This is a genomic window from Klebsiella sp. RC2 (assembly GCF_014192815.1).
In the GTDB taxonomy this organism is placed as follows: Bacteria; Pseudomonadota; Gammaproteobacteria; order Enterobacterales; family Enterobacteriaceae; genus Klebsiella; species Klebsiella variicola.
On sequence record NZ_JACHYL010000001.1, the window covers coordinates 399,380 to 860,752 of the forward strand.

The 461,373-nt window shown below is 57.1% G+C and carries 408 protein-coding genes, 10 tRNA genes, 10 pseudogenes, 1 riboswitch and 1 other annotated feature (2 of these 430 only partly in view); of the genes and pseudogenes, 166 read left to right on the forward strand and 262 right to left on the reverse strand.

What is annotated here, in order from left to right; translation table 11 throughout:
• Together nudB and aspS are read right to left on the reverse strand one after the other, a co-directional pair.
• Positions 1-196, reverse strand: the start of a protein-coding gene (nudB, locus tag FHW76_RS01910; protein WP_002911477.1) for a dihydroneopterin triphosphate diphosphatase. The gene continues 248 nt to the left of window position 1, outside the view; only the first 196 of its 444 coding nucleotides appear in the window; it begins with the start codon at positions 194-196; the stop codon falls past the left edge of the window.
• Between the two features lies 1 nt (position 197).
• Positions 198-1,985 (reverse strand): aspartate--tRNA ligase, encoded by a 1,788-nt coding sequence (gene aspS, locus FHW76_RS01915; protein ID WP_008804246.1) that lies wholly within the window; start codon positions 1,983-1,985, stop codon positions 198-200.
• Positions 1,986-2,252: 267 nt separating this feature from the next.
• Here aspS and FHW76_RS01920 point away from each other — a divergent pair, with 267 nt between their 5' ends.
• From FHW76_RS01920 to cmoB, 5 genes are read left to right on the forward strand one after another with little or no spacing between them, the layout of a single operon-like run.
• Positions 2,253-2,819 carry a hydrolase gene (locus FHW76_RS01920; RefSeq protein WP_012541248.1) on the forward strand — a complete coding sequence of 189 codons (567 nt, stop codon included), beginning with the start codon at positions 2,253-2,255 and terminating at the stop codon, positions 2,817-2,819.
• Positions 2,816-3,634 (forward strand): DUF72 domain-containing protein, encoded by an 819-nt coding sequence (locus FHW76_RS01925; protein ID WP_012967677.1) that lies wholly within the window; start codon positions 2,816-2,818, stop codon positions 3,632-3,634. The genes FHW76_RS01920 and FHW76_RS01925 overlap by 4 nt, the downstream gene beginning before the upstream one ends.
• A 52-nt stretch (positions 3,635-3,686) precedes the next feature.
• A complete protein-coding gene (locus FHW76_RS01930) occupies positions 3,687-4,082 on the forward strand; it encodes an MAPEG family protein (protein ID WP_008804243.1) in 396 nt (131 codons plus the stop codon).
• A 39-nt stretch (positions 4,083-4,121) separates the two neighbouring features.
• On the forward strand, positions 4,122-4,865 hold the full coding sequence (gene cmoA / locus FHW76_RS01935) for a carboxy-S-adenosyl-L-methionine synthase CmoA (protein WP_008804242.1): 744 nt from the start codon (positions 4,122-4,124) through the stop codon (positions 4,863-4,865).
• Positions 4,862-5,866, forward strand: coding sequence for a tRNA 5-methoxyuridine(34)/uridine 5-oxyacetic acid(34) synthase CmoB (gene cmoB / locus FHW76_RS01940; protein ID WP_008804241.1), 1,005 nt, complete (start codon positions 4,862-4,864; stop codon positions 5,864-5,866). Before cmoA ends, cmoB begins: the two co-directional genes overlap by 4 nt.
• 81 nt (positions 5,867-5,947) lie before the next feature.
• On the opposite strand, the gene cutC is transcribed toward cmoB, so the two are convergent.
• Positions 5,948-6,691 (reverse strand): copper homeostasis protein CutC, encoded by a 744-nt coding sequence (cutC, locus tag FHW76_RS01945; protein ID WP_008804240.1) that lies wholly within the window; start codon positions 6,689-6,691, stop codon positions 5,948-5,950.
• Positions 6,692-6,767: 76 nt separating this feature from the next.
• Positions 6,768-7,337 carry a VOC family protein gene (locus FHW76_RS01950; RefSeq protein WP_008804239.1) on the reverse strand — a complete coding sequence of 190 codons (570 nt, stop codon included), beginning with the start codon at positions 7,335-7,337 and terminating at the stop codon, positions 6,768-6,770.
• Positions 7,338-7,572: 235 nt separating this feature from the next.
• Here FHW76_RS01950 and argS point away from each other — a divergent pair, with 235 nt between their 5' ends.
• Positions 7,573-9,306 carry an arginine--tRNA ligase gene (gene argS / locus FHW76_RS01955; RefSeq protein ID WP_012541245.1) on the forward strand — a complete coding sequence of 578 codons (1,734 nt, stop codon included), beginning with the start codon at positions 7,573-7,575 and terminating at the stop codon, positions 9,304-9,306.
• A gap of 60 nt (positions 9,307-9,366) precedes the next feature.
• On the opposite strand, the gene FHW76_RS01960 is transcribed toward argS, so the two are convergent.
• Both FHW76_RS01960 and FHW76_RS01965 read right to left on the reverse strand, forming a co-directional pair.
• Positions 9,367-10,506, reverse strand: coding sequence for a glycoside hydrolase family 105 protein (locus FHW76_RS01960; protein WP_154045535.1), 1,140 nt, complete (start codon positions 10,504-10,506; stop codon positions 9,367-9,369).
• 4 nt (positions 10,507-10,510) lie between these two features.
• Positions 10,511-12,094, reverse strand: coding sequence for an MFS transporter (locus FHW76_RS01965; protein ID WP_012541243.1), 1,584 nt, complete (start codon positions 12,092-12,094; stop codon positions 10,511-10,513).
• Between the two features lie 347 nt (positions 12,095-12,441).
• Between FHW76_RS01965 and uspC the strand changes: the two genes are divergently transcribed.
• Entirely contained in the window at positions 12,442-12,870 is a 429-nt protein-coding gene (gene uspC, locus FHW76_RS01970) for a universal stress protein UspC (RefSeq protein ID WP_008804235.1), read from the forward strand.
• A 23-nt stretch (positions 12,871-12,893) separates the two neighbouring features.
• On the opposite strand, the gene otsA is transcribed toward uspC, so the two are convergent.
• The 5 genes from otsA to FHW76_RS01995 form a co-directional block, all read right to left on the reverse strand.
• Positions 12,894-14,318, reverse strand: a complete 1,425-nt coding sequence (gene otsA, locus FHW76_RS01975) for an alpha,alpha-trehalose-phosphate synthase (protein ID WP_012967674.1) — start codon at positions 14,316-14,318, stop codon at positions 12,894-12,896.
• Positions 14,293-15,081, reverse strand: coding sequence for a trehalose-phosphatase (gene otsB / locus FHW76_RS01980; RefSeq protein ID WP_008804233.1), 789 nt, complete (start codon positions 15,079-15,081; stop codon positions 14,293-14,295). Before otsB ends, otsA begins: the two co-directional genes overlap by 26 nt.
• A gap of 161 nt (positions 15,082-15,242) precedes the next feature.
• Positions 15,243-16,223 carry an L-arabinose ABC transporter permease AraH gene (gene araH, locus FHW76_RS01985; RefSeq protein WP_004203438.1) on the reverse strand — a complete coding sequence of 327 codons (981 nt, stop codon included), beginning with the start codon at positions 16,221-16,223 and terminating at the stop codon, positions 15,243-15,245.
• 14 nt (positions 16,224-16,237) lie between these two features.
• On the reverse strand, positions 16,238-17,752 hold the full coding sequence (araG, locus tag FHW76_RS01990) for an L-arabinose ABC transporter ATP-binding protein AraG (RefSeq protein WP_016161396.1): 1,515 nt from the start codon (positions 17,750-17,752) through the stop codon (positions 16,238-16,240).
• Positions 17,753-17,812: 60 nt separating this feature from the next.
• Complete coding sequence (locus tag FHW76_RS01995) at positions 17,813-18,793, reverse strand: arabinose ABC transporter substrate-binding protein (RefSeq protein WP_002911518.1); 981 nt, start codon at positions 18,791-18,793, stop codon at positions 17,813-17,815.
• 889 nt (positions 18,794-19,682) lie between these two features.
• Between FHW76_RS01995 and FHW76_RS02000 the strand changes: the two genes are divergently transcribed.
• The gene (locus tag FHW76_RS02000; protein ID WP_012541238.1) at positions 19,683-20,192 is read left to right on the forward strand and encodes a non-heme ferritin-like protein; all 510 of its coding nucleotides are present in this window, start codon (positions 19,683-19,685) and stop codon (positions 20,190-20,192) included.
• 64 nt (positions 20,193-20,256) lie between these two features.
• Here the strand turns inward: FHW76_RS02000 and FHW76_RS26610 are convergent.
• Positions 20,257-20,421 (reverse strand): annotated as a pseudogene (locus FHW76_RS26610) (succinate dehydrogenase).
• A 65-nt stretch (positions 20,422-20,486) separates the two neighbouring features.
• Here FHW76_RS26610 and FHW76_RS02005 point away from each other — a divergent pair.
• Positions 20,487-21,998, forward strand: coding sequence for an MFS transporter (locus FHW76_RS02005; RefSeq protein ID WP_012541237.1), 1,512 nt, complete (start codon positions 20,487-20,489; stop codon positions 21,996-21,998).
• A 37-nt stretch (positions 21,999-22,035) separates the two neighbouring features.
• Here the strand turns inward: FHW76_RS02005 and FHW76_RS02010 are convergent, their stop codons facing one another.
• Positions 22,036-22,287: a DUF2766 family protein gene (locus FHW76_RS02010; RefSeq protein ID WP_002911524.1), complete on the reverse strand. Its 252-nt coding sequence runs from the start codon at positions 22,285-22,287 to the stop codon at positions 22,036-22,038.
• 150 nt (positions 22,288-22,437) lie between these two features.
• On the opposite strand from FHW76_RS02010, the gene FHW76_RS02015 reads away from it, so the two are divergent.
• Entirely contained in the window at positions 22,438-23,859 is a 1,422-nt protein-coding gene (locus FHW76_RS02015) for an MFS transporter (RefSeq protein WP_012541236.1), read from the forward strand.
• Positions 23,860-23,895: 36 nt separating this feature from the next.
• Here the strand turns inward: FHW76_RS02015 and FHW76_RS02020 are convergent, their stop codons facing one another.
• A complete protein-coding gene (locus tag FHW76_RS02020) occupies positions 23,896-24,534 on the reverse strand; it encodes an RpiB/LacA/LacB family sugar-phosphate isomerase (RefSeq protein ID WP_012967669.1) in 639 nt (212 codons plus the stop codon).
• A gap of 243 nt (positions 24,535-24,777) precedes the next feature.
• Here FHW76_RS02020 and FHW76_RS26345 point away from each other — a divergent pair.
• Positions 24,778-24,888 (forward strand): annotated as a pseudogene (locus FHW76_RS26345) (hypothetical protein); the annotation flags it as partial.
• Positions 24,889-24,945: 57 nt separating this feature from the next.
• Positions 24,946-25,443, forward strand: coding sequence for a non-heme ferritin (gene ftnA, locus FHW76_RS02030; protein ID WP_008804225.1), 498 nt, complete (start codon positions 24,946-24,948; stop codon positions 25,441-25,443).
• 36 nt (positions 25,444-25,479) lie between these two features.
• Here ftnA and FHW76_RS02035 read toward each other — a convergent pair whose 3' ends face one another.
• Positions 25,480-25,719, reverse strand: coding sequence for a YecH family metal-binding protein (locus tag FHW76_RS02035; RefSeq protein ID WP_016161398.1), 240 nt, complete (start codon positions 25,717-25,719; stop codon positions 25,480-25,482).
• Positions 25,720-25,909: 190 nt separating this feature from the next.
• On the opposite strand from FHW76_RS02035, the gene tyrP reads away from it, so the two are divergent.
• A complete protein-coding gene (gene tyrP, locus FHW76_RS02040) occupies positions 25,910-27,121 on the forward strand; it encodes a tyrosine transporter TyrP (RefSeq protein WP_012541234.1) in 1,212 nt (403 codons plus the stop codon).
• A gap of 26 nt (positions 27,122-27,147) precedes the next feature.
• Here tyrP and FHW76_RS02045 read toward each other — a convergent pair whose 3' ends face one another.
• On the reverse strand, positions 27,148-27,816 hold the full coding sequence (locus FHW76_RS02045; protein ID WP_016161400.1) for a YecA family protein: 669 nt from the start codon (positions 27,814-27,816) through the stop codon (positions 27,148-27,150).
• A gap of 84 nt (positions 27,817-27,900) precedes the next feature.
• Positions 27,901-28,782 (reverse strand): dihydrodipicolinate synthase family protein, encoded by an 882-nt coding sequence (locus FHW76_RS02050; protein ID WP_023297887.1) that lies wholly within the window; start codon positions 28,780-28,782, stop codon positions 27,901-27,903.
• Between the two features lie 329 nt (positions 28,783-29,111).
• On the opposite strand from FHW76_RS02050, the gene FHW76_RS02055 reads away from it, so the two are divergent.
• Positions 29,112-30,002 carry a DUF1796 family putative cysteine peptidase gene (locus FHW76_RS02055; RefSeq protein WP_012967666.1) on the forward strand — a complete coding sequence of 297 codons (891 nt, stop codon included), beginning with the start codon at positions 29,112-29,114 and terminating at the stop codon, positions 30,000-30,002.
• A 264-nt stretch (positions 30,003-30,266) separates the two neighbouring features.
• Here the strand turns inward: FHW76_RS02055 and FHW76_RS02060 are convergent.
• The 6 genes from FHW76_RS02060 to uvrY form a co-directional block, all read right to left on the reverse strand.
• Positions 30,267-30,353: transfer RNA gene (locus FHW76_RS02060), tRNA-Leu, on the reverse strand.
• 13 nt (positions 30,354-30,366) lie between these two features.
• A tRNA-Cys gene (locus FHW76_RS02065) sits at positions 30,367-30,440 on the reverse strand.
• 40 nt (positions 30,441-30,480) lie between these two features.
• Positions 30,481-30,556 (reverse strand) — tRNA-Gly (locus FHW76_RS02070).
• A 150-nt stretch (positions 30,557-30,706) separates the two neighbouring features.
• Positions 30,707-31,255, reverse strand: coding sequence for a CDP-diacylglycerol--glycerol-3-phosphate 3-phosphatidyltransferase (pgsA, locus tag FHW76_RS02075; RefSeq protein ID WP_008804219.1), 549 nt, complete (start codon positions 31,253-31,255; stop codon positions 30,707-30,709).
• A 57-nt stretch (positions 31,256-31,312) separates the two neighbouring features.
• A complete protein-coding gene (uvrC, locus tag FHW76_RS02080; protein WP_008804218.1) occupies positions 31,313-33,145 on the reverse strand; it encodes an excinuclease ABC subunit UvrC in 1,833 nt (610 codons plus the stop codon).
• Complete coding sequence (gene uvrY, locus FHW76_RS02085) at positions 33,142-33,798, reverse strand: UvrY/SirA/GacA family response regulator transcription factor (protein WP_002911539.1); 657 nt, start codon at positions 33,796-33,798, stop codon at positions 33,142-33,144. Before uvrY ends, uvrC begins: the two co-directional genes overlap by 4 nt.
• 461 nt (positions 33,799-34,259) lie before the next feature.
• Here uvrY and FHW76_RS02090 point away from each other — a divergent pair, with 461 nt between their 5' ends.
• A complete protein-coding gene (locus tag FHW76_RS02090; RefSeq protein WP_004122104.1) occupies positions 34,260-34,484 on the forward strand; it encodes a DUF2594 family protein in 225 nt (74 codons plus the stop codon).
• A 67-nt stretch (positions 34,485-34,551) separates the two neighbouring features.
• Here the strand turns inward: FHW76_RS02090 and sdiA are convergent, their stop codons facing one another.
• From sdiA to tcyJ, 5 genes are all read right to left on the reverse strand, one after another.
• Positions 34,552-35,274, reverse strand: a complete 723-nt coding sequence (gene sdiA / locus FHW76_RS02095; protein ID WP_008804217.1) for a transcriptional regulator SdiA — start codon at positions 35,272-35,274, stop codon at positions 34,552-34,554.
• Positions 35,275-35,592: 318 nt separating this feature from the next.
• Positions 35,593-36,345, reverse strand: a complete 753-nt coding sequence (tcyN, locus tag FHW76_RS02100) for an L-cystine ABC transporter ATP-binding protein TcyN (protein WP_008804216.1) — start codon at positions 36,343-36,345, stop codon at positions 35,593-35,595.
• Complete coding sequence (gene tcyL, locus FHW76_RS02105) at positions 36,342-37,010, reverse strand: cystine ABC transporter permease (protein ID WP_008804215.1); 669 nt, start codon at positions 37,008-37,010, stop codon at positions 36,342-36,344. Before tcyL ends, tcyN begins: the two co-directional genes overlap by 4 nt.
• 15 nt (positions 37,011-37,025) lie before the next feature.
• The gene (gene dcyD / locus FHW76_RS02110) at positions 37,026-38,012 is read right to left on the reverse strand and encodes a D-cysteine desulfhydrase (RefSeq protein WP_012541230.1); all 987 of its coding nucleotides are present in this window, start codon (positions 38,010-38,012) and stop codon (positions 37,026-37,028) included.
• Positions 38,013-38,107: 95 nt separating this feature from the next.
• Positions 38,108-38,908 (reverse strand): cystine ABC transporter substrate-binding protein, encoded by an 801-nt coding sequence (gene tcyJ, locus FHW76_RS02115; protein ID WP_039104004.1) that lies wholly within the window; start codon positions 38,906-38,908, stop codon positions 38,108-38,110.
• A 200-nt stretch (positions 38,909-39,108) separates the two neighbouring features.
• Between tcyJ and amyA the strand changes: the two genes are divergently transcribed.
• Positions 39,109-40,596 (forward strand): alpha-amylase, encoded by a 1,488-nt coding sequence (gene amyA / locus FHW76_RS02120; RefSeq protein ID WP_183476168.1) that lies wholly within the window; start codon positions 39,109-39,111, stop codon positions 40,594-40,596.
• A gap of 46 nt (positions 40,597-40,642) precedes the next feature.
• Here amyA and yedD read toward each other — a convergent pair whose 3' ends face one another.
• Positions 40,643-41,077 carry a lipoprotein YedD gene (gene yedD, locus FHW76_RS02125; RefSeq protein WP_074423851.1) on the reverse strand — a complete coding sequence of 145 codons (435 nt, stop codon included), beginning with the start codon at positions 41,075-41,077 and terminating at the stop codon, positions 40,643-40,645.
• Positions 41,078-41,448: 371 nt separating this feature from the next.
• On the opposite strand from yedD, the gene rcsA reads away from it, so the two are divergent.
• Positions 41,449-42,072, forward strand: coding sequence for a transcriptional regulator RcsA (gene rcsA, locus FHW76_RS02130; protein ID WP_008804210.1), 624 nt, complete (start codon positions 41,449-41,451; stop codon positions 42,070-42,072).
• 32 nt (positions 42,073-42,104) lie between these two features.
• On the opposite strand, the gene dsrB is transcribed toward rcsA, so the two are convergent.
• The gene (gene dsrB / locus FHW76_RS02135; RefSeq protein WP_012541227.1) at positions 42,105-42,296 is read right to left on the reverse strand and encodes a protein DsrB; all 192 of its coding nucleotides are present in this window, start codon (positions 42,294-42,296) and stop codon (positions 42,105-42,107) included.
• 133 nt (positions 42,297-42,429) lie between these two features.
• Between dsrB and FHW76_RS02140 the strand changes: the two genes are divergently transcribed.
• Positions 42,430-42,651 (forward strand): YodD family protein, encoded by a 222-nt coding sequence (locus FHW76_RS02140; RefSeq protein ID WP_032691215.1) that lies wholly within the window; start codon positions 42,430-42,432, stop codon positions 42,649-42,651.
• Positions 42,652-42,950: 299 nt separating this feature from the next.
• Here FHW76_RS02140 and dgcQ read toward each other — a convergent pair whose 3' ends face one another.
• The gene (dgcQ, locus tag FHW76_RS02145) at positions 42,951-44,630 is read right to left on the reverse strand and encodes a cellulose biosynthesis regulator diguanylate cyclase DgcQ (protein WP_048964991.1); all 1,680 of its coding nucleotides are present in this window, start codon (positions 44,628-44,630) and stop codon (positions 42,951-42,953) included.
• 115 nt (positions 44,631-44,745) lie between these two features.
• Entirely contained in the window at positions 44,746-45,657 is a 912-nt protein-coding gene (locus FHW76_RS02150) for a DUF808 domain-containing protein (protein WP_008804206.1), read from the reverse strand.
• 182 nt (positions 45,658-45,839) lie between these two features.
• On the opposite strand from FHW76_RS02150, the gene yedA reads away from it, so the two are divergent.
• Positions 45,840-46,751: a drug/metabolite exporter YedA gene (yedA, locus tag FHW76_RS02155; RefSeq protein WP_048964990.1), complete on the forward strand. Its 912-nt coding sequence runs from the start codon at positions 45,840-45,842 to the stop codon at positions 46,749-46,751.
• Here the strand turns inward: yedA and FHW76_RS02160 are convergent.
• From FHW76_RS02160 to drpB, 4 genes are all read right to left on the reverse strand, one after another.
• Positions 46,726-47,220, reverse strand: a complete 495-nt coding sequence (locus FHW76_RS02160; protein WP_023340419.1) for a very short patch repair endonuclease — start codon at positions 47,218-47,220, stop codon at positions 46,726-46,728. The two genes, yedA and FHW76_RS02160, sit on opposite strands and share 26 nt — an antisense overlap.
• Entirely contained in the window at positions 47,201-48,601 is a 1,401-nt protein-coding gene (locus FHW76_RS02165) for a DNA cytosine methyltransferase (RefSeq protein ID WP_012967658.1), read from the reverse strand. Before FHW76_RS02165 ends, FHW76_RS02160 begins: the two co-directional genes overlap by 20 nt.
• Before the next feature lie 76 nt (positions 48,602-48,677).
• Positions 48,678-49,385, reverse strand: a complete 708-nt coding sequence (locus FHW76_RS02170) for a phosphohydrolase (protein WP_032730737.1) — start codon at positions 49,383-49,385, stop codon at positions 48,678-48,680.
• A 42-nt stretch (positions 49,386-49,427) separates the two neighbouring features.
• The gene (drpB, locus tag FHW76_RS02175; protein WP_008804201.1) at positions 49,428-49,709 is read right to left on the reverse strand and encodes a cell division protein DrpB; all 282 of its coding nucleotides are present in this window, start codon (positions 49,707-49,709) and stop codon (positions 49,428-49,430) included.
• A 538-nt stretch (positions 49,710-50,247) separates the two neighbouring features.
• Between drpB and ompC the strand changes: the two genes are divergently transcribed.
• Positions 50,248-51,393 carry a porin OmpC gene (gene ompC, locus FHW76_RS02180; RefSeq protein ID WP_032733299.1) on the forward strand — a complete coding sequence of 382 codons (1,146 nt, stop codon included), beginning with the start codon at positions 50,248-50,250 and terminating at the stop codon, positions 51,391-51,393.
• A 274-nt stretch (positions 51,394-51,667) separates the two neighbouring features.
• Here ompC and FHW76_RS02185 read toward each other — a convergent pair.
• Positions 51,668-51,757: transfer RNA gene (locus tag FHW76_RS02185), tRNA-Ser, on the reverse strand.
• 90 nt (positions 51,758-51,847) lie between these two features.
• Here FHW76_RS02185 and mtfA point away from each other — a divergent pair.
• The gene (gene mtfA / locus FHW76_RS02190) at positions 51,848-52,648 is read left to right on the forward strand and encodes a DgsA anti-repressor MtfA (protein WP_008804199.1); all 801 of its coding nucleotides are present in this window, start codon (positions 51,848-51,850) and stop codon (positions 52,646-52,648) included.
• A gap of 100 nt (positions 52,649-52,748) precedes the next feature.
• Positions 52,749-52,824: transfer RNA gene (locus FHW76_RS02195), tRNA-Asn, on the forward strand.
• Between the two features lie 97 nt (positions 52,825-52,921).
• Here the strand turns inward: FHW76_RS02195 and FHW76_RS02200 are convergent.
• From FHW76_RS02200 to FHW76_RS02235, 8 genes are read right to left on the reverse strand one after another with little or no spacing between them, the layout of a single operon-like run.
• Positions 52,922-54,112, reverse strand: coding sequence for a PotD/PotF family extracellular solute-binding protein (locus tag FHW76_RS02200; protein WP_023297892.1), 1,191 nt, complete (start codon positions 54,110-54,112; stop codon positions 52,922-52,924).
• A 4-nt stretch (positions 54,113-54,116) separates the two neighbouring features.
• Positions 54,117-55,139 carry a GTP-binding protein gene (locus FHW76_RS02205; RefSeq protein ID WP_183476170.1) on the reverse strand — a complete coding sequence of 341 codons (1,023 nt, stop codon included), beginning with the start codon at positions 55,137-55,139 and terminating at the stop codon, positions 54,117-54,119.
• The gene (locus FHW76_RS02210) at positions 55,129-55,440 is read right to left on the reverse strand and encodes a hypothetical protein (protein ID WP_016161414.1); all 312 of its coding nucleotides are present in this window, start codon (positions 55,438-55,440) and stop codon (positions 55,129-55,131) included. Before FHW76_RS02210 ends, FHW76_RS02205 begins: the two co-directional genes overlap by 11 nt.
• A 10-nt stretch (positions 55,441-55,450) precedes the next feature.
• Positions 55,451-56,197 (reverse strand): SDR family NAD(P)-dependent oxidoreductase, encoded by a 747-nt coding sequence (locus FHW76_RS02215; protein ID WP_016161415.1) that lies wholly within the window; start codon positions 56,195-56,197, stop codon positions 55,451-55,453.
• Positions 56,198-56,206: 9 nt separating this feature from the next.
• Positions 56,207-56,983 carry an SDR family NAD(P)-dependent oxidoreductase gene (locus tag FHW76_RS02220; protein WP_077267215.1) on the reverse strand — a complete coding sequence of 259 codons (777 nt, stop codon included), beginning with the start codon at positions 56,981-56,983 and terminating at the stop codon, positions 56,207-56,209.
• A 9-nt stretch (positions 56,984-56,992) separates the two neighbouring features.
• Positions 56,993-58,366, reverse strand: coding sequence for an MFS transporter (locus FHW76_RS02225; protein WP_016161417.1), 1,374 nt, complete (start codon positions 58,364-58,366; stop codon positions 56,993-56,995).
• A 32-nt stretch (positions 58,367-58,398) separates the two neighbouring features.
• Positions 58,399-59,280 carry a polysaccharide deacetylase gene (locus FHW76_RS02230; RefSeq protein ID WP_016161418.1) on the reverse strand — a complete coding sequence of 294 codons (882 nt, stop codon included), beginning with the start codon at positions 59,278-59,280 and terminating at the stop codon, positions 58,399-58,401.
• A 2-nt stretch (positions 59,281-59,282) separates the two neighbouring features.
• Complete coding sequence (locus FHW76_RS02235) at positions 59,283-60,689, reverse strand: amidase family protein (RefSeq protein WP_032730740.1); 1,407 nt, start codon at positions 60,687-60,689, stop codon at positions 59,283-59,285.
• A 319-nt stretch (positions 60,690-61,008) separates the two neighbouring features.
• Here FHW76_RS02235 and FHW76_RS02240 point away from each other — a divergent pair, with 319 nt between their 5' ends.
• Positions 61,009-62,019, forward strand: a complete 1,011-nt coding sequence (locus FHW76_RS02240; RefSeq protein ID WP_016161421.1) for a GntR family transcriptional regulator — start codon at positions 61,009-61,011, stop codon at positions 62,017-62,019.
• A gap of 44 nt (positions 62,020-62,063) precedes the next feature.
• Here FHW76_RS02240 and ldtA read toward each other — a convergent pair whose 3' ends face one another.
• The 3 genes from ldtA to nac all read right to left on the reverse strand — a co-directional run bounded on the left by ldtA (position 62,064) and on the right by nac (position 65,057).
• Positions 62,064-63,005: a L,D-transpeptidase gene (gene ldtA / locus FHW76_RS02245; protein ID WP_012967646.1), complete on the reverse strand. Its 942-nt coding sequence runs from the start codon at positions 63,003-63,005 to the stop codon at positions 62,064-62,066.
• A gap of 77 nt (positions 63,006-63,082) precedes the next feature.
• Positions 63,083-64,033 carry an HTH-type transcriptional regulator Cbl gene (cbl, locus tag FHW76_RS02250; protein ID WP_004180456.1) on the reverse strand — a complete coding sequence of 317 codons (951 nt, stop codon included), beginning with the start codon at positions 64,031-64,033 and terminating at the stop codon, positions 63,083-63,085.
• Positions 64,034-64,139: 106 nt separating this feature from the next.
• Complete coding sequence (gene nac, locus FHW76_RS02255; protein ID WP_002911729.1) at positions 64,140-65,057, reverse strand: nitrogen assimilation transcriptional regulator NAC; 918 nt, start codon at positions 65,055-65,057, stop codon at positions 64,140-64,142.
• 330 nt (positions 65,058-65,387) lie between these two features.
• On the opposite strand from nac, the gene FHW76_RS02260 reads away from it, so the two are divergent.
• A tRNA-Asn gene (locus tag FHW76_RS02260) sits at positions 65,388-65,463 on the forward strand.
• Positions 65,464-65,535: 72 nt separating this feature from the next.
• Here the strand turns inward: FHW76_RS02260 and FHW76_RS02265 are convergent.
• From FHW76_RS02265 to FHW76_RS02300, 8 genes are all read right to left on the reverse strand, one after another.
• Positions 65,536-67,026, reverse strand: coding sequence for a cysteine desulfurase (locus tag FHW76_RS02265; RefSeq protein WP_183476172.1), 1,491 nt, complete (start codon positions 67,024-67,026; stop codon positions 65,536-65,538).
• Positions 67,013-67,957 carry a family 2A encapsulin nanocompartment shell protein gene (locus FHW76_RS02270; RefSeq protein ID WP_008804182.1) on the reverse strand — a complete coding sequence of 315 codons (945 nt, stop codon included), beginning with the start codon at positions 67,955-67,957 and terminating at the stop codon, positions 67,013-67,015. Before FHW76_RS02270 ends, FHW76_RS02265 begins: the two co-directional genes overlap by 14 nt.
• A gap of 37 nt (positions 67,958-67,994) precedes the next feature.
• Complete coding sequence (gene moeB / locus FHW76_RS02275; protein ID WP_050887342.1) at positions 67,995-69,170, reverse strand: molybdopterin-synthase adenylyltransferase MoeB; 1,176 nt, start codon at positions 69,168-69,170, stop codon at positions 67,995-67,997.
• Positions 69,167-69,457, reverse strand: a complete 291-nt coding sequence (locus FHW76_RS02280) for a MoaD/ThiS family protein (RefSeq protein ID WP_008804180.1) — start codon at positions 69,455-69,457, stop codon at positions 69,167-69,169. The genes moeB and FHW76_RS02280 overlap by 4 nt, the downstream gene beginning before the upstream one ends.
• Positions 69,458-69,516: 59 nt before the next feature.
• Positions 69,517-69,945, reverse strand: a complete 429-nt coding sequence (locus FHW76_RS02285) for a Mov34/MPN/PAD-1 family protein (RefSeq protein ID WP_012541140.1) — start codon at positions 69,943-69,945, stop codon at positions 69,517-69,519.
• Positions 69,938-70,843 (reverse strand): PLP-dependent cysteine synthase family protein, encoded by a 906-nt coding sequence (locus FHW76_RS02290; RefSeq protein ID WP_055323419.1) that lies wholly within the window; start codon positions 70,841-70,843, stop codon positions 69,938-69,940. The genes FHW76_RS02285 and FHW76_RS02290 overlap by 8 nt, the downstream gene beginning before the upstream one ends.
• Before the next feature lie 63 nt (positions 70,844-70,906).
• Entirely contained in the window at positions 70,907-71,836 is a 930-nt protein-coding gene (gene epsC / locus FHW76_RS02295; protein WP_008804177.1) for a serine O-acetyltransferase EpsC, read from the reverse strand.
• A 455-nt stretch (positions 71,837-72,291) separates the two neighbouring features.
• Complete coding sequence (locus FHW76_RS02300; protein ID WP_012541138.1) at positions 72,292-73,926, reverse strand: Na+/H+ antiporter; 1,635 nt, start codon at positions 73,924-73,926, stop codon at positions 72,292-72,294.
• Positions 73,927-74,485: 559 nt separating this feature from the next.
• Here FHW76_RS02300 and FHW76_RS02305 point away from each other — a divergent pair.
• The 3 genes and pseudogenes from FHW76_RS02305 to FHW76_RS02315 all read left to right on the forward strand — a co-directional run bounded on the left by FHW76_RS02305 (position 74,486) and on the right by FHW76_RS02315 (position 77,215).
• Positions 74,486-75,311: pseudogene (locus tag FHW76_RS02305) on the forward strand (TetR family transcriptional regulator C-terminal domain-containing protein).
• Complete coding sequence (locus tag FHW76_RS02310; RefSeq protein ID WP_231669024.1) at positions 75,244-76,164, forward strand: MDR family oxidoreductase; 921 nt, start codon at positions 75,244-75,246, stop codon at positions 76,162-76,164. The pseudogene FHW76_RS02305 and the gene FHW76_RS02310 overlap by 68 nt, the downstream one beginning before the upstream one ends.
• 118 nt (positions 76,165-76,282) lie before the next feature.
• Positions 76,283-77,215, forward strand: coding sequence for a nucleoside recognition domain-containing protein (locus FHW76_RS02315; protein WP_110209747.1), 933 nt, complete (start codon positions 76,283-76,285; stop codon positions 77,213-77,215).
• Here the strand turns inward: FHW76_RS02315 and FHW76_RS02320 are convergent.
• Complete coding sequence (locus FHW76_RS02320; protein WP_072045389.1) at positions 77,126-78,748, reverse strand: carboxylesterase; 1,623 nt, start codon at positions 78,746-78,748, stop codon at positions 77,126-77,128. The genes FHW76_RS02315 and FHW76_RS02320 overlap by 90 nt on opposite strands.
• A 270-nt stretch (positions 78,749-79,018) precedes the next feature.
• Between FHW76_RS02320 and pmrD the strand changes: the two genes are divergently transcribed.
• A complete protein-coding gene (pmrD, locus tag FHW76_RS02325; RefSeq protein ID WP_008804171.1) occupies positions 79,019-79,264 on the forward strand; it encodes a signal transduction protein PmrD in 246 nt (81 codons plus the stop codon).
• 130 nt (positions 79,265-79,394) lie between these two features.
• Positions 79,395-80,849: an AMP nucleosidase gene (locus FHW76_RS02330; protein ID WP_064141536.1), complete on the forward strand. Its 1,455-nt coding sequence runs from the start codon at positions 79,395-79,397 to the stop codon at positions 80,847-80,849.
• Between the two features lie 168 nt (positions 80,850-81,017).
• On the opposite strand, the gene FHW76_RS02335 is transcribed toward FHW76_RS02330, so the two are convergent.
• The 3 genes from FHW76_RS02335 to FHW76_RS26615 all read right to left on the reverse strand — a co-directional run bounded on the left by FHW76_RS02335 (position 81,018) and on the right by FHW76_RS26615 (position 82,846).
• Positions 81,018-81,093: transfer RNA gene (locus FHW76_RS02335), tRNA-Asn, on the reverse strand.
• A 128-nt stretch (positions 81,094-81,221) separates the two neighbouring features.
• On the reverse strand, positions 81,222-82,658 hold the full coding sequence (locus FHW76_RS02340) for an EmmdR/YeeO family multidrug/toxin efflux MATE transporter (protein ID WP_016161429.1): 1,437 nt from the start codon (positions 82,656-82,658) through the stop codon (positions 81,222-81,224).
• Positions 82,659-82,666: 8 nt separating this feature from the next.
• Entirely contained in the window at positions 82,667-82,846 is a 180-nt protein-coding gene (locus tag FHW76_RS26615) for a DUF5951 family protein (protein ID WP_219163281.1), read from the reverse strand.
• A gap of 5 nt (positions 82,847-82,851) precedes the next feature.
• Here FHW76_RS26615 and FHW76_RS02345 point away from each other — a divergent pair.
• Positions 82,852-82,927, forward strand: a tRNA-Asn gene (locus FHW76_RS02345).
• Positions 82,928-82,980: 53 nt separating this feature from the next.
• Here FHW76_RS02345 and FHW76_RS02350 read toward each other — a convergent pair.
• Positions 82,981-83,298: a type II toxin-antitoxin system PemK/MazF family toxin gene (locus FHW76_RS02350; protein WP_183476313.1), complete on the reverse strand. Its 318-nt coding sequence runs from the start codon at positions 83,296-83,298 to the stop codon at positions 82,981-82,983.
• Positions 83,299-83,313: 15 nt separating this feature from the next.
• Positions 83,314-83,571, reverse strand: a complete 258-nt coding sequence (locus FHW76_RS02355) for an AbrB/MazE/SpoVT family DNA-binding domain-containing protein (protein ID WP_012541132.1) — start codon at positions 83,569-83,571, stop codon at positions 83,314-83,316.
• A 527-nt stretch (positions 83,572-84,098) separates the two neighbouring features.
• Between FHW76_RS02355 and FHW76_RS02360 the strand changes: the two genes are divergently transcribed.
• The gene (locus FHW76_RS02360) at positions 84,099-85,199 is read left to right on the forward strand and encodes an AarF/UbiB family protein (RefSeq protein WP_183476174.1); all 1,101 of its coding nucleotides are present in this window, start codon (positions 84,099-84,101) and stop codon (positions 85,197-85,199) included.
• Here FHW76_RS02360 and FHW76_RS02365 read toward each other — a convergent pair.
• The 3 genes from FHW76_RS02365 to FHW76_RS02375 form a co-directional block, all read right to left on the reverse strand.
• Positions 85,196-86,167: a sensor domain-containing diguanylate cyclase gene (locus tag FHW76_RS02365; protein WP_016161433.1), complete on the reverse strand. Its 972-nt coding sequence runs from the start codon at positions 86,165-86,167 to the stop codon at positions 85,196-85,198. The genes FHW76_RS02360 and FHW76_RS02365 overlap by 4 nt on opposite strands.
• Positions 86,168-86,373: 206 nt before the next feature.
• Complete coding sequence (locus FHW76_RS02370) at positions 86,374-87,210, reverse strand: alpha/beta fold hydrolase (RefSeq protein WP_008804155.1); 837 nt, start codon at positions 87,208-87,210, stop codon at positions 86,374-86,376.
• 178 nt (positions 87,211-87,388) lie between these two features.
• Complete coding sequence (locus tag FHW76_RS02375; RefSeq protein WP_012541129.1) at positions 87,389-87,964, reverse strand: hypothetical protein; 576 nt, start codon at positions 87,962-87,964, stop codon at positions 87,389-87,391.
• A 131-nt stretch (positions 87,965-88,095) separates the two neighbouring features.
• On the opposite strand from FHW76_RS02375, the gene FHW76_RS02380 reads away from it, so the two are divergent.
• Positions 88,096-89,010 carry a LysR substrate-binding domain-containing protein gene (locus FHW76_RS02380; protein ID WP_008804154.1) on the forward strand — a complete coding sequence of 305 codons (915 nt, stop codon included), beginning with the start codon at positions 88,096-88,098 and terminating at the stop codon, positions 89,008-89,010.
• Between the two features lie 5 nt (positions 89,011-89,015).
• On the opposite strand, the gene FHW76_RS02385 is transcribed toward FHW76_RS02380, so the two are convergent.
• A complete protein-coding gene (locus FHW76_RS02385) occupies positions 89,016-89,351 on the reverse strand; it encodes a DUF1869 domain-containing protein (protein WP_032733309.1) in 336 nt (111 codons plus the stop codon).
• A gap of 6 nt (positions 89,352-89,357) precedes the next feature.
• The gene (locus tag FHW76_RS02390) at positions 89,358-89,690 is read right to left on the reverse strand and encodes a DUF1971 domain-containing protein (RefSeq protein ID WP_008804152.1); all 333 of its coding nucleotides are present in this window, start codon (positions 89,688-89,690) and stop codon (positions 89,358-89,360) included.
• Between the two features lie 97 nt (positions 89,691-89,787).
• Here FHW76_RS02390 and FHW76_RS26300 point away from each other — a divergent pair.
• Positions 89,788-89,916, forward strand: a pseudogene (locus FHW76_RS26300) (hypothetical protein).
• Here FHW76_RS26300 and FHW76_RS02395 read toward each other — a convergent pair.
• Together FHW76_RS02395 and FHW76_RS02400 are read right to left on the reverse strand one after the other, a co-directional pair.
• On the reverse strand, positions 89,913-91,823 hold the full coding sequence (locus tag FHW76_RS02395) for a bifunctional diguanylate cyclase/phosphodiesterase (RefSeq protein WP_012967625.1): 1,911 nt from the start codon (positions 91,821-91,823) through the stop codon (positions 89,913-89,915). The pseudogene FHW76_RS26300 and the gene FHW76_RS02395 overlap by 4 nt on opposite strands.
• Positions 91,824-91,833: 10 nt before the next feature.
• A complete protein-coding gene (locus tag FHW76_RS02400) occupies positions 91,834-92,331 on the reverse strand; it encodes a molybdopterin-dependent oxidoreductase (RefSeq protein WP_012541125.1) in 498 nt (165 codons plus the stop codon).
• 306 nt (positions 92,332-92,637) lie between these two features.
• On the opposite strand from FHW76_RS02400, the gene shiA reads away from it, so the two are divergent.
• A complete protein-coding gene (gene shiA / locus FHW76_RS02405) occupies positions 92,638-93,957 on the forward strand; it encodes a shikimate transporter (protein WP_183476176.1) in 1,320 nt (439 codons plus the stop codon).
• A 46-nt stretch (positions 93,958-94,003) separates the two neighbouring features.
• Positions 94,004-94,744, forward strand: a complete 741-nt coding sequence (locus FHW76_RS02410; protein WP_183476178.1) for a lipoyl protein ligase domain-containing protein — start codon at positions 94,004-94,006, stop codon at positions 94,742-94,744.
• Here FHW76_RS02410 and FHW76_RS02415 read toward each other — a convergent pair.
• Positions 94,704-95,660: a LysR family transcriptional regulator gene (locus tag FHW76_RS02415; protein ID WP_032735985.1), complete on the reverse strand. Its 957-nt coding sequence runs from the start codon at positions 95,658-95,660 to the stop codon at positions 94,704-94,706. The two genes, FHW76_RS02410 and FHW76_RS02415, sit on opposite strands and share 41 nt — an antisense overlap.
• A 115-nt stretch (positions 95,661-95,775) precedes the next feature.
• On the opposite strand from FHW76_RS02415, the gene FHW76_RS02420 reads away from it, so the two are divergent.
• Positions 95,776-96,165 carry a tautomerase family protein gene (locus tag FHW76_RS02420; RefSeq protein ID WP_032730768.1) on the forward strand — a complete coding sequence of 130 codons (390 nt, stop codon included), beginning with the start codon at positions 95,776-95,778 and terminating at the stop codon, positions 96,163-96,165.
• A gap of 21 nt (positions 96,166-96,186) precedes the next feature.
• Here the strand turns inward: FHW76_RS02420 and FHW76_RS02425 are convergent, their stop codons facing one another.
• The gene (locus FHW76_RS02425; RefSeq protein WP_023297929.1) at positions 96,187-96,918 is read right to left on the reverse strand and encodes an HPP family protein; all 732 of its coding nucleotides are present in this window, start codon (positions 96,916-96,918) and stop codon (positions 96,187-96,189) included.
• Between the two features lie 200 nt (positions 96,919-97,118).
• Between FHW76_RS02425 and FHW76_RS02430 the strand changes: the two genes are divergently transcribed.
• Positions 97,119-98,228: an adenosylhomocysteinase gene (locus tag FHW76_RS02430; protein WP_023340482.1), complete on the forward strand. Its 1,110-nt coding sequence runs from the start codon at positions 97,119-97,121 to the stop codon at positions 98,226-98,228.
• A 45-nt stretch (positions 98,229-98,273) separates the two neighbouring features.
• Here the strand turns inward: FHW76_RS02430 and cobT are convergent, their stop codons facing one another.
• The 6 genes from cobT to dacD all read right to left on the reverse strand — a co-directional run bounded on the left by cobT (position 98,274) and on the right by dacD (position 103,883).
• The gene (gene cobT, locus FHW76_RS02435) at positions 98,274-99,341 is read right to left on the reverse strand and encodes a nicotinate-nucleotide--dimethylbenzimidazole phosphoribosyltransferase (RefSeq protein ID WP_071583038.1); all 1,068 of its coding nucleotides are present in this window, start codon (positions 99,339-99,341) and stop codon (positions 98,274-98,276) included.
• Positions 99,342-99,368: 27 nt separating this feature from the next.
• Complete coding sequence (cobS, locus tag FHW76_RS02440) at positions 99,369-100,109, reverse strand: adenosylcobinamide-GDP ribazoletransferase (protein WP_008804142.1); 741 nt, start codon at positions 100,107-100,109, stop codon at positions 99,369-99,371.
• A gap of 312 nt (positions 100,110-100,421) precedes the next feature.
• Positions 100,422-100,745 carry a DUF496 family protein gene (locus tag FHW76_RS02445; protein WP_002911883.1) on the reverse strand — a complete coding sequence of 108 codons (324 nt, stop codon included), beginning with the start codon at positions 100,743-100,745 and terminating at the stop codon, positions 100,422-100,424.
• 167 nt (positions 100,746-100,912) lie between these two features.
• Positions 100,913-101,971 carry an FUSC family protein gene (locus tag FHW76_RS02450; RefSeq protein WP_004203544.1) on the reverse strand — a complete coding sequence of 353 codons (1,059 nt, stop codon included), beginning with the start codon at positions 101,969-101,971 and terminating at the stop codon, positions 100,913-100,915.
• Positions 101,972-102,069: 98 nt separating this feature from the next.
• Positions 102,070-102,543, reverse strand: coding sequence for a DNA gyrase inhibitor SbmC (sbmC, locus tag FHW76_RS02455; protein WP_012967620.1), 474 nt, complete (start codon positions 102,541-102,543; stop codon positions 102,070-102,072).
• Positions 102,544-102,719: 176 nt separating this feature from the next.
• Positions 102,720-103,883, reverse strand: coding sequence for a serine-type D-Ala-D-Ala carboxypeptidase DacD (dacD, locus tag FHW76_RS02460; RefSeq protein WP_016161444.1), 1,164 nt, complete (start codon positions 103,881-103,883; stop codon positions 102,720-102,722).
• A gap of 180 nt (positions 103,884-104,063) precedes the next feature.
• Between dacD and sbcB the strand changes: the two genes are divergently transcribed.
• Positions 104,064-105,488 carry an exodeoxyribonuclease I gene (gene sbcB / locus FHW76_RS02465; protein WP_023340484.1) on the forward strand — a complete coding sequence of 475 codons (1,425 nt, stop codon included), beginning with the start codon at positions 104,064-104,066 and terminating at the stop codon, positions 105,486-105,488.
• A 105-nt stretch (positions 105,489-105,593) separates the two neighbouring features.
• Here the strand turns inward: sbcB and fusA are convergent, their stop codons facing one another.
• Positions 105,594-107,696, reverse strand: coding sequence for an elongation factor G (gene fusA, locus FHW76_RS02470; RefSeq protein ID WP_008804137.1), 2,103 nt, complete (start codon positions 107,694-107,696; stop codon positions 105,594-105,596).
• 240 nt (positions 107,697-107,936) lie between these two features.
• Here fusA and FHW76_RS02475 point away from each other — a divergent pair, with 240 nt between their 5' ends.
• Positions 107,937-108,245, forward strand: coding sequence for a helix-turn-helix transcriptional regulator (locus tag FHW76_RS02475; RefSeq protein WP_008804136.1), 309 nt, complete (start codon positions 107,937-107,939; stop codon positions 108,243-108,245).
• Between the two features lie 16 nt (positions 108,246-108,261).
• On the opposite strand, the gene nifJ is transcribed toward FHW76_RS02475, so the two are convergent.
• Positions 108,262-111,777: a pyruvate:ferredoxin (flavodoxin) oxidoreductase gene (nifJ, locus tag FHW76_RS02480; RefSeq protein WP_086070865.1), complete on the reverse strand. Its 3,516-nt coding sequence runs from the start codon at positions 111,775-111,777 to the stop codon at positions 108,262-108,264.
• A 403-nt stretch (positions 111,778-112,180) separates the two neighbouring features.
• On the opposite strand from nifJ, the gene nifH reads away from it, so the two are divergent.
• The 14 genes from nifH (at position 112,181) to nifM (ending at position 125,794) form a co-directional block, all read left to right on the forward strand.
• Entirely contained in the window at positions 112,181-113,062 is an 882-nt protein-coding gene (gene nifH / locus FHW76_RS02485; RefSeq protein WP_004203553.1) for a nitrogenase iron protein, read from the forward strand.
• Between the two features lie 16 nt (positions 113,063-113,078).
• Positions 113,079-114,527: a nitrogenase molybdenum-iron protein alpha chain gene (nifD, locus tag FHW76_RS02490; RefSeq protein ID WP_012541112.1), complete on the forward strand. Its 1,449-nt coding sequence runs from the start codon at positions 113,079-113,081 to the stop codon at positions 114,525-114,527.
• Between the two features lie 55 nt (positions 114,528-114,582).
• The gene (gene nifK, locus FHW76_RS02495) at positions 114,583-116,145 is read left to right on the forward strand and encodes a nitrogenase molybdenum-iron protein subunit beta (protein ID WP_117117014.1); all 1,563 of its coding nucleotides are present in this window, start codon (positions 114,583-114,585) and stop codon (positions 116,143-116,145) included.
• Between the two features lie 39 nt (positions 116,146-116,184).
• Positions 116,185-116,403: a putative nitrogen fixation protein NifT gene (gene nifT / locus FHW76_RS02500; protein ID WP_004203557.1), complete on the forward strand. Its 219-nt coding sequence runs from the start codon at positions 116,185-116,187 to the stop codon at positions 116,401-116,403.
• A gap of 10 nt (positions 116,404-116,413) precedes the next feature.
• The gene (locus FHW76_RS02505) at positions 116,414-117,076 is read left to right on the forward strand and encodes a NifB/NifX family molybdenum-iron cluster-binding protein (RefSeq protein WP_039104102.1); all 663 of its coding nucleotides are present in this window, start codon (positions 116,414-116,416) and stop codon (positions 117,074-117,076) included.
• Positions 117,077-117,658: 582 nt separating this feature from the next.
• Positions 117,659-119,032 (forward strand): nitrogenase iron-molybdenum cofactor biosynthesis protein NifE, encoded by a 1,374-nt coding sequence (nifE, locus tag FHW76_RS02510; protein WP_012541110.1) that lies wholly within the window; start codon positions 117,659-117,661, stop codon positions 119,030-119,032.
• 9 nt (positions 119,033-119,041) lie between these two features.
• Positions 119,042-120,427, forward strand: a complete 1,386-nt coding sequence (nifN, locus tag FHW76_RS02515) for a nitrogenase iron-molybdenum cofactor biosynthesis protein NifN (protein ID WP_110220874.1) — start codon at positions 119,042-119,044, stop codon at positions 120,425-120,427.
• The gene (locus FHW76_RS02520) at positions 120,414-120,884 is read left to right on the forward strand and encodes a NifB/NifX family molybdenum-iron cluster-binding protein (RefSeq protein WP_008804129.1); all 471 of its coding nucleotides are present in this window, start codon (positions 120,414-120,416) and stop codon (positions 120,882-120,884) included. Before nifN ends, FHW76_RS02520 begins: the two co-directional genes overlap by 14 nt.
• A gap of 194 nt (positions 120,885-121,078) precedes the next feature.
• Positions 121,079-121,918: a Fe-S cluster assembly protein NifU gene (nifU, locus tag FHW76_RS02525; protein WP_016161450.1), complete on the forward strand. Its 840-nt coding sequence runs from the start codon at positions 121,079-121,081 to the stop codon at positions 121,916-121,918.
• 15 nt (positions 121,919-121,933) lie between these two features.
• Positions 121,934-123,136: a cysteine desulfurase NifS gene (nifS, locus tag FHW76_RS02530; protein ID WP_012967611.1), complete on the forward strand. Its 1,203-nt coding sequence runs from the start codon at positions 121,934-121,936 to the stop codon at positions 123,134-123,136.
• A gap of 15 nt (positions 123,137-123,151) precedes the next feature.
• The gene (gene nifV, locus FHW76_RS02535) at positions 123,152-124,294 is read left to right on the forward strand and encodes a homocitrate synthase (protein WP_060876536.1); all 1,143 of its coding nucleotides are present in this window, start codon (positions 123,152-123,154) and stop codon (positions 124,292-124,294) included.
• Between the two features lie 2 nt (positions 124,295-124,296).
• The gene (locus FHW76_RS02540) at positions 124,297-124,554 is read left to right on the forward strand and encodes a nitrogenase-stabilizing/protective protein NifW (protein WP_008804125.1); all 258 of its coding nucleotides are present in this window, start codon (positions 124,297-124,299) and stop codon (positions 124,552-124,554) included.
• Entirely contained in the window at positions 124,551-124,994 is a 444-nt protein-coding gene (locus tag FHW76_RS02545; RefSeq protein ID WP_012541106.1) for a nitrogen fixation protein NifZ, read from the forward strand. Before FHW76_RS02540 ends, FHW76_RS02545 begins: the two co-directional genes overlap by 4 nt.
• A complete protein-coding gene (gene nifM, locus FHW76_RS02550) occupies positions 124,994-125,794 on the forward strand; it encodes a nitrogen fixation protein NifM (RefSeq protein WP_060876523.1) in 801 nt (266 codons plus the stop codon). Before FHW76_RS02545 ends, nifM begins: the two co-directional genes overlap by 1 nt.
• A gap of 22 nt (positions 125,795-125,816) precedes the next feature.
• On the opposite strand, the gene FHW76_RS02555 is transcribed toward nifM, so the two are convergent.
• Positions 125,817-126,347, reverse strand: coding sequence for a flavodoxin (locus tag FHW76_RS02555; RefSeq protein WP_012967608.1), 531 nt, complete (start codon positions 126,345-126,347; stop codon positions 125,817-125,819).
• A 319-nt stretch (positions 126,348-126,666) separates the two neighbouring features.
• Between FHW76_RS02555 and nifL the strand changes: the two genes are divergently transcribed.
• From nifL to FHW76_RS02575, 4 genes are all read left to right on the forward strand, one after another.
• Positions 126,667-128,151: a nitrogen fixation negative regulator NifL gene (gene nifL / locus FHW76_RS02560; RefSeq protein WP_055323404.1), complete on the forward strand. Its 1,485-nt coding sequence runs from the start codon at positions 126,667-126,669 to the stop codon at positions 128,149-128,151.
• Entirely contained in the window at positions 128,148-129,722 is a 1,575-nt protein-coding gene (nifA, locus tag FHW76_RS02565; protein WP_008804120.1) for a nif-specific transcriptional activator NifA, read from the forward strand. The genes nifL and nifA overlap by 4 nt, the downstream gene beginning before the upstream one ends.
• A gap of 164 nt (positions 129,723-129,886) precedes the next feature.
• Positions 129,887-131,293 carry a nitrogenase cofactor biosynthesis protein NifB gene (gene nifB / locus FHW76_RS02570; protein WP_042948757.1) on the forward strand — a complete coding sequence of 469 codons (1,407 nt, stop codon included), beginning with the start codon at positions 129,887-129,889 and terminating at the stop codon, positions 131,291-131,293.
• The gene (locus FHW76_RS02575) at positions 131,293-131,808 is read left to right on the forward strand and encodes a nitrogen fixation protein NifQ (RefSeq protein ID WP_122533461.1); all 516 of its coding nucleotides are present in this window, start codon (positions 131,293-131,295) and stop codon (positions 131,806-131,808) included. Before nifB ends, FHW76_RS02575 begins: the two co-directional genes overlap by 1 nt.
• Positions 131,809-133,947: 2,139 nt before the next feature.
• On the opposite strand, the gene plaP is transcribed toward FHW76_RS02575, so the two are convergent.
• The 4 genes from plaP to FHW76_RS02595 form a co-directional block, all read right to left on the reverse strand.
• Positions 133,948-135,306, reverse strand: a complete 1,359-nt coding sequence (gene plaP, locus FHW76_RS02580; protein ID WP_004148994.1) for a putrescine/proton symporter PlaP — start codon at positions 135,304-135,306, stop codon at positions 133,948-133,950.
• Complete coding sequence (yoeI, locus tag FHW76_RS26620) at positions 135,296-135,358, reverse strand: membrane protein YoeI (RefSeq protein ID WP_096335043.1); 63 nt, start codon at positions 135,356-135,358, stop codon at positions 135,296-135,298. Before yoeI ends, plaP begins: the two co-directional genes overlap by 11 nt.
• Before the next feature lie 237 nt (positions 135,359-135,595).
• Entirely contained in the window at positions 135,596-136,486 is an 891-nt protein-coding gene (locus FHW76_RS02590) for a LysR family transcriptional regulator (protein ID WP_110218873.1), read from the reverse strand.
• Between the two features lie 38 nt (positions 136,487-136,524).
• On the reverse strand, positions 136,525-137,349 hold the full coding sequence (locus tag FHW76_RS02595) for an SDR family oxidoreductase (protein ID WP_008804116.1): 825 nt from the start codon (positions 137,347-137,349) through the stop codon (positions 136,525-136,527).
• Positions 137,350-137,525: 176 nt separating this feature from the next.
• Here FHW76_RS02595 and hisL point away from each other — a divergent pair, with 176 nt between their 5' ends.
• The 9 genes from hisL (at position 137,526) to hisIE (ending at position 144,762) form a co-directional block, all read left to right on the forward strand.
• Positions 137,526-137,576 (forward strand): his operon leader peptide, encoded by a 51-nt coding sequence (gene hisL, locus FHW76_RS02600; protein ID WP_004899375.1) that lies wholly within the window; start codon positions 137,526-137,528, stop codon positions 137,574-137,576.
• Positions 137,552-137,674: a sequence feature (His leader region), on the forward strand. Its footprint overlaps the gene before it by 25 nt.
• Positions 137,675-137,721: 47 nt before the next feature.
• Positions 137,722-138,621, forward strand: a complete 900-nt coding sequence (gene hisG / locus FHW76_RS02605; RefSeq protein ID WP_002912152.1) for an ATP phosphoribosyltransferase — start codon at positions 137,722-137,724, stop codon at positions 138,619-138,621.
• A gap of 39 nt (positions 138,622-138,660) precedes the next feature.
• The gene (gene hisD / locus FHW76_RS02610; RefSeq protein WP_008804115.1) at positions 138,661-139,965 is read left to right on the forward strand and encodes a histidinol dehydrogenase; all 1,305 of its coding nucleotides are present in this window, start codon (positions 138,661-138,663) and stop codon (positions 139,963-139,965) included.
• Positions 139,962-141,023, forward strand: a complete 1,062-nt coding sequence (hisC, locus tag FHW76_RS02615; protein WP_049009659.1) for a histidinol-phosphate transaminase — start codon at positions 139,962-139,964, stop codon at positions 141,021-141,023. The genes hisD and hisC overlap by 4 nt, the downstream gene beginning before the upstream one ends.
• Entirely contained in the window at positions 141,020-142,087 is a 1,068-nt protein-coding gene (gene hisB / locus FHW76_RS02620) for a bifunctional histidinol-phosphatase/imidazoleglycerol-phosphate dehydratase HisB (protein ID WP_008804114.1), read from the forward strand. The genes hisC and hisB overlap by 4 nt, the downstream gene beginning before the upstream one ends.
• Positions 142,087-142,677, forward strand: coding sequence for an imidazole glycerol phosphate synthase subunit HisH (hisH, locus tag FHW76_RS02625; RefSeq protein WP_008804113.1), 591 nt, complete (start codon positions 142,087-142,089; stop codon positions 142,675-142,677). The genes hisB and hisH overlap by 1 nt, the downstream gene beginning before the upstream one ends.
• Positions 142,677-143,414: a 1-(5-phosphoribosyl)-5-[(5-phosphoribosylamino)methylideneamino]imidazole-4-carboxamide isomerase gene (gene hisA, locus FHW76_RS02630; protein ID WP_004152515.1), complete on the forward strand. Its 738-nt coding sequence runs from the start codon at positions 142,677-142,679 to the stop codon at positions 143,412-143,414. The genes hisH and hisA overlap by 1 nt, the downstream gene beginning before the upstream one ends.
• Positions 143,396-144,172, forward strand: a complete 777-nt coding sequence (gene hisF / locus FHW76_RS02635) for an imidazole glycerol phosphate synthase subunit HisF (RefSeq protein ID WP_008804112.1) — start codon at positions 143,396-143,398, stop codon at positions 144,170-144,172. The genes hisA and hisF overlap by 19 nt, the downstream gene beginning before the upstream one ends.
• The gene (hisIE, locus tag FHW76_RS02640) at positions 144,166-144,762 is read left to right on the forward strand and encodes a bifunctional phosphoribosyl-AMP cyclohydrolase/phosphoribosyl-ATP diphosphatase HisIE (protein WP_049009661.1); all 597 of its coding nucleotides are present in this window, start codon (positions 144,166-144,168) and stop codon (positions 144,760-144,762) included. Before hisF ends, hisIE begins: the two co-directional genes overlap by 7 nt.
• 38 nt (positions 144,763-144,800) lie before the next feature.
• Here the strand turns inward: hisIE and wbdC are convergent, their stop codons facing one another.
• The 8 genes from wbdC to FHW76_RS02680 are packed head-to-tail and all read right to left on the reverse strand — an operon-like array spanning position 144,801 to position 156,706.
• Positions 144,801-145,916, reverse strand: a complete 1,116-nt coding sequence (gene wbdC / locus FHW76_RS02645; protein ID WP_004184789.1) for an N-acetyl-alpha-D-glucosaminyl-diphospho-ditrans,octacis-undecaprenol 3-alpha-mannosyltransferase WbdC — start codon at positions 145,914-145,916, stop codon at positions 144,801-144,803.
• Positions 145,917-145,925: 9 nt separating this feature from the next.
• Positions 145,926-147,071: a glycosyltransferase family 1 protein gene (locus FHW76_RS02650; protein ID WP_022065008.1), complete on the reverse strand. Its 1,146-nt coding sequence runs from the start codon at positions 147,069-147,071 to the stop codon at positions 145,926-145,928.
• Between the two features lie 46 nt (positions 147,072-147,117).
• Positions 147,118-149,640 (reverse strand): polymannosyl GlcNAc-diphospho-ditrans,octacis-undecaprenol 2,3-alpha-mannosylpolymerase WbdA, encoded by a 2,523-nt coding sequence (gene wbdA, locus FHW76_RS02655; RefSeq protein WP_023297945.1) that lies wholly within the window; start codon positions 149,638-149,640, stop codon positions 147,118-147,120.
• A gap of 10 nt (positions 149,641-149,650) precedes the next feature.
• A complete protein-coding gene (locus FHW76_RS02660; protein ID WP_064170405.1) occupies positions 149,651-151,777 on the reverse strand; it encodes a bifunctional 2-polyprenyl-6-hydroxyphenol methylase/3-demethylubiquinol 3-O-methyltransferase UbiG in 2,127 nt (708 codons plus the stop codon).
• A 19-nt stretch (positions 151,778-151,796) separates the two neighbouring features.
• Positions 151,797-153,092, reverse strand: coding sequence for an O9 family O-antigen export ABC transporter ATP-binding subunit (wzt, locus tag FHW76_RS02665; RefSeq protein WP_012541096.1), 1,296 nt, complete (start codon positions 153,090-153,092; stop codon positions 151,797-151,799).
• 2 nt (positions 153,093-153,094) lie between these two features.
• A complete protein-coding gene (gene wzm, locus FHW76_RS02670) occupies positions 153,095-153,880 on the reverse strand; it encodes an O9 family O-antigen export ABC transporter permease subunit (RefSeq protein ID WP_012541095.1) in 786 nt (261 codons plus the stop codon).
• Between the two features lie 5 nt (positions 153,881-153,885).
• On the reverse strand, positions 153,886-155,268 hold the full coding sequence (rfbK, locus tag FHW76_RS02675; RefSeq protein WP_183476181.1) for an O9 family phosphomannomutase RfbK: 1,383 nt from the start codon (positions 155,266-155,268) through the stop codon (positions 153,886-153,888).
• Between the two features lie 22 nt (positions 155,269-155,290).
• A complete protein-coding gene (locus FHW76_RS02680) occupies positions 155,291-156,706 on the reverse strand; it encodes a mannose-1-phosphate guanylyltransferase/mannose-6-phosphate isomerase (RefSeq protein ID WP_012967599.1) in 1,416 nt (471 codons plus the stop codon).
• Between the two features lie 1,077 nt (positions 156,707-157,783).
• Between FHW76_RS02680 and FHW76_RS02685 the strand changes: the two genes are divergently transcribed.
• Together FHW76_RS02685 and FHW76_RS02690 are read left to right on the forward strand one after the other, a co-directional pair.
• On the forward strand, positions 157,784-158,788 hold the full coding sequence (locus FHW76_RS02685) for an NAD-dependent epimerase (RefSeq protein WP_183476184.1): 1,005 nt from the start codon (positions 157,784-157,786) through the stop codon (positions 158,786-158,788).
• 397 nt (positions 158,789-159,185) lie between these two features.
• The gene (locus tag FHW76_RS02690) at positions 159,186-159,308 is read left to right on the forward strand and encodes a small membrane protein (protein WP_143115571.1); all 123 of its coding nucleotides are present in this window, start codon (positions 159,186-159,188) and stop codon (positions 159,306-159,308) included.
• Between the two features lie 422 nt (positions 159,309-159,730).
• Here the strand turns inward: FHW76_RS02690 and ugd are convergent, their stop codons facing one another.
• From ugd to FHW76_RS02790, 20 genes are all read right to left on the reverse strand, one after another.
• Complete coding sequence (gene ugd, locus FHW76_RS02695) at positions 159,731-160,897, reverse strand: UDP-glucose 6-dehydrogenase (RefSeq protein ID WP_000704907.1); 1,167 nt, start codon at positions 160,895-160,897, stop codon at positions 159,731-159,733.
• 244 nt (positions 160,898-161,141) lie between these two features.
• Positions 161,142-162,548, reverse strand: a complete 1,407-nt coding sequence (gndA, locus tag FHW76_RS02700) for an NADP-dependent phosphogluconate dehydrogenase (RefSeq protein ID WP_117123134.1) — start codon at positions 162,546-162,548, stop codon at positions 161,142-161,144.
• A 170-nt stretch (positions 162,549-162,718) separates the two neighbouring features.
• Positions 162,719-164,116, reverse strand: coding sequence for an undecaprenyl-phosphate glucose phosphotransferase (wcaJ, locus tag FHW76_RS02705; RefSeq protein ID WP_117123135.1), 1,398 nt, complete (start codon positions 164,114-164,116; stop codon positions 162,719-162,721).
• A 191-nt stretch (positions 164,117-164,307) separates the two neighbouring features.
• Positions 164,308-165,684: a phosphomannomutase CpsG gene (gene cpsG, locus FHW76_RS02710; RefSeq protein WP_117123136.1), complete on the reverse strand. Its 1,377-nt coding sequence runs from the start codon at positions 165,682-165,684 to the stop codon at positions 164,308-164,310.
• 16 nt (positions 165,685-165,700) lie between these two features.
• Positions 165,701-167,113 (reverse strand): mannose-1-phosphate guanylyltransferase/mannose-6-phosphate isomerase, encoded by a 1,413-nt coding sequence (locus FHW76_RS02715; RefSeq protein ID WP_117123137.1) that lies wholly within the window; start codon positions 167,111-167,113, stop codon positions 165,701-165,703.
• Positions 167,114-167,158: 45 nt separating this feature from the next.
• Positions 167,159-169,591 (reverse strand): hypothetical protein, encoded by a 2,433-nt coding sequence (locus FHW76_RS02720; protein ID WP_183476187.1) that lies wholly within the window; start codon positions 169,589-169,591, stop codon positions 167,159-167,161.
• A 5-nt stretch (positions 169,592-169,596) separates the two neighbouring features.
• Entirely contained in the window at positions 169,597-170,385 is a 789-nt protein-coding gene (locus FHW76_RS02725; protein WP_117123139.1) for a polysaccharide pyruvyl transferase family protein, read from the reverse strand.
• Between the two features lie 24 nt (positions 170,386-170,409).
• Positions 170,410-171,696: a flippase gene (locus tag FHW76_RS02730; protein ID WP_183476190.1), complete on the reverse strand. Its 1,287-nt coding sequence runs from the start codon at positions 171,694-171,696 to the stop codon at positions 170,410-170,412.
• 60 nt (positions 171,697-171,756) lie between these two features.
• Entirely contained in the window at positions 171,757-172,983 is a 1,227-nt protein-coding gene (locus FHW76_RS02735) for a WcaI family glycosyltransferase (RefSeq protein ID WP_129765738.1), read from the reverse strand.
• A gap of 18 nt (positions 172,984-173,001) precedes the next feature.
• A complete protein-coding gene (locus FHW76_RS02740) occupies positions 173,002-173,469 on the reverse strand; it encodes a GDP-mannose mannosyl hydrolase (protein ID WP_308142974.1) in 468 nt (155 codons plus the stop codon).
• Positions 173,462-174,427: a GDP-L-fucose synthase gene (locus FHW76_RS02745; RefSeq protein ID WP_117123142.1), complete on the reverse strand. Its 966-nt coding sequence runs from the start codon at positions 174,425-174,427 to the stop codon at positions 173,462-173,464. Before FHW76_RS02745 ends, FHW76_RS02740 begins: the two co-directional genes overlap by 8 nt.
• Positions 174,428-174,432: 5 nt before the next feature.
• Positions 174,433-175,551: a GDP-mannose 4,6-dehydratase gene (gene gmd / locus FHW76_RS02750; protein WP_065803509.1), complete on the reverse strand. Its 1,119-nt coding sequence runs from the start codon at positions 175,549-175,551 to the stop codon at positions 174,433-174,435.
• A gap of 167 nt (positions 175,552-175,718) precedes the next feature.
• Positions 175,719-176,258 (reverse strand): putative colanic acid biosynthesis acetyltransferase, encoded by a 540-nt coding sequence (locus FHW76_RS02755; RefSeq protein WP_074424726.1) that lies wholly within the window; start codon positions 176,256-176,258, stop codon positions 175,719-175,721.
• Positions 176,251-177,417 carry a glycosyltransferase gene (locus FHW76_RS02760; protein WP_147715990.1) on the reverse strand — a complete coding sequence of 389 codons (1,167 nt, stop codon included), beginning with the start codon at positions 177,415-177,417 and terminating at the stop codon, positions 176,251-176,253. The genes FHW76_RS02755 and FHW76_RS02760 overlap by 8 nt, the downstream gene beginning before the upstream one ends.
• Positions 177,418-177,506: 89 nt before the next feature.
• A complete protein-coding gene (locus FHW76_RS02765; RefSeq protein WP_129765736.1) occupies positions 177,507-178,466 on the reverse strand; it encodes a glycosyltransferase in 960 nt (319 codons plus the stop codon).
• Positions 178,467-179,687: an O-antigen ligase gene (locus FHW76_RS02770; protein WP_183476193.1), complete on the reverse strand. Its 1,221-nt coding sequence runs from the start codon at positions 179,685-179,687 to the stop codon at positions 178,467-178,469. It abuts the gene before it with no gap.
• Positions 179,688-179,897: 210 nt separating this feature from the next.
• The gene (locus FHW76_RS02775) at positions 179,898-182,072 is read right to left on the reverse strand and encodes a polysaccharide biosynthesis tyrosine autokinase (RefSeq protein ID WP_117123146.1); all 2,175 of its coding nucleotides are present in this window, start codon (positions 182,070-182,072) and stop codon (positions 179,898-179,900) included.
• An 11-nt stretch (positions 182,073-182,083) separates the two neighbouring features.
• Positions 182,084-182,518: a protein tyrosine phosphatase gene (locus tag FHW76_RS02780; RefSeq protein WP_117123147.1), complete on the reverse strand. Its 435-nt coding sequence runs from the start codon at positions 182,516-182,518 to the stop codon at positions 182,084-182,086.
• Between the two features lie 2 nt (positions 182,519-182,520).
• Entirely contained in the window at positions 182,521-183,657 is a 1,137-nt protein-coding gene (locus tag FHW76_RS02785) for a polysaccharide export protein (protein ID WP_065803504.1), read from the reverse strand.
• A 144-nt stretch (positions 183,658-183,801) separates the two neighbouring features.
• Complete coding sequence (locus tag FHW76_RS02790; RefSeq protein ID WP_117123148.1) at positions 183,802-185,235, reverse strand: capsule assembly Wzi family protein; 1,434 nt, start codon at positions 185,233-185,235, stop codon at positions 183,802-183,804.
• Between the two features lie 328 nt (positions 185,236-185,563).
• Here FHW76_RS02790 and FHW76_RS26350 point away from each other — a divergent pair.
• Positions 185,564-185,638: pseudogene (locus tag FHW76_RS26350) on the forward strand (hypothetical protein); the annotation flags it as partial.
• A gap of 543 nt (positions 185,639-186,181) precedes the next feature.
• Here the strand turns inward: FHW76_RS26350 and FHW76_RS02795 are convergent.
• On the reverse strand, positions 186,182-186,811 hold the full coding sequence (locus tag FHW76_RS02795) for a phosphatase PAP2 family protein (protein ID WP_129765735.1): 630 nt from the start codon (positions 186,809-186,811) through the stop codon (positions 186,182-186,184).
• A gap of 315 nt (positions 186,812-187,126) precedes the next feature.
• Positions 187,127-188,101, reverse strand: a pseudogene (gene galF / locus FHW76_RS02800) (GalU regulator GalF).
• Between the two features lie 770 nt (positions 188,102-188,871).
• Here galF and FHW76_RS02805 point away from each other — a divergent pair.
• Positions 188,872-190,455: a TerC family protein gene (locus tag FHW76_RS02805; protein ID WP_012541074.1), complete on the forward strand. Its 1,584-nt coding sequence runs from the start codon at positions 188,872-188,874 to the stop codon at positions 190,453-190,455.
• A 568-nt stretch (positions 190,456-191,023) separates the two neighbouring features.
• Here the strand turns inward: FHW76_RS02805 and asmA are convergent.
• The 4 genes from asmA to alkA form a co-directional block, all read right to left on the reverse strand.
• The gene (asmA, locus tag FHW76_RS02810) at positions 191,024-192,871 is read right to left on the reverse strand and encodes an outer membrane assembly protein AsmA (RefSeq protein ID WP_023322981.1); all 1,848 of its coding nucleotides are present in this window, start codon (positions 192,869-192,871) and stop codon (positions 191,024-191,026) included.
• A 30-nt stretch (positions 192,872-192,901) separates the two neighbouring features.
• Positions 192,902-193,483, reverse strand: coding sequence for a dCTP deaminase (dcd, locus tag FHW76_RS02815; protein ID WP_004151145.1), 582 nt, complete (start codon positions 193,481-193,483; stop codon positions 192,902-192,904).
• Positions 193,484-193,573: 90 nt separating this feature from the next.
• Complete coding sequence (gene udk, locus FHW76_RS02820) at positions 193,574-194,215, reverse strand: uridine kinase (RefSeq protein WP_002912442.1); 642 nt, start codon at positions 194,213-194,215, stop codon at positions 193,574-193,576.
• A gap of 114 nt (positions 194,216-194,329) precedes the next feature.
• On the reverse strand, positions 194,330-195,178 hold the full coding sequence (gene alkA, locus FHW76_RS02825; RefSeq protein WP_183476196.1) for a DNA-3-methyladenine glycosylase 2: 849 nt from the start codon (positions 195,176-195,178) through the stop codon (positions 194,330-194,332).
• 137 nt (positions 195,179-195,315) lie between these two features.
• Here alkA and yegD point away from each other — a divergent pair, with 137 nt between their 5' ends.
• From yegD to FHW76_RS02850, 5 genes are all read left to right on the forward strand, one after another.
• Positions 195,316-196,668, forward strand: coding sequence for a molecular chaperone (gene yegD / locus FHW76_RS02830; RefSeq protein ID WP_023322982.1), 1,353 nt, complete (start codon positions 195,316-195,318; stop codon positions 196,666-196,668).
• Between the two features lie 289 nt (positions 196,669-196,957).
• On the forward strand, positions 196,958-198,814 hold the full coding sequence (locus tag FHW76_RS02835) for a sensor histidine kinase (RefSeq protein WP_183476316.1): 1,857 nt from the start codon (positions 196,958-196,960) through the stop codon (positions 198,812-198,814).
• A gap of 14 nt (positions 198,815-198,828) precedes the next feature.
• Entirely contained in the window at positions 198,829-199,530 is a 702-nt protein-coding gene (locus tag FHW76_RS02840) for a response regulator transcription factor (protein ID WP_012541069.1), read from the forward strand.
• A gap of 237 nt (positions 199,531-199,767) precedes the next feature.
• A complete protein-coding gene (locus FHW76_RS02845) occupies positions 199,768-199,908 on the forward strand; it encodes a small membrane protein (protein WP_046621842.1) in 141 nt (46 codons plus the stop codon).
• 115 nt (positions 199,909-200,023) lie between these two features.
• Positions 200,024-200,635 carry a response regulator transcription factor gene (locus FHW76_RS02850; RefSeq protein ID WP_008804083.1) on the forward strand — a complete coding sequence of 204 codons (612 nt, stop codon included), beginning with the start codon at positions 200,024-200,026 and terminating at the stop codon, positions 200,633-200,635.
• A gap of 269 nt (positions 200,636-200,904) precedes the next feature.
• Here the strand turns inward: FHW76_RS02850 and FHW76_RS02855 are convergent, their stop codons facing one another.
• Positions 200,905-202,179, reverse strand: coding sequence for a dicarboxylate/amino acid:cation symporter (locus FHW76_RS02855; protein ID WP_008804082.1), 1,275 nt, complete (start codon positions 202,177-202,179; stop codon positions 200,905-200,907).
• A gap of 300 nt (positions 202,180-202,479) precedes the next feature.
• Between FHW76_RS02855 and FHW76_RS02860 the strand changes: the two genes are divergently transcribed.
• From FHW76_RS02860 to yegS, 8 genes are all read left to right on the forward strand, one after another.
• The gene (locus tag FHW76_RS02860) at positions 202,480-203,718 is read left to right on the forward strand and encodes an MdtA/MuxA family multidrug efflux RND transporter periplasmic adaptor subunit (RefSeq protein WP_012541067.1); all 1,239 of its coding nucleotides are present in this window, start codon (positions 202,480-202,482) and stop codon (positions 203,716-203,718) included.
• Positions 203,718-206,840 (forward strand): MdtB/MuxB family multidrug efflux RND transporter permease subunit, encoded by a 3,123-nt coding sequence (locus FHW76_RS02865; RefSeq protein WP_022065378.1) that lies wholly within the window; start codon positions 203,718-203,720, stop codon positions 206,838-206,840. Before FHW76_RS02860 ends, FHW76_RS02865 begins: the two co-directional genes overlap by 1 nt.
• Positions 206,841-209,918 carry a multidrug efflux RND transporter permease subunit MdtC gene (gene mdtC / locus FHW76_RS02870; protein ID WP_032730809.1) on the forward strand — a complete coding sequence of 1,026 codons (3,078 nt, stop codon included), beginning with the start codon at positions 206,841-206,843 and terminating at the stop codon, positions 209,916-209,918.
• A 1-nt stretch (position 209,919) separates the two neighbouring features.
• Positions 209,920-211,335, forward strand: coding sequence for an MFS transporter (locus FHW76_RS02875; RefSeq protein ID WP_032740107.1), 1,416 nt, complete (start codon positions 209,920-209,922; stop codon positions 211,333-211,335).
• Positions 211,332-212,834: a two-component system sensor histidine kinase BaeS gene (gene baeS, locus FHW76_RS02880; protein WP_008804077.1), complete on the forward strand. Its 1,503-nt coding sequence runs from the start codon at positions 211,332-211,334 to the stop codon at positions 212,832-212,834. Before FHW76_RS02875 ends, baeS begins: the two co-directional genes overlap by 4 nt.
• Positions 212,831-213,553 (forward strand): two-component system response regulator BaeR, encoded by a 723-nt coding sequence (baeR, locus tag FHW76_RS02885; protein ID WP_004201558.1) that lies wholly within the window; start codon positions 212,831-212,833, stop codon positions 213,551-213,553. The genes baeS and baeR overlap by 4 nt, the downstream gene beginning before the upstream one ends.
• 318 nt (positions 213,554-213,871) lie before the next feature.
• Entirely contained in the window at positions 213,872-215,233 is a 1,362-nt protein-coding gene (yegQ, locus tag FHW76_RS02890; protein ID WP_008804076.1) for a tRNA 5-hydroxyuridine modification protein YegQ, read from the forward strand.
• 242 nt (positions 215,234-215,475) lie between these two features.
• Positions 215,476-216,372 carry a lipid kinase YegS gene (gene yegS, locus FHW76_RS02895; protein ID WP_008804075.1) on the forward strand — a complete coding sequence of 299 codons (897 nt, stop codon included), beginning with the start codon at positions 215,476-215,478 and terminating at the stop codon, positions 216,370-216,372.
• Positions 216,373-216,610: 238 nt separating this feature from the next.
• Here the strand turns inward: yegS and FHW76_RS02900 are convergent, their stop codons facing one another.
• The 10 genes from FHW76_RS02900 to dalD all read right to left on the reverse strand — a co-directional run bounded on the left by FHW76_RS02900 (position 216,611) and on the right by dalD (position 228,259).
• Positions 216,611-217,384, reverse strand: coding sequence for an ABC transporter ATP-binding protein (locus FHW76_RS02900; RefSeq protein ID WP_023297977.1), 774 nt, complete (start codon positions 217,382-217,384; stop codon positions 216,611-216,613).
• Between the two features lie 10 nt (positions 217,385-217,394).
• Positions 217,395-218,258 (reverse strand): ABC transporter ATP-binding protein, encoded by an 864-nt coding sequence (locus tag FHW76_RS02905; protein ID WP_032736203.1) that lies wholly within the window; start codon positions 218,256-218,258, stop codon positions 217,395-217,397.
• Entirely contained in the window at positions 218,230-219,135 is a 906-nt protein-coding gene (locus FHW76_RS02910; RefSeq protein WP_002912641.1) for an ABC transporter permease, read from the reverse strand. Before FHW76_RS02910 ends, FHW76_RS02905 begins: the two co-directional genes overlap by 29 nt.
• A complete protein-coding gene (locus tag FHW76_RS02915; RefSeq protein WP_023297978.1) occupies positions 219,132-220,169 on the reverse strand; it encodes an ABC transporter permease in 1,038 nt (345 codons plus the stop codon). The genes FHW76_RS02910 and FHW76_RS02915 overlap by 4 nt, the downstream gene beginning before the upstream one ends.
• Positions 220,166-221,788: an ABC transporter substrate-binding protein gene (locus FHW76_RS02920; RefSeq protein ID WP_110185122.1), complete on the reverse strand. Its 1,623-nt coding sequence runs from the start codon at positions 221,786-221,788 to the stop codon at positions 220,166-220,168. The genes FHW76_RS02915 and FHW76_RS02920 overlap by 4 nt, the downstream gene beginning before the upstream one ends.
• A gap of 119 nt (positions 221,789-221,907) precedes the next feature.
• On the reverse strand, positions 221,908-223,062 hold the full coding sequence (locus FHW76_RS02925; RefSeq protein WP_008804070.1) for a mandelate racemase family protein: 1,155 nt from the start codon (positions 223,060-223,062) through the stop codon (positions 221,908-221,910).
• 297 nt (positions 223,063-223,359) lie between these two features.
• Positions 223,360-224,022: an HAD family phosphatase gene (locus FHW76_RS02930; RefSeq protein WP_148665761.1), complete on the reverse strand. Its 663-nt coding sequence runs from the start codon at positions 224,020-224,022 to the stop codon at positions 223,360-223,362.
• Between the two features lie 48 nt (positions 224,023-224,070).
• Positions 224,071-225,348 (reverse strand): D-arabinitol transporter, encoded by a 1,278-nt coding sequence (gene dalT / locus FHW76_RS02935; RefSeq protein ID WP_008804068.1) that lies wholly within the window; start codon positions 225,346-225,348, stop codon positions 224,071-224,073.
• A gap of 70 nt (positions 225,349-225,418) precedes the next feature.
• Entirely contained in the window at positions 225,419-226,882 is a 1,464-nt protein-coding gene (gene xylB / locus FHW76_RS02940; RefSeq protein WP_183476199.1) for a xylulokinase, read from the reverse strand.
• 9 nt (positions 226,883-226,891) lie between these two features.
• Positions 226,892-228,259, reverse strand: a complete 1,368-nt coding sequence (gene dalD / locus FHW76_RS02945; RefSeq protein ID WP_064176415.1) for a D-arabinitol 4-dehydrogenase — start codon at positions 228,257-228,259, stop codon at positions 226,892-226,894.
• 206 nt (positions 228,260-228,465) lie between these two features.
• Between dalD and FHW76_RS02950 the strand changes: the two genes are divergently transcribed.
• Positions 228,466-229,407 carry a sugar-binding transcriptional regulator gene (locus FHW76_RS02950; RefSeq protein WP_008804065.1) on the forward strand — a complete coding sequence of 314 codons (942 nt, stop codon included), beginning with the start codon at positions 228,466-228,468 and terminating at the stop codon, positions 229,405-229,407.
• An 81-nt stretch (positions 229,408-229,488) separates the two neighbouring features.
• Here the strand turns inward: FHW76_RS02950 and fbaB are convergent, their stop codons facing one another.
• From fbaB to thiM, 3 genes are all read right to left on the reverse strand, one after another.
• On the reverse strand, positions 229,489-230,541 hold the full coding sequence (gene fbaB / locus FHW76_RS02955; protein WP_004201578.1) for a class I fructose-bisphosphate aldolase: 1,053 nt from the start codon (positions 230,539-230,541) through the stop codon (positions 229,489-229,491).
• 147 nt (positions 230,542-230,688) lie between these two features.
• Positions 230,689-231,489: a bifunctional hydroxymethylpyrimidine kinase/phosphomethylpyrimidine kinase gene (thiD, locus tag FHW76_RS02960; protein WP_008804064.1), complete on the reverse strand. Its 801-nt coding sequence runs from the start codon at positions 231,487-231,489 to the stop codon at positions 230,689-230,691.
• A complete protein-coding gene (gene thiM, locus FHW76_RS02965; protein ID WP_012967567.1) occupies positions 231,486-232,259 on the reverse strand; it encodes a hydroxyethylthiazole kinase in 774 nt (257 codons plus the stop codon). The genes thiD and thiM overlap by 4 nt, the downstream gene beginning before the upstream one ends.
• 34 nt (positions 232,260-232,293) lie before the next feature.
• Positions 232,294-232,391: riboswitch (TPP riboswitch) on the reverse strand.
• 230 nt (positions 232,392-232,621) lie between these two features.
• On the opposite strand from thiM, the gene FHW76_RS02970 reads away from it, so the two are divergent.
• A complete protein-coding gene (locus FHW76_RS02970) occupies positions 232,622-234,598 on the forward strand; it encodes an alkyl/aryl-sulfatase (protein ID WP_049157332.1) in 1,977 nt (658 codons plus the stop codon).
• 67 nt (positions 234,599-234,665) lie between these two features.
• On the opposite strand, the gene FHW76_RS02975 is transcribed toward FHW76_RS02970, so the two are convergent.
• Positions 234,666-235,301, reverse strand: a complete 636-nt coding sequence (locus tag FHW76_RS02975) for a helix-turn-helix domain-containing protein (RefSeq protein ID WP_008804061.1) — start codon at positions 235,299-235,301, stop codon at positions 234,666-234,668.
• A 203-nt stretch (positions 235,302-235,504) separates the two neighbouring features.
• Between FHW76_RS02975 and FHW76_RS02980 the strand changes: the two genes are divergently transcribed.
• A complete protein-coding gene (locus FHW76_RS02980) occupies positions 235,505-237,481 on the forward strand; it encodes an alkyl/aryl-sulfatase (protein ID WP_064165944.1) in 1,977 nt (658 codons plus the stop codon).
• Positions 237,482-237,563: 82 nt separating this feature from the next.
• Here the strand turns inward: FHW76_RS02980 and FHW76_RS02985 are convergent, their stop codons facing one another.
• On the reverse strand, positions 237,564-238,490 hold the full coding sequence (locus FHW76_RS02985; RefSeq protein WP_117407221.1) for a LysR family transcriptional regulator: 927 nt from the start codon (positions 238,488-238,490) through the stop codon (positions 237,564-237,566).
• 120 nt (positions 238,491-238,610) lie between these two features.
• On the opposite strand from FHW76_RS02985, the gene FHW76_RS02990 reads away from it, so the two are divergent.
• Positions 238,611-240,422: an adenine deaminase gene (locus tag FHW76_RS02990; RefSeq protein WP_048271925.1), complete on the forward strand. Its 1,812-nt coding sequence runs from the start codon at positions 238,611-238,613 to the stop codon at positions 240,420-240,422.
• 2 nt (positions 240,423-240,424) lie between these two features.
• Positions 240,425-241,768, forward strand: coding sequence for an NCS2 family permease (locus FHW76_RS02995; protein ID WP_183476202.1), 1,344 nt, complete (start codon positions 240,425-240,427; stop codon positions 241,766-241,768).
• On the opposite strand, the gene FHW76_RS03000 is transcribed toward FHW76_RS02995, so the two are convergent.
• Positions 241,758-242,657 (reverse strand): LysR family transcriptional regulator, encoded by a 900-nt coding sequence (locus FHW76_RS03000; protein ID WP_023323022.1) that lies wholly within the window; start codon positions 242,655-242,657, stop codon positions 241,758-241,760. The two genes, FHW76_RS02995 and FHW76_RS03000, sit on opposite strands and share 11 nt — an antisense overlap.
• A 183-nt stretch (positions 242,658-242,840) precedes the next feature.
• On the opposite strand from FHW76_RS03000, the gene FHW76_RS03005 reads away from it, so the two are divergent.
• Positions 242,841-243,158, forward strand: coding sequence for an RcnB family protein (locus tag FHW76_RS03005; protein ID WP_002912749.1), 318 nt, complete (start codon positions 242,841-242,843; stop codon positions 243,156-243,158).
• The gene (locus FHW76_RS03010; RefSeq protein WP_022064805.1) at positions 243,133-243,594 is read left to right on the forward strand and encodes a GNAT family N-acetyltransferase; all 462 of its coding nucleotides are present in this window, start codon (positions 243,133-243,135) and stop codon (positions 243,592-243,594) included. The genes FHW76_RS03005 and FHW76_RS03010 overlap by 26 nt, the downstream gene beginning before the upstream one ends.
• Here FHW76_RS03010 and apbC read toward each other — a convergent pair.
• The gene (gene apbC / locus FHW76_RS03015; RefSeq protein ID WP_008804054.1) at positions 243,591-244,700 is read right to left on the reverse strand and encodes an iron-sulfur cluster carrier protein ApbC; all 1,110 of its coding nucleotides are present in this window, start codon (positions 244,698-244,700) and stop codon (positions 243,591-243,593) included. The two genes, FHW76_RS03010 and apbC, sit on opposite strands and share 4 nt — an antisense overlap.
• Positions 244,701-244,853: 153 nt before the next feature.
• On the opposite strand from apbC, the gene metG reads away from it, so the two are divergent.
• Positions 244,854-246,887, forward strand: coding sequence for a methionine--tRNA ligase (gene metG, locus FHW76_RS03020; RefSeq protein WP_012541047.1), 2,034 nt, complete (start codon positions 244,854-244,856; stop codon positions 246,885-246,887).
• Positions 246,888-246,997: 110 nt separating this feature from the next.
• Here metG and FHW76_RS03025 read toward each other — a convergent pair whose 3' ends face one another.
• From FHW76_RS03025 to FHW76_RS03035, 3 genes are read right to left on the reverse strand one after another with little or no spacing between them, the layout of a single operon-like run.
• Entirely contained in the window at positions 246,998-247,468 is a 471-nt protein-coding gene (locus tag FHW76_RS03025) for a DUF1456 family protein (protein ID WP_008804053.1), read from the reverse strand.
• 47 nt (positions 247,469-247,515) lie between these two features.
• Positions 247,516-248,235: a two-component system response regulator BtsR gene (gene btsR / locus FHW76_RS03030; RefSeq protein ID WP_008804052.1), complete on the reverse strand. Its 720-nt coding sequence runs from the start codon at positions 248,233-248,235 to the stop codon at positions 247,516-247,518.
• A complete protein-coding gene (locus tag FHW76_RS03035) occupies positions 248,229-249,917 on the reverse strand; it encodes a sensor histidine kinase (RefSeq protein ID WP_002912760.1) in 1,689 nt (562 codons plus the stop codon). The genes btsR and FHW76_RS03035 overlap by 7 nt, the downstream gene beginning before the upstream one ends.
• 229 nt (positions 249,918-250,146) lie before the next feature.
• Here FHW76_RS03035 and FHW76_RS03040 point away from each other — a divergent pair, with 229 nt between their 5' ends.
• A complete protein-coding gene (locus FHW76_RS03040; RefSeq protein ID WP_002912762.1) occupies positions 250,147-250,260 on the forward strand; it encodes a protein YohO in 114 nt (37 codons plus the stop codon).
• Here the strand turns inward: FHW76_RS03040 and FHW76_RS03045 are convergent.
• The 5 genes from FHW76_RS03045 to bglX all read right to left on the reverse strand — a co-directional run bounded on the left by FHW76_RS03045 (position 250,235) and on the right by bglX (position 256,412).
• Positions 250,235-250,972, reverse strand: a complete 738-nt coding sequence (locus tag FHW76_RS03045; protein WP_038421536.1) for an ABC transporter permease — start codon at positions 250,970-250,972, stop codon at positions 250,235-250,237. The two genes, FHW76_RS03040 and FHW76_RS03045, sit on opposite strands and share 26 nt — an antisense overlap.
• On the reverse strand, positions 250,956-251,903 hold the full coding sequence (locus tag FHW76_RS03050) for an ABC transporter ATP-binding protein (protein WP_008804050.1): 948 nt from the start codon (positions 251,901-251,903) through the stop codon (positions 250,956-250,958). Before FHW76_RS03050 ends, FHW76_RS03045 begins: the two co-directional genes overlap by 17 nt.
• Positions 251,896-253,053 carry an ABC transporter permease gene (locus tag FHW76_RS03055; RefSeq protein ID WP_023340538.1) on the reverse strand — a complete coding sequence of 386 codons (1,158 nt, stop codon included), beginning with the start codon at positions 253,051-253,053 and terminating at the stop codon, positions 251,896-251,898. The genes FHW76_RS03050 and FHW76_RS03055 overlap by 8 nt, the downstream gene beginning before the upstream one ends.
• A 7-nt stretch (positions 253,054-253,060) precedes the next feature.
• On the reverse strand, positions 253,061-253,978 hold the full coding sequence (locus FHW76_RS03060) for an ABC transporter substrate-binding protein (protein ID WP_023340539.1): 918 nt from the start codon (positions 253,976-253,978) through the stop codon (positions 253,061-253,063).
• Between the two features lie 136 nt (positions 253,979-254,114).
• Positions 254,115-256,412 carry a beta-glucosidase BglX gene (bglX, locus tag FHW76_RS03065; protein WP_072122949.1) on the reverse strand — a complete coding sequence of 766 codons (2,298 nt, stop codon included), beginning with the start codon at positions 256,410-256,412 and terminating at the stop codon, positions 254,115-254,117.
• Between the two features lie 194 nt (positions 256,413-256,606).
• Here bglX and dld point away from each other — a divergent pair, with 194 nt between their 5' ends.
• Both dld and FHW76_RS03075 read left to right on the forward strand, forming a co-directional pair.
• Positions 256,607-258,352, forward strand: a complete 1,746-nt coding sequence (dld, locus tag FHW76_RS03070; protein ID WP_008804046.1) for a D-lactate dehydrogenase — start codon at positions 256,607-256,609, stop codon at positions 258,350-258,352.
• Positions 258,353-258,437: 85 nt separating this feature from the next.
• Positions 258,438-258,992, forward strand: coding sequence for a GNAT family N-acetyltransferase (locus FHW76_RS03075; protein WP_008804045.1), 555 nt, complete (start codon positions 258,438-258,440; stop codon positions 258,990-258,992).
• Positions 258,993-259,333: 341 nt separating this feature from the next.
• Here FHW76_RS03075 and pbpG read toward each other — a convergent pair whose 3' ends face one another.
• Both pbpG and FHW76_RS03085 read right to left on the reverse strand, forming a co-directional pair.
• Positions 259,334-260,284, reverse strand: a complete 951-nt coding sequence (gene pbpG / locus FHW76_RS03080) for a D-alanyl-D-alanine endopeptidase (protein WP_008804044.1) — start codon at positions 260,282-260,284, stop codon at positions 259,334-259,336.
• A 188-nt stretch (positions 260,285-260,472) separates the two neighbouring features.
• Positions 260,473-261,060: a Yip1 family protein gene (locus FHW76_RS03085; RefSeq protein WP_008804043.1), complete on the reverse strand. Its 588-nt coding sequence runs from the start codon at positions 261,058-261,060 to the stop codon at positions 260,473-260,475.
• Positions 261,061-261,212: 152 nt separating this feature from the next.
• Here FHW76_RS03085 and FHW76_RS03090 point away from each other — a divergent pair, with 152 nt between their 5' ends.
• Complete coding sequence (locus FHW76_RS03090; protein ID WP_008804042.1) at positions 261,213-261,782, forward strand: DedA family protein; 570 nt, start codon at positions 261,213-261,215, stop codon at positions 261,780-261,782.
• A gap of 32 nt (positions 261,783-261,814) precedes the next feature.
• Here the strand turns inward: FHW76_RS03090 and mdtQ are convergent, their stop codons facing one another.
• Positions 261,815-263,254, reverse strand: a complete 1,440-nt coding sequence (gene mdtQ, locus FHW76_RS03095; RefSeq protein ID WP_008804041.1) for a multidrug resistance outer membrane protein MdtQ — start codon at positions 263,252-263,254, stop codon at positions 261,815-261,817.
• A 128-nt stretch (positions 263,255-263,382) separates the two neighbouring features.
• Between mdtQ and FHW76_RS03100 the strand changes: the two genes are divergently transcribed.
• The gene (locus tag FHW76_RS03100; RefSeq protein ID WP_008804040.1) at positions 263,383-264,117 is read left to right on the forward strand and encodes a bifunctional 2-polyprenyl-6-hydroxyphenol methylase/3-demethylubiquinol 3-O-methyltransferase UbiG; all 735 of its coding nucleotides are present in this window, start codon (positions 263,383-263,385) and stop codon (positions 264,115-264,117) included.
• 33 nt (positions 264,118-264,150) lie between these two features.
• Here the strand turns inward: FHW76_RS03100 and FHW76_RS03105 are convergent, their stop codons facing one another.
• The 5 genes and pseudogenes from FHW76_RS03105 to dusC form a co-directional block, all read right to left on the reverse strand.
• Positions 264,151-265,545, reverse strand: coding sequence for a glycoside hydrolase family 1 protein (locus FHW76_RS03105; protein WP_008804039.1), 1,395 nt, complete (start codon positions 265,543-265,545; stop codon positions 264,151-264,153).
• Positions 265,546-265,560: 15 nt separating this feature from the next.
• Positions 265,561-267,535: pseudogene (bglF, locus tag FHW76_RS03110) on the reverse strand (PTS beta-glucoside transporter subunit IIABC).
• A 30-nt stretch (positions 267,536-267,565) separates the two neighbouring features.
• A complete protein-coding gene (gene bglG, locus FHW76_RS03115) occupies positions 267,566-268,399 on the reverse strand; it encodes a transcriptional antiterminator BglG (RefSeq protein WP_043876274.1) in 834 nt (277 codons plus the stop codon).
• Between the two features lie 155 nt (positions 268,400-268,554).
• The gene (locus FHW76_RS03120; protein WP_032740122.1) at positions 268,555-269,919 is read right to left on the reverse strand and encodes a carbohydrate porin; all 1,365 of its coding nucleotides are present in this window, start codon (positions 269,917-269,919) and stop codon (positions 268,555-268,557) included.
• 356 nt (positions 269,920-270,275) lie between these two features.
• Positions 270,276-271,208 (reverse strand): tRNA dihydrouridine(16) synthase DusC, encoded by a 933-nt coding sequence (dusC, locus tag FHW76_RS03125; protein WP_012541036.1) that lies wholly within the window; start codon positions 271,206-271,208, stop codon positions 270,276-270,278.
• A gap of 358 nt (positions 271,209-271,566) precedes the next feature.
• Between dusC and FHW76_RS03130 the strand changes: the two genes are divergently transcribed.
• The 8 genes from FHW76_RS03130 (at position 271,567) to FHW76_RS03160 (ending at position 276,339) form a co-directional block, all read left to right on the forward strand.
• A complete protein-coding gene (locus FHW76_RS03130) occupies positions 271,567-271,971 on the forward strand; it encodes a CidA/LrgA family protein (protein WP_004201620.1) in 405 nt (134 codons plus the stop codon).
• On the forward strand, positions 271,961-272,656 hold the full coding sequence (locus FHW76_RS03135) for a CidB/LrgB family autolysis modulator (RefSeq protein ID WP_008804035.1): 696 nt from the start codon (positions 271,961-271,963) through the stop codon (positions 272,654-272,656). Before FHW76_RS03130 ends, FHW76_RS03135 begins: the two co-directional genes overlap by 11 nt.
• A gap of 128 nt (positions 272,657-272,784) precedes the next feature.
• On the forward strand, positions 272,785-273,669 hold the full coding sequence (gene cdd / locus FHW76_RS03140; RefSeq protein ID WP_183476205.1) for a cytidine deaminase: 885 nt from the start codon (positions 272,785-272,787) through the stop codon (positions 273,667-273,669).
• 21 nt (positions 273,670-273,690) lie between these two features.
• Positions 273,691-273,909, forward strand: coding sequence for a hypothetical protein (locus FHW76_RS03145; RefSeq protein ID WP_071583089.1), 219 nt, complete (start codon positions 273,691-273,693; stop codon positions 273,907-273,909).
• A gap of 36 nt (positions 273,910-273,945) precedes the next feature.
• Positions 273,946-274,677, forward strand: coding sequence for an outer membrane permeability protein SanA (gene sanA, locus FHW76_RS03150; RefSeq protein WP_008804033.1), 732 nt, complete (start codon positions 273,946-273,948; stop codon positions 274,675-274,677).
• Positions 274,678-274,791: 114 nt separating this feature from the next.
• Positions 274,792-275,313, forward strand: a complete 522-nt coding sequence (locus FHW76_RS26355) for a hypothetical protein (RefSeq protein ID WP_022064813.1) — start codon at positions 274,792-274,794, stop codon at positions 275,311-275,313.
• 28 nt (positions 275,314-275,341) lie between these two features.
• Positions 275,342-275,896 carry a HipA domain-containing protein gene (locus FHW76_RS26360; protein ID WP_229531768.1) on the forward strand — a complete coding sequence of 185 codons (555 nt, stop codon included), beginning with the start codon at positions 275,342-275,344 and terminating at the stop codon, positions 275,894-275,896.
• Positions 275,893-276,339 (forward strand): helix-turn-helix transcriptional regulator, encoded by a 447-nt coding sequence (locus FHW76_RS03160; RefSeq protein WP_183476208.1) that lies wholly within the window; start codon positions 275,893-275,895, stop codon positions 276,337-276,339. Before FHW76_RS26360 ends, FHW76_RS03160 begins: the two co-directional genes overlap by 4 nt.
• A 41-nt stretch (positions 276,340-276,380) precedes the next feature.
• Here FHW76_RS03160 and mglC read toward each other — a convergent pair whose 3' ends face one another.
• From mglC to folE, 6 genes are all read right to left on the reverse strand, one after another.
• Positions 276,381-277,391, reverse strand: coding sequence for a galactose/methyl galactoside ABC transporter permease MglC (gene mglC, locus FHW76_RS03165; protein WP_002912871.1), 1,011 nt, complete (start codon positions 277,389-277,391; stop codon positions 276,381-276,383).
• Between the two features lie 15 nt (positions 277,392-277,406).
• On the reverse strand, positions 277,407-278,927 hold the full coding sequence (gene mglA, locus FHW76_RS03170) for a galactose/methyl galactoside ABC transporter ATP-binding protein MglA (RefSeq protein ID WP_008804029.1): 1,521 nt from the start codon (positions 278,925-278,927) through the stop codon (positions 277,407-277,409).
• Between the two features lie 118 nt (positions 278,928-279,045).
• Complete coding sequence (mglB, locus tag FHW76_RS03175; protein WP_183476211.1) at positions 279,046-280,044, reverse strand: galactose/glucose ABC transporter substrate-binding protein MglB; 999 nt, start codon at positions 280,042-280,044, stop codon at positions 279,046-279,048.
• A 296-nt stretch (positions 280,045-280,340) separates the two neighbouring features.
• A complete protein-coding gene (gene galS, locus FHW76_RS03180) occupies positions 280,341-281,363 on the reverse strand; it encodes an HTH-type transcriptional regulator GalS (RefSeq protein WP_012967553.1) in 1,023 nt (340 codons plus the stop codon).
• A gap of 155 nt (positions 281,364-281,518) precedes the next feature.
• Positions 281,519-282,676 (reverse strand): DUF418 domain-containing protein YeiB, encoded by a 1,158-nt coding sequence (gene yeiB / locus FHW76_RS03185; protein ID WP_183476213.1) that lies wholly within the window; start codon positions 282,674-282,676, stop codon positions 281,519-281,521.
• Between the two features lie 15 nt (positions 282,677-282,691).
• Complete coding sequence (folE, locus tag FHW76_RS03190) at positions 282,692-283,360, reverse strand: GTP cyclohydrolase I FolE (RefSeq protein WP_008804025.1); 669 nt, start codon at positions 283,358-283,360, stop codon at positions 282,692-282,694.
• Between the two features lie 361 nt (positions 283,361-283,721).
• On the opposite strand from folE, the gene fghA reads away from it, so the two are divergent.
• Entirely contained in the window at positions 283,722-284,555 is an 834-nt protein-coding gene (fghA, locus tag FHW76_RS03195) for an S-formylglutathione hydrolase (protein ID WP_008804024.1), read from the forward strand.
• Between the two features lie 70 nt (positions 284,556-284,625).
• Here fghA and cirA read toward each other — a convergent pair whose 3' ends face one another.
• The 3 genes from cirA to yieE form a co-directional block, all read right to left on the reverse strand.
• The gene (gene cirA, locus FHW76_RS03200) at positions 284,626-286,599 is read right to left on the reverse strand and encodes a catecholate siderophore receptor CirA (protein WP_016161549.1); all 1,974 of its coding nucleotides are present in this window, start codon (positions 286,597-286,599) and stop codon (positions 284,626-284,628) included.
• 299 nt (positions 286,600-286,898) lie between these two features.
• Positions 286,899-288,368: an amino acid permease gene (locus tag FHW76_RS03205; protein ID WP_012541030.1), complete on the reverse strand. Its 1,470-nt coding sequence runs from the start codon at positions 288,366-288,368 to the stop codon at positions 286,899-286,901.
• A 177-nt stretch (positions 288,369-288,545) separates the two neighbouring features.
• On the reverse strand, positions 288,546-289,412 hold the full coding sequence (gene yieE / locus FHW76_RS03210) for a DNA-binding transcriptional regulator YeiE (RefSeq protein ID WP_008804021.1): 867 nt from the start codon (positions 289,410-289,412) through the stop codon (positions 288,546-288,548).
• A 265-nt stretch (positions 289,413-289,677) separates the two neighbouring features.
• On the opposite strand from yieE, the gene FHW76_RS03215 reads away from it, so the two are divergent.
• Together FHW76_RS03215 and nfo are read left to right on the forward strand one after the other, a co-directional pair.
• A complete protein-coding gene (locus tag FHW76_RS03215; RefSeq protein WP_012967550.1) occupies positions 289,678-290,727 on the forward strand; it encodes a YeiH family protein in 1,050 nt (349 codons plus the stop codon).
• 71 nt (positions 290,728-290,798) lie between these two features.
• Positions 290,799-291,653, forward strand: coding sequence for a deoxyribonuclease IV (gene nfo / locus FHW76_RS03220; protein ID WP_012967549.1), 855 nt, complete (start codon positions 290,799-290,801; stop codon positions 291,651-291,653).
• Positions 291,654-291,705: 52 nt separating this feature from the next.
• On the opposite strand, the gene fruA is transcribed toward nfo, so the two are convergent.
• From fruA to fruB, 3 genes are read right to left on the reverse strand one after another with little or no spacing between them, the layout of a single operon-like run.
• The gene (gene fruA / locus FHW76_RS03225; protein ID WP_183476216.1) at positions 291,706-293,400 is read right to left on the reverse strand and encodes a PTS fructose transporter subunit IIBC; all 1,695 of its coding nucleotides are present in this window, start codon (positions 293,398-293,400) and stop codon (positions 291,706-291,708) included.
• A 16-nt stretch (positions 293,401-293,416) separates the two neighbouring features.
• On the reverse strand, positions 293,417-294,355 hold the full coding sequence (gene fruK / locus FHW76_RS03230; protein ID WP_004103928.1) for a 1-phosphofructokinase: 939 nt from the start codon (positions 294,353-294,355) through the stop codon (positions 293,417-293,419).
• Positions 294,356-295,486, reverse strand: coding sequence for a fused PTS fructose transporter subunit IIA/HPr protein (fruB, locus tag FHW76_RS03235; protein WP_183476219.1), 1,131 nt, complete (start codon positions 295,484-295,486; stop codon positions 294,356-294,358).
• A gap of 334 nt (positions 295,487-295,820) precedes the next feature.
• Between fruB and setB the strand changes: the two genes are divergently transcribed.
• Positions 295,821-297,002, forward strand: a complete 1,182-nt coding sequence (setB, locus tag FHW76_RS03240) for a sugar efflux transporter SetB (RefSeq protein ID WP_008804017.1) — start codon at positions 295,821-295,823, stop codon at positions 297,000-297,002.
• A gap of 34 nt (positions 297,003-297,036) precedes the next feature.
• Here the strand turns inward: setB and FHW76_RS03245 are convergent, their stop codons facing one another.
• Positions 297,037-298,173, reverse strand: coding sequence for an HlyD family secretion protein (locus tag FHW76_RS03245; RefSeq protein ID WP_032733367.1), 1,137 nt, complete (start codon positions 298,171-298,173; stop codon positions 297,037-297,039).
• 1 nt (position 298,174) lies between these two features.
• Complete coding sequence (locus FHW76_RS03250; RefSeq protein ID WP_008804015.1) at positions 298,175-298,519, reverse strand: DUF3302 domain-containing protein; 345 nt, start codon at positions 298,517-298,519, stop codon at positions 298,175-298,177.
• 213 nt (positions 298,520-298,732) lie between these two features.
• Here FHW76_RS03250 and FHW76_RS03255 point away from each other — a divergent pair, with 213 nt between their 5' ends.
• On the forward strand, positions 298,733-299,665 hold the full coding sequence (locus FHW76_RS03255; protein WP_023340547.1) for a LysR family transcriptional regulator: 933 nt from the start codon (positions 298,733-298,735) through the stop codon (positions 299,663-299,665).
• Between the two features lie 2 nt (positions 299,666-299,667).
• On the opposite strand, the gene FHW76_RS03260 is transcribed toward FHW76_RS03255, so the two are convergent.
• Positions 299,668-299,922, reverse strand: a complete 255-nt coding sequence (locus FHW76_RS03260) for a YkgJ family cysteine cluster protein (protein ID WP_008804013.1) — start codon at positions 299,920-299,922, stop codon at positions 299,668-299,670.
• 147 nt (positions 299,923-300,069) lie between these two features.
• Between FHW76_RS03260 and yeiP the strand changes: the two genes are divergently transcribed.
• Positions 300,070-300,642, forward strand: a complete 573-nt coding sequence (gene yeiP / locus FHW76_RS03265) for an elongation factor P-like protein YeiP (RefSeq protein WP_002912951.1) — start codon at positions 300,070-300,072, stop codon at positions 300,640-300,642.
• 1,205 nt (positions 300,643-301,847) lie between these two features.
• On the opposite strand, the gene uxuA is transcribed toward yeiP, so the two are convergent.
• Positions 301,848-303,038, reverse strand: a complete 1,191-nt coding sequence (uxuA, locus tag FHW76_RS03270; protein WP_008804012.1) for a mannonate dehydratase — start codon at positions 303,036-303,038, stop codon at positions 301,848-301,850.
• A gap of 207 nt (positions 303,039-303,245) precedes the next feature.
• Between uxuA and FHW76_RS03275 the strand changes: the two genes are divergently transcribed.
• The 9 genes from FHW76_RS03275 to yejF all read left to right on the forward strand — a co-directional run bounded on the left by FHW76_RS03275 (position 303,246) and on the right by yejF (position 314,902).
• Positions 303,246-304,712 carry a mannitol dehydrogenase family protein gene (locus FHW76_RS03275; protein ID WP_049162199.1) on the forward strand — a complete coding sequence of 489 codons (1,467 nt, stop codon included), beginning with the start codon at positions 303,246-303,248 and terminating at the stop codon, positions 304,710-304,712.
• A 120-nt stretch (positions 304,713-304,832) separates the two neighbouring features.
• Positions 304,833-305,810, forward strand: coding sequence for a GTP-binding protein (locus tag FHW76_RS03280; protein WP_012967545.1), 978 nt, complete (start codon positions 304,833-304,835; stop codon positions 305,808-305,810).
• Between the two features lie 37 nt (positions 305,811-305,847).
• Positions 305,848-306,561, forward strand: a complete 714-nt coding sequence (locus FHW76_RS03285; RefSeq protein ID WP_162494464.1) for a phosphatase PAP2 family protein — start codon at positions 305,848-305,850, stop codon at positions 306,559-306,561.
• A 426-nt stretch (positions 306,562-306,987) separates the two neighbouring features.
• Positions 306,988-307,557: a bifunctional murein DD-endopeptidase/murein LD-carboxypeptidase gene (gene mepS / locus FHW76_RS03290; protein ID WP_004201653.1), complete on the forward strand. Its 570-nt coding sequence runs from the start codon at positions 306,988-306,990 to the stop codon at positions 307,555-307,557.
• 188 nt (positions 307,558-307,745) lie between these two features.
• Positions 307,746-309,308, forward strand: a complete 1,563-nt coding sequence (locus FHW76_RS03295; RefSeq protein WP_023340549.1) for a cyclic di-GMP phosphodiesterase — start codon at positions 307,746-307,748, stop codon at positions 309,306-309,308.
• 68 nt (positions 309,309-309,376) lie between these two features.
• Positions 309,377-311,182: an extracellular solute-binding protein gene (locus tag FHW76_RS03300; RefSeq protein WP_023298003.1), complete on the forward strand. Its 1,806-nt coding sequence runs from the start codon at positions 309,377-309,379 to the stop codon at positions 311,180-311,182.
• A 9-nt stretch (positions 311,183-311,191) separates the two neighbouring features.
• Positions 311,192-312,286 (forward strand): microcin C ABC transporter permease YejB, encoded by a 1,095-nt coding sequence (locus FHW76_RS03305; protein WP_008804006.1) that lies wholly within the window; start codon positions 311,192-311,194, stop codon positions 312,284-312,286.
• A complete protein-coding gene (locus tag FHW76_RS03310; RefSeq protein WP_012541016.1) occupies positions 312,286-313,311 on the forward strand; it encodes a microcin C ABC transporter permease in 1,026 nt (341 codons plus the stop codon). Before FHW76_RS03305 ends, FHW76_RS03310 begins: the two co-directional genes overlap by 1 nt.
• Position 313,312: 1 nt before the next feature.
• On the forward strand, positions 313,313-314,902 hold the full coding sequence (gene yejF, locus FHW76_RS03315; protein ID WP_050887405.1) for a microcin C ABC transporter ATP-binding protein YejF: 1,590 nt from the start codon (positions 313,313-313,315) through the stop codon (positions 314,900-314,902).
• A 3-nt stretch (positions 314,903-314,905) separates the two neighbouring features.
• Here the strand turns inward: yejF and FHW76_RS03320 are convergent, their stop codons facing one another.
• The 3 genes from FHW76_RS03320 to rsuA form a co-directional block, all read right to left on the reverse strand.
• Positions 314,906-315,250 (reverse strand): YejG family protein, encoded by a 345-nt coding sequence (locus FHW76_RS03320; RefSeq protein ID WP_002912974.1) that lies wholly within the window; start codon positions 315,248-315,250, stop codon positions 314,906-314,908.
• Positions 315,251-315,580: 330 nt separating this feature from the next.
• Positions 315,581-316,777: a Bcr/CflA family multidrug efflux MFS transporter gene (locus FHW76_RS03325; RefSeq protein WP_008804003.1), complete on the reverse strand. Its 1,197-nt coding sequence runs from the start codon at positions 316,775-316,777 to the stop codon at positions 315,581-315,583.
• Positions 316,774-317,493, reverse strand: a complete 720-nt coding sequence (rsuA, locus tag FHW76_RS03330; protein WP_008804002.1) for a 16S rRNA pseudouridine(516) synthase RsuA — start codon at positions 317,491-317,493, stop codon at positions 316,774-316,776. Before rsuA ends, FHW76_RS03325 begins: the two co-directional genes overlap by 4 nt.
• Positions 317,494-317,639: 146 nt before the next feature.
• On the opposite strand from rsuA, the gene FHW76_RS03335 reads away from it, so the two are divergent.
• Both FHW76_RS03335 and rplY read left to right on the forward strand, forming a co-directional pair.
• Entirely contained in the window at positions 317,640-319,397 is a 1,758-nt protein-coding gene (locus tag FHW76_RS03335; RefSeq protein ID WP_183476222.1) for a DEAD/DEAH box helicase, read from the forward strand.
• A 136-nt stretch (positions 319,398-319,533) separates the two neighbouring features.
• On the forward strand, positions 319,534-319,818 hold the full coding sequence (gene rplY / locus FHW76_RS03340) for a 50S ribosomal protein L25 (protein ID WP_008804000.1): 285 nt from the start codon (positions 319,534-319,536) through the stop codon (positions 319,816-319,818).
• Between the two features lie 58 nt (positions 319,819-319,876).
• Here rplY and FHW76_RS03345 read toward each other — a convergent pair whose 3' ends face one another.
• The gene (locus FHW76_RS03345; RefSeq protein ID WP_183476225.1) at positions 319,877-320,764 is read right to left on the reverse strand and encodes a LysR family transcriptional regulator; all 888 of its coding nucleotides are present in this window, start codon (positions 320,762-320,764) and stop codon (positions 319,877-319,879) included.
• Positions 320,765-320,867: 103 nt separating this feature from the next.
• Here FHW76_RS03345 and FHW76_RS03350 point away from each other — a divergent pair, with 103 nt between their 5' ends.
• Positions 320,868-322,154, forward strand: coding sequence for a serine hydrolase (locus FHW76_RS03350; RefSeq protein ID WP_023323039.1), 1,287 nt, complete (start codon positions 320,868-320,870; stop codon positions 322,152-322,154).
• Positions 322,155-322,174: 20 nt separating this feature from the next.
• On the opposite strand, the gene FHW76_RS03355 is transcribed toward FHW76_RS03350, so the two are convergent.
• Positions 322,175-322,771, reverse strand: coding sequence for an NUDIX domain-containing protein (locus FHW76_RS03355; protein WP_008803997.1), 597 nt, complete (start codon positions 322,769-322,771; stop codon positions 322,175-322,177).
• An 81-nt stretch (positions 322,772-322,852) separates the two neighbouring features.
• Here FHW76_RS03355 and FHW76_RS03360 point away from each other — a divergent pair, with 81 nt between their 5' ends.
• Complete coding sequence (locus FHW76_RS03360; protein WP_023323040.1) at positions 322,853-323,614, forward strand: DeoR/GlpR family DNA-binding transcription regulator; 762 nt, start codon at positions 322,853-322,855, stop codon at positions 323,612-323,614.
• Between the two features lie 19 nt (positions 323,615-323,633).
• On the opposite strand, the gene yejK is transcribed toward FHW76_RS03360, so the two are convergent.
• Positions 323,634-324,641 carry a nucleoid-associated protein YejK gene (yejK, locus tag FHW76_RS03365; RefSeq protein WP_008803995.1) on the reverse strand — a complete coding sequence of 336 codons (1,008 nt, stop codon included), beginning with the start codon at positions 324,639-324,641 and terminating at the stop codon, positions 323,634-323,636.
• 186 nt (positions 324,642-324,827) lie between these two features.
• Between yejK and FHW76_RS03370 the strand changes: the two genes are divergently transcribed.
• The 4 genes and pseudogenes from FHW76_RS03370 to FHW76_RS26625 all read left to right on the forward strand — a co-directional run.
• Positions 324,828-325,055, forward strand: coding sequence for a YejL family protein (locus tag FHW76_RS03370; protein ID WP_004195346.1), 228 nt, complete (start codon positions 324,828-324,830; stop codon positions 325,053-325,055).
• An 18-nt stretch (positions 325,056-325,073) separates the two neighbouring features.
• On the forward strand, positions 325,074-326,834 hold the full coding sequence (gene yejM / locus FHW76_RS03375) for an LPS biosynthesis-modulating metalloenzyme YejM (protein ID WP_008803994.1): 1,761 nt from the start codon (positions 325,074-325,076) through the stop codon (positions 326,832-326,834).
• A gap of 76 nt (positions 326,835-326,910) precedes the next feature.
• Positions 326,911-326,987, forward strand: a tRNA-Pro gene (locus FHW76_RS03380).
• A gap of 187 nt (positions 326,988-327,174) precedes the next feature.
• Positions 327,175-327,270, forward strand: a pseudogene (locus FHW76_RS26625) (AraC family transcriptional regulator); the annotation flags it as partial.
• Positions 327,271-327,282: 12 nt separating this feature from the next.
• Here FHW76_RS26625 and FHW76_RS03385 read toward each other — a convergent pair.
• From FHW76_RS03385 to FHW76_RS03410, 6 genes are all read right to left on the reverse strand, one after another.
• A complete protein-coding gene (locus FHW76_RS03385; protein ID WP_008803993.1) occupies positions 327,283-328,071 on the reverse strand; it encodes a pyrroline-5-carboxylate reductase in 789 nt (262 codons plus the stop codon).
• A 207-nt stretch (positions 328,072-328,278) separates the two neighbouring features.
• A complete protein-coding gene (locus FHW76_RS03390) occupies positions 328,279-328,818 on the reverse strand; it encodes an L-2-amino-thiazoline-4-carboxylic acid hydrolase (RefSeq protein ID WP_070612811.1) in 540 nt (179 codons plus the stop codon).
• A 4-nt stretch (positions 328,819-328,822) separates the two neighbouring features.
• Positions 328,823-329,665 (reverse strand): transporter substrate-binding domain-containing protein, encoded by an 843-nt coding sequence (locus tag FHW76_RS03395; protein ID WP_183476228.1) that lies wholly within the window; start codon positions 329,663-329,665, stop codon positions 328,823-328,825.
• Positions 329,655-330,407, reverse strand: a complete 753-nt coding sequence (locus tag FHW76_RS03400; RefSeq protein WP_016161566.1) for an amino acid ABC transporter permease — start codon at positions 330,405-330,407, stop codon at positions 329,655-329,657. The genes FHW76_RS03395 and FHW76_RS03400 overlap by 11 nt, the downstream gene beginning before the upstream one ends.
• A 9-nt stretch (positions 330,408-330,416) precedes the next feature.
• Positions 330,417-331,115, reverse strand: coding sequence for an amino acid ABC transporter permease (locus FHW76_RS03405; RefSeq protein ID WP_110233591.1), 699 nt, complete (start codon positions 331,113-331,115; stop codon positions 330,417-330,419).
• Between the two features lie 8 nt (positions 331,116-331,123).
• Positions 331,124-331,864 carry an amino acid ABC transporter ATP-binding protein gene (locus FHW76_RS03410; RefSeq protein WP_008803988.1) on the reverse strand — a complete coding sequence of 247 codons (741 nt, stop codon included), beginning with the start codon at positions 331,862-331,864 and terminating at the stop codon, positions 331,124-331,126.
• A gap of 333 nt (positions 331,865-332,197) precedes the next feature.
• On the opposite strand from FHW76_RS03410, the gene FHW76_RS03415 reads away from it, so the two are divergent.
• The 4 genes from FHW76_RS03415 (at position 332,198) to eco (ending at position 334,768) form a co-directional block, all read left to right on the forward strand.
• Positions 332,198-332,407, forward strand: a complete 210-nt coding sequence (locus FHW76_RS03415; protein WP_004102265.1) for a YdgH/BhsA/McbA-like domain containing protein — start codon at positions 332,198-332,200, stop codon at positions 332,405-332,407.
• A gap of 70 nt (positions 332,408-332,477) precedes the next feature.
• Positions 332,478-332,666: a hypothetical protein gene (locus FHW76_RS03420; RefSeq protein WP_008803987.1), complete on the forward strand. Its 189-nt coding sequence runs from the start codon at positions 332,478-332,480 to the stop codon at positions 332,664-332,666.
• 348 nt (positions 332,667-333,014) lie between these two features.
• Positions 333,015-334,124: an AI-2E family transporter gene (locus tag FHW76_RS03425; RefSeq protein ID WP_012967534.1), complete on the forward strand. Its 1,110-nt coding sequence runs from the start codon at positions 333,015-333,017 to the stop codon at positions 334,122-334,124.
• 152 nt (positions 334,125-334,276) lie between these two features.
• Positions 334,277-334,768: a serine protease inhibitor ecotin gene (eco, locus tag FHW76_RS03430; RefSeq protein ID WP_012967533.1), complete on the forward strand. Its 492-nt coding sequence runs from the start codon at positions 334,277-334,279 to the stop codon at positions 334,766-334,768.
• 65 nt (positions 334,769-334,833) lie between these two features.
• Here eco and mqo read toward each other — a convergent pair whose 3' ends face one another.
• Positions 334,834-336,468: a malate dehydrogenase (quinone) gene (gene mqo / locus FHW76_RS03435; protein WP_012541003.1), complete on the reverse strand. Its 1,635-nt coding sequence runs from the start codon at positions 336,466-336,468 to the stop codon at positions 334,834-334,836.
• Between the two features lie 358 nt (positions 336,469-336,826).
• On the opposite strand from mqo, the gene FHW76_RS03440 reads away from it, so the two are divergent.
• The gene (locus tag FHW76_RS03440; RefSeq protein ID WP_072125767.1) at positions 336,827-337,987 is read left to right on the forward strand and encodes a SulP family inorganic anion transporter; all 1,161 of its coding nucleotides are present in this window, start codon (positions 336,827-336,829) and stop codon (positions 337,985-337,987) included.
• On the opposite strand, the gene mgtE is transcribed toward FHW76_RS03440, so the two are convergent.
• The 6 genes from mgtE to FHW76_RS03470 form a co-directional block, all read right to left on the reverse strand.
• Positions 337,950-339,386, reverse strand: a complete 1,437-nt coding sequence (gene mgtE, locus FHW76_RS03445) for a magnesium transporter (protein WP_012541001.1) — start codon at positions 339,384-339,386, stop codon at positions 337,950-337,952. The genes FHW76_RS03440 and mgtE overlap by 38 nt on opposite strands.
• A 155-nt stretch (positions 339,387-339,541) precedes the next feature.
• Positions 339,542-341,185 carry a multidrug ABC transporter permease/ATP-binding protein gene (locus FHW76_RS03450; RefSeq protein WP_022064828.1) on the reverse strand — a complete coding sequence of 548 codons (1,644 nt, stop codon included), beginning with the start codon at positions 341,183-341,185 and terminating at the stop codon, positions 339,542-339,544.
• 74 nt (positions 341,186-341,259) lie between these two features.
• On the reverse strand, positions 341,260-341,913 hold the full coding sequence (gene alkB, locus FHW76_RS03455) for a DNA oxidative demethylase AlkB (RefSeq protein ID WP_008803980.1): 654 nt from the start codon (positions 341,911-341,913) through the stop codon (positions 341,260-341,262).
• Entirely contained in the window at positions 341,913-342,977 is a 1,065-nt protein-coding gene (gene ada / locus FHW76_RS03460; protein ID WP_023340559.1) for a bifunctional DNA-binding transcriptional regulator/O6-methylguanine-DNA methyltransferase Ada, read from the reverse strand. Before ada ends, alkB begins: the two co-directional genes overlap by 1 nt.
• A 73-nt stretch (positions 342,978-343,050) precedes the next feature.
• Positions 343,051-344,103 carry an FAD:protein FMN transferase ApbE gene (apbE, locus tag FHW76_RS03465; RefSeq protein WP_050887411.1) on the reverse strand — a complete coding sequence of 351 codons (1,053 nt, stop codon included), beginning with the start codon at positions 344,101-344,103 and terminating at the stop codon, positions 343,051-343,053.
• Positions 344,104-344,206: 103 nt separating this feature from the next.
• A complete protein-coding gene (locus FHW76_RS03470) occupies positions 344,207-345,298 on the reverse strand; it encodes a porin OmpC (RefSeq protein WP_008803977.1) in 1,092 nt (363 codons plus the stop codon).
• 771 nt (positions 345,299-346,069) lie between these two features.
• On the opposite strand from FHW76_RS03470, the gene rcsD reads away from it, so the two are divergent.
• Positions 346,070-348,727 (forward strand): phosphotransferase RcsD, encoded by a 2,658-nt coding sequence (rcsD, locus tag FHW76_RS03475; protein ID WP_183476231.1) that lies wholly within the window; start codon positions 346,070-346,072, stop codon positions 348,725-348,727.
• A 15-nt stretch (positions 348,728-348,742) separates the two neighbouring features.
• On the forward strand, positions 348,743-349,393 hold the full coding sequence (gene rcsB, locus FHW76_RS03480; RefSeq protein WP_004201684.1) for a response regulator transcription factor RcsB: 651 nt from the start codon (positions 348,743-348,745) through the stop codon (positions 349,391-349,393).
• Positions 349,394-349,438: 45 nt separating this feature from the next.
• On the opposite strand, the gene rcsC is transcribed toward rcsB, so the two are convergent.
• Complete coding sequence (rcsC, locus tag FHW76_RS03485; RefSeq protein ID WP_016161575.1) at positions 349,439-352,279, reverse strand: two-component system sensor histidine kinase RcsC; 2,841 nt, start codon at positions 352,277-352,279, stop codon at positions 349,439-349,441.
• A gap of 131 nt (positions 352,280-352,410) precedes the next feature.
• The gene (gyrA, locus tag FHW76_RS03490; protein ID WP_008803974.1) at positions 352,411-355,044 is read right to left on the reverse strand and encodes a DNA topoisomerase (ATP-hydrolyzing) subunit A; all 2,634 of its coding nucleotides are present in this window, start codon (positions 355,042-355,044) and stop codon (positions 352,411-352,413) included.
• Between the two features lie 146 nt (positions 355,045-355,190).
• On the opposite strand from gyrA, the gene ubiG reads away from it, so the two are divergent.
• The 4 genes from ubiG to yfaE all read left to right on the forward strand — a co-directional run bounded on the left by ubiG (position 355,191) and on the right by yfaE (position 360,035).
• Complete coding sequence (ubiG, locus tag FHW76_RS03495) at positions 355,191-355,919, forward strand: bifunctional 2-polyprenyl-6-hydroxyphenol methylase/3-demethylubiquinol 3-O-methyltransferase UbiG (RefSeq protein WP_008803973.1); 729 nt, start codon at positions 355,191-355,193, stop codon at positions 355,917-355,919.
• A 344-nt stretch (positions 355,920-356,263) separates the two neighbouring features.
• Positions 356,264-358,549 carry a class 1a ribonucleoside-diphosphate reductase subunit alpha gene (gene nrdA / locus FHW76_RS03500; RefSeq protein WP_008803972.1) on the forward strand — a complete coding sequence of 762 codons (2,286 nt, stop codon included), beginning with the start codon at positions 356,264-356,266 and terminating at the stop codon, positions 358,547-358,549.
• 101 nt (positions 358,550-358,650) lie between these two features.
• A complete protein-coding gene (gene nrdB, locus FHW76_RS03505; protein WP_004140835.1) occupies positions 358,651-359,781 on the forward strand; it encodes a class Ia ribonucleoside-diphosphate reductase subunit beta in 1,131 nt (376 codons plus the stop codon).
• Positions 359,781-360,035: a class I ribonucleotide reductase maintenance protein YfaE gene (gene yfaE, locus FHW76_RS03510; RefSeq protein ID WP_002913017.1), complete on the forward strand. Its 255-nt coding sequence runs from the start codon at positions 359,781-359,783 to the stop codon at positions 360,033-360,035. The genes nrdB and yfaE overlap by 1 nt, the downstream gene beginning before the upstream one ends.
• A gap of 93 nt (positions 360,036-360,128) precedes the next feature.
• Here the strand turns inward: yfaE and glpQ are convergent, their stop codons facing one another.
• Together glpQ and glpT are read right to left on the reverse strand one after the other, a co-directional pair.
• Positions 360,129-361,196 carry a glycerophosphodiester phosphodiesterase gene (glpQ, locus tag FHW76_RS03515; protein ID WP_064170372.1) on the reverse strand — a complete coding sequence of 356 codons (1,068 nt, stop codon included), beginning with the start codon at positions 361,194-361,196 and terminating at the stop codon, positions 360,129-360,131.
• Positions 361,197-361,205: 9 nt separating this feature from the next.
• Positions 361,206-362,552: a glycerol-3-phosphate transporter gene (gene glpT, locus FHW76_RS03520; RefSeq protein ID WP_183476234.1), complete on the reverse strand. Its 1,347-nt coding sequence runs from the start codon at positions 362,550-362,552 to the stop codon at positions 361,206-361,208.
• A 271-nt stretch (positions 362,553-362,823) separates the two neighbouring features.
• On the opposite strand from glpT, the gene glpA reads away from it, so the two are divergent.
• From glpA to glpC, 3 genes are read left to right on the forward strand one after another with little or no spacing between them, the layout of a single operon-like run.
• On the forward strand, positions 362,824-364,446 hold the full coding sequence (gene glpA, locus FHW76_RS03525; RefSeq protein ID WP_042947348.1) for an anaerobic glycerol-3-phosphate dehydrogenase subunit A: 1,623 nt from the start codon (positions 362,824-362,826) through the stop codon (positions 364,444-364,446).
• The gene (glpB, locus tag FHW76_RS03530) at positions 364,436-365,695 is read left to right on the forward strand and encodes a glycerol-3-phosphate dehydrogenase subunit GlpB (protein ID WP_183476238.1); all 1,260 of its coding nucleotides are present in this window, start codon (positions 364,436-364,438) and stop codon (positions 365,693-365,695) included. The genes glpA and glpB overlap by 11 nt, the downstream gene beginning before the upstream one ends.
• The gene (gene glpC / locus FHW76_RS03535; RefSeq protein WP_008803967.1) at positions 365,692-366,870 is read left to right on the forward strand and encodes an anaerobic glycerol-3-phosphate dehydrogenase subunit GlpC; all 1,179 of its coding nucleotides are present in this window, start codon (positions 365,692-365,694) and stop codon (positions 366,868-366,870) included. The genes glpB and glpC overlap by 4 nt, the downstream gene beginning before the upstream one ends.
• Before the next feature lie 28 nt (positions 366,871-366,898).
• Here the strand turns inward: glpC and yfaU are convergent, their stop codons facing one another.
• The 7 genes from yfaU to FHW76_RS03570 all read right to left on the reverse strand — a co-directional run bounded on the left by yfaU (position 366,899) and on the right by FHW76_RS03570 (position 374,313).
• Positions 366,899-367,702, reverse strand: coding sequence for a 2-keto-3-deoxy-L-rhamnonate aldolase (gene yfaU / locus FHW76_RS03540; protein WP_183476241.1), 804 nt, complete (start codon positions 367,700-367,702; stop codon positions 366,899-366,901).
• 14 nt (positions 367,703-367,716) lie between these two features.
• Positions 367,717-369,006, reverse strand: a complete 1,290-nt coding sequence (locus FHW76_RS03545; RefSeq protein ID WP_032755037.1) for an MFS transporter — start codon at positions 369,004-369,006, stop codon at positions 367,717-367,719.
• Between the two features lie 42 nt (positions 369,007-369,048).
• Positions 369,049-370,254, reverse strand: coding sequence for an L-rhamnonate dehydratase (rhmD, locus tag FHW76_RS03550; RefSeq protein WP_183476244.1), 1,206 nt, complete (start codon positions 370,252-370,254; stop codon positions 369,049-369,051).
• Between the two features lie 10 nt (positions 370,255-370,264).
• Entirely contained in the window at positions 370,265-371,050 is a 786-nt protein-coding gene (locus tag FHW76_RS03555) for an IclR family transcriptional regulator (protein WP_008803963.1), read from the reverse strand.
• A 205-nt stretch (positions 371,051-371,255) separates the two neighbouring features.
• Positions 371,256-372,452 carry a nicotinamide mononucleotide deamidase-related protein YfaY gene (locus tag FHW76_RS03560; protein ID WP_039102396.1) on the reverse strand — a complete coding sequence of 399 codons (1,197 nt, stop codon included), beginning with the start codon at positions 372,450-372,452 and terminating at the stop codon, positions 371,256-371,258.
• Between the two features lie 102 nt (positions 372,453-372,554).
• Positions 372,555-373,097 (reverse strand): YfaZ family outer membrane protein, encoded by a 543-nt coding sequence (locus tag FHW76_RS03565; protein ID WP_004201712.1) that lies wholly within the window; start codon positions 373,095-373,097, stop codon positions 372,555-372,557.
• A gap of 274 nt (positions 373,098-373,371) precedes the next feature.
• Positions 373,372-374,313: an Rpn family recombination-promoting nuclease/putative transposase gene (locus FHW76_RS03570; protein WP_147716006.1), complete on the reverse strand. Its 942-nt coding sequence runs from the start codon at positions 374,311-374,313 to the stop codon at positions 373,372-373,374.
• Positions 374,314-374,446: 133 nt separating this feature from the next.
• On the opposite strand from FHW76_RS03570, the gene nudI reads away from it, so the two are divergent.
• Entirely contained in the window at positions 374,447-374,872 is a 426-nt protein-coding gene (gene nudI, locus FHW76_RS03575; RefSeq protein WP_032733384.1) for a nucleoside triphosphatase NudI, read from the forward strand.
• Between the two features lie 55 nt (positions 374,873-374,927).
• Here nudI and menE read toward each other — a convergent pair whose 3' ends face one another.
• The 7 genes from menE to FHW76_RS03610 form a co-directional block, all read right to left on the reverse strand.
• Positions 374,928-376,304 carry an o-succinylbenzoate--CoA ligase gene (menE, locus tag FHW76_RS03580; RefSeq protein WP_064180566.1) on the reverse strand — a complete coding sequence of 459 codons (1,377 nt, stop codon included), beginning with the start codon at positions 376,302-376,304 and terminating at the stop codon, positions 374,928-374,930.
• The gene (gene menC, locus FHW76_RS03585) at positions 376,301-377,266 is read right to left on the reverse strand and encodes an o-succinylbenzoate synthase (RefSeq protein WP_064142811.1); all 966 of its coding nucleotides are present in this window, start codon (positions 377,264-377,266) and stop codon (positions 376,301-376,303) included. The genes menE and menC overlap by 4 nt, the downstream gene beginning before the upstream one ends.
• The gene (gene menB, locus FHW76_RS03590) at positions 377,266-378,123 is read right to left on the reverse strand and encodes a 1,4-dihydroxy-2-naphthoyl-CoA synthase (RefSeq protein ID WP_032736056.1); all 858 of its coding nucleotides are present in this window, start codon (positions 378,121-378,123) and stop codon (positions 377,266-377,268) included. The genes menC and menB overlap by 1 nt, the downstream gene beginning before the upstream one ends.
• A gap of 14 nt (positions 378,124-378,137) precedes the next feature.
• On the reverse strand, positions 378,138-378,896 hold the full coding sequence (gene menH, locus FHW76_RS03595) for a 2-succinyl-6-hydroxy-2,4-cyclohexadiene-1-carboxylate synthase (RefSeq protein ID WP_071000979.1): 759 nt from the start codon (positions 378,894-378,896) through the stop codon (positions 378,138-378,140).
• A complete protein-coding gene (menD, locus tag FHW76_RS03600) occupies positions 378,893-380,563 on the reverse strand; it encodes a 2-succinyl-5-enolpyruvyl-6-hydroxy-3-cyclohexene-1-carboxylic-acid synthase (RefSeq protein ID WP_038421560.1) in 1,671 nt (556 codons plus the stop codon). Before menD ends, menH begins: the two co-directional genes overlap by 4 nt.
• A gap of 82 nt (positions 380,564-380,645) precedes the next feature.
• Positions 380,646-381,935, reverse strand: coding sequence for an isochorismate synthase MenF (menF, locus tag FHW76_RS03605; RefSeq protein WP_064142814.1), 1,290 nt, complete (start codon positions 381,933-381,935; stop codon positions 380,646-380,648).
• Positions 381,936-382,070: 135 nt separating this feature from the next.
• The gene (locus FHW76_RS03610; protein WP_032730853.1) at positions 382,071-382,532 is read right to left on the reverse strand and encodes a GNAT family N-acetyltransferase; all 462 of its coding nucleotides are present in this window, start codon (positions 382,530-382,532) and stop codon (positions 382,071-382,073) included.
• Between the two features lie 57 nt (positions 382,533-382,589).
• Between FHW76_RS03610 and rnz the strand changes: the two genes are divergently transcribed.
• A complete protein-coding gene (gene rnz, locus FHW76_RS03615; RefSeq protein WP_012967513.1) occupies positions 382,590-383,510 on the forward strand; it encodes a ribonuclease Z in 921 nt (306 codons plus the stop codon).
• Positions 383,511-383,564: 54 nt separating this feature from the next.
• Here the strand turns inward: rnz and nuoN are convergent, their stop codons facing one another.
• The 14 genes from nuoN to FHW76_RS03685 form a co-directional block, all read right to left on the reverse strand.
• Positions 383,565-385,022, reverse strand: a complete 1,458-nt coding sequence (gene nuoN, locus FHW76_RS03620; protein ID WP_008803951.1) for an NADH-quinone oxidoreductase subunit NuoN — start codon at positions 385,020-385,022, stop codon at positions 383,565-383,567.
• Between the two features lie 6 nt (positions 385,023-385,028).
• Positions 385,029-386,558 carry an NADH-quinone oxidoreductase subunit M gene (nuoM, locus tag FHW76_RS03625; RefSeq protein ID WP_008803950.1) on the reverse strand — a complete coding sequence of 510 codons (1,530 nt, stop codon included), beginning with the start codon at positions 386,556-386,558 and terminating at the stop codon, positions 385,029-385,031.
• Positions 386,559-386,859: 301 nt separating this feature from the next.
• Positions 386,860-388,701, reverse strand: coding sequence for an NADH-quinone oxidoreductase subunit L (gene nuoL, locus FHW76_RS03630; RefSeq protein WP_023340571.1), 1,842 nt, complete (start codon positions 388,699-388,701; stop codon positions 386,860-386,862).
• Positions 388,698-389,000, reverse strand: a complete 303-nt coding sequence (gene nuoK, locus FHW76_RS03635) for an NADH-quinone oxidoreductase subunit NuoK (RefSeq protein ID WP_002913148.1) — start codon at positions 388,998-389,000, stop codon at positions 388,698-388,700. The genes nuoL and nuoK overlap by 4 nt, the downstream gene beginning before the upstream one ends.
• The gene (gene nuoJ / locus FHW76_RS03640) at positions 388,997-389,551 is read right to left on the reverse strand and encodes an NADH-quinone oxidoreductase subunit J (RefSeq protein WP_004201743.1); all 555 of its coding nucleotides are present in this window, start codon (positions 389,549-389,551) and stop codon (positions 388,997-388,999) included. Before nuoJ ends, nuoK begins: the two co-directional genes overlap by 4 nt.
• A gap of 10 nt (positions 389,552-389,561) precedes the next feature.
• Positions 389,562-390,104 carry an NADH-quinone oxidoreductase subunit NuoI gene (gene nuoI, locus FHW76_RS03645; protein WP_008803948.1) on the reverse strand — a complete coding sequence of 181 codons (543 nt, stop codon included), beginning with the start codon at positions 390,102-390,104 and terminating at the stop codon, positions 389,562-389,564.
• Positions 390,105-390,118: 14 nt separating this feature from the next.
• Positions 390,119-391,096: an NADH-quinone oxidoreductase subunit NuoH gene (gene nuoH, locus FHW76_RS03650; protein WP_002913156.1), complete on the reverse strand. Its 978-nt coding sequence runs from the start codon at positions 391,094-391,096 to the stop codon at positions 390,119-390,121.
• Positions 391,093-393,819 (reverse strand): NADH-quinone oxidoreductase subunit NuoG, encoded by a 2,727-nt coding sequence (gene nuoG, locus FHW76_RS03655; protein WP_008803947.1) that lies wholly within the window; start codon positions 393,817-393,819, stop codon positions 391,093-391,095. Before nuoG ends, nuoH begins: the two co-directional genes overlap by 4 nt.
• A gap of 31 nt (positions 393,820-393,850) precedes the next feature.
• The gene (gene nuoF, locus FHW76_RS03660; protein ID WP_002913158.1) at positions 393,851-395,188 is read right to left on the reverse strand and encodes an NADH-quinone oxidoreductase subunit NuoF; all 1,338 of its coding nucleotides are present in this window, start codon (positions 395,186-395,188) and stop codon (positions 393,851-393,853) included.
• Entirely contained in the window at positions 395,185-395,685 is a 501-nt protein-coding gene (nuoE, locus tag FHW76_RS03665; protein ID WP_002913160.1) for an NADH-quinone oxidoreductase subunit NuoE, read from the reverse strand. The genes nuoF and nuoE overlap by 4 nt, the downstream gene beginning before the upstream one ends.
• A 2-nt stretch (positions 395,686-395,687) precedes the next feature.
• Entirely contained in the window at positions 395,688-397,496 is a 1,809-nt protein-coding gene (nuoC, locus tag FHW76_RS03670) for an NADH-quinone oxidoreductase subunit C/D (protein ID WP_008803946.1), read from the reverse strand.
• A gap of 87 nt (positions 397,497-397,583) precedes the next feature.
• Positions 397,584-398,258, reverse strand: a complete 675-nt coding sequence (gene nuoB, locus FHW76_RS03675) for an NADH-quinone oxidoreductase subunit NuoB (protein WP_002913178.1) — start codon at positions 398,256-398,258, stop codon at positions 397,584-397,586.
• Between the two features lie 15 nt (positions 398,259-398,273).
• Positions 398,274-398,720: an NADH-quinone oxidoreductase subunit NuoA gene (nuoA, locus tag FHW76_RS03680; RefSeq protein WP_002913181.1), complete on the reverse strand. Its 447-nt coding sequence runs from the start codon at positions 398,718-398,720 to the stop codon at positions 398,274-398,276.
• A 649-nt stretch (positions 398,721-399,369) separates the two neighbouring features.
• Complete coding sequence (locus FHW76_RS03685; RefSeq protein WP_043876252.1) at positions 399,370-400,296, reverse strand: LysR family transcriptional regulator; 927 nt, start codon at positions 400,294-400,296, stop codon at positions 399,370-399,372.
• Between the two features lie 876 nt (positions 400,297-401,172).
• Here FHW76_RS03685 and alaA point away from each other — a divergent pair.
• Positions 401,173-402,390 carry an alanine transaminase AlaA gene (gene alaA, locus FHW76_RS03690; RefSeq protein ID WP_008803944.1) on the forward strand — a complete coding sequence of 406 codons (1,218 nt, stop codon included), beginning with the start codon at positions 401,173-401,175 and terminating at the stop codon, positions 402,388-402,390.
• A gap of 81 nt (positions 402,391-402,471) precedes the next feature.
• Positions 402,472-403,071 (forward strand): 5'-deoxynucleotidase, encoded by a 600-nt coding sequence (gene yfbR / locus FHW76_RS03695; protein WP_002913188.1) that lies wholly within the window; start codon positions 402,472-402,474, stop codon positions 403,069-403,071.
• Positions 403,072-403,116: 45 nt separating this feature from the next.
• Here yfbR and FHW76_RS03700 read toward each other — a convergent pair whose 3' ends face one another.
• From FHW76_RS03700 to yfbV, 4 genes are all read right to left on the reverse strand, one after another.
• Positions 403,117-404,949, reverse strand: a complete 1,833-nt coding sequence (locus FHW76_RS03700) for an SLC13 family permease (RefSeq protein WP_008803943.1) — start codon at positions 404,947-404,949, stop codon at positions 403,117-403,119.
• Between the two features lie 76 nt (positions 404,950-405,025).
• Positions 405,026-405,685 (reverse strand): sugar phosphatase, encoded by a 660-nt coding sequence (locus FHW76_RS03705; protein ID WP_008803942.1) that lies wholly within the window; start codon positions 405,683-405,685, stop codon positions 405,026-405,028.
• Positions 405,686-405,696: 11 nt separating this feature from the next.
• Positions 405,697-406,191 (reverse strand): YfbU family protein, encoded by a 495-nt coding sequence (locus FHW76_RS03710; protein ID WP_012540982.1) that lies wholly within the window; start codon positions 406,189-406,191, stop codon positions 405,697-405,699.
• An 87-nt stretch (positions 406,192-406,278) separates the two neighbouring features.
• Positions 406,279-406,734, reverse strand: a complete 456-nt coding sequence (yfbV, locus tag FHW76_RS03715) for a terminus macrodomain insulation protein YfbV (RefSeq protein WP_002913194.1) — start codon at positions 406,732-406,734, stop codon at positions 406,279-406,281.
• A 338-nt stretch (positions 406,735-407,072) separates the two neighbouring features.
• Here yfbV and ackA point away from each other — a divergent pair, with 338 nt between their 5' ends.
• Both ackA and pta read left to right on the forward strand, forming a co-directional pair.
• The gene (gene ackA, locus FHW76_RS03720) at positions 407,073-408,275 is read left to right on the forward strand and encodes an acetate kinase (protein WP_183476247.1); all 1,203 of its coding nucleotides are present in this window, start codon (positions 407,073-407,075) and stop codon (positions 408,273-408,275) included.
• 200 nt (positions 408,276-408,475) lie between these two features.
• Positions 408,476-410,623 carry a phosphate acetyltransferase gene (gene pta, locus FHW76_RS03725; protein WP_012967509.1) on the forward strand — a complete coding sequence of 716 codons (2,148 nt, stop codon included), beginning with the start codon at positions 408,476-408,478 and terminating at the stop codon, positions 410,621-410,623.
• Between the two features lie 90 nt (positions 410,624-410,713).
• Here pta and yfcD read toward each other — a convergent pair whose 3' ends face one another.
• Genes yfcD through yfcF form a run of 3 tightly spaced genes read right to left on the reverse strand, consistent with a single transcriptional unit; the run spans position 410,714 to position 412,569 of the window.
• Positions 410,714-411,259, reverse strand: coding sequence for an NUDIX hydrolase YfcD (gene yfcD / locus FHW76_RS03730; RefSeq protein WP_012540981.1), 546 nt, complete (start codon positions 411,257-411,259; stop codon positions 410,714-410,716).
• A gap of 57 nt (positions 411,260-411,316) precedes the next feature.
• Positions 411,317-411,868 carry a phosphodiesterase gene (gene yfcE, locus FHW76_RS03735; protein WP_012967508.1) on the reverse strand — a complete coding sequence of 184 codons (552 nt, stop codon included), beginning with the start codon at positions 411,866-411,868 and terminating at the stop codon, positions 411,317-411,319.
• A 56-nt stretch (positions 411,869-411,924) separates the two neighbouring features.
• Positions 411,925-412,569, reverse strand: coding sequence for a glutathione transferase (yfcF, locus tag FHW76_RS03740; RefSeq protein ID WP_064144524.1), 645 nt, complete (start codon positions 412,567-412,569; stop codon positions 411,925-411,927).
• A gap of 190 nt (positions 412,570-412,759) precedes the next feature.
• Here yfcF and yfcG point away from each other — a divergent pair, with 190 nt between their 5' ends.
• The 3 genes from yfcG (at position 412,760) to FHW76_RS03755 (ending at position 414,729) form a co-directional block, all read left to right on the forward strand.
• Positions 412,760-413,389, forward strand: coding sequence for a GSH-dependent disulfide bond oxidoreductase (yfcG, locus tag FHW76_RS03745; protein WP_008803935.1), 630 nt, complete (start codon positions 412,760-412,762; stop codon positions 413,387-413,389).
• Positions 413,390-413,454: 65 nt separating this feature from the next.
• Positions 413,455-413,817: a dihydroneopterin triphosphate 2'-epimerase gene (gene folX, locus FHW76_RS03750; RefSeq protein WP_002913200.1), complete on the forward strand. Its 363-nt coding sequence runs from the start codon at positions 413,455-413,457 to the stop codon at positions 413,815-413,817.
• An 18-nt stretch (positions 413,818-413,835) separates the two neighbouring features.
• On the forward strand, positions 413,836-414,729 hold the full coding sequence (locus tag FHW76_RS03755) for a TIGR01777 family oxidoreductase (protein ID WP_008803933.1): 894 nt from the start codon (positions 413,836-413,838) through the stop codon (positions 414,727-414,729).
• Here the strand turns inward: FHW76_RS03755 and FHW76_RS03760 are convergent.
• Positions 414,709-414,828, reverse strand: a complete 120-nt coding sequence (locus tag FHW76_RS03760; protein WP_046621444.1) for a hypothetical protein — start codon at positions 414,826-414,828, stop codon at positions 414,709-414,711. The genes FHW76_RS03755 and FHW76_RS03760 overlap by 21 nt on opposite strands.
• Positions 414,829-414,947: 119 nt before the next feature.
• On the opposite strand from FHW76_RS03760, the gene FHW76_RS03765 reads away from it, so the two are divergent.
• A complete protein-coding gene (locus tag FHW76_RS03765; protein WP_022066030.1) occupies positions 414,948-415,475 on the forward strand; it encodes a GNAT family N-acetyltransferase in 528 nt (175 codons plus the stop codon).
• Between the two features lie 5 nt (positions 415,476-415,480).
• Here the strand turns inward: FHW76_RS03765 and hisP are convergent, their stop codons facing one another.
• The 5 genes from hisP to argT all read right to left on the reverse strand — a co-directional run bounded on the left by hisP (position 415,481) and on the right by argT (position 419,558).
• On the reverse strand, positions 415,481-416,254 hold the full coding sequence (gene hisP, locus FHW76_RS03770; RefSeq protein ID WP_008803931.1) for a histidine ABC transporter ATP-binding protein HisP: 774 nt from the start codon (positions 416,252-416,254) through the stop codon (positions 415,481-415,483).
• Positions 416,255-416,261: 7 nt separating this feature from the next.
• Entirely contained in the window at positions 416,262-416,978 is a 717-nt protein-coding gene (gene hisM / locus FHW76_RS03775) for a histidine ABC transporter permease HisM (protein WP_002913207.1), read from the reverse strand.
• Positions 416,975-417,661, reverse strand: coding sequence for a histidine ABC transporter permease HisQ (locus FHW76_RS03780; RefSeq protein WP_004201769.1), 687 nt, complete (start codon positions 417,659-417,661; stop codon positions 416,975-416,977). The genes hisM and FHW76_RS03780 overlap by 4 nt, the downstream gene beginning before the upstream one ends.
• Positions 417,662-417,725: 64 nt before the next feature.
• Positions 417,726-418,508, reverse strand: coding sequence for a histidine ABC transporter substrate-binding protein HisJ (gene hisJ, locus FHW76_RS03785; RefSeq protein ID WP_183476250.1), 783 nt, complete (start codon positions 418,506-418,508; stop codon positions 417,726-417,728).
• A gap of 267 nt (positions 418,509-418,775) precedes the next feature.
• Complete coding sequence (gene argT, locus FHW76_RS03790) at positions 418,776-419,558, reverse strand: lysine/arginine/ornithine ABC transporter substrate-binding protein ArgT (RefSeq protein ID WP_008803930.1); 783 nt, start codon at positions 419,556-419,558, stop codon at positions 418,776-418,778.
• A 40-nt stretch (positions 419,559-419,598) separates the two neighbouring features.
• Between argT and FHW76_RS03795 the strand changes: the two genes are divergently transcribed.
• The gene (locus tag FHW76_RS03795) at positions 419,599-419,760 is read left to right on the forward strand and encodes a hypothetical protein (RefSeq protein ID WP_012540975.1); all 162 of its coding nucleotides are present in this window, start codon (positions 419,599-419,601) and stop codon (positions 419,758-419,760) included.
• A 65-nt stretch (positions 419,761-419,825) separates the two neighbouring features.
• Here FHW76_RS03795 and FHW76_RS03800 read toward each other — a convergent pair whose 3' ends face one another.
• The 10 genes from FHW76_RS03800 to pdxB all read right to left on the reverse strand — a co-directional run bounded on the left by FHW76_RS03800 (position 419,826) and on the right by pdxB (position 429,648).
• A complete protein-coding gene (locus tag FHW76_RS03800) occupies positions 419,826-420,410 on the reverse strand; it encodes a UbiX family flavin prenyltransferase (RefSeq protein ID WP_008803929.1) in 585 nt (194 codons plus the stop codon).
• Positions 420,411-420,544: 134 nt separating this feature from the next.
• Positions 420,545-422,062 carry an amidophosphoribosyltransferase gene (gene purF, locus FHW76_RS03805; protein WP_002913213.1) on the reverse strand — a complete coding sequence of 506 codons (1,518 nt, stop codon included), beginning with the start codon at positions 422,060-422,062 and terminating at the stop codon, positions 420,545-420,547.
• 33 nt (positions 422,063-422,095) lie between these two features.
• On the reverse strand, positions 422,096-422,584 hold the full coding sequence (cvpA, locus tag FHW76_RS03810; protein WP_002913214.1) for a colicin V production protein: 489 nt from the start codon (positions 422,582-422,584) through the stop codon (positions 422,096-422,098).
• A 216-nt stretch (positions 422,585-422,800) separates the two neighbouring features.
• Entirely contained in the window at positions 422,801-423,496 is a 696-nt protein-coding gene (gene dedD, locus FHW76_RS03815) for a cell division protein DedD (protein WP_008803928.1), read from the reverse strand.
• Positions 423,486-424,754, reverse strand: a complete 1,269-nt coding sequence (folC, locus tag FHW76_RS03820; protein ID WP_180264653.1) for a bifunctional tetrahydrofolate synthase/dihydrofolate synthase — start codon at positions 424,752-424,754, stop codon at positions 423,486-423,488. The genes dedD and folC overlap by 11 nt, the downstream gene beginning before the upstream one ends.
• Positions 424,755-424,829: 75 nt before the next feature.
• The gene (gene accD / locus FHW76_RS03825; protein ID WP_002913220.1) at positions 424,830-425,750 is read right to left on the reverse strand and encodes an acetyl-CoA carboxylase, carboxyltransferase subunit beta; all 921 of its coding nucleotides are present in this window, start codon (positions 425,748-425,750) and stop codon (positions 424,830-424,832) included.
• Positions 425,751-425,936: 186 nt separating this feature from the next.
• Complete coding sequence (locus FHW76_RS03830; RefSeq protein WP_008803926.1) at positions 425,937-426,596, reverse strand: DedA family protein; 660 nt, start codon at positions 426,594-426,596, stop codon at positions 425,937-425,939.
• A gap of 26 nt (positions 426,597-426,622) precedes the next feature.
• The gene (gene truA, locus FHW76_RS03835; RefSeq protein WP_008803925.1) at positions 426,623-427,435 is read right to left on the reverse strand and encodes a tRNA pseudouridine(38-40) synthase TruA; all 813 of its coding nucleotides are present in this window, start codon (positions 427,433-427,435) and stop codon (positions 426,623-426,625) included.
• On the reverse strand, positions 427,435-428,448 hold the full coding sequence (locus tag FHW76_RS03840; protein WP_008803924.1) for an aspartate-semialdehyde dehydrogenase: 1,014 nt from the start codon (positions 428,446-428,448) through the stop codon (positions 427,435-427,437). The genes truA and FHW76_RS03840 overlap by 1 nt, the downstream gene beginning before the upstream one ends.
• A 63-nt stretch (positions 428,449-428,511) precedes the next feature.
• A complete protein-coding gene (gene pdxB, locus FHW76_RS03845) occupies positions 428,512-429,648 on the reverse strand; it encodes a 4-phosphoerythronate dehydrogenase PdxB (RefSeq protein WP_022066026.1) in 1,137 nt (378 codons plus the stop codon).
• A gap of 110 nt (positions 429,649-429,758) precedes the next feature.
• On the opposite strand from pdxB, the gene flk reads away from it, so the two are divergent.
• Positions 429,759-430,739 carry a flagella biosynthesis regulator Flk gene (flk, locus tag FHW76_RS03850; RefSeq protein WP_016161596.1) on the forward strand — a complete coding sequence of 327 codons (981 nt, stop codon included), beginning with the start codon at positions 429,759-429,761 and terminating at the stop codon, positions 430,737-430,739.
• A gap of 58 nt (positions 430,740-430,797) precedes the next feature.
• Here flk and FHW76_RS03855 read toward each other — a convergent pair whose 3' ends face one another.
• The 4 genes from FHW76_RS03855 to FHW76_RS03870 form a co-directional block, all read right to left on the reverse strand.
• On the reverse strand, positions 430,798-432,471 hold the full coding sequence (locus FHW76_RS03855) for a carbohydrate porin (RefSeq protein ID WP_023340576.1): 1,674 nt from the start codon (positions 432,469-432,471) through the stop codon (positions 430,798-430,800).
• A gap of 60 nt (positions 432,472-432,531) precedes the next feature.
• Positions 432,532-432,843, reverse strand: coding sequence for a PTS lactose/cellobiose transporter subunit IIA (locus tag FHW76_RS03860; RefSeq protein WP_183476252.1), 312 nt, complete (start codon positions 432,841-432,843; stop codon positions 432,532-432,534).
• The gene (locus FHW76_RS03865; RefSeq protein ID WP_032730862.1) at positions 432,830-434,176 is read right to left on the reverse strand and encodes a PTS sugar transporter subunit IIC; all 1,347 of its coding nucleotides are present in this window, start codon (positions 434,174-434,176) and stop codon (positions 432,830-432,832) included. The genes FHW76_RS03860 and FHW76_RS03865 overlap by 14 nt, the downstream gene beginning before the upstream one ends.
• A 108-nt stretch (positions 434,177-434,284) precedes the next feature.
• Complete coding sequence (locus FHW76_RS03870) at positions 434,285-434,599, reverse strand: PTS sugar transporter subunit IIB (RefSeq protein ID WP_008803918.1); 315 nt, start codon at positions 434,597-434,599, stop codon at positions 434,285-434,287.
• Positions 434,600-434,794: 195 nt separating this feature from the next.
• Between FHW76_RS03870 and FHW76_RS03875 the strand changes: the two genes are divergently transcribed.
• On the forward strand, positions 434,795-435,532 hold the full coding sequence (locus FHW76_RS03875) for a GntR family transcriptional regulator (RefSeq protein ID WP_012540966.1): 738 nt from the start codon (positions 434,795-434,797) through the stop codon (positions 435,530-435,532).
• Between the two features lies 1 nt (position 435,533).
• Here the strand turns inward: FHW76_RS03875 and FHW76_RS03880 are convergent, their stop codons facing one another.
• Both FHW76_RS03880 and fabB read right to left on the reverse strand, forming a co-directional pair.
• Positions 435,534-436,715 carry an MFS transporter gene (locus FHW76_RS03880; protein ID WP_016161600.1) on the reverse strand — a complete coding sequence of 394 codons (1,182 nt, stop codon included), beginning with the start codon at positions 436,713-436,715 and terminating at the stop codon, positions 435,534-435,536.
• A gap of 209 nt (positions 436,716-436,924) precedes the next feature.
• Entirely contained in the window at positions 436,925-438,145 is a 1,221-nt protein-coding gene (fabB, locus tag FHW76_RS03885) for a beta-ketoacyl-ACP synthase I (RefSeq protein ID WP_008803915.1), read from the reverse strand.
• A gap of 158 nt (positions 438,146-438,303) precedes the next feature.
• On the opposite strand from fabB, the gene mnmC reads away from it, so the two are divergent.
• The gene (gene mnmC, locus FHW76_RS03890) at positions 438,304-440,292 is read left to right on the forward strand and encodes a bifunctional tRNA (5-methylaminomethyl-2-thiouridine)(34)-methyltransferase MnmD/FAD-dependent 5-carboxymethylaminomethyl-2-thiouridine(34) oxidoreductase MnmC (protein ID WP_038422740.1); all 1,989 of its coding nucleotides are present in this window, start codon (positions 438,304-438,306) and stop codon (positions 440,290-440,292) included.
• Between the two features lie 61 nt (positions 440,293-440,353).
• Here mnmC and FHW76_RS03895 read toward each other — a convergent pair whose 3' ends face one another.
• From FHW76_RS03895 to prmB, 6 genes are read right to left on the reverse strand one after another with little or no spacing between them, the layout of a single operon-like run.
• Positions 440,354-440,635, reverse strand: coding sequence for a YfcL family protein (locus FHW76_RS03895; RefSeq protein ID WP_008803913.1), 282 nt, complete (start codon positions 440,633-440,635; stop codon positions 440,354-440,356).
• A 31-nt stretch (positions 440,636-440,666) separates the two neighbouring features.
• Entirely contained in the window at positions 440,667-441,215 is a 549-nt protein-coding gene (locus FHW76_RS03900) for an elongation factor P hydroxylase (RefSeq protein ID WP_012540963.1), read from the reverse strand.
• On the reverse strand, positions 441,215-442,024 hold the full coding sequence (locus FHW76_RS03905) for a sulfite exporter TauE/SafE family protein (RefSeq protein ID WP_008803911.1): 810 nt from the start codon (positions 442,022-442,024) through the stop codon (positions 441,215-441,217). The genes FHW76_RS03900 and FHW76_RS03905 overlap by 1 nt, the downstream gene beginning before the upstream one ends.
• Positions 442,024-442,848 (reverse strand): penicillin-insensitive murein endopeptidase, encoded by an 825-nt coding sequence (gene mepA, locus FHW76_RS03910; RefSeq protein WP_008803910.1) that lies wholly within the window; start codon positions 442,846-442,848, stop codon positions 442,024-442,026. The genes FHW76_RS03905 and mepA overlap by 1 nt, the downstream gene beginning before the upstream one ends.
• Positions 442,849-442,850: 2 nt before the next feature.
• Positions 442,851-443,936: a chorismate synthase gene (gene aroC, locus FHW76_RS03915; protein ID WP_008803909.1), complete on the reverse strand. Its 1,086-nt coding sequence runs from the start codon at positions 443,934-443,936 to the stop codon at positions 442,851-442,853.
• A gap of 41 nt (positions 443,937-443,977) precedes the next feature.
• A complete protein-coding gene (gene prmB, locus FHW76_RS03920; RefSeq protein ID WP_002913346.1) occupies positions 443,978-444,910 on the reverse strand; it encodes a 50S ribosomal protein L3 N(5)-glutamine methyltransferase in 933 nt (310 codons plus the stop codon).
• Positions 444,911-445,077: 167 nt separating this feature from the next.
• On the opposite strand from prmB, the gene smrB reads away from it, so the two are divergent.
• Entirely contained in the window at positions 445,078-445,629 is a 552-nt protein-coding gene (gene smrB, locus FHW76_RS03925) for an endonuclease SmrB (RefSeq protein ID WP_183476255.1), read from the forward strand.
• An 18-nt stretch (positions 445,630-445,647) separates the two neighbouring features.
• Here the strand turns inward: smrB and sixA are convergent, their stop codons facing one another.
• From sixA to FHW76_RS03945, 4 genes are all read right to left on the reverse strand, one after another.
• The gene (gene sixA, locus FHW76_RS03930) at positions 445,648-446,133 is read right to left on the reverse strand and encodes a phosphohistidine phosphatase SixA (RefSeq protein ID WP_008803906.1); all 486 of its coding nucleotides are present in this window, start codon (positions 446,131-446,133) and stop codon (positions 445,648-445,650) included.
• A 209-nt stretch (positions 446,134-446,342) separates the two neighbouring features.
• Positions 446,343-448,487, reverse strand: coding sequence for a fatty acid oxidation complex subunit alpha FadJ (gene fadJ / locus FHW76_RS03935; RefSeq protein ID WP_183476258.1), 2,145 nt, complete (start codon positions 448,485-448,487; stop codon positions 446,343-446,345).
• Positions 448,487-449,797 carry an acetyl-CoA C-acyltransferase FadI gene (gene fadI / locus FHW76_RS03940; RefSeq protein ID WP_008803904.1) on the reverse strand — a complete coding sequence of 437 codons (1,311 nt, stop codon included), beginning with the start codon at positions 449,795-449,797 and terminating at the stop codon, positions 448,487-448,489. Before fadI ends, fadJ begins: the two co-directional genes overlap by 1 nt.
• A gap of 157 nt (positions 449,798-449,954) precedes the next feature.
• Positions 449,955-450,239 (reverse strand): YfcZ/YiiS family protein, encoded by a 285-nt coding sequence (locus tag FHW76_RS03945; RefSeq protein WP_012540960.1) that lies wholly within the window; start codon positions 450,237-450,239, stop codon positions 449,955-449,957.
• A 373-nt stretch (positions 450,240-450,612) separates the two neighbouring features.
• Here FHW76_RS03945 and fadL point away from each other — a divergent pair, with 373 nt between their 5' ends.
• On the forward strand, positions 450,613-451,935 hold the full coding sequence (fadL, locus tag FHW76_RS03950; protein ID WP_012967490.1) for a long-chain fatty acid transporter FadL: 1,323 nt from the start codon (positions 450,613-450,615) through the stop codon (positions 451,933-451,935).
• 61 nt (positions 451,936-451,996) lie between these two features.
• Here fadL and mlaA read toward each other — a convergent pair whose 3' ends face one another.
• Positions 451,997-452,758: a phospholipid-binding lipoprotein MlaA gene (mlaA, locus tag FHW76_RS03955; RefSeq protein ID WP_012967489.1), complete on the reverse strand. Its 762-nt coding sequence runs from the start codon at positions 452,756-452,758 to the stop codon at positions 451,997-451,999.
• Between the two features lie 289 nt (positions 452,759-453,047).
• Here mlaA and FHW76_RS03960 point away from each other — a divergent pair, with 289 nt between their 5' ends.
• The 4 genes from FHW76_RS03960 (at position 453,048) to FHW76_RS03975 (ending at position 456,110) form a co-directional block, all read left to right on the forward strand.
• Positions 453,048-453,977: a formate/nitrite transporter family protein gene (locus tag FHW76_RS03960; RefSeq protein WP_008803900.1), complete on the forward strand. Its 930-nt coding sequence runs from the start codon at positions 453,048-453,050 to the stop codon at positions 453,975-453,977.
• Positions 453,978-454,066: 89 nt separating this feature from the next.
• Positions 454,067-454,141, forward strand: a tRNA-Arg gene (locus FHW76_RS03965).
• A 249-nt stretch (positions 454,142-454,390) separates the two neighbouring features.
• Positions 454,391-454,873, forward strand: a complete 483-nt coding sequence (locus FHW76_RS03970; RefSeq protein WP_008803899.1) for a WbuC family cupin fold metalloprotein — start codon at positions 454,391-454,393, stop codon at positions 454,871-454,873.
• A gap of 376 nt (positions 454,874-455,249) precedes the next feature.
• Positions 455,250-456,110: a hypothetical protein gene (locus FHW76_RS03975; protein ID WP_060876325.1), complete on the forward strand. Its 861-nt coding sequence runs from the start codon at positions 455,250-455,252 to the stop codon at positions 456,108-456,110.
• On the opposite strand, the gene cynR is transcribed toward FHW76_RS03975, so the two are convergent.
• Positions 456,107-457,048: a transcriptional regulator CynR gene (gene cynR / locus FHW76_RS03980; protein WP_183476261.1), complete on the reverse strand. Its 942-nt coding sequence runs from the start codon at positions 457,046-457,048 to the stop codon at positions 456,107-456,109. The genes FHW76_RS03975 and cynR overlap by 4 nt on opposite strands.
• 132 nt (positions 457,049-457,180) lie before the next feature.
• Here cynR and FHW76_RS03985 point away from each other — a divergent pair, with 132 nt between their 5' ends.
• The 3 genes from FHW76_RS03985 to ypdK all read left to right on the forward strand — a co-directional run bounded on the left by FHW76_RS03985 (position 457,181) and on the right by ypdK (position 459,242).
• On the forward strand, positions 457,181-457,639 hold the full coding sequence (locus FHW76_RS03985; RefSeq protein WP_016161607.1) for a nucleoside deaminase: 459 nt from the start codon (positions 457,181-457,183) through the stop codon (positions 457,637-457,639).
• A complete protein-coding gene (locus tag FHW76_RS03990) occupies positions 457,636-458,832 on the forward strand; it encodes a cyanate transporter (protein WP_183476264.1) in 1,197 nt (398 codons plus the stop codon). The genes FHW76_RS03985 and FHW76_RS03990 overlap by 4 nt, the downstream gene beginning before the upstream one ends.
• A gap of 338 nt (positions 458,833-459,170) precedes the next feature.
• Positions 459,171-459,242: a membrane protein YpdK gene (ypdK, locus tag FHW76_RS03995; RefSeq protein ID WP_099119320.1), complete on the forward strand. Its 72-nt coding sequence runs from the start codon at positions 459,171-459,173 to the stop codon at positions 459,240-459,242.
• Between the two features lie 70 nt (positions 459,243-459,312).
• On the opposite strand, the gene alaC is transcribed toward ypdK, so the two are convergent.
• Entirely contained in the window at positions 459,313-460,527 is a 1,215-nt protein-coding gene (alaC, locus tag FHW76_RS04000) for an alanine transaminase (protein WP_008803894.1), read from the reverse strand.
• Positions 460,528-460,615: 88 nt separating this feature from the next.
• On the opposite strand from alaC, the pseudogene FHW76_RS04005 reads away from it, so the two are divergent.
• Positions 460,616-460,790 (forward strand): annotated as a pseudogene (locus FHW76_RS04005) (phytanoyl-CoA dioxygenase); the annotation flags it as partial.
• An 11-nt stretch (positions 460,791-460,801) separates the two neighbouring features.
• Here FHW76_RS04005 and FHW76_RS26560 read toward each other — a convergent pair.
• Positions 460,802-460,912, reverse strand: a pseudogene (locus tag FHW76_RS26560) (hypothetical protein); the annotation flags it as partial.
• Between FHW76_RS26560 and FHW76_RS04010 the strand changes: the two are divergent.
• A protein-coding gene (locus FHW76_RS04010) for a sensor histidine kinase (RefSeq protein ID WP_012540955.1) crosses the window boundary here: on the forward strand, positions 460,911-461,373 show its start. The gene runs 1,235 nt beyond the window's last position; 463 of the gene's 1,698 nt are visible here — the first part of the coding sequence; it begins with the start codon at positions 460,911-460,913; the stop codon falls past the right edge of the window. The pseudogene FHW76_RS26560 and the gene FHW76_RS04010 sit on opposite strands and share 2 nt — an antisense overlap.

The following is a 461,373-nucleotide window of genomic DNA, read 5'->3' on the forward strand; positions in this document are numbered from 1 at the left end:
GCTCGCAGGCAACATCAATGGCGACCTCTTCCTTTACTTCACGCGCGGCGGCCTGCAGCGCGGTCTCTCCTGCTTCCAGGCTGCCGGTCACCGACTGCCAGAACGCGGGATCGTCGCGCCGCTGTAACATCAGCACCCGTTTCGTATCTTCGGCGTAAATCACCACCAGCACCGAAACGGGCAGCTTAAATGACATATTACTTGTTCTCCAGAGACGCTTTCGCCTCTTTCTCCACAACCTGAATACCCAGTTCACCGAGCGCAGCCGGATTGGCGAAGCTTGGCGCTTCGGTCATCAGACAGGCCGCGGCGGTGGTTTTCGGGAAGGCGATAACGTCGCGGATGTTATCGGTACCGGTCAGCAGCATGGTCAGACGGTCAAGACCGAACGCCAGACCCGCGTGCGGCGGCGTACCGTATTTCAGCGCATCCAGCAGGAAGCCGAATTTTTCACGCTGCTCTTGTTCATTAATGCCCAGAATACCAAATACGGTCTGCTGCATGTCGCCACGGTGAATACGAACAGAACCGCCGCCGACTTCATAACCGTTAATGACCATATCATAGGCGTTCGCTACGGCCTCTTCCGGCGCAGCTTTCAGCTCGTTCGCGGTCATATCTTTTGGCGAAGTGAACGGATGGTGCATCGCCGTCAGGCCGCCTTCGCCGTCGTCTTCGAACATCGGGAAGTCGATCACCCACAGCGGCGCCCATTTGCTCTCGTCAGTCAGGCTCAGGTCTTTACCGAGCTTCAGACGCAGCGCGCCCAGCGCGTCCGCCACCACTTTCTTGTTGTCGGCGCCGAAGAAGATCATATCGCCGTCCTGCGCGCCGGTGCGTTCGAGGATCGCTTCCACGATCTCAGCGGTGAGGAATTTCGCCACCGGGCTGTTGATCCCGTCCATGCCTTTCGCACGCTCGGTCACTTTAATATAGGCCAGTCCCTTCGCGCCGTAGATCTTCACAAAGTTGCCGTATTCGTCAATCAGCTTGCGGGTCAGAGAGGCACCGCCCGGGACGCGCAGCGCCGCCACGCGCCCTTTCGGATCGTTGGCCGGGCCGGCAAAGACCGCGAATTCGACGGACTTCAGCAGGTCGGCGACGTCCACCAGCTCCATCGGGTTACGCAGATCCGGTTTATCGGAGCCATAGCGACGTTCGGCTTCGGCGAAGGTCATGATCGGGAAATCACCCAGGTCGACGCCTTTAATTTCCAGCCACAGCTGACGCACCATTGCTTCCATGATCTCACGCACCTGCGGCGCGGTCATAAAGGAGGTTTCCACATCGATCTGGGTAAATTCAGGCTGACGGTCGGCACGCAGGTCTTCATCGCGGAAACATTTAACGATCTGATAATAGCGATCGAACCCGGACATCATCAGCAGCTGTTTGAACAGCTGCGGAGACTGCGGCAGCGCGTAAAATTTGCCTTTATGCACGCGGGAAGGCACGAGGTAATCGCGAGCGCCTTCCGGGGTGGCTTTGGTCAGCATCGGAGTTTCGATGTCGAGGAAGCCATGGTCGTCCATAAAGCGGCGCACAAAGCTGGTGATTTTCGCGCGGGTTTTCAGACGCTGCGCCATTTCCGGACGACGCAGGTCGAGGTAGCGGTATTTCAGACGCGCTTCTTCGGTGTTGACGTGATTGGAGTCCAGCGGCAGCGATTCTGAACGGTTAATAATCGTCAGATCGGAGGCCAGCACTTCGATGGCGCCGGTGGCCATGTCCGCGTTGATGTTTTTCTCTTCACGCGCGCGGACGGTGCCAGTGACCTGAATGCAGAACTCATTACGCAGTTCAGAGGCTAATTTCAACGCATCCGCACGATCCGGGTCGAAAAACACCTGAACGATGCCTTCGCGGTCGCGCATATCGATAAAAATGAGGCTACCGAGATCGCGACGGCGGTTGACCCAACCACACAGAGTCACCTGCTGCCCAACGTGGGACTGTCGAAGCTGTCCGCAATATTCTGTACGCATGAGATATCCCTTAACTTAGCCGTCGGCGGATTGTCGTCTGCCCTGCAGGCGACGAGGTCGCAGCTTTAGCTGATGTCACAACTGAATGAAAAAAGGCGGCTATTATACTGGAAATTCTGTCGTTCGATAAGTCCGACGCACGATGTACGCTGCTTTGCTGCGCGCTTAACGTCTACACTCACATAAATTAACAATATTTGTTACCCTTTTGCTGAAGCCGCGCAGGTATTGTAGCCGCCTGACAACAGAAGAAGATACGGGGATACCATGTTAGAACTCAATGCAAAAAAAACGGCGCTGGTGGTGATCGATCTGCAGGAAGGCATTCTGCCTTTTGCCGGCGGACCACATCGGGCTGACGAGGTGGTGGCGCGTGCCGCTCGCCTGGCAGACAAGTGTCGACAACAGGGTTCACCGGTCATCATGGTCCGCGTCGGCTGGTCGTCCGATTTCGCCGAAGCGCTGAAACAGCCTGTCGACGCTCAGGCCGGGGCGCATACGCTGCCTGAAAACTGGTGGACCTACCCGGCCACGCTGGGTAAGCAGGAGAGCGATATCGAAGTGACCAAACGCCAGTGGGGCGCGTTCTATGGCACCGACCTTGAGCTTCAGCTGCGCCGCCGCGGTATCGACACCATTATTCTCTGCGGTATCTCCACCAACATCGGCGTCGAATCCACCGCCCGCAACGCCTGGGAGCTGGGTTTTAACCTGGTCATCGCCGAAGATGCCTGCAGCGCCGCCTCCGCCGAGCAGCATCAGGGCAGCATGACGCATATTTTCCCGCGCATCGGTCGGGTGCGCAGCACCGAGGAGATCCTCGCCGCGCTATGATTTATATTGGGCTTCCCCAGTGGTCGCACCCGAAATGGGTGCGCCTTGGCATCACCAGCCTTGAAGAGTACGCCCGCCACTTCAATTGCGTGGAGGGTAACACCACCCTGTATGCGCTACCGAAGCCGGAGATTGTCACCCGCTGGTATGAACAAACCCATGATGACTTCCGCTTCTGCTTTAAATTCCCGGCCACCATCTCGCACCAGGCCGCCCTGCGTCATTGCGACGATTTAAGCAGTGAATTTTTTGCCCGCCTGGCGCCGCTGGCCTCGCGCATCGGCCAGTACTGGCTGCAGCTGCCGGCGACCTTCGGTCCTCGCGATCTCCCCGCGCTATGGCATTTTCTCGACGGGCTGCCGAAGGATTTCACCTACGGCGTCGAGGTTCGTCACCCCGAATTCTTCGCCAAAGGCGAAGCGGAACAGCAGCTCAACCGCGGGCTGCACGAGCGCAACGTTAACCGCGTGATCCTCGATAGCCGCCCGGTCCACAGCGCTGCGGCCACCAGTCCGGCGATGATCGACGCGCAGAAAAAGAAACCCAAAGTGCCGGTACATGCGGTGATGACCGCCCGGCAGCCGATGGTACGCTTTATCGGCGGTGACGACATGGCCCACAACCGGGAACTGTTTCGCGTCTGGCTGCAGACCCTGCCGAAGTGGCATCAGTCTGGCACCCCGTGGCTGTTCCTGCATACCCCAGACATTGCTTACGCGCCGACGCTGGTCGATACGCTGTGGAGCGATCTGCGCACCGCCCTGCCGGCGGCAGGAAATGCGCCGTCGATTCCGCAGCAATCCTCCCTTTTCTGATATCCTGCTATCATAATCGGAGCCATCTGCCAGAGTTAAAGGGAGTTTTCGTATGGTCAGCGCGCTGTATGCCGTTTTAGGTGCGTTATTGTTAGTGAAGTTCTCGTTCGACGTGGTGCGGTTACGCACCCAATACCATGTAGGCTACGGTGACGGCGGCTTTAGCGAGCTACAGGTCGCCATCCGCGTTCACGGTAATGCCGTCGAATATGTGCCGATTGGCCTCATTTTGCTGTTATTTATGGAGATGAACGGCGCCCAGACCTGGATGGTGCACGTTTGCGGCATTTTATTGATTGTCGGGCGACTGATGCACTCCTGGGGTTTTCATCACCGCGTCTACCACTGGCGCCGCTCCGGCATGAGCGCCACCTGGTGCGCGTTGTTGCTGATGGTGCTGGCCAACCTCTGGTATATGCCCTGGGAGTTGGTTTTCTCCCTCCGTTAGCGCACAATACGCCGTTTTCGTTTTTTCGGGTTTAACGTTATGTCTCACCGCGATACGCTTTTTTCCGCGCCGATTGCCAGCCTCGGCGACTGGACCTTTGATGAACGGGTTGCTGAAGTCTTCCCGGATATGATCCAGCGCTCTGTGCCCGGCTATTCCAATATCATCTCGATGATCGGCATGCTGGCCGAGCGCTTCGTTCAGCCCAACACCCAGGTTTACGATCTTGGCTGTTCGCTGGGCGCCGCCACCCTCTCTGTGCGCCGCAATATTAGTCATCCGGGCTGTCGCATTATCGCCATCGACAACTCTCCCGCGATGGTAGAGCGCTGCCGTCGCCATATTGACGCCTATAAAGCGCCGACGCCGGTCGAGGTCATTGAAGGGGATATCCGCGATGTGGCCATTGAAAACGCCTCGCTGGTGATCCTGAACTTTACCATTCAGTTCCTTGAGCCGGGCGATCGCCAGGCGATCCTCAATAAAGTCTATCAGGGGCTTAATCCGGGCGGCGCGCTGGTGCTCTCGGAGAAATTCAGCTTCGAAGACGCCCACGTCGGCGAGCTGCTGTTCAATATGCATCATGACTTTAAACGCGCGAACGGCTACAGCGAGCTGGAGATCAGCCAGAAACGCAGCATGCTGGAAAACGTGATGCTGACGGACTCCGTGGAAACCCATAAAGCTCGCCTGCGTCAGGCTGGGTTTGAACATGCCGAACTGTGGTTCCAGTGCTTTAACTTTGGCTCGCTGGTGGCAGTAAAATCCGGGGAGCAGGCATGATCGACTTCAGTAACTTCTATCAGCTGATCGCCAAAAGCCCGCTGTCTCACTGGCTGGAAACCTTGCCAGCTCAGGTAGCCGCCTGGCAGCGCGAGGCCCTGCACGGCAAGTTTCGCGAATGGGAGCGCGCCGTTGAGTTTCTTCCGGAATTAACGCCGTGGCGTCTGGATCTCCTGCACAGCGTCACCGCCGAGAGCGAAACGCCGCTCAGCGAAGGTCATCAGCTGCGGGTAGAAAACCTGCTTAAAAACCTGATGCCGTGGCGCAAAGGGCCTTATTCGCTGTACGGCATCAACATCGATACCGAATGGCGATCCGACTGGAAATGGGAGCGCGTCCTGCCGCACCTGTCCGATCTTACCGGGCGGACTATCCTCGACGTGGGCTGCGGCAGCGGCTATCACATGTGGCGAATGATCGGCGCCGGCGCGCATCTGGCGGTCGGCATCGATCCCACCCAGCTGTTCCTGTGCCAGTTTGAAGCGGTGCGTAAGCTGCTCGGCAACGACCAGCGGGCGCATCTCCTGCCGCTGGGCATCGAGCAGCTGCCGGCGCTGGAGGCCTTCGACACCGTGTTCTCGATGGGCGTGCTCTACCATCGCCGCTCGCCGCTGGACCATCTGTGGCAGCTGAAAGATCAGCTGGCGCCGGGAGGCGAGCTGGTGCTGGAGACGCTGGTGGTCGAAGGGGATGAAAATACGGTGCTGGTTCCGGGCGACCGCTATGCGCAGATGCGCAACGTCTATTTTATTCCCTCGGCGGCGGCCCTGAAAATGTGGCTGGAGAAGTGCGGGTTTATCGATGTGCGCATCGTCGATGCCTGCGTCACCTCGACCGATGAGCAGCGGCGCACCGAATGGATGACCAGTGAATCGCTGGCCGATTTCCTCGACCCGCAGGATCAGCGCAAAACCGTGGAGGGGTATCCGGCTCCGCTGCGCGCGGTGATTATCGCCACCAAACCGGAAACGCAGCAGTCGCTGGCAAAAAAAGCGAGATAAAAAAAGGCCCCTGTTTAATGGGCAGGGGCCTGGTACGGGCAATCATCATATTGGGCGACATGATGTGCAGCAAAAAACCGTTTAACTTCTCCAGGCGGAGATAATCCCTTTCATCTCCGCCACCGCTTCGCCATTGACGGCGTAGCGCCTGTATTCGTCCGCATCGGGATCGGCTGACATCGAAACGCCTGGATGACGAAAGCGCATCTCCGATGGCAACCACTGGCCTGCAGAGCTATGAACCTCTTTCACCCCCGCCTGCAGCAACAGCGGCAAGTTCGCGGCGCGCACTCCCGCACCGGCCATAATGATTGGAGTATCCCCTGCGGCAATAAGTTCCGTAATTAATGAAATACCTTTCTCCGCCGAGGATTGCTGACCGGAAGTCAGGATACGTTTAACCCCCAGCTCACCCAGCGTCTTCCAGGCCTGACGCGGGTCGGCACACAGATCGAACGCGCGATGAAAGGTCACCGCCAGCGGCCCGGCCGCGGCCATTATTTTTTTCATCCGCGGGATATCGACCTGGCCATCGGCATTCAGTACGCCGGTCACCACCCCGGGAAAGCCGAGCTCCCGCACCATGCAGATATCGCTAAGCATCGCGGCGAACTCCTCTTCGGTGTAGCAGAAATCGCCGCCGCGCGGGCGAACGATCGGATGCACCGGGAGGGTAATCGCCTCGCGGACCGAGACCAGCACCCCATAAGAGGGTGTTAATCCCCCTTCCTGCGGCGCGGCGCAGAGTTCAATACGATCGGCGCCGCAGCGCTCAGCCTCCCGAGCGCACGCCATGCTGTAGCAACACACTTCCAGTACCGCCATTCCTCTCTCCCTGATCCAGACAACCTTTGCAGCATGTCATGATTTCACGCGGCAGACGCCGCGCGGCTTCACACTGTTACGTATCAGCTTGCTCGCTGGCGACGATTTGTTCAATCGACCACGGATGAAATTTCACCGTCACGCTGCCGTCGGTCACCGCCAGGGTGGGATTCGGCAGACGCTCATGCTGCCCTTTCGGCGAGCTGGTTTTGACGACGATCCCCGGCTGGCTGAGTCCATCATCGGCCAGCAGCGCCAGCGCGCGGGCATTTAAGGTTGCCGGATCGCCAGGCAGGACAATTTCAATATGCTCCCATCCTTCATGGGGATAACGCTTTTCACCCGGCCACGGCAGCTCAATGATATGGAAGCGCCAGTGCGCCACGCAGACCGGCTCCGCCAGCTTGAACAGGCAGATAGGCCGGCCGTTGATCATATTCTCCGACAGCAGGGTTCCGCACTGTTCCAGACCGCGGCGCCAGCGTTCCGCAGTGGTATTCTGATGACAGCGCAGGGAGATATGGTCGGCGTCGAGCCCGGCGATCTCCAGTCCCAGTCGCGCAGTGAAGCGCTGAAGCGCATCGGAAAATCGCGGGAGATCCGCCGTAATATCGGCCAGTTGTTCAATTTGCTGCCAGTTTGCCATGGGTTTGCTCGTCAATGATGCTCGTCAGTAATGAAAAGGTAATTTACCGTGTTTCGGTCTGCGGACCAACCGCCACCCTGCTGATGGGCAACTGAACGGCGATGGATTGCGCACGCCGCCGCGCCGCGCGCAATGCTGACGGACGGGGACAAATGCAGTATACTCCCGCCCTAATTTGTCCACATTATGGCGCTGCCTCCCTCGGGGGCAGGCGCATTACACGTAAGGTATTCCGGTGAATATTCAGGCTCTTCTCTCAGAAAAAGTCAGCCAGGCCCTGATCGCGGCAGGCGCGCCTGCCGATTGCGAACCTCAGGTCCGCCAGTCAGCAAAAGTTCAGTTCGGTGACTATCAGGCCAACGGCGTGATGGCTGTCGCCAAAAAACTGGGCATGGCGCCGCGACAACTTGCAGAGCAGGTACTGTCTCATCTTGACCTCAACGGCATTGCCAACAAGGTTGAAATCGCCGGGCCGGGCTTTATCAATATTTTCCTCGATCCTGCTTTTCTGGCGGACAACGTCAACCGCGCGCTGCAGTCTGAGCGCCTGGGCGTCACGAAACCGCAGGCGCAGACTATCGTCGTCGACTACTCGGCACCCAACGTAGCGAAAGAGATGCACGTTGGCCATCTGCGTTCGACCATCATTGGCGATGCTTCAGTCCGTACCCTGGAGTTCCTGGGTCATAAGGTGATCCGCGCCAACCACGTCGGCGACTGGGGCACCCAGTTCGGTATGCTGATCGCGTATCTGGAAAAACAGCAGCAGGAAAACGCCGGTGAGATGGCCCTGGCCGACCTCGAAGGTTTCTATCGCGAAGCGAAAAAGCACTACGATGAAGACGAAGCCTTTGCCGAGCGCGCACGTAGCTACGTGGTTAAACTGCAGGGCGGCGATCAGTACTTCCTGCAGATGTGGCGTAAGCTGGTCGACATCACCATGTCGCAAAACCAGATCACCTATGATCGCCTGAATGTGACGCTGACCCGCGATGACGTAATGGGTGAGAGCCTGTACAACCCGATGCTGCCGGGGATCGTCGCCGATCTGAAAGCCAAAGGGCTGGCCGTCGAGAGCGAAGGCGCCACCGTGGTGTTCCTTGATGAGTACAAAAACAAGGAAGGCGAACCGATGGGCGTCATCATCCAGAAAAAAGATGGCGGCTACCTTTACACCACCACCGATATCGCCTGCGCGAAGTATCGCTATGAAACGCTGCACGCCGACCGCGTGCTCTATTACATCGACTCTCGTCAGCACCAGCACCTGATGCAGGCGTGGACCATCGTGCGTAAAGCAGGCTACGTGCCGGACTCTGTGCCGCTGGAGCACCATATGTTCGGTATGATGCTGGGGAAAGACGGCAAGCCGTTTAAAACCCGCGCCGGCGGTACCGTGAAGCTGGCCGATCTGCTGGACGAAGCGCTGGAGCGCGCCCGTCGCCTGGTAGCGGAGAAGAACCCGGACATGTCGGCTGACGAGCTGGAAAATCTGGCGAAAGTGGTCGGTATCGGCGCGGTGAAATATGCCGATCTGTCGAAAAACCGCACCACCGATTACGTTTTTGACTGGGATAATATGCTGGCGTTCGAAGGCAACACCGCGCCGTATATGCAGTATGCCTATACCCGCGTGCTCTCCGTGTTCCGCAAAGCCGGCATCGACGAAAACGCGATGAACGATGCACCGGTGGTCATCGCCGAAGATCGCGAAGCCCAGCTGGCCGCGCGCCTGCTGCAGTTTGAAGAGACCCTCTCCGTGGTCGCTCGCGAAGGGACGCCGCACGTGATGTGCGCTTACCTGTACGATCTGGCGGGGCTATTCTCCGGCTTCTACGAGCATTGCCCGATCCTCAGCGCGGAAAGCGAAGAGACCCGCAACAGCCGCCTGAAGCTGGCGCTGTTGACGGCGAAAACCCTCAAGCTGGGTCTCGATACCCTGGGTATCGAAACCGTAGAGCGTATGTAACAAACAACCCGGCGAAAGCCGGGTTAGTTTTATTCGGCGCCCCGTCAGCGGGGCCCCTGCTCAGAAATACTTGCGCAGATACTCCGTCAGACAAAGGATCGCCATCGCCTGGCCATAGGGCATAGAGGTAAGCGGGATCTGGCGATAAAAATCAAGGTCTGCCCCCATTCCGGTGCCAAACGAGGTCTGCAGCAGCTCCCCCTGCGGCGAAATATTCTGCACAATCCCGCGAATCGCTTTTTCAGCCACCCCGGCATAGTGCTGCCCGGCGTAACGCTTGCGCACCGCTTTGAGAATGCCGTAGGCAAAGCCGGCGGTCGCGGAGGCCTCAAGATAAGAGTGCGGATCGTCCAGCAGGGTATGCCACAGGCCGCTGTCGTCCTGGCATTTTGCTAAGGCGGCAATCTGTGCGTCGAGTACCGTCATCAGATAACGCCGTACCGCGTTCCCCTCGGGGAGATCCACCAGCTCCAGAAAATCCGGGATCACCATGGTGAGCCAGCTGTTGCCCCGCGCCCAGCGCGCCCGGGCAAAGTTGTGCCGTCCCTCATAGTTCCAGCCGTGAAACCACAGCCCGGTCTCCCGGTCCATCAGGTTCTGCACATGGAGCAGGAACTGGTAGGTCGCCTCCTCCACATACTGTGGGCGGTGAAGCAGCTTGCCAATTTTGGCTAACGGCAACACGGTCATCATCAGCGTGTCATCCCACATTTGCTGATGGTTCTCCTCCGCCAGAGTCATGTGCTGCATGCCGCCCTGCTCGGTGCGCGGCATCTCATGCATCGCCCACTCCGCCCAGCTCTCCAGCCACGGCAGATACGCCATCCGGCCGGTCTCTTCAAAGCGGTATGCCAGGGTCAGGAACGGGGCCATCGTATTGACGTTTTTGGTCGTTGCCCCCTCGGCGAAGCGGTCGGCAAACCAGCGGTCGATGATATCGCGCATCTCGATATCGCCGGTTTGCTGATAATACTGATAGATGCCGTACAGCCCAACGCCGTGGGTCCACTCCCAGCCGGCCCAGCCTTTGGTATCGATCACGCGCCCGTCATCGAGGCGCAGTAAAAATTGCCCGCTCTCATCCTTAATGTTCACCAGGTTTTGCGTCACGTTGCGGATCAGTGCCTGCAGTTCGCTGCGGGCGATAAAACGCTCAGGCTGACACAGTAATGGGCTATGTTTGACTGGCCAAACTTTCATGTTGTTAACCTCGGGTGTATGTCGAATTCAAAGCGCCGCCCTGGGTGAGCCCCGGGGCAGCAGGTTTATGACGATTCAGATAGCCAATATTGTTATTGCCCCACAGGCAGTCGTAAGGCATCCCCGCCAGCATCTCGACCACCGCGCGGTGTTCCGCAATGGTCTGTTCCGGCTGGGCACAGCCGAGATCGCGCATTCTGAGGGTTTCACTGCGCAGGATGCTGTGGGTGTGCAGGTTGAGCTTGAAGCGTAGCGAGACGAGGAAGCCGCAGGCTAACACCACCAGGGTGCCGACGCTGAGGATCAGTAAAATGGTATGGCTCACGCCTGGCGGTTGTATTTTTTGCCCGGAGACAAACCCTGACAGCTGCATGATGATACCCACCAGCATGACCGCCCCCGCCTGCGAGGCTTTGCGGGTCAGCGTCATGATGCCGGCAAAAATTCCTTCGCGGCGCTGGCCGGTGATCGCCTCGTCGACGTCGGCAATATAGGTGTAGGTATTCCACGGTACGTAGTTAATCCCGCCGCGTCCCAGTCCGGCGACAGCAGAGATGAGCAGCAGTAAGGAATAGACGTCGCTCAGTCCGGCGTAATAGAGCAGCGCATACGAGAGCGAGCTCAGGCCAAACAGGACCACCACCATGCGGTAGGACGGCGCGGGGCCAAAGCGAATGCACAACGGGATCATGGCGATCACCGCAATAAACTGGAAGATGGCCATCGTCCCGAGCAGATTCGAGGCGACAGAGGCTTCCTGCATCAGGACAAAGACCACGTAGTAGGTAAACACGGCATTGAAGACGTCCTGGGCGATATAGCCCCCCAGATACATGCCGAGGTGCTGGCGGAAAATTTTTATCCGCAGCGTGGAGCTTAGCTCAATCACCAGGCGATTGAGGCTCTGAGCGAGGGTTAAGTTTTGTTTTTCCGCTTCCGCCCGCAGCGCCGCCTCTGACCACGCCTCACGCGGCCGTTCCCACGTGAAGCACCAGACGAAGGTCAGCATCACCGCGCACAGGACCGAGAACACCAGACTGGCATAAAAGAATGAGCTGGCATTGTCTTTCCCGAGCCAGGTGAGGAGGATCCCCGGCAGAAAGGAGGCTAAAATCGCCGACATTTGCGCCATCGAGATGCGCGCGCCGGAAAATTTGGTTTTCTGTTTAAAGTCATCGGTCATCTCTGGCACCAGCGTTTCGTAGGGCACCAGAATCATGGTGTAAACCATATCAAACAGCAGATAGGTGACGAGGTAGTACCAGAAGCCCATCTCGCCGACCCACATCGCTGAATAGCTGAATACGCACGGAATGCCGAGCAGAATAAAGAATTTTCTGCGGCCGAAGCGCTTTCCGAGCCAGGTGGTGCCGAAGTTATCGGTGAGAAAGCCCATCAGCGGGCTCACCACCGCATCCAGCACGCGGGCAGCAGCAAAAATAAGCGTGGCCTCAATTGGGGTCAGTCCGCAGAAGGTCGTGTAAAAGTAGAGTAGCCATGCGGCAGTTAGTGCTGTCGTGCCGGCGCCGAGAAAATCGCCCGCGCCGTAGGCCAGGTAGTTAGCCAGTCCAATTTTTCGTGTTTTCATCGCCGTGATCCTGTGTCTTTTATTAAAAGAACGCCGACAATCGTTCCGGATTTGCCACCGGAAGGGAGTGGGTACCTGGCTACACTAAAAGCAGTGAAACGACGTTACCTTTGTGTTTTTGCCACGGAACAACTGCCGGTGGCAAAATGACAAAGAGACGATGCCTCTACTTCACTCATTTATAAAACAGCATTTCTTTTAAATAAAAAGGTAGGTTCATTTATGTGATCTTGTGAGGAAAACACGGACTGGCGAAGAGCGTCGCAAATCACGGGAGCAACCCTTGCGCCGCTGGGGAAACAGGAGTAAAGAAAGAAGGGTTATTCCGCGTATCTCAAGGAGGCCAGATGCCTTATTCACATCTGCTGGTTGCCGTCGCGCCAACGCCGGAGAGTCAGATATTAATTAAAAAAGCGGTGTCGATTGCCCGCCCCGTTAACGCGAAAGTGAGCTTTATTACCTTCGCCACGGATCCGGAAATGTATAACCAGTTCGCCGCACCGATGATGGAAAATCTGCGTGAGCTGATGCAGGAAGAAACGCGGGAGTTTCTCAATGAGCTGGCACGTCAGGCGGACTATCCGATAGAAAAAATGACCATCGCCTGCGGCGAACTGGGTCACCATGTCAAAGACTTTTGCCAGTCGCACAAGGTTGATCTGGTGATCTGCGGCAATCACAACCACTCGCTTTTCTCGCGCGCCACCTGCTCGGCGAAAAATATCGTCGGCAGTAGCGGCGTCGATGTTCTGCTGGTTTCCCTTGAAAAGGGCTAACGCCGGTTAGCCCTTTTCCTGAACTAGGCCAGTTTAGGGAAGGTGGCTATCTTCCCCCGCAGGCGGCTCTCCTCGCTGCGCGGCGAAATATGCTGCAGATCGTCGACAAAACGCGCCTGCCAGTTATGAATATCATTCTCTCTGATCACGTCCAGCATCGCGGAATGACGGGCGATACGTTCCGGCAGCGGCATGCTGAGAGCACGATCCAGCGCGGTGGCAACCTCATCGCGATCGTAAGGGTTGACGATCAGCGCGCTGGTCAGCTCCTGCGCCGCCCCGGCAAACTGCGACAGGACCAGCACCCCGGGGTTATCCGGATCCTGCGCTGCGACGTATTCTTTCGCCACCAGGTTCATGCCATCACGCAGCGGCGTCACCAGCCCGACGTCAGAGTAGCGGAAGACCTTCATCAGCAGCTTACGGTCAAAATGCTGGTTCAGGTAGTAGAGCGGGGTCCAGCCAAGCTGGCCAAACTGGCCATTGATGCGTCCGGCTGCCGTTTCCAGCTGGTGACGAATATCCTGATAGGCCTGTACATCGCCACGGGAAGTGGGCGCGATCTGGGTATAACGGATCTTGCCATGATGTTGAGGGTACTTCTCAAGCAGCGTCTCATAGGCGAGGAATCGCTCCGGCAACCCTTTCGAGTAGTCAAGCCGCTCCACGGAGAAGATATTCTTCACATTTTTCAGCTCATTCTTCAGCTGGGCCAGCTTCGGCGGCAGCGGGCCTTTGGCGTTGCGCGTAATTTCGTCCGGATCGATCCCAATCGGATAAACCTCGGTACTGAACGCCTTACCCCATGCCTGATAGCGTTTGTCCCCGAGATCGGAGAGCCGGGTCTGCATGGCAATGCTGTCAAGAAAGGCGGTTCTGTCGCTTTCGGTCTGGAAGCCCAGCAGATCGTAATCGCACAGTTGCTCCAGCAGCTCGGCATGCGGCGGTAGCGCGTTAAAAATCTCCGGCGTCGGGAATGGAATATGCAAAAAAAAGCCGATCCGGTTGTTCACTCCGCGCTTACGCAGTTCACTGGCGAACGGCAGCAGATGGTAATCATGGATCCACAGCGTATCGTCTGGCTCGATCAGCGGCAGAAGCTTGTCGGCCAGCATCGCGTTGACCCGCAGATATCCCTCCCAGGCTTCGCGCTGGAAGCTGACCAGGTCAAGACGATAGTGGAAGGCCGGCCACAGCACGGCGTTGGAAAACTGGTTGTAATATTCATCATGGTCCCGTTCATTCAGGTTGAACGACGCCCAGGAGATATTTCCGCGGGAGACCTGCTTCAGCGGCTGCTGGTCATCGCCAATTTCGCCGCTCCAGCCAAACCACAGACCCCCCGCCGCTTTCAGTGCCCCCAGGATGCCGACGGCCAGACCGCCAGCGCTCGATTTTTTATCGTCCGGTAAGGCGATACGGTTAGAGACTACGACTAAACGACTCATGGTCATCCCTCCTTTCGGTTTGCGCGTCATACGCCAAATGTTGCAACCACGTCCTTACAGCGGCGGCATCCGCCAACCGCCAGTGCGCCTGAGTTTCCCCGGCGCCGACTTTTACCGACATTCCCTGCAGTTGATTAACCACGCTAAATCCCGCCTCATCGGTCAAATCATCGCCGACAAAAACCGGTTCGCGGCCGGCAAACGGCGCCTCCTGCATGAAGGCGCTGATCGCCTCCCCTTTGTTCACTCCGCGGGGTTTAATCTCCACCACACATTTACCCAGCTGCAGTGCCAGCAGCGGGTAGCGCTGAACGATGCGCTGAGCCAGCTCCAGTACTGCGCTCTGCTGCTGCGGAGCCTGGCGGTAGTGCAGCGCGAAGGCCATCTCCTTACTCTCCAGCTCGCAGCCGGGGAGCCCCTGCAGCGCCGAGGTCAGCTCAGTCGCGATTTCATCGCGCAGCGCCGACGGCAGAGAAACGATATAGGTTTTACCATTGATATCACGGCGTTCTGCCCCGTGAACGCCGGCCAGCGGTAGCCGCCAGGGATGGGTTAGCGCGTCAAGTTCAGCCATTGAGCGCCCTGAAATCAATGCCACCGCCCCACCCTGCTGCTGGGCCAGCGCGTTGAGCGCCTGCAGCGTGTTGTCGGGTATCACCACCTGATCGGGGTGCGGTTGGATATCGGCAAGAGTACCGTCGAGGTCAAAGAAAAAAGCGTAGTTTCCGGTTAGCGCAGGCGGTACAGATATCTGGTTATCCACCCTGTTTCCTCCTTATCATGGCCAGCCGAAGCTGGTTGTTAATTATATGTTAGCCATGTAAGTATAGACAGTGTGACCAACCTCGCCATTTTTGATAGTTACCGCCAGCGAAACGGGCGCTGGCGGTAATTACTCTGTAGACTTAAAAGTTATGCCTGAAATCAGGCCGCGCGTTTGGCTTTTTGTTTGTAGCGGTCAAAAATCACCGCCGCCAGCAGGATCACACCGCGCACGACGTATTGTGAGAAAGGCGAGATGTTCAGCAGGTTCATCGCGTTCTCCACGGTCCCGAGGATCAGGATCCCGGCGACCACGTAGGAGATCTTGCCGATCCCGCCCTTCAGCGATACCCCGCCCAGCACGCAGGCTGAAATAACAATCAGCTCATAGCCAATGGAGGTCATCGGCTGGCCGCTGGTCATCCGCGACGCCAGAATGATCCCCGCGGCGGCCGATACCAGACCGGAGAGCACAAAGATAATAATCTTGGTGCGCACCACCGGGACCCCGGCCAGACGCGCCGCCTCTTCATTGCCGCCAATAGCCAGCGTATTACGGCCAAAGGTGGTTTTGTTTAGTAATAATCCGAAAACCACCAGGCAGGCGACCGTCAGCCAGATTGGCGCCGGCAGACCAAACCAGTTGGCGTAGCCGAGAGTGAAGAAGCGCTCATCTTCGATCCCCACCGCTTTCCCGTCGGAGATAATGTAGGCCAGGCCCCGGACGATTTGCATCGTCGCGAGGGTGGTGATCAGGGCGTTAATCTTCAGGCGCGCAATGACAAAGCCGTTGACCAGACCACTGACCGCGCCCAGCAGCAGGCCGGCGGCAATCCCCAGCCACAGGCTTTCGCTCAGGTTAATCACCACTGCGGTAGTGACCCCGGCACAGGCGATAACCGACGCCACCGACAGGTCAAAATCGCCGGAGGCCAGGCAGAAGAGCATGCCGCAGGCCACCATTCCGGACATCGAGATCGCCAGCCCCAGCCCCTTCATATTGACGAATGAGGCAAAGTTGGGCACAAAAATTACGCAGCCGATAAACAGCACAGCAAACACCACCAGCATGCCAAACTGATCCCAAATGCGGGCAAAGCTAAAGGCAGAGCGGGTAGCGCCAGACGTAGTCACAGATGACATCATTTACTCCTTACTCAGGCGACAGCCTGACTCACTTTTGGCATCGCAAGGCTTAACGCCTGCTGTTCATTGGCTTCGTCATGCAGCAGTTCGCCGGCGATTTGCCCCTCGCGCATCACCACGATGCGGTCAGCGACGCCCAGCACTTCCGGCAGGTCGCTGGAGGCAAACACCACGGCAACACCTGAGGCGGCGAGGCCATATATCACGTTGTAAATTTCATGTTTGGCGCCGACGTCGATGCCGCGGGTGGGCTCATCGAGCAGGATCACCTTCATCTCTTCCGACAGCCAGCGGCCAAGGATCGCTTTCTGCTGGTTGCCGCCCGACAGGTTCATGATCAGCTGTTCCGGGCCAGGCGTTTTAATGTTCAGCGACTGGATATGCTGATCGGCATTGTCTGCCTCCCAGGCGTTGTTGATCAGGCAGCCAGCGTGAATATGCTTGCGCCGGGCGCTGATATTGATATTGTCGCGTACGGAGTGAACCGGAATAATCCCCTCTGCTTTGCGATCTTCCGGGCACAGCATCATCCCGGCCTGGATGGCCTGGGCCGGTTTACGAATGTCGACGGGCTGGCCATCGATATACACCTGACCGCCGGTGATCCGGGTGCCGCCAAATAAGCCTTTCATCAGTTCGCTGCGCCCGGCGCCCACCAGCCCGAACAGGCCGACGATTTCGCCACTGCGTACCGAGAGGCTGACCGGCGTACGCACGCCCGGTGCTTTGACCTCCTCCAGACGCAGCCGCTCTTCGCCATAGGGGCGAGGTTTCCAGCCGTATATATCGCCCAGATTGCGCCCCACCATCGCCTGAACCAGGGCGTCATGACTGACGCTCGGCATATCGTCAAAAGTGCAGACATAGCGGCCATCCTTAAAGACGGTGATGGCATCGCTGAGGGCAAAAATTTCTTCCATCCGGTGCGAAACATAGATGATGACTCGCCCCTCCTCCCGCAGTTCGCGGATAACGCGAAACAGATTGTCTATCTCGCGGGCGGAGAGCGAACTGGTCGGTTCATCGAAAGCGATGATCTTGGCATTGCGCGCCAGCGCTTTGGCAATCTCCACCATCTGCCACTGGCCTATAGAGAGATACTTCAGCGGCGTCTCCGGATCGATATCCAGCCCCAGATGTTCCAGCTGCAGGCGGGCCTCATAGTTGAGCAACGATCGGTTGACGATACCGCCTCTGTGCGGTAGCTGGCCAAGATAGATATTTTCGGCGACGGTCATCTCCGGGATCAGATGCAGCTCCTGGTAGATAATCGCCACGCCGGCGTTCAGCGCCTCCATGGTATTGCTGAACGCCATCTGCTGGCCGCCGATCTGCAGGTGGCCAGCGGTCGGAATATAGTTGCCGCTGAGAATTTTCAGCAGCGTCGATTTGCCTGCGCCATTTTCACCCATCAGCGCGTGGATCTGTCCGGGGTAGCAGTCAAAACTGATATCGGACAAAGCCTTTACGCCAGGGAACGTCATGGTGATGCCGCGAAATGAGAGATAAGGGGTAGACTGTTGCATAACGACTCCGCTCTTCAGCACTCAGCCCCCGCCGCGGCGGGGGCCAGTTCAACCGGGCTGTTACAGCCCTTTTTTCGCCAGCTCTTCTTTGAAGTTATCGCGGGTAATCAGCACCACATCGGTCACCGCCGTGAACTTCGGCGGCTCAACGCCCTTAGTGACCCAGTTGTAGAGCATTTCGCTGGTTTTATAGCCATGAATATCCGGGCTTGGCAGCAGGGAACCATAGAAGCCGGTCGGTTGCGCCTTCGACAGTTCGTTGACCGCATCCACACCGTTGATGCCGATGCCAATCACATCCGGTGCTTTAAAGCCCTGGCCTTCAGTGGCACGCACGCCGCCGAGCACGGTGTTGTCGTTCATCCCCACGATCAGCCAGTGTTTCACCTGCGGGTGCTGGACCAGCATGGAGTTACCGGCGTCAAACGCCCCCGGGATATCGTTAGATTTTGTCGGCACGCGGTAGATTTGCGCGTCCGGGAAGCCGGCTGCCTTCAGGGCATCGATGGAGCCGGTGGTGCGACGACGGGCGGTGTCCAGCTCATCGGCGGTGATAGCCATCACCGCGGTGTCTTTAACATCCCAGCCGCGTTTTTGCATCTCTTTATAGAGTTCCTGCCCCTGGCGGGCGCCGATTTCGCTGGCCGCCATCATCACCAGCGGTACGCTCTCCATCGGTTTGCCTTTCGCATTGACGAACTGGTCATCGACGGTAATGACCTTCATGTCATAGCCGCGCGCTTTGGCGACAATCGCCGACCCGAGCTTGGGATCGGGGGTACAGATGACAAAGCCCTTCGCGCCGCTGGCTGCCAGGCTGTCGATTGCGTTGAGGGTTTTCTCACCATCCGGAACCGCAATTTTAATGACGTCAAACCCTAAATCTTTTCCTGCTTTATCAGCAAATTTCCACTCAGTCTGGAACCATGGCTCTTCCGGCTGCTTCACCAGAAAACCCAGTTTCAAATTTTCCGCCATAGCTGATTGTGACATAACCGCAGCGAGACCAATGGCCGCCAGCGCTTTAGTAAATTTGTGCATGGTAAACTCCAGCTTTAATTCGCTTTCATGTAGGGAAAAATCGGAATTAACAATTTTATCGGCATCAAAACAAGGCATTAGAAAAATCGCATTCCCCACTGCCGTTGTTAGAGTAGTAATACCCGGAAATTATTTCTCCATACGAGAGCATTATCACATCGCGGAATTACAGTAATTGCGTGCATACATTTAGCAAAAAATGACATAAAAAATGACACAATTGTCATACAATTTTACCGGGCTATAGCAGGATCATCTATACCACCAGCAGACTTATCCTTGTGATGTCAGAGGATGTTTAACAGAGGGTTACAGCGCTGTTATCCCCGGCGATTGCCGGCCTCGTAAAGGGCGTTCGCCTCTGTGCCTCTTAAGTGACAACAGCCCCGTATCGCCGGGCGACCGGGACCGCTTAATATCGCGAAAAAACGGATCTTTTCCGTAATTAATACCGAATTGAAAAAATATTCCGCTTCAAATAAAAGCCTGCAACAAAAAATAAAAATAATGATCATTAGCCAGAAACATTACGCTTGAAATAACTTATTCCGCTCTGTTCTACGACAAATTTCGTAGTCAAATACCTATAACTTATCACTAACGCGATGCCAGCAAGCCCCGGCCAACGGCACATGATTTCAGTCCAGATACCCTCTAAAAATAATGGTGTAACAAAACGTAAATTACCGCGATTGAGAGTTTTCTTAATTCCGTTGAGCGAGTATTCTTAAATCGTCGGCAAATGGAAAAAATACCCGACTCATACGGAATGTGTAGAGTTTTATTATTCTGCAACAGTGCCGCGTGTCACTATTTTATCTTGTGGTTATCCGCAGGATCTGTCGACACGCATCAGTAACCCCTTCCCGGTTAATAAGGATATTTTTTTATGGCAGTTCCAGGAATGGCACAAAAGCTAAACACCCAGATGAATCTTGAGTTTCACGCCTCTAACGTTTACCTGAACTTAAGCGAGTGGTGTGCCCGGCATCGCTTCGACGGCGCCGCGACATTTTTGCGCACCCGCGCGCAAAGCAGCATTACCCTCACCATGCGCGTATTTGACTATCTGAAAAAAGCCGGCAGCTGGCCGATAGTGAATCCCGACCGCGCCTGTAATCCCGAATGCACCTCGCTGGAAGATCTGTTTACCCAAACCCTGAACGATTACCAACAGCGAAGCAGTATGCTGAGCGGTCTTGCCGAAGAAGCCAGGGCACAAAGCGACGACAACACCTGGCGATTTCTGACGCTGCTGGCGGAAGAGCAGCAACAGGATGGTCTGCTGTTGCAAAGCGTGCTTGAGGAAATCCGCAATGCCGATAAAGCTGGTCTCGGAATGGAGCAGACCGATCGGCGTCTGATGGCATTGGTCGGAGAACCACGGAAGCCGCATTAGTCAGCCATTTTCGCTCTGTCAGGGGGAGCGTGCCCACGCTGCCCCGTCTCTCGCTTTAAATCAGTTATGTCAATTTTTCCACCTCATTTATTCCCCAATAGAATAAAAAAGTTTTAACGCGATCGCATTCCCTCGTCACCGTTACCCCTTCTCAGGGATTAGTGAGCGCGGTCACTTTTTATCAAGCCACAAAGAAATATAAAAACAGTGTTTCAAAAATATAAAACACGAGGTTTATTTTTTATGGCTAGATACACGGCTTCAGCCCCTGAAGGGCTGCAGGGAAGACCGATCTTGTTACGCCATCAGTTAGCTTACGGCGGTGGTAATCTGTTGGGGAGTGGCGCGCTGGCGATAAGCGGCGCCTGGCTGCTCTATTTTTATACGACTTTTTGCGGCCTGACGCTGATCGAGGCCTCATTTATCTTCTCCGTCGCCAGCATCATCGATGCTATCAGCAACCCGCTGATGGGCTATCTCACCGATAACTTTGGCAAAACGCGCTTAGGCAAGCGCTTTGGCCGCCGGCGTTTCTTTCTGCTGATCGGGATCCCCTTGATGATGTTCTACCCGCTGCTGTGGGTGGAAGGCCTGAGTTTCTGGTACTACCTCTGCACCTATGTGGTGTTTGAGATCATCTACACCTCTATCATGGTACCTTATGAAACGCTGGCGACAGAGATGACCGATGATTTCTCGCTGCGCTCAAAACTGACCGGCTATAAAGCCATTTTCGGCAAGCTAGCCAACTTCCTTGCGGCGTTTATTCCCGGACAGTTCATTCTGCTGTATGGCAAAGATTCTGCCACCCCTTTCTTCCTCACCGGTCTGACCTACGGCGTTATCCTCATCGTCGCGATTTCCTGCCTGTGGCTTTGCAGCTGGGAACGAAAGCGCGAGGAAGAGATAGAAACCAGCGCCAGGAAAGGGCTGCTGAGCACCCTGCTGTCGCTGGCAAAAGACATGCGTTCCACCTTTTATCTGCGCGTATTCCGCAAACATCTTGGTATGTACCTGTGCGGGTTTGGCGCTGAATGGCTGTTTGCCTCCATCTTTACCTATTTCGTGATATTCGTTCTTCAGCACGACCCGGCGATGGTCGCCGGACTGAATAGCCTGAACTCGATTCTGCAACTGATCTCTACAGCGCTGTTTATCGGCCTGTGCGTAAAAAAAGGCTTCAGTAAACCCTATATTCTGGCGCTGGGGATCGTGATTTTCGCGGTCCTGCTGTATACCTCGCTGTGGTTCTTCCATCTGCCATCAGGCCTGGCGACGGTGCTGATGTTCGGCATTACCGTGCTGTTCGGCCTGGGTACCGGCGGGGTTTACTACATTCCCTGGACCGTTTACACCTTCCTGGCCGATGTCGATGAGATCTACACCGGACGCCGTCGGGAAGGGATCTATGCCGGCGCCATGACCTTCTCAGGGAAAATTCTGCGCTCGATTGTGGTGTTCTCGATGGGGGCGATCCTGAGCTTCTACGGTTTCCAGTCAAAAGCGCACAGCCAACCGGAAAGCGCGGTGACCGCTATCGCGGTGGTATTCTGCGTCGGGGTGATCGCGTTAGCGTTGGCCGCCATCGTCTTCAGCAAGCAGATGAAGCTGGATCGTAAAGCTCATCTGGTGGTGCTGCAGGAAGTCGCGCGGATCAAAGCGGGCGGAAAAATCAGCGATATCGCGCCGGATGTACGAGTTATCGTGGAGGATCTGGTCGGTCATCGCTACGAAGAGTGTTGGGGCAACAGCAAGTTGTTCAAAGATGCTGCCCCTGCGCCTGCGCAGACCGTCGTTTCCCATTAAAGAAGAAGGCCCCGCCGGTAAACGGCGAGGCCTGTTATTAATGCGTCTCTTCCTGCGGGGTAAACTTCAGCTCAATCAATGCGATCGCTTTTTGCACCGCGCGAAGGGTCACCGGATCGGCAGAGGCCGGATGGCTGGCGAAGTCGATAGCTTTCAACTGAGTAGTCATTTTTTCACGCACTTCCACGGGCGCAATGACGTCAATGACATCGAGGATCTGTTTGATAACCAGCTGGCAAGCAACCACATCGGAAACCAGCTCATCGTGTTCGGTAAGATGTTGAGACATTAATTACTCCTTTTTTCAGGAGCGTAATAGTACCCTAAATTTTCACAGATAAAAAAACCTGCCGTCGCAGGTTTTTTTATCTACCCTACTGGCTGGCGGAACTTCTCCTGCCGCTTTGCTCAGGCTCACATTCTTGATGGCAGTGACAACATGAATACCGCGATCTCTTCCAGAGACGAACGTGCTTTTTCAGCGCCTGCGCTGCTGGTGGCCGGTGCTTTTTTTATGGAGTTTCTCGACGGGACGGTGATCGCCACCGCGCTGCCCGATATGGCGAAAGATTTTGGAGTCACCGCGGTCGAGCTGAATATCGGCATCAGCGCCTATCTGATCACCCTAGCGGTACTGATCCCGGCCAGCGGTTGGATCGCCGATCGCTTCGGCGCCCGCGCTATTTTTACCCTCGCCCTGGCGATCTTTACCCTTGCCTCGGTCTTCTGCGGCCTCTCCACCGAGGTGCATACTTTTGTCGCCATGCGTATCCTGCAGGGGATCGGAGGCGCGCTGATGGTCCCTGTCGGTCGCCTGGCGGTACTGCGAACCACGCCGAAACATCTGCTGATCAAAGCCATCGCTACCCTCACCTGGCCGGCGCTGGTGGCCCCCATTATCGGCCCGCCTTTGGGCGGCTTTATCACCCGCTACGCCAGCTGGCACTGGATCTTCTTTATCAATGTCCCGCTGGGCCTCGCAGCCATCATCCTTGCGCTGCGCATTATCCCTGATATTCGCGAAACGGAACGGCGCTCCTTCGATCTCACCGGCTTTATCACCACCGCAGTCGCGATGGTCAGTCTGGTCACCGCGATGGAACGGCTCGGCGATCGCCAGCCGCAGATCTGGCCGACGCTGGCTCTCGCCGTGCTTGGCTTCGGCTGTCTGACATATGCTATACGCCACTTCCGCCGGGCGACGGCGCCCATGGTTCGTCTCGACGCCCTGCAGGTGCCAACGTTCCGGGTGACGATGTATGGCGGCTCGCTGTTCCGCTCCTCCATCAGCGCGGTCCCCTTTCTGCTGCCGCTGCTGTTTCAGGTAGGGTTCGGCATGGATCCCTTCCACTCCGGCCTGCTGGTGCTGGCGGTGTTTGTCGGCAATTTGACCATCAAACCCGCCACCACGCCGCTGATCCGCTGGCTGGGCTTTCGCCGACTGCTGTTGATCAACGGTGCACTGAACGTCTGTTCACTGCTGGCCTGTGCGCTGCTCACGCCGCAGACGCCGGTCTGGGCCATCATGTTAATCCTTTATCTCGGCGGGGTATTTCGCTCGATCCAGTTTACGGGCGTAAGCACGCTGGCCTTTGCCGATGTCCCCGCCGCGCAGATGAGTGATGCCAATACGCTGTTCAGTACCGCGTCGCAGCTGGCGGTGGGGCTGGGGATCACGCTCGGGGCGATTGGCATTCGCCTGGGCGAGCAGGTCGGCGACTGGCTGCACCTTTCCACGCTACCGGGGATCAGCTTTCGTCTGTCGTTTGTCTTTATCGCGGTGATCTGTCTGGTAGGGATGATCGACAGCCTGCATCTGGCCAAAACGGCCGGCAGCAGCGTGTCGGAGAAGAAGAAATAATGATGGAAGGGCCAGCGGCGCTGGCCCTGATGACGGTTAACCGACGATCTGGCGAACGAAGGCTTCGATGGCTTTATCCTGACAGTTTTCGAAGAAGCACTGCTGGAAGCGTGGGCCGGATACCGCGGTTTTCACCAGCTCCGGATCGATGGCGCGCAGGGTGTCGAGATAGTTTTCTTTTACCACTGCCGCTTTAACCTGGTTGAGGATCCCGGCATTTCGTACCTGCGGCTCTTTGCGCTCCGGCGGATAGCCTTCGCCGTTGCGGCCGGTAAACGCTTTTTCAAAGATAAAGCGTACATTCAGCTCCGCGCCCCAGCCGAAACCTTTGGCAAACGGCAGCGACAGCGCATTACCATTGTTGATCTGAGCAAACAGGAACGCGTCCGCCGGATCGATACAGTAGCCGCAGACCACGCCCGGGTGAATATTCAGCGACATCAGCGCCCCCTGACCGGTACCGCAGCCGGTGACCACGAAGTCGACCGCTTTCGAATTCAGCAGGATGCTGGCCATGATCCCGAGGTGAATGTAGGTCAGATGATGATCGTGCTCATCGCTCATGCCGACGTTGAACACCGGGAATCCTTTTTCGTCAGCAACGGCGCTAAGCTCCTTAAGGATGATGGCGTTTTTGTTCGCCTGGCTGTTCTCCATCATCAGTGCAATCTTCATGGTTTACTCTCCTGAATGCTGTGCGGGCCTGCCCGCAGAATGTCATTGGCGTTGACTGCACTCTACTACCTGGAAAACAAACTTTCAAATTTTATGAAAAGTTGTTTTAAAAATTACGCAGCGCTTCACACTTTCGCCCTCTCCGCCAGTCCAGTCGCCAGGTCCCCGCCCCCAGGCATGCCCCCCTCACCTCGCGCGCTCTACCTCGCAGCCCGTTGGCCGGTCATACCATTTTCCACCACAATTAATAATAAATTAAAACCATTCTCATTTATTATTAAATTGCCAATGCGTGTTATTCCCATTAGCATTTTAAATAAAACATTTTTAAATTTACTTTTTGCAAATAATTAAATAACAAATTATAGTGGCAGCCGATAACATCTATTTTTTAATTCCAGGAGCGCGACAATGCTGAAAACGGAAATGATCGACAAACTGAATGAACAGATGAATCTTGAACTTTATTCTTCTCTTCTTTATCAGCAGATGAGCGCCTGGTGCAGTTACCACAGTTTTGAAGGGGCTGCGGCCTTCCTGCGTCGCCATGCCCAGGAAGAGATGACCCATATGCAGCGCCTGTTCGACTACCTGACCGACACCGGTAGCCTGCCGCGCATCAACGCGATCGCCTCCCCGTTTGCCGAATATGCCTCACTGGACGAGCTGTTCCGCCAGACCTATGAGCACGAGCAGCTGATCACGCAAAAAATTAATGAACTGGCGCACGCCGCCATGACCAGTCAGGATTACCCGACCTTTAATTTCCTGCAGTGGTATGTCGCTGAACAGCACGAAGAAGAGAAATTATTTAAATCGGTGATTGATAAACTGACCCTCGTTGGAAAAAGTGGCGAAGGTCTGTACTTTATCGATAAAGAACTGGCGACCCTCGACACACAGAATTAATCTTCCGCGCCGCGACACCCCCGTGTCGCGGCCATTTTAATGCCGGCAAATCTTATTTTCTGCGGTAGTAAAACCTTCCTCTCTGGCAATAAATTTGCCTTTTTTCTCTAAAAACGCCACCAGCTCTGCGGCGCTTAGATGCTCTGCTGAACAGGTGTGAAACCGCGCCTCTTCGCCAAAGCGGCGGCGAATGGCGGCCTCCAGCGAGGCGACCGTCCAGGACTCACCCGAGGCGAGCATCATCTGTAAAACTTCATGACCATGAATAGAAGACATAACCCCTCCTGAAAACCACCAGCTTAGGCCAGCCATGCCATCGGCGCCTTGCGCCAGCGCAGGCTTTCGCACCCTTAAATGCGTAAAGATAAAATTGCAGTACTTGTAACCCTCATTTGACGAATGCTGTAATATCCCCTACTCTGCGCGGCATAATTTATTGTTATTAGCTGTAGGGATAGCGAAAAGCGTGAAAAACCGCACTCTGGGCAGTATTTTAATCGTAGCTGGCACCACTATCGGTGCAGGAATGTTGGCGATGCCCTTGGCCGCCGCCGGCGTCGGGTTTGCCGTCACGCTGGGTTTACTTTTCACCTTGTGGGCGTTGATGTGCTATACCGCCCTGTTGCTGCTGGAAGTCTACCAGCACGTGCCTGCCGACATGGGGCTCGGTTCCCTGGCCGCACGCTATCTGGGCCGTTACGGGCAGTGGGTTACCGGGTTCTGCATGCTGTTTCTGCTGTATGCCCTCACGGCGGCCTATATCAGTGGCGCCGGTGAATTGCTCGCCTCCAGCCTCAACCAGTGGCTGGACTGGCAGCTGCCGCCGGCGGCCGGCGTACTTTTGTTTACGGCGCTGGGCGGGGCGGTGGTGTGCATCGGTACCTCGCTGGTCGACTTATTCAATCGCTTCCTGTTCAGCGCCAAAATCATCTTTCTGGTGATTATGCTGGCGCTACTGATGCCGCATATTCATCAGGTCAATCTGTTGACGCTGCCGGTTGAGCAAGGCCTGGCCCTGTCCGCCATTCCGGTGATCTTTACCTCCTTTGGTTTTCACGGCAGTGTGCCGAGCATCGTCAGCTATCTTGGCGGCGATATCCGTAAACTGCGCCGGGTATTTATTATCGGCAGCTTTATTCCGCTGGTGGCTTATATTTTCTGGCAGCTGGCGACGCTGGGGAGTATCAACCCTCCCGCTTTTACCGCGCTGCTGGCCAAAAACGCCGGTCTGAACGGTCTGCTGGAGGCGATCCGCGAAGTGGTGGCGTCGCCGCACGTGGAGCTGGCCGTACACCTGTTTGCCGACCTCGCGCTGGCGACCTCATTCCTCGGCGTCTCGCTCGGCTTGTTTGATTACCTGGCCGATGTGTTTCAACGCAAAAACAGCGTCAGCGGACGTCTGCAGAGCGGCGCGATCACCTTCCTGCCGCCGGTGGCGTTCGCCCTGTTCTATCCCCGCGGTTTTGTTATGGCCCTGGGCTACGCCGGGGTGGCACTCGCCGTGCTGGCCCTGATGTTGCCTGCCCTGCTGGCAATGAAGAGCCGCCGACAACATCCGCAGGCTGCCTGGCGGGTGGTCGGCGGCGCGCCGGCGCTGTGGCTGGTTCTGCTGTGCGGGATCGGTATTGTGGCGATTCAGTTCAGTATCGTCGCCGGACTGCTGCCTGCGGTGGGATAAAAAAGGGGCCGGCTGGCCCCCAGGTTTTATTTTGCTAAGCAGCACTGCTTATACTTTTTTCCGCTCCCGCACGGGCAGGGATCGTTGCGTCCGACCTTCGCCTCATTTCTGACCGGCTGCGGAACCACCACCGGCTGGGGATTCGCCATCCAGTACTGGTAAAGCGCCAGCGCCGCCGGCGTGATACGCTCGATGCTGTCGATAAACTCATCCGCCGTCAGATTATCCAGCGCGGTAAACTGCGCTTCGCTGCCGTGGAGCGCGATAGCGTCCAGCGCCGGCTGAAGTTCAGCGGGCAGCATCGACCAGTCGCTCAGCGCTACGCCGCGCAGGTAGCCAAAGCACCACTCTTCGACGATCGTCAGCTCCTGACCTTCCGCTTCGCGGGTGCCAAACAGCGGTTCGAACTGATCGGGATAGGACTCCAGGCGTTCAGCGATGTCGCTCATATGCTGCAGCGTCAGATCGACAAAGCGATCGCGCTCGCGGTCGTTGGCCCAGCGCGGCACATTATCCGCCCCGCCCCAGATCGCCACCAGCCACTGAGCTGGTTCGATATCGGTCGGCGCAGAGAGAATAGCCGTCAGCAGGCCATCCAGTTCAGACACATCCAGAATAGCGCCTTCGGTGGCGTATTTCGCCAGCGTCTCGTCCAGCCATTCCAGTTCGTTTTCGTTTAAAGGTCCGGTATTCATTCACAGGCTCGCATGGTAAAAATCGGGCCTACAGTAGCCGAATTGCCGACAGAAAGCCACCAGGCGCTGCACGGCCCATGCCCATCAGGCCAGGCCGTGCAGCGCCGCCGCCACGTCGCGAATGGCCTCCTCCCCTAACGGCAGCAAGGGGCGGGGAAGGCAGTCAGGGTCGCACAGCCCCAGAATGGCCGCCGCGCTGGCGATTACCCGCAGGCTGCCGCCATAGCGGTCAAAGCATCGCCAGAGAGGGGCCAGCTGCGCATTCAGCGCCGCAACCCGTGCCGCGTCACCAGAACGAATCGCCCTTACCAGCGCCCCTGAAAGCTGGGGAAAGAGCCCGCCGCAAACCGAGTACCAGACTTGGCAACCGGCCTGCAATCCCGCCGTCGCCAGGGCATCGCCGCTGGCGCCAAGCGTAACGCGGGCAGGAAGATGACGGCGTAGCGTTGCCACCCGCTCACTCGCCTGCGGCTCAGGCAAGCCGGGAATTTTAATCGAGGCGATGGCCGGCAAGGCAGCGATGCGCCCCTGCAGCTCATCCGCCAGCGTGACGTGAGTGGTGCGGGGATTGTCATACAGGCAAACCGGAACCGAGACGTGCCGACAGACCTCTTCGTAGAAGGCAAAGATCTCCTCCGCAGAAAGCGGCTGATAGGACATCATCGGCAGTAATAACGCATCCGCCCCGGCCTGCTGGGCATCCTCCACCAGGCGCAGCACCTCGCTGGTAGCGATGGCGCCGACGCCAACCATCATCGGGATCGACCCAACATGCGCTTTCGCCACCTGCACCACCCGCTTGCGCTGCTCACGATTCAGATACGCGTAGCTGCCGGTCGAGCCTAAGATGCCCAGAGAGTCGACTCCGGTATCGGTAAGACGAGAGAGAATACGGATAAACGCCTTTTCATCAAGATGCTGCTGATGCAGCGGCGTCAACGGAAATGCGCAAAGCCCTGTGAACATGATGCCTCCGGCAGGCTGGGATAAAAGTCCGGTTGATAGTAGCAAGGAGAGATCGTTTTGTCCTGGGACAAATGAATGATCGCCGCTGAGCGTGATGTATTCATTCGCCTGCGTGCGATGCTCTCCTCCGGGATATTTTCCCTGTCAGTTCAGGCATCAGGATCCGTAGATTCTGGCGAGCGTCTTCAATAACCGCGTCCTCTGTAGCCGCCCGTATTTCCTCGATTGCCAATATCCTGTCTATTTGACATAATCCCATACAATTTGTATGCCTACCTGTTTTAGCAGCAATAAAATAAAGAAAGACTACAGCTTCAATTGGATAAAAAATGAGATATGACATTAAAGAAAAATACCTAAAAATACATCTAATAAAAACAACCTATAAAATGCTACTCGGTCGACCGGCAGATAGCGATGGTCTGAAAAACTACCTCAACGCCATTGCTAATAAGTCACTTGCAGAATCAGCAGAACTTCTTAACTCATCGCTGATGCATAGCGACGAGTTTATTGCTTTCACGAAATCCAGAATGTCATCTGATAAATTCAGTTACACACCACAAGCGTTAACAGAGAGTGCTCCTGATGATTCAATGCACGTCAAACATATTGTCTCCCTGGGCAGCCATTGTTTAACTTCATGGACATTGAAAAAATTCAACCTGAAAAAGATATCACTGCCTTTTGACTGGCTATTTTCCTGTCCGGCGATGATTATCGACTGCCTGAGGGATGATTTTACCTCATTTTTAGATAAAAATGAGTACAGCTCATTACGTCGCCAGTCGCGAGAACCCGGAGCACACCACAATAAATACAAAGAAAAATATCGTCTGAATGATATATTCACGCATCGCGACCCAAATACTCCTGCTGATTATGAGTATTACGTCCGCGCGGTTAAAAGATTCAGAAACATATTAAAAAGCAAAGAAGGGAAGCTTTTTGTGATTTGCTGTAGAGAGGAAATAGATATAGCAAAGCAACTCCCTGAATTAGTCACTGAACTTTCTCACCACACGACTAATTTCTATCTGTTGGCTTTTGCCTTGCAGAAACCCGCCTATCTTCAACTGGAGCGTATATCTTCGGGTGAAAATTATTCACTATATAGTTTGACACCTGAGTCTGAAGAAAGATTTACCGGAAAATTCTCCTCGCTTACGGATGAGATGGTAATTATATCTAAAGTCCTTTCGTTCAACCTCGAACTCTAGAGACGGTTTCACCTCCGGCCTCTGGCACGCAGAGTATCGATTTGCCTCCCCCTGCCGGTTTGGGGGAGCGAAATCATCCCAACGACATTATTCCACGAGGCGCGACGGTTTAGCCGGGTGCGGTTATCCTGGGGGAAGAGCAAGGTGGACAAGAAAACTAGTATGAAGTGATATTATGAAATGGGTGGTTTTGAAACAAAAAAACCACCCGTAGGTGGTTTCACGACACTGCTTATTGCTTTGATTATTCTGCTTTTATCCCAATGGTACCCGGAGTGGGACTTGAACCCACACAGCGCGAACGCCGAGGGATTTTAAATCCCTTGTGTCTACCGATTCCACCATCCGGGCTCGGGATAGAAAGTGGAGGCGCGTTCCGGAGTCGAACCGGACTAGACGGATTTGCAATCCGCTACATAACCGCTTTGCTAACGCGCCTTTAATACTGAAGCACCCGCTACTGCCGATGCTGTTAATCTGGAGCGGGAAACGAGACTCGAACTCGCGACCCCGACCTTGGCAAGGTCGTGCTCTACCAACTGAGCTATTCCCGCATTATCAAGTTATTTGCTAATCACTTGATTTTGTTATCGTCTGGAAGACTGTGCCGCCGTTCGATGCGTTGCATTCTACTTATCTCTCGCGGTGAGTCAACGGTATTTTTCGCAACTTTGCATCGTTTGCTGAAAATAACGGCGAAACGATCACTGATCAAGCAAATCGCCGCGCGCCGCGTTCAGATACTGCAGCATCGACCACAGCGTCAGCACCGCCGCCACGAGGAAAAGCGCGATCCCGGCCCACTCTACCCACGGATAAGGACGCCACAGCATCCATACCAGGGCGGCCATCTGTGCGGTCGTTTTAACTTTGCCAATCCACGAGACCGCCACGCTGCTGCGTTTCCCGAGCTCAGCCATCCATTCGCGCAGTGCCGAAATAATTATTTCACGCGCGATCATGGTCGCCGCCGGCAGCGTGACCCACCAGGTGTGATAGTGCTCGGCAACCAGCACCATGGCGATAGCCACCATGACTTTATCCGCCACCGGGTCCAGGAAGGCGCCAAACCGGGTGCTCTGATTCCAGCGACGAGCCAGAAAACCATCAAACCAGTCGGTCACGGCGGCGACAAAGAAAATTAACGCGCAGGCAAACGGCGCCCAGCTAAAGGGGAGATAAAACGCCAGCACAAAGAACGGGATGAGGATGACGCGAAACAGAGTAAGCAACGTAGGGATATTAAATTGCATAGTGACGGGTAACTATCTGTTGTAAGTAAAAATTAGCCCTATGTTGCTACAGAGCCCCTAATGTTTCAACGAGTAGAAGATCTTTTCTGCCAGACCGTGAGAGATGCCCGGTACTTTAGCAATTTCCTCGACGCTGGCCTGCTGCAGCCCCTGCAGCCCACCCATATACTTCAGCAGCATCTGGCGACGCTTCGGCCCTACTCCCTCGATAGTCTCAAGCGAGCTGGTGCTCTTCACTTTCGCCCGTTTTTTACGATGTCCGGAAATCGCATGATCGTGCGATTCATCGCGGATGTGCTGGATTACGTGCAGAGCGGGCGAATCCGGCGGCAGGCTAAACCCCTCGCCTTCCGGTTCAAAGAATAACGTTTCCAGGCCGGCTTTACGATCGCTGCCTTTCGCCACGCCCAGCAGCAGCGGATGATGTTTATCCCAGGGAACATCCAGTTCGGCAAACACCGCTTTCGCCTGCGCCAGCTGCCCCTTTCCGCCATCTATCAGGATCACATCCGGAATTTTATTTTCATCAATCGCTTTACCATAGCGACGGCGCAGGACCTGATTCATCGCCGCGTAGTCATCGCCAGGGGTGATGCCGGTGATATTATAGCGCCGGTACTCCGCACGCAGCGGACCATTGCTGTCAAACACCACGCAGGACGCCACGGTCTGCTCGCCCATGGTGTGGCTGATGTCAAAGCACTCCATCCGCTTCACGGCCGGCAGTTCCAGCACGGTGGCCAGCGCCTGCAGGCGCTGATGAATGGTCGACTGCTGAGCCAATTTCGTGGTTAACGCCGTCGCAGCGTTGGTGCGCGCCAGCTTAAGGTAACGCGCTCTGTCGCCGCGCGGTTTAGTCTGCACATTGATTCGGCGTCCCGCCAGCTCCGACAGCGACTCGGCCAGCAGCGTCTTATCACCAAGGCTGAAGTCGAGCAAAATCTCCCCCGGCAGGGTACGCATCTGGCTACCCTGCAGGTAGAACTGACCGACAAAGGTCTCCACGACCTCTCCCAGCTCAGTGCCGCCCGGCACTTTCGGGAAGTAGCTCCGGCTGCCCAGCACTTTGCCCTGGCGGATAAACAGCACATGGACGCAGGCCATTCCGGCCTCAAAGGCGACGCCGATAACGTCAAGATCGTCGCCGGTATTAGAAACAAACTGTTTCTCCGTCACCCGGCGGACCGCCTGAATCTGGTCGCGAATGCGCGCGGCCTCTTCAAACTCCAGACTTTGGCTCGCTTTCTCCATTCTGGCGATGAGCTGGGTCAGGACCTGATCGTCCTTGCCGGCAAGGAACAGCCGTACATACTCAACCTGCTGAGCATACTCTTCTTCGCTGACCAGCCCCGCCACGCACGGCCCCAGACAGCGGCCAATCTGATACTGCAGGCAGGGACGCGAGCGGTTGCGATAGACGCTATTTTCGCACTGGCGAACAGGAAAAATTTTCTGCAGCAGCGCCAGGGTCTCCCGCACGGCATAGCCGTTGGGGAAAGGACCAAAGTACTCACCTTTCGCATGTTTGGCGCCGCGATGCATCGCCAGACGTGGATGAGTATCACCGCTGAGGAAAATAAAAGGATAAGACTTATCATCGCGCAACAGCACGTTGTAACGCGGCTGGTACAGCTTGATATAGTTGTGCTCCAGCAGCAGCGCTTCCGTCTCGGTGTGAGTGACGGTCACGTCAATCTGCGCAATCAGCGCCACCAGCGCTTCGGTTTTACGCGACGCGAGATTGCTGCGGAAATAGCTGCTGAGCCGCTTTTTCAGATCTTTGGCTTTGCCAACATAGATGACGGTCCCGCCAGCATCATACATCCGATACACACCGGGCTGGCTGGTCACCGTTTTCAGGAAAGCTTTTGCGTCAAAAACATCACTCACTGGCTTGCTAACGACTCCGCATTACACAGGCCATGGCGAATTGCCAGGTGGGTCAGCTCCACATCGCCATGAATGTTTAATTTGCTGAACATTCGGTAGCGATAGCTGTTAACCGTTTTGGGACTCAGATTGAGCTGCTCTGAGATCTCATTCACCTTCTGACCTTTGGTGATCATCAGCATAATCTGCAATTCGCGTTCAGACAAACTGGCAAACGGCGATTCCGTTTTTTCCGGTTCAATCTGACTTAGCGCCATTTGCTGAGCAATATCGGAGGCAATGTAACGTTGTCCGGACGCCACGCAGCGGATCGCATTCACCACTTCCTGCGGTGCAGCACCCTTGCTAAGATAGCCCGCCGCCCCCGCCTGCATGACCTTGGCAGGTAGAGGATTCTCGGTATGCACGGTGAGCATGATCACTTTCGTGCCCGCCACGGAGCGCGCGATTTTGCGCGTGGCTTCAAGACCACCGATCCCGGGCATGTTCATGTCCATCAGGACGACATCTGCGGAATTAGCCCGGCACCACTTCACGGCGTCCTCGCCGCAACAGGCTTCGCCAGCGACTTTAATCCCTTTTATATCTTCCAGAATGCGTCGTATCCCTGCGCGCACCAGTTCGTGGTCATCAACAAGAAGAACGTTGATCAAAGGAATAATCTCCAGAATGAGGGATAACGCTACTGATACTTTATCTCCCACATATTACCGGGTTTTATTGCTAATTTAAAAGGCAAAAAAATGCCCTCACCTCGATTTGCCGCTCATTTATGGCAATGTCTGTGCACACATAGTGGAAAGTCATTGAGAACAGTCAGTTGCCGTCGTCTTATTTTTTAACAATCCTCATACAGAAAGCACAAAAAACACAACAGATTACGTAGCGCATAAATACGCAGCAAAATATGTAACAAATATTAACGTGCTAAATAGATGGAATAAATTAATGGCGGCCTGGCGGCTATTACGTATTATCCGAAGCACTGAATCATTCACAGCTCAGATGAGAGAACAGAAATTAAGCACTCCTTTTTTTCCCGTCGCTTGTGGTATACTGCGCGGCCTTCACATTGGGTAAGGCGCATTAGCGCAGCGAGTAAACGAGGATATCGATGAGCACACCAGATTTTTCCACTGCAGAAAATAATCAAGAACTGGCGCAGGAAGTCTCCTGCCTGAAAGCGATGATAACGCTGATGCTGCAGGCGATGGGCCAGGCGGATGCGGGTCGCGTGATTATTAAAATGGAAAAGCAGATCGCGCAGATGGAAGATGAGGCTCAGGCTGCCGTATTCTCCAGCACCGTTAAGCAAATTAAACAAGCTTACCGTCAGTAATCCTGTACCGGCTGAAAGTATCCCTGACAGCCGGTGTCACGTCTGGCACGCAGAACGACAGGCGCTCTCAGATTAACCCTGTCGCCACCGCGTAACAGGCTATCTGCGTTTTGTTCGGCGCATTGAATTTCCGTTGCATATTCTTCTGGTGGAAATTCACCGTATTTTCCGAAATAGAAAGAATCATCGCCACCTCCGCCGAGGTCTTCCCTTCCGCGGTCCATTTCAGAATTTCCAGTTCACGGCGGCTGAACTTCATCTCCGGCGGCATGACCATCTCATCTTCCAGACGCAGGAGCGCCAACAAGCTTAGCTCCGTCAGCATGCGCAGGCGCATCTCCAGTTCATCATCAGGATAAGAGCCCGGTAAACGGTTATTCGCGGAGACGGAGAGAAAACCCTGCGCATGGTTGGGCAACGTCAGGCACTGGGTCACCCCTTTTTTCAGACCATGATCGCGGGCGCCGTCCCATAATGCCGCCGCATCGCGAAACAGCCCATCCTCCCATGGCAGATGGCCACGCATAAAATTCTCCGGGCGTAATACCGGATCTATCGCGAAATAATTCTCGGCCTGGTAGTGCGACATCCATGCGCGGGGATAAGTCGACTGGAAGGTGACGCGGGGGCGAGTGAAAGGCACCGGGTGGCGTACACAAAGCGTGTAGTAATCATATTCCAGCGCTTCGGTTTCTCGTTGCAGGAGATTATAAACCTCCTCACCAGCGGCCACGGACTGAAATTGATGCAGCATATCCCGCCGCCAGCTGAAAAAATCATTGTCCCTCATAGCTGTGCAAATAACTCCTGATTGATAATCATTATTATAAATACAGAAAACTAACACATAAATCTTATTTATATGTATAAAATATTGTCGGTGTCGCATTTATTAGTCTGAAGGCTTGCCTTTTTCCCGTTCTCAGCGCAGAACCTCGTGCTCACTTTCCCGTCATTTTCTACACCCTACAAGGGGGGATGGGAAGCGGTGTATACGGCCACAGGGAGAAATAGCACAAAGAGGTGACGAGGAGCGTGGCGCGCCGCAGGGAAGACAGGCTGTACGCGGCGGCCCTCCCCCGGGAAAGCCGCCACGTCAGCGCATGGTTTACTGCATCAGAAATTTTTCGAGGAACTGGCGAGTACGCGGCTGCTGCGGGGAGGCGAACAATGCTTTCGCTTCTCCCTGCTCGACAATGCGTCCTTGATCCATAAAGATGGCCCGATCGGCAACGTCGCGGGCGAAACTCATTTCATGGGTCACGATAACCATCGTGCGTTTTTCCTGCGCCAGCTGGCGGATGGTGTTGAGCACCTCCCCCACCAGCTCAGGATCGAGGGCCGAGGTTGGCTCATCAAACAGGATCACGTCCGGACGCATGGCCAGCGCGCGAGCAATAGCCACCCGCTGCTGCTGACCGCCGGAGAGGCGACGCGGATAGCTATTCTCTTTACCGCTGAGACCCACTTTCGCCAGCAGATCGCGCGCCCGCACAATCGACTCCTGCTTATCTTCACCTTTTACGATGACCGGCCCCTCAATAATGTTCTCCAGCACCGTACGGTGGGGAAACAGATTAAAGTTCTGGAAGACAAAGCCGACATGCTGGCGCAGCTGGCGAATGAGTCCTTTCTGCGGCCCCAGGCTGCGACCGGCGTCGATGGTCACATCGCCAACGCGGATGGTGCCGCTCTCCGGTTGCTCCAGCAAGTTGATGCTGCGCAGCAGAGTGGTTTTACCCGAGCCGCTGGGGCCGATGATCGCCACGACTTCCCCTTTCTGTACCTCCAGGTCGATACCGTGGAGCACCGTCTGGCCATGGAATTTCTTCACCAGGCTTTTCACTTCTATCGCACTCATTTCGGATCACGCTCCTGGCGGTTCAGCTGGTTTTCAAAATAGTTCTGCAGCGAGGAGAGGACGGTCGCCATCACCCAGTAGATCAACGAGGCCGCGAGATACATGGTGAAGACCTCAAGGGTTCGCGAGGTGATAAGCTGCGCCTGACGGAACAGCTCTGGCACCTGGATCGTCGCCGCCAGCGAGGTATCTTTGACCAGGCTGATAAAACTGTTGGACAGCGGCGGCAAAGCGACCCGTGCCGCCTGGGGTAAGATGGCCCGGCGCATCGTCTGCCACGGCGTCATGCCGATACTGGCCGCCGCTTCCCATTGCCCTTTGTCGATCGAGGCGATGGCCGCGCGCAGGGTTTCCGCCGCGTAGGCCGCCGTATTGAGCGACAGGCCGATCATCGCCGCCGGAATCGGGTCAAGCTCGATGCCAAACTGCGGCAAGCCGTAGTAGATCATAAACAGCTGGGCGATAAGCGGCGTGCCGCGAAAAATGGAGATATACATGCGCGCCAGCCATTTTACCGGCCAGAGGGGCGACATGCGCATCAGCGCCAGGATAAAGCCCAGCACCAGGCCGAAAAACATCCCGCCAATGCTCAGCTGCAGCGTAAAGACGGCCCCTTTGAGCAGAAAAGGAGCGGAATCGATGACCAGTTGGATACTTTCTTGCATGCTGTCGTTTCTGTATTAAAGGTGAGGATGATAGGCAAACAGCGCCGGCGCCCCGCCGGTATGGACGAACAAAATCGGTCCTTCATCCTTAAAACGCTTCTGCGTAATGCCGTCGATAAGCCCGGCCATCGCTTTGCCGGTATAGACCGGATCGAGCAAAATACCTTCCAGTTGCGCCAGTAGCTTCACGGCGGCCATGCCTTCCTCGTTCGGCGTACCGTAGCCCGGGGCAAAGTAATCATCCCAGAGGGTGATGTCGGCTTTCGCCTGCAGCTCGAGGCTGTTGGCCACGGCCTGCTGCAGCGCCACCACTTTTGGCAGCTGGTCAGCGACGGAGCGCGATACCGTCACGCCAATCAGTTCCGCCTGCGGCATCAGCTGTTCGAGTCCCACAGCCAGCCCGGCATGCGTACCGGCGCTACCGGAAGCCACCACCACCGATGAGATCTCCACCGCGCCTTCACACTGCTGGGCGATTTCCAGCGCGCTTTCCACATAGCCTAACGCCCCGAGCGCATTGGATCCGCCGACCGGGATGACGTAGGGGCGATAGCCCTGCGCCTCGATGCGGGTCGCCAGCTCGTCGAGCTGTTCGGCAGGATTGGTCAGGGCATCGCACATCTCAACCTGGGTATTAAACAGATCCAGCAGCAGGCGGTTGCCATTGCTCAGATAGTTCTCCGCCCCGGTGCCAATGGGGTTTTCCAGTAGCGCCACGCAGTGCAGCCCCAGCTTCGCGGCGACCGCCGCCGTCTGACGCACATGGTTGGACTGGATCGCGCCGGCGGTGATTAAGGTATCTGCCCCTTCCCGCAGCGCATCGGCGGCGAGAAACTCCAGCTTGCGCAGTTTATTGCCTCCCATCGCCAGCGGCGTTGTATCATCGCGTTTGATAAAAATCTCGCGCCCAAGGTGATCCGACAAACGCGGCAGATACTCCAGCGGCGTCGGCGCGCCAATCAATTCCAGACGCGGAAAGCGGGTTAAATTTTGCAGTGACATGGCCCCTCCTGACTCAGTTATGCTTCATTATGCACACAGTTACGCGCTAAATAAAAAAAGGCGCTTCCAGGAGCGCCTTTTTTCACCACTGACCGTTATTTCGTCACGTCAGCGCCAAACCATTTCTCTGACAGCGACTTCAGGGTGCCATCTTTCTGCATATCCGCGATCGCGGCGTCAATCGCTTTCAGCAGATCGTCGTTGCCTTTGCGCAGCGCCACGCCGGCCTCCTGACGGGAGAACGCTTCACCGGTTACTGCCAGCGTATTGTTAGTTTTCTTCACCAGATCCAGCGCGGCCAGACGGTCAACCAGAATGGCGTCAATACGGCCTACACGCAGATCCTGGTATTTAGTCGGGTCATCATCATAGGTGCGAACATCAACGCCCTGGACGTTCTGACGCAGCCACTCTTCATAGTTAGTGCCCAGCCCGACGCCGACTTTTTTGCCTTTCAGATCCGCCGCGGTTTTAATCGCGCCTTCGTTACCTTTCTTCACCAGCGCCTGCACACCGGAGATAGTGTACGGGGTTGAGAAATCGTATTTCTTCTTACGCTCATCGGAGATAGTGACCTGGTTAATCACCACGTCAATGCGTTTGGAGTCCAGCGAGGCCAGCATACCGTCCCATTTGGTCGGTTTGAGATCGGCTTTCACGCCAAGATGTTTCGCCAGCTCGTTGGCAAACTCCACTTCAAATCCGGTCAGCTTGCCGTCATCGCCCTGGAAGCTGAAAGGAGGATAGGTGCCTTCGAGGCCCACGCGCAGGGTACCGCGCTCTTTAACCTGATTGAGCAGGTTTTCCGCTGCAAAAGTTTTCACGCTAACGCCAGCCATCAAAACAACGGCCATCGCGCCCATCAGCGCCTGACGACCCAGAAGTGCTAATTTCATAGATACCCCGAAGGTTAGGATTTTCCTGTAGTGTAAGGCGCTTAACGGCCCGGCACCAACATCGTTACGCTACATCTTATGCCAATTTATTATATATGATCCCGTTTAGGGTATAGCGAAAATCAGGGCTTTCCTCTCCCGTTTTGCGGGATATCTCCCATACTGCAAAGGTCAGCCTGTTGACGTCTGGAGCATGGAAGATGAAAAACCCCACTTTGTTGCAATGTTTTCACTGGTACTACCCCGCCGGCGGCGAGCTATGGCGTGAAGTCGAAGCGCTAGCCCCCAGCCTGAATGAAATCGGCATCAATATGGTCTGGTTGCCGCCCGCCTATAAAGGCGCCTCGGGCGGTTATTCCGTCGGCTATGACACCTATGATCTCTTCGACCTTGGTGAGTTTGATCAAAAGGGCTCAGTCGCCACCAAATATGGCGATAAAGCGCAGCTGCTGGCGGCGATAAAGGCTCTGAAAGAGCATGATATCGCCGTGCTGCTGGATGTGGTGGTGAACCACAAAATGGGCGCCGATGAAAAAGAAACTCTGCAGGTGCAGCGCGTCGATGAGCACGATCGCACCCAGATTGCCGAGGAGATCATTGAGTGTGAGGCATGGACTCGCTATACCTTTCCGGTGCGGGCCGGGCAGTATTCGCAATTTGTTTGGGACTACAAATGCTTTAGCGGCATCGACCACATTGAGAATCCGACGGAAGACGGTGTGTTTAAAATCGTCAACGATTACACCGGTGAAGGCTGGAACGAGCAGGTCGACGATGAGCTTGGTAACTTCGACTACCTGATGGGCGCCAACATTGATTTTCGTAATCACGCCGTCACCGAGGAGATCAAATACTGGGCGCGCTGGGTCATGGAGCAGACCGGCTGCGATGGTTTTCGTCTTGACGCCGTGAAGCATATCCCCGCCTGGTTTTACAAAGCGTGGATCGAGCACGTCCAGGAGGTGGCGCCGCAGCCGCTGTTTATTGTCGCGGAATACTGGTCCCATGAAGTGGAAAAGCTCCAGCAGTATATCGACCTGGTCGAGGGCAAGACGATGCTGTTCGATGCCCCGCTGCAGATGAAATTTCATGAAGCCTCACGCCAGGGGCGCGATTATGACATGAGCCAGATATTCAGCGGCACGCTGGTGGAAGCCGACCCTTTTCACGCCGTGACGCTGGTGACAAACCACGATACGCAGCCGCTGCAGGCCCTCGAGGCGCCGGTTGAACCCTGGTTCAAGCCGCTGGCCTATGCGCTGATCCTGCTGCGTGAAAATGGTGTGCCGTCGGTCTTTTATGCCGATCTTTTCGGCGCATCCTATGAAGATACCGGCGGCGATGGACAAACCTACGCCATTGAGATGCCCGTTATCGAACAACTGCATGAACTGATCGACGCCCGTCAGCGCTTTGCCCATGGCGTGCAAACGCTGTGGTTCGATCACCCCAACTGTATTGCCTTCAGCCGTAGCGGCACCGACGAGGATCCCGGCTGCGTGGTGGTGATGTCCAACGGCGATGAGGGAGAAAAAACCCTGACGCTGGGCGAGAACTATGGCAATAAACGCTGGCGGGATTTTCTCGGCAACCGGGAAGAGATTGTCGAAACCGACGCTGAGGGTAGCGCGATCTTTACCTGCAACGGGGGTAGCGTGAGCGTGTGGGTGATGGAAGCCGTGCTGTAGTCAGCTGGCGATGTACCTGGCGGGCCGGAACGGGCCCGCCGGAACCTCAGCGCACGGAAGCCGGCGCGCTGACGGCCCCTGTCGTACGCGCTTTGGCCCACGCCTTTTCGCACTCAGGGGTGAGGCGTTCAACGCGAGTCAACGTCATACGATCGTAGGAGAGGGTATTGCCCTCACGCTCGATTGGATAGATATCCAGGGAAGCGGTAACGTTGTAGATCTGGTTATCGCGGTTCATCAGTTTACCCGGCTGCGCGATCACGCGCTGCCACTGGCGGCAGTCGAAGGTATCCCCTTCTTTAGTGACGATCAGGCTGGCGATCGCGTCAGGGCTCATCATTTCACTCTGCGGCCCTTTCGATTGCCAGTAGCCCTCAAGGCCAGCCGGCGCCGGTGCTTTAACGACGTCATCGTAATGATCAACCTGCACACATCCGGCCAGCGCCACCACCATGCCCGCAAAAACTAACTGTTTCATCATTCATCCCACAAGCCGATAAAAAAGTATTGTGGCATTAAAGCGTTAAGCCTTCCACCCCCGCTCCCGGCGGAAAAACCGGGCAAAACAGGAACGGGCAGCACCGCCTTCATTTGAAATAAGGAAATTCCGAAAATAAAATAATGTTTGGGGCGTAACCATAGCATCTATGGGCACTTTTTGTTTTTAATCCGCTCACACTACCGGTTCTCGACTTTACTTTAAGAGTTTTCCTGGCAAATTATATGCATAGATGCGGAATAGTTTAACGGAACTAATAGGTTCTTTCGTAAACCTACTATTACTGCTCGCAAGGACTGCTTCGCACAATGCGTGTGAAGAGAATATCGTTACGTGTTGATTGAGGATGGGTCATGTCAACGATGATTATGGATTTGTGCAGTTATACCCGGTTAGGCTTAACGGGTTATCTGACCAGTCGGGGAATAAAAAAACAGGAAATCGTTGAGGTCCATTGCGCGACAGATTTGCAAAAACATTGCGCGTCGTGTTGTCCGGCAGTGGTGTTTCTTAATGAAGACTGCTTCGTGCATGATGATGAAAGTAATGGCATTATTCGCCAGATCATTACGCAAAACCCGGCGACGCTGTTTGTTATCTTTATGTCGCTGGCAAACATTCATTTTGACCGCTATTTGCGGGTACGGAAAAACCTGCTGATCAGTTCGAAATCGATAACGCCAAAAGACCTTGATGTTATTCTGGTTAATTATCTAAAATACAAAAATAGCAGTCTGGGGCAATTAAATTTACCGACGTTGTCGCTGAGTAAAACAGAATCAAATATGCTGCAAATGTGGATGGCCGGGCACGGCACGTCACAAATTTCAACGCAAATGAACATCAAAGCGAAGACGGTATCATCGCATAAAGGCAATATTAAAAAGAAAATACAAACGCACAATAAGCAGGTGATTTACCATATCGTTCGGCTGACCGAAAACGTAACGTCAGGTATTCAGGTGAATCTGCGTTAAAACAGACTGGCGGTGGTACCGCCAGTCCCGTTTTATGAGGCTTCTTTTTCGACGAAGATCCCATCCGGATGCCCTATTTCGTTGAAAAACCAGATCCCTAAAGGATAGTCTTCCAGCGAAACCAGATACATCGTCCCTTCACTAAACGACTCAATTGCCAGCACTACCCCCGATCGACGTGGGCCACCGTCGGTCTTCACCGTGACACGATCGTTCACCTGCATATTCACTCTCCTCTATTTTTCAGCCAGTGTAGAACAAAACCACGCAACTCGCAGCGTCGCGGCCCATGACTGGTGTTTTTTTAGACCGACTATACTTAAAGAGGCTTGAGCGACGCTCAGCGAGGGGGTAATGATGAAGAATCGATTGACTGGCCAAGCCGGAAATGACGTTGATGTCAACGTGGATGCGCTACTGGCAGCGATTAATGAGATTAGCGAAAGTGAAATCCATCGCACTCTGGACGACCCACAGCGCGCCAGCATTGATGGCCGCGGGTCACATACCTGGCGCGAACTGGCGGAGGCATTTGAGCTCGACATTCACGATTTCAGCGCCAGTGAAGTTAACCGCTAACGGCAGGCGAAAAAAATCCCGACTCGCAGGAGTCGGGATCAAACTTGCTAATGCAAGAAGCACTTGAAAATTCGTTACACCGGGAAATCCGATGCGTTAAAACATTATCCTCAATTATTTTGCATGACAAGCGATATTCATGACGCAAATTATTGAGAATGTTAGCGCTTTGCTTTGAGCAGGGCTGCAGGGCTGATGCGAGAAGGCTTCGCCGCAAACCGGTTTCATTCGATAGCGCGATCCCCGTCGAACACTTTAAGAAAAATCTCATTTTGCCTGATTCGGGCGAAACGTTTTGCTCACGCTTCGCTGCGAAAACAGACCTGATTGCGGCCGTTCTGCTTTGCCAGATAGAGACGACGATCGGCAACCGACTGTAAGGCTTCAAACTGATACTCCCCCTGCTCTTCGCTGGTACTGACCCCCAGTGAGGCACTGACCCGCAGCGTCACATTGTTATGTAAAAAGACCTCCCGGCCCTGAATTCGCAGGCGTAGCCGCTCTGCCACCGCCACCGCGTCCTGTAGCGTGGTATTCGGCAGCACGACACAAAACTCCTCCCCGCCCACGCGGCCCAGCAAGTCACCCTCACGAACGGTGCTGGCAAGGGTACTGGCCACCGTCGACAGCACTCTGTCACCCGCCTGATGGCCATAGCGATCGTTGATGCGCTTGAAGTGATCCAGATCGAGCTGGATCACCGCCAGCGGCCGTCCACTGCGCTGGCAGGCGCTGGCTACCGCCATCGCCTGTTCAAACAGCGCCCCGCGATTGAGCAGACGGGTTAAGGCATCATGCCATGCCTGCCATTCAAGGGAGGTTTGCAGGACGCTCATATTGCGGACCATGCGGCGGATCACCAGCCAGGAGAGCAACAGCATCAAGGTGAAGAGGACCCACATCAGGGTCAGGGCGATGGTGATGGTGCCAAAATTGCCCCGCACGCCTTCCCGCAGGGTGTGGATCCGCAGCAACACGCCATCAAAATTGCGCAGTTTGGCCCAGCTGATATAGCGTGTCAGCAAGCGCAGTCCCCCCTGGTTATCATGGACAAACGCGCGGCTGAGCAGTTCCTGTTCCCTGGGGGACAATAGCGTCAGGACATTCCCCGGCGCGGAAGAGGCCAGCAGGTTCAAATGGCTATCATAAAGCTGGTACTCCCCCTCCTGACCGCCCTGCATGGCGCTGACCAAAAACGCTTTTATTTCACTGACTGAGAAATCCATCGCCAGCACCCCGCGCCAGTAACCGGCGAAATCCAGCGGTATCGAAGCGGTGACCACCTGCTCTTCCAGCTGCGGGTCATCGTCAGGAAAGGTTTGCCAGATAACGCCCCGCCCCGGATTATTCCGCTGGCTCTGTCGGGTAAACCAGAGGGCGCTGATGGCTTGCGAATAGTGGGTCATCACCTGCGACTCGTCCCGCAGCGGCAGGGTCGAGGTGAAAAAGCCGCTGCGAGAGATATACTGCATCCGCTCGGCGAAATCGCGGTCATGTTGCGTCAGATTCAACAGATACCCCAGCTCCAGCGTCGCCATCAACTCATCAGCCGCGAGCGGATCGTCCTTCAGCAGCATAGGGTTGTTACCGACGACGCTCCCCGAGACGCCAAACACCGGCAGCGTACGACGATTCGGCAGCGCCACTCGCCAGGCCTCCTGGTGACGCTGGCTCAGATAGCGCTGACTGGCACTACGCAATACGTCGATATCGAGCGGCTGCTCAAGAGCAGACTGCATGCCGTGGCGAAAAAACATCATCCGGTCAATATTGAACTGCAGCACCCCATCCATTTCATGGGCGACATTAGCCAGATTATTGCGCTGGTTGGCCACATAAGCCTCTTCCAGAACGTTGATTTCACGCCAGATCAGTAACGTGGAGAAAAAAAGCACCACAATAAAACAAACGTTAACCACATGCGCCGGGCGAGTCAGGTGGCGGAGCTTGTTTATCTTCAACCGAAGTGGCTTATCCATCATTATCTCGCAGTACGTTGCGCAAACCTGACGACATCAGCGCCCCGGCTGGTGTCGACGCCGGGCGCGCTTTTAGCGTAGACGACGCAGCGCCGTCACGCTGCGTGCAGCCACTCTACTTCACCGACCGGCGCAGACTGCTCACCACTTTCACGCCCGCCAGCACCACTGCGCCAATGATAAAACCCAGCACCAGGTTGGCAATGACCGGCAGCAGGGAAGCCAATATCCCGCCCAGCCCCGCGCTCCAGTGCTCAATGGCATGATGCAGTGGCGCAATGCCGTGAACCACAATCCCGCCGCCGACAAGGAACATCGCCAGCGTCCCAACGATGGAGAGCACTTTCATCAGCCAGGGGGCTACCACTAACAATCCTTTGCCCAGCCATTGCGCCAGCGCAGCGCGTTTCTCTGCCAGCCAGTAGCCCATGTCGTCCAGCTTAACGATCACCCCCACCAGGCCATAGACCCCGATGGTGACCAGAATCGCGATCCCCGAGAGGATCAGGATCTGATTGAGCAGCGGCGCTTCCGCCACAATGCCGAGGGTGATGGCGACAATTTCCGCGGACAAAATAAAATCGGTGCGAATCGCCCCTTTCACTTTGTCACGCTCAAAGGCCAGCGGGTCACGTTCCGCCAGCGCCTGAAGACGCTGCTGCCGTTGCGCAGGGTCTTCCTTGTGCTTACGCGCCTCCAGGCTGTGAAGGACCTTCTCCACCCCTTCAAAACAGAGGAATGCGCCTCCCAGCATCAGCAACGGCGTAATCGCCCAGGGGATAAAAGCACTGATCAATAGCGCCAGCGGCACGAGGATCACTTTATTAATGAACGAACCTTTCGCCACGCCCCAGACGACCGGCAGTTCACGATTCGCTCGCACGCCGGTCACCTGCTGAGCATTGAGCGACAGATCGTCGCCCAATACCCCGGCTGTTTTTTTCGCCGCCAGCTTGCCCATCACGGAAATATCGTCCAGCAGCGTGGCGATATCATCGAGTAATGTTAAAAGACTACTTCCTGCCAAAATAATTTCCTTCTCTTTTCATCAATGTCTCCCTCGAGTATGCGTTAAAAAACGGCCGGTGCCCAAGGTACAATTAGTCAATATAAATTTAACAAACTCGGGCAAATTAAGCGCTCGCCAGCGCGATAGTTTTCACGTTTACTATATGTCCCCTTTCTATCTCTGCACCGTCGTGAGGAAGTATGTCTACCCGTCAGCTGTTACCGCTTATCGGGGCGCTGTTTGCGCTGTATATCATTTGGGGCTCTACCTATTTTGCCATCGCCGTCGGCGTCGCCAGCTGGCCGCCGCTGATGATGGCCGGTATTCGCTTTCTCTCAGCCGGCGTGCTACTGCTGGGCTGGCTGCTGGTCACCGGCCATAAGCTGCCAGCCCGCCGGCCGCTGCTTAACGCCGCGCTGATTGGGGTCTTGCTGCTTGCCGTCGGCAACGGCTTCGTCACTCTCGCCGAACATCAGCACGTTCCGTCAGGGATCGCGGCGGTGATGGTCGCCACCGTGCCGCTGTTCACGCTATGTTTCAGCCGCTTTTTCGGCATCGCCACCCGTAAACTGGAGTGGCTGGGCATTGCCATTGGCCTGGCAGGTATCGTCATGCTCAACAGCGGTGGCAACCTGAACGGCAACCCCTGGGGCGCGCTGCTGATCCTGATTGGTTCGCTAAGCTGGGCGTTCGGCTCGGTTTACGGGTCGCGGATTGAGCTGCCGACCGGCATGATGGCGGGGGCTATCGAGATGCTCGCCGCCGGGATCGTCCTGCTGGTCTCGTCATGGCTGACCGGTGAGACGTTAACCCATGTCCCCTCGTGGTCCGGGATCGCCGCCCTGGCCTACCTGGCTATCTTTGGCTCGCTAATCGCCATCAACGCCTACATGTTTTTGATCCGCAACGTCACCCCGGCGGTAGCCACCAGCTATGCCTATGTTAACCCGGTGGTGGCCGTCTTGCTCGGCACCGGGTTTGGCGGTGAAAGCCTGTCGCTCATTGAATGGCTGGCGCTGGCAGTGATTATTTTCGCCGTAGTGCTGGTGACGCTGGGAAAATATCTCTTCCCCGCCCGCAGCGAGGCTACTCCTTGTAAGGCGGCGAAGTAAACGCCAGCTCGCGGATCCCCTGCGTATCGATCTGCGCGTCGTGCCCGGCGCCGCAGATCCACTCTTCCAGACGCTCGGTGAGCGCCTCATCATTTAGTTTCAACCGGCCGCGCAGGGCGCATTCCCAGATGATAAGCACCCGCCAGCCCTGCTCAGCCAGCTGTTGCCGGTCGCGGGCGTCACGCGCCACGTTGCCAGCGATTTTATCCAGCCAGAAAGCCGTCCGGGTGGCCGGCACCTTAAACAGATAACAGTCATGGTGATGCCAGAAACAGCCGTGAGTAAAGATAACGCAGCGGTAGTCGGGTAAGGCGAAATCGGGGCGTCCTGGCAGCGCGCGATCCTGGGCGACAAAGGTGAATCCCGCCCCGGTCAGCAGCGCCGCTATCCGCTTTTCAATCGCCGTATCGCGCGTGGCGATAGCCCGCATATTTTTACTGCGCGTGGCTTTATCGTGAACATCCGCCATCGTTATCATCCGCTTCGCGACGCGCCACCGCCTGGGCGATACGTGGCGCCAGGAGCTTCGCCACCGCGGCGAAGACCGGAACCACCACCGAGTTGCCGAACTGACGATAGGCTTGGGTATCCGACACTGGAATGCGGAACCGTGAACCCTGGGGCGATTCAAAGCCCATCAGCCGGGCGCATTCGCGCGGCGTCAACCGGCGAGGCCGCCGCTGTTGGTTCTGTGGATCGTCAAAATGCTGCTCGCCCAACGGCCGGTCCCAGCCGCGGTCGACGAGAATTTCGGCACCGTCTTTATAGTAGCGGGCAGAGAGTGTTCGAGCCACGCTGTGGGGATTACCGGGGTCTACCAGGCCATAACCAAAGCCATTACCCCGCGCCTGATGCTTGCGGGCATAACGATAGAGATATTTCCACAACACCGGCGTAAGGATAAATTTGGCATCCACCGTCGGCTCCAGCAGCTCGCCAAACGTCGGCCGCACCGCCGGATAGAGCGCAGCGATATCGCGCAGCGTAAATCCTTCATGCAGCTGCAGGTCGCGGCGGAAACCCACCAGCACGATGCGCTCCCGGTGCTGTGGTAAGAAATGGCGCCCGTCGATGACCTTAGGGTCATCCGGCCCGGTATGCCCGGCATCGGCCACCTCATACCCTAGCTCATCCAGCGTCTGCATGATGATGCGGAAGGTGCGTCCCTGATCGTGGCTTTTGAGGTTTTTGACATTCTCCAGCACAAAAATCGCCGGCTGACGCGCGGCGATAATTCTCACGACATCAAAAAATAGCGTCCCCTGGGTTTCGCAGGCAAAGCCGTGCGCGCGCCCCATGGCATTTTTTTTGGAGACGCCAGCGAGTGAGAAAGGCTGGCAGGGAAAGCCGGCCAGTAAGACATCATGCTGAGGAATCGTCTCGCGGATATGCTGCGCCGCTTCTTCATCGCTGACATCGGGGCGGTGGCTGAGCGTGACATCGCGGATATCTTCATTAAAACGATGCTGTTGCGGATCACAGTACCAGTTGGCCTTGTAGGTACGCACCGCGTGCTTGTTCCACTCGCTGGTAAAGACGCACTGCCCGCCGATGGCTTCAAAACCGTTGCGGATCCCGCCGATACCGGCAAACAAATCGACAAAGCGGAACGCATAATGCGGGTGATGAGCTGGCGGCGCCGGCAGCAGCGTCGCCAGATGGGCGATCTCCTGCGGACGCAAACGCCCCGCCGCGCGGGAGAGCGCCGCCACGCGCTTGAGGATCGCCGCGCTCCAGTGCTGTTCGCCGACGCTTACCAGTTCGGCGACCAGCGTTTTCACATCATAGATCGTCATCAGCTGACGCAGCAGCGCCTGAGCCTCTTCCCCGGCCTGCTCAGCCAGCGGCAACGACCTGTTTTCCTTAATTAACTTTTGCGGCATATCCTCAACCAGCGCGGACGATTTTTGCAGAGAGTACCATAAATCACCGGTCGGTTGACGCCTGCGGTGCAAAGCGGCGTAAAACCGCTTCATCCAGCGCCAGCGGCTCCCCCTGCAGCTCCGCGCTAAGCTTGGCCATAAATTCGACGAGGAAGCGGGCATTGTGCTGCGCCATCTCTTTTCCTCTGGTCGTCTGCATGGTCTCCGGCAGGCGCAGGAGTTTGCACTGGAAATGGTCAAGGGCATATCTGCGGTCATCCAGCGCCCGCCGGTCAGCAAATGGATCTTCAGCATCAAACAAGATGGTATTCAGGGCGCCGGCGACGGCGAAGACGCGCGCCAGACCAATCGCCCCCAGCGACTCAAGACGGTCGGCATCCTGGACGATTTTCGCCTCCAGCGTGCGTGGCGGGATCGCCGCGCTGAAGCTGTGCGCCTCGATGGCATGGCTGACCGCCGCGTAACGCTCCACGGGAAAATCGGCAAAAGAGGACTGTAGGATCGCGAGGGTTTTCTCGGCGGCCATCATCGAGGAACGGCTTCGCTCCGGATGATTCTTCGGCAAGCTGACGATGTCATGAAAATAGCAGGCCGTGAGGAGTACCAGTCGGTCGACCTCCTCCCCGGCGGCCAACAGGGTAGCCGTGGCCCAGACGCGACGAAAATGGGACAGATCGTGTGCGGCATCATCCTGCGCGTGGTGCGTCAGTATCCAGTGCTCATATCGTTGCTGCCAGTCAACCAGGTTCATAGGCTTTCCTTTATGTGAAGGTCAGCCTCGAGCATAGCAACTTTACCGCTGATGATCCCGCTCGCCGCGAGACGGCCGGGTATACCAGACAACCGCCCCGAGGATCGCGCCAATGCCCGCAAGGACTAACATCCCCAACAGCGCACCAAGCCATTTTCCCGCTGTGGTTCCCAAATCGCCCTCCACGCTGGCGCCGGGAACGCTGTGAATTTTTCCGACCACCCACCAGTAACGCACGATGACCCAGACACAATATCCGCAAAAAGCATACAACGCCCATAACGCGAGCTTCCCTCCGGGGCTACGTTTTGCCTGCTCTTCCATCTCATTCCTCTCCGTGACACAACACACTACCGCCACTCAAAACGTGACAAGCATCACATTATACCGCCAACCTGTGCAGCAGGCAGCAGTTTCATCCCCATCTTCTGCGTCAACCTGCGACTTATGCTGCCGGTGAGCGGGCGCTGAAGTGTTTTATTTATTCTTCGCCCCATGCAAAAAGTTTATTCCGGCGCGGGAGGTCGCGTGTTGCATTGATAATCTATTGATTATTTTTGCCGGCCAAAAAGCAATTTTCGTGATGAATGATGCCTTGGTGTTAATTCATACAACCCATTTCATTAAGTTAACAAAATCCATCAAAGAAAGTCATATCCTATTGCTATATAAGAAAATAATATCTCACTCAAAATCATTCATAAAAAATATAAAGAATCAAATAGAAATAAATTGAAATATTTTACATTATTTATTTACATATTTTATTTTAAATAAAAATGAACTTAGTCGTTAGTATCTGATAGTCATTCCGGAGGGATTGTCATAATTCATAGAAATTATTATTAAAAGGGAATATATAATGAAAAGAAAAGTACTGGCACTCATGGTACCGGCATTATTAATGGCCAATGCCGTTAATGCCGCGGAAATCTATAACAACAACGGCAACAAACTGGACCTTTACGGAAAAGTTGACGGCCTGCACTACTTCTCTGACGACACTTCAGAGGATGGCGATCAGACCTATGCTCGCTTTGGTATAAAAGGCGAAACGCAGATCGCTTCCGAGTTAACCGGCTACGGTCAGTGGGAATACAACATTCAGGCAAATACCACTGAAAAAGAAGGCGCAAACTCCTGGACCCGTCTGGCCTTCGCTGGTCTGAAGTTTGCCGACTACGGCTCACTGGATTACGGTCGTAACTACGGCGTGGTGTACGACATTGAATCCTGGACCGATATGCTGCCGGAATTCGGCGGCGATACCTACACCCAGACCGACGTCTACATGACCGGCCGTACCAACGGCGTGGCAACCTACCGTAACAGCGACTTCTTCGGCCTCGTCGACGGTCTGCATTTCGCTCTGCAGTATCAGGGTAATAATGAAAACGCCGGTTCTGGCGAAGGCACTAATAACGGCGGCAAACGTAAGCTGGCGCGGGAAAATGGCGACGGTTTCGGTATCTCCAGCTACTACGATCTTGATATGGGGATCAGCGTAGGGGCAGCGTATTCGTCTTCTGACCGTACCCATAACCAGCAGGCAGAGGCTCGTAGCAGCCAGCGCTACGCCAATGGCGATAAAGCCGACGCCTGGACCGTCGGCGCGAAATATGACGCCAACAACATCTATCTGGCCGCCATGTATGCTGAAACCCGCAACATGACCTTCTACGGCAACGATAGTTTTGGTGGGATTGCCAACAAAACGCAGAACTTCGAAGTGGTCGCGCAGTATCAGTTTGACGACTTTAATTTACCGCTGCGTCCGTCTGTCGCCTATCTGCAGTCGAAAGGTAAAGATCTCTACACCTATTCTCGCTACGGCGACAAGGATCTGGTCAAGTATGTCGACGTGGGCATGACCTACTACTTCAACAAAAATATGTCCACCTATGTGGATTACAAAATCAACCTGCTGGATGAAGACGACCGCTTCTACAAAAACAGCGGTATCGCGACCGATGACATCGTCGCCCTCGGCCTGGTCTATCAGTTCTGATCCCCGTCAAAGCCCGCGTTCAGCGGGCTTTTTTATGTTCCCGCTCCGTTGAGATCACTCTTTTCGACATTGCCGCTTTCCAGGCGTACCTTCCCTCTTTATGATGCGTTTAAGCTCGTTCGGGCAAAAAGCGGCGATAAGGTCCTAAAAGGATAAAGCGCGCTACCGCGTCTCTACGCTGAAACCAGGACGATGATGATGGCGATACCCCAGCGCAGGCGTTATACCTGAAGCTAACGGTGTGATTGAAGGGGAATGGTCATTAAGAGAAAAGTGGCGGAGAGAGGGGGATTTGAACCCCCGGTAGAGTTGCCCCTACTCCGGTTTTCGAGACCGGTCCGTTCAGCCGCTCCGGCATCTCTCCGCTGTTGTGGTTGCTATAATGCCAGGATCTTTGGCATTTTAATAGCTCCCGTTTCGGTAATCGTGTTCAAGTGACGACTTTGCGAGCAATATGATGTTTAAATGGCCCTGGAAAGCAGATGATGAGTCCGGCAACGCAGAGATGCCCTGGGAGCAAGCGCTTGCCATTCCGGTTTTAGCCCATCTTTCTCCCACTGAGCAGCGCAAGCTTACTCAGTTGGCTGCCCGTTTCTTACAGCAAAAACGTCTGGTGGCACTGCAGGGGCTGGAGCTCACCCCGCTGCATCAGGCACGCATTGCCCTGCTCTTTTGTCTGCCAGTGCTTGAGCTGGGAATAGAGTGGCTGGACGGTTTCCATGAAGTGCTGATCTACCCAGCCCCGTTCGTCGTGGATGATGAATGGGAAGATGATATTGGTCTGGTCCATAACCAGCGAGTGGTGCAATCGGGACAAAGCTGGCAGCAGGGGCCTGTAGTGCTGAACTGGCTGGATATTCAGGACTCCTTTGATGCGTCAGGCTTTAACCTCGTGGTGCACGAGGTGGCGCATAAGCTGGATGCGAGGAATGGCGATCGGGCCAGCGGCGTGCCGCTTATCCCATTACGCGAGGTTGCCGGCTGGGAGCACGATCTCCACGCGGCAATGAACAATATTCAGGATGAGATAGACCTGGTGGGGGAAAGCGCCGCCAGCATTGACGCCTATGCCGCCACCGACCCCGCGGAGTGCTTTGCCGTCCTCTCGGAATATTTTTTCAGCGCGCCCGAGTTGTTCGCGCCCCGCTTCCCCGCCCTGTGGCAGCGTTTTTGCCACTTCTACCAGCAGGATCCGCTGCAGCGGATACGTGAGAATGGCCTGCAGGATGAAGACAATCGGCGCATTGTTCACTAAAACAACGCCTTGAGCTAAATTTAGCCAGTTGAATCAGCAGGTTAATTTTAGTGTTGACACAAAAATGCGAGGCCAGTAGTATGCGCCTCGTTCACACGATTCCTCTGTAGTTCAGTCGGTAGAACGGCGGACTGTTAATCCGTATGTCACTGGTTCGAGTCCAGTCAGAGGAGCCAAATTTAAAAAAGCCTGCTTTCGAGCAGGCTTTTTGCTTTTTGCTTTTTAGCTTCCGTCAGGTCTGCCTCAGTTCTGTCCGGCCCAGCCGCATAAGAGCTAGCGGCGCATCAGCGCCTCCTGCCAGCGTCGCGTCAGATAGTTATGTTCATCCATCACCGAATTCCATACCGCAATATGTCCCATCCGCTGCTCGTAGCTTCCACCATCCCGACGCTCACCCGCAGGAATAAGCGGCGCGCCAGAGGCATCGAGGAGTAATTCAGCTGCCGGTTTTCCTGCATACCAATAGTCCCATTCGGCCTGAGACAGACAAGCGCGGCTTCGCTGAGGGTTGGAAATATAATACCCCTGCCGGGCCATTACTGCGCCGGGCCAACCAGACTGCCACCAGTTAAGGTAATCATAGGCCGCTTCTTTTACCTTCCCAGTCACGCAGCGAGACAGCGACATGCCGCCATACCACGCCCGATAGCCTTCACGCGGGCGCGCCATTTTATAGCCTCGCTGATGGAAATGGTGCCGGAAATAGATGGGAGCCCATAAGCTCTGGACCTCAACGCATCGATTATCGATTAAATCGCATGCCTGCTCCTGGGACGACCAGAATGCGGCAAAGTGTCCCTGGCGATTAAGATGGGCTAATCCTTGTGTCAAAACATCGATCTCTTCCAACGTCAAATTGCCAATATCGGCAAACTGCGCCATCCCCGCGCCCTGCATGGCCAGAGCGGCATCGATCCCTCCCATAGCTGCATCCTCTTGCAGGGCGACCGCGCCAGTAAGCGCGCTATGCAGCAACCATCCCCAACTCTCTTCTTCCTGCTGAAGCGCCTCGGGAAGACGGTCGACATGATAAGCAAAGCTATCGGCATTATGCGTCAATGGCAGCATGCTGATGAGATCGCTCGGCTGGCTGCTTAAATGGCGATCCCGTTGAACGTACAAGCGCTGGGACGGTACGCTGCCATCGGCCACAACGCCGTTCAGGGTGCCCTGCTTCGCCAGTTCGTTCACCTCGTCCCAATATTTCAGCCGCTTCACCTCCAGCGGCTGAATAGCACGGGCCGGCCAGACAAAATCGATATTATGAAACCACTGGTCATAGAGATCGTAACTGTCAGGTTGCATAACCGCGATGCGCTGGGCATCTTCCACGCTATGCAGCAGGTATTCGATCTTAATCCCCAGCTCCTGCTCAGCGCGAACACGCAATATCTCCAGTAATGTCACCGACGTGCCCAACACCCGAAGCGTTAATGGAGGAGAAATAATCGCCGCAGAACTCATCCCTTCAGGACTCCTGTGATACTTGCATAAAGCGGCTAAAGGCTTGCTGCAAGCGATGCGCCTCCAGTCCACGTAAGATAAATACCAACGTTGAATGGCTTAAGGCTCCAGGCCAGTCATCCAAATGCACCGGAGGATGCAACGTGTGCTGTACACCATGAATAACCACCGGAGTCTCACTGTCGCTTACACGCAAAATGCCTTTCATTCTCAGCACCGCGTTACCATGGCAATGTAATAGCATGGATAACCAGATAGCAAAAGCGGGCCAGTTTAACGACTGCTCAAGCGAAATCACGCATGTTTCTGTCGTGGGATGCGCCCCGCCATCGCGCTTTGGCACCAACGAAAACGTGTTGTCAACACATGAGCCTAACCAGCGGAAACGCTGTTCATAAGAGCCGCGAAATACTTCACTTCGGAACAGCCAGTCCGGGGTATCCTGCGCCAGCCGCGTAGTGCTCACTTCCGCCAGCGGATTAAGCTGACGCAGCCACTGCTCGAGCGTCACCGTCTCCTCGGGGGCAACGCGATCGCTTTTACTCACCAGCAGTTTGTCCGCCGCCGTCACCTGCGCAAGCCACTCGGGCTGAAGATCGGCTTGACGGTGGGCATGTTCCGCATCGACGAGTGTGACCAGCGTCCCTGGCGTGAAATGGCTCTGCAACTGACGATCGTGGAGAAGTGTCGATAAGATGGGAGCCGGATCGGCCAGCCCGCTGGTTTCCAGAACGACGTAGCGAAACGCCGGGATCAGGCCGCGCGCCCGCCGTTCATAAAGCGCCAGCAGAGCGGCCTGCAATTCCCCACGAATCTGACAGCATACGCAACCGCTCGGCAATAACACAGTATCCGGCGCGACTGCGTGAAGCAGGTGATGGTCGATCCCCACCTCGCCAAACTCATTCACCAGCAGAGCAATATCGTTCACGTTCTGCCGGGCGAGCCAGTTTTTCAGCAGCGTTGTTTTACCGCTACCCAGGAACCCGCTCAGCACATGGAGGGGTAATTTCTCTTCAGCAGGCATCGTTTTCCCCTTTGGCCTCAAGCGAGGCTAACCAGGCATCATCGAGCGGATCAATCGCCTGATGCAGCATGTTCTCGGCTTCTTTCCACAACCGATCCAGGGAGTGGACCAGCACCTGTTGTCCCGTCGGGCTGGCCAGTAGCCATTGACCATGAAACTCCGTCAGCGAGAGGCGCCAAGGCTTCAGCGTACGGTTTAGTAATGCCAGCTGCCGCAGACGCAGCTGGCGTAGGGGAATATCCTGCCGCAGCGGATCGCTCCACTGCGGCCCGTTATCAAGCAGGCCGCACACTCCGCACATCATCCACTCCTCAAGGCATCACATCACCCGAATTTGGCCCCAGCGTCTGGCCAACGAACAGGTTACCCCCAGGCTCGCTGGCCAGCAGCAGCGCCACCGGCGCCACTTCTTCTGCTCGCCCAAAGCGCCCCAGCGGCAGCTCCGCCGTTTTGGCCGTTTTCCACGCCTGGTGAATCCCCTCAATAAGCGGGGTTTCAATCGGTCCTGGGGCGATAGCGTTAACCAGCACATTTCGGCTGGAGACTTCCAGCGCCAGAGATTTCGTCAGGCCGATCACGCCAGCCTTAGCGGCCGCATAGTGACACAGCTCTGCCCCACCTTTGATGCCCAGTTGGGAAGCGATATTGATAATGCGTCCCCAGCGTTGGCTTAACATCACTGGCAGAGCTCGCTGGCAGGCCAGAAACACGCTGCGCAGATCGACGGCCATCATGGTTTCCCACATATCCAGAGTGATATCGGTGCAGGGAGCCTGGGTAAGCATGCCTGCGTTGTTGACCAGCACATCAATCCCTTCATAGTGCCCCAGGCTGGCATCCACGCCAGCCGTTGCCCCGTCGACCTCGCCGACATCAGCCACCACGCCATAGCAATGCGCCCCAATTAACCGACAACGCTGTACCACCTCTTCCAGTTTATTACGGTCCCGGTCGGTGAGTATCAGTCGTGCCCCTTCGCCGGCAAAAAGCAGTGCGATAGCCTCGCCGATACCACTTGCCGCGCCCGTCACAACACAACGTCTGTTTTGCAACTGCATAGTGGCTCCTTAATCCGGCCAGCGGACGGTCAAACCACCGTCGACAATAAGGCTTTGCCCGGTCAGATAGCGGCTTTCGTCGCTGGTGAGAAAAGCCACTACGCGAGCGATATCATCCGGACAGCCAACCCGTCCCAGTGGAATCGATCTGGCTGCTTTTGCCAGCCCCTCCGGCCCCAGAGAGTTCTGCTTATCCAGCGACTGTGGGGTTTCAATCAATCCGGGGATCACGGCGTTACAGCGAATACCTCGCGGTGCAAGCTCAACGGCCAGTGAGCGACAAATCCCTGGGACTGCGGCTTTCGCCGCCGCGTAGTGGGCGTGCTCCTGCCAGCCATAGACGCCCCCGGCAATCGATGAGATTGCGACCAAACTCCCACCGCTGACCAGTCGTGGCGTAGCCGCCCGGAAACACCGCATCACGCCGGTGAGGTCCACATTAAGCATTTCGTTCCAGCGGTCGTCGTTCATCTCTTCAATAGACGCGCAGCGTAAGATCCCCGCATTGGCGATGACATAATCAAGACGGCCATAATGAGCGACGCCTTGCGTTATAAACGTATCAACCGACGCCGTATCGGCGACATTCAGCGGCAGCCAGAGTGCATCGCCACCAGCCTCCTCAACCTGTGCAGCAGCGACAGTAGGGTCATGCGGATCGTCCGGGTAGTAACCGGCGATCACCCGTATTCCGCGGCGGGCATACAGGGTGGCCAGCGCCAGACCAATGCCGCTTGCCGCACCACTGATTGCCGCTACTCGCTGACTGATGTTTGTGGTTTCCATCATCGCTCCTTACGCCTGAGGTTGTGTGTTAACGGTCTTGTTCATCCCTGACGCGCGCTGGACATCGCCACGCGCCAGCCACATCACCACACCTGAGATAAAGCAGGGTATGGCGCCAAACCACAGCGCAGCATCCTGCCAGTGCCCTCCATGGCTTAACACTGCGGTGGTACCAACGCTGGCGATGATCGCCCCGACCGGTCCCATCGCGCCAATCAACGCCCCTGCCGTAGCACGGATGGCGGTAGGAAAGCTTTCACTAATGAAAAACAGCGCTGCAGCGTAGGGACCAATCAGGAAGAACAAACCAATACTGTAGAGCGTGACGATAGTGGCAAAGTTGTCCGGGCAGTAGAGCATGCCAGCAAACGCCACCCCCCCCAGCATCCAGCCGACCGCGATAGTATTACGACGCCCAATCCGGTCGCCCAGCCAGCCATGGGCCAGGTAACCGCAATAGCCCACCAGATTGGACAGGATTAAGATAAGCAACGAGTTGTTAAAAGAAACATCATGGGTTTTGGTGATGACCGTCGTACCGAGCACGCTAAAAATCTGAATGGCAAACCAGTTGATCAGTACCGCCGCCCCCAGTACCAGGGTGGCGCGCAGCGATGTGCCTCGAAACGCTGCGGCAATCCCACCGCGGTGATGTTCCTCCCATGAAATCTGATAATCCTGGGCTACCTGACGGGCTTCGGCGATCTGCCCTTGTTCACGCAAATGTTGGATTTTCTTTTGTACCTGGAATTGAGGTGTTTCTTTAAGTTTTAGCGCCAGCACAGCGATAACCAGTGAGGGTAATGCTGCAAAAATGAAGCTGCCCTGCCAGCCGATGATGGGCATTAAAATGGCGGTCAGCGCTGAAGCGACTAGTGCACCGACCGGCCAACCACCTTGCACAAGACTGTAGACAAACCCTTTACGTTTATTGAGTTTTGGATCGTCGAGCGCGGTATACAGTTCTGATAAATAGGTAGCGTTCACCGTTTGTTCCGCGTAGCCCAACCCCGCGACAGAGCGAATGGCCGTCAGCGCCCCTTTCCCCCATGCACCGCCCACAGCGGTCAATAATGAGCACAACGCGGCACCGCCAACGGTAATGACAATCCCCATCCGGCGTCCCAGACGATCGACCAGCGGACCAATCGCCAGCGCAATCACTGCGCCGCCAACCGCCACCCAGGTGGCGATTTCCGCTTGCTCTACCTCATCCCAGCCAAAATGGAGACCGATTTCCGGCAATAATGTGCCAAAAAGGATGAAATCGTAGACAGCGAAAACCCAGGCAAAAAAGGCAATCCAGGTGGCAAATTTCACATCCTTGATGGTTAACTGCTGCGGCTGCCAGCCGTTTACGGAAGTTTTGTTAAAAATGCTCATAGCGTAATCCCTCTGTCAGGGGGTAAATGACATTATGCCGAGCGCGGTTTGCGCGCTTTAAAATCATCTGCAATTTCGTCAAAGGTCACGAAGCGAACGCCATCGTGGCTACGGATGTACTGAATCAGGCGTTCAAGCATTAACAACACCTGAGGACGGCCGGAAACATCGGGATGGATAGTCATGGTGAAGACGGCGTACTCATTTTCGCGATAGACCCAGTCGAACTGGTCGCGCCACATCTCCTCCAGATGACGAGGGTTAACGAAGCCATGGCTATTAGGGGATTTTTTGATAAACATCATCGGTGGTAGATCGTCGAGGTACCAGTTGGCTGGAATTTCAACCAGATCCGTCTCCTGTCCGCGCTGCAATGGTTTCATCCACGCATCGGGATGCTTGCTGTAGTCGATTTTTGTCCAGCTGTCGCCAACCCTGACATAGTACGGATGGAAGTCGTTGTGCATCAGACTGTGGTCGTATTTAATGCCCTTTTTTAACAGCAGCTCGTTAGTCACATTGCTAAACTCCCACCACGGCGCCACATACCCGGTTGGGCGTTTACCGGCTAACTGCGTCACCAGTTCGATGCTACGATCCAGCACCGCTTCCTCCTGGGCAGGTGTCATGGCAATCGGGTTCTCATGGCTATAACCATGGATCCCCACCTCATGTCCTGCCTCCACAACCGCTTTCATCTGCTCCGGAAAGGTTTCTATCGAATGCCCGGGAATAAACCACGTCGTACGTAATTGCTGCTCCGCGAACAGTTTCAGCAGCCGCGGCGCGCCCACTTCCCCGGCAAACAAGCCGCGTGAAATATCATCCGGAGAATCTTCGCCACCGTATGACCCCAGCCAGCCGGCAACGGCATCAACGTCCACACCAAATGCGCAAAGGATTTCTTTGGCCATGTTTATTTTCCTTTTGAGTTGAGGGATAACGAATTAGCGCCATCACCTTTGGAAGGCGCCAGCAGATGCGCTACCGCACAGGCAGCGCTTAAAAGCGAGCGATCTTCACCGTTCGGTGAAGAGAAAAGCAGACTGGTATACAGGCCGTTCGCGGTCGTACCGCTTGGCACAGCGAGACCGGGCATATCCAGTAAACTGCCTGGCATGGTTAAGCGCAGCGTGGCGCTATTGGCGAAGGCAAATGCCTCGGCATCCGCCTGCAAGGGCGCCAGCCGCGGCGCGGTATGCGCGACCGTTGGTGTCACCAAAATCGCGCCATTGAGTTCTTCAGCCAGTGCCTGCTGCCAGATCGGACGTAGACGCAAAAAGGTGGTGAGCACCGCCGGATCAATCGTGCCGGAGGCCAGCAGTCGGCGGCGAATGAGGGGATCCATCGCTGTTGCTGCCGGTGACGCCAGCAGAGAGGCATGTAACTGAAAGGCTTCAATCGCCCCTGGCCAGCCATGGTGAGCAATCCAGTTAAGTGCTTCATATAAGGCTGGCAGGCGCCGATATTCAACAACGACGCCTGACGCCGCTAATCGGGACAGCAACGAAGCACTGTTGTCACGGACGCTAATATCAGCGGCATTGAGAATTTCCGGATCGACAATTAACCGTGACACCGTCGACGACGACGTCTCCTCGCCACAGAGAATGACATCAAGGGCGTAAGCATCACGGACGCTGCGACAAAGAGGCCCGAGCGTATCGAGAGACGCCGCCAGGGGAAACACTCCGCTCGCGTCATAGCGATGACGGCTGGCGCGAAAACCGATCACTCCGCTAAACGCAGCAGGGATGCGCACGGAACCCGCGGTGTCCGTTCCTATTGCAATGCAGGCCACCCCTTGAGCAACCGCTCGCGCCGCGCCGCTGGAAGAGCCGCCAGGAACATGTTCCTCGCCATCGGTTGCCAGTAATGCCGGCGTGGTAAACGTTGGGTTAATACCCAGACCGGAAAAGGCAAACTCACTCAGATTGGTTTTGCCGATAGTCACCATTCCCGCCTGCGTCAGGCGCGCCACCATTCCGGCATCGTGTGTCGCGAGAGGCGCATCCAGGCGGGTTGCGGATCCTGCAGTGGTTCGGGTCCCGGCGATATCGAATAAATCTTTCCAGCAGACCGGAATACCATCCAATGGGCTCAGCGGCGCGCCCTCGCGCCAGCGCTGCGTCGAGGCGGCAGCCTCCTGACGGGCGCGTTCGGGAGTCAGCGTAATAAAAATCCCCTGGGTCTCTTTGGCCGCCGTCAGGCAGGCTTCCGTAAACGCAAGTGGCGAAAGCTGACCTCTGGCAAACAACGCCGCAATGGCACAGGCATCAATCTGGCCCCGCTGAAATTGCAGGCGAATCGTATTCGCGTTCATATCACCCTTAAATGTATATTTAAATAAAAATCCATTTAAACATAGCAAAACAAGTGCCAGAAGAATGACAACAAAGTGTCTAAAATGTGATCACATCGTATTAATTTTGTTTTATTGCAGTAATTTCAAGAAGATATAAGCGGGTAGGGTAATGAGATAACAAGTGTAGAAGAGCATCATGAACAGGAGTTATAAATGTATATTTTATGTAATGATCCATTAATGGGCAGCCTGCACTACCGCGGTGCTAATGATGGGGGTTGGTATGACACCGCTCAGGATGTGATAAGGTAAGTTTGATGAGGTAAGGATCGAAAATATGGTCATGCAGACAAACCCTTCGCATGCGGCAACGGAAGATACCGCCGCTGCGCGCTATGAAGTTATTCGTCAGTTTTTACGTCATATTCTGGTTGCCCAGCGAGTGCCAAAGGGGCTGGTACTTCTGGAGGGTCCGTTAGCACAACTATTCGGTACCAGCCGGGTGCCGGTGCGTCGGGCGCTCAGTCTGTTACATGAAGAAGGGTTAATTACCCGCTTCGAGGGGCGTGGTTTTATCGTGGCACAGCCTGACGAAGAGGTCGAGCCATTGCGCCTCGCCTTGACCAGGGAGCTCTTCGGCCTTGATGAACAGCAGCCATTGGTGGATACCCGCACCAGTGGTGAAAAGGTGCTGGAGAACCTGCAGGTTGTACTCTCAACAGCCATGGTATTTGGCTGTTATTCGGTAAATGAGCAAAAAGCGGCACAATATTATAATGTTAGCCGCTCGGTAATCCGTGAAAGTCTGATGCGTTTGCGCGACAAGGGACTGGTAGAAAAAGAGCCTTACTCACAGTGGTTGACCGGCCCGCTTACCGCGCGCGAAATCGCCGATCACTTCGAGATCCGCGCCAGCCTCGAACCCGCAGCGTTGTGCAAGGCTGGACCTCACCTTTCGTCGGCGTGGCTGGCGTCCATGCTGCAAAAGACGCAAGGTTATAAAGGTCGACAATTGACTGCCGCGGAACTGGAGTTACTGGAAGAAGATCTTCACATCCGCTGCCTCGAGCCCGCAGGTAATAAGCTGATGATGCAGATCCTGCGCCAGCATCAGTCTCCTTTCATCATCACGCGTATCTTCTATGATTTACTGGCCATTCCGGTAGAAACCGCCACCCTGGAAGAACACGCTCTGGTGTATGACATGTTGCTGAAAGGAAACTGGGCGCTGGCGGCCGCCTGCCTGAAAGATCACCTTGAACGCGCGCAATCCCGGACCCTTCAGCGCTTAAAAGTGCTTTCCGTGCTGCCTGTCCCCGACTTACCCAACTTTATGGAAGCGAACTAAGCAGAGGGCGGTCAGCCCGCCAGGGACAGCCAGTCGTTCGACACTTACAAACTCCCCTGCACCGCTGCAGCGCTGATATTCACCGGCATGCCGGAGCGGCGCTGCAGGGTTTGCTCGGCCTGCGAAGGACTCACTCCCGGCCCCTGAGTAAACTCGCGCAGCGCCGAGGTCATCGGTAGCGGGACCTTTCGGTCGGATTCAAATTCCGCCCGGTTGCGCGACAGCGGCTCGTGCACCTCCAGCCAATGGCTGCCGTCCGGCTCCACGGTGTACTTCACCGGCTGATCGATTAGCTGGACGCGCGTCCCCACCGGTACGTTATCAAACAGGAATTTAATATCGTCATTGCGCAGGCGAATGCATCCCTGGCTGACGCGCAGCCCAATGCCAAAGTTAGCGTTGGTGCCGTGGATGGCGTACAGCCTGCCGATGTAGATCGCATACAGCCCCATCGGATTATCAGGCCCGGGCGGCACCAGCGCCGGCAGGGTTTTGCCCTCTTTCGCATACTCGCGCCGGGTATTGGCGGTCGGAACCCAGGTCGGTCCCTCCTGCTTGCGCTCTACCGCCGTCACCCAGTTACGCGGGGTTTCGCGTCCGGCCTGGCCAATGCCGATTGGCAGCACTTCCACACTATTGCCCAGCGGCGGGTAATAATAGAGACGCATTTCGGCGACGTTGATGACGATCCCTTCGCGCACGGTGTCAGGCAGGATCAACTGTTGCGGAATAATCAGCGTCGAACCGGAGTGCGGCAAATAGACATCGACGCCGGGGTTGGCCTCCAGCATATTGCTCAACCCCTGGCCGTACTGGGCAGCAAAACTTTCCAGCGGTTGGGTGTTGTTCTCCGGCACGGCGATGGTAAATGCGCTGCCCACCAGACGACTTCCCTCCGGCGGCAGCGGATAACTGACGGCCAGCGCGCCGTGGCTGGCGAGCAGCATCAGCGCAGAACAAAGTAATTTCACACGCCGCATCGTCATTTTCCCTTCCTCAGTCGCGACTCTCGTGTGTGAATTATAGCGTTATTTCCTCGCCTCGATCCGCTGACCACGATGGCTTAAATCTGATAGTCGATAGCGGCCTCTTCCGGCTCCATCGCCTGACGCTTAATTTCATCCAGCGACAGTCCGGCATTGCACAGTTCGATAAAGCGCCAGACGTAGTTACGCTGGAGCTGGCCCCGCTTCAACCCCAGCCACACGGTATTGGCATCGAACAGATGGCGAGTATCGAGACGCGTAAAGGTGTCCGCTTCCCTGGCATCTCCGGACTGCTCGGCAACCAGCCCGACGCCCAGCCCCAGCTCGACATAGGTCTTGATGACATCGGAATCCTGCGCGCTCAGCACGATATCCGGCATCAACCCCTTGCGGTTGAAGGCCTCATCGATTCGCGAACGGCCAGTGATCCCCTGGCGGTAGGTGATTAACGGCCAGCGGGCTATTGCCTCAAGCGTCAGAGGAGAAACCTGCGTCAAAGGATGATCCTTCGGCACCAGCAGGCTGTGATGCCAGCGGAACCAGGGGAAAGCCGCCAGCGTCGGGTCGTTGCTCAGGCGCTCGCTGGCGATACCGATATCCGCCCCGCCGTTATGCAGCAGCGCTTCGATTTCCTGCGGGGTGCCCTGCACCAGCTCGACGCGAACATCTGAGAACAGCTCGCGGAAGGCTTTAATCACCGGCGGCAGGCTGTAGCGCGCCTGGGTGTGGGTGGTGGCGATGGTTAAGACGCCGGAGGCATCATTGGTAAAGAGATCCGCCAGCCGCCGGACGTTGCTGGCTTCATTGAGGATGCGCTCGGCAATGGATAACAGCGCTTTACCCGGCTCGGTCATGCCTAACAGGCGCTTACCGCGACGGATAAAGATCTCAATCCCCAGCTCCTCTTCCAGTTCCCGGATATGGCGGCTGACGCCTGACTGCGAGGTATAGAGCATATTCGCGACTTCCGTCAGGTTGTAATCCTGACGGGCCGCCTCACGGATAATTTTCAGTTGCTGGAAGTTCACCCTTTCCTCCGGGCCAATGGACTTAACGTATCTGCTATTGTTAAAGTCTGTTGTCCCAGGTAACAAATAATAAAAACCAGCAACTTATTCCTTAAGAGAATATAGCCTAACTAACCAGCTGCAGTTCACGGTTCTCCAGCGACGGGCGGCTCACCAGAGACAGCAGGATCTCTTTCACCGCCTGCGCCTGCGGCGACAGACTGCCGCGTGCCGACATATTCAGCGACAGCGACAGGCTCATCGACGGCGTGCTAATCCGCGCCATCCAGCCGTTTGCCGCGCCGCACAGGGAGCGGGCAGCGGATTCCGGCAGGACCGTCGCCCCCATGCCGCTGGCGATAGCCGCAGTCAGGGTGGTAATGGATTCGATCTCGCCGATAATTTTCGCCGACAGACGACGCAGGGTGAACGCCTCGGTGACCCGCGCCCGTACCGCGCTGTAATCCCGCGGCAGGAACAGGTTCATCTCCGCCACCGCCGTGAGATCCACGCTCTGTCCCGGGCAGTCGCGGGTACCCACCAGGTAGAGATCCTCTTTCAGCAGCGGCTGGCTGACGATACCGGCCACTGGCGAACGCTCATACAGCACCGCCATATCCAGCTGACCCGCCAGCAGCTTGTCATTCAGCGCAGTGCCGCTGCTCTCCTGCAGATAGACCATCACCTCGGGCAACTCATTACGCACCGTCTGCAGCAACGGCATGGTAATGGCAGAAGCTGCCGTGCCCGGCGCCAGGCCAATCGAGACCTGACCACGCAGCGTCTGGCCGACGTTATTGACCGCCAGCTGCGCCTGCTCACACTGGCGCAGGATGGTTCGCGCATGGGTGTAGAGTATTTTACCGGCTTCCGTTGGCGTGACCCCTCGCTTGGTGCGTATCAGCAACTGCTGGTCCATTTCACCTTCCAGGGTCGCGACCTGCTGGCTCAGGGCCGGTTGTGCGATGTGCAAGACTTCAGCGGCCTGGGTCAGACTGCCGATATCGACGATTTTCACAAAATATTTCAGTCGTCTTAAGTTCATTTTGCCTCCTGTAAGGAACGCCAGCGTCAACGCTGGAAGTATGATGTAACTGGTTTTGCAATTTGCTTGCCAGCTTTTCAATTGCGCTGCCGCTGCCCGCCAGAAGCCGTGTTATAAGGGATAGTGATAACAATCCAGCTTTTATTTGCCCGGTAAGCAGATTGTGGTATGCCCCATTAGGGGTATTTTTGCACCGCAACGGTGCGTAATGGTGAAAAAAGCGGCGCCCAGCCAGGGGTTGTTGAAATTGTCAGCAGTTGAACGCAATTCTTTGAATCAGGCTTTGACAAGGCCGGATGGCATCGTTAATATGCGCCCCGTTCACACGATTCCTCTGTAGTTCAGTCGGTAGAACGGCGGACTGTTAATCCGTATGTCACTGGTTCGAGTCCAGTCAGAGGAGCCAAATTTAAAAAGCCTGCTTTCGAGCAGGCTTTTTGCTTTTCGGTTTTCATGCGGCCTTACGCGGTTTACGGCGTCATTGCCGCGCGGCAAATCGGGCAACCTGTTCGGCGAGAAAATCGATTTCCTGCGGCGTGTTATAAAAAGCCAGCGAAGGCCGGACGGTACTCTCATAGCCCAAACGACGCAGGATCGGTTGCGCACAGTGATGCCCGGACCGCACAGCGATGCCAACCTGACTGAGATAGCGCCCCACGGCTTCATTTTCATACCCCGCCAGCACAAAAGACAAGACGCTGGTTTTGTTCGCCGCGGTGCCGACCAACGTCAGGCCCGGAATAGCCGACAGCTTCGCAATCCCATACTCCAGTAAGGCATGCTCATACTGCGCAATATTTTCGATCCCCAGTGAGGTCACATAGTCGATGGCCGCCCCCAGCCCGACGGCATCGGCAATATTGCCCGTTCCCGCCTCAAACTTATTCGGCGAAGGCTGATAGCGCGTCAGCTCAAAGGTCACGTCGGCAATCATGTTCCCGCCGCCCTGATACGGGCGCGCCGCTTCCAGTACCTCCTGCTTGCCATAGACGACGCCGATCCCGGTAGGTCCAAAAATTTTATGCCCGGAGAAGACAAAGAAATCGGCATCCAGCGCCGTGACGTTGGTCGGAATATGTGAGATAGACTGCGCGCCGTCGATGGCGATACGTACGCCAAAACGATGGGCGATCTGCACCAGTTCCTGAACCGGCGTCACGGTCCCCAGGGCGTTGGAAACGTGAGTGGCGGACACAAAACGGGTTTTATCGTTGAATAACCGAATATACTCCTCGACGATCAGCTGTCCGTGCTCATCAACCGGCGCAACGCGGATCGTCGCGCCCGTCTCCTGCGCAATAAGTTGCCACGGCACAATGTTGGCGTGATGCTCAAGCTGTGTGAGGATAATTTCATCCCCAGGGCGTAGCAGCGGCTTCACGTAACTGTGCGCGATAAGATTGAGTCCCTCCGTGGTGCCGCGCACGAAGATAATATTCTCCGGGCCGCGGGCGCCAATAAAACGCGATACTTTCTCCCGCGCGGCTTCATAAGCATCGGTGGAACGAGCGGCAAGCGTATGCGCCGCCCGATGAACGTTCGAGTTTTCGTGCAAATAATAATGGCTGATGCGATCGATAACCTGCTTCGGGCGCTGGGTCGTCGCGGCATTATCCAGCCACACCAGCGGATGCCCCTCCACCTGTTCGGCAAGGATCGGAAAATCTGCACGGATCCGCTCAACGGGGATCTGCCCAACCCGCGCCGCTGGCGCAGGCCGGGAGCCGAAAGCAGGCAATGTTGCAATCCCGCGAGGGGCGATATCCGCCCTGCTCTCCTGGCCCAGTGGCACCACCCGCGGCGCGTAGGCCGTCTCCACTCCGCGCGGACGGGCGGGCGTATCGCTCAGCAACCCTTGCAGATCCCGCGCGTCGGGCAGACCATAATCGCGTGCAGAGGGGGCGTCATCCGCCTCGCCGGGCCATCCGCCCGGCGCAAAGGGAAGCGTGAATAAATTACTCGTAGTCATAATATTCACCCACTTCAACATCTTCCAGCACAGCAATGGCATCATCGGCCAGGATCGCGGCGGAGCAATAAAGTGAGAGTAAATAAGAGGCCACGCCGTTATCATCGATCCCGCGGAAGCGCACCGACAGCCCGCGAGACTGCTCGTTTGGCAGCCCTTCCTGATAAAGCCCCAGCACGCCGCGTTTACTTTCCCCGGAGCGAATCAGCAGAATATTGGTTTTCCCGCCCTGGCTTTTTGGGTTCTTCAGTCCGTCGACAAACAGTTTATCGGAAGGGATCAGCGGAATACCGCGCCACAGAATAAAAGTCCCGCCATGCAGGTTCACGGTGACCGGCGGCACACCGCGTCGCGTGGCTTCACGCTGAAAGGCGGCAATGGCCCGCGGATGGGCGAGGAAGAAGGAAGGCTCTTTCCACACTTTTGACAACAACTCATCCAGATCATCCGGCGTCGGCCGGCCGTTGCGGGTCTGAATGCGCTGTGAGTCATCGATATTTTTCAGCAGTCCATATTCATCGTTATTAATAAGCTGGCTTTCCTGGCGTTCACGCAGGCTTTCGATCGCCAGCGCAATTTGCTCTGACGCCTGGTCATAGGGCGAACTGTAGAGATCGGCAATTTTGGTATCAACGTTAATAATGGTCGAGATCGAATCCAGCTGATATTCACGCGGTGTGGTCTGATACTCAATATAGCCCTGTGGTATCTCTACGCGTGAAGGGTCCTGGCTGCATAATACGTCCAGCGGCGTCTCCCCCTCCACGACCTTGTTGACGCGATAAATGCCCGACTCCAGCCCTTTATAATCGAGAAAACGACTGACCCAGCGCGGAGTAATTGCCGCAAATTGCGGCGCCGTTTTGGTCACATTCGCTAACTGATACGCGGCTTCACGCCCCAGTGCATTAATGCTTTTTTGTTCTGCCATGATAAGTCCTTAGTGTTTGAAAGAGTGGAGCTGAAAGTTAGTACTGCGGTAAACGGGTATCGACATCCCGCGCCCAGGCGTTTAGGCCATCTTTTAAATTCATCACGCGCCCCTGATAACCTGCGCGCTGGAGTGCCCGAATGGCGAAAATACTGCGCTGCCCTATCTTGCACAGAAACACCGCATCGACCGTCGGATCGAATTCATCGATACGTCTGACTATCTGGCCCAGCGGCATCACTTTGGCCTGCGGAAATTTTGCGATCGCTCTTTCGTGGGGCTCACGAATGTCGATCAGTTGCAGGGGTTTTCCCTCCTCTATCCACGCATGAAGCTCAAGCGCCGTGACGCTTTCAATGGGTGCTTCTGACTCATCGGGTTTCAGTCCGCAAAACTCCTCATAGTCGATGAGCGCATGGATCGACGGATGCTCACCGCAGACCGGGCAGCCCGGGTCCCTCTCCAGCCGCAGTTCACGTTGCTTCATCTGCCACACATCAAAGAGCAGCAGACGGCCGATCAGGCTCTCGCTGCCGCCGACGATAAGCTTGATGGCTTCCGCGGCCTGAATAGTGCCAATAATGCCCGGCAACACACCGACCACGCCGCCTTCCGCGCAGGAGGGCACCAGCCCCGGTGGCGGTGGCTCGGGATAAAGGCAGCGGTAGCAGGGCCCTTGCCCGGCATGAAAAACGCTGGCCTGCCCTTCAAACTGGAAGATGGAGCCGTAGACCAGCGGCTTACCCAGTAACACGCAGGCATCGTTGATCAGATACCGGGTGGGATAATTGTCCGTGCCATCGACCACCAGGTCGTATTCGCGGATGATCTCGAGCGCGTTTTTACTACTCAGGGTGGTGTTATAGGTTTCCACCTGAATCTCGGGGTTAATTGCTTTAATCTTGTCTTTCGCCGAAGCGACTTTGGGGCGGTTAATATCTTTGGTGCTGTGAATAATCTGCCTTTGCAGGTTGGAGATATCGACAAAATCAAAGTCGACAATCCCCAGCTTACCAACCCCCGCCGCGGCCAGATAAAGCGCCACTGGCGCCCCCAACCCGCCGGTGCCAATAAGTAACACGCGGGCGGCCTTCAGACGCTTTTGCCCCTCAAGCCCGACTTCCGGCAGCAGCAAGTGGCGGCTGTAGCGGGCAATCTCAGCATGCGTCAGCGCCGACAGACGGTCGTCCGGGATAATGCTCGGTCTGCTCATATCGCCTTCCCGACGCCACCGGCAATGGCGGGAACCAGCAACACTTCCGCCCCATCGCTAACCGGCGTCTCCAGCCCACCGGTAGTTTTAATATTGTGCTCACCCACATACAGATTGATAAAGCTGCGCAACGCGCCTGCGTCGTCATACAGATGCGGCTGAATGTCCGGATATCGCGCCGCCAGCGCCGCGACCAGTTGCCCAACGGTGTGACCTTCGAGGGTCACCTTCCCCTGACCGTCGGTGAACGCGCGTAGCGCAGTGGGGATCAGTAATGTCGATGCCATAGTGATAATCTCTCCGTGTTTTGCTCTGGTTTCCGGCAACGTTGTGCCTGTTATTCACGTCATGAAACGATGTGCACTTCCTCCTGCAAAAAGCGCAGGCGGTCCTGCGTGAGCCGCCAGCTGGTCAGCGCCCCCGCCTGCCGCTGCGCGACCGCCACGATGATGTAGGCGTAAAACGGCAGGGCATGTTCACGGTCAAATTCCGATGGAATGGCCGGATGATCGGGGTGCGAATGGTAATAGCCGATGACATCCACACCTTCCGCCAGCGCAGCACGCTCCGCCCGCAAGGCGTCGTCGGCGGTGATAACAAAGCGGTGGTACTGCTCTTCCGATTCCCGCGCGTTGACGATGGGGAAAATCGCCGTCACGCGGCCATCGCCCTGCGCAGATAAATGACCAAAAAGCGCACCACAGCATTCATTGGGATAGGTCTTTTCCCCTTCAGCGCCAATCTGTCTGGCGATTTCACGAGTCAATTCAATCATGGGTTTCATTCCAGAAAGGGTCGGTCAAATAGCGGGAGCCCACATCGCACAGCAGCGTGACCACCACCGAACCAGCCGGCAGCGTGCGGGCCAGCCGTGCGGCGGCGGCAACATTGGCGCCAGATGAAATACCGACAAAAATGCCGTCCCGCCGGGCGAGGCGTCGCGCACTCGCATAGGCCTCCTCGGTGGTGACGGAAATCACATCATCAAACAGGGTTTCGTCGAGAATGCCGGGTTTAATACTGCTGCCCATATGCTTAGTCCCTTCAATGCCATGGAATGGCGAAGCGGGCTGAACGGCGAGGGTTTTCACCCGCGGATCCTCAAACTTCAGCCGCCGGGCGGTGCCAACAAAACTGCCTGACGTGCCCATCCCGGCGACAAAATGGGTGACTTGCTTTCCGCTTTGCTCCCAGATCTCTTTCCCGGTGGTCGCGAAATGCGTTTGCGGATTAACGGGGTTGTTATACTGGTCGGGATAAAAATAGCGCTCCGGGTGTGCGGCGACCTGGGCCTGGACTTCAAGATAAGCGCCATCGGAACCTTCAAGCGGATCAGTCTCCACAATCGTGGCGCCATACTGACGAATTATTTTTTTACGCTCCGGGCTGGTATTCTGCGGGAGATACAGCCGAACGTGATACCCCAGCGCGGCGCCGATCATCGCGTAAGCAATTCCGGTATTACCGCTGGTCGCATCAATAATAGTTTTATCCGGCGTCAATAACCCCCGCGCAATTCCGTCCAGTACCATCGCTTTTGCCGCGCGGTCTTTCACCGAGCCGCTGGGATTCATAAATTCAGCTTTCGCCAGCAGCGTGACACCCGATAATTCTGCAGAAAAAGAGGGCAAGGCTATTAAAGGCGTCTCGCCAATCGTTTCAAGTAACTTCATAATAATGATCACGCTGCTATTTTAATGGTACGGGAACGATAGGTTTATTTATTCTTGTAATGATTAAATGCCGTCGCCGTCGCTGAAATGTCTCTGCTGTATTCGCGCCTGTTGAACATTACTGTCCGGTGGCACATCACGAGTTAGCCAGATATTTCCTCCGATGCTGGAGCGCGCCCCAATGGTAATTCTCCCGAGGATTGTCGCGCCGGCATAAATCACAACGTCATCTTCAATAATAGGGTGGCGAGGATAATTTTTTTGCAATTGTCCATCCTCACCGACGAGAAAACGTTTGGCTCCCAGGGTGACGGCTTGATAAATACGCACTCGTTTACCGACGATGGCGGTTTCACCAATGACCACACCGGTTCCGTGATCGATAAAGAATCCATCATCAATCTGCGCACCGGGATGAATATCGATACCGGTCTGGCTATGCGCCTTTTCCGTGATGATGCGCGCCAGCAGCGGAAGGTCGAGCTGATGCAGCTCATGGGCCAGCCGATAGTGCATCACCGCATGAATTCCCGGGTAGCAGAGCAGCACATCATCCATGCTGCGCGCGGAAGGATCGCCCTGATAAGCGGCGAGGATATCACCGTCAAGACGCTGACGAATCACCGGTAAACGGTTGGCAAACTGCTGAACGCGTCTGACCGCCTCCTGCAACAGGACCTCATTTTCCGCCTGCTCATCCGACTGATAATAGAGTTCCAGAAGTGCTTCTTCGGTGAGCCTGTCCAGCGCGGTGCCCAGCAAATGGCCGACGTAATAATCTTCCCCCTCTTTGCGTAAGTCCACGTCGCCTAAGCGCATCGGATAAAGCACTTTTATCAATGTATCCGCGACGGAATTAACGCTTTCCCGGGAAGGTAAACTCCGTTTATTACGATAATTATTCTTCGCGTGCTCATCGCGCCACGCCTGGCGAACGCGACGCAATTCATTGACGACATTATTTAAATGCCAGTTATTTTCTCTTTTCGGCAAGAGATACAATTCACCCGCTTCCGGCATAATAATATCCTTCATAAAAGCACATCGATAAAATTCTTTTTGGCGTTACCTCACTTTTATGCATTACCCACATTAAAAACAAATAACCTTATTGACTTTAAATAGCTGAAAAGAATAAATAGTTAAAAATCAAGGTATTCTTCCCCCCTCACCTCGCTCAGTCGTGACATCGCGTCCCGCCTGGTCAAGCATTGTAGGCGTCAAACCCCAGTGAGATGGGGAAAAGCAGGTTCCTTGCAATAAGTAGAGCCAGAGGTTTGCTTTCAGAGCAACTCGCCCCATCTGCCACTGTTCGCCAGTCCAGGCCGCCAACATAAAAAAAGCCTGCTTTTCCAGCAGGCTTTGTTTTATACCGCGGCAGAACACCTCTTCCGGAAGGCGAACCAGCCCCTTTCAGCGCTTACGCCCCGGCCTTCCGGCCATGTTTGTTAGCGCAAGCTTTCTTCCTTGAGGTCTATCTCCCGCAGCACTTCATAAAAGGTCGTATCACTGATGTTATGGGCGCGCCGCAGCCGGAACAGCTCCTGGCGCTGAGCGATAATGACCTCCCTTTGCATATACTTCTCCAGCCTGGCGCGCTTCGCCAGCTCCAGCCCGACGTCCTGCTCCTCGTCACTGTCGTTATAGTGCAGCCGCCGCTGGTACGTTTCCAGCAGCATATTGCCCGCATCGACCCGCAAAGCCTGCTCATTCGGATCGTCCACCGACTCGTCCAGCAGCGCATTCAGGCGGTTAATCGCCACTTCGGTCATCACCGCACCGATATTGTCCTTTCCGGTGTCATGGGGTAAATCATCGGCCAGATACTGGGTCATGTACGGCAGGCCGACGGCCGCCACGATGAGCGACATCAGGATCACCGCCATTGAGAGAAAGATCAGCAGTTCCCGCCCCGGAAACGGCGAGCCATCCGCCAGCAATACCGGTAGTGTCAGGATACCGGCAAGGGTGACGGAACCTTTTACCCCCGCCAGCGCCATGACGGCCATAATGCTGAATCGCGGACGAATAGTGATAGCCTTGCCCCGGCGCTTACGGCGGAAAATCGTCAGGGTCATCGACAGCCATACCCAGGCAAAGCGCATCAGGCCAAGCGCCAAGGTGATGGCCACCGCGTACAGCAGCAGATACCAGGGAGACGAGACGCCGGCCTGACTGGCCACCGCAGGAAGCGTTTTCAGCATGCGCGGCAGCTGCTCGCCCAGCATGAGAAAAATCATGCCGTTGAGGGTGGTCTGCAGCATGGTCCACACCGCGCTGCTTTTCATACGCGTCGCCGGCAGTCGGGGCCCCGACAGCTGCTCATAGTGCATCGCAATGCCGGCGGCCACCGCAGCAAGAATGCCTGAGACATGGAACGCCTCGGCCAGCAAATAGGCAGCGAAGGGGATAAGCAGGCTTATCAGGATCTGAATTGCCGGCTCCTCGCGGGTGCGCCGCACGAGAAAGTTGTTGCATTTGCCGGTGACCCACACCACCACGAGGCCACTGAGGATCCCCCCAAACGCCATCAGGAAAAACTTCACCACTGCGTCTCCCGGCGAGAAGCTGCCGGTCAGCACCGCGGCGATGGCGAAGTTAAAGGCGACAAGGCCTGAAGCATCGTTTAACAGCGACTCCCCTTCGAGAATATGCGCCATCCTTGAGGGAAGCGGTGAGCTGGCGGTCATTGCCGATACCGCCACCGGATCGGTGGGTGACAGAATAGCCGCGAGGGCGAACCCCGCGGCCACGGTGATAGCCGGGATCAGCCAGTGTATAAACAGACCAATGCCGAGGATCGTCACCATCACCAGGCCTATCGCCAGCGACAGAATCGGCTTCATATCCCTGAAAAAGGCGTCTTTGGGGATCCGCCAGCCATCGAGGAAAAGCAGCGGCGGAATAAACAGCAGCAAAAAGATATGCGGATCGAAATCGACCTGAAATCCGCCGGCGGCCAGCGCAGCGCCTGCGGCGATCTGGATCAGCGGCAGCGGCACCTTAACGGGCAGAAGATGAGACACGAACACGGTCACGACGATGGCCATCATAAAGACCAACACAATAGTAATTAGCGACATTCGCCCCCTCCTCTGACGGCAATACTCATTCTGTACATCACGCTTTTATTCCTTTCCTTGCAGGTGTTGTTTCATCGCCGGTTTATTGCTTCAGACGCCGATAATAGAGGTCAGCAATCTCTGTATGATGGCGATGTTATTTAAACTACGGTGCGCCTCATGCCGAACCAGGGGTGACAATGTGTTTTATCGTACCGCCTTTGTCAATCCGCCATCGTCTGCAAATAATTGACAATCCGCGTCTGCGACAGCGCAATGCAGGTATCTCTGGCGCTCGTCTATCCCACCTGATGGTAATCACGGATCAATATATTTTTATATTATTAGTTCTTCTTATCGTATTTCGAATACGGATATTACCAGGCAACATAATAGAATTCGCAGAGTAATATTTCACTGCCGAAAACAACGGTTATCGGCGTACAGTGCCAGAACATGCTCATGCCAGGCCGCCTTCCTGACCCTGGTTTTCGACATCCCTCTCCTCCGCCACGCTGCGCTTGCCCCATCCCGGGTTTGGGCGTACCCTGACCGACAATTAAACCACACGGTCTAAATGATGAATCCCGATACCTCCGCCGTCCTGAAGCCCCGCCGCGGCCGTCCACCCAAGGTCGATCGCCAGTTTGACGATACGCGCCAGGCGCTGATTCGCTCAGGCCTTGAAGTGCTGACCGAAACGGGCTATCTCGCGGCAGGTATCGAGGCCGTTATCAGGAATATCGATGTGCCCAAGGGATCGTTTTATCACTGCTTTAAAAGCAAAGAGGCTTTTGGCCTGGCCGTGCTTAGCGCCTATGGCGACTTTTTTGCGCATAAATTAGATAAATTCCTGCTGGACTACGCCGTGCCGCCGCTGGAACGGATGGCGGCTTTTGTGCGTCATGCCGGCCAGGGTATGGAGAAATACCAGTTTCGCCGCGGCTGCCTGGTGGGTAACCTGCTGCAGGAAGCCCCGCTGTTACCCGACACCTTTCCCGGGCGATTAAAAGCGATCCTGACGGCATGGGAGTCGCGCGTGGCCCGCTGCCTGCACGAGGCGCAGGCTGCCGGAGCGATCGCCCGCGACGCCTCACCGGACGCGCTGGCCCAGGTCTTCTGGATCGGCTGGGAAGGCGCGGTGATGCGCGCCAGGCTGTGCCAGTCCGCCGCACCGCTTCACCAGTACTGGGAATTTTTTGCGCACAGTATGACAACAAAAACACCTGCACAGGACGGCGTTAGCGCCGATAACCCCCTTCCGACGAGGAATACTCTGTCATGAAAGCATTAGTTCTGGACCAGATCGACAACCGCACCGTCGCCGCCATCAAAGCGATCGACCTGCCCGCCCTTGCCGAAGGCGATGTTCGGGTCGCTATCGACTGGTCGAGTCTCAACTATAAAGATGCCCTGGCGATCACCGGCAAAGGCAAAATCATCCGTCAGTTCCCGATGGTGCCTGGCATCGATTTTGCGGGACGGGTGAGTGAAAGCCGCGATCCGCGCTTTGTTCCCGGTCAGGACGTGATCCTGACCGGTTGGGGCGTAGGCGAAAACCACTGGGGTGGCCTGGCCACCGAAGCCTGCGTCAAAGGCGACTGGCTGGTTGCCCAGCCGGCGGCGCTCAGCGCGCGCCAGGCGATGATCATCGGCACCGCCGGCTTTACCGCAATGCTGTGCGTTGATGCCCTCGTCAATGCGGGCGTCACTCCGGAAAGCGGGGATATCCTGGTTACCGGCGCCAGCGGCGGGGTCGGCAGCACCGCCGTGGTGTTGCTGAAAGCGCTGGGCTACCGGGTGACGGCGGTATCGGGCCGGGAATCGACGCACGATTACCTGCGTCAGCTGGGCGCCGATGCGATCCTGCCGCGCAGCGACTTCGCGGAGACCCGTCCGCTGGAGAAACAGCTGTGGGCGGGCGCGGTGGATACCGTTGGCGGCACGATGCTGGCCAAAGTGCTGGCGCAGACGCAATACCGCGGCTGCGTCGCCGCCTGCGGTCTGGCCGGGGGCTTCGATCTACCGACCACCGTGATGCCGTTTATTCTGCGCAACGTGCGCCTGCAGGGGGTGGACTCGGTGATGGTGCCGACCGCTGAACGCGACGCCGTCTGGCAGCGTCTGGCCCAGCTCCTGCCGGAAAGCTACTACCAGCAGGCGGCCACCGAAATCACGCTGGAGCAGGCGCCAGCGTATGCCGCAGATTTTCTCAGCAACACGATTCACGGCCGGACGCTGGTCAATATCGGCCAGTAATCCTCTTCTCCCGGCGCCCGTGGGGCGCCGGACTTCGAGAGGATCAAGGCATATCATTTCCTTCCCCACGGGATTATGATGACGCGAACCGATGCCTTTGCGAGTGGTAAAAAAGTAAATGGATGTCATAAGCATCATTATGGCGGCGGGTAAATCATCCGTTGACGTTGCACTGTATACGCTGTTGCCGATTATGGTGATCATGCTGATCATCATGAAATATCTGGAGGTCCGCGGCATCCTCGATGTGATTGTTCGCTGGGTTGCCCCGCTGCTGAAGCCCTTCGGCTTAACCGGGATGAGCGCCTTCGCCCTGATCCAGATTAACTTTGTTAGCTTTGCCGCCCCGCTTGCGACGTTGTCGATTATGGACAAACGCGGCGTCTCGGACCGGCAAATGACCGCCACGCTGGCCATGGTGTTCGCCATGGGGCAAGGCAACGTCTTTTATCCCCTCACCCCTTTTGGTCTGCACTGGCTGGCCTCGATCGTTATCTCGGTGATCGGCGGGCTGTGCGCGGCCGCCGTCGCCTGGCACGTCACCGGACGGCGCTTATCGGTCGCCGAAAATCCCCGCGCGGAAGCGTTACCTAACGCCGAGCAAAACAGCCAGGGCATACTGGCGGTGATCAACAGCGCCGGCTCCGACGCCATCCGCCTGGCGCTCGGCGCAGTCCCGATGCTGATCCTGTCGTTAACCATCGTCGGACTGCTGCAGGGCGCCGGGGCCATTGACCTGCTACAGCAGGCGCTGAAGCCGGTACTTGGCTGGCTGCATATCCCGCAGAACTTTGTGCTGCCGGCGCTGGTGAAGTGCGTCGCCGGGGGCACCGCCTACTTTGGCGTCATTTCTGAGCTGATCCAGCAGGGCAAAGTCACCGTCAGCCAGGTCAACGCCTCGGCCGGCCTGCTGATCCAGACCTTTGACCTCCCCGGTATCGGTATTTTTCTCGGCGTCAGCTCACGGTTTGTGCGCCTGTTTCGCTTTGTCGTTCCCGCGGCGATCGTCGGCATCCTGCTGCGTACCGTTCTGCACCTGATCCTGTTTTAACGCCTCTGCTCTGGCCTGCGCTTTCAGGCAGGCCGCCACCGCCGCCTGCTCGCCGCAGGTGATATGCTCATCGACGCGCGCCAGCATCCACGGAAAGAAAGGATTGGAGGTGACGCGCATTAACGTCTCCAGCCCCACGCTCAGCGTTCCGGTTTCCCCTCGCAGTGAAATGGTGCCCAGGCTGATGCCGTAGCGGTTCTTCTCGTCCGGCTCGCGACCGTACAGCGAGTCGCTCAGGGGAAACGGCACCGCCACATGCGACAGAGAGTACATATCCGCCGGCCAGGCGAGATGCAACGGATAACGATGCTCATCCCGCTCCTGCGCCAGCGTGGTACGGGCGATGGTCTGCAGCGTGTGCGCCGTCGCGTTGGTCACCACCGTAGTGGTATAGGCCCGCGGCGCCGGGGGCAGCAGCGTATTGACTGCCGCATAGAGCGCGGGACGGAACAGGACCCGGAGATCCGCCGCCTGGTTAATGTCGAACACCACCAGCTCGCTGCCGTTATCCGGCAGGTAACGATACAGGGACTCCACCACCGCGCGGGTGCTGACCGTGGAATCCATCACCGACTGAAAGGTCAGGACCGGCGGCAGCGCTTTCAGCTCGCCCTGACGGGACGCGCGGATAATCTGCTGCTGCAGCGCCTGGCTCAATAACCAGGACTGTCTTGCCGCCTTGACCGGAAAGGAGTTGTACTTGAAGGGATTAAACTCAGGCGCCACGTTCAGCCAGGCCGCGCGGGCGAACGCCGGGAAGATGGACGGCAGCCCGGCGAGGCCAGCGAAACGGGCAAACGCGGTCACACCGATCATCGGCGACAGCAGGATAATCTGCTGCGGCTGGCGCAAGTGATTGTCTTCCAGGCTATCAAGAGCATACTTGAGCGCCAGTGCGCCGCCGTTAGAGTAACCGACCAGATGCAGCGGCACGTCCGCCCCGGCCAGGCGCGTCGCTTCGCGCACTGCCAGACGCGTCGCCGCCAGCCAGGTCTCCCAGTCCACCGCCGTTAACGCCCCCGGCGCGGTGCCGTGTCCCGGCAAACGCGGCACCACCGCCACATAACCCCGCTGCTGCCAGAGTTGCGCCAGATAGCGCACGCTGTAGGGCGAATCAGTCAGGCCATGGAGCAGCACCACGCTGCCGCGCGGCTTGCCCTGCGGCAACAGCACAAAAGAACGATTCCAGTCCTGCTTAAACTGCCCCGGCCAGACCCGGCTGTGACGATAAAAGCGGTTGACCGGGGTTTTATCTTCCTCCGGCAAAGCCTCTGTCACCTCGCGCTGGAGATCGGCGAAAATCGTCTTCTCCCGCGCCAGATACTGGGCAAAGGTCGCCTGGTCGATCTCTTCGGCCGACATCTCGTTGGCGCTCCAGGTATGCCAGCGATGCAGGGCCGGGCCACGCTGGGACTCATAGATCCGCCCGGCGAGAAAGACCACCAGCAGCACCAGTACCGCAATGATCCCTTTTTTTAGCAGTGAGCCAATCACGGCGCCCGACGTTCGCCAGTGGCGTAAAACATGCTTCATGACGCTCCCTCTTATATTTTTCGCGTAGCCGAACTCATCTGCCCTATTCCTGACAGGCTATTTTCACTGTCTGCTTCTCAGCATAGTCATCGGTTCCGGCAAATTAAACCCGGCAGATCATTCATGTTCGGTGAAAAAAAGCCTACCGATGAGATCAACGTTCGGTCGCGTATTTTTAAACACTGTATAAACCAAGGGGATAATCTTATTGTCAGACCTTGAGGAAACATGAATTATCGGCAGGGACGCAAACAGGACAGGAAGATATAGATGGAGTGGTGGGTAAAAAAAGTACGAAAAAATTCAATGACCAGCTCCTGCTGCGTCGTGCTGCAGAGCGGTGCGCTGGAGATGATTGCGGAAATTGAAGCTTGTCGCCTCCACCTGCAGGAAGGCGATAAACTCACTCCGCTGGCCAATGCTCGTTATTGTCTGAATAATAACCCGGCGCAGACGTTGAAGATCCTCAAAGCCACTCATTATAGCAGTGAGCGCTGGGCCAAACTCGGCGGATAAAGAGCACGTCCGGCCCTTAGCCAGTTATAGTCTCAGTATCTTCGCATCCAATATATAAATTCCCCTTCGTCCTTTTCACGCTGTGACATACTATCGGGAATGTCAGCAGACCTGAAACAAGGAGCGAATAATGAATCACAAGGCCGCCAGTCTGACCCCGGAACAAGCGCTTGCCGAGCTGGAAGCGCGCTATGAAGCCTCGGTCACGGCGTTACGCAAGGCCATCGGCGACTATATCGACCATAATACGCTCCCTGATACCGAAGCCCGTGCGGAAGGCCTTTTTGTCTACCCGCAGCTGTCGGTCTCCTGGGACGGCGCCGATCATAAAGCCCTCAAAACGCGCGCCTGGGGACGTTTCACCCATGCCGGTTGCTATACCACCACCATTACGAATCCGAAACTGTTCCGCAACTATTTGCTGGAACAGCTGACCCTGCTGTATCAGGACTATGGCGCGCATATCAGCGTCGAGCTGTCGCAGCATGAGATCCCCTATCCTTATGTGATAGATGGCTCCACCCTGACCCTCGACCGCTCGATGAGCGCTGGTCTGACGCGCTATTTTCCCACCACCGAGCTGTCACAGATTGGCGATGAGACCGCGGATGGCCTGTTCCACCCTACCGAGTTCTATCCGCTGTCGCACTTTGACGCCCGCCGCGTCGATTTTTCGCTGGCGCGTCTGCGTCACTACACCGGCACGCCGGCGGAACACTTCCAGCCCTACGTGCTGTTCACCAACTATACCCGCTATGTGGATGAGTTCGTCAGCTGGGGCTGCAGCCAGATCCTCGATCCCGACAGCCCCTATATCGCCCTCTCCTGCGCCGGCGGGATCTGGATCACCGCGGAAACGGAAGCGCCGGAACAGGCCATTTCCGATCTGGCGTGGAAGAAGCACCAGATGCCAGCCTGGCATCTGATCACCCACGACGGCAAAGGGATCACCCTGATTAACATTGGCGTCGGCCCGGCTAACGCCAAAACCATTTGTGACCATCTGGCGGTACTGCGCCCCGATGTCTGGCTGATGATAGGCCACTGCGGCGGCCTGCGTGAAAGCCAGGCTATCGGCGACTATGTGCTGGCCCACGCCTATCTGCGCGACGACCATGTGCTGGATGCGGTACTGCCGCCAGATATTCCGATCCCCAGCATTGCCGAAGTGCAGCGTGCGCTGTACGACGCCACCAAGCAGGTGAGCGGGATGCCCGGCGAGGAGGTGAAGCAGCGGCTGCGTACCGGAACGGTGGTCACCACCGACGACCGTAACTGGGAGCTGCGCTATTCTGCTTCGGCGCTGCGCTTTAATCTCAGCCGCGCGGTGGCTATCGATATGGAGAGCGCGACCATCGCCGCCCAGGGCTATCGCTTCCGCGTGCCTTACGGCACGCTACTCTGCGTCTCGGACAAGCCGCTGCACGGTGAAATCAAGCTACCGGGCCAGGCCAACCGCTTCTACGAGGGGGCTATCTCCGAGCATCTGCAGATAGGCATCCGGGCGATCGACCTGCTGCGCGCCGAGGGAGATCACATGCACTCGCGTAAGCTGCGTACCTTCAACGAACCGCCGTTCCGCTAACCGGTGACGCAGAGATAAAAAGGAAACACGCTGGCGTTCCCCGCAGGGGATCGTCAGTGCCGGGATGAGCGAAACGAACGGCCCGGCGAGAACTTTGGATGTGCGTCCACAGGGAAGCGTGGCGCGCAGAAAAGCAAAAAGCCTGCTCGAAAGCAGGCTTCTTAAATTTGGCTCCTCTGACTGGACTCGAACCAGTGACATACGGATTAACAGTCCGCCGTTCTACCGACTGAACTACAGAGGAATCGTGTGAACGGGGCGCATATTATCGATGACGCCCGGCGCTGTCAAAGCCTGTTTTCAATAAAATGAATCGTTTGCCGAATTATTCTTCACTTTGCGCAAAAAATGGCGTTCATCCCCGCAAACGGCTCAGGTTTCCTCCGACGTGGCCTTCACGCGCGGGTACTTCCACAGCCAGCGACCGCTCACCATGCGGAAGTAAAACAGCACGCCGCGCACCGCCCAGTCGAGCACCATCCCCAACCACACGCCTATCACGCCCATCCCCAGCACGATACCCAGCGTATAGCCCGCCACCACCCGGCAGCCCCACATGCCCAGCATCGACACCCACATGGTATAGCGAACGTCGCGGGCCCCCTTAAACGCGCAGGGTAAGGTCCACGACAGCGACCAGATTGGCATAAACAGGGCGTTGAGCCACAGGAGCTGCTTCACCACCTCTTTCACGTCGTCTTCATGGGTATAGAACGAGGCAATGAAGCCGGCGAACGGGGCGCTGCCCCAGGCGATCAGCGTCAGAATGATCGTCGACAGCCAAAATACGTGCCAGGCCTGGAATTCAGCCTGACCAATCTGCCCTTTTCCCAGCCGCTTACCGGTGATGATCGTCGAGGCGGAGCCGAGGGCGTTGCCCGGCAGGTTAATCAGCGAGGCCACTGAAAAAGCGATAAAGTTGCCGGCGATAACGTTGGTACCCATCCCGGCGACAAACATTTGGGTCAGCAGCTTGCCGCCATTGAACAGGACCGATTCGATACTGGCCGGGATGCCGATCCCCATCACCTCCCAGATAATGGCGAAGTTAAAGGGTTTGAAGTAGCCCTTCAGCGACAGCCTCAGCGCCGGATTGAGACCCACCATCAGCACCCAGATCGTGGCTATCGCGCCAATATAGCGGGCAATGGTCAGCCCAAGACCGGCGCCGACAAACCCCAGCCCCGGCCAGGAGAAGATGCCGTAGATGAGCACGCTGCTGATTAAGATGTTGAGGATATTCATCCCGCCATTGATCAGCAGCGGGATTTTGGTGGTTCCGGCGCCGCGCAGTGCACCGCTACCGATCAGCGCAATCGCCGCCGCCGGATAGCTCAGCGCCGTCAGCTCCAGATAGGTCAGGGCCAGGGCCTTGACCTGCGCAGTGGCGTCACCGGCGACAAAATCAATAATCTCCTGCCCAAAGGCATGGATCACTCCCGCCAGCAAAATGGAAAACAGCGTCATAATGGCCAGCGACTGACGCGCGGCCGCTCTCGCCCGCCGCCGATCGCGCTTGCCAAGGCTAAAAGCCACCACCACCGTGGTGCCAAGATCGATGGCGGCAAAGAACGACATGATCACCATGTTAAAGCTATCGGCCAGCCCCACCCCGGCCATGGCCTCTTTTCCCAGCCAGCTGACAAGGAAGGTGCTCAATACCCCCATCAACAGCACACAGGCATTTTCCAGCAGAATGGGGACAGCGAGAGGGCTGATTTCGCGCCAGTACAGCACACGATAACGCTGACGTTTTTTAAACCAGGATGTCCGTTCGACGGCCTGGCGTACGGCGGAGGTGACGTTCAAGAGAGACCTTAGTGAGAGATGTTGAAACAACATTTCAAATGATGATTGAGAAATGGATATCCTGCAAAGTATTTTTCCTGAATAATTGTCGGAAATGACAACAAATTGTTGATGGAAGCGGCAGTTGCACCTGAACAGGCGAATTGATGTTTGACAAAAGATTTTTCGCCGCTAAGATACGACTCCACACGATTCCTCTGTAGTTCAGTCGGTAGAACGGCGGACTGTTAATCCGTATGTCACTGGTTCGAGTCCAGTCAGAGGAGCCAAATTTAAAAAGCCTGCTTTCGAGCAGGCTTTTTGCTTTTTTGCGTCGCTGACGTTAACTGAGAATCGCATCCAGCCTGGCAAGCACTTCATTGACAACGGCGTCAGGTATGCGTTCCAGACGCTTGCCGTTCCGGGCCGCCATATCGATAGTTCTGGGCTGGTCGCAGCGAATAACGCCTGTTGTTTTGGTCCCCGCCTCTTCCAGTGAAACCGTGAAGCCTGCTGTACGTGCAAAGTTTCCGCCGCTGGTGACGGGAACCACGACCGGTAGCCGGGTCAGCTTGTTAAACGATGCCTTCGATACAATGAGGACCGGACGTTTTCCACTTTGCTCGTGGCCAGCAATCGGATCCAGTGAAACAAGCCAGATTTCCCCTCTGTCCTTTTACAGAATCTCCTTGCCCACCGCAGGCGCATCAATCCATTCCCGATCCTCTTCGCTCATTTCGGCGTGCGGATCGCACTGCGCCAACAGTTCCTCAAGCGAATAATGGGGCCGTTTCTGCGGTTCAATAATCAGGCAGCCATTATCTATAGTCATACCCACTTCGCTGTCTGTCGACAGCTCCAGCGCTTTCAGCACGGCGGGAGGAACCGCCAGCATGATGGATCCGCCAACCTTTTTCAGGCGAGTTTTGTACATAGAGGACCTCCGAATATTATATTTTAATATAACATCCAGGGTGGATTGTGCACAATTACTCATCAGACTCATGTGATTTCCTTAGCGTAATAAACCGTCATCCATCGAACGACAGATCCGGCTGTTTTCAGCGGTGTGATGACCTGTAAAACGGCGACCATCCTGATACATCGGGCACTTCTTGCAGGTCAGGAAGCATTGTGTGCAGGCGAGAACTGAGTTCCTTGTAAGAAGGCGATAATAGAAAACTGATTCTGGGGTTCAAAGGATTATGGCGAATCAGATAAACAAAATGCGGCGCAGCTTCCATATCCGGGTTGCGCTGGAGGAACATCAGCGATAGCGCGAAGGACAGATTTGCTCAGGTGCTTGCCTTTCCCTGCCGCCTCCCTACGCCCCGTGTATCCTCCGTGAACGCCCCCCAGCTCAGCCTGAAAAAGCCCCCGCCAGTAGGATGAATTCACTACCGCTTGCGGGTGAGATAGCGTGGATTATCCACGCTATCTAACGTTATACCCGGAGGCACCATGAACCTCAGACAACAGCAACAGCAGGCGTTCGATCGCAGCGGAGAACCCCTTATCGTCGGCGACATCAGCCACTGCCCGCTGCCACCAGAAACCCTCGCCGTACTGGGCCCCGATTCCCCTTATGTGGTGCAGGTATACGGCTCAGGCCTGACCGGCGAGGTTTACCGGCTGCGCATCGCTGGCAAGGAGTACAATTTAAAAAAACGACGCGCCGTCGCCGGCGTCGCCAACCTCAACGGCCAGCTGTCGTTTTTAAATGAAGTGCAGCGCCGGCAAGCGTTGCAGCGGCTGAAGGATAACCCGGTCACCGCCCCGCGCTTCACCCACATCGTCCCAACGCTGTATGCCGATTATCGCCTCGGCATCCTGCTCTCGCCGTGGATCGATGGCGAGCTGATTCACCAGCTGACCCCGCCGCTGATCGCCCAGCTATTTACGACCCTGGAAGCCTGCGAAGAACAGGGGCTGATGGAGTGGGATCTCTGTCGTGGAAATCTGCTGGTGGACCATCAGGAGCAGCTGTGGCTGTTCGATTTTGGCTACATGTATCCCTTCGATCCGCTCAGGGAATTCAACAGCAACGGTCTGGCCGATCCGCTGTTCCACTTTGTCGAGCGCTTTGAGACCCGCTTCTTTTTTAGCTGGCTGATGACCCAGGTTCCCGGCGCGGAGCAGCAGCTGGCGCACTATCGCGATCTGAAGCGGCTGGCGCTCGAAAGCTACCGGCGCAAGCTCGCCTGGCTCCGCGCCCGACAGGCCGCCCCGCAGGTGCAGGCCCATTTTCAGCAGATAACGGCGCGCTGGGCGTCGGCGCTGGCGGACCCAGCCGCGCTGCGCCGGTTATTTGCCGTGGAGGCTTTCCGCTCCCACGTGCTGGATATCGAAGACGATCTGCATGGCCAGTCGTGTACCTTACTCACTCTGCAACGTATCGACTGGGTGATAGGCCAGCTGGAACAGCATTATCGCTTTATCGCCGACGAAGGCGGTCTGTTTTACGATAACGAAGGCAAATCACAGCAGGCGCTGCTCAGCAGCTATGCGCAGAAGCGGCAGCTGGCGCAGCGGTACCTGCAGAACGCCTCCACGCCAGGTTAGCGACGCTCGCGACCCTGCTTCTGCTTCGCCTGGTACATCAGCCGGTCAGCGGTGGCCACCAGCGCGTTGAGACTGGGATGGCTGGCGGGATCGTACTCGACGCAGCCCCAGGAGAACGCCAGCTGCCAGGGGTGAGCCGCCTGCTGGTTGAAACGGGCCACGTTGTGACTGAGCGTCTCCATCGCTGTCGCGGCATCGTGGCGGCTGGTATTGGCGAACAGAATGATAAATTCGTCCCCACCCTGCCTGGCGAGGATATCGGACTCACGGAAGGCCGCTTTCATCAAATCGGCGATGGCGATCAGCGCGCGGTCACCCTCTTCATGCCCCCAGGTATCATTGATGTGCTTGAAGCGGTCGAGGTCGACAAAGGCGAGGCTTACCGGCTCCTGGCGGCGCTGGGCCGTCAGCAGGGCATACTCCGCCAGGGTGAGGAACCCCCGGCGATTAAACAGTCCCGTCAGCTCATCCGAGGTTGCCGCATCCAGCACCTTGAACTCATCCTCCACGATCGCCGCCAGATCGCTTAAGATCTGCATTTCATGGGCGGAAAATGAACGCGGCTGGTGGTCCATCAGACAAAAAGACCCGACGGTCGCGCCATCCGGCAGTTGCACCGGATACCCGGCGTAAAAACGGATAAACGGCGCCGCAATGACCAGCGGGTTATCGTGAAAGCGCTCGTCCTGCTGCATGTCGTTGACGATAAGCGGGTCGGTTTGCAGGATGGTATGGGCGCAAAATGAAATATCTCTCGGCACCGTGTCCACATCGAGGCCGGCACAGGACTTGATATGCAGGAGATCTTCCCCCACCAGACTGATGGACGCCACCGGCAGGTTATACAGCGAACGGGCAAGCCTGGTCAGGCGATCGAAGCGTTCTTCTTTTCCGCTATTCAACAGCCCGGAAGAGCGTAGCGATTGCAGGCGACGCTGCTCGTCGGGATGAAGTCCGGCTAATTTCATTGTCTCTCTCTTGTCTCTTGCGCAGAATTCTGCCGGGTTTCCACAGAGAAACCCGGCGTTTTATCCTGCCAGGGGGAAAATAGTCGTCAGGTATCCCATGAGTTAAGCAGATTTCCCCTGCTCGTCAACCAGCGCGCCCCGGCGACTGGCGACCAGGGCGCTGGCGGAATGCCATTAACGGCACTCTGCCCGGCAAAGGGGGAAGATCAGGCGCGGATAAACGCCAGCAGATCGGCGTTGATGGTATCGGCGTGGGAGGTGTGCATCCCGTGCGGGAAGCCAGGATAAATGATTAGCTGGCTGTTCGGCAGCAGTTTGTCCTGCAGAATGGCCGCATTTTTATAGGGAACCACCTGGTCGTCATCCCCCTGCATCACCAGCACCGGCAAGGTGATCGACTTAAGGTCTTCCGTCTGGTCAGTCTCTGAAAACGCCTTGATACCTTCATAATGGGCCTTGGCGCTGCCGATCATTCCCTGTCGCCACCAGTTCTGGATCGTCCCCTGCGACACTTCTGCCCCGTCACGATTGAAGCCATAGAACGGGCCAGAGGCGACGTCGAGATAGAACTGGGCGCGGTTCGCCGCCAGCGCTTTGCGGAAACCATCAAACACCTCGATCGGCGTACCGCCCGGATTCTGCTCGGTTTTCACCATCAGCGGCGGGACGGCGCTAATTAACACCGCTTTCGCCACCCGCCCCTGCGGCTGGCCGTAGCGGGCGACGTAGCGGGCAACCTGGCCGCCGCCAGTGGAGTGCCCGACGTGGACCGCATTGTGCAGATCCAGATGTTCCACCACCGCCGAAACGTCCGCCGCGTAATGGTCCATATCGTGCCCCTCGCTAACCTGATCGGAGCGGCCATGACCCCGACGGTCGATAGCGATGACCCGAAAACCTTCGGCAAGGAAAAACAACATCTGGTTATCCCAGTCGTCGGCGCTCAGGGGCCAGCCGTGATGAAAGACAATCGGCTGAGCTTCCTTTGGACCCCAGTCTTTGAAGTAAATGTTGACGCCGTCTTGGGTGGTGACAAATGCCATGTTACAGACTCCTCTTTCAGGATAACCAGCCTGCAGGCCCGTGCCTGGGCTGAACGCCGACGGCGGCCGGCAGGAGTGCCGACCGCACAGGAATGTGATGCCTGTAACAGTGTAGAAGAAATTTGTCACCACGCCGGGTGACTTACCCCGTCTCGTTTCATTTGCCTCCCGGACTCACTTACGCCGCACTCTCCAGCTGCCTGATGCGCACGATCAGCGCGCCGAGCAGCGACAGGTCCAGCAGCACGGCGAAGGCGAAGCACACGCCGCTGCGCCCGGCCCCGGCAGTGTGTTGGGCCAACAGCGTCGCCGCGATGACAACGACCACGCTCAGCAGCGTTGCGCCACCGAGTCTGGGCCCACACTGCATCGACCGTCCCGCCGCAATCCGCCAGGCGACAGCCGCCCCCGCCCCGCCACACGCCACGCCCGGCAGCATGGCGGGCCAGTCCTGCCCGCCATACCAGGCCACCAGTGCCAGCAGCCAGCCGGCCGCCGACAGCAGAAAGGCCCAGCGCGTCGCCGCCAGGGGCGAGCGATAAAGCCAGGAATGCCCGCGTGTGGATCCCCACCCGGCGCCGCAGGCGGCGCTCAGTGCCGTCAGCAGACTCAGCGTGCCGGTCACTCCGATAACGGGAACCATGTTTAACAGCAAGGCTCCGGCGGCAAAAGCCACGCTCAGGGCGATGGCGCGGCCACGCGGCTCGATAATCCCCGCCGCGTCCGCGGCGGTGTAGCGGCTTACAACGTGCATAATTGACTCCTGACAGGCGAAGCAGCATGAATTTAATTCATGCCACTGTCTTTACATGCCCGTAGCCTAGCGCCACTATATTGCCTTACACAAACGCATAGTTTTCAGCCATAGATGAGAAAAACTCAGCCATGAGAACACCCCGTCTACCGCCGCTGGGGGCGCTGCGCGCCTTTCATGCCGTCGCCCGCCACCGCAGTTTTAAACAGGCCGCCGGGGCGCTCGGCGTCAGCGCGACGGCGGTCAGCCATCAGATTAAACTGCTGGAGTCGGTGCTGGAGTGCCGGGTGTGCGAACGCAGCGCACAGGGCGTTAGTCTGACTGCCGATGGCGAGATCCTCTACGCCGCCACGCAGCGCGCTTTTAGCGCCCTGGAACAGGCCGTCGTCCAGATCGCTCATGCCCGTCAGCCACCATCCTTAACCGTCACCACCACCTCCAATTTTCTCACCCACTGGCTGGTGCCACGGCTGGCGGACTTTACCGCTCGCTTTCCGGCTATCGACCTGCGTCTGCACACCAGCGTCGAACGGGTGGATCTACAGTTGGGTACCGTGGACGCCGCGATTCGCTATCGTGAAACGCCGGAACCAGACCTGTGCTGTACGCTGCTGTATGAGGATCGTTTTATCGTGGTCGCCAGCCCGTCCCTGGGCCTCGCCCGGCCTGAAGATCTGCAGCGGGTGACGTTGTTTCACGTCGCCAACCGCCGCGTGCCGGCCGACTCGCCAAACTGGGAGAACTGGCGCCGCCGCTATGGGCCGTCGACGCTGAATATTGATGCGGGGTTAACCTTTAGCGATGAGACCCATGCCCTGCAGGCGGCGGTGGCCGGCCAGGGGGTGGTGATCGCCAGCGAACTGCTGGCGCGGGATCTGCTGCAGCGCGGGGTGTTGTCCGCGCCGTTTAGCTGTGCATTACCGGGCGCCTGCTACTACCTGGTCACCACCGAGGCTGCGGCGCAGCGCGCGGATATTATCGCTCTGCGGGAGTGGCTGGTCGGCCAGATGGTATTAGGTGACGGTCGCCATCCGGCGGAAGAGTAGCGGGCTTACCAGCCGCAAACGTTGGTCTCTTCATCGGACTCGTAGCCGCGAACGATATTGATCAGATCCTTCACCGTATCAGCGGCGGTGAGCGGGTCGCGCAGCGCCGCCAGCGAGGAAAAGGTTTTATCAACCGAGACGCCGTTATTATTATTGGTGACGGTTAACACCCACTCCTCTTCTTCATTAGCAGCTGGCAGGTCATCCAGCAGACTATTTACCGCCTCCACCGCGTGCTGCGGAATATAAAGCGCCATCGGTTTGAGATATATTTTTTCGCGTTTTTCCTGACGCTGGCCATTCTCAACTGCCAAGGCATAGCCTTTATTTTCGCTGTTCATCTCTTGTTATCCCTCGATGAGAATTTTCGGATCGACGTAAAAGTCGACATTAAAAACCGTGTCCTCGCTGAGCGCCTCAATACAGTGCCATTTCTCCGGCGGAAACACGCCAAACTGCCCGGCTTCAATGGTCAGCGTTTCAACAGGCTCGGGGCTGGTTTCATCGGCATAGCCGAGATAGCGGATCGCCCCCTGCATCACCGAGAGACGAGGATAGACGCCCTGCCGGGTGCCGGCATCCAGATGGCGACGCCAGATAGAGGCCGGGGCGGTCTCCCTGGTCCACAGCGGCGTGCTGCGGGTGTGAACGTAATGGGTGGGAATAATGATTCGCTGCATGATGGTGCCTCACTTTACCGTCTCAAATGCGACGTTCAGAAATAGCCTATATGATGCATATCATATACCCCTTTTAAACGCTAAGGATATTATTTTGTTGCTGCTTTTACCGTCTACTCCTTTTTATACCTCTCAGGGATTAGCGACGCGGTAAAATAAAAAAGGCGATTTCAGGATCCTGAAATCGCCCGGGAGAATAAAAGTAAACGCGTTAAAAATTTGTTAGCGCAGCGGACTCGGCTTGCCGATTAAATACCCCTGGACCAGGTCGCACCCCAGCGCCTGCAGCGAGGTCAACTGCTCTTCGGTTTCCACGCCTTCCGCCACAATACGCATATGCAGACTCTTTCCCATACTGATAATCAGGCGAACGATATCCAAATCGTCTTTTTGCTCCGGAATATTGATAACAAACGAGCGGTCAATTTTGATTTTATCGAACGGGAAGTAGCTTAAACGGGACAGGGAAGAATAGCCGGTACCAAAGTCATCAATGGAAATCTGAATGCCCTGCTCGCGCAGCTGGCTGAGAATTTCCAGCGAACGGGTATTCTCATTGAACACGTCCGACTCGGTGATCTCCAGATCCAGGCGTCGCGGATCGAGGCCGGTCTGCTGCAGCACGCCGATAATGGTATCGGTCAACGACGTGTTCATCAGTTGAATCGGCGAAACGTTGACCGAGACTTTTAGCGGCGTCGCCCAACTGGCCGCTTCGGCGCAGGCGGTTTTCAGCACCCACTCGCCGAGGGTATTGATCAGGCCGATTTTCTCCGCGACGGGAATAAACACCGTTGGCGGCACAGCGCCGCGCACGGGATGGAACCAGCGAACCAGCGCTTCATAACCGTAGATTTCGCGCGTGACGGTATCGGCGATCGGCTGGTAGTAGACTTTAAATTCGTCATGAGCCAGCGCCTGCAGCAGGTCATCTTCAAATGATTTATTCTCCTGCAGGCGCTGCAGCATGCCCGGCCGGAAAATTTGCACATGACCGCTGCCCTCTTTTTTCGCCTCGTACAGCGCAAGGTCGGCACACTTGTACAGATAATCGGTCCGGCTTTCGCCGTCAGAGATAACGATCCCGATGCAGGCGTCAATATTAATCTGCGCATCGTAGATCTGATAGGGCTGGCTGATCTTCTCCCGGATAACATTGGCGCGCTCGAGAGCCATCTCTTCAGTCAGATCGTAAGAGAGCATCGCGAACTCATCGCCGCCGAGGCGATACAGCGTCTCGGAGGTTTTGCGGAAAAAAGAGAGACGACTGGCCAGATCCTGCAGCAGCTTATCGCCAGCATCATGGCCGAGGGTATCGTTCACATCCTTAAAGCTGTCAAGGTCGAACAGCATCACCACCGCGCACCCCTGATAGGGGCGCACCTGGTTGACAATCTCCTGCAACCGCTGCCAGAAAGAGAGACGATTCGGCATACCGGTCAGCGAGTCATGGTAGGCATCGTACTGCAGTCGGCGGTTCTGTACCTGCAACTTCTCTTTCGAGGCCTGCAGATCGTTGGCCAGCGTCTTCATGCGCACATGGGCGCGACGCAGGTTATTATTCTGCCGGAGCATCAACAGGCCGAGGGTAATACACATGGCGATCAGCAGAATGGAGATCACCGAGTAGATATAATAAAGATGCTGGATTTTATCATGCGTGATATTAACGATATTAATATCTTGCGTCAGGGTGGCGGCGGCCATTGAGGTCAGGGGGCCATCCAGTTCACTCAACACCGGCAGGATCTGTTTGACCTGCTCAGGCGTCATGGTATCAACTTGTTTATCAAGCAGATGAAGATTACGAATCAGCGTCGCGACCACCGTCTTCCGCTGTTCGCTTTTATTAATAAATTTACCCAGATCGCCCTGCTGCAGGAGTTCGATCTGGCTCATCATGATCTCCAGGCGCAGGCGCACCTCATCGTGGTCCGCCCCTTCGGCCCCGATCGCCATTCCCGCCAGACGAGACTCCAGTCGCATATATTCCGACACCATCTGCGACATTGACCACGAGTCTGTATAGCGGGTAAATTTTTGCAACTCACTTTGTCGCTCATGCACCAGATAGGTAATATATCCGGTAACAATAAATAACGACAAAATAATAGCCGTGAGTATTCGATTCAAGATCCAACCCTTACTCTATAATAATCTTAGAAACTTGCCAGGCCGATCGGGAATAATAGATCTGGTTTTGTAATTCAGTGCTGCTGTCGTAAGGGTAGACGATAAATAATGGACCTTTATCACGAACGCGCATATATTCGCCGTTCATTTTTAAGGCCATAATGACCGGGAATTTATAAAAATCATCAATCGGGATAATGGTGGTGTAGTCGTTAAGCGCCAGCACGCGCGCGGATTTGCCCTTAGCGCCGACTAAATCCATGAGTTTATTAAGGGGAATGCCATCGAAACGAACCTTACCGGTGTACCAGGGGGTGGTGGTTTCCACCGTTTTCATCCCCAGTTTTTCCAGCGCCGCGAGGTCAAAAACGGCTTTGTCACCGACGTTCGTATTCCCGATTTTTCCGGAAATGGTCAGTACAGGTTTTCCTGTCGGCGCAGGCAGTTTTTCAGCGTAAGCGGAAGGCAACATGACAGAACAAAATAACACTGCAAGAAGTAGACGCATTTAACTCACCATTCCAGAGAAGGAGACATGTTAAGTGTAAACCATTTACGTCAATTCTTAAAAGGTGTCCCTCTTTGTTATCCGTTGATTTAATTAAAAGTATAAGCTGGCTGGCAAATTGCCAGATTGTTTAGTACAGGGTGTGATTTAGCCCGCCTTTCCCGTCGCTTCTTTTTTGCGCCATCTCCCCGCTTAGCAGGCAAACTACTTTCCTCCACGGCCGCTGCGCGGTAGTCTCAACGCTGACGCAACAGTAAAAGCGTCTCATTCCAATAACGACAAATTATGTGACAGACAGGACAGGGTATGGATTCAACAATAAGCGTGCAGCCCGCCGAGGCGCCAGATTCACTGCTTCGCGCCCGGCGGGCGGCATGGGGCAGTTTTGCCGGCGCGGTGGTCGACTGGTACGATTTTCTTCTCTATGGCATTACCGCCGCGCTGGTGTTTAACCGCGAGTTTTTCCCGCAGATCGGCCCGGCGATGGGGACGCTTGCCGCCTTTGCCACCTTCGGCGTCGGGTTTCTCTTTCGCCCGCTCGGCGGGATTATCTTTGGCCACTTCGGCGACCGCCTCGGGCGTAAACGGATGCTGATGATGACCGTCTGGATGATGGGTATCGCCACCGCCTGCATCGGCCTGCTCCCCTCGTTCAGCAAGATCGGCTGGTGGGCGCCGGCGCTGCTGGTGTTCCTGCGGGCCGTTCAGGGGTTTGCCGTCGGCGGGGAATGGGGCGGCGCGGCGCTGCTCTCGGTGGAGAACGCCCCGCAGGGGAAAAAAGCCTTTTACAGCAGCGGGGTGCAGGTAGGCTACGGCGTCGGCCTGCTGCTCTCCACCGGGCTGGTATCGCTGATCAGCAGCCTGACCACCGACGAGCAGTTCCTCAGCTGGGGCTGGCGCTTACCGTTCCTGTTCAGCGTGGTGCTGGTCCTTATTGCGCTGTGGATCCGTAACGGCATGGCGGAATCGCAGGAATTTGAAGCGCAGCAGAGCCAGGCCAACCTTCAGCCGGAGAAAAAGCGACTACCGGTGGTGGAAGCCCTGCTTCGCCATCCGGGAGCGTTTTTACTGATTATCGCCCTGCGGCTGTGCGAACTGCTGACGATGTATATCGTCACCGCCTTCGCCCTCAACTATTCCACGCAAAACCTCGGCCTGCCGCGCGAGCTGTTTCTCAACATCGGCCTGCTGGTGGGCGGACTCAGTTGCCTGACTATCCCCTGCTTCGCCTGGCTGGCAGACCGCTTTGGTCGCCGACGGATCTATATCACCGGCGCGCTGATCGGCACGCTGAGCGGTTTTCCGTTCTTTATGGCGCTGGAGAGTCAGTCTGTTTTCTGGATCCTGTTCTTCGCCCTGATGCTGGCCAATATCGCCCATGATATGGTGGTCTGCGTCCAGCAGCCGATGTTTACCGAGCTGTTCGGCGCCAGCTATCGCTACAGCGGCGCCGGCGTCGGCTACCAGGTGGCGAGCGTGGTCGGCGGCGGTTTTACGCCGTTTATCGCCGCGGCGCTGGTCACCTTCTCCGGCGGTTCATGGCACAGCGTGGCCCTCTATCTGACCGCGGGATGCCTGCTGTCGGCGCTCACCGCCCTGCTGATGAAAAAACAGACCGTCCACTGACCCACCAGCGGAGGGCGTGACCCGCGCCCTCCGGTAAGGAGAATGCATGTCTCTGTTATCGCTGGCCGACTGCTGGCCTCGCCGTTTTACCCCCTCCTCGCTGGCGCTGCAGTTTTGCGAGGACCCCACCCAGGCGGAACAGCCGCTGTTTGCCAAAGCCAGCGCCGGGGAGGCCGTCGCCCAACTCTGGCAGGCGCCGCAGGGATTTGTGGTGCCCGGGAGCTATCGTCAGTTTGCGGATCTGCCGGCAGTCAGTGCGCATTTTGCCGCGCGCGGCTGGCCGGTATGGCTTCGCCGCTCCGGGGGCGGTCTGGTGCCTCAGGGGCCGGGCATTATCAACCTTAGCCTCGCCTGGCCGGTGCAGCAGTCGCTCGGCGAGGCCGCCGAACCCATCTATCACTCGCTGTGCGCGGTGCTGCAGCGTACCCTCGCGCGCTTCGGCGTTGCCAGCCACGCCCGGGCGGTAAACGGTTCCTTTTGCGATGGCCGGTATAACCTCGCCTGCGGGGAGGGCGAGGCGGCGCGCAAGATTGTCGGTACCGCCCAGTACTGGCGGCCGCTGACGGCAGGCCGCGGCCATGTGGTGCTGGCCCATGCGGTGATCCTTATTGACGCCGATCTGAGCGCGGCGCATCAGGCGGCGAACGCCTTTGAAGCGCAGCTCGGCAGCGAGCGGATCTATTGCGCCGACAAAACCGTCACCCTCGCGCAGCGGCTTCCCGGCGAGCGCCATCTGCTTCCCCGCTTTAGCGAGGCGCTGGCGCGGGAGCTGGACGCGGCTCGCTAAAGGTCGCTTTCAGGTAGCGGCTGAAGGTTTCCACCGCGCGCGACACGCGCGGGGTATAGGGCCGGATGACGTACAGCTTATCGGCAAACACCTCCACCGGCTGCCACGCCGGGAGCAGCTCCTGCACCAGCCCGCGACCGATGGCCTCCCGGGCGCTGAAATCCGGCAGCAGCGCCACCCCAAGCCCCGCCAGCACGGCATCGCGTAGCGACTCGCTGTTATTCGTGGCGAAGGGCCCCTGCACATTGATGGTCACCCGTTCATCGGGCGCCTGGCGGGAGGCGAACGTCCACTGCGGGCGCTGTGGCCCACGGGGATAGGTCAGGCACTGGTGGTGGCGCAGATCGTCGGGGGTCTCCGGGCGGCCATAGCGGCGAATATAGTCGGCGGACGCGACGATCAGCGTCGCGGTGTGACACAGCGGCCAGGCGACGTGGGTGTCCGGGAGCGCCTCGCGCCGACAGTGGCGAATGGCAAGATCGAACCCTTCGCTGGCCAGAGAGACCAGCCGGTCGGTCACCTCAAGCTGCAAATGCAGCTGGGGATGCTGATGCAAAAACGGCGCGATCGCCGGGACCAGCTGCTGGCGGGAAAAGGCCACCGGCGCGGTCAGGCGCAGCGTTCCCCGCAGCGGCCCGCCCTCATCGCAGGCACCGGTGAAAATATCCCGCAACTGACCAAACGGCTCGTTGAGCTCCGCCACCAGCCGCAGTCCGTCTTCGCTGAGGCTCACGCTGCGGGTAGTGCGATGGACCAGGGTTTTGCCAGTCACCCGCTCCAGCTCGCTGATTTTCTGGCTGATAGCCGACTTGCTGATCCCCAGCTTTTCCGCGGCCCGGGTATAGCTTTTTTGCTCTTCCAGCACCGTCAGCCAGTACAGATGGGCCCAGTAACTCTCCGGACGACTCTCGCTCATGTGATTGTTCACCAGTAAAAACAATGTATTCAACTATAGCGGTTTTTGCCCGCGACGGCATCGGCTAGCATCCTGTTCAGCCCGTCATTATTCCCTAACGATAAGGAACACCTGCATGCCATTACTGACATTTGACCTGATTGAAGGCCGTACGGAACAGGAGATCAGAACCCTGCTGGATGCCGCCCATCGCGCCGTGCTGCGTGCCTTCGAGGTACCGGAACGCGACCGCTACCAGATTGTTCACGAAAACAAAGCCCACCATATGGTGATTGACGATACCGGCCTCGGACTGACCCGCTCGCGGGATCTGGTGGTGGTGCGGGTCTATACCAGCCCGCGCAGCGAGGCGCAGAAGCAACGCTTCTTCGCCCTGTTGCAGGAGGAGCTGGCGGAGCACTGCGGCCTGAGCGGCGATGATGTGATGGTGTCGATTATCAGTAATCAGAAAGGTGACTGGAGCTTTGGCCGCGGGGTCGCGCAGTATCTTACCGGCGATCTGTAACCCGCAGCCCGAAGCGCGCCCTTAGCGGCGGGCAGCCATCGCGATGCGCTGGCGCGCCTGCTGCTCGATATTCTCCAGCAGTTCCTGGACATCGTCTTCATCAATGTCGAGGAACTGGCCTTCCAGCAGCGCGGCGTGAATATCCTCCCGGGTGACCGAGATGCCCAGTGGCACCGCCCGGGGCTTGACCTCCTCCGCCGCCAGCGAATGCGGATAGCGGCGGCCAACCAGGTTATTAAACACGATGGCCAGCAGCGCCAGCATCAGCGAGTTGAGCAGCACCGGCGTCAGCACAAAGTGATAGCCTTCGCTGTGCACCCCGGCGCCGCCGAGGATCGCCGTCAGGGCCACCGCGCCGCCGGGGGGATGCAGACAGCGCAGAAAATACATCCCGGCGATCGCCAGCGCGGCCGCCAGCCCGCAGGCCAGCGCCGGGTCGGGAACCAGCATGCCCACCGTGACGCCGATCAGCGCCGACAGCACATTACCGCCGACAATCGACCACGGCTGCGCCAGCGGGCTGCTCGGCACGCCAAATAACAGCACCGCCGACGCGCCCATGGGGGCAATAAACCACAAATTGACTTCGCCGAGCAGCCAGTGGCTGAACATGCTGGTTACCGCCAGCCCGGTGCCGGCGCCAATGGATCCCAGCACGATATGCCGGCGGGCCACCGGCAGCGCGTGCGGCTTCAGGCGCCCAAGGAAAATCCGCAGCCGTGAAAACAGCCCCGCTGAAATGACACTCAACATCGCTTTATCGCTTAGGTCATAGGAATTACTTATATTTTATTTTCTTTTTTTAACCTTACATTAACAACCATGTATTTCACAGGGGGATAGCGTAGGCAATATCGTCCATAGGGCACAGGGCTGTGAATTCTCGCGTGGGCTGATAGAATCCCTTTTCTGTCAGGGGGATACCCCTTTTGCGAACTGAAGGTCATAACCCAGTGAATAATAAAATCTCTTTAGCGAAAGAAGTGGCATGGGCCAGCCAGAATATGCCGCGTACCCTGCGTCAGGTCGCCGCCCTGCCCGACCTCAGCGGCGTGCGCCTGGCCTGCTGTATGCACCTCGACATGAAAATGATCCCGCTGGTGCAGGGGATCCTCGACAAGGGCGCTCAGGTTTTTTTAACCACCTGTAACCCCACCACCGTGCAGGACGACGTGGTGGCCTGGCTGGTGGAGCGCGGCGCCGAGGCCTGCGCGTGGCGCAATATGAGCGACGCCGACTGGCAACAGTCATGGGAAAAAGCGATTGCCTGGCAGCCCACTCACCTGTGCGAGATGGGCGCCGATATCACCACCCTGCTCCACCAGCGCGGCGAGTTCGGTAACATCGTGGCGGGTCTGGAAGCCACTGGCTCGGGCGTCAATCGGCTGGGCGATATTCAGCCAGGCTATCCGATCTTTAACTGGGACGATCTGCCGGTCAAAGAGGGGCTGCACAACCGCCATATGGTCGGTCTCACCGCCTGGCACACCTTCTTCCAGACCACTCATCTCACCCTGCATGAGAAAAAAGTGCTGGTGATCGGCTACGGCCTGGTCGGCCAGGGCGTCGCGGCGGCGGCAAAAGCCTTTGGCGGTCAGGTGATGGTGGCGGAGATCGATCCTGCCCGTCGTCTGCAGGCAGCCTACGACGGCTGGCACGTGGTGGATCTGCAGGAGGCTATCGCCTCGGCGGACGTGGTGGCCACGGCGACAGGCGGGAAAAACGTGGTTAATCGCCAGGCGCTGGAGCGCGCGAAAGCGGGAGTCTTTATCCTTAACGTCGGCCACGTGGCGGAAGAGATCGACGGCGAGTACCTGCGCCAGTACCCTCAGGAAGAGGTGATGCCGTATATCAACGCCTACCGCATGGCCGACAAAACCATCTATCTGCTGGCCAATGGTTCGATGCTCAACCTGACCGCGGGCTTCGGCGACAGCCTGAACGCTTTTGACGTCACCCTGGCGGTGATGGCCAGCGGCATCCGCCATATTGTCACCGACGGCATGCGCGCCCCGGCGCAGGTTTACCTCCTGCCCCAGGCGATCTGGCAGCAGGCGCTGTAAACGCAGCGCATCGTCCCCCCATCGTGGAGACGATGCGCTCTACCATCAGGACGACGGCGCGGTATCGGGCAGCACAATGTTGCTCTGCGCCAGCGTTCCCATCTGGTTGTACATCACGCTGGCGGCCTCCAGCAGGTGCATGGCCAGCGCGGCGCCGCTGCCCTCTCCCAGGCGCATGTCCATATCGAGATAGGGCCGCAGACCCAGCGCGTCCAGGGCGATCTGCGCCCCTTTCTCCGCCGACAAGTGCGAAGGGACAAGATAAGGATGCGCCGTCGGGGCCATGCGACACGCCGCCAGGGCAGAGGCATAGGAGAGGAAGCCATCCAGCACCACCGGCAGGCCACAGGAGGCCGCCCCGAGGATCACCCCGGTCATGCCCACCAGATCGTAACCGCCCACCTTCGCCAGGACATCCAGCCCCTCTTCCGGGTTCGGCTGGTTAAGGGCTATCGCCTGGCGCACCACCGCCACCTTATGGCCCCGCTGCGCCAGCGGCAGATTGGCCCCACAGCCCACCACGGCGTCAGGATCGCTGCCCGTCAGGACACTGATCACGGCTGCGGCCGGGGTGGTATTGGCCATTCCCAGTTCGCCGACGCCAAAAACTTTCACCCCGTCGGCGGCGAGCTGGCGGGTGAGATGCATGCTGGCCAGCAGCACCGTCTCCGCCTGCTGGCGACTCATCGCCGCCGTCCGGGCGATATTCCCGCTACCGCGGGCCACCTTGAGGTTAATCAGGCCCGGCAGCGGGTCGGCATCGATGCCGACATCCACCACCTGCACCCTGGCCCCGGCCTGCGCCGCCAGCACGCAGACGCCGGTGTTGCCCCGCACCATATTGCCGGCATGAATGGCCGTCACCACCTGCGGCGAAGGCGTCACGCCTTCATGCCAGACGCCATGGTCGGCGCACATGACCACTATCGCCTTCTCCGCCAGCGCCAGCTGCCCCTGCAGCCCCGGCAGACCAGCCAGTTGCACGGCCAGGGTCTCCAGACGGCCAAGGCTACCGGGCGGCTTTAACAGGCCATCAATATGCTGCTGAGCGCGCGCCATGCCCGCCACATCGGGCTGCGGAATGGCAGCCAGTAACGCAGAAAGTGTTTCCATTCTGTTCCTCATCGTTGGCGCCAGGCCTTACAGCAGCGCCAGTAAAAAGAGTAATTCACCCAGCTCAATCGCCGCCCCGAGAGTATCCCCGGTCTGCCCGCCGAGGGTTCGCTTCAGCGCCCATCCCAGACCCCAGATCAGCACCAGGGTGATCAGCGCGGCGCGCAGGCCCTGCAGCCCCAGCAGGACGGTGGCCAGCGCTACCCCCATCGCCATCGTCACCAGCGTCTGCTGCAGGCTAACTTTGCCAATAAACAGATTGCCCAGCCCCTTTTCCCGCGCGTAGCGATGACGATACATCAGCAGCACCGCCATTCCGCGACCGACGGCGCAGGCCGCCGCCAGCGCGGCGATGGGGTGGGTATCGCGCAGCAGCAGCTCGCCGACCACCAGCACTTTCGCCACCAGCACGAAGATCAGCGCCAGCCCGCCGTGGGTGCCCAGCCGGCTGTCGCGCATGATCTCCAGCATCCGATCGCGGGTGCGGGCGGAGAAGATGCCGTCGCAGGTATCAGCCAGCCCGTCAAGGTGAAATCCGCCGGTGAGCAGCGCCAGCGCCAGCACGCCGAACAGCGCCGCCAGCGGGACGCCGCACCACGGCTGCAGGAGGAGCGCCACTGCGCCGGCGATGGCGCCGAGCAGTAAACCGACCAGCGGAAAGGTGACGATACTGCGCTGGTACTGTTCGATCTCCAGGCCCTGAGATAACCGCGCCGGGACCGGCAGGCGGCTGATAAACGAGAGTGCAGCAAAGAATGACTTAATCACGTGAGGTTGACTCCTGTCGGCGAAAGCAGCGGAAGAGTTCGGTCGCGCCCGGTCAGCACCTGAGTTTGTCTTCTGGCGAATCGATCGTCGGAGAGGTGAGAGGTGTTGAGATATCGCTCTGACGCCGCTGCGTCAGATGCCCGGCCAGGATGAGAGAAACCTTTCCGATATCAATACGTTTTCGCGGGGCAGTATAGCAAAGAGTCGGTGAGGAGAGTCAGTTGCCGGGACAAAGTTTTGCAGAAAAAGAGACGAATGGGGAGGTAGAGCAGAACAGCCCGGCGACGTCGATCGCCGCCGGACCGGCAGGGATTAGCCTTCGACTTTGGCTTCGCCCATCACTTTCAGTTTTTTGGAGATGTCGCGGCGCTCTTTGGACAGCTCGGCATTTTTGATGATGTAATCATCAACGCGATCTTCGTAATCGCTCTTCATGCTGGCGATGATGCCCTGGATAGCTTCCACGCTCATGCCCGGTTTGATGTAGTCGCTGAGGTTGTCCAGCAGCAGAACACGCTTCTGGTTATCACGGATCTTTTTCTCAACGTCCTGAATTTCACGCTGCAGTTTGTTCTTACGACGGTACAGACGAACAAACTCCAGTACGTCCTGGAAAGAAGGCTTAGTTGTTTCCATTTTTACACCCCTAATAATTGAGATTCGGATTCGTAAAGCGACTGCGTTATAGGGCTAACATAACTGCTAGCAGTCGCTGATGACAATGTTTTTTCCTTTGCGTTTATCATAACCCTAAACGCTGCTGAATCGAAACAACCCATGCAGTTACCCGGTGCATCTGGTGCTTATTTGCGCAACGCGCGGCAGATCAGATGCGACAGCAGCTCCAGCTGGCGCGCCAGTTCAATCGAGAGCCAAACATAGCCATGAATTGGGGTTTCCGCCAGGCTGTCGTCCCCCTGCTCTTTCATCAGCTGGCGCAGTTCGAGGACAATTTCATTCAGCTTTTCATTGTTGGCGCGAACGGGCTGAGGGTTCCCTTCATACAAGGCGTGGGCGATGGCCAACAGCGTCTGCTGGGTCATCTGCTGCGTCTCCCGCAGGGTGTGCGCATTGAGCATCACAAAATGACCCGGACGGGTGGCCCACCAGGCGTTGATCTGCAGCTCCAGCATGCAGACGAGGTTGCGGCTGACGGTCTGGATAGCCTCGAAGATCGCCTTCTGGATGTGCGTCTCTTTGCTGGCGGGGGTGATCAGCCCGCGCATTTTGACGACGTCGTTCAGCGCCTGCTGGAGATGCTTTTCCAGCCGCGGCCGATCCACCAGATTTGGCGAGAAGCCGGCCTGGTAGAGGCGGTTAAAGTTGGTGACATAGCTGGCCATCTGGATGCGCCAGTGGATGAACGCCCGCTGCGGCCAGATACCGGTAAACAGCATCGCCAGCAGCGAGCCGAAGATCACGTCGCCGCTTCGCCACAGCGCGGTATGCATATCGCCGGGCGGCGCCCCGACCACCACCGACAGGGTAATGCCGATCAGCAGTGCCTGATAGGGTTTCTTGCCCAGCGCCAGCCAGCCGCAGAGGAACATCGCCGCCGCGCACCAGAGGACCATCAGCGGCAGGGAGATGAGCTCAAGCTTCAGCGCCACCAGCCCCAGCGCCGAGCCGAGGATCGTGCCGCCGATGCGCTGAAACGCCCGCGGCACGACGTTGCCCCAGAAGGAGATCGGACCCATCACCACCACCAGGGTGATGAGAGGCCAGGTCCCCTCAGGCACGTTCAGCAGCCGCACCAGCAAAAAAGTGAGCACAAAGGCCAGCGCAATCCGCACGCCATGCACCACCCGATAATGGCGATACAAGCGGATCTCAAATGGCTTGAGTGATTTATCAGCGCGCACAACCCTCTCCGGCAAAACGAAAAGGCCAATTGTAACTGCTTTTTCGCCCGGAGCGTGCCGGGAATGTAAAAATCCTTGTCCGGAACAGGGGTAAACCGCTACGACGCGACGCGCTCAACGGGGACATACATGTCGATATCCCAGTAGCCGTCGTGGTTGCCGTCGTTGAGATAGATCTCAAAACAGGGCCTGGGGGCCACGCGATACGTTGTGCTCTGCAGCAGGCTGTCGAAAAACTGCATCCACGGGGTGGCAAAATCGTAATCCACCACCCGCGCGCGGGCGCAGGCGTAATCCCCGCCGGCAACCGCCGCCAGTATCACCCCTTCGCTGTTGGCGGGAATGACGTAATCCTCGTCAACGGCGACCACGGTGGCGCAGCGCAGTTTTTCCGCCGGCACTTCCTCCGGGTTATCGTAGTAGACGGCAAGCCATTCACGGGCGGGCACCTGATGGTTCTCAACCCACATCATCAGTTGCTCAAACCCCTGCTTGACCGTTTGATCCCAGGGCCCGACCAGATGGAAACCGGCAATGGTTTTCTTGCCGAGGGTGGTGATACTGTAGTTCATCTTGCCTCCTTTGGGGATAAATGACTGTATTAATATACAGTTAATTTAACAGGAGATCCCCCCTCAGTATGTGCGCGAATTAACAGAGTCGCCATCACACTGCTGAAAAAACAGGCGCCCCGCCAGCAGGAGCGACAGACGAAAAAAAACCGCCTGCAAAGAGGCGGTTATCATGGTTACAGCTCGTGGTGCAGGTAATCGCTCATTCGCGAGAACACCCCGCCTTTATTGATGCTTTCGAGGGTGACCAGCGGATAGTGCCCCACCACCTTGTCGCCGTCATACAGCGAAATCTCGCCGACCCGCTGGTTGGCGGCGATCGGCGCCTCCAGATCCTTCTTATCCAGCACATATTTCGCTTTAATCCGCGACACTTCCGCCTTCGGCAGCGCTAACCAGAAATCCTGATCGGTGCCGAGCTTAATCTGCTCTTTATCGCCGTACCAGATGCGTTCGGTGCCGACCTTCTGGCCTTTCTGCAGCACCTGCACGGTGTCAAAGTTCTGCTGCCCCCAGTGCAGCAGTTTAGCGGCCTGCTGCTCGCGGCCTTTCGGACTGTCCGCCCCCATCACCACGGCGATCAGCCGGCGCTGGCCATCCACCGCCGAGGCGATCAGGTTGAACCCGGCGCCCGAGGTGTGGCCCGTTTTCAGGCCATCGACGTTCATGGTTTTATCCCACAGCAGACCGTTACGGTTTTGCTGGGTGATCCCGTTCCACGTCAGGCTTTTCTGGCTGTACATGTGGTAGACGTCAGGTTCGCCATGAATAATCGCCCGCGACAGCACCGCGAGGTCATAGGCAGAACTGTGCTGGCCCGGGGCGTCGAGGCCGTGGACGGTTTCGAAATGGGTATCCCGCAGGTGCAATTTTTCGACATACTGATTCATCAGGGCGACAAACTGCGGCTGGCCGCCGGCGACATAGTCGGCCAGCGCGACGCAGGCGTCGTTACCGGAGTCGACAATCAGCCCACGGCTGAGGTCGCGGACGCTGACCCGATCCCCTGGTTTTAAGAACATCAGGGATGACCCGTCGAACACCGGGTTGCCCTTCGCCCAGGCGTCTTTACCCACGGTGACGATGTCGTCAAAGGTGATACGATGGCTGTCGATGGCGCGGTCGACCACGTAGCCGGTCATCAGTTTGGTCAGACTGGCAGGATTGCGCTGCTGATGTTCGTTACCCGCGGTCAGGACCTGACCGGTGGTGTAATCCATCAGCACCCAGGAGCCAGCCTGAATAGCCGGTGGCGCGACCGTAGCAGGGAAGTCGACGGCAAATGCGCAGGAAACGCTCGAAGCGAGCAAAGATACAGCAATAAACAAACGGCCTTTCAACGGCATATCCTCTAGATTTACAGATCCGCCGTCCTTTTTACGGAACTTCGCGTTTCATATCAGGGTTTAATTGCAAGAAAATATGACACAGCAGAGGAAGTTGCTTGCCGTTACCCTTCTGATGACCGGGCAAATCGTTTACCATACCGGTCGCACGCCACCACGGATAATGAACAGACTATGCAAGATAGCGTCAACCAGCCCGGATTTTTATTCCACGATTATGAAACCTTCGGCACCAGTCCTTCCCTCGACCGGCCGGCGCAGTTCGCCGCCATCCGCACCGACGCGGAGCTGAACGTGCTCGGCGAGCCCGAGGTGTTTTACTGCAAGCCCGCTGACGATTATCTGCCGCAGCCGCAGGCGGTGATGATCACCGGGATCACCCCGCAGGAAGCGCTGGCCAAAGGGGATAATGAGGCCGCGTTTGCCCGCCGCATCCACGATCTGTTCACGGTGCCGCAAACCTGTATCGTCGGCTATAACAACGTGCGCTTTGATGACGAAGTGACGCGGAATATCTTTTATCGCAACTTCTATGACCCTTATGCCTGGAGCTGGCAGCACGATAACTCGCGCTGGGATCTGCTCGACGTGATGCGCGCCTGCTATGCCCTGCGTCCGGAAGGGATCACCTGGCCGGAGAATGACGAGGGTTTGCCCAGCTTCCGGCTTGAACATCTGACCGTCGCCAACGGTATTGAACACCAGAACGCCCATGATGCGATGGCCGATGTGTACGCCACCATCGCCATGGCGAAGCTGGTGAAAACCCAGCAGCCGCGGCTGTTTGATTATCTCTACAGCCACCGCAATAAGCGCAAGCTGGCGACGCTCATTGACGTGCCGCAGATGAAACCGCTGGTGCATGTCTCCGGCATGTTTGGCGCCGCGCGCGGCAACACCAGCCTGGTGGCGCCCCTGGCCTGGCATCCGGAAAACCGCAATGCGGTGATTATGGTCGATCTGGCGGGCGATATGGCGCCGCTGCTGGAGCTCGATGCCGATGCCTTGCGCGAGCGGCTTTACACCCCGCGCGCCGAGCTTGGCGATCTGCCGGCGGCGCCGATCAAGCTGGTGCATCTCAATAAATGTCCGGTTCTGGCTCAGGCCAATACCCTGCGCCCGCAGGATGCCGACCGGCTGGGGATCTCCATTCAGCGCTGTCTGGAGAATGCCCAGCTGCTGCGGGCGAATCCGCAGGTGCGCGAGAAAGTAGTGGCGGTCTATGCCGAAGCCGAGCCGTTCGTGCCGTCCGAAAACGTCGACGCCCAGCTTTACAATGGGTTCTTTAGCGATGCCGACCGCGCGGCGATGAAAATCGTGCTGGAAACCGAACCGCGCAATCTGCCGGCGCTGGATATTACCTTCGCCGATAAGCGTATCGAACGCCTGCTGTTTAACTATCGGGCGCGCAACTTCCCCGGCACGCTCGATGAACATGAGCAGCAGCGCTGGTTAGAGCACCGTCGTCAGGTGTTTACGCCAGAGTTTTTGCAGGCCTATGCCGATGAGCTGCAGATGCTGTATCAGCAGTATGCGGATGATAAAGAGAAGCTGGCGCAGCTGAAGGCGCTGTGGCAGTACGCACAGGATATTGTCTGATTGGCTGACATTCCCGGGTTGCGGCTAACGCCTTACCCGGGCTACAAACGATGGCTGGACTCGTAGCCCGGGTAAGACGCCTCGCGTCGCCCCCGGGAACGTTGCTTAGCTTTTCGCGCGGCTGGCGATGATTTCATCCGCCACATTACGCGGCGCTTCCGCGTAATGGTGGAACTCCATGCTGTAGGTTGCCCGTCCCTGAGACATCGAGCGCAGCGTGGTGGAATAACCAAACATCTCCGCCAGCGGCACGTCGGCGCGGATGATCTGGCTGCCGAAGCGCTCTTCCATCCCCTGCACCATCCCGCGACGGGAAGAGAGATCGCCCATAATATTCCCGGCGTACTCTTCCGGCGTCTCCACCTCGACGTGCATCACCGGCTCAAGGATCACCGGATCCGCTTTGCGCGCGCCTTCCCGGAAGCCAAAGATCGCCGCCATGCGGAACGCCATCTCCGAGGAGTCCACGTCGTGGTACGACCCGAAGGTCAGGGTCGCTTTCACGTCAACCACCGGATAGCCCGCCAGCACGCCGGTGCCCATCGCTTCGCGCAGTCCTTTCTCCACGGAAGGGATGTACTCGCGCGGCACCACGCCGCCTTTGGTGGCGTCCTCGAAGACGAAACCGCTGCCCGGCTCCAGCGGCTCCAGGGTCAGCACGACGTGCCCGTACTGCCCTTTGCCGCCGGACTGGCGCACAAATTTGCCTTCCACGTCCGTCACTTTCTTGCGCAGGGTTTCGCGGTAGGTGACCTGCGGACGACCAATGTTGGCCTCGACGCCAAACTCGCGCTTCATCCGGTCGACAATGATCTCCAGATGCAGCTCGCCCATGCCGGAGATAATCGTCTGGCCAGACTCTTCATCGGTATGTAGACGGAACGACGGATCTTCCGCCGCCAGCCGCTGCAGCGCGATGCCCATTTTCTCCTGATCCGCTTTGGTCTTCGGCTCGATGGCCAGCGAAATCACCGGCTCCGGAAACTCCATCCGTTCGAGGGTAATGATCGCATCCGGATCACACAGCGTATCACCGGTGGTCACATCCTTCAGACCGACGCAGGCCGCGATATCCCCGGCGTGCAGTTCGTCAACTTCGTGGCGGTCGTTGGCCTGCATCAGCACGATACGCCCGATGCGCTCTTTCTTGCCCTTCACCGGGTTCCACACCGCATCGCCTTTTTTCAGCGTCCCGGAGTAGACGCGGATAAAGGTCAGCTGGCCGACGTAGGGGTCGGTCATCAGTTTGAACGCCAGCGCCGACAGCGGCTCATCGTCGCTCGGATGGCGTTCCGCCGGCTGGCCTTTCTCATCAACGCCTTGTATCGCCGGAATATCCAGCGGCGACGGCATCAGCTCCACCACCGCATCGAGCATGCGCTGCACGCCTTTGTTTTTAAAGGCGCTCCCGCAGAGCACCGCCTGGATTTCCCCCTTCACCGTGCGCTGGCGCAGACCGGCAACGATCTCCGCCTCGTCCAGCTCACCGGTTTCCAGGTATTTATCCATCAGCTCATCGCTGGCTTCCGCCGCCGCCGAGACCATTTTCTCCCGCCACTGCTGTGCCGTCGCCAGCAGATCGTCAGGAACGGGGCCATAGCTGAAGGTCATGCCCTGGGTGGCGTCATCCCACAGGATGGCGCGCATTTTCACCAGATCGACAACGCCGGTGAAATGCTCTTCGGCGCCAATGGGGATCACAATCGGCACCGGGTTAGCCTTCAGACGGTCGATCATCATCTGCACCACGCGGAAGAAGTCCGCGCCGGGGCGGTCCATCTTGTTGACGAAGGCCAGCCGCGGAACGTGGTATTTATTCGCCTGGCGCCAGACGGTCTCCGACTGGGGCTGCACCCCGCCGACGGAGTCATACACCATCACCGCGCCGTCGAGCACGCGCATGGAACGTTCCACCTCAATGGTGAAATCCACGTGCCCCGGGGTGTCGATGATATTGATCCGGTGCGGCTCGAAGCTGCGGTCCATACCCGGCCAGAAGCAGCTTACCGCCGCCGAGGTAATGGTGATCCCGCGCTCTTGCTCCTGGGCCATCCAGTCGGTGGTTGCCGCGCCATCGTGTACTTCACCCAGCTTATGGCTCATCCCGGTGTAAAACAGGATGCGCTCGGTGGTGGTGGTTTTACCGGCATCGATATGCGCGGAGATACCGATGTTGCGATAACGTTCGAGGGGGATGGGTCGGGGCATGATGCGTCCTTAGTCGTTTTGACTGTCAGTCTGCGGTCGGAATGATCCGCAGTTCATTTAACTGCCGCCTATCATAGTACAACTGTACGAGTATATTCGAACTATTTTTGCTATTATTACGATTGGTCAGGTTGCGGCGGCGCGCGTGGCATCAGAACCGGAGTTTGGGTATAGTAGCCGCCAGCCGCCGATATGGGCTGCGGCTGCCATGCGCCGCGCCACCGCCGACACAGGATTATTATGATCGCCAATCACCCCGAACGAGAACAAATTCGCCTGGAAAATGTCCTTTCCGCGCTCGGTAACCCACTGCGACTGGAGATCATCCGCACGCTGGCCGACGGCAGCGAGCTGAGCTGCAACGCTCTGCGCCAGGAAGAGGTGGCCAAGTCCACCATGACCCACCACTGGCGCGTCCTGCGCGACAGCGGTGTGATCTGGCAACGGCCTCAGGGACGGGAGAACATGATTTCGCTGCGCCGGGAAGATCTGGACGCCCGTTTTCCCGGCCTGCTGGATACGCTGCTGAACGTCATGCAGCAGCCGTGAATCGCTAACCGACAGCCTACTCCTCTCCCGCCAGCCGCTGATACTGCCTGAAACGGGCCCGGGCATCGTCCTCCGTTTGCCGGAACAGCGCGTCCGCCAGATCCGGCGTGGTTTTATGCAGCGCGGCATAGCGCACCTCGCCGAGCAAAAAGTCGCGGAAACTCTCTTCCGGCTCTTCGGAGTCCAGTATAAACGGCGTTTTGCCCTCGGCTTCCCGCTGCGGATGATAGCGCCACAGGTGCCAGTATCCCGCCTCCACCGCCCGCTTCGCCTCGCGCTGACTGCAGCGCATCCCGGCTTTCAGGCCGTGGTTGATACAGGCGGCATAGGCGATCACCAGCGACGGTCCCGGCCAGGCCTCGGCCTCGGCGATGGCCCGCAGGGTCTGATCTTTATCGGCGCCCATGGCGATCTGGGCGACGTAAACATTGCCATAGCTCATCGCCATCATGCCGAGATCTTTTTTACGCGTACGTTTCCCCTGAGCGGCAAATTTGGCGATCGCCGCCACCGGGGTCGACTTGGACGACTGGCCGCCGGTGTTGGAGTAGACCTCGGTATCAAACACCAGAATATTGACGTCTTCCCCACTGGCCAGCACATGATCGAGGCCGCCGAAGCCGATATCGTAGGCCCAGCCGTCGCCGCCGAAGATCCACTGCGAACGCCGGACGAAATAGTCGCGGTTCTGCCAGAGCTGCTCCAGCAGCGGGACGCCCTCTTTTTCCGCCGCCAGCAACGCACTGAGGCGGTCCGCGCGCTCGCGGGTCCCCTCCCCCTCATCCTGCTGCGCCAGCCACTGCCGCATCGCGGCGTGAAGCGCGTCGCTGACCGGCAGCGCCAGCGCGGCGGTCAGCTCCTCGGCGATCTGTTGGCGGATCGCCTGGCCGCCAAGCATCATGCCGAGACCGAACTCGGCGTTATCCTCAAACAGCGAGTTTGCCCACGCCGGTCCGTGGCCGCGATGGTTGGTGGTATAGGGCATCGAAGGCGCGCTGGCGCCCCAGATCGAAGAGCAGCCGGTGGCGTTGGCGATCAGCATCCGGTCGCCAAACAGCTGGGTGATAAGCCGGGCATAGGGCGTTTCTCCGCAACCCGCGCAGGCGCCGGAAAACTCCAGCAGCGGCGTTTCGAACTGACTGCCTTTGACCGTCGTTTTGCGAAACGGGTTATCTTTTGGCGCCAGTCCCAGGGCGTAATCCCAGACCGGAGCCATCGCACGCTGGCTGTCGAGGGAGACCATCTGCAGCGCCTTGCCGCGCGACGGGCAGCTCTCCACGCAGTTGCCGCAGCCGGAGCAGTCCAGCGGCGAGATAGCCAGATGATAGTGATAGTCTTTGGCCCCCTGGGCGGGTTTACTCAGCAGCCCGGCGGGAGCCGTGTCCTGCTCTTCAGCGCTCAGTAACGCCGGGCGGATCGCCGCATGCGGGCAGACAAAGGCGCACTGGTTACACTGGGTACAGCCGTCAGGCTGCCAGACCGGCACCTCCAGCGCGATGCCGCGCTTCTCCCAGGCGGCGGTGCCGGAGGGAAAGGTGCCGTCTTCCATCCCGGCGAAGGCGCTCACCGGCAACAGGTCGCCACGCTGGCGGTTCATGGGCTGCAGGATATCGCGGATGAAGTCCGGCATCAGGGCGCTCGCCTGCGGTGCCGGCGCCTCGAGGGTCGCCCAGTGGGCGGGTACCGTCACCCGGTGCAGCGCCGCCATCCCCAGCTCGATAGCCCGCTGGTTCATCTCAATGACGCTCGCCCCTTTGCTGCCATAGCTTTTCTCCACCGCCTGCTTGAGATAGTCTGCCGCCGTTTGCGGATCGATAATCGCCGTCAGCTTAAAGAACGCCGCCTGCATCAGCATGTTAAAGCGCCCACCGAGGCCCAGCTCGCGGGCAATGTCCACCGCATTAAGGGTATAAAAGTCGATCTTTTCCTGCGCCAGATAGCGCCGGACGCTGACCGGCAGGTGCTGCTCCAGCTCTGCCTCCGACCAGCTGCAGTTGAGCAGAAAGGTGCCTCCCGGCTTCAGCCCCTCCAGCAGGTCGTAGCGGTCGACATAGGATTGCTGAGAGCAGGCGATAAAATCGGCTCGGTGGATCAGGTAGGGCGAGGTGATCGGCCGATCGCCAAAGCGCAGGTGCGAAACGGTGATCCCTCCGGACTTTTTCGAGTCGTAGGAAAAGTAGGCCTGGGCGTAGAGTGGCGTGTTATCGCCGATGATCTTGATGGCGCTTTTGTTCGCCCCGACGGTGCCGTCCGAGCCCATCCCCCAGAATTTACAGGCGGTGATCCCGGCATGGGAGACCGCCAGCGGTTCCTGCCGGGCGGGCAGCGAGGTAAAAGTGACATCATCGACAATACCCAGGGTAAAGCCGTCCTTCGGCTGCGGCTGCCTGAGGTTGTCAAACACCGCGGCGATATCGTTGGGCAGCACGTCCTTACCGCCGAGCGCGTAGCGGCCGCCGACGATCAGCGGCGCATCGTCGCGTTGATAGAAGGCGTTCTTGACGTCGAGGCACAGCGGTTCCGCCTGCGCCCCCGGCTCTTTGGTGCGGTCAAGGACGGCAATACGCTGCACGCTGCCGGGCAGTTGCGCGAAAAAGTGCGCCAGCGAGAACGGCCGATAGAGATGGACGCTGAGCAGCCCCACCTTCTCCCCCGCCGCATTCAGCGTCTCCACCACCTCCTGGACGGTGTCGCACACTGAGCCCATGGCGATAATCACCCGCTCGGCATCCGGCGCGCCGTGGTAATTAAACAGGTGATATTCCCGCCCGGTCAGCGCGGTGATCTTCGCCATATAGCTTTCCACCAGATCGGGCAGTGCGAGGTAGAAGCGGTTACCCGCCTCCCGCTCCTGGAAGTAGATATCCGGATTTTGCGCGGTGCCGCGGATCACCGGATGATCCGGGTGCAGCGCCTGCCGACGAAAGCGCTCCAGCGCCGGCCGGTCCAGCAGCGTCGCCAGTTGCTCATACGCCAGCACCTCAATCTTCTGTATTTCGTGCGAGGTGCGAAAGCCGTCGAAAAAGTTGATAAACGGGATCCGCCCGGCGATCGCCGCCAGGTGCGCCACCGCCGACAGGTCCATCACCTGCTGAACGTTATTCTCCACCAGCATGGCGCAGCCGGTCTGGCGTACCGCCATCACGTCCTGATGGTCGCCAAAAATATTCAGCGAATTGGTCGCCAGCGCCCGCGCGCTGACGTGAAAAACACCCGGCAGCAGTTCACCGGCAATTTTGTACAAATTGGGGATCATCAGCAGCAGCCCCTGCGACGCGGTGTAGGTGGTGGTGAGCGCTCCCGCCTGCAGCGCGCCGTGCACCGCCCCGGCGGCACCGGCTTCGGATTGCATTTCCATCAGGCGCACCGGCTGGCCAAACAGATTCTTTTTCCCCTTAGCGGCCCATTCATCGACATTTTCCGCCATCGGCGTGGAGGGGGTGATGGGGTAGATGGCCGCCACGTCGGTAAAGGCGTAGGAGATCCAGGCCGCCGCCGTGTTGCCATCCATTGTTTTCATGTTTCCGGACATCGTTCAATCCTCAAAGGTGAGCGTTCTCTTTACCGCGGCAGCCCGCGGCAAACCCTGTCACCTCTCCAAGCACAGCCTGTGCCAGCTCGCGAATTGCCGCCTGTCACTCATCAATTCAACAGGTTAAGGGAAGAAATGCGCAGGCCCGTCCGGCGGGATTGCGGGGAATAAGACACTGTGCGCGACAAGCTGTTGAACAGGTGACAAAGCGCCGCGCCGGGCCCGTGGCGGGAAATTGTTCTGTTTCGCACATTTGGTAGCGTTATTGTGCCGTTTGCTCAGCCTCCCGGCGCGGCTGCTTTAAAAAAAACCATTATTTATCAAATAACTGAGCAAAAATTCGCAGCTGGTACGTTCCCTGCACTTCTCTGCTGGCAAACACTCAACAACAGGAGAAGTCACCATGACCATGCGTCAATGCGCTATCTACGGTAAAGGCGGTATCGGTAAATCCACCACCACCCAGAATCTCGTCGCGGCCCTCGCCGAGATGGGTAAGAAAGTGATGATCGTCGGCTGCGATCCGAAAGCGGACTCCACCCGTCTGATCCTTCACGCTAAAGCCCAGAACACCATCATGGAGATGGCGGCGGAAGTGGGCTCGGTCGAGGATCTGGAGCTCGAAGACGTGCTGCAAATCGGCTATGGCGATGTCCGTTGCGCCGAATCCGGCGGCCCGGAGCCAGGCGTCGGCTGCGCCGGACGCGGGGTGATCACCGCCATCAACTTCCTCGAGGAAGAAGGCGCCTATGAAGAAGATTTGGATTTCGTCTTCTATGACGTCCTCGGCGACGTGGTCTGCGGCGGCTTCGCTATGCCGATCCGCGAAAACAAAGCCCAGGAGATCTACATCGTCTGCTCCGGCGAGATGATGGCGATGTATGCCGCCAACAATATCTCCAAAGGGATCGTGAAGTACGCCAAATCCGGCAAGGTGCGCCTCGGCGGCCTGATCTGTAACTCGCGCAAAACCGACCGGGAAGACGAACTGATCATCGCCCTGGCGGAGAAGCTTGGCACGCAGATGATCCACTTCGTTCCCCGCGACAACATTGTGCAGCGCGCGGAGATCCGCCGGATGACGGTGATCGAGTACGACCCGACCTGTCAGCAGGCCAACGAATATCGTCAACTGGCGCAGAAGATCGTCAATAACACCAAAAAAGTGGTGCCGACGCCGTGCACCATGGACGAGCTGGAATCGCTGCTGATGGAGTTCGGCATCATGGAAGAAGAAGACACCAGCATCATTGGTAAAACCGCCGCTGAAGAAAACGCGGCCTGAGCACAGGATCCTCACCATGACCAACGCAACAGGCGAACGTAACCTTGCGCTCATCCAGGAAGTCCTGGAGGTGTTTCCCGAAACCGCGCGCAAAGAGCGCAGAAAGCACATGATGATCAGCGATCCGCAGATGGAGAGCGTCGGCAAGTGCATTATCTCGAACCGTAAATCGCAACCCGGGGTGATGACCGTGCGCGGCTGCGCCTATGCGGGCTCGAAAGGGGTGGTGTTTGGGCCAATCAAAGACATGGCCCATATCTCGCACGGCCCCATCGGCTGCGGCCAGTATTCGCGCGCCGGACGGCGCAACTACTATACCGGCGTCAGCGGTGTCGACAGCTTCGGCACCCTGAACTTCACCTCTGATTTTCAGGAGCGCGATATTGTTTTCGGCGGCGATAAAAAGCTGACCAAACTGATCGAAGAGATGGAGCTGCTGTTCCCGCTGACCAAAGGGATCACCATCCAGTCGGAGTGCCCGGTGGGCCTGATCGGCGATGACATCAGCGCCGTGGCCAACGCCAGCAGCAAGGCGCTGGATAAACCGGTGATCCCGGTGCGCTGCGAAGGCTTTCGCGGCGTATCGCAATCGCTGGGCCACCATATCGCCAACGACGTGGTGCGCGACTGGGTGCTGAACAATCGCGAAGGGCAGCCGTTTGCCAGCACCCCGTATGATGTTGCCATCATTGGCGATTACAACATCGGCGGCGACGCCTGGGCCTCGCGCATTCTGCTGGAAGAGATGGGGCTGCGCGTAGTGGCGCAGTGGTCCGGCGACGGCACCCTGGTGGAGATGGAGAACACCCCATTCGTTAAGCTTAACCTCGTCCACTGCTACCGTTCGATGAACTATATCGCCCGCCATATGGAGGAGAAACATCAGATCCCGTGGATGGAATATAACTTCTTCGGCCCGACCAAAATCGCCGAATCGCTGCGCAAGATCGCCGATCAATTTGATGACACCATTCGCGCCAATGCGGAAGCGGTGATCGCCAAATATGAGGGGCAGATGGCGGCCATCATCGCCAAATATCGCCCGCGGCTGGAGGGGCGCAAAGTGCTGCTGTACATGGGGGGGCTGCGACCGCGCCACGTCATCGGCGCCTATGAGGATCTCGGGATGGAGATCATCGCCGCCGGCTACGAGTTTGCCCATAACGATGATTACGACCGCACCCTGCCGGACCTGAAAGAGGGCACCCTGCTGTTTGACGATGCCAGCAGCTATGAGCTGGAGGCCTTCGTCAAAGCGCTGAAACCTGACCTCATCGGCTCCGGGATCAAAGAGAAATATATCTTCCAGAAAATGGGGGTGCCGTTCCGCCAGATGCACTCCTGGGACTATTCCGGCCCCTATCACGGCTATGACGGCTTCGCCATCTTTGCCCGCGATATGGATATGACCCTGAACAATCCGGCGTGGAACGAACTGACTGCCCCGTGGCTGAAGTCTGCGTGATTGCCCCTTCACTGTCCCGTCAGTCCACCGATTTGTGGCGCGGGAGGAGAACACCATGAGCCAAACGATCGATAAAATTCACAGCTGTTATCCGCTGTTTGAACAGGATGAATACCAGACCCTGTTCCAGAATAAAAAGACCCTTGAAGAGGCGCACGACGCGCAGCGTGTGCAGGAGGTTTTTGCCTGGACCACCACCGCCGAGTATGAAGCGCTGAACTTCCAGCGCGAGGCGCTGACCGTCGACCCGGCCAAAGCCTGCCAGCCGCTCGGCGCCGTACTCTGCGCGCTGGGGTTCGCCGGCACCCTGCCCTACGTGCACGGCTCCCAGGGCTGCGTCGCCTATTTTCGCACCTACTTTAACCGCCATTTTAAAGAGCCGGTCGCCTGCGTCTCCGACTCCATGACCGAGGACGCGGCGGTGTTCGGCGGCAACAACAACATGAATCTGGGCCTGCAGAATGCCAGCGCGCTGTATAAACCCGAGATTATCGCCGTCTCCACCACCTGTATGGCCGAGGTGATCGGCGACGATCTGCAGGCGTTTATCGCCAACGCCAAAAAAGAGGGATTTGTTGACGACAGCATCGCCATTCCTTACGCCCATACCCCCAGCTTTATCGGCAGCCATGTCACCGGCTGGGACAATATGTTCGAAGGGTTCGCGAAGACCTTTACCGCTGACTACGCCGGGCAGCCGGGCAAACAGCAAAAGCTCAATCTGGTGACCGGATTTGAGACCTATCTCGGCAACTTCCGCGTGCTGAAGCGGATGATGGCGCAGATGGATGTCCCGTGCAGCCTGCTCTCCGACCCATCAGAGGTGCTCGACACCCCCGCCGACGGCCATTACCGGATGTACGCCGGCGGCACCAGCCAGCAGGAGATCAAAACCGCGCCGGACGCCATTGACACCCTGCTGCTGCAGCCGTGGCAGCTGGTGAAAAGCAAAAAGGTGGTTCAGGAGATGTGGAACCAGCCCGCCACCGAGGTGGCCGTTCCGCTGGGCCTGGCCGCCACCGACGCCCTGCTAATGACCGTCAGTCAGCTGACCGGCAAACCGATCGCCGACGCTCTGACCCTGGAGCGCGGCCGGCTGGTCGACATGATGCTGGATTCCCACACCTGGCTGCATGGCAAAAAATTCGGCCTCTACGGCGATCCGGATTTCGTGATGGGGCTGACGCGCTTCCTGCTGGAGCTGGGCTGCGAGCCGACGGTGATCCTCAGTCATAACGCCAATAAACGCTGGCAAAAAGCGATGAAGAAAATGCTCGATGCCTCGCCGTACGGTCAGGAAAGCGAAGTGTTCATCAACTGCGACCTGTGGCACTTCCGGTCGCTGATGTTCACCCGTCAGCCGGACTTTATGATCGGTAACTCCTACGGCAAGTTTATCCAGCGCGATACCCTGGCAAAGGGCAAAGCCTTCGAAGTGCCGCTGATCCGTCTGGGCTTTCCGCTGTTCGACCGCCATCATCTGCACCGCCAGACCACCTGGGGCTATGAAGGCGCAATGAACATCGTCACGACGCTGGTGAACGCCGTGCTGGAAAAACTGGACCACAACACCAGCCAGTTGGGCAAAACCGATTACAGCTTCGACCTCGTTCGTTAACCATCAGGCGCCCCGCCGCAGGCGGGGCCAGGAGGGAGTATGCCCATCGTGATTTTCCGTGAGCGCGGCGAGGCGCTGTATGCCTATATCGCCAAACAGGATCTGGAGGCCCGGGTGCTCCAGGTCGAACATGACGAGACGGACCGCTGGGGCGGCGCGATTGCCCTCGAAGGGGGACGTCGCTACTACGTCAATCCGCAGCCGGGGCGACCCGTCTTCCCGATAAGCCTGCGCGCCACTCGCAGCACGCTGCTATAAGGAGCTGGAAATGTCCGACAACGATACCCTTTTCTGGCGTCTGCTGGCGCTGTTCCAGACGCTGCCGGAGCTGCAGCCGGTGCAAGTCGTTGACTGGCTGGCGCAGGAGTGCGGCGAAACGTTGACCCCGGCACGGTTAACCACCCTGACGCAGCCTCAGCTGGCCGCCAGCTTTCCTTCGGCGACGGCGGTGATGTCCCCGGCCCGCTGGGCGCGGGTCATCGCCTGCCTGCAGGGGGTGCTGCCCGGCCATTTGCGCATCGCCCGCCCCCCTCAGCGAACGCCGCAGCTGCGGGTCGCTTTTTGCTCGCAGGATGGCCTGGCCATCAATGGTCATTTTGGCCAGAGCCGGCTGTTTTTTATCTATGCCTTCGATGACCAGGGCAGCTGGCTGGCGGATCTGCGCCGCTATGCGTCTTCTTCTGCGGCGTCGGACGCCAGCGAGATGCGCGCCAGGCTGCTGGAGGATTGCCATCTGCTGTTTTGTCAGGAGATTGGCGGGCCTGCCGCCGCGAGGTTGATCCGCCATCAGATCCATCCGATGAAAGCGCCGCCGGGCACGACGATTCAGGCTCAGTGCGACGCGGTAAGCACGATGCTGGCCGGTCGGCTGCCGCCGTGGCTGGCGAAGCGCCTCAACCGGGATAACCCTCTGGAGGAACGTGTTTTTTAATCGTTGCGTTTTGCTTGTTGCCCGCCGACCCCGCGGGCCTTTTTTTGCCCCCGCAGGGAACATTCTTTCAGCAAGGCAAGCGCCGCAGGACAGGGACAAAAGTAACAGCCGGGGGTTGGGCGCATCAGGAAAATTGGCGAGAACGCAGGCGCGCATCCAGGACTGGCCGCCAGGACGGCGGCCAGAGGGCGGTCGAGACAAGGATGTCGAGTCCGCCCGTTCCGCCAGATGAAGCCGGAGTGGAGCGGACCGCGCAGCGGCAATTTTCAGCGCCATGCTGGGGGTCATGGGGGGCGGGCGAAACGCCCCCCATGCCGTTCACCCGCAGAGGGCGCAATGAAATAGTGAGGAAGGTCAGTGAACGGAATATTCCACCTTATCGACCCTTCCCGTCATTCGCCAATATGCGGCAATACTGTCGCGGTAAATCCAGTTATCAGCGCGATAAATCATGCCTTCCCCCTGTTTGATTGTTGCCTTTGTCGCAAAACCCACAACCCTTTTCCCTTAAAAATCAATCTCCCTCTCCCTGGAGCGCGAATTGCATCACCTCTCCGGTCTCCCACCGTCAACGAGGTCACTATGAAGGGAAAGGAAATTCTGGCGCTGCTGGACGAACCCGCCTGCGAGCACAACCAGAAGCAAAAATCCGGCTGCAGCGCCCCTAAGCCCGGCGCTACCGCCGGCGGCTGCGCCTTCGACGGCGCGCAGATAACGCTCCTGCCCATCGCCGACGTCGCGCACCTGGTGCACGGCCCCATCGGCTGCGCGGGCAGCTCGTGGGATAACCGCGGCAGCGTCAGCGCCGGCCCGGCCCTAAACCGGCTCGGCTTTACCACCGATCTTAACGAACAGGATGTGATTATGGGCCGCGGCGAACGCCGCCTGTTCCACGCCGTCCGTCACATCGTCGACCGCTATCATCCGGCGGCGGTCTTTATCTACAACACCTGCGTACCGGCGATGGAGGGGGATGACCTGGAGGCCGTCTGCCAGGCCGCACAGACCGCCACCGGCGTCCCGGTCATCGCCATTGACGCCGCCGGTTTCTACGGCAGTAAAAATCTTGGCAACCGAATGGCGGGCGACGTGATGCTCAGGCAGGTGATTGGCCAGCGCGAACCGGCCCCGTGGCCGGACAACACGCCCTTTGCCCCGGCCCAGCGCCACGATATCGGCCTGATTGGCGAATTCAATATCGCCGGCGAGTTCTGGCAGGTCCAGCCGCTGCTGGATGAGCTGGGGATCCGCGTCCTCGGCAGCCTCTCCGGCGACGGCCGCTTTGCCGAGATCCAGACCCTGCACCGGGCGCAGGCCAATATGCTGGTGTGCTCGCGCGCGCTGATCAACGTCGCCCGGGGGCTGGAGCTGCGCTACGGCACGCCGTGGTTTGAAGGCAGCTTCTACGGGATCCGCGCCACCTCCGACGCCTTGCGCCAGCTGGCGACGCTGCTGGGGGATGACGACCTGCGCCGCCGCACCGACGCGCTAATCGCCCGCGAAGAGCAGGCGGCGGAGCAGGCCCTGGCGCCTTGGCGCGAGCAGCTCCGCGGGCGCAAAGTGCTGCTCTATACCGGCGGCGTGAAATCCTGGTCGGTGGTCTCGGCCCTGCAGGATCTCGGCATGACCGTGGTGGCCACCGGCACGCGGAAATCCACCGAGGAGGACAAACAGCGGATCCGTGAGCTGATGGGCGACGAGGCGGTGATGCTTGAGGAGGGCAATGCCCGCACCCTGCTCGACGTGGTGTACCGCTATCAGGCCGACCTGATGATCGCCGGCGGACGCAATATGTACACCGCCTGGAAAGCCCGGCTGCCGTTTCTCGATATCAATCAGGAGCGCGAGCACGCCTACGCCGGCTATCAGGGCATCATCACCCTCGCCCGCCAGCTCTGTCTGACCCTCGCCAGTCCCGTCTGGCCGCAAACGCATACCCGCGCCCCGTGGCGCTAGGAGAACACCATGGCAGACATTATCCGCAGTGAAAAACCGCTGGCGGTGAGCCCGATTAAAACCGGGCAACCGCTCGGGGCGATCCTCGCCAGCCTCGGGCTGGCCCAGGCCATCCCGCTGGTCCACGGCGCCCAGGGCTGCAGCGCCTTCGCCAAAGTTTTCTTTATTCAGCATTTCCATGACCCGGTGCCGCTGCAGTCGACGGCCATGGATCCGACCGCCACGATCATGGGGGCCGACGGCAATATCTTCACCGCGCTCGACACCCTCTGCCAGCGCCACAGCCCGCAGGCCATCGTGCTGCTCAGCACCGGTCTGGCGGAAGCGCAGGGCAGCGATATCGCCCGGGTGGTGCGCCAGTTTCGCGAGGCGCATCCGCGCCATAACGGCGTGGCGATCCTCACCGTCAATACCCCGGATTTTTTTGGCTCTATGGAAAACGGCTACAGCGCGGTGATCGAGAGCGTGATCGAGCAGTGGGTCGCGCCGACGCCGCGTCCGGGGCAGCGGCCCCGGCGGGTCAACCTGCTGGTCAGCCACCTCTGTTCGCCAGGGGATATCGAATGGCTGGGCCGCTGCGTGGAGGCCTTTGGCCTGCAGCCGGTGATCCTGCCGGACCTCTCGCAGTCAATGGATGGCCACCTCGGTGAAGGGGATTTTACGCCCCTGACCCAGGGCGGCGCCTCGCTGCGCCAGATTGCCCAGATGGGCCAGAGTCTGGGCAGCTTCGCCATTGGCGTGTCGCTCCAGCGGGCGGCATCGCTCCTGACCCAACGCAGCCGCGGCGACGTGATCGCCCTGCCGCATCTGATGACCCTCGACCATTGCGATACCTTTATCCATCAGTTGGCGAAGATGTCTGGACGCCGCGTACCGGCCTGGATTGAGCGCCAGCGCGGCCAGCTGCAGGATGCGATGATCGACTGCCATATGTGGCTTCAGGGCCAGCGCATGGCGATGGCGGCGGAGGGCGACCTGCTGGCGGCGTGGTGTGATTTCGCCCGCAGCCAGGGGATGCTGCCCGGCCCGCTGGTCGCCCCCACCAGCCACCCCAGCCTGCGCCAGCTGCCGGTCGAGCAAGTCGTGCCGGGGGATCTTGAGGATCTGCAGCAGCTGCTGAGCCACCAACCCGCCGATCTGCTGGTGGCTAACTCTCACGCCCGCGATCTGGCGGAGCAGTTTGCCCTGCCGCTGATCCGCGTCGGTTTTCCCCTCTTCGACCGGCTCGGTGAGTTTCGTCGCGTCCGCCAGGGGTACGCCGGTATGCGAGATACGCTGTTTGAGCTGGCCAATCTGCTGCGCGACCGCCATCACCACACCGCCCTCTACCGCTCGCCGCTTCGCCAGGGCGCCGACCCCCAGCCGGCTTCAGGAGACGCTTATGCCGCCCATTAACCGTCAGTTTGATATGGTCCACGCCGACGAGTGGTCGATGAAAGTCGCCTTCGCCAGCTCCGATTACCGCCACGTCGATCAGCATTTCGGCGCCACGCCGCGGCTGGTGGTCTACGGCGTCAAAGCCGACCGGGTCACCCTGCTGCGGGTGGTGGAGTTCCCGGTCGCCAGCGGTCACCAGACCGAGAAGATAGCCGAGCGCATCCATGCCCTTGAGGATTGCGTCACCCTGTTCTGCGTGGCGATTGGCGAGGCGGTTTTTCGCCAGCTGCTGCAGGTGGGCGTCCGCGCCGAACGCGTCCCAGACCAGACCACCATCCTCGGCTTGCTGCAGGAGATCCAACTCTCCTGGTATGAAAAAGCGCAGCGCCGCAGCGCGCGGCAACGCGATCCGCAGCGCTTTAACCGCCTGCTGGAGGAGCCGGCGTGGCGGGAGGAGCCCGACCCGCTCCCCTGATCCTGTCGTTTATGTGACAAAGCCCACAAAACGCCACAACAGTGTCGGCCCTGTCGGGGGCGCTTAACCCGCCAGGTCATTAACAAATAAGGTTTTTATGCGTTGGTATCGCAATTGCTTGGGGGTCAGTACCACCGCCAGTCTGCGGTGTACCGCGCCCCGGCGTTTTCGTCATCATCCCTGGAGCTGACAGCATGTGGAACTACTCCGAGAAAGTGAAAGACCATTTTTTTCATCCCCGCAACGCGCGCGTGGTCGACAACGCCAACGCGGTGGGCGATGTGGGTTCATTAAGCTGCGGCGATGCGCTGCGCCTGATGCTGCGGGTTGATCCGCAGACCGAGATCATCGAGGAGGCGGGCTTCCAGACCTTCGGCTGCGGCAGTGCCATCGCCTCCTCTTCCGCGCTGACGGAGCTGATTATCGGCCACACCCTGACCGAAGCCGGGCAGATCACCAACCAGCAGATCGCCGACTACCTCGACGGTCTGCCGCCGGAAAAAATGCACTGCTCGGTGATGGGCCAGGAAGCGCTGCGTGCGGCCATCGCCCATTTTCGCGGCGAAAGCCTTGAGGAGGAGCATGAGGAGGGCAAGCTGATCTGTAAATGCTTCGGCGTCGACGAAGGGCATATTCGCCGGGCCGTGGTGAACAACGGCCTGACCACCCTAGAGGAAGTGATCAACTACACCAAAGCCGGCGGCGGCTGCACCGCCTGCCATGAAAAAATTGAGCTGGCGCTGGCGGCGATCCTCGCCCAACAGCCGCCAGCCCCCCTGCCAGCGGAGACGACCCACGATGCGCACTGGCAAAGCGTGGTCGATACCATCAACGAACTGCGTCCTCACATTCAGGCCGACGGCGGCGACATGACGTTGCTCAACGTCACCCCGCGTCAGGTGACCGTCAGCCTCTCCGGCAGCTGCAGCGGCTGCATGATGACCGACATGACCCTCGCCTGGCTGCAGCAAAAGCTGATGGAGCGTACCGGAACTTACATGGACGTGGTGGCGGCCCCGGCCGCGGTTAACTAACCCAAGGGGGATACGATGAAACCTGTTTATCTCGATAACAACGCCACCACCCGTCTCGACCCGATGGTTCTCGACGCGATGATGCCCTTTTTAACCGACTTTTACGGCAACCCTTCGTCGATACACGATTTTGGTCTGCCGGCGCAGGCGGCCCTTGAACGGGCGCACCAGCAGGTGGCCGCCCTGCTCGGGGCCGACTACCCCAGCGAGATCATCTTTACCTCCTGCGCCACCGAGGCCACCACCACCGCTATCGCCTCGGCGGTGGCCCTGATGCCGGAGCGGCGCGAGATCATCACCAGCGCGGTCGAACATCCCGCCACTCTGGCGGTGTGCGAGCAGCTGGAGCGCCAGGGATACCTGATCCACCGTATCGCCGTGGATCAGCAGGGCGCCCTGGATATGGCGCAATTTCGGGCGGCGCTTAGCCCGCGCGTGGCGCTGGTCAGCATCATGTGGGCCAATAACGAAACAGGCGTCATGTTCCCGGTGCCCGAACTGGCGGAGCTGGCTCATGAGCAGGGCGCGCTGTTTCACTGCGACGCGGTGCAGGTGGTGGGCAAAATCCCAATGACGCTCAGCCAGACGCGGATCGATATGCTCTCCTGCTCGGCGCATAAATTCCACGGCCCCAAAGGGGTGGGCTGCCTCTGGCTGCGGCGGGGAACGCGTTTTCGCCCGCTGCTGCGCGGCGGCCACCAGGCGCATGGCCGGCGGGCCGGTACGGAAAATATCAGCGGCATTGTCGGAATGGGCGCCGCCAGCGAGCTGGCGCAGGTTCATCTGCCGGGCATGGCGCAGATTAGCCAACTGCGCGATCGTCTTGAACAACATCTCCAGGCCACTATCCCGGCGGTGACGGTGATGGGCGGCAGCCAGCCGCGGGTGCCCGGCACTCTCAATCTGGCCTTCGAGTGTATCGAGGGCGAGGCAATCCTGCTGCTGATGAATCAGGCCGGGATCGCCGCCTCCAGCGGCAGCGCCTGCACCTCCGGCTCGCTGGAGCCGTCGCACGTCATGCGGGCAATGAATATCCCCTACACTGCGGCCCACGGCACCATCCGCTTCTCCCTCTCACGCTATACCCGGGAAAAAGAGATCGACTACGTCATCGCCACCCTGCCGTCGGTTATCGACCGGCTGCGCGCCCTGTCGCCCTACTGGCGACAGGGTCAGCCGCACCTGCAGGATGGCGCCTTCACGCCGGTCTACGGCTAAGGCGGGGAGACAATGATGGGACGCGTACTGATTAACGACACCACCCTGCGCGATGGTGAACAGAGTCCCGGCGTGGCCTTTCAGGCCAGCGAAAAGATCGCCATCGCCGAGGCGCTGTACGCGGCGGGGATCGAAGCCATGGAGGTCGGCACCCCGGCGATGGGCGAGGAGGAGTGCGCCCGCATCCGGCAGGTGCGCCGTCAGCTCCCGGGCGCCACGCTGATGACCTGGTGCCGGATGCAGGCGGGAGAAATTCGCCAGAGCGCCGACCTGGGCATGGACTGGGTGGATATCTCCATCCCCGCCTCCGACAAGCTGCGGCAGTACAAACTGCGCGAAGGCTTACCGCTGCTGCTGGAGCGGCTGGCGGCCCTGATCCACCTCGCCCACACCCTTGGCCTGAAGGTCTGCATTGGCTGTGAGGACGCCTCGCGAGCCAGCGACGCGACGCTGCAGGACATTGCCTGCCTGGCCCGGGAGGCGGGAGCCACCCGTCTGCGCTATGCCGATACCGTCGGTATCCTCGACCCGTTCACCACCGCGGCGCAGATCGCCGCCCTGCGCCGCGTCTGGCCCGGCGAACTCGAGATGCACGCCCATAACGATCTGGGCCTGGCTACCGCCAACACCCTGGCGGCGGTGCGCGCCGGGGCCACCAGCGTGAACACCACCGTGCTGGGCCTGGGCGAACGCGCGGGCAACGCGGCGCTGGAGACCGTGGCGCTCGGACTGGAGCGCTGCCTGGAGGTCAAGACCGGCGTGCGTTTCACCGCCCTGCCGGCGCTGTGCGAACAGGTGGCCCTCGCCACCCGCCGCCCGGTGGATCCCCAGCAGCCGCTGGTGGGTGAGCTGGTCTTTACCCACGAATCCGGCGTGCACGTTGCGGCGCTGCTGCGCGACAGCGAGAGCTATCAGGCGATCGACCCCGCCCTGCTGGGCCGCGGCTATCGGCTGGTGCTGGGCAAACACTCCGGTCGCCAGGCGGTTAACGGCGTCTTCGATCGGATGGGTTATCACCTGACATCAGCGCAAATTGACCAGCTGCTGCCAGCGCTCCGTCGCTTTGCCGAAAACGGCAAACGCAGCCCGCGGGATGATGAGCTGGCGGCAATCTACCACGCGCTCTGCAGCGCCGAAACGCTGCAGGCCAGGGGGTGAGTATGGAGTGGTTTTATCAGATCCCCGGCGTGGGCGACCTGCGCTCCGCCGATGCGTTCTTTCAGTTTTTCGCCGTTCCCTACCAGCCCGAGCGCCTGGCGCACTGCAGCCTGCCGGTGCTGGCCACCTTTCACCGCAAGCTGAAGGCGGAAGTGCCTCTGCTCAACCAGCTGGAGGATAACCCGCGCGCGCACTGGCTGCTGGCGCGCCGACTGCTGGCGGAGAGTTATCAGCAACAGTTCGAGGAGAACACGCCATGAGACCCCGATTTACCTTTAGCGAAGCGGTCCGCGTCGTGCGCGCCATCCGTAACGATGGCACCTATGCGGGCCTGCCGTCCGGCGCCCTGCTGGTGCGCCGGGGCAGCATCGGCTATGTCCGCGACTGGGGAGTATTCTTGCAGGACCAGATCATCTACCAGATCCACTTCCCGGACTGCGACCGGGTGGTCGGCTGTCGCGAACAGGAGCTGATTGCCGGCGATCGGCCCTGGCTGGCCGGCAATCTGCAGTATGGCGATAGCGTAATCTGTCAGACGGCGCTGGCGATGCAGGGCGAGATGGTGGTCAGCGTCGGTCAGTTGGGCCGCATCGAAGCCACCGACCGGGGCGAGCATGGCGACGGCTATATCGTCGACTTCGGCGGCCGCTGGTTCCAGGTCCCGGTAAGCGCGCTGGCGCTGGCAGAGGAGGAAGAATAATGGAGCCCTGGCAACGATTTGGCCGGCAGCGGCTGGCGCAGAGCCGCTGGAACTGCGAGCCGGCGGCCATCGCCGCGGTCGACCGGCAGGCCTTCGAGGCGGCCTGGCAGCGCCAGGCCCAGCTGGAGCAGGTTATTGTCGCCCAGATTGCGCCGGAGGCGATCCCCGCCGCGCTGCGGGAGGGCCTCGCCACTTCGCTGGGCGCCTGGCTGGATGAAGGAGGATTTACGCCAGCGGAGCGGGCGGCGATCGTCCTGCACCACGCCCGGCTGGAAACCGCCTTCGCCGGGATTGCCAGCCAGGCGCCGCGGCCGGATCCCGCCACGGTGCAGGCCTGGTATCTGCGGCATCAGGCGCAGTTTATGCGCCCGGAACAGCGTCTGACCCGCCATCTGCTGCTCACCGTCGATGGCGACGACCAGGCGGTTTACTCGCGTATACGGGAGCTTCATGGGCAAATCGAAGCCTCCCGCGAGGCGTTTGCGCCGCTGGCCCAGCGACACTCCCACTGCCCGAGCGCGCTGGACGGCGGACTGCTGGGGTGGATCGGCCGGGGGCTGCTCTATCCGCAGCTGGAGGAGGCGCTGTTTGCGCTGGCGGAAAATGCGCTGAGCGCGCCGGTGGCCAGTGAGCTCGGCTGGCATCTGGTCTGGTGTGAGGCCATTCGCCCTGCCGCGCCGATGACGCCTGAGCAGGCGCTGGAAAGCGCCCGCGATTACCTCAGTCAACAGAGCCAGCGCCGCCACCAGCGCCAGTGGCTGGCCGAGATGTTAGCGCGCCAGCCGGGGCTGTGCGGGTAGCCGACAGGCTACCCGCCATCGCCTACAGCAGATGCGGTTTAATCTCCTCAAGCCAGGTCGCCAGCCGCGCGTCGGTCTCGTCGAACTGGTTATCCTGGTCCAGCACCAGTCCGACAAAGCGATCCCCCTCCAGCGCCGATGAGGCGCTGAACTCATATCCCTCGTTCGGCCAGCTGCCGATCATCGTCGCCCCGCGGGCACGCAGGGCGTCGTACAGCGGCCGCAGCCCGCTGGCGAAGTTATCCGGATAGCCACGCTGATCGCCGAGGCCAAACAGCGCCACCGTTTTCCCCTGCAGGCTAACGTCGCCGAGGTTGCGGATAAACTCGGCCCACGACTCGCTCTCGCCCCCGGCCTCGAGGCCCGGCAGCTGGCCGTCGCCCAGCGTCGGCGTCCCCAACAGCAGGGCCGGGTAGGCCAGCAGGTCCGCCAGCGTGGCGCGGTTAATATTGACCGGGGCGGCGGCGGCCTCCCCCAGCTGCTTGTGGATCAGTTTCGCGATCTTGCGGGTTTTACCGGTATCGGTACCAAAGAAAATGCCAATGTTCGCCATAGTACGCTCCTGTCGGAATGGTGTTGAAAAAAGGAATGACGACAGAGGTATTGCGAAGGCTGTGCCAGGTTGCCCTGCACCGCGACGGCCCATCCCTGCCCCATCAGGATCGCTTCGCCTCACAATGCCGCGCGCCAAAGGCGCATCCGGCGGGGCGAAAGGTAAAAATCCGTGAATTTTCCCCCTGTCGGATCAATGTTTCGCGTGGTCGTTCCGATAAGGGCGCACACTTTGCATGGTTATCCGGGTTCGGCTTACCCCGCCGCGTTTTGCGCACGGTGTCGGACAATTTGTCATAACTGCGACACAGGAGTTTGCGATGACCCTGAATATGATGCTCGATAACGCCGCGCCGGAGGCCATCGCCGGCGCGCTGACTCAACAACATCCGGGGCTGTTTTTTACCATGGTGGAACAGGCCTCGGTGGCCATCTCCCTCACCGATGCCAGCGCCAGGATCATTTACGCCAACCCGGCGTTTTGCCGCCAGACCGGCTATTCGCTGGCGCAATTGTTAAACCAGAACCCACGCCTGCTGGCCAGCAGCCAGACGCCGCGCGAGATCTATCAGGAGATGTGGCATACCCTGCTCCAGCGTCAGCCCTGGCGCGGCCAGCTGATTAATCAGCGTCGGGACGGCGGCCTGTACCTGGTGGAGATTGACATCACCCCGGTGCTTAGCCCGCAAGGGGAACTGGAGCATTATCTGGCGATGCAGCGGGATATCAGCGTCAGCTACACCCTCGAGCAGCGGCTGCGCAACCATATGACCCTGATGGAGGCGGTGCTGAATAATATCCCCGCCGCCGTGGTAGTGGTGGACGAGCAGGATCGGGTGGTGATGGACAACCTCGCCTACAAAACCTTCTGCGCTGACTGCGGCGGCCGGGAGCTGCTCACCGAGCTGCAGGTCTCCCCTGGCCGGATGACGCCCGGCGTGGAGGCGATCCTGCCGGTGGCGCTCCGCGGGGCCGCGCGCTGGCTGTCAGTGACCTGCTGGCCGTTGCCCGGCGTCAGCGAAGAGGCCAGCCGCTACTTTATCGACAGCGCGCTGGCGCGGACCCTGGTGGTGATCGCCGACTGTACCCAGCAGCGTCAGCAGCAGGAGCAAGGACGCCTTGACCGGCTGAAGCAGCAAATGACCGCCGGCAAGCTGCTGGCGGCGATCCGCGAGTCGCTGGACGCCGCGCTGATCCAGCTGAACTGCCCGATTAACATGCTGGCGGCAGCCCGTCGGCTGAACGGCGAGGGAAGCGGGAACGTGGCGCTGGAGGCCGCCTGGCGTGAAGGGGAAGAGGCGATGGCGCGGCTCCAGCGCTGCCGCCCGTCGCTGGATCTCGAAAACCCCGCCGTCTGGCCGCTGCAGCCCTTTTTCGACGACCTGTGCGCCCTCTACCGTACCCGCTTCGATCCCGACGGGCTGCAGGTCGACATGGCCTCACCGCATCTGATCGGCTTTGGCCAGCGCACCCCGCTGCTGGCGTGCTTAAGCCTGTGGCTCGACCGCACCCTGGCCCTCGCCGCCGAACTCCCCTCCGTGCCGCTGGCGATGCAGCTCTATGCCGAGGAGAACGACGGCTGGCTGTCGCTGTACCTGACTGACAACGTGCCGCTGCTGCAGGTGCGCTACGCCCACTCCCCCGACGCGCTGAACTCGCCGGGCAAAGGCATGGAGCTGCGGCTGATCCAGACCCTGGTGGCGCACCATCGCGGGGCCATTGAGCTGGCTTCCCGACCGCAGGGCGGCACCTGCCTGACCCTGCGTTTCCCGCTGTTTAACACCCTGACCGGAGGTGAAGCATGATCCCTGAATCCGACCCGGACACCACCGTCAGACGCTTCGACCTCTCTCAGCAGTTCACCGCCATGCAGCGGATAAGCGTAGTGCTGAGCCGGGCCACCGAGGCCAGCAAAACGTTGCAGGAGGTACTCAGCGTATTACACAACGATGCTTTTATGCAGCACGGGATGATCTGCCTGTACGACAGCGAGCAGGAGATCCTCAGTATCGAAGCGCTGCAGCAAACCGGCCAGCAGCCCCTCCCCGGCAGCACGCAGATCCGCTATCGCCCCGGCGAGGGACTGGTGGGGACCGTGCTGGCCCAGGGGCAGTCGCTGGTGCTGCCCCGGGTCGCCGACGATCAGCGTTTTCTCGACCGCCTGAGCCTCTACGATTACGATCTGCCGTTTATCGCCGTACCGTTGATGGGGCCCAACGCCCGGCCAATAGGGGTGCTGGCGGCCCAGCCGATGGCGCGCCAGGAAGAGCGGCTGCCGGCCTGCACCCGTTTTCTCGAAACCGTCGCCAACCTCGTCGCCCAGACCATCCGGCTGATGATCCTTCCGGCCTCACCCGCCCTGTCGAGCCGCCAGCCGCCGAAGGTGGAACGGCCGCCGGCCTGCTCGTCGTCCCGCGGCGTGGGCCTTGACAATATGGTCGGCAAGAGCCCGGCGATGCGCCAGATCGTGGAGGTGATCCGTCAGGTTTCGCGCTGGGACACCACCGTGCTGGTGCGCGGTGAAAGCGGCACCGGGAAAGAGCTGATCGCCAACGCCATCCATCACCATTCGCCACGGGCTGGCGCCGCCTTCGTCAAATTTAACTGCGCGGCGCTGCCGGACACCCTGCTGGAAAGCGAACTGTTCGGCCATGAGAAAGGCGCCTTTACCGGGGCGGTGCGTCAGCGTAAAGGACGTTTTGAGCTGGCGGATGGCGGCACCCTGTTCCTCGATGAGATTGGTGAAAGCAGCGCCTCGTTCCAGGCCAAGCTGCTGCGTATCCTCCAGGAGGGGGAGATGGAGCGGGTCGGCGGCGATGAGACCCTGCGGGTGAATGTCCGCATCATCGCCGCCACCAACCGTCACCTGGAGGAGGAGGTCCGGCTGGGCCATTTCCGCGAGGATCTCTATTATCGTCTGAACGTGATGCCCATCGCCCTGCCCCCGCTGCGCGAGCGTCAGGAGGACATCGCCGAGCTGGCGCACTTCCTGGTGCGCAAAATCGGCCAGCATCAGGGGCGCACGCTGCGGATCAGCGAGGGCGCGATCCGCCTGCTGATGGAGTACAGCTGGCCGGGTAACGTTCGCGAACTGGAGAACTGCCTCGAACGATCGGCGGTGATGTCGGAGAGTGGCCTGATCGATCGCGACGTGATCCTCTTCACTCACCAGGATCGTCCCGCCAAAGCCCTGCCTGCCAGCGGGCCAGCGGAAGACAGCTGGCTGGACAACAGCCTGGACGAACGTCAGCGACTGATCGCCGCGCTGGAAAAAGCCGGCTGGGTGCAGGCCAAGGCGGCACGGCTACTGGGGATGACGCCGCGCCAGGTCGCTTACCGGATCCAGATCATGGATATCACCCTGCCGCGTCTGTAGGCCGCGGTGTCAGGTTCAGGACATTGTCGTCAGTGCGGCAGGAACGCGACAATGTTGTGCCGCAGGGATGCGGGATAATGCTTTATTTTTCAGCCAGATAAAAAATTCGTCTCTGGTACGTCGTTTGCAGCAGGAAGGTATCGCCCAACCATGAAGGTACGACCATGACTTCCTGCTCTTCTTTTTCCGGCGGTAACGCCTGTCAGTCGGCGGACGCCAGCGCGTTAGCGCCGCGGGTGGCCGACAAGGTCGCCGCGCACCCCTGCTACTCCCGCAGCGGGCACCACCGTTTCGCCCGGATGCATCTTCCGGTCGCCCCGGCCTGCAATCTGCAGTGCAACTACTGCAACCGTAAATTCGACTGCAGCAATGAGTCCCGTCCCGGGGTGTCATCGACGCTGCTGACCCCCGAGCAGGCGGTGTTGAAAGTGCGCCAGGTGGCCCAGGCCATCCCGCAGCTGTCGGTGGTTGGCATAGCCGGGCCCGGCGATCCGCTGGCCAATATGACCCGCACCTTCCGCACCCTGGAGCTGGTCCGCGACCAGCTTCCGGATCTCAAATTATGCCTGTCAACCAACGGGCTGATGCTGCCCGACGCGGTCGATCGCCTGCTGGAGGTCGGCGTGGATCACGTCACGGTGACCATCAATACCCTGGATGCCGATATCGCCGGGCAAATCTATGCCTGGCTGTGGCTCGACGGCGAACGCTACTGCGGCCGGGAAGCCGGGGAGATCCTGATTGCCCGCCAGCTTGAAGGAGTCCGTAGGCTGACCGCCGCGGGAGTGCTGGTCAAGATAAACTCGGTGCTGATCCCGGGGATCAACGACGGCGGCATGGCTGAGGTCGGCCGTCGTTTGCGGGAAAGTGGCGCGTTTATTCACAATATTATGCCGCTGATTGCCAGACCGGAGCACGGCACGGTCTTTGGTCTCAACGGCCAGCCGGAGCCGGACGCCGGGATGCTCGCCGCGATCCGCAGCCAGTGCGGGGAGGTGATGCCGCAGATGACCCACTGCCACCAGTGCCGTGCCGACGCCATCGGCATGCTGGGCGAAGATCGCAGCCAGCAGTTCACCCGGCTGCCGGACCCGGACAGCCTCCCCGACTGGCTGCCCATCCTCCACCAGCGCGCCGAACTTCATGCCAGCCTCGCCACGCAGGGGGAGTCGGACGCGGATGACGCCTGTCTGGTGGCCGTGGCCTCCCGCCACGGCGAGGTCATTGACTGTCATTTTGGCCATGCCGACCGCTTCTCGATCTACAGCCTGTCGGCCGCCGGTATGGTGCTGGTGGGCGAGCGCTTTACACCGAAATATTGCCGCGGCGAAGAGGAGTGTGAGCCACAGGAGAACGAGGCCAGACTGGCGGCGCTGCTGGCGCTGCTCGCCGACGTAAAAGCGGTGTTCTGCGTGCGTATCGGCCATACGCCATGGCAGCAGCTGGAATTGCAGGGCATTGAGCCGCAGGTGGACGGCGCGTGGCGTTCGGTCGCCGAGGTGCTGCCTGCCTGGTGGCAGCGGCGGCGCCAGAGCCTGGCGGCATCGCGTCTGCGTCAGGGGGTCGCCTGATGGCGCCGGTCGACTGGTTGACCCGCCTGTGGCGATTGTATCACGCCGGAAAAGGCTGCTTTCCGCTGCGGATGGGGCTGACTCCCGCGGCATGGCGGTCGCTGCAGCAGCGGCTGGGCGAGGTGGCGACGCCGCTGGACAGCGCGACGCTGAGCCGCCGTCGGCTGATGACCGAGCTGAATGCTACCCGCGACGAAGAGCGTCGGCAGCTGGGGCAGTGGCTGACGGAGTGGATGGCGCCGGGGGCCGAACCGATGGCGCAGATCGTTGCCGAGGTGGCGCTGGCGTTTAACCATCTGTGGGAGGATCTGGGACTCGATTCGCGGGCGGAACTGGGCCGGCTGATGCGCGACTGCTTTCCGCAGCTGGTGGCGCAGAACCTCCACCATATGCGCTGGAAAAAGTTCTTTTACCGCCAGCGCTGCCTGCAGTCGCAGGGGGAGATTGTCTGCCGATCGCCGAGCTGCGACGAATGCCTGGAGCGCAGCCTCTGCTTCGAACCGCCGCCGCAATAAACAAGCCGCAGCCCCCTGCGGCTGACCCAACCACACTCGCGTTTAACCCCTTTACGCGAGTTTCTGCCGGGTGGCGCTTCGCTTACCCGGCCTACAACCCCAAATCACCACTGGATCAGGGGCCACTGAAACTGCCGGTGCTGGCGGCCTCAAAATCGCTGAGACGTTCCCGGAAGGCCGGGGCAGCCCGCATGGATGCGGGCTGAGGGCCGTGTTTTGCAGGGACGCTGCCTCGGCCCGACCCGAAGCCTGCAGTGATAAGTCGAAGGTACCACGAAGTGGCGATTTTGCTGGCCGGAGCCCGGGGGTACAGGGGGCGGCGGCGACTGGCCGCCCCCTGTGCGCTCCCTGCGCCGTAAGAGACATAACGCAGAAAACTAACCGGGAGCGCAATGTGCGCTGAAGCCACACGTGATAACGCTTTTCCCGGGCTGAGAACGTGGTAAACCGATAACAGTCTCCACCGCCGCCGGGCAATACATCAGGCTCCGTGCCCAACATGTTGCCGGGTGGCGCTTCGCTTACCCGGCCTACAAAGACATTTACATATAAGAAGGTTACTCAACACAGTAGGCCCGGCAAGCGCCGCGCCGCCGGGCAAGGACAGCGGGCGCGGAGCCGCTTTTGTGCCGGGTGGCGCTTCGCCTGACCCCGCCTACAGCCCCAAATCACCACTGGATCAGGAGCCACTGAAACTGCCGGTGCTGGCGGCCTCAAAATCGCTGAGACGTTCCCGTAAGGCCGGGGCAGCCCGCATGGATGCGGGCTGAGGGCCGTGTTTTGCACGGACGCTGCCTCGGCCCGACCCGAAGCCTGCAGGGATAAGTCGAAGGTACCACGAAGTGGCGATTTTGCTGGCCGGAGCCCGGGGGTACAGGGGGCGGCGGCGACTGGCCGCCCCCTGTGCGCTCCCTGCGCCATGAGAGACATAACGCAGAAAACTAACCGGGAGCGCAAACTACGCTGAAGCCACAGATAACATAAACAACCACACTGCAGTGCTTCCCCTCACCCTAACCCTCTCCCGGAGGGAGAGGGAACCGTCCGGTCGTCGTTTCCGTGCCCAACATATTGCCGGGTGGCGGCTGCGCCTGACCCGGCCTACAACCCCAAATCACCACTGGATCAGGGGCCACTGAAACTGCCGGTGCTGGCGGCCTCAAAATCGCTGAGACGTTCCCGGCAGGCCGGGGCAGCCCGCATGGATGCGGGCTGAGGGCCGTGTTTTGCACGGACGCTGCCTCGGCCCGACCCGAAGCCTGCAGGGATAAGTCGAAGGTACCACGCAGTGGCGATTTTGCTGGCCGGAGCCCGGGGGTACAGGGGGCGGCGGCGACTGGCCGCCCACTGTGCGCTCCCTGCGCCATGAGAGACATAACGCAGAAGACTAACCGGGAGCGCAAACTACGCTGAAGCCACAGATAACATAAACAACCACACTGCAGTGCTTCCCCTCACCCTAACCCTCTCCCGGAGGGAGAGGGAACCGTCCGGTCGTCGTTTCCGTGCCCAACATATTGCCGGGTGGCGGCTGCGCCTGACCCGGCCTACAACCCCAAATCACCACTGGATCAGGGGCCGCTGAAACTGCCGGTGCTGGCGGCCTCAAAATCGCTGAGACGTTCCCGGCAGGCCGGGGCAGCCCGCATGGATGCGGGCTGAGGGCCGTGTTTTGCAGGGACGCTGCCTCGGCCCGACCCGAAGCCTGCAGGGAAAAGTCGAAGGTACCACGAAGTGGCGATTTTGCTGGCCGGAGCCCGGGGGTACAGGGGGCGGCGGCGACTGGCCGCCCCCTGTGCGCTCCCAGCACCATAAGAGACATAACGCAGAAAACTAACCGGGAGCGCAAACTACGCTGAAGCCACAGATAACATAAACAACCACACTGCAGTGCTTCCCCTCACCCTAACCCTCTCCCGGAGGGAGAGGGAACCGTCCGGTCGTCGTTTCCGTGCCCAACATATTGCCGGGTGGCGCTTCGCTTACCCGGCCTACATAACCATTAAATTTCAGAAGGTTAACCATCACCGTAGGCCCGCGCAAGCGCAGCGCCGCCGGGCAAAAGGTATCGCACCGGGCCAAACGAAAAAAAAGCCGGAGGTTTCCCTCCGGCTTTTCTCATTTACATCACGCTATGCCTTAGGCCACATCTTCATACTGCGGCACCGGGTTGCGGAAGCTTTTGGTCACGCAGGCCAGATAGACCAGACCGATACCGGCCCAGATCAGGCCCAGAATCATCGAGCTCTCTTCCAGGTTGACCCACAGCGCGCCAACGGTCAGGGCGCCGCACATCGGCAGGAACAGATACTGGAAGTGGTCTTTCAGCGTCTTGTTGCGTTTCTCACGGATCCAGAACTGCGAAATCACCGACAGGTTAACGAAGGTAAACGCTACCAGCGCACCAAAGTTAATCAGCGCCGTCGCCATCACCAGGTCGAAGTTAATCGCCAGCAGCGCAATAGCACCGACCAGGATGATGTTCATCGCCGGGGTGCGCCAGGTCGGGTGAACGTAGCCGAAGAAGCTTTTCGGGAACACGCCGTCGCGGCCCATCACGTACATCAGACGCGCCACGCCAGCGTGCGCCGCCATACCGGACGCCAGCACGGTGATGGTGGAGAAGATCAGCGCGCCAACCTGGAAGGCTTTACCTGCTACGTAGAGCATAATTTCCGGCTGTGACGCATCCGGATCTTTAAAGCGCGAGATGTCCGGGAAGTACAGCTGCAGGAAGTAGGTGGCAAAGATGAAGATCAGGCCGCCAATCAGCGCGGTCAGGAAGATCGCCCGCGGGATGACGCGCTCTGCATCTTTGGTCTCTTCAGACAGGTTGCTGATGCCGTCGAAGCCGGTAAACGAGAAGCACAGGATCGTCGCCCCGGTAATCATCGGGATCACGTGCGCGTCACCGGACCAGAACGGACGGCTGCTGGCCAGCGTACCGGCGCCTTCGCCTTCAAACACGCCATAAATCACCATGCCGAGAATAACGGCAATCAGCACCACCTGCAGCACCACGATCACGGTGTTGAAGTTGGCCACGGATTTAATACTGCGCAGGTTAAAGGCGGTCATAAAGGCGACCAGTGCGATAACAAACACCCACGACGGAATCGAAGGCACCAGCGCTTCAAAATAGATTTTCGCCAGCAGAATGTTGATCATCGGCGCGAACAGGTAGTCGAGCAGCGAGGACCAACCCACCATAAAGCCAACGGTCGGGCTGATGGATTTCTGCGCATAGGTATACGCCGAGCCGGCAGAAGGGTAACGACGTACCAGCTTGCCATAGCTCAGGGCAGTAAACAGAATGGCGATTAACGCAAAGGCGTAGGCCGTCGGCACGTGACCGTCGGTCATACCAGAGACGATACCAAACGTATCGAACAGCGTCATCGGCTGCATATAGGCCAGGCCCATCATTACAACCGGAACTAACGTAAGCGTTTTACGTAATTCCACGCGAGAGGTATTTGGAGTAGCGTTATGCGACATAGTTATCCCCTTTTACGGTGAACGCCAGCGCGTAAGCAAAAAATTGCCCCATTTCTTTCTATTCCTCAGCGACAACGACTGTCGGTTTTTAGTAAATATCTATCCGGTACGAAGCCCGGCCTCTTGGTATTGAATGATGTGTCTTTCGACCAAAAAAATAACCGACACTTTTAAAAAAAGCGTCGGCTAGTCTCTGGTTTTCAGGCCGCATATTTTGCAACAAATTCAACGGCGTTGACAAGATGTTATGAAGTTCATTGCGTAAGCATATTTTTTAACGTGCTAATATCTATACGATTTCCGTATGATAAATTGTAAAAATAGCACTATTTGCTAATAGCGTTTCCCGCCACCACTTGCTGGCCAAACCGCAGGTGGCGTCATTCCAGGCGATCCAGGCATGCTGGCGGGGCGACAGCCCGCGAACCGCCATGCTGATGAGCTCGCCGCTCTCCAGCAGCCCCTGCACCTGGTAACGCGGCAGACAGCCCCAGCCCAGCCCCATGCGCAGCAGCGCCAGCTGCCCCGCGGCGTCACACACCGTCAGGGTCTCCTGATCGCTGAGCAGCGCCCCGCCCTCGCCGGTGGCCACCGCCCGGTAACGGCGCAGGGTCCGCCAGCTCAGCGGAGCGCGGTGTCGCGCCAGCGGATGCTGCGGGGAAACCACCAGCAGCAGCTCCAGCTCACCGAGGGAGAGATAGTCATAGCCGCTCAGCGGCGGCGGCTCGCCGAGGGCGCCCAGCAACAGATCGGCCTGCCCGTCGGTCAGCGGCCGCCAGTCCAGCAGCGAGGGGTTCAGCGTGAAGTGCAGCCGGGTCAGCGGCTGTTGTTGATAAAATGCGGCGATCAGCGGCGAAAGCTGCGCCACGGGAAAAGTGCAGTCCACCGTCAGGCGGAGGGTGTGCTCCCACCCCTGCTGCAGCTTGACCGCCCGGATCTCCAGTTCGCGAGCGATATGCAGCACCTCCCGCCCTTTCTCCAGCAGCATTTGTCCGGTGGGGGTAAAGCGCGCGCGGTGGCCGCTGCGGTCAAGCAGCTGAATATTGAGATCGCTTTCCAGCCGGTGAATGGTGTAGCTCAGCGCCGAGGGCGTTTTAAAGAGCTTTGCCGACGCGGCGGCAAAGCTCCCCTCTTTTTCCAGCGCGTCGAGGATCACAAGGACATCCAGCAGTGGTTTCATCGCTACCCCCTTACGGTATGCGAATCACCGCTGGTAGATCACTCCATCGGCATCACCAGCGGATCGGGGTACTGGTACTCAAACCCCAGCTCATTGCAGATACGATTGCCATCCACAATCTTGCCCTGACCGCCGTCCGGGCTGTCGCTGAACACCGGCGGCGGCAGCCCCAGTTCACGGGCCATTTGCGGATAAAAGAGGCCACGCGCCGGATGGCGGGGCGCACATAGATTATAGATGTGCCCGCCCTTCGGGGCCTGCAACAGCAGTTCGATAGCGGCCACCACATCCTGCAAATGCACCAGATTGACCACGTGCTGGCCATCCGGCGCCGACTTGCCGGCAAAAAAACGTCCCGGATGACGGGAAGGTCCCACCAGCCCGGCCAGACGCAGAATATCCACCGAGGTTCCCGGCAGGTTGTGCAGCCAGTCCTCCAGCTCCTTGAGCACCTGCCCGCTGGCGGTTTGCGGCAGACGCGGGGAGTTCTCTTTCACCGTGCCGTTGACGTTGCCATACACCGAGGTGGAACTGGTGAAGACGATCCGCGGAATATGGTGCGCCAGCGCGGTATCGACAATCTCCTGCACCGCCTGCAGATAAAACCCTTCTCCCGCCCCGGTACGCCGGGCCGGCAGCGTGATCACCAGCGCATCGACGTTCATCAGCGCGTCGAGGTCCTCGGTATCACAGACCAGCTGCGGCTCCAGGCGCAGCGGATAGCTGTCAATCCCGCACATCCGCGCCGCCTCCACGCCATCCTGCGTGGTTTTACTGCCGGTGACCTGCCAGCCTCGCGCCATCAATGACAGCGCCAGCGGCATCCCCAGCCATCCCAAACCGACTATCGCGACCTTTTTCATCCCAGGCTCCTGACTCTTTCGCTGTGCTGATTACAGGCTACGCCAGCCTGCGGCAACTGACAATTTCTTCGCTCAATGTGAAATGAATTAATGATAGAAAAAAGCCCTTGCTTTCTGCGGCGGAAGTGGTTTAGGTTAAAGGACATCAAATGCATAGTCATTCACAGAGAATTTTTATGAACCGCGTTCAATTTAAACACCACCATCATCACCATCATCCTGACTAGTCTTTCAGGCGATGTGTGCTGGAAGACATTTGGATCTTCCAGTGGTGCATGAACGCGCAGAGAGCCCCCGGAAGATTCACTTCCGGGGGCTTTTTTTTGGACCAAATTCGGACAGATTCAGACAGGTATTCAGAGGAAAAGAACAATGTTAGACAACACCCGTTTACGCATAGCTATTCAGAAATCAGGCCGTTTAAGCGAAGATTCACGCGAATTACTCAGCCGCTGCGGCATTAAAGTCAATTTGCACACCCAGCGTCTGATTGCGCTTGCGGAAAATATGCCAATCGACATTCTGCGCGTGCGTGATGACGATATCCCGGGCCTGGTGATGGACGGTGTTGTCGACCTCGGCATTATCGGCGAAAACGTGCTGGAAGAAGAGCTGCTCAGCCGCCGCGCTCAGGGCGAAGACCCGCGCTACTTCACCCTGCGTCGTCTCGACTTCGGCGGCTGCCGCCTGTCGCTGGCGACCCCGGTGGATGAAGCCTGGAACGGCCCGGCGGCGCTGGACGGCAAACGCATCGCCACCTCTTACCCGCACCTGCTGAAGCGCTACCTCGATCAAAAAGGTATCTCTTTTAAATCCTGTCTGCTGAACGGCTCCGTGGAAGTGGCGCCGCGCGCCGGCCTCGCCGACGCCATCTGCGACCTCGTCTCCACCGGCGCCACCCTGGAAGCCAACGGTCTGCGCGAAGTGGAAGTGATCTACCGCTCCAAAGCCTGCCTGATCCAGCGCGACGGCGAGATGGCCGACGCCAAACAGCAGCTGATTGACCGCCTGCTGACCCGTATTCAGGGCGTGATCCAGGCCCGCGAGTCGAAATACATCATGATGCACGCTCCGACCGAACGCCTGGAAGAAGTGGTTGCCCTGCTGCCGGGCGCCGAGCGTCCGACTATTCTGCCGCTGGCAGGCGACAAGCAGCGCGTGGCGATGCACATGGTCAGCAGCGAAACCCTGTTCTGGGAGACCATGGAAAAACTGAAAGCGCTGGGCGCCAGCTCCATTCTGGTGCTGCCGATTGAGAAGATGATGGAGTAATCGGCCAGCCGGTCACGGGACACACAGGGGAAAACAATCATGAGCTTCAACACAATCATCGACTGGAACGGCTGTAGCGCAGACCAACAGCAACAACTCTTAACGCGCCCGGCGATTTCCGCCTCCGACAGCATCAGTAAAACGGTGGCGGAGATCCTCGATAACGTCAAAGCCAACGGCGACGCGGCGCTGCGCGAATACAGCGCAAAGTTTGATAAAACCACCGTCGCCGCGCTGCAGGTGAGCGAGGCGGAGATCGCCGCCGCCGGCGAACGCCTCAGCGACGAGCTGAAGCAGGCGATGGCGGTGGCGGTGAAAAACATCGAGACCTTCCACAACGCGCAACAGCTGCAGGCGGTGGATGTCGAAACGCTGCCGGGGGTGCGCTGCCAGCAGGTCACCCGCCCTATCGCCTCCGTCGGGCTGTATATTCCGGGCGGCTCGGCGCCGCTGTTCTCCACGGTGCTGATGCTGGCGACGCCGGCGCGCATCGCCGGCTGTCAGCAGGTGGTGCTCTGCTCGCCGCCGCCGATCGCCGATGAGATCCTCTATGCCGCGCAGCTGTGCGGCGTGAAAACCATCTTTAACGTCGGCGGCGCCCAGGCCATCGCCGCCCTCGCCCTCGGGACCGAGTCGGTGCCGAAGGTGGATAAAATCTTTGGCCCGGGTAACGCTTACGTCACGGAAGCCAAACGTCAGGTCAGCCAGCGTCTGGACGGCGCAGCCATCGACATGCCGGCCGGCCCGTCGGAAGTGCTGGTGATCGCCGACAGCGGCGCCACCCCGGACTTTGTCGCCTCCGACCTGCTGTCGCAGGCGGAACACGGCCCGGACTCGCAGGTGATCCTCCTGACCCCGGACGCCGACCTCGGCAGCCGCGTCGCTGAGGCCGTCGAACGCCAGCTGGCCGCCCTGCCGCGCGCGGAAACCGCCCGCGTGGCCCTCTCCGCCAGCCGGATCATCGTGGCCCGCGACCTGGCGCAGTGCGTGGCTATCTCCAACCAGTATGGTCCGGAGCACCTGATCATTCAGACCCGTCAGGCCCGCGAGCTGGTGGACAGCATCACCAGCGCCGGTTCGGTTTTCCTCGGCGACTGGTCACCGGAATCCGCGGGCGATTACGCCTCGGGCACCAACCACGTCCTGCCGACCTATGGGTATACCGCCACCTGTTCGAGCCTCGGCCTGGCCGACTTCCAGAAGCGGATGACCGTGCAGGAACTGTCGCGCGACGGCTTTGCCGCCCTCGCCTCAACGATTGAGATCCTGGCCGCCGCCGAGCGCCTTGACGCCCACAAAAACGCCGTAACGCTGCGCGTTGCCGCCCTGAAGGAGCAAGCATGAGCATTGAAGATTTAGCCCGCGCCAACGTCCGTGCGCTGACCCCGTATCAATCCGCTCGCCGTCTGGGCGGCAAAGGCGACGTCTGGCTGAACGCCAACGAATTCCCGACCGCCGTGGCTTTCCAGCTTACCGCGCAAACGATGAACCGCTATCCGGAGCCGCAGCCGAAGGCAGTCATCGAGAGCTACGCCCGCTACGCCGGCGTCAAACCAGAGCAGGTGCTGGTCAGCCGCGGCGCCGACGAAGGGATTGAGCTGCTGATCCGCGCTTTCTGTGAGCCCGGCAAAGACACGCTACTCTACTGCCCGCCCACCTACGGCATGTACAGCGTCAGCGCCGAGACCATCGGCGTCGAATGCCGCACCGTGCCGACCCTCGCCGACTGGCAGCTCGACCTGCCGGGTATCGAGGCGCAGCTGGACGGCGTGAAGGTGGTCTTTGTCTGCAGCCCGAACAACCCGACCGGTCAGATCATCGATCCGCAGTCGATACGCGACCTGCTGGAGATGACCCGCGATAAAGCCATCGTGGTCGCCGACGAAGCCTATATTGAGTTCTGCCCGCAGGCGACGCTCGCCGGCTGGCTCAGCGACTATCCGCACCTGGTGGTGCTGCGCACGCTGTCCAAAGCCTTCGCCCTCGCCGGCCTGCGCTGCGGTTTCACCCTCGCCAACGCCGAGGTGATTAACGTGCTGCTGAAAGTGATCGCTCCGTATCCGCTCTCCACGCCAGTGGCCGATATCGCCGCCCAGGCGCTGAGCGCGGAAGGCATCGCGGCGATGCGCCAGCGCGTGGCGCAGATCCTCGACGAGCGCCGCTACCTGGTGGAACAGCTGCGCGGCATCGCCTGCGTGGAGCAGGTCTTCGATTCCGAGGCGAACTACGTTCTGGCGCGGATAACCGCCTCCAGCGCAGTGTTTAAATCTTTGTGGGATCAGGGCATTATCTTACGTGACCAGAATAAACAACCTTCATTGAGCGGCTGTTTGCGTATCACTATCGGTACCCGTGCTGAGAGCCAGCGCGTGATTGACGCCTTGACTGCGGAGAATGTATGACCCAGAAGTATCTCTTTATTGACCGTGACGGCACCCTGATTTCCGAACCGCCGGTGGATTTCCAGGTGGACCGTTTCGACAAGCTGGCGTTTGAGCCGCAGGTGATCCCGGCGCTGCTGAAGCTGCAGCAGGAAGGCTATAAGCTGGTGATGATCACCAACCAGGATGGCCTGGGAACCGACAGTCTGCCGCAGGAAGCATTTGATGGCCCGCACAACCTGATGATGCAGATCTTCGCCTCGCAGGGCGTCAATTTCGAAGAGGTGCTGATTTGTCCGCACTTCCCGGGCGACAACTGCGCCTGCCGCAAACCGAAAACGCAGCTGGTGTTGCCGTGGCTGGAAGACGGCGTACTGGATAAAAGCCACAGCTATGTGATTGGCGACCGGGCCACCGACCTTGAGCTGGCGGATAACATGGGGATTACCGGCCTGCGCTATGACCGTGAGACCCTGGACTGGCCGACCATCAGCGAGCAGCTGACCCGCCGCGACCGCTATGCCCACGTCGAGCGCATCACCAAAGAGACCCAGGTGGACGTGAAGGTGTGGCTGGACCGCGAAGGCGGCAGCAAGATCCACACCGGCGTCGGCTTTTTTGACCATATGCTCGACCAAATCGCCACCCATGGCGGCTTCCGCATGGAGATTAACGTCGGCGGCGATCTGTACATCGACGATCATCACACCGTGGAAGATACCGGCCTGGCCCTCGGCGAAGCCCTGAAGCTGGCGCTTGGCGACAAGCGCGGCATCAACCGCTTCGGCTTCGTGCTGCCGATGGACGAGTGTCTCGCCCGCTGCGCGCTGGATATCTCCGGCCGTCCGCACCTGGAGTATAAGGCGGACTTCACCTATCAGCGCGTCGGCGATCTGAGCACCGAGATGGTGGAACACTTCTTCCGCTCGCTCTCTTACACCATGGCGGTGACCCTGCACCTGAAAACCAAGGGCAAGAACGATCACCACCGCGTGGAGAGCCTGTTCAAAGCCTTTGGCCGTACGCTGCGCCAGGCGATCCGCGTCCAGGGCGATGCCCTGCCGTCTTCCAAAGGGGTGCTGTGATGAATGTGGTGATCCTTGATACCGGGTGCGCCAACCTCAATTCGGTGAAATCGGCGATTGGCCGCCACGGCTATGAGCCGGTGGTCAGCCGCGATCCGGAGGTGGTATTGCGTGCCGATAAACTGTTTCTTCCCGGCGTCGGCACCGCCCAGGCGGCGATGGACCAGCTGCGCGACCGCGATCTGATCGACCTGATCAAAGCCTGTACCCAGCCGGTGCTGGGGATTTGCCTGGGCATGCAGCTGCTCGGCAAGCGCAGCGAGGAGAACAACGGCGTCGATCTGCTGGGCATTATCGAAGAAGAGGTGCCGAAGATGACCGACCACGGTCTGCCATTGCCGCACATGGGCTGGAACCGGGTGTATGCCAAAGCAGGCGATCGTCTGTTCCGCGGCATTGAAGAAGGCGCGTATTTCTACTTCGTGCACAGCTACGCCATGCCGGTCAACCCGTACACCATCGCCCAGTGCAATTACGGTGAGGCGTTCACCGCCGCGGTGCAGAAAGATAACTTCTTTGGCGTGCAGTTCCACCCGGAGCGCTCCGGGAGCGCCGGGGCGCAGCTGCTGAAAAACTTCCTGGAGATGTGATGATTATTCCTGCTTTAGATTTAATCGACGGCACCGTCGTTCGTCTCCACCAGGGCGATTACGGCCAGCAGCGCGACTATGGCAGCGATCCGCTGCCGCGCCTGCAGTCCTATGCCGCTCAGGGGGCGGAAGTCCTGCACCTGGTCGACCTGACCGGGGCGAAGGATCCGGCGAAACGCCAGATCCCCTTGCTGAAATCGCTGGTCGCCGGCGTTGACGTCCCGGTACAGGTTGGCGGTGGCGTGCGGACCGAAGCGGATGTCGCGGCCCTGCTTGAGGCCGGCGTCGCCCGCGTGGTGGTCGGCTCCACCGCGGTGAAGTCCCCGGAGGAAGTGAAAGGCTGGTTTAAACGCTTTGGCCCTGAACGGCTGGTGCTTGCGCTCGACGTGCGCATTGACGCCGACGGCAACAAGCAGGTGGCGGTCAGCGGCTGGCAGGAAAACTCCGGCGTGACGCTGGAGGAACTGGTGGAAAGTTATCTGCCGGTCGGCCTGCAGCATGTGCTGTGCACCGATATCTCCCGCGACGGAACGCTGGCAGGCTCTAACGTCTCGCTGTACGAGGAAGTCTGCGCCCGCTACCCGCAGGTGGCGTTTCAGTCATCCGGCGGCATCGGCGATCTCAAAGATATTGCCGCGCTGCGCGGCACCGGGGTGCGCGGCGTGATTGTCGGTCGCGCGCTGCTGGAAGGTAAATTCAACGTAACGGAGGCCATTCAATGCTGGCAAAACGGATAATCCCCTGCCTCGACGTCCGCGACGGCCAGGTAGTGAAAGGCGTGCAGTTCCGTAATCACGAGATCATTGGCGACATCGTCCCGCTGGCCAAGCGCTATGCCGACGAAGGGGCCGACGAACTGGTGTTCTATGATATCACCGCCTCCAGCGACGGCCGGGTGGTCGACAAGAGCTGGGTGTCGCGCGTGGCGGAAGTGATCGACATTCCTTTCTGCGTGGCGGGTGGGATCAAGTCGCTGGAAGACGCGGCGCAGATCCTCTCCTTCGGCGCCGATAAGATTTCGATTAACTCCCCTGCTCTCGCCGACCCGACGCTGATCACCCGCCTTGCCGACCGCTTTGGCGTGCAGTGCATTGTGGTGGGGATTGATACCTGGTTTGATGCAGAGACCGGCAAATATCACGTCAACCAGTATACCGGCGACGAGACCCGCACCCGAGTGACACAGTGGGAAACCCTCGACTGGGTGGAGGAAGTGCAGAAGCGCGGCGCGGGCGAGATCGTCCTCAATATGATGAACCAGGACGGGGTGCGCAACGGTTACGACCTGCAGCAGCTGGCGAAGGTTCGCGCGGTGTGCCATGTCCCGCTGATCGCCTCCGGCGGCGCGGGCACCATGGAACACTTCCTCGAAGCCTTCCGCGACGCCAACGTTGACGGCGCGCTGGCGGCCTCGGTATTCCACAAACAGATTATTAATATTGGCGAACTGAAAGCGTACCTGGCGGCACAGGGCGTGGAGATAAGGGTATGTTGACTGAACAGCTGGACTGGGAAAAAACGGACGGCATGATGCCGGCCATCGTGCAGCACGCCGTATCCGGCGAAGTGCTGATGCTGGGCTACATGAACAAGGAGGCGCTGGAGAAAACCGAAGCCACCGGCAAGGTCACCTTTTACTCACGCACCAAACAGCGACTGTGGACCAAGGGTGAAACCTCGGGCAATGTCCTCAACGTAGTGAGCATCACGCCGGACTGTGACAACGATACGCTGCTGGTGCTGGTGAACCCGATCGGGCCGACCTGCCATAAAGGCACCACCAGCTGCTTCGGCGAAACCGGCCACCAGTGGCTGTTCCTCTATCAGCTGGAGCAGCTGCTGGCCGAGCGTAAGCACGCCGACCCGGAGAGCTCCTACACGGCGAAGCTGTACGCCAGCGGCACCAAGCGTATTGCGCAGAAAGTGGGGGAAGAAGGCGTGGAGACCGCGCTGGCCGCCACGGTGAACGACCGCTTCGAGCTGAAGAATGAGGCGTCGGATTTGATGTATCACCTGCTGGTGCTGCTGCAGGACCAGGGGCTGGATTTCGGGGAAGTGATTGATAATCTGAAGAGTCGTCACTAACGCGTTAACCCCCGCCGCAACGGCGGGGGTAGCAGGCCTCAGGATTTGCTTTCCAGCAGCGTAGTGTAGAGATTGACGTAAGCGTCAATCATATGGTCGGCAGTAAACATCTCTTCAAAACGACGACGCGAGTTTTCGCCATAGCGGCTGGCGGTTTCATCGTTATGCCAGAGCTCATTCATCGCCTCCACCAGCGCCTGACTGTCATTCGGCGGGATCACACAGCCATTCACTTTGTCCTGGTTAATGAACGAGGTCCCGGTGCCGATCTCGCAGGAGATCAGCGGCCTGGCGAAGCGCGCGCCTTCCAGTAACGTAATGCCAAACGCCTCGGAGCGCAGATGCGAGGGGAAGACCACGCCCCGGCAGAGCTGGAAGAGAATGTATTTATCTTCGTCGTTGAGCATGCCGGTAAACACCACATTGCTCAGCCCGCGTTGCTGCGCCTCACGCCGCACTTCCGCCTCCAGCGGCCCGCCCCCGACGATCACCACCGGCAGCCGGCTACGCTCGGCGGCATCCAGCAGAATGTGCAGCCCTTTGTAGTAGCGGAAAGCGCCAACGAAGAGGAAGAAGTTATCGCCGACGGTTTCCCGCCAGTGCGCCACCCGCTGCGGATCGTGCTGCACGTCATGCTGCTCCAGACCAAACGGGATCACCACGGTTTTATCCTGATATTTTTTCAGGGTCTGGCTGGAGGCCACGTAGTTGGGCGACGAGGCGACGATGCAGTCTACGCTGGCGAGGAATCGCTCCTGCAGCGGCTGGTACAACTTCATTAACCGTTTTTGTTTCACAATATCCGAGTGATAGGTCACCACCGTTCTGGCGTCAGGCCGCGCCGAGAGATGCAACATATCCATGAATGGAAACGGAAAATGGTAGTTGATGATGTCGTAATCATCTTTAATCTGCTTAAAACGCTTTAACGCTTTCAACGAAAACGGCGTGGAGGCAATTTCAAAAAGCTGCTTATTATAAATGACCCGATGGTCTTCGTAGGCGACAGGACCTGTCTCTTTGTCCGGGCTAAAAGTAAAAACATCGGCTGCGATTCCCCGGCGGGCGCAGCCCTGACTTAGCTGATAAATGACCTGCTCAATACCGCCGTAGGTATCGGGATAGTAGGTCTTATAGACGTGTAGAACTCTCAACTGACACCCTTAGAGTAATTTATAGGCGTTAATGGTCTGGGTCGTACAGTTCTCCCACGAAAACTGTTTCGCCTGGGCAAGACCGCGCGCGGTGGCGACTTCCCGCCAGCTATCATCCTGCAGGCTCTGCAAAATATGCGCGCTAATCGCGTCTACATCATTAGGATCGGCAACGAGGCCGGCATCGCCAACCACCTCAGGCAAAGAAGTGACATTGGAACATACTACCGGCACACCGCAAGACATCGCTTCAAGAATAGGTAAACCGAATCCCTCATAGAAAGAGGGATAAACAAAGGTTCTGGCCGCCGCGTACAGATAAGGCAGGTCTTCATCCGGGACATAGCCCAGGTAACGGATCCACCCTTCACGCGTACCGCGCTCGACTAACTGCCACAACACATCGTCTTCCCATCCGCGATAACCGCTGAGGATCAGCGGGTAGCGCATGCGGGTCTCCATCGGCAGCAGCTGATAGGCCTGCAGCAGACCGCGGATATTTTTACGCGGCTCCATGGTGCCGATATATAACGCATACCCCTGCCACGCCAGCTGATATTTCTGCAGGACCGGCAGGCACTCCGCCGGGCTGCGCGGAATATAGTCGCTGCTGCAGGCCAGCTTGGTGGTGACGATCCGATCCGCCGGATAGTTGAACAGGCGGATGATTTCACTGCGCGAGAAGTCGGAGACGGTCAGGATCAGCTTCGCCGAATCCAGGCTCTCGTGCAGGGACTTCTCCATATAGCGAACCCGATCTTTTGGATGATATTCCGGGCAGGTAAAAATGGAGATGTCATGAAACGTGGTCACGGCGCGTTCCAGGCGATGCGGCAGATAGAAATTGGGACCATGGTAAATGTAGTCTTTGTAATCGCGCAATGCCCACGCCTGGCGCCGCGGATGCAGCAGGCGATACGCCTCAATCAGCAGCGGCTGGCGACGCAGAAACGCCGACAGACGACCATGATTGCTGGCTTTGGTATCGCTTTTATTCTCCACCTGGGGGATCTGATCGATAAACGACGCGCCGTGAAACAGCTTCAGCTCTTCGATTTCACGGGCAACCGCCAGCCGCTTAACCAGCTCCAGGGAATACCGACCGATGCCCGTTAATGGGTATTTAATTGGCTCAGTAGCAAAAATAATTTTCATAACGAACTCATCACAAGGGCCACCGGAGTAGCCCTGTTGATAGCGATTATTGCTTCGCGGCTGGCGCGATAATCGGCAGGTTTTTCAGGAGAAATTCCGCGCTCTGTTTCCAGGTTAACCAGTTGATATTTTCGGAACGAGGATGCGCGTTTTGCTCGTACAGGGCTAACCACTCTTCTACCGCCTTCGCGATGTCGGACGGCGCTTCACCGGAGAAATACCAGGCATGTTCCTGAGCAATCTCTTTAAACACCGGAATGTCGCGAATAATCACTGGCAGCTTTTTCTGCGCCGCTTCAATCAACGGCAGGCCAAAGCCTTCTCCCTGCGAGGCAAAGATCAGCGCGCGTGAACGAGCGTATAGCTCGGCCAAAAACTCGTCGCTGATATTCTGCAGCCAGAAGAGCTTTTTGTTCAGCTGCGGATGATGGCGTAATTTTTCGCACAAGCTGTCAACGTTCCAGCCCTGTTTGCCGACGATAAACAAGTTGTAGTCTTTGCCCTCGCGCCACAGTTCCTCGAAGGCGGCCAGCGTCTGGGCATGGCCTTTGCGCGGCTCCATGGTACCCACCATGATAAATGACGGGGCTGCAGCCATCGTTGCTAACAGCGCCTGTGCATTATCCGGCATGCCAGTGGACGGTACGCTGGCATCGAGGTCGGCTCCCAGATGGAAGTTGCTGACGGTCAGCAGCGGGTTCGGTTTCACCCAATGGCGATTTTCCGCAATCCACGCTTTCACATCCTCGGCAACGCTGGCAGAGACGCAGATCAGCCGATCGGCGTGCTCTGCGAGGCAGGACAGCCAGATCGGGAATTCACGCTGAATGCCTTCGATACTCCACTCCGGGCGGCGTAATGGCAGAATATCATGCACCACGAAGCAGGCGAACGCCCCGGCGGCGCGCATGCTGTCAATTTGCGTCACCACCTCCGGGAAGAGATGCGCGGTCAGATCGGTGGCGATAAGCACATCGTCTTTGCTGAACAGCACCGGTTCATCAGCGCCAAATTCGCCCGGGAAATGACTGGACAGATATTGGTTGGCGTAGCGATAACACTCGCCAGGGGTGTAGTAGACAGCGGAAACCTCGTAACCCGGCACGCCAGATTTCAGTAATTCGCTGAGGATACTGCGCGAGACGCGCTGGATCCCGGTCTTCGCGTCATGTTTCGCCAGAACCGAAATGTCCACCAGCAGCTTGCGGGAATGGCGCTTAAAGCTATTGCGCGCAACCGCCCATGCCAGACCAAGACGGTCGACTTCGCTCAGCGCATCGATTTTCTGCATCGTCTGGATACGGGAGGCGGTCACGCTTTCCGCCTGCCCGGCATTCGCCTCTTGGGACGACTGCAGCAGACGAGTGAAACCCTCGATCGCCAGATGGGCGGTATTGGCCCACGAGAATTTGGCCGACTGCGCGAGAGCATGCGCTTTCAGCTCACGATAAAACGCCTCATCGGTCAGCGCCTTTTCCATGACCCGGCGAATGTCCTGCACATCATGCGGATTGAACATGGCATCTTCCCAGCCAATGACTTCCGGCAGGCTGGTAATGTTTGAACCCAGGGTCGCGGCCCCACAGCGCATCGCTTCCAGCGGCGGCAGGCCGAATCCCTCATGCAGCGACGGGAACACAAACAGTTTGCACAGGTTGTACAAGGCAATCAGATCGTCGTCGGTCAGGAACCCAGTAAAGATAAGCTGGCTGCGTGACAGGCCATAGCTTTCCGCCAGACGCAGAATACGCTCCAGATCTTCAGGATGCACCTTATACGCGAGCACCATCGGATAGCGCTGCTGCAGTTCGGCAGGCAACATGCTGTAAGCATGAATAAGCGCTTCAATGTTTTTCCGCGGCTCGATCATCGCCAGCGTTAGGATAAACTCATCCGGCAGGCTGTATTTGTCTTTTAAAGACTGAATACGCTCAGCAGAATAATCGATCACCGCAAACTCTTCGCCCACCGCCGAGGAGATGTTCAGTACCCGATCGCTGGCGATGTCGGTATATTCGATCACTTCCTGAGCTGCCGACTGCGAAATAGCGAAGATCGCATCTGCCCGCTCAAATTCCGCCAGCTTGTTCATATAAAACTCACGGAAATTCGGATCGCCGAGGTAACGCTCTTTATTTAACAGCGGGATCAGATCGTGGCATACGCACACCGTCTTCCAGGGCACATTATCCGCCGGAATAGACACGGTATAACTATCCCCATGGCCTTCGAAGAAGCTAATAACATAGACGATATCAGGCGCGATATTGGCGATAGCGATATCGCGGGCCGCCTGGGCTGCCTTGCTACGACCGTGGTTTTCGATGTTGCAATAGGCCGTTGGCGCAACGGCTGAGAAGATGAACATATCTTCATCCGTCAGCAGGTCCCGATAGGCCATTTTAACATCATTAATATTATCAATGGGATACATACCATTGATCAAAATACTGACGCGATGCTCACCGGCATTTTCAATAATGGCGCGGCTCATGGCCAGGGTACTGCGACCGATACCGCGGAATTTACTTTCCGACTGGTAACCCTGGACATCAATCAAAATATGCAAGTTAATCTCCTTATTTATTTTTCGTTAGTTTGAGATAAATTTCGTAAACCTCCGGAGGTAAAAGCTCCGGATGCATCACTTGCAGTTCAGTCTGCGATAAAATCTGCGCATCAGCCTGATACTGACTGTGCGGCAGTGGATTCATACGACGATACAAACGATAGGCTGGCTGATAAAGGCCCAGCTTATGTAAACCATTTACCGCGGTATGTTTTACCTGCGGATGTTTTCTCATAAACGAGAAAACAAACCGCAAGACGCGCTTAATAAAATGTTTACACCGCTGCACGAAACCATACTGCCTCAGCAAATGGATCTGCAGGCCCAGATAACGATAACCTTTGGTCATTCTCCAGGAACGGCTGCGATGGATTTTTTCGATTTCCTGGCGAAGCTGCTGGTTTTCGTTGCTTAAATGGTGGATCTCCCGGTTAGCGGCTTCCAGTCGCTGCAGTAGCTCAGCGGTTTCAGGGGGCAACTCGGGCTGAACGTCAGCCTGGGCGTGCGCTTGCGCCGACTGCAACAGCGCCGCCAGCTGCTCCATATTCTCACCAAGCCAGGTGAGTTCATGGCTGACTTCCACTGGCTGTTGAGCTTTCTCGACGAACGCATCCTGAGCGGCCTGCAGCTGAGCCATCTGCTGCTCCAGAGTATGGATTTGGCCGCGCAACGCTTCTGAGCCGGCGCTTTCATGACGCACCCGGGACTGGAGCTCCAGCAGCACCGTCTCCTGAGCGATGATCCACTGTTCCGTCGCCCCGCGCTGCTGTTCAGCTGAAGGCAGCTTCGCTTTCTTCTCGAACAGCGCCAACAGCAGGGCAAAGTTCCAGCGTTCAACCGGCTCCTGCCAGACCGCATACAGCCAGTTAGACCACGGCTGGGGCAGATTAAACGGATGAACAGGCGCCGAGCGCCAGAAACCAGTCCAGCTTTTGTTTTCGGCAAACAGCTCATTCACAAACACGAAGAACGACTGGACAAGGTTCGTCGGCCAGCTGCAGTCCTGCGGCGTGGTAACGATAGAGCCGAAGTCGATTAAGCGGGCATGCTGTCGGGCATCGACCATCACGTTCCACGGGCGTACATCGTCATGCCAGAACCCTTGTTTCTCCAGCGCCGCTAAGGAACGAAGCAAGCTACCGAGGATTTTTTCACGATCGATCTCCTCCCCGGCTGCCAGCATATCGCTCAGCAAACGACCCGGGAGTTTTTCCATCACCAGCCAGCCAGACTGAGCATTTTCGCCGTGGGCCAGTAATGCGGGCGCGTCAAAGCCCGCTGGCGGTTGCGCCAGGAACTTTATTTCATTATGCAGTTCATGTTTATTACGCTGGCTCTCTTCCGCCGTCAGGATGCCGTGGGGCATGTCGTAATAGAAAAACTTGCATACATAATCTTCGCCAAAGAAGTAGCGACGGCTGCGCTTATGCGCCAGGCCGGCCCCGGCATAGGGCTGATTCTGCCAGTGCTGGAACGGCTGATTAAAATCGTTGATCAGCACCCGGTGGTTGCTGACCAGGTACATCGGGCGCGGTACGGGGGATAAATGGGTGTCAAACTCACCGATCAGGCGATAAAACGCGCACTGCTCAATCAGTTCGCGCGGGTCGTCCGGCTGAGAAACGCCCCAGTAAAGCGGTTCTTCTTTCACCGCCAGCTCAAGGATCACCGCCTGGGTGACATCGGCCAGGCGCGAGAGCAGACGTTTAACTTCATCGATACCATGAAGGTGAACAATATGGTGAAACACGCTTAAGCCAATGGCCAGATCAAACTCGCCCTCTTCCAGCGCGGCGATCACCTCTTCAATTCTGCCTACCCGGAACTCGGCGGCAAAATCGGGGTTCTCTTCGGCCAGCGCGCGGCACACGTTAATATTTTCCTGCTGGAAATCGATACCAACGATAGTCGCGCCTTTGCTTGCCAGACTCAGGCTAAAAAAGCCCTGCGCGCAGCCCAGATCGAGAACGTTAAGCGGGCGCCCCAGCGCACGGGATAAGTTATCGTACTGTTCGGTAATCAAATCGAGGCGTTGATTACAATCACGAGCGGCGTCGCCATCCCATTCGGGATGGCCAAAAATAGTTTGATAAATCTCAGGTAATTCGCTAACCAGCGTGTTTAAGTCTTTAGTCATGGAATCGTTTTTCTCAACGTCATTGGTAGCTAGTAAAGGACGACTTAAGATCGATGACACCCCAGAAATCCATGCTCTTGGTCACATGTAAAATAATGGAGTCGTAACGTCTGTCCAGCGGCGTCATATCCGTCTGTGGGTTGCCGGCAGAGATACCAAATGACAGCAGGTAATCGCCACTGTTTAAATCAACCGGAAGGCTAAATTTAAAGACCCGAACATCGCCGCGGGAAACCGAAATATTTTCCCGCCCTTCAGAGGCGAGGAAAGAGTTGGTTCCGTAGAGGAATAAGCCATCGAGGGTCTTAATCAGGATGCCTGGCACCACGCAATCAAAATCGTATTCAAACACGACCTTCATCAGAAAATCGGTCTGCTGATTGCCCGTCAGTGAGGGAGGAAAATCAACCCCGGCGCTCTGGATATGATAATCGATGATTTTCGCGCCACCCTGCCCCCAGCGATATTCTTCCGGACGGTAGCCTGGGCGCGTGTGGTACACATCTTCAATCTCATCGAGAGACATCTGGCTTTCGCCACTGGCTGACGAGATAGCCGTTGCGCTTTTTGTCGCGCTGTCTTTATCCGGTTTGCCAAACAGCTCATCCAGGTAACGGTTGGTCACGTCGCGGGCGGTGCCGTCCATGCAGATGTCACCATTTTTGAGGAAAATGGCGCGGTCGCAGTGCTTGACGATATCCCCGGCGCTGTGGGAAACCAGTAGCAGCGTGGTCCCCTGCTTTTTGAAGTCCGCGATGCGAGCATAGCATTTCGCCTGAAAACGGGAGTCACCCACGGAGAGCGCTTCATCGACGATCAGAATATCCGGCCGGGAGGCCGTGGCGACAGCGAACGCCAGGCGCATTTGCATACCGCTGGAATAGATGCGCACGGGCTCTTCAATGTAGTCGCCAATATCGGCGAAGGCTTCGATCTCCGGCATTAAGCGCTCGATCTCTTCCCGGCCCAGGCCCATCATCAGCCCGGACATATACACGTTCTGCCGGCCGGTAAAGTCAGGATGGAAGCCCATGCCCAGCTCCAGCAGCGCGGCGACGCGACCCTGGATTTCAATGCTGCCTTTGGTGGGCTGAGTGGTGCCGGTCAGCAGCTTCAGCAACGTACTTTTACCTGCGCCGTTCACCCCAACAATGCCGACCGCTTCACCGGGTTCAATGCTGAAATTGATATCTTTCAATACCCATTTCTTGCTGTGCCGCGGCTTATCGCCCGGCAGTAGTTTCTCAATGACCCGGTTCCATTTAGATGGATAATATTTATACGCCTTGCCGACGTGCTGAACTTTGATACTCATGATTAAATCTCGTCCACAATATCAGCGGCATGTTTTTTAAATAAACGCCAGGCAAATAAAAACAGAATGACCGACACCACTGTGACCGGAAGCAGCGCCATCCAGTTAGGGCTCTGGTGATAGAGCATCACGTTCTGGTAGGAACCGATAATGGTCGCCATCGGGTTATACGCCAGCAGACCTGATACCCATTCCGGCAGCGTTTTGGATACGTAAACAATCGGCGTAAACCAGAACCAAAACTGCAGCAGGATATTGACGAACTGCCCGACGTCGCGGACAAAAACGTTCAGCACCCCGAGGATAATCCCCAGGCCAAGAGTAAACAGCATCTGGACGATCAGCACCGGAATGATTTCAAAGAAAATCATGCCCGGGAAATTGCCCGTGACGATCAGAAACAGTACAAACAGACCAAAAATGATCAGGAAGTTAATGAACGCCGAGGCGGTGACAATGATCGGTAAACAGATCCGCGGAAAGCTCAGTTTCTTGAGGATATTGGCATTGGTCAGAAAAACGTTGACCAGATTGCCGAGCGTTTCCGTAAACAACCCCCAGGTTAATACCCCGGAACAGAGGTAGATACTGTAGGCAAAAGGACCATCCATGCCCGCCAGGCGGGCACGCATTAACTCTGAAAAAATTAATGTATAGACGGAAATCATGGCGATCGGCTGTAAGATCAGCCATGCCGCGCCTAAAAAACTGGTCTGGTAACGGGACTGAAAGTCCCGTTTAACGCTGTCAATAATAAAGCCACGGTAGCGATAGATCGCTGAAAACATAGGACTCAAAGCGATTCCTCTTTTAACAGGTTGAGCAGCTCGGCGGTTTTCTCATTCATTAACGCCGTATCCGCTCTGGACTCCACGTTCAGACGCACCACCGGCTCGGTATTGGACGTGCGCAGGTTAAAGCGCCACTCAGGGTATTCAATACTGATACCGTCCGTTGTGTCGATGTGTGCGGCCGCCGGCTCATACTGCGCCCGGATGCGCGCTATCGCCTCCGCCGCATTTCCCAGCTTGCGGTTGATCTCCCCCGACGCCGGGAACGCCGCCTGGCGGTCCGCCACCAGCGATTTCAGCGAACTGTTCTTCAGGCACAGCAGCTCCGCCACCAGCAGCCACGGGATCATCCCGCTGTCGCAGTAGGCGAAGTCGCGGAAGTAATGGTGCGCACTCATCTCCCCGCCGTAGATAGCGTCTTCCTGGCGCATCCGCTCCTTGATGAACGCATGCCCGGTCTTCGACATCACCGGCTGGCCGCCGCTCCGGGTCACGATGTCCACCGTGTTCCACGTCAGACGCGGGTCGTGAATGATTTTCGCCCCCGGCTGCTTCTGCAGGAACGCTTCCGCCAGCAGGCCGACAATGTAGTACCCCTCGATAAACGACGCCTCGTCATCGAACAGGAAGCAGCGGTCGAAGTCGCCGTCAAAGGCGATACCCATGTCCGCCTGATGTGCACGCACCGCGTCGGCGGTGTCCTGGCGGCACTCCGGAAGCAGCGGGTTCGGGATACCGTTCGGGAAATGGCCGTCCGGCTGGTGATGCACCTTGATAAAGGTCACCGGCGCCCCGGCCGCCGCGAAGCGTTTCTCCACCTCATCAATCACGTGCCCCGCCGCCCCGTTGCCGGAGTTCACCACCAGCTTCAGCGGACGGGTGAAGTTCGCCAGGTCCACGTAGCCCATCAGGTGGTCGACGTACTCCTTCAGCACCGATATCTGGCGCAGGGTCCCGCGACGCGCCGGGTCCACCGGCGGGAACTGGTTCTCCTCCGCCAGGCGCTGGATATCCCGCAGGCCGGTGTCGCCGCTGATGGGCTTCGCGTTCTCGCGCACCAGCTTCATGCCGTTGTAGTTCATCGGGTTATGGCTCGCCGTCACCTCGATACCGCCGTCCACCCCGAGGTGGAAAGTGGCGAAGTAAATCTCTTCCGTGCCGCTCAGGCCGATATCCAGCACGTCGGTGCCGGCGTCCATCAGCCCGCGGGCCAGCGCCAGCTTCAGCGACTCGCTGGTGAGGCGCACATCGCCCCCCACCACTATCTTCCCGGGTTTCAGAAATCCGCCATAGGCGCGGCCGATACGGTAGGCGATGTCCTCGTTCAGCTCCTCGCCCAGTTCACCACGGATGTCATAAGCCTTAAAGCATGTTAACTGTGTCATTCTGCGTTTTGTCCCGAAAAAATTAGCAACGACCATACTGGTCTTTAATACGAATAATGTCGTCCTCGCCGAGGTACGACCCCGACTGGATCTCCAGCACTTCCAGCGGAATACGGCCCGGGTTTTCCAGGCTGTGCTCGGCGCCAATCGGAATAAAGGTGGACTGGTTCTCGGTCAGCAGGAACTGCTTGCCGTTCACCGTCACCTGGCCGGTGCCGGCGAGAATGACCCAGTGCTCGGCGCGGTGGTGGTGCATCTGCATCGAGAAGGCGCCCCCCGGTTTCACGGTGATGCGGTTGACATTGAAGCGCGGGGTCTGGACCACCACGTCGCAGCGGCCCCAGGGACGGTAAATCTCGCGGTGGCGCTTGTACTCACTGCGCTGGTTCTGCTTGAGGAACTCGACCGCCTTCTTCACGTCCTGGGAACGCTCGCGGTTCATCACCAGCACGGCGTCCTTGGTGCTGACAATCACCAGGTTCTCCACGCCGATGGCCGCCACCAGCTTCTCGTCGCTGTTGATGTAGCAGTTTTCGCTGTTGTGCACCCAGGCGTCACCGCTGAGGACGTTACCCTGCTCGTCTTTCGGGCTGACCTCCCACAGGGCGGACCAGGAGCCGACGTCGCTCCAGTCGGCATCGAGACCGACCACCACCGCGTCGGCGGTTTTCTCCATCACCGCGTAGTCCACGGACTCGTCCGGGCACTCGCAGAAAATGTCATGCGGAATGCTGATGAAGTCGCTGCCGTTGTCGGCGGCATTGACCGCGGCCTGGCAGGCTTCGAGGATATCCGGGCGGAATTTGGCCAGCTCGGAGAGGTATTTTTTGGCGCGGAACATAAACATGCCGCTGTTCCAGTAGTACTCCCCGGAGGCGAGGTAGGCCTCGGCGCGCTCGCGGTCCGGCTTCTCCACGAAGCGGGCAACCTGGTACGGGGTGTGGGCGCTGTCGGTGAGGGCCACGCCGCGCTGGATGTAACCGTAGCCGGTTTCCGGGGCGTTCGGCACGATACCGAAGGTGACCAGATGGCCTTCATCGGCATACTGCTCGGCGACGCGGATGGCGTCGTGGAAGACCGGCTGGTTATTGATGATATGGTCGGCGGCGAGGACCAGCATCAGCGGGTCGTCGCCGTGACGGGTGGCCTGGAGGGCCGCCAGGGCGATGGCCGGGGCGGTGTTGCGCCCGACCGGCTCAAGAATAATGTTGTTGGACAGCTTGTTGAGCTGGCGCAGCTGTTCAGCCACCAGGAAGCGGTGCTCTTCGTTACAGATGACCATCGGTTCATGGATTTCAAGGCCCGAGAGTCGGGTGATGGTTTCCTGCAGCATGGAGTTCTGCCCGTACAGCCGGAGGAACTGTTTCGGGTAAAGCTCGCGAGACATCGGCCAGAGACGACTGCCGGTACCACCAGCCATAATTACAGGAAGTAACATAATGAAATCCTTAAATAAATAATTGCTTTATTTTACTATCAATCAATCGACCGTCAGGTGGCGTGGCCTTTTTGAGGCACGCTACCGCCATTGGCTGTCGCAACCAAAATGCGTACTGCTCCCGTGCTCCAGGCTAAGCGCCACCCTCTTTCGCTTCAGGCTGTCGGCAGATCGTTCAGTCAGCGGCTACAATGACAGCCTGGCGGAACGCGTGTCCTGAAAACCTAAAAGCAGAGATATACCTTCAGGCATATCTCTGCTTTTAACATGCATCTTCCCTCACCTGGCCGCCAAACGCACCACACTTTCCGCATTTGCCGCCGGGTTAACCATCAGGACTTTCTCATTTACGCAGGGCAAAACACATGCCCTTACCGCCACCGAAAAAAGCGCAACGGGCGCCCAGCCGATGCTGGCAACCGTCAGAAAGGAGCGTTTACGACGTGGGGAAAGATAAGAAGAGACATCGCCTTCGCCGCCAGGGAGACCACGCGCATTCAGGCTTGATGGCCCTGTGCACACAACAACGGCGCTATGTTCCGATAGGTGGGATAAACGACTCATGCCTCTACACTGCACATTCCACAAAGAAAATCGTGCGCAGATTATAGCGCTGGTCGGCGGGAATAAAAATAAAAAAGCCTACTGATTAATGGATTACTCAAATGACACACATCATAAACATTCATTAAACAAGCAAAAAAAGAGCAATTTGTTGATATCCATGAAGAAAAGAAAGCCACCATTGCGCGCTTTTAGCCCGTTTGATAAATAAACCGGGCACAAAAAATATAACTTTAAACAAACTTATGCCGGGCTCAATGGGTATTTGTTGCCTTTGTGTTTAGCCACAAATCGCTAAACCGCTGACAAGTCACAAGGTTATTATTCGGATGCTAACAGTCAAATGAGAAACGTTGTTATTTATCACCTTTTGCCACGGTTATTTTGCCAGAAAAAACGTCCTTCACCTCACGTCTGGCGGAGATGACGCGGCAAAGCAAGTGATCCCAACCGCAAGCCAGTGTAAAATCGGCACTTATGTAGAACGGGATATCCACACCCCGGAGGAAAAATATGAAGTTTTTGGTCACTGGTGCCGCAGGTTTTATCGGCTTTCATATCGCGCAGCGCCTGCTGAATGAAGGGCATGATGTTGTCGGGATCGACAACATGAACGACTATTATGACGTCAGCCTGAAGCAGGCCCGTCTGGATCGCCTGGCATCGCCGGCATTCCATTTCCAGCAGCTGGATCTGGCCGACCGGGAAGGTATGGCAAAGCTGTTCGCCGCAGAGCAATTTGATCGCGTGATCCACCTGGCCGCCCAGGCCGGTGTGCGTTACTCGCTGGAAAATCCGTATGCCTATGCGGACGCTAACCTGATGGGTTATCTGAACATTCTGGAAGGCTGCCGCCATACCAAAGTGAAACACCTGGTGTACGCCTCCTCCAGCTCGGTTTACGGCCTCAACCGTAAAATGCCGTTCTCCACCGAAGATTCCGTCGATCATCCGGTCTCCCTGTATGCCGCCACCAAGAAAGCCAATGAGTTGATGGCGCATACCTATTCCCATCTGTACAGCATCCCGACCACCGGGCTGCGCTTCTTTACGGTCTATGGCCCCTGGGGCCGCCCGGATATGGCGCTGTTCAAGTTCACGAAAGCGATGCTGGAAGGCAAAAGTATTGACGTCTACAACTACGGCAAAATGAAGCGCGACTTTACCTATATCGACGACATCGTCGAGGCGGTGGTGCGTGTTCAGGATGTGATCCCGCAGGCTAATGCCGACTGGACCGTTGAGACCGGTTCCCCGGCCACCAGTTCCGCGCCATATCGGGTCTATAACATTGGCAACAGCTCGCCGGTGGAACTGATGGACTACATCACCGCCCTGGAAGAGGCGCTGGGGATGGAAGCGAAGAAGAATATGATGCCGATCCAGCCGGGTGATGTGCTGGACACCAGCGCAGACACCCAACCGCTATATGACCTGGTGGGTTTCAAGCCGCAGACGTCAGTGAAGGAAGGCGTGAAGAACTTCGTCGAGTGGTATAAGGATTACTATCAGATCTAATCCCCTGCCCTGCCGCAATCATCAGGTTGCGGCAACCTCTTCTATGGAACCTCCGTTATCCTGACTATATGTCGACGGAATGCACATTCATTGTTTTATATATAATATTTTGTGCTATAGACGGTATTTTTGCCTTTTTACGTGCCCGCCTGAAACCAGTTTCATCCAGCCTTTTTCAGAAAAGCAAATATCCGCGCGCCACGCGCTCAGACTTTTCTGGCATCCATCCCAATTTGGTGAGTGGAAACAGCATTATATGCTGATTGAGCAAAAACATTACTCTCTGTAGGAATTTTCCTAAATCCAGGATATGTTAGAGCAAGCCATGCAACAGAACAAAACTTGTGCATTGCTTATCAAACTAATAATTCAACTAACAAATGCTGTGGTAGATATTATGCAAAACTTATTTTTCTTAGTGGTGGCTGTCATTCTACTCGCTGTGTCTGTTTTCTCTTTAATTACATACCTGAAAGAAAGAAAGAAAACGAGACAGACATTTAATAAACGCAAGTGGTAAGGCTGGCGTCGTATTGCAATTAGATTAAGATAACATTAAGAGATAATAAAATGATATGACAGAATGATTGCTCATTCTGCGTTTTGCTGTGGTTTTAAGCCAAGGAAAATAGTGCCTCCCGCGCCCTGTTCATCATTTTATTCTAAGCGCGTAAACAACAAAAGCCTGCGTTGCAGGCTTTGTTTTACCTCCCGGCGCTTATCTCCGGCATCTACATCACAGTGACGGTAGCTCTTCACAAGGTAAGTTTAACTTATCGGACCTGTTTTCAACCCGCAACGGCTTTTAAGCAGGATCGGAATGTCCATCACAATTTATTGAGGTTAATCTGAATGCGCGAGAAACACGCGTAGTGAGGGATATAGCGGGGAGATAAAGAAGCATACTGGCGGCAGGGAACCGCCAGTGTCAGACAGGCAGAATTAATCGTTACCAAACAGATCGCGGGTGTATACCTTGTCCGCCACATCCGCCAGCTCTTCCGCCATACGGTTAGAAATGATCACATCCGCTTCTTGTTTGAAGGCATCCAGATCGCGCACGACGCGGGAGTTGAAGAACTCATCTTCCTGCATCACCGGTTCATAGATAATAACCGGAATACCTTTCGCCTTGATGCGCTTCATAATGCCCTGAATAGAAGAGGCACGGAAGTTGTCCGAACCACTCTTCATGATCAGGCGATACACACCCACCACTTTCGGCTTACGGGCGAGAATAGAATCCGCGATAAAGTCTTTACGGGTACGGTTAGCATCCACGATAGCCGCGATGATATTGTTCGGGACCGATTCGTAGTTCGCCAGCAGCTGCTTAGTATCTTTCGGCAGGCAGTAGCCGCCATAGCCAAAAGACGGGTTGTTATAGTGGTTGCCGATACGCGGATCCAGGCATACCCCTTCGATAATCTGCTTGCTGTTCAGCCCCTGGCTTTCAGCATAGCTGTCGAGCTCGTTGAAATAGGCAACGCGCAGCGCCAGATAGGTGTTCGCGAACAGTTTGATCGCTTCCGCTTCAGTGGAGTCGGTAAACAGGGTCGGGATATCCTGCTTAATCGCGCCTTCTTTCAACAGGTCTGCGAAACGTTCGGCACGTGCAGAGCGCTCACCAATGACAATGCGCGATGGGTGCAGGTTGTCGTACAGCGCACGGCCTTCACGCAGGAACTCAGGAGAGAAAATAACATTATCAATCCCTAAACGTTCTTTGATATCACGGGTGAACCCCACCGGGATGGTCGATTTAATGATCATCACCGCGTTCGGGTTGATCTCTGTGACATCGCGAATAACCGCTTCCACCGTAGAGGTGTTGAAGTAGTTGGTTTTGGGATCATAATCGGTCGGCGTCGCAATGATCACGTAGTCGGCATTACGATAGGCGTCGTGCTTGTCCGTGGTGGCACGGAAATTTAAAGGTTTTTCTGCCAGATATTCCTGAATCTCTTTATCCACAATCGGAGAGATCTTCTGGTTAAGCATATCCACTTTGGCCTGTACGATATCCAGGGCAACCACTTCGTGGTTTTGCGCAATCAGGACACCGTTCGATAAACCAACATAACCTGTACCGGAAATAGTAATTTTCATTCGATCACACTTTAATCAGTTAACTGGACGGCGGCTTAGTAACCACCCTGTAATCAACACTTGTGGCGGTTTTACTCTCTGTCCTAGTACATGTCAAGAAACAGACATAGGATGGTAGAGAACAAGCATCAGAACACTAATAGGAGGACAAACATTCTTAACAGAAAGTATTTAAATAGAGAGAGATTTATAGAAAAATCCCGGTTATCTAATAACCGGGATTTGATTGTCTTTGCAGAAAAAATTATTCCATCCACTCGGTATGGAATACGCCTTCTTTATCAGTGCGCTTATAGGTGTGCGCACCGAAATAGTCGCGTTGAGCCTGAATCAGGTTAGCTGGCAGAACTGCGGAACGGTAGCTGTCATAGTAGGCAATTGCCGCAGAGAACGTCGGTACCGGAATACCATTCTGCACAGCATAAGCCACGACATCACGCAGCGCTTGCTGATAGTCGTCAGCGATCTGTTTGAAGTATGGCGCTAGCAGGAGGTTAGCAATGCCAGCGTTTTGCGCATATGCATCGGTGATCTTTTGCAGGAACTGCGCACGAATGATGCAGCCAGCGCGGAAAATCTTAGCGATCTCACCGTAGTTCAGATCCCAGTTGTATTCATCAGAAGCAGCGCGCAGCTGGGAGAAGCCCTGAGCATAGGAAACGATTTTACCGAGGTACAACGCGCGACGAACTTTTTCGATAAATTCCGCTTTATCACCGGCCGGCTGAGCCTGCGGACCACTCAGCACTTTCGACGCGGCTACACGCTGGTCTTTGAGCGAAGAAATATAGCGAGCAAACACGGACTCGGTAATCAGAGACAGAGGTTCGCCGAGATCCAGTGAGCTTTGGCTAGTCCACTTACCGGTACCTTTGTTTGCAGCTTCATCAAGAATGACATCAACGAGATATTTACCTTCTTCATCCTTCTTGGTGAAGATATCTTTGGTAATGTCAATCAGGTAGCTGCTTAGCTCGCCTTCGTTCCATTCGGTGAAGGTTTTCGCCAGCTCTTCGTTGGAAAGTGCCAGACCGCCTTTCAACAGCGCATAGGCCTCAGCAATCAGCTGCATGTCACCATACTCGATGCCGTTATGAACCATCTTCACATAATGGCCAGCACCATCAGCACCGATATAGGTCACACATGGCTCACCGTCTTCAGCAACTGCAGCAATCTGCTTCAGAATCGGAGCAACCAGCTCATAGGCTTCTTTCTGCCCACCAGGCATGATGGAAGGCCCTTTCAGAGCCCCCTCTTCTCCACCGGAAACACCGGTACCGATAAAGTTAAAACCTTCGGCAGACAACTCACGGTTACGACGGATGGTGTCCTGGAAGAAGGTGTTGCCGCCATCAATGATGATGTCGCCTTTGTCGAGGTAAGGCTTCAGGGAATCGATGGCGCTGTCGGTGCCAGCCCCGGCCTTCACCATCAACAGGATACGGCGTGGTGTTTCGAGGGATTCAACGAACTCTTGTACTGTATAATAAGGGACCAGCTTCTTGCCTGGATTTTCGGCAATCACTTCTTCGGTCTTTTCACGGGAGCGGTTGAAAACGGAGACGGTATAACCACGGCTTTCGATGTTCAGCGCAAGGTTACGCCCCATCACAGCCATACCGACAACCCCGATCTGTTGCTTGGACATTACATACTCCTGTCTGGTGTGGTCACTGCGACACGTTCGCAGCTTAAATGTGATGATAATATTAGCCCAAACTACAAAGAGCTCATAGTGAAAATTTGTTAACTAGCACAAGACATAAAAATTGGACTATAGACTATGAATGCGCCATGACAACCTTAACCAGCATATAATTAATAGGCTGATTTATTTATAAAGCCTTTAAAGACAGTGAGGAAGATAATCTTAAGATCTAACCAGATGCTCCACCCCCTTATATACAACAAATCATATTCGATTCGTTTTTCCATCTTTTCCAAGGTATCTGTTTCACCACGCCAACCGTTAATTTGTGCCAGGCCTGTAATTCCTGGTTTAACTTTATGCCTTAACATATAGCCTTGAATTAAAGAACGATATTGCTCATTATGAGAAACTGCATGTGGACGTGGTCCAACAACAGACATTTGTCCAAATAAAACATTTATAAATTGAGGCAACTCATCAAGAGAAGTACTACGTAAAAAACGGCCAACCTTAGTTACCCTGACATCATTTTTAGTTGCCTGAATTATTTTGTCGTCATTCTCCATAACGGTCATTGAACGAAACTTCCAAACTTTTATTGGCTTGCCATCCATACCATATCGAACCTGCCTAAAAATAATCGGCCCGGGTGAAGAAAATTTAACAGCACACGCAATAAAAAATAAAACCGGTGAAATAAGAACAAGAATAATACTAGAAACAATAATATCCTCAAGGCGCTTAAAAAGCATGTTGATGCCATTCAGCGGTGTATCAAAGAGAGGAACAACAGGAACACCATTAATCTCTTCAGTCCTCGACTGGAGAATATTGAAAGTAAAGATATCAGGAATTAGCAACACCGAGCAAGTAGTGTCAGTTAGCTTAGCAACCAGACTCTTAATAAGGACCTCATCCTTCATACTTAGCGCAATATAAATACGGTCTATGTTACCGTCACGAGCTTCCTGGATTAAAGTAGATAACGAACCGCCAAACGGAACGTCTCCATAGTCAGGTAAAGGATTATCATCGTATATACCTTTAACTACAAAGCCAAGCCAAGGTTCATCCAAAAAGCCACGAAGAAGGCTAATACCTGCAGGTGTAGAACCAACAACAGCAACTCGGCGTGTATTATATCCAAATTTACGAAGTACACCAGCGCCTAAACGTATTGTCGAACGACAAATAATAAAACCCAACACTACAAATATATACCAGAAGATAAAAACATTAACACTAAAATCAAAGTCAGATAACAGCGAGACTATTCCTATTGCCAAGAGAATGCTAAGAGTCCAATTTTTTATTATAAGAATAAGTTCAACAGAAATTTTAACACCACGCCATGACCGATAAAAATCCGTCATACCACCAATCATTTGAAAGATGACCAAAACCATAAGGGCAATTAATATATATTTATAGTCAAAATCCTTGTTGTTAAGCCATGCAACAACATACAAACCCAAGAAAATTATTGAAATATCTGAAAACCTCTGAACCATTGAGATCAATGAGGCATTTGCATTTGAACGTGTACGATGATGAAGAATTGTCATTCTATTTTTCACTCATGTTAGCTGTAGGTCAACAACCTAAAGTGAGAGTACGAAAAAAAATATAGATTAAAAGATAAAAGAATAGCATTCAAAAAAAATTACCAATTAACCATTGCAATATTTTAATAGTAAGCTGCAACCTAACAATAAAATGAGCGATCGGCATAGCAGGCCGACCACTCAATAAATAATTACGAGCGAAGGATATCTAAAATTTCTTTTGTTTTCTCACTCATTAAAGCTTTATTCGCTCTCGACTCAACATTCAGACGAACAACCGGTTCAGTATTAGAACTCCGTAAGTTGAATCGCCAGTCAGCAAACTCAAGGCTAATACCGTCAGTATAATCGACATTGAGTGCGCTTTCTTCATATTGGTTAAGAACACGGGCAATTGCTTTAGCAGGGTCAGCCAAAGAACTATTAATTTCACCAGAAGCGGGATATGCAGCCATACGATCACCAACTAGTTGGCTTAATGTTTTGTTTTTTACACACAATAATTCTGCAACAAGCAACCATGGAATCATGCCACTGTCGCAGTAAGCAAAATCACGGAAATAATGATGGGCACTCATCTCCCCACCATAGACCGCATCTTCCTGTCGCATACGCTCTTTGATGAAAGCATGACCCGTTTTGGACATCACCGGAATACCACCCGCTTGTTCAACAATATCAACTGTATTCCAGCTAAGGCGTGGGTCATGAATGATTCTAGCTCCTGGATTTTTCTCCAGGAAGGCGGCAGCCAGCAAGCCGACAATATAGTAGCCTTCGATGAAATTCCCTTCATTATCGAAAAGGAAACAGCGATCGAAGTCACCATCAAAGGCAATCCCCATATCTGCCTGATGCGCAATAACCGCATCTGTTGTATCCTGGCGGCATTCAGGCAGCAGAGGATTAGGTATACCGTTAGGGAAGTTACCATCGGCAACATGATGTACTTTAATGAACTCAACGTTGACGCCCGCAACCTTGAAACGCGACTCTATGGCATCAATGACATGGCCTGCTGCACCATTTCCGGAGTTCATTACTAATTTTAGAGGGCGATTAAAGTTCTTCAAATCGACATAACTTAATAGTTTTTCGATATAGGCATCAAGAACAGATACTTGTTTATATGAGCCACGCTGCACTTCATTTACAGCAGCAAAAACGTTGGCTTCTGCTAACTTTTGTATATCTCGGAGACCAGTATCACCACTAATTGGTTTAGATTGCTCACGGACTAATTTCATACCATTATAGTCTAATGGATTATGACTGGCGGTAACTTCGATCCCCCCATCAACATTCAAATGCGATGTAGCAAAATAGATCTCTTCAGTACCTGCAAGCCCAATATCTAAAACATCAGTTCCTGCATCCTGCAAACCTTTTGCGAGTGCGAGTTTAAGCCCTTCACTCGTAAGACGGACGTCGCCGCCTAACACCATTTGTTTAGGTTTTAAATATTCACCATAAGCACGTCCAATACGATATGCAATTTCTTCATTTAATTCTTCGCCTAATTTTCCACGAATATCGTAAGCTTTAAAGCACTTTAATGTCTCAGACATAAACTTTTCCCTGATGTTAACAATGACCGTAGTGATCTTTTAATCGAATAATATCGTCTTCGCCTAAATATGATCCTGATGAAATTTCCAGAAGTTCCAAGGGGATTTTACCAGGGTTTACGAGCATATGAACAGAACCGATCGGGATAAATGTTGACTGATTTTCAGTTAACAGATAAGTCTTATCTTCCAAGGTAACTTCAGCTGTACCTGCCAGGACGACCCAATGTTCAGCACGGTGCAAATGTTTTTGCAGCGAGAATTTTCCCCCGGGCTTCACCGTGACTCTGTTTATCTGGTAGCGCTGGGTATCAACGACTTTGTCTTGACGTCCCCAAGGGCGATATGATTCGCGGTGAAGACGATATTCGCGGCGGTTATTAGTTTTAAGGAACTCCACCACTTTCTTCACATCCTGAACCTGAGATTTATCAATCACCAGGACTGCATCTTTGGTATTAACAATCACCAAATTCTCAACACCGATAGCAGCAACCAGAGTATCATCTGTATTTATGTAGCAGTTTGCCGTCTTGTGGACAAAGATGTCTCCGGTCAGGGCATTACCATTACTATCTTGTTCGTTAACTTCCCATAAAGCTGACCATGAACCTACATCATTCCATCCGGCATCTAATGGAATGACGACTGCATCAGAGGTATTTTCCATTACGGCATAATCAACAGACTCATCCGGGCAGTTAGAAAATGCCTCCAGATCAACCCGAATAAAGTCCTGCACGGAATCAACTTTAACGCCAGACATTGCCTTCTGACAAGCCTCCAGTATGTCAGGTCTGAAGGTAGCAAGTTCTTGCAGATAACGCTCAGCACTAAACAGGAACATGCCACTATTCCAGTAATACTCCCCGCTGGCGAGGTACTCTTCCGCCGTTGCCAAATCAGGTTTTTCAACAAAACGTCTTACATCAAAAGCTGATTTGCCAAACGAATCGCCTCGTTGAATATAGCCATAACCCGTTTCAGGGCCTGTGGCAACAATGCCAAATGTAACCAGTTTTCCCTGCTTAGCAAGCGGCGTCGCTGCATGGATCGCCTGGTGAAATGCCTCGGTATTTTCAATAACATGATCGGCAGCAAGAATCAACATCAGCGGATTTTGACCGCTAGCAATAATACTCAGGGCAGCTAGAGCTATAGCTGGAGCGGTATTACGTCCTACAGGTTCAAGAATGATATTATTTGATAAACGATCGATTTGACGCAGTTGTTCGGCTGCCAGAAAACGATGTTGTTCATTACAAATCAACACCGGGGCCGAGACATTTAAACCATCCAGACGGGATACGGTATCCTGAAGCATGGACTGGTCACCATTGAGTCGCAGAAATTGTTTTGGATACAACTCGCGAGACATTGGCCATAAACGACTACCGGTACCGCCAGCCATTATTACTGGAACGATCATTATATTCCCTCTAAGCAATTAAATTAAATATCTTGAGATATGATTTCATCTTGACCAACTAGTGAGCGAACGTCTTTCAGTTTTTTCACCCACTAAAGTAGAAAGCCTATTACCTTTAAAAGGACTATTGTTTATTATCCCTGGAGGAGAAAAGACCGGCAATCCCCTGTTAGTAATAAAATCGTTGTTAGAAACATAAAACTCTTCTAATATTTGAACCTGGCCTGCTTTAAATTGGATTGGCGAAGTAGAATCAGAACCCAGCTTGTTGCCATTAATTGCAGCATTGATTTTTGCTTTCTTTTGAGCAACTTCATTGAGATCAAACTCAACGGTTGCTATCTCCGAGTTCGATAGCTCAAACTTTTTAACGCCTCGGTTATCACTATCGGAAAACGGTACAGACAAAGTACTATTGGAAATCAGGTCATTAATAGCAAATGAATTAACATAGCTAGAATGCAATGAAACAGCTCCTATTCCCTGGTAAGATTTCATTTTAGTTTTGACAATATCCAGACCGTTGTTAATCGAAACATTAACAATACTTACAGCATGTTTTTTCACAAAGAAGTTAGAGTCTCTTATTGTGAAGTTACCAATAGTGAAACTGTCTTGACTGTCAGATGCCAGATTTATCATTATGTTGTTACTGTTTTTTGAGTTAGCCGATTGGATGAAAAGATTATCGACAAGCTTAATGTTTTTGATATTTGATTTTTTATTTTTAGAATTAAAATTTAGCAAAAACTTCATTTTATTGAAACGATTACCGGAAATATTAATGCTAGTGATATCGCAGCCCATAATATCCGCATCGAAAATACCAGCAACATTACCAGAGTTATTTACTATAGATATATTTTCAATTTTGGACATTTCACCAAAATGGAATAGTCGAATATTTTCACCACAATAGATTCTGTTTCTCTCAAAAGAGATATTACTGACATCCTTATACTCAAAAACATTAATTAGTGCAGGAGTGTTCTTATTATATCTGGATGATGAAATAACACAATCGGTAATGGTAGCTTGTCCGTTTCTGATATTGAAGGCAGGGCCTTTGGTAGTAATTTTTAAATGATGGAACTCAATATTACCTATAACATTTGAGTGAAGATCAAAACTGGCATTTACGTCGTTATGTATATCTTTATCTGAGGTAATTGCAGTGCAATCTGTGACAGTGATATTCGACATAACATAGTCGCGGGAAGCACAAGTCACGTGATGTTTGTTACTCTCAAAATGGCTTTTTTCAACCCGGGTATCACTGCAATCAACATAGATGCCATAACCAACCCGTCCCGGCAACGGCAGCCCCTGAACATTACAAAAACCAGAAACGAAAGTATTCACAACTCTTGATTTACACCCAAGTACAAGCAGACCTGCACCACAAAATTCATTACCCCGTACTTTTACATTATTGATATTGATATTAGTACCGGTAAGCTTAACGCCCGATAAAGGTGGCATGACCTTGCGTGATGCCTTTAGATCTATATTTGCATTTAACAGACTGGTCGAGTTTGAACCTTTGTGTACGATTAATTCTGATATTTTGAATGATGAATAGGCTGGTCTATCAAAAACTATATAAGAATCACTCACCTCTGTAATCACCGCTCGCATACCGTGATGATATGGACGAATATTCTTATACTGCTCACCATTTCTCACATCGGTTGATTTCAAACTAATAAGATCGCCCGGTTTCAAATCACCCTTTTTAACTGATTCAGGGAGTGATAATTTAGTACTACCCTGTTCGAGGTAAAGATCTTCACTTTTAATAGAGTAAAGTTGCTTTCCGATGCTCAGAACATAACTGCCAGCCGGCATATCTGCATCAGCTTTTAAAGTTGAGTTCTGGAAGTCAATATTTAGACATGAATAACAATCCACAGGTTTATTAATCATGTATTTTTTATTATTTCCCAGCACAACCTGTTGGCCATCACCACAGGCTTTAAATGCAGCTGCTAATGCCAGATTATTAAAATAGTCTCCATCAGAATACTCTTTTCCAGTGACAGTTTTTATTATCCTCAAAATCTCTTTATCACTTTCACTAACCAAATCTTTTATCTTAATATTTGTTTCCGTTGCGCCAAACCAGTTTACCTCCAGCGGAGAACTAGATTTTCTTATAAATTTTACTCCCGAAACACCAGTAAAACAAGTTCCTGCATTTTCCTTAACTAATTTATTATTGTTTATAACCGTGAATATGGCGGGTGTATCATATGGTAATCCAGATGAGTGATTTCTAACCATAATGTTCTGCCCGTCAGAGACATTGTCTAACTTAATCATGTCACTGATATAGTCAACAACGAGATCTGACTTCTGGGTTTTATTTTTATCTACATTGCTATTTTCATCAGTTATGCCTACTGACGCAAACACATTAAAAGATGTATTAGAATAAATTGCTGCCAGGATTAACTTAATCAAATCTCGTCGCTTCATTCATATCACCACAAGTCGAATGGAAATGCTTTTAACAGACCTGCCTGAATATTTTTCAGGTCTGTAATTCCGTCTGTACGCAAGTCGAACGCTTCTTCAACAGTCTTTGCGCGTGCGTAAGTGTTACGACCGGTGCCAAAATAATAGTCATCATATTTGAACTGTGACTCACCGCTGTTTGCACTTAAAAACACTGCAGGAATACCATAGGCTTCAGCTAAAATAACGCCATGTAGAGAACTTGAAATAACAAAATTACTGTTCACAATTTCTTTAGTGAACCCAATTGCGCCTTGGTTGGGCGAGCAAATATTACTTTTATATTTAGCGTACAAATTAAAGTCTTCATTCATATGGGGTATGACAATAAAATCTCTCTTTAACTGGCTATCGGCTAATAATTCCTTGCTATAAAACAGTGGTAGTAATAATCCCGGATCCCCGAAAACTTCCGGAGCTATAATACCCTTCTCTTTCTTTAGAAAATCTCTGGTATTAGGGCCCCGAACTGCGCGAACATCTAAGCTGTTAAATTTAAGTTTTGACTTATCAATTTTGCCATTGATGCCTGTCCCCCAAATACAGTCTCCATTTTTGGCAAAATGCATAACCGAGCCGATACTGAAGAGTGTATTACGTGAAGATTTTTTTCCAAGAATTTCAAAATCGCGCGTGCTTAATATAGACTGAACAATAACTTTCCCTAAATGATCTCCTGCATTATGGCTACCATCCTTAGGTTCCCACCAGAAGACGTTCTTTTTTTGTTTGTTTTTGATAATACGGTTAAGCATACTTCCCTCTATAAGTATTAATAGCTATCGGGGTTTAACTAAAGAGCGTAACTCTGAATAGAAATACGGCGTGAAGATAAATTTTACTGCTTTTAGTTTCATTACTGCATTCTTACGGGTTTGCTTAAGTGCATATTCGTAAACGAATGATATTAAGAAGTAGCTAATCATAACAGAAAAAGCTGCACCGTTAGTACCAAACTCTTTTATAAAAATATAGTTAAGGAGCAAACTTGAACCAAGGCCACAGGCATTACGGAAGACTGCGAACTTCTCCAACATATTAAGGCTATAGTACAAACCACTGATATTCGCTAAAGCGAGGAATGGGAATGAAAGACACAGTATCTGAAACACCGAAACGGACGCTTCAAAGCCATTACCTAATAAAAGAGGAATTATATACGGAGCACACAATACCGCTGGTACAGAGATGATTAACGTCGTAAAAATAATAAATGCATACAGTTTCGTTAAATAGTCATCTTTATTTATCTCTTTATTCTTACTTATATAAGGAAGGAAAACTGAAGATAAAATACTCGGCACTGCCATTAATTGTTCAATTAACTTATATGCCCCTGCATAGATCCCAACCTGTGCTACAGTTGCAATGCTGGATAACATTAGCTGGTCAGTTCGCATGTTAACCTGCACGATAACCATTGAAACCCAGAAGAAAAACGATCTCTCGAATATATGCTTAGTAATTATTTTTTTTGCAGAATTGCTTTTAATTTTTACTAAGAAATTATCCCTTCTGGTAACCATGAAGCAGCATATAATATTTATGATTAAGTTGTTTAATGCGAAAGAAATAGCAATGAGATACAGATCGGCTTTTAACAAACACAACGCTATTCTAAGAATTGCTAACGCTATCGCAACGGTAACTCGTATTTTAACCAATAAATCATTTTTAAGATTGGCTTCAAAATGGTAAACATAAAGTTCCAAAGGAGATGCGAGCACCGCAAGTAATAGCCAATAATAATATGTTTCATCCCCACGAAGGCCAATAAACGAGACTACCACCAAACTAAAAATAAATGAGATGAGTATTTTTATTTTTAGAGTTTGCAGAAAAACGAGCTTTTCCCTTTTTACACTCTGTAAGGACGAGTATACTCTTCTCAGACCAAATTCAGTAATCGATACTATTAATGCATAATAAACTTGAAACAGCGCGAGATTGCCAAAATTCTCAACCCCTAAATATCTAATGACGACGACATTAGACAGTAAACCAATAAGTAAAACGATAACTTTTTCCGACATCAGAAAAGCTATATTAGAAGTAAGTTTTTTCATTATAACTCCAGCTAAAGCAATCCCTGCTTGCTTGTCCCTAATGAATGCTAAAATCTACAGTTATATTTTTGACAATCTCTGAAGCTCAGCTAGGAAACTCGCCATTACATTTTCCTTTGCTAGATTATTCTCAGCATAAAGTTGAGCAACAGGATTAAACTTAGGCAACTGCAAGCATTTCCTGATACCTTCCTCAAGAGCCAGTTCATTTTCAGGTTCCACAAGGACAGCAAGTCCCTCGTTATCCCTGCAAACCATACCTAATTCTGTGTCAGCTTCAGCTGTAATTACAGACTGTCCACCGGCAGCAAGTATATTAGTTAGTTTTGAGGGTAGAACCGCATCAGCAACACCTTTCTTCTGTATTACCAGATGACAATGAGCAATAGCTAACAGCATTGGTAACTGTTCATACGGTAACAAAGGTTTAAAAAGGATATTTTTCGAACCTGCATTAACCGATGCATCGTACAAATCTTTTTTACCTACACCGTCACCTACAATTAGAAAGACGATATCCTCGTCTTCAAACTTTTTGGCTATAGGAATCAAATTTTCTAAGCCTTGTTTTTTACCGATATTGCCTGAGTATAAAACAATTTTACTTGTTCGACTTATGCCGAGTTCCGAGTAAAAATCCACAGGCACAACAACATTTCTAAACCTATCGGTTTCTGACCAGTTAGGAAACAGAACAAGGTTTTTATCTTCTACACCCTTTGCTCTTGCTTTGTTCAGCATATTTTTGGAGATAGTAGATACTCTGTCAAACTTTTTAAGAATCTTACGTTCCAAATAATAAAGAAATGACGATAACTTGCTTCCTTTTCCGTTACCGCTTCCCAGACCAAACATTGCATCAAGCTCATAATCTTGTATATGAATAACAGATTTAGCGCCTGTGATCTTGGTGTAAATCAATACTGGTAACGCACAGAAAAGCGTTGGTACAACATATATTACTACATCAGGCTTGAGCTTCACCAGCCTCAATAAATTAACGCTGGAGGTTAAAGCGAATGAGGACAGATGAAGAACTCGTTTTACAAACCCTGGCCTTGCCGGTATATAAAGTGGCGAGCGGAATACAGATATATTATTGACAACATCTTTACTATATCTGTTCTTATAGGGTTTAGTCAGTTTCCATTCGGGATAATACGGTGGCGCCGTAACAACGGTAACTTCATTATTGTTATCAGCAAACCACCGACTCATTTCTCCGCTATATTTACCTATCCCAGTAAGTTCCGGCTCGTAATTAATACCATAGACTAATATTTTCATATGGACTCAGATAAAATGTTATGAAGTCGTTCGAAAATAATCCTTAGTATAATCATGTACTTTAGGATGATTAAGAATATCAGCTTTAGATATCCAACTATATGACGAGTGTTGTTCCTCAGGAAGTTTAAGCTCATCATTATTCAGAAAGAGCTTATAACCCAAAACAATATAATGGGTTGAAAAATCATCCCCGGAGAAATTATCATCATAAAAGTGCTGATAAACACTAAGGAATTTAGCTGAGCTCAATGACTGGGCAATCCCCAATTCCATCTGAGTTAGCCGAATGAAAGCTTCATTTATTGTCTCATCCTTTCTTATCCGTCCACCGGGAACGAATAAGTACCCTCTCGCGGGTCTGTTGACCCTTTCACCTAGTAAAATTTCACTATTAGAATTTTCTATAATGAGATCAATTGAAATCAGAGGAGTATTTTTAACAATAGTTTTGAAAACACTATCATCCAAAGCAAGTTTAGTCACGGAATTTACCTTGGTTAGCTAAAAACCACTGATATGTTCTTGTGAGCCCTTCTTCCAGATCAATACTATACTTCCAACCCAAATTCTGAAGACGACTCACATCCAGCAATTTGCGGGGGGCGCCATCAGGTTTTTCAGCATCAAAAGTAATTTTACCTTCAAAGCCCACAACTCGTGCGATTGTTTCTGCAAGTTCCCGGATTGTACAGTCAATACCTGTGCCAACATTGATATGAGACAGCATAGGCTGAACATTCTGGTTAAGAGTCTCAGAATCTAACTCCATCACATAGATGGAAGCCGCAGCCATGTCATCAACATGGAGAAACTCCCTCATCGGATTACCGCTGCCCCATACGACAACCTCAGAAGCGTTTTCTTGTTTGGCTTCATGGAATCTACGCATCAAGGCTGGGATTACATGCGAGTTACTCGGATGGAAGTTATCGTTCTCACCATACAAATTGGTGGGCATCACGGATCTGTAATCACGATTATACTGGCGATTATAAGACTCGCATAATTTGATACCCGCAATCTTAGCTATGGCATAAGGCTCATTGGTTGGCTCGAGAGTCCCTTGTAACAACTGCCCCTCTGTAATAGGCTGAGTTGCTAGTTTAGGATAAATACAGGATGAGCCTAAGAACATTAACTTTTGGACACCGTTATTATGCGCAGCATTGATAACATTATTTTGAATCATTAAATTCTGATAAATGAAATCAGCAGGATAAGTATTATTAGCAATAATACCCCCAACTTTTGCTGCTGCAAGATAAACCTGGTCTATTTTGTTTTTACGGAAAAAATCGTTAACTCCATTGGTATCAAGTAAATCAAGTTCATTTCTGTCAGCAGTGATAATTTCAACATCATCCCTGACAGATAAGTTCCTGACGATGGCCGAACCGACCATCCCTTTATGACCAGCAACATAGACCTTGCTTTTAATCATCTACTTTACTCCTGAGACAGCGCTACATTGAAACCATGAGACTTTAAGAGCGAATGTTTCTTTGCGGCTTCCAGGTCGTGCCGCACCATTTCGACGACCATCTCCTGAAGGGTTGTTTCTGGCTTCCAGCCGAGTTTTTTGTGCGCATTTGATGGATCGCCCAGAAGAGTTTCTACTTCTGCTGGGCGGAAATAACGTGGGTCAACCGCCACGATCACATCGCCAACTTTAACACCAGGGGCGTTGTCGCCAGTTACGCTTTCTACAATACCTTTCTCATCAACGCCTTCACCTTCAAAACGTAAAGTAATGCCCAGTTCGGCAGCAGCAAACTCAACAAACTGTCTTACCGAGTACTGTACGCCGGTAGCAATAACGAAGTCTTCAGGGACTTCCTGTTGCAGCATCAGCCATTGCATTTTCACGTAGTCTTGTGCATGGCCCCAGTCACGCAGAGAATCCATGTTTCCTAAGTACAGGCAAGACTCCAGACCTTGAGAGATGTTTGCTAATGCACGGGTAATTTTACGTGTTACAAACGTTTCACCGCGACGTGGAGATTCGTGGTTAAACAAAATACCGTTACAAGCATACATGCCGTAGGATTCACGATAGTTCACAGTAATCCAATATGAGTAGAGTTTTGCTACTGCATACGGTGAGCGTGGGTAGAATGGTGTAGTTTCTTTTTGTGGGATTTCTTGCACCAGTCCGTACAGTTCAGAGGTTGAAGCTTGATAGAATTTCGTTTTTTTCTCTAACCCTAAGAAGCGAATAGCTTCCAGCAGTCGCAATGTACCGATGGCATCAACATCAGCTGTGTATTCTGGGGATTCAAATGAAACAGCGACATGGCTCATCGCCCCCAAGTTATAAACTTCGTCTGGTCTAACTTGCTCTAAAATACGAGTTAAATTCGATGTATCAGTCAGGTCGCCGTAATGTAGATGAAGTTTAGGATTTGGGGAGTGAGGATCCTGATAAATGTGGTCTACGCGCGTAGTGTTGAAAGAGGATGCACGTCTTTTGATCCCATGAACTTCATAGCCTTTTTCAAGTAAAAACTCAGCCAGATATGAACCGTCTTGGCCAGTAATACCGGTAATCAAAGCAACTTTAGACATAACTTTCCCTTATTTATTTTCGAGCTATATTGAAAGAAATTTCAAACACAACTAAGCACTCAGTTGCGTTTTTATCAACAAACATTTAATTTGCTAGTTTCATTTACCAATACTTGATTTAACCTTTATAAAACAAATATAAATAAATGCTATGCCAGCGTCTGAATTTAGCTGTCATTCATTATTCTGTCTTTAACCTTTACGCAGGGATTACCGTCATAAACAGTCCAGGGTTCAAGGTCTTTTTTCGCGACAGCGCGGGCACCAAGTACAGCGCCCTCACCGACATTAACATTTGGCCCTACAAACGCTTCAGCGCAGATCCACGCCTTTTCGTTAATGGTTATAGGACACAGGATTAACTCATGCTTTCTACTTTGATATCGATGCGAGCTGGCACAAAGTGAAGCATTCTGGCTGACTGTGCTTAATTTACACAGTTTGATCGTTCCCTGATTATAAATATTTGCATGGGGGCCGATGGTAGTCTGCTCCTCCATAACAAGATTTTTTGGGCTCCAAATTTTACTTGATCCGTAAACTCGACAGCTAAAACAGATTTTAGCTCCGAACAGTTTAAGTATAAGGACTCTCCATTTAAAAAAAGGTCTGGGGGAAAACCTAAAAAAAAGGAGATTAAATACTGCCCAAACCACTCGATAAATTTTGTTCTGCAGAGAGAAGCTAGACTTGGTTATTTCATCCATTTATGACTCTCTCGTTTATGATTTTTTCAAATGATTTTGCAACTTTGGAAATCTCGAATTTATCATCGAAGCACTTCTTCGCATTAATTCCCATTATTTCCTGTTGTTCATCACTGAGTTCGATAAACTCTAACAATTTTTTACTGAATGATTCAACGTTATCATCAGCAATTAACCCGGAATTTTCAGCTTCTATCTCGCGCCATATATTTACTTTATTCGATATCAATACCGGTAATGAAGCAGAGAGAGCTTCAGCGACTACGATGCCAAAATTTTCCTGATGAGATGGTAATGCAAATACTTTACTCACAAAGTATGCCCCCCATTTTTTCTCACCCTGTAGCATCCCTCCCCAAGTAACAACATCTTGTAATCCGAGCTGCTTTGTTTCTTCCTTCAAGGATTTTGCATATTCGCTATCATCGGGGCCGGCAAAGAATACATGATAACCTTGCGCACGCTCTTTAATTTTAGCAAATGCCTTCAATAGAATATCACAGCCTTTTTTCTCGTGAATTCTACCTACAAAGAGTATTAATTTTTTATCTCTTAGCTCAGGATGGCTAGCATAAAAGGTCTCAACCGAGGAACTTCTTTCAAAAGTGCTTCCTGCTGTACCATAGGCAGTTACACTCTCATTTGGGGTGTAAAAAGGGAAAGATTCCCTGGCTAAAAGTTTCTCTTCTTCACATGTGAAGACCACCGAGCGTGCCTTATTGACCACTCTTTTTTCAAAAAGCATCCAATAGATCATCTTCTTGACATGCTTGAGTGGGTAGGCTTTTTTGAACCATGGATCTAACATGCCATGTGAATATAAAAGATAAGGTACTTTTTCTTTTAGGCAAACCGAACTGGTTACGAAACTGTGATATTGCCATATGCCGTGAATTATAACCAAGTCATATTTTTTTACATTTTCTATCAGCCATTTTTTGAGGTTTTTTGAGTAAGAATAGCCGCCCTTTCCCTCACCAACATTGAAAACTTTTAAATTAGCATTTGCAGGGCTTATATTATTCTCGTCATCCATGCAGACGATATCGCATTCTATATTCAATTGCTGTTTTTGAATTTCATTTTGAATTTGTCTGATTCCTTCAGATGGCCCACCTTTTTTAGGATCCATTGATGGAATTACACGAAGAATTTTCATATGTATCCTTTTTTAAATAAATTAAATTTAACAACAGCAATTATATGATTATTTAATGATAGTTAGTTTTTAATACTGACAGGGTAATATTATTTAATTATTACCTTGAGAGAGTTGATGATAGCGTCATCACTAAATTGGTTAGTAAACTCTGTACTCATTATTTTTTGTTTATTTGGCAAGTTTTGTAACGCAGCGCCGATGTCACCTATACCATTAACCAAGTTCAGCTCGCCATTATAGACACTAAGTGATTTATAAAAATCACTTTTCACCGCGATGACCGGTGTTCCGGCTGAAATAGAGAAGAAGAAGCTGCCACTGACAATCATGCTTTTGCTGTCAGAGGGCAAAATTGAATATTCGGCTCTACTCACCAGATTATACGCATCTTCATCACTGATAAATTTATCAATGATCTCAATTTTTTTCCCTGTTGCTAACTTCTTCAAATGAAGACAATAATCTTTATCATCAGAACTACCGGCTATGATCAGCTTATGGTCTAATGGCCAGTTTTTAATTAATTCATCCAGTTTCTTATATTTTTCAATACGCCCGAAGCATACAAAATACTTTTCATCTTCAATAACACTTACTGGCGAAAAAGACTTCAGTTCATAAAGTGGATGAGGAATATACACCCGACCGCCTGTACAAGCAGATTTAGAATGAACAACAGTATAAGAACTTTTCCTCTCAAAATAGTTCATTATTTTTACACTGAGTTTCTTATTTTTATCTAAAATATTATGCGGATAAATATTATGGCGCACATAAATTATTTTCCTGGCGGAGTGTTTCATTATCGAAAACCATAACATCGAGATAATGAAAGAGGAAAATTTAAACTTTCCATTTTTGCCAAAACATCTATTTTCCAGCCAATTAAAGACGATTACGTCATATTTCTTTATTCCAAAAAAAGCGTTTTTCCATTTCTTCGGTGATATCGGAGTGACATCACCAAATTGCCCGAGCAAATCACTCATACGAATCGTATAGGAATTTTTTTCACTAGGTGGCGGGAAATATCCTATTTTCTTCATTTAATCTTCACTCTCTAATTGTTTTTTATTGTTTTTCGCACGTGTATATGAAGCAGAAATCATTGCCAATACTAACCAATAAAGTCCCTGTATTGAATCCAACCGCCATGACCAACCTAGCATACCAAAGAAGGCTATTGACAGGATAGAAACGCCAGAGGCGTATAATATCTTTGAGTCATATGGATCTTTTAATCTGACCCCTTTAATAACCAGCCTCGCAAAATAAAAATTCATAAACATAAACAGACCAAATCCCAATATTCCTGTTTCTGACATTATCAATAAATAGATATTGTGAACAGGATGAGGCCACCAGCTAGATATATTGGTGACATCATATTCTGTCATAACAGTGGTAAATGTATTAAGTCCGATGCCGAAGAATGGATGACTGGTGATCATTTTCAGTGCGATCTCAGCCAGCACGATACGAATTTCACCGCTTTCATCCGGTGCATTTATGAATCTATCATAAATAACATCAAAATAAGTATCAATAAAAACAAATGCTGCAACTAGTAAAACAGTACAAATCGTAATTTTACTGAAAAACTTACCTTTACTGAATAATGAATGAAAAATCATCAATAGCGTAGCAACAGCTATCATTGCAATCCCTGTTCGGGCAAATGAAAGCACAACAATTACCACCGAAATGAAGTATCCAGCCATGAATACCATTTTCCTTATACCGCTCTTGTTCATTGCCTCCATCCATAAGAATGGGCAAATTGTTACAATGAACTGGGAAAGGGTACCGGGATGCCCTAATGTACCAGCCGAACGATATAATTCGCCATCAACGTTATTAAGTCCAACTTCATCCCCACCTTTTCCTGAAATTGTCACCCCAAATACTTGCTGTATTAAGGAAGTGATTAACTGAATAACAATAACCAGAAGAATTGCATTAAATAAGGTGTCGTGGTTTTTTTCGTTATTGAGCAGTGCAAACTTGATAATTAAAAAGACGATAAAGAATTTCACATATCTAAGAAGTTCAAGCGATGACCAAAAATATGAATCCCCAAAAATTAAGAATATAGCGTTGCAAAATAAATATAACAAAATAACTTTGACATCTGTTGAGAACTTAATCGTTGTGTTTTTATTAAATACAACAATCAATAATAACTTAACTATCAGATATGAAAATAAGGGAATATCAAATGGGGAAATAGCAACTTCGGCACCACCGTAGTGATCAAGTTCTGGCATCAGTCTCCATCGTCCAGGGATAGCCAAAGAAAGCACATATGTATATATAAATATTCTTTCTAACATAACGTTCCTGATTATTGCGAAAGTTGTAGATATTGAATGGAAACTTTAATCACACACTATAGATATCATTCAATATATACAAATATGCTCTTTAGGTTCATGTAATCAAGGACAACCTGGATTGTCCTTGATTCACAGACTTACTTACTTATCACTCTCGTACTTATATCCATACTCTGCATATGAACCGTAAGAGTAATAATTTGCGGCACGTTTCATTACACCGTTGATAATCACACCTTTCACTTCTACACCAACGCGTTCAAAACGTTGATAACAGATTTCCACTTCTTTCACCGTATTAGTTTCAAACTTAGCAACTAATAGGGTGGTACCTGCAAGGGCGCCAATGATTACGGCATCTGTTACCGCCAACACTGGAGGGGTATCGACTATGACTAAGTCAAATTCTGCACCAGCTTTTTCTAACAATTTCGTCATACGATTCCCCATCAGCAGTTCTGATGGGTTAGGTGGGTTGCTACCCCTGACAATCATTGTAAGGTTATCGATTCCGGTGGGTGATTTAACCTTGTCGTAATCAAGAATGCCAGCGAGATATGCAGATAACCCCGTTCCTTTATTAGTCAGACCAAATGCATCATGCAAATGACCCTTTCTCATATCGGCATCAATGACTAGTACTTTTTTTCCCTGTTGCGCAATGACCGCTGCTAAGTTGAGGCTTGTAAACGACTTACCGATTCCTGGTGTAGCACCTGTGATCATGATTACGTTGTTTTTAGCTTCAAGCATTGCGAAGTGCAAACTGGTTCTTAAACCACGAATTGATTCAATTGCCAAGTCCGCCGGATTGTTAATTGCAAGCAAACCTTCTGGACGATTGTCATTTTTTGCACGTTTCTGGACATTTCGTGACTGCCAGTCAGAGAAAGGAACTGACGCATAAACATTGACACCAATCTCATCAAGCTGTTCAGCGCTTTCAATTCCCTTATGCAGTAGAAGTTTCACAATCACTGCACAAACCGAGAAAATTATCCCAATAAACAGTGAAATAGCCAAGATTAGTATTTTTTTGGGCGCTACTGGATAATCCTGAATTAATGGATTATCAACAATCCTTACATTACCAACAGTACTAGCTTTATTGATTCTCAGTTCCTGTTGCTTATTAAGCATCTGCATATAAACAGCTTGACCTGACTCTACGTCACGTGTCAGCCTGAGAATTTCTTGCTGCACTTTCGGTAATTGTTCTACGCGCTTACTTAAGTTAGCTTTCTCTTTCTCTAAAATAACTCTCTTCTCGAGCAGTGCTTTGTACGCTGGATGTTGCACAGTGTACAGTTTCGAAATTTCAGCCTCTCTGAATGTTAATTGATTGAGCTGTGACTCAACAGAAACCATCGTATCCAATACCGATTTAGCTTCCAGTGACAAGTCAACTGAGTCATTCTCCTGACGAAACTTATTAAGTTTGTCTTCATTTTCATCAAGAGATGCTCTCTCAGCAGGTAGTTGCTTTTCTAAAAACTGTAAACTTTTATCTGCTTCTTCTGATTTTCTTTCAATATTCTGCAACAAATAATTTTGCGTAATACTAGATAAAACTAAATTAGCTTCCTTTTCACTTTCTGCATCATAGCTAACTTGTAAGATTCCGCTGTCTTTTCCTTTATCGCTAACTGAAAGATTCGATAATATATTAGCAACAGTTTTTTGAATTGTCTGTTTAGTCATATTAAATGCTTGACCAGGCTCAGCATCAATATCATTAACCAACAACTCTATGCCATCAGCTGATAAAACTTTTCCTTTAGTTCCGTCATACTTACCGACATCAGGAACATCGAGGGTATAGTGATTATTATCAACAACCTTCACTTTCATCGAAACATTTAACAGTTCCGTTGGAACCGTAAATCTGGCGATAGATAGACTTTCTTTTGCTGTTTTATTTGAATCCCCAAAAATCCTTGATATACCTTTTCCGATGACAGGGAAGTGATCGTATTCTAGCCGTGTAGTTAGATCCAGGTCATCTATAGTTTTACCGATAACCAATCTGGATTGAAGAAGCTGGGTTTCAGCTGATGATTCAGGTTGGCCCGTTGGCAATACATCAGAAAGGCTACTCAAGATATTGCTACCAGCTGACTGCTCTACTTGTATTAGCGCATCGCTTCGATAGATGGGAGTTGCCAACAAAGCATAAACAATCCCAAAGAAAACGCATAAAGATGTAATACCGAAAATCAACCATTTGTTATCGATGAAGACGCCTACCAACCTACTGAATTCAATCTCATCATTTTCTTTGGATGATTGTCTAGTCTGCTTGATTCTTTCAGTCATAATATTCCTAACTATCTCTGTAGCATTTCAGCCCATTTTAAAGCTGATGCGTTTAAATGATTATAGGCAAATTCATATGCTTCTAATGATTTACCGTAAGGGTCAGGTGTATCTTTACGGTCAAGCCAATGACCAAAGAACATTACTTTCCCTCGAATCTCTGGAGATAATTTACACACATACTCTAAATGTTGTTTCTCCATGACCAGGATTAAATCATTTTCCTGACAATCAGCCTTAGTGATCTGTCTTGCAACATGACTTTCCAATGATAAACCATGACTTTTTGCCACCTCCACAGACATCGAATAAGCAGGCTTTCCGACTAGAGCTCCTGTTCCTGCGGACGTAACTTTTATATTAGCAAGTTCTCGTCTCAATAGACGCTCACCAGTAGGGGAACGACATATATTGCCCGTACATACAACTAAAATAGAATTAATCATGGTCAGTCCCAGTTTCTAACGAAACGTGCAGCCTCGGTCATCTCATGTACCCCATTAATAGTTGGTACCAGCTGAGAAATCACACGGTTCCAACGAACAATAGGCGCCGAAGTTACATAGACAATGTCATATGGTTGCAGTTGGAATTCTGTTCCCAGAACCATTGCCGATGCATCTTGCGCATTTAATTGATATATGTTAGCAATCTTACCTTGCTTATCGGCTTTCATTTGCCGGATTACAAACACACCTGTAGCATCACTCAACGATTGAGATATTCCTTCGGCATTACCCAAGGCTTCAGCTAAAGTCATACCACTACGATCCATCTTCATAGTGCTCTGTTTGCCAACCTCTCCCATCACAAACACTTTCAGATCGTCGTTCCGTGGTACAAACAGAATATCCCCTGGATATAACATATGGTTTTGTGTCAAATCGCCTTTTTGCATCAATGCATAAAGTGATATTTTTGTATCTTTGCCATTATGAGTCAGAACAACATTTCGCCAGTCTGCGTCAGGAGCAAGCCCACCTGCAGCATTGATTGCATCCATTACTGTTAAAGGAATATTAGTGATAGGCTGCTGGCCTGATTTTGTCACTTCCCCTGTCACGTAAACCTTCTGAGAACGAAACGAAGCAACACTAACATCCACCTGGGGACTTTCGATATAAGTCGTCAGACGACTGGCTATATCCTGGCGTACCTGGCTAAGCGTTTTCCCCGCCACCTGCACCTTACCGATATATGGATAGAAAATGGTGCCGTCGGAGTTAACCCAGTTACCGGTGTCGCTGGCACTACGGTATTGCCCTGCTGGGGTAGTTAATTCCGGATGGTCCCATACTGTCACCATCAGTACGTCGCCAACCCCAATGCGATATTCATAGCTTCGGAGCAAATTATCTAACTGTGGGTTAGGCCTCGCCAGAACAGTCTCCGGACGGAGCTTATCGATAAGCCCCGGTGTCATTGGATATACATTAACCAGCTTATCCAAATCGTAATCACTATCCGGAAGCTCTACCACGTTCTTACGCAGGCTATTTAATCCTTGTCCCGGAATAATAGTACAACCCGATAAAAACCCAATTGCCAGTGCTAATGCCGAAAATCTAACAATTTTTTTCTTCATAATGTCACATCATCAGTAAATCAAAATTTGCCAATTCCTGAGCAGCTGTCATAACCGTTGCCTCCCTGCCGGCTTGTGGAGAGATAAAAGCTGACTACATCCTGCAGCGCTACCACCACTCTCCCCTGTTTTCAGCATTCAGCCTTATAAACTAAACGGTATTTCAATTCCTGCACTGGCCCCAACGTCGTCGCTGTCGCTATTGTTAGCGTTGGTGTACCAGAGTGAAGTATTCAACCGGACCGATCGATAAACATCCCCGCTCCAACCAAGTTGCACACCTTTGAGGGTATCTGCATGAGGGAACGCTTTATTAATCGACTGGTTTTCAGGGTTAACTTTGGCGTAAACCAGACGCGTACTCCAGCGCTGGTTATCCTCAGTAATTAGCTCAACTTTCCCTGCCAATAACTGGCCATCGCCCCCCATCGCATCACCCAATGGATATCCTTGCTGGTAATAACCATCGGTATAAGTATGATGCCAATAGCTATATCCGGTTCGATTCATATTTGTCCGCGTATCATGCGCTTCCAGATACCAGTTTACCGCATCCTTACCCCAACCGTGATGCCCTTCCACGCCGCCGAGGAACATATTGGCTGATGGTAAGTAACCAGACTCATCCTCGCCGATCATCTGCCCATAGAAACTTACCGGCCAACCGAGGGTCGGCTCAAGTTTGAACTTAAAGTCAAATCCGGCCAGTTGGTTACCCGGCTCGTTATCTGTCCCGGTATTGTCTTTTCCGGTAAAACCATCCCAGAAACTGCTAAAGGATTGCGGTCGCCCTTCCCCACCCCACTGCATAATGCGGGACGCGCCTAATTCTAATGACTGGAACGGTGTGAAGGTAAAGCGTCCGCCAATAATTTTGGCATGAGGCACAGCGGTATATTGATTCATCTGGCTGGCAGAGATCTGATACTGCCATGGACCTACCCAGCGCAGCCACCAGGTCTCTGGAGCCGCCTGCTCTGCACGCTGCATCAGGAAGCCGGTCATCGGCCGCATCGCGTCCCCGCGGATCAGGCTACCTTCATAGCCCGGCCCCCACCACTGCGGTACCTGGCCAAAGGAGAGCCACTGGTTCCAGAACTTCACCGCGCCGTAGGCGCCGTTGGCGTTGAAGCGCGAGCCGTTGCTGATCCTCTCCCCCCCTTCGACGTTGCCCTGGAGATGGACATCCCACCACTCTCCACTGTTGTTAAACGCCAGGCCTAACGAGTTATCTGCCGGCTGCGTCTGACCGAACCCCTGCGGAGTACCCGGCTGGTCGGTTGAGGTGTAGCCGGTGACCCGGAAATCGGCTTTTAAAGCAGACAGTCGCTGGTTGATACGAGCCAGCACCACTTGCTCAGAAGAATAGGACGGTTTGGCCTTTTTTAGCGCCCGGGAGATCTCTTCCTGGCTTAGTGGCCAGGTCGACAGGCTCAGATGGATGACCCCGCGATCGGAAAGCCAGGCAAGGTCGTTTCGCAGATCGTTATCATTTACCACTAACCCGGCCGCGTATGACTGGGCCCCTAGTGAGGAAAGCAAGCCCAGCGTCACGGCAATACGCGCAATTTTTATCATTGTACAAGATCCATTTTCAGCCCCGCTGTCGTATCTCAATGAGAATGAGGGGAATACCAAGATAGAAAGCGCTCGCGGCACCAGCTGACTTCACTGTGCAACACCGGCGAGGCAAGTACAGTTACCCTAAGCTGCTTGTTACCCTTATAAAATCCGCTCAGCTCACAATGTAGGCGAATTTTATCGTACAGGCTATCGATTAGTCAGGAATGTTAGTGTACAAGGGGATATCAGCAGCCGCTCCTGACCCCTTTATGAAGATATCTGGGATATCCCGTGGCGTTAATCACCCCGAGCGCATCGATTTTAAAGCCGTTTAGAGATGGTATTTTGTGATGCAGCAGTTGATTTTACCTACGCTACCGCCCCTGGCTTAACAGCTACCAGCGCACTGACTACCTGAACGACGTATTTAATCGACCACCCCATGATGAATTGGTCAGGCCTTTATTTTTGCGGCGTTAAGTTTACGGGATTTCGGTCACAATTGGGAGCCTTGTTACCAAATATCTGCCAATTAATGCCCCTCGCAGTTTATTGACATAAAATAAGCGGGTCATCAATTAAGATTATTCACTAACTTCAAGGGTTAGAAATCTTCCAGCTGCTACCACATCACTACACATGACGATAACCCACTGTAAAACAACGCCTTTTATTGGATTACGGTGTCATTCAAAAATCAGATGATAGCGTTTTAGTCAACTACAATTTCTAATAGTTTACTGATATCCAGATATTCATCAACCGTGTTCCAGGTGCTTTCTCGGCGCATATAGGAAACATCTGACTACTGCAATATCATGGCATACATGCAATAGCAATGTACTATCATTACATTATTTCATAAATATGAATTATCAATTGACTAGCATATTGTAGATTATTTTCTTATTTGTCTAAATAACCAGCGAAAACTTAATTTCCCCTGTAAAAAAAATGGTAATTACCAGACCTGCTTATGCAAATCACTTCGAGTAAAGGGTTTATCCAACGGGCCCACGGCAATAGCAATTTGCCCCAACAGGGACTGAGTCGGCGCTTTATTGCCGCTATGCAACAGGATAAGCGGGACCATCGCCAGGCACACAACGCCGCCCCAGGAAATACGCACGCTTTCCGAATGGGTGGTACGTTTTTGCAGCAACAGGAACAAAGCGCTGCCAGCAGCACCGAGCAACAGGCCAGCGATCACTTCCGAGACGGAATGCGCATGGATGACCAGCCGCGAATACCCCACCACGGCGGCCAGAATATAGCCGGCGGCGACGGCTGCTTTTTGTAAACCCGCAGAGAAACGGGCACTGAGCAGCCATAAGAAGATAGGCCAGAAGGCTGCGGAGAGCGCTGAGTGGCCGCTGAAGCCGGTGTAATCCAGCTCGCGAATACCCAGACCCCAGCCCATAAAGGCCAGTTTGGAGGCGCAGACGATGGCGCCGGTGATGCCGAACAGCAAACTCCACTGCCACGCCAGCAACCGCGACGTTTTACGCAGCATCAAGACAATAAACAGCGCCGCTGCGCTGGGCAGCAAAACGGTGCTATCGCCAAAAAATGAGATGAGTTGCCAGTTCATATACCTGTGATCCTTCGATGATGTCCACTGCCGTGCTCAGGGATTATCCGTAATGTCTGTACCAGCTCGCATGCCAATTCATTTCACATTTTTATGCATGCAAGTGAGATGTTTAAAGCGGAAACATGATCGCAGTCAAGTTTTATTTTTGGCTGACGTTGACCGCTTTCCCTGCGCTTTAGGAATTGTCGCACTAAGTGACTATTCACAAAGCATTATTGCCGCTACTCCGACCATTGCACCACAGAGGCCAGAGACAAACTACCAGAAGTCTCCGAAGCCATACGTTTCTTTACAATCGTTATAACATTCACGTTATGAATAATTTCTGCATAACGTTATGAGCGGCGTGGCAAAATACCTCTGCCCTGCCGCTCACCCTTACGCCGGCGCTCAGGCCAGCAGTTTTTTAATGCTTTCGCGGAATTTGGCGCCTTCTTTCAGGTTACGCATTCCGTAGGTGACGAAGGCCTGCATGTAGCCCATTTTCTTACCGCAGTCATAGCTTTCGCCGGTCATCAGCATCGCGTCAACGGACTGCTTCTTCGCCAGTTCGGCAATGGCGTCCGTTAGCTGGATACGGCCCCAGGCGCCTGGCTCGGTACGCTCCAGTTCAGCCCAGATATCTGCCGACAACACGTAGCGGCCCACTGCCATCAGGTCGGAGTCCAGGGTCTGCGGTTCGTTCGGTTTTTCAATAAACTCGACGATACGCGCCACCTGCCCTTCGGCCACCATTGGCTCTTTGGTCTGGATAACGGAGTATTCGGAGAGATCCCCCGGCATACGTTTCGCCAGCACCTGGCTGCGGCCGGTCTCGTTAAAGCGGGCGACCATGGCAGCGAGGTTATAGCGCAGCGGGTCCGCGGTGCCGCCGTCGAGAATGATATCCGGCAGCACCACCACAAACGGGTTGTCCCCGACTACCGGGCGGGCGCAGAGGATGGAGTGGCCCAGACCCAGCGGCTGTGCCTGGCGCACGTTCATGATGGTTACGCCCGGCGGGCAAATGGCCTGGACTTCCGCCAGCAGCTGGCGCTTCACGCGCTGTTCAAGCAGGGCTTCCAGCTCGTAGGAGGTATCAAAGTGGTTTTCCACTGCATTCTTAGAGGAGTGCGTCACCAGGACAATCTCTTTGATCCCGGCGGCGACGATTTCGTCAACAATGTACTGAATCATAGGCTTATCAACGATCGGCAGCATCTCCTTTGGAATTGCCTTTGTGGCCGGCAGCATATGCATGCCTAGTCCTGCGACCGGAATAACCGCTTTCAAATTCGCCATATTCATCTTCACCTGTTTGGTTGCAAAACACGCAGTTTTGCAAAATTGTACATGTCACAAATCCATTGGAACTGATAATACACGGATACTGCCCGGGCATCTGCCCGCCAAATTCTTAAATTCACTGTCACCTAAAAGAATACACACAACTTCCTTTTACCAACAGTTTGAAGTGAGAATAATCTTATTCTCCATCAGGATATTCAGCGGCCCGCTTCCCTGCACAGCGCGATGTCGCCGCAAGGCCCATACATCGCGGCCTTTGGTACGCAGCCCCTGCCAGCTGCAGGCTGCGGCGCCCATGTGTGCGGAAAGAATAGATATAGATAATTAATTTCACCAGGCAATATATTTCAGCACAAACAGCCAGATATGGCAGGATAATAACCGTAAAACACGGCAGAGAACTGCGCTCTGCGCTATTTTGCGCTCACTTCATGATGTGAATTATGCCGATTTTGTGAGCGGGCTTCGCACTTCACCCGGGGATGAGGAAGGGTGCCTACCGTGGAGAACGACGGGACTGCCCGCGCTTTTGCGCCGGGCAGAACGCAGCGGGTTATGGTTCTGATATCAGCAAGCTTATTCCAGCGCGTTCCGCCATATTGTTATTTTTCCGCTGATCTTTTCTGGAACATAATTCTTTTCTGTTCTCTTAATTTGCTGGAAATATATCCACCCCTGGCGGAGTGATATCCGCGTCGTTATTGCATTTTAGACTCATCTTATCCATGATCGTGGTAACACATACCGCAGTCGTACAGGTTTTAATACATATGGAATGGATTGCCGATCCGTCAATCTGGGCAGGTCTCGTCACGCTGGTGGTTATCGAACTGGTGTTGGGTATCGATAACCTGGTTTTCATCGCTATCCTCGCCGAAAAGCTGCCGCCCGCTCAGCGCGACCGCGCTCGTATCACCGGTCTGCTGCTGGCGATGGTCATGCGTCTGCTGCTGCTGGCCTCTATCTCCTGGCTGGTGACCCTGACCAAACCGCTGATTGTTTTTCACGACTTCAGCTTCAGCGCCCGCGATTTAATTATGCTGTTCGGCGGCTTATTCCTGCTGTTTAAAGCCACTGTCGAACTCAACGAACGGCTGGAGGGGAAGGACAGTGATAATCCCACCCAGCGCAGAGGGGCGAAATTCTGGGCCGTGGTGGCGCAGATCGTGGTGCTCGACGCCATCTTTTCGCTCGACTCGGTGATCACTGCCGTCGGCATGGTCGACCACCTGGCGGTGATGATGGCCGCGGTGATCATCGCCATCAGCCTGATGCTGATGGCCAGCAAGGCCCTGACGCGCTTCGTTAACAGCCACCCGACCATTGTCATCCTCTGTCTGAGCTTCCTGCTGATGATCGGCTTCAGCCTGATTGCTGAAGGCTTCAGCTTTATTATTCCGAAAGGTTATCTGTACGCGGCAATTGGCTTCTCGGTCATGATTGAAGCCCTTAACCAGCTGGCGCTGTTTAACCGCCGTCGCTTCCTGTCGGCCAATATGACGCTGCGTCAGCGCACCACCGAGGCGGTGATGAACCTGCTGAGCGGCCAGAAGGAAAAAGCTGAACTGGATGCTGACACGGCGTCGCTGGTGGCCGATCAGGACCATCATCCTTTGTTTAATCCGCAGGAAAGGTTGATGATTGAGCGGGTGCTGAACCTTAATCAGCGCAGCGTCAGCAGTATTATGACGTCACGCCATGATATCGAGCGCATCAACCTCAGCGCGCCGGAGGAAGAGATCCGCAGCCTGGTGGAGAAAAATCAGCACACCCGGCTGGTGGTGACCGGCGGGAAAGATAATGAAGACCTGCTGGGAGTGGTTCATGTTATTGACCTGCTCCAGCAGTCCCTGCGCCAGGAGCCGCTGGATCTGCAGGTGCTGGTGCGGCAGCCGTTGGTCTTTCCGGAGGGGTTACCGCTCCTCTCCGCGCTTGAGCAGTTCCGTCAGGCCCGCACCCACTTCGCCTTTGTGGTCGATGAGTTTGGTTCCGTCGAGGGGATTGTGACCCTGAGCGACGTGATGGAGACTATCGCCGGTAATCTGCCCAACGAGGTGGAGGAGATCGACGCCCGGCACGATATTCAGCATCATCAGGACGGTTCGTGGACGGTTAACGGCCATATGCCGCTGGAGGACCTGGTGCAGTACGTTCCGCTGCCGCTGGATGATAAACGGGAGTACCACACCGTCGCCGGTCTGCTGATGGAGTATCTGCAGCATGTGCCGCAGGTGGGAGAAACCATTGAGATTGATGGCTATACCCTGCGCACGCTGCAGGTCGACAGCCATCGGGTGCAGAAGGTGCAGATCGTCCCGCCGGCAAAGCAGGATGAGCTGGATTATGAGGTGTAATCGTCAGGCATAAAACGGCCCGGGGTATCCCGGGCGGTGGGATGGATAATCAAACCCATGCCTGATGGCGCTTCGCTTATCAGGCCTACGGGATAGCGACGCAAACCGGGGGATTACCCCCAGCGCACAACCCAGGCAGGATCAGGCGTAGCCGCCACCCGGCATCAACGGGGCTCCACACTTTGACGACATTCTCACATCGCGGGGAATTGATGCTCTACAGCAACCACACTGCCTGATGGCGCTTCGCTTATCAGGCCTACATGGATAGCGAATCAAGCTGATGATATTGCGCATATCGTAGGCCGGGTCAGGCGCAGCCGCCACCCGGCATCATCGTGACATCACACGTTGACGACATTCTCACATCGCGGGGAATTGAAGCTCTACAGCAGCCACATTGCCTGATGGCGCTTCGCTTATCAGGCCTACATTAAGTGGCGACGCAAAAGAATGATATTGCGCACATCCCAGGTCGGGTCAGACGCAGCCGCCACCCGGCATCATCGTGACACACCCTCTGACGACAATCTCGCAGCCCGGAAGGCCCGGGCCGCGGGGGTGGAGATTACAGCTTATCAAGCAGCTTTTTGGCGTCTTTGCTCTCTTTGCTGCCTTTATTACGCTCAACCCAGTCGTTGAGACGCTGCTTCGCTTCATCCTGTAGCTGTTTGCGCAGGATCTGATCAACCTGCAGACTGTAGCTCAGCGACTGCCAGTCGCCGTAGATGCGCAGCGGGATGGCGGTCTGTTTCAGGCGGTCGATAAGTTTGCCCTCCCCTTTCCAGCCGCCGAGCACGCGCACGTTAAAGCGCATATCGCAGTTCTCTTTCTGCAGATCAAGCTGACCTTCGCCGGTCATCGCCATCACGTCGGACTGCCCCTGCAGGCGGTTCAGCGTCACCACCCCGTTATCCAGCGTCAGCTGGCTGCTCACGGAATCCAGGCGGGTGGCATTGTCGTAATTCTCCTGCGCCCGCACGTTGGTGCTGCGCTCCACGGCCTGCTGCACCAGCTGCTGGAAATTCAGCCCCTCGGTACGGGTATCGGCCATCTGCAGCTGGGCCTGCCCCTGCCAGTGACGGCGGAAATCATCCGCGTCAATGCGCGTTCCGGAAAACTCGCCGGTCAGCGACAGCTTGCCGGTCAGGTTTAATGAATAGTTAAAGGCTTTGATCAGCGAACCGATCTCCACATTCTGCAGCGCCGGCTGGAACGCCGCCTGCGGCGTGTCGCCACGGGCATCCAGAGTGCCGGGGAGAGAGAGCTGCCCGCCGTCGAGGTTGCCCTGCATTTTGCTGACCGTCAGCAGCCCCTGCTGGTTGCTGATTTCGCTCTGCACCTGGGTGAAGTTCAGGCCGCGCCACTGCAACTGGTCGGCGCTCAGGGCCATCCGGCCGTTAAAGCCGCGCAGGCTCTGGTAATCTTCGCGCTCATCGCTGTCGGCGATCACCGGACGCAGCGGTCGCGTCTGGCTCTGGCCCTGCTGGCTGGCGCTGCTGTCGGTCGCTGGCGAGGAGGGCGCCAGCAGGCTGTCGAGATTCAGGGTGGTCGCGTGGAGATCCAGCGACCAGTCCGGGCGATCCCCCAGCACCACGCTGCCGTTGCCGGTAAGGGTGCTGCCGCTGGCCATCAGATTCAGGTTGTCAAAGCGCAGGGTTTTGCCATCTTCCTGCCAGCTGGCCTGCAGGCTGCCCTGGCCATTAATGCCATCAGGGGGCAGCTCGGCGCCGCGAAGCTGCCAGCTTAGCTGGCTAAAGTCGGCTTTTAAGGAGTGGGGATAGTCACCGCCCTGCACGGTAGCGGAGAAGCTCAACGCCAGGTCGCGCTGGTCGCGGTTGATCCGGCCGGAGAAGTCGACGGTGGCCCGGTGATTCTCATCCTGCTCCATTTGCAGGCGGATATCACGCACAGTGACCTGCTCGCCGTTCTCATGCTGGAAGAAGAGCACGCTGTCGGCCACCTGCAGCTGGCGCACGTCGTAGGACCACCCGCGGTCCTCCGGAGCCTGCGGCAGGGTGTTGTCATGCGGCACCACCGGCGCAGCGCTATCGCGAACCGCTTCGGTTTTCGGGGTCAGCTGGATCACCGCCCCCTTGAGCATCACCTGCTTCACCTGCAGCTGGTGCGACAGCAACGGCAGCAGCGCCACGTCGAGGCGCATGTTGTCGGCGCGGATCACCGGCTCTTCGGCGCCCCGGGCGGTCAGCGTCATGCGTCCGCTGAGAATGCTGAGCTGCGGCCAGACGTGCCAGCGCAGCGGGCCATCGAGTTCAAGCTGATAACCGCTGCGCTCTGCCACCTCATGCACCATATAGGCGCGAAAATCGTTGGGATTGACCAGCAATACCAACGAGGTAAGCCCGGCGACAATGACCGCCAGCAGGATCATCAGCGTTGTCAGTATTCGTCTCATGGCACCCTCAGCAACACCCCGTTGACGTTATCAATCCTTGTCGATTCGGCTCGCCACCGCGCCCTGCTGGTCGCGATATTTGGCGTCTTCACGGCGGTTATACGGCCGGGCCGCCGGGCCCGATAATGGCTCAAAGCTTAGCGCGCCGATAGGCATTCCCGGGCGCAGCGCCAGCGGCAGTTTGCCGGAGTTGTAGAACTCAAGCACGATGCAGCCGGACCAGCCCGGGTCGATGCGGTGCGCGGTAACGTGCACCATCAGCCCCAGCCGCGCCAGTGAGGAGCGTCCGTCCAGCCAGCCCACCAGATCGGCAGGCAGGGTGACTGACTCATAGGTCACCGCCAGCGCCAGTTCGCCCGGATGCAGGAAAAAGGCCTCCCCTTCCGGCAGGACAATCTCTTCGCTCATCACGCGGTCCAGCGCGGCGCTGACCTCGGCCTTCGGACCGCTTAAATCGATAAACGGCGCCGTGTGGCCGCGGAAGGTGCGGAATTTATTACCCAGCCGTACATCAACCGTCGCGCCATTAATACGCTCAACGGGTGGGCGCGGATTGATGGCGAGTCGCCCTTCATCCAACCAGGCTTCGATATCTCGGTCACACAGACGCATGGGCTTTCTCCTTATAAGGCTGCTTCCCGCACGCTTCGCGGCGGAGAGGGCAACAGGGCTACTCTTTGCACGTTACACAATTCGGCCAGGTTATTCAAAGAACTGACTGATTTTGGCCTTCAGAATATCAATCGCGATGCGGTTTTTGCCGCCGCGCGGCACGATGATGTCGGCATACTGCTTCGACGGTTCAATAAACTGCAGGAACATCGGGCGCACAGTCTTCTGGTACTGGGCCATCACCGAGTCCATAGAGCGGCCGCGCTCGTTAACGTCGCGCTTAATACGGCGCATCAGGCAAATATCGAGCGGGGTGTCGACGAAAATAGAGAAGTTAAGCTCGTTACGCAAGCGCGCGTCGGTCAGCAGCAGGATCCCTTCAAGAATGATCACCTTCTTCGGCTCGACGTGAATGGTGTTCGGCGTGCGGGTATGCTCGACGTAGCTATAGACCGGCAGTTCAATCGGCTGGCCGCTTTTCAGCATCTGCAGGTGCTGGAACAACAGACTGTGATCCATTGAGCTCGGGTGGTCATAGTTGGTTTTGACGCGCTCTTCCATCGACAGATGACTTTGATCTTTGTAATAGCTGTCTTCCGGAATGACGCCAATATGTTCGTCGCCAACTTGTTCACGCAATTCGCGATAGAGAGTACTGGCAATAAGACTTTTGCCAGAAGCCGATGCGCCGGCGATACCTACAATGACGCACTGATGGGACATATCAGTCATAAATTTTTGCGACCTGATTAACCTGGATAGAGATGGAGGGTGGCGGCGGACCGCCAAACGCGGCAATTATAGGGATTTCAGCGTCCCGATACCAGTGGTATGCGCCCCGGACGGCTATTCCGCCGCCGGGATCCAGTCATCGGTATACCAGATATGCAACAGCGCATACGATCGCATCGGCTGCCAGCGACGGGCATAGCGAGCGATGGCGGCCGGGGTCATTCCCGGAAAGCGCTGTTTAATCAGGTAATCATCCGGCAAAAAGATATCTTTCGCCTGCCAGCCGCGCAGAGCAAAGTAGTTTGCCGTCCAGCGGCCAATCCCGGGCAGGCTCTGCAGTTGACGCAGCCCGGCGTCGATGTCCGCTGGCGCCGTCAGGGGCAGCTCGCCGCTGAGCGCCGCCCGGGCGAGGTGGATCAGCGCCTCCGCACGCCGAAGCGGCATTCCCAGCGCCTTCAGCGCCTGCGGGTCGGCCCGGGACAGCGCCTCTGGCGTCGGGAATAACACATAGCCGGGCACCTCCGCCAGCGGTTCGCCCCAGCCAGCCGCCACTTTGGCAGTGAGCCGGGCGGCCATCGCCACGCTCACCAGCTGGCCCAGCACCGCCCGCACCGCCTGTTCGAAGGCATCCAGCGCCCCCGGCAGGCGCAGCCCCGGCCGCGCCTCGGCCAGAGAGCCCAACGCCCCGGCGACCTGCCGCGGGTCGCAGGCTAAATCAAACAGCTGGCCAATTCGCGCATAGCAGATCTCCGCCACCGGTTGCAGCCCCGGGGAGAGGGTCACCCGCAGGCCCTGCGCCTCCTCGTCCGGTGCCAGATGAATCAGCCCGCGATGCCCTTCAACGCCAAAGCTGCGACTATAGCCTCCTTCATCAAAGCGCTCGACGCCGGCGACGGCACGCGCCCGCAGAAAACCAACCATCCACGCCCAGTCGTAAGGCGGGGTCCAGGGTAACAGCACCATAAGCTCTCCTTTATATAGCGTTTCAATGATAGTCGCCCTTGACCGTCAGCGCCTTGCTTTTAAATTCCAGTTGTCGGCTTGGCGACGATCCGCTAAAGTCGCCCCCCTTCTTCACCGGCATGGGGATTTTGCAGACGATGTTTATTGGTTTTGACTACGGCACCGCCAACTGTTCGGTGGCCGTGATGCGGGAAAACACCCCTCAGCTGTTGACACTGGAAAACGGCAGCGCGCTGCTGCCCTCGATGCTCTGCGCGCCAACGCGCGAAGCGGTCAGCGAGTGGCTCTATCGCCATCATGACGTCCCCACCCACAGCGATGAAAACCAGGCGCTGCTGCGCCGGGCCATTGCCGCCAACCGCGACGAAGACATCGAGGTGCTTCGCAACAGCGTGCAGTTCGGTCTCGCCTCGCTGCATCAGTATGTTGAAGATCCGGAAGAGGTCTACTTCGTTAAATCGCCAAAATCCTTCCTCGGCGCCAGCGGGCTGAAGCCGCAGCAGGTGGCCCTGTTTGAAGACCTGGTCTGCGCCATGATGCTGCACATCAAACTGCAGGCCGAAAGCCAGCTGCCCGAGCAGATCGACCAGGCGGTGATTGGCCGACCGATTAACTTCCAGGGCCTCGGCGGCGACGACGCGAACGCCCAGGCGCAGGGGATCCTTGAGCGGGCGGCTCTCCGCGCCGGTTTCCGCGATGTGGTCTTCCAGTTTGAACCGGTTGCCGCCGGGCTCGATTTCGAAGCCACCCTCAATGAAGAAAAGCGGGTGCTGGTCGTCGATATCGGCGGTGGGACCACCGACTGTTCCTTGCTATTGATGGGCCCGCAGTGGCGGGAGCGCGCCGACCGCCAGCAGAGCCTGCTCGGCCACAGCGGCTGCCGCATCGGCGGCAACGACCTCGACATTGCCCTGGCCTTCAAATGCCTGATGCCCCTTCTCGGTATGGGCGGCGAAACGGAGAAAGGCACCGCGCTGCCGATCCTCCCGTGGTGGAACGCGGTGGCCATCAACGACGTGCCGGCGCAGAGTGATTTCTACAGCACCGCCAACGGCCGTCTGCTTAACGATCTGCTGCGCAGCGCCCGGGATGCCGACAAGGTGGCTCTGCTGCTCAAGGTCTGGCGCCAGCGTCTCAGCTATCGTCTGGTGCGCAGCGCCGAAGAGAGCAAAATCGCCCTCTCCAGCGCCGCCAGCGTCGAAACCGCGCTGCCGTTTATTCAGGACGAGCTGGCCACCGCCATCGCCCAGCAGGGTCTGGAAGCGGCGCTGGATCAACCGTTGACCCGCATTATGGAACAGGTGCAGCTCGCGCTCGACAGCAGCCAGACCACCCCGGACGTGATCTATCTTACCGGCGGCAGCGCCCGCTCGCCGCTGATCAAAAAGGCGCTGGCCGCCCAGCTGCCGGGTATTCCGCTGGCCGGTGGCGATGATTTTGGCTCGGTAACCGCCGGGCTGGCCCGCTGGGCGCAGGTGGTTTTCCGCTAACCCCAGCCCACCGCCGCCGCGCAGCAGGTCTGTCCTGATCGTGGCGCTGCAGATTACGCTGGAATATTCCTGGTCTCCCACGCAAAATGGCCTGTTCGTCCGGACAGGCCTGTCCACTCTTCCCCACTTCCGGGGGCGTATTATCCATACCGTAGCCAGATGTCTGCGGTCTGTATCGTTGGCATGCCGCAAGGGGGCGTGATTGAAAAGGGTGTCTGCGATCTTCGCAGCGGTCCGGCGTTGCCGGCCGCAGTTCCTGGCAGGCTGGCTGCTCAGCTGTGGATTACTCTTGCTGCTGGTCGCCCCACAGGCGCAGGCGGCGACGCGCCAGGTGGGCATTGATATTCCGGTCCAGTGGTACGCGGACGCCAGCGGCCAGATGACCATCGATCGCTTCGCCGCCCTGCCCACAGACCAGCTCGCCACCACCCGGCAGATCCCCTCCTTTGGTTATTCGCGAAAAACCTGGTGGCTGCGCAGCGAGCTGCCGGGAACGTGGTTTGCCGGGGAGCCGCGCTGGCTGCAGCTGGGCCCCTCTTTTGTCGACCATCTGACCATTTACTACCGGCCTCTGGGCAGCGATGCTCCCTGGGCACAGCGCATCTTTGGCGATCGTGACGGCGCCCGCGGAAGCGATCTGCATTATCGGGAAAGGGTGCTGATCCTCCCCCCGCCTCCAACCGCCGCCGGCTATGAGGTGGTCTTTCGCCTGCAGAGCACCAGCACTCTGATCCTGCTGGCCTCGCTCTCTTCGCCGCAGGAATTTGTACAACGGGCGACCGCCGACACCGCTTTCTGGAGCTTCTATTTCGGCCTGGCCGCCGTCGCCAGCGGCGTGGCGCTGTGGCTGGCGCTGGCCCTGCGCCGGCGTCTGCTGTGGGGCATCTGTCTTTTCTCGCTCAATTATCCGCTGGTGGCCGCCCTGCACGGCTTCCCGGAGTGGTTTTTCGGCCACGCGGCGCTGCCGTTCCAGGACTTCATGATCAGCAGCCTCTCCCTGTTCAGCTATGCTACCGCCCTCTGGCTGCACAGCGAGATTTTTGATTTGAAGAAGAATATGCCGCGGCTTCATCAGCTACTGATCGCTGCGGTGGTGCTCAACCTGGTGCTGCAGGTCAGTATTCCGCTCGGGTTTTACGGCTTCGCGATGCAGATTGAAGGGGTGATCTTCATCATTATCACCCCGGTGCTGCTGTTCACCTCCTGGTGGCTGTGGCGCAAAAAAGCCATCGACCGTAACACTCTGCTGCTGGGTCTGCTGCCGCCGTTCTACGTCGCCGCCGCGGTGCTGGTGCAGTTGTCTATCCACGGGATAATCCCGTTCCATATGGCGATCTATTCCCTCTGGCAGTATGCGCTGATCGTCCACATCATTACGGTGCTGATCATTGCCATCCTGCGGGTGCGCGCTGAAAACCGCCAGCTGGAGCAGAAGCAGCGCCTGGCGCGTGAGTTGCAGATTGAGCGTGAAGCCAGCTTCCATCAGCGACAGTTTATGGGAATGGTAGCGCACGAATTCCGCACGCCGCTGGCGGTGATCCAGGCAGCGCTGGAAAATCTCCGCCTCTCGGCCGCCTCGGCCAGCCAGGAGGCGCGCTTCGATCGCATCGGGCGCGCCGCCACCCGTCTGGTGCAGCTCACCGATAACTGCCTTGCCGACGCCCGGCTCGCCTCACACGACCTGCACGTCGATCGCCAGCAGACCGCCCTGCTGTCGGTGATCAACATGGCCGCCTCGGTGGTGGCCATCTCCCACGACCATTACCTGAACATCCGCCATCACGGCGCGGTGGAAAGCCCGCAACTGCAGGCCGATGCCGGCCTGCTGTGCATCGCCATCGCCAATCTGCTGGATAACGCGGTGAAGTATTCGCCCCCCGGTGAAATCGCCATCGATATCCGCTCCGAAGCCGGGCATACCGAGCTGCGCATTCGCGACCACGGCCCGGGCCTGCCCGACGGGCAAGCGGAACTGATCTTTGAGCGCTACCGCCGCGGCGAGCACACGTCGCCGGTGCCGGGCGGCACCGGTCTCGGACTGTATGTTGCGCGTCAGATCGTGCAGGCTCATGATGGCAAACTGTGGCTGGCCGAGCATGGCCCGGACGGCTGCACCTTTATTCTCACCCTCCCGACAGTTGCTTAAGAGGAGAACGACGTATGGCTTTACGGCTGGCGATAATTGAAGATAACGCCGATCTGCTGGATGAACTGCTGGCCTGGCTGGGCTATCGCGGCTTCGAGGTGTGGGGCTCGCGCAGCGCCGAAGCCTTCTGGCGACAACTGCATAGCCATCCGGTGGACATCGTGCTGATTGATATCGGCCTGCCCGGGGAAGATGGCTTCAGCGTGCTGAGCTACCTGCATGAGCTGGGGCATTACGGTCTGGTGGTGGTCAGCGCCCGCGGCCAGCAGCAGGATAAACTGCAGGCGCTCAGCCTTGGGGCCGATGCTTACCTGATTAAGCCGGTTAACTTCGCCCACCTTGCGGAGACCCTCACCGCCCTTGGCGCCCGCCTGCAGCAGGATCGACCCGCCGCCCTTCCATCGGAGGCGCCCGGCACCGCGTCATCCGCCGCCACCGGACTGTGGCGTCTGCATGAGGATAAACTGATTTCTCCCGATGCCCGGACGCTGGAGTTAACCCAGCAGGAGTACCGTCTGGTGGAGCTGTTAATGCGCAATCGCAACGAGGTGTGCAGCAAGCTGGACCTCCATGCCTGCCTGTTTTCCCACGACAGCGAGCCTGACCTGCACCGCATCGACGTGGTGATTAGCCGCCTGCGCCATAAGGCGCGCCAGCAAGGGATCCACCTGCCCGTACGAGCGATCTTTGGCAAAGGACTGGCGTTTATTTCCTGATCGAAAGCGCGATCTGGCCGCTGCGCGGTGGGTGAATAACTCGCAAGTGTTAATTTTTCTCATTTTCTGAGAGAAATGAGAGGAATGAGACTGACGACGCGCTTAAGAACTTTCTTATAGTGCTAGCACATCAGGATGATGTCGTATGATTTTCAGTGGACAGGAAAACATATAACAAAACGTAATAGCCGTTCGCGGTAAATTCTGACACCATGCAGCACAAATAAGGTAAAAACGATGGCCATGCAAACGTGGTTAATATTATTGCTATGCATATTTTTCTTCAGCATCTCTGTATACAGTTTTATTTCCTATCTAAAAGACAGGAGACGGCAGAAGTTTACGTTTAACGATAAGCGTTCGACGCGTCGTAAATAATTCACTTTATAATAATTAAAAACGATTACAGGTACGTTTATAAAATCAACACACCGCATACGCCCGGAGGATTTGTCACAGCATGGCGTTATGTTTTGCATAAGGAAATAACGCCATGAGAAACATTAATGTCACCATCAATACCCGCAACACCTTTGTACGTGAATCGCTGGTCGCCATGGTTAATGATCTCTCCCGGGACGATATGCGGGCCCGTTTCTCCTGGCGCAATAACGACCTGTCAGACGAAGATATTATTATATGCGAAGTGATCCCTGGTGAAATCTATCTGTGCAATACCCTGATTAAAAACAGAAAAAAAGGCAGCTCCCTGATTATCCTCCACAGCTACGACCAGCTGCCGGAAGACGATTTCATGATTAATTGCCTGAAAGGAGTCATTTTTGTCTCGCTGAAAACGGCCAGTATTCCACAACTGCTGGCGATCATTAAAAGCGAACTACAGCATTGTATGGACCCGTCGGCCACTGACGCCACGAGCCGGGAACTGAGCTGCGCCAGCTGCCCGCATCGTGTCCTGTCGCGGTCGCAGACCGCTGTGGTGCACGGTATTCTTGAAGGGCTGGACATGAGTAAAATCGCTGCCCTGCAGCGCGTCAGTCCCCGCACCGCCGCTTACCATAAGAATAAGATTATGGAAAAATACAGCCTGAATAATAATCACGACTTTTTCCAGTTTATGAATCTGTTACGTGAGCGCTGGTAGGCAAATAGCGAACAGAATAAGATATTCCCGTAGTGATATTGTCTGGAATCCGAAAATAGCCGCAGGATGCTAAAAAAGCGCCAGCGCTGCCGAACATAACGTTAAACTCTGACGCTTCCTCGGTATAAAGACGTTACCGCGCGTTTTTATATAAGAAAAAAGACTAGTTACGAGGAAAACTGATACTTCGTCACATTACCCCTGACGTGCCTGTCAGGGGTCTTTTTTTCCGTGCGGAATGGCGCCCTCTGTGAAAGGGCGCGGCAGGATCAGGCTTCCGCTTTCTCGGCTTCCCAGTCCGGCTGTGCTTCCTCGTCGGTCAGCAGACCTTCGTTTTTCGACAGCATGGCGGTGGCTATGCCGTTACCCAACACGTTGATGGCGGAGCGCCCCATGTCGAGGAAATGGTCGATACCCATCAGCAGCAGGATCCCGGCAACCGGAATATTGAAGCTGGGGATCGTGGCCGCCAGCACCACCAGCGCCGAGCGCGGCACCCCGGCGATGCCTTTCGAGGCCAGCATCAGGGTCAGCATCATGACCGTAATCTCGCTAAAGCTCAGTGGTACGTTATAGGCCTGAGCGATAAACATCGCGGCGAAGGAGCAGTAGACCATCGAGCCCACGAGGTTGAACGAGTAGCCAATGGGCAGGACGAACGAGACGATATTGCGCGAGCAGCCAAACTTCACCAGCCGCTCAAGAGTCTTCGGATAGGCCGCTTCGGAGCTGCTGGTAGTAAACGCCACCAACACCGGGTCCTTCAGCATGTTCAGCAGACGGAAGACCTCTTTTTTCAGCACCATATAGCCAACGGCAATCAGCACCGCGCTGGTCAACAGTACCGCCAGGTAGTAACCGCCGATGAACGAAGCGTAGTTGAGCAGGATCCCCAGCCCCTGGGAGGCAATCACCGACGAAATGGCGGCAAAGATAGCCAGAGGCGCAACGTACATCACGTAGCCCGTCACCTTCAGCATAATGTGCGACACCACATTGAGCGCCGCCACCAGCGGGGCATTAAACTTCTCGCCCAGCGACGCGCCGGCGATGCCAAAGAACATCGAGAACACCACAATCTGCAGGATCTCGTTGTTGGCCATCGCCTCGGTGATGCTGGTGGGGATAGTGTGCGACAGGAATCCTTTCAGGCTCATGCCGCTGACCGCCAGGCCGGTATCCACCGCCTCTTTCGGCACCGCCAGGTTTAACCCGGCGCCCGGGTGCTGGAAGGTGACGATCACCAGCCCGACGAGAATGGATAATACCGAGGAGGTGATGAACCACACCATCGCCTTCCCGCCTACCCGGCCAATGGTCGCCGTCTCGCCGAGACGCATAATGCCGACCGTCAGGGTGCTGAACACCAACGGCGCGATGACCATTTTGATCAACCGCAGAAACAGATCGGTCAGCAGCGTAATGTTGTCCGCCCAGGCGGAGATGGTGGTCGGCGTCGCGTAGGCATGGATAGCCGCGCCGGAGAGGATCCCCATCAGCATAAAAATGACGATGAAGAGCGTGAGTTTGTTTGCGTTTGCCACAGCAATGACCCCTGATTATTTAACACGTTGATTTTTAAGTGCATATGTTATTATTATGAAAATGCACTGATTTATTCACCGCATAAATCTAATTAAAGCCCTCCCGGATACAACTATTTTTTACTTTTTTAAACTAAAAGTTGATATCACCCCGGAAATCTCCAACGAGACCGCCCGGCGTCGCGGCGGTTATCCAGACATTTCTCAACCTTCTTTTCATAATTCCTCCATTTTTACGGCCCCTTCCCTCACTAAACTAGTATCATTCAGCGAAACGCTTCAGGATGAGACCGTAAACTAATGAAAGGCAGTAACATACGTCGTTGGGGCGCCGCGCTGGCGGTAGTGATTATCGCCGGAGCCGCCTACTGGTTCTGGCACGATCGTGGCACGAGCGGCAGCAGCGCTCCCGCAGCAGGACAAGGCCCGCAGGGGCCGGGCGGCGCGCGTCATGGCCGTTTCGGCGGCGCGCTGGCGCCGGTGCAGGCGGCGACGGCGACCGAACAAGCGGTGCCACGCTATCTCACCGGGCTGGGTACCGTGACGGCGGCCAATACCGTGACCGTGCGCAGCCGGGTCGACGGCCAGCTACTGAGCCTTCACTTCCAGGAGGGACAGCAGGTCAAAGCCGGCGACCTGCTGGCGCAGATCGACCCCAGCCAGTTTAAAGTCGCCCTCGCCCAGGCGCAGGGTCAGCTGGCGAAAGATAACGCCACCCTGGCGAACGCCCGCCGCGATCTCGCCCGTTACCAGCAGCTGGTGAAAACCAACCTCGTCTCCCGCCAGGAGCTCGACACCCAGCAGTCGCTGGTGGTGGAATCCGCTGGCACCGTAAAGGCCGATGAAGCCGCCGTCGCCAGCGCCCAGCTGCAGCTCGACTGGACCCGCATCACCGCGCCGATTGACGGCCGCGTCGGCTTAAAGCAGGTGGATATTGGCAACCAGATCTCCAGCGGGGATACCACCGGGATTGTGGTTCTCACCCAGACGCACCCGATCGACGTGGTCTTCACCCTGCCGGAAAACAGCATCGCCACGGTGGTGCAGGCGCAGAAAGCGGGCAAAGCGCTCAGCGTCGAAGCCTGGGATCGCACCAATAAACAGAAAATCAGCGTCGGCGAGCTGCTGAGTCTCGACAACCAGATCGATGCCACCACCGGGACCATCAAGCTGAAGGCGCGCTTCAGCAATCTGGACGACGCGCTGTTCCCCAACCAGTTCGTTAACGCCCGCCTGCTGGTGGATACCGAAGAGAACGCGGTGGTGATCCCCGCCGCCGCCCTGCAGATGGGCAACGAAGGGCATTTTGTGTGGGTGCTGAACGACGAGAACAAGGTCAGCAAACACAGCGTGACGCCCGGCATCCAGGACAGCCAGAAAGTGGTCATCAGCGCCGGGCTTTCTGCCGGGGATCGCGTGGTCACTGACGGGATTGACCGCTTGACCGAGGGGGCGAAGGTGGAAGTTGTCACCGCCAGCGGCAGCGAGCAGGCGCAGCCCGCTCCGCGCCAGAGCGGTAAACACGGAGCGCGTTCCTGATGCAGGTGTTACCCCCAGGCCGCACCGGCGGCCCGTCCCGGCTGTTTATTATGCGTCCGGTCGCCACCACTTTGCTGATGGTGGCGATCCTGTTAGCCGGGATCATCGGCTACCGCTTCCTGCCGGTCTCCGCCCTGCCGGAGGTCGATTACCCGACCATCCAGGTGGTTACCCTCTATCCGGGCGCCAGCCCGGACGTGGTGACCTCCGCTATCACCGCCCCGCTGGAGCGCCAGTTCGGCCAGATGTCCGGCCTTAAGCAGATGTCGTCGCAAAGCTCTGGCGGCGCCTCGGTAGTCACGCTGCAGTTCCAGCTGACCCTGCCGCTGGACGTCGCCGAGCAGGAAGTGCAGGCGGCCATTAACGCCGCCACCAACCTGCTGCCGAGCGATCTGCCCAACCCGCCGGTGTACAGCAAGGTGAACCCGGCGGATCCGCCGATCATGACCCTCGCCGTCACCTCCTCCGCGATCCCGATGACCCAGGTAGAGGACATGGTGGAGACCCGGGTGGCGCAGAAGATCTCCCAGGTTTCCGGCGTCGGTCTGGTGACCCTCGCCGGCGGCCAGCGCCCGGCGGTGCGGGTGAAGCTTAACGCCCAGGCCATCGCCGCCCTCGGCCTGACCAGCGAAACCGTGCGTACCGCTATCACCAGCGCCAACGTTAACTCGGCGAAAGGCAGCCTCGACGGCCCGGCCCGCGCGGTGACGCTTTCCGCTAACGATCAGATGCAGTCCGCTGAGGATTATCGCCGGCTGATTATCGCTTATCAGAACGGGGCGCCGATCCGTCTCGGCGATGTCGCCAGCGTCGAACAAGGGGCCGAAAACAGCTGGCTCGGGGCGTGGGCCAACCAGCAGCGGGCCATCGTGATGAACGTTCAGCGTCAGCCGGGGGCCAACATCATCGACACCGCCGACAGCATTCGCCAGATGCTGCCGCAGCTCACCGAGAGCCTGCCGAAATCGGTGAAGGTGCAGGTCCTCTCCGACCGGACCACCAACATTCGCGCCTCGGTGCGCGACACCCAGTTTGAGCTGATGCTGGCCATCGCCCTGGTGGTGATGATCATCTATCTGTTCCTGCGCAACGTCCCGGCGACCATTATTCCCGGCGTCGCGGTGCCGCTGTCGCTGGTGGGCACTTTCGCGGTGATGGTGTTCCTCGACTTCTCGATCAATAACCTGACGCTGATGGCCCTGACCATCGCCACCGGCTTTGTGGTGGATGACGCCATCGTGGTGATCGAGAACATCTCGCGCTATATCGAAAAAGGCGAGAAGCCGCTGGCCGCCGCGCTGAAAGGCGCCGGGGAAATCGGCTTCACCATTATCTCCCTCACCTTCTCGCTGATCGCGGTGCTGATCCCGCTGCTCTTTATGGGCGATATCGTCGGCCGTCTGTTCCGCGAATTCGCCGTCACCCTTGCCGTCGCTATTCTTATCTCGGCGGTGGTCTCCCTGACCCTGACGCCGATGATGTGCGCCCGTATGTTAAGCCACGAATCGCTGCGCAAGCAGAACCGTTTCTCCCGGGCCAGCGAGCGCTTCTTCGACCGAGTGATCGCCGTCTATGGCCGCTGGCTGAGCCGGGTGCTGAACCATCCGTGGCTGACGCTCGGCGTCGCGCTGAGCACCCTGGCGCTGTCGATAATCCTGTGGGTCTTTATCCCGAAAGGCTTCTTCCCGATCCAGGATAACGGTATTATTCAGGGCACCCTCCAGGCGCCGCAGTCGGTCTCTTTCGCCAGCATGGCCGAGCGCCAGCGGCAGGTGGCCAGCATTATCCTTAAGGATCCGGCCGTGGAGAGCCTGACCTCGTTCGTCGGCGTCGACGGCACCAACCCGGCGCTGAACAGCGCCCGTCTGCAGATCAACCTCAAGCCGCTGGATGAACGCGATGACCGCGTCCAGACGGTGATTAGCCGCCTGCAGCAGGCGGTGGACGGCGTCCCGGGCGTGGCGCTCTACCTGCAGCCGACCCAGGATCTGACCATCGACACCACGGTGAGCCGCACCCAGTACCAGTTCACCCTGCAGGCAAACTCCCTCGAGGCGCTGAGCACCTGGGTGCCGCCGCTGCTCAGCCGCCTGCAGGCCCAGCCGCAGCTGGCCGACGTCAGCAGCGACTGGCAGGACAAAGGCCTGGCCGCCTATATCAAGGTGGATCGCGACAGCGCCAGCCGCCTCGGCATCTCAATGGCCGATGTCGATAACGCGCTGTACAACGCTTTCGGCCAGCGGCTGATCTCCACCATTTACACTCAGGCGAATCAGTATCGCGTGGTGCTCGAGCAGGATACCGAGGCGACGCCGGGCCTGGCGGCGCTGGATAATATCCGCCTGACCAGCAGCGACGGCGGCATCGTGCCGCTGACCGCCATCGCCACGGTGGAGCAGCGCTTTACCCCGCTGTCGGTGAACCACCTCGATCAGTTCCCGGTGACTACCATCTCGTTTAACGTCCCGGACAACTATTCGCTGGGCGAAGCGGTGGACGCGATCCTCGCCGCCGAACAGTCGCTGGATTTCCCGACCGATATCCGCACCCAGTTCCAGGGTAGCTCGCTGGCCTTCCAGTCGGCGCTCGGCAGCACCGTCTGGCTGGTGGTCGCCGCGGTGGTGGCGATGTATATCGTGCTGGGGGTGCTGTATGAAAGCTTTATCCATCCGATCACGATCCTCTCCACCCTGCCCACCGCCGGGGTCGGGGCGCTGCTGGCGCTGTGGCTGGCGGGCAGCGAGCTGGACGTGATCGCCATCATCGGCATCATTCTGCTGATCGGCATCGTGAAGAAGAACGCCATCATGATGATCGACTTCGCGCTGGCCGCCGAACGCGAACAGGGCATGCCGCCGCGGGAAGCGATCTACCAGGCCTGTCTGCTGCGTTTTCGGCCGATCCTGATGACCACCCTCGCCGCCCTGCTCGGCGCCCTGCCGCTGATGCTGAGCACCGGCGTCGGCGCTGAGCTGCGGCGTCCGCTGGGGATCGGCATGGTCGGCGGTCTGATGCTCAGCCAGGTGCTGACCCTGTTCACCACCCCGGTGATCTATCTGCTGTTCGACCGCCTGTCGCTGCACCTGAAGCGCCGCTTCCCGCGTCAGGAAGAGGAGGCGTAAGTGAAGTTTTTCGCCCTCTTCATTTACCGCCCGGTGGCGACGATCCTCATCTCGCTGGCCATCACCCTGTGCGGCATTCTCGGCTTCCGGCTGCTGCCGGTAGCCCCGCTGCCGCAGGTGGACTTCCCGGTGATCATGGTTAGCGCCTCGCTGCCGGGAGCCTCCCCGGAGACCATGGCCTCGTCGGTGGCCACCCCGCTGGAACGCTCCCTGGGACGGATAGCCGGGGTCAATGAGATGACCTCCTCCAGTTCGCTGGGCAGTACGCGCATCATTCTTGAGTTTAACTTCGACCGCGATATCAACGGCGCGGCGCGCGACGTTCAGGCGGCGATCAACGCCGCGCAAAGCCTGCTGCCGAGCGGGATGCCCAGCCGGCCGACCTACCGCAAAGCCAACCCGTCGGATGCGCCGATCATGATCCTGACGCTGACCTCGGACACCTACTCCCAGGGGGAGCTGTATGATTTCGCCTCCACCCAGCTGGCGCAGACCATCGCGCAGATCGACGGCGTGGGTGATGTCGACGTCGGCGGCAGCTCCCTGCCGGCGGTGCGCGTCGACCTCAACCCGCAGGCGCTGTTCAACCAGGGCGTGTCGCTGGACGCGGTGCGCACCGCCATCAGCGACGCTAACGTGCGCAAACCGCAGGGGGCGCTGGAGGACAGCGCGCACCGCTGGCAGGTGCAGACCAACGATGAGCTGAAGACCGCCGCCGACTATCAGCCGCTGATCGTCCACTACCAGAATGGCGCCGCGGTGCGGCTGGGGGATGTCGCCAGCGTCTCGGATTCGGTGCAGGACGTACGCAACGCCGGGATGACCAACGCCAAACCGGCGATCCTGCTGATGATCCGCAAACTGCCGGAAGCCAATATTATCCAGACAGTGGACAGCATCCGTGCCCGCCTGCCGGAGCTGCAGCAGACCATTCCGGCGGCTATCGACCTGCAGATCGCCCAGGACCGCTCGCCGACCATCCGCGCCTCGCTGGAGGAGGTGGAGCAGACGCTGGTGATTTCGGTGGCGCTGGTGATCCTCGTGGTGTTCCTGTTCCTGCGCTCGGGGCGCGCCACGCTGATCCCGGCCGTCGCCGTCCCGGTTTCCTTAATCGGCACCTTCGCCGCGATGTATTTGTGCGGCTTCAGCCTCAATAACCTGTCGCTGATGGCTCTGACCATCGCCACCGGCTTCGTGGTGGATGACGCTATCGTGGTGCTGGAGAATATCTCCCGTCATCTGGAAGCGGGGATGAAACCCCTGCAGGCGGCGCTGCAGGGGAGCCGCGAGGTCGGCTTTACCGTGCTGTCGATGAGCCTGTCGCTGGTGGCGGTGTTTCTGCCGCTGCTGCTGATGGGCGGCCTGCCCGGCCGCCTGCTGCGCGAGTTCGCCGTCACCCTGTCGGTGGCGATCGGCATCTCGCTGGCGGTGTCCCTCACCCTGACGCCGATGATGTGCGGCTGGCTGCTGAAAAGCGGTAAGCCCCACCAGCCGACGCGCAACCGCGGCTTTGGCCGCCTGCTGGTGGCCGTGCAGGGCGGCTATGGGAAATCGTTAAAATGGGTGCTCAGGCACAGCCGGCTGACCGGCCTGGTGGTGCTCGGCACCATCGCCCTCAGCGTCTGGCTCTACATTTCGATCCCGAAAACCTTCTTCCCGGAGCAGGACACCGGGGTGCTGATGGGCGGCATTCAGGCCGACCAGAGCATCTCCTTCCAGGCGATGCGCGGCAAGCTGCAGGACTTTATGAAGATCATTCGTGAAGATCCGGCGGTGGATAACGTCACCGGCTTTACCGGCGGCTCGCGGGTCAACAGCGGGATGATGTTTATCACCCTCAAGTCGCGCGACCAGCGCCACGAGACGGCGCAGCAGGTGATCGACCGGCTGCGCAAAAAGCTGGCCAACGAGCCCGGGGCCAACCTGTTCCTGATGGCGGTGCAGGATATTCGCGTCGGCGGCCGGCAGTCGAACGCCAGCTATCAGTACACTCTGCTGTCCGACGACCTGTCGGCGCTGCGCGAGTGGGAGCCGAAGATCCGCAAAGCGCTGGCGGCGCTGCCTGAGCTGGCGGACGTCAACTCGGATCAGCAGGACAATGGCGCCGAAATGGACCTGGTCTATGACCGGGACACGATGTCGCGCCTCGGCATCAGCGTCCAGGACGCCAACAACCTGCTGAACAACGCCTTCGGCCAGCGGCAAATCTCCACCATCTACCAGCCGCTCAACCAGTACAAGGTGGTGATGGAGGTGGATCCGGCCTACACCCAGGACGTCAGCGCCCTCGACAAGATGTTTGTTATCAATAGCGAGGGCAAGCCGATCCCGCTGGCCTATTTCGCCAAATGGCAGCCGGCCAACGCCCCGCTGTCGGTGAACCACCAGGGGCTGTCGGCGGCGTCCACTATCTCCTTTAACCTGCCCACCGGCCGCTCGCTGTCGGAAGCCAGCGACGCCATTAACCGCACGATGACCCAGCTCGGGGTGCCGTCGAGCGTGCGCGGCTCCTTTGCCGGTACCGCTCAGGTCTTTCAGCAGACCATGAACGCGCAGGTGATCCTGATCCTCGCGGCCATCGCCACGGTCTATATCGTGCTGGGGATGCTGTATGAGAGCTATGTGCATCCGTTGACCATCCTCTCGACGCTGCCCTCCGCCGGAGTGGGCGCCCTGCTGGCGCTGGAGATATTCGATGCCCCGTTCAGCCTAATCGCCCTTATCGGGATCATGTTATTAATTGGCATCGTGAAGAAAAACGCCATCATGATGGTCGATTTTGCCCTTGAGGCGCAGCGCACCGGCAATCTGGCGCCGGAAGAGGCGATTTTCCAGGCCTGCCTGCTGCGTTTCCGGCCGATTATGATGACCACCCTGGCGGCGCTGTTCGGCGCCCTGCCGCTGGTGCTCTCCGGGGGCGATGGCTCTGAGCTGCGCCAGCCGCTGGGGATCACCATCGTCGGCGGTCTGGTGATGAGCCAGCTGTTAACGCTCTACACCACGCCGGTGGTCTATCTTTTCTTTGACCGTCTGCGGTTGCGTTTTTCGCGTCACTCCTCTCAACCGGTAAGCGAATAACATGACAGACCTCCCGGCCAGCGTGCGCTGGCAGCTATGGATAGTGGCGTTCGGCTTCTTTATGCAGTCGCTGGACACCACCATCGTTAACACCGCCCTCCCCTCGATGGCCAAAAGCCTCGGGGAGAGCCCGCTGCATATGCATATGATCATCGTCTCCTATGTCCTGACGGTGGCGGTCATGCTGCCGGCCAGCGGCTGGCTGGCCGACAGGGTCGGGGTGCGCAATATCTTCTTCACCGCCATCGTGCTGTTTACCGCCGGGTCGCTGTTTTGCGCCCAGGCCAGCACCCTTGACCAGCTGGTGATGGCGCGGGTGCTGCAGGGGGTCGGCGGCGCGATGATGGTGCCGGTGGGTCGCCTGACGGTAATGAAGATCGTCCCACGCGATCAGTACATGGCGGCGATGACTTTCGTCACCCTGCCGGGCCAGGTTGGCCCGCTGCTCGGCCCGGCGCTGGGCGGGGTACTGGTGGAGTATGCCTCCTGGCACTGGATCTTCCTCATCAATATCCCGGTGGGGATCGTCGGCGCCATCGCCACCCTCTGCCTGATGCCCAACTACACTCTGCAGACCCGGCGCTTCGATCTCTCCGGCTTTCTGCTGCTGGCCGCCGGGATGGCGACCCTGACCCTGGCGCTGGACGGCCAGAAAGGGCTCGGTATATCGTCACGCTGGCTGGCGGGGCTGGTGGCCGTCGGCCTCGCCGCCCTGCTGCTGTACCTGTGGCACGCCCGCGGTAACGCCCGAGCGCTGTTCAGCCTCAACCTGTTTCGTAACCGCACCTTCTCCCTCGGCCTCGGCGGCAGCTTCGCCGGACGCATCGGCAGCGGCATGCTGCCGTTTATGACTCCGGTGTTTCTGCAGATTGGCCTCGGCTTCTCCCCCTTTCACGCCGGGCTGATGATGATCCCGATGGTGCTCGGCAGCATGGGCATGAAGCGGATCGTGGTCCAGGTGGTCAACCGCTTTGGCTACCGCCGCGTACTGGTCGCCAGCACCCTGGGCCTGGCGGCGGTCAGTCTGCTGTTTATGTTTAGCGCCCTGGCCGGCTGGTATTACGCGTTGCCGCTGGTCCTGTTTCTGCAGGGGATGATCAACTCCAGCCGCTTCTCCTCAATGAATACCCTGACGCTGAAAGATCTCCCGGACGATCTGGCCAGCAGCGGCAACAGCCTGCTGTCGATGGTGATGCAGCTGTCGATGAGTATCGGCGTGACCATCGCCGGGCTGCTGCTGGGGCTGTATGGCCAGCAGCATATGAGCCTCGACGCCGCCAGCACCCATCAGGTCTTTCTCTATACCTATCTGAGCATGGCGGCGATCATCGCCCTCCCGGCGCTCATCTTTTCCCGGGTACCGGATGACGTCGGCAGCAATACCGTCATCCGTCGACGCAACAGGAGTGGATCGTGAAATTTTGGCGCCCGGGCATTACCGGTAAGCTGTTCCTCGCTATTTTCGCCACCTGCATCGTGCTGCTGATCAGCATGCACTGGGCGGTGCGTATCAGTTTCGAACGTGGGTTTATCGACTACATCAAGCGCGGTAATGAGCAGCGGTTAACCATGCTCAGCGACGCGCTGAGTGAGCAGTATGCCCAGCACGGCAGCTGGGCGTTTCTGCGCAACAACGACCGCTTTATCTTCCAGCTGCTGCGCACCTTCGAACGGGATAACGACGACCGTTCGCCGCCGGGACACGGCATGAAGCCGGGTCCGATGGAGGGTCAGGGGCCGGATGGGCCGCCGCCGGATGGGCCGCCAGACGGCTCCAGCGACACCCCGCCGCCGAGGCCGGAAATGCCGCCCCACGGCTGGCGCACCATGTTCTGGGTGGTCGATCAGTCGGGCCGCGTGCTGGTGGGACCCCGTGAGCGCGTACCGGAGGACGGCACCCAGCGCAGCATTGTGGTCAACGGCGTGGAGGTAGGCAAGGTGATCGCCTCGCCGGTAGAGCGGCTGACCCGCAATACCGATATTAACTTCGACCGGCAGCAAAAGCGCACCAGCTGGCTGATTGTCGCCCTTGCCACCCTGCTTGCCGCGCTGGCCACTTTCCCGCTGGCCCGCGGCCTGCTGGCGCCGGTGAAGCGGCTGGTGGAAGGCACCCATAAGCTGGCGGCGGGCGACTTTTCCACCCGCGTGACGGTGACCGGCGGCGACGAGCTCGGCCGCCTGGCGCAGGATTTCAACCAGCTCGCCAGCACCCTGGAGCGCAACCAGCAGATGCGTCGCGATCTGATGGCCGATATCTCCCATGAGCTGCGCACTCCGCTGGCAGTGCTGCGCGGCGAGCTGGAGGCGATTCAGGACGGGGTCCGGCGTTTCACTCCCGAGTCCATCCCCTCCCTGCAGGCCGAGGTGGCTACCCTCACCAAGCTGGTAGACGACCTCCATCAGCTGTCGATGTCCGATGAGGGGGCGCTGGCCTACCAGAAAACGTCGCTGGATATCATCACCCTGCTGGAGGTTGCCGCGGGCGCTTTTCGCGAGCGCTTCGCCAGCCGGCAGCTGAGCATTCAGGTGTCGCTCCCCGAGCAGGCGATGATCTTCGGCGACCGCGACCGCCTGATGCAGCTCTTCAACAATCTGCTGGAGAACAGCCTGCGCTATACCGACAGCGGCGGCAGCCTGCACATCACCGCCCGCCGCAGCGGCCGGATGCTGGTGATTGACTTCGCCGACAGCGCCCCCGGCGTCAGCGATGAGCAGCTGGCCCGCCTGTGCGAACGCTTTTACCGGGCGGAAGGATCGCGCAATCGCGCCAGCGGCGGCTCCGGCCTCGGACTGGCGATTTGCCTCAACATTGTCGCGGCCCACGGCGGCACCCTGCGTGCCGACCATTCGCCTTTTGGCGGGGTTAGCATTAAAGTTGAGTTACCTCTGGAACATGATTTACCGAGAGACGTATGACTGAATTGCCTGTAGATGAAAACACCCCACGCATTCTTATCGTGGAAGATGAACCGAAGCTCGGCCAGCTGCTGATTGATTATCTGCAAGCCGCCGGCTATGCGCCTACGCTGATTAACCACGGTGACAAGGTCCTGCCCTACGTTCGGCAGACGCCGCCGCACCTGATCCTGCTGGACCTGATGCTGCCCGGCACCGACGGTTTAACGCTGTGCCGGGAAATTCGCCGCTTCTCCGACGTTCCGGTGGTGATGGTGACGGCGAAAATCGAAGAGATCGACCGTCTGCTGGGGCTGGAAATTGGCGCCGACGACTATATCTGCAAGCCCTACAGCCCGCGGGAAGTGGTCGCCCGGGTGAAAACCATTCTTCGCCGCTGCAAGCCGCAGCGCGATCTGCAGGCGCTGGACGCCCAGAGCCCGCTGATTGTCGACGAAGGTCGTTTTCAGGCCTCCTGGCGCGACAAGCTGCTGGACCTCACTCCCGCCGAGTTCCGGCTGCTGAAAACCCTCTCCCAGGAGCCGGGCAAGGTCTTCTCCCGCGAACAGTTGCTCAACCATCTGTATGACGATTATCGGGTAGTCACCGACCGCACCATCGACAGCCACATCAAAAACCTGCGGCGCAAGCTGGAGGCGCTGGACGCCGAGCAGTCGTTTATTCGCGCGGTGTATGGCGTTGGCTACCGCTGGGAAGCGGACGCCTGTCGACTGGCGTAGTTAGCCTTTTCCCGGCTCGCGCTGCGCTTAGCCGGGCTACACGTTCACCGCCCTCTGCACACCGTAGCCCGGGTAAGGCGTTTACGCCGCAACCCGGGGAACGCCATAGAGCCTATCCCACCAGGCGTTATGAGTGCTGTCAGTGTGAGCACTGCCCAGGTTCAAAATGGCAAACAAATTAGCCATACTGAAAGATACCCATCTGATATTTACTCCCCTTCGCCGCAGCGCTACAATGCCCGCCCTTAATGTGGGGACACTCCCCAACTCGCCGCACCAGGTGCGGCGAATCTGACCTGTCATCAGAACGAGAACACCATGTTTAAACCAGAACTCCTCTCCCCGGCGGGAACGCTGAAGAATATGCGTTACGCTTTCGCCTATGGCGCCGATGCCGTTTATGCCGGCCAGCCGCGCTACTCGCTGCGCGTGCGTAACAACGAATTCAATCACGAAAATCTGCAGCTCGGCATCAATGAAGCCCACGCGCTGGGTAAAAAATTCTATGTGGTGGTCAACATCGCCCCGCATAACGCCAAGCTGAAAACGTTTATTCGCGATCTGAAGCCGGTGGTGGAGATGGGGCCGGACGCGCTGATCATGTCCGATCCGGGTTTAATCATGCTGGTGCGGGAACACTTCCCGGAGATGCCGATCCATCTTTCAGTGCAGGCCAACGCTGTCAACTGGGCGACGGTCAAATTCTGGCAGCAGATGGGGCTCACCCGCGTGATCCTGTCGCGTGAACTGTCGCTGGATGAAATCGAAGAGATTCGCCGCCAGGTGCCGGAGATGGAGATTGAGATTTTCGTCCACGGCGCGCTGTGCATGGCCTACTCCGGCCGCTGCCTGCTCTCCGGGTATATCAACAAGCGCGACCCGAACCAGGGGACCTGCACCAACGCCTGCCGCTGGGAATACAACGTGGCGGAAGGCAAAGAGGACGACGTCGGTAACATCGTCCACAAATATGAGCCGATCCCGGTGCAGACCGTGGAGCCCACCCTCGGCATCGGCGCGCCGACCGATAAAGTCTTTATGATTGAGGAAGCCAAACGTCCGGGCGAGTACATGACCGCCTTTGAGGACGAGCACGGCACCTACATCATGAACTCGAAAGATCTGCGGGCTATCGCCCACGTTGAGCGTCTGACCCAGATGGGCGTTCACTCGCTGAAGATCGAAGGCCGTACCAAATCCTTCTACTACTGCGCGCGTACCGCCCAGGTTTACCGCAAGGCCATCGACGATGCCGCCGCCGGCAAACCGTTTGATACCAGCCTGCTGGAGACCCTGGAAGGACTGGCCCACCGCGGGTACACCGAAGGCTTCCTGCGCCGCCATACCCATGACGATTACCAGAACTATGAGTACGGCTACTCCCTCTCCGAGCGCCAGCAGTTTGTCGGCGAATTCACCGGGGAGCGTAACGGCCCGCTGGCGGCCGTGGCGGTCAAAAATAAGTTCAGCGTCGGGGACAGCCTCGAGCTGATGACCCCGCAAGGTAACGTCAACTTCACCCTCGAGCATATGGAAAATGGCAAAGGCGAAGCCATGCCGGTGGCCCCGGGCGACGGCTATACCGTATGGTTGCCTGTGCCGGACGACCTGCCCCTGCAGTATGCGCTACTGATGCGCAACTTCACTGGTCAGACAACCAGAAATCCGCACGGTAACTAGTTAATTTGCGTTATTTTTTCATGATGTAAGGATATTAGAATCGGATCACATACCGTTTCGATCGAAACAGGTATCATCCATTTCGCTGAAAAACATAACCCATAAATGCTAGTTGTACCAGGAACCACCTCCTTAGCCTGCGTAATCTCCCTTACGCGGGCTTATTTTTTTGCCTCTCCTCCGGTCTTCGCTTGCGTCATGCGGTACACTTTATGCAACATTAAGCAATAAAGGTTCCCTTGATGATGTCTACGTTTCCTGCCAGCTTACTGATCCTTAACGGCAAAGGTGCCAATGAACCGCAGTTACGCGAGGCGGTTAACCTGTTACGCGACGAAGGGATCGATATTCACGTCCGCGTCACCTGGGAAAAGGGCGATGCCGTGCGGTTTATCGATGAAGCCCTGCAGCTGAACGTTGAAACGGTGATCGCCGGCGGCGGCGACGGCACCATTAATGAAGTGGCGACCGCGCTGGTGGAGCGCGGTAGCAAGATGGCGCTGGGGATTTTACCGCTGGGCACGGCCAACGACTTTGCCACCAGCGTCGGCATTCCGCAGGATCTGGCCAGCGCCCTCAAGCTGGCGATCGTCGGCCGCGATGTGCCGATAGATATCGCCCGGGTGAATGATAAAACCGGCTTTATTAATATGGCGACCGGCGGGTTCGGCACCCGAATCACCACCGAAACGCCGGAAAAACTCAAAGCCGCGCTCGGCGGTGTCTCTTATTTAATCCATGGCCTGATGCGTATGGATACCCTGAAGCCGGACCGCTGCGAGATCCGCGGAGAGAACTTTCACTGGCAGGGCGATGCGCTGGTCATTGGCATCGGCAACGGCCGCCAGGCCGGCGGCGGCCAGCAGTTGTGCCCGGAGGCGTTGATTAACGATGGCCTGCTGCATCTGCGCATTTTCACCGGCGAAGAGCTGATCCCTGCCCTGTTCAGCACCCTGGCGAATCCGGAAAACTCGCCGAATATTGTTGACGGTGTCTCCTCATGGTTTGAGATCACCGCCCCCCATGAGATGACCTTTAACCTCGACGGCGAGCCGCTCAGCGGCAAAACCTTCCGCATGGAGCTGTTACCGGCGGCCCTGCGCTGCCGGCTGCCGCCCGACTGCCCGCTGCTACGTTGATCAGGCTTCGCAAAGCAAAGACGGCGCCCGGCTGGTATACAGCAGCCGGGTTCGTTGATTGAGCCTCTGAATGTTAAGGTAAAACGGCACCTGCGGCTGCAGGAAAAACCTGGGCAGGATATCGATCCAAACACCGCACTTACATTAATAGACGATACTTATAACTACAAACTCTACAATATCAAATAATTACCCATTAAAATGGGCGCATCTGCCGTGAGACAATGCGCCATCAAGCTTAGTACTCCGCCACCTCGCGCGCCATTTCGCGCGTATATTGCCGACTGGCGTTAACCAGCATCTGCGTATAGGCCGTCCGCGCCTCGCCGCTGACCAACGCATCGACCGTCAGGGTTTCGAGGATCTTCCCGTACTGCATCACCGCCACTTTCTGGCATAAGTGGGCAATAACCCCGAGATCGTGGGTGACCATCAGGTAAGTGAGCTTCGCCTCCCGCTGCAATTCCGCCAGCAGGTTAAGGATCTCAGCCTGCACCGACACATCCAGCGCCGACGTCGGCTCATCCAGCAGCAGCACCTGTGGCTCAAGAATCAGCGCTCTGGCTATCGCCACGCGCTGCCGCTGCCCGCCGGAGAGCTGATGCGGATAGCGCTCACGAAAAGCGCGGTTGAGGCCAACTTTATCCAGCAGCGCATTGATCCGCCGGTCGCGGTCGTTGATACGATGGATCTGCAGCGGCTCTTCGAGGATATCGCCAATGGTGTGACGGGGATGCAGCGATCCGTAGGGGTCCTGAAATACCATCTGCACCTGACGGCAGCGCTCGCGGCTAATTTCATGCCCTAAGGGCTGAGCATCGATGGTCAGTTCCCCCTGCCAGTGGGTAAACAGCCCCGCCAGGCACTTGAGCACCGTCGTTTTACCGGATCCGGACTCTCCTACCAGACCGTAGATCTCGCCGGGCTTAACGTGGAAACTGACGTCATACAGCACCTGGTTACGCTTCTCCCCCTCGCCAAACGTGAGGTTGAGATGTTGAACTTCAATCATTATCCGCTCCTTAATCCGTTAACCAGCTGGCCTGACGCTGCAGCACCGGCAGTATCGGGCGACGATGCTGCATATCCGGCAGCGAGTTAATCAATCCCTGAGTGTAGGGGTGACGGGCGTTATCGAGATCTTTAGCGGCGATGGACTCCACTACCCGTCCGGCGTACATCACCAGTACGCGGTCGCAGAAGCTGCGCACCAGGTTGATATCGTGGCTGATAAAAATCAGCCCCAGCCCGCGCGACTGAACCAGGTCATCCAGCAGGCCCAGCACCTGCAGGCGCACCGACACGTCCAGCGCGGAGGTGGGCTCATCGGCAATGATCAGTTCCGGGTCGGTAATCAGCATCATGGCGATCATGATGCGCTGCCCCTGTCCGCCGGATATTTCATGCGGATAAAGCTGATAAACGCGCTCCGGCTGGCGAATACGCACCACCTCCAGCATCTCCAGTGCCCTGGCTTTCGCCTCATCTTTGCGCCCGGGATGATGAGTAAGCCAGGCCTCGGCGATTTGCTTACCCACGCAGACCACCGGATTAAGCGAATATTTCGGGTCCTGCATAATCATAGAGATACGTTTGCCGCGTACGCCGCGCATCTGCGCTTCGCTAAGATGCTGCAGATCGAGGTCGGCAAACTGCATCCGGCTGGCGCTGACGCGGGCCTTTTTCGGATGCAGCTGCAGCAGCGCGCGCCCAACGGTGGACTTACCCGAACCGGACTCGCCGACAATGGCCAGCTTCTCATGCCCCAGCTGGAAGGAGACGCCGCGCACGGCGTGGGTCACCGCGCTACCGTTAACAAAGTCGACGCACAAATCGCGCACGTCGAGCAGCGGAGCATTATTCACTGCGGGGATCGAGGATGTCACGTAGGCCATCTCCTAAGAAGTTGAACGCTAAGCTATTGATCAGAATCGCCAGCCCCGGAATGGTTACGACCCACCAGCACTCCATCATATAAGTGCGCCCGCTGGAGATCATCGCTCCCCACTCCGGCTCTGGCGGCTGCGCGCCGAGGCCGAGAAAGCCGAGGCCGGCCGCGGTCAGAATGATCCCGGCCATATTCATGGTGATACGGATAATGACCGAGGGCAGACACAGCGGCACGATATGGCGCCAGAGGACGCGGGCCGATGAAGCGCCCTGCAGACGCACGGCGGAGATAAAATCTGCCTGGCGCAGAGAGAGCGTTTCGGCGCGCGCCAGACGGGCTATCGGCGGCCAGGCGGTCAGCGTGATGGCGATAACCACGTGCTCCAGCCCCGGTCCTAAAGCGGCGACAAACGCCAGCGCCAGGACCAGACTCGGGAAGGAGATGAAAATATCGGTGACGCGCATCAGCACCATATCGACTTTACCGCCGAAATAGCCGGCGCTGACGCCCAGCAGCAGCCCGAGCGGACCGACGGTCACCGAGACCAGCAGCACGATATAGAGCGTGATGCGGGAGCCGTACACCAGGCGACTAAAGATATCCCGGCCAAACTCATCGGTGCCGAACCAGTGCTGTGCATTCGGCGCGACCAGCGCACTATTCAGGTCCTGTACCAGCGGGTTATAAGGCGCAATCAGCGGCGCGAAAATCGCCACCACCAGCAGCAGAAAGATAATGCCTCCGCCGATGGCCGTGAGCGGATTGCGCGCCATTTTGCCGATAAACCCGACGGCCCGCGCCGCCGCGCGTTGCAGCCGCTGACGGCCTTCGCCCGCACCGCCCGAAAGCGGCGAATCCAGAGAAACGGTCATGATTTTGTCCTCGGGTCAAAGAATTGATACAGCAGGTCGGAGAGCAGGTTGAGCATCACGAAGATCACGCCCACCAGCAGCACGCAGCCCATCACCGCATTCATATCGCCCAGCAGCAGGCTACCGGTAAGGTAGGAGCCGAAACCCGGCCATGAGAAGACGGTTTCAATCAGCACCGCGCCTTCCAGCAGCGCGCCGTAGGCCAGCGCCACCACCGTCAGCAGCTGCACGAGGATGTTACGAAACGCATGGTTCCAGATAACCTGACGCTCGGTCAGCCCTTTCACCCGCGCGGTAATAATGAACTCCTGCGACAGCTGGGCCAGCATAAAGCTGCGGGTCATACGGCTGATATAAGCCAGCGAGTGAAAACCCAGCAGCGAGGCGGGAAGAATCAGATGATTAATGGCGTTCCAGAACACCTGGCCGTTGCCAGCCAGCAGCGCATCAACGGTCATCAGGCCGGTGCGGCGCGGCACCACACCATCCAGCCCGAGATCTACCCTCCCGGCGCCGCCTACCCAGCCAAGCCAGGCATAGAACACCAGCAGTCCCATCATTCCGACCCAGAAGATCGGCGTCGAGTAGCCCGCCAGGCTGATAATGCGTACCACATAATCGGAGACGCTATTGCGCCGCGCCGCCGCCAACACGCCCAGCGGAATACCAAGACCCGCGCCGACAATAATCGCCATCGTTGCCAGCTCCATGGTGGCCGGGAAGACGCGGATAATATCGTCCACCACCGGTTTCCCGGTCAGCAGCGCGTTGCCCAGATCGCCGTGCAACAGGTTGACGAAATAGATGCCAAACTGGGTGGTCAGCGATTTATCAAACCCCAGCTGCTGGTAAACCTGCTGATAGGTGCTCTGGTCAGCATCCGGGCCGACAATCGCCAGCACCGGGTCGATGGGCATGACGCGGCCAATGGTAAAGGTCAGCAGCAGCAGGCCGAACAGTGTAATCACCACCTGCAGCAGCCGTTTTGATAAGCGCCGGCCGCGTGAGCCGGGCGTAAGGATTGCGGTACTCATCCTTTCTCTCCTTCGCGGACTTTATAGACGTCACGCAGAAAAGTGGTGGCGGAGGGGTGCGGCTGATACTCCCGTACCTCGTTGCGCACGACGACCGAATCAACCATCTGCGAAAGCGGAATTAAAGCCGGAACCAGCTGGTCGTAGCGTGCCTGGATGGCCTGGTAGTCAGCCACCTGTTTTTGCGGATCGCGTTCCAGCAGGGCCTGGTCAATCATCGTATTAAGCTGCGGGTCGTAAAAACCGGTACGCCAGCCCTGGAAGTTGGTCAGGCGCGCCTTATCGCTGTTATCCGGGTTATAGACCAGCGCGCGCAGGCTGGAGTGCGGATGCGGCTCCATCCCGCTGCCGCCGCGTCCCACCAGCAGATCAAATTTACGCTCGCGCATCGCGCCGTAGATCTGGTTACCAGTGCCGGTGATGATTTTGGCGTTAATCCCCGCCTGCATCAGCGTCGACTGCACGGCGATAGCGATGTTAAGAAATGGCTGATCGGAGAGTACCCGCAGCGTGGTATCAAAGCCGTTGGGATATCCCGCTTCCGCCAGCAGCTTTTTCGCCCGCGGCACGTCCAGCTTATAGCCAGGGTCGGGCAGCGTGGATGGCATGCCCGCCTTAATCGGCCGCTGGTGCAGCACGCCGTAGCCCGGCATCAGCGCTTTATTGATACCTTGATAATCAATCAGATAGCGCACCGCCTCGCGCACTTTCGGATTGGCGAAGTGCGCCTCTTTCATGCTCATCGCCACGTAGTACATGGTGCCGCGCTGCACCGCATCGACGGTCAGCTGCGGGTCGCTGCGCAGGGCGTTGATATCGGAAACCGCCATGTTGTTGGCAATATCGAGGTCGCCTTTTTCGATCATCAGGCGCAGAGTTTGCGACTCCTGGAAATGGCGCAGCACCACGCGGCTCATTTTCGCCTCGCCGCGCCAGTAGTCAGGATTACGCTTCATGCGCAGCACCTCTTTTGCCTGCCAGGTTTCCAGCGTAAACGGCCCGGAACCGGCTTCATGGGTGGTTAGCCAGCGGTTTCCCCAATCGTTATCCTGCTGGTGGCTTTGCACCGTTTTACTGTCCAGCACCCCGAGGTTGCCCAGCGCCGCCAGCGAGTAAATCACCAGCTGCGGATCGTTATCTTTGGGTAATACGATTTGCACCGTGAAGCGGTCCGGCGCGCTGACCTGGCTGTCGATATTTTTCTTACTGAAGCCATAGGATTTCCATACCGAGGCCTGGGCCAGGTTGAGGTGCAGGATGCGCCGCATTGACCACACGACGTCGGCAGCGGTCAGCGGGTTGCCGGAGTGAAACTTAACGTCATCGCGCAGATGAAAGGTCAGGGTTTTGCCGTCGGGGCTGATATCCCAGGATTTCGCCAGCGCGGGCTTAACGGTGGTGAGCTGCTCAGGGTCAAGCTCCACCAGCGAGTCGTAGAGGTTGACCACGATCCCCACCACTTCGTTACCGGTCATCGCCGCCGGGTCAAGGGTGAGCAAGTTATTCATATTCATGCCGATAATGAGCTGATCGGGCGGGGTTTTCGCCACCGCCGCCCCGCTCCCCATCGACATGGCGAGCGCGAGAATACATGCTGCCAGTAAGGAGGTTTTTTTCATATCTCTGTTTGCCTGTACTGTAGGGTACATGTTGCCGGATGGCGGCATTTTCGCCTTATCCGGTCTACCGGGCCGCAGGCTCGATAAGCGCAGCGCCATCGGGCATTTATTTTTTTAAATCAGTCGTGGCTAACGGTATTGGCTTCGATATACGCAAAATTAATGTCTTCGCCGAGGCCCGGACGTTGTGACAAATGCACAAATCCCTGATCATCCATCGGGTCGACAATGCTGTTGAGATAGGCCGCCGGTTCATCGTAGTCGAGGAACGGATGCAGCAGGCCGCGCTCATACCAACGGCAGTTACGGATCGCGCCGACCACCGCCAGGCTTGCCGCGCCGTTGCCGTGGACTTCGCAATCCATGCCGAAAGATTCCGCCAGCGCCGCCACCTTCATGGTCGGGGTAATGCCCCCCACGCCGTTAGCGCCGGCGCGCAGAATGTCGCAGGCTCCGGCTTTCACCCATTCGGCGCGCATGTGGTGCTTGCCGCCGAAGCTCTCCGGCCCGACGATGGGAATCGACAAGTTTTCCGCCAGCCACGCGTAGGAGGACATCGAATCCTCCTCCATCGGCTCTTCAAACCAGGCGAAATTGAGTTTTTCCAGCGCTTTGCCGATCCACAGCGCCTCGGCGCGGCTGTACCAGTGATAGCCATCAATCATCAGGTCAATATCCGGCCCTACCGCTTCGCGCACCGCCGCGCAGGCTTTAATATCCATTTTGGGATTGGGCGCAAAAGAGATTGGCGGCATCCAGGTGTGCAGTTTGATGGCCTTGTAGCCGCGGGCGACCAGCTTTTCGGCAAAGGCGGCATACTCTTCCGGGGTCGACAGGCCGCCCGGTAGATCGTCGCCGCACATGGTGCTACCGTAAGCCGGGACGGTGTCGCGATAGCCGCCAAGCAGCTTGTAGACCGGCATCCTGAGGCTGCGGCCAATCAGGTCCCACAGCGCCTGTTCAACAAACGACAGCGCGCGCTCCGTTAGCTGATGTGCGCTGCCGCGCTGCCAGTGGTTAAGATCCTGCCAGATACGCTCGCGGTTAAAAGGGTCCTGCCCCACCAGCACTTTGCGAAAAAAAGTATTCACCACGAACGGGCGCACGACTTCCGGAGGCGCAAACGAAAAACCCTGCGCCCCATCATCAGCGGTGATGGTCAGCATCGCCATTTTGGCCATGCTTTCAGCCCCCGGATGGGAGTGCCCGGCGCTGTCGGAAACCCGACGAGTGGGATACTGGAAAACGGTGACATTCACAGATTCAATTTTCATGCTCAATCCTTATCACGGCCAAATCCGATCGACAGAGGTAAATCGGCAAAGCGGTTTCACATTATTGAAAATACGTTTCAATATATAATCTAAGCACAATTACGTAGCAGTGCCTCGGACAAACACCGCTAAGCAAGGCCATAAATTTGGGCATTGGCACAACAAGACGTGACTGTTTTCACAAAAGATGAGCGAAATGTGAGGCGGATCGGCATGGAGAAAAAAGGGCGTGAGCGCAGAAAAGAGAGTGACCGACCGTGTACATCCTGGGATTTTCTGCGCTCACGAAAGCGTAAGTTATGCGACCGTCGCTGGCTCGGCGTTAAGCGCTTCCAGTAGTTCAGGTAAGGTTTGATAGCGGCCGACAGCGGCCTGATAGCGCCCCTGTCGGCTATCTTCGGCAACCACCGCCGTTGGAATACCGGCGGCCTGAGCCGCGCAAAAGCCGGTAAAGCTATCCTCAATCACCAGGCACTGGCTGGCGTTGAGATTGAGCTTGCGCAGCGTCGTCAGGTACACCGCCGGGTGCGGTTTGCCGCGTGGTTCATCATCCGCGCTGCAAACCACGTCGAAAAAGTGCCAGAGCGAGAGCTTGTTCAGCACAGCGGCAATAACCTGGCGGGATGATGACGTGGCGAGCGCAATTTGATAGCCCGCCTCGCGAAAATAGCGTAACGCCTCATGCACGCCGTGCATCGGCTCGCCTTCGTTGGCGATCAGGCCGGTAATACGCTGCAATATCGCGGCTTCAAGCCGTTGCGGGTCAAGATCAAGCTGAAAATAGCGGCACCAGGTGTCGGCGATTTCGTCGAGGCGTTTGCCTTTGGTCAGGGTTTCACACTCATCCACGCTCGCCGTTGCCCCCCACTGCGCGAGGGCGTCAATCTGCGCCTGTCGCCACAGCGCCTCGGAATCAATAATCACGCCATCCATGTCAAGAATAACCGCCTGCATACTCATTCGTTCACCTCATTAAGGCTGGCATGAAGCCCATGCCAGCCGCATCACCTAAGAGAATTCAACCTGCTCGCGGGCGGTTGCTTCCTTGTGGGAGAACCCCGGCTGCTCCACGCGGATAAAGGCGCAGAGGAAAAAGGCCACCACGTACAATGCGGTGTAGGCGATCACCACCCCGATGGTGCTGAAGAACGGCAGCAACACCACGGCAATCGCCGGCGCGAGAAAGTTCGACATCCCCGCCGACAGGTTATAGACCGAAATCGCCGCGCCTTTGTGCTTCGGCTCCAGCGCCGGGAACACGGCGGCCAGCGGCACGAAGGCGGCGACAAAGATCCCGAGGGCGATGGCGGGGATCAGCGCCATCGCAAAGCTATGGCCAAAGTGCTGAGGGATGTAGTAAAACGCCAGGCTGGAGAGCGCCATCCCGATGCAGCCGAACCAGCGCACCACCTTCATCCAGCCCAGTTTTTCCCCCAGGATCCCCCACAGCACGTTAGAGAAAATGGTGGTGAAGAAGAAGACTGCCCATACCTGGAGCCATTCTGAAGTGGTGAAGCCCAGCTCATCGACAAACATCATCGGCATAATGACCGCAAAACCGAACAGCGAGAGGGTATTGATAATCCTGACCATGCTCGACAGCAGAATATTGCGGTTGGTATAGAGCAGCGTCGCGGCGCGTCCCAGCTCGGAAAATTTCTGGCGAGTGGTGAGATTCTGCATATGCTGCGGCGTTTGAATATGGCGCAGGGAAGCCAGGGCAATCACGCCCCCGGTGACGCAGAAGGCCAGCGCCAGCCATAAAGTCCCCAGTTCGCCAATGTGCGGAATGGTGAAGCTCGGAATATAGCTGCCGAACACGCCGATGCCGATGGAATAGACCGCCCAGAACCAACCGATGGCCGAGCTGGCATTGTCGCTTTTGACGTTATGGACAATCGCCACGATAAACGAGTAGAGGAACAGCGGATAGGCGAAGCCGCGGATGCCGTAGAAAATCAGGATCAGCGCATAGTTGGCGTGACCGAGGCCGAAAACGAGGAACAGCACGTGGAACACGCACCACAGTACGAAGCCAATCATCATCGTTTTCAGCGGGGTGATAATTTCCGCCACCACGCCGGAAATCCACGCCGACAGCGCGGCGGCCAGGCCGTAGAGGGTAAAGGCAAAGGAGGCCTCCGCCGGAGAGAAGCCGAGCGCTTTGATATAGTGCGACAGAAAGGCTAATTCAAAACCGTCGCCGGTCATAAATACGGCAATGGCGATGTATCCCCAGAGCAGGTTCAGGGGTAAACCGAGCCACTGTTTATTATTGATAGACATAATGACCTCGTTTTCAGGGTACAGGGTGGCCGCTCCGCGATGTGCAACGAAGCGGCTGTTATGATGAAAATCAGTGCTGCCGGTAATTCAGATCGTTTAAATACAGGTCTTTAAACTGTGCGTAGCGTTGCATCAGGGTGTGGTGGCGAACGGGATCCGCACGCCAGGTCTGCCAGACTTCCGGTTTTTCACACACCGCGGCAATCGGTTTGCCCACCGCCAGGCAGGCCAGCCGCGCCGCGCCCAGCGCGCCGCCGGTCTCTCCCCCTTTATGGGTCACCACCGGCATAGCGAGAATGTCGGCCAGCAGTTGGGCCCAGAAAGGACTGCGGGCGCCGCCGCCCACCAGCGAGCACTGCGTGATGGGCGTACCGCTCTCTTTCAACGCCTGCAGGCCGTCGTTGATACCGAAGCTCACCCCTTCCAGCACCGCGTAGCCAAGCTGGGCGCGCAGGCTGGCGTGGGTCATGCCCCAGAACATGCCGCGCGCGTCAGGATCGTTATGCGGGGTACGTTCGCCGGAGAGATAGGGCAAGAAGAACGGGGCGTGGGCTTTCTCCTCCTCGCTGAGTTCGGCAATTTCCGCCAGCAGCGCCACCTCCGTGGTGCCGGTCAGGCGGCAGAACCACTGCAAACAGCTGGCGGCGCTCAGCATGACGCTCATCTGGTGCCACAGGTTCGGCAGCACGTGACAAAACGCATGTACCGCCGACTGCGGCGCCGGACGATAGGCGTCGGTCACCACAAACAGCACCCCGGAGGTGCCGAGCGAAATAAACGCATCCCCCGGCGAGACCGCGCCGACGCCAATGGCGCTAACCGCGTTATCCCCCCCACCCCCGGCCACCACCACCGAGGCGTTCAGCCCCCAGCGCGCCGCCACCTGCGGATCAAGGGTGGCGGAAACCTCGCAGCCTTCGACCAGCGTCGGCATTTGGCTGCGCGACAGGCCGCACTTGTCCAGCAGAGCGTCGGACCAGTCGCGCTTCGCCACGTCCAGCCACAGCGTCCCGGCGGCGTCCGACATGTCGGAGACTTTCTTCCCGGTCATCCGATAGCGCAGATAATCCTTCGGCAGCAGCACCGTGGCGGTGCGCTGAAAGTATTGCGGCTCATGACGGCGCACCCACAGCAGCTTCGGCGCGGTAAAGCCCGGCATCGCCAGGTTGCCCGCCACCTGATGCAGCTCCGGCGCCATCGCCTCCAGCTCGGCGCACTCTGCGGCGCAGCGAGTGTCGTTCCACAGAATGGCCGGACGGATCGTCTCCCCCTTTTCATCCAGCAACACCGCGCCGTGCATCTGTCCGGAGAGGCCAATCGCCTTGATGGCCGGCCAGTGCTGCGCGCATTTTTCCCGCAGCGTGTTCATCAGGTACTCCGTCGCCTCCCACCATAACTCCGGCGATTGTTCTGACCAGTGCGGATGGGGCCGCTGAATACTCAGCGGCGCGCTATGGCTGGCGATAACCTCATAGTTCTCATCAATGACCAGCGCTTTGACTTCCGATGTGCCGAGATCGATACCCAGATACATAGCCACCTCTTATTTAATCAGTGTGTAAACGGCGGCGACTTTCTCGCGCATCAGCGCCAGGAAATCCGCGTTGTTGGCGAGGTCACCAAACAGGGCTTTATCGCGGGCGTAGACAGCCACCGGATCCTGAGCCTCATACATCTCATGCACCGCCTGCGCATCCAGGATGCCGTCCTGGTACTGATACGGCAGCGTTCCCTTATGCCACTGCTCCATAAAGACGAAGAACAGCGCCGGCAGCATGGCGGTCGCCTCAGGGCGGACGCCGCGCTGATAGCACTCCTGCAGCGTGGGGGCGATCATCGCCGGAATTTTCGAGAAGCCGTCGGCGGCGACGCGCTGGTTGGTGTCCTGGATATAGGGATTGGTAAAGCGCTTAAGCACCACATCCCGGTAGGTGGGCAGATCAATGCCGTTATCGCCGAGGCAGGGAATGACATCCTCCGTGACGTAGCGGTCGGCAATGGCGTAGATAGCATCGGTGAGCGTGCTTTCATGAATATACTGCTGGCCAATTAAGGTTCCCGCCCAGGCAATGCAGCTGTGCGACGCGTTCAGAATGCGGATTTTCGCCTCTTCATACGGGATGACCGACTCGACCATCTCCACGCCGACCGCTTCCAGGTTCGGGCGGGCATCACGGAAGTGGTTCTCCACCACCCACTGGATAAAGGTCTCCCCCATCACCGGCGCTTTGTCATCAATCCCGGTTTGCGCTTTGATACGGGCCGGCAGATCGGCCGCTGGACGCGGGGTGATGCGGTCCACCATGGTGTTCGGACAGGTGGTATTGGCCGCCATCCAGTCAATCACCGCCTGTTTGCCGGTGAGCTGCAGGAACTCGACCATGCCGTCGTGGAAACGCTCGCCGTTGTGGCGCACGTTGTCGCAGTTGAGCAGGGTCAGCGGCCCGGCGTCGTCGGCCATGCGCTTCTCCAGGATCCGCGCGAGGGTGCCATAAATGGTTTTGCACTCGCCTTGCAGGTCGGCCTGCAGATCGGGGTTACTGGTTTCCAGCTGATGGCGGGTGTTCAGGTAGTACCCCCCTTCCGTCACAGTAAAGGCGATAACTTTGGTCTGCGGGTTCGCCCCTTCGTCAATCAGCGGCTGCAGCCCGGCCTGCCACGGCAGCAATTTCTGGATAGAAGTGATTTCTTCATATTCGCGCTCCCCTTCCGGGCTGACGGTCTCCAGGACGTAACGTCCTCCCTGCGCCGCCAGCGCCTGCACCACCTGCTCGGCGTCGTTACGAATATTTCCTGCCGCGATGTGCCAGCGCTTATCCCCGGACGCTATCAGACGATGCAGATACCACGCCTGATGCGCGCGATGAAAAGAACCCAAACCGATATGAAGCCATGTGAATTGATTGTTCATGTTCTGTTCTCCTTCAGTTGATGGCGCCACTGTAATTGATCATTTGACCAAAATAAGAGCCACGGATCACAAAAGAACAATTACCCAATTAAATTACAAATGACCAATAAAGAGCAAAAGCTTGCCAGTTATGCCAACCACGGCGAGAATGCGGGTATTCGCCGGGCCAATTGCGAGCCCTGGTCAGCAACTTAGGGCGGGAAACCATGAGTAAAGAAGACGATATCCGGTTGGATCAGAAGGTGCGTGCCGCATGGATGTACTACATCGCCGGTCAGAATCAGAGCGAGATTGCCAGCCAGCTGGGCACCTCCAGACCGGTGGTGCAACGGCTGATCGCCGCCGCGAAAGAAGAAGGGATAGTGTCGATTAATTTGCACCATCCGGTAGCAAACTGCCTCGATTATGCGCAGTTGCTGCAGGAAAAGTATCGATTGATCGAGTGCAATGTGGTCCCCGCCTTTAGCGAAGAAAGCACCCTCGACAGCGTGTCGTTTGGCTGCTATCAGCTGATGGCTCGCTATCTGCAGGATGATAAGGAGAAAATCATCGGCCTGGGCTCGGGCCTGACCCTGAAAAAAGCGCTGCAGCGCATCGATTTTGACAGCCTGAATACCCGCTGCGTGGCGCTGATCAGCGCCATGAACGCCGACGGGCAGTGCAATTATTACGATGACGTGCCCCTGCTGCTGACCCGCAAAATTAAGGCCAAGTACTATCAGTGGCCGGCGCCGCGCTACGCCCAGAGCGCGGAGGAGCATGAGATGTGGTGCACCAACCGCTTATTCCGCAGCGTCTCCGGCGTCGCACAAGAGGCGGACGTGATTTTTGTCGGCATTGGTCCCCTGGGCACGCAAAGTCCGATCTTTAAAGACGGGTTTATCAATCAGGCGCAAATGGATGAGCTGACCGCGCGCGGCGGCATCGGAGAGATCCTCGGACGGTTTATCGATGCGGAAGGCCACGTGGTAGACAGCGAGATCAACCGCATGATCACCAGCTATGATATCCGTCAGAACCACTGCCCGCGTATTGCCGCGGCCTGTGGAGAATACAAACGACCGGCGATCCTGGCGGCCCTTAAAGGCGGCTGGATCAATGGTCTGGTGACCGATGAACATACCGCCCGCTGGCTGCTGACGCGGTAACGGCGCGGCCTGAAGGCGCATACACAACGGTAACCCCGGTGCGCGTCGCGCCACCGGGGATCCCAACGATACTCGTGCTTATCAGGCGATAGTCACTTTCCCGTCAAGGTAGACGTCCTGCACGGCATTGATCAGCTTCACGCCGTCAGCCATCGATTTCTTAAACGCTTTGCGACCAAGGATCAGCCCCATACCGCCGGCGCGTTTATTGATCACCGCTGTGCGCACCGCGTCGGCAAGGTCGGTCTCCCCGCCCGCCGCGCCGCCGGAGTTAATCAGCCCGGCGCGGCCCATATAGCAGTTGGCCAGCTGGTAGCGCACCAGATCGATGGGGTTATCGCTGGTCAGTTTGCTGTACACCCGGTCGTCGGTATAGCCGAAGTTAACCGCTTTGTAGCCGCCGTTATTCTCCGCCATTTTTTGCTTAACGATATCGGCGCCGATGGTGGCCGCCAGGTGGTTGGCCTGACCGGTCAGGTCCGCGGAGACATGATAGTCGACACCGTCTTTCTTGAACGCCGAATTGCGCAGATAGGCCCACAGCACGGTGACCAGGCCCAGCTCATGGGCCCGCTCAAAGGCGGCGGAAATCTCTTCTATCTGACGACGCGATTGTTCCGAGCCGAAATAGATCGTCGCTCCCACGGCCACCGCCCCCATATTGAACGCCTGCTCAACGCTGGCGTAGAGGGTCTGGTCGTATTCGGTGGGGTAGCTCAGCGTTTCATTATGGTTGAGCTTCACCAGGAAAGGGATGCGATGCGCGTAGCGGCGCGACACCGAGGCCAGCACGCCGTAGGTCGACGCCACGCAGTTACAGCCGGCTTCGATCGCCAGCTCGACGATATTTTTCGGATCAAAGTACAGCGGGTTGGCGGCGAAGGAGGCGCCCGCCGAGTGCTCCACGCCCTGGTCAACCGGCAGAATGGAAAGGTAGCCGGTTCCCCCCAGGCGTCCGGTATTGTACAGGGTCTGCATATTGCGTAGCACCGCTGGTGGTCGGTTATTATCCACCATCACCCGATCAACATAATCTGCCCCAGGCAGATACAGCTGGTCGGCCGGAATGGTTATACAACGGTGCTGCAACAGGCTCTCGGCATCTTTGCCCAGCAACTGCGTAATATCAGTCATAGCAATCTCCCGTAAGGCCGGCCGAAGCCGGCATGCATTATCCCAACCCAATTTTTTTGGGCAGGTTAAGCCTGGTACCGACTTAGCCTATTTTCCAGCCGGGGGGCCATTTTTTCAGGAGATTCTGCTGTCCCGTTGCGCTGCCATTTACCACCAGGCGTGGAAATGGTGCACCGGCCCGATGCCGTGGCCCACTTCCAGAGAGTCGGCCTGCGCCAGGGCCGCCGACAGCCAGGCCTTCGCCTCGGCGACGGTGGCCGCCCAGTCCGCATGACGGGGGCGCAGCGCCGCCAGCGCGGCGGAGAGCGTGCAGCCGGTGCCGTGGGTATTTTTGGTCTGCACGCGAGGCGTGGTAAACCGCTGTTCCCCTTCGCGGGTGAAGAGCCAGTCCGGGCTTTCGGCGTCGTCGAGATGGCCGCCCTTCATTAATACCGCGCCGCAGCCCAGCGCCAGCAACGCCCGCCCCTGCTCCAGCATCTCGCGCTCGGTGCGCGCATGGGGGGCATCGAGTAGCGCGGCCGCTTCCGGCAGGTTCGGGGTGATCAATGACACCTGCGGCAACAATCGTTGACGCAGGGTCTCCACCGCCGAGGCCGACAGCAGCGGATCGCCGCTTTTCGCCAGCATGACGGTATCCAGCACCACGTTGGCCACCCGGTAGCGCGCCAGCCGCTCGGCCACGGCTTCCACAATATCGGTCTCCGCCAGCATGCCGATTTTGGTGGTATCGATACGCACATCGCTGAACACCGAGTCGAGCTGCGCGGCCACAAAATCCGGTTCGATGCGATAGACCGACTGCACGCCGCGGGTATTCTGCGCCACCAGGGCGGTGATCACCGAGCAGCCATAGGCCCCCAGCGCGGAGAAGGTTTTCAGATCGGCCTGGATACCGGCCCCACCGCTGGGATCGGTGCCGGCGATGGTCAGGGCGTTGATGCGTTTCATCCCTGCACCTCCTGATACAGCGCGTCGAGAAACGCCGGAATAAAGCTGCCAGGGCCTCCCTGACGGGCGGCGATCTCCCCGGCCTGCTTCATCAGCCCGCAGGCGGCGGCCACGTTTTCCAGCCGGTCTCCCGGCAGCGCCGCGCTCGCCGCCACCACCGCCGACAGCGCGCAGCCGGTGCCCACCACCCGGGTCATCAGCGGATTACCCCCCGCCACGCTGAGCACCCGCTCGCCGTCGGTGACGTAGTCCACCTCGCCAGTGACCGCCACCACGGTAGCCAGCCGGCGAGCCAGCGCCTGGGCCGCCGGCAGCGCCGCGGCGGCCGTATCGGTGGTATCCACCCCGCGCCCGCCGGCGCTCATCCCGGCCAGCGCCAGAATTTCAGAGGCATTGCCGCGAATGGCCGCCGGCTGGAGGGCCAGCAGCTCATGACAAAAGGCCGTGCGCACGGTCAGGGCGCCGACCGCCACCGGATCCAGCGTCCAGGGCCTGCCGGCCTGACGGGCGTGCTCCACCGCGGCGCGCATCGCCACGGCGCGATCTTCGGTCAGGGTACCGACGTTAATTAACAGCGCATCGGCGATAGCGGCAAACTGCGCCGCTTCGCGGGGATCGATCACCATCGCCGGCGAGGCGCCGACGGCCAGCAGAACATTGGCGGTAAAGGTCTGCACCACATCATTGGTCATGCAGTGCACAAGGGGGGAATGGGCGCGCAGCAGATGGCGCAGGTGCGCGACAGGCGCGGGATTCAGCAGCTCAGGCATGGTTTGCTCCCGCCAGACGAGGTAGAAGCAATGACCCTGCGGTCTCTGACTTCCCTACGCTGGCATTATCCAGATCAGGTGGTACGGGTATTTCTCAGCCTTCAACGAAGAAGGGCACCCCGAGTCATAAAAGCGGTACAACATTTTCAGTCAGCAGGGTACGAAATGTGGCGGTGTAACACAAGCCGACCTGATTTCTTTTCCCGTTTATGTAAGTACTACAAAAGGAGTAAAACACGCATTTTTTGTAAGCAAAACTGGATGAATGTTAATGCATGGTTATATTTAAAAAACCTGTAACAAACAACCACCTGCGTTAAATCGGTAAAACCGAATAAACCATGCCATTAATGAGGATTCCAATGAAATTGACCCCGATAGTAAAAGGGTTAGCGTTAGCGGGTTTGTTAAATAGTCTCGCTTTCGCCGCCTCGGCGGACACGTCAGCCAAAGAGGCGACCGAAGCGACCAAAAAAGCGAACGATGCCCTCTACAATCAACTCCCCTTCTCCGATAACACCGATTTCACCAATGCGCATAAAGGCTTTATTGCCGCCCTGCCGCCGGAAGTCATTAAAGGCGAACAAGGCAATGTCATCTGGGATCCGGGCCAGTATGCCTTCATTAAAGAAGGGGAAAAAGCGCCGGAGACGGTGAACCCGAGTTTGTGGCGCCAGTCGCAGCTGATTAACATCAGCGGCCTGTTTGAAGTGACCGACGGGGTCTACCAGATCCGCAACCTCGATCTCTCCAATATGACAATTATTGAGGGTAAAGAGGGGATCACCGTCGTTGACCCGCTGGTCTCGGCAGAAACCGCCAAAGTGGGCATGGACCTGTATTACAAAAACCGCGGTAAAAAACCGGTCGTCGCGGTGATCTACACCCACAGCCACGTTGACCACTACGGCGGCGTGCGCGGTGTGGTTGATGAAGCGGATGTGAAGTCCGGCAAAGTGAAAATCTACGCGCCGGCCGGCTTTATGGAAGCTGCCGTGGCGGAAAACATCATGGCCGGGAACGTCATGAGTCGCCGCGCCAGTTATATGTACGGCAACCTGCTGAAGCCAGATGCCAAAGGCCAGGTGGGCGCCGGGCTGGGCACCACCACCTCTGCGGGTACCGTCACCCTGATTGCGCCAACCAATATTATTGACAAGGACGGCCAGAAAGAGGTGATCGACGGCCTGACCTACGACTTTATGCTGGCGCCGGGCTCCGAAGCGCCGTCAGAAATGCTGTGGTATATCGAAGAGAAGAAACTGATCGAATCCGCAGAAGACGTCACCCATACCCTGCATAACACCTACTCGCTGCGCGGGGCGAAGATCCGTGAACCGCTGCCGTGGTCGAAATATATCAACCAGGCGATCGTTCGCTGGGGCGATAAGGCTGAGATCATTATGGCTCAGCACCACTGGCCGACCTGGGGCAACGAAAACGTGGTTAACCTGCTGAAGAGCCAGCGTGATCTGTATCGTTACATCAACGACCAGACCCTGCGGATGGCTAACGAAGGCCTGACCCGCGATGAAATCGCCGCTAACTTTAAGCTACCGGACAGTCTGGCCAACACCTGGGCTAACCGCGGCTACTACGGCTCGGTCAGCCACGATGTGAAAGCCACCTACGTGCTGTATCTCGGCTGGTTCGATGGCAACCCGGCGACCCTCGACGAACTGCCGCCGGAAGAAGCGGCGAAGAAATTCGTCGATTATATGGGCGGCGCGGATGCGATCCTGAAGAAAGCGAAAGAAGATTACGACCAGGGTAACTACCGCTGGGTCGCCCAGGTGGTCAGCAAAATTGTCTTCGCCGACCCCAACAACCAGCAGGCGCGTAATCTGGAAGCCGATGCCCTGGAGCAGTTAGGCTATCAGGCGGAATCCGGCCCGTGGCGTAACTTCTACCTCACCGGCGCCCAGGAGCTGCGTAACGGTGTGGTGAAAGGCCCGACCCCGAACACCGCCAGCCCGGACACCGTCCGCGCCATGACCCCGGAAATGTTCTTTGATTATCTGGCGGTCCATATCAATGGCGAAAAAGCGGGTAACGCGAAGTCGGTGTTCAATATCGATCTGGGCAATGACGGCGGTAAATATAAACTGGAACTGGAAAACGGCGTGCTGAACCACACCGCGAATGCGGAAGCGAAAGAGGCGGATGCCACCCTGACGCTGGATCGCGCCACCCTGAATAAAATCATTCTTAAAGAAGAGACCCTGAAGCAGGCGGAAGAGAAAGGGGAAGTTAAAATCAGCGGTAACGGGGCTAAACTCGATGAAATGCTGGGCTATATGGACAAGTTTGACTTCTGGTTTAACATCGTGACGCCGTAATGATCTGCTGACGGCTATCCTGAGTAACAAGGCGGCGATCCCGCCTTGTTACCCTTCTCAGCGTCGTTCAATAGTCCGCGGGCAGCGGGCGATCGATAGAGATAAGCTTGCCCCGTTTCATGGTGATGTATCCCCCCGCCTTTAAGTCCGCAAGCACGCGAAACACATGGGTGCGCGAAAGATTGGTACGCCTGATGATAAATAACGCCAGTCCCTCATTTTCGCCCTCATGGGTGTGCTGTCGATAAAGATAGCGATATAACATCGGGCGAATCGTCTGATAGCTGGTCACCTGACGGCGTTCATTGTGCAGGTCGATGGTAAAGATACTCATGAACACCAGCACTTTCGCCAGCGCCTCAACGCGCTGCGGATGATTTTCAATAAACAGACGATCGAAGGCCGCGTAAGTGATTTTTCGCAGCGTCACCGGGCCACTGCCTGTATATTCAAATTTCGCCAGCGGGCAATACCGCTCCATCAGGCCAATCGGCATATACTCAATGGAATTACCGATACTCAAGCCATCATCCGGCATTAATATTGATAACGAACCCTCGGTACAAAAATAAATATAACCCGACTCCGGGCGCCATTTTTTATTAGCGGCGAGAATAATCTCTTCACCTTCCGTAACGATATCGGCAAAAAAGTCGGCTATGGCTAACGTCTTATAATAACTATGTATTTCCTGGAAATTCATCCTCTGCCCTCGCCTGCGCCGTTAGCAACAGTATAGCAGCCCTCGTCCGGCGAAGACGAGCGGATCCTTAAGCAATACCCTGTCAGTCCCATATGGGACTATTCAGCACAATATTTGTCTTTAGAATAAACCGCAAGCCATCCATTTTTAAAAACGGAAAATATTTCTTTATTTCCGCGGAATAAATTACCTGAGAGGTAGTCATGAAATTAAATCAGATAGCCAAAAATCTGGCGCTGGCCGGAATGTTATCGTCTTTGTCGATAACCGCCTTCGCCGCCGCGCCACAACAGGATGCCACACCGGCCACGCGTGAGGCGAATCAGGCGCTATACAACAAACTGCCGTTTGCGGATAAAACCGACTTTAACAACGCCCATCAGGGTTTTATCGCCCCCCTGCCGCCAGCGATGCTCAAAGGCGCACAGGGAAATATTATCTGGGATCCCGCCAAATATGATTTCGTCAAAGAAGGCGAAAAGGCGCCGGACACTGTTAATCCCAGCCTGTGGCGACAGTCACAATTACTCAATATCGGCGGCTTGTTCAAAGTTACCGACGGCGTTTACCAGATCCGTAATCTCGATCTTTCCAATATGACCATTATCGAAGGCAAAACCGGGATTACGGTCATCGACCCCTTGCTGAGCGCCGAACCGGCCAAAGAGGCTCTGGCGCTCTATTTTGCCCACCGGCCGAAAAAACCGGTGGTGGCGGTGCTGTTTACCCACAGCCATGTGGACCACTACGGCGGTATCCGTGGCGTAGTCGATGAAGCTGACGTGAAAGCCGGTAAAGTGAAGATTTACGCCCCTGCCGGCTTTATGGAGGAAGCGGTTTCCGAGAACATCATGGCCGGTACTGCGATGAGCCGCCGCGCCAGCTACATGTACGGCAACCTGCTGAAGCCGGACGCTAAGGGACAGGTCGGCGCCGGTCTCGGCACCACCACCTCGGCGGGTACCGTTACGCTGATCCCGCCGACCCACTACATTACCCATACCGGTCAGCAGGAAGTGATCGACGGTCTGACCTATGACTTTATGATGGCGCCGGGCTCGGAAGCGCCGTCGGAAATGCTGTGGTATGTCAAAGAGAAGAAAATGATCGAGGCGGCAGAGGATGTGACCCATACCCTGCACAACACTTACTCTCTGCGCGGCGCCAAAATCCGCGATCCGCTGGCGTGGTCGAAATACATCAACGCCGCCATCGACCGCTGGGGCAACGAGGCGGAAGTGATTATCGCTCAGCACCACTGGCCGACCTGGGGGAACGACAATATCGTGAAGCTGATGAAAGGTCAGCGCGATATGTATCGCTATATCAACGACCAGACCCTGCGTATGGCGAACTTAGGCATGACCCGCGATGAGATCGCCGCCAACTTCAAGCTGCCGGATTCGCTGGAGAAACAGTGGTCCAGCCGCGGCTACTACGGTTCCGTTAGCCACGATGTGAAAGCGACCTACGTCTTCTATCTCGGCTGGTTTGATGGCAACCCGGCCACCCTCGACGAGCTGCCGCCAGAACAGGCGGCGAAGAAGTTCGTGGAATATATGGGCGGCGCCGATGCCATCATGCAGAAAGCCAAAGCCGACTACCAGCAGGGGAACTACCGCTGGGTGGCCCAGGTGACCAGCAAAATCGTCTTCGCCGATCCTGACAATCAGCAGGCGCGTGATCTGGAAGCCGACGCCCTGGAGCAGCTCGGATATCAGGCGGAAGCCGGGACCTGGCGCAACTTCTACCTCACCGGCGCTCAGGAGCTGCGTAACGGCGTGCAGAAACTGCCGACGCCGAACACCGCCAGCCCGGATACCGTGCGGGCGATGACGCCAGAAATGTTCTTCGATTACCTCGGGGTGCATATCAACGGCGAAAAAGCCGGGGCAGCTAAAGCGGTCTTTAATATCGACCTGGGTAAAGACGGCGGCAAGTACAAACTGGAGCTGGAAAACGGCGTGCTTAACCATACCGCCAATGCGGTGGCGGACAATGCCGACGCCAGCATCTCGCTCAGCCGCGACACCCTGAATAAGATTATCCTCAAGCAGGAAACGCTGAAGCAGGCTGAAGCTCAGGGCAAGGTCAAGATTAGCGGTAATGGCGCTAAGCTCGACGAGATGCTGAGCTACATGGACACATTCGCCTTCTGGTTCAATATCGTCACACCGTAAGCGTTTAACGCGGACATCCCCCGTCGCCGGTCAGGCCGCGGGGGATTTTTTGATCCCCCCGCCACGATAATCAATGTGCGGATCAGGCATCAGCGCGACGCAATTCTCCCTGCAGCAGGGAAAAACAGGCTTCGATAAGCGGCGGCAGCGCCTGCGGGCCGCGCATCAGGGCCACCGTACGGGTCAGCGCCGGCTGCTGCAACTGGGCGACCTGGAGCGCCGGGTCCTGTAGATGGGTGGTGTACAGCGCCGGCAGAATGGCCACCGCTAAGCGCGAGCGCACCAGGCCATACAGGGTTTCGATATAGTCCACCTGGTAGCGGGTGGTCAGCGTCAGGCGATGGCTCTCCACTAATGCCGCCACCAGCCGTTGAATATTACCCTTCGAGAAGACGGCAATATCCCGCCCCACCAGCTGTTTCCACGGCAAGTGCGCCTGCGCGGCCAGCGGATCGTCACGGTGCAGCACCGCCACAAAGGGATCTTCGCGCAGCGGATAGACCAGCAGTTCAGCAGGCACTGAGCTGTCGATCGCCCCGATGCCGAAATCAATCTCGCCGCGCAGCAGCGCCTGGATAAGCGCATCGTTGGTCTGATCGTGAAATTCAATGCGCAGACGCGGAAAGGCCTGAGCCAGGGTCTGCGGCAGCAGCGGAAACAGCAGCGAACTGACCGACGGCACCAGACCGATGCGCACTGTCCCGTCGCCGCCCGCCTCGACGATCTGCTGCATATCGAAAAAGGCCGCCTGCGCTACGCTGAGGATCCGCTGGGCGTGGGGTAAAATCGCCGCCCCCAGTTCAGTCAGGGTGACCGCCGAAGCGGTACGGTTGACCAGCTTGCCGCCGAGCACCGTTTCAATTTGCCGCAGCGCGCTGCTCAGCGCCGGCTGGCTAATCGCCAGCCGACTGGCGGTATCGGTAAAATGGCGCAGCTGGGCCAGGGTGACGAAATACTGAAGCTGTTTAAGAGAGAGCGCGGGCAGACGCTGCCAGGGTTCGTTCATTATCGGGTTCGCTACGGTGGTCCTGCACAATAACCCGAGCTTATCGGGTGATAAATTTATTCATCTGGGCAAACGTTTGCTGTGCCCATAGAGTATCCGCATTATCCTTGTGCCGGAGTGGTTATGTCCAGCAATGCTCAAGTCCGTCGTCGCGCCGTGCAGGCCGCGCGCGGCGAATCCCCGTTTGATCTGCTGCTGGTCGAGGCGCAGATCGTCGATATGGCCACGGGCGAAATTCGCCCCGCTGACGTCGGTATCGTCGGCGAAATGATCGCCAGCGTCCACCCGCGCGGCAGCCGCGCCGACGCCCATGAAGTACGTTCCCTGGCCGGTGGCTACCTGTCCCCCGGCCTGATGGACACCCACGTACACCTCGAAAGCTCGCACCTGCCGCCGGAGCGCTACGCGGAAATCGTCCTCACCCAGGGCACCACCGCGGTGTTCTGGGATCCGCATGAGCTGGCCAACGTCCTCGGCGTCGAGGGCGTGCGCTACGCGGTTGACGCCAGCCGCCATCTGCCGCTGCAGGTGATGGTCGCCGCGCCGTCCAGCGTCCCCTCCACGCCAGGTCTCGAAATGTCCGGCGCCGATTTCGCCGGCGCGGAGATGGAGACCATGCTCGGCTGGCCGGAAGTACGCGGTGTGGCGGAAGTGATGGATATGCACGGCGTGCTGCACGGTAGCGAGCGGATGCAGGAGATTGTCCAGGCCGGTCTCAACAGCGGCAAACTGATTGAAGGCCACGCCCGCGGCCTGAGCGGCGCTGACCTGCAGGCCTACCTCGCCGCCGGCGTCACCTCCGATCATGAACTGACCTCGGCGGACGACGCGCTGGAAAAACTGCGCGCCGGTCTGACGATCGAGATCCGCGGCTCGCACCCCTATCTGCTGCCGGATATCGTCGCGGCGTTAAAAACGCTGCCGCACCTCTCCTCGCAAATCACCGTCTGCACCGATGACGTGCCGCCGGATATGCTGCTGGAGAAAGGCGGGATCATCGCCCTGCTTAACCTGCTGATCGAGCACGGTTTACCGGCGGTCGATGCGCTGCGATTCGCCACCCTCAACGCCGCTCTTCGCCTGCAGCGCCACGATCTCGGGCTGATTGCCGCCGGGCGGCGCGCGGATTTGGTGGTGTTTGATTCCCTGGAGAAACTGGTGGCCCGTGAAGTCTACGTTGGGGGGGAACGGCTGGCCCATGCCGGCCGCCTGCTGAAGCCGATCGCCCCCGCGCCGGGCGTGACGCCGCCGCGCGATACTTTGCCGATCGCCCCCCTCCGCGCCGATGACTTTGTTCTGCGCGTCCAGGGCATTCGTCACGGCGTCGCCCGCCTGCGTCATATCCGCGGCGCGCGCTTCACCCAGTGGGGCGAAGTGGAAGTGCAGGTTCGTGACGGGAAAGTCCAGCTGCCCGCCGGCTTCAGTCTGATCTGGGTTAAACACCGCCACGGCCGCCACGAGGCGACACCGCAAATCGCCCTGCTCGAAGGCTGGGGTGAGCTGCGCGGCGCCATCGCCACCAGCTACTCCCACGACTCGCACAATCTGGTGGTGCTCGGGCGCGACGCTGATGATATGGCGCTGGCGGCCAACCAGCTTATCGCCTCCGGCGGCGGGATGGCGCTGGCGCAACAGGGCGAGATCCTTGCCCATGTGGCAATGCCGATTGCCGGCATGCTGTCGGATCTCCCGGCCGCCGAACTGGCTCGTCAGTTCCGCGAGCTGCGCGATCTGAGCAGCCAAGTCGCCGACTGGGAGCCACCGTACCGGGTCTTCAAGGCCATTGAAGGAACCTGCCTTGCCTGTAACGCCGGGCCGCATTTAACCGATTTGGGTCTGACCGACGGCGGCAGCCGTCAGATAGTCGACCCGTTGATAGCCTGCCGGGAGACCCCGGAGCCAACCGATCACAACAATAATCCTCAGGGAGCCTGAGCATGGCCGATAACACACTTCACTCATCCGCCCGCGCTAACTGGCTGGAGCGCCGCTTTGCGCTGCGCTCGCGCGGCGGTACGCTACGCACTGAATGCCTGGCCGGGATCACCGGCTTTCTCGCCGCCGCCTATTTACTGGTGGTCATCCCGGGGCTGCTGGCGATCGGCGGGATGGACAAAGGCGCCGCCACCACCGGCACCATTCTGGTCTTCTTCGTCGGCTCTCTGCTGATGGCGTTTTATGCCAACCTGCCGTTTATCGTTGGCCCGGGGATTGGCGGCTCGGTGCTGGTGGGAGTGACGCTGGCCGGTAGCGAAGGGATTGGCTGGCAGACTGGCCTCGGGATTGCCTGCTGGTCGGGGATCCTCTTCTTCCTGCTGACCCGCTTTGGCCTGCGCGAAGTGGTCACCCGCTCGGTACCGCAGTCGATCAAGCTGGGGCTCACCGCCTCCATCGGCCTGTTTGTCGCCGTCCTCGGCTTTCGCAATGCCGGGCTGGTGCTGGCCAATGCGAAAACCAACGCGCTGATGCTCGGCGACTTTCTCGCCCCCGGCGCGCTGGTGGCGCTGTGCGGCCTGTTCCTGGCGATAGCCCTGCAGGCGCGTAAGGTTCCGGGCGCGATTTTGTGGGCCATTCTGTGCGCCACGCTGGTGGGCATCCCCTTCGGCGTCACCCATCTGCCGACAAGTTTTATCGACGTTCCCCATTCGCTAACCCCGGTGCTGGGGCAGGTTGATCTGCTGGGGGCGTTAAACATCGCCTTCCTGCCGTTCCTGTTCGTCTTTTTCGCCTCTGAGTTTTTCTCCACCATGGGGACGACGCTGGCGGTGGGCGGCGAGGCGGGGCTGCTGGATGAAGAAGGCAACATGCCGCAGATTAATCGCCCGTTTATGGTCGATTCGATTGCCGCCGCACTCGGCCCATGGGTGGGCATCCCGGCGGCGACGGCGCTGATTGAGTCTTCGGCGGCAGCGGAAGCCGGCGGCAAAACCGGCCTCACCGCCCTGTCGGCGGCGGTAATGTTCCTGCTGATGCTGCTGTTCACGCCGGTGGCGTTGATGATCCCGAAAGAAGCCACCGCCCCGGCGCTGATCCTGATTGGCCTCAACATGTTCAGCGGCCTGCGCAAAGTGGATCTTGGCAACTTCACCGACGGGCTGCCGGTGCTGATGATGGTGATGATTACGCTTATCGCCAACAGCTTCGGCACCGGGATTGCCGGCGGGCTGCTGTTTTACATTGTGATCAAGGCTATCGCCGGTAAGTGGCGGGAAATCCCGATTGGCCTGTGGGTGCTGGCTGTCCCGCTGGTGTATTACTTCGCGACCTTAGTCAGGCATTAAGCCCTTCACAATGTGATTTCACCTCTTCATATAACAAACGCACCGCGGCAGAGAGCTGTTTGCGGTGCGGGCAAATCAGATTCAACGGCACCACATCCCCCTGATAACGCGGCAGCAGGCGCCGCAGGCGCCCCGCCCGCAGATCGTCGCTGACGTCGAGCATCGATTTATAGGCAATGCCCTCCCCGGCCACCGCCAGCCGACGGATCACCTCGGCGTCGTCGCTCATCACCGTGCCGGAGACCTTCTGCTGCTGAACCACACCGTCGAGGCTCAGCGACCAGCGGTCGAACGGACGGCCGCGCAAAATGTAGATCAACGCATTGTGCTGGCTGAGCTCCTCGAGGGTCTGCGGTTCGCCGTGGCGGGCGATCCACTCAGGCGAGGCCACCAGCACCCGACGATTTTCCGGCGCCACCGGCAGCGAGATAAACGAGGCATCGTCGTTATTGCCATAGCGAAACGCGACGTCCACCGGATCTTTAAACACGTCGGTCAGCTGGTCGGAAAAGAGCAACCGCAAACGCAGCGCCGGGTGGCGTTGGCGGAAATCACGGAACAGGGTCAGGAGCAGGTTACGCCCGAGGTCCGACGGCACGGCAATCTGCAACATGCCGCGAACTTCATCGTCCGGGGTCTGGATCTTCTGCAGACCGGCCTCGAGGGTATCGAGCATCTGGGTGGCGTAGGGCAGCCAGGTCTCCCCCTCCGGCGTCAGACGCAGGCTGCGGGTCGAACGGGCAAACAGACGAATATTGAGGATCGTCTCCAGACGCTTAATCGCCGCGCTCACCTGCGCCGGCTGCTGTCCGGATTCACGCGCCGCATCGCTAAAACTGCCCAGTGCCGCGGCGCGGACAAATAAGGTCAGATCTTCCAGCCTGAACATGCCGATTCTCCCCTGCTTCAGATTGCTCCCAAAATACGCATCACCGTCGCTGCAACGCAAGCGGCGCAAGACTTGTGCCGTGTTTTGCTTACACTTTTTAAAAATCCAGTGCTTGCCATTTCAGCAACGCATCAGGAATGATACGAGGCTGCTAATTTGAGTCCAGGTAATATTGAGGAAATTATGCGTAAAACAAAAATGATGCTTCTGGGCGTACTTCTTGCCACCGCTGGCGCCAGCTGGACGGCTACTGCCGCGGGGATCGATCAGTATGCGCTGAAAGAGTTCACTGCCGATTTCACCCAGTTTCACATCGGCGACACCGTTCCGGCGATGTACCTCACCCCGGAATACAACATCAAACAGTGGCAGCAGCGTAACCTGCCTGCACCGGACGCCGGCAGCCACTGGACCTACATGGGCGGTAACTACGTGCTGATTACCGATACCGAAGGCAAAATCCTCAAAGTGTACGATGGCGAGATCTTCTATCATCGCTGATCCGCGCAACCTCCACGTCCGCCCCGGCGAGCCAGCGGACTCTCCGGCGCTGCGCCAGATCTTCCTGCGGGCGCGCAGTTTATCGTGGACCTGGCTTCCCGCCGCGGCGTGGCGGCTGGAGGATTTCGATGCCGCCACCGCGGATGAACAACTGTGGGTCGCGGAATGCGACGGCCAGCCGGTGGGCTTTGCCGCCGTATGGACCGCCGATAATTTCCTTCACCATCTGTTTGTCGACCCCGACTGGCAGGGCAAACATATCGGCAGCGCGCTGCTGGCGCAGGTCGAACAGAGCTTTACCGCCAGCGGAACGCTGAAATGCCTGATGGAAAATAAAAACGCCCTGCGCTTCTACCAGCGTCATGGCTGGACCATCGAAGCACAGGGCGCGTCGCCCGAGGGCAGATACTGGCTGATGCGCTCGCCGCGGCCTTAAACGGCGCGGAAGGCAATCTCACCCGGGATCACTTCTCCCTGCCAGTACATCTGGGCCGCCACCCGGCCCGCCAGCTGGCGGTAGATGTCGGTAAATTCGCTGTCCGGACGCGCCACCACCGTCGGCGTGCCGTTATCCAGATCTTCCCGCAGCGTAATATGCAGCGGCAGCTGACCCAGCAGCTGGGTGTGGTATTTCTCGGCCAGTTTTTGCGCGCCGCCGGTGCCGAAGATAGGCTCGTGGTGCCCGCAGTTGCTGCAGATATGCATGCTCATGTTTTCCACGATCCCCAGCACCGGCACTTCCACTTTCTCGAACATCACGATGCCTTTTTTGGCGTCGATCAGCGCGATGTCCTGCGGCGTGGTGACCACCACCGCACCGGTCACCGGAATGTTCTGCGCCAGGGTCAGCTGGATGTCGCCGGTGCCCGGCGGCATATCCAGCACCAGGTAATCAAGATCCGGCCACAGGGTCTCCTGCAGCATCTGCATCAGCGCCTTGCTGGCCATCGGACCACGCCAGACCATGGCGTTGTCGTCAGTCACCAGGTAGCCGATAGAGTTGGTGGCCAGGCCATACTTGATGATCGGCGCCATATGGGTGCCGTCCGGTGAGGTCGGGCGACTGTCTTCGGCGCCCAGCATGGTCGGAATCGACGGACCGTAGATATCGGCATCAAGAATGCCCACCTTCGCCCCTTCCGCCGCCAGGGCCAGCGCCAGGTTTACGGCAGTAGAAGATTTACCGACGCCGCCTTTGCCGGAGCTGATGGCGATAATGTTCTTCACGCCGTTGACCCCGGGCTGGTTTTTCACGCGCTTGAGGGTCGCGATGCTGTGGGTCAGCTTCCAGTCGATGGCCTTCGCGCCGGTGATGCGCAGCAGCTCGGCGCTGCACTGCTCTTTCAGCACTTCGAAGGCGCTGCTCCAGACGAACGGCATCTGCAGCTCAATATGAACGGTATCGTCCAGCCAGGCGACATGGTGCAGCGCCTTGAGGGCGGTGAGATTATGCTTCAGGGTTGGGTGCTGGAAATTGGCCAGCGTCCCGGCGACCATCGCACGTAGGCGCTCAGGGGATTTGGCCTGGGATTGCGAATTCATCCCGACTCCTTTGTTGTTTTGAGATGCTTTCAGTAATCACAGAGTTTATCACAGCTAACGATTATCCATATATGGGCAGCCATTTATGGCGCACCCACAGCCCTTTTGGTAATATCGAAAGCCCTTTTTACAACAGAAGATGTAATGCTCACTATGACTCAAGTCGCGAAGAAAATTCTGGTAACGTGCGCCCTGCCGTACGCCAACGGCTCCATCCACCTCGGCCACATGCTGGAGCACATCCAGGCTGATGTCTGGGTCCGTTACCAGCGAATGCGCGGCCACGAGGTCAACTTCATCTGCGCCGACGACGCTCACGGCACGCCGATCATGCTCAAAGCGCAGCAGCTCGGTATCACTCCGGAGCAGATGATTGGCGAAATGAGTCAGGAGCATCAGACCGATTTTGCCGGCTTCGACATCAGCTATGATAACTATCACTCGACGCACAGCGACGAGAACCGCGAGCTGTCGGAGCTTATCTACACCCGTCTGAAAGAGAACGGTTTTATTAAAAACCGCACCATCTCTCAGCTCTACGATCCGGAAAAAGGCATGTTCCTGCCGGACCGTTTTGTGAAAGGCACCTGTCCGAAGTGCAAATCTCCGGACCAGTATGGCGATAACTGCGAAGTGTGCGGCGCGACCTACAGCCCCACCGAACTTATCGACCCGAAATCGGTGGTTTCCGGCGCTACGCCGGTAATGCGTGACTCCGAGCACTTCTTCTTCGACCTGCCGTCGTTCAGCGAAATGCTGCAGGCGTGGACCCGCAGCGGCGCGCTGCAGGAGCAGGTAGCGAACAAAATGCAGGAGTGGTTCGAATCCGGCCTGCAGCAGTGGGACATCTCCCGCGATGCGCCGTACTTCGGCTTCGAAATTCCCAACGCGCCGGGCAAATATTTCTACGTCTGGCTGGACGCGCCGATCGGCTACATGGGCTCCTTCAAGAACCTGTGCGACAAGCGCGGCGACACCACCAGCTTCGACGAATACTGGAAGAAAGACTCCTCGGCCGAGCTGTATCACTTTATCGGCAAGGACATTGTCTACTTCCACAGCCTGTTCTGGCCGGCGATGCTGGAAGGCAGCAACTTCCGTAAGCCGACCAACCTGTTCGTGCACGGCTACGTAACGGTTAACGGCGCGAAGATGTCCAAGTCGCGCGGGACCTTTATCAAGGCCAGCACCTGGTTAAATCATTTCGACGCTGACAGCCTGCGCTACTACTACACCGCCAAGCTCTCCTCGCGCATCGATGACATCGACCTGAACCTGGAAGATTTCGTGCAGCGCGTGAACGCGGATATCGTCAACAAGGTGGTTAACCTCGCCTCACGCAACGCCGGCTTTATCAGCAAGCGTTTCGACGGCGTGCTGGCCGCTGAGCTGGCCGACCCGGCGCTGTATAAAACCTTCACCGACGCGGCAGAAAGCATCGGCGAAGCATGGGACAGCCGCGAGTTCGGTAAAGCAATCCGCGAAATCATGGCCCTCGCCGACGTGGCTAACCGCTATGTCGACGAGCAGGCGCCGTGGGTGGTGGCGAAACAGGAAGGCCGCGACGCCGACCTGCAGGCCATCTGCACCATGGGCCTGAACATGTTCCGCGTGCTGATGACCTGGCTGAAGCCGGTGCTGCCGCAGCTGGCGGCGCGTGCGGAAGCGTTCCTCAACAGCGAACTGAGCTGGGATGCCATTCAGCAGCCGCTGCTGGCGCATAAGGTCAATCCGTTTAAAGCGCTGTATAACCGCATCGAGATGAAACAGGTGGAAGCGCTGGTGGAAGCCTCTAAAGAAGAGGTGAAAGCCACCGCGGCGCCGGTCACCGGCCCGCTGGCGGACGATCCGATTCAGGAGACCATCACTTTTGACGATTTCGCCAAAGTTGACCTGCGCGTGGCGCTGATTGAAAACGCGGAATTCGTCGAGGGCTCCGACAAGCTGCTGCGCCTGACGCTGGATCTCGGCGGCGAAAAACGTAACGTCTTCTCCGGCATCCGTTCCGCTTACCCGGATCCGCAGCCGCTGATTGGCCGCCTGACGGTGATGGTCGCCAACCTGGCGCCGCGCAAAATGCGCTTCGGCATCTCCGAGGGCATGGTGATGGCCGCCGGCCCTGGCGGGAAGGATATCTTCCTGTTAAGCCCTGACGACGGCGCGAAGCCGGGTCAGCAGGTGAAATAACAAAAAAGCCGGAGAGTATCTCCGGCTTTTTTTTGCCCGGCGGCGCTACGTTTACACGGGCCTACGGGTTTTGTCGGCCGGGTAAGGCGAAGCCGCCACCCGGCTAAACATCACGCCTTCGGGTGATGCACCCGGTGGGTCAACCCGCGCAGGAAGTTGCGCATAAACTGATCCCCGCACTCGCGGTAGTTTTTATGCTCCGGGGCGCGCATCATGGCGGTGATTTCCGGCACCGACACCCGGTATTTCTGCTCGCTCATGATCGCCTGGATATCGTCCGTTTTCAGCGAGAAGGCGATCCGCAGCTTTTTCAGCACCGTGTTGTTATTCACCCGACGCTCCAGCGCCAGCTCCGGCGCCGAATCATCTTTGCCGCGCTTATCGTAGATAAGGCCGTTGAGGAAACCCGACAGGATAATATCCGGGCAGCGGACAAAACCCTCTTCATCCTCTTTCGTCATCCAGGTATCGAAGCTGGCGGCGGTGGATTCCATATCGGCAAGCGCAAGAATGCGCACCATATCGTTATTATTGGCTTTCAGGGTGTAGCGCAGGCTACGAAGAATATCATTACTGAGCATGAGTGCCTTTTACTGTCGATGTTGCAATGGGGCGCAGTGTAGCAGTTTTACAGGCCAATCGCTTCTTTCAGGCTTTTTAAATAGCGCCGGCTCACCGGCACCGTTTGCCCGGCGCGCATCAGCAGCTCCGCCTGGCCATTCTCTTCCAGGCGAATCTCCTTCAGGTGCGCCATATTCACCAGATACTGGCGATGGCAGCGCAGCAACGGCGTGCGGCTCTCGAGGGTGCGCAGGGTCAGCTCGGTAAAGCCCTCTTTTCCCTCGCGATCGGTCACGTAGATGCCGCTCATCCGGCTGCTGACGAAGGCCACATCCTCCATCTGCAGCAGCCAGATACGGCTGTGGCCGGTACAGGGAATGTATTTCAGCGTCTGCCGGGCGTCATCCAGCAGCGACACGTCCTGCAGGCTGCGCTCCTGACGCAGGCGGGCCAGGGTTTTCTCCAGCCGCACGGCCTCAATCGGCTTCAGCAGATAGTCAAAAGCGTGCTCCTCAAAGGCTTTCACCGCGTACTCATCAAAAGCGGTGAGAAACACGATATAGGGGCGATGCTCCGGGTCGAGCATCCCGACCATCTCCAGACCGCTGATGCGCGGCATCTGGATGTCGAGAAACAGCACGTCAGGGCGCAGCTTATGTACTGCGCCAATCGCCTCCACCGCGTTGCCGCACTCGCCGACGATCTCGATATCGCGCTGAGTCTCCAGCAAAATACGCAGGTTTTCCCGCGCCAGCGGCTCATCATCGACGATCAATACTCTCAGCATGCATTCTCCTCCAGGGGCAGACGTAGGGTGACACGGGTAAAGCGCTCCGGCTCGCAGGTGACGCTGATGCCGCAGTCGGCGCCAAAACGCGCCCGCAGACGCCTGTCCACCAGATTCATCCCCAGCCCGCTGGCCTGGGGGTTGGCCCGGTACAGCCCGGCGTTATCTTCGATATCCAGCTGCAGCCAGCGATCGTCCTGGCTGGCGCGGATGGTAATTTCGCCGACGCCAAGATGTTGCGATGTACCATGCTTAATGGCGTTCTCCACGATCGGCTGCAGGGTGAAAGCGGGCAGCTGGTGATGCGCCAGCCCCTCGGGCACCGCCATCTGGATCTGCAGGTTAGCCTGGAAGCGAGCCTTCTCAATCTGCAGATAGGCGTTAACATGCTCGATCTCATCGGCAAGCGTGACAATTTCCGTCGGCCGTTTCAGGTTCTTACGAAAGAAGGTCGACAGATACTGCACCAGCTGGCCGGCCTGATCGCTGTCGCGGCGGATCACCGCCTTCAGCGTGTTAAGCGCGTTAAACAGGAAGTGCGGGTTGACCTGGGCGTGCAGGAGCTTGATTTCAGATTGCGTCAGCAGCGCCTTCTGCCGCTCGTACTGTCCGGCGAGGATCTGCGCCGACAGCAGCTGGGCAATCCCCTCCCCGAGGGTGCGGTTGATCGAACTGAACAGGCGATTTTTCGCCTCATACAGTTTAATGGTACCTATCACCCGCTGGTTCTCACCGCGCAGGGGGATCACCAGCGTCGACCCCAGCTTACAGTGCGGATGAATCGAGCAGCGGTAAGGCACCTCGTTGCCATCGGCGTAGACCACCTCCCCGGTCTCAATCGCCCGTTGCGTATACGAGGAGGAGATAGGCTTGCCCGGCAGATGGTGATCGTCGCCGATGCCGGTAAACGCCAGCAGCTTGTCGCGATCGGTGATCGCCACCGCGCCGATATCCAGCTCCTGGATCAGCACCTGGGCCACCTTCATGCTGTTCTCTTCGTTGAATCCCTGACGGAGGATCCCCTCGGTCGACGCCGCCACCTTCAGCGCCGTGGCGGAAAAGGCGGAGGTGTATTTCTCGAACATCGCCCGTTTATCCAGCAGAATCCGCATAAACAGCGCCGCACCGACGGTATTGGTGACCATCATCGGCGCAGCAATGCTCTGCACCAGATGCAGGGCGTCCTGGAACGGGCGGGCAATCAGCAGAATGATCATCATCTGCACCAGCTCGGCCACGAAGGTGATCGCCCCGGCGGTCAGCGGGCTAAAGACCTTGTCCGGCCGGCCGCGTTTGACCAGCACGCTGTGCACCAGCCCGCCCAGCAGCCCCTCAACGATGGTGGAGACCATGCAGCTTAAGGCGGTCATTCCCCCCAGCGAGTAGCGGTGCAGGCCGCCGGTCAGCCCCACCAGCCCGCCGACCACCGGGCCGCCGAGCAGGCCGCCCATCACGGCGCCGATGGCGCGGGTGTTGGCGATGGAGTCTTCGATATGCAGACCGAAATAGGTCCCCATAATGCAGAAAATGGAGAAGGTGACGTAGCACAGCAGCTTATGCGGCAGGCGAACGGTGACTTGCATCAGGGGGATAAACAGCCGGGTTTTGCTCATCAACCACGCGATGACCAAAAATACGCACATCTGCTGAAGCAGCAGCAACACCAGATCAAACTCGTACATACCCGCAAACCACACATGCCTGAAAGCGCGTACCATACCCTGCCTGGCGAAAACTTTCTTTGAAGCCCTGCATAAAAATGAAAAATGACGGACAGGATCACACTTTTTTCCGGCGCGTTGCGCAGCAAACGCGGCAAAAACCCCGGCGCGGCACGCTAAACCGCAATTAATGTTTCATTAACACCTGCGCTTCACCGTATAATCCCCCTGTTAACATCAGGAGCCTATTATGAAGCCAGCGAAAATCGCGGTCGTCACCCTCTTCTTACTTATGGCCATCGGCGGGATCAGCGGCGTAATGCTGGCCGGCTATTCCTTTATTGTGCGTGGCGGTGTCGGCTGATCCAGCGGGTCAGACGCTCAAACGCGCGGTCGACGATAATCGCCGCCAGCGCCACCAGCAGCGCCCCCTGAACAATATAGGCGGTATTAAAGCCGCTCAGGCCGATGATGATCGGCGTCCCGAGCGTACTGGCCCCCACCGTCGAAGCAATGGTCGCGGTACCAATATTGACGATGACCGAGGTGCGGATCCCCGCCAGTATTACCGGGGCCGCCAGCGGTAGCTCCACCTTATACAGACGCTGCCAGCCGGTCATTCCCATCCCTTCGGCCACCCCTGTCACCCCCGACGGTATCGACCCCAGCCCGGCCAGCGTCCCCTGCAACACCGGCAGTATGCCATACAGCGCGAGGGCGATGAGCGCGGGCAGCCAGCCAAATCCCAGCACCGGCACCGCCATCGCCAGCACCGCCACCGGCGGAAAGGTCTGCCCGATAGCGGCGATGGTCTCCACCAGCGGGCGAAACGCGCTGCCGGCGGGCCGGGTGACCGCCACCCCTGCCCCCAGTCCCACAACCGTTGCCGCGAGACTGGACGCCACCACCAGCCAGCCGTGATCGAGGGTTAGCGCCCAGAAGCTCTCCTGCTGATAGACCGGCCGCGGCAGCTCCGGGAACAGCCGACTGAACAGCGGCGCGCTGTAGGGCAGCCCTACCAGCAGGCCGATAAACAGCGCGATAAGCCACCACAGCGGCTCACGAAGCGCCTTCATGGCTCGCCTCCTGGCGCAGCAGATCGGCAAAATGCAGCGTGCCGCAGGGCCTGCCTTCGGCATCGACCACCGGCAGCGCCTCGCAGCGCCGGGCGACAAACTGCGACAGCGCTTCCCGCAGGGTCATGGTGACGGTCAGCCCCTCGCCCGCCAGCCGTTCGCCGGGACGCAAATAGTCCCCCACCTCGCGCAGCGACAGCAGGCGCACGCCCAGCTCGCTGCGGCCAAAAAAGGTCTGCACAAAGCTATTTTTCGGCCGCAGGAGCATCTCCAGCGGCGCCCCCTGCTGGACCACCTCGCCCCCGTCCATCAGCACCAGGTGGTCCGCCAGACGCAGCGCTTCGTCAATATCATGGGTCACCAGCACAATCGTCCGCCCCAGCAGCCGGTGGATGCGCAGCATCTCCTGCTGCAGCGCCTCGCGGGTCACCGGGTCGAGGGCGCCGAAGGGCTCATCCATCAACAGCACCTCCGGATCCGCCGCCAGCGCCCGCGCCACCCCCACCCGCTGCTGCTGGCCGCCGGAGAGCTGATGCGGGTAACGGTCGCGCAGCGTCGCCTCCAGCCCTAACAACGCCATCAGCTCGTCGACCCGGTCGGCGATCCTCGCCCGCGGCCATTTTTGCAACTGCGGTACAGTGGCGATATTCTGCGCCACCGTCCAGTGCGGAAACAGGCCGATGGACTGGATGGCATAGCCCATCCGCCGTCGCAGGGTCAGGACCGGCTGCTGACGGATGTCCTCGCCGGCAAAACGAATAGTGCCCCGGTCCGGCTCCAGCAGGCGGTTGATCATCTTCAGCGTCGTCGACTTGCCCGAGCCGGAGGTCCCCACCAGCACCGAGAAGGCGCCTTCGCGCAGCTCCAGGGTCAGGTCCTTCACCGCCGGGTGGCCGGCAAACACTTTGCTGACCCCTTCAAACTCAATCATTGGCCTCTCCTTTTAGCCAGGCGCCCCACAGGGCGAACAGGGCATCCACCACCACCGCCAGGGCAATGGTCGGCACCACGCCCAGCAGCACCAGATCCAGCGCACTGCTCAGCAGCCCCTGAAACACCAGCGCGCCAAAGCCGCCGGCGCCGATCAGCGCGGCCACTACCGCCATGCCGACGGTTTGCACGCTGACCACCCGCAGGCTGCGCAGCAGCACCGGCATCGCCAGCGGAAGCTGCACCTGACGAAAGCGCTGCCCGGCGCTCATGCCCATCGCCGTCGCGCTCTCCAGGGCGTCCTGCGGCACCTGCTGCAGGCCGGTCACCACCCCGCGCACCAGCGGCAGCAGCGCATACAAAGTCAGGGCGATCAGGGCCGGCGCCACGCCGGTCCCGGAGACGCCCAGCTCGCCCAGCGCCGGGAAATAGCGCGCCAGACCGGCAAGTGGTGCAATCAGCAGGCCGAACAGCGCCACCGACGGGATAGTCTGGATCACATTGAGCACGGTGAAGGCCGGCGCCTGCCAGCGCGGACGTCGCCACAGCCATACCCCCAGCGGCAGGCCAATGAGCAGGCCCGGCAGCAGGGTGCCGAACAGCAAAAGCAGATGCTGGCGCAGGGCGTCGTCAAATACCTCCTGACGGTTGGCATACTCCTTCAGCAGAGAGAGCTGATCGAGCGCCCCGGTAGCAAGCAGGATGATGGGCAACAGCCAGACTTGCGCATTAAGCAGCCAGCGCCACAGCGGCCGGACGGTAAGATGACGGATGGCCTCGCTGGCCAGCAGCAGACAAAGCGCCAGCGACAGCCACAGGCCGCTGCCGGGCGAGGTGCGCGCCAGCGGCGAGCCGTGCCGGGAGAGCTCAAGCGCCGCCTGTCCGCTGCCCCAGATAAGCAGCGGGAAGAGCAGTTCGGCCAGCAGCAGGTGAAGAAGCGGCGCGGCCCTGCCTGGCAGCCAGCAAAGCAGCATCCCGGCAAGGACTGCCGCCATCTGAACGCCGGCGAGCCAGGGCATCACCTGCCACAGCCCGCGCCCTTCGCCGGAGAGTAAGCGATTCGGCGCGTAAGTAATAAACGGCAGCGCCAGCGTAACCAGCAGCAGACCTGTCAGCAGCAGGCCGACGCGGTGAGTACAGCGAATGGTCACCGGTGGCTTACTTCAACAGGCCTTTCTGCTGCAGATAATCTGCCGCCACGCGCTTCGCATCCTGGCCTTCCACCGCAATACGGGCGTTCAGCTGCTGCAAGGTTTTTTCATCGAGGCTGGCAAAGACCGGCTTCAGCCAGTCGGCGATCTGCGGATAGGCTTTGAGCACTGCCTCACGCACCACCGGCGTCGGGGCATAAATCGGCTGCACGCCCTGCGGATCGCTCAGCGTCTGTAACCCCAGCGCCGCGACCGGGCCGTCAGTGCCGTAGGCCATCGCCGCATTTACGCCCGAGGTCTGCTGCGCCGCCGCTTTGATGGTCACCGCCGTATCGCCCCCGGCCAGCGACAGCAGTTGGTTCTGGTTGAGGTTGAAACCATACGCTTTTTCAAACGCCGGCAGCGCGTCCGGGCGCTCAATAAACTCCGCCGAGGCCGCCAGCTTAAATTCGCCGCCCTGCTGCAGATAGCGGCTGAGGTCGGCCAGCGAGGTCAGGTGATTTTTCTCCGCCAGGTCCTGGCGCACGGCGATAGTCCAGGTGTTGTTGGCCGGCGCCGGGGTGAGCCACACCAGCTGATGTTTCTCCTGATCGAGGCGCTTCACCTTCTCATAGCCCTGTTGGGCATGCTTCCACGCCGGGTCGTTTTCATCTTTAAAGAAGAAGGCGCCATTGCCGGTATATTCCGGATAGATATCCAGCTCGCCGGCGACAATCGCCCCGCGCACCACCGGCGTGGTGCCGAGCTGGATTTTATTAATCGTTTTTACGCCGTGGCTTTCCAGCACCTGCTGGATCATATTGCCCAGCAGCGCGCCTTCGGTATCAATTTTCGAGCCGACCTTCACCGGCTCCGCCGCCTGCAGCGGTAAACTTATCAGGGCGGCCAGCGCCAGCGCACCGGACCATTTCATTGCCATCTTCATCCCGCTTCCCTCAGTTCTTTTGCGCTTCGCTTACAGAAGCTTAAGAGAAAAGCGTAGTCCATTTGCTGGCGATACGAAAAAGAAAAGGCCGATTAATCGGCCTTTAACGTGTCACGTTGAGCTTAAGGGCTATTCCTTACAACAGTTCAAACTCGCTCTGCTTCACGCGGGCGGAGTCCACGCCGATAAAGACATTGAATTTGCCCGGCTCAGCAACGTATTTCATCTGCTGGTTCCAGAACTTCAGCGCATCGACGTCAATCGGGAAGCTGACGGTTTGCGTTTCGCCCGGCTTGAGGTTGACCTTTTTAAAGCCGCGCAGCATTTTCACCGGCCGGCTCATGGAGGCAGTGACGTCCTGCAGATACAGCTGAATGACCGTTGCCCCTTCGCGTTTGCCGGTGTTGGTCACCTGCACGCTGGCGGTCACGCTGCCGTCGCGCGGCAGGGTGGCTGACGACATGGTGACATCGGAGACGCTAAAGGTGGTGTAGCTGAGGCCGTAACCAAACGGATACAGCGGGCCGTTGGCTTCATCGAAGTAACGCGAGGTGTACTTGTTCGGTTTCTCCGGATTATACGGCCGGCCGGTATTCAGGTGGCTGTAGTAGGTTGGGATCTGCCCCACCGAGCGCGGGAAAGACATCGGCAGTTTGCCCGACGGGTTATAGTCGCCAAACAGCACGTCGGCGATGGCGTGACCGCCTTCAGTGCCGGCAAACCAGGTCTCCAGCAGCGCATCGGCTTGCTGATCCTCTTTCACCAGCGCCAGCGGACGGCCGTTCATCAGCACCAGCACCAGCGGTTTGCCGGTGGCTTTGAGGGCGGCAATCAGATTGCGCTGGCTCTGCGGCAGGGTGATGTCGGTCCGGCTGGAGGCCTCATGCGCCATGCCCTGCGCTTCGCCCACCACGGCAACCACCACGTCGGATTGCTTCGCCGCCGCGACGGCTTCGTCGATCATTTCCTGCGGCGAGCGCGGGTCAACCTGCACCGCTTTCTCATACAGGTTAAGGAAATCGACAATGCCTTTATCGTCGGTAACGTTCGCCCCTTTGGCGTAAATCACTTTGCCGTTATCGCCCAGCGCTTCTTTGATGCCGGTCAGCACGGTCACCGACTGGTCGGCCACCCCGGCCGCGGACCAACTGCCCATCATGTCGCGTTTGCTGTCCGCCAGCGCTCCCACCACCGCGATAGTGCCGGATTTTTTCAGCGGCAGCGTATCGAGACGGTTTTTCAGCAGTACCAGACTTTCGCGGGCCACTTCCCGCGCCTCTTTGCGATGCAGGCGGCTTTCCGCGTTGGTGTCCTGCGGGTCAGAATCTTTCGGCCCCAGGTGGCTGTAAGGATCGTTGAACAGCCCCATGTCATATTTCACGTTGAGCACATGACGGGTGGCGTCATCCAGCTCGGCCATGGTCACCTTGCCGGACTTCACCAGCCCCGGCAGGTACTTGCTGTAATACTCGTCACTCATGCTCATGTTGATGCCGGACTTAAGCGCCACGCGCACCGCGTCTTCCGGGTCGGAGGCCACGCCGTGCTTAATCAACTCTTTGATGGCGCCGTGGTCGGAGACCGTGATGCCTTTAAAGCCCCACTGGTCGCGCAGGACGTCTTTCAGCAGCCAGGAATCAGCAGTCGCCGGGGTGCCGTTCAGCGAGTTCAGGGCCACCATCACCGCGCCGCTGCCGGCATCAAGCCCGGCTTTGTACGGCGGCATATAGTCGTTGAACAGGCGCTGCGGGCTCATGTCGACCGTGTTGTACTCTTTCCCGCCCTCCACCGCGCCGTAGGCGGCGAAGTGCTTGACGCTGGTCATCACCGAATAGCGGTCCGCCGGGCTCTTGCCCTGCATCGACTCCACCATCGCCTGGCCCATCATCGTGGTCAGATACGTGTCTTCCCCGAACCCTTCGGAAGCGCGTCCCCAGCGCGGGTCGCGGGAGACGTCGACCATCGGCGCCCAGGTCATGTTCAGGCCGTCATCGGCGGCTTCATAAGCTGACACGCGGCCCACGGTCTTCACGGCGTCAAGGTTAAACGATGAGGCCAGGCCGAGGCTTATCGGGAACACGGTGCGCTGACCGTGCAGCACATCGTAGGCAAAGAACAATGGGATCTTCAGGCGGCTAAGCTGCATCACCTGATCCTGCATCACGCGGATATCCGGCCGGGTGACGGTGTTAAAAATCGCCCCCACCTGACCGTTTTTGATCATTTCGCGGATCGCCTCTTTCGGGTTATCCGGGCCAACGCTTATCAGACGCAGCTGGCCGATTTTCTCGTCTACCGTCATTTTTTTCAGCAGATCGGTGACAAAGGCATCCCGCGCCTGCGGGGTCAGAGGGTGGTTACCAAACAGTTCATCCGCCAGCGCGGGTTGCAGCGCCAGACTCACGGCGACGCCTACAGTGCAGAGCCATTTCATTGTTATCTCGCTTTTTCTCAGACGGGGACTCGGTAAAACATAATAAAAACCGCAGTTTGCCATATATATAAACAACGCGCCCGCAGAATGCTAAGGTTCTTCTCTGATTTTTGCGAAACATTCATGCATCAAATTGTCATACAAAGCGCTATGCTTATCCTCGATATTTCGCGCACCACCACAAGGAGTGGAACATGTCATCTGCACCCACTAATACCCATAAAACGTTTCTGGCGGATCTGGCGCGCCTGGTTGGCCCTTCGCATCTGCTGACCGACCCGGCAAAAACCCAACGCTACCGCAAAGGCTTCCGCTCCGGTCAGGGCGAGGCGCTGGCGGTTGTCTTTCCCGGCACCCTGCTGGAACTCTGGCGCGTGCTTAACGCCTGCGTAGACGCCGATAAAATTATTCTGATGCAGGCGGCCAACACCGGCCTGACCGAAGGTTCGACCCCCAACGGCAATGATTACGATCGCGAGATCGTGATTATCAGCACTCTGCGCCTGGATAAACTGCATCTGCTGGACAAAGGCGAGCAGGTGCTGGCCTGGCCCGGCACTACCCTCTATTCGCTGGAAAAAGCGCTCAAACCGCTGGGTCGCGAGCCGCACTCAGTGATCGGCTCGTCATGCATCGGCGCATCGGTGATCGGCGGGATCTGCAACAACTCCGGCGGTTCGCTGGTGCAGCGCGGGCCCGCCTATACCGAAATGTCGCTGTTCGCGCAGATTGACGCCGACGGCAAGCTGAAGCTGGTCAACCATCTGGGCATTGATCTCGGCAGCACGCCGGAGCAGATCCTCAGCCGCCTCGACGACGAGCGCATCAGCGATAGCGATGTGCTGCACGACGGCCGCCACGCCCACGATCACGACTATGTGACCCGCGTGCGCGATGTCGATGCCGACACCCCGGCGCGCTACAACGCCGACCCGGACCGCCTGTTCGAATCCTCCGGCTGCGCCGGCAAGCTGGCGGTTTTCGCCGCGCGTCTGGATACCTTCCCGGCGGAAAAACGCCAGCAGGTGTTTTACATTGGCACCAACCAGCCGCAGGTATTGACCGAGATCCGCCGCCATATCCTCGCCGAGTTCCAGCATCTGCCGGTGGCCGGGGAATATATGCACCGCGATATTTACGATATCGCCGAGAAGTATGGCAAAGACACCTTCCTGATGATCGACAAGCTCGGCACCGACAAAATGCCGTTCTTCTTCACCATGAAGGGGCGCACCGACGCGATGCTGGAGAAAGTCTCGCTGTTTAAGCCGCACTTTACCGACCGCTTTATGCAGAAGCTCGGCCACGTCTTCCCGGCGCACTTACCGGAGCGGATGAAAACCTGGCGTGATAAATATGAACATCATCTGCTGCTGAAGATGGCCGGGGATGGCATCGAAGAAGCGCAGCGCTGGCTGACGGAATACTTCCAGCAGGCCGAGGGGGATTTCTTCGCCTGTACGCCGGAGGAAGGCAGCAAGGCGTTTCTGCACCGCTTTGCCGCCGCCGGCGCGGCCATCCGCTATCAGGCGGTGCATGCTGACGAAGTGGAAGATATTCTGGCGCTGGATATCGCCCTGCGCCGCAACGATACCGAGTGGTTCGAACATCTGCCGCCGGAGATCGACAGCCAGCTGGTGCATAAGCTCTACTATGGCCACTTTATGTGCCATGTGTTCCATCAGGATTACATCGTCAAGAAAGGGGTCGACGCCCACGCTCTGAAAGAGCAGATGCTGGCGTTGCTGAAAGCGCGCGGCGCCCAGTACCCGGCGGAGCATAACGTGGGTCATCTGTATGAGGCCCCGGAGAGCCTGCAGCAGTTCTATCGCCAGAACGATCCGACCAACAGCATGAACCCGGGGATTGGTAAAACCAGTAAGCAGAAATACTGGGGTGAAGCGGCACCAACGCCGGTCTCCCCGGCAGATCCGCAATAATCAGCGGCAGGACTATTCAGCCTGGCGCTTCTGTATTACGCTGCACGCCGGAGAATGTCTCTCCGGCAGATTCAGGAGCGCCGCCATGCCCGCAGAGGCCCCGTTACTCGACAGTGATTTAGAAATTCGTGAAGCGCTGCCCGACGATGCGCACGCCATCGCCGCGCTGTATGTCTGGCACGTGCTCAATGGCCGCGCTTCCTTTGAAGAGATCCCCCCTACCGTTGACGAAATGCGTAAACGGATCAAAACCGTCCGCGATAACGGGCTGCCCTGGCTGGTGGCGCTGTGGCGCGGCGCCATCGTCGGCTACTGCTACGCCACCTTCTATCGGCCTCGTCCGGCCTATCGTTACACGCTTGAGGAATCGATCTACGTGGAATCCGGGATGGGCGGGCGCGGCATCGGCAGCGCGCTGCTGTCGCGGCTGATCGCCGAATGCGAGAAAGGCCCGTGGCGGCAGATGCTGGCGATCATCGGTGATGGCCATAACAATGCCGGTTCGCTGGCGATCCATAAAAAGTTTGGTTTTACCGTGGCGGGTCAACTGCGCAGCGTGGGCTACAAAATGGGCGACTGGCGAGATACGTTGATTATGCAGCGCGCGCTGGGTGACGGCGACTGGACGCTGCCGGAGTGATATCCGGCGTCAAATCCCCGGCTCGCGGCGTAAACGCCTTAGCCGGGCTACCGTTCAGCGCGGTTCCGTAGAGGCGTCAGCCGCCATCCGGCACAAACACCGGCACTCGGCCTGATTGCCCGGCGGCGCTGCGCTTGCCGGGCCTGCGAAGGGGGCGAACCCGGCGCCAAATCACGTAGGCCGGATAAGGCGCGAGCCGCCATCCGGCACAAACGCGGCACGGTGTCGGGTATATTGCTCGGCGGCGCTGCGCTTGCCGGGCCTACGAAAGCGGCGAACCCGGTGCCAAATCACGTAGCCCGGATAAGGCGCAATGCGCCGCCATCCGGGGGACATGTAGATTAATCGTTCTGCGCGGTCTGCGCGCCGCCTTTCAGCATCGCCTCCGCCATCTGCGCTTCGCGCTGCTTTTTATAGCTCAGCGCCGAGGCGGGTACCGGCATCACTTTCCCGGTCTCGATCCAGGTCCGCAAGCGGCTGGCGTCGGCGAAGTGGGTGTATTTACCGAAGGCATCCATCACCACCAGCGCCACCGGGCGTTGGTTAATCACCGTACGCATAATCAGGCAGTGGCCGGCAGCGTTGGTGAAGCCGGTTTTAGTCAGCTGGATATTCCAGTTATCGCGATACACCAGATGGTTGGTGTTGCGGAACGGCAGGCTGTAGGCCGGATGGGCGAAAGTGGCGGTCTCTTCTTTGGTGGTGCTCAGCTGGCCAATCAGCGGATACTGCTCGCTGGCGATCAGCAGTTTGGTCAGATCGCGGGCGGTGGAGACGTTATGCACCGACAGGCCCGTCGGCTCCACGTAGCGGGTATGAGTCATGCCCAGCGCCTGGGCTTTGGCGTTCATCGCGCGAATGAAGGCATCGTAGCCGCCTGGATAGTGATGCGCCAGGCTGGCGGCCGCGCGGTTCTCGGAAGACATCAGCGCCAGCAGCAGCATCGTGCGGCGGCTGATTTGGCTGTTGAGGCGCACGCGGGAGTAGATCCCCTTCATTTCCGGCGTATGGCTGATATCCACCGTCAGCATCTCATCCATCGGCAGATGGGCATCGAGCACCACCATGGCGGTCATCACTTTGGTGATTGACGCCATCGGGCGCACCAGATCCGGCTGGCTGGCATAGATGATTTTTTTGGTGGCCAGATCGACGATCATGGCGCTGCCGGAGGCGATATCCGGCTGCGAGGCGGCAACCGCCGCGGAGGTTTTTGCTAACGCCTGGGGCGCAAAAGGCACAGCCAGCAGCAAGGTCAGGCTGAGCAAAGAGACTCGAAATTTCGGCATCATGGGCATTCTGAAAAGTATTTTTGCACGTTATGGAACGTACGCCGCGAGGTTAAGTGGGCAACATCGCTGGCAAACGCCATCATACCGCGCCGTAAGGCCCTGTGCCTAATAAGAATCGTGAAGAAATGCTGCATTGCCGACACAAAATACATATTTGCCGGCAATGCATATTATCCAGTGACGTGCGATCAGAAGAGTCGGTAACCATACCCCCACAGTACCACGGTGATCGCCAGCAGCACTTCCAGTACCAGCACTCCGATGGCCAGCGTCGAACTGGCGAAGCTTAACCCCTCTTCCCGGTTAATGCTCAGGAAGGTCGGGATGCCCAGATAGAGCAGATAGCCGGTGTAAAACAGCGCGATGGTACCGATCAGCGCGCACAGCCAGACCAGCGGATAGAGCGCCACAATCCCGCTCAGAAACAGCGGCGTGGCCACATAGCCGGCAAACACCATGCAGCGTTTCAGCGAAGGCTGCTGCGGATACTGCCTGGCCATCCACCAGATAACCCGTCCCATGATCGCCACCCCGGCCAGCATCACGGCGTAAAACAGTACCGCCAGCGCCAGACCGGTCAACATCGACAGTTTAATAACGGTGCCGTCGCCGAAGTTCCAGCCCAGCTGCGTAGTGCCGATAAAGGCGCACACCACCGGAACCGCCGCCATCAGCAGCACATGGTGCGTATAGTGATGAGAAATGGTTTCGTTCTCGCTCTTTATCACGCTCATTTCCCGGTTGGGATGAGCGAAGAGCCCCCAGACATGGTTCATAGCGTCCCCCTTGTCACGGCTTCGTACTGCACTGATCCAAGTATAATTCACCCTGTAGATTATTTTGTGTACAGCACAAAAAATCTGCGTCACCGCGTTTTGGTCAGCAGGGTGTATGATTAAAGGTGATGAGATAAGGAGATAAGCTGTTTATGGATATCAATCACCTGATTTCCCAGTATGGCTACGCGGCGCTGATCGTCGGCAGCATGGCGGAAGGTGAGACCATTACCCTGCTGGGCGGCGTCGCAGCGCATCAGGGGTTACTGAAGTTTCCCCTGGTGGTGATCGCCGTCGCCCTCGGCGGGATGATTGGCGATCAGCTGCTCTATCTGGTCGGCCGCCGCTTCGGGGGACGCATTCTGCGCCGTTTCGCCAGCCAGAAGGCGCGAATACGTAAAGCGCAGCGCATGATCCAGCACCGGCCGTGGCTGTTTGTCATCGGCACCCGCTTTATGTATGGCTTCCGGGTAATCGGCCCCCTGCTGATCGGCGCCAGCCGCCTGCCGCCGCGCATTTTCCTGCCGTTGAATATTGTCGGAGCGCTGGTGTGGGCCCTGCTGTTTACCACCATTGGCTATCTCGGCGGCGAGGTGGTTGGCCCGTGGCTGCACCATCTGGACGCCCATCTGAAGCACTGGATCTGGCTGATCCTCGCGGTAGGACTGGTGGTTGCCGCCCACTGGTGGCTCAGGCGGCGAGAAAGGAAGAAGAAAGACTAAACGGCGCCCCCGCAGGCGCGCCGTTGCGCCGGTTATTTCACGCTCTGGTGATAGCCGCCGCCGAGAGCAGAAGTCAGCTGAATGCTGGCGTCAATCCACTGGCCGTGCAGGCGCAATGCGGTAATGCGCTCCTGCAGCGCCGGGAGCTTCGCCATACTGACTCTGGAGCCGGGTAAGATCCCCGCCGCCATTCGGGCCTGCGCCAGGTTCACCACCCGCTGGGCGTCTTTTTCAACCTGCTGCTGCTGCTGGCTTTTGGCCATCAGCGTCTCGACCTGGCTGGCGGTTTTCGCCACCTGGTTGACGGCATCCACCACCGCTTTGTTGTACTGCGCTATCGACAGGCTGTTCTGCGCGCTGGCGATATCCAGATTGGCATTGAGGCGGCCGCTGTCAAAGATCGGCAGCGTCAGTCCGGCGGTGACGCCCATCTGCTGCGCCGAGTGACGGAAAAGATCGCTTAAGTGCAGGGCATCCTGCTGCAGGAACGCCATCAGATTGATGTCGGGATAAAACGCCGCTTTCGCCGCGTCCACTTCGCTCAGCGATGCCTCAATGTACCAGTGAGCAACCTGCAGATCCGGGCGGCGCGCCAGCAGCTCATAGCCGAGGGTATCAGGCAGCTGCGCGCTGACCGTCGGCAGGCTGACCGGTTTGAGGTTCAGCGACTGGCTCTGGCTGTTGGTCAGGGCCATCAGGCGCGCTTCAATCTCTTTCATCGTGCCCGCCACGTCCGCCAGCTGCTGGTCGGTTTTGCTGACGTTAATATCGTTCTCCGCCCCTTCGGCGGAGTTGGTGATCCCGCGCTGCAACAGGGCCTTGTCGACCGTCACGATATTATTTTGCTCACCCTTCACCTGCTGCAGCACTGCTTTAATCGCCGCTTCCGTCTGCCACTGCCAGTACAGGCGCGCCACGCTGCCAGAAAGCAATTCGCGGGTCTGGGCCTGCTCCGCCACCTGGGCTTTCAGCTCGCCGATGCGCGCTTTCACCAGCGCGCGGTTTTTACCCCACAGGTCCAGATCCCAGCCAGCGGTCAGGCCGAAGGTGCCGTTGGTGTACCACGGGCCGGTATTGCCGTCGGTGTCGGTGGCGAACGGCCCCATCAGGCCTTCGGCCGACATGCGCTGGCGTTCAACATCGGCGGAGAAATCCATCTCCGGGCCAAGATTCGCCTGCGACATTCGCGCCTGCGCTTCGGCAAGCCTGATGCGCTGTTCGGCAATTTGCATATCCGGCGCATTGGCGAGTGCGCGCTGAATCAGATTATCCAGTTGGGCATCGTGGTAGTCTTTCCACCAGTCGGTCTGCGGCCAGCCATTTTTCACGGCGGCAGGGAGATCCATGGAAACATGGGAGGCTGGAATTTGCTGCTGCGGCGGATTAGCAACCTCATGAGATGGCGCGCAGCCAGCCAGCGCGATGGCCAGGGGCAATGCCGCCAGCACGCTTTTATTTAATATCAATTTCATTAGACAGGTCAGATAACTTAATCAGGTTGGTTATCATAAGTTAATTGAATTAAACGCGTTTAGTAAAGCGTGTGACTAAATTATTAGTTAGCTAAAAATAAACAACCTTATCAATTCAAGGGATGAATATGAGTCAGAATATTTATGACGACCCGCAGTTTTTTGCCGGCTATGCGACCCTCGATCGCTCGGTGAAGGGGCTGGATGGCGCACCGGAGTGGCCTTCCCTGCAGGCAATGTTGCCGCCGATAACCGGTTTGCGGGTGGTGGATCTCGGCTGCGGCTACGGCTGGTTTTGCCGCTGGGCACAGCAGCAGGGAGCCAGCCAGATAACCGGTTTTGATATCTCCCAGCGCATGCTGGCGCAGGCGCGGGAGATGACCCGCGGGGATGAGATTGTCTACCGCTGCGCCGATCTGCAAACCCTGACGCTGCCCGCCAACAGCTGCGATCTGGTCTACAGCTCGCTGGCGCTGCATTATTTACCGGACATTGCGCCGCTCTTCGCCACCCTGCAGCAGGCGCTGGTTCCCGGCGGCACCCTGGTCTTTTCCGCCGAACATCCCATCTATACCGCCCCCTTGCAGCAGGGCTGGCGGGTGGATGACCAGGGACAGAAAAGCTGGCCGGTCAGTCACTATCAGCAGGAGGGTGAGCGCGTCAGCAACTGGTTTGCCGAGGGCGTCATCAAGCAACATCGCAAGCTCTCAAGCTGGATAAACGCGCTTATCGCCGCGGGTTTTGTGCTGGAGCAGCTGGATGAGTGGGGTCCGAGCGCCGAACAGATTGTCCAACAGCCCGCCCTGGATGAAGAGAAAGAACGTCCGATGATCTTTTTACTGCGCGCGCGTAAACCGGGCTAATCCCCCGCCCGGCGATGACCGGGCGGGCATCCTTTACGCTTTCAGGCTGGCGCCGCGGCTGGCAATCACCTCTTTATACCAGTCAAAACTCTTCTTCTTACTGCGCGCCAGGGTGCCGGTGCCGTCATCATGACGGTCGACATAGATAAAGCCATAGCGCTTCGACAGCTCCGCCTTCGAGGCGCTCACCAGGTCAATCGGCCCCCAGCTGGTAAAGCCCATCAGCTCAACGCCATCGTCAATGGCTTCCCGCGCCTGCACCAGATGGTCGTTCAGGTAACTGATGCGGTAGTCATCGTTAATGCTGCCATCGGCTTCCACCTTATCCTTGGCGCCCAGACCATTTTCCACGATAAACAGCGGCTTCTGATAGCGATCCCACAGCACGTTCAGCAGCGTACGCAGGCCCAGCGGGTCTATCTGCCAGCCCCACTCCGAGCTCGCCAGGTGCGGGTTCGGCACCATGCTGAGAATATTGCCGCGCGCCTGCTGGTTCAGCGCCTCGTCGGCGGTGACGCAGCCGGTCATGTAGTAGCTAAAGGAGATAAAGTCGACGGTGGTTTTCAGCGCTTCACGATCGGCATCGGTAATGGTGAGTGTGATACCGTTGTCGCGGAAAAAGCGCAGCATATAGCCCGGGTACGCGCCGCGCGCCTGCACGTCGCCAAAGAACTGCCAGCTGCGGTTCTCCTGCAGCGTCTCAAACACATCTTCCGGTTTGCAGCTCAGGGGATACATCAGCCCGCCGAGCAGCATATTGCCGATTTTGCCCTCGGGCACCAGCTCGTGACAGGCTTTAACCGCCAGAGCGCTGGCCACCAGCTGGTGGTGAATCGCCTGATACACCTCGCCTTTGCTGCTGCCGGCCGGCAGGCCGACGCCGGTCATCGGAGCATGCAGCGACATATTGATTTCGTTAAAGGTCAGCCACAATTTGACCTTATTTTTATAGCGGCTGAACACCGTGCGGGCGTAGCGCTCAAAGAAACCAATCACCTCCCGGCTGCCCCAGCCGCCGTAGTTTTTTACCAGCGCCCACGGCATTTCATAATGCGACAGCGTCACCAGCGGGGTGATGTTGTGCTTCGCCATCTCGTCGAACAGCTTGTCGTAGAACGCGAGACCGGCTTCGTTGGGCTCGGCGTCATCGCCGTTGGGATAGATGCGGGTCCAGGCGATGGACACCCGCAGGCAGTTAAAGCCCATCTCGGCGAACAGAGCGATATCTTCCGGGTAGCGATGGTAAAAATCGATCGCCACATCCTTAATACCGCTGTCGCCGGGTACGCGCTCGACCACCTCGCCGAACACGCCGTGCGGCTGCACATCGGAGGTGGATAAGCCTTTGCCCTCTTCCAGATAAGCCCCTTCCACCTGATTCGCCGCGGTCGCGCCGCCCCATAAAAAATCCGCCGGGAATGTTTTCATCTCTCTCTCCTGTGATTAATGGCTGACTGACAACAGCGGCTGGCCGGCTTCGACGGCGCTGGACGCCACCGTATCAATTTCCCGGTAGTCGTCGCTGTTGCTGATAATGATCGGGGTCGCCAGGTCGTAACCGGCATCCAGAATCGCCTGACGATCGAACTCGATCAGCAGATCGCCGGCCTGCACCCTGTCGCCCTCTTTGACATGTGCGGTAAACGGCACGCCGTCGAGTTTGACCGTGTCGATGCCGACGTGGATCAACAGCTCAATGCCGCTGTCGCTCTGCAGGCCGATGGCATGTTTAGTCTGAAACAGGGAAGCCACTTCGCCCGGGAACGGGGCAATCACTTGGCCCACCGCCGGGATAATGGCGACCCCTTTACCGAGCAGGCCGCTGGCGAAGGTGCTATCCGGCACCTGCTCGAGGGCGATAACGCTGCCGCTCATCGGCGCCAGAATATCGTTTGCCGAGGCCGGGGCTACCGTCACGGCGCCCGGTGCAGCGCTGGCGCGCGGCATGCCGGCGAAGAAGGTCAGCACGCAGGCGAGCACGAAAGCCACGCCGGTGCCGATAAGCCCGCCCCAGACGCTGGCGTCAATGCCGCCGGGCGGGATCATCTGCGCCGGGAAAAAGATATTCGGCACACCGAACGAGTAAGCATGGCTATTACTGAAGGCAGTGATCGCCCCGCCGATGGCGCCGGCGATACAGCCGAAGATAAACGGACGACGCAGCGGCAGGGTCAGACCGTAGATAGCCGGCTCGGTGATGCCAAACAGCCCGGCAGAGAAGGCGGAACCGGCCAGCATCCGCTGACGCGCATCGCGGGTGGCCAGCAAAATCCCCAGAACCGCCCCCACCTGGGCAATCACCGCCGGAAGAATAATCGGCAGCATGGAGTCGTGACCAAGTACTGTCATGTTGTTGATCATCAACGGCACCAGCCCCCAGTGCAGGCCAAAAATAACGCACACCTGCCACATGGCGCCCAGTACCGCGCCCGCCAGCCATGGGGCAAACGCATAAATGAACTGGTAGCCGTTGGCCAGCAGATGGCTCAGCCAGGTGGCGACCGGGCCAATCACCAGGAAGGTGAGCGGGACCACCACCGCCAGGCAGATCGCCGGGGTGAAGAAGTTTTTCATCGATGACGGCAACAGCGCGTTGCTCTTGCGCTCCAGCCAGCAGCAGACCCACGAGGCGAGAATAATCGGGATCACTGACGAGCTGTAGTTGATAAAGGTCACCGGGATGCCGAGAAAGTGCTCCACCGCCGCGCCCGGCGCCTGGCTGGCCTCAAAGGCCTGAATCATCAGCGGGTGGGTTAACGCCCCGCCAATCACCATCGAGATAAACGGGTTGCCGCCAAACTTCTTCCCGGCGGTATAGCCAAGAAACAGCGGGAAGAAAAAGAACAGCGCGTCGCTGGCGGCAAACCAGATTTTATAAGTCCCCTGCTCCGGCGTAAGCCAGCCGCAGGTCACCGCCAGCGCCAGCAGGCCTTTCAGCAGACCGGTCGCCGCCATCACGCCGATAAACGGTGTAAAAATGCCGGAAATGATGTCGATAAGCTGGCTTAACACCGATCCTTTAGCCGCTTTTTCCCCGGCAACCGGTTCGCTGTCATCGCTTAACCCCGCCTCCTGGCGCACCGCCAGCCAGACGTCGTGAACGTGGTTGCCAATCACCACCTGAAACTGGCCACCGCTCTCCACCACCATAATGACGCCCGGATTGGCCTTCAGCCCTTCGGCATCGGCTTTGCCGTTATCTTTCAGTTTAAAACGCAGACGTGTCGCACAGTGAACCAGACTCACAATGTTCTCTTTGCCGCCGACGCGGTTGAGAATATCCTGCGCGAGTGCTTTATATTCCATGCTCTTTTCCTTACTGCCGCTGCCCGCAGACAACCGGCGACTGAGTAGTAAAAAATAAAAAAACCCGAGAACCACGCCGGTGGGCGTCGCGCTCAGGTTTTGCCTGCATCATGCAGTAACAATCCAGTTTTGTTGGGGGGAATTAACGCCCCTCTTTTCTTACCCGTTCGATATGAATGGCAAGAAACATAATCTCTTCGGTGGTCAGCGACCGCTGATACTGCTTTTGCAGATGCGTCGCCACCGTTTCCGCACACTTCCACGCTTTAGCGTAGTTATCTTTCACCGCGCTGTGCAGCGAGACGTCGTCATCTTCCACCACCGTGCGCGTCAGCATCCGCTGGGCGAAAAATTTCAAGTGGGTAACGAAACGCTGATAGCTCAGCGACTCTTCATCGTAATTCAGCTGCAGCTGATACTTCACCAGCTGCAGGATCTCCTGCATCACCCGGGTCACGTGCATGACCTCCGGCATTTCGCTGTTGAGCTGCGCCGTCACCAGATGCAGGGCGATAAATCCGGCTTCATCCTCCGCTAGCTCCACGCCAAGCCTTTTGGCAATAATGGCCCTTGCCTCCTGACCCAGCGCGAACTCCTTCGGATACAGCCGCTTAATCTCCCACAGCAGCACGTTACGCAGTGCGATGCCCTTTTTCTGCCGCTCGATAGCAAAATGACAGTGATCCGTTAATGTGATGTACAAACTTTCCTGTAGCTTGCCCAGCCGCCCGCGTGCCAGGTCGATAATGCGATCGCAGGTGGTCATCTCTTCTAACGGTATCTGACTGAGTAACTCACCTAAGCGGCCTACCAGTTCATCGCTCTGTAAGGCGAAGACTTTTTCAATTTTACTGTCGTCCAGCACGTCGCCCGGGCGTTTCTGAAAGGCCAGCCCTCGCCCCATCACCACCTGTTCGCGCCGGTGCTCGTCAAGAACCACCACCACATTGTTATTGAGTACTTTGGCGATTTGCATATAGACCCCAGAAACAAAAAAACCTGACCCCCGACGAAACGCCAGGTGATCAGGTTTTGCCTGCCGCAGCAGTTGCAATCCAACACCCGCACTGTAACAACTTCTGCTGCGCGCTCAACCTGACAAGTGAAAAAACGTGATTAAGATCGCGACTATCAGAAAGTCACCACCGTTTTCCACTCCACCACCCATGCGTCCTGGGTCTGCGCGACGCCGCCCGGACGGTGCCAGTACTGCAGGCCCGGCTGCAGCTCCAGCCAGGAGACCGGGCGGAAGCGATAATAGAGCTCGCCGTTCAGCGAATGACCGGCCACCGGCTGGTAAGCCGGATCGTTATAGTCGGTGGCCCCGCTGATCTGGTTCATATAGCGCTGGTTACGTGCGTAGTGGCTGCTCATGTCGATCCACGTCAGACCAAAGCCAATCCAGTCCTCCGGGCGGGCGTCAAACAGCCCGCGGTAGCGCATGGAGGCGGCGACGGCGGAGTGGATATAGTTGCTGCGCTGGTCGCTGAGGCTGCCGCTCAGCGAGACGCTCATCCCCCGCAGCGGGTCGTCGGCGTGGCGGGTGATCTGCTGGTTCAGGCCGGCGTACATAAACCAGGTGCTGTCGTGCTCGGCGTAGCCTTGCGGATCGGTCGCCCCGGCGCCGCCGGATTTGCCGCTGTAGAGGTCGGTTTGCGGCGCGTTAGTCCAGACCACACCCAGGTTATAGGCTCCCGGCAGGCCATTCATCAGCGGACGGGTTTCGATCTCCATCGGCAGTAAAATGCCTTTGCTGCCCTTCGTCGACCCGCTCCAGGCGTGACTGCGCGCGGTAGCCTGCGGGTTTTGCTCCATCACCCCGCCTTTCAGGGTGACCGTCGGCGTCAGCTTGTACTCCAGGGTGGTGCCCCAGGTGTGGATGTTCCAGTTATTCCAGGTCAGCGAGTTGGCCGATTTCCCACCGCACTGGGTCAGTAGCTGAAAATCGCAGGGAATGATCTGGTCGAAAGTTTGCACCTTGTTCATCATGCCGATGCGCCAGGTCAGGCGACGGTCGTCAAAGCTGCGGGCAAAGGTCAGCCAGCCGAGGCGGGTGATCGACCCGCCGCCCCAACTCTCCTGCGACAGATCGTTGAAACTCACCCGCGGATCCTGCAGCCGTTTCGTGGTGAGGTTATCATCGTGGTTACGGTTGACGATGTTGCCTTCGAGACGCGCATCCGGTATGCCGGTCCAGCGCTCCAGATCCTGGGTAAAGGTCAGCGCCACCTGGTCAATATAGGCCAGGTGTTTATCATGGTCGTAACCGCCGCCGGCGTTGTAGGCCATCTCGTTAAGATACCCGAGATTATAATGAAAGCCGTTCTCTTCGAGGATCGGACGAATGCCCAGCATATCGCCCAGCAGCCCCTGCTGCCCGGCTTCGAACCCCAGCACGCTGCCGTTCCACGCCGGAGTTTCCGCGGCGCTCACGGCAGGCACCATTGCCGCCAGCGCCGCGCCGATCAAAAGCTGATTTATTTTTTTGTTATGCATTGTGATATCCACCGTGACTGAATAAAAACAAAGGGGATCCCCAGGTTATTTATTTACCTGTTTTCTTTTTTAAAAAATGAATGGCAAAGGGCGTCCGCCGGTAATAAAACCGCGACGATGCCAGAGAAAACGTTAATTACAACCTATTGTTTTACATAAGCATTTTTTCACCATTGAATTTTAGCCAAAAAAAAACCTAAGCACTTTCCGCCACGAATGACGAAAATGCTTAGGTTTTGCCTGGGTTCAGTAGCAATCCTGAATTGATTGACCGCACATTATCACTTTATTCAACTCATGCCTACCAGCAATAGGCAGGCAAGTAATAATATGTGAAGCAAATAACAGTATGGTGTTTAATAGCGGGCGATGGCCGCCGCTATTTCAGCAGACGTTTGCAGGGCGCGAATTTCATTAAACAGAGTCAGCGCCTCACTATATTCCTTGCGTAAATAGCCTAACCATTGCTTAATTCTCGCCACATGATACAGACCGGTGTCGCCCTGCTTTTCCAGGCGGGTATATTTTTGCAACAGCTGAACCACCTGCGGCCACGGCATGCGCGGTTCGTTATATTTGATCACCCGGCTGAGGTTCGGCACGTTGAGCGCCCCGCGGCCAATCATCACCGAATCGCAGCCGGTGACGGCCATACAATCCTGGGCGCTTTGCCAGTCCCAGATCTCGCCGTTGGCCACCACCGGAATGGTCAGACGCTGGCGGATCTCACCGATCGCCTGCCAGTTAATGCGTTCGGCTTTGTAGCCATCTTCTTTGGTGCGGCCGTGAACCACCAGCTCGCTGGCCCCGGCCTGCTGCACCGCATCGGCGATTTCGAAGCGCCGTTCGCCGCTGTCCCAGCCGAGTCGCACCTTGACGGTCACCGGCAGATGATCGGGAACCGCTTCGCGCATGGCTTTCGCACCGCGATAGATCAGCTCCGGATCTTTCAGCAGCGTCGCCCCGCCGCCGCTGCCGTTCACCAGCTTAGACGGACAGCCGCAGTTTAAATCCACCCCCCACGACCCCAGCTCCACCGCGCGGGCGGCGTTTTCCGCCAGCCACTCGGGATATTGTCCCAGCAGCTGGACGCGCACGCGGGTGCCGGACGGCGTGCGGCTCTGATGATGCAGTTCCGGGCACAGCCTGTAGAACGATTTTACCGGCAGCAGTTGATCCACCACGCGCAGAAATTCGGTGATGCACAGATCGTAATCGTTAACCTCGGTCAGCAGCTCGCGCACCAGCGAATCGAGCACGCCTTCCATCGGCGCCAGTAGAACACGCATATCGTTATCCGGAAAAAAAAGAGGCGCTATGGTAGCGCCTCCAGGCATTGGTGGAAAGCGCTCAATGCGTCCGGCCTGCCGTACGCCATTCCCCGTTCGGCGAATGCGGCAAAGCGAGGAGATAATCTCTATGCTTTACAGGAGTATGCGGCGTCTCATGCCGCCTTTATTTGCCGCGCCTCGTTCAAAAAGGTAGCGTGGGATCCGATATACCCTAAGCTGCGAGCTGTCGGGTCCTGCCGGGAGAGGCTATTGTTCCCGTACGCTATCAGCGCTATGCGTAGAATTCATGATGTGATCGGTAGCACATTTTAGGGATTAATTGTATGATGAATGCACTTCATCAAGGGTTATTACCATGAGTAAATCGCTGACTATTATCTGGCAGTACCTGCGGGCCTTCGTCCTGATTTACGCCTGCTTATACGCCGGAATTTTTATCGCCGGACTGCTGCCCATCACTATCCCCGGCAGCATCATCGGCATGCTGATCCTCTTCGTGCTGCTGGCGCTGCAAATTATGCCGCCGCAGTGGGTCAATCCTGGCTGCAATATCCTGATCCGCTATATGGCGCTATTGTTCGTGCCCATCGGCGTCGGCGTGATGCAATACTGGGATCTGCTGCGCGCCCAGCTGGGGCCAGTCGTCATCTCCTGCGCCATCAGCACGCTGGTGGTGTTTGTGGTGGTGAGCTGGAGCTCTCACCTGGTGCATGGCGAACGTAAAGTGATTGGGCAAAAGGAAAAGAAAAATGATGCATGAAATCTGGTGGTCGCTGCCGCTAACCCTGATCGTCTTTTTTCTCGCCCGCAGGCTGGCCGCCCGCTTTAAGTTCCCGCTGCTCAACCCGCTGCTGGTGGCGATGGTAGTTATAATTCCGTTTCTGCTGCTGACCGGGATCTCCTATGAGCGTTATTTTGCCGGCAGCAAAGTCCTGAACGATCTGCTGCAGCCGGCGGTGGTCGCGCTGGCCTTTCCACTGTATGAGCAACTGCACCAGATCCGCGCGCGCTGGAAATCAATCATCACCATCTGCTTTATCGGCAGCTGCGTGGCGATGATCACCGGTACTACCGTCGCCCTGCTGATGGGCGCCACGCCGCAAATCGCCGCCTCTATTCTGCCTAAGTCGGTCACTACGCCAATTGCCATGGCGGTCAGCGGCAGCATCGGCGGTATTCCGGCCATCAGCGCCGTGTGCGTGATTTTTGTCGGCATCCTCGGCGCGGTATTCGGCCATACGCTGCTTAACCTGATGCGCATTCGCACCAAAGCGTCACGCGGCCTGTCAATGGGCACCGCCTCGCACGCCCTCGGCACTGCCCGCTGTGCGGAACTGGACTACCAGGAAGGGGCGTTTAGCTCGCTGGCGCTGGTGCTGTGCGGGATCATCACCTCGTTGATGGCACCGTTCTTATTTCCGCTGATCCTCGCGGTGGTGGGATAAACTGTGATTCAAATCACATTTTTTAATGCAACAAATCAAAGTTGCATAAACAATGAGATATTCATCACATATGAGACTGCTGGACGCCCGTACACTGGCTTCCCATTACATTGTTATGAGGCAACGCTATGCACTCACGTTTTCAAGCTGCTTTGACGACTCTGGCAGCAGACCTGCAGGCGGCCATCGCCCCGATGCTCGCCGACCCGCACTTCCCGGCGCTGCTCGAAGCCGATCAGGTGGCGACGCTGCAGCAGGCGACAGGTCTGGACGAAGACGCGCTGGCCTTTGCGCTACTGCCGCTTGCTGCCGCCTGCGCGCGCGCCGACCTTTCTCATTTTAACGTCGGGGCGATCGCCCACGGCGTCAGCGGCCGCTGGTACTTTGGCGGCAATATGGAATTTCTCGGGGCGACCATGCAGCAGACCGTTCACGCCGAGCAGAGCGCCATCAGCCACGCCTGGCTGCGCGGCGAGACCTCCCTGCGCGCTATTACGGTGAACTACACGCCGTGCGGCCATTGCCGTCAGTTTATGAACGAACTGAACAGCGGACTGGCGCTGCGCATTCATCTGCCGGGCCGCGAAGCGCATGCCCTGGAGCACTATCTGCCGGACGCCTTTGGTCCGAAAGATCTGGAGATCAAAACCCTGTTGATGGATGCACAGGACCATGGCTACCCGGTGAGCGGCGATGCCCTGACCCAGGCAGCCATTCAGGCCGCCAACCGCTGCCATGCGCCCTACAGCCACTCGCCCTCCGGCGTGGCGCTGGAGCTGAAAGACGGCACCATTTTCAGCGGCAGCTATGCGGAAAACGCGGCGTTCAATCCGACGCTGCCGCCGCTGCAGGGGGCGCTGAATCTCCTGAGCCTCAACGGCTATGATTATCCCGCTATCCAGCGGGCAATCCTCGCGGAGAAAGCCGACGCGGCGCTGATCCAGTGGGATGCCACCGTCGCCACCCTAAAGGCGCTGGGCTGCCAGAATATCGAGCGCGTCCTGTTAGGTTGATCAGCCTGAGCAGATTGCCGGATGACGGTTTCGCCTTATCCGGCCGACCTGTTATACCGTGATGTTGTCGGGTGGCACTACGCTTACCCGACCTACGGTTCGCGCCATGGCGAGCTGAAGATCTCTATGCCGGGTGTCGGCTCACGCCTTACCCGACCTGCGTTCGGCGATCTGTCTATATTGCTGAAAATCCCCGCAATCAAACGCGGGTTTCTTGCGCTTACCCGGCGGGTAAAGTAGCCTGAAGACTCCGTTGTCTATTATTGAGCCAAGTTCATGTTAAAGCGTGTGTTCTACAGCCTGTTAGTCCTGCTCGGCCTGCTGCTGTTGACCGTGCTGGGCCTTGACCGCTGGATGAGCTGGAAAACCGCGCCCTATATCTATGATGAGCTGCAGGACCTGCCCTACCGTCAGGTCGGCGTGGTGCTGGGCACCGCCAAATATTACCGCACCGGCGTCATCAATCAGTATTACCGCTACCGCATCCAGGGCGCGCTGAACGCCTACAACAGCGGCAAGGTCAACTATCTGCTGCTGAGCGGCGATAATGCTCTGCAAAGCTACAATGAACCGATGACCATGCGTCGGGACCTGATTAAAGGCGGCGTCGATCCTGCCGATATCGTGCTGGACTATGCCGGCTTCCGTACGCTCGACTCGATTGTCCGCACCCGCAAAGTGTTCGATACCAACGACTTCATTATCATCACCCAGCGCTTCCACTGCGAACGGGCGCTGTTTATCGCCCTGCATATGGGGATCCAGGCCCAGTGCTACGCGGTGCCGTCGCCGAAGGATATGTGGAGCGTGCGGCTGCGCGAGTTCGGCGCCCGCTTTGGCGCGCTGGCGGACCTCTATATCTTCAAACGGGAACCGCGCTTTCTCGGCCCTCTCATCCCGATTCCGGCTCAACAGCATGACGTACCGGATGACGCCCAGTCCTACCCGGCAGTCACTCCGGAGCAGCTGCTGGAACTGCAGAAAAACACAAAACCCGCCAATGAGTGATATAAGATGCATTAATCATGCGATGCCAAAACAATGCGTATTATAAGTAACGTTAATTGCATGAATGCTCTTTAATGAGTAATATTTCACTCATCATCCTTTTTGGAGGGCGAGATGGAAACATTAACGGTACAAGCCTTTCTCAATGCGGAGTGGCAAGACATTGCGTTGATAAAATTCCCCGGTAGTGAGCAAGGGGACTGGTTTACAACACAAATCGACTATCTTACCGATTACGCCATCGACTTTCTGGAACGCGATGACTATCACGCCGTGTCGCTCAACCATCCCGTTTCGCTTTATTTTGAGGATCACGGAAATCCTGGATGGTTAAGATTTATAGACGATATCATTCCAGGCGGCGCCAGCCGACGTTACTGGGTTAACTTTTTAGATATCAGTGAACTTCCTCAGGGCCAGCAGAATTTCATCTTGCTCAAATTCGGCACGATGTCGCCAGTGGGAAATTTACGCATTAAAGACTCGGTGCCGGACTGGGATAGTCTGGCAAGCAGTAAAACGTTCTCTGTCACTGATGTCATGAATCGTGCCAGTGATTTTCTCGACTATGACCAGGAACGAGGAGCCGCAGCAGGAGGGGCTACATTATCCCTCTCTCTGGTTGCCGCGATTTGATATCAGAAGAGACGGTGATGGCCGGATAATGAGATTGGGAATGGAGTCAGTCTATTCTCTGTTACAAAAAGCGCCAGCGACGATACTTGATCATGAAACCACGCTGCGGATCCTAATCGAAAAGATCACATCCAGTAATATGGTAAGAGTACAGAATTATCGCTTTGATGTTCAAGGATTTATCATCGATTGGGTACGTCGAGACTTATTAAACATTATTTTTGGCAATAGTGATAACCATGGACGTAATACTGCATTTATGAAAGCAGATAATGAAATTATCCTTGCGCCAATCTACGATTTTGCACCAATGAAAGCCGACCCGGAAGGTATACCGCGCACGATGAAGTGGTCATTAGCCTGCGAATCAGGAGGCGAATATAACTTTGGCGCCATCGCACAAGCTTTGGCTGAATGGATCACCCCTGACACATTGCTTAATGCTTTAAGTGAAACCGCATCTCAACTCGTTGATTTACCATCCCGTCTTAAAGTACGCGGCGTTCCTGTTCAGATTCTGGAAATGCCATCAATTGGTTTTAAATTTATACCTGACAAACTCGCTCGCTGGGGGCTGTTATGAAGACCCTGAATAAAAAAGAAACAGAAATCCAAAATACCTTAGCCAGGCTGCGGGCGGATAACCCACCATCCCTACCCGCCACCGGGGTAACGGCTACGGAAAAAAAAGCTCGTTCAGAGATAAGCAGACAACGCGTCTCGGCTGGTTTAAAAAAAGTCAAAACGGTCGATCGTCAGGCGGTCATTCACGCCATTATCCATGACATCATGCTAGGCGCCATCAGCCAGGGAGAGGCCCTGAAAAAACTGAGAGTAGAAGTTCTAGGTTTACGCCAGGATGAATATGCCCGGCTAGTGAATGTCTCTCGTAAGACCTTATCTGATGTGGAAAATGATAAAGGCAATTATTCTGCCGAGATCATTAATAAAATCTATAAGCCGTTTGGCCTTGAAACAGGACTCGTCCCTATTTCTAAAACACTTATTTCTCCTCTATTTAAATAGTAAAAACCCGCGCCAGGCGCGGGTTTTTGATGCGTTCAATCTTATTTCTTACGGGCGTATTTCAGGGAGTCCAGCGCCACGGCGAAGATAATAATCGCCCCCTTAATAATGTACTGCCAGTAAGGGTTGACGCCGATATAGGTCAGGCCGTAGTTGATGACGGTGAAGATAATCACCCCGGTCACCACGCCGAATACGGTCCCTACCCCGCCGCTGAACGAAACGCCGCCCACCACGCAGGCGGCGATGGCGTCCAGTTCGTACATAAAGCCGAGGTTATTGGTCGCCGAGCCGATACGCCCGGCTTCCAGCAGGCCGCCGAAGGCGTAAAACACGCCGGAGAGGGCATAGATCATCAGCAGGTTCAACGCCACGTTAACCCCGGAGACTTTCGCCGCTTCCGGGTTACCGCCGATAGCGAAGATGTTTTTACCAAAGCGCGTCTTGTTCCACAGGATCCAGACAAAGAAGACGGCAATCAGCGCGTAGAAGGTAATGTAGGACAGGCGGAACGAGCCCAGCGCCACAAACCCCTGGGCAAAATGGGAGAAGTGGCTGTCAAAACCGGAGATCGGCGACGCGCCCACGAAGTCGTAGTACAGCGAGTTAATGCCGTACACGATGATCATAGTGCCGAGGGTGGTAATAAACGGCGTCACGTTCAGGTAGGCGATGACGATCCCGTTAATCAGGCCGATGACCGCCCCGATGGCGCACACCAGCAGGATCACCAACGGGATCGGCATGGTCGCCATATCCGGGAACACCTTGTTGGCATTATCCACCGCCTGCAGCATGGTGGCGGCAATCACCGCCGCCAGTCCCACCTGACGGCCGGCGGAGAGGTCGGTCCCCTGCGTGACGATAAGTCCGGCCACGCCCAGGGCAATAATAATACGCACCGAAGACTGAGTCAGGATATTACTCAGGTTGAGCAGACTTAAAAATGTCGGATCCTGGAAAATAATAATGGCCAACAGGACCAGAAGGACGACATATATCCCACCCTCTTTCAGGTAAGTGAGAAAACTCTTTTTATTTAACGCACTCATGTGAAGCCCCTGATCTTAAAGGTGCAATGACGCAAGACGCAGTATTTCGTTTTGCGTGGTGGTTTTAGTCTCTACAATGCCCGCGACAAGGCCATTGCTCATCACCAGAATGCGGTCGGTAATCCCCAGCAGTTCCGGCATTTCGGAAGAAATAATAATGATCCCTTTGTCTTTTTTAGCCAGCTCGGCAATCAGCTGGTAGATCTCGAATTTGGCGCCGACGTCGATACCGCGCGTTGGCTCATCCAGCATCAGGATCTCCGGCTGGGTCAGCAGCCAGCGGCCTATAATGACCTTTTGCTGGTTACCACCGGAAAGCGAACCGATCTGCGTATGCTGGCCGGGGGTTTTAACGCGCATCGAGTCAATAACCCACTGGGTGTCGCTCTTCATTCGCGAGTTATCCAGCAAGCCGATGCTGTTTTTATATTTCTTAATATTGGAGATCAGCGAGTTAAAACCGATATCCAGATAGGCATAAATCCCGGTGGAGCGCCGCTCCTCGGTCACCAGTGCAAAACCGTGGTTAATCGCCTCGTTGGCGCTGTGGTTGTTGATCTTCTTACCGTGCAGGGTGATGGTGCCGCTGGCCTTCTCACGGATCCCGAACAGGGTCTCCACGATGTCGGTGCGTTTAGCGCCTACCAGGCCGGCGATACCGAGAATTTCGCCCTTATGCAGATCAAAGGAGACATCGCGAATGGAGGGTTGACGCAGCGAGGTGAGATTGCGCACCTGGAGGATCACTTCTCCCGGGGTATTTTCGCGATCCGGAAAACGCTGGTTGAGCGAGCGCCCGACCATCATGGCGATAATCTTGTCCATATCCAGCCCTTCCAGCGGCTGGGTGGCGATCCACTGGCCGTCGCGCAGGATGGTTATTTCATCGCACAGCTGGAAAATTTCTTCCATTTTATGCGAGATATAGACGATACCGCAGCCGCGATCTTTCAGCTTGCGGATGATCTTAAACAGATGGTTGACCTCTTTTTCCGTCAGCGATGACGTCGGCTCGTCCATGATGACGATTTTGGCGTCATAGGAAAACGCCTTAGCGATCTCAATCATCTGCATCTGGGATACCGATAAGGTACCGACGCGGGCACGCGGGTCGATATCAATATCCAGCTCATCAAAAATGGCCTTGGTATCCCGGTACATTTTGTCCTGATCGACAAACATGCCTTTGGTGGGATAGCGTCCGAGCCACATGTTATCCATGACTGAACGCTGTAAAACCAGGTTTAATTCCTGATGCACCATCGATATACCGTTTTCCAGGGCTTCTTTCGCCGAATGGAAATCGATCTCTTTTCCCTGAAAAAGAATGCTACCGGAATCTTTTTGATAGATCCCAAAAAGGCATTTTAATAATGTCGATTTGCCGGCGCCGTTCTCACCCATTAACGCATGAATGGAGTGCGGACGAACCTTCAGGTTGACATTATCAAGAGCCTTGACGCCAGGAAACGATTTGTTGATGTTGGTCATTTCCAACAAATATTCGCCTGACCGTTCGCTATTATTGCTGACCATAGTTATACCTGGCTGCGTTCATGCACGCCCCGTCCGGCGCAATAACGCCAGCAGGAGTCTGGTTCTGTATCAGGAATAATCGGGCGTGGTTAAACCACGCCCGCAACTCACATCACGATTACTTGTCGGTAAACTGGCTCAGGTTGTCTTTATCGACGCCCACGTACGGTACGCGAACAATCTTGTTGTCAATTTTCCAGTTGGTGCCCGCCGCGGCTTCTTTACCTTCCGCGAGGTTTTTCGCCAGATCGAAGGTCGCTTTCGCCTGGTTGTTGGCATCGTTCAGCACGGTACCGGCCATCGCGCCGGATTTCACCAGCGCCAGCGCTTCTGGCAGGGCATCGACGCCAAACACCGGAATGCTGCTCTTGTTGTGCGCTTTCAGCGCTTCAACCGCACCCATCGCCATGGCATCGTTGTTCGCGATCACTACTTCAATCTTGTTCGCATTCGGGCCGGAGAGCCAGGCGTCCATTTTGTCTTTCGCCTGCGCGGTATCCCACATGGCGGTATCCAGCTGCAGCTGCTGGGTCTTCAGACCTTTATCATTCAGCTCTTTGATAACGTAGGTGGTACGCGCTTCCGCATCCGGATGGCCCGGCTCGCCTTTCAGCAGGACGAACTGGATCTGGCCGTCTTTATTCAGATCCCAGTTCGGGTTGGCTTTCCAGTGCTTGGCGATCAGATCGCCCTGAATAATCCCCGACTCTTTCGAATCGGTACCGACGTAATAAGCCTTGTCATAACTATCCAGCGCTTTGCGGGAAGGCTCTTTGTTGAAGAACACCACCGGAATATTCTGCCCGCGCGCTTTTTCAATCACTGTTCCCGCTGCCGCCGGGTCAACCAGGTTAATCGCCAGCGCCTTCACGCCTTTCGCCAACAGCACGTCAATCTGATCGTTTTGCTTCGACTGGTCGTTCTGCGAGTCATTCATCAGCAGCTGGACGTCAGGCGCGGATTTGCCATCTTTTTCAATCGCCTTACGCACCACCGACATAAAGTTGTCGTCATATTTATAAATCGTCACGCCGATACGGGTATCTGCTGCGTGTGCGGCGGCGCCAAATAACAGACCAGCCATTACAGCAGACAGGGTAAACACCTTCTTATTCATGGAATCTCCGGTTTTATTATGCAGGGTCATTATTGTGAAAAAGTGCGGGCGGGGTTTGTTGCATTAGTGTTACCGCACAACGCATTTCACGACGAAAATTCGGTCTTCCGTGTCGGGTAACGCTCCAGAAAAATACGACTCTAAAACTCGTTTAACGCCTTGTTCCTACTTAAAAAAGTGAGGATAACCCATCACCTCGTGGTTCAGACTGGTAAACGCTGCCATCATAATCAGGCGAATGTTAATATACTGTGAATTTACTCACAAATTGAAAGCGGTTACATCCCATCACCGCTTCAGTTAGTGATCGGCCCCACAGTTTGCCGCTGGGCAACGGAATGACGGCGCACCAGCGTCGGCATAAAGCAGTGCGTTGCCTCGCGATCCAGCTTGCCGGCCGCCCCCAGCAGCGCCAGCTCGGTGGCCAGCTTTGCCATCGACATTACCGGATAGCGCACGGTAGTGAGTTGAGGATCGGTGTAACGGGAAATAGGAATATCATCAAAGCCAATCAGCGACAGATGCTGCGGCACGACAATGCCGTTGTCCTTCAGGGTCGTCAGCGCGCCGGCCGCCATGCTGTCGTTATAGGCGAATACCGCGGTGAGACCGAGATTACGCCCCAGCAGTTCGACCATCGCCGCCTCGCCGCCCTGCATATCCGGGGAGCCAGAACCGACCCAGCTGTCCGGGGCGATGATGCCCTGCTCCTGCAGCGCTTTGCTCCACCCTTCCCGGCGCATATCGTCATCTTCAATGCCGTGGTTTGAGGAGAGATAGCCGATGCGCTGGTGACCGTGATTGAGCAGCATGCGGGTGGCCATCAGCGCGCCGCTGACGTTGTCGAGCCCGACGCAGCGATGGGCAAAGCCTGGCACAATGCGGTTGATCAGCACCATTCCCGGGATATGTTGCATAAAGTCGCTCAGTTCATCATCGCTGAGCGCTTTCGAATGGACAATCAGCGCCGAGCAGCGCTGGCGGATCAGCACCTCGATGGCGTGGCGCTCTTTTTCCGCCTCGTGATAGCTGTTGCCGATCAGCACATACTTCTGATGCTGCTGGGCGACGGTATCCACCGCTTTCACCAGCGCGCCGAAGAAGGCGTCGGAGACGTCCATCACCACCACGCCGATGGTATCGCTCACCTGGGTGGCCAGCGCCTGGGCGTTGGCGTTGGGTCGGTAGCCCAGTTGGGTCACCGCTTTCATCACGGCGTCGCGCGTATCCGGACTCACCAGCGCGCTGTTGTTCAGCACCCGCGACACGGTGGCCACGGATACACCCGCCTGGCGGGCGACATCACGAATGGTGATCATACTCAGCGACCTTAAGAGAATTACAGCACGTCACATTCACCTCCTGTGCTCAGCAAGGAGGCTATTCTGGCAGCGACCCGCGGTCCGCTACGTGAGTGAGGTCACACGGCTGGAAACGTTTACATCCGTTTTGTTAATGATTGTGATCGAGATCGTTATCTGGATGTGTCTTTCAATGATGTGCCTGACGCACGCAGGGTTAACTGACGCCACAGCCATTCCACCGGCCCCTGGCGGAAGCGGCGCAGCCACAGCGATGAGACAAGGAGGTTAACGGCCCAGATGGGGGGAACAAAGGCCAGCAGCTGCAGACGATCGAAGCGCATAAACAGCCCGAGATGATAAAACAGGGTGGTGCAGATCAGGGTCTGCAACAGGTAGTTGGTCAGCGCCATGCGTCCGACGCAGGCGATAGCGCCCACCAGGCGGAAACGGCACAGCTGCGGCCAGTAGCCCCAGGCCAGCGAGGCATAGCCGATCGCCTGTAAGGGGGCGCTCAGTTCGCGCGGCGCCTGCAGCAAAAACGCGCACCAGCGATAGTCCCAGGCCAGATACCACTGGGCGAATATTGCCGGCAGATTTACCGCCATGCCGGCAACCACCAGCAGGGCACCCGTGCGCCGGTAGTGACGCAGACTGAACTGCCCTTTGAGCCAGCCGCTGCGCATTAGCGCCGCGCCCATCAGCATCATCCCCGCCAGCTGCCAGCCATACTGGGCGCCCAGCGCCAGCAGATTGTCCGATAGCATATCCGCCCGGTTGCTGACCGCCTCCATGCCGCCGTGCAGCTTCCAGTACTGCTCATACTGCAGGTTCGCCGCATCCGGCACCCAGGAGCGATTCGCCGCCGTCCCGGAGATGACTCCCAGCAGGACCAGCACCGCAATGCCGATGAGGTAGAGCACCACCCCGGTATTGAACAGCGATTTGACATGGTGCGCCTCACGCACCATGCGCCAGCTCACCAGCCCCACCAGGGCGTAGGCCAGCAGAATGTCGCCATCCCAGAAAAAAAGACCGTGAATGAAACCGAGCAGCGCCAGCAGCGTCAGCCGCGACTGGATCCAGCGCTTCCCTCGCGGGAGCAATAGCTGCAGACCGGCGCCAAACAGCAACGCGAACAGGGTGAGAAACTTCACCTGCGCCAGCAGGTCGAGGAGTGCCCACGTCCAGGCATCGCTGAGGGTCGCGCTTACTGACCAGGCGGGATTGAGGTAAGCGGCCTTCGGCAAGCCGAAGGCGCTGATATTGAGAAGCAGGATACCGAGGATGGCGACGCCGCGGACAAAGTCCAGCGTGACATTTCTCTCCATGTACCCTGCTCCGTTTTAGTTGTGGTGACGTACTGCGCGCAGGAATTCCTGGCGGGTATTCTGGCTGGATTTAAACAGGCCGCCGAGAGAGGTGGTGGTGGTGGCGCTGGTCGCATCGCGAATGCCGCGCGCCTTCACGCAGTAATGCACCGCGTCAATGGATACCGCCACGTTGCTGGTGCCGAGCAGCGTCTGCAGCGCGATCAGGATCTGCTGGGTCAGACGCTCCTGGACCTGCGGACGCTGAGCGAAAAACTGCACGATGCGGTTGATTTTCGACAGGCCGATCACCGCATCTTTCGGGATATAGGCTACTGTCGCTTTACCATCGATGGTGACGAAATGGTGTTCGCAGGTGCTGGTCAGGGTGATATCGCGCACGGTCACCATTTCATCAACCTTCATTTTGTTTTCAATGACGGTGATTTTTGGGAAGCGGGAGTAATCCAGCCCGGAGAAGATCTCATCGACATACATTTTGGCGATGCGATGCGGGGTCTCCATCAGACTGTCATCACTCAGATCCAGATTCAGCAGTTGCATAATCTCGGTCATATGACCGGTAATCAAACGCTTGCGTGTTTCGTTATCAATTTCTTGTACTGGCGCACGCATCGGCGTCTCCAGCCCACGAGCGACCAGCGCTTCATGAACGAGGACGGCTTCTTTACTCAGTGATGACATTTGGGTTTCTCCTGCAGGTGTGGCGCTCTTTGCTTTTTCTGGGGGCAAAGTTTGTATTCATTGTGCGTGAGGTGGCGCACAGAATCCAGTAGCCGTAACGATAATTATTGAAATTGGCGCTGCCTTTTATTAGGGCCTGAAGCCGCGCCTCAGGCGCGGCGCCAAATCCTTATCGCCGAATCCGGAATGATCTAACCGCTGTACGCATCCATAAGCGCCATCGCTACACCGGCATGTTGGCTATAAGTTGCATTAATGATGCAGTAAGTTCTCAAAAGGAGAAAGTGAAAGTTACTCACCGGCTAATGAAATATCTGTATTATGAACGTTTACGCGCCCCCCCCCTTTCGAGGAGCCTTGCATGGAACTGCTTGAAGAGCATCGCTGTTTTGACGGTCGGCAACAACGCTGGCGTCATCACTCCCCTGTCCTGAACTGCGCCATGACGTTCAGCATTTTTTTACCGCCTGAGCGCGAAACGCCGCCGCCGGTACTGTACTGGCTGTCCGGGCTAACCTGTAACGACGAAAACTTTACCACCAAGGCGGGCGCCCAGCGCATTGCCGCTGAGCTGGGCATCGCGCTGGTGATGCCGGATACCAGCCCGCGCGGTGATGAGGTCGCCAACGATGATGGATACGATCTGGGGCAAGGCGCCGGCTTCTACCTGAATGCCACCGAGGCGCCGTGGGCGGCGCACTATCGGATGTATGATTATCTGCGCGATGAACTGCCCGCGCTGATCCGTAGCGAGTTTAGCGTCGGCGAACGCTGCGCCATCAGCGGCCATTCGATGGGCGGTCACGGCGCGCTGGTAATGGCGCTCAAAAATCCGGGCCGCTACGCCAGCGTCTCCGCCTTCGCGCCGATCGTCAATCCCGGCCAGGTGCCGTGGGGCAAGAAAGCGTTTACCGCCTATCTGGGCGCGGATGAATCGACATGGCAGTCGTGGGACAGCTGCGCGCTGATGCAGGCCAGCCAGCCGGCTGACGCCGTGCCGACGCTGATCGACCAGGGCGATAACGATCCGTTCCTCGCCGGGCAATTACAGCCGGCCGTACTGGCGGAAACCGCCCGCCAGAAGGCCTGGCCGTTAACGCTGCGTATCCAGCCTGGCTACGACCACAGCTATTACTTCATTGCCTCGTTTATTGAAGACCATCTGCGCTTCCATGCGCAGCATCTCTTTGCCTAAACGCCACTGCGCCGCGAAGCAGCTTCGCGGCGCATGCTCAGGCCCGCAGGCCACGTTTTAGTGCCGACGATCAGAAGCGATAATCCACCGCCATAAAGTAGCGACGGCCCTCTTCGGTATAGCTGTAGTCGTCCCGGCTCAGATCTTTATCACCCACGTTCTGCACCCCGGAGCGCAGTTTCACGTTTTTGGTCACCTGCCATGCCGCGCCAACGTCAAACAGGGTGTAGCCGCCCGGCGTTTTGCCGGTGGCGCTTACCGCGCGTTGCTGGCCGGTATAGTTGGCCGTCACGTAGAAGGACCAGTCGTCCAGCGGTTTCCAGTCAAGCGTGCCGTTGGCGGTATGGAACGGCAGCGTCTGCAGCGGTTTGTCGCCGCCATTGCTCAGATCGCGGCCATCGTTATAGGTGTAGTTCATCGTCAGCTTCCACTCATCGCCAAACGGGATCTTCACCTCCGTCTCCACCCCTTTGATGCGGGCTTTGTTGACGTTGAAATAGCGGAAGATCGGCACGCGCTTGCCGTTGACGGTTTTCCAGCCGACAAAGTTCGGGTAGCCCGGCGCTTCGCTGGCGCTGGAGGTGCGCAGAACATCGATCATATCGTCGACATTATTCTGGAAGGTGGTGATGCTGCCTTCAACATCCTGCAGCCAGCCCTCTTCCCCACGGTAGTAGAGACCGAGCTCGAAACTTTCACTGGTTTCCGGTTTCAGGTCCGGGTTACCGATGATGCTGCACGACCCGCGGCAGGAGTTGGTGGTCCAGTCGGGGTTAAGCTGCAGCAGCGACGGGGCTTTAAACGCCGTCGCCCAGCCGCCTTTGACGGTGACGGTATCGGTGGCGTTATACACCAGATAGGCGCGTGGGCTCCAGTGATCGCCATAGGTCTGATGGTCGTCCATACGAATGCCGGTGGTCAGCGCCAGCGGCTCGATGATGCGCCATTCGTCTTCGATAAACAGGGCGTACTGACTGGCGGAGGTCGACTGGCCGCCACTGCTCAGGTTGACCGGATCTTTGAGTTTATCGTGGCGCCATTCGCCGCCGAAGGTCACCAGCTGGTTAATCATGTCCAGCGGCAGGACATACTTGCCGTCGATGGCATTGCTTTCCGAGGTGATGGTCCCGTTCTGCCCCGGATTTTTGTTATCCACCTTTTCGCCGTAGAACTTGAGCTCGCTGTTACCCATATCCCAGCGGCCATTATGGCTCAGGGAGTAGTTCTCACGCTCAAGGCGGTTGCGGTCAAGGGAATCGGAATCACGATCCTGACGGTCAAAGCCATAGCCCGCCGTAAAATCATGGTTTTCGCCCGGCGTCCAGGCGAATTCAACATTGCCATCGCGGCTGGTGAAGCCCTCGATGCGCGGCGTCTCGCCGGTGGCGCTGCTGGAAGACTGCGGATCGTCCTTGGCGCGTTTTGCCAGGCTGCCGTAGGCCTTCATCCCGAGCACGCCGTCGATCAGCGGACCGCTGGTGAAGAACTGACCGTTCCAGGTATCGCCGCGATCGCGGTGTTCCTGAATGGTGGTATCGGCGCTCAACGTCCCGGTCCATTTCTGGCCGATTTTTTTGGTAATAATGTTGACCACGCCGCCGAGCGCATCGGAACCGTAAAGGGAGGACATCGGGCCGCGCACCACCTCGATACGTTCGATGGCATCCACCGGGATCCAGTTCAGGTCGAAGTCATTGTGGCGGAAGACGGCGTTGCGGGAGTTGACGCGTTTCCCGTCGACGAGGATCAGGGTATAGCTGCTGCTCAGACCGCGAATGCTGACGCCCTTGCGGTTATCCCCTTCGTTAGTGAGCTGGACCCCAGGGACATCGCGCAGTACGTCTTTCAGGTTCTGGACGGGCTTACGTTGTAAATCCTGCTGGGTGATGACGCTGATGCTCGCCGGCGCGTCTTTGACGCTCTGTTCAGTGGCCGAGGCGGTCACCACCAGCGTTTCTTCATTTACATCGGCGAGAGCCGGAAACGCCAATGATACGACGGACGCAGACAATCCCGCCCGGATAAAAGGGTTTAACCTGAACATTCCAAATCTCCATGAGGTGTACAACCAAACAAACAAAAAGGTGCTGCTCACACGCGCTGGCGGCCTGTCGCTCTGTCGGCGACATGCTCGCGCTGTTTTCTCGTCGATGTGGCTGGTCGCCCGATGTCAGTCTGACCCAATGGCAGAGACGGGGAGTGGCTTCATCCGTAATGGGCGAAAATGATAAAGATAATGATTACGATTATCAATATAATTATGAAGAATTGTGTCAAGCTGTAACCGTGCGGACATAAAAAAAGCCCTCTTTTCAGAGGGCTTTTATCGCACAATTGCGAAGATTAACGCTTAAAGCGCTCCGGGAAGGTCATTTCGCTGTAGCGAACAAAGCGGGTGCCTTTCGCCAGCTTGTAACCAAACCAGATGACGAGGAACAGCGGAATACCGATGTAGGTCGCCGCCACGCCGCCCCAGTCAATGGTGTCCTTGAGGAACGCTTCGTAGTTCTGTCCGAGGGTGATGATCAGGCACAGCACGAAGGCGAAGATCGGCCCCAGCGGGAAGAACCCGGAACGATACGGCAGATTATTAATATCGTTACCCTGCATGACGTAGCCGCGACGGAAACGATAGTGGCTGATCGCAATCCCCAGCCAGGCGATAAAGCCGGTCATCCCGGAGGTGTTCAGCAGCCACAGGTACACCGTCTGGTTGCCGAACATGGACGTCAGGAAGCACAGCGCCGCGATAACAGTGGTCGCGTACAGCGCGTTGCGCGGCACGCCGCCACGCGACAGCTTCGAGAAAATACGCGGCGCTTTGCCGTCGCAGGCCAGGGTGTACAGCATACGCGTGGAAGCGTACATCCCGGAGTTACCGGCCGACAGAACGGCAGTCAGAATAACCGCGTTCATGATCGCCGCCGCCGACAGCAGACCAGCATGCTGGAAGACCAGCGTGAACGGGCTGACGGAGATATCCTTCACGTCGTTGCGCAGCAGGCTCGGGTCGGTGTACGGAATGATCAGGCTGATAATCAGAATGGCGAAAACGTAGAACAGCAGGATACGCCAGAAGACCTGGCGCACCGCGCGCGGGATGTTCTTCTCCGGATCCTCAGACTCACCGGCCGCGATGCCGATAAGCTCAGTGCCCTGGAAGGAGAAGCCGACAATCATCGCCACGCCGATCATCGCCGAGAAACCACCGGCGAATGGCGCATCAGCGATCCCCCAGTTGCTCCAGCCAGTGGGCTGCGACCCTTTGAAGATGCCGACAATCATCATCACGCCGACAATAATAAAGATAATGACGGTGGCGACTTTGATCAGCGAGAACCAGTATTCCGCCTCGCCAAAGCCGCGCACCGAGATCCAGTTCAGCAGGAACATAATGCCAAGGAACAAGGCGCTCCAGATCCAGCCCGGGGTATCAGGGAACCAGTAGCTCATCACCAGTTGCGAAGCCACGAGGTCAACGGCGATCGTCACCGCCCAGTTGTACCAGTAGTTCCAGCCCAGCGCGAAGCCGAAGCCTTCTTCAACATAATTCTGGCCGTAGGTGGCGAAGGAACCGGACACCGGCATAAACGCCGCCAGCTCGCCCAGGCTGGTCATCAGGAAATAGACCATCAAACCGATCAGAATATAAGACAGCAGCGCCCCGCCGGGACCTGCTTGCGAAATGGTTGCGCCAGAGGCAACAAAAAGACCCGTACCGATGGAACCGCCAATGGCGATCATGGTCAAGTGGCGCGCCTTCAGTTCACGACGTAGCGTGGGCGCTTCTGTGGTTTTAGTTTCCGAAACCATGTGATAATGCTATCCATCCAAAAAATGAGGCGCGATTGTAGCAGACGATCGGGGTTCCATCCGGTACAAATGCAAAGTTATAAGAGAGCTTCATGATCGCCCGCAAATTATTAGTAAAGCACTAACCTGCGGAATTGCCAGCGAATTCCCCCCGTTATGAGGCGTAAAAACCGGGTGCTACACCTGGCAATATTGCAGAAAACGTTGTAATGCTTTGGAAATATGCTTCTGCCGATGATGGATCCGCCACAGCGTGCGCGTCAGCCGGGGCAATGGCACTTTCAGCTCCGCCAGCGTGCCCGAGGCCAGCTGTTCGGCAATCACCCGGCGCGATAAACAGCTGATGCCCAGGCCATGCCGGACGGCGTGCTTGATCGCCTCCGAATTGCCCAGCTCCATGCCCATATGAAACGCCGGCAGATGCGACAGCAGTACATAATCGACAATCTCCCGGGTACCGGACCCATGCTCGCGCAGGATCCACGGCGCCTCAGCCAGCTGCTGCAGGGTCACCTCCCCCGCCAGCAGCGGCGAATCAGGCGCAGCAAACACCACCAGCTCATCTTCCAGCCACGGCTCGGCAATGATGTCGGCGGCATGGCACGGCCCCTCAATCAGACCGAAATCCACCCGCAGGTCGGCGACGGCGTTGATCACATCCAGGCTGTTGCCGACGCTCAATTCCACCGGCAGTTCCGGGAAGTCATGGCGATAACGGGCGATGATCTCCGGCATAATATAGTTGCCGATGGTGCTGCTGGCGTAGACCCGGATCGCCCCGTTATCGCCGCGAAACAGCTGTTCGATCTCCAGCGCCCGCTCCAGTAGCGCCAGCGCACGCGGGTACAGCAGCCGTCCGTGCTCATTCACCACCAGTCGTTTACCGACGCGGTCAAACAGCTGCACGCCGAGCTGCCCTTCCAGATCGGTCAGCGCGGCGCTGACCGCAGATTGCGAAAGCGCCAGCATCTGTGACGCCTGAGTGGTTGACCCACTCTTATGGACTTCGGCGAACACTTCCAACTGCCGCAGCGTAATATGCATAACCCACCCGTTTAGTAATCCAACCTGAATAACCTTCCTTACTATGGTGACACAAATCGAGGCGGCTGAAGGAAGGAAAATCCGCTTATGTCACAAAATCATCGTCTTGCTGGAAAACCGCCCCGCTTTCGCCGCATCGCTCCCCTGCCCCCTTGTCAGCGACGATGCGGTCCTTAACCACTTATTACGATTGATTATAAACATATAATCAATTTTATATTTAACCGCGCGCGGCGTAACCTTTAGGCAGACAAAGGAGAAGGTTATGACAGCACTCACTTTACCCACCAAACATCGTTCCCTGTGGCATTTTGTCCCAGGCCTGGCGCTGACCGCCGCGCTGACCGGCGCCGCCCTGTGGGCCGGGAGTTTCCCGGCCATCGCCGGCGCAGGCTTTAGCGCCCTGACCCTCGCTATCCTGTTCGGGATGGTCGTCGGCAACACGGTCTACCCGAAAATCTGGCAGCCCTGCGACGGCGGGGTGATCTTCGCCAAGCAGCACCTGCTGCGCCTGGGGATCATCCTCTACGGCTTCCGCCTGACGTTCGCCCAGATTGCCGACGTCGGCGTGAGCGGTATTTTGATTGACGTTCTGACGCTCTCCAGTACCTTTTTCATCGCCTGCTTCCTTGGCCAGAAAGTGTTTGGTCTCGACAAACACACCAGTTGGCTGATCGGCGCCGGCAGCAGCATCTGCGGCGCGGCGGCTGTGCTCGCCACCGAACCGGTGGTCAAAGCCGAAGCCAGTAAAGTGACGGTCGCCGTCGCCACGGTGGTTATCTTCGGTACCATCGCCATCTTCCTCTACCCGGCGATGTACCCGCTGCTGGCGCACTGGTTTACTCCGGAGACCTACGGGATCTATATGGGTTCCACCATGCATGAAGTGGCGCAGGTGGTTGCCGCCGGCCATGCGGTCAGCCCGGACGCCGAGAACGCGGCGGTTATCGCCAAAATGCTGCGCGTCATGATGCTGGCTCCGTTCCTGCTGTTCCTGGCGGCGCGTGTTAAACAGCTGACCCCGGCAGGCAACGGCGAGAAAAGCAAAATCACCATTCCATGGTTCGCGATTATGTTCATCCTGGTGGCGGTGTTTAACTCCTTCCATCTGCTGCCGAAAGCCGTGGTGGATATGCTGGTGACGCTGGATACCGTTCTGCTGGCGATGGCAATGGCCGCCCTCGGGGTTACCACTCACGTCAGCGCGCTGAAAAAAGCCGGGGCGAAACCGCTGCTGATGGCGCTGATGCTGTTCGTCTGGTTGATTGTCGGCGGCGGGGCTATTAACGTCGCTATCCACAGCCTGATGGCATAAAGCACTACATCTTTCTCCAGTTAAGCCGCTATCATTACCCACCCCCCAGCGGCTTTAACTGGAGTTTTTTTATGAAATACGTAGGAGCGCACGTGAGCGCCTCAGGTGGACTGGCCAATGCCGCCATTCGCGCCGCCGAAATCGAAGCAACCGCCTTCGCCCTCTTCACCAAAAACCAGCGCCAGTGGCGCGCCGCGCCGCTCAGCGACGAAACCATCGCCGAATTCAAAGCCGCCTGCGAAAAGTATCACTTTGGCCCCGGGCAGATCCTGCCGCACGACAGCTACCTGATTAACCTCGGCCACCCGGTGGAAGAGGCGCTGGAAAAATCCCGTGATGCCTTCATTGATGAGATGACCCGCTGCCAGCAGCTGGGGCTGACGCTGCTCAACTTCCACCCCGGCAGTCATCTGCAGCAGATCCCGGAGGAGGCGTGCCTGGCGCGCATCGCCGAATCGATCAATATCGCGCTGGCGAAGACCGAAGGCGTCACCGCGGTGATCGAAAACACCGCCGGCCAGGGCAGCAACCTTGGCTTTAAGTTCGAGCACCTCGCGGCGATTATCGACGGCGTGGAAGATAAATCCCGCGTCGGCGTCTGCATCGATACCTGCCACGCGTTCGCTGCCGGCTATGACCTGCGCAGCGCCGAAGCCTGCGAGAAGACCTTTGCCGACTTCGAGCGTATCGTCGGCTTCCAGTATCTGCGCGGCATGCACCTGAATGATGCCAAGAGTACGTTTGGCAGCCGCGTTGACCGTCACCATAGCCTTGGCGAAGGCAACATTGGCCACGACTGCTTCCGCTGGATCATGCAGGACAGCCGCTTCGACGGCATTCCACTGATTCTGGAAACCATCAACCCGGATATCTGGGCGGAAGAGATTGCCTGGCTGCGGGCGCAGCAGATCGCCGAAGTGGCGTAAAACAGAGACAAAAAAAGGGCCGAACAATCGGCCCTTTTTTATTACGGTAAGATTATGCCGCTTTTTCGACGTCCACTACCTGCGCTTCCGGGCGTTTCAGCACCGCGTAGGAGAGGCCCGCCACCAGCGTCCCGGCAACAATCGCCAGCAGGTAGCCCAGCACCGGCGTAATCGCTCCCGGGATCAGCAGGACAAACAGACCGCCGTGCGGCGCCATCAGTTTTGCGCCAATCGCCATCGAGATAGCGCCGGTTACCGCGCCGCCGACGATGCAGCAAGGCAGCACGCGCATCGGGTCACGGGCGGCAAAAGGAATCGCCCCTTCAGAGATAAAGCACAGGCCGAGAACCAGCGCGGCTTTCCCCCCTTCACGCTGCCCTTTGTCGAACTTATTGCGGGCAACCAGCGTCGCGATACCCATCGCCAGCGGAGGCACCATACCGGCCGCCATGATCGCCGCCATCGGCGCGTAGGTCTGGGTACTCAGCAGGCCCACGCCAAAGGCATAAGCCGCTTTATTCACTGGCCCGCCCATGTCGGTACACATCATCGCGCCGAGGATTGCGCCCAGCAGAACCGCGTTCGCGGTGCCCATGGTTTGCAGCCAGTGGGTCAGCCAGGCGAGAATACCGGCTACCGGTTTACCGATCAGGTAGATCATCGCCAGACCCACGATCAGGCTGGAGACCAGCGGAATGATCAGGATTGGCTTCAACGCTTCCATACTCTGCGGCAGTTTCAGCTTCGTGCTGATGGCTTTCGCCACGTAACCGGCAAGGAAACCAGCAATGATCCCGCCGATAAAGCCGGAGCCGCCGCTGACCGCCAGCATACCGCCGATAAGACCCGGGGTCAGGCCCGGACGGTCGGCAATGGAGAAGGCGATAAAGCCTGCCAGCACCGGTACCATCAGCGCGAAGGCCGAGCCGCCGCCGATCTGCATCAGCGCCGCCGCCAGGGTGTCTTTCACTTCAAACGCTTTGATCCCGAAGGCAAAGGAGAGCGCAATACACAGGCCCCCGGCCACCACCATCGGCAGCATGTAGGAGACGCCGGTCAACAGGTGGCGGTAGGCGCCCGCCGACTCTTTTTTCCCTTCGCCAGCAGCCTGAGGTTTACCGGACGGCTGGTACGGTTTGGCTTCGGCCACCGCTTTATCCAGCTCCAGGGCGGTTTTCTTCAGCGCCAGACCGGTGGTGGTGCGATACATTGGCTTACCGGCGAATTTCGCCAGGTCCACCTCGATATCGGCAGCGACGATCACCAGATCCGCCTCGGCCACCTCTTCCGGGGTGATGGCATTGCCAGCCCCAACGGAGCCGCGGGTTTCCACCTTCACCCACCAGCCGCGTTTTTTAGCTTCGGTTTCGATGGCTTCTGCCGCCATAAAGGTATGAGCAACGCCGGTCGGGCAGGCCGTGACCGCGACAATACGTTTCGGTCCGCCGGTAGCCGCCGGGGCTGCCGCAGCGGCAGGGGCCGCGTACGGCGTTGCGTGACCTTTGGCTTCGCTGAGGAACAGCTCCGGGTGCGCCACGGCGCGATTAATATCGCCAAGGTAGACCTGTTTGCCGTTCAGCGCGCTGTCGGTGGGCAGCGCCGCGCCCAGCACAATCACCAGTTCGGCGTCGTTCGGGTTATCAATCAGTTCAAGGTGCGCTTTAGGCGCTGCCGCTCCCAGCAGGGTTTTCGCCATATAGGCGCGCGCCTGTCCGAGTCCGGCATCAATAATCAGCAGCGTTTTCATTATGCCTCTCCTGCTGTCAATTAAAGGGTTGTAAGTCGACGCGCGCCATCATCGCGGCCAACTGGGTACGGTCGGTAATACCCACGTTGCTCTGGCTGACGGCCAGGGCAGCGACGGCAGTCGCCAGGCGCAGGGTATGCTCGCTGGATTCACGCATCAGCAGGCCGTAAATCAGGCCGCCAACCATCGAATCGCCGGCGCCGACGGTGCTGACCACTTCCACTGAAGGCGGTTTGGCAATCCACTCACCGGAGGCGTTCACCCACAGCGCGCCCTCTTCACCCAGGGAAATCACCACGTGGGCGATACCCTGCTCGCGCAGCGCATGGGCGGCTTCGATAACATCTTTCATCTCCGGCAGCTTACGCCCGGCCCAGATCTCCAGCTCGCGACGGTTCGGTTTCACCAGCCATGGCGCCGCTTTCAGTCCGGCAACCAGCGCTTCGCGGCTGCTGTCGAAAATAATGCATGGGCACTGGCTGCGCAGACGGGTCATCCAGTCGGTGAAGGCCTCCGGGCTGACGCCGGACGGCAGGCTGCCGCTGACGCAGACCATATCGAACTGCCCGAGCCAGCTCAGGGAGTCGTTGACGAAGCGTTCCCAGTCGCCCGGGGTGACTTCAAAGCCGGAGAAGTTGAAATCCGTCACTTCGCCATCTTTTTCCGTCAGCTTAACGTTGATACGGGTCCGACCCTGCACCACCTGGAAACGGTTGGCGATCCCCAGCTCGCTGAACAGCTGCTGAAAGCCATCCTGGTTGTCTTTGCCCAGGAAGCCGCCGACGGTGACATCAATGCCGAGATCTTTCAGCACTTTCGCCACGTTGATGCCTTTCCCGGCGGCATGCAGGCCGGTGGTGCGCACCAGGTTCACTTCACCGCGTTCAATCTCCGGGGTGAACCCCACCAGATCGTACGCCGGGTTTAACGTAATCGTTGCTACACGTCTGCTCATTTATGCGCCCTCCCCAAGGCCTGCGGCGATCGCTTCGCCAATCGCATCCAGCGCTTGTTGCGCATCCTCACCCTGCGCGGTGAAACGCAGACGGTGACCTTTTTTCACACCCAGCGCCACGACCTTCATCAGGCTGCGACCGTTGGCCGGCTTGCCGGAACCGTCGAGGTTGGTGACGGTGATGTCGCTGGAGAATTGTTTAATCGTATTGACCAGCATGGTGCCCGGTCGGGCATGCAAGCCGTGCTCATTGCGCACCACGAATTCGGCGCTCAGCACGTCTTCCGCAATGGCATCGTCGCTGGTCAGCAGCGCCAGCACGGTGGCGGCGTCGGCTTTCAGCAAACGGTCAGCTTTCTTGTCCAGCAGCAGCTTGCTCAGGCGGTTCAGCACCGCAGTCGGCTGCTCATCGGCCATCGCCACCGTGACCAGCAGGGAAACCGGCTGGTCGTCGCGGGTAAAGGCATTAGCCGCGCGGCTGACTGCCACGGCGCTGCGCAGATTGCCTTCCGCACTGTCGTTCAGCCAGACGCCCTGACCGAGGTTCAGCGGCGTATCGTTGATAGCGTGGCTTACGAATGCCGTGTCAGCGGCACCCACTTCTTTCAGTCGCGCCGCGTTCAGCGCCTGCAGGGTCAGCAGATCGCTGGCCGCCACGTCAAGGCTGAGGGTCTCGTTGTCCAGCTTCAGCGCTTCGCTCTGTTTTTCCCCCATCAGCAGCGCACGCAGCTCTTCCGCGGTGGTGGCGGACTGCAGCTGCGCGGCTACCGCGTCATCGCTTAGCACATGGGTCAGCTGACGCAGCAGGCCAAGGTGTTCATCTGAGCTGGCGGCAATCCCGATCGCCACATAGGCGGTCTGCCCTTCGCCCCAGGTGACGCCCTGCGGGAACTGAAATACCTGGACGCCGGTCTTCAGCACCTGGTCACGGGTGTCCGTCGTGCCGTGCGGGATCGCAATCCCGTTGCCGAGGAAGGTCGAGGTCTGCTGCTCGCGAGCCAGCATACCGTTCACGTAGCCATTAGCCACGTTGCCGGCGCTGACCAGCGCGGCGGCGACCTGCCGGATGGCCTCTTCTTTATTACCGGCCTGCTGGCCGGGATGAATATCCTGCACAGATAACTGGAACATGGTTCTCCTCTCCTGCTGAATTGAATCGTTTCAGCTAACTTGAGAAAAAAGGCGCCATCTGACGGGGAACGGATTGTCGAATGACGCTGAAACGTTTCAAGAATTTTGTACCTTTCTTGCTCAACGCGCAAGGTACGTCAGCGACTTGATTGCAGAACTTAGAGGTACTGCACACTTTTGCTGAAGCCTTTGCTATCGACCACCGCAAACGTCAGCTTTTTGCTGAACATTGTATTTTGAAACGCCTTTTTAATTATTCGTGCCATACTACTGTTCATTTTCAGCCAGCAGGCGTAAACTCCGCGCCGTCTCCTGAAACTACAGAAAACCGAACATGCAAAACCGTAGCGCCGCCCTTCCCCGACGCGGGTTCGATGTAACCTCTTCCGCATTCTTGATCGTCGCCTTTCTGACAGGCATTGCCGGGGCGTTGCAAACCCCAACCCTGAGCCTCTTTTTGACCAACGAAGTGCACGTCCGCCCGGCGATGGTCGGCTTCTTTTTTACTGGTAGCGCCGTCATTGGCATTCTGGTCAGCCAGTTCCTCGCTGGCCGCTCCGACCGCCGGGGCGATCGCAAACAGCTGATTGTCGTCTGCTGCCTGCTGGGGGTGCTGGCCTGCCTGCTGTTTGCCTGGAACCGGAACTACTTCATTTTGCTGTTTATCGGCGTCTTCCTCAGTAGCTTTGGCTCGACCGCCAACCCGCAGATGTTCGCCCTCGCGCGCGAGCACGCCGACAAGACCGGTCGCGAAGCGGTGATGTTCAGCTCCATTTTGCGCGCCCAGGTCTCCCTGGCATGGGTGATTGGTCCCCCGCTGGCCTACGCCCTGGCGATGGGGTTTGGTTTTACCGCAATGTATCTCAGCGCTGCGGCGGCGTTTATCGTCTGCGGGATCATGGTCTGGCTGTTCTTACCCAGCATGCATAAAGCGGCGGCGGTGGCGACGGGCCGGCTGGAAGCCCCGCGCACGCACCGCCGCGATGCGCTGCTGCTGTTTAGCATCTGCACGCTGATGTGGGGCACCAACAGCCTGTACATCATTAATATGCCGCTGTTTATCATTAATGAGCTGCATCTGCCGGAGAAGCTGGCCGGGCTGATGATGGGCACCGCGGCCGGACTGGAAATTCCTACCATGCTGATTGCCGGTTATTATGCCCGGCGCTTTGGTAAACGCTTTCTGATGCGCCTTTCGGCAGTGGCCGGTGTGTTGTTTTACGTGGGCATGTTGACGGTGCATACGCCGGCGCTGCTGCTGGCGATGCAGGTGCTGAACGCCGTCTATATCGGGATCCTCGCCGGGATCGGCATGCTCTATTTCCAGGATCTGATGCCGGGGCAAGCGGGCGCGGCCACTACCCTCTACACCAATACCACCCGCGTCGGCTGGATCATCGCCGGTTCACTGGCGGGGGTAGTAGCGGAGATCTGGAGCTATCACGCGGTGTTCTGGATAGCGCTGGTCATGGGTATCACCGCTCAGGTCTGCCTGTGGCGGATCAGGGACGTGTAGGCAAGACGGCTCGGCCTCGACCGGGCCATCCTGATTAATGATCCAGATAGAGGTAATGCAGCCAGCTGGTCATTCGTAGCAGGACTTTGCGCATAATCGACACATGGGCAAAATAATCGGTATAAACCGCCGCCTGCGCACTGACCCCGTCCGGTAAATGTTCCACTTCCGGGTGGGGATCGAGGTCGATCAGCACATAGATGCCCTCTTTTCCGGCTCCGGCGCTCAGCCCCTGCAGCGCACCGCTGGCCTGATAGCTGCCATCCGGGATCGCCGGCAGCACCCGCGATACCTTACCGCTATAGACGCTGCCCGGCAGACCATTAAACACCACCTCCGCGCTATCCCCGGCCGTCAGACGCAGAACCGAGTTCTGGCGGAATACCGCCACCACCTGGCGCTTTTGCTGGGGAATAAACACCAGCACCGGCTTGAAGGGCAGACGTACCGCGGTCATCCCCGGCCGCGCCAATAGCTGGGTAACGTAGCCATCGCTCGGCGCACGAACCACAGTTTGCGCCAGATTATACTCCGCCTCGAGGATCTGCGATTTCAGACTGGCAATGTTGGCATCAAGCCCGTTATAGCGGCCAGACACCTGCTCTCTGGCGTTTTGTAATTGCGCTTTCGCCGCCTGCAATACCGCCGTCTGGATCTGCACCTGCTGCCTGGCGTGAGTCACATCCTGTTCCGAGAAAGGATTGACCGGCATGGCCGCCCCCTGTGCATAACGCTGGTAGTCACGGGTAACGCGATCGTACTCGGCCTGCGCCTGCTGCACTCTGGCGCTGGCATCGTCGATAGTCGCCTGCTTCGCCCGCAGCGTCGCCTCCCCGGCCGCCAGATCGGCTTTCAGCTTGTTCAGCCGCGCGCGGTAGCGGGTGTCATCGATGCGGAACAGCAGTTCGCCCTTCTTCATTAACACGTTGGTTTTAGTCGTAACCTCAACCACCTCGCCTGAGACCTGAGGCACCATCGGAATAGAAACGACAATTTTTTGCGCCCGCAGCGTATAGGGATGGTTATAGTTCATCGTTAATATTAACGCGCCTACGACCACTATTCCGCCTAATATGGCAGTGGGTATTGTCCATTTATTTACTGGAATGCGAAATATCTTAAAAACGCCCCAGGCGATGGCGACATAGCAAAGGATAATTAACAGATCCATATTATTTATCTTTATTCCCCGCTGACGCCTGCTGGCTGTTTTTTAACGCCGCTTCGAGTAATGCGATACGTTGCTCCAGTTCCTTGCGTTGCAGACTATCCTCGGTCTGCGAAGCCATCCCCCACCCGCGGTCAGGGCGGTACAAGGTGGCCCAGATCCACAGAAAAGGCCAGATAGCATGCAGGGTAAACAGGCTTATCCAGCCCGCCACATGAATCGCGTCCTGATGGGGGTGCTGCCGTTTTTGCGCGATATGATAGGGAATATCATGGATAATAATCACTCCATAAAATAATATGAGAAAAACCAGTATTAATACAAACAAAGCAAAATAATTAAGCAGCATGGTGCATATACACTCAGTAAGCCAGCGGGAAGATCGTTATTTTTAATGACGTCGAGGACCACAAAAGAAGCGATAAAACGCACAATTTTCCTTAAATAACGGACTGTTCAACGCAAAGGCCATCATACGTTTAGCTGATCAATAAATCACATGGCAATTCCGCCAAACTGGTATATCATTTTTGATATACCACAGATATCAGGCAGCGATAAGATGTTGAAAGACTTTAAAATGGATGAGCTGAGAATCATCAGCGCCATCGCCGAAACCGCCAGCGTGAGCCGGGCGGCCCAGCGCCTGAATATGCCCCAGTCTAACGTCTCACGGACGCTGACCAGCGTGGAGCGGAAAGTCGGTCTGGCCATTTTCCTGCGCGCCGCCCGAGAACTGGTGCGCACCGAGTTCGGCGAGCAGTTTATTCACGCCAGCCGCGCCGTCCTTGAGCAACATGAGCAGCTTATCAACCTCGCCGACCGTTATAAGAACACGCTGCAGGGCGTGGTCACCCTTGGGGCGCCCATTGGCATCCACCAGTTTCTCGGGCGCTATATTCTGCCGGCACTGAGAAAAACCCTGCCAGAGCTACAGATCAATCTGGTCACCCGCAACGCCAGCGAGCGGGAACAGAAATACGGCGCCATTTTTAATAGCGACTGCGATCTGCTGATAAGCCCCTTTAAGCCGCAGAATGAAAATCTCATCGCCCGCCCCTTTACCCGCTTTCGCACCGGCGTCTTCGCCTCTCCGGACTATCTGGCGCAACATCCTATCGCCGAGCCGGAGGCGCTGGTGGATCATGAGTGCATTACCCTGCGCATGTTGGGCGGCAGCGACAATGTCTGGACCTTCAAAAGCAAAAACGGCGAACCGCTTAATCTCACGGTAAAGGGGGGATTCGTTTGCGATAACACACTACCGGCGGTGGAGCTGGCGAAGCTGGGGATGGGGATCGTCTATGCGCCCTACTATTCACTCGCCACCGAGCTGGCGGCGGGACAGCTGGTTCCCTGTCTGAAAAAGGAGCGCTGTATCGACCTGCAGGCCTGGCTTATCTTCCAGCGGCGGGACATTCTCCCCCTGCGCGTACAGGCGCTACTCGACGGCCTCAGCGCCCATATCAAAAACCTGTCTCATCTGCTGCTTTAAGCTCAGGGCGCGGTGGCCAGCTCAAGATCCAGCAGCCAGGTGATGGCGTCATCGCGGTGGGTGAAGCACATCTCGGGCGAGGGCTGCAGGCTGGCGCACACCTTCGGGCGCAGAGGGGAGCCGAAAATCAGGCACAAGTTGTGCTCGGAAAGCTGAATACAGCGGGTATTGGCGGGCTTGCCCTGCGGCATGCCGGGTATTGGCGATGATATAGAGGGAGCGATGCAACATGCGCCACAATCGGTACGACATTCCACAACCCAGCTCCCAAACGCTCATTTTGTGCCACAGCCTAAACGTTTTGCCAGAAGATAGCAAAACTCGCGAATTCCGCTTGCCTGAAGGCGCGGGCGCGAGTAGTTTTACGCGATATTTTTGACTCGTTAAGTGACAGGATTACTGCAATGCCAAGAGCGAATGAAATTAAAAAAGGTATGGTGCTGAATTACAACGGCAAGCTGCTGATTGTGAAAAATATTGATATTCAGTCACCCAGCGCCCGTGGTGCTGCGACACTGTATAAAATGCGCTTCTCCGATGTGCGTACCGGCCTGAAAGTGGAAGAGCGCTTCAAAGGTGACGATATCGTCGATACCGTGACCCTGACCCGCCGTTTCGTTGACTTCTCCTATGTCGATGGCAACGAATACGTGTTCATGGATAAAGAAGACTATACCCCTTACACCTTTACCAAAGAGCAGATCGAAGAAGAGCTGCAGTTTATTCCGGAAGGCGGGATGCCGGATATGCAGGTGCTGACCTGGGACGGCCAGCTGCTGGCCCTGGAGCTGCCGCAGACTGTTGACCTGGAAATTATCGAAACCGCGCCGGGTATTAAAGGGGCGTCCGCCAGCTCCCGCACCAAGCCAGCCACCATGAGCACCGGCCTGGTGATTCAGGTGCCGGAATACCTGACTACCGGTGAGAAAATTCGCATTCATATCGAAGAGTGCCGCTATATGGGCCGCGCGGATTAATCCTCTGTGACGCCCCGACAGTAAAAAGGGACAGCCGCTGGCTGTCCCTTTTATTTGGCGACGGTATGCCCCGGTGCCGGGTAATATTCATTCAACACGGTTCCCGTATTTGTGCCGGATGGCGGCTGACGCCTTATCCGGCCTACGTACGACCTGTCGTTAATTTATTCACTATTCTTGCTGAAACTGCCGGTGCTGGCGGCCTCAACATCGCTGAGACGTTCCCGGAAGGCCGGGGCAGCCCGCATGGATGCGGGCTGAGGGCCGTGTTTTGCACGGACGCTGCCTCGGCCCGACCCGAAGCCTGCAGGGATAAGTCGAAGGTACCACGAAGTGGCGATTTTGCTGGCCGGAGCCCGGGGGTACAGGGGGCGGCGGCGACTGGCCGCCCCCTGTGCGCTCCCTGCACCATGAGTAACATAACGCAGAAGAAATATCGGGAGCGCAATCTGCCCGGAAATAACAGAGAACACAGGTTTTTCCAGGGTCGACACTGTTGCAAACCGATCACCGTATCTACCCCATTGCGCCGTTATTTTGTCGGGTGGCGCTTCACTTACCCGACCAGGCTGACGCCCCGACAGTAAAAAGGGACAGCCGCTGGCTGTCCCTTTTATTTGGCGACGGTATGCCCCGGTGCCGGGTAATATTCATTCAACACGGTTCCCGTATTTGTGCCGGATGGCGGCTGACGCCTTATCCGGCCTACGATCCGGGCACCCTGTCGTTAAGTTATTCACTATTCTTGCTGAAACTGCCGGTGCTGGCGGCCTCAAAATCGCTGAGACGTTCCCGGAAGGCCGGGGCAGCCCGCATGGATGCGGGCTGAGGGCCGTGTTTTGCACGGACGCTGCCTCGGCCCGACCCGAAGCCTGCAGGGATAAGTCGAAGGCACCACGAAGTGGCGATTTTGCTGGCCGGAGCCAGGGGGTACAGGGGGCGGCGGCGACTGGCCGCCCCCTGTGCGCTCCCTGCACCATGAGTGACATAACGCAGAAGAAATATCGGGAACGCAATCTGCCCGGAAATAACAGAGAACACAGGTTTTTCCAGGGTCGACACTGTTGCAAACCGATCACCGTATCTACCCCATTGCGCCGTTATTTTGTCGGGTAATGACGCTTCACTTACCCGACCCGGCTGACGCCCCGACAGTAAAAAGGGACAGCCGCTGGCTGTCCCTTTTATTATCCCTGTTACCGCGATTACAGCAGTTCAGGGTATTTGGTCATTTTCAGCGCCAGCTCGACGCCACGCACTTCCGCCATCCCCTTGAGACGGCCAATCGCCGAATAGCCTGGGTTGGTTTTCTTGCGCAGATCGTCAAGCATCTGATGACCATGATCCGGACGGAATGGGATCGGGCGCAGATCGCCAGCCTGTTTACGCCGCTGCTCTTCACGCAGGATCGCATCCACCACCGCCACCATATTGACGTCGCCGCTAAGGTGCGCCGCCTCGTGGAAGGTTTTCGGGTTCGCTTCACGACAGGTAGATCGCAGATGGGTGAAATGGATGCGATCGCCAAAGGTCTCCACCATCTTCACCAGATCGTTATCGGCGCGGACGCCATACGATCCCGTACACATGGTGAAGCCATTATTGATGCTGTCCACTGTCTCTTTCAGCCACTGCATATCTTCGATGGTCGACACGATACGCGGCAGGCCAAGGATCGGCCGCGGCGGATCGTCCGGATGCACCGCCAGGCGGATGCCTACCTCTTCGCACACCGGCACGATAGCCCGCAGGAAGTAGGCCATATTCTCGCGCAGCTGCGCTTTATCAATGTGGTCATATTCCGCCAGGCGCGCGCGGAACTGGTCAAGAGTGTAACCCTCTTCCGCCCCCGGCAGGCCGGCGATGATATTGCGGGTCAGTTTCTCGATGTCCGCTTCGCTCATCGCCTTGAAATAAACCTCAGCCTGACGCTGCTCTTCTTCGCTGTAATCTCCTTCCGCGCCCGGGCGTTTGAGGATATGCAGTTCAAAGGCGGCGAAGGCGATCTGATCGAAACGCAGCGCCCGGGAACCGTCCGGCAGCTCATATTCCAGATCGGTGCGCGTCCAGTCGAGGATCGGCATAAAGTTGTAGCATACGGTATCGATGCCGCAGGCCGCGAGGTTGCGGATGCTCTGCTGATAGTTGGCAATCCAGGTCGCATACTCCCCGCTGTGGGTTTTAATATCCTCATGCACCGGAATGCTTTCGACGACCGACCAGGTCAGCCCTTTTGCCGCTAACAGCGCCTGACGCGCTTTAATCTCCTCTACCGGCCAGACCTGACCGTTTGCAATATGGTGCAGCGCAGTCACGACGCCGGTCGCCCCTGCCTGCCGTACATCATCAAGCGATACCGGATCGTTCGGCCCATACCACCGCCAGGTTTGTTCCATCGCTATGCCCTCACAAAAGTTGTTATACCAATAATGGCGACACTCATGACGACTACCATACATGTTTCTCCTCAGGCTGCAAACAGTGCTGGCGCATTGATTGATCCAGCTCACAGTCAGCGGATAATTTCGGCTTACCAATTTAATTTCCTGTCATATAACTTTAGACTGGCATTGTTAATAAGCAGTTAAACAGGTGTGTAAAGAATGACAACAATTGCAACCGCTACGCTACCGGAAAACGTGCAACGTCCTCAGTACGATCGCAGCCAGCTCCGCTCGCGTATTGTCCATTTCGGCTTTGGCGCGTTTCATCGCGCGCACCAGGCGCTGCTGACCGATCGCGTGCTGAATAACGTCGGCGGCGACTGGGGGATCTGCGAAATCAGTCTGTTCAGCGGCGATACGCTGATGAGCCAGCTTCGCGAACAGGACCATCTGTTTACCGTGCTGGAAAAAGGCGCCGACGGTAACCAGCCCATCGTGATCGGCGCGGTGCACGAATGCCTGAACGCCAGGCTCGATTCGCTGGCGGCAATTATCGAAAAATTTTGCGAGCCGCAGGTGGCGATTGTCTCGCTGACCATCACCGAAAAAGGCTATTGCATCGATCCGGCGACCGGCAAGCTGGATCCGACGCATCCGCGTATCGTTCACGATCTGGAAAATCCGACGCTACCGCAGTCGGCTCCCGGTATTTTAGTGGAAGCGCTGGCCCGCCGCCGGGAACGGGGCCTGCCGCCCTTTACCGTGCTCTCCTGCGATAACATTCCCGACAACGGCCACGTGGTGAAAAATGCCGTCCTCGGTATGGCGGAAAAACGCAGCCCGGCGCTGGCGAACTGGATCGCCGATAATGTCAGCTTCCCGGGCACCATGGTGGATCGCATTGTTCCTGCGGCCACCGCCGAGTCGCTGGCGGAAATCGCCGCCGTGCTGGGGGTCGACGATCCATGCGCCATCAGCTGCGAACCCTTCATTCAGTGGGTGGTCGAAGACCACTTCGTCGCCGGACGACCGGCCTGGGAGACGGCCGGCGTGCAGATGACCGACGACGTGCTGCCCTGGGAGCAAATGAAGCTGCGGATGCTCAACGGCAGCCACTCTTTTCTCGCCTGGCTTGGCTATCTGGCAGGTCATGCGCACGTCAGCGACTGCATGCAGGATAACGTTTTCCGCCGCGCCGCTCGCCAGCTGATGCTTGACGAACAGGCTCCGACGCTGACCATTACCGGCGTCGATCTCGAGGCCTATGCCGACAGCCTCATCGACCGCTTCAGTAATCCGGCGCTCAAACACCGCACCTGGCAAATCGCCATGGACGGCAGCCAGAAACTGCCCCAGCGCATGCTCGACGGCATCCGCGTACATCTTGAGCGCGGCAGCCGCTGGCCGCTGCTGGCCCTCGGCGTTGCCGGCTGGATGCGCTACGTCAGTGGTACGGACGACGCGGGTCAGACGATCGACGTGCGCGATCCGCTGGTCGACAAGATCCAGCAGCGGGTGGCGCAGAGCGATGAGCAGCAGCGCGTCGATGCGCTACTGGGTCTGGAGGTAATATTTGGCCGCGACCTGCCGCACAACGCGCAGTTTGTCGCCGGGATCCGCGCCGCCTGGCAGCAACTGGCGACGCACGGTGCCCGCGAGGCCGTGGCCCGCGCGCTAAATTCTTAACAATATTTGCGCTTATGCGGACAGAATCTTCTTCTGTCCGCCTCAGGACTTCTCTTTTCCCCCTTTTTTCGTCAGGATAGGCGTAACTGTTACAACATTACATTTATCCTGGAGAAAAGAGTGACCAGAACCAATTTGATCACCGGCTTTCTCGGCAGCGGTAAGACGACCTCAATTCTTCATCTGCTGGCGCAGAAGCCTGCGGATGAAAAATGGGCCGTACTGGTGAATGAGTTTGGCGAAGTCGGGATAGACGGCGCGCTGCTGGCCGACAGCGGCGCCCTGCTCAAAGAGATCCCCGGCGGCTGCATGTGCTGCGTTAACGGCCTGCCGATGCAGGTTGGGCTGAATACCCTGCTGCGCCAGGGTAAACCCGATCGCCTGCTGATCGAACCCACCGGCCTTGGCCATCCGAAGCAGATCCTCGATATCCTCACCGCAGCGGTGTATGAACCCTGGATCGATCTACGCGCTACGGTGTGCATCCTCGATCCCCGTCAGCTGCTGGATGAAAAAGTCGTCAATAACGACAATTTCCGCGATCAGCTGGCCGCGGCGGACATCATTGTGGCCAATAAAAACGATCGGGAAACGCCCGAAAGCGCCCAGGCGTTGGCCGACTGGTGGCAGCGCTGGGGCGGCGATCGTCGCAAGGTGTCGACAACCCAGGGTAATATCGACCTCGCCCTGCTCGATGAGCCGCGCCGCAACACCGCCCCGTTGCCGGCGAGCGCGGAGCATGTTCACCACTCTCGCCCGACCAGCGGTCTCGCCGCACTCAGCCTGCCCGAGCACCAGCGCTGGCGCCGCCACCTCAACAGCGGCCAGGGCTATCAGGCCTGCGGCTGGATTTTCGACGCGGAAACGGTCTTTGAGACCATCGGCCTGCTCGAATGGGCACGGCTGGCGCCCGTGGCGCGCGTCAAAGGCGTGATGCGCATTGCCGAAGGGGCCGTGAGGATCAACCGCCAGGGCGAGGATTGGCATATCGAGACTCTGAGCGTCCCCCCACCCGATAGCCGAATCGAGCTTATCTCGGCGAACGAAGCCGACTGGAACGCGCTCCAGACCTCACTGTTGAGGCTTCGTTTAAGTTGAGGCGGCTAAGGTTGCCGCCGACTGTCACAAAATCGCAATGGCTATGATGAAAAACCGAATTCCTTTAATTCTGCTGCTTAACATCGCGGGTGTGGCGCTATTTTGCTCCTGGTATCTGCCGGTCAACCACGGCGCCTGGTCGCCGGTCGACTCCGCGATCTTCCATTTCTTTAACCATGGCGTCAGCCTCAGCCACGCCTATGCCTGGCTGCTGGCGATCATCAACAATCGCGCCTTCGACGCCTGTTCGCTGCTGGCGATGGGCTGCCTGATGCTCCGCTACTGGCTTAAAGCGCCGCCAGCAGGCCGTCGCCAGATTGCCATCATGGGCCTGGTGATGCTGCTGGCCGCGGTGATCATTAACCAGCTGGCGCAGCACCTGATGCCGGTACAGCGCGCCAGCCCGTCGCTGTTTTTCCACGATGTCACCCGCGTCAGCGATGTCGTCAATTTCCCCACCAAAGACGCCTCCAAGGACAGCTTCCCTGGCGATCATGGGATGATGCTGCTGATCTTCGCGAGCTTTATGTGGCGCTATTTCGGCCGCCGCGCGCTAACCGTGGCGCTGGTGATATTTGTGGTCTTTGCTTTCCCGCGCGTCATGATTGGCGCTCACTGGTTCAGCGATATTGCCGTCGGCTCCCTGACCGCCGTGCTGATTGGCGCGCCGTGGGTATTGATGACACCGCTGAGCGATAAATTGATCGCCCTTTTCGACCGTTCTCTGCCCGGCGGAATATCGGCCAAATAATGTCGTGGTCGCCGTCTGGCGTCATTATCTATAAGGGGACCTTTTGGGTCCCCTTTTTCAATTGCGCTTTTTTTCAACATGATGTTCATCTTCTTGTCACATTAATCCCGTGACAAATGAAGGAATTGTCTGTTTTTTACCCGATACTGGCGCTATTTTGTCCTTTCCCGATGATTCACTTTTTGTCACCAAAATACTTATAAGAAATCGCGCAAAACCGCTCGCCATGCGGCGTTTGATAGGGTAATCTCGTTCTCGTTTTGCCTTTTCCGCAACATTAATTCAGAGCATGAATAAATTTGTGCGTGACTGCACAAATTTAAGCTTAAGGAATTGTCTCATTGCGGATGGGTATTTAGGCTCTAACACGCTTGGCATTTTTTATAACGACATTGTCGTTAAGGACAACAAGGGAAAATAAACAGCATGGTCAAATCTCAGCCGATTTTGAGATACATCTTGCGGGTAGCCCCCGCGATTGCAGTAGCGGTTCTGCTTTCCGCGTGTAGTTCAACAAGTACCGCCAGGAATATGCATTCTGAGACGCATGCTGTGGGTAGTGGCGATTTATCATCACTGCAAGCCTCTCAGGATGAATTTGAAACGATGGTCCGTAACCTGGACGTGAAGTCCCGTTTAATGGATCAGTATGCCAGCTGGAAAGGCGTGCGTTACCGCCTCGGCGGCAGCACCCGTAAAGGTATCGACTGCTCAGCGTTTGTGCAGCGCACCTTCCGCGAACAATTTGGTCTGGAACTGCCGCGTTCAACCTCTGAACAGCAGGAAACCGGAAAATCGATTTCCCGTACCCAGCTGCGTACTGGCGATCTGGTTCTGTTCCGCGCCGGCTCTACCGGCCGCCACGTCGGGATCTATCTCGGCAACAACCAGTTCGTTCACGCCTCCACCAGCAGCGGGGTGACCATCTCCAGCATGGATGAACCGTACTGGAAAAAGCGCTACAACGAAGCGCGTCGAGTTCTGAGCCGCTCGTAAACTGTCCTCTACCGCCGCCGGTTATCCCTTGGCTGGAGGCGGGATAAAAAAACACTGCCCCGGCAGTGTTTTTTTTTGCCACCTGATTCTGAACGCCGCAAAATAAGCTATGTCTTTTAAGTGGGAATGAGAAAAACGACGACCGACAAACCGTTGATGGGATTCAATAACACGGAAAGACTATAGCTATGCTTACTCGCTACTTTTCACCCCAGCGTAAAATCTGGTTAACCAGCCTGTGCGTGGGGATTATCGTCGCGCTGCTGGCCGGCTGCATTCAGTTTATGGTGATTTACCATAACCGGGCAGAGCGTTTCGACGCCATTATCAACAACGTTGACACTTATCTTAAAAGCTATTTTCACGATCTCCGTGAAACCATTGATGGCCTGCAGCCGCTGGTGGATCAGCCCTGCGAGAATATCGACTCCGGACTCACCTCCCATGCCGCTTTCAGCCCCAACGTTCGCGCGTTTCTGCTGGTTAAAAACGGCGTCGTCTTTTGCTCCTCGGCGACAGGGGCCATGAATACGCCCCTTACTCAGCTTATCCCGGCGATCGATATTCGCAAACCCGTTGATATGGCGATTTTGCCGGGTACGCCGATGATGCCGAAAAGCGCAGCGCTGGCGTTATGGGTCAGCAAACCCGATGATGCAAACAGCGGCATTTTCGTATCGATCAACGCCAATCTCACGCCGTACATCCTCTATTCCGCACGACAAAATGATTTCAGCGGTATTGCGCTGGCCATCGGCCATACCGCCATCTCCACCTTCAGTAATCGGCTGGTGGATCCGCAAACCCTGCATAACGAACCGATCCGCCAGGTACAGATCGACGGTTTACCGCTGAAGGTCTACCTGTATGCCAACAGCTGGCTGGCGGAAAATACACAGTTTGCCCTGTTGCTCGGGGTAGTGTGCGGCCTGCTGGCGGGGTTGCTCTGTTATTACGTGCTGACGATCAAATCCGATCCGCGAAAATCGATACTGCTGGGGATCAAAAATAACCAGTTCTACGTCGTCTATCAGCCGGTCGTGAATGCCCAGACCCTGCGTATCAGCGGCGTGGAGGTGCTCATGCGCTGGCGCCATCCGGTGGTGGGTGAAATCCCGCCCGACGTCTTTATTAATCTGGCGGAAACCCAGCAGATGATCGTGCCGCTGACCCATCACCTGCTGGCGCTGATCGCCAGCGATGGTCTAGTGCTTAAACGGATCCTGCCGCGCGGCGTCAAGCTGGGGCTGAATATTTCCCCTGCCCATCTGCAGGCTGACAACTTCCGCGACGATATGCTGCGCTTTGCCGCCGCGCTGCCCGCCGACCATTTTCACGTGGTGCTGGAGGTGACCGAGCGGGCCATGATTGATAAAGAAAAATCGATCGCTAACTTCGCCTGGCTCCACCAGCAGGGTTTTGAAATCGCAATAGATGATTTTGGTACCGGGCATAGCGCGCTGATTTATCTCGAACGCTATAACTTCGATTATCTGAAGATCGATCGCGGCTTTGTGCAGGCGATTGGCACCGAAACCGTGACCTCGCCGGTGCTGGATGCGGTACTGACCCTCAGCCGCCGGCTGAAATTAATGACCGTCGCTGAAGGAGTGGAGACCCAGGAACAGGCGGAGTGGCTTCGTGCCCAGGGCGTCAATTTCCTGCAAGGGTACTGGATAAGCCGTCCGCTATCGCTGGAGGCGCTGGTCGCCGCGCATGATGAACCTGCGAATTATTTCACAACGCGCTAAGTCTCACATATGATGCGGGAACAGAGGTCGGCTATGGGGGCCGACCGTGACAAGGTATTCTGCCGCCTATGTATGCGCGCCTCTTTTTAATTCTGCTTGCTCTGTTTAGCCTTAGCGCTAAGGCGCAAACAATAAAAGAAAGCGTCGCCTTTGCGATTATCGGTGAACCCAAATACGCAGCCAGCTTCAGCCATTTTGATTATGTCAATCCTGAGGCGCCGAAAGGCGGCACCCTCACCCTGGCGGCGATCGGCACCTTTGATAACTTCAACCGCTACGCACTGCGCGGCAATCCCGCCGTGCGCACTGAGGCGCTCTACGATACCCTGTTCACCACCTCGGATGATGAGCCCGGCAGCTACTACCCGCTGATTGCCGAGCGGGCGCGCTATGCCGAGGACTATTCCTGGATGGAGATCGCTCTCAACCCGCACGCCCGCTTCCATGACGGCACGCCAATCACCGCCCGGGACGTTGCATTTACCTTCAACAAGTTTATGACCGAAGGGGTGCCACAGTTCCGTTTGTTTTATAAAGGCACCACCGTTAAGGCCATCGCCCCGTTGACCGTACGAATCGACCTCGGCCAGCCCGGCAAAGAGAACATGCTGAGTCTGCTGAGCCTGCCGGTGATGCCTGAGTCGTTCTGGCGCCAGCACAAACTCAGCGACCCGCTGTCGAAGCCGCCGCTGGCCAGCGGGCCATACCGCATCAGCGCCTGGCGAATGGGGCAATACATTACCTATTCACGCGTCGCCGACTACTGGGCGGCCGACCTGCCGGTCAACCGGGGTCGCTGGAATTTCGATACGCTGCGCTATGACTATTATCTCGACGACAATGTCGCTTTCGAAGCCTTTAAAGCGGGAGCCGTCGATCGCCGGGAAGAGACCGTCGCCAAAAACTGGGCTACCCGCTACGTCGGTCGCAACTTCAGCCGCGGCTACATTATTAAAGATGAGCATACAAATACCTCGGCGCAGGATACCCAGTGGCTGGCGTTCAATATTCAGCGCCCGGTTTTTGCCGATCGCCGGGTGCGGGAGGCCATTACCCTGGCGTTCGATTTTGAATGGATGAACAAGGCGCTGTTTTACAGCGCCTATCAGCGCGCCAACAGCTATTTCCAGAACACCGAATATGCCGCCCGCAGCCTGCCCGACGCCGCCGAGCTGGCCCTGCTGACGCCGATGAAAAACGAACTGCCCCCGGAGGTCTTCAGCCAGGTTTACCAGCCGCCGGTCTCCCGCGGCGATGGTTTCGACCGCGACAACTTACTCAAAGCCGATGCCCTGCTCAATGCGGCGGGTTGGACGGTAAAAAACCAGCGCCGGGTCAACGCCGCCACCGGCAAGCCGCTGCGCTTTGAACTGCTGATGCCAGCCGGTGGCAATGACCGCTGGGTGCTGCCGTTTCAGCACAACCTGCAGCGCCTGGGGATCGTCATGGATATTCGTCAGGTTGATAACTCGCAGTACAGCAACCGTCGCCGCAGCCGTGATTACGACATGATGCCGAGCCTGTGGCGTGCCATGCCCTGGCCCGGCACCGACCTGCAAATCTCCTGGGCCTCAGACTATATTCACTCCAGCTATAACGCACCGGGGGTACAAAGCCCGGTAGTGGATAAGCTGATTGCGCAGATCCTGCAGTGGCAGGGCAATAAGCAGAAACTGATCCCCCTCGGTCGAGCGCTGGACCGCGTGCTCACCTGGAATAACTACATGCTGCCGATGTGGTATATGGCGCAGGACCGCACCGCGTGGTGGAATAAGTTCTCTTTCCCCGAGACCCGCCCCATTTATTCCTCCGGGCTCGATACCTGGTGGTACGACGTGAACAAAGCGGCCACCCTCCCCGCGGACAGACGTTAAGGACATCCCATGGGCAGCTACCTGATCCGCCGTTTGCTGTTAGTGATCCCCACCCTGTGGGCCATCATCACCATTAACTTTTTTATTGTGCAAATCGCACCCGGCGGCCCGGTCGATCAGGCCATCGCCGCCATCGAATTTGGTCAGCACGGCGGGATGCCGGGTGCCGGCGACGGCGGGATGGGCGCCAGCCATGCCCGCACCGGCGCAGGGAACATCAGCGAGGGGCACTATCGCGGTGGGCGGGGCCTTGATCCGGAAGTCATCGCCGAGATCACCCACCGCTACGGCTTTGACAAGCCGCTGCACGAGCGTTACCTGAAGATGCTGGGCGATTATCTGCGCTTTGATTTTGGCGACAGCCTGTTTCGCAGCGCCTCAGTACTGCAGCTGATTAAAGACAGCCTGCCGGTCTCGGTGAGCCTCGGACTGTGGAGTACGCTGATTATCTACCTGGTTTCCATTCCGCTGGGTATTCGCAAAGCGGTCAGCAACGGCAGCCGCTTTGATATCTGGAGCAGTACGCTGATTATTATTGGCTATGCGATCCCCGCCTTTCTGTTCGCCATCCTGCTGATCGTGATTTTTGCCGGCGGCAGCTATTTCGACCTCTTCCCGCTGCGCGGTTTGGTCTCACCGAACTTCGACACCCTTCCCTGGTATCAGAAAATCCTCGACTACCTGTGGCACATCACCCTGCCGGTGCTGGCGACGGTGATCGGCGGCTTTGCCGCCCTGACCATGCTGACCAAAAACAGCTTCCTCGACGAGATCCGCAAACAGTATGTGGTCACCGCCCGCGCCAAAGGCGTCGGTGAGAAACAGATCCTCTGGGGACATGTGTTCCGCAACGCCATGCTGCTGGTGATCGCCGGCTTCCCGGCCACCTTTATTAGTATGTTCTTTACCGGTTCGCTGCTGATCGAAGTGATGTTCTCGCTGAACGGCCTGGGTCTGCTGGGCTATGAAGCGACGGTCTCCCGCGACTATCCGGTGATGTTCGGCACGCTCTATATTTTCACTCTGATTGGCCTGCTGCTGAATATCGTCAGCGATATCAGCTATACGCTGGTCGACCCGCGCATTGATTTTGAGGGCCGCTAATGTCTTTCTTCAGTCCCGTTAATCAGGCCCGCTGGGCGCGCTTTCGTCACAACCGTCGCGGCTACTGGTCGCTGTGGCTGTTTTTAATTCTCTTCTTCTGCAGCCTCGGCGCCGAGCTGCTGGCCAACGATCGCCCGCTGCTGGTGCAGTACCGGGGCCAGCTGTACGTTCCGGTGTTAAAAAACTACACCGAGCAAACCTTTGGCGGCGCGTTCGCTACCGCCGCCGACTATCAGGATCCCTGGCTGCAGCACCAGCTAGCCACCCACGGCTGGGCGCTATGGCCGCCGGTGCGCTTCGGCGCCACGACGATTAATTTTGCCAGCACCGTCCCCTTTCCGTCACCGCCCTCGGCCAGCAACTGGCTTGGCACCGACGCCAACGGCGGCGATGTGCTGGCGCGGATCCTCTATGGTACGCGCATCTCGGTGCTCTTCGGTCTGCTGCTGACGCTGTTCTCCAGTGTGCTGGGGGTGCTGGCCGGGGCGATACAGGGGTACTATGGCGGCAAAATCGACCTCTGGGGCCAGCGCTTTATTGAAGTCTGGTCAGGGATGCCGACCCTGTTTCTGATCATCCTGCTCTCCAGCGTCGTGCAGCCGGGCTTCTGGTGGTTGCTGGCGATCACCGTCCTTTTTGGCTGGATGACGCTGGTGGGCGTGGTGCGCGCTGAATTTCTTCGCACCCGCAACTACGACTACATCCGGGCGGCGCAGGCGCTAGGGGTCAGCGACCGGCAGATCATCCTGCGGCATATGTTGCCTAACGCAATGGTGGCGACCCTCACCTTCCTGCCTTTTATCCTGTGCAGCTCCATTACCACCCTGACGTCGCTGGATTTTCTCGGCTTCGGTCTGCCGCTCGGCTCCCCCTCTCTCGGGGAGCTGCTGCTGCAGGGAAAAAACAACCTGCAGGCGCCCTGGCTGGGCATTGCCGCGTTTCTCTCCGTCGCCGTACTGCTGACGCTACTGATTTTTATTGGTGAAGCGGTTCGCGACGCCTTTGACCCGAGTAAGGCGGTGTAATATGACCCACCCGCTGTTAGCTATCGACAATCTCTCTATTGCCTTTCGCCAGCAGGGCGAGACGCAGACCGTGGTGCACAATCTGTCGCTCGAGGTGGCAGTTGGTGAGACGCTGGCGCTGGTGGGCGAATCCGGCTCAGGAAAAAGCATCTCCGCGCTGTCGGTGCTGCGACTGCTCCCCACCCCGCCGGCCAGCTACCCCAGCGGCGATATCCGCTTTCATGGCCAGTCGCTGCTGCATGCTGAGGAGTCGACCCTGCGCGGCGTGCGCGGCAACCGGATCGCGATGATCTTTCAGGAGCCAATGGTGTCGCTCAACCCCCTGCATACCCTGGAAAAACAGCTCTATGAGGTGCTGTCGTTACACCGGGGAATGCGCAAAGAGGCGGCGCGCGGGGAGATCCTCGACTGCCTGGAGCGCGTCGGGATCCGTCAGGCGCCGCGGCGTCTGGCGGACTATCCGCATCAGCTCTCCGGCGGCGAGCGCCAGCGGGTGATGATCGCCATGGCGCTGCTGACGCGCCCGGAGTTGCTGATCGCCGATGAACCGACCACCGCCCTGGACGTGTCAGTGCAGGCGCAGATCTTGCAACTGCTGCGCGAGCTAAAGCGGGAGCTGAACATGGGGTTGCTGTTTATCACCCATAACCTGAGCATTGTCCGTCAGCTGGCTGACCGAGTAGCGGTGATGCAGAACGGCCGCTGTGTGGAACAAAATGACTGTCGGGCGCTGTTCAGCGCGCCGGCGCATCCCTACACCCAACGCCTGCTGGATAGCGAACCAGACGGTGAGCCGGTGCCGCTGGCCGTCGATGCCCCGGTGCTGCTGCAGGCGGATGATTTAAACGTGGCATTTCCTGTTCGCAAAGGGATCCTGCGCCGGGTGGTCGATCACCATCGGGTGGTCAACAGCCTCAGTTTTCAGCTACGCGCCGGCGAGACGCTGGGCCTGGTGGGCGAATCGGGATCGGGAAAAAGCACCACCGGTCTGGCGCTGCTGCGCCTGATCTCATCCGAGGGAAAGATAACTTTTGCCGGCCAGCCGATTCAGGGGCGTAACCGTCGACAGCTGCTGCCGCTGCGCCGACAAATGCAGGTAGTTTTTCAGGATCCGAACTCGTCGCTCAATCCGCGCCTGACGGCGCAGCAGATCATTGAGGAAGGCTTGCGCGTCCACCAGCCGACGCTGACGGCAGCCGAACGCGAACAGGCAGTGATCCTTGCCATGCAGGAGGTTGGGCTCGACCCGGCCAGCCGCCAGCGCTACCCGGCGGCGTTCTCCGGTGGCCAGCGGCAGCGTATCGCCATCGCCAGAGCGTTGATCGTCAAGCCGCAGCTGATCGTCCTCGACGAGCCGACCTCATCGCTGGACAAAACCGTTCAGGCGCAGATCCTGAATCTGCTGAAAGCATTACAGCAAAAGCATCAGCTGGCCTATATTTTTATCAGTCATGATTTACGCGTGGTGCGGGCGCTGTGTCATCAGGTGATGGTGCTGCGTCAGGGAGAGGTGGTTGAACAGGGCGAGTGCCAGTCCGTCTTCAGCGCACCCCGACACGAGTATACCCGCCAGCTGCTGGCGCTGAGCTGACGGTCAGAAGGGGTTGTTGCCGGAGAAGGGCTCGGCGATGGCCACGCCAAAATTTTTCAGACGACAGGTGGCGGCGAATTCATCCTGCAGGTTAACGAACAGGCACGGTTCGCCTTCGCACTCAAGGACTGAACAGTCGACTTCGATGTCGCTTAACGCCTGGCTGAGCTTATGCATAACCGGCCAGGCTTTCTCACCGTCCGGACTCAGCAACTTCAGGGCAACGAGACTGTTCTCGTTCTGCGCGCCGTTTTGCGGAATCGGTTCAACTCTGGAACCCGCAAAACCGGCCAGCCAGCGATAGCTCTGCGGCAGACGGTGTACGATAGAGAGTTGTTGTGTATTCACGTGGTTTCCCCGGAAGCAAAAGGCTTCACAATAAATTTACATCAATATTAACACACTGTTGACAAATAGTCCTGCCTTGACGCAGAAAACGTTTACAGCCGCGGCGGGCCAGGGCTAAGCACTTATAATCCAGCGCGTTATTTTTATACCCGGCGAGCCGATTGGCGCTATATGTACCCGTTTCTGTGATCCAAAACAACTTTTTTATCGCAACAATGCGACTTTTTACACTAATTGATTTTACATAAAGGAAACAAATCGCAGAACCCTGAAGCTCATTCTGGTTGACATGTATCAAGAAAGGGGCGATTTCGCCCCTGAAAATGTGACCTAGTGTGCGATTTTTCGCCGACGGGAAGCGTAAAGCGAGAAGAAAATAGAACAGGTTGCGCAGAAGGCAATAGAGATCAGCATTGGCCAGGCGGTGGTAAACGTCGCCATCGACAGCAGCGCGCCAATGATCGCCCCGATACCAAAACGAAACGTTCCGGCCAGTGACGAAGCGGTGCCGGCCATATGCGGAAACTCATCGAGGATCACCGCCATGGCGTTAGACGACACCATCGATACGCAGCCGACAAAGGCCGCCACGCCGATCACCAGCGACCAGAAGCCGACGTCCAGCAGCGCGCAAACCACCATCCATACCGCCATGGCAAACTGGATCCACAGCCCGGCCCGGAACATGCGCAACGCCCCCACCCGCCGCACAAACCGGCTGTTGAACATGGTCATCAGGAACAGGAAAACAATGTTCAGCGCAAAATAGTAACCAAAGTGCTGAGGCGCAACGTGGTTAATATTGATATAGACGAAAGGCCCGGCACTGAGAAACGAGAACATCCCCGCGAAGCTAAAGCCGCTCGCCAGCATATAGCTCAGCACCCGCTTGTGACGGAACAGGGTGGCAAAATTACCCAGCGTGGTGCGCAGATGGAACGGCTGACGCCTGTCAGCTGGCAGCGTTTCGCGGATAAACAGGCCGATCATCAGCGAGGCGAGCAGGGCCACCAGCGCGAGGATCCAGAAGATGGCATGCCAGCTAAACCAGACCAGCACCGCCCCGCCGACCATCGGCGCCACCAGCGGCGCAATGGTCGTCACCAGCATGACAAACGACATCATCCGTGAAAACTCATCTTTCGGATAGATATCGCGCATCAGGGCGTTGATCACCACGCTGGCGGCCGCGGCCGCCAGACCGTGGAAGAAACGCATGACAATGAGCATATCGATGGTCTGCGAAAGGGCGCAGGCCACCGCCGCCGCGGCGAACACCAGCGTCCCGCCGAGGATCACCGGTTTGCGACCAAGGCTGTCTGCCATCGGCCCGTACAGCAGCTGACCCAGCGCAAAGCCCAGGATATAGGTGCTGAGCGTCATCTGCGCGCTGCCGTCCGGGACGTTGTACTGGGCGGCGATCACCGGCAGCGCCGGAAGATACATATCGATCGACAGCGGCATCAGCATGGCCAGCAGGCCGAGGATAAACACAATTCCCAGAGAAGAATTCTGCTTCACTGTCACGTTTTACTCCGTGCCTGCGGGGCGCCTACGCTGGCGATTTCCGTTTCCGTCAGCGGACGATATTCACCCGGCGCCAGCGCGTCATCCAGCAGGATATCGCCGATGCGCTCCCGGTGCAGGCCAACCACATGGTTGCCCACGGCGGCGAACATGCGTTTCACCTGATGGTAGCGCCCTTCGCTGATGGTCAGGCGCACTTCGGTCGGGGTGATCACTTCCAGCACTGCCGGCTTAGTGAGATCTTTTTCATTGTGCAACTGGACGCCTTTGGCAAACAGCTCTGCGGTCCCTTCCGCCAGCGGGCTTTCCAGCTCCACCAGGTAGGTTTTTTCACAATGGTGGCGCGGCGAGGTAATGCGGTGCGACCACTGGCCGTCATCGGTCATCAGCACCAGCCCGGTGGTGTCGATATCCAGGCGCCCGGCGGCGTGCAGCTTGTGCGCCACCGGCTCATCGAGGAAATAAAGGATAGTAGGATGATCGGGATCGTCGGTGGAACAGACGTAACCCTGCGGCTTGTTCAGCATAAAATAACGGGGGCCGTTCTGCTGGGTCAGCGTATTGCCATCATATTCCACCTCGTGCTCTGGCTGGAGCTTAAAAGAGGCATCTTTCACAATGTCGCCGTCCACGGTAACACGGCTGCCGCGGATTTCACGCCCGGCAATAGCCCGGCTGACGCCAAGCTGCTGAGCGATAAACTTATCAAGTCGCATGAATTTTTTTAGCCTGTAATAGTGCTGGAGCGGGCAACTCGCCCGAAAAAGAAGAATTTCACTGGCTAGTATAACGGGCTCTTAACACCACTCAAGGGAAAAGATTCATGGCATACTATTCGCGAGTTAATTAGCCCCGTGAATTCATGACTTTTACATTACGCCCCTATCAACAAGAAGCCGTCGATGCCACCCTCGCCTGGTTTCGTCGCCATACCGAGCCGGCGGCCATTGTCCTGCCCACCGGCGCGGGCAAAAGCCTGGTGATTGCCGAGCTTGCCCGGCTGGCCCGCGGCCGCGTGCTGGTGCTGGCCCACGTCAAAGAGCTGGTGGCGCAGAACCATGCGAAATACTGCGCCCTTGGCCTCGAGGCGGATATCTTTGCCGCTGGTCTGCAGCGTAAAGAGAGCCACGGCAAAGTGGTGTTCGGCAGCGTGCAGTCGGTGGCGCGCAACCTCGATCAGTTTCACAGTGAATTTTCGCTGCTCATCGTCGATGAATGCCACCGTATCAGCGATGACGACGACAGCCAGTACCAACAGATCATAAGCCACCTGCGGCAGGTGAATCCTCAGCTCCGGCTGCTCGGCCTGACGGCTACCCCGTTCCGCCTCGGCAAGGGTTGGATCTATCAGTTTCACTACCACGGCATGGTACGTGGCGATGAGAAAGCACTGTTTCGCGACTGCATCTATGAGCTGCCGCTGCGCTATATGATTAAGCACGGCTACCTGACGCCACCGGAACGCCTTGATATGCCGGTGGTGCAGTACGATTTCAGCCGTCTGCAGGCGCAAAGCAACGGCCTGTTCAGCGAAGCCGATCTTAACCACGAACTGAAAAAACAGCAGCGCATAACACCGCATATCGTCAGCCAGATCGTGGAGTTCGCCGAAAGCCGTAAAGGGGTGATGATCTTCGCCGCCACCGTGGAACACGCCCGGGAAGTGACCGGTCTGCTGCCGGCGGCGCAAGCCGCGCTGATCACCGGGGAAACGCCTGGACCAGAGCGGGATCGCATTATCGAGGCGTTTAAAGCGCAGGAGTATCGCTATCTGGTGAACGTCGCGGTGTTGACCACCGGCTTCGACGCCCCGCACGTTGACCTGATCGCCATCCTCCGCCCCACCGAGTCGGTGAGTCTTTACCAACAGATCGTTGGCCGCGGCCTGCGCCTGGCGCCGGGCAAAACCGACTGCCTGATCCTCGACTACGCCGGCAACCCGCATGACCTGTACGCCCCGGAAGTGGGGACGCCGAAGGGGAAAAGCGACAACGTACCGGTGCAGGTCTTCTGCCCGGCCTGCGGTTTCGCCAACACCTTCTGGGGCAAAACCACCGCCGACGGCACCTTGATTGAGCATTTTGGCCGCCGCTGCCAGGGCTGGTTTGAAGATGATGACGGCCACCGCGAACAGTGCGACTTCCGCTTTCGCTTCAAAAACTGCCCGCAGTGCAACGCGGAAAACGATATCGCCGCCCGCCGCTGCCGCGAGTGCGACACGATTTTGGTCGACCCGGACGATATGCTGAAGGCGGCGCTGAAGCTAAAGGACGCGCTGGTGCTGCGCTGCAGCGGCATGGCTATGCAGCACGGTAGCGACGAGAAAGGCCCGTGGCTGAAAATCACCTACTATGATGAGGACGGCGCCGACGTGAGTGAGCGCTTCCGTCTGCAAACGCCCGCCCAGCGTACCGCCTTTGAGCAGTTGTTTATCCGCCCGCATACCCGTACGCCGGGCGAGCCGTTACGCTGGATAACCCCGGCGGATATCATTGCCCAGCAGGCGCTGCTGCGCCATCCTGACTTTGTCGTCGCCCGAATGAAGGGGCAATACTGGCAGGTGCGGGAAAAAGTTTTCGATTATCAGGGCCGTTTCCGTCGCGCCAATGAGCTGCGTTAATCCGCCAAAAACTGAGGTTTTGATTGCCGCTGTGCCGATTGGCGGCTATAATGCCGCCCGCTTTTGCATTCGCAAAGCAGATAATCTGCCTGCAGCTGGGTCGCCTGTTGCAGGCTTTATATATAGAGAGACATCAATGTTTACTATCAACGCAGAAGTACGTAAAGAGCAGGGTAAGGGTGCGAGCCGCCGCCTGCGCGCAGCTAACAAGTTCCCGGCAATCATCTACGGTGGCGAAGCTGCTCCGGTTGCTATCGAACTGGATCACGACAAACTGTGGAACATGCAGGATAAAGCTGAATTTTACGGCGAAGTTGTGACCCTCGTTATCGATGGCAAAGAAGAGAAAGTTAAAGTTCAGGCTGTTCAGCGTCACGCGTTCAAGCCGAAACTGACCCACATCGACTTCGTTCGCGCGTAATCGCCGATAGCAAGTTGTATGGCAAACGCCCTGGTGTCTTCTGACCCGGGGCGTTTTGTTATCGGCGCCGCCAAAGTTCCGGCGCCTCGTCCACGAGGTCGCTCAGCATCCGGTGCTTATTCATGCCGGGCAGCCAGAGCATCACCATGGTCACGTTCAGTCCCTGACTGCCGACCTCGGTAGCTATTTCAGCAACCCCCTGCCACTCGCCTGGCCGTAAATGTTCCGGTAAAAATCCCCAGCCCATCCCCTGCTCCATCGCATGGCGCAGCAGCGCGATTTCATTCATATACAGCGTATGGCCTGATATCTGTAGCCGGCGGGCGATCTGATCGTCACTGCGCCGGTGCATCACCAGCTGTGGCGTTAGCGATAAATTCAGCAATGTCAGCGGCCGTGCGGCGTCAGTAAACAATCCTTGCGCGGCGTAAAAACGTAAATCAACGGTGCCCAGCGCCCGCCACTCCATTTCGCTGCCCAGCGTACGATTATTAGCCTGGCAAATGGCCATATCCGCGATGCCCTCGCTCAGCGCCTGCTCGGCTTCGCGCCGCGAGGCGCTCCAGCAGCTTAAACGGATCTGCCGCCGGGCAAGCGTATCAGCCAGCAAACAGAGAAATTCACGCGGCACGAAGGGATCGTACACCAGACGTAACGCCTGCCAGGCCGTTTGCGGCAGCGTTTGCGCAAAAGACTCGAAAGCCTGCGCCTGACGCAACAGCAGGTGTGCCTGGCGAAAAAGCTGCTCGCCTTCGGCGGTTAGCGTCAGGCTACGCCCTTCACGGCTGAACAGCCGGTAGCCCAGCGCATCTTCCAGATAGTCCAGCAGATCGCGAAGCGTGGTCCGGTCTTTAGCTAAACGAATGGCCGCCTGCGACAGGCTGCCAGTTTCGGCGATGGTGGCGAAGGCCTCAATCTGTGCGAAAGAATACTGCAGGGCTTTCATCCCTCTCTCCCTTGCGGGGGAAAATCCCCCCTATGCTGATTTTAGCCTTCGCGAGCCGATTTATATACTGCGCAGCGAATCTATGGCAAACGAGGAAATAAAAATGATAAAAAAACCACTGGCTCTGGCGTTAATTTTGGCGGCGCTGCCGGCGGCGGCGATGGCGCAAAACTGCGGCGACCTGACGCTGGATGTCTGCCCCACCCCTTACGACCAAACGCTACCCGCGGCCAAAGACATGCTCACCTGGGATCAGGCGTCACGCGTCGTTGGCTTTCGTAACGACTATCGCAATTATGCCGGAGACGTCTTCCGCCACGGCGCAGCGGTCCCGCTGGAGCGTGCTGAAAAGCCACTGACCCACGCCAGCTATACCCTCAACGGCCACACCTGGACGCTACAGGATTACCTGAAGCGCGAGAACGTCAGCGGCATGCTGGTGCTGAAAGATGGCAAAGTCGCCTGGAAATACCTTGGCAACGGCAACACCGATACCACGCTGTGGACCTCTCGCTCGGTGGGGAAATCGGTGGTTTCGACGCTGGTGGGCATCGCCATTCAGCAGGGGAAAATCCACTCCCTCGATGACCTGATTACCGTTTATGAACCCGAACTAAAAGGCACCGCCTGGGACGGTGTAACGCTCAGGCAGCTCATTCAACATACCAGCGGCGTGGACTGGAATGAAGATTACACCAATCCGCAGTCGCACTTTGCCCGCCTGACCCAGTGTGAAGCGCAGCCCGGCGCCTATGATTGCGTACGTAAAATCGTATCGGCACTGTCGCGCAAACACCCGGCAGGCGAGCAGTGGTCCTACTCTTCCGGCGGCGCCTGGCTGCTGGGCGATGTGCTGGAACGCGCGACCGGTATGTCGCTGGCCGCCTGGCTTGAACAATCACTGTGGCAGCCTGCGGGTATGGCCCACGATGGCGTCTGGCATGCTTATCAGCAAGGGAAGCATGATGTTGGCGCCCACGGCTTTAACGCCACCCTCGAAGACTGGGGCCGCTTTGGCGAGTTTGTCGCCCGCGATGGTCGGTTAAGCAACGGCAAACAGCTGGTGCCCGCAGGTTGGTTCGACCAGGCCGCAAGCTGGACAAAAGCGCTGAACTCGGTTTCAGCAGCGCATCCGCAAGGTATCTACGGCTATCAGTGGTGGAACAACGCGATTCCGGCCAATGCGCAACACGTACAGCCGACGCCGCAGGAAGGACTGCAGGGCTCGCTGTGGGCGCTGGGGATCTATGGCCAGGTGATCATGGTGAACCGCGCGGAACATCTGGTGATCGTCCAGTGGTCGACCTGGCCGCAGGCGGAACCGTCCTTCAACGCCCAGCCGCTGGAAGCGGCGCTGATGTACAGCGCCATTGCCCGCGAATTGCGCTAATCTCCCCTGCTCCTTGCCGCTTAGCCGGCGAGGAGCGTATCGGCATTCAGCGCCAGATGCTGCAACAGCATTATCGTTTTCGCATCCATGATCTCGCCATCGCGAATAGCCTGCAGCGCCCGCGCCAGCGGCCACTCCAACACTTCAATATCCTCACCTTCTGCCGCCAACCCGCCGCCGTCGCCCCGACGGTCATCGGCCTGATATTCCGCGATAAAAAAGTAGAGCTTCTCGGTCACGGAGCCTGGACTCATAAAGACAGTGAAGACGGGTTCGACACGCGTCACGCGAAAGCCGGTCTCCTCTTCCGCTTCGGCAACGATCCGCGCCTCCGGCGAGGCGTTATCCAGCAGCCCGGCGGCAGCCTCAATCAGATACCCATCGTGACCGTGGGTAAATACCGGAAATCGGAACTGGCGCGTCAGGACCACCGTCCGCTTCTCACGGTTATAGAGTAAAATGACCGCGCCGTTGCCGCGGTCATAGGCTTCCCGGCTTTGCTCCTGCCAGCGGCCGTCCCGGCGCAGCAGTTCAAAAGTATATTTTTTCAGGGTGTACCAGTTGTCAGAGAGCAGCGTCTCGCGAACGTGGCGGACGTGCGGTGCGTGAGTTTGCATGTTATATCCCCTTTGAGATGACAGCCGGCACCATAACATGCATAATCAGGCACAAACAAGATCATTCGTGAAGGAAAAATCATGCTCGCCAGTCAGAGAAAACAGCAGATCCTCCAGATCCTCACCGAGGAAAAACAGGTGATGTCCGGGGAGCTAAGCCAGCGGTTCAACGTCTCCGAGGACTCCATTCGCCGCGATCTGCGCGAGCTGGCGGCGGAAGGAAAACTGCAGCGGGTCCACGGCGGCGCACTGCCGGTTTCTGCCGCTATTGCGCCTATTGAAACGCGCAAAAGTGTGCAGATCGCCTCCAAGCAGGCAGTCGCCCGCGCCGCCGCCGCGCTGATCCAGCCAGGACAGGTGGTGATTGTCGATGGCGGCACCACTACTGCGGCAATGATCGGCTTTTTACCTGCGGAACTGAACTGTACGGTGGTCACCCACAGCCCTGGCATCGCCGTGGCGCTGGTGGACCACCCGCGAATCGAGGTGATCCTGCTCGGGGGCAAAGTGTTTAAACATTCGGTCGTCGCTGTGGGCGCCGAGACGCTGGCGGGTATGGCGCGGATCAATGCCGATCTGTTCTTTATGGGGGTGACCGGCATCCACCCACGGGCAGGTTTCACTACCGGTGATTATGAAGAAGCGGGCATCAAACGCGCACTGGCGGCCAGAGCGGCGGAAACCGTGGTGATGGCGTCCCGGGAGAAGCTCAACGCCGCGTCAGCCTTTGCCATCGGCGAACTGAACCTCGCCAGTACGCTTATCGTCGACGGTGAACCCGACGCCGCGCTGCGCCAGCAGCTGGTGCAGTGCGGCGTGGAGATCATCCCCGTTCAGCGATAGCGCCGACAGGGCATGGGGTTTAATTGCCGCCGGACGTCCGGCGCTGCAGCTGGTCGCGCAGGTTCGGCGGGGTGCCCTTAATGGTCAGGGTATCGGTGGCGGGATCCCAGAATACGCGTTCACCTAACAGCATGGCGTCGAAGTTAATGGTCAATCCGCCGCCGCTGCCGGCAAACTTGGTCAGCTGGCGTAAGGTGCTGCGATCCGCCGGGAAGCTCTCTTCCAGCTCATAGCCCTGCGCGGCAGTGAATTCCTGGAAGCTCTTTTCGCTGACGCCGGCGAGCTCTTTGGACAGCGACTCCAGCTCAATCTCTTCCCCGGCCTGCAGCTGTTCGTTACAGTACGCGTAGACCTGCTGACGCACATTCTGTCGCTCGGATTTATCAAGCTGAGCATCGGCGGCGAAGTCATCCACCGCCTGCAGCAGGCCGCGGTTCTGCGCTTTGGCGTTAAGCCCTTCGCTGGCGCCGAGGAAATCCATAAAGAAATCGGCCACTTTGCGCCCTACCCGCCCTTTCAGGAAGGTCAGATAGCGGGTCGACTCCGGGTTGGTTTCCCACTCGGTTAAATCGATGCGCGCGACGATATCAGCATGGTTAATATCCAGGTAATGGGTCGAGCGGATATCCAGCTCTTCGTTGACGCGCATACTGCTCAGGTTATTGAGCACCGCCACCAGCAGATACTCGACCGCCAGGTAACGATACTGGCAGAACAGGACAATGCCCCCTTCAGCGAACGGATATTTCGCCAGTTCATCGCGCAGACGACCAGTCGCCGCGCGGCTGAACGCCAGAAACTCTTCTTCCCCCTGACGCTGCAGACGCAGCGCCTGCGCCAGTTCACTCTCTTCATTGAACAGGCCATAGGCTTTGCTTTTGGCGCTATAGACCCGGTGCAGTTCAGCCATCATCTCGACGACCGTCGCATTCGGCTCCAGCAGTGACTCGCGCAGCACCAGCTCCAGATTTTGTTCATCACGTTTGATTAACTGATGCAGGGCAATCTGGTCGATATCCAGACTCATGTTAAACTCTCCTTTTAGACCGGGCGGTATTCAACCACCGCCGGGTTGCCGACGCAACTGGCGCCACACATTTCGACGTTGTTACCGACGATCGGTGCGCTTTTGCGTCGCGGCGAAAAAATGCGGAAAAAAAGCTGCTGCTACGGTAATATGTTGCCCTTTCACGAACAAACAGATTTTGAGTTTATGCCGCAAATTTCCCGCTATAGCGATCAACAGGTCGAACAGTTGCTCAGCGAGCTAACGAACGTCCTGGAATCACACAAAGCCCCGGTTGACCTTTCACTAATGGTGTTAGGCAATATGGTGACCAACCTGATCAACAGTAGCGTCGCGCCGGCGCAGCGTCAGGCCATCGCCCGTTCTTTCGCGCAGGCTTTGCAGTCTTCCATTAACGACGATCCGGCGCATTAAGGATAACAGCAACAGTATATGGTGACTCTACGTCAGCCCTACCGAGAAAAAGTCTCCCAGATGGTCAGCTGGGGGCACTGGTTCGCCCTGTTCAACATGTTGTTGGCCATGGTGCTCGGCAGCCGCTATCTTTTTGTCGCCGACTGGCCGACGACGCTTGCCGGACGGCTTTTTTCGTACGTCAGTCTCGTCGGACACTTCAGCTTCCTGGTGTTTACCAGCTATGTGCTGATCCTCTTCCCGTTGACCTTTATCGTGGTCTCGCAGCGCCTGATGCGCTTCCTGTCGGTGATCCTTGCCACCGCCGGGATGACGCTGCTGCTGATAGATAGCGAGGTCTTCACCCGCTTCCATCTTCACTTAAACCCGGTCGTCTGGGAGCTGGTCATCAACCCTGACCAGAATGAGATGGCGCGCGACTGGCAGCTGATGTTTATCAGCGTCCCGGTCATCTTTTTGATTGAAATGCTCTTCGCCACCTGGAGCTGGCAGAAACTGCGCAGCCTGACGCGCCGCCGTCATTACGCCCGCCCGGTCGCCTGGTTCTTCTTTCTGTCGTTTATCAGCAGCCACCTGGTCTATATCTGGGCGGATGCCAACTTCTATCGCCCGATCACGATGCAGCGGGCGAATCTGCCGCTCTCTTATCCGATGACCGCCCGCCGTTTCCTCGAGAAACATGGCCTGCTCGACGCCCAGGATTATCAGCGTCGTCTGGTGGAGCAAGGGGCGCCGGAGGCGGTATCGGTCCAGTATCCGCTCAGCAACCTGCGCTACCGTGATCTCGGCGCGGGCTACAACGTGCTGCTGATCACCGTCGACAACCTGAACTATTCGCGGTTTGAAAAGACCATGCCGGCGCTGGCGGCGTTCGCCAAAGAGAACGTCAATTTTACCCAGCATATGAGTTCGGGTAATACCGCCGACAGCGGCCTGTTTGGCCTGTTCTACGGTATTTCACCAGGCTATATGGACGGTGTCCTCTCGGCGCGTATTCCCGCCGCGTTGATCACCGCCCTCAACCAGCAGGGCTACCAGCTGGGCCTGTTCTCCTCCGATGGGTTTAGCAGCCCGCTCTATCGCCAGGCGCTGCTCTCCGACTTCTCGCTACCGAGCGCGAAGACTCAGAGCGACGAGCAGACGGCCAATCAGTGGATCGGCTGGCTGGACCGTTACGCGCAGGATGAGAATCGCTGGTTCTCGTGGATCTCGCTCAACGGCACCACCCTCGACGACACGCAGCAACAGGGCTTTGTCCGCCGTTACAGCAAGGCGGCAGGTGATGTTGACGCCCAAATTGATCGGGTGCTGACCGCGCTACGCGCAGCCGGCAAGCTCGACAACACGGTGGTGATTATCACTGGCGGCCACGGCAAGCCGCTTAACGTCAAACACGACTCGTTCGACTGGTCGCGCGAGCAGTTGCAGGTGCCGCTGGTTATTCACTGGCCGGGCACGCCGGCGCAGGAAATTGCCACGCTGACCGATAACAAAGATGTAATGACCACGCTGATGCAGCGCCTGCTCCACGTTTCGACGCCAGCCAATGAGTACTCGCAGGGTGAAGATCTGTTCAGCGCCGCACGACGTCGGAACTGGGTCACCGCGGCCAACGGCGATACGCTGGCCATTACCACCCCGACCATCACCGTGGTCCTCAACCATAACGGCACCTATACCACCTGGAGCCGCGACGGCGAGAAAATTAAAGATCAGAAACCGCAGCTCAGCCTGTTGCTGCAGGTCCTGACTGACGAAAAACGCTTTATCGCTAACTGATTGATTAATTATGAATCAATCGCGCGCGACCCGCTTGCATTCGCTCGGGGAACGGGTAATATTGTTCCCCACGCGTCGGCACGTAGCGCAGCCTGGTAGCGCACCGTCATGGGGTGTCGGGGGTCGGAGGTTCAAATCCTCTCGTGCCGACCAAATCATTCACCGGTAAGTTTTGTTAACGACCGGTAACCCTACAGAAACCCGCACTCTCTCCGAGTTTGCGGGTTTTTTGTTGCCTGTTTTCCGTCGAATTTAAACGGAATCTTCAGGCATATTCCCCTAACATGTCGAATGACCAATGCCTGAACTTGTCCTGCTCCCCGTGGATTAATAGACGACGTTAGCGATCCGGCTGGGCGACCGTTCTCATGCAGCCTTAAGCCGTGCCTTTAAGCGCATCGCCGGAAAAGCGCCGGGTGCTGCACGGCCAGTGGCGGGAAGAAGGGGTTTAGCGCTGTCCCAGTTCACGGGTACGCCTGACCGCCGCCAGTACGCTGCGCTGAAGGCCTGCGGCAAAATCACTGTTGTTCAGCTCATACAGAGCGTGGATCCCGACTCCCGCCGGTGAATTATTGATATCCAGAAGCTGACGCGGATGCTTCTGGCTTTGGCGCAGCATCTCGACCGCGCCGAGGAGGTTCTCCAGCACCACCTCCGTCGCCTGAGGCCGCGACAGCCCCGCCAGTACGCCGGCATCGGTAAGGGACTCAATAAAGTAGTAAATATAGTTAGGCCCCGCGACGCCAAAACCGGTAAAGACATCGATCAACCGCTCTGGCAGATACAGCACTTTGCCAAAACCGCGCAGAAACGGCTCGATCTCAGCCGCGCTGGCGTGGGCGTTTAAGGTTACGCCGCTATAGCCAAATCCGGTATCGGTCAGGGTATTGGGGATCGTCCTGGCAATCGGCGTTGTCTCACCAAACAGGGAGGCCAGCTTTTCCAGGGTCACTCCCGCGATCAGAGAAACCACCGTCGTCGAGCCGTTTAGCTGGGCGCGCACGCGGCTCGCCACCGCCGCCAGATCGTCCTGCGGACGGATCCCCAGCACCAGCAAAGAGGCCTCGCTTAAGCCACCGTCGCCCGACAACCGATAGCGGGAGTGCAAAGCCTCGATTCGCGCGCTGTCGATATCCTCCAGCGAGATCGCGTCCGCCCGCAGCGTACCGTTGCTTAATGACGCGCGAATAATCGCCTCCGTCATCTGTCCGGCACCAATAAAATGGACCTTTGCCATAGTTTTACTCCTTATTCAAAACGCTATTCGTCGTGACCAACACCGAAGCGCCGGCCTTGTCGCGCCGGGTCGGCAACGCGAATCCCCGTTCCGTCAGTGGGATAAATCCGTCCGTCAACGTCGCCGTCAACCGTGGTGAGCTTTTGCCCGCTCAGTGCCTGAATCGCCGCTTCTGGCTGATTAATAAACTGGTTGCGTGGCCCCCACTTAAGGTTGCCATTCCGCCTCATGCGACTCTGACTGATAAAAACGCAGCCGACAGGCGGCATCACCGCGAGCCAGCGCGGTCTGCACCTCTAAACGCAGCCCCGGAAACGCGTCAGTTAACGCATGATCCCCTTCCATGCAGATATCGCATAGCGTCTCAATTTCGCTGGCGCCCCGCCCCTGCTGCCGCCAGCAGTTGACGTAAGGACAGTAATGAAACAGGACGATAAATTCGGCCCGGCTGGCGCTAACGGGCTCCATCTCATAAACCTGAGATTCCAGACCGCGGGTAAACAGCCCGGCAAACTCCTGCAAATCCTGGCGATCGCGCATTTGCTCACGCAGCTTATGCCCGATATCGCGGCCATAGTGGCGTATGGCTTCACGCGCAAAATCATCCGCGATATGTCGTTGTCGGCTTTCGTCCAACAGGTAACCGATGGTAGCCGCGCGTTTTTCAGTAATGGCGCGCAGCGCCAGGGTCACCTCATCGTTTAAGGTGGCGGCGTTATGCGCCGGTTCCGAGCTTATTTGCGTCATGCGTTTATTCCCAGTCGGTATTCACTTTGACGTCTCTGGCGCCCGGCAGGGCATACACATCTTCGGCGTACCATTTCCGTGAGAGCTCAGCGAGCGTGCCGTCCTTTTTCAGGGCAACCAACTGCGCATCAATCGCTTTGATCAGCTGCGGGTCGGTATTTTTTTTATACAAATAGACGTTAGGAAACAGGCCGACGGAATCCGAAGCTTTCAGATTGAGATTTAGCGCCTTATTTAACGCCAGCAGTGCGCCAATAGGATAAATCGCCGCATCGTATTCCCCGGAAGCGACCGCTTTAAAGATATCGGCGGCGGACTGCTCGCCGTTGGGCTGCAGGTTAATTTGTTGGCCTGGATGTTTTTTGTTGTAGTTTTCAATCACCGTATAACGGGCGTCGGAGGTATGAATCGGCACCAGCTTTTTCTTACCGCTGGCGAGATCGCCAAGGTTATGAAGATCGTTCTCATCGTTACGTACAATCAGGCGTAAATCGCTGATCCCGGTCGGCTCGCCGGAGTGGTCGTATTTTTCCGCCCGCTCTTTGGTAAGATAAAAGTGATCCGCCGCAAGGGTATACGCGCCGGTCGACAGGCCGACGATCATCGCGTCGCGCGAGACCGCATTAAAATGAAACGTATAGTCGGTTAACCGCTGGTCCAGCACCTTTAACAGATCGCCATCGTAGCCGGTAATATTGTTGTTATCGTCAACAAAGCTAAAGGGAAAACCGTTAGCGTTAACGACAACCTCAATCGTCTTCGCGTGCGGACTTTTTTCAACCGCCTGTGCGGCATTAATTCCCATTGCCAACGTCAGCGCACTCACCAGTAAAATTTTATTTTTCAAAATACCTTCCCCAAAATGATAACCGTGGAACACTCTTTTGTACGTTTCCTTGCCAGCGGGCGCGCAGAAACCGTTCTACACTGCGCAATGCTCTGGCAATTGCCAGGCACAGCACGATATAAATCACCAGCACGACGCAATAGGCTTCGACAAAATGAAACCCGCGCGCGGCGGCGATATTGGCTTTCGCCATCAGATCAATAACGGTGATGGTGTAAACCAGCGAGGTGTCTTTAATCAGATCGATCAGCACGCTGGTGAAGTTCGGCAGTGCGGATACTGCCGCCTGCGGAAAAATAATGCGTCGGAACTGCGTGAACCCGCTTAGCCCAATTGACCATGCGGCCTCGCGCTGCCCCTTATCAACCGCGTTCCAGCCTGCGCGAAAGGTTTCGGCGAAATACGCGCTGAAAATCAGCGATAGCGCGGTGACCGCCGCCACCAGTGGCGAGAGTTTATAGTGGTACATATTGTCCTGCGGGCCGCCAAACAGCCCGGCGGCTATCCATGGCCAGACGTAAAAAAAGAAATACAGCATCACCAGTACCGGGACCGAACGGCTAAAGGAGAGAAATACCTTCGCCCCCCATTGAACCCCGGGAACCTGACGAATAATCACCCACGCCAGCGCCGCGCCCAGCAGGGTGGAAAAGAGTAAGGACAATAACGTTATCACCAGGGTGACCGGCAGCGCGCTTAAAATAAACGTAAAATTGTCCCGAATGAATGCCAGGCTAAACATGTTAATCTATCACTCCAGCAGGAACTGATACTTCTTTTCAATACGAGTGGTAAAATAGAGAATAATACTATTCAGCACCCAGTAAACGATAATAACACTAATAAACGCCGCAACCTGTTTAGACCCATAGCTATTTTGCGAAATCTTTTGTGCACGGCCAAAAATATCTACAATACCAATAATATTGACCAGTGAGGTCATCTTCACGAGGTTAATTAAAAGATTACCAAAAACGGGAATGGCAATAATGAGCCCCTGGGGAAAAATAATCCGCAGCATTCCCTTATGCCAGGGAATATTGAGGCTGATGATGGCTTCTTTCTGGCCGGTATCCACCGCACGCCACGCGGAGCGCATCATTTCTGCAAAATAGGGACTGATGCTGACCGAAATAGACAACACCGCAAAGGTGGTATCGCTAATCCATAGCGGCGGCAGCGCCAGCGCAGTCAAAATTAATTTTCCGCCGAAGAAAAACAGCAGGATCAGCAGCGCCAGGGGGGCGCCACGCAGAATGTCGGTATACCCGTCTGCCACCGCGCTGAGCGGCTTAAAGCGACTAAACTGCAGCAGCACAATCAGCAGCGCGATCGTCAAACCAAGCAGCAGTGAGGCCAGCGTTATCCCGAGGGTCACGGGTAAATTTTCCAGCAGTTTCGGCAATATTCCGGCGATATCCTGCCAGTTAAAGAGCGGGTTATTGTTCATCATTAGCCTCAGGCATGATAGTGCAGTTGCGCCAGAAACGCCCGGGTTCGCCCCTGCTGTGCTGCGCCAAATATCTGTTCCGCCGGGCCCTGCTCAACGATTTCGCCGTTTTCCATAAATACCACCCGGGAAGCGACCTGGCGGGCGAACGCCATTTCATGGGTCACGATAATCATCGTCTGCCCCGCAGCGGCAATCGTCTGAATAAGCTCCAGCACTTCACCAACTTTTTCCGGATCCAGCGCGGAAGTCGGCTCATCCAGCAGCAGAACGGCGGGGTTAATTGCCAGCGCCCGCGCAATCCCGATACGCTGCTTTTGGCCGCCGGAGAGACTGTGCGGATAGCTGTCTTTTTTATGCAATAACCCCACCTGCTTTAAGAGTTGTTCAGCAATATCCTGCGCCTCCTGACGCGGGCGCTTTTGAGCGTAAATCAGGCCTTCGGTAATATTCTGCAGTGCGGTCAGATTATGAAAGAGATTCCACGATTGAAAAACCATGGCGGTTTTCGCCCGTAGCTTTTCAATCTCCTTTTTGCCCGCTTTTGCGCAATCCAGCGCCACATCATCTATTCTTATTTGCCCGCTATCGGCAGGCTCCAGGAAATTAAGCGTACGTAATAGCGTGGTTTTCCCTGAGCCGCTGGGGCCAATAATGCAAATAATCTCGCCGGAATGAATACTGAGCGAGACCTCTTTTAGCACTCTTTCACCGGAGAAGCTTTTACTGATCTTATTAATAGTTATCATAATTAAATATTCGTGGATAATTTTTATTTGCCGCACGCCGGCGCTTATTGCTGCCTAAAAACTATATTGCTGCAGTTCAGATGATAGCAAACAAGAAAATCATCTATCGAAAGTTAAAAAATAACTTTTTATATATTTGTTATGACAATGAGGCTGAATTGTAATTTAGCTTTCTTAACAAAACTGGATGGCAATACTTGACAATGATTATTCAAATTTACTGAACAATGAAAGCAAATTGTTTCGATTTTAATCATCCGGCCGTCAGCCTATCATTTATCACATCGGGGCAACAACGCTCCAACACTGACAAAACACTTAAGGAATACGACCATGAAATCCATCAAAACTTTCGTTGCAGTTGCCGCACTCTCTATGATCTCTTTCGGTACTTTTGCTCAGAGCATCAGCGCCAGCGCTTCCACCCTGGACCGCGCAGAAGCCAAAATTGCCGCGCAGGCCGCAGAGCAAGGCGCGTCTTACAAAATCACCAGCGCTCAATTCAATAACCGCGTACATATGACCGCTGAGCTGACGAAATAAAATCGCCACATTGCCGGGCCGCCGGAAGAAACAGGCGACAGCGACAACACGATGAAATAAGGAACAGAACATGAAAAATATCGGCGTAGTCACCGCACTGCTGTTGGCCGCTACACTTTCGTCCGGCGTGATGGCCGCAGAGAAGAGCCAGACGCATCCGGAGGCGGGTTCAAATATCGATACATCGATGCATCAGAATCATATTGATGTCAGCCATGCCTTTGATAAAGAGAGCCTGACCGCAGGCAATCTTCAGTAAGACACTGCATAAGGCGCGCGTGGAAATATCCGCTGCGCGCTTTCTTTCTGCCCGTTTGACCATGGATTATCCGCCATAACCTCCGCTTTTGCCGTATCGATATACTACGCTTCTACACCTCGTTGCTTCCTGACAGCACATTTTGCAGATAACACTGCTTTCATCATGGGTACCGGACAGGCATTGAAAGCAGAAGTTGTCTGTTTTACTCAATAGCGTCCGCAGGGTTTTCTGCCAGGGTTTTTATCCACTTTTTCCCCTCTGTTATAGAGTACGACTATCCTGATGGTAAATTACGTCGTAGCATCTATCATTCGACTGTATAACTCATAAGCAGGAGCGGATGACATGAGAGTTAATGGACTTACCAAAGGATTTTTCATCCTTATCGTCTTTATTGTAACCCTGGCCTTTTTTGATGTTCTCTCACCCTATTATTCCGCCATCCTCTGGGCCGCGATCCTTGCGGTGATTTTTAATCCGGTCAAAAACAAGATTCGCACTCGCCTCGGCGAGCGCAATGGCCTCGCGGCGCTGCTGACCATCGTCATCATCTGCCTTATCGTTTTTACGCCGCTGGCGATCATCCTCTCGTCGCTGGCCTACGAGCTGAACGTGGTGTATAGCAAACTTCAGCATAACGACACTCAGTTCCCGACGGTGGTCGCCAGTCTGTTTGCTCACCTCCCCGGCTGGGCCAGAGGTTTCCTTGCCGAGCACAACCTCGATAGCGCGCAGCAGATCCAGCAGCAGCTCTCCGATGTTGCGCTGAAAAGCGGCCAGTATCTGGCCGGCAGCGCGTTTCTGATTGGTAAAGGCACCTTTGGCTTTACCGTCAGCTTCGGCATTATGCTGTACCTGCTGTTCTTCCTGCTGAAGGATGGGCCTTACCTGGTGCTGTTGACTCTCGAATCTCTGCCGTTATCGAGCTATGTGAAGCAGCACCTGTTCGCTAAATTCGCCGCGGTCGCCCGCGCCACGGTAAAAGGCACCGTGGCCGTGGCGCTGGCGCAGGGGGCGCTGGGCGGCTTTGCCTTCTGGGTTGCCGGTCTGGACGGCAGCATTCTGTGGGGTGCGCTGATGGCGTTCCTGTCGCTTATCCCGGCGGTAGGCTCGGCCATTATCTGGGTGCCGGCGGCGATTTACCTCTTCGCCACCGGGCAGCTATGGCAGGGTGCCTTTATCGTCGGCTTCTTTGTGATTGTGATTGGCCTGGTGGATAACATTCTGCGTCCGCTGCTGGTGGGCAAGGATACCAAAATGCCGGACTACCTGATCCTTATCGCCACGCTGGGCGGCATGGAGATCTACGGTATCAACGGATTCGTTATCGGGCCGCTGATTGCCGCCTTGTTTATCGCTTGCTGGAACCTGCTGTCGGGACGAGAGCATGCCGGTAATACCGATGAAATAGATGAAGAATTCATTGAGGAAGCGAAAAATAGCCGCAACGAATAAGCTTCATGGGCCGCCGTGGCGCAAGGTGCGACACGGCATCACACCAGTACATAACACCATTCATTTTGAAAAAATTAGTAAATAAAACTTAACATTCAGCAAAGCAATGATAGGCTGTATCAGTCAGGAACGAAAATAAAGGATGATCAACCGTGAAAAAAATCACTACGCTAGCCGTTTCTCTGCTGACCGCCGCCTGCATGTCCGCTGGCGCCCAGGCCGCAGAACAGCCGCTGGAAAAAGTCGCGCCGTTCCCGAAAGCGGAAAAAGGCATGAAGCGTCAGGTTATTCAGCTGCCGCAGCAGCAGGATGAGTCAGCGCTGAAGGTTGAGCTGATAATCGGCCAGACGCTGGAAGTTGACTGCAACCACCATCGTTTAGGCGGGAAGCTGGAAAGCAAAACCCTGGAAGGCTGGGGCTATGACTACTATGTCTTTGATAAGCTGAGCGGCCCGGTCTCTACCATGATGGCCTGCCCGGATGGCAAGAAAGAGAAGAAATTTGTCACTGCCGGTCTCGGCGATGATGCCATGCTGCGCTACAACAGCAAGCTGCCGATTGTCGTGTACGCGCCGAGCAATGTCGATGTGAAATATCGCATCTGGCGCGCCGACGAAACCATCGGTAACGCCGTCGTCCGCTAAGTCGACCCATCAAACCGACAAAAAAAACGGCAGCCCGCAGGCTGCCGTTTTTGTCAGAGCGTTTGTCAGAGCGCGATATCCGCCATCGGCTTACCACCGCTCAGCGGCTTCAGCTCCGCCTGCGGGGCTTCATCCGCCACCGCGGCCGGCTCATATTTCAGCTCCAGCACTTCACTGGTCCACGCCAGCGCTTTCTCAATCTCCGCCGGGTTGCCGTCAAGGCGAATACCGTAGGTCGGGATGATGGCCTTCAGCCTGGCCTGCCATTCCGGCGAATTGACTTTGTCTTTAAACACTTTTTCCATTAGCTGCAGCATGATAGGCGCCGCGGTGGAGGCGCCTGGCGATGCGCCGAGCAGCGCCGCGACAGTGCCTTCGTCATCGCTCACCACTTCAGTACCGAGGCGCAGTACCCCGCCCTTCTTCGCATCGCGCTTGATAATCTGCACGCGCTGACCGGCCTGCCACAACCGCCAGTCCTCTTTCCGCGCTTCCGGATAGTACTCGCACAGCGCCGCCAGGCGATCTTTATCTTTCTGCATCACCTGGCTAATCAGGTATTTCACCAGATCGAAGTTGTCCAGACCGACGTTGAGCATCGGCAGAATATTCGAGGTATTCGTCGAGGCCAGCAGATCCCACAATGAACCGTTCTTCAGGAAGCGGGTCGAGAAGGTGGCGAACGGCCCGAACAGCACCACGCGTTTACCGTCGATAATACGGGTATCAATGTGCGGCACCGACATCGGCGGCGCGCCCACTTCGGCCTGGCCGTAAACCTTCGCCAGATGGTGGTTCACCACCTCCGGATTTTCGCAGACCAGGAACTGGCCGCCGACCGGGAAGCCCGCATACTCTTTGGCCTGTGGAATGCCGGTTTCCTGCAGCAGCGTCAACGCCGCGCCGCCGGCGCCGATAAAGATGAATTTCGCTTTAATGACCCGCTTCTGACGACGGTTGTCGGCATCCGCGAGAGTGACCGTCCAGCTCTTGTCGGCGTTGCGCTTGAAGCGACGCACCACGGTACCCAGCTGCAGGGAGAAATTATCATGCTTTTGCAGGCCGGCGATCAGCTGGCGGGTAATTTCGCCATAGTTGACGTCGGTTCCCACTTCAGTACGGGTGGCGGCCACCTTTTGCTGCGGATCGCGGCCTTCCATTACCAGCGGCGCCCAGGCTTTGATCTGCTGATGGTCTTCAGAATAGCGAATACCGCGGAACAGTTCGCTCTGCTGCAGCGCCGCATAGCGCGCGCGCAGGAAGTTGACGTTATCTTCGCCCCACACAAAGCTCATGTGCGGCACGCTGTTAATGAAAGATTTTGGTTTGTTCAGGACGCCGCGCGTCACCTGATGCGCCCAGAACTGACGCGAGATATGGAAGGCTTCGTTGATGTCGACCGCTTTGTCGATATTGATGCCGTTGGCGGTCTGCGGCGTGTAGTTCAGCTCCATTAGCGCCGCGTGGCCGGTACCCGCATTGTTCCACCCGTTTGAGCTCTCTTCCGCCACGCTGGACATCTGCTCAACCATGGTAATAGACCAGTCTGGCTCAAGCTCCTGCAGCCAGGTTCCCAGTGTGGCGCTCATAATGCCGCCGCCAATCAACAATACATCCGTCTCTTGCTCATGGCGGGTGTTGGTCCGAGTGCTGTTGGGACCAACCGCCTGTGAGCGTGGTACGGCCATCTTTTTATTCATCGGATTTGAGCCTTACTTTACTCGCTGTTTTTATTTAGCGCAGGTGATACGATTCTCACCACTCACGTTACCACCGAAGCTCAAAAATTTAAATATTGTTTAAATTTTAAGTTCTGTTTTGAGATCCGTTATAAAAATGTTTAATAAATGTATACACCAAATCACTTTTTGTACTGGTAGCCTTGGGGATTCCGCGCTATCATCCTCGGTTTTGTGACAGACCGCACGGAAGCAGGGCCTGCCACCGCTCCCTCTTTTTTATAAGCTGCGAACTTTTTTTATGCCCCCAGTTTCTGACCCCGCCGCTTCCGGCAATCTGCGCCCCATCCTCCGCTCCCCGTCGTTACTGACGCGCGAAGTGCTGGCCGGCGTGCTTACCGCCCTGGCGTTAATCCCTGAAGTTATTTCGTTTTCGGTCATTGCCGGTGTTGACCCGCAGGTCAGCCTGGTTGCCTCGGTGGTGCTTTGCCTGGCGATGTCGGTGCTCGGCGGGCGCCCGGCAATGGTGACGGCTGCCGCCGGGTCGGTGGCGCTGGTCATTGGCCCAATGGTGCATCAGTACGGCGTGGGCTACATTCTGCCGGCGGTCATTCTGGCGGGTATGATTCAAATTTTGTTTGGTCTGTGCGGCATGGCGCGCCTGATGCGTTTTATTCCCCCGGCAGTGATGACCGGGTTCGTCAATGCCCTCGGGATCCTGATTTTCTTTGCTCAGGTACCGCACTTCTGGAGTCGCCAGCCGCTGATCGTCGGCCTGTTCGTCCTGACGCTGCTTATCGTCCTCTGGGCGCCGCGCTTCATTAAGGCCGTCCCGGCGCCACTGATCGCCATTGTCGCGCTCACTCTCTATACCGTCACCACTGGCCAGCAGTTGCCCACCGTCGGCGATGAAGGCTCGATGAGCGGCGGCCTGCCGGGATTCACTGCCCTGACCGTCCCCCTGAACCTGGCGACACTGCAGATTATCTGGCCGTGCGCCCTCAGTATCGCCTTTGTCGGTCTGATGGAGTCCCTGCTGACGGCTAAGCTGGTGGACGATCTCACCCATACCCCGTCGAACAAATCGCGGGAAAGCGCCGGGCTGGGTATCGCTAATATCCTTGCCGGCTGTTATGGCGGTATCGCCGGCTGCGCGATGATCGGCCAGACCATCGTTAACGTGGAGATGGGCAGAGCCCGCAGCCGTCTCTCAACGGTGATCGCCGGTCTGGTGCTGCTCCTGCTGGTGACAGCGCTCAGCCAGGTGATGGCGCAGATCCCGATGGCGGTGCTGGCAGGGGTGATGGTGATTGTGGCGGTGAAAACCTTTAGCTGGCATAGTATTCGCCCGGGCGAACTGGTGCGTAATCCGTGGCCGGAAACGCTGGTGATGCTGGTGACCGTCGCCGCAACGGTGGGAACCAGCAATCTGGCGATCGGCGTGCTGGCGGGGATCGTCGCCATGGCGCTCATCCCCCGCCGCCTGCGCACGAAGGCGCAGGCTACATCAGAAACAGCGTCGCCAGACCAAGGAAAATAAAGAAGCCGCCGGTGTCGGTGATAGCGGTGATCATCACGCTGGAGCCGACCGCCGGGTCGCGCCCCAGCTTCACCATAACCATCGGGATTATCACGCCCATCATCGCCGCCATCAGCAGGTTGAGCATCATGGCCAGCGTCATCACCCCACCGAGCTGCGGATCGTCATACAGCCACCAGGTAATGGCCCCCATAATCCCGCCCCATACCAGGCCGTTAATCAGGGCGACCCCCATTTCACGCAGGATCAGGAAGGTAAAGCTGCCGGGTTGGATCTGCTGTAGCGCCATCGCCCGGACGATCATGGTGATCGTCTGGTTGCCGGTATTGCCGCCGATCCCGGCGACGATCGGCATCAGCGAGGCCAGCGCCACCAGCTGTGAAATGGTGTGTTCGAAGCCGTCGATGACCCTGGAAGCGATAAACGCCGTACACAGGTTGACCGCCAGCCACGCCCAGCGCGTTTTCACCGCCTTGCTGACCGGGGCGAAGACATCCTCTTCATCGCTCAGGCCCCCCATCCGGCGCAGATCGTTATCGGTTTCTTCATAGACCACATCGACGATCTCATCGATGGTCAGTCGCCCGATCAGCTTACCATCGGCATCAATGACGGCGGCGCTGAGCAAGTCATCACGTTCGAAGGTGCGCGCCACCTTCTCCGCCTCTTCGTGCGGCTGAAAGGTGACCGGATCGCCCTCCATCACCTCCCCTACCCGCTTCTGCGCATCGTTGAGCAGAATGGTCTGCAGCTCCAGCTCGCCGAGCAGCAGCTTGTTACGGGTGGTGACGAACAGCTTATCGGTGTTTTCCGGCATTTTACCCAGACGCCGCAGATAGCGCTGCACCGCTGCCAGCGTGGCCTCCGGTCGCACCGTAATGACCTCAAACTCCATGATCGACCCGACGCTGTTGTCGGCGTAGCGCATAATCTGGCGAATACGGGCACGCTTCTCGGCCGGCAGGGTCGCCAGCAGCCGTCCGGTCAGGTTGCGCGGCAGATGCTGCAGCAGGTAAACCTGTTCATCGATATCCAGCGGCTGCATCGCCTGCAGCAGCTCGGGGTCGCTCATCTTGTCGATCAGGTCGCCCCAGACGTTTTCTGAGGCTTCCAGCAGCACTTCGCCACGTTTATCGTCAGGCACCAGGCACCACAGCGCGGTGCGGGCGTCATAGGGGAGCGCTTCCAGCGCATCGGCGAGATCCGGCGGCGGCAGATGCGAGACCAGGATCTCGACTTCCGCCAGGTCATCGGCCAGCGTGCCTTCATCATAGCGTTCGGCCAGCGTCAGTTTGCCCAGCAGCGCGGAGGTCACTGCTTTATCGGTGCTCAAGAGCCAAATCAGACGGGCGCGCTCTTCGTCACGTAAGCGGGCGCTTTTTTTATGCAAAACGGACATCGATCGGGCAATCCTTTTGAGAATAGTGAGCCGGCCTGCGGGCCGGAAGCCTTAAGCATAGCGCGAGGAGGGGGAAATAATAACCGCCAGCAATGTAGTCGCTGAAAATTTCAGCGGCGCGGCACCCGGCTTTTCCCCCGGGCTCGCGGCGAGCATCAGGCCGTACGGGCCACCGCATCGCGGGAAGCCTGCGCCCGCTCCTCCCCGGTGAGCTCGGACAGCTGGCCGGCACGCATCTCCAGCAGGCGATCGGCGTGCTGGAAATAGTGATCGTCATGGCTGATGGCGAACACGGTTTTCCCCATCTGCTGCATCAGCGGCAGCAGCACCTGATAGAACTCGCGGCGGAAATGCGGATCCTGATCCGCCGCCCATTCATCCAGCAGAATGATGTCCCGGGACTCGGCCAGCGCCAGCAGGAGCGCCACGCGCTTCTTCTGCCCTTTCGACAGCCGGAGGTCGGCGATTTTCCCGTTCTCCAGCTGCAGCTTGTGGGCCATTTGCAGGCGCTCCAGCCACGTTGCCACCAGCGCCGGATCGGCCTCCTCTCCCTGCGGCCCGAGCAGGCGGTCAAACAGCCAGACGTCGGTAAACACCGCGGAGAACAGTTTGCGATACTCCTCCGGTTTATCCGCCGCCAGCGGCTGGCCGTCCACGAGGATCTGACCGGAAACCGGCTGATACAGGCCGGTCAGGAGCATCGCCAGGGTTGACTTGCCGCTGCCGTTGCCGCCGATCAGAAACACCAGCTCGCCGCGTTTCAGCGTCAGGTTAAGCGGCCCTACCGCAAAGCGCTGGTCCGGATAATGGAAAGTGACATCGCGCAACTCCAGCGTCTGCCAGTCAGGATGCGCCTGCGGCCGGGGAAATTCGGCTTGATATGGGGCGAGAGAGAACTGGCGCAGCTTGTTAAACGCCACCTGGGCGCTGAGCAAGGTGGGCAGCGCGCCGACGGCGGAGAGCAGCGGCGTGCGCAGAAACAGCAGCGTCAGGGAATAGGTCGCCGCCACGGCGGTATCGGCCCAGCCGAGGCTGTTGGCCATCCAGAACACCAGCCCGATGGCGCCAAGCATCATAATATTCGACCAGTTAACCGCGCTGAGATGGAAGGTATCGGCGCGAACGATATGGTGCCGATACTCCCGGGCGTCCGGGAGGTAGAGCTGATTAAACACATACTCCGCGCGTTCGCGATTGAGGGTCAGCTCTTTGCGCCCCTCCAGCACCGTCTGGTAGTCGTGATACAGCTTATCTTCCGTTTCGCGCAGGCTGGCCATATGTTTGTACACCCGCGACACCAGCACAAAACCGCCCCAGATGGTGAGCGCCATCCACAGCGCCGTCACCAGCATCATTTTGCCTGACAGCCAGGCCAGATAGGCGGCAGAGCCGAAGGTCAGAATGATCCCCTGCACCAGCTCCGGCAGGCGCACAAAGGCGATGGTGATGTTACGGATATCGCTGGTCAGCCCGGCAAGCAGCGACGCGCTGCCGATCTTATCCACCTGTTCAATCTGAGTATCGAGGATGCGTTTAACAAATTCGCCGCGCAGGCGATAAACAAAATGGTGGCCGAGGGTGGTCAGCGCCAGCTGGGAGCCCAGCGTCACCGCCATCAGCAGCCCCAGCAGGCCTAGAAACTCCGGCAGGACCCGCAGCGAGGTATCGACAGCGGTAATCAGGCGCAGGTTAATGAAGGCGATTAAGCCGATACCCAGCGCGGCGCTGAGCAGACTGAGGGCAATCACGCCGAGAAACGGCCAGCGATACTGACGCCAGACGAGAGAGAGAAGTTCCATAACAGGCTATCCGGAAAAGCAAAACAGCCAGCAGTTTAAACGGCTCGCCGATGACATCAAGAATAATTCTTATTTTAATACTGGCGACTGCCCGCCTGCCGAAAAGTGAGGTTGTAACGACAGTCGCCCGTTTCAGGGTGATGACCCGCTTTCAGCGGCTGAATACCATGATAAAACAGACGCGACTCGCCGCCCCAGACCACCACATCGCCATGCTCCAGCAGCAGCCGCTGTAGCGGGTCGCTGCGTTGCAACCCGCCAAACTGAAAGATGGCCGGCAGACCCAGCGAGACCGAGACGATCGGCGCCCGCAGATCCTGTTCATCTTTATCCTGATGCAACGACAGTTTTGCGCCCGGCTGATAGCGGTTAATCAGACAGGCGTCGGGGGAAAAGTTCGGATAGCCGCCGGCCGCGGCTGCCGCCAGCGCCAGTTCGCGGAATACGGCAGGCATCGGCGGCCAGGTTTGATCGGTTAACGGGTCGACCGGGTCGTACAGGTAGCCGTGGCGATCGGTGGTCCAGCCCAGCGCGCCGCAGTTGGTCATGGCGACCGACATGGTGTATCCGCCCGGCGTGACCATCTGGCGAAATGGCGACTGGCGGGCGACATCGGCAATCGCCTGCAGCAGCGCCGGGGCGCGCTCGCGGGCGAAGCGTCGGAGCACCACCGCACCGGGTGCCAGCGGCTCCTGCCACGGTGGCGTATCGCTAAACAGATCGAGCATTATTCCTCCTCGTGTTGGGCCTCACGCGCCAGCAGCTGCGCTTTCCGCGCCGTTCCCCAGCGATAACCGGACAGCGCGCCGCCCTCCCGTACCACCCGATGGCAGGGAACGATCACCGCCAGCGAATTCGCCGCGCAGGCGCCAGCCACCGCTCTTGCTGCTCGTGGCAGACCAATATGCTCTGCCACCTGGCGGTAGCTGCGGGTCTCGCCCGCCGGGATCTGCCGCAGCGCCTGCCAGACCTGCAACTGAAAGGCGGTGCCCTGCAGATCCAGCGGCAGCGATACCGGCCGCCGGCTGTCGTCGAGGTGAGCGAAAACCTCGGCCATTTGGCGACGGAACTCAGGGGTGCCCTGGCGCAACTCGGCGTTGGGAAAGCGCTGGCGCAGGTCGTCGAGCAATGCCGTATCGTTATCGCCAGGCAGAACGGCGCAAACGCCACGCTCACTCTGCGCCACCAGACAGCGGCCCAGCGCGCAGTCGCCCGTGGTCCAGGTCACCACGGTGGCGGCGCCGCCGCGGCGAAACTGACGGGCCGTCATGCCTAATGCCGCATCGGCCTGACGATAATAGCTGCTGCTGTCGGGAAAACCGGCCGCCAGCGCGGCGCGGGTCACCGTGTTCCCCTGCTCCAGCGCTTCCCGCAGACGTCGGGCGCGCCACGCCTGTTGCCACGCTTTGGGGGTCATACCGGTGACGGATTTAAACAAACGGTGGAAATGAAACGGGCTGACCGCCAGCTCACGAGCCAGCGCCTCAAGGGTCAGGGGCGCGTCCTGCTCCAGCAACCGGCAGGCCTGCGCCACTTTGTCGACCCTTTGCTGCTGCGGATCGTCTTTATCCGGCTGGCAGCGTTTGCAGGGGCGGAACCCCGCCGCCACGGCAGCGGCGACGTCGGCAAAAAAGCGCACGTTTTCCCGCCGCGCACGACGCGAGCGGCAGGAAGGGCGGCAGCAGATGCCGGTGGTCAGTACCGCAAAGACAAACTGACCATCGGCCCGGGTATCACGTTCGCAGACCGCCTGCCAGCGGCGGTCATCGGTATCGGCAACTATCGGTTTCATGACGAGGCTCCTGCTGTAAGTGTATCCTCAGTCTGCGGCGACGCCCGCAGCAAAAAACCCGCAATCTTGCTTTTTAATTTTTCTCGCCGACGAGGAAGGTGCGAAACTGTGGCGACATCCAGGTTTTAAACCCCTCGCCCTCTTTGACGATCATATAGACTGCCAGCCCCTGCTCGCGCACCACCTGCTGCGCTTTTTCCGGCCCGAGGACCATCAGTCCGGTATCCCAGCCATCCGCCTCCAGCGCCGTTGGCGCAATGACGGTCACGGAGACCAGCTTATGGGTTATCGGCTGCCCGGTCTGCGGATCGATGACGTGCGAGATACGTTTGCCGTCGAGTTCATAGTAATTACGATAGCTGCCGGAGGTGCTGATGCCGTGCCCATTGATGTCGACAATCGCCTGGACGGCGTTTTCCCGGTCGGTCGGTTTCTGGATCGCCACCCGCCAGGGCTTGCCTTCGCCGTTCATCCCGCGGCTCACCAGCGCCCCGCCTACCGACACCAGATAGCGGGAGATCCCCTCCTGCTCCATCAATCGCGCGAGGTGATCGGCAGCATAGCCCTCCCCCACCGTGGAGAGATCGACAAACAGATCGGGGATATCTTTTTGCAGGAACTGCCTGCCGCTCTGATTGATAACCTGCAGATGCTGCAGGCCGGTGCGCGCCTTCGCCGCGGCAATCGCCTGGGCATCCGGGGTGGTGACCGGCTGTTTATCCGGGCCAAAGCCCCACAGATTGACCAGCGGCCCCACGGTAATATCCATCGCGCCGTGCGTTTTGGCGCCAATCCGCAACGACAGCGTCACGATGTCCGCCATCGCTTCGCTCACTGGCCATGGCCGGGTATCCGCCGCGTGGTTGAAACGCATCAGCGCCGAGTCGTTTTTCCAGGTCGAGAGCAGGCGATCGTCGGCGTCCAGCTGGGCCTGAACCTTGGCGCGCAACGCCTCAGCCTTTGCCTCATCCACGCCAATGACGCTGACCCGCCAGAAGGTGCCCATGGTTTTGCCATCCAGCACGGTGGCCGTCGAAGCTGGGGTCGCAGGGGTGGTGGCTGAATCGCAGCCAGAGAGCAGTACGCAGGCGCCCAGCAGTGCGGCGCGAAAGAAAGTTATGTCCATTAGTCGAGGCTCCTCTTACCAGGGCGACAAGAGTATACCAGCGAGGTTAAACCAGACATAAAAAAAGGCGCCAGAGGCGCCTTTTTCTTGTGCAGCTTGCGACTTAGAACTGGTAAACCAGGCCCAGTGCAACCACGTCGTCGGTAGAAACACCGGCGTTACGGGTGAAGCTGTTGTCGTCCAGCAGGTTGATTTTGTAGTCAACATAGGTGGACATGTTTTTGTTGAAGTAGTAGGTCGCGCCAACATCAACATATTTCAGGAGGTCCTGGTCGCCGTAGCCTTCCAGATCCTTACCTTTAGACTGCAGGTAAGCCACGGACGGACGCAGACCGAAGTCGAACTGGTACTGAGCAACCACTTCGAAGTTCTGTGCTTTGTTAGCAAAGCCCAGGGAACCGGCGCGGGTCGCGTTGTAGGTCTGGGTGTACTGAGTGGCCAGGTAGATGTTGTTCGCGTCGTATTTCAGACCACCGGTGTAGGTTTCAGCGTTGTCGCCGTTACCCAGAACCAGGTTGTTCTGATCGTCGGTACGTTTAGAGTGAGAGTACGCGAAACCAGCGCTGATGCCATCAAAGATGTCATAAGTTACAGAAGTACCGTAGCCGTCGCCGTTCTGTTTCTGCGCGCCACGACCGTTGTTGGTCGCGCCTTCGCCGCTGACGCTGCCGTTTTTACCCTGGTACTGCAGAGCAAAGTTCAGGCCGTCAACCAGACCGAAGAAGTCAGAGTTACGGTAGGTTGCAACGCCGTTAGCACGGGACTGCAGGAAGTTGTCAGAACCGTAGGTGTCGCCGCCGAATTCCGGCAGAACGTCGGTCCAGGACGTTACGTCGTATACCACGCCGTAGTTACGACCGTAGTCGAAAGAACCCGCGTCACCAAATTTCAGACCGGCGAATGCCAGACGAGTCCATGCCTGATCGCTGGAGCTTTCAGTGTTGTTCGCCTGAACGTTGTATTCCCACTGGCCGTAACCGGTCAGCTGGTCGTTGATCTGAGTTTCGCCTTTAACGCCTACACGCATGTAGGTCTGGTCGCCGTCTACGCTCTTGTCGTCAGAGAAGTAGTGCAGACCATCGATTTTACCGTACAGGTCTAATTTGTTGCCATCTTTGTTATAAATTTCAGCCGCATTTGCTGCGCCTGCTACCAGCAGAGCCGGTACCAGGAGGGACAGTACTTTAACTTTCATGTTATTAACCCTCTGTTTGTTATATGCCTTTTATTATGCCACTGCTTACTGATTACCCTTCTAATCAGTCGGCTATTTCATTGTGCTGCAAAATGCAGAATAATCCAACAAGAATATGATACTAAAACTTCTAAGATGTTTCAAAATGCCCACAAGATGTTTCAATTTGTAAAAATGGCGGAACTTTTTGCACCACAAAATGGTCTGGGAAATACGCACTAATAATCAAAAAAAATATTTATCGCTTCACAATCAATCACATACACACAAATAACTCTATAGCACTGAATGGTAAAACAAAACTATCATTGGTGACTAAAATAACAGTCGCTATCATCATTAACTTTATTTATTACCGTCATTCAGTTCTGAATGTCTGTTTACCCCTATTTCAACCGGATGCCTCGCATCCGGTTTTTTTTACCCTTCTTTACACAACTTTAATTTATCTGTGCTACGGCAAAAAATTCCCTAACGACTATTAATCAATCAATTAGCCTGTCAATTGCCCATATTCAGCCAATGTCTTGTTATTTCGTGCGATTCTTCCGCCTGTAGTTTGTCAATATCGCGACTGGTCAGCGTTGTTGGCGCGGTTTCATTTGCGCTTCGATTCTAAGATAATTCCTGGAGGGTATCGCGCCGCTGGCACCATTCTGTAGTATGGATTTACGCCATTAGCCTTTATACTGCCTGCAGCATCTGCTTTGTTGCCAGTTACTCTGGCGCTACATCCTGTTTACAAACAATGATGAGTCGTTCAGCCACAAGATGACCCCGAAAAAATTCTCCCTGATCCCCGGCAACATCAGCCGCTTCTTCATTTTGATGGTTATTGTCCTGCTGGCGACGATGGGGGTGATGATTCAAAGTGCCGTCAATGCCTGGCTGAAAGAGAAGAGCTATCAGGTGGTTGATGTCTCCCACGCCTTGCACCAGCGCATTGACACTTGGCGCTATGCCACCTGGCAGATCTACGACAATATCGCCGCGACCTCGGCTAACGCTGCGAGCGGTGGCTTGCAGGAGACGCGTTTAAAACAGGACGTCTACTACCTTGAGAAGCCCCGGCGTAAAACCGAAGCGCTGATTTTTGGCTCCCACGATAGCTCGACCCTCGAGATGACGCAGAAAATGTCCGATTATCTCGATATTTTGTGGGGTGCGGAAACCATCCCATGGTCGATGTACTATCTCAATGGTCTGGACAATAGCCTGATTTTGGTCTCAACCCTGCCGTTGAAGGACCTCTCCTCAAGCTTTAAAGAGTCAACGATCAGTAGCGTCGTGGAATCCCGGCGCGCGGAGATGCTGCTGCAGGCCAATACCCTTGATGAGCGCGAGACCTTCTCGCCGCTGCGCCATCTCGCCTGGCAGAACGCGCACTACTTTACGTTACGCACCACCTTCAACCAGCCTGGACATCTGGCCACGGTGGTCGCTTTCGACCTGCCGATTAACGATCTGATCCCGCCGGGCATGGCGTTGGACAGCTTCCGTATCGAGCCAGACCCGTCGCAAAACCTTGCCACCAATCCTGACAAAGAGACGACCGACCATATCGGGATCACCTTTAACGGCATGCAGATCGACATCGCCACCGATATCAGCACTACCGGTATGCAGTTGCTCTGGACGGTACCGCTGAGCAGCATGCTGCTGGCCGCCCTGCAGAATATTCTTCTGCCGCTGCTGCTCAACATTGGCCTGCTGGCGCTGGCGCTGTTTGGTTTTACCACCTTTCGTCACTTTAAAGGACGCAGCAGTCCGTCTGGCGCCGGGCTCCCTTCCGCCGCCAACAGCGAACTGCGTCTGCTGCGCGCTATAAATGAAGAAATTGTTTCTTTGCTGCCGCTGGGGCTGCTGGTTCACGATCAGGAAGCCAACCGAACCCTTATCAGCAACCCTATTGCCGACCATCTGCTTCCGCACCTGAATCTGCAGAACATCACCAATATGGCGGACCAGCATCAGGGGGTGATTCAGGCTACCGTCAATAATGAGCAGTATGAAATCCGCCAGTATCGCAGCCAGGTCGCGCCGCGCACGCAGATCCTGATTATCCGAGACCAGGACCGCGAAGTGCTGGTCAATAAAAAGCTCAAGCAGGCCCAGCGCTTGTATGAGAAAAACCAGCAGGGGCGGGCGGCCTTTATGCAGCATATTGGCAGCGCCCTGAAGCAGCCCGCGCTGAACCTGGCGGCAGAGGCGGCGGCGCTCAGCAGTACAGAGAACCGGACGCTGGCGCAGCATGCCGATGAGCTGGTCAAACTGATCGATGACATTCAGCTCGCCAATCTGCTGGAAAGCGACACCTGGAAAACCAGCCAGGCGCTGTTCTCGGTTCAGGAACTGATCGATGACGTTGTACCGGAAGTTCTGCCGGCGATGAAGCGCAAGGGTCTGCAGCTGCTGATCAATAACGCACTTCCTGCCGGTGAGCAGCGCTACGGTGACCGTGAAGCCCTGCGACGCACACTGGTGCTGTTAATCCAGTATTCCATCACCACCACGCCTATCGGCAAGATCACCCTCGACGTTTGCCAGGACGAGTCGGCCAGCGATCGTTTGACCTTCCGCATTCTGGATACTGGCAACGGCGTCTCGGCAAACGAGATCGACAATTTGCACTTCCCGTATCTCAACGAGACCCAGAGCGATCTGTACGGCAAGGCGAACGCCCTCACCTTCTGGCTGTGCGACCGCATGACGCGCAAACTGGGTGGGCAGTTGACCATCAAAGCGCGGGAGTCGCTGGGAACGCGCTATACCCTGCACCTGAAAATGCCGGCCAGCGAAGAGGCGCCAGAGGCGGGCGAACATCTGCTGGATGACGTTATCGTCCTGCTGGATGTGACTTCCAGTGAAGTGCGGCGGATTGTCACCCGCCAGCTGGAGAGCTGGGGGGCGTCCTGCATCACGCCGGACGATCGGGCGACAAGTCAAGCGTTCGATCTGTATTTAACGGATAATCCGTCTAATCTTACTGCTTCGGGCTTGCTTTTAAGCGATGATGAGGTCGGGATACGCAAGATCGGCCCGGGACAACTGCGGGTCAACTTTAATATTAGCACGGCGATGCAGGAGGCTATCCTGCAGCTTATTGAGCAGCAGCTGGCGGAGGAGGCGGTTCAGCCCACCACCTCAGGAAACGAGAGTAACGCCGAACTCCATGCCAGCGGCTATTACGCACTGTTTGCCGATACGGTACCGGATGATGTTCAGAGATTGTATACTGAAATCGAAGCGGGCGATTTTGCTGCTCTGGCGCAAACCGCCCACCGCCTCAAAGGGGCATTTGCTATGCTTAATCTGATACCCGGCAAGCAGTTATGTGAAACGCTTGAGCATCTGATTCGCGAAAAGGATGCGCAAGGCATAGAAAAATATATCAGCGACATTGACGCTTACGTCAAGAGCTTGCTGTAGAAGGTAGCCTTATACATGAACACTATGAACGTAATTATTGCCGATGACCATCCGATCGTACTGTTCGGTATTCGTAAGTCACTTGAGCAAATTGAGTGGGTGAACGTCGTTGGCGAGTTTGAAGACTCCACGGCCCTTATCAACAATCTTCCGAAGCTGGACGCCCATGTGCTGATCACCGATCTGTCCATGCCCGGTGATAAATACGGCGACGGGATCACGCTGATTAAATACATCAAGCGCCACTTCCCGGATCTGTCGATCATTGTTCTGACCATGAACAACAACCCGGCGATCCTCAGCGCGGTGCTGGATTTGGATATCGAAGGGATCGTTCTCAAGCAAGGAGCGCCGACCGACCTGCCAAAAGCGCTGGCCGCGCTGCAGAAAGGGAAGAAATTCACACCGGAAAGCGTCTCTCGTCTGCTGGAAAAAATCAGCGCCAGCGGCTATGGCGATAAACGCCTGTCGCCGAAAGAGAGCGAAGTGCTGCGTCTGTTCGCTGAAGGCTTCCTGGTGACCGAGATCGCCAAAAAGCTCAACCGCAGCATCAAAACCATCAGTAGCCAGAAGAAGTCGGCAATGATGAAGCTGGGCGTGGAAAACGACATTGCGCTGCTGAACTACCTCTCCTCCGTCTCGCTAAGTTCGACGGATAAAGAGTAATCCCTTTGTTTTCTCCGTCTCGCCCCGGCGAGACGGAGCTCCCCGTTATTCCCGCCCGTTACGTACCCGCGCCGCATACACCGTCAGCGTTTGCTTCAGCACGTCGAGGGTGACCGGCTTGGACAGGCAGCTGTCCATCCCCGATTCAAGACAGCGCTGCTTCTCTTCCGCCAGGGCATTGGCGGTGACGCCGATCACCGGCAGCGTCAGGCCAAGCTGACGAATGCGCTGCGTCAGACGATAACCATCCATATTGGGCATGTTGACGTCGCTGAGCACGATATCGATATGCTGTTTGCTAAGCACGTTGAGCGCGTCGACCCCGTCGTTAGCGGTCACGCACTGGTAGCCGAGCGATCCCAGCTGATCCGCCAGCAGACGGCGGTTAATCGGATGATCGTCGACCACGAGGATCATCATGTCGTCGTTATTACCGATCTGCGCGTCCGGCGCCATCAGCGCCCGGCTATTCTCCGCGCTGTCGAGGGCGACGTGGAAAATACGCCCCAGCAGCGGCAGCAGTTCATGCGGCGTCGTCACGCTGTGCAGCCACTCACCGGCGGCTCGCTCCTGCGGGATGCCGATATGGCGGCGGCAGAAGATGACCATCGCACTCCCCTGCCAGCCCCTCTGCGCTTCATCGTCAGTCAGCAAGACATCGTCGGCGTCCGGCGTTTCTCCGGCATGGCGGCGTACCGTCAGGCCGTGATAGCTGAGCAGCGACGTGACGAACATCGCCAGCGAGGTATTATGGATTGCCAGCCAGCAGGTCTTGCCTGCGAAACCGTCCGCCGTCACCTGCGGTGTGTTCTGCACGCCATACAGCGGGATACGGATGGTAAAACGGCTGCCCATCCCCGGCTCCGTTTCCACGGCGATATCGCCATCCATCATGCTGATCAGCTTTTCACAGATCGCCAGGCCAAGGCCGGTGCCCTGGAAGTTTCGCTGCACGCCGGTCCCCACCTGGAAGAAGGGATCGAACAGGCGCAACACCTCTTTCGCCGGGATCCCCTCCCCGGTATCGCGGACGCTGATCTGCAGATAATCCCCCGCACACTGGACGTGCAGGATAATACAGCCGGTGTCGGTGAACTTAATCGCATTGCTCAGCAGGTTAGAGATCACCTGCTGCAGGCGCATCGGGTCGCCGGACATCTGCTCCGGGACATCCGGCTCGATAAAACAGTACAGACCCAACTGCTTGCGTACCACCAGCGGCAGATAGTTAGCAGAGATATGGTTCATCACTTCGCGCGGGGAAAACTCCCGCGGCTCGATCTTCAACTGCTCAGACTCGATTTTCGAGAAATCGAGAATATCGCTGATGATTTTCAGCAGCAGGCTGGAAGAGTTGTTCATCGCCGTCACCAGGCGATCAACGCCCTTCGGCAGGGCCTTCGTCTGCAGCAGATCGAGGTTACCGATGATGCCGTATAGCGGGGTACGCAGCTCATGGCTGACGGTCGCAAGGAACATCGATTTCGACTGGCTGGCCTGTTCAGCCGCCTGGGCCATCTCCTGCAGCGACTCCTCCATTTTCACGCGGGCGGAAACGTCCACCAGCACGCAAATGGCGACGTTTTCATTGCGATAACGCGAATGGACAAAGCTAATCTGCAGGTTGGTATGGTTGCTGGTCAGCACATCGACAAAGTTGACCTGCTGGCCGCAGATGATCTGCGTCAGCCGCTGGCGATCCTCATGGGTCAGCATATTCAGGTAGTTGTGCGCCAGCTCGTTACTGAGAATATTGGTCCCGTCGACGGTGCGCAGAATACAGATCCCCACCGGGGCTGAGGCCACGATTTTGCGGTTGAACTGTTCATGCTCTTCCAGTCGCTGCGCATCATTTTCCGCCGGGATAAAAATGCGCCGCTCATACATTCGCGCCAGCGCAAACAGCATTGCTCCGGTCAGAATATTGAGAATGATGGCGTTGATGATGAGCATGCGGATCCGCTCCAGCACCTGGTCCACCGAAACGGAATAGACGATACTTAAGGAGGACGGCGCCAGGCTTTTTTTCAGCACCAGCTCGCGAAAACCTGCGCTGTAGCCAAACCACATCCGCTCCTGCATCCACTTCGCTTCGCTCTGGATTTTGCCTTCCGCGCCGGCCAACGAGATCAGCGGCTGGCCGTTATCGTCAAAAATCGTCACGCTCATCGGCAAACTGCCTGGCGTGAAGAAGCTCTCCATACGGATGGTCTGCTCCACGCCGAGCATCGCCTGCAGACGGTTGGCCATATAGACCGGGGTCAGGGCATAAAAGTAGCCCACGCCGGGGCGCATGCCCTGGCTTATCCAGAACAGGTTGTTGCCGCGCTCGTTTTGCGGCGCGTTGCGATATTGCTCAATGCGCTGATGCAGGACTTTCAGCGCCTGATCGCGCTCAATCGGCACGTCCCGTAGGCCAAAGTTGGCCATGCAGAGGTTATCGCTGCCAATGAGAAAGATGCGGTTAAGGTCGTAGGCAGCGGTAAAATTATCCCGCCAGTAGCGCATAAACCACGCCAGTGATTGCAGCGAATTACGCCAGGTGCTGCTCATCGCGCTGCAGTCGGAATCTGGGTACAGGGGTTCAAAGTTGGGCACCGCGATATCGCCGTTTTGCCCTTGCGCTACCGCGTCCCCTGCCGACAAGCGGTTACCGGCGACGTACTTCAGCTCTTTAATCACGTCCGCCGTACGCTGAATATAGCGCTGGGCCTGATCGGCGTTGAGATTGAGCTCCTGATGGATCTCGGCTTCCCGCTCGTGCAGGGCATTGACGATATAGAACACAGAGACAAACGCAATCAGCAGCCACAGTAATACCGCCAGCGCTCTGAACAGATAACGTGAAACCTTCAGGGTTGTATGAAACGAGGCAAGATATTTCAATGTGGCGATGCTCGGCCGTCAGGGACTCAACAGAATGGGGTTAAAGTAGCGGTAAACCGGCTTTGCCGCAATCTTAATGCAAAAAGGGCCGGGAGAATACCCGGCCCTTTCAGAACATTTACCTGCGACGATTACTCTTCGTCTTCGGCGATGTCGTCATCGGTATCCGCTTCCGGGGCGATATCGTCATCGCCTTCCGCTACGCTACCGTCGATGGCATCCAGTTCTTCGTCGTCCACCGGCTCTGCCACGCGCTGCAGACCCACCACGTTTTCATCTTCCGCGGTGCGGATGAGGATCACACCCTGGGTGTTACGGCCCACGATGCTCACTTCGGAAACGCGGGTACGAACCAGCGTCCCGGCGTCGGTGATCATCATGATCTGATCGCAGTCATCCACCTGCACGGCGCCCACAACGGAGCCGTTACGCTCGGTGACTTTGATCGAGATAACGCCCTGAGTGGCACGCGATTTGGTCGGATACTCCGCCGCTGCGGTACGTTTACCGTAACCGTTTTGCGTTACCGTCAGGATCGCGCCTTCGCCGCGCGGAATAATCAGCGAGACGACGCTGTCGTTTTCCGCCAGCTTGATGCCGCGTACGCCGGTGGCGGTACGGCCCATGGCGCGAACGGCGTCTTCTTTGAAGCGCACAACCTTACCGGCCGCGGAGAACAGCATCACTTCGTCCTGACCAGAGGTCAGATCGACGCCGATCAGCTCATCGCCTTCGTTCAGATTGACCGCGATGATACCGGCGGAACGCGGACGGCTGAACTCGGTCAGCGCGGTTTTCTTCACGGTACCGCTGGCGGTCGCCATAAAGACGTTGACGCCCTCTTCGTACTCGCGGACCGGCAGGATGGCGGTGATACGCTCATCGGCTTCCAGCGGCAGCAGGTTGACGATCGGACGACCGCGCGCGCCGCGACTGGCTTCCGGCAGCTGATAGACCTTCATCCAGTACAGACGGCCACGGCTCGAGAAGCAGAGGATAGTGTCATGGGTGTTAGCCACCAGCAGGCGGTCGATAAAGTCTTCTTCTTTAATGCGCGCTGCTGACTTGCCTTTACCGCCACGACGCTGTGCTTCGTAGTCGGTCAGCGGCTGATACTTCACATAGCCCTGATGCGACAGGGTGACCACCACGTCTTCCTGGTTGATCAGATCTTCGATGTTAATATCAGCGCTGTTGGCAGTGATTTCGGTACGACGTTCGTCGCCGAACTGGTCACGGATCAGTTCCAGCTCTTCGCGAATCACTTCCATCAGACGATCGGCGCTGCCGAGAATGTGCAGCAGTTCCGCGATCTGCTCCAGCAACTCTTTATATTCGTCGAGCAGTTTTTCATGCTCAAGGCCGGTCAGTTTCTGCAGACGCAGATCCAGAATCGCCTGAGCCTGCTGCTCGGTCAGATAGTATTTACCGTCGCGCACGCCGAACTCTGGCTCCAGCCATTCCGGACGCGCGGCGTCATCACCGGCGCGCTCCAGCATCGCCGCAACGTTACCGAGATCCCACGCCTGGGCAACCAGCGCCGTTTTCGCTTCTGCCGGGGTCGGCGCGCGACGGATCAGTTCGATAATCGGGTCGATGTTGGCCAGCGCAACGGCCAGCGCTTCGAGGATATGCGCCCGGTCGCGCGCTTTGCGCAGTTCGAAAATCGTACGACGGGTCACCACTTCGCGGCGGTGGCGTACAAACGCGGCGATGATGTCCTTCAGGTTCATGATCTTCGGCTGACCATGGTGCAGAGCAACCATGTTGATGCCGAAGGAGACCTGCAGCTGAGTCTGGGAATAGAGGTTGTTGAGCACCACTTCCCCTACCGCATCGCGCTTCACTTCAATCACGATGCGCATCCCGTCTTTATCAGACTCGTCACGCAGCGCGCTGATGCCTTCCACGCGTTTTTCTTTGACCAGCTCGGCGATTTTCTCAATCAGGCGCGCTTTGTTCACCTGATACGGAATTTCGTGCACGATGATGGTTTCGCGGCCGGATTTCGCGTCCACTTCCACTTCCGCGCGCGCGCGGATGTACACTTTACCGCGACCAGTGCGGTAGGCCTCTTCAATGCCACGACGGCCATTGATAATGGCGGCGGTCGGGAAATCAGGGCCTGGAATATGCGCCATCAGCCCTTCAATGCTGATGTCTTCATCGTCAACATACGCCAGACAGCCGTTGATCACTTCCGTCAGGTTATGCGGCGGTATATTGGTCGCCATCCCTACGGCGATCCCGGAGGCGCCGTTCACCAGCAGGTTAGGAATTTTGGTCGGCATGACGTCCGGAATACGCTCCGTACCGTCATAGTTGTCGACGAAATCGACCGTCTCTTTTTCAAGATCGGCCATCAGCTCATGAGCGATTTTCGCCAGACGAATTTCGGTATAACGCATCGCCGCGGCGGAGTCGCCGTCGATGGAACCGAAGTTACCCTGGCCGTCCACCAGCATGTAACGCAGCGAGAACGGCTGCGCCATACGAACGATGGTGTCGTATACCGCGGAGTCGCCGTGCGGGTGGTATTTACCGATTACGTCACCAACGACACGGGCTGATTTTTTATAGGCTTTGTTCCAGTCATTGCCCAATACGTTCATGGCGTAAAGTACGCGACGGTGTACCGGCTTCAGGCCATCTCGGACATCCGGCAGCGCACGGCCAACAATGACCGACATCGCATAATCCAGATAAGAGTTCTTAAGCTCTTCCTCAATGTTGACCGGTGTAATTTCTCTCGCAAGGTCGCTCATCTAACCGCTATCCCTCTACTGTATCCCGGATTCAAAGGTCGCAAATTATAACACAGCCGCGCTAATAGAGGTAAAGCAATACGGTTTATTCATGGCGCGCTGCTGATATACTCGCAGGTCTGAACAGAAAAGGAGTAAAAGCGCCCATGAATGCCGAAAAAACGTCGGTAGCCCCTAACGTCGATCATGCTGAAATCGCCAAATTCGAAGCCGTCGCCTCGCGCTGGTGGGATCTGGAGGGCGAGTTCAAACCGCTCCACCGCATCAACCCGCTGCGGCTGGGCTATATCGCCGAACGCTCCGGCGGCCTGTTCGGTAAAAAAGTCCTCGATGTCGGCTGCGGCGGCGGCATTCTCGCCGAGAGCATGGCGCGCGAAGGTGCGACGGTCACCGGACTGGACATGGGCGCCGAACCGCTGCAGGTCGCGAAGCTGCACGCCCTGGAGAGCGGTATTCAGGTGGACTATGTTCAGGAAACGGTTGAGGAACATGCCGCGAAGCATCCGCAGCAGTATGACGTCGTGACCTGCATGGAGATGCTGGAGCACGTGCCCGACCCGCAGTCGGTGGTGCATGCCTGCGCGCGGCTGGTGAAGCCCGGCGGCCAGGTCTTCTTCTCCACCATCAACCGCAACGGCAAGGCCTGGCTGATGGCGGTGGTCGGTGCGGAATATGTCATGAAGATGGTGCCTAAGGGCACTCATGATGTGAAGAAGTTTATCAAACCGGCCGAGCTGCTGAGCTGGGTAGATCAGACTACTCTGAAAGAGCAGCATATCATCGGTCTGCATTACAATCCGCTGACCAACACCTTCAAGTTAGCGCCGGGGGTTGATGTTAACTATATGTTGCATACGACCGCCAAACAGGACTGAGGTCAGCACCTGCGCTTATGATGATTGCGCGGCATCAAGCCGCGTGATTATTTCTTCCGATGAAGAAATCAGCACTCGATCAAATTTTCATTTTTTTTTCTGTTTTATTGACTTCTTCTCCAGGCCTTATGCGACGTGGACTTGCGGATTATTACCCTTCCGCAACCTCAATTTAACGTCAAAATCAACCCTTGTACTCAAAAGATTCCTTACTAAAATACTCACCATATAGCGTTTCTTTTATCGACAACCCCCTACATATAGTATTTATCCACAGAGTTAGTCACAACGGCCTTCTGTGGATAAACGGGGGATATTTTCTTTCACGGACAGGTAAAATCCACATGAATCAGAGTCTGCTGGTGACAAAGCGCGACGGGACCACCGAGCGCATCAATCTCGACAAAATCCATCGCGTACTGGATTGGGCGGCAGAAGGACTGAATAACGTTTCGATTTCCCAGGTAGAGCTGCGCTCTCATATCCAGTTCTATGACGGCATCAAAACCGCGGACATCCACGAAACCATTATTAAAGCCGCTGCGGATTTGATCTCCCGCGACGCGCCGGATTACCAGTACCTCGCCGCGCGTCTGGCGATTTTCCATTTGCGTAAAAAAGCCTTCGGCCAGTTTGAGCCGCCGGCGCTCTACGATCACGTGGTGAAGATGGTCGAGAAGGGTAAATACGATCATCATCTGCTGGAAGACTACACGGAAGAAGAGTTCCAGCAGATGGACGGTTTCCTCGACCACTGGCGCGACATGAACTTCTCCTACGCAGCCGTTAAGCAGCTGGAAGGCAAGTATCTGGTACAAAACCGCGTTACCGGCGAAATTTATGAGAGCGCACAGTTCCTCTATATTCTGGTCGCCGCGTGTCTGTTCTCGAACTACCCGCGCGAAACCCGTCTGGACTACATTAAGCGTTTCTACGACGCGGTATCGACCTTTAAAATCTCGCTGCCGACGCCAATCATGTCCGGCGTGCGCACCCCAACCCGTCAGTTCAGCTCCTGCGTGCTGATCGAGTGCGGCGACAGCCTGGATTCCATCAACGCCACCTCCAGCGCGATTGTGAAATACGTTTCCCAGCGCGCCGGGATCGGCATCAACGCCGGGCGCATTCGCGCGCTGGGCAGCCCGATCCGCGGCGGCGAAGCCTTCCACACCGGTTGCATTCCGTTCTACAAACATTTCCAGACCGCGGTGAAATCCTGCTCGCAGGGCGGCGTTCGCGGCGGCGCGGCGACCCTCTTCTACCCAATGTGGCATCTGGAAGTGGAAAGCCTGCTGGTGCTGAAAAACAACCGCGGTACCGACGCCAACCGCGTTCGTCATATGGACTACGGCGTACAGATCAACAAGCTGATGTACACCCGTCTGCTGAAGGGCGGCGACATTACCCTGTTCAGCCCTTCCGATGTCCCGGGCCTGTATGACGCCTTCTTTGCCGATCAGGACGAGTTTGAGCGCCTGTACACCCAGTACGAGCAGGACGACAGCATTCGCAAGCAGCGTATTAAAGCCGTTGAGCTGTTCTCGCTGATGATGCAGGAACGCGCCTCTACCGGCCGCATCTACATCCAGAACGTCGACCACTGCAACACCCACAGCCCGTTCGATCCGGTAGTCGCCCCGGTGCGTCAGTCTAACCTGTGCCTGGAGATCGCCCTGCCGACCAAACCGCTGGAAGACGTCAACGACGAAAACGGCGAAATCGCGCTGTGCACCCTGTCGGCCTTCAACCTCGGCGCGATTGACAGCCTCGACGAGCTGGAAGAGCTGGCGGTGCTGGCGGTGCGTGCCCTGGATGCACTGCTGGACTATCAGGATTACCCGATCCCGGCCGCCAAACGCGGCGCGATGGGGCGTCGTACGCTGGGCATCGGCGTGATCAACTTCGCTTACTATCTGGCGAAGCATGGCAAACGCTACTCCGACGGCAGCGCCAACAACCTGACGCACAAAACCTTCGAAGCGATTCAGTACTACCTGCTGAAGGCCTCCAACGAGCTGGCTATCGAGCAGGGCGCCTGCCCGTGGTTCAATGAAACCACCTATGCGCAGGGTATCCTGCCGATCGATACCTATAAGAAAGACCTGGACGGCATCGTCAGCGAATCTCTGCACTTCGACTGGGAAGCATTGCGCGAATCCATTAAAACCCACGGTCTGCGTAACTCCACGCTCTCCGCACTGATGCCGTCCGAGACCTCGTCGCAGATCTCCAACGCCACCAACGGCATTGAGCCGCCGCGCGGCCACGTCAGTATCAAAGCGTCCAAGGACGGTATCCTGCGCCAGGTGGTGCCGGATTACGAAAATCTGCAGAACGCCTATGAGCTGCTGTGGGAAATGCCGAACAACGACGGTTATCTGCAGCTGGTGGGTATCATGCAGAAGTTTATCGACCAGTCGATCTCTGCCAACACCAACTACGATCCGACGCGCTTCCCGTCCGGAAAAGTGCCGATGCAGCAGTTGCTCAAAGACCTGCTCAACGCCTATAAATTCGGTGTCAAAACGCTGTACTATCACAACACCCGTGATGGCGCAGAAGACGCTCAGGATGACCTGGCCCCGTCCATCCAGGACGACGGCTGCGAAAGCGGCGCTTGTAAGATCTAAGTTATTTTTGCCGGGTGGCGCGATGCTTACCCGGCCTACGATTGTGTAGGCCCGGCCAATGCAGTACCGCCGGGCAATACATTTCAACAGGACTCACTTCAATGGCATACACCACTTTTTCACAGACGAAAAACGATCAGCTGCTGGAACCGATGTTTTTTGGCCAGCCGGTTAACGTGGCCCGCTACGATCAGCAAAAATATGACATCTTTGAAAAGCTGATTGAAAAGCAGCTCTCCTTCTTCTGGCGTCCGGAAGAGGTTGACGTTTCCCGCGATCGCATCGACTACCAGGCGCTGCCGGAACATGAAAAACATATTTTCATCAGCAACCTGAAGTACCAGACGCTGCTCGACTCCATCCAGGGCCGCAGCCCGAACGTTGCGCTGCTGCCGCTGATCTCCATCCCGGAGCTGGAAACCTGGGTGGAAACCTGGGCCTTCTCCGAGACCATCCACTCGCGCTCCTACACCCATATCATCCGCAACATCGTCAACGATCCGGCGACCGTGTTCGACGATATCGTGACCAACGAGCAGATCCAGAAACGTGCGGAAGGCATCTCTCACTATTACGATTCGCTGATCGAAATGACCAGCTACTGGCACCTGCTGGGCGAAGGCACCCACACCGTCAACGGCAAAACCGTGACCGTGAATCTGCGCGAGCTGAAAAAGAAACTCTATCTGTGCCTGATGAGCGTCAACGCGCTGGAAGCGATCCGCTTCTACGTTAGCTTCGCCTGCTCCTTCGCTTTCGCCGAGCGCAAGCTGATGGAAGGTAACGCCAAAATTATCCGCCTGATCGCTCGCGATGAAGCGCTGCACCTGACCGGCACCCAGCATATGCTGAACCTGCTGCGCTCCGGCAGCGACGATCCGGAGATGGCGGAAATCGCCGAAGAGTGCAAGCAGGAGTGCTATGACCTGTTCGTGCTGGCGGCGCAGCAGGAGAAAGAGTGGGCGGACTATCTGTTCCGCGACGGCTCGATGATCGGCCTGAACAAAGATATTCTCTGCCAGTACGTCGAGTACATCACCAATATCCGCATGCAGGCAGTGGGCCTTGATCTGCCATTCCAGACCCGCTCCAACCCAATCCCATGGATCAACACCTGGCTGGTCTCCGATAACGTCCAGGTGGCGCCGCAGGAAGTGGAAGTCAGCTCGTATCTCGTCGGTCAGATCGATTCTGAAGTCGATGCCGACGACCTGAGCAACTTCCAGCTGTAATGAAGCGGATTTTCCTGAAAATCTCTGACACTCGCCTTGAGTGTCAGGATGAACACCCTTCCCTGCTGGCGGCGCTGGAGTCGCATAATATCGATGTGGAATATCAGTGCCGCGAAGGCTATTGCGGTTCCTGCCGCACGCGTCTGGTTTCCGGCCAGGTTGACTGGCTGACCGAGCCGCTGGCCTTTATCCAGCCGGGGGAAATTTTGCCCTGCTGCTGCCGGGCGAAAGGCGATATTGAGATCGAGATGTAAGTGTTGTCGATGTGTGCGGCCTGATGCCCTCACCCCGGCCCTCTCCCACAGGGAGAGGGGGAAAACATAAAAGGGCCTTACGGCCCTTTTGTTTTATTTCGCGTCCAGGAACTGCACCGCTTTATCCGGGAAATCGGTAAACAAGCCGTCGACGCCCGCCTGGTGATACAGCAGGTCATAGAGCTGATTAACGTTAGTGGCGTACTCCGGCAACTGATCCGCGCGCACGGTGTACGGATGCACCTGCAGATGGCTGGCATGCGCCTCTTTCACCATCGCCGTCAGCTTCACCGCGCCCGGCTTCGAGCCTTCCGCCACCAGCATATGGTAATCCGGGCCAATACCGTCGGCGTACTGCGCAATCTGCGCCATCGCACCCGGCTGGAACATCCAGTCGTAGCTGTAGTTCACCCATTTGCCATCTGCCTGTTTCTGCTGGGTTTCATTCCAGTCGGTATAGGCGATGAGCTGCACCAGATTGAGATCCATGCCCATCTTCGGTTCCAGCTCATTTTTGATACGTTTGAGCTCGTTGGCGTCAAAGCACTGCAGATAAACCTTATCCTGCTTGCTGGTATAGCCATATTCCTTCAGCACTTTCAGCGTGCTGGCGGCAATATCTTTGCCTTCCTGATGGTGGAACCACGGCGCTTTGATTTCCGGGTAGATACCGATATTTTTACCCGTCGAATGGTTCAGCCCCTGGACAAACTCAATCTCTTCTTCAAAGGTATGAATGCGGAAATCGGATTTGCCCATCGGGAAACGCCCGGGATAGGTTTGCACGTTCTTACCATTTTTCGGCTCAAAACCTTCGGTAAACTTCAACGACTTAATCTCGGCCAGGGTAAAGTCGATGGCGTAGAAACGGCCATCTTTACGCGCCCGCTGCGGGAAACGCTGCGCAACGTCAGTCACCCGATCGAGATAATGGTCGTGTAACACCACCAGCCGGTCGTCTTTGGTCATCACCAGATCTTGCTCAAGGTAATCCGCCCCCTGAGCGTAAGCCATCGCTTTCGCCGGCAGGGTATGTTCCGGCAGATACCCGCTGGCGCCGCGGTGGGCGATGACCATTTTCTCCGCTGCGACAGCGCTGAAGCACAGCGCCGAACTGGCCAAAATCATGCCGCTCATTAGCGCGGTGAGTTTCATGTTCATCGTCGCTCCTTAGGCTTGTTTCAGTTGTTGATGATGACGACGCTCGCCAAGCATCACGATAACCAGCAGGATAACCGCCAGCACGCTGCCGCCGATCATCACCATGAAGCCGCCGTCCCAGCCGAAGAAATCGACGGTGTAGCCGACGATGGCGCTCGCCGCCACGGAACCGCCAAGATAGCCGAACAGGCCGGTGAAGCCCGCGGCGGTACCGGCGGCTTTTTTCGGCGCCAGCTCGAGGGCATGCAGACCGATCAGCATCACCGGGCCGTAAATCAGGAAGCCAATGATGATCATACAGGCCATATCGACGCCCGGATTACCCGGCGGGTTCAGCCAGTAAACGACAGTGGCGATGGTCACCAGGGTCATAAAGAACACGCCGGTCGCGCCGCGGTTGCCTTTAAACACTTTGTCCGACATCCAGCCGCACAGCAGCGTGCCCGGGATCCCCGCGTACTCATAGAGGAAGTAGGCCCAGGAGGATTTATCCAGCGCGAAGTGTTTGACCTCTTTCAGGTAGGTCGGCGACCAGTCCAGAATGCCGTAGCGCAGCAGATAAACGAAGACGTTAGCGATAGCGATGTACCACAGCAGCTTGTTCGGCAGAATGTACTGCATAAAGATCTGCTTCGCCGTCAGCTCTTCTTCGTGCTTATCACTATAGTCATCCGGATAGTCGTTTTTATACTCTTCGATCGGCGGCAGACCGCAGGACTGCGGGGTATCGCGCATCATCGCGAAGGCAAAAATCGCCAGCAGGATCGCGCCGAAAGCCGGCATATACAGCGCCGCGTGCCAGTCGTTAAACCACGCCATCCCCAGCAGGAACAGCAGCGGCGGAATACCGCCGCCGACGTTATGCGCGCAGTTCCACACCGAGACAATCCCACCGCGCTCTTTCTGCGACCACCAGTGCACCATGGTCCGGCCGCACGGCGGCCAGCCCATCCCCTGGAACCATCCGCAAAGAAACAGCAATACGAACATGATCATGATGCTGGAAGTCGCCCACGGTACAAAGCCCATCACCAGCATCACCAGCGCGGCGAGGATCAAGCCGGCCGGCAGGAAAATGCGCGGATTCGAGCGGTCAGAGACCGAGCCCATGATGAATTTCGAAAATCCGTAGGCGATGGAGATGCCGGAAAGGGCGAAACCGAGGTCGCCACGGGAGAAGCCCTGCTCAATCAGATAAGGCATCGCCAGGGCAAAGTTCTTACGAACCAGATAGTAAGCGGCATAACCAAAAAAGATGCCAATGAAAATCTGCCAGCGTAATCGACGATACAGCGGGTCGATCTCCGCTGCTGGCAAACGCGCTTTATGCGCGGCGGGTTTAAAAATACTTAACATATCAGCCTCCGTGGCCCTTGCTGTTTTCTACTGACGTCACGACAAAATCCCAGATTAATCACCAACTTCAAATATGGTCGCGATGGTAGGCAATACGTAGAGTTGATACTGTGAAACATCGCACAATTTGTTACAGAAATATGACAAAACGTTCTAATGTGAGCACGAAATCACATAACACGCTCAAATAACGCGCGAATATGCTCGAAATCAAACAATAACCTTATGAATTGTGGCTAAATGGCGTTAAACGCAAGCAGAGGAGCTGAAGATGACGGGACGTCTTGATAGCGAGGTCATTATCATCGGCGGCGGAGCAACCGGCGCCGGTATCGCCCGCGACTGCGCCCGGCGCGGATTACGAACGCTGCTCATTGAGCGCCATGATATCGCCACCGGGGCCACCGGCCGTAATCATGGACTGCTGCACAGCGGCGCCCGCTATGCGGTGACCGACAACGAATCCGCCCGCGAATGCATCAGTGAGAACCGCATCCTGCGCCGCATCGCCCGCCACTGCATTGAACCGACCAATGGGCTGTTTATCACCCTGCCTGAAGATGACATGGCCTGGCAGCAAACCTTTATCGACGCCTGTCAGCAGGCTGGCATAGAGGCCACGCCGCTCTCGCCGCAGGACGCGCTGCGCCAGGAGCCCGCCGTCAACCCGACGCTGCTGGGCGCGGTGCAGGTCCCGGACGGCACCATCGACCCGTTTCGCCTCACCGCGGCCAATATGCTCGACGCCCGCGAACACGGCGCGCAGATCCTTACCGGCTGCGAAGTAACAGGCCTGCTGCGCCAGGGCGATCGCGTCTGCGGCGTTCAGGTATACGACCGCCAACTTCACCAGGCCCGTACGCTGTACGCCGGGGTGGTGGTTAACGCCGCCGGGATCTGGGGGCAGCGCATTGCGGAATATGCCGACCTGCGCATCACCATGTTCCCGGCGAAGGGATCGCTGTTGATCCTCGACCACCGGATTAACAACCTGGTGATCAACCGCTGCCGTAAGCCGGCCGACGCCGATATTCTGGTGCCCGGGGATACCATCTCGCTGATCGGCACCACCTCAATGCATATTCCTTATGACGACATTGACGACAACCGGGTAACGACGGCGGAAGTCGATACCCTGCTGCGCGAAGGCGAAAAGCTGGCGCCGGTCATGGGCCGCACCCGGATCCTCCGCGCCTACTCCGGCGTCCGCCCGCTGGTGGCCAGCGATAACGATCCCAGCGGGCGCAGCGTCAGCCGCGGCATCGTCCTGCTCGACCATGCCCAGCGTGACGGTATGGAAGGCTTCATTACTATCACCGGCGGCAAGCTGATGACCTATCGCCTGATGGCCGAGTGGGCCACCGACGCCGTCTGTCGTAAGCTGGGAAACACCACCCCCTGTAGCACGGCCGAGACCCCGCTGCCCGGTTCACAGGAGCCAACGGAAAGTACCCTGCAAAAAATTATCTCCCTCCCCACCCCGCTGCGCGGCTCGGCCGTCTACCGTCACGGCGATCGCACTCCGGCCTGGCTTGGCGACAGCCGCCAGCACCGTAGCCTGGTCTGCGAATGCGAAGCCGTTACCGCTGGCGAAGTGAAATACGCGGTGGAAAATCTGGCGGTCAACACCCTTCTCGACCTGCGCCGCCGCACCCGGATTGGCATGGGCACCTGCCAGGGGGAACTCTGCGCCTGCCGCGCTGCCGGACTGTTGCAGCGCTTTAACGTCACCACCCCCGCGCAGTCATTAACCCAGCTCTCGGCGTTTCTCAATGAACGCTGGAAGGGCGTGCAGCCCATCGCCTGGGGCGATGCACTGCGCGAAAGCGAATTCACCCGCTGGGTCTACCTCGGCCTGTGCGGACTGCCACAGGAGCACCAGGATGAAGTTTGATTGCGCAATTGTCGGCGGCGGGCTCGCCGGCCTGTTGTGCGGGCTGGCGCTGAATCAGTACGGCCTGCGCAGCGTCATTATCAGCCGCGGGCAGAGCGCGCTGCATTTTTCCTCCGCGTCGTTAGACCTGCTCTCGGCGCTGCCGAACGGCGATAACGTTACTGACGTCGCACAAGGTCTGCAGCAACTCGCTGAACAGCTTCCTGAACACCCTTATTCCCGGCTCGGCGCCGGGGCGGTACTCGAATACGCGACACAGACCGAAGCCCTGCTGGCCGCCTGCGGCGCGAACATGCAAGGCGAAGCGCGCCAACCTCATCTGCGGGTGACCCCGCTGGGGACGTTGCGACCGGCGTGGCTGTCGCCGGAAGAGGTTCCGCTGGCACCCTTCGCGCAGCAACACGTATGCCTGGTAGGGATTAGCGGTTTTGCTGATTTTCAGCCACATCTCGCCGCCGCCGCGCTCGATCAACACGGAGTTACCGCCGCGGCGGTGGAAATCGAGTTACCGCTGCTGGATGTGCTGCGTGACAACCCCACCGAGTTTCGCGCCGCCAATATCGCCCGCGTACTGGATGATGAGAATCTATGGCCGGCCCTGCATGCAGCGCTGCTGCCGCTGGCGCAGCAGCATGACCTGCTGATCATGCCCGCCTGTTTTGGCCTCGCTGACGATCGCCTGTACCACTGGCTGCAGACGCGTCTGCCCTGCCCGCTGCGTCTGCTGCCGACGCTGCCGCCTTCGGTGCCGGGGATGCGCCTGCATAGCCAGCTTCAGCGTCAGTTCATTCGCGAGGGCGGCACCTGGCTTGCTGGCGATGAAGTGGTGAAAATCAGCCATCGACAGGGCGCCGTCGAGGCCGTCTGGACGCGAAATCACGGCGATGTCGCGCTGCGTCCGCGTTTCACCGTGCTGGCCAGCGGCAGCTTTTTCAGCAATGGTCTTGTCGCCACTCGCGATAGCGTGCGCGAGCCGATCCTCGGCCTCGATCTGCAGCAGACCCTGCCACGGGAAAGCTGGTACCAGCGCGATTTCTTCGCCTCACAACCGTGGCAACGCTTCGGCGTGAAAACCGATGCCCTGCTGCGCCCCCTGCTGGGCGGGCAGCCGTTCCATAATCTGTTCGCCATTGGCTCATTGCTCGGCGGGTTCGATGCCATTCAGCTCGGCTGTGGCGGCGGTGTCTGCGCCGTCACCGCGCTGCACGCCGCCAGACAGATCCACGCCCTTGCCGGAGACCGGCCATGAACGATACCCGTTTTGAAAGCTGCATTAAGTGCACGGTCTGTACCACCACCTGCCCGGTAAGTCGGGTCAATCCACGCTATCCCGGCCCGAAACAGGCGGGGCCGGACGGCGAACGTCTGCGTCTGAAGGATGGCGCGCTGTACGACGAGGCGCTGAAGTACTGCATTAACTGCAAGCGCTGCGAGGTTGCCTGCCCGTCGGATGTGAAAATTGGCGATATCATTCAGCGCGCCCGGGCACAGTACGGCCAGCAAAAGCCGACCCTGCGCGACGCCATCCTCAGCCATACCGACCTGATGGGCACCCTTTCCACTCCCTTTGCCCCCCTGGTCAACGCCACGACCGGTTTAAAACCGGTGCGCCGCCTGCTCGACGCGGCGCTTAAAATCGACCACCGGCGCACACTACCGAAATATGGCTTCGGCACCTTCCGCCGCGCTTACCGCCAGCTCGCGGCCAGACAGGCGCAGTACCCTGAGCAGGTGGTCTTCTTTCATGGCTGCTACGTCAACTATAACCATCCGCAGCTGGGTAAGGATCTGATCCGCGTCGTCAACGCGCTGGGTACCGGCGTGCAGTTGTTATCGAAGGAAAAATGCTGCGGCGTGCCGCTGATCGCCAACGGCTTTTTCGACAAGGCGCGTAAACAGGCGCAGAGTAACGTCGCTGCGATGCGGGAAAACACGCTGCCGATCATTGCCACCTCCTCGACCTGCACCTTTACGCTACGTGATGAATACCCTCATCTCCTCGATGTCGACAACAGCGATCTTCGCGATCGGGTCGAGCTGGCCACCCGCTGGATCTGGAAACAGCTGGATGCCGGCAAGACGCTACCGCTGCGCCGGCTACCGCTGAAGGTGGTCTATCACACCCCGTGTCATATGGAAAAGATGGGCTGGTCGCTGTATACCCTCGAGCTGCTGCGGCTGATCCCCGGCCTGCAGCTGGAGGTGCTGGATTCACAGTGCTGCGGCATCGCGGGCACCTACGGGTTTAAAACTGAGAATTATGCGGTATCCCAGGCTATCGGCGCCCCGCTGTTCCGCCAGATTGAGGAGAGCGGCGCCGACATCGTCGTGACCGACTGCGAGACCTGCAAGTGGCAGATTGAGATGTCCACCCGCAAACGCTGCGAGCATCCGCTGACGGTACTGGCGCAAGCGCTCGCCTGAGCCCAGCGCCAGCCTCCGCCATCAATAGTTAATAGCTCGCTTTCTCCTGCGGCTGGGCGCAGGTGGGTTTGAACATCGCCAGCCGGCGGTCCAGCGCCTGGGTATACAGCATGGTGTCCACCCCGACGGCGACGAAGTTGGCCCCCCAGGCAAGACATTTTTCTGCCATCGCCGGGTCGACCGCCAGAAATCCGGCCGCTTTCCCCGCCGCGCGAATGCGCCGGATGCTCTGCTCGATCACCCGCTGCACGTCAGGATGGCCGGCATCGTCCGGGTGACCCAGTGAGGCGGAAAGATCCGCCGGACCGATAAACACCCCGTCAATGCCGTCCACCTCAAGAATCGCGTCCAGATTCTCCAGCGCGGTTCGGCTCTCGACCTGTATCAGCAGACAGAGTTCGTCATTCGCCTCCGCCATATAATTCTCTATCCTTCCCCAGCGCGCCGCTCTCGCCACGCCAGCGCCAACACCGCGGCTACCGATGGGCGGATAACGGGTCGCTGAGACCACCTCCCGCGCCTGCTCGGCGGTATCGACCATCGGCACCAGCAACGTTCTGGCGCCAATATCCAGCACCTGTTTTATCAGGCTGCGGTTGCCCTCGACCGGACGAATGACCGGCTGGCTGGCGTAGGGAGCAATCGCCTGAAGCTGATGATAAAGGTCCTGAATGGTGTTCGGCGCATGCTCGCCGTCGATCAGCAGCCAGTCGTATCCCGAGGTCGCGGCGATCTCGGCCATGTAGGAGGAGGTGGAGCTCAGCCACAGGCCGATTTGCGTCTCACCGCGTAAAAATCCCCGTTTGAAGGGGTTAGATAACAGTGCGTTCATAGCGATTCCTTTATTCAATGCTGTACGCTGCCGCGCTGGGGTACCGCGCGGGTAAGGCTCAATGAAAAGATAATGACCACCCCGACAATGGCGACGCCGGCCAGGGTTAACAGTCCGGCGGCGCTGCTGGCGAACAAAGTTTCGGCCTGCACGCGCACGATCGGCGCCAGAAAGCCGCCGATGGCGCCAAACAGGTTAACAAAGCCAATCCCGGCGGCCAGGGCCGTGCCGGACAGCAGCTGCGTCGGCATCGTCCAGAAGACCGGCTGCACGGCAATCACCCCAACCGCCGCCACGCACAGCGCGATGATAGCCAGCACCGGCGCCACCAGTCCGGACACCGCAATCCCGACCGCCGCCGCCAGCAGCGTCAGGGCGGCAATATTGCGCCGCTCGCCGGTGCGATCGGAGTAGCGAGGGATAAGCCAGGTGCCAAACAGCGCTGCCACCCACGGGATAGCCGTCACCACCGAGGCAACGAAGCCGACTTTGGTGCCCAGCAGCGCAGCAACCTGGGTGGGCAGGAAGAAAATCAGACCATAGACCGCCACCTGAATGGTCAGATAAATCAGCGCCAGCTGCCAGACCCGCCCGTTACGCAGCGCATCGGACAGGCGCGAGGCAATCTTTTTCTCCTCCTCGCGCGCCAGCTCGCTTATCAGCGCCTGTTTCTCCTCCATGCTCAGGAAGCGGGCATGCTGCGGCGAATCGTCCAGCCAGAAGAAGGTGAACGCTCCCGCGGCGACGGCGAGCAAGCCTTCAATGACAAACATCCAGAACCAGCCGGGATGGCCCATAAACCCATGCATCTCCAGCAGCGCACCGGATAAAGGCGATCCCAGCGTCAGGGCCAGCGGCGCCCCCATATAAAACAGCCCCATAATGCTGGCGCGGTTTTGCTGGGGAAACCACTGTGAAGTGAGGTAGATCATTCCGGGAAAGAATCCCGCCTCCGCCGCGCCCAGCAGGGTACGTACCAGCAGGAATTTCGCTTCCGTATCCGCCCACGCCATCGCCGCCGACAGCACGCCCCACAGCAGCGTGGTGCAGCCGATCCATTTTCTGGCGCCAAATTTGCGCATCAGCAGATTGGCCGGCACCCCGAGGAAGGCATAGACCACAAAGAAGATACCGGCCCCCAGAGCGTAGGCCTCATTGCTGAGCCCGGTATCCAGCTGGTAGGTCTCTTTGGCGAAACCGATATTCGAACGGTCAAGAAACGCCAGCACGTACAGCGCCAGCATAAAGGGGATTAAGCGGGCGCGGTTTTTCTTCACCACGCTCTCCAGCAGAGTGTTGCTCATCATAATATCCTCAGGCGCGGGCCGCCGGGCGGCCCGATGCAATCAGTGTTGATAAGGACGCTTCAGGTTGCAGTCGCGATTGAGCTCGACGCCAAAACCGGGTTTATCCAGGACCGATTTATGAATGCGCCCTCTCTCCGGCACCGGCTCGCCAAGCAGGATCGGGTCGAACTGTGGACGCAGCGTGGCGCAGTCCGGGCTGGTCATCAGAAACTCGCTGAACGGCGTGTTGGTGAAGGTGATCACCGCATGATGGGAGTAAACCGACGAGCCGTGAGGCACCACCAACTGCCCGCGCGCTTTGGCGATGGCCGCGATCTCCACCAGGGTGGTTAAGCCGCCGCACCAGCCGACGTCGGGCTGCATAATATCGATGCCGGTTTCCGACAGGGTGCGGAAGGACTGCAGTGTGCCGTGGTGCTCGCCGCTGGTCACCATCATCCCGGCCGGCGCCTGGCGCTTCAGTTCGCGATAGCCTTCATACTGCTGCGGCGGCAGGCACTCTTCGATCCACTTGAGGTTATAAGGGGCACAGGCATGGGCAAGTTTGGTGGCATAGTTAACGTCCTGACTCATCCAGCAGTCCAGCATTAACCAGAAATCCGGGCCGCATTTTTCACGCATGTCAGCCACCATGGCGACGTCTTTGCGGATCCCGGCGTCGCCATCGTGCGGCCCCCAGTGGGTAGGCATTTTACCGCCGATAAAGCCCATCTCCTGCGCCAGGTCCGGACGCGCGCCGGTGGCATAGAACTGGATTTCGTCGCGCACTGCCCCGCCCAGCAGTTTGTAGACCGGCAGGCCAACCACTTTCCCGAACAGATCCCACAGCGCCAGGTCGACACAGGAGAGGGTATTCATCACCAGGCCGCCGGATCCCGCGTAGTAAAGGGTGGAGTTAAGCATCTGGTCATGGATCAGTTTGATATCGCTGACGCATTTGCCTTCGATAAAGCGGTTGAGATGTTTTTCCACGATAAAGCAGCCCATCTCTCCGGCCGTCGACACCGCAAAGCCGGTCTGTCCGTTGTCGGCTTCCACTTCCACAATCAGCGTGCCCAGCACGTTGATGCCAAACGACTGGCGGGACTGCTCATACTCTTTATATTTGCTCATCGGGGTGGCGATATGATCGTCAATCCAGTGGTTAGCCCCCTGGTCGTGGTAATCGCCGCCGCCGGCGCCCTGCTCTGCTGTGGCGCCGCCGGTAAACCAGGCGCGGACGTGTTTAATTTTCGGTAGGGTCATGATGTTCTCCTTATGATGAGGCGAGTTGTTCGAAGGGGCTTTTCCACCCCAGCAGACGGGAAATATCTTTCGCGCAGGCAATCGCCTTACCGGCCAGATAATCGCGATTGTCTTCATTGATTTGCAGACGGGTGCCCACCACCGAGATGGCGGCGGTCAGGTCGTTATTGGCGTTAAACACCGGCGCGGCCACGCAGCGCACATCCGGATAGTCCTCGCCATTATCAAAGCTCCAGCCCCGAGCACGAATGCGCCCCAGCTCCTCCCGCAGCTGTTGTGCATCGGTGATGGTCGTTGGCGTGGCCCGCTCCCACTGCAGGTCGTCGATAATCGACGCCTGAACGCTGGCGGGCTGCCAGGCCAGCAAACATTTGCCGATCCCGGAGCGATAAAGCGACAGGCTCTTGCCTTCGTGCGAACGCACGCTAATGGTGGCGGGAGACTCAATTTTAAGAATGTAGTAGGCGTTACCCTGATCGATGATGCCCAGATGGCAAAGCAGGCCGCACTCATCCATCAGTCGGGTGAGGCGCGGACGCGCCAGCTCGCGCAGATCCATTTTGCTCAGCGCCTGCCCGGCCAGCTCCACCAGCTTGGTCCACAGGCAGTAGTTATCCTGATTATCCATACTGATGAAGCGCTGCTTTTTTAGCTCGCCCAGCAGCAGATAAACCGTGCTTTTCGGGATCCCCAGTTCGGCAATGATGGTGGCTGCGCTGCAGGGACCAATCCGGCTGATTAAATTGAGGATCTCAATCGCGCGGGTCAGCGCCGGGACTTTTGTTGATTCCAACATACTGGACTCCAATCCTGAATACTGGAATCAGTGTTGCGATTGTGCGGGCGGTAAAGTGTGAGCGATATCGCGGGGCAATCGTTTTCCCGTATGCTGGACCATCCGCTGCAGATTATTGCGACTTAACGCACAGAATTTTTTCAGGAGAGTACAACAGGCTGGACAACCGGCGCCCGGGAGAAGCCCGCGCGCCGGGGGAAACGACTTACAGCGAGAGGGAATCCACCACGTTAATCCAGCCATGTTCGCTGGCCAGCGGTTGACCATTCAGCCAGCGACGCAGCATGTTTAATGCCATCATGGCGCAGACTTCCTGGCGTACCGCCAGGCTGTGGCGGGTGACGCTGAACTTCACGCGCAGCGCGAAGGTGCCGTCCGGGGTGGCCAGGGCCACGTTAAGATGATCGTTCTCCTGGCCGCTCACCGCCAGGGCCAGGCCGGCAAAATGGTTTATTCGCCGCTCGGCCGCCCAGCGAGCCGCCTGCGCCAGCGTCTCCTCCTGCGCCGGGACCACTTCGCTGGCCAGCAGCGGCGCGCCGGCGCGGGACAGCTGCAGCGCCAGCAGGCCGCCGGTAAACTGCTCGCTGAGCGTCAGGCTCAGCTGCCGCTCCTGCAGGCAGCGCGCAATCTGCGCCGGTAACCCTTCCGTGCCTTCGAAAATCAGACTGTCGCCAGCCACCTTGCGGACTTCCGGCCACAGGGCCAGCATGGCGTCGCGCTGGTCAGCCGGTCCGGTTAGCTTGAGTTCGATAATCGGCATCGACGAACGGTAACCCATCACCACGCCAGGCGGTAACGTCAGCGGATTGAGGCTTTGCGCCAGCTCGCTCTCCGAGCGGCCAAAAGTGGTCAAACGCAGGCATACCGGCGGTTCCGGCAGCGTAAAGCGCTGACGCAGACGCGGTAAAATCTCCTGCTCGACCATCACCTTAAATTCAGAAGGTACACCGGGGGTGAAAAACATCAGGCAGCGGTTGAGCTGAACGGCAAAGCCACAGGCCGTGCCGACCGGGTTATTGATCATCTCGGCGCTGGCGGGGATTTCCGCCTGCTTGCGGTTACTTTCCGCCATCGGCCGGCCGCGCTCGGCAAAGAAACGGGTCATGGTTTCCAGCCACTCCGGATGCAAAATAAGCTCTTCGCCTTTCGCGGTGGCGGCGGCCAGCGCGCTCAGATCGTCGCTGGTCGGCCCAAGGCCGCCGTTAACGATCAGCACATCCGCCTGTTCGCTGCGTTCGCGCAGAATCGCCACCAGCGCATCAAGATCGTCGCCAACGGTATGGCGGCGCGTTAACGGTAACCCCTGATTAAAAAAGAAATCCGCCAGCCATGCCGCATTGGTATCAACGATTTGACCATGCAACACTTCATCGCCAGTGGACAGCATTTCCACATTCAACATTGCTCACTCCTTGCCTGCCAGGTGGCAAATACTATAACGCAAAGCGGGATGCTGACGAGGAGGAAAATCTGGCGCGGCAAGAAGATACCGCGCCGGAGGAGATTAGAAGCTGGCGCTGGCGCCGATGTACGGGCCGTCGGCGATGGTGTTATCGCGGTTGCCATCTTTGCCCGCCAGGTTCAGATAGCGATAGCCTGCCTGGATGCTGAGCGGACGCATGATGGTCCAGCTGGCGCCGACGTTGGCTTCCTGATAGCTGTCAATGCCGCTGGAGAGGGAATCCGGCGAGTAGTAGTAGTCGCCGTACAGGCGGAAGCTGTCGCCGATTTTCCACTGCAGGCCGCCGCCGACCGCTGCCGCATAACCTTCATCGCCCTGTTTCGGGTTGGTGTATACGCCTTTACCGCCCACGGTCGCGAGGAACGGCCCCAGCGGAATATTGAGCCCCAGGCCTAAACCCGCGGCGTCGCCGTCGTTATCGCTATGCAGCCAGTTACCGGAAACGGCCAGGCCGGTAGACTCCGTGCCAAACCCGACGCCAAGATTGGTGTAATGCTCGCCTGCTTCACCGGTAACGCTGATCGCATGGGCCGCGGAAGAAACCAGCATGACGCCAGCCAGCGCCATAAAAATGCTTTTTTTCATTATTTACTCTATCCAGAAAATTAAAATCAAAGAAGTCCCGAAAAAACCTGAAAATTCTACTGCGCACCCGTCAGGAATCAATGACCTGGCGAAATGAATTTTCACAAGAGTGTAACCAGTTGCGTTTTTTTACGGCATCGGGCGTTGCCAGAATGACGAACCGCCCATTCAGCGCCATGAATATTCATGCTTATTATGATTAACGCTGATACATTGACGAAGACAGAGAGCTGACGCCGCACGATCGGCGCGGCGCGGGTGGATAAGGGAATAATTAATGCTGCAGCCGGGCCAGACATTCCGGGGCGAGGCCGGTCAGTTTCGCCACCAGCGACAGGTCGAGTCCGCTAGCGAGCATCGCCCGGGCAATACGCTCCGCGGTCTGCTGCTCACCTTGCTCCAGACCTAGTTGCAGACCTTGTTGCAGACCTTGCTTTAACCCTTGCTGATGGCCGCGTTGTTCCAGAAACTGGGCAATATTCATGAGCGTCTCCTTGTGCGACCGCCGGGGAACGCTTTGCGCAAGATGGCGCAAAAAAGCGACCGGATCGGCGGCGTTTCCTGCCTGTAACAGATAATGCAGCAGCGTCTTTAGCTGCCTGCGGCTAGTGTATCCCAGAGCTAACAGGCTGACCAGCTGCTCGTGCAGGTCCATCATGTCGCGCTGGCGGATATGCTTCTGCAGCAGCTCCAGCATCGCCACACGCCGGTGGCGCATGATTTCATCATCCGGGGTGGTGGTGATATCGATTAAGGGAAAATCATCACCATAGATCCGCCGCGCAACGTCCGGATCGGCAAAGCCTGCCAGCCAGCACATCGGGTACGGCCAGGGCGAAACGCGGCCATGATAAAACAGCAGGGGGATAACCAGCGGCAGCTGCGTATGCCCCTTATCCAGATGACGTTGCATCGCGGCGATGGCATAGCGCATCAGGCGAAAGGCCATATGGCGGTCCGCCGAGCTTTGGTGCTCAATCAACAGATAGATATAGCCCTCCCCCGCCTGCGTTTGCAGCGAGTAAAGGATATCGGAATGACTCGCTCGTAGCTCATCGTCAATAAAGCTCCCGGATTCCAGTTGCAGCGTATTCAGGTTGCATAACGCGCGCAGCGGTCCGGGGAGATGAATGTCAAGGAAGTCCTTTGCCGTCGCCCGGTGCGACAACAGGTGTTTAAATACGGCGTCATGCGGGGAATGGGGCGCCCTGTCCATGGCGAAACTCCATGCGATTATTTTCACCTAACTTAACACTCAACAGGGCCAGGGCCGCATTTCGCTTGCGGTTTACCGAGGCGGCTCGCAAACTATTTCATCGGCATACCGCCCCCTGTGAAGGAGAAAAACCATGCGCCAAAGGACGATTGTTTGCCCGCTTATCCAGAATGAAGGCCATTATCTGCTCTGCAAAATGGCCGCCGACCGCGGTGTTTTTCCCGGGCAATGGGCCTTATCCGGCGGCGGCGTGGAGCCAGGGGAGCGTATTGAAGAGGCGCTGCGGCGGGAAATACGCGAAGAGCTTGGCGAAAAACTCATCCTTACCCATATCGCGCCGTGGAGCTTTCGCGATGATACCCGCGTCAAAACTTACCCGGATGGTCGGCAGGAAACGATCTATATGATCTACCTGATCTTCGACTGCGTCAGCGCCAATCGCGACGTGACGATCAACGAGGAGTTTGACAATTACGCCTGGGTCAAAGCCGACGATCTCAAAAACTACGATCTCAATGCCGCCACCCGCGTGACGCTCAGCCAGAAAGGGCTACTTTAGTCCAGCATACCGCGTTCAACCCACCCGGCGTTATGTCGCGGGATATGGCGGGTGGCTACGATACGGTCGCATACGTCTGCTGTCTGGCCCATTCGCGCAGCGCCTGACGGGAAATCTTAATCCCACCGTTCTTTAACGTGTCCGGCAGCCGTAGCCACTGTACCGGCTGTTGGAAACGCGCTAACCGTTCAGCGCTCCATGCTGCCAGCGCGCTCAACTCGCAGCCGTCATCGCATTCCACCACCGCGACCGGGCGCTGGCCGTATTCGGCATCATCCAGCGGTACAATAAATACCTGTTGTACCTGCGGATGGGCGAGTATCACGCGCTCAACCTCCTCCGGTTGAATGCCTTCGCCGCCACTAAAAAAAAGATTATCCAGTCGTCCAACAACCGTCAGCCGACCATTGTGTAACTCCCCGCGATCGCGCGTCGCAAACCAGCCTTCATCATTGGTTAATGGCAATAGCTGACCGTCGCGCCAGTAACCCGCCGCCATACTCGACGCCCGCAGCCAGATCTCGCCGGCAACAATTTTCACCTCCCGCCCCGGCAGCGGTTCGCCCACATCCGCCGCGCCGTCGGCCGCTTTGGCACAGACCGTGGAAGCGAACTCGGTGAGGCCGTAGCCGCAGAAACTGCGTATTCCCTGCGCGAGGGCACGCTCAGTCAATTCGACCGGGATCGCTGCGCCGCCGAGCAGCACCGCCTTGAGGGAAAGCGCAGCATTATCATTCAGCAGGCGCCACAGCTGAGTCGGCACCAGCGAAGCATGGGTACAGCCCTGCAGCATCTGCGCCAGCGGTTGCTTGTCGCGCACCGTCATTCGCGCGCCGGCCAGCAGCCAGCGCCAGACGATCCCCTGCCCGGAGACATGGAACAACGGCAGCGACAGCAGCCAGTCGTCTTCTGCGGCAAACGGCATCAGCGCCAGCACGCCAGCGGCGCTGGCCAGATGGGCGCTGGCGCTATGTACCGCCGCTTTCGGCAGGCCGGTTGAGCCGGAGGTTAACGTCATCGACACCAGCCGTTCGCCATGCCAGCAAACGGCATGGACGCCTTCGGCCGCCTGCAGAGTTAACGCCGGTAAATCCCCCGGCTGCGCAGCACCATTCAGCACCAGTTGATGCTGGACGGTTAACGCAGGCAGCAGTTCCTGCAGCAACACCGCCGGCAGTTGCGGATTCAGCGGCAGCACCCGCGCCCCGCACTGCAGCAATGCCAGCCAGGCGAGTAGCGTCTCCGGCTGGTTGTAGGCCCGGAGCGCCACGCCCTGTCCTTCCATAACGCCCTGCGCGGCAAAGCCGGCCGCCAGCGCGTCAACCCGAGCGCATAGCTCACGCCAGGTCAGCAGCCGATCGTTCAGGCGTAACGCCTGCGCCTCACCGCGTAACTGGCGCCAGTGGCGCCAGGGCCAGTCGGAAAACATCACAGCAGCGGCTCCAGCGCATCAATGTTGATCATCGGCAGCGTACTTTCCGGCCACGGCCGTACCAGTTGGGCGCTCATCAGCGCCAGCGTATCGAGTCCGGGGATGGTCTGCGGCGTCAGCCAGGCGGCAACCCGCGCCAGCTGGGTTAACCCGAGGCTGGACTCGATTGACGAGCTAATCACCGCGCTAAGCCCCAGGGCGTGTGCCGCGGCGACCTGTTGCTGAACCTTTTGCACACTGCCGGTCAGCGTCGGTTTGATCACCACCGCGCGCACGCCGGGCTCCGCGACAAAGCGGAAATCCGCCTCGCGCAGGCTTTCATCCCAGGCGATAGCGATCCCCGTCTCGCGGCTAAAGGCCCGCGAGTCCTCCCGCGTTTTGCAGGGTTCCTCAAGAAACGCAATGCGCTGGCGATACGCGGGATTGACGTATTTGGCGAACTGCTGCGCTTTAAGCGGCGTCCACGCCCGGTTGGCATCCAGCCGCAGCTGGAGATCGGGGATGGCTTCCAGTAGCAGATTAACCACCATGCCGTCGCGGACCGCCTCCCACAGCCCCACTTTCACCTTAGCGACTTTCTCGCCGGGCATCGCCGCCAGTTTGGCGAACAGCTCATCCGGATCGCCGGAACAGAGCGGCGCCGCGCGATAATCCGCTGCCTGCGGTAGTTCGCCGTAAAGTTCCGCCTGCGCGCAGCTAATACCAAAAGCGACAGAAGGCAGTGTGGGAAGCGGCGGTTCCGCGCCGTCGCGCCAGGCCTGCGCCCACGCCAGCAGCGCCGTTTGCGCCTCTTCCAGCGTCTCGTCACTGAATCCCGGTAGGGGAGAAATTTCCCCCCAGCCTTCGCGTTCATCCTCCTGCAGGCGGATGAACAGCCCGTCGCGGGTTTTTAACCGCCGGTCGCGCAGAACCACGCCCGCGTCCATTGGTATCTGCCAGCGGTAAACCTGCGAAACGCGCATTATGGATTCCGTTTAAATTTGCTGAAGTCCGGCTGACGTTTCTGGTTGAAGGCGTTGCGGCCTTCCTGCCCTTCTTCCGTCATGTAGAACAGCATGGTGGCGTTACCCGCCAGCTCCTGCAGCCCGGCCTGGCCATCGCAGTCGGCGTTCAGCGCCGCTTTCAGGCAACGCAGCGCCATTGGGCTGTTTTGCAGCATTTCACGGCACCAGCGCACGGTCTCTTTTTCCAGATCCGCCAGCGGGACTACGGTGTTCACCAGCCCCATGTCCAGCGCCTGCTGGGCGTCATACTGACGGCACAGGAACCAGATTTCGCGCGCTTTTTTCTGCCCGACGATACGCGCCATATAAGAAGCGCCCCAGCCGCCATCAAAAGAGCCGACTTTTGGCCCGGTCTGGCCGAAGATGGCATTGTCCGCCGCGATGGTCAGATCGCACATCATGTGCAGCACGTGGCCGCCGCCGATAGAGTAGCCGGCCACCATCGCCACCACCGGTTTCGGGCAGGTGCGGATCTGGCGCTGGAAGTCGAGCACGTTGAGATGGTGAACGCCGGAGTCGTCCTGATAGCCGCCGTAGTCGCCGCGGACTTTCTGGTCGCCGCCGGCGCAGAAGGCTTTCTCGCCTTCACCGGTCAGCACGATGACCCCGATATTGTCGTCATAGCGGGCATCCGCCAGCGCCTGAATCATCTCTTTGACGGTCAGCGGGCGGAAGGCGTTGCGCACCTGTGGGCGGTTGATGGTGATTTTGGCAATGCCGTCGGCCGATTTGTGATAGCGAATATCGGTATAGCCTTCGGAACAATCGTGCCATTCCACAGGGGCATAGAGCATTGCTTCATCAAGAGAGATCATAGAATGTCCTTCAGTTAACTTGCCAGAATCTGCGCCAGACAAGCAATCACCGCGGCGGGGTTGTCCCGGTGCGCGTTGTGTCCGGCATGGTGAATGATATGGGTATCGGCAGCGAGCGCTTGCGCGATGGCGCGAAACTTCGCGTCGCGTTCGCCACACAGGTAGTGAAAAGGAAAATCGCGCGCCTGCAGAGACGCGCGCAGATCGGCCTGCGTGGCAAGGGAGGTTGCCTGCAGCATCGCCGCCAACGTGGCGCCGTTATTGCGGCTGCGTAAGGCGACCAATGACTCGCGCTGCGCCGCATTCAGCGAAGCAAAGACCGGCTGCTGATACCAGTCGGCAAAGACCTGCGCCAACGGCTCGCGGCGAAAACGTTCTGCCCAGGCGCGGTCATTGCTGCGCCGCGCCTGCAGCGCTTCTGCATCCTGCAGGCCCGGATGGCCGCCTTCAACGATCAGGCCGCGCAGGCCCGCACGCGGCTGACAGGCGAAGTTCATCGCCACCCGGCCGCCCAGTGAGTAGCCAATCAGCCAGTAGTTAAGGATGTTGTAACTATTAAGCGTAGCCAGCAGCAAAGTATTGACCCCGGCAAAGTCCTGCACCGCGATATCCGCGGAGCCGCCGTGGCCCGGCAGATCGAGATACAGCCGCGGCCACGCGGGAAAGGCATCGCCCACCCCCCGCCACTCGTCGCGGTCGCCGGAAAACCCGTGCAGAAACACCAGCCAGGGATAACCTGACTGACCGTTGTCGACCGCCGCGCTGAGTATCACAGGCGGCTTACCTGCGCCAGCAGCTGCTGGAGAGTCTGCGTGCCGTCAGTCTCGTTGACCGCCAGCTCAATCACCGTCGCCCCGGCGCGGCGCCACGCGCCTGCCAGCGCCTCATCCAGCGACTGCCAGTCATCAGGACGATGATAGGCCAGGCCGAACATCGCCGCCGCGTGGCTGAAATCCACGTCCTGCGGCATTAAATAGAACTGACGGCGCTCGTCATGCGGCGTCGGCAGCATGGAGAAAATCTGTCCGCCGTTGTTATTCACCACGATCAGCACCAGCGGCGCCGACGCCTGGCGCAGCAGGGCCAGCGAGTTGAGATCGTATAAGGCCGACAGATCGCCGACGATCGCCAGCGTCGGCCGCGCACTGGCGCGCTGCACGCCGGCGGCGGTGGCGATTAAACCATCAATCCCGCTGGCGCCGCGGTTGCTGTAAACCGGATACCCGGCCGGTAGCTGCGCCAGGGCGTCGATCAGGCGCACCACCAGACTGTTACCGACAAACAGTTGCCCCTGCTCCGGCAGATAGCGCCGAATACGCTGCGCCAGCTGCGCTTCGCCAAAAGGCTCATTGCTGGCGACCGCCGCCTGCCACGCCTGGCGGGACAGCTCAGGGATCACCGTCGCCCACGGCTGACGTTTTTCCGCCGGATGCAACTCAAGCCAGCGCTCAACGCTGGCGCGCAGACGGCGGCCGCGGTGCTGCGCCGGGTCGAGGCGGCCTGGCAGATTATCCACCAGCCAGTATTCATCCGGCTCGCAGGTCGCCTGCCACTGGAGGACGCGTTTGCCGGTCAGGCTGCTGCCGAGCTGCACCACGATCTGCGCCTGCGCCAGTTCGCTGACCGCTTTACCGTTGCCCAGCCACAGGTCAGCGCACGGCAGCGGCTGCCCGGTCTGCGACAGGACATCGCCGATCAGCGGCCAGCCGAGAGTTTGCGCCCACTCAGCCACTTTTTTCCCTTCCGCGGCGCTCATTCTCCCCGCCACGACGACGCCGCGTTTTTGCCGCCAGAAGAACCAGTCGCGCTGCTTCTCGCTCTCTAACTGCAGCGCCTGACGCAGCCAGGGTTTATCGCTCTGCCACCAGTTGCCGAGCTGCTGCTGCCACTCCACGCCGGTCTCATCCATATCGCCATACAGCGGTTCGGCGAACGGACAGTTGATATGCACCCCGCCGGCGTGCAGCGCCCCCAGCGCCTGGTCGATGGTTGAGACCAGCCAGCGGGCAGGAATATCCTGCGAGGGACGCGGCAGAGAAATCGTCTGCGACGGATGGGAGGCAAACATTCCGGGCTGGCGGATCGCCTGGTTCGCGCCGCAGTCGATCAGCTCCGGTGGACGGTCGGCGGTCAACAGGATCAGCTTTTCGCCGGTGAGGCCCGCCTCAATCAGCGCCGGATAGAGGTTTGCGGTGGCGGTCCCGGAGGTGACTATCACCGCCACCGGCTGCCGGCTGGCCTTCGCCAGGCCGAGCGCCAGGTGGCCGAGGCCGCGTTCGTCGAAATGGGTATGATGGATAAAGGCGCGGTTTTCCGCCGCCGCCAGGGTTAAGGGTGTCGAGCGCGAACCCGGCGCGATGCAGATATGCTGCACGCCATGGCGCGTTAAAGCTTCCAGGATCACCGCCGCCCAGCGTCGGTTAAATGCGCTTACTGACATGAAATTGTCCGGTATCAAATATTGATGCTAAGTATAGATAAGGCAAAGTGACGACGTTTTGATATGCATCGTCATTCCCGCCTTATGGACACAGCAGCGAGCGCAGCCCGGCCGCTTTGTTGTCAATCTCCTGCCACTCCTGCTGCGCATCGGAGCCGCTGACGATCCCCGCTCCGGCATACAACCGCAGGGTGTCGTGGTCCACTTTCGCCGAACGCAGCGCCACGCAAAACTCGCTTTGCGCCAGCGACAGATAGCCGGCGGACCCGGCATACCATTCGCGGGCAAAGGGTTCATGGCGCAGAATGAACGCCAGCGCCGCCCGACGCGGCAGGCCGGCCACTGCGGCGGTGGGCTGCAGCTGCAGCAGACAGCGGCTGTCGTCAGGCGCCGCCAGCTCGGTCCAGATGCAGCGCCTGAGATGCTGCACCTTACGCAGCCTCACCACCTGCGGCGGCAGGACGTCCAGCGTCGAGGCCTCACTCTGCAGACGCTGGCAAATATCTTCCACCACCAGCATATTTTCCCGCTGGTTTTTGTCGTCTTTCATCAACCAGTCGGCCAGTTGCTGCGCCTTCGCGTCTTCCTGATGGTTCGCGACGGTCCCCGCCAGCGCTTCGGTGCGCAGCAGCGCGCCGCGCCGGCGCCACAGCCGTTCCGGCGTGGAGCCGAAAAATGCCTGCCGGGCATTAAACGCCATCAGGAAATGAAAACAGTTAAGATTGCTGCGGCGGCTGGCCGCCATGATGCTCACGGCGTCCAGCGGCGCGGCAAACTGCAGGTCGGTTGCCCGCGCCAGTACCACTTTATCCATTTCACCGGCGCTAATCGCCTTAGTCGCCCGCGCAATCATTGCCTGCCATTGAGGATAGTCGGATGAGTGGCGCTCGCTCAGTAGCCGCGGGATAGCGCCAGGGGTCGCCTGAGTGGTGGTCAGACTGGCGAGAAACGCGCGGGCCGTCGCGGCATCCTCACGCAGGGAGATATCACTATGCAGCACCAGCCGCAGCACGGCCCTGCCGCCGCACCGGCGCCACTCCAGACGCGGCAGCACCAGGCTGCCCTGCTGCGGTTCAAACGCGTTCAGGCCGCAGATACGCAGATCCTGCCGCCCGGTCTGGCATAAAAAGCGGTTCGCCGCGTCGAGCGAGGAAAAGGTTTTTACCGCCCCCAGCGCCGCCAGTTCCTCATCGCCATTGCGCTGCTGCCAGTAAAACTGCGGCCATTGCGCCTGCTGGCCGCACCATAGTAGCGGATCGAACGTATCATTCAGCGGAAAGGCAATATCGATAATTCGCGTGCCGGGCGAGTCAGGAAAGGGCTCACTCAGACCGTCACGTAAACGGGCCAGCGCAGTGGAAACAGACAGCACGCAAACCTCCACGGTAGTAAAACCCCACATTATAAGGGGTTCGACGGCGGAATAGCAGTACCCATGACGAGGGAGCGGGTTTTATCTTACCCGCTCGCCGGGCCAAAGCAGCGTGTGGACGAGGGTGCAGAGGGGTCAGATAGCGCGCTTTTCTCGCGCCATGCCAATGTGGGGGATGCCATCCTCATCATAGACCTCGGTCACCGGCGTAAAACCGAAGTGGGCGTAAAAGGATTGCAGGTGCGCCTGCGCCCCGAGGTAAATTGCCTTTTGCGGCCAGTACTGCTGACAACTGGCCAGCGCCTGCTCCATCAGCTGATAGCCGAGCTTCTCACCGCGGGCGGCGGGGCTAACGATAACCCGGCCAATCACCACCGGCGCAAACTCCTCTTCGCTTTTGAGGATCCGCGCGTAGGCCAGCAGTTCGCCATCGCGCCAGCCGAGCAGATGGCGATTTTCACCGACCAAATCATCGCCGTCGACATCCTGATAGGCGCACTGCTGCTCCACGACAAAAACTTCACTGCGCAATTTCAGCAGCGCATACAGCTGGGGAACGGTGAGTTCACTATGGTGGAGATCCTGCCAGGTCATCATCTGTAGCTCCTTATTGATATACTGATACTTTGCGACTCGCCCTGAGGACACTGGACGATGGAATTAACTTTTCTAGGAACATCCGCCGGGGTGCCGACCCGTACGCGTAATATGACGTCGATAATACTGAATTTGCAACAGCCGACCCGCGCCGAAATGTGGTTGTTTGACTGCGGTGAAGGGACCCAGCATCAGTTTCTTCGCACGCCCTATCACCCCGGCAAACTGAATAAAATTTTCATCACTCACCTGCACGGCGACCACCTGTTCGGCCTGCCCGGCCTGTTGTGCAGCCGCTCGATGCAGGGGAACTCTCTGCCCCTCACCCTCTACGGGCCAAAAGGGCTCAAAGAGTTTGTTGAGACCGCGCTGCGTCTGAGCGGTTCGTGGACCGACTATCCGCTCACCATCATCGAAGTCGGCCCTGGTCTGGTGTTCGACGAAGAGGGCTATCGGGTCACTGCGTACCCGCTCAGCCATCCGGTGGAGTGCTACGGGTATCGCATTGAGCAGCATGACAAGCCCGGCACCCTCGACGCCGCCCAACTGATTGCCGATGGCGTGCGTCCGGGGCCGCTGTTTCATCAACTCAAGCTCGGCCAGCGCGTTGAGCTGGAAGATGGCCGGGTCATCGACGGCAGCCGCTATCTGGGGCCAGCGACGCCGGGTAAAACGCTGGCCATCTTTGGCGATACCGCCCCCTGCCCGCAGGCGCTGGAGATGGCTCGCGGGGCGGATGTGATGGTCCACGAAACCACCCTTGAGCAGGCGATGGCGGAGAAAGCCAATAGCCGCGGCCACTCCTCAAGCCAGCAGACCGCGGCGCTTGCCAAAGAAGCGGGGGTCGGCACGCTAATCGCTACCCACTTTAGCTCGCGCTACGATGCCGAAGGCTGTCTGAAGATGCTGGCGGAATGCCGGGAGATTTTCGCCAATACGCTACTGGCGGAAGACTTTATGGTCTACAAGATGGCGTAAAATCCGGGCATAAAAAAACCGCCATCCCGGCGGTTTTTTTATTTATAGCGCAGATTACATCAGCGGCGTCGCCAGCTGCACGATGCTAATCAGCGGCTGCGGCCAGATACCGAGCACCAGCACCAGCAGGGCGGAGATCAGCACCACGATACCGCCGGCGCTGTACTGCCAGTTCGACGGCGCATCGCGGTTCAGTTGCTCCGGTGCGCTCAGGTACAGGCTCACTGCCACGCGCAGATAGTAGTAGAGACCAATCGCCGAACCGACAACCACTGCGGCAACCAGCCACCACAGGTGCGCATGCACACCGACGGCCAGCACGTAGAACTTACCGATAAAGCCGAGGGTCATCGGAATACCGGCCAGCGACAGCATCATCACCGTCATGACCGCCGACAGAATCGGACGGTGCCAGAACAGGCCGCGGTAGGAGAACAGCGAGTCCGCATCCGGACCGCGGTACGGGCTGGACATCAGGCTGACCACGCCGAACGCGCCCAGGCTGCTGAACAGGTAACCGGCCAGGTAGACGCCAACGGCTTCCATCGACATTTCGCCGCTCTGCAGGGCGATCAGCGCCACCAGCAGATAACCGAGGTGGGAGATGGAGGAGTAGCCGAGCAGACGCTTAATGTTGGTCTGGCTCAGCGCCATCAGGTTACCGAAGATGATAGAGGCGAAGGCGATCAGGCCCAGCACCACGCGTACCGCTTCGCTGTTGCCCACCGGCATGTACAGGAACAGACGCATCACCACGCCGAAGATGGCGATCTTGCTGGCGGTCGCCAGGAAGGTGGAGACCGGCGCAGGCGCGCCCTGGTAAACGTCCGGCGTCCACAGATGGAACGGCACCAGCGACAGTTTAAAGCCAAGACCGACGATCATCAGACCGAGGCCCGCCAGCAGCAGCGGCTCGTGCAGCGTATTGTCCGCCAGGCTTTTACCCAGCGCGAGGAAGGACAGGTTGCCGGAGTTCGCATACACCAGCGCCATACCGAACAGCAGGAAAGACGAGGCTGCAGCGGAGAGGATAGTGTATTTGATGCTCGCTTCCAGCGAACGCTTCTGGCGGAAGGCGTAGCCGACCAGGCCGAACAGCGGTAGCGAAATCAGTTCGATACCGAGGAACAGCGCCGCCAGATGATTCGCACCGGCCAGCAGAATGCCGCCCAGCGCGGCGATCAGCACCAGCAGGTAGAACTCTTCTTTGTTGTCCTTGTAACCCTCAAGCCACGGGTAGGCGAAAGTACAGGTCGCGAGGCTCGCCAGCAGCACCAGCCCGGTGTAGAGCATGGCGTAGCCGTCAACGCGGATCATCGGCGTGACGTCCATCGCCCCGTTCTGACCAACAAACCAGAGCGAGACCAGCGCAGCGTTAAGCCCGAGAACCGACAGCGTGGCATTGAGAAAATGATTGCGTCGCCACGCAATGGAGAGCATCACAACCACCACCGTCAAGCCGACGATCAGCAGCGGTAGCAGTGCGATCAGTTGTTGTGGAGTTATTGTCATGGCGAATTACGGCCTTGTAGTAGAAACAGAATTAACAAACCACTGCTGAATGTTGCTCATCGCAGCATGCGAGGTGTCGAGGATCGGCTGCGGGAAGAAGCCCAACAGCACCAGCAGCACCACCAGCAGCAAGATGATAGACAGTTCACGCAGGGACATCCCCGGCAGCGCTTTCGCCGCGATTTCGCTTTTCGCTTTACCGAAGTAGGCGCGATGCAGCATCGACAGCGAATAAACGGAAGCGAATACCAGACCAAAGGTCGAGATAACGGTGATCACCGGCACCACTTTATAGCTGCCGAACAGGATCATAAATTCGCCGACAAAGTTACCGGTGCCCGGCATCCCCAGGGTGGCGACAGCGAAGAACATCGACATCGCCGGCAGCCATTTAATTTTGCTCCACAAACCGCCCATCTGACGCATATCGCGGGTGTGCAGACGTTCGTACAGCTGGCCGCACAGAATAAACAGACCCGCCGCGGACAGACCGTGGGCGATCATCTGGATCACCGCCCCTTGATAAGCCAGCTGGCTGCCGGTGTAGATAGCAATCAGCACGAAGCCCATGTGGGAAACGGAGGTATAAGCGATCAGACGTTTGATATCGGTCTGGGCGAAGGCCATCCACGCGCCGTAGAAGATACCGATCACGCCCAGCCACATGGCGATGGGCGCAAACTCGGCGGAGGCGTTCGGGAACAGCGGCAGCGCAAAGCGCAGCAGACCGTAGGCCGCGGTTTTCAGTAAGATGCCCGCGAGGTCGACGGAACCGGCAGTCGGCGCCTGGGAGTGGGCGTCCGGCAGCCAGCCGTGCAGCGGTACCACCGGCATTTTCACCGCGAAGGCGATGAAGAAGCCCAGCATCAGCAGGTATTCCACGCCGTGGGACATCGGCGTTTTCAGCAGATCTTCATAGTTGAAGGTCCACACGCCGGTCGCGTTGAAGTGGACGAAGGCCAGCGCCAGAATGGCGATCAGCATCACCAGACCGCTTGCCTGGGTATAAATGAAGAACTTGGTGGCCGCTGTGATACGCGTTTTACCGTCCGAGGCTTTATGACCCCACAGTGCGATCAGGAAGTACATCGGCACCAACATCATTTCCCAGAAGAAGAAGAACAGGAACATGTCGATGGCGAGGAACACGCCGATGACGCCGCCCAGGATCCACATCAGGTTGAGGTGGAAGAAGCCCTGGTATTTTTCGATTTCACGCCACGAACAGAGTACCGCCAGCACGCCGAGGAGACCGGTCAGCACCACCATCAGCAGCGACAGGCCGTCGATCGCCAGATGGATGCTAATGCCGAAGCGTGGGATCCACGGCAGCACGAATTCCGACTGCCATTGCGGAATACCCGCGGATTGCGTCAGAGAATAGCCGCCCTGCATCCACAGCTGCAGGCCAAGCGCCAGCGTCAGTCCCATGGTAATCAGCGCGATCCAGCGCGGCACTTTCACGCCAAAGCGTTCGGTCTGCCAGCACAGGAAGCCGCCGATAAAGGGGATTAATATCAACCAAGGCAATAACATGGTGATTTTTATTCCTTATTTAAGTCCGGTTCAGGCTATCTTACTCGTCATAGCGAACGTCGGCTGTGCTCACAATCCTCACGCATTTTAATACGCTCCGGTTGCTCCGCGCAGGCGGTGTCCACTCTGACTTCGCCGATAACGCCTGTCCTTTACGACCTGATTTTCAACGAATTCTCACAGAAAATTCACTTCGGATTGAGGCTTGTTTTGTCGGGTGACGCTAACGCTTACCCGACCTACGGTCCCGTAGGCCCGGCAAGCACCGCGCCTCCGGGCAAAACAATCCCAATCCTCAAACTCAACGCAATACCATCAGCAGCGCCAGCACCACCACCGCGCCGATGCTCATTGATGCCACATACCAGCGCAGATAACCGTTCTCGCTCACCAGCAGACCTTTGCCTGCGAAGCGGGACAGAATCGCCGGGATATTCATCAACGCATTCAGCGGATCGCTCTTCAGCAGCCAGGCAATCCCGAGGAAAGGTTTCACGAACACCTTGTCGTATAACCAGTCGAAGCCCCAGGCATGGAACCACCAGGTACCGAAGAAGCGGCCAGGCGCGCTGTTGGCGATGGAAGTCACCAGCGTACGTTTACCCAGCCACAGCCATGCAGCGATCAGGATGCCGGCAATCGCAATAATCCCGGAGGCAATTTCCAGGGTCATGACACTACCGTGGGCAAGCTCAGTGGTCTGCGGCAGTACGCCCTCCAGCGGCGGCACAATCAGCGCGCCAACAAAGGTGGACAGCACCAGCAGCACGATCAGCGGCAGATGATGGGTAATCCCCTTCCCTGCATGCGCGTGAATTTGCTCTTTACCGTGGAACACGATGAAAATCATACGGAAGGTGTACAGCGAGGTCATAAAGGCGCCGACCAGGCCCGCTACCATCAGATTGATATGGCCGTTGGCCATCGCGCCCGCCAGAATCTCATCCTTACTGAAAAAGCCTGCGGTGATAAGCGGCAGAGCGGACAGCGCCGCGCCCCCCACCAGGAAGCAGACATACACCAGCGGAATGGATTTGCGCAGGCCGCCCATCTTGAAGATGTTCTGTTCGTGATGGCAGGCCAGAATGACCGAGCCAGACGACAGGAACAACAGCGCTTTAAAGAACGCGTGGGTCATCAGGTGGAAAATCGCCGCGTCCCATGCCTGCACGCCCAGCGCGAGGAACATGTAGCCAATCTGACTCATGGTCGAGTAAGCCAGCACACGTTTGATGTCGGTCTGCACCAGCGCGGCGAAGCCCGCCAGCACCAGCGTTACCGCACCAACGATACCCACCAGATGCAGCACTTCCGGCGTCATCAGGAACAGGCCGTGGGTACGGGCAATCAGGTACACGCCCGCGGTCACCATGGTGGCCGCGTGGATCAGCGCGGAGACCGGCGTCGGGCCCGCCATCGCATCGGCAAGCCACGTTTGCAGCGGCAGCTGAGCGGATTTACCGACCGCGCCGCCGAGCAGCATCAGCGTCGCCCACTGCAGCGTGGTGCTGCCGTTAGCGAAGTGCTGCGGCGCCAGCTCAACCATTTCACGGAAGTTCAGGGTACCCAGTTCGTTATAAAGAATGAACAGCGCGAAGGCGAGGAACACGTCGCCGACGCGGGTGACCACGAAGGCTTTCATCGCTGCGGCATTGTTCTTCGGATCGGTATAGTAGAAGCCGATCAGCAGGTAAGAACAGAGACCCACGCCTTCCCACCCCAGGTACATCAACAGCAGGTTATCGGCCAGCACCAGAACGACCATGCTGGCGATAAACAGGTTGGTGTAAGCGAAGAAGCGAGAGTAGCCCTCTTCGCCGCGCATGTACCAGGAGGCGAACATGTGGATCAGGAAGCCGACGCCGGTCACCACGGAAAGCATGGTCAGCGACAGGCCATCCAGCACCAGGTTGAAGCCGATGTTAAAATCACCGACCGACATCCAGTTCCACAGCGGTACGCTGACCGCCTGTTTGCCGTTAGCGAAAAAGTCGACGCCAACGTACGCGGTGACCAACGCCGCCAGGCCTACCGACCCCATGCCAACGGTAGCGGAAAGGTTTTCCGACCAGCGCCCGCGGGAAAAGGCCAGCAGCACAAAGCCAATCAATGGCAAAAGAATGGTTAAGGCAAGCATGTTCATCCACGCAACTCACTTACTGAATCGATGTTCAGGTTCTGGCGGCGACGATGGAGCTGCAGCAGCAGCGCCAGGCCGATACTCGCTTCCGCAGCCGCGAGGCTGATGGCGAGGATATACATTATCTGACCATCTGCCTGGCCCCAGTAGCTACCCGCCACCACAAAGGCCAGCGCGGCGGCGTTAATCATGATTTCCAGGCTAATCAACATAAACAGCAGATTGCGGCGGATCACCAGCCCCGTCAGACCAAGCACAAACAGGATGGCCGCGAGGATCAGTCCATGTGTTAAGGGGATCATGCGTGTTCCTCCGTTTTTCTTTTGTCGCTGTCGTTCACGCGGTTGCTCAGCACCTCGCCGGCACGCTCTTCGCGGCCGATGTGGAAGGCGACCACCAGGCCCGCCAGCAGCAGCATGGAGGCCAGCTCCACCGCCAGGACGTACGGCCCAAACAGCGCAATACCCACTTCTTTGGCGTTGATCGCCGCGCCGTCGATACCCTGGTCGTTAATACCCAGGATGGCGTAAACGATAACCACCAGCAGCACCGCGGAAAGGATGGCCGGGCCAATCCAGATCCCCGGCTGCAGCCATTTGCGTTCCTGTTCGATCTCGCTGCCGCCCAGGTTGAGCATCATCACCACAAAGACGAACAGCACCATAATGGCCCCGGCGTAGACGATGATTTCCAGCGCACCAGCAAAGTAAGCGCCCAGCGAAAAGAACACCCCGGCAATCGCCAGCAGCGAAATAATCAGGTACAGCAGCGCATGTACCGGATTGGTGTGGGTGACGACCCGCAAGGTTGCGAGGATGGCTATCAGGCCACAGATATAAAAAGCGAATTCCATTGCCCTCTCCTTACGGTAACAGGCTCTTGACGTCGATTGGCTTAGCTTCGTTTTCCGCTTCACCTTTATCTTTGCCGTCGATTGCCATACCCGCCATCCGGTAGAAGTTATATTCCGGGTATTTACCCGGACCGGAAATCAGCAGATCCTCTTTTTCGTACACCAGATCCTGACGCTTGTATTCACCCAGTTCGAAGTCCGGGGTCAACTGGATCGCCGTGGTCGGGCACGCTTCTTCGCACAGGCCGCAGAAAATGCAGCGTGAGAAGTTGATGCGGAAGAACTCCGGATACCAGCGGCCGTCTTTGGTCTCTGCTTTCTGCAGCGAGATACAGCCCACCGGGCAGGCTACCGCACACAGGTTACAGGCAACGCAGCGCTCTGCACCGTCCGGATCGCGGGTCAGCACGATGCGGCCGCGGTAGCGCGGCGGCAGATAGACCGGCTCTTCCGGATACATCCGGGTTTCACGTTTGGCGAAGGCATGCAGGCCAATCATCCAGATACTACGGACCTGGGTGCCGAACCCCACCAATAATTCTTTTAAGGTCATGTTCAATTCACCCCTTATTGCGCCTGCCAGAGAATGACAGCCGCCGTTACCAACAAGTTGACCAGCGTTAACGGCAGGCATACCTTCCAGCCAAAGGACATTACCTGGTCATAGCGCGGACGCGGTAATGATGCGCGGATCAAAATGAACATCATCATGAAGAACGCGGTTTTCAGCGCGAACCAGATGAAAGGTGGTAACCACGGGCCATTCCAGCCGCCGAAGAACAGCGTGACGATCAGCGCTGAAACGGTGACGATACCGATGTATTCACCGACGAAGAACAGACCGAATTTCATGCCGGAATATTCAATGTGGTAACCATCGGCCAGTTCCTGCTCCGCTTCCGGCTGGTCGAACGGGTGACGGTGACACACCGCCACGCCGGCGATGGCGAAAGTGACGAAGCCGAAGAACTGCGGAATGACGTTCCACAGATGCGCCTGGTTGTTGACGATATCGGTCATATTGAATGACCCCGCCTGCGCCACCACGCCCATCAGGGAGAGACCGAGAAACACTTCGTAGCTCAGGGTCTGCGCGGAAGCACGCATCGCCCCCAGCAGCGAGTATTTGTTGTTGCTCGACCAGCCGGCGAACAGCACCGCATAGACCGCCAGGCCTGCCATCATCAGGAAGAACAGGATGCCGATGTTCAGGTCAGCCACCACCCACGTCGGGCTGACCGGCACGATAGCAAAGGCCAGCAGCAGCGAGGTAAAGGCGATAACCGGCGCCAGAGTAAAGATCACGCGATCGGAGAAGCGCGGGATCCAGTCCTCTTTGAAGAACATCTTGATCATGTCGGCGACCAGCTGCAGCGAACCGCCCCAGCCGACGCGGTTAGGTCCGTAGCGGTTCTGGAACAAGCCGAGCAGACGACGCTCGCCGAAGCTCATGAACGCGCCGCAGGTGACGACCACCAGCAGAATGACCACGGCCTTCAGGATGCTTAACAGAATGTCGATAAGATCCGGCGTTAACCAGCTCATGCTTTCGCCTCCTGCAGTGAATCAATACGCGATCCGGTCAGCACCGGCGCAATGCCAGGCATGCCCATCGGTAAGCCAACCTGTCCTGCGGTCAGGCCTTCAGAGATAACCAGCGGCAGACGCAGGGTCTGGCCTTCCACGCTAAAGGAGAGCATTGCCCCCGCGTTAACGCCCAGCTTCGCGGCATCCGCCGGATTCAGCTTGATGTACGGCTCAGGCATCCGGCTCTCGAACACCGGCGCGCGCTGTGACAGCTCATCGCTACCAAACAGGTGGTAATACGGCGCGATACGCCATTTGCCCTCTTCCGCCTGGAAGCTGGCCGGCACCGCGGTGAAATACTCCAGCCCGTTGGCGGACGCTTCAAACAGTCGAACACCCGGATCGCCGTGGCGCAGTTTCCCGCCCACTTCATCCTGGAACTTGTTCCATGCCTGCGGGGAGTTCCAGCCCGGCGCCCAGGCGAACGGGATCTGCGAACGCGGGGCGGACGGCTGGTTGTTCCCTTCCATGGAGAAGGCGAACATCGTGTCTTTATCCTGCGGCTGACGCGGCTCGTGCACGCTGATGTTGGCGCGCATCGCCGTGCGGCCGCTGTAGCGGTGTGGTTCACGCGCCAGCTTCTGACCGCGGATGCGGAAGGTCGCATCCGGCGCGGCATCTTTAATGCCCGCCAGCTGCGGCAGCGCGGCAATCGCCGCATCGATGACGTGGTCCAGCTGCGTCCAGTCAACCTGACGGTTGTTGACGGTGCTGTGCAGCGAATGCAGCCAGCGCCAGCTCTCCAGCATCACGGTTTTCGCATCGTAGTAAGCCGGATCGTAAACCTGGAAGAAACGCTGGGCGCGGCCTTCGTTGTTCACCACAGTCCCGTCGCTTTCCGCAAAGCTTGCGGCAGAGAGCACCAGGTGCGCTTTGTCCATAATCGCGGTGCGCTGATGGTCAACCACCATCACCAGCGGGGCTTTCGCCAGCGCAGCGTCAACGCGCGCGGCGGAAGCATGACGGTGAAGGTCGTTTTCCAGCACGATAACCGCGTCGGCGGCGCCGCTTTCCAGTTCGTCCAGCGCCTCTTCAAGCGAGCCGCCGCCGATCATGCCCAGACCGACGCTGTTCACCGCGCGGGCGACCATGGTCACGCCGACGTCGGCGCCGCGGCCTTTCAGGGCTTTTGCGACGTTAGCGGCGGCCTGGATGATCTCCATGCTGCCGGCGTTGGTTCCGGAGATAATCAGTGGTTTTTTCGCTCCGGCCAGCGCCTGGACAATCACGTCAACCTTACCCTTCAGGTCCTGGCTCAGGCCATCAACCGCCGGCGCGCTGTCATCCAGCGCATGGGCGATAGCGAAGCCCAGACGCGCCTGATCTTCCACCGGCGCGCGGTAGGTCCACGCGGCAATGTCATCCAGGCGGGTGTCATCGATGTTGGTGACGAATAACGGGTGCTTGGCGCGCTGCCCGATGTTGAGGATCGCGGCGATCTGCCAGTCGGCTACTTTCTGCGCCGCTGCCATTTCGCGTGCTTTCCCTTTCACCGCCTGGCGGACTGCCAGGGCCACGCGCGCGCCGGTCTGGGTAATGTCTTCGCCCAGCACCAGTACCGCATCGTAGGATTCGATATCGCGCAGGCTCGGGGTATGGACCCCACCTTCACGCAGCACTTTCAGCATCATCTGCAGGCGCGCTTGTTCGCCTTTGGCGATGCCGGTATAGAAGTTGTCGGCGCCAACCAGCTCGCGCAGCGCGAAGTTGCTTTCGATGCTGGCGCGCGGGGAGCCGATACCGATCACTTTCTTCGACTGGCGCAGGATATCTGCTGCCCCCTGCATCGCCTGCTCGGCGTTGAGAGTAATCAGATCGTCGCCGCGGCGCTGCACCGGCTGACGCGGACGGTCTTTCAGGTTGACATAGCCATAGCCGAAGCGACCGCGGTCGCAGAGGAAGTAGCGGTTAACGGTCCCGTTATAGCGGTTTTCGATACGACGCAGCTCGCCATAGCGTTCGCCCGGGCTGATGTTGCAGCCGATGGAACACTGCTGGCAGATGCTCGGCGCAAACTGCATGTCCCACTTACGGTTGTAACGCTCGGAGTGCGTTTTGTCGGTGAAGACGCCGGTCGGGCAGACTTCCACCAGGTTGCCGGAGAACTCGCTTTCCAGGGTGCCATCTTCCGGGCGACCGAAGTAGACGTTGTCGTGCGCGCCATAGACGCCCAGGTCGGTGCCGTCGGCATAATCTTTGTAGTAGCGCACGCAGCGGTAACAGGCGATGCAGCGGTTCATTTCGTGCGAAATAAACGGCCCCAGATCCTGATTGCGGTGGGTACGCTTGGTGAAACGATAGCGGCGGAAACTATGGCCGGTCATCACCGTCATATCCTGCAGGTGACAGTTGCCCCCTTCTTCACAGACCGGGCAGTCGTGCGGGTGGTTAGTCATCAACCACTCCACCACGCTTTCGCGGAACTGCTTCGCTTCGCCGTCGTCAATAGAAATAAAGGTGCCGTCGGATGCCGGAGTCATACAGGACATCACCAGGCGACCACGCGTGTCTTCCGCGTTCTGATATTGCTTCACCGCACACTGGCGGCAAGCACCGACGCTCCCTAGCGCCGGGTGCCAGCAAAAGTAGGGAATATCAAGACCAAGAGAGAGACAAGCCTCTAGCAGGTTGTCCGCCCCGTTGACCTCGTATTCTTTGCCGTCTACATGAATCGTAGCCATTTGCGTGCTTCCAAAAATAAAAAACCTTTGATTACCAGCGCGTCTTAAGCAGGTTCGGCTGAATCCCGTTGATTGCATGGGTATTGCTGAACTGCTGCTTAATGCCAGCCTCGAATTCTTCGCGGAAATATTTAATCGCGCTCTGTAGCGGTTCGACTGCGCCCGGCGCGTGCGCGCAGAAGGTTTTACCCGGGCCCAGGAATCGACACAGTTGCTCAAGCGTTTCGATATCGCCAGGCTGGCCTTCGCCGCGCTCCAGGGCGCGCAGGATCTTCACGCTCCACGGCAGACCATCACGGCACGGCGTACACCAGCCGCAGGACTCGCGGGCAAAGAACTCTTCGAGGTTACGCACCAGCGAGACCATATTGATCTCATGGTCAACGGCCATCGCCAGCGAGGTGCCCAGACGGCTGCCCGCTTTACCAATGCTTTCGAACTCCATCGGCAGGTCAAGATGCGCTTCGGTCAGGAAGTCGGTCCCTGCCCCACCCGGCTGCCAGGCTTTAAACTTCAGGCCATCGCGCATGCCGCCGGCGTAATCTTCAAGGATCTCACGCGCGGTGGTGCCGAACGGCAGCTCCCAGACGCCCGGATTCTTCACCCGGCCGGAGAAGCCCATCAGCTTGGTGCCAGCATCTTTGCTGGTGGAAATGTTCTGGTACCACTCGACGCCGTTGGCGAGGATCGCCGGCACGTTGCACAGGGTTTCCACGTTGTTGACGCAAGTCGGCTTGCCCCACACGCCGGAGCTCGCCGGGAACGGCGGCTTGGAGCGCGGGTTAGCACGCCGGCCTTCCAGGGAGTTGATCAGCGCCGTCTCTTCACCGCAGATATAGCGCCCTGCCCCGGTGTGGACAAACAGTTCGAAGTCAAACCCGGTGCCAAGGATGTTTTTCCCCAACAGGCCCGCTTCAGTGGCTTCGGCAATCGCACGACGCAGATGCTGGGCCGCTTCGATATATTCGCCGCGCAGGAAGATGTAGCCGCGGTACGCTTTCAGCGCAAACGCGGAGATCAGCATGCCTTCCACCAGCAGGTGCGGCAGCTGCTCCATCAGCAGACGGTCTTTATAGGTGCCCGGCTCCATTTCATCGGCGTTACACAGCAGGTAACGGATGTTCATGGATTCGTCTTTCGGCATCAGGCTCCACTTCAGACCCGTGGAGAAGCCCGCGCCGCCGCGCCCTTTCAGGCCAGCGTCTTTTACCGCCGTGACAATCTCATCCGGCGCCATCCCGGTCAGGGCTTTACGTGCCCCTTCGTAACCGTTTTTGCTGCGATATTCGTCCAGCCATACCGGCTGCTTGTCGTCGCGCAGACGCCAGGTGAGCGGATGCGTTTCCGCAGTACGAATTACGGTTTTCATTTGTACTGCTCCAGCAGGTCAGGAATTGCCTCCGGCGTCAGATGACTGTGAGTATCCTCATCAATCATCATGGTCGGTCCCTTGTCGCAGTTGCCCAGGCAACAGGTCGGCAGCAGCGTGAAGCGGCCATCGAAGGTGGTCTGCCCTGGCTTGATATTGAGCTTCTTCTCAATCGCAGCCTGAATACCTTGATAACCGGTGATATGGCACACCACGCTGTCGCAGTAGCGGATCACGTGACGGCCAACCGGCTGACGGAAAATCTGGCTGTAAAATGTTGCCACGCCTTCGACGTCGCTGGCCGGGATCCCCAGCACATCGGCGATCGCATAGATCGCCCCATCCGGCACCCAGCCGCGCTGTTTTTGGACAATTTTCAGCGCTTCGATGGACGCCGCACGCGGGTCTTCGTAGTGGTGCTTCTCGTGCTCAATAGCCTCACGCTCAGCCGCACTCAGCTCAAAAGCCTCGGTTTGTGGTTGTTGATTCTCGTGCATAATTAGCGGTCCACGTCTGACATAACAAAATCGATACTACCCAGATAGACGATCAGGTCGGATACCAGGCTGCCGCGGATCGCCGACGGGATCTGCTGCAGATGCGCAAAGCTCGGCGTACGCACGCGGGTACGGTAGCTCATGGTGCTGCCGTCGCTGGTCAGGTAGTAACTGTTAATCCCTTTGGTCGCCTCAATCATCTGGAAGGATTCGTTGGCCGGCATCACCGGGCCCCACGATACCTGCAGGAAGTGGGTGATCAGGGTTTCGATATGCTGCAGCGTGCGCTCTTTCGGCGGCGGCGTGGTCAGCGGGTGATCCGCTTTGAACGGGCCTTCCGGCATGTTATCGAGGCACTGCTGAAGAATGCGCAGGCTCTGGCGCAGCTCTTCGACTTTCAGCATCACGCGGGTGTAGCAGTCAGAGACGCCGCCCCCGGTCGGGACTTCGAAGTCGAAGTTTTCATAGCCAGAATAAGGACGCCATTTACGCACGTCGAAGCCGATACCGGTGGCGCGCAGGCCTGCGCCGGTGGTGCCCCACTCCAGCGCCTCTTTGGCGGTATAGGCTGCCACGCCGACGGAACGGCCTTTCAGAATAGTGTTGCGCAGCGCGGCTTTCTCGTAAGAATCCAGACGCTTCGGCATCCACTCGAGGAATTCCCGCAGCAGGCGATCCCAGCCACGCGGCAGATCGTGCGCGACACCGCCGATGCGGAACCACGCCGGGTGCATACGGAACCCGGTAATCGCTTCCACCAGATCGTAAATTTTCTGCCGATCGGTAAAGGCGAAGAAGACCGGCGTCATCGCGCCGACGTCCTGAATAAAGGTCGAGATATACAGCAGGTGGCTGTTGATGCGGAACAGTTCGGAGAGCATCACGCGGATCACATTCACGCGATCCGGCACGGTGATACCGGCCAGTTTTTCCACCGCCAGCACGTACGGCATCTCGTTGACGCAGCCGCCGAGGTATTCAATACGGTCGGTATACGGGATGTAGCTGTGCCAGGACTGACGCTCGCCCATCTTCTCGGCGCCGCGGTGGTGATAACCGATGTCCGGTACGCAGTCGACGATCTCTTCGCCATCCAGCTGCAGAATAATACGGAATGCACCGTGGGCAGACGGGTGGTTCGGACCGAGGTTGAGGAACATGAAGTCCTCGTTGTCGGTGCTGCGCTTCATGCCCCACTCTTCCGGTTTGAAGGTCAACGCTTCCATCTCCAGATCCTGCTTGGCTTTGGTCAGCTCAAACGGATCGAATTCGGTAGCGCGCGCCGGATAGTCTTTACGCAGCGGGTGGCCTTCCCAGGTCGGCGGCATCATGATACGGCGCAGGTTCGGGTGGCCATCGAAGGTCATGCCAAACATTTCCCAGGTTTCACGCTCATACCAGTTGGCGTTGGGGAACAGTTTGGTGAAAGTCGGCAGATGCAGATCGTTTTCAGACAGCGCCACCTTGAGCATGATGTCGCGGTTGCGGTCGATAGAAATCAGATGATAGAAAACGGAAAAATCCGCGGCGGGCAGGCCATCGCGGTGGGTGCGCAGACGTTCGTCCATGCCGTGCAGGTCAAACAGCATCACGTAAGGCTTCGGCAATTTCTTCAGGAAATCACCCACCTCAAGCAGTTGCTCACGCTTCACCCACACCACCGGTACGCCGGTGCGGGTTGGCTGAACGGTAAAGGCATCCGGCCCAAAGCGGTTGCGCAGTTCGCCGATCACCGGGTCATCAAGGTGATCGCGGGTTTGCCAGGCTGGTGCGGCGTCATGCGCGGTTAAATCGGTCATATTGTTCACCATTGCAAAAGGTCCGTGGTGACTGCCGGGCGAGACTTCGCGTTGTTGTAGATTGATTTGCGAAGTGGTACTCCCGCCCGCAGGCGCAAATTAAATCTCGTCCGGCGTCCGCAGATTGGTCACTGCAATACGTTCGCCGCGTTTACGCTCGCGTTCCGACTGCATATTGGCGCGATAAACGCCCTGATCGCCAACCACCCATGAGAGCGGACGACGTTCTTTACCAATGGACTCCTGCAGCAGCATCAGCGCCTGCATATAGGCCTCTGGACGCGGCGGGCAGCCCGGGATGTACACATCGACCGGAATGAATTTATCCACGCCCTGGACGACGGAGTAGATGTCGTACATGCCGCCGGAGTTAGCGCAGGCGCCCATGGAGATCACCCACTTCGGCTCCAGCATCTGATCGTACAGACGCTGAATAACCGGCGCCATTTTGGTAAAGCAGGTTCCAGCGACCACCATCAGGTCCGCCTGACGCGGAGAGGCGCGCAGAACTTCTGCCCCAAAACGCGCAACGTCATGCACCGCAGTGAATGACGTCACCATTTCCACATAACAGCAAGAAAGGCCGAAGTTATACGGCCAAATTGAGTTCTTACGGCCCCAGTTCACCATGTCATGCAGCGCGTGCTCGAGTTTCCCCATATACACGCTTTTATTGACTTCCTGCTCCAGGGGGTCGGTGACGATCTCCTGTTTCTGCAGGGGGTAACGGTCGTTCTCACCGTTAGGATCTATGCGGGTGAGCGTATAATCCATCTTATTGCCTCGCTTTTACTGCATATGACGGTTAGTGGGACTGTCTGTTTCCGGGTTAACCAGCGTGCGACGGGAACGCGCAGGCGTCCAGTCCAGTGCGCCGATGCGAACGAGATAAACCAGACCAGCCAGTAGCACTAAAATGAAAATTGCGGCTTCCACAAAGCCGACCCAGCCGCTCTCGCGGATAGAAGTCGACCATGCGTAGAGATACAGGGCTTCCACGTCGAAGATAACGAAGAACATGGCAACCAGATAAAACTTCGCAGAAAGACGTAAGCGGGCCGAACCAACGGAGTCAATCCCCGATTCAAACGGCGTGTTTTTGCTACGCGCGCGCGCGCGACCGCCAAGGTACCAGCCGCCGACGAGCATGAGGCAGCACAGGCCGATAGCGATGATGAGAAATATAGCGAATGCCCAATGATGAGCGATGACTTCAGTGGATGTTGACATACGCATTGCTTAACCAAAAAAGTGTAGCGCCAAAACCCTCTGCTCTTACTGGCAGATGAACGCCACAGCGTTTCACGGGAGGAATAAAAAAAACCGTGCAAAAAAGCGTCCCTGGTTGATGTGAGAAGCCCAGATGCCGTGGCTTTTTACCCCTTTCTTTAACCTTTTGTCAACTTTAACAAAAGTTTTCATAACATTAATTTACATTGGAATCTTTTCATTAACATTAAATGCCCTTTTATGCGAAATAACCTTGCATACTGTTCGGTTTTAGTGTTGTTGAATCGTGTCCGTTTCCGTCGTAAATCAAAAATCCCTTCTATTTTGACAGGATTTAGCCTCGATTCCTCCCCCCAAAGAGGGGTATTTTCTTGATCTGTGACACGGTTTTGTTAATTACCCCAGGAAATCGGCAACAATCCGTCCGGTTTTTTAACATTAGCAGGAAGTGTTGAAAGTGCAGGGAAAAGTCGACAAGGTGAGCGCCCGGTCACGCCAATACGCTGATTTTTCAGGAAAGAAATAAAAAAAACTTTCAAAACATCAATAATAGTGCAAAAAAAAGAGCCACCAGGCGGGAAACCCTCCCCTGAGGCTCTTTTTGCTCACTTACATTCTGTTACCAGTTTTTGTGATCTTTGTTAGAAAATTGCCCTCACAAAATGAAGGTGTTATCTCCCTCTTGCGGAGTAAGTGCCGGCCCCGTTCGCCAGGGGTCGCTCTCCTGACTCAGTGACTGAAAAATCACCTGCGGCAGCTCGCTCACCGTCTGCGGATTGCAACTGACCACATACCGGGTATCCGGCAGGCCAGGCAATCCATCGCTGATGCCAGCCACGCGCAAATCGGGGCTCATCATTTCGACGGGTCGCGCGGTGACGCCCAGCCCGGCTTTGACCGCCGCTTTCACCCCGGAGAGAGACGAAGCGCCATGGGCCAGATGCCATGGGACGCGGGCCGCCTCCAGCGCGGCAATAATATCCTGGCGGAATGGACCTGGCTCTTCGAGCAGGATCAGGGGAATAGACTCCCCTTTCGCCAGCACATATTCCGCCGCACAGTACCAGAGGGTCGGTGACGTTCTCAGGATGAAAGAGGTAAAGCCGGGAGGCTGATGGGTGGTCAGCGCCAGATCCACCCGCCCCTCGACCAGCATCGCCATGATGGCGGCATGGGGATGCACTTTGATCTCCAGCGTCATTCTGGGATAGAAGCAGCCGATGCGGTTTAATAAAAACGGCAGGATGGTATCGGCCGTTTCTTCCGACGCGCCGATGGTCAATCCACCTTGCAGGCTGCCATACATCAGCGACATGCAGGCTTCATCGTTAAAACGCAGGATCTTGCGGGCATAGCCCAGTAGCTGGATGCCTTGCTCAGTCAGCAGTTTATTACGCCCGTGACGGGCGAAAAGCTCTTTGCCGACCAGCTGCTCCAGGCGTTGCATTTGCTGGCTGACCGCGGACTGGGTACGACACACTGCGGCGGCGGCGGCGGCGAAGGTGTTCAAATCAGCGACCGCCACAAAGGTGCGCAGCAGATCGAGATCAAGATTGAGTATCGGACGTGTTGTATTAATCATCTTTCTTCACTTACAGGTGGCTAACGCTGACCTGCCTTGTTGATGCTTTACGCCAGGTTTCCGGCTATTCCCTGAGCCTCGTGCTCACCGTCAGATGGCGGATAAACAACTGGACGAACGTTATTACATGCCAAAGTACTCGTCTGGGCAAATGCGCAGAACCACGGAGTAATATATTGTTCGTATTTCTCATTGTTATTTATTACCACGGCCAGCCAGGTATCATGCGTCGCTCCGGAAAAGCGGCCAGTGGTGGTGAGAAAGTCTCTCTTCCACCGCGCGTTCACACAGGGAAGAATGAACAATAAAATCCTGTAATAACAATATATTAAACATCAATCCAACCGGAGTGCTTACCGGCTATCACTGATATTAACGGCGATATTCTAACCGATTCCCGCCCTTTTTATAAGCCTAAATAAGGATTAACTCAGATAATTTTAAATTTTTTTCAACGTTTTATATAAATTAACAAACCTCAGATTATTACCTGTCAAAAATAATAATAATGCCCCCGCGGACTGTTTTTTATTGATATTATTTAACATCAAAATTACAAATCAGTCCCTATTGTATTAAGGATAGCGTTGTTTAGTCTGCCAACATTCTTCGTTCGCCCCTTCGTCACACAAACAAACCAGATAAATGATGGCAAAAAAGGCATATGGTCTACATATACGACCAAAAAAAGCATCATAAGCAGGTATAACCTACAACCTAAAACCGTAAGCGGCAGATAAATCAATTACGCTTAAAATCCTGCGTTAGCAAAATCTTCTCCTGTAAAGCCTTCAAAACAGCGGGGATGCGGAGTACATTGTTCCGTGCTGACTTCCACGGCAGGGAGTGGCGATAACAGCTAAAAGGTCAAGATTCATGTCCCCCATCGAAAAATCCAGCAAGTTAGAGAACGTCTGTTACGACATCCGTGGCCCGGTTCTGAAAGAAGCGAAACGTCTTGAGGAAGAAGGCAATAAAGTTCTGAAACTGAACATCGGCAACCCGGCGCCATTCGGCTTCGAGGCCCCTGACGAGATCCTCGTCGACGTCATCCGCAATCTGCCTACTGCCCAGGGTTACTGCGATTCGAAAGGGTTGTACTCGGCGCGCAAAGCCATCATGCAGCATTACCAGGCCCGGGGAATGCGTGATGTCACGGTAGAAGATATTTACATCGGCAACGGCGTGTCCGAACTGATTGTGCAGGCGATGCAGGCGCTGTTAAACAGCGGCGATGAGATGCTGGTTCCCGCGCCGGACTACCCACTGTGGACAGCGGCGGTGTCGCTTTCCAGTGGCAAAGCGGTCCACTATCTGTGTGACGAATCCGCTGACTGGTTCCCGGATCTTGACGATATCCGCGCAAAAATCACGCCGCGCACCCGCGGGATCGTGATCATTAACCCCAACAACCCCACCGGCGCGGTCTATTCCAAAGAACTGCTGCAGGAGATCGTCGAGATCGCCCGGCAGCATAACCTGATTATTTTCGCCGATGAGATCTACGATAAGATCCTCTACGACGAAGCCCAGCATCACTCAATTGCTGCTCTGGCGCCGGATCTGCTGACCGTGACCTTTAACGGACTGTCGAAAACCTACCGTGTTGCCGGCTTCCGTCAGGGGTGGATGGTGCTGAATGGCCCGAAAAAACACGCGAAGGGCTATATCGAAGGCCTGGAGATGCTGGCGTCGATGCGTCTGTGCGCCAACGTGCCGGCACAACATGCTATCCAGACGGCGCTGGGCGGCTACCAGAGTATCAGCGAATTCATCATTCCCGGCGGGCGCCTGTATGAACAACGCAACCGCGCCTGGGAGCTGATCAACGATATTCCGGGTGTTTCCTGCATGAAGCCAAAAGGCGCGTTGTATATGTTCCCGAAAATCGATGCCAAACGCTTCAATATTCACGACGACCAGAAAATGGTGCTCGACTTCCTGTTGCAGGAGAAAGTCCTGCTGGTGCAGGGTACCGCGTTCAACTGGCCGTGGCCGGATCATGTGCGCATTGTGACGCTGCCTCGTGAAGACGACCTGGAGATGGCGATCTCCCGCTTTGGCCGCTTCCTCTCCGGCTACCACCAGCTTTAATCGCTACGCCGCCGGCATTTGCATCCGGCGGCGATCCCTGCGCACAATGGAACCCGATGTTGTCACTGATTAAGGGTTCCTATGAGTCAGAGTCATTTCTTTGCCCACCTCTCCCGCCTGAAACTGATTAACCGCTGGCCGCTGATGCGCAACGTGCGCACCGAAAATGTCTCCGAACACAGTCTGCAGGTGGCGATGGTCGCCCATGCGCTGGCGGCAATTAAAAACCGTAAATTTGGCGGCCAGGTCAACGCCGAACGTATCGCCCTGCTGGCGATGTACCATGACGCCTCCGAAGTATTAACTGGCGACCTCCCTACCCCGGTGAAATATTTCAACTCCCAGATTGCCCAGGAATATAAGGCGATTGAGAAAATTGCTCAGCAAAAGCTGGTGGATATGGTCCCTGACGAGCTGCGCGATATTTTCGAGCCGCTGATTGATGAGCATCACTACAGTGAGGAAGAGCAGTCTATCGTTAAACAGGCTGACGCCCTCTGCGCCTACCTGAAGTGCCTCGAAGAGCTGTCTGCGGGTAACAACGAATTTCTGCTGGCCAAAGGCCGTCTGGAAAAGACGCTGGCGTCGCGGCGTAGCGCGGAGATGGATTACTTTATGCAGGTGTTTGTCCCGAGCTTCCAGCTGTCGCTGGATGAAATAAGTCAGGATTCGCCACTGTAATTTTTCAGGCCGGGCAGCGGTTGCGCCCTACCCGGCCTGACACCCTTAAAACGGAAACAGTACCGGGATCAGCAGCACGCAGACCACCATCACCAGTACGGTGAAGGGCACGCCAATCTTCACAAAGTCGCTGAAGGAATACTTACCCGGGCCAAGCACCAGGGTGTTGACCGGCGAGGAAACCGGAGTCATAAACGCCGCCGAAGCCGCCATCGCCACCACCATCGCGAAGGGATAGGGCGACACCCCCATCGACTTCGCCGCTGCCAGGGCTATGGGCGCCATCAGGACCGCCGTCGCGGTATTAGAGATGAACAGACCTATCGCCGCGCACATTACAAACAGGCAGCCGAGCATCAGATAAGGCCCCTCGCTTCCGGCGACGTCCATCAGTCCCTTGACCACCAGATCTACCCCGCCGGTTTTTTGCAGCGCCAGGGCAAACGGCATCATCCCGACAATCAAAATAATGCTTGGCCAGTGGATCGCCTTATAGGCGCTTTCGGCGTTGATGCAGCGGAATTTGCCCATCAGCAGGCAGGCGATGATCGCGGCAATCGGGTTGGGAATTTCATCAGTGAGCATCAGGGCTACCATCAACACCAGACAGAAAATCGCGTGCGGAGCCTGGCTGTGTGCCGGCGAAGCGTCATCCACTTCAACCGGCATATTGAGCACCACGAAATCACGCCCACGCTTCGCTAGCAGGGCAATTTGCCGCCAGTTGCCGACCACCAGCAGGATATCGCCGAGCTGCAGCGGCTCATCGACCACGGAACCATCCATCGCCTCGCCATCGCGCTTCATGCCGACGATATTGAGACCAAACCGGGTGCGGAACGCTATCTCACGCACCGTTTTACCAATCATCTCCGAATCCGGGATCAGCGACACCTCCGCCATGCCCACATCCAGCGCCTGATCGGCAAAATATTCGCCGCGCAGCACCATCGGCTCGAGCATCTGCTCACCACAGAACTGGCGTAAGTCGACATCGGAGGCGGACATATCGATCAGCAGGACGTCGCGGGCGCGGAATTCCGATACCCCGTTGACGTTAACAATCACCCGACGGAACCGCCGCCAGCGTTCGACGCCGATGACGTTGGCACAGTACCGCTCACGCAGTTTTAAATCATCAAGACGCTGGCCGATCATCGGCGAACCAGGACGGATCGCCAGCCGGCGGGCGCGGCCAGTGAGGTGATATTCGCGGATCAGATCGCGGAAGGTGCTTCTTTTACGGCCATCACGCGCGGATTCGCCATTCTCTGTCTTCAGCATAAAGCGCACCGCCAGCATATAGACGATGCCCAGGATCAGCACCACCAGGCCAATCGGCGTGACGCTGAAAAAACTGAAGCCGTGCAGCCCTTCGCGCAGCAGTTCACTGTTGACGACCAGGTTGGGGGGCGTTGCGACCAGGGTCATCATCCCGCTGATAAGTCCGGCAAAGCTCAGCGGCATCATCAGCCGCGAGGGAGAGGTATTCATCCGCGCCGACACGCTGAGCACTACCGGAATGAAAATGGCGACCACCCCGGTTGAACTCATAAACGCACCCAGCCCGGCGACGGTGAGCATCAGGTAAACCAGCATCTTGGTTTCGCTGTTGCCCGCCACACTCACCAGCCACGCCCCCATCTTGGTGGCCACCCCGGTACGCACCAGGCCATCACCGATAATAAACAGGGCGGCAATCAGGATCACGTTAGGATCGCTGAACCCGGAAAAGGCTTCATTCAGCGTCAGCGTGCCGCTGAGGACGAAGGCGACAATGACCATCAGGGCGATAGCATCCATGCGCACCTTGCCGGTAGCAAACAGCACAACCGCGATAGCCAGAAGGGATAAAACCCAAATCAATTCACCGTTCACAACGTTTCCTTGTCACAAGTGGGAGTCGACATAGTGGCATAAAAAAGCCCCGGCAACGCGGGGCGAAATCATACGTTTACGCTTTAAGACGCACATTAACATAGCCGTCCGCCTGGCGTTCGATCACCAGATCGTCCAGGCTACTCAGCACGAGGTCGGCTTCATCCAGTCGAGGGGCATCGGCAGGCACGTTGACCGCGATGGTGCGACACCCCGCCGCCAGGCCGGAGAGCAACCCCGCCGGCGCATCTTCTACCACCGCGCACTGATCGGCCGGTAGTCCCAGCCGCTCGGCGCCCAGCAGATAGGCGTCCGGCGCCGGTTTTCCGTGTTTTACCTGCTCAGCGGTGATGAAGACCTCCGGCATCGGCAGGCCTGCCGCGCGATGACGCGCGTGGGCAACCGGCACCGACCCGGAAGTGACAATCGCCCATGGGATCCCAGCCTCATTGAGGGTACTCAGCAGGGTTAACGCCCCCGGCAGAGCGACAATGCCCTCGATATCAGTGGCTTCAATCTGCTCGAGGAAGCGGAATTCGGCCTGGATATCCTCCTCGCTACGACCCGGCATAAAATGGCGAATAGAGGTAATGGCCTGCTTGCCGTGAATAAAACTGAGAATTTCATCATGGTCAATGGCGAAACGATCGCCCCACTTACACCATGAACGCTCCACCACCGGCAAGGAATCCACCAGCGTCCCGTCTAAATCGAACAGGAAACCTTTACACTGCACGGGCACCTCCCTCAGGCATTGATAATTTGGTTAATTTCATTACTGCTCAGGTGATACTGGCGCGGACAGGCGTGCCAGACGCTCAGCATCCGCTGATATTTCTCCCACATCGGGGTCTGCGAGTTAAAGCCATGAGTGCCGGCGTCAAAATGGCTGTAGCGGCCTTCAATATTGACCATAAAGCGTACATAGCCGAGAAAACGCGCTTCGGTGGCGGCATCAAATCCGAGGAAGGTAACCCGACGCTCGTCGATACCCGCCGCGTCTTTCAGGTTGGTCCAGGAGACATGTAGCGCGTGGTACATCTCCATGATATCGATAACGGTACGGCAGGTTTCTTCCGTCAGCTGGCCAAACTCGCGGTCCAGTTCGCGCATCTGCAGCCCATACCCACGCTCAATGATGGTTTGCAGACGACGGTAGCGTTCCGCATTGTCCGGGTCGAGCATCGTCATCATTTTGTACTGATTGGATAAAATCAGACGCTGCGCATTGGTCATTTCCATGTTGTGACTCCTGTAGCACGGTAGGGCGTGAAATAAAGAAGGCGCATAAATCATGCGCCTTCTTTTATATGCGTTTTCCGTAGTGAATTACAAATCATCAAGGAAAGTTTTATCCAGTTGTTTGAAGGCGCGCTTAAGCGTGTCAGCCAGCGCCTGATAATCGGGCTTGCCTTCGACCGGCGCCAGCGCCTGCCCCGCCTCCTGCAGTTTGCCGCGCACTTCGTAAAACCAGTTAAGAATGGAGGGCGGCAGCGGCGTCACCGAACGCTTACCCAACCACCATAATCCCTGCATCGGCAGGCTCAGGGCAAACAGCGCGGTGGCGACAGCGGGACCCAGCTGGCCGCCCAGGGCTATCTGCCAGCACAGCGTAAAAATGGCGATCGGCGGCATGATACGGATAGCATAGCGGGTGGCACGAATAATGCGGTTTTCGATAAACACCGGCGCGAGGCGCTTGTCGAGAGGCCAGGTCTTTGCGTAATGCTGCCCGCGGTTGAACAAGCTAAAGAAGCTAACGGGGCGTTTCTCAGGGGTCGACATGGCTTTACCTCAACTTTACATATAAAACTTAAAAAATTCGTGCAAAACACCAACTATGCATGACATCGTTCAAAAGATTTTGGCAAAGGATGCCGCAATCAGGTATCCTGTGCCCGCCTGAAAGGGCGGATAGACTCTTTTGCCAGGCTAGTCAAATTATCGCATATTCTGCCATTGGCTGAAAATTATGCAAAATGGCATAAAATCAAATGTACTTCTCTCATCGTGCCCGAAAACAGAACAAGGCATGATGTTAATCATAAATGTCGAGGTCATCCTGCGCTACGCTAATGACACACTGACGTTTTTTTAGCCACGTATCATAAAAAGGTACTTCCATGTCGAGTAAGTTAGTACTGGTTCTGAACTGCGGTAGCTCCTCTCTGAAATTTGCTATCCTTGATGCCGTTAACGGCGACGAATATCTGTCCGGTTTAGCGGAATGCTTCCACCTGCCGGAAGCCCGTATCAAATGGAAAATTGACGGCGGCAAGCAAGAAGCTGAATTAGGCGCCGGTGCCGCGCACAGTGAAGCACTGAACTTTATCGTTAACACTATTCTGGCACAAAAACCAGAACTGTCTGCTCAGCTGACCGCAATCGGCCACCGTATCGTACACGGCGGTGAAAAATACACCAGCTCCGTGGTGATCGACGAGTCTGTGATTCAGGGTATTAAAGACGCAGCGTCTTTCGCACCGCTGCACAACCCGGCACACCTGATCGGCATCGCTGAAGCGCTGAAATCCTTCCCGCAACTGAAAGACAAAAACGTGGCCGTATTCGATACGGCGTTCCACCAGACCATGCCGGAAGAATCCTATCTCTACGCCCTGCCGTACAGCCTGTACAAAGAGCATGGCGTTCGTCGTTACGGCGCGCACGGCACCAGCCACTTCTATGTGACTCAGGAAGCCGCTAAGATCCTGAACAAGCCGGTGGAAGAGCTGAACATCATCACCTGCCACCTCGGCAACGGTGGTTCTGTTTCCGCTATCCGTAACGGTAAATGCGTTGATACCTCTATGGGGCTGACGCCGCTGGAAGGTCTGGTGATGGGTACCCGCTCCGGCGACATCGACCCGGCAATCATCTTCCATCTGCACGACACCCTGGGCATGAGCGTTGACGCGATCAACAAAATGCTGACCAAAGAGTCCGGCCTGCTGGGTCTGACCGAAGTCACCAGCGACTGCCGCTACGTGGAAGACAACTACCAGGAAAAAGCCGACGCTAAACGCGCGATGGACGTCTACTGCCACCGCCTGGCGAAATACATCGGCTCCTACACCGCGCTGATGGACGGTCGTCTCGACGCCGTTATCTTCACCGGCGGTATCGGTGAAAACGCCGCGATGGTGCGTGAACTGTCGCTGGGCAAACTGGGCGTCCTGGGCTTCGAAGTTGACCACGAACGTAACCTGGCTGCCCGTTTCGGCAAGTCTGGCTTCATCAACAAAGAAGGCACCCGTCCTGCCGTGGTTATCCCGACCAACGAAGAACTGGTCATCGCGCAAGACGCCAGCCGTCTGACCGCTTAATTCCACACCGCCAGCCATAACCTTCAATAATTCGAGCTGCAGGAAGGCGGCGACGCAGCAAATCCCCGGTCACGTACACAGCGTACGCGACCGGGGTGAGCAAGTAGAGCCAACGCGCATGCAACTTGAAGTATGACGGGTAGCTGGTGGTGCTGTTTTGTATCCCGCCTGATACTGGCGGTAACGAAAGAGGATATACCGTGTCCCGTACTATCATGTTAATTCCTACCGGTACCAGCGTAGGCCTGACCAGCGTCAGCCTCGGTGTGATCCGTGCTATGGAACGCAAAGGCGTTCGTCTGAGCGTCTTTAAACCAATCGCCCAACCGCGCTCCGGTGGCGATGCGCCAGACCAGACCACCACCATCGTTCGCGCCAGCTCCTCCACGACCACCGCCGCTGAACCGCTGAAGATGAACCACGTTGAATCTCTGCTCTCCAGCAATCAGAAAGATGTGCTGATGGAAGAGATCATCGCCAACTATCACGCGAACACTCAGGACGCGGAAGTAGTACTGGTGGAAGGCCTGGTGCCGACCCGTAAGCATCAGTTCGCGCAGGCGCTGAACTTTGAAATCGCCAAAACGCTGAACGCGGAAATCGTCTTCGTGATGTCGCAGGGCACCGATACGCCAGAGCAGCTGAACGAGCGTATTGAACTGACCCGCAACAGCTTTGGCGGCGCGAAAAACACCAGCATTACCGGCGTTATCGTCAACAAACTGAATGCACCGGTCGACGAGCAGGGCCGTACCCGTCCTGACCTGTCCGAAATCTTCGACGACTCGTCGAAAGCGAAAGTCGTGAAGATCGACCCGGCTCAGCTGCAGAAAGGCAGCTCCCTGCCAGTACTGGGCGCGGTGCCGTGGAGCTTCGATCTGATCGCCACCCGCGCGATCGACATGGCGCATCACCTGAATGCCACCATCATCAACGAAGGCGATATCAACACCCGCCGCGTGAAATCCGTGACCTTCTGCGCGCGCAGCATCCCACACATGCTGGAGCACTTCCGTGCAGGCTCGCTGCTGGTCACCTCGGCAGATCGTCCTGACGTGCTGGTCGCTGCCTGCCTGGCCGCGATGAACGGCGTGGAAATCGGCGCCATCCTGCTGACCGGCGGCTATGAAATGGACGCGCGCATCAGCAAGCTGTGCGAACGTGCCTTCGCCACCGGCCTGCCGGTGTTTATGGTCAATACCAATACCTGGCAGACCTCCCTGAGCCTGCAGAGCTTCAACCTCGAAGTACCGGTTGACGATCACGAGCGCATCGAGAAAGTTCAGGAATACGTGGCCAACTACATCAACGCCGACTGGATCGAATCGCTGACCGCGACCTCCGAGCGCAGCCGCCGTCTCTCCCCGCCAGCCTTCCGCTACCAGCTGACCGAGCTGGCGCGCAAAGCCGGCAAACGCGTTGTCCTGCCGGAAGGCGACGAACCGCGTACCGTGAAAGCCGCCGCTATCTGTGCGGAACGTGGCATCGCCACCTGTGTGCTGCTGGGTAACCCGGATGAGATCAACCGCGTTGCCGCAGCGCAGGGCGTTGAGCTGGGCGCGGGTATCGAAATCGTCGACCCGGAAGTGGTTCGCGAAAGCTACGTGGCTCGCCTGGTCGAACTGCGTAAGAGCAAGGGCATGACCGAAGCCGTCGCTCGCGAGCAGCTGGAAGACAACGTGGTTCTCGGCACCCTGATGCTGGAACAAGACGAAGTCGACGGCCTGGTGTCCGGCGCGGTTCACACCACCGCCAACACCATTCGTCCGCCGCTGCAGCTGATCAAAACCGCACCGGGCAGCTCGCTGGTCTCTTCCGTATTCTTCATGCTGCTGCCGGAACAGGTTTATGTCTACGGCGACTGCGCGATCAACCCGGATCCGACGGCAGAACAGCTGGCGGAAATCGCCATTCAGTCCGCTGACTCCGCCATTGCTTTCGGTATCGAACCGCGCGTAGCGATGCTCTCCTACTCCACCGGTACCTCCGGCGCGGGTAGCGATGTTGAGAAAGTCCGCGAAGCGACCCGTCTGGCGCAGGAAAAACGTCCTGACCTGATGATCGATGGCCCGCTGCAGTACGACGCCGCCGTCATGGCTGACGTGGCGAAATCCAAAGCGCCGAATTCGCCGGTTGCTGGCCGCGCGACCGTGTTCATCTTCCCGGATCTGAACACCGGTAACACTACGTACAAGGCGGTACAGCGCTCTGCCGACCTGATCTCCATCGGGCCGATGCTGCAGGGTATGCGCAAGCCGGTCAACGACCTGTCTCGTGGCGCGCTGGTTGACGATATCGTCTATACCATCGCTCTGACCGCGATCCAGTCAGCTCAGCAGCAGAAGTAATTCCCCGCTGAGATAAAAGCAAAAGGCAGCCAGATGGCTGCCTTTTTTCGTCAGGAGGCGAGCAGCTGTTGCTGCTGCGCGATTGCGGTATTACTCGCCCTCTTCCGCGTCATCATACTCATTACCCGCGTTACGGGTCATCCACAGCGCCAGCGCTTTCAGCGAGTCCGGCGTGAATTCATCGCAGCGGGCGGTGATCTCTTCCGGCGTTAACCAACACACCTCGCTGACCTCTTCTTCCTGCAGCGCAAATGGCCCATGAGAGACGCAGCTGAACAGGCTTCCCCAGACGCGACAGAACTTATCTTCGTAGTAAAACTGACCGTGATCGGCAAACGGTACTCCCGCGATGCCTAACTCTTCTTCGGCCTCGCGACGGGCAGACTCCAGCAGTTGCTCATCGGCCTGAACGACGCCTCCGGCGGTGGCATCCAGCATGCCCGGATGAAAGTCTTTTGTCTCGGTGCGTCGCTGCACCAGAATTTTTCCCATTCCGTCGTGAACGACGATATAGGTCGCCCGGTGACGCAGGCACTGCGCGCGCATCTGCTCGCGGCTGGATTGTGCTATCACCTCATTGTTTTCATTAACAATATCGACCCATTCTGTGCTTGCCAAATGATTCTGTTCCGCCATCAGGAAACCTTACTTTGAAAGCGCTCTCGCGGCGCGTCTTTATGATTGAGGGCTAAATTACGGGTAAATTGCGACCTCTGCAATAACCTGATTATCATTGAGTGCTAAAACCTGCAGACGCCCCTGATCCAGCAGCCCATAGCTGGCGGAATATCCCCCTTTAGGGATACTCACTGAGCCAGGGTTAAACAGGTAGATCGCACCGCGTTTTTCCGCAACAGGAATATGAGTATGGCCGTAAGCCAGAACATCGCCAGCGTCCAGCGGCGGCAAATTTTCCGGGCTATAAAGATGGCCATGGGTCAGAAACAGGCGGTAGCGTTCGCTGAGCACCTGTTGCCAGGGCGCGGTCATGGGAAAACGAAGTAGCATCTGATCCACTTCGCTGTCGCAATTGCCGCGAACGGCAATAATGCGCTCCGCCACGCTGTTAAGCCGCTCGGCCACCTCCGCCGGCGCATACCCTTCCGGCAGCGCATTGCGTGGCCCGTGATTGAGCACATCGCCGAGAATAATAAGCCACCTGGCGCCGCTTTGCGCGAATCGTTCAAGCACGCGTTCCGTAGCGGGCAGCGAACCATGAATATCGGAGGCAAACATCAGTTTCATAGATTCCATCTCCACTGGTTACAATGCCACTATGATAGCGGAAGCGCGGCGGGCGATCAGCCTGCGCGTTTGGCGGAAAGCGCGGCGTAACGCTGGATTGAGGCCCGTTGCCACTGAAAAGTCGCATAATCGGCCAGCGTCTCCGGCACCTCATCGCCATTGAGAACCAGACGATTGAGCATCAGCGCCAGGTCGGCGTCGGCAATGGACCATTCGCCAAATAAATTTTGCCCGCCGTGGGCCAGCAGCATGGCGGCGGTGGCAAACAGTTTTTCCGCAGATTGCTTGCCTGCCTCGCTGAGGGCCGGCATTTTCGCCCCGCCAAACACCACGGCGGTGGATCGCTCTTCACGAATCGGCACCAGATCGCTGCGCAGCCAGGCCTGGATCTGCCGGGCGCGGGCGCGTTTTTGCAGATCATGCGGGTAAATGCGCTCCCACTCCGGCGGGGCGAAACGCTCATCCAGATACTCGGTAATCGCCGAGGACTCGCTCAGCGCGAAATCATCAACCTCCAGCAGCGGTACGCGACGGGTGGCGGTATAGCCCGTCCAGCCGGCCTGCAGATGTTCGCCGCGGTTCAGGTCGACGGTTTTAAGGCTAAAAGGCAGGCTCTTTTCCTGCAGGGCGACATAGACAGACATCACATACGGTGAGAAAAAATCGGCATCGGACCACAGGGTAATCACAGGCTGGCTCATGGCTTCCTCAAGGATGGTAGACAGGACAATAAGCCAACATAGCCTGGCTTGCCGGGGATGTCACTGCTCGTCCGCGCGTCAGCATCACGTGGCTGCCTCCAGACCGATGCGCCGCTCGCGGATTTCCTCCCGGGTTGCGCAGCTTCACCTATACTCGAACAGTTTGCGACCCACGACGGCGGGAAATATTATGATCGATCTCTACTATGCACCCACCCCAAACGGCCACAAAATCACCCTGTTTCTCGAAGAGGCGCAGCTGGCCTATCGGCTAATTCGGGTCGATATCGGCAAAGGGGAGCAGTTTCATCCACAGTTTCTGGCGATTTCGCCGAATAACAAAATCCCGGCGATTGTCGACCATATGCCTGTCGATGGCGGGGCGCCGTTGAGCGTCTTCGAGTCCGGCGCCATCCTGCTCTATCTGGCGGAGAAAAGCGGCAAGCTGCTGAGCGGTGAGCTGCGGGAGCGCTATATTACTCTGCAATGGCTATTCTGGCAGGTCGGCGGTCTTGGGCCGATGCTGGGACAAAATCAGCATTTTGCCCACTCGGCGCCGCAAACGGTGCCCTATGCCATTGAACGTTTTCAGGTGGAAACCCAGCGACTGTACGGGGTTCTCAACCACCGCCTCGAAGCCAGTCCGTGGCTTGGCGGCGACCATTACAGCATCGCCGATATTGCCGCCTGGCCCTGGGTCAACAGCCATGTCCGACAGCGTATCGATCTGGCGAACTATCCGGCGGTGCATAACTGGTATGAGCGCATTAAGCAGCGACCGGCGACCATTGAAGCGATGCTAAAAATTCAGCCTTATTAACCCCCTGCTCGCCCGTCGCGCTTTGTTGTATGATTGCAGAACTTACAACACGGAGGAAGCCTGCAATGTCTCAACCAGACGCCATTATTCGTATTAAGAACCTGCGCCTGCGTACTTTTATTGGAATTAAAGAGGAAGAGATCGCCAACCGCCAGGACGTGGTGGTGAATGTGGCGATTCACTATCCCGCCGATAAGGCGCGCGATAGCGAAGACATCAATGATGCGCTGAACTACCGCACCATTACCAAGCGCATCATCAGCCATCTTGAGAATGGCCGTTTCTCGTTGCTGGAAAAATTAACTCAGGATGTGCTGAATATCGCATGCGAACATCACTGGGTCACATATGCTGAAGTGGAGATCGATAAACTTCATGCGCTACGCTATGCCGACTCGGTGTCGATGACCATGAGCTGGCGGCGATAACGATGTCAGGGAGGTGGTATGAAGATCCTGCTTACGGGTGGCACCGGCCTGATTGGCCGACATCTGATACCCCGGTTGCTGGAGCTGGGGCATAGCGTCACGGTTTCCACGCGGCACCCGGATAGCGCCCGCGCCCGCCTCGATCCGCGCGTCACGCTGTGGCGCGATTTCGAAGGCCATCACCACCTCAATGATATTGATGCCGTTATTAATCTGGCAGGTGAGCCCATAGCTGATAAACGCTGGACGGCCGAGCAGAAACAACGCTTGTGCCATAGCCGCTGGGATCTCACTCAGCGGCTGGTGGGCCTGATCCACGCCAGCGACACGCCTCCCTCCGTGCTGATCAGCGGGTCTGCCACCGGCTACTACGGCGATCTCGGCGAGGTGGTGGTGACCGAAGAAGAACCACCGCACAATGAGTTTACCCATAAGCTTTGCGCCCGCTGGGAGCAAATTGCCTGCGAAGCGCAAAGCGAACGTACCCGCGTCTGCCTGCTGCGCACCGGCGTGGTACTGGCCCCGCGGGGCGGTATTCTCGGCAAAATGACGCCCGCCTTTAAGCTCGGCCTCGGTGGGCCTATCGGCAGCGGCAGACAGTATCTGGCCTGGATCCATATCGACGATATGGTTAACGGCATTCTGTGGCTGCTGGATAACGATCTACGCGGTCCGTTCAATATGGTTTCTCCCTACCCAGTGCATAACGAACAGTTCGCCCACGCCTTGGGTCATGCGCTCAATCGACCAGCCATTTTCCGCGTTCCTGCCGCTGCTATTCGCCTGCTGATGGGTGAGTCTGCCGTCCTGGTGCTCGGTGGCCAGCGCGCGTTGCCTAAGCGACTGGAAGCCGCTGGCTTCGCCTTCCGCTGGTACGATCTGGAAGAAGCGCTAAAGGATGTGCTGCGTTAATGGCTGACACAGGGGAGCATTGGCTCCCCTGATTCCATTCTGCTGGCTCATGCTCCACGCCTGGATGGCGGCCTCACCCTGGCGCTGCAGCATCGCCATATTCACGACAAATAGCGCCCTTAATCGCCTGAATTCACCGCCAGCCGGCCGGTTCGCCGATGTTACCTGGCGAAGCAAAGTGCTAAGGTAGGCTTTTCTTTCTGCGTATTGACTGCTTTATGACAACCATCACCACACCACGCCTTTCGCTTACCCGCTTTGTTACCGATGACTGGCCCTTTTTTCTGCGCCTGCGCCAGGATCCGCTGGTGATGCGTTTTATGGGGGAAGTGTTAAGCGAGACGGCGCTACGCAGCGTGTTTGCCAGCCGCTGTGCCGATCCCGGGGTGTTTGTTTTGCGTGATAAACGCGGCGACGCGCTGGGCGATATTGGGCTCCGCATCAGTCCGAAAAATCCGCACGAGGCTGACGTCGGCTACGCCCTGTTACCGCAGGCTCAGGGAAGAGGCTATGCCAGCGAAGCGCTGCGCGCGATCTGCGATTATGGTTTCAGCACGCTGGGGGTGCAGGCCATCAATGCCTGGGTGCTGAGTGAAAATCATGGCTCATCGCGCCTGCTGGAGAAACAAGGCTTTGTGCGCACCCAGGTGCTGGAGAAAGCCTATCATCTGAACGGCATCGATTACGATGACTGGATCTATCGGCTGGAGCGGGAAGTTCACCCGACGCCTACAGACGCCGGGTGAGCCGGTTATTTCAGCGACCCTTTCAGAAACTGCTGCAGGCGCGGGCTTTTCGGCGCGCCAAACAGCGCGTCCGGATGCCCTTCTTCTTCAATTTTGCCCTGATGCAGGAAAATAACATGCGAAGAGACGTGGCGGGCAAAGCCCATTTCGTGGGTCACCACCACCATGGTTTTTCCCTCTTCCGCCAGCTGCTGCATGATACGCAACACTTCGCCCACCAGTTCCGGATCCAGAGCGGACGTTGGCTCATCAAACAGCAGCACTTCCGGCTCCATCGCCAGCGCGCGGGCAATCGAGACACGCTGCTGCTGGCCGCCGGAGAGATGCACCGGGTATTTCGCCTGCTGACGTTCGTCAATCCCGACCTTGGCCAGGTATTTTACCGCGCGATCGCGCGCTTCCTGTTTGCTTAAGCCCAGCACCTGAATCGGCGCCTCCATGACGTTCTCCAGCACCGTCATATGGCTCCACAGATTGAAATGCTGGAACACCATGGTCAGGCGGGTGCGCAGCAGGCGCAGCTGGTTCTTATCAGCCACCTTCAGCTGGCCGTCCTTATCCCGCACCAGGCCAATATTCTGGCCACTGACGACGATCGTGCCTTCGCTCGGTTTTTCAAGGAAGTTAATGCAGCGCAAAAAGGTACTTTTTCCGGAACCCGATGAACCGATGATACTGATAACGTCCCCGGCTTTCGCCTGCAGGGAGACGCCCTTCAGCACCTCGTGTTCCCCATAGCGTTTGTGCAGATCGATAACGTTTAATTTATTGTCGGACATGGCGTTCTCAATGCGTCGAAGAAGGTTTGATATGCTGCAACCAGCGCTTTTCCGCTTTACGGAACAAGCTAATCAGCACATACGAGATAATTAAATAGAGTACCGCGGCGATGCCAAAGGCGGTGAACGGCTGATAGGTCGCGGAGTTAATATCGCGAGCGATTTTCAGCAGATCCGGCACCGTAGCGGTAAACGCCAGCGCGGTGGAGTGCAGCATCAGGATCACTTCGTTACTGTATGCCGGTAGCGCAATGCGCAGCGCGGAAGGCAGAATAATGCAGCGATACAGTTTGACGGACGAGAAGCCGTAGGCCCGTGCCGCTTCAATTTCTCCGGCGGGTACTGAGCGGATCGCCCCAGCGAAAATTTCAGTGGTATAGGCGCAGGTATTCAGGGTTAACGCCAGCACCGTGCAGTTTAGCCCGCTGCGGAAAAAAGCGTTCAGCAGCTCCGTGCCTTTGACGATTTCCAGGGTATACATGCCGGAGTAAAAAACCAGCAGTTGCACATACAGCGGCGTGCCGCGAAAGATGTAAGTGAACAGCCAGATGGGGAACTGGATAAATTTATTGCTTGAGACGCGGCCAATGGCCAGAAACACCGCCAGAATGCCGCCCATCACCACCGATGAGATCAACAACCACAGGGTAATCGCCACGCCGGTAAAGCGATAGCCGTCGGTCCACAGCAGTGATTTCCAGTACTCCTGAATAATTTCAATCACAGGTCAGCCCTCTTCACGCCAACGGTATAGCGGCGTTCGAGCAGCAGCAGTACGCCATTAGAAAGGGTGGTAAACACCAGATAAATCAGGCCGCAGACGATGGCGAAATAGAACGGCTGCCAGGTGCTTTTCCCAGCCAGCTGCGTGGCTTTGACCACATCCTCCAGCCCCAGCAGCGAGACCAGCGCCGTTGCCTTGAGAATAACCTGCCAGTTGTTGCCGATCCCCGGCAGCGCGTAGCGCATCATCGCCGGGAACAGAATACGCCGGAACGTCTGCCCGCCGCTAAAGCCAAAGGCGGTAGCCGCTTCGATATGCCCCTTCGGCACCGCAAGGTAGGCGCCGCGGAAAGTTTCCGTAAAATAGGCGCCATAGATAAAGCCGAGGGTAATAATCCCGGCGATCATCGGATCGATATCAAACTGCGCCATGCCCAGCGCATCGGTGACGCTGTTCAGCGCAATCTGCAGGCCATAGAAAATCAGCAGCATCAGCACCAGATCGGGCACGCCGCGAATCAGTGTGGTATAGCCTTCAAATACCAGCGCCAGAGGACGGTTGCTCGATAACTTTGCGCCAGCGCCCGCCAGCCCTATCAGGACGGCGAGAACGACCGAGCTGAGCGCAAGCTCCAGGGTGACGAGCGCACCCTGCAAAATAACCTGTGAAAACCCATACAGCATGCTGCCTACCCTGTCTGTCATTCACCATTGCGCGCGAAACGCACGCAATGGTGAGGCGTGAGAATTATTCGCCGTATACGTTAAAATCGAAGTATTTTTTCGCCAGTTTGTCGTAGGTGCCGTCCTTACGCATCTCTGCAAACGCCTTATTCAGCGCTTCACGCAGTTCGTTGTCTTCCTTACGCAGCCCCATACCGGTACCGACGCCGAACAGCTTCTCGTCTTTAATCGATGGTCCGCCAAACTGGTAATCTTTACCGATAGGCTGTTTCAGGAACCCTTCACTGGCCGCGACCTCATCCTGGAACGCGGCGTCGATACGGCCGGCGGTCAGGTCGGAATAGATATTGTCCTGCCCCTGATAGGAGACAATTTCGATACCTTTCGGCGCCCAGTGCTCATTGCCATAGGTTTCCTGAGTCGTCCCCTGCAGCACACCCACGCGCTTACCCTTCAGGGTGGCGAGATCCGGCGTTACCGGGCTGCCTTTTTTCACCACCAGACGCGAATCTGCCGCGTACAGCTTGTCGGTGAAGGCAATTTCCTGCTGGCGCTTTTCGGTAATCGACAGCGAAGACATAATCGCGTCGATTTTCTTCGCTTTTAAGGAGGGGAGCAGTGCATCCAGCGGGTTTTCAACAAAGGTACATTGGGTATTAATACGCTTACACAGCTCTTTTGCCAGATCGATATCAAAACCCACCAATTCCCCCTGCGCATTCTTCGATTCGAAGGGGGCATAAGTCGGATCGGTGCCAATACGAATTTTTTGCGGAATGGCGGCAAAGACTGTGGAAACGCTGGAAAGGGCCAGCGCTAAAGAGAGAGACAACGCCAGTTTTTTCATAACTATCCTCGACAGACTGTCATTCTAACGGGTTTATTAGAACTATTTACGCCAGTTATCGTGCCATTATTCGCCCCTTGAGGGCAAAGATTTATGCACCAGAAAGGCCGATTTTTTGCATCAGAAACGCTTAACTATGCATTTTTTAGCCAAAAAACTGGCTGCTTTTGCACTGAAATGATCCACAGCGTTTTTTGTTGCACCGTTCTGGGGCAGGATCACGAGTATGGCGTCAGGCCCACACTATCGTGCGGGCCTGCAGCAGTCTTAGTCGCCGTAAACGTTAAAATCGAAGTATTTCTTCGCCATTTTGTCGTAGGTGCCGTCTTTACGTATCTCGCCCAGCGCTTTATCAAACGCAGCTTTCAGTTCGACGTCGTCCTTACGCAGACCGATACCGGTGCCGTCGCCAAAGTACTTTTTGTCTTTAACAGACGGGCCGGCGAAGGCAAAATCTTTCCCGGCAGGCTGTTTCAGGAAGCCTTCGCTGGCGGCGACTTCATCCTGCAGCGCCGCATCCAGACGGCCAGCTGCGAGATCTGAATAGATCAGGTCCTGGTTCTGGTAAGCCACCACGTCAACGCCCTGGCTGCGCCAGCGGTCGTTAGCATAGGCTTCCTGAGTCGAACCTTGCAGCACCCCGACGTGCTTGCCTTTCAGCGCCTCCAGCGTCGGCTGGATCGGCGACCCTTTGGCGGCGATCAGACGCGAGTCAGCGGCATAAAGCTTGTCAGAGAAAGCGATCTCTTGCTGACGCTTCTCGGTAATGGAGAGCGAAGAGATGATGGCGTCAATTTTCTTCGCCTTGAGGGAGGGGATCAGAGAGTCAAAATCACTGCCGACCCAGGTACATTTCACCTTAATTCGGGAGCACAGTTCGTTGCCTAAATCGATATCAAAACCAACAAAGTCCCCTTTTGCGTCTTTCGACGAAAATGGCGCATAGGTCGCGTCAGTGCCAATGCGAATGCTCTGCGGCAGAGCAGCAAACACGCTGGCCGTGCTGCTCATTCCCACGAGTAAAGAGAGAGCCAGAATCGTCTTCTTCATACAGTACCCTTAAGTGTCGTGATGTGGTGCGTTGCTTGTTATGGTGATTGCCGATCAATCCTGCAGTTTTTGTGCCATCTTCCCGGTGCGTGCCGGGAACAGGGTTAAATTTGTTAAAATAAAGTTGCAGGATTGTCTTGGAAGGGAAGATACCAGCATTACTGGCGAAACCGCAGTGCCTCAGCGCAAAAAGACGAAATAAATGTCGAGGATTTGATCGGGACGACAAATTTGCACCACTGCGGCGCAAGCGTACATTGACTGCACTTATTTAGTGCAATCCTGCGCCCCCTGCCAGCGAGTAAACAAGTCTTGAGACAGGCTAATATCGAACTGATCGAGCACCCGGTTGACGGTTTGGTTGATGACATCATCCAGGCTTTGCGGCCGATGATAAAAGGCCGGCACCGGCGGCATTATCACCGCCCCGAGCTCCGCGGCCTGAACCAGCAGTCGCAGATGGCCGAGATGGAACGGGGTCTCCCGCACGCAGAGCACCAGCGGACGACGCTCCTTCAGCACGACATCGGCCGCCCGCGTCAATAGGCCATCCGTATAGCTATGGACAATGCCAGAGAGCGTTTTCATTGAGCAGGGTAAAATCACCATCCCGGCGGTTTTAAACGAACCGGAAGAGATACTGGCGGCGATATCGCGGGCGTCATGCACCACATCGGCCAGCGCCTGCACGTCGCGCACGCTGAAGTCGGTCTCGAGGGCCAGCGTTTGCCGTGCCGCCTGGCTGAGGATCAGATGGGTCTCAATCTCCGGCACATCCCGCAACACCTGCAGCATCCGCACGCCATAGATAGCGCCGCTGGCGCCAGAAATGCCAATAATCAGTCGTTTCACGTTCTGTTACCCCTTGCGCGTGTGCCGCAGACTTTGCCGGATTATAGCCTGTGGCGCAACTATTGATGCGCAGTTGAGGGGCGAAAAAAAGCCCGCCGTCCCTCAGGAGCGGCGGGCCGCGACGCGCGAACGGGTTAACCCTCGTTGTGCATCTCGAGGTTTTCGACTTCGTTCTGCAGCTGGACCGCTTTGGCATCATCGTTACGCAGGGAGTCAAGATAGTCGAGGTACTGCTGGTCGACATCCCGGGTCACATATACGCCGTTGAAGACAGAACATTCAAACTGTTGAATATCCGGGTTCTCCGCGCGCACTGCGTCGATCAGATCGTTGAGATCCTGGAAAATCAGGCCATCGGCGCCGATGATCTGGCGGATCTCATCCACTTCGCGGCCATGGGCGATCAGTTCGTTGGCGGTCGGCATATCGATACCATACACGTTCGGGAAACGAATTTCCGGCGCAGCGGAGGCCAGATACACTTTTTTCGCCCCCGCTTCGCGCGCCATCTCAATGATCTGCTCCGAGGTGGTGCCGCGTACAATGGAATCATCGACCAGCAGCACGTTCTTATCGCGGAATTCCGCACGGTTGGCGTTGAGCTTACGGCGAACAGATTTACGACGCAGCTGCTGACCGGGCATGATAAACGTCCGGCCGACGTAGCGGTTCTTCACAAAGCCCTGACGATAAGGTTTGTCGAGAATGCGGGCGATTTCCAGCGCGATGTCGCAGGAGGTCTCCGGGATCGGGATAACGACGTCAATATCCAGATCTTCCCACTCGCGGGCAATCTTTTCGCCCAGCTTAGTCCCCATGTTGACGCGGGCGCTGTAGACGGAAATTTTGTCAATAAACGAGTCCGGACGGGCAAAATAGACGTACTCGAACAAGCATGGGTTGCTGACCGGATTATCGGCACACTGACGGGTATACAGCTGGCCTTTCTCAGTAATATAGACCGCTTCGCCCGGCGCGACATCGCGCAGGAATTCAAAACCAAGCGTATCAAGCGCCACGCTTTCCGAGGCCACCATATACTCAGTGCGACCGTCGCCAACGTCACGTTTACCCAGCACCAGCGGACGAATGCCGTTAGGGTCGCGGAAGGCCACCATGCCATGACCGATGATCATCGCGACGCACGCGTACGCGCCGCGGATCAGGCGGTTGGTCGCCGCAATTGCAGCGAAGATGTTGTCCGCTTCCAGCGGGTAGTGACGGAAGTTATCCAGCTCACTGGCGAAAATATTGAGGAGGATTTCGGAATCAGAGGTGGTATTGATATGGCGGCGTTTTTCTTCAAACAGCTTTTTACGCAGCTCGTGCGCATTGGTCAGGTTGCCGTTATGCGCCAATGTGATGCCATACGGCGAGTTAACGTAAAACGGCTGCGCCTCGGAGGCGCTGGAGCTGCCCGCCGTAGGATAACGCACGTGGCCAATACCCATATTGCCCTGCATACGCTGCATGTGGCGGGCTTCGAATACGTCGCTTACCAGCCCGTTAGCCTTACGCAACCGGAAGCAGTTGTTGGCATCAATGGTGATGATGCCAGCGGCATCCTGTCCACGGTGCTGGAGCACCGTTAGCGCATCATAAATCGACTGGTTAACCGGCATAACACCGGCGATACCGACAATACCGCACATACGTCTTTTCCTCGTTCAGCAACGACCCAAAGTCTATACTTTAGGCAAGAAACTTGACGAGCTTTGCAGGTATTCAAAAAACCATCTGATGACAGGGGTAAAATAGGGAATAAACTGCGACTGATGCCAGTCATCGCTCTTCGCCATCCCGGTAAAGGTGTCCAGGAAGAACAAGATAGCGGCGATGATCAGCACCCCACGTAGCGCGCCGAAGCAGATCCCCAATACCCTGTCGGTTCCTGACAAACCGGTCTTCTCCACCAGCTGGCCTATCACATAGTTCACGATAGCGCCAACGATGAGCGTCACGATAAACAGCGCCGCAATAGCAATCCCATTTCGAACCCGTTCATCCTCAAAGCCCGTAAACCAGACAGACAGGTCAGCGTAGTAATGGCTGGCGACATAAAACGCGCAACCCCACGTCACTAACGATAAAGCTTCGCGAACAAAGCCGCGGATCAGGCTGACCAGGCAAGAAAGACCCAGCACCGCCATAATGGCGTAATCAATCCAGACCATATACGTCCCACGATTTACGCCCTGTCGTCCAGTTCGGGGCGCATTCTAACAGAAAAAGAAAACGTTTGCGTAGGGATTTCCATGCCCTACAGAAATAAAAATGGCGCTGAAAAAACATTCAACGCCAGACTGCCTTTCGCCTCTTGAGGGCGGCTGAGACAGGGTTTGCGGGGCGTTTCTCCCCGCCACGTTCTCTCCGCATGGCGGAAAAAACAATCAGTTTGGGGTGAAGCCCATCACGACCCCGCTAAGCCCGGAGATCTGCTGTAGATCGCCCAGCTGGCCTTTCAGCTTGTCTTTTGACGCATCCGGGCCGACGAGGATGCGGGTAATTTTACCCTGTACCGGCGTCGAAGGCGACGTATAGACTTTGAACCCCGAGGCCCGCAGTTTACCCACAATCTCATTCACCTTATCGGCGTTCTTCAACGCGCCCAGCTGAACCACATAGGCTTTCCCGGTCGGCGCCGGCAGGGCCGCCTGCTGCTGCGGTGGCTGTTGCTGCTGTGGCTTAGCCGGCGGCGGCGTTGGCGTCGCGGCCTGCTGTTGCGGCTGCGGCTGTGGTTTCGGCTGCGGCTTGGGCTGCGGTTTCGCGGCCACCACCGGCTCCTGAACGTCGTCGAAGCTGTTGCTGTTCACCGGAATACGCGATGGATCTAACGATGGCGCGGCGGCATCACCCGCCCGCACCTCTTCCGCCGCTCCTTCCGGCGGTTGCGAAGGCAACGCCTGGGTCGCCGCTGGCAACATATCCGGTTCATCGCGATCGCCCGGTTTCGGCACCAGCGGGATCGCGGCAAACTCATCCTGGTAATGCTTTTTCTGCCCGTCCAGCAGCCCTGGCAGGATAATCACCCCCAGCGCCACCAGCACGATTGTCCCGACTAAACGGTTCTGAAACTTACTCGCCACCGATTCTCCCCGCGTCTATCTCTTCCATAACCTGCGCTACGGTGTGAAACGAACCACACACCAGCACGGTATCTTCCACTTTAGCGTCAGCCATGGCCGCATGCCACGCCTGCGCCACGCTGGTATAGACTGTGCCGCCACGCAAATGTTCCACCAGCTGCTCCGCCGTCGCGCCGCGCGGGCCTTCCAGCGGCGCGCAGTACCAGGCGTCGACTTCCGGGGCCAGATTGGCCAGCGTACCGGCAATGTCCTTATCATGCAGCATACCAATAACCGCCAGCACGCGTCCCGTTTTCGCTAACGTTTTGAGACGCCCGGCGAGATAGGCCGCCGCGTGCGGGTTATGCGCTACATCGAGGATCACCCGCGGGGCATCGCTGATTATCTGAAAACGGCCCGGCAGCATCGCGTCGCGGATCCCATCGTGTAGGATGGCGTCATCCACGGCAAGCCCGCTGGCGCGCAGCGCCGCCACGGCCGTCGCCGCATTCGGCAACGGCACCTGAGGCAACGGCAGGCGGCTTAACGCCCCGGCCGCGTCGCGGAAGGACCAAGTCTCGTCCTCCACCTCATAGCACCAGTCGACGCCGCGGCGCTGGAGCAGCGCGCCCTTCTCGCTGGCCACGTCGGCAATGGTGTGCGGCATATCCGGCTCACCCACCACCGCCGGTTTACCGGCGCGAAAGATACCCGCTTTTTCCCGGCCGATACTTTCGCGATCCGGCCCCAGCCAGTCGGTATGATCGAGGGCGATGCTGGTGACCACCGCGACGTCGGCATCTACGATATTGGTGGCGTCGAGACGGCCACCCAGCCCGACCTCAAGGATCACCACATCCAGCTGCGCCTGCTTAAACAGCCATAGCGCCGAGAGCGTGCCGTACTCAAAATAGGTCAACGAGATGTCACCGCGCGCGGCTTCGATTTCAGCAAACGAGGCCGTATGCGCGGCCTCCGGCAGTTCCGCTCCCTGAATGCGCACGCGTTCGGTGTAGCGCACCAGATGCGGGGAGCTGTAGACCCCCACTTTATAGCCGGCCGCCATCAGGACGGTTTCCAGCGTGCGGCAGGTGGTGCCTTTGCCATTGGTGCCCGCGACGGTAAAAACAAATGGCGCCGGTTTAACGATATCCATCTGCCCGGCGACCTCGCTGACGCGCGCCAGCCCCAGGTCGATGGTTTTACTGTGCAGATGTTCCAGATAAGAAAGCCACGTAGCCAGGGGCGACGTGGCCTGAGGAATAGGATCTTTTTCCATGATGCCCGTAAGAATTGACGGTTAACGCGTATGAATAAAAAAGGGCAGCGCCGCCAGGCCCTGCCCTCTGCTTTATCAGGCCTCAGGTTCCTGATCCGGTGCCGGCGGCACCACCACGCCTTCATGAGGCGCTTCCGAAACGGCAACCGGCGCCGGCAGGTTCATCAGCTTCGCCAGAATGCTGGCCAGCTTGAGACGCATTTCCGGGCGGCGAACGATCATATCGATCGCCCCTTTTTCAATCAGAAACTCGCTGCGCTGGAATCCCGGCGGCAGCTTCTCGCGTACGGTCTGCTCAATTACGCGAGGACCGGCAAAGCCGATCAGCGCTTTCGGCTCGGCAATGTTCAGATCGCCCAGCATCGCAAAGCTCGCCGATACGCCGCCCATGGTCGGGTCGGTCAGCACGGAGATGTACGGCAGCCCGCGCTCCTGCATTTTCGCCAGTGCGGCGGAGGTTTTCGCCATCTGCATCAGCGACATCAGCGCTTCCTGCATACGCGCGCCGCCGGAGGCGGAGAAGCAGATCAGCGGGCAGTTGTCTTCCAGCGCCTGCTCCACGGCGCGCACAAAGCGTGCGCCGACGACGGAACCCATCGAGCCCCCCATAAAGGAGAACTCAAAGGCGGCGGCAACCACCGGCATCGCGTAGAGCGTACCTTTCATTACCACCAGCGCGTCTTTCTCGCCCGTCTCTTTCTGAGCGGACGCCAGGCGGTCTTTGTATTTTTTTGAATCGCGGAACTTCAGCACATCTTTTGGCTCAAGTTCGCTACCCAGTTCTACCAGAGAACCTTCATCCAACAGGCTATGCAGGCGATTACGCGCCGACATGCGCATATGGTGATCGCACTTAGGACAAACCTCCAGGTTGCGCTCCAGCTCGGCGCGGTAGAGTACCTGACCGCAGCTATCGCACTTGGTCCATACACCCTCAGGAATGCTCGCCTTGCGGGTGGGAGTGATGTTGCTTTTAATTCGTTCAATCCAGCTCATTGATAACCTTTCTGCCTGAACCTGGTCGATGCCAGTTTTGTCGTAAGGGGCGCATAATGCCATTTTTGCCTCTTACAGACCATGAATGTTGCACATTAAATCATATCATCCCGGAACATGGGATAAAAAAGTGGTCAAACCGCTGCGCGCGACGATCATGCTCGGTCACGCGCAGCGCAGGGCGAACTACTTCGCCTGCTTTGACGCCGCCCGCTTATGGCGGATGATCTCAATCACACCCGGCAGGACGGAGAGGACGATGATCGCCACGATCAGCAGCTTCAGGTTCTCCTGCACCACCGGCAGATCGCCAAACAGATAGCCGGCGTAGGTGAACAGCAGCACCCACAGCAGCGCCCCGACCACGTTATAGGCTGCAAAATGACGATAGGACATATGCCCCATTCCCGCCACAAACGGCGCGAAGGTTCGGACTATCGGCACAAAGCGCGCCAGGATAATGGTTTTTCCGCCGTGACGTTCATAGAAGCTATGGGTTTTATCCAGATAGCTACGACGGAAAATCTTCGAGTTCGGATTACTAAACAGCTTCTCGCCGAACAGTCGGCCAATGGTGTAGTTGACCGCATCGCCGACGATGGCTGCGATGACCATCAGCAGTACCATCAGGTGAACATTGAGATCGTTCGTCGGCAGCGCCGAGAGCGCGCCCGCGACGAACAGCAAGGAATCGCCCGGCAGGAATGGCGTCACCACCAGCCCGGTTTCGCAGAACAGAATCAAAAACAGAATGGCATAAACCCAGACGCCGTACTGGGCAACCAGTTCGGCAAGGTGCACATCAATATGCAGGATGAAATCAATTAAAAAGTGAATCAAGTCCATGTTTGTCTTTACCCTTAATGACTCTATTAGTCCGCCAGAAACAGCGGGCCCATTGGCAGCACCGGTAAATCATAGTGGGCCGGGTAATCCACCGACACCAGATACAACCCTTCCGCTTTTGCCGTTGCCGCAGCGAGCGTCCTGTCTTTTGCTGCCAGCAGTTCTGCCATCCAGCTCTCTGGCTGGTTTCCGGCCCCGACTTCCATCAGGCTGCCCACAATATTCCTGACCATATGATGTACAAAGGCATTCGCTTTGATATCCACCACCACATACGCGCCGTAGCGGGTAACGTTAATATGCATCACATTCCGCCACGGGGTACGCGACTGGCACTGTACCGCGCGAAACGAGGTAAAGTCATTCTCGCCCAGCAGACACTGCGCAGCGCGCTGCATGCGCTCGGCGTCGAGCGGCTGGTGAAAATGCGTCACGCCATGACTTAGCACCGCCGGGCGCAGGCGATGATTATAGATGACGTAGCGATAACGGCGCGCCGTGGCGCTGAACCGGGCGTGAAAATCCGCCGGCACATGTTTAACCCAACGCACCGCGATGTCACCAGGTAAATTCGCATTTACCCCCAGCGTCCAGGCGGCATCTTTACGCTGCGCCCGGGTTTCGAAATGCACCACCTGGCCGGTGCCATGGACACCGGCGTCGGTGCGGCCAGCGCAAAAGACGGTAATCGGTTCGTTCGCCACCTGCGAGAGCGCCTTTTCCAGCTTCTCCTGCACACTGCGCACTTCGTTTTGCCGTTGCCAGCCGTAATATTTGCTACCGTCGTACTCGATGCCCAGCGCGATTTTAAAGATCGGCTGTTGCTCCATCTCAGACATCAGTACAGGTACTCCTCAATCAGCTTCTCGGCGATTTTCACCGCCATCAGCGCCCCGCCGAAGCGCACGTTATCCGCGACGGACCAGAACTGAATCTGCTCCGGCATGCCGTAATCGTTATGCACGCAGCCGATGGAGAGACGAGCGTTGCCGGAGGCATCGCCAACCTGGGTCGGGAATTCTCCCTCTTCAGAAAGTTCGATATCCTCACCGCGGGTAAAGGCGTCACGCGCCTCTTCCGCCGCCAGCGGACGCATCGCTTCAAAGTTCACCATCTGCGCATGGCCGTAGAAGACCGGCGACTGGACCACGTTGGCGGAGATCATCAGCCCGTCATCCTGAAGAATTTTGCGCGCTTCATCGACGATACGGCGCTCTTCGCGCACGCTACCTTCCCGATCCGGCAGCAGCGGCAGCATGTTGAACGCCAGCTGGCGGCCAAAGAAATCGTCTTCATCGATGGGGATGCCGTTCAGCAGCTTGGCGCTCTGCCCTGCCAGTGCATCCACCGCTTTTTTCCCCTGCCCCGAGGCGGAGAGCAGGTTGGTGACGCTGATCCGCGATAGTCCCCCCTGGTCGATAAGCGGCTTGAGCGCCGTCAGCAGCTGGCTGGTCAGGCTATTGGGCACTGCAATCAGATTGCGGTTGCGGTAATCGCCTAACACGAACGGGTTCACGTCCGGCACCACCAGCGGTACGTCTGGCTCCAGCGCAAACAGGCCGCTGAGATCGATAACCAGACACCCGGCGTTGGTGGCGTCTTCAATATACGCCGCGCTGGCTTCGGCGCCGGCGGCGAAGAAAGCCAACTGGGCCTGGGTCCAGTCAAACTCGGCAGCGTCTTTGACGATCACTGACTTGCCACCAAAACGCAGATGTTCGCCCGCGCTTTCATTGCGCGCCAGAGCAAAAATCTCCCCCACCGGGAACTGGCGTTCAGCAAGAGTTTCGAGCAGGGCTTCGCCTACGGCGCCCGTTGCGCCCAGTACGGCAATATTCCAGCCTTCAGACATGGTGGTTTACTCCAGAAATAAAGCGGCCCTGCCGGAGTATCCGGCAGGGGCATTAAGAAGACATTAACGAACAGGATGATGCACAGCGTTAAAACCGAGCTGGCGCAATAGCGTCGCCGCCTGCGCATCGCTGCACTGTACGTACAGCGAAGACCATTCGCGGCGTTCCTGATAGTTTTTACGCAGCTTGTCAAATTCACCGGCGACGCCGGCCACCTTCCGCAGCGGCGCATCATCGCGGCGCACATCATACACCAAGTGGACCAGCCTTTTCAGCGTCGGCTGATCGAGCGGCCCATGCAGGGTGATGCGGCCAAATTCCGGCGCTGGCAACAGGGTATCCAGCGCCACCTGCTGCGGATGGCCGATAAAGGCGCTGTAGGCTTCAAAAACCTGCGTTGTCCCGCGCGCTTTCCCTTCGAGGGTGTAGCCGGCGATATGCGCGGTACCGATATCCACTCGCTTAAGAAGCTCTACGTTAAGATCCGGCTCCGGCTCCCAGACGTCCAGCACTACGCTCAGCGGCTGTCCAGCTTCCAGCCGTTTCAGCAGCGCAGCGTTATCCACCACCGGTCCGCGGCAGGCGTTGATCAAAATCGATCCTGGCTTCAGACGGCTAATCAGCGACTCATCCGCCAGATGCAGGGTTTTATATGGCCCTTCTTTATACAGTGGGGTATGGAAGGTGAGGACATCAGCTTCCTGAACCAGCGCATCGAGGGAGCGGAAATCGCCTTCGTCTCCGCGATCGGCGCGCGGCGGATCGCAGAGCAGCGTTTTGATCCCCAGCGCTTCCAGCCGTTTTTGCAGTCGTCCACCGACGTTGCCGACGCCAACGATCCCGACGGTACGATCGCGCAGCGCGAAACCGTCGCGTTCGGCCAACATCAGTAGCGATGAAAAGACATACTCCACCACCGCAATGGCGTTGCAGCCGGGCGCCGCGGAGAAACCAATCCCTGCCTGCTGCAGCCACGCCTGATCGACGTGATCGGTGCCAGCGGTAGCGGTGCCGACGAACTTAACGGCCTTACCGGAGAGCAATGCTTCATTGACCCGGGTGACCGAGCGTACCATTAAGGCATCCGCATCGGTCAGGGCCTCAGCCGGGACCGGACGCCCCGGAACCGCTTGCACATCGCCTAAACGGCTAAAAAGCTCACGGGCATAGGGCATATTTTCATCAACGAGGATTTTCACAGTTCAGTACCTGTCTGAGAACGAGAGTTAACCGGGGAAGTGTGCCATAATCTGGCCGCCAGGCATACTCATCACCTGGTTCCAGCACTGCGATATCGAAAGGATGAATCATGACGCACCCCCTTGCAGATATGCCAGACCGCCCTCCGGGGCGAGGTCCATCAGGCACTGCCGCCACCGGCGAACCTTCGCTTTCCATGCAGCAACGCACCGTCCTGGAGCGACTGATCACGCGCCTGGTGGCGCTGACCTCGCAGCAGAATGCGGAAGTGTGGGCCTGCGTCAAGCATGATCTCGGACTGAAAGGCGACACGCCGCTGCTGGCCTGCCATTTCAGCGCCGCGGAGGCCAGTCTCAATCAGCGTTTAGCCGCCGCTCAGGACAATCATCATCATCGTCAGACGCTGGCGCAGCTCAGCGATCTGCTGGGTCAGGGCAATAACCGTCAGGCGGTCAGCGATTATATTCGTCAACATTATGGGCAAACGGCGCTGCATGCGCTAAGCCAGCCGCAGCTGGAGAACATTCTGCACCTGCTGCAGCGCGGTCAGCTGTCGATCCCGCAGCCGCAGCAGCGCCCGCCGACCCTGCGCCCGCTGTTGCCGGCCGAGCACAACACGCTCAATCAGCTGGTGACTAAGCTGGCGGCTGCCACCGGCGAACCGAGCAAGCTGATTTGGCAATCCATGCTGGAACTTTGCGGCGTCAAATCCGGAGAGCTTATCCCGGCGACGCACTTCACGCCGCTTTCATACTGGCTGCAGGCGCGGCAAACGCTGAGTGCGCAAAGCGCGCCCACGCTCACCTCGCTGCAGGGTGCGCTCAAGCAGCCGCTGGAGGCCGCAGAATGGCAAAAGATTGTCGACTTTGCCCGTCGCAGCTGGCAGGTCACCCCGCAGACGACGCTGAGCCCAGCGCAGATCCTGGCGCTGTTGAACAAGGTGTTTGTGCTGCGGGTAGCCCGCGCCCAGGAGACGCTGGCCATCCCGCAGGAAGAGCCCGCGCCGACGCGAGCATGGGCCGCTAAGCCGTGGCAGCTGGCGCTGGGCGGTGTGCTGATCCTGCTCCTCCTGCTTTGGCTCCTGCTGTAGCCCACACCGTAGGAAAGCGCGCCCGCCTCATGCGGGCGCCCGTTAAGTGATTTGCCGGTTACCACCACACCTCGGCCTGAACGCCAACCATAAACTCATCTTTGCTGTCGTCGTTGAACGCAAACTGCGACAACTGGTTATCGAGAATATTGATATACGTACCATAAAAGCGAATTTCAGGACGTGACCCCAGCAGGCTCGGCCCAACCTTCAGCGCATGGTACAGCGTCGTTTTATACGCTGACTCCTGCAGATCGTCGCCCTGACGGGTGTTGTTTTTCTGGGTAAACCACCCCAGCTCGACCCCGGTCTGGTTCCAGGTGTCCCATATCCACGCCGGGCGGATCACCGCGCGCAGGCTGTCGAAATCGCTGTGCGCTCCGCTTTCATAGCTATACACATCATTGCCATGGGCCCACACCAGCGAATTGGCCATGATAATGCGATCGGCGAGATACATTTCCCCCTGCGAGATCAGACGCCAGGCCACGCCGTTGGTATGATCGCCATAGTAATAACGTCCGCTGGCCATGGAGTTACTGGCGCCGGAGAAGTTGGCGAAACTGCTGGCGTACGAGTTGTTCGCCACCTGCAGCGTAAATTCGTTAAAGCCCTTGCGCTCCAGCTCCTGACGAATAATGGCGGTGGCCATCCAGGTATCTTTGAACCGGAAGTAGCTGTTGTTATCTTCGTTTCTCTCCTGCTCGTCATTTTTATTCGCGAACGCATATTTGCCCATTAGCGACAGAGACCCCGACTGCCACAGGGGAATATTGCGATAGCGCAGGTCGACTGAGTTGGTGTTCATCTGAGTGGTTTGCGTGAAATCTCGTGAATATACGTCGACGTCGTTCCTGCTGACGGACGCATCCAGCTGGCCAACCCCCAGCGCCCAGTTCTGGATCCCGACCCCGGCCGCAACGTCGGTGGTCAGTGACTTCCAGTCCAGCATCTGAATTTCATACTCGGGCAGTTTATGTTTGCCGACCCAGAAATCCGCCTCTGGCGCGAACGGCAGAAAACCTTTGGTGGTCAGGTAAATATCACTAAACTGCAAAATGCTGTCGGTATCCTGGCCAGCAAACCAGGCGTCGTTATACTGCTCGCCGACGTTACCGTCGTACGTCACAACGGCATTCGCCGTTTTGCCATCCTGGTTATAGACCCGCTGATTCAATGTTAAGTCGAACCAGCCACTCATTTCATTACCGAAACGACCCAGCGAGCCGGGGGCGTAGGTCTGCGACGATCCGTGATTTGATGTTCCCCAGCCGGAACGGAAGTACCCCTGGTAGCTAAAGCCAATATCATCTTTAACAAATTTACTGATGTCCTTCAGGGTGACGCTTTCCAGTTTCGGCTTCTGGCCTTCGGTATCAATAACCGCCACCTGCTGAGTGGCTTTCACCTGCACCGGGGCCGCTTTTTTACTCAGTTCATTATTTTCATTGGCTATATTTTCCGCCACCGGCGACGTTGCTGTTGGATAACCCGTCGTGACATGACGTTTTTCATTCTCCTTAATACTTTTTTGTAATTCGGCCACCTTACCTTTATAGGTCGATAATTGTGATTGCGTTTTTTGTAGCTCTTTTTTATTCGCCGAAAGTTCAGACTCCAGTAATTCCAGACGCTGTTCAATGGTTAATTTAGCCGCCATCACATCACTTGTCGAAATAGCCAGCAGTACCGATAAAGACAATAAGCTCACCTTCAATTGACTTGAATACATAGGGTACCTTTACATATTGTTATAATTGGCCTTCAGCCAGAACGGCTGAAGGCGGGTAAATCAGGCAGAGCGCTCCTGGCGCAGGGCAATAATTTCTTTGGCTAAATCCTGGCACAGCATCGCGGTCATTAAGTGATCCTGGGCGTGCACCAGAATAAGGTTAACGGTGATTTTTCCGCAGCCTTCGTCCTGACCTATCAACGCCGTTTGGATCTTATGCGCTGCCCGACAGGCCGCTTCCGAGCTGGCCATCAAATCCGCTGCCCGCCCCCATTCCCGCTGCCGGGAGGCGGCAATCGCCTCCATGGCGTCTGATCGCGCCTGACCAGCATAAAACAGCAACTCCATGACCGTACTTTCATCTGCAAACATCGCCATCCTCCTGGTCGGTCGCCGCCGCGGTATTGACCTTGTTAGCGGCAATCACAAACGGTAAGTAAATGAGTGTTGAAACCGCGAGGCACAGAATGCCGACAAACAGCGCCAGCCAGTTGCCGCCGGTGCCAAAGAAGGCGATAAGCGGCCCGGGCGTGGTCCAGGGTACGGCGTAAGCAATCGGCGGAATAAACTCCATGCTAATAAAGAAATAACCGATCAATGAATTCACAAACGGCACCAGAATAAACGGGATCACCAGGATAGGGTTAAGCACAATCGGCAGGCCAAACATCACCGGTTCATTGATGTTAAACAGGCCCGGCACGAAGGCCATTTTTGCCAGGTCACGATAATCTTTGCGCCGTGAGGCAATAAAGATGGCCAGTAACAGGCCCAGCGTCATACCCGACCCGCCGCAGTTGGCAAACGCATCGTTGATGCCAGTCCAGGTAATGGGGTACGGTGCCCCCCAGGTGCTGCCATGCGAGGCGGCATAGGAGAGGTTTTCGAGGTTGGCTTCCGAGAAGATGGTCTCGCGGATGGCGGCCACGGTGTTCGGACCATGGATCCCCAGCACCCACAGGAAATTCGCTACCAGCCCCAGCACCAGAACCGTCACGATGTTGGTCCCCATATCCTTCAGCGGCGCCTGAATAAGGGTATAGATCAGATCGTTAAGGCCGTTAGGCGAAATACGCGTCAACAAATAGTTGAGGATCGAAAAGAAGATCATCACGAAGAAGATCGGCAACAACACCTTAAAGGAACGCGCCACCGCCGGCGGCACCGCAGCCGGCATCGTGATGGTCACCCTTGGGTTGCGCGCCAGGCGGCAAAAGAGTTCGCTGGAAATCAGCGCGACGATAATCGCCACAAACAACCCCTGCGGGCCAAGATATTTGGTCGCCAGATAGGCCTGGCCATCAATGATGGTATAAGGCGTGTACACCACAAAAAAGGCGCCGATCGCCGTCAGGCCGCACAGGAGATCGTCCTGCTGATAGCTGATCGCCATATTGCGCGCCACCAGAAAGGTGATCAATATCGCCATAATATTGACCGAACCGTTCATTACCGGGGTGAAAATCTGCTGCGCCTCCGCGAGGTGGGGGAATATCGCCCCTAAATGCAGAATACTGGCGATAAATCCGTCAGGCGACAAAATAGCAAAGTTGATAAGAATAATCAGCGAACTGGCCATGACGATGGGAAACGAAAGAATAAACGCATCGCGAATCGCTGAAACGTGGATCTGAGAATTTAACTTAATCGCGACAGGCACGAGGATTTTTTCCATGCCGCGCTCAAAGGTATCCATGAAACTCATGACGAACCCTTATTCATAATAATTTATTAACGTCATCGTGTTTTTTAGCCGCAGCAGCCCAGGGCAGCAACGAAAGTACCCACACGATAACGGGGATAAATGAGAAAACTATTGGTTTGCCAATAATGCCAGCGCACTTTCCAGAACAGCTTTACCGTCCATTTGCCCATAATATTTCATATCAATCACCGCCACGGGTATTTTTCCCTGAGCCACCTCTTCTATTTCCTTTTTTTGAAAGCGGACCTGTGGTCCCAAAAGGACGACATCTACTTCATTGTTCTTAATTTTTTCTTTAGCTTCAGAAATGGCCAGCGCATTGATATTAACCTGAGCCTTAATATTTTCAGCCTGCTCCTGCATGCGTTTCACCAGCATACTGGTCGACATTCCCGCCGCACATACTAATAATATATTTTGCATTACCCCTTCCTGTTTTATTTATGACCTCAATTGACGAGCACTTTAATAATTGTTAATTTTCTTAACCGCGGTTTTGATCACAGTTAGCCATACCAAAGTGGTGCAGAAGCAAAGCAAAAAATGAACGTCTTGCCCTGTATTTAACAACATACGTTAGCAAACCCATGTTTCCAAAGGGATTGTGGAGGTTCAAAAGTGGTTTACAAAAATATCGTCAATTTGCTTAAAAACAAAATTAATAGCCCGTTCTACAACATTGGCGATCTTCTGCCGGCCGAAAAAGAGTTGGCAGAACTTTATGATGTTTCACGCAATACGTTACGTAAGGCGCTGAAAACCCTGGAAGAGGATGGTTTAATCGAACGCCGACATGGCTCAGGCACATGGATTAGAAATAAGCATTTCCAGGCGTCGGTGACACACTTAGACAGTTTTACCGAAATTGCCCGTAATCAGGGGAAAACGCCCTCCAGCCAGATCCTCAAATTCGAGTTACAGCCAGCGTCGGAGGAAATTGCCCGTGGACTGCAATTGCAGCATGGCGAAGCGGTATATTATGCTAAGAGATTACGTTTTATCGATAATATTGCCATGCAATTAGAAGAAACCTGGCTCTCCGCGACCCGCTTTCCAGACCTGACCATCGCGCATATGAAGAAATCGAAGTTTTCATATATAGAAAACGAATGTGGAGTAAGAATAAATGGATGTTACGAATCAATAGTGCCGGTGCTCCCAACGCCTGAGCTGGCAACCCTCCTGCATATCAGCGCTAAAGATCCGATTATCCGCATGCAGACGCAGGCGATTGATGAACACCACCAGCCTATCGATTATTCCATTCTGTATACCAATATGTTTGAATTCCAGGTGAAGTATTATCTGCCGCGACAGACGGCGTCCGGTCTGCCCGCAAGCAAGACCGGACAATAACTTAACCCTGGCGGCGAAAAGAGACGAGGGTGACGAGGATCCCCAGCGCCGCACAGAGGGCGCCGGCAAGGAACACCGACGAGTAGCCCAGCGAGGTCGCCAGCAGGCCGGTCAGCGGCCCGGTCAGGCCATAGGAGATGTCCTGAAAGGCCGCATAGCCGCCGAGCGCGGTGCCGCGCACCTGCGCCGGGACGCGCTTCACCACCTCCACGCCGAGCGACGGGAAAATCAGTGAGCAACCGCATCCGGTTAGCGCCGCACCGGCCAGCGCCAGCCAGGCATTCGGCGCCAGCCCCAGCAGGGTCAGACCAACCGCCTCTATCAGCAGCGAAACCATCGCCACCCTGACGCCGCCAAACCGGTCCGGCATCCAGCCAAACAGAATACGCATCACGACGAAGGCGCCGCCAAACGCCGTCAGGGTAAAGCCGGCCATCGGCCAGCTATGGCTGGCGAAATAGAGGGAAACGAAGGTGCCGATCACCGCAAAACCAACGCCCTGCAGGCCCAGGCCAATGCCTGGCCGCCAGATCATGCCGATGACGCTCCATAATGAAGGCCGCTCGCCACCGTGAGCCGCCACTTTGCGCACGGTACCGTTAATAAGCCAGGCAACGAGCGGTAATCCCATGGTGACGCAGGCCAGCACCGCCACGCCGAAATGGCTATAGATCAATAATCCCAGCGGGGCGCCCACCGCCAGCGAACCGTACATCGCCATGCCATTCCATGACATCACTTTGCCGGAGCGGGCCGGCCCCACCAGCCCCATCCCCCAGCTCAGGTTACCGGTCAGCAGCTGGCTTTCGCCAAACCCGAGGATCAGGCGGCCCAGCAGCAGCAGGCCAAGCCTGGCGAGCACCGGCAACGGCAACAGCGCAGCGGCCAGCCATGCCGCGCCCGCCAGGGCGCAGGCCAGCATCCCTTGCAGGACGGAGCGTTTAGCGCCGTACTGGTCTGCCAGGCGCCCGGCGTAGCCGCGGGTCAGAACGGTGGCGAGGAACTGGATCCCTACCGCCACGCCAACCACGGTGTTGCCAAATCCCAGCTCCTGATGGACAAAGAGCGGGATCACCGGCAGCGGCAAACCAACAGTCATATAGGTCAAAAAGACGGCAAACGTAATACGGAAAAGCGAAAAATTCGCCGAAGAATGGGATGTTGTTTCAGTAACTGCGGACATGCATTACTCCAGATTCGCAGAGTAAGGCGAGCAAAGCGACACGCCCCCTCCACCTGATTATCAGGGTTAAGGCGCGTTGGTTGACGTTAAACGCTTACGCATTAGTGGAGAGACTAATGGATCCGCCAGCAGTGTGCCTGCTGGCCCTTACCCTGTCAAGATAACGAAAAAGGGGAGCCGGTGGCTCCCCTCTGCACTTCGCATGCTGATTAGGCGTTGTATTTACGCATCACCAGCGTGGCGTTGGTGCCGCCGAAGCCGAAGCTGTTGGACATCACGGTGGTCAGCTTAGCGTCAGTCGGTTTGGTGACGATGTTCAGGCCGGCAGCTTGCTCGTCCAGCTCTTCGACGTTAATGCTCGGCGCGATAAAGCCGTGCTCCAGCATCAGCAGGGAGTAGATGGCTTCCTGTACGCCCGCCGCGCCCAGCGAGTGGCCGGTCATCGCTTTGGTTGCCGAGATAGCCGGGCTGTTGTCGCCGAACACTTCGCGGATGGCGCCCAGCTCTTTCACGTCGCCGACCGGAGTAGACGTACCGTGGGAGTTCAGGTAATCGATCGGCGTATCAACGCCGTGCATCGCCATCTGCATGCAGCGCACTGCGCCTTCACCAGACGGGGCGACCATGTCAGCGCCATCGGAAGTTGCGCCGTAGCCGACGATTTCGGCATAGATATGCGCGCCACGCGCCAGGGCGTGTTCCAGTTCTTCCACCACGACCATACCGCCGCCGCCGGCGATAACGAAGCCATCACGGTTCGCATCATAAGTACGGGACGCTTTTTCAGGGGTGTCGTTGTATTTGGTGGACAGTGCGCCCATGGCGTCGAACTCGCAGGCCATTTCCCAGCACAGCTCTTCGCCGCCGCCGGCAAAGACGATGTCCTGTTTGCCCAGTTGGATCTGCTCTACCGCGTTACCAATACAATGGGCGGAAGTGGCGCAGGCCGAGCTGATGGAGTAGTTAACGCCGTGGATTTTGAACGGCGTAGCGAGGCAGGCGGAAACGCCGGAAGCCATCGCTTTCGTGACTACATACGGGCCCACGGCTTTCAGACCACGCGGGCTACGCATGGCATCAGCGCCGAAGACCTGGAATTTCGGGGAGCCGCCGCCGGAGCCTGCGATCAGGCCAACACGCGGGTTGCTCTGGTATGCTTCCGGCGCCAGACCTGCGTCGGCAACGGCCTGTTCCATGGACAGGTAAGCATAGATAGAAGCGTCGCTCATAAAGCGCACTACTTTGCGGTCAATGAGGCCAGTGGTATCCAGTTTGACGTTGCCCCATACGTGGCTGCGCATCCCTGAATCTTTAAGCTCCTGAGAGAAAGTGATCCCTGAACGTCCTTCACGCAGAGATGCCAGGACTTCCTGCTGGTTATTACCGATGCTGGAAACGATGCCCAAGCCAGTAATCACTGCACGTTTCATTAAATACCTCTGTAAGTCGCACTATTTTAAGTTTCGTGTCGCACAATAGCGTACACTTGTACGCCGAACAAGTCCGATCAGACATTTTGTGTATAAATTTGCGCCCTCAGGCACACATCGTTAAGATCGTGCTACGCCTTGTGATTCGAGTAACTTACGTGAAACAAAACGCCATACAACCCGCCAACCTGGAATTCAACGCTGAGGGTACACCTGTTTCCCGAGATTTCGACGATGTTTACTTTTCCAATGACAACGGTCTGGAAGAGACTCGCTACGTTTTTCTCGGTGGAAATCGCCTGCCGGAGCGTTTCGCCAGCCACCCTCGCCCGCTGATGATCGTCGCGGAGAGCGGCTTCGGTACCGGGCTCAATTTCCTCACCCTGTGGCAGGCGTTTGACGTTTTTGTTCGTGATAACCCGGACGTTACCCTGCAAAGGTTACATTTCATCAGTTTTGAAAAATATCCGTTAAAGGCTGAGGATCTCCGCCTGGCGCACCAGCGCTGGCCAGAGCTGGCTCCGTGGGCGCACCAGCTGCAGGCGCAATGGCCGTCGGCCTTCGGCGGATGCCATCGTCTGCTGCTCGACGGCGGGCGGGTGACGCTCGATTTGTGGTTTGGCGATATCAATGAGCTGACCAGGGAGCTGGATGATTCGCTGAACCAGCAGGTGGACGCCTGGTTTCTTGACGGCTTTGCCCCGGCCAAAAATCCCGATATGTGGACCCAGGATCTGTTCAATGCCATGGCACGTCTGGCGCGGCCCGGCGGGACGCTGGCCACCTTTACCTCCGCAGGGTTTGTCCGCCGCGGCCTGCAGGAGGCCGGCTTTACCATGCGTAAAAGCAAAGGCTTCGGCCGCAAGCGGGAGATGCTGACCGGCGAGATGGCGCAAACGCTGAGCTTTCCTGCGCGCGTCCCCTGGTTCGCTCGCAGTAGCAGCGATGCCCGCGAGGTAGCCATCATCGGCGGCGGGATCGCCAGCGCCCTGCTCTCCCTCGCGCTGCTGCGCCGCGGCTGGCAGGTGACCCTCTACTGCGCCGACGACGCCCCGGCGCAGGGCGCCTCCGGCAATCGCCAGGGTGCGCTGTATCCGCTGTTAAGCCAGCACGATCCGGCGCTGGCGCGCTTTTTCCCGGCAGCCTTTACCTTCGCCCGCCGAATGTATGACGCGCTGCCGGTGATGTTCGATCATCAATGGTGCGGTGTCACCCAGCTCGGCTGGGATGAAAAAAGCGCGCACAAAATCGCCCAGATGCTGGCGCTGAATTTACCCCCGGACATCGCCTGCGCGGTGACGGCGGAACAGGTTGTCGGGTTAACCGGCGTCGATACCGGCTGCGGCGGCATCACTTATCCGGCCGGCGGCTGGCTGTGCCCGCAGCAGCTCACCGCCGAATTGCTGGCGCTGGCGGCAACTCGCGGACTGCACGTGCACTATGGTTATCACGTTGAAACGCTCAGCGCGGAGGGCGATGGCTGGCTGCTCAATCAGCAGCGCAATCATCAGGCGGTGGTGCTGGCGAACGGCCACAGCATCGCGGATTTTGCGCAAACCGCGCAGCTGCCGGTCTACCCTGTTGGCGGCCAGGTCAGTCATATACCTACCACCCCGCGGCTTTCCGCCCTGCGCCAGGTGCTGTGCTACGATGGCTACCTGACGCCGCATAATCCGCAAAATCAGCAGCACTGTATTGGCGCCAGCTACCATCGCGGGAAGACCGACACCACCTTCAGCGAGGAAGATCAGCAGCACAACCGGCAACGGTTGATCGACTGTTTCCCGAACGCGGAGTGGACGCTGGACGTGGATATCAGCGCCAATGCCGCCCGCTGCGGCGTGCGCTGCGCCACCCGCGATCACCTGCCAATGGTCGGCAACGTGCCAGACTATGAGGCAACATTGACGCAATACGCCAGCCTCCACGAACAGCAGGATCACGCCGGTCGCGCGCCGGTCTGTCACAACCTGTTTATGCTTGGGGCGCTCGGATCGCGCGGACTTTGCACCGCGCCGTTAAGCGCTGAGCTGCTGGCGGCGCAGATGAGCGGTGAACCGCTGCCGCTGGATAGCGATACTCTGGCGGCGCTGAATCCGAATCGGCTGTGGGTGAGAAAACTGCTGAAGGGAAAAGCGGTGAAATAAAACCACGAGGGCAGGCAATTTCCCGGGTACGGCTGACGCCTGACCCGGGCTACAATATGGCTCAGGCCTGATTTTTCGCCTGTTGATACAGGTTATGCCACATCCCCTGCACCAGAATTTGGTCCGGCGGCGACAGTTCGCCAGCGCTGATGGCCTTCTCCAGGCTCTGGCTGACCTTACTGTTTACCGCTTCAGCAGAATGCTCGCCCTCACCTTCCAGCTCAGCCACCGCCAGCGTCAGGTGGCCGCGCAGATAACCGCCGGCAAACAATTCATCATCACTGGCGTGGTCTACCATGTTGTCAATCAGCGCCAGAATGCGTGATTCAAACTCCGCGATCATCATCTTACCTCTTGTCATGTAATGTGTGGCCTTAGTGCAGGTCTTCCGGCCACGGAAAGTGTTCCGCCGTCAATGTCGGCGTTTGATAATAATGTTGCAATGCGCGAATAAAACGCGCCGGACGTTCGGGGATCCCTTGTTCAAGCAAAGTCATTACCCGAGCATGAACCCGGCGCTGGAAGGCGATGCGATCGGGCTCAACGTCTCCTTCCAGATTGTCACAGCTGACGTTAAACGGAAATCCCGCCGCCACGCAGAACAGCCACTCATAGGCCTGCGGTTTCACCTCGACGTCCTCAAACTGGCTTTGAGTCATCGCATCGCGGCCATCCGGGCAGTACCAGTAGCCAAAATCGACTCGTTCGCGGCGCGCTTTGCCGGCGACACACCAGTGAGAAATCTCGTGCAGGGCGCTGGCAAAAAACCCGTGCGCAAACACGATACGGTGATAGGGCGTGTCGTCATCGGCCGGAAGGTAGATCGGCTCATCGTCGCCTTTTACCAGGCGAGTATTAAATTCTTCGGCAAAGCAACTGTCGAAAAGGTCAATCAGTTGCTGATAATGGTGTTGCTGTTGCATTAATGAATTCCCAACCACTGCAAAATCTCAGCCCCGTGGCTGTCATAGAGAAGCTTCGCGCTCATCACCGCCGAGACGATAACGATCATCGGCCGGATCAGCGACTGCCCTTTACTCAGCACCAGCCGGGAGCCGGCGCGAGCGCCAATAAACTGGCCGGCCATCATCACAAAGCCGGTGGCCCAGATGACCTTCCCGCCGATGATAAACAGCAGCAGACCGCCGACGTTTGAGGTCGCGTTCAGCAGCTTGGCATGGGCCGTCGACTTCGCCAGGTTAAATCCGGCCAGGGTGACAAAAGCCAGTGCATAAAACGAACCGGCGCCGGGGCCAAAAAAGCCGTCGTAGAATCCTACGCTGCCGCCAGCAACCAGCGCAAACGGCAGACCGTACAGCCGACGCTGCCGGTCCGCTTCGCCCAGTTTCGGCATCAGCAGAAAATAGAGACCGATGCCGATCACCAGCAACGGCAGGATCTGCTTAAGAATATCGGACTGGACGTGCTGGACCAGCAGCGCACCAGCGGTTGAGCCGATAAAGGTCATCAGAATATTCAGCTTCTGATCGGCGAGGCTGACCACCTTACGGCGGACAAAATAGAGGGTCGCCGATAGCGACCCGCCGCAGGCCTGCAGCTTATTGGTCGCCAGCGCCTGCGCTGGCGGCATGCCGGCCGCCATCAGTGCAGGGACAGTCAATAAGCCCCCGCCTCCGGCCAGTGAGTCAATAAAACCGGCCAGGATGGCGACAAAGAAGAGTACCACCAGCACCAACGGCGATACGGCAAACAACTCGATAAAACTATCCATTACAGCACATGCTCATCCAGTAGCGCCTGACAGGAAGGCGGCAACGGCGGCGGCGTCTTCTTCACAGGTGGGGTAGACCCGGGTTTAGGTGGTTCGAACCAGCTCTGCAGCTCCGCTCCGCAGCCATCGCCGGGCGGCGGTGGCGCCTGATCCTCGCACTCCAGACTTCCCGCCGGGCAACGCAGTCGGACGTGCATATGAGCGCGATGCTGGAACCAGGGACGGACTTTACGCAGCCACTGGCGGTCGCTGCCCGCGTCCAGGCACAGTTGCTGTTTAATCGCCGGGTTGACGAAAATACGGGTGACCTCGCTATCTTCCGCCGCCAGCTTGATCAGCTGGCTGATTTGCGGGCTCCACAGCGACGGCACCACGTGCTTGCCGTCGCTGGCGACCAGATCCAGCGCCTGCGGCTTCAACAACTGAGACGATGTCCAGCGCGTTTGCGGCAGCTGGAGGAAAATATCGACATCCAGGCCCGTCTGGTGACTGGCGTGACCGCCGTTAAAGCGCCCGCCTGCCGGCATCCCCATGTCGCCAATCAGCACGGTTCCCATTCCTTTATTGTGCACCTGATTACTCAGGCGCTGAATAAACTGAACCAGATCCGGATGACCGAAGTAGCGACGCTGATCGGTACGCATCACCTGATAGCCGGTGGCGCTCAGAGGGAGCGCCTCGGCGCCCACGATACAGCCATTGGAAAATGCGCCGATTGACTGGGCGCTGCCGCCGATCGGCTGGGATATTTTCTGCCACGGCGTCGCGGCCAGGCTACCGGCGCTGGCCAGCAGCGCGAGCAGTGCGATAACGGTGTTTTTCATGGTTACCAGCGTGGAATTGTCGTCGTCACATCGCCATTCTGCGCGCGCTGACGCATAAAGTGATCCATCAGGACGATCGCCAGCATCGCCTCAGCGATCGGTACGGCGCGAATGCCGACGCACGGATCGTGACGCCCTTTGGTGATCATCTCCACTTCTTCGCCAAAGCGGTTAATCGTATGACCGGGAACGGTAATACTGGAGGTAGGCTTCAGCGCGATGTTGGCAACGATCTGCTGGCCGCTGCTGATGCCGCCAAGAATACCGCCGGCGTGGTTGCTCTGGAATCCGTCTTTGGTGATTTCATCGCGGTTTTCGCTGCCGCGCAGCTTCACCACTTCAAAGCCGTCGCCAATTTCCACCCCTTTCACGGCGTTGATGCTCATCAGCGCGTGGGCGATATCGGCATCCAGGCGATCGAAGACCGGCTCGCCGAGGCCCGGCGGTACGCCGTCAGCCACCACCGTCACTTTCGCGCCAATGGAGTCACCCTCTTTTTTCAGGCCGCGCATCAGTTCATCCAGGGCGTCGATTTTATCCGGGTCCGGGCAGAAGAACGGGTTCTGCTCGACCTGATCCCAGTCTTTGATGGCCAGCGGAATATCGCCCATCTGCGTCAGGCAGCCGCGAATGACGATGCCGAACTTCGCGGCAAGGTATTTTTTGGCAATCGCCCCGGCCGCTACGCGCATCGCGGTTTCGCGCGCAGAAGAACGACCGCCGCCGCGATAGTCGCGCAGACCATACTTTTGCTCGTAGGTGTAATCGGCGTGGCCCGGACGGAACAGATCTTTGATTGCGCCGTAATCCTGCGAACGCTGATCGGTGTTCTCAATCAGCAGACCGATACTGGTCCCGGTAGTAACGCCTTCGAAGACGCCGGAAAGAATTTTGACCTGATCCGGCTCGCGACGCTGCGTGGTGTAACGCGAGGTGCCCGGGCGACGACGATCGAGGTCGTGCTGCAGGTCGGCTTCGGTCAGCGGGATGCCCGGCGGCACGCCGTCGACGATGCAGCCCAGCGCCAGGCCGTGCGATTCGCCGAAGGTAGTGACGCGAAAGAGTTGTCCAATTGTATTTCCTGCCATCACGGCTCCAATCTTTTTCGTTATGTTGGCGTGTTGTTTTTTTAGTCTTTATAAATACCGAAGTGCGCGCGGGCGTCAATCAGCTGCTGTTTGGTCAGCATGAAGACACCGTCGCCGCCGTTATCAAACTCAAGCCAGGTAAACGGCACGTCCGGATATTGCTCCATCAGATGTACCATGCTGTTACCGACTTCACAAATCAGAATCCCGTCATCGCTGAGATAATCCGGCGCGTTGCCGAGGATGCGGCGCGTCAGCTTCAGGCCGTCGCTACCGGAGGCCAGACCCAGCACCGGCTCATGCTCATACTCTTCCGGCAGATCGGCCATGTCCTCTTCATCGACATACGGCGGATTGGTGACGATCAGATCGTACTGCAGCTTCGGCAGATCGCGGAACAGGTCGGAGCGGATCGGCGTCACGTGATGGATCAGGCCATGGGACTCCACGTTGTGCTCGGCGACGGCCAGCGCGTCCGGGGAGATATCCACGGCGTCGACTTCGGCTTCCGGGAAAGCATAGGCGCAGGCGATGGCGATGCAGCCGCTGCCGGTGCACATATCAAGGATATGCTGCGGCTTATGGTTAATCAGCCCGGCAAACTGATTGTTGATCAGTTCGCCAATCGGGGAGCGCGGGACCAGCACCCGCTCATCGACGTAAAACTCATGCCCGCAGAACCACGCTTTGTTGGTCAGATAGGCGACGGGAATGCGCTCGTTCACGCGGCGGATCACCCGCTCAACGATGCGGTGTTTCTCGCTGGAGGTCAGACGCGCAGTCCGCATATCTTCCGGGATATCCAGCGGTAGGTAGAGCGACGGCAGCACCAGCTGTACTGCCTCGTCCCACGGGTTATCAGTCCCGTGACCGTACCAGATATTAGCAGCGCTGAAACGGCTTACCGCCCAGCGCAGCATGTCCTGAATGGTATGCAGCTCATTGACTGCCTCATCAACAAAAATTTTATCCACGACAACCTCCAGGGCACACTCTGCTATAAATTCGGCGGCTAGTGTGCCATGAAGACGGCGATAAATCAGCATTCTTGCGTGGGGTGACCGGGGAAAAAACAGGTTTTCCTTGCCCGAAGGGATATTGAGTCGGGTAAACTAGCGCAAAGTATTAATGAGAGTGGACAATGAAAAAGAAGACATCGCTAAGCGAGGAGGATCAGGCGCTGTTCCGTCAGTTAATGACCGGCACGCGGAAGATCAAGCAGGACACCATCGTTCACCGTCCGCAGCGCAAGAAGGTCACTGAGGTTACTCCGAAGCGTTTGCTGCAGGAACAGGCCGATAACAGCCACTATTTCTCTGATGAGTTTCAGCCGCTACTGAATACTGAAGGCTCGACGAAATATGTCCGCGCCGACGTCAGCCATTTTGAGCTGAAAAAGCTGCGCCGTGGGGATTATTCGCCGGAACTGTTTCTCGATCTGCATGGGCTCACCCAGCAGCAGGCCAAACAGGAACTGGGCGCGCTGATTGCCGCCTGCCGCCGCGAACATGTGTTTTGCGCCTGTGTGATGCACGGGCACGGCAAACATATTCTCAAACAGCAAACCCCGCTGTGGCTGGCGCAACATCCGCATATAATGGCGTTTCACCAGGCACCAAAAGAGTACGGCGGTGACGCCGCACTGCTGGTGCTGATTGAGGTAGAGGAGTGGCAACCGCCGGAGCTGCCTTAACGGCGGGCTCCGGGGCCGTCAGATGGCGTTGGCCATCTTGAGATTGCAGGGGCTTTTCTGCCAGAGGTATTCACCCTTGCCGTCGGCGTCCAGCGTCACGCAGGCGATAGCCGAGGTGGTGAACATCGGAGGCGTTTCCCCCGGACACAGCTCTGAGACCAGGTACCCCACCAGCGGCAGGTGGGAGACGACCAGCGCCGTCGCCACGCCTTCATTCGCCAGCGCCTGCAGATAGGCGCTAACCAGGCCTACGTCGCCGCACGGCGTGAGTTCCGGCATCACGTCGACATGTTTCGGCAGGTTCATGCACTCCCCAACAATATCCAGCGTCTGTTCTGCACGCAGATAGGGACTGACAAGAACGCGCTCAATATCCACTTTTTGACCTTTCAGCCAGGTTGCCATCTGACGAGACTCATCACAACCGCATACGGTTAATGGACGAACTGAGTCGCTGGCTGCATCGAGGGCAGCGTCGCCGTGACGCATAATAAAAACTTGCATATTGCACCGCTTTTGTTAACCAGAAGCACCGTAGTTTGGCCTGCGAAGACAATACGCAGGTGACCCGGTGGCCGGGCATTGTGCCTGATCCATTCAACGAATGAAACGCTGTTTTTTACCTCAATGGCGTAAGTATAGTCAATCATTGTTTACAAAACAGCCAATCAACAGCGTCATCCGCAGCCGGATTTATCTTCTTTGACCACAACTTAGGTCAGCCGTTCATCCGCTGGCCAAAAGGTTGTCCCCTGTTCGGCCATGCGTAATAAAGTGTCACAGGGTGTAAAACGTGGGCCGTACTGGGCGGCCAGGCGCTGCAGGATCGCGGCAACTTCACCCGCGCCGATAGTATCCATATACCGGAACGGGCCGCCAAGAAATGGCGGAAACCCTATACCAAAGACGGCGCCGATATCGCCATCGCGCGCGCTACGGATAATCTGCTCATCAAAGCAGCGCGCCGCCTCGTTAAGCATCATCATCACACAGCGTTCCGCCACCTGCTGCGCGGAGAGCCGCGACTGGGGGCGGTCGATGCCGAGCAGCGGATAGACTGCCGGGTCGGGCCGTTTTTTGCTTTTACGCCCTTTTGTCTCATAAAGATAGAAACCACGATTATTTTTTCTACCTTTGCGATCGTCCTTCAAAATCGCGTCAATGATGTTTGCAGGTGAGCTAAAACGTTCTCCAAACGCGCTCTCCAGCACGGGGATAATTTTGGTGCCGGTATCGATGCCAACCTCATCCAGTAGCTGGATTGGCCCTACCGGGAAACCGAATTTAACCAGGGCCTTATCAATCTCTTCAACCGGTTCGCCCTCCACCAGCAGGCGCATCGCTTCATTGATATAGGGCGCGAGGATGCGGTTCACATAGAAGCCCGCTTTATCCGCCACCACAATCGGCGTTTTCCCCTGACGTTTAGCCAGTTGCACCACGGTGGCGATAGCCTGCGGATCGGTTCCCTTATGCGGGATCACTTCAACCAGCGGCATTTTTTCCACTGGACTGAAGAAATGCAGGCCGATCACCCGCCCGGGGCGACGGGCCTGGGCGGCAATATCGCCTATCGGTAACGATGAGGTGTTCGACGCAAAGATGGTCTGCGGCCCGCAATATTGCTCCACTTCGCTGACCATCCGCTGCTTCAGGGCCAGGTCCTCAAATACCGCCTCGATCACCACGTCGCGATGAGCAAAGCCCTGATAGTCGGTGGCGCCGGAGATCATCGCCATCTGGCGATCGCGCTCGCTGGGGCGCAGACGACGCTGGCGGACCTGTTTATTCAGCAGATCCCAGCTGTACTTTAAGGCATGGTTAATCCCACGCGGCTGGATATCTTTAATGCGCACCGGCAGCCCGCCCTTACAGGCGGTCACATAGGCGATCCCCCCGCCCATCAGGCCGCCGCCCAGCACCGCAATGCTCGTCAGCGGTCCGGGCTCTGCTTCGGCGCCACGGTCTTTTTTCAGATCGGTACTGGTAAAGAAGATCGAACGCAGCGCTTGCGACTGCGGGGTCATCGCCAGTTCGCCAAACGCGCGAGCTTCTTCGGCGTAACCGCTGCTGCAACCGTGGGCCAGGCCATTCTCGACAACCTGCAGAATTCGCTTCACCGCCGGATAGTTCCCCTGGGTCTTGCGCTGCGTTTGTTTGCCGACGAAATGGAATAACAGATGGCGGCCCAAAGGCCCCGCCAGCACGCGTTCGCGTACGGGCATATCCCGACTGGCCGGTCGCCCCTTCAGCGCCAGCTCCACCGCCGCCTGCAATAAAATCGCCTGCGGAACCACCTCGTCTACCAGACCGGCCTTCAGCGCCTGGCGCGCACGCAGCTGCCTGCCGGTAAGCATCATATCCAGCGCTGTACTGACGCCAATCAGCCGCGGTAAACGCTGCGTTCCCCCGGAGCCCGGCAGCAGGCCAAGCTGCACTTCCGGCAAACCGAGTCGGGTTTTTTCGTCATCGCTACAGATCCGGCCATGACAGGCCAGCGCCAGTTCCAGACCGCCGCCGAGGCAGGCGCCGTGGATGGCGGCAATCACCGGGATCGACAAGCCATGGATTTCAGCCATAATCTGCTGCCCCTGGCGCGCCAGCGCTTCCGCTTCCTGCGCGCTGCGGCAGCGGGCAATCATGTTAATGTCTGCGCCGGCGATAAAGTTATCCGTTTTGGCGGAGATAAACACCACGCCGCGCACCGACTTATCATCACGAACCTGACGTATCAGCCCCCGCACCTGATTGCCGAACTCAGCTTTCAGGGTATTCATTTTCTCACCCGGGGCATCGATGGTGATCACCGCGATCTTGTCCGCACGGATCTCAAGCTTAAAAGCGGAAACAGTATCCATTATTCAGCCTCCACGATCATCGCCGCACCCAGACCACCTGCCGCGCAGGCCGTCACCAGACCAAATCCCCCGCCCCGTCGCCGCAACTCATGCAGCGTCTGGGTGATCATCCGCGCGCCGGTGGCAGCAAAAGGATGGCCATAAGCAATAGATCCGCCGAGGACGTTAAACTTGCTCTCATCCACCTCACCGGTGGCCTGCGAGCGTCCCAGTACTTCACGGGCAAAGCGCTCGCTTGCCAGACACTGGAGATTGGCCAGCGTCTGCGCAGCAAAAGCTTCGTGCATATCAATAAGCGTCAGATCCGCCAGCGTCAGACCTGCCCGCTCCAGCGCCAGCGGCGTGGACCATGCGGGCCCCAGCAGCATATCCTGCCAGACGTCGATGGCGGTAAAGGCATAGCTGCGCAGATAACCCAGCGGCGTCAGACCCAGCTCTTTGGCCCTCGACTCGGTCATCAGGATCACCGCCGCCGCGCCGTCCGTCAGCGGCGTGCTGTTGGCTGCAGTGACGGTGCCATGTTTGCGGTCAAAGGCAGGGCGTAACTTTTGGTAATCTGCGAGGGTTGAATTTTTACGAATATTGTTGTCCTGCTCCAGCGGCTCGCGGAAAGGGGGCGCGTAGGCCGTCATCACCTCAGCTGACAACTTTCCCTCTTCCCAGGCTTTGGCCGCCAGCTGGTGCGAACGATGCGCCAGCGCATCCTGTTGTTCCCGGGTGATGCCCCAACTTTTCGCCATCTGTTCCGCGGTATCGCCCATCCGCAAACCGGTTGAATATTCCGCCACCGCCGGGGGGACCGGCAGCAGGTCGCGCGGCCGCAGACGGGAAAATAGCTTCAGCTTTTGGCTCAGCGTGCGGGCTTTATTGGCATCCACCAGCGTGCGGGCCAGTGTTTTACTGACCCCAATGGGCAATACAGAAGAGGAGTCGGCGCCGCCGGCGATACCGGCGCGGATGGTGCCGGCCATCAGGCTTTCAGCAACATTCGCCACGGCCTGGAAGCTGGTGGCGCAGGCGCGACTGACGCTATAGGCATCGGTGTGCACGCTCATTCCAGTGCCGAGCACGATTTCCCGGGCGATATTCGGCGCCTCCGGCATCTGCACCACCTGGCCAAAAACCAGTTGCTCAATGACGTCCGCGGGAATGTCACTCCGGGCAAGCATTTCGCCAACCACCATTTTCCCTAAATCAACGGCCGGAACGCCATGAAAAACCGTCGCCTGGCGCGCAAATGGCGTGCGTAAACCCCTGACAATGGCAATGCGATCGCCCTGACGGGTGATAAGCGGTAATGCCTGACTCATAACGCTCCCCTGTTAAGCAAAACAACCAAGTGGTCTGACCTGATAACAGTCTTAACTAATTTTTTACATTAAGCCAATCGGGGAAGCGAAAAATTGCGAGCCAAAACACATTGAACAGAAAGGTAACGCCCCTTCTACGGGGCGTTAAACGGAGGGATTAACGTAATCCTAACTGGAAGATCAGCGATTCGGCTTCGCAGCTAAAAATAAAATCGATATCCAGCTGTACGCCGCCGTCAACATCGGTGAAGGCCGGGTTGATTTTGCACGGTTCAGATTGCACATTACGCGCTTTCTCGCTCAGCGCAGCGAGCATTTGCTCCGCTTCCGCGCGGTTGGCGAACACGCGGCTGTATGAGGCGGTGCAGTCGGTGTTGTCCACAATGGTGCCAACATCCATACAGCAGCATACCGGGGTTTCATCAGCGCTACATTTACTCATCGTAGATTTCCTCTGTATAGGCACCTTCGGTGCCAGACAAATAATGTGCCTATTTTACGCCCTGCCCCCGGTGAGCCTCCAGCCGAGAATCGCCATCACCGCGTTAAGTGACAGAAATCACACTTAAAAATGATCTAAAACAAAAATCAGCTTTTCTGCCTCTTACTCCCCCCGACAATTTTGCCAGCTGGATCGCGTTTCTGTTATCACAATTGAAAAACTTCATAAACAAACTTGCAACAACTCATCTGGTCAGACCTATACTCAGCGCACTGGTCTGATTTCTCTGTTGTACCACAGACCCTACACTTCCGCGCTTCTGTTACGGCATGTAACATAGTTTAAAAAAAAATAACTCAATGAGGTTATGGGCATGAGCCAGAAAACCCGCTTTACCCAATCTGCCCTTGCAGTGGCTGTAGCACTTGTTTCCACCCAGGCCTGGTCAGCAGGCTTCCAGCTCAACGAATTCTCTTCATCAGGGCTGGGTCGGGCCTATTCCGGTGAAGGGGCTATCGCAGACGATGCAGGCAATGCCAGTCGTAACCCGGCATTAATTATGATGTTTGACCGTCCAACTATGTCGGCGGGCGCCGTTTTTGTTGACCCGGGTGTCAATGTCTCCGGCACCTCTCCCACCGGCAAGAGCCTGAATGCGGACAATATCGCCCCGACGGCGTGGGTTCCCAACTTCCACTTTGTCGCGCCGATTAACGATCAATTCGGTTGGGGGGCATCCATTACCTCTAACTACGGCCTGGCAACGGAATACAACGATGACTATGCGGCTGGCAGCATGGGCGGTAAAACCGACCTGACCACCGCGAACTTCAACCTGAGCGGCGCCTACCGTCTCGACAGCAACTGGAGCTTTGGCTTAGGTTTTGACGCGGTCTACGCCAAGGCGAAGATCGAGCGCTATGCGGGTGACCTGGGTCAGATTGTCGCTGGTTCTGGCGCACTGCCGCCGGCGCTGGCAGGCCAGGTGGCGAAGATCCCTGCCGACACGCAGATCGCCCATCTTAACGGCAACGCCTGGGGCTTTGGCTGGAATGCCGGTATCCTCTATGAGCTGGATAAGAACAACCGCTACGGTTTTACGTACCGTTCCGAGGTGAAGATCGACTTCGACGGTAACTACCGCAGCAGCCTGCCGGCGGCCTATAACCAAATCCTCGGCAACTTCGGTCTGCCAGCGGGCACTAACGGCCAGACCACCGGCGGTTCACTGACCCTTAACCTGCCGGAAATGTGGGAGCTGTCGGGCTATAACCGCGTGGCACCGCAGTGGGCGGTCCACTATAGCCTGACCTACACCAGCTGGAGTCAGTTCCAGGAGCTGAAAGCCACCGGCAGCAACGGCCAGACGCTGTTCTATAAAGAGGAAGGCTTCAAAGATGCCTACCGTCTTGCGCTGGGGACCACGTATTATTACGACGATAACTGGACCTTCCGCACCGGTATCGCTTTCGATGACAGCCCGGTGCCGGCCAACAACCGCTCCATCTCCATTCCTGACCAGGATCGCCTGTGGCTGAGCGCGGGTACCACTTACGCGTTTAACAAGGATGCGTCGGTTGACGTCGGTCTTTCCTATATGCACGGCCAGCACGTAGAAATTAAGGAAGGCCCGTATACCTTCCGTTCCGAAGGGACCGCCTGGCTGTACGGCGCCAACTTCAACTACCGCTTCTGATAAGCCGCGCGCAACAAAAAAGGGTGAACAACATGTTCACCCTTTTTTTATCGTTCGCAGATTACTGTGAATCAATGTCTTTCAGTTCATCCTGAATAGCCTGGGCATTCGGGTTGTCCGCCGGGGTCAGCTTACCGCCGTTGGCGATAAAGTCATGGCGCTGGAAATAAGCTTCACGCATCAAAATGTAAGGATCGGAAGACTGACGGAGCAGGCCGTCGGAATCCAGCAGCTGGGCACGAGTTTCAATCCCTTCGACAGCCCATTTACCAATCGACATCGGCCAGGTCAACCAGGAGAGTACCGGGTAGAGGCCATCGGCCATATCACCGCCTTCATCGCGCAGCGTAAAGCTACCGTAGAATGGCAGTTGCACATACGGACCATAGCCGACGCCATAATGGCCGAGCGTGCTGCCGAAACGATGCGGTTCAACGCGCTGCAGCTGCGGATTCGCCATGCCCGCGACATCGATCAGACCGCCCATCCCGAGGATGGTGTTCAGGAAGAAACGGGTAAAGTGCACCATACCTTTATAGGGGTCGCCCTGCAGGAAGGAGTTCACCATTACCGCCGGCTCTTCAAGGTTGCTGGTGAAGTTACTCAAACCATTGCGCGCCGGCTGCGGGACGTAGTCACGCCATGCCACCGCCACCGGGCGAAGCACGTAAGGATCAACCACGTTAAAGTTGAAATTGAACATCGTGCGGTTAAACCCTTCTAACGGGTCTGAACGCCCCTGCGGCTGATCGCCAGAGCTGGAACTGGCACATCCCACCAGCAATGTGGCGCCAAGCGCAAGCGCCGACAGGCGATAATTCATAGGTGTCTCCCTGGTTTTTATGGCTATCGCGAGTTGCCATCCATGACGGAAAGACAACGTTTCCGCCCGTATAGATGTGAGCGATTGTAACAGCACGTTGAACGATGTCTATATCACCCAAGTTGTTGATTTGATCATAGCCTGGGAATAACGAGATCGCGGGACTCCTATTCTACCGGAGCAACAAAAATCTGACGTTACCATTTTTGCGATTTCAGAGTATGCCCAGCCAGACGGCAGGGAAAGCCGCTACGCTATATCTATATAGATTGATAGCGAGGGCCACGAAATGGATGAACTAGACAATAACAAATTAAAACCAGCGGATGACGAGCGAGAAGTCGAAAGTGAAGAAAAACAGCGCGGAGAGGAAATAGAAGTGGATGAAGATCGCCTGCCCTCGCGGGCGATGGCCATCCATGAACATATTCGCCAGGAAGGGGAAAAAGAGATGGAACGCGATGCGCTGGCCTTGCTGTGGTCAGCCATTGCGGCCGGTCTGTCGATGGGCGCCTCCCTGCTGGCAAAAGGGATTTTTCACGTCAAACTGGAGGGGATCCCGGGCGGGTTTTTACTGGAAAATCTCGGGTATACCTTCGGCTTTATTATCGTGATCATGGCCCGCCAGCAGCTGTTCACGGAAAATACGGTTACCGCCGTTCTGCCGGTGATGCACAATCCCACACCAGGTAACATCGGTTTGCTGATGCGGTTATGGTCGGTGGTGCTGGCTGGCAACCTCATCGGTACCGCAGTGGCCGCATGGGCCTTCAATTTTATGCCCGTCTTTGATGAACCAACTCGTCAGGCCTTTGTCAGCATCGCCGAAGATGTAATGAAAAACAGCCCGACGGAGATGTTCGCTAATGCGATTATTTCCGGATGGCTGGTCGCCACCATGGTCTGGATGTTTCCTGTCGCCGGTGCGGCCAAGATCGTGGTGATTATTCTCATGACCTGGCTTATCGCCCTGGCGGATACGACTCATATCGTGGTGGGATCGGTCGAGATCCTTTATCTGGTGTTTAACGGAAGCCTGCCCTGGAGCGACTTTATCTGGCCGTTCGCCCTGCCGACGCTGGCGGGAAATATCTGCGGAGGGACCTTCATCTTCGCGCTGCTGAGCCATGCGCAGATCCGTAACGATATGAGCAGCAAGCGAAAAGCGGAAGCCCGCGCCCAGGCCGCGGAGAAAGCCAAAAACGCCGACCGGGCATAAAAAAAGCGCCGTGAGTGGCGAGGGTTTAAGCAGTCAGACGGTATGGCTCTTACTCAGGCGGGCAAAAAACGCTATACTCGCACCGCCTTGTCCCCTTAGTTAAATGGATATAACGAGCCCCTCCTAAGGGCTAGTTGCAGGTTCGATTCCTGCAGGGGACACCATATAAACGTTGACCGCTATTTCCCACCATTACCTAAACGCCAGCCATGGCATATTCTTCTCGCCATCATAATTTGCCGAAATTATCCACGTGTGGATTAGCCAGGACAGGAAGGGGCGCCCCAGTCAATCGCACAGACAATAAACCGACAAAAACGCGCATTCCGCGTACAATGCCCCTTGGCTTAAACAGTCATAAGCCACTACCCCAGTGCAACCTTCTCTGGACGATACAGGAGCCAGGCGTTGATATGAAACAGATCACCCTCAGCGATATGCAGCAGCAGAGCGAAGCGGCAGCCAGTGCCCCGCGCTTGCGTGCCCATCGCAATTTTCATCCCGAACTAAGCGACCCGGTACAGCGCCTCGCCATTGCGATGGAACCCGGCACCTATATCCGTCCGCACCGGCACAGACATACCTTCGAACTTTTGCTGCCGCTGAAAGGCCGCTTTGTGGTACTGAATTTTGATGACAATGGCGTAGTCACCCGCCGGGTGGTGCTGGGTGAAACCTGCACGGCGCTGGAAATGGAAGCCGGTACCTGGCATACGGTGCTCTCGCTCGACCCGGGCGGGATGGTTTTTGAAGTTAAGCAAGGTGCTTATCAGCCGCTTGCCGAAGTTGACACCATGGCCTGGGCGCCTGCCGAAGGCCAACCGGGCACCGCAGAGATGATGGCATGGTATGCCATCGCGCAGCCGGGTGACCGTTTTCTGTCGACGCCACAATAACAACAGCTACACCAAACAGACGCGACTGGCGTCTGTTTGCCCCCCCTGCCGACCACGAAGGTCGCAAATTGACTGTCCCTTTCTTCGTACTCCGCTCGTGCTCGCCTTCAACATTCCTGCAAAAAGATTCCTGCCAGAAAGAAATGCTTATATTGAGCAAACTATTTTTCTCTACGAATAAGAGATGATAAGATAACGGGATAAAGTAAATACGCGGCAGCAAAACAATAAAAACAGCCAACTTATCGACATATTATTCTCAATGTGAATGGGTTTTGTTAATCAGGTAAAGGAAGTCAGCGGGAAGAATAAATCCTTGTCATCGATGCTTTTTGCTCACCATGGCGATTTATTTTTTCATCGACGTACAATTCTTATGAATATTACAGAACGGAATATCTGGAAGCTAAATAATTTACCGCCAATGGAGTATTGCTCTCTGGCGCGGGCGCAAAAATTATTAAACTGCGAACTTGAAGACATTCTTCACTGGCATGATATTGGTGCGATCAATCTCTGTCTGAAGCTTAATCCGACGCGGGGAACATTAAAAATAGCCGTCCTTTCTCATCAGGAAAAAGACGTGACCACCGCGCTTAATCCGCTTGCCTCTGCTGAGGAAGTGGAGACTTTCTGGTCACCCCACTCCCATATCCGCAGCATTCTGCGGCTTGATGGCGATATTCCGATGGTGGAAACATTACGCGGAAATACGGTGACGCAGTTTAACGTAAAAGTGTCCGCCTCCGGACTCTGGCACCCACACAGTCGGAATTTAATGGCGCTACTGGAGGCGCCTGATGATATTCTTTACGAAAACAGACTCAGCATGATGCTGCCCGACAAACCGTTTGTCTATTGTCATTTCATTCCGGATGAAGACGAATACTCTGCTATATCATTGAACCGCATCTATATCACCAGCCAGGCCATTGAGAAAATATACGCTCACAGTATTAGCGCCCGGCCTATGGACGTGACAAAAAATTCGCTGCTGGAACAAACCAGTTACATCCATCAGGAATTAACCGTCCTGCCGCAAAATGAGGTATTGCTGGAATTTATCCATTACCTTATTCAGTCCCATACCGTATTTAATGAGAAATTACAGAATATGGCCGAGCCAGACAAGACTCAACTCTTTCATCACGTACTGGAAAGGCTCAAAGAAGAGGGCATGCTCCGGGAGAATACCCTGCCCGATGAGGCCGATATCCTCAGCGAAGCCGATCGTTAGTCCAGGCTCGTCGGCAAGTGACGCAGGTCCTCATACAGGGCCTGGCCGTTTTCCTGCTCAAGCGTTACCGCGATCTCCCGCGCCAGCGCAATGAATTCGCGCGCCGCAGCGCTCTGCCATGCGCCCTGACGCTGCAGCAAACAGGCCGTGCGCTGCAGCAGCGCGGGCTTAAGCTCAATGGCCACGAGGTCATCATACTGTCCGGCGATCGCCGCTGGCAGCAGCGTCGCAAGCGGCGTGCCGCGAATAACCGTTAGTACGGCGCCGATGGAGTTGGCCTCCATCCGCACGTCAGGTTCGAGCCGATGGCGGCGACAATAGCGGTTGATTTGCTCCCGGGTGGCAAACTCGCTGCTCAGTAAAATCAGCGGCTGTGCGTCAAGAGCCTGCAGCTGCAGGTGGCTTTCATGAGCCAGCGGATGCGCACGGCTCACCACCAGCGCGAGGGTTTCCGTCAGCAGCGGCTGAACCACAATATCCCGCGAGAGGCTCTCGCCAAAGGCAATTCCCACATCCAGTTCATCCTCCAGAAGCATCGTTTCCATCCGCTCCTGGTTCATCTCCTGGATAAGCAATGTCACTCCGGGGTAGCGTCGATAGTACGCCTCCACCAGCGGCCCCAGCATGTAAGTGGTAAAGGTCGGCGTCATGGCGATGCGGAGTTTACCACGCTGCAGATCTTCTGCGTCGTGCAGGGCGCGCCGCCCCTCCTCAAGATCGCGTAACACGCGGCGGGCATACTCCAGCCAGATCTCTCCGGCATCGGTCAGGCGGGTATAACGACCAGAGCGGTCAAAGAGCTGAACCTCCAGCATCGCTTCCAGCTGGCGGATCTGCTGTGACAGCGCAGGCTGGGAGACATGGAGCGCCGCGGCGGCGCGGGTAAATCCACGATGTTCTGCCACGGCGATAAAGTAGGAAAGATGGCGCAGGAGCATCCGCTTACCTATAAGCAATTCAAATAGGGTTCATCATAAATAAGTCTTTTAACTTATGAAACAAGATACGTACTCTCTACCTACCATCCTCTGCGTTTTTCACCATCAACATCATCTTATGCAGGAGTGACTATGTCCGCTGACGATCGCTATCTCCAGCGCGCATTAGCGCTGGCAAAACAAAATATTGCTGACGGTGGCCGCCCCTTCGGCGCCGTTCTGGTGCGGCATGATGAGATTGTCGCCGAAGCCGTCAATACCTTTCATCTGAACGGTGACCCAACGGCGCATGCCGAACTGAATGCCGTTCGCGATCTTGCCGCCAGACTGGGAAGCGAGGTGCTGCGCGAATGCGTTATCTATGCCAGCGGGCAACCTTGTCCTATGTGCCTGAGCGCACTCTATTTAACCGGCGTGCGGGAAGTATTTTTCGCCAACAGTAATCAGGATGGCGAGCCCTTTCAGCTCTCAACCACCGCGATTTATCAGCAGCTGCAGCAGCCGCTGTCCCGGCAGACGCTGCCAATCCACCACTGCCCGCAGCCGGAGGGGCCGGCACTTTATCAGCGCTGGGCGGAACAGCAACCATGACGCCCATGCTGCGACAGAATCTGACGCTGTGTGTCCTGGTACTCATCGGGATAAACATGCGTCCGCTGCTCACCTCGATAGGTCCCTTGCTGCCGGATATCCGCGCCGCCAGCGGGATGAGCTATACCCTGGTCGCGCTCCTCACCGCCCTGCCGGTCATCGCGATGGGCGTGCTCGCGCTGGCCGGCGGCTGGGTCGATCGCACTGTTGGTCAAAACTGCAGCATTGCGCTGAGCCTGCTGATTATCGCGGCGGGTGCCCTGCTGCGGGAAAGCGCCCCACATAGCGGTTTGCTGCTCAGCAGCGCCCTTGCGGGGGGAATTGGCATCGGCATTATCCAGGCCGCCATCCCGGCGGTGATAAAGCGTCTGTTCGCCCGGCGTACGCCGCTGGTGATGGGACTATGGTCGGCGGCGCTGATGGGCGGCGGCGGGTTAGGCGCTGCGTTCACGCCATGGCTGGCGTCACGCAGTACGGTCTGGCACCAGGCGCTGGCCTGGTGGGCGCTCCCTGCCCTGCTGGCCCTGCTCGGCTGGCTGGCGATTTGCCGGCAATTGCCTCGCGCACCGCATCAGACCAGCGCTTCCCCCCGGGTCGCGATTATTGGCCAGCGCCGCGCCTGGACGCTGGGACTCTATTTCGGACTGATCAATGCCGGTTACGCCAGTCTGATCGCCTGGCTGCCGCCCTACTATATCCAGCTTGGCGATAGCGCCCAGTACAGCGGCTCACTGCTGGCGCTGCTGACCGTCGGGCAAACCGCGGGGGCACTGCTGCTGCCAGCACTGGCTCGCCAGGATGACCGACGCCAGCTTCTGCTGTTCGCGCTGACGCTACAGCTCATTGGCTTCTGCGGCTTCATCTGGCTGCCGCAGCACGTCCCAGCGCTGTGGGCCATCGCCTGCGGAGTGGGTCTGGGTGGCGCCTTTCCCCTGTGCCTGGTGCTGGCGCTGGATCACGCCGGACAACCGGCGGTAGCCGGCCGGCTGGTGGCGTTTATGCAGGGTATCGGATTTATCATCGCAGGCCTCTCCCCCTGGCTTTCCGGCCTGTTGCGCAGCCTGAGCGGGAACTACACGCTTGACTGGTCCTGGCATGCGCTCTGCGTCCTGCTACTCATGGCGCTCACACTGCGCTTTATCCCGGCTCACTACCCGGCCGAGTGGCGGCCGCGCGCCTCTGACCAGCATTAAATCGGCGGCGGCGCGTAGCAAAGAAATTGCGTGCGCCCTCGCTGGCCGTCCTCCATTTTGCCCATCGCCAAAATCCGTTTTAACAGCGTCGCTGGCGTGAAATTTATTACCGGGTGAAATTAATGTGTCGCCGAATCACGACACTCCTAAGTAACTAAAAATTAATAAAAAAATGCCACTTGTTTCCCTCATTTTTTAGGCGTACATTAGCGCCATCTGGAGCACAAAGCGCACAGAATTGCGAGCTGCCGCAACGTGATTTTTCACCTGCGACAGCCCAGGAATAACAGAACAATTAATTCATTTGAACGTCGCACAAGCGCGTGGAGTGATGAATCGTGAAATACTTCTTTATGGGCCTCTCTTTTATGGTCATCGTTTGGGCCGGTACTTTTGCCCTGATGATCTAGACTGCAGCGGTGTCAAAAAAAACGGGAGCCCACTGGCTCCCGTTTTTGTTATGGCGTATTCGCCGAAGCGCTAGCTCGCGGCGGGCAGCAAGCCATCGGCGCGGAACATCGCCTTGATGCCGCGGATCGCCTGGCGCGTACGGTCCCGGTTTTCGATCAGCGCGAAGCGGACGTGAGTATCGCCATAGTCGCCAAAGCCTATCCCCGGCGAGACGCAGACCTTCGCTTCATTAAGCAACTTTTTCGCAAACTCCAGCGAGCCCATGGCGGCGTAAGGTTCCGGTATTTTCGCCCAGACGTACATGGACGCTTTCGGACATTCCACCATCCAGCCGGCTTCGTGGAGCCCTTTCACCAGCACATCGCGACGGCGCTTATATTGTTCGGCAATTTCACGCACGCACTGCTGATCGCCCTCAAGGGCAGCGATCGCCGCCACCTGCAGCGGCGTAAACGTGCCATAGTCGTGATAGCTTTTGATGCGAGCGAGGGCATTCACCAGGGTCTTGTTGCCGACCATAAAGCCAATGCGCCAGCCGGCCATGTTATAGCTTTTCGACAGGGTAAAAAACTCGACGGCGACATCACGCGCGCCGGGCACCTGCATGATGGAGGGCGCTTTCCAGCCGTCATACACGATATCGGCATAGGCCAGATCGTGGACGACCAGGATGTCATACTGCTTCGCCAGGGCGACGACCTTTTCAAAGAAGTCCAGCTCCACACACTGCGCCGTTGGATTCGAGGGAAAACCAAGGATCATCATCTTCGGCTTCGGGTAACTCTCGCGGATGGCGCGTTCCAGCTCGTTAAAGAAATCTACACCTTCCACCAGCGGCACCGAGCGCACCTGCGCCCCGGCAATCACCGCGCCATAGATATGAATCGGATAGCTGGGGTTTGGTACCAGCACCGTGTCGCCATGATCCAGGGTCGCCAGCATCAGGTGCGCCAGCCCCTCTTTCGAACCAATGGTGACGATCGCTTCCGATTCAGGATCGATGTCAACGTTATAGCGTTCTTCATACCAGCGTGAAATGGCGCGACGCAGGCGCGGGATCCCCCGCGAGGTAGAGTAACCATGGGTATCAGGCCGTTGGGCAACGGTGCAAAGTTTTTCCACGATATGCGGCGGCGTCGCGCCATCGGGATTGCCCATACTGAAATCAATAATATCCTCGCCGCGCCGGCGCGCAGCCATTTTCAGTTCAGCAGTAATATTAAAAACGTACGGGGGGAGACGATCGATACGCGTAAAACGGCGTTCAGGACTGGATTCAGCCATAGGTTCCTCTGATTAACGTTAGCGCCCGGACCGTCCGAGCGACGCTGCCGCTGTTGCGGCTCGTTTAGAAAATAACCTGAAAAAAAACATGTTGTCGAGAGGGCCGGTAAAAAATATTCCCTGGCATATAAAACGGGTATCGACGGCGCTAAATACGGCAGTTCATCGCCGGAATAGTCCAGAGTTGTATAAAGAGTGGTAACACATTGATATCTTTCTTAACACAGAATTTTATCGTTAAAAGCCTGAGCTGCCGCTCTCGCGGTGGCCTCCCATCAATCCCCTTTAAAAAGTATGCCTTTTCCTCATTATATTTCTGCGGCTGGTCTTCTGCCGTCAGGTTTTTTATCATGTTCTTTTCTGGCCACTGACGCGGCACACCCATGCACGAAATTTTTACGATGATGCTGGCGGTCTATGATCGTGCGGCCCTGATGCTTATTTGCCTGTTTTTCCTCATTCGCCTGCGCCTGTTCCGCGAACTGTTGCATAAGTCGGCCCATACGCCGAAAGAGCTGCTGGCCGTGACCGCCATTTTCTCGCTGTTCGCCCTGTTCAGCACCTGGTCCGGCGTTCCGGTGGAAGGCTCGCTGGTAAACGTACGCATTATCGCCGTCATGTCCGGCGGGATCCTGTTTGGTCCGTGGGTAGGGGCAATTGTCGGGGTAATTGCCGGCGTACACCGCTACCTGATTGATATCGATGGCGTCACCGCCGTGCCCTGCTTTATCACCAGCATTGTCGCAGGCCTGCTGTCGGGGTTGATTAACCGTAAAGTGGCCCGCGATCAACGGTGGAAAATCGGCATTCTGGCCGGCATGGTGTGTGAGACCCTGACCATGATCC

Excerpts from the sequence above, each read along its gene's own strand:
- aspS (WP_008804246.1), bottom strand. The coding sequence starts at position 1,985 with ATGCGTACAGAATATTGCGGACAGCTTCGACAGTCCCACGTTGGGCAG.
- FHW76_RS01920 (WP_012541248.1), top strand. The coding sequence starts at position 2,253 with ATGTTAGAACTCAATGCAAAAAAAACGGCGCTGGTGGTGATCGATCTG.
- FHW76_RS01925 (WP_012967677.1), top strand. The coding sequence starts at position 2,816 with ATGATTTATATTGGGCTTCCCCAGTGGTCGCACCCGAAATGGGTGCGC.
- FHW76_RS01930 (WP_008804243.1), top strand. The coding sequence starts at position 3,687 with ATGGTCAGCGCGCTGTATGCCGTTTTAGGTGCGTTATTGTTAGTGAAG.
- cmoA (WP_008804242.1), top strand. The coding sequence starts at position 4,122 with ATGTCTCACCGCGATACGCTTTTTTCCGCGCCGATTGCCAGCCTCGGC.
- cmoB (WP_008804241.1), top strand. The coding sequence starts at position 4,862 with ATGATCGACTTCAGTAACTTCTATCAGCTGATCGCCAAAAGCCCGCTG.
- cutC (WP_008804240.1), bottom strand. The coding sequence starts at position 6,691 with ATGGCGGTACTGGAAGTGTGTTGCTACAGCATGGCGTGCGCTCGGGAG.
- FHW76_RS01950 (WP_008804239.1), bottom strand. The coding sequence starts at position 7,337 with ATGGCAAACTGGCAGCAAATTGAACAACTGGCCGATATTACGGCGGAT.
- FHW76_RS01960 (WP_154045535.1), bottom strand. The coding sequence starts at position 10,506 with ATGAAAGTTTGGCCAGTCAAACATAGCCCATTACTGTGTCAGCCTGAG.
- FHW76_RS01965 (WP_012541243.1), bottom strand. The coding sequence starts at position 12,094 with ATGAAAACACGAAAAATTGGACTGGCTAACTACCTGGCCTACGGCGCG.
- uspC (WP_008804235.1), top strand. The coding sequence starts at position 12,442 with ATGCCTTATTCACATCTGCTGGTTGCCGTCGCGCCAACGCCGGAGAGT.
- otsA (WP_012967674.1), bottom strand. The coding sequence starts at position 14,318 with ATGAGTCGTTTAGTCGTAGTCTCTAACCGTATCGCCTTACCGGACGAT.
- araH (WP_004203438.1), bottom strand. The coding sequence starts at position 16,223 with ATGTCATCTGTGACTACGTCTGGCGCTACCCGCTCTGCCTTTAGCTTT.
- araG (WP_016161396.1), bottom strand. The coding sequence starts at position 17,752 with ATGCAACAGTCTACCCCTTATCTCTCATTTCGCGGCATCACCATGACG.
- FHW76_RS01995 (WP_002911518.1), bottom strand. The coding sequence starts at position 18,793 with ATGCACAAATTTACTAAAGCGCTGGCGGCCATTGGTCTCGCTGCGGTT.
- FHW76_RS02000 (WP_012541238.1), top strand. The coding sequence starts at position 19,683 with ATGGCAGTTCCAGGAATGGCACAAAAGCTAAACACCCAGATGAATCTT.
- FHW76_RS02010 (WP_002911524.1), bottom strand. The coding sequence starts at position 22,287 with ATGTCTCAACATCTTACCGAACACGATGAGCTGGTTTCCGATGTGGTT.
- FHW76_RS02015 (WP_012541236.1), top strand. The coding sequence starts at position 22,438 with ATGAATACCGCGATCTCTTCCAGAGACGAACGTGCTTTTTCAGCGCCT.
- FHW76_RS02020 (WP_012967669.1), bottom strand. The coding sequence starts at position 24,534 with ATGAAGATTGCACTGATGATGGAGAACAGCCAGGCGAACAAAAACGCC.
- ftnA (WP_008804225.1), top strand. The coding sequence starts at position 24,946 with ATGCTGAAAACGGAAATGATCGACAAACTGAATGAACAGATGAATCTT.
- FHW76_RS02035 (WP_016161398.1), bottom strand. The coding sequence starts at position 25,719 with ATGTCTTCTATTCATGGTCATGAAGTTTTACAGATGATGCTCGCCTCG.
- FHW76_RS02045 (WP_016161400.1), bottom strand. The coding sequence starts at position 27,816 with ATGAATACCGGACCTTTAAACGAAAACGAACTGGAATGGCTGGACGAG.
- FHW76_RS02050 (WP_023297887.1), bottom strand. The coding sequence starts at position 28,782 with ATGTTCACAGGGCTTTGCGCATTTCCGTTGACGCCGCTGCATCAGCAG.
- FHW76_RS02055 (WP_012967666.1), top strand. The coding sequence starts at position 29,112 with ATGAGATATGACATTAAAGAAAAATACCTAAAAATACATCTAATAAAA.
- pgsA (WP_008804219.1), bottom strand. The coding sequence starts at position 31,255 with ATGCAATTTAATATCCCTACGTTGCTTACTCTGTTTCGCGTCATCCTC.
- FHW76_RS02090 (WP_004122104.1), top strand. The coding sequence starts at position 34,260 with ATGAGCACACCAGATTTTTCCACTGCAGAAAATAATCAAGAACTGGCG.
- sdiA (WP_008804217.1), bottom strand. The coding sequence starts at position 35,274 with ATGAGGGACAATGATTTTTTCAGCTGGCGGCGGGATATGCTGCATCAA.
- tcyN (WP_008804216.1), bottom strand. The coding sequence starts at position 36,345 with ATGAGTGCGATAGAAGTGAAAAGCCTGGTGAAGAAATTCCATGGCCAG.
- tcyL (WP_008804215.1), bottom strand. The coding sequence starts at position 37,010 with ATGCAAGAAAGTATCCAACTGGTCATCGATTCCGCTCCTTTTCTGCTC.
- dcyD (WP_012541230.1), bottom strand. The coding sequence starts at position 38,012 with ATGTCACTGCAAAATTTAACCCGCTTTCCGCGTCTGGAATTGATTGGC.
- tcyJ (WP_039104004.1), bottom strand. The coding sequence starts at position 38,908 with ATGAAATTAGCACTTCTGGGTCGTCAGGCGCTGATGGGCGCGATGGCC.
- amyA (WP_183476168.1), top strand. The coding sequence starts at position 39,109 with ATGAAAAACCCCACTTTGTTGCAATGTTTTCACTGGTACTACCCCGCC.
- yedD (WP_074423851.1), bottom strand. The coding sequence starts at position 41,077 with ATGATGAAACAGTTAGTTTTTGCGGGCATGGTGGTGGCGCTGGCCGGA.
- rcsA (WP_008804210.1), top strand. The coding sequence starts at position 41,449 with ATGTCAACGATGATTATGGATTTGTGCAGTTATACCCGGTTAGGCTTA.
- dsrB (WP_012541227.1), bottom strand. The coding sequence starts at position 42,296 with ATGCAGGTGAACGATCGTGTCACGGTGAAGACCGACGGTGGCCCACGT.
- FHW76_RS02140 (WP_032691215.1), top strand. The coding sequence starts at position 42,430 with ATGAAGAATCGATTGACTGGCCAAGCCGGAAATGACGTTGATGTCAAC.
- dgcQ (WP_048964991.1), bottom strand. The coding sequence starts at position 44,630 with ATGGATAAGCCACTTCGGTTGAAGATAAACAAGCTCCGCCACCTGACT.
- yedA (WP_048964990.1), top strand. The coding sequence starts at position 45,840 with ATGTCTACCCGTCAGCTGTTACCGCTTATCGGGGCGCTGTTTGCGCTG.
- FHW76_RS02160 (WP_023340419.1), bottom strand. The coding sequence starts at position 47,220 with ATGGCGGATGTTCACGATAAAGCCACGCGCAGTAAAAATATGCGGGCT.
- FHW76_RS02170 (WP_032730737.1), bottom strand. The coding sequence starts at position 49,385 with ATGAACCTGGTTGACTGGCAGCAACGATATGAGCACTGGATACTGACG.
- drpB (WP_008804201.1), bottom strand. The coding sequence starts at position 49,709 with ATGGAAGAGCAGGCAAAACGTAGCCCCGGAGGGAAGCTCGCGTTATGG.
- ompC (WP_032733299.1), top strand. The coding sequence starts at position 50,248 with ATGAAAAGAAAAGTACTGGCACTCATGGTACCGGCATTATTAATGGCC.
- mtfA (WP_008804199.1), top strand. The coding sequence starts at position 51,848 with ATGATGTTTAAATGGCCCTGGAAAGCAGATGATGAGTCCGGCAACGCA.
- FHW76_RS02200 (WP_023297892.1), bottom strand. The coding sequence starts at position 54,112 with ATGAGTTCTGCGGCGATTATTTCTCCTCCATTAACGCTTCGGGTGTTG.
- FHW76_RS02205 (WP_183476170.1), bottom strand. The coding sequence starts at position 55,139 with ATGCCTGCTGAAGAGAAATTACCCCTCCATGTGCTGAGCGGGTTCCTG.
- FHW76_RS02210 (WP_016161414.1), bottom strand. The coding sequence starts at position 55,440 with ATGTGCGGAGTGTGCGGCCTGCTTGATAACGGGCCGCAGTGGAGCGAT.
- FHW76_RS02215 (WP_016161415.1), bottom strand. The coding sequence starts at position 56,197 with ATGCAGTTGCAAAACAGACGTTGTGTTGTGACGGGCGCGGCAAGTGGT.
- FHW76_RS02220 (WP_077267215.1), bottom strand. The coding sequence starts at position 56,983 with ATGGAAACCACAAACATCAGTCAGCGAGTAGCGGCAATCAGTGGTGCG.
- FHW76_RS02225 (WP_016161417.1), bottom strand. The coding sequence starts at position 58,366 with ATGAGCATTTTTAACAAAACTTCCGTAAACGGCTGGCAGCCGCAGCAG.
- FHW76_RS02230 (WP_016161418.1), bottom strand. The coding sequence starts at position 59,280 with ATGGCCAAAGAAATCCTTTGCGCATTTGGTGTGGACGTTGATGCCGTT.
- FHW76_RS02235 (WP_032730740.1), bottom strand. The coding sequence starts at position 60,689 with ATGAACGCGAATACGATTCGCCTGCAATTTCAGCGGGGCCAGATTGAT.
- FHW76_RS02240 (WP_016161421.1), top strand. The coding sequence starts at position 61,009 with ATGGTCATGCAGACAAACCCTTCGCATGCGGCAACGGAAGATACCGCC.
- ldtA (WP_012967646.1), bottom strand. The coding sequence starts at position 63,005 with ATGACGATGCGGCGTGTGAAATTACTTTGTTCTGCGCTGATGCTGCTC.
- nac (WP_002911729.1), bottom strand. The coding sequence starts at position 65,057 with ATGAACTTAAGACGACTGAAATATTTTGTGAAAATCGTCGATATCGGC.
- FHW76_RS02265 (WP_183476172.1), bottom strand. The coding sequence starts at position 67,026 with ATGACTACGAGTAATTTATTCACGCTTCCCTTTGCGCCGGGCGGATGG.
- FHW76_RS02270 (WP_008804182.1), bottom strand. The coding sequence starts at position 67,957 with ATGGCAGAACAAAAAAGCATTAATGCACTGGGGCGTGAAGCCGCGTAT.
- moeB (WP_050887342.1), bottom strand. The coding sequence starts at position 69,170 with ATGAGCAGACCGAGCATTATCCCGGACGACCGTCTGTCGGCGCTGACG.
- FHW76_RS02280 (WP_008804180.1), bottom strand. The coding sequence starts at position 69,457 with ATGGCATCGACATTACTGATCCCCACTGCGCTACGCGCGTTCACCGAC.
- FHW76_RS02285 (WP_012541140.1), bottom strand. The coding sequence starts at position 69,945 with ATGATTGAATTGACTCGTGAAATCGCCAGACAGATTGGCGCTGAAGGG.
- FHW76_RS02290 (WP_055323419.1), bottom strand. The coding sequence starts at position 70,843 with ATGAAGTTACTTGAAACGATTGGCGAGACGCCTTTAATAGCCTTGCCC.
- FHW76_RS02300 (WP_012541138.1), bottom strand. The coding sequence starts at position 73,926 with ATGTCGCTAATTACTATTGTGTTGGTCTTTATGATGGCCATCGTCGTG.
- FHW76_RS02315 (WP_110209747.1), top strand. The coding sequence starts at position 76,283 with ATGGATGTCATAAGCATCATTATGGCGGCGGGTAAATCATCCGTTGAC.
- FHW76_RS02320 (WP_072045389.1), bottom strand. The coding sequence starts at position 78,748 with ATGAAGCATGTTTTACGCCACTGGCGAACGTCGGGCGCCGTGATTGGC.
- pmrD (WP_008804171.1), top strand. The coding sequence starts at position 79,019 with ATGGAGTGGTGGGTAAAAAAAGTACGAAAAAATTCAATGACCAGCTCC.
- FHW76_RS02330 (WP_064141536.1), top strand. The coding sequence starts at position 79,395 with ATGAATCACAAGGCCGCCAGTCTGACCCCGGAACAAGCGCTTGCCGAG.
- FHW76_RS02355 (WP_012541132.1), bottom strand. The coding sequence starts at position 83,571 with ATGTACAAAACTCGCCTGAAAAAGGTTGGCGGATCCATCATGCTGGCG.
- FHW76_RS02360 (WP_183476174.1), top strand. The coding sequence starts at position 84,099 with ATGAACCTCAGACAACAGCAACAGCAGGCGTTCGATCGCAGCGGAGAA.
- FHW76_RS02365 (WP_016161433.1), bottom strand. The coding sequence starts at position 86,167 with ATGAAATTAGCCGGACTTCATCCCGACGAGCAGCGTCGCCTGCAATCG.
- FHW76_RS02370 (WP_008804155.1), bottom strand. The coding sequence starts at position 87,210 with ATGGCATTTGTCACCACCCAAGACGGCGTCAACATTTACTTCAAAGAC.
- FHW76_RS02375 (WP_012541129.1), bottom strand. The coding sequence starts at position 87,964 with ATGCACGTTGTAAGCCGCTACACCGCCGCGGACGCGGCGGGGATTATC.
- FHW76_RS02380 (WP_008804154.1), top strand. The coding sequence starts at position 88,096 with ATGAGAACACCCCGTCTACCGCCGCTGGGGGCGCTGCGCGCCTTTCAT.
- FHW76_RS02385 (WP_032733309.1), bottom strand. The coding sequence starts at position 89,351 with ATGAACAGCGAAAATAAAGGCTATGCCTTGGCAGTTGAGAATGGCCAG.
- FHW76_RS02390 (WP_008804152.1), bottom strand. The coding sequence starts at position 89,690 with ATGCAGCGAATCATTATTCCCACCCATTACGTTCACACCCGCAGCACG.
- FHW76_RS02400 (WP_012541125.1), bottom strand. The coding sequence starts at position 92,331 with ATGCGTCTACTTCTTGCAGTGTTATTTTGTTCTGTCATGTTGCCTTCC.
- shiA (WP_183476176.1), top strand. The coding sequence starts at position 92,638 with ATGGATTCAACAATAAGCGTGCAGCCCGCCGAGGCGCCAGATTCACTG.
- FHW76_RS02410 (WP_183476178.1), top strand. The coding sequence starts at position 94,004 with ATGTCTCTGTTATCGCTGGCCGACTGCTGGCCTCGCCGTTTTACCCCC.
- FHW76_RS02415 (WP_032735985.1), bottom strand. The coding sequence starts at position 95,660 with ATGAGCGAGAGTCGTCCGGAGAGTTACTGGGCCCATCTGTACTGGCTG.
- FHW76_RS02420 (WP_032730768.1), top strand. The coding sequence starts at position 95,776 with ATGCCATTACTGACATTTGACCTGATTGAAGGCCGTACGGAACAGGAG.
- FHW76_RS02425 (WP_023297929.1), bottom strand. The coding sequence starts at position 96,918 with ATGTTGAGTGTCATTTCAGCGGGGCTGTTTTCACGGCTGCGGATTTTC.
- cobT (WP_071583038.1), bottom strand. The coding sequence starts at position 99,341 with ATGGAAACACTTTCTGCGTTACTGGCTGCCATTCCGCAGCCCGATGTG.
- FHW76_RS02445 (WP_002911883.1), bottom strand. The coding sequence starts at position 100,745 with ATGGAAACAACTAAGCCTTCTTTCCAGGACGTACTGGAGTTTGTTCGT.
- sbmC (WP_012967620.1), bottom strand. The coding sequence starts at position 102,543 with ATGAACTACAGTATCACCACCCTCGGCAAGAAAACCATTGCCGGTTTC.
- sbcB (WP_023340484.1), top strand. The coding sequence starts at position 104,064 with ATGCAAGATAGCGTCAACCAGCCCGGATTTTTATTCCACGATTATGAA.
- fusA (WP_008804137.1), bottom strand. The coding sequence starts at position 107,696 with ATGCCCCGACCCATCCCCCTCGAACGTTATCGCAACATCGGTATCTCC.
- FHW76_RS02475 (WP_008804136.1), top strand. The coding sequence starts at position 107,937 with ATGATCGCCAATCACCCCGAACGAGAACAAATTCGCCTGGAAAATGTC.
- nifJ (WP_086070865.1), bottom strand. The coding sequence starts at position 111,777 with ATGTCCGGAAACATGAAAACAATGGATGGCAACACGGCGGCGGCCTGG.
- nifH (WP_004203553.1), top strand. The coding sequence starts at position 112,181 with ATGACCATGCGTCAATGCGCTATCTACGGTAAAGGCGGTATCGGTAAA.
- nifD (WP_012541112.1), top strand. The coding sequence starts at position 113,079 with ATGACCAACGCAACAGGCGAACGTAACCTTGCGCTCATCCAGGAAGTC.
- nifK (WP_117117014.1), top strand. The coding sequence starts at position 114,583 with ATGAGCCAAACGATCGATAAAATTCACAGCTGTTATCCGCTGTTTGAA.
- nifT (WP_004203557.1), top strand. The coding sequence starts at position 116,185 with ATGCCCATCGTGATTTTCCGTGAGCGCGGCGAGGCGCTGTATGCCTAT.
- FHW76_RS02505 (WP_039104102.1), top strand. The coding sequence starts at position 116,414 with ATGTCCGACAACGATACCCTTTTCTGGCGTCTGCTGGCGCTGTTCCAG.
- nifE (WP_012541110.1), top strand. The coding sequence starts at position 117,659 with ATGAAGGGAAAGGAAATTCTGGCGCTGCTGGACGAACCCGCCTGCGAG.
- nifN (WP_110220874.1), top strand. The coding sequence starts at position 119,042 with ATGGCAGACATTATCCGCAGTGAAAAACCGCTGGCGGTGAGCCCGATT.
- FHW76_RS02520 (WP_008804129.1), top strand. The coding sequence starts at position 120,414 with ATGCCGCCCATTAACCGTCAGTTTGATATGGTCCACGCCGACGAGTGG.
- nifU (WP_016161450.1), top strand. The coding sequence starts at position 121,079 with ATGTGGAACTACTCCGAGAAAGTGAAAGACCATTTTTTTCATCCCCGC.
- nifS (WP_012967611.1), top strand. The coding sequence starts at position 121,934 with ATGAAACCTGTTTATCTCGATAACAACGCCACCACCCGTCTCGACCCG.
- nifV (WP_060876536.1), top strand. The coding sequence starts at position 123,152 with ATGGGACGCGTACTGATTAACGACACCACCCTGCGCGATGGTGAACAG.
- FHW76_RS02540 (WP_008804125.1), top strand. The coding sequence starts at position 124,297 with ATGGAGTGGTTTTATCAGATCCCCGGCGTGGGCGACCTGCGCTCCGCC.
- FHW76_RS02545 (WP_012541106.1), top strand. The coding sequence starts at position 124,551 with ATGAGACCCCGATTTACCTTTAGCGAAGCGGTCCGCGTCGTGCGCGCC.
- nifM (WP_060876523.1), top strand. The coding sequence starts at position 124,994 with ATGGAGCCCTGGCAACGATTTGGCCGGCAGCGGCTGGCGCAGAGCCGC.
- FHW76_RS02555 (WP_012967608.1), bottom strand. The coding sequence starts at position 126,347 with ATGGCGAACATTGGCATTTTCTTTGGTACCGATACCGGTAAAACCCGC.
- nifL (WP_055323404.1), top strand. The coding sequence starts at position 126,667 with ATGACCCTGAATATGATGCTCGATAACGCCGCGCCGGAGGCCATCGCC.
- nifA (WP_008804120.1), top strand. The coding sequence starts at position 128,148 with ATGATCCCTGAATCCGACCCGGACACCACCGTCAGACGCTTCGACCTC.
- nifB (WP_042948757.1), top strand. The coding sequence starts at position 129,887 with ATGACTTCCTGCTCTTCTTTTTCCGGCGGTAACGCCTGTCAGTCGGCG.
- FHW76_RS02575 (WP_122533461.1), top strand. The coding sequence starts at position 131,293 with ATGGCGCCGGTCGACTGGTTGACCCGCCTGTGGCGATTGTATCACGCC.
- plaP (WP_004148994.1), bottom strand. The coding sequence starts at position 135,306 with ATGTCGCATAACGCTACTCCAAATACCTCTCGCGTGGAATTACGTAAA.
- FHW76_RS02590 (WP_110218873.1), bottom strand. The coding sequence starts at position 136,486 with ATGAAACCACTGCTGGATGTCCTTGTGATCCTCGACGCGCTGGAAAAA.
- FHW76_RS02595 (WP_008804116.1), bottom strand. The coding sequence starts at position 137,349 with ATGAAAAAGGTCGCGATAGTCGGTTTGGGATGGCTGGGGATGCCGCTG.
- hisG (WP_002912152.1), top strand. The coding sequence starts at position 137,722 with ATGTTAGACAACACCCGTTTACGCATAGCTATTCAGAAATCAGGCCGT.
- hisD (WP_008804115.1), top strand. The coding sequence starts at position 138,661 with ATGAGCTTCAACACAATCATCGACTGGAACGGCTGTAGCGCAGACCAA.
- hisC (WP_049009659.1), top strand. The coding sequence starts at position 139,962 with ATGAGCATTGAAGATTTAGCCCGCGCCAACGTCCGTGCGCTGACCCCG.
- hisB (WP_008804114.1), top strand. The coding sequence starts at position 141,020 with ATGACCCAGAAGTATCTCTTTATTGACCGTGACGGCACCCTGATTTCC.
- hisH (WP_008804113.1), top strand. The coding sequence starts at position 142,087 with ATGAATGTGGTGATCCTTGATACCGGGTGCGCCAACCTCAATTCGGTG.
- hisA (WP_004152515.1), top strand. The coding sequence starts at position 142,677 with ATGATTATTCCTGCTTTAGATTTAATCGACGGCACCGTCGTTCGTCTC.
- hisF (WP_008804112.1), top strand. The coding sequence starts at position 143,396 with ATGCTGGCAAAACGGATAATCCCCTGCCTCGACGTCCGCGACGGCCAG.
- hisIE (WP_049009661.1), top strand. The coding sequence starts at position 144,166 with ATGTTGACTGAACAGCTGGACTGGGAAAAAACGGACGGCATGATGCCG.
- FHW76_RS02650 (WP_022065008.1), bottom strand. The coding sequence starts at position 147,071 with ATGAAAATTATTTTTGCTACTGAGCCAATTAAATACCCATTAACGGGC.
- FHW76_RS02660 (WP_064170405.1), bottom strand. The coding sequence starts at position 151,777 with ATGACTAAAGACTTAAACACGCTGGTTAGCGAATTACCTGAGATTTAT.
- wzt (WP_012541096.1), bottom strand. The coding sequence starts at position 153,092 with ATGAGTATCAAAGTTCAGCACGTCGGCAAGGCGTATAAATATTATCCA.
- wzm (WP_012541095.1), bottom strand. The coding sequence starts at position 153,880 with ATGTTTTCAGCGATCTATCGCTACCGTGGCTTTATTATTGACAGCGTT.
- rfbK (WP_183476181.1), bottom strand. The coding sequence starts at position 155,268 with ATGACACAGTTAACATGCTTTAAGGCTTATGACATCCGTGGTGAACTG.
- FHW76_RS02680 (WP_012967599.1), bottom strand. The coding sequence starts at position 156,706 with ATGTTACTTCCTGTAATTATGGCTGGTGGTACCGGCAGTCGTCTCTGG.
- FHW76_RS02685 (WP_183476184.1), top strand. The coding sequence starts at position 157,784 with ATGAAGTTTTTGGTCACTGGTGCCGCAGGTTTTATCGGCTTTCATATC.
- FHW76_RS02690 (WP_143115571.1), top strand. The coding sequence starts at position 159,186 with ATGCAAAACTTATTTTTCTTAGTGGTGGCTGTCATTCTACTCGCTGTG.
- ugd (WP_000704907.1), bottom strand. The coding sequence starts at position 160,897 with ATGAAAATTACTATTTCCGGTACAGGTTATGTTGGTTTATCGAACGGT.
- gndA (WP_117123134.1), bottom strand. The coding sequence starts at position 162,548 with ATGTCCAAGCAACAGATCGGGGTTGTCGGTATGGCTGTGATGGGGCGT.
- wcaJ (WP_117123135.1), bottom strand. The coding sequence starts at position 164,116 with ATGACAATTCTTCATCATCGTACACGTTCAAATGCAAATGCCTCATTG.
- cpsG (WP_117123136.1), bottom strand. The coding sequence starts at position 165,684 with ATGTCTGAGACATTAAAGTGCTTTAAAGCTTACGATATTCGTGGAAAA.
- FHW76_RS02715 (WP_117123137.1), bottom strand. The coding sequence starts at position 167,113 with ATGATCGTTCCAGTAATAATGGCTGGCGGTACCGGTAGTCGTTTATGG.
- FHW76_RS02720 (WP_183476187.1), bottom strand. The coding sequence starts at position 169,591 with ATGAAGCGACGAGATTTGATTAAGTTAATCCTGGCAGCAATTTATTCT.
- FHW76_RS02725 (WP_117123139.1), bottom strand. The coding sequence starts at position 170,385 with ATGCTTAACCGTATTATCAAAAACAAACAAAAAAAGAACGTCTTCTGG.
- FHW76_RS02730 (WP_183476190.1), bottom strand. The coding sequence starts at position 171,696 with ATGAAAAAACTTACTTCTAATATAGCTTTTCTGATGTCGGAAAAAGTT.
- FHW76_RS02735 (WP_129765738.1), bottom strand. The coding sequence starts at position 172,983 with ATGAAAATATTAGTCTATGGTATTAATTACGAGCCGGAACTTACTGGG.
- FHW76_RS02745 (WP_117123142.1), bottom strand. The coding sequence starts at position 174,427 with ATGATTAAAAGCAAGGTCTATGTTGCTGGTCATAAAGGGATGGTCGGT.
- gmd (WP_065803509.1), bottom strand. The coding sequence starts at position 175,551 with ATGTCTAAAGTTGCTTTGATTACCGGTATTACTGGCCAAGACGGTTCA.
- FHW76_RS02755 (WP_074424726.1), bottom strand. The coding sequence starts at position 176,258 with ATGGATGAAATAACCAAGTCTAGCTTCTCTCTGCAGAACAAAATTTAT.
- FHW76_RS02760 (WP_147715990.1), bottom strand. The coding sequence starts at position 177,417 with ATGAAAATTCTTCGTGTAATTCCATCAATGGATCCTAAAAAAGGTGGG.
- FHW76_RS02765 (WP_129765736.1), bottom strand. The coding sequence starts at position 178,466 with ATGAAGAAAATAGGATATTTCCCGCCACCTAGTGAAAAAAATTCCTAT.
- FHW76_RS02770 (WP_183476193.1), bottom strand. The coding sequence starts at position 179,687 with ATGCCAGAACTTGATCACTACGGTGGTGCCGAAGTTGCTATTTCCCCA.
- FHW76_RS02775 (WP_117123146.1), bottom strand. The coding sequence starts at position 182,072 with ATGACTGAAAGAATCAAGCAGACTAGACAATCATCCAAAGAAAATGAT.
- FHW76_RS02780 (WP_117123147.1), bottom strand. The coding sequence starts at position 182,518 with ATGATTAATTCTATTTTAGTTGTATGTACGGGCAATATATGTCGTTCC.
- FHW76_RS02785 (WP_065803504.1), bottom strand. The coding sequence starts at position 183,657 with ATGAAGAAAAAAATTGTTAGATTTTCGGCATTAGCACTGGCAATTGGG.
- FHW76_RS02790 (WP_117123148.1), bottom strand. The coding sequence starts at position 185,235 with ATGATAAAAATTGCGCGTATTGCCGTGACGCTGGGCTTGCTTTCCTCA.
- FHW76_RS02795 (WP_129765735.1), bottom strand. The coding sequence starts at position 186,811 with ATGAACTGGCAACTCATCTCATTTTTTGGCGATAGCACCGTTTTGCTG.
- FHW76_RS02805 (WP_012541074.1), top strand. The coding sequence starts at position 188,872 with ATGGAATGGATTGCCGATCCGTCAATCTGGGCAGGTCTCGTCACGCTG.
- asmA (WP_023322981.1), bottom strand. The coding sequence starts at position 192,871 with ATGAGACGAATACTGACAACGCTGATGATCCTGCTGGCGGTCATTGTC.
- dcd (WP_004151145.1), bottom strand. The coding sequence starts at position 193,483 with ATGCGTCTGTGTGACCGAGATATCGAAGCCTGGTTGGATGAAGGGCGA.
- udk (WP_002912442.1), bottom strand. The coding sequence starts at position 194,215 with ATGACTGATATGTCCCATCAGTGCGTCATTGTAGGTATCGCCGGCGCA.
- alkA (WP_183476196.1), bottom strand. The coding sequence starts at position 195,178 with ATGGTGCTGTTACCCTGGACCCCGCCTTACGACTGGGCGTGGATGGTT.
- yegD (WP_023322982.1), top strand. The coding sequence starts at position 195,316 with ATGTTTATTGGTTTTGACTACGGCACCGCCAACTGTTCGGTGGCCGTG.
- FHW76_RS02840 (WP_012541069.1), top strand. The coding sequence starts at position 198,829 with ATGGCTTTACGGCTGGCGATAATTGAAGATAACGCCGATCTGCTGGAT.
- FHW76_RS02845 (WP_046621842.1), top strand. The coding sequence starts at position 199,768 with ATGGCCATGCAAACGTGGTTAATATTATTGCTATGCATATTTTTCTTC.
- FHW76_RS02850 (WP_008804083.1), top strand. The coding sequence starts at position 200,024 with ATGAGAAACATTAATGTCACCATCAATACCCGCAACACCTTTGTACGT.
- FHW76_RS02860 (WP_012541067.1), top strand. The coding sequence starts at position 202,480 with ATGAAAGGCAGTAACATACGTCGTTGGGGCGCCGCGCTGGCGGTAGTG.
- FHW76_RS02865 (WP_022065378.1), top strand. The coding sequence starts at position 203,718 with ATGCAGGTGTTACCCCCAGGCCGCACCGGCGGCCCGTCCCGGCTGTTT.
- FHW76_RS02875 (WP_032740107.1), top strand. The coding sequence starts at position 209,920 with ATGACAGACCTCCCGGCCAGCGTGCGCTGGCAGCTATGGATAGTGGCG.
- baeR (WP_004201558.1), top strand. The coding sequence starts at position 212,831 with ATGACTGAATTGCCTGTAGATGAAAACACCCCACGCATTCTTATCGTG.
- yegQ (WP_008804076.1), top strand. The coding sequence starts at position 213,872 with ATGTTTAAACCAGAACTCCTCTCCCCGGCGGGAACGCTGAAGAATATG.
- yegS (WP_008804075.1), top strand. The coding sequence starts at position 215,476 with ATGATGTCTACGTTTCCTGCCAGCTTACTGATCCTTAACGGCAAAGGT.
- FHW76_RS02900 (WP_023297977.1), bottom strand. The coding sequence starts at position 217,384 with ATGATTGAAGTTCAACATCTCAACCTCACGTTTGGCGAGGGGGAGAAG.
- FHW76_RS02910 (WP_002912641.1), bottom strand. The coding sequence starts at position 219,135 with ATGACCGTTTCTCTGGATTCGCCGCTTTCGGGCGGTGCGGGCGAAGGC.
- FHW76_RS02915 (WP_023297978.1), bottom strand. The coding sequence starts at position 220,169 with ATGAGTACCGCAATCCTTACGCCCGGCTCACGCGGCCGGCGCTTATCA.
- FHW76_RS02920 (WP_110185122.1), bottom strand. The coding sequence starts at position 221,788 with ATGAAAAAAACCTCCTTACTGGCAGCATGTATTCTCGCGCTCGCCATG.
- FHW76_RS02925 (WP_008804070.1), bottom strand. The coding sequence starts at position 223,062 with ATGAAAATTGAATCTGTGAATGTCACCGTTTTCCAGTATCCCACTCGT.
- FHW76_RS02930 (WP_148665761.1), bottom strand. The coding sequence starts at position 224,022 with ATGAGTATGCAGGCGGTTATTCTTGACATGGATGGCGTGATTATTGAT.
- dalT (WP_008804068.1), bottom strand. The coding sequence starts at position 225,348 with ATGTCTATCAATAATAAACAGTGGCTCGGTTTACCCCTGAACCTGCTC.
- xylB (WP_183476199.1), bottom strand. The coding sequence starts at position 226,882 with ATGTATCTGGGTATCGATCTCGGCACATCGGAAGTCAAAGCGCTGGTC.
- dalD (WP_064176415.1), bottom strand. The coding sequence starts at position 228,259 with ATGAACAATCAATTCACATGGCTTCATATCGGTTTGGGTTCTTTTCAT.
- FHW76_RS02950 (WP_008804065.1), top strand. The coding sequence starts at position 228,466 with ATGAGTAAAGAAGACGATATCCGGTTGGATCAGAAGGTGCGTGCCGCA.
- fbaB (WP_004201578.1), bottom strand. The coding sequence starts at position 230,541 with ATGACTGATATTACGCAGTTGCTGGGCAAAGATGCCGAGAGCCTGTTG.
- thiD (WP_008804064.1), bottom strand. The coding sequence starts at position 231,489 with ATGAAACGCATCAACGCCCTGACCATCGCCGGCACCGATCCCAGCGGT.
- thiM (WP_012967567.1), bottom strand. The coding sequence starts at position 232,259 with ATGCCTGAGCTGCTGAATCCCGCGCCTGTCGCGCACCTGCGCCATCTG.
- FHW76_RS02970 (WP_049157332.1), top strand. The coding sequence starts at position 232,622 with ATGAAATTGACCCCGATAGTAAAAGGGTTAGCGTTAGCGGGTTTGTTA.
- FHW76_RS02975 (WP_008804061.1), bottom strand. The coding sequence starts at position 235,301 with ATGAATTTCCAGGAAATACATAGTTATTATAAGACGTTAGCCATAGCC.
- FHW76_RS02980 (WP_064165944.1), top strand. The coding sequence starts at position 235,505 with ATGAAATTAAATCAGATAGCCAAAAATCTGGCGCTGGCCGGAATGTTA.
- FHW76_RS02990 (WP_048271925.1), top strand. The coding sequence starts at position 238,611 with ATGTCCAGCAATGCTCAAGTCCGTCGTCGCGCCGTGCAGGCCGCGCGC.
- FHW76_RS02995 (WP_183476202.1), top strand. The coding sequence starts at position 240,425 with ATGGCCGATAACACACTTCACTCATCCGCCCGCGCTAACTGGCTGGAG.
- FHW76_RS03000 (WP_023323022.1), bottom strand. The coding sequence starts at position 242,657 with ATGTTCAGGCTGGAAGATCTGACCTTATTTGTCCGCGCCGCGGCACTG.
- FHW76_RS03005 (WP_002912749.1), top strand. The coding sequence starts at position 242,841 with ATGCGTAAAACAAAAATGATGCTTCTGGGCGTACTTCTTGCCACCGCT.
- FHW76_RS03010 (WP_022064805.1), top strand. The coding sequence starts at position 243,133 with ATGGCGAGATCTTCTATCATCGCTGATCCGCGCAACCTCCACGTCCGC.
- apbC (WP_008804054.1), bottom strand. The coding sequence starts at position 244,700 with ATGAATTCGCAATCCCAGGCCAAATCCCCTGAGCGCCTACGTGCGATG.
- metG (WP_012541047.1), top strand. The coding sequence starts at position 244,854 with ATGACTCAAGTCGCGAAGAAAATTCTGGTAACGTGCGCCCTGCCGTAC.
- FHW76_RS03025 (WP_008804053.1), bottom strand. The coding sequence starts at position 247,468 with ATGCTCAGTAATGATATTCTTCGTAGCCTGCGCTACACCCTGAAAGCC.
- btsR (WP_008804052.1), bottom strand. The coding sequence starts at position 248,235 with ATGCTGAGAGTATTGATCGTCGATGATGAGCCGCTGGCGCGGGAAAAC.
- FHW76_RS03035 (WP_002912760.1), bottom strand. The coding sequence starts at position 249,917 with ATGTACGAGTTTGATCTGGTGTTGCTGCTGCTTCAGCAGATGTGCGTA.
- FHW76_RS03040 (WP_002912762.1), top strand. The coding sequence starts at position 250,147 with ATGAAGCCAGCGAAAATCGCGGTCGTCACCCTCTTCTTACTTATGGCC.
- FHW76_RS03045 (WP_038421536.1), bottom strand. The coding sequence starts at position 250,972 with ATGAAGGCGCTTCGTGAGCCGCTGTGGTGGCTTATCGCGCTGTTTATC.
- FHW76_RS03050 (WP_008804050.1), bottom strand. The coding sequence starts at position 251,903 with ATGATTGAGTTTGAAGGGGTCAGCAAAGTGTTTGCCGGCCACCCGGCG.
- FHW76_RS03060 (WP_023340539.1), bottom strand. The coding sequence starts at position 253,978 with ATGAAGATGGCAATGAAATGGTCCGGTGCGCTGGCGCTGGCCGCCCTG.
- bglX (WP_072122949.1), bottom strand. The coding sequence starts at position 256,412 with ATGAAATGGCTCTGCACTGTAGGCGTCGCCGTGAGTCTGGCGCTGCAA.
- dld (WP_008804046.1), top strand. The coding sequence starts at position 256,607 with ATGTCATCTGCACCCACTAATACCCATAAAACGTTTCTGGCGGATCTG.
- FHW76_RS03075 (WP_008804045.1), top strand. The coding sequence starts at position 258,438 with ATGCCCGCAGAGGCCCCGTTACTCGACAGTGATTTAGAAATTCGTGAA.
- pbpG (WP_008804044.1), bottom strand. The coding sequence starts at position 260,284 with ATGATGCCGAAATTTCGAGTCTCTTTGCTCAGCCTGACCTTGCTGCTG.
- FHW76_RS03085 (WP_008804043.1), bottom strand. The coding sequence starts at position 261,060 with ATGAACCATGTCTGGGGGCTCTTCGCTCATCCCAACCGGGAAATGAGC.
- FHW76_RS03090 (WP_008804042.1), top strand. The coding sequence starts at position 261,213 with ATGGATATCAATCACCTGATTTCCCAGTATGGCTACGCGGCGCTGATC.
- mdtQ (WP_008804041.1), bottom strand. The coding sequence starts at position 263,254 with ATGAAATTGATATTAAATAAAAGCGTGCTGGCGGCATTGCCCCTGGCC.
- FHW76_RS03100 (WP_008804040.1), top strand. The coding sequence starts at position 263,383 with ATGAGTCAGAATATTTATGACGACCCGCAGTTTTTTGCCGGCTATGCG.
- FHW76_RS03105 (WP_008804039.1), bottom strand. The coding sequence starts at position 265,545 with ATGAAAACATTCCCGGCGGATTTTTTATGGGGCGGCGCGACCGCGGCG.
- bglG (WP_043876274.1), bottom strand. The coding sequence starts at position 268,399 with ATGCAAATCGCCAAAGTACTCAATAACAATGTGGTGGTGGTTCTTGAC.
- FHW76_RS03120 (WP_032740122.1), bottom strand. The coding sequence starts at position 269,919 with ATGCATAACAAAAAAATAAATCAGCTTTTGATCGGCGCGGCGCTGGCG.
- dusC (WP_012541036.1), bottom strand. The coding sequence starts at position 271,208 with ATGCGTGTTCTACTGGCGCCGATGGAAGGCGTGCTCGATTCGCTGGTG.
- FHW76_RS03130 (WP_004201620.1), top strand. The coding sequence starts at position 271,567 with ATGAGTAAATCGCTGACTATTATCTGGCAGTACCTGCGGGCCTTCGTC.
- FHW76_RS03135 (WP_008804035.1), top strand. The coding sequence starts at position 271,961 with ATGATGCATGAAATCTGGTGGTCGCTGCCGCTAACCCTGATCGTCTTT.
- cdd (WP_183476205.1), top strand. The coding sequence starts at position 272,785 with ATGCACTCACGTTTTCAAGCTGCTTTGACGACTCTGGCAGCAGACCTG.
- FHW76_RS03145 (WP_071583089.1), top strand. The coding sequence starts at position 273,691 with ATGACGGTTTCGCCTTATCCGGCCGACCTGTTATACCGTGATGTTGTC.
- sanA (WP_008804033.1), top strand. The coding sequence starts at position 273,946 with ATGTTAAAGCGTGTGTTCTACAGCCTGTTAGTCCTGCTCGGCCTGCTG.
- FHW76_RS26355 (WP_022064813.1), top strand. The coding sequence starts at position 274,792 with ATGGAAACATTAACGGTACAAGCCTTTCTCAATGCGGAGTGGCAAGAC.
- FHW76_RS26360 (WP_229531768.1), top strand. The coding sequence starts at position 275,342 with ATGAGATTGGGAATGGAGTCAGTCTATTCTCTGTTACAAAAAGCGCCA.
- FHW76_RS03160 (WP_183476208.1), top strand. The coding sequence starts at position 275,893 with ATGAAGACCCTGAATAAAAAAGAAACAGAAATCCAAAATACCTTAGCC.
- mglC (WP_002912871.1), bottom strand. The coding sequence starts at position 277,391 with ATGAGTGCGTTAAATAAAAAGAGTTTTCTCACTTACCTGAAAGAGGGT.
- mglA (WP_008804029.1), bottom strand. The coding sequence starts at position 278,927 with ATGGTCAGCAATAATAGCGAACGGTCAGGCGAATATTTGTTGGAAATG.
- mglB (WP_183476211.1), bottom strand. The coding sequence starts at position 280,044 with ATGAATAAGAAGGTGTTTACCCTGTCTGCTGTAATGGCTGGTCTGTTA.
- galS (WP_012967553.1), bottom strand. The coding sequence starts at position 281,363 with ATGATCACCATTCGTGATGTCGCCCGCCAGGCGGGTGTATCCGTGGCC.
- yeiB (WP_183476213.1), bottom strand. The coding sequence starts at position 282,676 with ATGGAGAGAAATGTCACGCTGGACTTTGTCCGCGGCGTCGCCATCCTC.
- folE (WP_008804025.1), bottom strand. The coding sequence starts at position 283,360 with ATGTCATCACTGAGTAAAGAAGCCGTCCTCGTTCATGAAGCGCTGGTC.
- fghA (WP_008804024.1), top strand. The coding sequence starts at position 283,722 with ATGGAACTGCTTGAAGAGCATCGCTGTTTTGACGGTCGGCAACAACGC.
- cirA (WP_016161549.1), bottom strand. The coding sequence starts at position 286,599 with ATGTTCAGGTTAAACCCTTTTATCCGGGCGGGATTGTCTGCGTCCGTC.
- FHW76_RS03205 (WP_012541030.1), bottom strand. The coding sequence starts at position 288,368 with ATGGTTTCGGAAACTAAAACCACAGAAGCGCCCACGCTACGTCGTGAA.
- yieE (WP_008804021.1), bottom strand. The coding sequence starts at position 289,412 with ATGCATATTACGCTGCGGCAGTTGGAAGTGTTCGCCGAAGTCCATAAG.
- FHW76_RS03215 (WP_012967550.1), top strand. The coding sequence starts at position 289,678 with ATGACAGCACTCACTTTACCCACCAAACATCGTTCCCTGTGGCATTTT.
- nfo (WP_012967549.1), top strand. The coding sequence starts at position 290,799 with ATGAAATACGTAGGAGCGCACGTGAGCGCCTCAGGTGGACTGGCCAAT.
- fruA (WP_183476216.1), bottom strand. The coding sequence starts at position 293,400 with ATGAAAACGCTGCTGATTATTGATGCCGGACTCGGACAGGCGCGCGCC.
- fruK (WP_004103928.1), bottom strand. The coding sequence starts at position 294,355 with ATGAGCAGACGTGTAGCAACGATTACGTTAAACCCGGCGTACGATCTG.
- fruB (WP_183476219.1), bottom strand. The coding sequence starts at position 295,486 with ATGTTCCAGTTATCTGTGCAGGATATTCATCCCGGCCAGCAGGCCGGT.
- setB (WP_008804017.1), top strand. The coding sequence starts at position 295,821 with ATGCAAAACCGTAGCGCCGCCCTTCCCCGACGCGGGTTCGATGTAACC.
- FHW76_RS03245 (WP_032733367.1), bottom strand. The coding sequence starts at position 298,173 with ATGGATCTGTTAATTATCCTTTGCTATGTCGCCATCGCCTGGGGCGTT.
- FHW76_RS03250 (WP_008804015.1), bottom strand. The coding sequence starts at position 298,519 with ATGCTGCTTAATTATTTTGCTTTGTTTGTATTAATACTGGTTTTTCTC.
- FHW76_RS03255 (WP_023340547.1), top strand. The coding sequence starts at position 298,733 with ATGTTGAAAGACTTTAAAATGGATGAGCTGAGAATCATCAGCGCCATC.
- yeiP (WP_002912951.1), top strand. The coding sequence starts at position 300,070 with ATGCCAAGAGCGAATGAAATTAAAAAAGGTATGGTGCTGAATTACAAC.
- uxuA (WP_008804012.1), bottom strand. The coding sequence starts at position 303,038 with ATGGAACAAACCTGGCGGTGGTATGGGCCGAACGATCCGGTATCGCTT.
- FHW76_RS03275 (WP_049162199.1), top strand. The coding sequence starts at position 303,246 with ATGACAACAATTGCAACCGCTACGCTACCGGAAAACGTGCAACGTCCT.
- FHW76_RS03285 (WP_162494464.1), top strand. The coding sequence starts at position 305,848 with ATGGCTATGATGAAAAACCGAATTCCTTTAATTCTGCTGCTTAACATC.
- mepS (WP_004201653.1), top strand. The coding sequence starts at position 306,988 with ATGGTCAAATCTCAGCCGATTTTGAGATACATCTTGCGGGTAGCCCCC.
- FHW76_RS03295 (WP_023340549.1), top strand. The coding sequence starts at position 307,746 with ATGCTTACTCGCTACTTTTCACCCCAGCGTAAAATCTGGTTAACCAGC.
- FHW76_RS03300 (WP_023298003.1), top strand. The coding sequence starts at position 309,377 with ATGTATGCGCGCCTCTTTTTAATTCTGCTTGCTCTGTTTAGCCTTAGC.
- FHW76_RS03305 (WP_008804006.1), top strand. The coding sequence starts at position 311,192 with ATGGGCAGCTACCTGATCCGCCGTTTGCTGTTAGTGATCCCCACCCTG.
- FHW76_RS03310 (WP_012541016.1), top strand. The coding sequence starts at position 312,286 with ATGTCTTTCTTCAGTCCCGTTAATCAGGCCCGCTGGGCGCGCTTTCGT.
- yejF (WP_050887405.1), top strand. The coding sequence starts at position 313,313 with ATGACCCACCCGCTGTTAGCTATCGACAATCTCTCTATTGCCTTTCGC.
- rsuA (WP_008804002.1), bottom strand. The coding sequence starts at position 317,493 with ATGCGACTTGATAAGTTTATCGCTCAGCAGCTTGGCGTCAGCCGGGCT.
- FHW76_RS03335 (WP_183476222.1), top strand. The coding sequence starts at position 317,640 with ATGACTTTTACATTACGCCCCTATCAACAAGAAGCCGTCGATGCCACC.
- rplY (WP_008804000.1), top strand. The coding sequence starts at position 319,534 with ATGTTTACTATCAACGCAGAAGTACGTAAAGAGCAGGGTAAGGGTGCG.
- FHW76_RS03345 (WP_183476225.1), bottom strand. The coding sequence starts at position 320,764 with ATGAAAGCCCTGCAGTATTCTTTCGCACAGATTGAGGCCTTCGCCACC.
- FHW76_RS03350 (WP_023323039.1), top strand. The coding sequence starts at position 320,868 with ATGATAAAAAAACCACTGGCTCTGGCGTTAATTTTGGCGGCGCTGCCG.
- FHW76_RS03355 (WP_008803997.1), bottom strand. The coding sequence starts at position 322,771 with ATGCAAACTCACGCACCGCACGTCCGCCACGTTCGCGAGACGCTGCTC.
- FHW76_RS03360 (WP_023323040.1), top strand. The coding sequence starts at position 322,853 with ATGCTCGCCAGTCAGAGAAAACAGCAGATCCTCCAGATCCTCACCGAG.
- yejK (WP_008803995.1), bottom strand. The coding sequence starts at position 324,641 with ATGAGTCTGGATATCGACCAGATTGCCCTGCATCAGTTAATCAAACGT.
- FHW76_RS03370 (WP_004195346.1), top strand. The coding sequence starts at position 324,828 with ATGCCGCAAATTTCCCGCTATAGCGATCAACAGGTCGAACAGTTGCTC.
- yejM (WP_008803994.1), top strand. The coding sequence starts at position 325,074 with ATGGTGACTCTACGTCAGCCCTACCGAGAAAAAGTCTCCCAGATGGTC.
- FHW76_RS03385 (WP_008803993.1), bottom strand. The coding sequence starts at position 328,071 with ATGGCAAAGGTCCATTTTATTGGTGCCGGACAGATGACGGAGGCGATT.
- FHW76_RS03390 (WP_070612811.1), bottom strand. The coding sequence starts at position 328,818 with ATGACGCAAATAAGCTCGGAACCGGCGCATAACGCCGCCACCTTAAAC.
- FHW76_RS03400 (WP_016161566.1), bottom strand. The coding sequence starts at position 330,407 with ATGTTTAGCCTGGCATTCATTCGGGACAATTTTACGTTTATTTTAAGC.
- FHW76_RS03405 (WP_110233591.1), bottom strand. The coding sequence starts at position 331,115 with ATGAACAATAACCCGCTCTTTAACTGGCAGGATATCGCCGGAATATTG.
- FHW76_RS03410 (WP_008803988.1), bottom strand. The coding sequence starts at position 331,864 with ATGATAACTATTAATAAGATCAGTAAAAGCTTCTCCGGTGAAAGAGTG.
- FHW76_RS03415 (WP_004102265.1), top strand. The coding sequence starts at position 332,198 with ATGAAATCCATCAAAACTTTCGTTGCAGTTGCCGCACTCTCTATGATC.
- FHW76_RS03420 (WP_008803987.1), top strand. The coding sequence starts at position 332,478 with ATGAAAAATATCGGCGTAGTCACCGCACTGCTGTTGGCCGCTACACTT.
- FHW76_RS03425 (WP_012967534.1), top strand. The coding sequence starts at position 333,015 with ATGAGAGTTAATGGACTTACCAAAGGATTTTTCATCCTTATCGTCTTT.
- mqo (WP_012541003.1), bottom strand. The coding sequence starts at position 336,468 with ATGAATAAAAAGATGGCCGTACCACGCTCACAGGCGGTTGGTCCCAAC.
- mgtE (WP_012541001.1), bottom strand. The coding sequence starts at position 339,386 with ATGTCCGTTTTGCATAAAAAAAGCGCCCGCTTACGTGACGAAGAGCGC.
- FHW76_RS03450 (WP_022064828.1), bottom strand. The coding sequence starts at position 341,185 with ATGGAACTTCTCTCTCTCGTCTGGCGTCAGTATCGCTGGCCGTTTCTC.
- alkB (WP_008803980.1), bottom strand. The coding sequence starts at position 341,913 with ATGCTCGATCTGTTTAGCGATACGCCACCGTGGCAGGAGCCGCTGGCA.
- ada (WP_023340559.1), bottom strand. The coding sequence starts at position 342,977 with ATGAAACCGATAGTTGCCGATACCGATGACCGCCGCTGGCAGGCGGTC.
- apbE (WP_050887411.1), bottom strand. The coding sequence starts at position 344,103 with ATGGACATAACTTTCTTTCGCGCCGCACTGCTGGGCGCCTGCGTACTG.
- FHW76_RS03470 (WP_008803977.1), bottom strand. The coding sequence starts at position 345,298 with ATGAAAGTTAAAGTACTGTCCCTCCTGGTACCGGCTCTGCTGGTAGCA.
- rcsD (WP_183476231.1), top strand. The coding sequence starts at position 346,070 with ATGACCCCGAAAAAATTCTCCCTGATCCCCGGCAACATCAGCCGCTTC.
- rcsB (WP_004201684.1), top strand. The coding sequence starts at position 348,743 with ATGAACACTATGAACGTAATTATTGCCGATGACCATCCGATCGTACTG.
- gyrA (WP_008803974.1), bottom strand. The coding sequence starts at position 355,044 with ATGAGCGACCTTGCGAGAGAAATTACACCGGTCAACATTGAGGAAGAG.
- ubiG (WP_008803973.1), top strand. The coding sequence starts at position 355,191 with ATGAATGCCGAAAAAACGTCGGTAGCCCCTAACGTCGATCATGCTGAA.
- nrdA (WP_008803972.1), top strand. The coding sequence starts at position 356,264 with ATGAATCAGAGTCTGCTGGTGACAAAGCGCGACGGGACCACCGAGCGC.
- nrdB (WP_004140835.1), top strand. The coding sequence starts at position 358,651 with ATGGCATACACCACTTTTTCACAGACGAAAAACGATCAGCTGCTGGAA.
- yfaE (WP_002913017.1), top strand. The coding sequence starts at position 359,781 with ATGAAGCGGATTTTCCTGAAAATCTCTGACACTCGCCTTGAGTGTCAG.
- glpQ (WP_064170372.1), bottom strand. The coding sequence starts at position 361,196 with ATGAACATGAAACTCACCGCGCTAATGAGCGGCATGATTTTGGCCAGT.
- glpT (WP_183476234.1), bottom strand. The coding sequence starts at position 362,552 with ATGTTAAGTATTTTTAAACCCGCCGCGCATAAAGCGCGTTTGCCAGCA.
- glpA (WP_042947348.1), top strand. The coding sequence starts at position 362,824 with ATGACGGGACGTCTTGATAGCGAGGTCATTATCATCGGCGGCGGAGCA.
- glpB (WP_183476238.1), top strand. The coding sequence starts at position 364,436 with ATGAAGTTTGATTGCGCAATTGTCGGCGGCGGGCTCGCCGGCCTGTTG.
- glpC (WP_008803967.1), top strand. The coding sequence starts at position 365,692 with ATGAACGATACCCGTTTTGAAAGCTGCATTAAGTGCACGGTCTGTACC.
- yfaU (WP_183476241.1), bottom strand. The coding sequence starts at position 367,702 with ATGAACGCACTGTTATCTAACCCCTTCAAACGGGGATTTTTACGCGGT.
- FHW76_RS03545 (WP_032755037.1), bottom strand. The coding sequence starts at position 369,006 with ATGAGCAACACTCTGCTGGAGAGCGTGGTGAAGAAAAACCGCGCCCGC.
- rhmD (WP_183476244.1), bottom strand. The coding sequence starts at position 370,254 with ATGACCCTACCGAAAATTAAACACGTCCGCGCCTGGTTTACCGGCGGC.
- FHW76_RS03555 (WP_008803963.1), bottom strand. The coding sequence starts at position 371,050 with ATGTTGGAATCAACAAAAGTCCCGGCGCTGACCCGCGCGATTGAGATC.
- FHW76_RS03560 (WP_039102396.1), bottom strand. The coding sequence starts at position 372,452 with ATGTTGAATGTGGAAATGCTGTCCACTGGCGATGAAGTGTTGCATGGT.
- FHW76_RS03565 (WP_004201712.1), bottom strand. The coding sequence starts at position 373,097 with ATGAAAAAAAGCATTTTTATGGCGCTGGCTGGCGTCATGCTGGTTTCT.
- FHW76_RS03570 (WP_147716006.1), bottom strand. The coding sequence starts at position 374,313 with ATGGACAGGGCGCCCCATTCCCCGCATGACGCCGTATTTAAACACCTG.
- nudI (WP_032733384.1), top strand. The coding sequence starts at position 374,447 with ATGCGCCAAAGGACGATTGTTTGCCCGCTTATCCAGAATGAAGGCCAT.
- menC (WP_064142811.1), bottom strand. The coding sequence starts at position 377,266 with ATGCGCGTTTCGCAGGTTTACCGCTGGCAGATACCAATGGACGCGGGC.
- menB (WP_032736056.1), bottom strand. The coding sequence starts at position 378,123 with ATGATCTCTCTTGATGAAGCAATGCTCTATGCCCCTGTGGAATGGCAC.
- menD (WP_038421560.1), bottom strand. The coding sequence starts at position 380,563 with ATGTCAGTAAGCGCATTTAACCGACGCTGGGCGGCGGTGATCCTGGAA.
- FHW76_RS03610 (WP_032730853.1), bottom strand. The coding sequence starts at position 382,532 with ATGATGACCTGGCAGGATCTCCACCATAGTGAACTCACCGTTCCCCAG.
- rnz (WP_012967513.1), top strand. The coding sequence starts at position 382,590 with ATGGAATTAACTTTTCTAGGAACATCCGCCGGGGTGCCGACCCGTACG.
- nuoN (WP_008803951.1), bottom strand. The coding sequence starts at position 385,022 with ATGACAATAACTCCACAACAACTGATCGCACTGCTACCGCTGCTGATC.
- nuoM (WP_008803950.1), bottom strand. The coding sequence starts at position 386,558 with ATGTTATTGCCTTGGTTGATATTAATCCCCTTTATCGGCGGCTTCCTG.
- nuoL (WP_023340571.1), bottom strand. The coding sequence starts at position 388,701 with ATGAACATGCTTGCCTTAACCATTCTTTTGCCATTGATTGGCTTTGTG.
- nuoK (WP_002913148.1), bottom strand. The coding sequence starts at position 389,000 with ATGATCCCCTTAACACATGGACTGATCCTCGCGGCCATCCTGTTTGTG.
- nuoJ (WP_004201743.1), bottom strand. The coding sequence starts at position 389,551 with ATGGAATTCGCTTTTTATATCTGTGGCCTGATAGCCATCCTCGCAACC.
- nuoI (WP_008803948.1), bottom strand. The coding sequence starts at position 390,104 with ATGACCTTAAAAGAATTATTGGTGGGGTTCGGCACCCAGGTCCGTAGT.
- nuoH (WP_002913156.1), bottom strand. The coding sequence starts at position 391,096 with ATGAGCTGGTTAACGCCGGATCTTATCGACATTCTGTTAAGCATCCTG.
- nuoG (WP_008803947.1), bottom strand. The coding sequence starts at position 393,819 with ATGGCTACGATTCATGTAGACGGCAAAGAATACGAGGTCAACGGGGCG.
- nuoF (WP_002913158.1), bottom strand. The coding sequence starts at position 395,188 with ATGAAAACCGTAATTCGTACTGCGGAAACGCATCCGCTCACCTGGCGT.
- nuoE (WP_002913160.1), bottom strand. The coding sequence starts at position 395,685 with ATGCACGAGAATCAACAACCACAAACCGAGGCTTTTGAGCTGAGTGCG.
- nuoC (WP_008803946.1), bottom strand. The coding sequence starts at position 397,496 with ATGGTGAACAATATGACCGATTTAACCGCGCATGACGCCGCACCAGCC.
- nuoB (WP_002913178.1), bottom strand. The coding sequence starts at position 398,258 with ATGGATTATACGCTCACCCGCATAGATCCTAACGGTGAGAACGACCGT.
- nuoA (WP_002913181.1), bottom strand. The coding sequence starts at position 398,720 with ATGCGTATGTCAACATCCACTGAAGTCATCGCTCATCATTGGGCATTC.
- FHW76_RS03685 (WP_043876252.1), bottom strand. The coding sequence starts at position 400,296 with ATGATTAATACAACACGTCCGATACTCAATCTTGATCTCGATCTGCTG.
- alaA (WP_008803944.1), top strand. The coding sequence starts at position 401,173 with ATGTCCCCCATCGAAAAATCCAGCAAGTTAGAGAACGTCTGTTACGAC.
- yfbR (WP_002913188.1), top strand. The coding sequence starts at position 402,472 with ATGAGTCAGAGTCATTTCTTTGCCCACCTCTCCCGCCTGAAACTGATT.
- FHW76_RS03710 (WP_012540982.1), bottom strand. The coding sequence starts at position 406,191 with ATGGAAATGACCAATGCGCAGCGTCTGATTTTATCCAATCAGTACAAA.
- yfbV (WP_002913194.1), bottom strand. The coding sequence starts at position 406,734 with ATGTCGACCCCTGAGAAACGCCCCGTTAGCTTCTTTAGCTTGTTCAAC.
- ackA (WP_183476247.1), top strand. The coding sequence starts at position 407,073 with ATGTCGAGTAAGTTAGTACTGGTTCTGAACTGCGGTAGCTCCTCTCTG.
- yfcD (WP_012540981.1), bottom strand. The coding sequence starts at position 411,259 with ATGGCGGAACAGAATCATTTGGCAAGCACAGAATGGGTCGATATTGTT.
- yfcE (WP_012967508.1), bottom strand. The coding sequence starts at position 411,868 with ATGAAACTGATGTTTGCCTCCGATATTCATGGTTCGCTGCCCGCTACG.
- yfcF (WP_064144524.1), bottom strand. The coding sequence starts at position 412,569 with ATGAGCCAGCCTGTGATTACCCTGTGGTCCGATGCCGATTTTTTCTCA.
- yfcG (WP_008803935.1), top strand. The coding sequence starts at position 412,760 with ATGATCGATCTCTACTATGCACCCACCCCAAACGGCCACAAAATCACC.
- folX (WP_002913200.1), top strand. The coding sequence starts at position 413,455 with ATGTCTCAACCAGACGCCATTATTCGTATTAAGAACCTGCGCCTGCGT.
- FHW76_RS03755 (WP_008803933.1), top strand. The coding sequence starts at position 413,836 with ATGAAGATCCTGCTTACGGGTGGCACCGGCCTGATTGGCCGACATCTG.
- FHW76_RS03760 (WP_046621444.1), bottom strand. The coding sequence starts at position 414,828 with ATGGCGATGCTGCAGCGCCAGGGTGAGGCCGCCATCCAGGCGTGGAGC.
- FHW76_RS03765 (WP_022066030.1), top strand. The coding sequence starts at position 414,948 with ATGACAACCATCACCACACCACGCCTTTCGCTTACCCGCTTTGTTACC.
- hisP (WP_008803931.1), bottom strand. The coding sequence starts at position 416,254 with ATGTCCGACAATAAATTAAACGTTATCGATCTGCACAAACGCTATGGG.
- FHW76_RS03780 (WP_004201769.1), bottom strand. The coding sequence starts at position 417,661 with ATGCTGTATGGGTTTTCACAGGTTATTTTGCAGGGTGCGCTCGTCACC.
- hisJ (WP_183476250.1), bottom strand. The coding sequence starts at position 418,508 with ATGAAAAAACTGGCGTTGTCTCTCTCTTTAGCGCTGGCCCTTTCCAGC.
- argT (WP_008803930.1), bottom strand. The coding sequence starts at position 419,558 with ATGAAGAAGACGATTCTGGCTCTCTCTTTACTCGTGGGAATGAGCAGC.
- FHW76_RS03795 (WP_012540975.1), top strand. The coding sequence starts at position 419,599 with ATGGTGATTGCCGATCAATCCTGCAGTTTTTGTGCCATCTTCCCGGTG.
- purF (WP_002913213.1), bottom strand. The coding sequence starts at position 422,062 with ATGTGCGGTATTGTCGGTATCGCCGGTGTTATGCCGGTTAACCAGTCG.
- cvpA (WP_002913214.1), bottom strand. The coding sequence starts at position 422,584 with ATGGTCTGGATTGATTACGCCATTATGGCGGTGCTGGGTCTTTCTTGC.
- folC (WP_180264653.1), bottom strand. The coding sequence starts at position 424,754 with ATGGAAAAAGATCCTATTCCTCAGGCCACGTCGCCCCTGGCTACGTGG.
- accD (WP_002913220.1), bottom strand. The coding sequence starts at position 425,750 with ATGAGCTGGATTGAACGAATTAAAAGCAACATCACTCCCACCCGCAAG.
- FHW76_RS03830 (WP_008803926.1), bottom strand. The coding sequence starts at position 426,596 with ATGGACTTGATTCACTTTTTAATTGATTTCATCCTGCATATTGATGTG.
- truA (WP_008803925.1), bottom strand. The coding sequence starts at position 427,435 with ATGTCTGAGATGGAGCAACAGCCGATCTTTAAAATCGCGCTGGGCATC.
- FHW76_RS03840 (WP_008803924.1), bottom strand. The coding sequence starts at position 428,448 with ATGTCTGAAGGCTGGAATATTGCCGTACTGGGCGCAACGGGCGCCGTA.
- flk (WP_016161596.1), top strand. The coding sequence starts at position 429,759 with ATGACGCACCCCCTTGCAGATATGCCAGACCGCCCTCCGGGGCGAGGT.
- FHW76_RS03855 (WP_023340576.1), bottom strand. The coding sequence starts at position 432,471 with ATGTATTCAAGTCAATTGAAGGTGAGCTTATTGTCTTTATCGGTACTG.
- FHW76_RS03860 (WP_183476252.1), bottom strand. The coding sequence starts at position 432,843 with ATGTTTGCAGATGAAAGTACGGTCATGGAGTTGCTGTTTTATGCTGGT.
- FHW76_RS03865 (WP_032730862.1), bottom strand. The coding sequence starts at position 434,176 with ATGAGTTTCATGGATACCTTTGAGCGCGGCATGGAAAAAATCCTCGTG.
- FHW76_RS03870 (WP_008803918.1), bottom strand. The coding sequence starts at position 434,599 with ATGCAAAATATATTATTAGTATGTGCGGCGGGAATGTCGACCAGTATG.
- FHW76_RS03880 (WP_016161600.1), bottom strand. The coding sequence starts at position 436,715 with ATGTCCGCAGTTACTGAAACAACATCCCATTCTTCGGCGAATTTTTCG.
- fabB (WP_008803915.1), bottom strand. The coding sequence starts at position 438,145 with ATGAAACGTGCAGTGATTACTGGCTTGGGCATCGTTTCCAGCATCGGT.
- FHW76_RS03895 (WP_008803913.1), bottom strand. The coding sequence starts at position 440,635 with ATGATCGCGGAGTTTGAATCACGCATTCTGGCGCTGATTGACAACATG.
- FHW76_RS03900 (WP_012540963.1), bottom strand. The coding sequence starts at position 441,215 with ATGCAACAGCAACACCATTATCAGCAACTGATTGACCTTTTCGACAGT.
- FHW76_RS03905 (WP_008803911.1), bottom strand. The coding sequence starts at position 442,024 with ATGGATAGTTTTATCGAGTTGTTTGCCGTATCGCCGTTGGTGCTGGTG.
- mepA (WP_008803910.1), bottom strand. The coding sequence starts at position 442,848 with ATGAAAAACACCGTTATCGCACTGCTCGCGCTGCTGGCCAGCGCCGGT.
- aroC (WP_008803909.1), bottom strand. The coding sequence starts at position 443,936 with ATGGCAGGAAATACAATTGGACAACTCTTTCGCGTCACTACCTTCGGC.
- smrB (WP_183476255.1), top strand. The coding sequence starts at position 445,078 with ATGAAAAAGAAGACATCGCTAAGCGAGGAGGATCAGGCGCTGTTCCGT.
- sixA (WP_008803906.1), bottom strand. The coding sequence starts at position 446,133 with ATGCAAGTTTTTATTATGCGTCACGGCGACGCTGCCCTCGATGCAGCC.
- fadJ (WP_183476258.1), bottom strand. The coding sequence starts at position 448,487 with ATGGATACTGTTTCCGCTTTTAAGCTTGAGATCCGTGCGGACAAGATC.
- fadI (WP_008803904.1), bottom strand. The coding sequence starts at position 449,797 with ATGAGTCAGGCATTACCGCTTATCACCCGTCAGGGCGATCGCATTGCC.
- FHW76_RS03945 (WP_012540960.1), bottom strand. The coding sequence starts at position 450,239 with ATGAGTAAATGTAGCGCTGATGAAACCCCGGTATGCTGCTGTATGGAT.
- fadL (WP_012967490.1), top strand. The coding sequence starts at position 450,613 with ATGAGCCAGAAAACCCGCTTTACCCAATCTGCCCTTGCAGTGGCTGTA.
- mlaA (WP_012967489.1), bottom strand. The coding sequence starts at position 452,758 with ATGAATTATCGCCTGTCGGCGCTTGCGCTTGGCGCCACATTGCTGGTG.
- FHW76_RS03960 (WP_008803900.1), top strand. The coding sequence starts at position 453,048 with ATGGATGAACTAGACAATAACAAATTAAAACCAGCGGATGACGAGCGA.
- FHW76_RS03970 (WP_008803899.1), top strand. The coding sequence starts at position 454,391 with ATGAAACAGATCACCCTCAGCGATATGCAGCAGCAGAGCGAAGCGGCA.
- FHW76_RS03975 (WP_060876325.1), top strand. The coding sequence starts at position 455,250 with ATGAATATTACAGAACGGAATATCTGGAAGCTAAATAATTTACCGCCA.
- cynR (WP_183476261.1), bottom strand. The coding sequence starts at position 457,048 with ATGCTCCTGCGCCATCTTTCCTACTTTATCGCCGTGGCAGAACATCGT.
- FHW76_RS03985 (WP_016161607.1), top strand. The coding sequence starts at position 457,181 with ATGTCCGCTGACGATCGCTATCTCCAGCGCGCATTAGCGCTGGCAAAA.
- FHW76_RS03990 (WP_183476264.1), top strand. The coding sequence starts at position 457,636 with ATGACGCCCATGCTGCGACAGAATCTGACGCTGTGTGTCCTGGTACTC.
- alaC (WP_008803894.1), bottom strand. The coding sequence starts at position 460,527 with ATGGCTGAATCCAGTCCTGAACGCCGTTTTACGCGTATCGATCGTCTC.